At 67.1% G+C, this 364719-nt stretch carries 336 protein-coding genes, 5 tRNA genes, 1 pseudogene and 1 riboswitch; of the genes and pseudogenes, 236 read left to right on the top strand and 106 right to left on the bottom strand.

Features of this window, described 5'->3' with window-relative positions; genetic code table 11:
• From VGK20_17000 to VGK20_16980, 5 genes are all read left to right on the top strand, one after another.
• A partial coding sequence (locus VGK20_17000; protein HEY2775742.1) for a hypothetical protein occupies nt 1–1002 on the top strand: 1002 nt, incomplete at its 5' end.
• A gap of 155 nt (nt 1003–1157) precedes the next feature.
• Nucleotides 1158–2165: a 3-oxoacyl-[acyl-carrier-protein] synthase III C-terminal domain-containing protein gene (locus tag VGK20_16995; GenBank protein ID HEY2775741.1), complete on the top strand. Its 1008-nt coding sequence runs from the start codon at nt 1158–1160 to the stop codon at nt 2163–2165.
• Entirely contained in the window at nt 2162–3181 is a 1020-nt protein-coding gene (locus VGK20_16990) for a beta-ketoacyl-ACP synthase III (protein ID HEY2775740.1), read from the top strand. The genes VGK20_16995 and VGK20_16990 overlap by 4 nt, the downstream gene beginning before the upstream one ends.
• Before the next feature lie 40 nt (nt 3182–3221).
• The gene (locus tag VGK20_16985) at nt 3222–4136 is read left to right on the top strand and encodes a dihydroorotate dehydrogenase (GenBank protein HEY2775739.1); all 915 of its coding nucleotides are present in this window, start codon (nt 3222–3224) and stop codon (nt 4134–4136) included.
• Nucleotides 4137–4356: 220 nt separating this feature from the next.
• On the top strand, nt 4357–4842 hold the full coding sequence (locus VGK20_16980) for a CarD family transcriptional regulator (GenBank protein HEY2775738.1): 486 nt from the start codon (nt 4357–4359) through the stop codon (nt 4840–4842).
• A gap of 145 nt (nt 4843–4987) precedes the next feature.
• Here VGK20_16980 and VGK20_16975 read toward each other — a convergent pair whose 3' ends face one another.
• Nucleotides 4988–6871 (bottom strand): hypothetical protein, encoded by a 1884-nt coding sequence (locus VGK20_16975; GenBank protein ID HEY2775737.1) that lies wholly within the window; start codon nt 6869–6871, stop codon nt 4988–4990.
• Nucleotides 6872–7305: 434 nt separating this feature from the next.
• Between VGK20_16975 and ispD the strand changes: the two genes are divergently transcribed.
• The gene (ispD, locus tag VGK20_16970; GenBank protein HEY2775736.1) at nt 7306–8016 is read left to right on the top strand and encodes a 2-C-methyl-D-erythritol 4-phosphate cytidylyltransferase; all 711 of its coding nucleotides are present in this window, start codon (nt 7306–7308) and stop codon (nt 8014–8016) included.
• Between the two features lie 233 nt (nt 8017–8249).
• Here the strand turns inward: ispD and larE are convergent, their stop codons facing one another.
• Entirely contained in the window at nt 8250–9116 is an 867-nt protein-coding gene (gene larE, locus VGK20_16965; GenBank protein ID HEY2775735.1) for an ATP-dependent sacrificial sulfur transferase LarE, read from the bottom strand.
• On the bottom strand, nt 9113–10051 hold the full coding sequence (gene cysK / locus VGK20_16960) for a cysteine synthase A (protein HEY2775734.1): 939 nt from the start codon (nt 10049–10051) through the stop codon (nt 9113–9115). The genes larE and cysK overlap by 4 nt, the downstream gene beginning before the upstream one ends.
• Nucleotides 10052–10219: 168 nt before the next feature.
• Here cysK and VGK20_16955 point away from each other — a divergent pair, with 168 nt between their 5' ends.
• The 7 genes from VGK20_16955 (at nt 10220) to mutM (ending at nt 17870) form a co-directional block, all read left to right on the top strand.
• On the top strand, nt 10220–10540 hold the full coding sequence (locus VGK20_16955) for a DUF1844 domain-containing protein (protein HEY2775733.1): 321 nt from the start codon (nt 10220–10222) through the stop codon (nt 10538–10540).
• The gene (locus tag VGK20_16950) at nt 10537–12075 is read left to right on the top strand and encodes a Do family serine endopeptidase (GenBank protein ID HEY2775732.1); all 1539 of its coding nucleotides are present in this window, start codon (nt 10537–10539) and stop codon (nt 12073–12075) included. The genes VGK20_16955 and VGK20_16950 overlap by 4 nt, the downstream gene beginning before the upstream one ends.
• Nucleotides 12076–12203: 128 nt before the next feature.
• A complete protein-coding gene (locus tag VGK20_16945) occupies nt 12204–14501 on the top strand; it encodes a penicillin-binding transpeptidase domain-containing protein (GenBank protein HEY2775731.1) in 2298 nt (765 codons plus the stop codon).
• Nucleotides 14502–14607: 106 nt separating this feature from the next.
• A complete protein-coding gene (locus VGK20_16940) occupies nt 14608–15081 on the top strand; it encodes a hypothetical protein (protein ID HEY2775730.1) in 474 nt (157 codons plus the stop codon).
• Nucleotides 15082–15149: 68 nt separating this feature from the next.
• Nucleotides 15150–16202 carry a tRNA (adenosine(37)-N6)-threonylcarbamoyltransferase complex transferase subunit TsaD gene (gene tsaD, locus VGK20_16935; protein HEY2775729.1) on the top strand — a complete coding sequence of 351 codons (1053 nt, stop codon included), beginning with the start codon at nt 15150–15152 and terminating at the stop codon, nt 16200–16202.
• 11 nt (nt 16203–16213) lie between these two features.
• Complete coding sequence (rsmA, locus tag VGK20_16930) at nt 16214–17062, top strand: 16S rRNA (adenine(1518)-N(6)/adenine(1519)-N(6))-dimethyltransferase RsmA (protein ID HEY2775728.1); 849 nt, start codon at nt 16214–16216, stop codon at nt 17060–17062.
• The gene (gene mutM, locus VGK20_16925; protein ID HEY2775727.1) at nt 17055–17870 is read left to right on the top strand and encodes a bifunctional DNA-formamidopyrimidine glycosylase/DNA-(apurinic or apyrimidinic site) lyase; all 816 of its coding nucleotides are present in this window, start codon (nt 17055–17057) and stop codon (nt 17868–17870) included. The genes rsmA and mutM overlap by 8 nt, the downstream gene beginning before the upstream one ends.
• Nucleotides 17871–18294: 424 nt before the next feature.
• On the opposite strand, the gene VGK20_16920 is transcribed toward mutM, so the two are convergent.
• Together VGK20_16920 and VGK20_16915 are read right to left on the bottom strand one after the other, a co-directional pair.
• Entirely contained in the window at nt 18295–19137 is an 843-nt protein-coding gene (locus VGK20_16920) for an ABC transporter permease (protein HEY2775726.1), read from the bottom strand.
• 1 nt (nt 19138) lies between these two features.
• The gene (locus tag VGK20_16915) at nt 19139–20068 is read right to left on the bottom strand and encodes an ABC transporter permease (GenBank protein ID HEY2775725.1); all 930 of its coding nucleotides are present in this window, start codon (nt 20066–20068) and stop codon (nt 19139–19141) included.
• An 80-nt stretch (nt 20069–20148) separates the two neighbouring features.
• On the opposite strand from VGK20_16915, the gene VGK20_16910 reads away from it, so the two are divergent.
• Entirely contained in the window at nt 20149–21492 is a 1344-nt protein-coding gene (locus VGK20_16910; protein ID HEY2775724.1) for a YihY/virulence factor BrkB family protein, read from the top strand.
• Nucleotides 21493–21515: 23 nt separating this feature from the next.
• Here VGK20_16910 and VGK20_16905 read toward each other — a convergent pair whose 3' ends face one another.
• Together VGK20_16905 and VGK20_16900 are read right to left on the bottom strand one after the other, a co-directional pair.
• Complete coding sequence (locus VGK20_16905) at nt 21516–22316, bottom strand: hypothetical protein (GenBank protein ID HEY2775723.1); 801 nt, start codon at nt 22314–22316, stop codon at nt 21516–21518.
• 293 nt (nt 22317–22609) lie between these two features.
• Nucleotides 22610–24067: an ABC transporter substrate-binding protein gene (locus VGK20_16900; protein HEY2775722.1), complete on the bottom strand. Its 1458-nt coding sequence runs from the start codon at nt 24065–24067 to the stop codon at nt 22610–22612.
• Between the two features lie 292 nt (nt 24068–24359).
• Here VGK20_16900 and VGK20_16895 point away from each other — a divergent pair, with 292 nt between their 5' ends.
• The 9 genes from VGK20_16895 to hisC (VGK20_16855) all read left to right on the top strand — a co-directional run bounded on the left by VGK20_16895 (nt 24360) and on the right by hisC (VGK20_16855) (nt 35573).
• A complete protein-coding gene (locus tag VGK20_16895; protein ID HEY2775721.1) occupies nt 24360–26642 on the top strand; it encodes a LysM peptidoglycan-binding domain-containing protein in 2283 nt (760 codons plus the stop codon).
• 54 nt (nt 26643–26696) lie between these two features.
• Entirely contained in the window at nt 26697–27410 is a 714-nt protein-coding gene (locus VGK20_16890) for an NAD(P)-dependent oxidoreductase (protein ID HEY2775720.1), read from the top strand.
• Complete coding sequence (gene ccsA / locus VGK20_16885; protein HEY2775719.1) at nt 27398–28228, top strand: cytochrome c biogenesis protein CcsA; 831 nt, start codon at nt 27398–27400, stop codon at nt 28226–28228. Before VGK20_16890 ends, ccsA begins: the two co-directional genes overlap by 13 nt.
• A complete protein-coding gene (gene hemA, locus VGK20_16880) occupies nt 28225–29502 on the top strand; it encodes a glutamyl-tRNA reductase (protein ID HEY2775718.1) in 1278 nt (425 codons plus the stop codon). Before ccsA ends, hemA begins: the two co-directional genes overlap by 4 nt.
• Nucleotides 29499–30473, top strand: coding sequence for a hydroxymethylbilane synthase (gene hemC, locus VGK20_16875; GenBank protein HEY2775717.1), 975 nt, complete (start codon nt 29499–29501; stop codon nt 30471–30473). Before hemA ends, hemC begins: the two co-directional genes overlap by 4 nt.
• Nucleotides 30470–31996 (top strand): uroporphyrinogen-III C-methyltransferase, encoded by a 1527-nt coding sequence (gene cobA, locus VGK20_16870; GenBank protein ID HEY2775716.1) that lies wholly within the window; start codon nt 30470–30472, stop codon nt 31994–31996. Before hemC ends, cobA begins: the two co-directional genes overlap by 4 nt.
• Nucleotides 31997–32005: 9 nt before the next feature.
• Nucleotides 32006–32974, top strand: coding sequence for a porphobilinogen synthase (hemB, locus tag VGK20_16865; GenBank protein HEY2775715.1), 969 nt, complete (start codon nt 32006–32008; stop codon nt 32972–32974).
• Nucleotides 32974–34413 carry a M48 family metalloprotease gene (locus VGK20_16860; protein ID HEY2775714.1) on the top strand — a complete coding sequence of 480 codons (1440 nt, stop codon included), beginning with the start codon at nt 32974–32976 and terminating at the stop codon, nt 34411–34413. The genes hemB and VGK20_16860 overlap by 1 nt, the downstream gene beginning before the upstream one ends.
• 98 nt (nt 34414–34511) lie before the next feature.
• Entirely contained in the window at nt 34512–35573 is a 1062-nt protein-coding gene (gene hisC, locus VGK20_16855) for a histidinol-phosphate transaminase (protein HEY2775713.1), read from the top strand.
• Nucleotides 35574–35600: 27 nt separating this feature from the next.
• On the opposite strand, the gene VGK20_16850 is transcribed toward hisC (VGK20_16855), so the two are convergent.
• Complete coding sequence (locus VGK20_16850) at nt 35601–36560, bottom strand: hypothetical protein (GenBank protein ID HEY2775712.1); 960 nt, start codon at nt 36558–36560, stop codon at nt 35601–35603.
• Nucleotides 36561–36673: 113 nt separating this feature from the next.
• Nucleotides 36674–37081, bottom strand: a complete 408-nt coding sequence (locus VGK20_16845) for a hypothetical protein (GenBank protein HEY2775711.1) — start codon at nt 37079–37081, stop codon at nt 36674–36676.
• A gap of 341 nt (nt 37082–37422) precedes the next feature.
• Between VGK20_16845 and VGK20_16840 the strand changes: the two genes are divergently transcribed.
• Nucleotides 37423–38502, top strand: coding sequence for a hypothetical protein (locus VGK20_16840; GenBank protein ID HEY2775710.1), 1080 nt, complete (start codon nt 37423–37425; stop codon nt 38500–38502).
• A 237-nt stretch (nt 38503–38739) separates the two neighbouring features.
• Here the strand turns inward: VGK20_16840 and VGK20_16835 are convergent, their stop codons facing one another.
• Genes VGK20_16835 through VGK20_16810 form a run of 6 tightly spaced genes read right to left on the bottom strand, consistent with a single transcriptional unit; the run spans nt 38740 to nt 44653 of the window.
• Nucleotides 38740–39492, bottom strand: coding sequence for a glutathione S-transferase family protein (locus tag VGK20_16835; GenBank protein ID HEY2775709.1), 753 nt, complete (start codon nt 39490–39492; stop codon nt 38740–38742).
• Nucleotides 39493–39524: 32 nt separating this feature from the next.
• Complete coding sequence (locus VGK20_16830; GenBank protein HEY2775708.1) at nt 39525–40064, bottom strand: gamma-glutamylcyclotransferase; 540 nt, start codon at nt 40062–40064, stop codon at nt 39525–39527.
• A gap of 33 nt (nt 40065–40097) precedes the next feature.
• Nucleotides 40098–41573, bottom strand: coding sequence for a DUF4340 domain-containing protein (locus VGK20_16825; protein ID HEY2775707.1), 1476 nt, complete (start codon nt 41571–41573; stop codon nt 40098–40100).
• The gene (locus VGK20_16820; GenBank protein HEY2775706.1) at nt 41570–43135 is read right to left on the bottom strand and encodes a Gldg family protein; all 1566 of its coding nucleotides are present in this window, start codon (nt 43133–43135) and stop codon (nt 41570–41572) included. The genes VGK20_16825 and VGK20_16820 overlap by 4 nt, the downstream gene beginning before the upstream one ends.
• Before the next feature lie 2 nt (nt 43136–43137).
• The gene (locus VGK20_16815) at nt 43138–43908 is read right to left on the bottom strand and encodes an ABC transporter permease (GenBank protein ID HEY2775705.1); all 771 of its coding nucleotides are present in this window, start codon (nt 43906–43908) and stop codon (nt 43138–43140) included.
• The gene (locus VGK20_16810; GenBank protein ID HEY2775704.1) at nt 43901–44653 is read right to left on the bottom strand and encodes an ATP-binding cassette domain-containing protein; all 753 of its coding nucleotides are present in this window, start codon (nt 44651–44653) and stop codon (nt 43901–43903) included. Before VGK20_16810 ends, VGK20_16815 begins: the two co-directional genes overlap by 8 nt.
• Before the next feature lie 300 nt (nt 44654–44953).
• Here VGK20_16810 and polA point away from each other — a divergent pair, with 300 nt between their 5' ends.
• The 6 genes from polA to VGK20_16780 all read left to right on the top strand — a co-directional run bounded on the left by polA (nt 44954) and on the right by VGK20_16780 (nt 51692).
• Entirely contained in the window at nt 44954–47614 is a 2661-nt protein-coding gene (gene polA, locus VGK20_16805) for a DNA polymerase I (protein HEY2775703.1), read from the top strand.
• A gap of 100 nt (nt 47615–47714) precedes the next feature.
• A complete protein-coding gene (locus VGK20_16800) occupies nt 47715–48284 on the top strand; it encodes a sigma-70 family RNA polymerase sigma factor (GenBank protein ID HEY2775702.1) in 570 nt (189 codons plus the stop codon).
• 2 nt (nt 48285–48286) lie between these two features.
• Nucleotides 48287–49090: a zf-HC2 domain-containing protein gene (locus tag VGK20_16795; GenBank protein HEY2775701.1), complete on the top strand. Its 804-nt coding sequence runs from the start codon at nt 48287–48289 to the stop codon at nt 49088–49090.
• A complete protein-coding gene (locus tag VGK20_16790) occupies nt 49087–49710 on the top strand; it encodes a hypothetical protein (protein ID HEY2775700.1) in 624 nt (207 codons plus the stop codon). The genes VGK20_16795 and VGK20_16790 overlap by 4 nt, the downstream gene beginning before the upstream one ends.
• A gap of 13 nt (nt 49711–49723) precedes the next feature.
• Nucleotides 49724–50047, top strand: a complete 324-nt coding sequence (locus tag VGK20_16785; GenBank protein ID HEY2775699.1) for a hypothetical protein — start codon at nt 49724–49726, stop codon at nt 50045–50047.
• Nucleotides 50048–50531: 484 nt separating this feature from the next.
• On the top strand, nt 50532–51692 hold the full coding sequence (locus tag VGK20_16780) for a hypothetical protein (GenBank protein HEY2775698.1): 1161 nt from the start codon (nt 50532–50534) through the stop codon (nt 51690–51692).
• Nucleotides 51693–51745: 53 nt separating this feature from the next.
• Here VGK20_16780 and VGK20_16775 read toward each other — a convergent pair whose 3' ends face one another.
• The 6 genes from VGK20_16775 to VGK20_16750 form a co-directional block, all read right to left on the bottom strand.
• On the bottom strand, nt 51746–52225 hold the full coding sequence (locus VGK20_16775) for a hypothetical protein (GenBank protein ID HEY2775697.1): 480 nt from the start codon (nt 52223–52225) through the stop codon (nt 51746–51748).
• A gap of 96 nt (nt 52226–52321) precedes the next feature.
• A complete protein-coding gene (locus VGK20_16770; protein ID HEY2775696.1) occupies nt 52322–52561 on the bottom strand; it encodes an NIL domain-containing protein in 240 nt (79 codons plus the stop codon).
• An 18-nt stretch (nt 52562–52579) separates the two neighbouring features.
• The gene (locus tag VGK20_16765; GenBank protein ID HEY2775695.1) at nt 52580–53566 is read right to left on the bottom strand and encodes a cysteine synthase; all 987 of its coding nucleotides are present in this window, start codon (nt 53564–53566) and stop codon (nt 52580–52582) included.
• Nucleotides 53567–53620: 54 nt separating this feature from the next.
• Nucleotides 53621–53911 carry a ubiquitin-like small modifier protein 1 gene (locus VGK20_16760; GenBank protein HEY2775694.1) on the bottom strand — a complete coding sequence of 97 codons (291 nt, stop codon included), beginning with the start codon at nt 53909–53911 and terminating at the stop codon, nt 53621–53623.
• A gap of 34 nt (nt 53912–53945) precedes the next feature.
• Nucleotides 53946–55208: a threonine synthase gene (locus VGK20_16755; GenBank protein ID HEY2775693.1), complete on the bottom strand. Its 1263-nt coding sequence runs from the start codon at nt 55206–55208 to the stop codon at nt 53946–53948.
• Between the two features lie 22 nt (nt 55209–55230).
• Nucleotides 55231–56001: a HesA/MoeB/ThiF family protein gene (locus tag VGK20_16750; protein ID HEY2775692.1), complete on the bottom strand. Its 771-nt coding sequence runs from the start codon at nt 55999–56001 to the stop codon at nt 55231–55233.
• Nucleotides 56002–56059: 58 nt separating this feature from the next.
• A riboswitch (SAM riboswitch) is annotated at nt 56060–56185 on the bottom strand.
• A gap of 186 nt (nt 56186–56371) precedes the next feature.
• Between VGK20_16750 and VGK20_16745 the strand changes: the two genes are divergently transcribed.
• Nucleotides 56372–57115 (top strand): tyrosine-protein phosphatase, encoded by a 744-nt coding sequence (locus tag VGK20_16745; protein HEY2775691.1) that lies wholly within the window; start codon nt 56372–56374, stop codon nt 57113–57115.
• 51 nt (nt 57116–57166) lie between these two features.
• Here VGK20_16745 and bamD read toward each other — a convergent pair whose 3' ends face one another.
• A complete protein-coding gene (bamD, locus tag VGK20_16740; protein ID HEY2775690.1) occupies nt 57167–58036 on the bottom strand; it encodes an outer membrane protein assembly factor BamD in 870 nt (289 codons plus the stop codon).
• Between the two features lie 157 nt (nt 58037–58193).
• Between bamD and VGK20_16735 the strand changes: the two genes are divergently transcribed.
• The gene (locus tag VGK20_16735; protein HEY2775689.1) at nt 58194–59174 is read left to right on the top strand and encodes an ArsA family ATPase; all 981 of its coding nucleotides are present in this window, start codon (nt 58194–58196) and stop codon (nt 59172–59174) included.
• Nucleotides 59171–60439, top strand: coding sequence for an ArsA-related P-loop ATPase (locus tag VGK20_16730; GenBank protein HEY2775688.1), 1269 nt, complete (start codon nt 59171–59173; stop codon nt 60437–60439). The genes VGK20_16735 and VGK20_16730 overlap by 4 nt, the downstream gene beginning before the upstream one ends.
• A gap of 45 nt (nt 60440–60484) precedes the next feature.
• Here the strand turns inward: VGK20_16730 and VGK20_16725 are convergent, their stop codons facing one another.
• From VGK20_16725 to rplU, 8 genes are read right to left on the bottom strand one after another with little or no spacing between them, the layout of a single operon-like run.
• The gene (locus VGK20_16725; protein ID HEY2775687.1) at nt 60485–61666 is read right to left on the bottom strand and encodes a tetratricopeptide repeat protein; all 1182 of its coding nucleotides are present in this window, start codon (nt 61664–61666) and stop codon (nt 60485–60487) included.
• A gap of 1 nt (nt 61667) precedes the next feature.
• Nucleotides 61668–62102: a ribosome silencing factor gene (gene rsfS, locus VGK20_16720; GenBank protein HEY2775686.1), complete on the bottom strand. Its 435-nt coding sequence runs from the start codon at nt 62100–62102 to the stop codon at nt 61668–61670.
• The gene (gene nadD / locus VGK20_16715) at nt 62099–62887 is read right to left on the bottom strand and encodes a nicotinate-nucleotide adenylyltransferase (GenBank protein ID HEY2775685.1); all 789 of its coding nucleotides are present in this window, start codon (nt 62885–62887) and stop codon (nt 62099–62101) included. The genes rsfS and nadD overlap by 4 nt, the downstream gene beginning before the upstream one ends.
• Nucleotides 62877–64202 (bottom strand): glutamate-5-semialdehyde dehydrogenase, encoded by a 1326-nt coding sequence (locus tag VGK20_16710; protein ID HEY2775684.1) that lies wholly within the window; start codon nt 64200–64202, stop codon nt 62877–62879. Before VGK20_16710 ends, nadD begins: the two co-directional genes overlap by 11 nt.
• 1 nt (nt 64203) lies before the next feature.
• Complete coding sequence (gene proB, locus VGK20_16705) at nt 64204–65415, bottom strand: glutamate 5-kinase (GenBank protein ID HEY2775683.1); 1212 nt, start codon at nt 65413–65415, stop codon at nt 64204–64206.
• Nucleotides 65412–66467 (bottom strand): GTPase ObgE, encoded by a 1056-nt coding sequence (obgE, locus tag VGK20_16700; protein ID HEY2775682.1) that lies wholly within the window; start codon nt 66465–66467, stop codon nt 65412–65414. Before obgE ends, proB begins: the two co-directional genes overlap by 4 nt.
• Before the next feature lie 10 nt (nt 66468–66477).
• The gene (rpmA, locus tag VGK20_16695) at nt 66478–66756 is read right to left on the bottom strand and encodes a 50S ribosomal protein L27 (protein HEY2775681.1); all 279 of its coding nucleotides are present in this window, start codon (nt 66754–66756) and stop codon (nt 66478–66480) included.
• 27 nt (nt 66757–66783) lie between these two features.
• Nucleotides 66784–67095, bottom strand: coding sequence for a 50S ribosomal protein L21 (gene rplU, locus VGK20_16690; GenBank protein ID HEY2775680.1), 312 nt, complete (start codon nt 67093–67095; stop codon nt 66784–66786).
• Between the two features lie 251 nt (nt 67096–67346).
• On the opposite strand from rplU, the gene VGK20_16685 reads away from it, so the two are divergent.
• From VGK20_16685 to cutA, 3 genes are read left to right on the top strand one after another with little or no spacing between them, the layout of a single operon-like run.
• A complete protein-coding gene (locus VGK20_16685) occupies nt 67347–68066 on the top strand; it encodes a TIGR04282 family arsenosugar biosynthesis glycosyltransferase (GenBank protein ID HEY2775679.1) in 720 nt (239 codons plus the stop codon).
• Entirely contained in the window at nt 68039–69127 is a 1089-nt protein-coding gene (locus VGK20_16680) for a hypothetical protein (GenBank protein HEY2775678.1), read from the top strand. The genes VGK20_16685 and VGK20_16680 overlap by 28 nt, the downstream gene beginning before the upstream one ends.
• Nucleotides 69120–69494 (top strand): divalent-cation tolerance protein CutA, encoded by a 375-nt coding sequence (cutA, locus tag VGK20_16675; GenBank protein ID HEY2775677.1) that lies wholly within the window; start codon nt 69120–69122, stop codon nt 69492–69494. The genes VGK20_16680 and cutA overlap by 8 nt, the downstream gene beginning before the upstream one ends.
• A gap of 28 nt (nt 69495–69522) precedes the next feature.
• Here cutA and VGK20_16670 read toward each other — a convergent pair whose 3' ends face one another.
• Entirely contained in the window at nt 69523–70287 is a 765-nt protein-coding gene (locus VGK20_16670) for a septal ring lytic transglycosylase RlpA family protein (protein HEY2775676.1), read from the bottom strand.
• Between the two features lie 553 nt (nt 70288–70840).
• On the opposite strand from VGK20_16670, the gene ruvC reads away from it, so the two are divergent.
• The 5 genes and pseudogenes from ruvC to lpxC all read left to right on the top strand — a co-directional run bounded on the left by ruvC (nt 70841) and on the right by lpxC (nt 76689).
• The gene (gene ruvC / locus VGK20_16665) at nt 70841–71386 is read left to right on the top strand and encodes a crossover junction endodeoxyribonuclease RuvC (protein ID HEY2775675.1); all 546 of its coding nucleotides are present in this window, start codon (nt 70841–70843) and stop codon (nt 71384–71386) included.
• On the top strand, nt 71383–71967 hold the full coding sequence (gene ruvA / locus VGK20_16660; protein ID HEY2775674.1) for a Holliday junction branch migration protein RuvA: 585 nt from the start codon (nt 71383–71385) through the stop codon (nt 71965–71967). The genes ruvC and ruvA overlap by 4 nt, the downstream gene beginning before the upstream one ends.
• 94 nt (nt 71968–72061) lie before the next feature.
• Nucleotides 72062–73042, top strand: a pseudogene (ruvB, locus tag VGK20_16655) (Holliday junction branch migration DNA helicase RuvB).
• Between the two features lie 12 nt (nt 73043–73054).
• Nucleotides 73055–75373 (top strand): ATP-binding protein, encoded by a 2319-nt coding sequence (locus tag VGK20_16650; GenBank protein ID HEY2775673.1) that lies wholly within the window; start codon nt 73055–73057, stop codon nt 75371–75373.
• A 2-nt stretch (nt 75374–75375) separates the two neighbouring features.
• Nucleotides 75376–76689 (top strand): UDP-3-O-acyl-N-acetylglucosamine deacetylase, encoded by a 1314-nt coding sequence (gene lpxC / locus VGK20_16645; GenBank protein HEY2775672.1) that lies wholly within the window; start codon nt 75376–75378, stop codon nt 76687–76689.
• Here the strand turns inward: lpxC and gspN are convergent.
• From gspN to gspC, 12 genes are read right to left on the bottom strand one after another with little or no spacing between them, the layout of a single operon-like run.
• Nucleotides 76662–77471: a type II secretion system protein GspN gene (gene gspN, locus VGK20_16640; GenBank protein ID HEY2775671.1), complete on the bottom strand. Its 810-nt coding sequence runs from the start codon at nt 77469–77471 to the stop codon at nt 76662–76664. The genes lpxC and gspN overlap by 28 nt on opposite strands.
• A gap of 11 nt (nt 77472–77482) precedes the next feature.
• Nucleotides 77483–78037: a type II secretion system protein GspM gene (gspM, locus tag VGK20_16635; protein ID HEY2775670.1), complete on the bottom strand. Its 555-nt coding sequence runs from the start codon at nt 78035–78037 to the stop codon at nt 77483–77485.
• The gene (locus tag VGK20_16630) at nt 78034–79437 is read right to left on the bottom strand and encodes a hypothetical protein (protein ID HEY2775669.1); all 1404 of its coding nucleotides are present in this window, start codon (nt 79435–79437) and stop codon (nt 78034–78036) included. Before VGK20_16630 ends, gspM begins: the two co-directional genes overlap by 4 nt.
• The gene (gene gspK, locus VGK20_16625; protein HEY2775668.1) at nt 79437–80510 is read right to left on the bottom strand and encodes a type II secretion system minor pseudopilin GspK; all 1074 of its coding nucleotides are present in this window, start codon (nt 80508–80510) and stop codon (nt 79437–79439) included. The genes VGK20_16630 and gspK overlap by 1 nt, the downstream gene beginning before the upstream one ends.
• On the bottom strand, nt 80507–81322 hold the full coding sequence (locus tag VGK20_16620) for a prepilin-type N-terminal cleavage/methylation domain-containing protein (GenBank protein ID HEY2775667.1): 816 nt from the start codon (nt 81320–81322) through the stop codon (nt 80507–80509). The genes gspK and VGK20_16620 overlap by 4 nt, the downstream gene beginning before the upstream one ends.
• Nucleotides 81319–81744, bottom strand: coding sequence for a prepilin-type N-terminal cleavage/methylation domain-containing protein (locus VGK20_16615; GenBank protein ID HEY2775666.1), 426 nt, complete (start codon nt 81742–81744; stop codon nt 81319–81321). The genes VGK20_16620 and VGK20_16615 overlap by 4 nt, the downstream gene beginning before the upstream one ends.
• Nucleotides 81741–82373 (bottom strand): GspH/FimT family pseudopilin, encoded by a 633-nt coding sequence (locus VGK20_16610; protein ID HEY2775665.1) that lies wholly within the window; start codon nt 82371–82373, stop codon nt 81741–81743. The genes VGK20_16615 and VGK20_16610 overlap by 4 nt, the downstream gene beginning before the upstream one ends.
• Before the next feature lie 35 nt (nt 82374–82408).
• On the bottom strand, nt 82409–82834 hold the full coding sequence (gene gspG, locus VGK20_16605; GenBank protein ID HEY2775664.1) for a type II secretion system major pseudopilin GspG: 426 nt from the start codon (nt 82832–82834) through the stop codon (nt 82409–82411).
• Nucleotides 82835–82882: 48 nt separating this feature from the next.
• On the bottom strand, nt 82883–84091 hold the full coding sequence (locus tag VGK20_16600; GenBank protein HEY2775663.1) for a type II secretion system F family protein: 1209 nt from the start codon (nt 84089–84091) through the stop codon (nt 82883–82885).
• 4 nt (nt 84092–84095) lie between these two features.
• Entirely contained in the window at nt 84096–85679 is a 1584-nt protein-coding gene (gene gspE, locus VGK20_16595) for a type II secretion system ATPase GspE (GenBank protein HEY2775662.1), read from the bottom strand.
• Complete coding sequence (gene gspD / locus VGK20_16590; protein ID HEY2775661.1) at nt 85676–88012, bottom strand: type II secretion system secretin GspD; 2337 nt, start codon at nt 88010–88012, stop codon at nt 85676–85678. The genes gspE and gspD overlap by 4 nt, the downstream gene beginning before the upstream one ends.
• Nucleotides 88009–88965, bottom strand: a complete 957-nt coding sequence (gene gspC / locus VGK20_16585; GenBank protein ID HEY2775660.1) for a type II secretion system protein GspC — start codon at nt 88963–88965, stop codon at nt 88009–88011. Before gspC ends, gspD begins: the two co-directional genes overlap by 4 nt.
• A 158-nt stretch (nt 88966–89123) precedes the next feature.
• Between gspC and lysS the strand changes: the two genes are divergently transcribed.
• The 18 genes from lysS (at nt 89124) to VGK20_16495 (ending at nt 108328) form a co-directional block, all read left to right on the top strand.
• Nucleotides 89124–90680: a lysine--tRNA ligase gene (gene lysS / locus VGK20_16580; protein HEY2775659.1), complete on the top strand. Its 1557-nt coding sequence runs from the start codon at nt 89124–89126 to the stop codon at nt 90678–90680.
• Between the two features lie 38 nt (nt 90681–90718).
• Nucleotides 90719–91963 carry an ABC transporter permease gene (locus VGK20_16575; GenBank protein ID HEY2775658.1) on the top strand — a complete coding sequence of 415 codons (1245 nt, stop codon included), beginning with the start codon at nt 90719–90721 and terminating at the stop codon, nt 91961–91963.
• Entirely contained in the window at nt 91956–92666 is a 711-nt protein-coding gene (locus VGK20_16570; GenBank protein HEY2775657.1) for an ABC transporter ATP-binding protein, read from the top strand. The genes VGK20_16575 and VGK20_16570 overlap by 8 nt, the downstream gene beginning before the upstream one ends.
• Nucleotides 92666–95209, top strand: coding sequence for an outer membrane protein assembly factor BamA (gene bamA / locus VGK20_16565; protein ID HEY2775656.1), 2544 nt, complete (start codon nt 92666–92668; stop codon nt 95207–95209). The genes VGK20_16570 and bamA overlap by 1 nt, the downstream gene beginning before the upstream one ends.
• Before the next feature lie 23 nt (nt 95210–95232).
• Entirely contained in the window at nt 95233–95754 is a 522-nt protein-coding gene (locus tag VGK20_16560) for an OmpH family outer membrane protein (protein ID HEY2775655.1), read from the top strand.
• A gap of 28 nt (nt 95755–95782) precedes the next feature.
• Nucleotides 95783–96562, top strand: coding sequence for an acyl-ACP--UDP-N-acetylglucosamine O-acyltransferase (gene lpxA, locus VGK20_16555; protein ID HEY2775654.1), 780 nt, complete (start codon nt 95783–95785; stop codon nt 96560–96562).
• Entirely contained in the window at nt 96559–97449 is an 891-nt protein-coding gene (lpxI, locus tag VGK20_16550) for a UDP-2,3-diacylglucosamine diphosphatase LpxI (GenBank protein HEY2775653.1), read from the top strand. Before lpxA ends, lpxI begins: the two co-directional genes overlap by 4 nt.
• Nucleotides 97442–98482: a Gfo/Idh/MocA family oxidoreductase gene (locus VGK20_16545; protein ID HEY2775652.1), complete on the top strand. Its 1041-nt coding sequence runs from the start codon at nt 97442–97444 to the stop codon at nt 98480–98482. The genes lpxI and VGK20_16545 overlap by 8 nt, the downstream gene beginning before the upstream one ends.
• Nucleotides 98479–99636: a lipid-A-disaccharide synthase gene (lpxB, locus tag VGK20_16540; GenBank protein ID HEY2775651.1), complete on the top strand. Its 1158-nt coding sequence runs from the start codon at nt 98479–98481 to the stop codon at nt 99634–99636. Before VGK20_16545 ends, lpxB begins: the two co-directional genes overlap by 4 nt.
• A gap of 80 nt (nt 99637–99716) precedes the next feature.
• Nucleotides 99717–101378 (top strand): ABC transporter transmembrane domain-containing protein, encoded by a 1662-nt coding sequence (locus VGK20_16535; GenBank protein HEY2775650.1) that lies wholly within the window; start codon nt 99717–99719, stop codon nt 101376–101378.
• Nucleotides 101375–102106 carry a lysophospholipid acyltransferase family protein gene (locus VGK20_16530; protein ID HEY2775649.1) on the top strand — a complete coding sequence of 244 codons (732 nt, stop codon included), beginning with the start codon at nt 101375–101377 and terminating at the stop codon, nt 102104–102106. Before VGK20_16535 ends, VGK20_16530 begins: the two co-directional genes overlap by 4 nt.
• A complete protein-coding gene (locus VGK20_16525; GenBank protein HEY2775648.1) occupies nt 102103–103398 on the top strand; it encodes a glycosyltransferase N-terminal domain-containing protein in 1296 nt (431 codons plus the stop codon). Before VGK20_16530 ends, VGK20_16525 begins: the two co-directional genes overlap by 4 nt.
• A complete protein-coding gene (gene lpxK, locus VGK20_16520; GenBank protein ID HEY2775647.1) occupies nt 103395–104492 on the top strand; it encodes a tetraacyldisaccharide 4'-kinase in 1098 nt (365 codons plus the stop codon). Before VGK20_16525 ends, lpxK begins: the two co-directional genes overlap by 4 nt.
• 112 nt (nt 104493–104604) lie before the next feature.
• On the top strand, nt 104605–105552 hold the full coding sequence (locus VGK20_16515; GenBank protein ID HEY2775646.1) for an NAD-dependent epimerase/dehydratase family protein: 948 nt from the start codon (nt 104605–104607) through the stop codon (nt 105550–105552).
• Nucleotides 105549–105767, top strand: coding sequence for a Trm112 family protein (locus VGK20_16510; protein HEY2775645.1), 219 nt, complete (start codon nt 105549–105551; stop codon nt 105765–105767). Before VGK20_16515 ends, VGK20_16510 begins: the two co-directional genes overlap by 4 nt.
• A 19-nt stretch (nt 105768–105786) precedes the next feature.
• Nucleotides 105787–106512: a lipopolysaccharide kinase InaA family protein gene (locus VGK20_16505; GenBank protein HEY2775644.1), complete on the top strand. Its 726-nt coding sequence runs from the start codon at nt 105787–105789 to the stop codon at nt 106510–106512.
• Between the two features lie 36 nt (nt 106513–106548).
• Nucleotides 106549–107412 carry a YicC/YloC family endoribonuclease gene (locus tag VGK20_16500; GenBank protein HEY2775643.1) on the top strand — a complete coding sequence of 288 codons (864 nt, stop codon included), beginning with the start codon at nt 106549–106551 and terminating at the stop codon, nt 107410–107412.
• Nucleotides 107413–107476: 64 nt separating this feature from the next.
• Nucleotides 107477–108328, top strand: a complete 852-nt coding sequence (locus VGK20_16495; protein ID HEY2775642.1) for an adenylate/guanylate cyclase domain-containing protein — start codon at nt 107477–107479, stop codon at nt 108326–108328.
• 91 nt (nt 108329–108419) lie between these two features.
• On the opposite strand, the gene VGK20_16490 is transcribed toward VGK20_16495, so the two are convergent.
• Nucleotides 108420–109577, bottom strand: coding sequence for a hypothetical protein (locus tag VGK20_16490; protein HEY2775641.1), 1158 nt, complete (start codon nt 109575–109577; stop codon nt 108420–108422).
• Between the two features lie 158 nt (nt 109578–109735).
• On the opposite strand from VGK20_16490, the gene gmk reads away from it, so the two are divergent.
• Genes gmk through VGK20_16475 form a run of 3 tightly spaced genes read left to right on the top strand, consistent with a single transcriptional unit; the run spans nt 109736 to nt 112946 of the window.
• Nucleotides 109736–110407 carry a guanylate kinase gene (gmk, locus tag VGK20_16485; protein HEY2775640.1) on the top strand — a complete coding sequence of 224 codons (672 nt, stop codon included), beginning with the start codon at nt 109736–109738 and terminating at the stop codon, nt 110405–110407.
• On the top strand, nt 110404–112542 hold the full coding sequence (locus VGK20_16480) for a bifunctional (p)ppGpp synthetase/guanosine-3',5'-bis(diphosphate) 3'-pyrophosphohydrolase (protein HEY2775639.1): 2139 nt from the start codon (nt 110404–110406) through the stop codon (nt 112540–112542). Before gmk ends, VGK20_16480 begins: the two co-directional genes overlap by 4 nt.
• Before the next feature lie 11 nt (nt 112543–112553).
• Complete coding sequence (locus tag VGK20_16475) at nt 112554–112946, top strand: RidA family protein (GenBank protein ID HEY2775638.1); 393 nt, start codon at nt 112554–112556, stop codon at nt 112944–112946.
• Here VGK20_16475 and rpmB read toward each other — a convergent pair whose 3' ends face one another.
• Nucleotides 112947–113138, bottom strand: coding sequence for a 50S ribosomal protein L28 (rpmB, locus tag VGK20_16470; GenBank protein ID HEY2775637.1), 192 nt, complete (start codon nt 113136–113138; stop codon nt 112947–112949).
• 202 nt (nt 113139–113340) lie between these two features.
• On the opposite strand from rpmB, the gene VGK20_16465 reads away from it, so the two are divergent.
• From VGK20_16465 to VGK20_16435, 7 genes are all read left to right on the top strand, one after another.
• Nucleotides 113341–113478, top strand: coding sequence for a hypothetical protein (locus VGK20_16465; protein HEY2775636.1), 138 nt, complete (start codon nt 113341–113343; stop codon nt 113476–113478).
• On the top strand, nt 113471–115375 hold the full coding sequence (mutL, locus tag VGK20_16460) for a DNA mismatch repair endonuclease MutL (protein ID HEY2775635.1): 1905 nt from the start codon (nt 113471–113473) through the stop codon (nt 115373–115375). Before VGK20_16465 ends, mutL begins: the two co-directional genes overlap by 8 nt.
• Nucleotides 115376–115381: 6 nt before the next feature.
• Nucleotides 115382–115879 carry a cytochrome c gene (locus tag VGK20_16455; protein HEY2775634.1) on the top strand — a complete coding sequence of 166 codons (498 nt, stop codon included), beginning with the start codon at nt 115382–115384 and terminating at the stop codon, nt 115877–115879.
• Between the two features lie 15 nt (nt 115880–115894).
• Entirely contained in the window at nt 115895–116839 is a 945-nt protein-coding gene (gene miaA / locus VGK20_16450) for a tRNA (adenosine(37)-N6)-dimethylallyltransferase MiaA (GenBank protein HEY2775633.1), read from the top strand.
• Between the two features lie 66 nt (nt 116840–116905).
• A complete protein-coding gene (pheA, locus tag VGK20_16445; protein HEY2775632.1) occupies nt 116906–117991 on the top strand; it encodes a prephenate dehydratase in 1086 nt (361 codons plus the stop codon).
• 53 nt (nt 117992–118044) lie between these two features.
• Nucleotides 118045–119748: a thiamine pyrophosphate-binding protein gene (locus VGK20_16440; GenBank protein HEY2775631.1), complete on the top strand. Its 1704-nt coding sequence runs from the start codon at nt 118045–118047 to the stop codon at nt 119746–119748.
• A 10-nt stretch (nt 119749–119758) separates the two neighbouring features.
• Nucleotides 119759–120622 carry a TIGR03619 family F420-dependent LLM class oxidoreductase gene (locus VGK20_16435; GenBank protein ID HEY2775630.1) on the top strand — a complete coding sequence of 288 codons (864 nt, stop codon included), beginning with the start codon at nt 119759–119761 and terminating at the stop codon, nt 120620–120622.
• A gap of 36 nt (nt 120623–120658) precedes the next feature.
• Here VGK20_16435 and VGK20_16430 read toward each other — a convergent pair whose 3' ends face one another.
• Nucleotides 120659–121936: a DUF445 domain-containing protein gene (locus VGK20_16430; GenBank protein ID HEY2775629.1), complete on the bottom strand. Its 1278-nt coding sequence runs from the start codon at nt 121934–121936 to the stop codon at nt 120659–120661.
• Nucleotides 121937–122477: 541 nt separating this feature from the next.
• On the opposite strand from VGK20_16430, the gene VGK20_16425 reads away from it, so the two are divergent.
• Both VGK20_16425 and VGK20_16420 read left to right on the top strand, forming a co-directional pair.
• Nucleotides 122478–122804, top strand: coding sequence for a hypothetical protein (locus VGK20_16425; protein ID HEY2775628.1), 327 nt, complete (start codon nt 122478–122480; stop codon nt 122802–122804).
• Nucleotides 122805–122919: 115 nt separating this feature from the next.
• On the top strand, nt 122920–123585 hold the full coding sequence (locus VGK20_16420; GenBank protein ID HEY2775627.1) for a PIG-L family deacetylase: 666 nt from the start codon (nt 122920–122922) through the stop codon (nt 123583–123585).
• A 96-nt stretch (nt 123586–123681) separates the two neighbouring features.
• Here the strand turns inward: VGK20_16420 and VGK20_16415 are convergent, their stop codons facing one another.
• The gene (locus tag VGK20_16415; protein ID HEY2775626.1) at nt 123682–124575 is read right to left on the bottom strand and encodes a hypothetical protein; all 894 of its coding nucleotides are present in this window, start codon (nt 124573–124575) and stop codon (nt 123682–123684) included.
• Nucleotides 124576–125094: 519 nt separating this feature from the next.
• Here VGK20_16415 and glmU point away from each other — a divergent pair.
• The 4 genes from glmU (at nt 125095) to VGK20_16395 (ending at nt 129000) form a co-directional block, all read left to right on the top strand.
• Nucleotides 125095–126414, top strand: a complete 1320-nt coding sequence (gene glmU, locus VGK20_16410) for a bifunctional UDP-N-acetylglucosamine diphosphorylase/glucosamine-1-phosphate N-acetyltransferase GlmU (GenBank protein HEY2775625.1) — start codon at nt 125095–125097, stop codon at nt 126412–126414.
• Between the two features lie 104 nt (nt 126415–126518).
• Nucleotides 126519–128240, top strand: coding sequence for an FAD-dependent oxidoreductase (locus VGK20_16405; protein ID HEY2775624.1), 1722 nt, complete (start codon nt 126519–126521; stop codon nt 128238–128240).
• A gap of 10 nt (nt 128241–128250) precedes the next feature.
• Entirely contained in the window at nt 128251–128520 is a 270-nt protein-coding gene (locus tag VGK20_16400) for a UBP-type zinc finger domain-containing protein (GenBank protein ID HEY2775623.1), read from the top strand.
• Between the two features lie 51 nt (nt 128521–128571).
• Nucleotides 128572–129000 carry a nuclear transport factor 2 family protein gene (locus VGK20_16395; protein HEY2775622.1) on the top strand — a complete coding sequence of 143 codons (429 nt, stop codon included), beginning with the start codon at nt 128572–128574 and terminating at the stop codon, nt 128998–129000.
• Nucleotides 129001–129248: 248 nt separating this feature from the next.
• On the opposite strand, the gene VGK20_16390 is transcribed toward VGK20_16395, so the two are convergent.
• Complete coding sequence (locus VGK20_16390) at nt 129249–129503, bottom strand: DUF1330 domain-containing protein (protein HEY2775621.1); 255 nt, start codon at nt 129501–129503, stop codon at nt 129249–129251.
• A 140-nt stretch (nt 129504–129643) separates the two neighbouring features.
• Between VGK20_16390 and VGK20_16385 the strand changes: the two genes are divergently transcribed.
• The gene (locus VGK20_16385; protein ID HEY2775620.1) at nt 129644–129880 is read left to right on the top strand and encodes a hypothetical protein; all 237 of its coding nucleotides are present in this window, start codon (nt 129644–129646) and stop codon (nt 129878–129880) included.
• Between the two features lie 9 nt (nt 129881–129889).
• Here the strand turns inward: VGK20_16385 and VGK20_16380 are convergent, their stop codons facing one another.
• On the bottom strand, nt 129890–131815 hold the full coding sequence (locus VGK20_16380) for a PAS domain S-box protein (protein HEY2775619.1): 1926 nt from the start codon (nt 131813–131815) through the stop codon (nt 129890–129892).
• A gap of 354 nt (nt 131816–132169) precedes the next feature.
• Entirely contained in the window at nt 132170–133969 is a 1800-nt protein-coding gene (locus VGK20_16375) for a hypothetical protein (GenBank protein ID HEY2775618.1), read from the bottom strand.
• A gap of 298 nt (nt 133970–134267) precedes the next feature.
• Between VGK20_16375 and VGK20_16370 the strand changes: the two genes are divergently transcribed.
• The 5 genes from VGK20_16370 to VGK20_16350 all read left to right on the top strand — a co-directional run bounded on the left by VGK20_16370 (nt 134268) and on the right by VGK20_16350 (nt 139482).
• Entirely contained in the window at nt 134268–134657 is a 390-nt protein-coding gene (locus VGK20_16370) for a hypothetical protein (GenBank protein ID HEY2775617.1), read from the top strand.
• Between the two features lie 387 nt (nt 134658–135044).
• Nucleotides 135045–135653 carry a membrane-associated protein gene (locus VGK20_16365; GenBank protein HEY2775616.1) on the top strand — a complete coding sequence of 203 codons (609 nt, stop codon included), beginning with the start codon at nt 135045–135047 and terminating at the stop codon, nt 135651–135653.
• Nucleotides 135654–135760: 107 nt separating this feature from the next.
• Nucleotides 135761–136141 carry a hypothetical protein gene (locus tag VGK20_16360; GenBank protein ID HEY2775615.1) on the top strand — a complete coding sequence of 127 codons (381 nt, stop codon included), beginning with the start codon at nt 135761–135763 and terminating at the stop codon, nt 136139–136141.
• Nucleotides 136142–136225: 84 nt separating this feature from the next.
• Nucleotides 136226–136681, top strand: coding sequence for a DUF6496 domain-containing protein (locus VGK20_16355; GenBank protein HEY2775614.1), 456 nt, complete (start codon nt 136226–136228; stop codon nt 136679–136681).
• Nucleotides 136682–137325: 644 nt separating this feature from the next.
• On the top strand, nt 137326–139482 hold the full coding sequence (locus VGK20_16350; protein ID HEY2775613.1) for a hypothetical protein: 2157 nt from the start codon (nt 137326–137328) through the stop codon (nt 139480–139482).
• Nucleotides 139483–139683: 201 nt separating this feature from the next.
• Here VGK20_16350 and VGK20_16345 read toward each other — a convergent pair whose 3' ends face one another.
• Both VGK20_16345 and VGK20_16340 read right to left on the bottom strand, forming a co-directional pair.
• Complete coding sequence (locus VGK20_16345) at nt 139684–140235, bottom strand: YaeQ family protein (GenBank protein ID HEY2775612.1); 552 nt, start codon at nt 140233–140235, stop codon at nt 139684–139686.
• A gap of 86 nt (nt 140236–140321) precedes the next feature.
• Nucleotides 140322–140771 (bottom strand): YaiI/YqxD family protein, encoded by a 450-nt coding sequence (locus tag VGK20_16340; GenBank protein ID HEY2775611.1) that lies wholly within the window; start codon nt 140769–140771, stop codon nt 140322–140324.
• A 347-nt stretch (nt 140772–141118) separates the two neighbouring features.
• On the opposite strand from VGK20_16340, the gene VGK20_16335 reads away from it, so the two are divergent.
• Nucleotides 141119–141985 carry a hypothetical protein gene (locus VGK20_16335; GenBank protein HEY2775610.1) on the top strand — a complete coding sequence of 289 codons (867 nt, stop codon included), beginning with the start codon at nt 141119–141121 and terminating at the stop codon, nt 141983–141985.
• A gap of 277 nt (nt 141986–142262) precedes the next feature.
• Here VGK20_16335 and dgcA read toward each other — a convergent pair whose 3' ends face one another.
• Nucleotides 142263–143285, bottom strand: coding sequence for an N-acetyl-D-Glu racemase DgcA (dgcA, locus tag VGK20_16330; protein ID HEY2775609.1), 1023 nt, complete (start codon nt 143283–143285; stop codon nt 142263–142265).
• 96 nt (nt 143286–143381) lie between these two features.
• On the opposite strand from dgcA, the gene VGK20_16325 reads away from it, so the two are divergent.
• Together VGK20_16325 and VGK20_16320 are read left to right on the top strand one after the other, a co-directional pair.
• Nucleotides 143382–143759 carry an amidohydrolase family protein gene (locus VGK20_16325; GenBank protein ID HEY2775608.1) on the top strand — a complete coding sequence of 126 codons (378 nt, stop codon included), beginning with the start codon at nt 143382–143384 and terminating at the stop codon, nt 143757–143759.
• 106 nt (nt 143760–143865) lie between these two features.
• Nucleotides 143866–144795, top strand: coding sequence for an NADP-dependent oxidoreductase (locus tag VGK20_16320; GenBank protein ID HEY2775607.1), 930 nt, complete (start codon nt 143866–143868; stop codon nt 144793–144795).
• A gap of 164 nt (nt 144796–144959) precedes the next feature.
• Here the strand turns inward: VGK20_16320 and VGK20_16315 are convergent, their stop codons facing one another.
• Nucleotides 144960–145829: a BadF/BadG/BcrA/BcrD ATPase family protein gene (locus VGK20_16315; protein ID HEY2775606.1), complete on the bottom strand. Its 870-nt coding sequence runs from the start codon at nt 145827–145829 to the stop codon at nt 144960–144962.
• A gap of 61 nt (nt 145830–145890) precedes the next feature.
• On the opposite strand from VGK20_16315, the gene VGK20_16310 reads away from it, so the two are divergent.
• From VGK20_16310 to VGK20_16300, 3 genes are all read left to right on the top strand, one after another.
• Nucleotides 145891–146781: an N-acetylmuramic acid 6-phosphate etherase gene (locus VGK20_16310; GenBank protein HEY2775605.1), complete on the top strand. Its 891-nt coding sequence runs from the start codon at nt 145891–145893 to the stop codon at nt 146779–146781.
• Nucleotides 146782–146963: 182 nt separating this feature from the next.
• Complete coding sequence (locus tag VGK20_16305) at nt 146964–147221, top strand: type II toxin-antitoxin system VapB family antitoxin (protein HEY2775604.1); 258 nt, start codon at nt 146964–146966, stop codon at nt 147219–147221.
• Nucleotides 147218–147613 (top strand): type II toxin-antitoxin system VapC family toxin, encoded by a 396-nt coding sequence (locus VGK20_16300; protein ID HEY2775603.1) that lies wholly within the window; start codon nt 147218–147220, stop codon nt 147611–147613. The genes VGK20_16305 and VGK20_16300 overlap by 4 nt, the downstream gene beginning before the upstream one ends.
• Nucleotides 147614–147637: 24 nt before the next feature.
• Here the strand turns inward: VGK20_16300 and VGK20_16295 are convergent, their stop codons facing one another.
• From VGK20_16295 to VGK20_16285, 3 genes are read right to left on the bottom strand one after another with little or no spacing between them, the layout of a single operon-like run.
• Nucleotides 147638–148717, bottom strand: a complete 1080-nt coding sequence (locus VGK20_16295) for a phosphotransferase family protein (GenBank protein ID HEY2775602.1) — start codon at nt 148715–148717, stop codon at nt 147638–147640.
• 7 nt (nt 148718–148724) lie between these two features.
• The gene (locus tag VGK20_16290; protein ID HEY2775601.1) at nt 148725–148922 is read right to left on the bottom strand and encodes a hypothetical protein; all 198 of its coding nucleotides are present in this window, start codon (nt 148920–148922) and stop codon (nt 148725–148727) included.
• Nucleotides 148919–150985, bottom strand: a complete 2067-nt coding sequence (locus tag VGK20_16285; GenBank protein HEY2775600.1) for a carbon starvation CstA family protein — start codon at nt 150983–150985, stop codon at nt 148919–148921. The genes VGK20_16290 and VGK20_16285 overlap by 4 nt, the downstream gene beginning before the upstream one ends.
• A 203-nt stretch (nt 150986–151188) precedes the next feature.
• Between VGK20_16285 and VGK20_16280 the strand changes: the two genes are divergently transcribed.
• Nucleotides 151189–151947 (top strand): hypothetical protein, encoded by a 759-nt coding sequence (locus VGK20_16280; GenBank protein ID HEY2775599.1) that lies wholly within the window; start codon nt 151189–151191, stop codon nt 151945–151947.
• Nucleotides 151948–151962: 15 nt separating this feature from the next.
• On the opposite strand, the gene VGK20_16275 is transcribed toward VGK20_16280, so the two are convergent.
• Nucleotides 151963–152967, bottom strand: a complete 1005-nt coding sequence (locus tag VGK20_16275; protein HEY2775598.1) for a hypothetical protein — start codon at nt 152965–152967, stop codon at nt 151963–151965.
• A gap of 188 nt (nt 152968–153155) precedes the next feature.
• Between VGK20_16275 and hisC (VGK20_16270) the strand changes: the two genes are divergently transcribed.
• The 23 genes from hisC (VGK20_16270) to VGK20_16160 all read left to right on the top strand — a co-directional run bounded on the left by hisC (VGK20_16270) (nt 153156) and on the right by VGK20_16160 (nt 180422).
• Nucleotides 153156–154298: a histidinol-phosphate transaminase gene (gene hisC / locus VGK20_16270; protein ID HEY2775597.1), complete on the top strand. Its 1143-nt coding sequence runs from the start codon at nt 153156–153158 to the stop codon at nt 154296–154298.
• Complete coding sequence (locus tag VGK20_16265; GenBank protein ID HEY2775596.1) at nt 154295–155155, top strand: prephenate dehydrogenase/arogenate dehydrogenase family protein; 861 nt, start codon at nt 154295–154297, stop codon at nt 155153–155155. Before hisC (VGK20_16270) ends, VGK20_16265 begins: the two co-directional genes overlap by 4 nt.
• 34 nt (nt 155156–155189) lie before the next feature.
• Complete coding sequence (aroA, locus tag VGK20_16260; protein ID HEY2775595.1) at nt 155190–156482, top strand: 3-phosphoshikimate 1-carboxyvinyltransferase; 1293 nt, start codon at nt 155190–155192, stop codon at nt 156480–156482.
• Entirely contained in the window at nt 156479–157159 is a 681-nt protein-coding gene (gene cmk / locus VGK20_16255) for a (d)CMP kinase (protein ID HEY2775594.1), read from the top strand. The genes aroA and cmk overlap by 4 nt, the downstream gene beginning before the upstream one ends.
• A 131-nt stretch (nt 157160–157290) precedes the next feature.
• Entirely contained in the window at nt 157291–159027 is a 1737-nt protein-coding gene (locus VGK20_16250) for a 30S ribosomal protein S1 (protein ID HEY2775593.1), read from the top strand.
• Between the two features lie 28 nt (nt 159028–159055).
• Complete coding sequence (locus tag VGK20_16245; GenBank protein ID HEY2775592.1) at nt 159056–159388, top strand: integration host factor subunit beta; 333 nt, start codon at nt 159056–159058, stop codon at nt 159386–159388.
• 16 nt (nt 159389–159404) lie between these two features.
• Nucleotides 159405–159947, top strand: coding sequence for an HIT domain-containing protein (locus VGK20_16240; protein ID HEY2775591.1), 543 nt, complete (start codon nt 159405–159407; stop codon nt 159945–159947).
• Nucleotides 159944–160423, top strand: coding sequence for a lipopolysaccharide assembly protein LapA domain-containing protein (locus VGK20_16235; protein ID HEY2775590.1), 480 nt, complete (start codon nt 159944–159946; stop codon nt 160421–160423). Before VGK20_16240 ends, VGK20_16235 begins: the two co-directional genes overlap by 4 nt.
• An 81-nt stretch (nt 160424–160504) precedes the next feature.
• Nucleotides 160505–161917, top strand: coding sequence for an AAA family ATPase (locus VGK20_16230; GenBank protein ID HEY2775589.1), 1413 nt, complete (start codon nt 160505–160507; stop codon nt 161915–161917).
• Nucleotides 161918–161935: 18 nt separating this feature from the next.
• Nucleotides 161936–163699, top strand: coding sequence for a VWA domain-containing protein (locus tag VGK20_16225; protein ID HEY2775588.1), 1764 nt, complete (start codon nt 161936–161938; stop codon nt 163697–163699).
• The gene (gene mutS, locus VGK20_16220; protein ID HEY2775587.1) at nt 163696–166527 is read left to right on the top strand and encodes a DNA mismatch repair protein MutS; all 2832 of its coding nucleotides are present in this window, start codon (nt 163696–163698) and stop codon (nt 166525–166527) included. Before VGK20_16225 ends, mutS begins: the two co-directional genes overlap by 4 nt.
• Nucleotides 166528–166768: 241 nt before the next feature.
• Nucleotides 166769–168175 (top strand): N-acetylmuramoyl-L-alanine amidase, encoded by a 1407-nt coding sequence (locus tag VGK20_16215; GenBank protein ID HEY2775586.1) that lies wholly within the window; start codon nt 166769–166771, stop codon nt 168173–168175.
• A 44-nt stretch (nt 168176–168219) separates the two neighbouring features.
• Nucleotides 168220–170952 carry a [protein-PII] uridylyltransferase gene (glnD, locus tag VGK20_16210; protein HEY2775585.1) on the top strand — a complete coding sequence of 911 codons (2733 nt, stop codon included), beginning with the start codon at nt 168220–168222 and terminating at the stop codon, nt 170950–170952.
• A 6-nt stretch (nt 170953–170958) separates the two neighbouring features.
• Nucleotides 170959–171927 (top strand): site-specific tyrosine recombinase XerD, encoded by a 969-nt coding sequence (xerD, locus tag VGK20_16205; protein HEY2775584.1) that lies wholly within the window; start codon nt 170959–170961, stop codon nt 171925–171927.
• Between the two features lie 71 nt (nt 171928–171998).
• Complete coding sequence (locus tag VGK20_16200) at nt 171999–172652, top strand: site-2 protease family protein (GenBank protein ID HEY2775583.1); 654 nt, start codon at nt 171999–172001, stop codon at nt 172650–172652.
• A gap of 4 nt (nt 172653–172656) precedes the next feature.
• Nucleotides 172657–173661 (top strand): tryptophan--tRNA ligase, encoded by a 1005-nt coding sequence (gene trpS / locus VGK20_16195; protein ID HEY2775582.1) that lies wholly within the window; start codon nt 172657–172659, stop codon nt 173659–173661.
• Nucleotides 173661–174521: a segregation/condensation protein A gene (locus VGK20_16190; GenBank protein ID HEY2775581.1), complete on the top strand. Its 861-nt coding sequence runs from the start codon at nt 173661–173663 to the stop codon at nt 174519–174521. The genes trpS and VGK20_16190 overlap by 1 nt, the downstream gene beginning before the upstream one ends.
• On the top strand, nt 174518–175255 hold the full coding sequence (gene scpB, locus VGK20_16185; GenBank protein HEY2775580.1) for an SMC-Scp complex subunit ScpB: 738 nt from the start codon (nt 174518–174520) through the stop codon (nt 175253–175255). The genes VGK20_16190 and scpB overlap by 4 nt, the downstream gene beginning before the upstream one ends.
• Nucleotides 175173–176072, top strand: a complete 900-nt coding sequence (locus tag VGK20_16180) for a pseudouridine synthase (GenBank protein HEY2775579.1) — start codon at nt 175173–175175, stop codon at nt 176070–176072. Before scpB ends, VGK20_16180 begins: the two co-directional genes overlap by 83 nt.
• 89 nt (nt 176073–176161) lie before the next feature.
• A tRNA-Met gene (locus VGK20_16175) sits at nt 176162–176238 on the top strand.
• Nucleotides 176239–176431: 193 nt separating this feature from the next.
• The gene (locus VGK20_16170) at nt 176432–177715 is read left to right on the top strand and encodes a DUF1329 domain-containing protein (GenBank protein HEY2775578.1); all 1284 of its coding nucleotides are present in this window, start codon (nt 176432–176434) and stop codon (nt 177713–177715) included.
• 311 nt (nt 177716–178026) lie between these two features.
• Nucleotides 178027–179709 carry an SCP2 sterol-binding domain-containing protein gene (locus VGK20_16165; protein HEY2775577.1) on the top strand — a complete coding sequence of 561 codons (1683 nt, stop codon included), beginning with the start codon at nt 178027–178029 and terminating at the stop codon, nt 179707–179709.
• Nucleotides 179706–180422 (top strand): TetR/AcrR family transcriptional regulator, encoded by a 717-nt coding sequence (locus VGK20_16160; protein ID HEY2775576.1) that lies wholly within the window; start codon nt 179706–179708, stop codon nt 180420–180422. The genes VGK20_16165 and VGK20_16160 overlap by 4 nt, the downstream gene beginning before the upstream one ends.
• Nucleotides 180423–180473: 51 nt before the next feature.
• Here VGK20_16160 and VGK20_16155 read toward each other — a convergent pair whose 3' ends face one another.
• Nucleotides 180474–182204 carry a hypothetical protein gene (locus VGK20_16155; protein ID HEY2775575.1) on the bottom strand — a complete coding sequence of 577 codons (1731 nt, stop codon included), beginning with the start codon at nt 182202–182204 and terminating at the stop codon, nt 180474–180476.
• Nucleotides 182205–182318: 114 nt separating this feature from the next.
• Here VGK20_16155 and VGK20_16150 point away from each other — a divergent pair, with 114 nt between their 5' ends.
• The 4 genes from VGK20_16150 (at nt 182319) to VGK20_16135 (ending at nt 187538) form a co-directional block, all read left to right on the top strand.
• On the top strand, nt 182319–183185 hold the full coding sequence (locus tag VGK20_16150) for an SUMF1/EgtB/PvdO family nonheme iron enzyme (GenBank protein ID HEY2775574.1): 867 nt from the start codon (nt 182319–182321) through the stop codon (nt 183183–183185).
• 156 nt (nt 183186–183341) lie between these two features.
• A complete protein-coding gene (locus tag VGK20_16145; protein ID HEY2775573.1) occupies nt 183342–184517 on the top strand; it encodes an acyl-CoA dehydrogenase family protein in 1176 nt (391 codons plus the stop codon).
• Nucleotides 184518–184528: 11 nt separating this feature from the next.
• Nucleotides 184529–185647, top strand: a complete 1119-nt coding sequence (locus VGK20_16140; protein ID HEY2775572.1) for an acyl-CoA dehydrogenase family protein — start codon at nt 184529–184531, stop codon at nt 185645–185647.
• A 211-nt stretch (nt 185648–185858) separates the two neighbouring features.
• On the top strand, nt 185859–187538 hold the full coding sequence (locus VGK20_16135) for an isovaleryl-CoA dehydrogenase (protein HEY2775571.1): 1680 nt from the start codon (nt 185859–185861) through the stop codon (nt 187536–187538).
• An 18-nt stretch (nt 187539–187556) separates the two neighbouring features.
• Here VGK20_16135 and VGK20_16130 read toward each other — a convergent pair whose 3' ends face one another.
• From VGK20_16130 to moaA, 3 genes are all read right to left on the bottom strand, one after another.
• Nucleotides 187557–187694: a hypothetical protein gene (locus tag VGK20_16130; GenBank protein HEY2775570.1), complete on the bottom strand. Its 138-nt coding sequence runs from the start codon at nt 187692–187694 to the stop codon at nt 187557–187559.
• Between the two features lie 81 nt (nt 187695–187775).
• Entirely contained in the window at nt 187776–189062 is a 1287-nt protein-coding gene (locus tag VGK20_16125; protein HEY2775569.1) for a cytochrome P450, read from the bottom strand.
• 196 nt (nt 189063–189258) lie between these two features.
• Entirely contained in the window at nt 189259–190287 is a 1029-nt protein-coding gene (gene moaA, locus VGK20_16120; protein ID HEY2775568.1) for a GTP 3',8-cyclase MoaA, read from the bottom strand.
• Nucleotides 190288–190432: 145 nt separating this feature from the next.
• Between moaA and sufT the strand changes: the two genes are divergently transcribed.
• The 8 genes from sufT (at nt 190433) to VGK20_16080 (ending at nt 198018) form a co-directional block, all read left to right on the top strand.
• The gene (gene sufT / locus VGK20_16115) at nt 190433–190969 is read left to right on the top strand and encodes a putative Fe-S cluster assembly protein SufT (GenBank protein ID HEY2775567.1); all 537 of its coding nucleotides are present in this window, start codon (nt 190433–190435) and stop codon (nt 190967–190969) included.
• Between the two features lie 261 nt (nt 190970–191230).
• Nucleotides 191231–192301 carry a 3-deoxy-7-phosphoheptulonate synthase gene (locus tag VGK20_16110; GenBank protein ID HEY2775566.1) on the top strand — a complete coding sequence of 357 codons (1071 nt, stop codon included), beginning with the start codon at nt 191231–191233 and terminating at the stop codon, nt 192299–192301.
• A gap of 96 nt (nt 192302–192397) precedes the next feature.
• Nucleotides 192398–192760, top strand: a complete 363-nt coding sequence (locus tag VGK20_16105) for an antibiotic biosynthesis monooxygenase (protein HEY2775565.1) — start codon at nt 192398–192400, stop codon at nt 192758–192760.
• Nucleotides 192761–192905: 145 nt separating this feature from the next.
• Nucleotides 192906–194591, top strand: coding sequence for a dihydroxy-acid dehydratase (gene ilvD, locus VGK20_16100; GenBank protein HEY2775564.1), 1686 nt, complete (start codon nt 192906–192908; stop codon nt 194589–194591).
• Nucleotides 194591–195892: an MFS transporter gene (locus tag VGK20_16095; GenBank protein ID HEY2775563.1), complete on the top strand. Its 1302-nt coding sequence runs from the start codon at nt 194591–194593 to the stop codon at nt 195890–195892. Before ilvD ends, VGK20_16095 begins: the two co-directional genes overlap by 1 nt.
• Before the next feature lie 70 nt (nt 195893–195962).
• Nucleotides 195963–196994, top strand: coding sequence for a DnaJ C-terminal domain-containing protein (locus VGK20_16090; protein HEY2775562.1), 1032 nt, complete (start codon nt 195963–195965; stop codon nt 196992–196994).
• A complete protein-coding gene (locus VGK20_16085; GenBank protein HEY2775561.1) occupies nt 196991–197281 on the top strand; it encodes a hypothetical protein in 291 nt (96 codons plus the stop codon). The genes VGK20_16090 and VGK20_16085 overlap by 4 nt, the downstream gene beginning before the upstream one ends.
• Nucleotides 197278–198018 carry a ribonuclease H gene (locus VGK20_16080; GenBank protein ID HEY2775560.1) on the top strand — a complete coding sequence of 247 codons (741 nt, stop codon included), beginning with the start codon at nt 197278–197280 and terminating at the stop codon, nt 198016–198018. The genes VGK20_16085 and VGK20_16080 overlap by 4 nt, the downstream gene beginning before the upstream one ends.
• Before the next feature lie 9 nt (nt 198019–198027).
• Here VGK20_16080 and VGK20_16075 read toward each other — a convergent pair whose 3' ends face one another.
• Nucleotides 198028–199584 (bottom strand): AMP-binding protein, encoded by a 1557-nt coding sequence (locus VGK20_16075; protein ID HEY2775559.1) that lies wholly within the window; start codon nt 199582–199584, stop codon nt 198028–198030.
• 223 nt (nt 199585–199807) lie between these two features.
• Between VGK20_16075 and VGK20_16070 the strand changes: the two genes are divergently transcribed.
• Nucleotides 199808–200212, top strand: coding sequence for a hypothetical protein (locus VGK20_16070; protein ID HEY2775558.1), 405 nt, complete (start codon nt 199808–199810; stop codon nt 200210–200212).
• 39 nt (nt 200213–200251) lie between these two features.
• On the opposite strand, the gene VGK20_16065 is transcribed toward VGK20_16070, so the two are convergent.
• Nucleotides 200252–200935 (bottom strand): DUF1698 domain-containing protein, encoded by a 684-nt coding sequence (locus tag VGK20_16065; GenBank protein ID HEY2775557.1) that lies wholly within the window; start codon nt 200933–200935, stop codon nt 200252–200254.
• 92 nt (nt 200936–201027) lie between these two features.
• On the opposite strand from VGK20_16065, the gene VGK20_16060 reads away from it, so the two are divergent.
• From VGK20_16060 to VGK20_16045, 4 genes are all read left to right on the top strand, one after another.
• Entirely contained in the window at nt 201028–201819 is a 792-nt protein-coding gene (locus VGK20_16060; GenBank protein ID HEY2775556.1) for a protein phosphatase 2C domain-containing protein, read from the top strand.
• Nucleotides 201820–201862: 43 nt separating this feature from the next.
• Nucleotides 201863–202288 carry a pyridoxamine 5'-phosphate oxidase family protein gene (locus tag VGK20_16055; protein HEY2775555.1) on the top strand — a complete coding sequence of 142 codons (426 nt, stop codon included), beginning with the start codon at nt 201863–201865 and terminating at the stop codon, nt 202286–202288.
• Between the two features lie 62 nt (nt 202289–202350).
• The gene (locus VGK20_16050) at nt 202351–203187 is read left to right on the top strand and encodes an SDR family NAD(P)-dependent oxidoreductase (protein ID HEY2775554.1); all 837 of its coding nucleotides are present in this window, start codon (nt 202351–202353) and stop codon (nt 203185–203187) included.
• Nucleotides 203184–204146, top strand: coding sequence for a right-handed parallel beta-helix repeat-containing protein (locus VGK20_16045; protein HEY2775553.1), 963 nt, complete (start codon nt 203184–203186; stop codon nt 204144–204146). Before VGK20_16050 ends, VGK20_16045 begins: the two co-directional genes overlap by 4 nt.
• 76 nt (nt 204147–204222) lie before the next feature.
• On the opposite strand, the gene VGK20_16040 is transcribed toward VGK20_16045, so the two are convergent.
• Entirely contained in the window at nt 204223–206664 is a 2442-nt protein-coding gene (locus tag VGK20_16040) for a hypothetical protein (protein HEY2775552.1), read from the bottom strand.
• Nucleotides 206665–207289: 625 nt separating this feature from the next.
• Entirely contained in the window at nt 207290–209257 is a 1968-nt protein-coding gene (locus tag VGK20_16035; protein ID HEY2775551.1) for a protein meaA, read from the bottom strand.
• A 74-nt stretch (nt 209258–209331) separates the two neighbouring features.
• Between VGK20_16035 and VGK20_16030 the strand changes: the two genes are divergently transcribed.
• The 10 genes from VGK20_16030 to VGK20_15985 all read left to right on the top strand — a co-directional run bounded on the left by VGK20_16030 (nt 209332) and on the right by VGK20_15985 (nt 220446).
• Nucleotides 209332–210246: a hypothetical protein gene (locus VGK20_16030; GenBank protein HEY2775550.1), complete on the top strand. Its 915-nt coding sequence runs from the start codon at nt 209332–209334 to the stop codon at nt 210244–210246.
• Between the two features lie 276 nt (nt 210247–210522).
• Nucleotides 210523–212445, top strand: coding sequence for a 2-oxoacid:acceptor oxidoreductase subunit alpha (locus VGK20_16025; GenBank protein HEY2775549.1), 1923 nt, complete (start codon nt 210523–210525; stop codon nt 212443–212445).
• Complete coding sequence (locus tag VGK20_16020; protein HEY2775548.1) at nt 212442–213479, top strand: 2-oxoacid:ferredoxin oxidoreductase subunit beta; 1038 nt, start codon at nt 212442–212444, stop codon at nt 213477–213479. Before VGK20_16025 ends, VGK20_16020 begins: the two co-directional genes overlap by 4 nt.
• The gene (locus VGK20_16015; GenBank protein ID HEY2775547.1) at nt 213476–214087 is read left to right on the top strand and encodes a CBS domain-containing protein; all 612 of its coding nucleotides are present in this window, start codon (nt 213476–213478) and stop codon (nt 214085–214087) included. The genes VGK20_16020 and VGK20_16015 overlap by 4 nt, the downstream gene beginning before the upstream one ends.
• A gap of 34 nt (nt 214088–214121) precedes the next feature.
• Nucleotides 214122–215021, top strand: a complete 900-nt coding sequence (locus VGK20_16010) for a hypothetical protein (GenBank protein ID HEY2775546.1) — start codon at nt 214122–214124, stop codon at nt 215019–215021.
• 28 nt (nt 215022–215049) lie between these two features.
• Nucleotides 215050–215781 carry a hypothetical protein gene (locus VGK20_16005; GenBank protein ID HEY2775545.1) on the top strand — a complete coding sequence of 244 codons (732 nt, stop codon included), beginning with the start codon at nt 215050–215052 and terminating at the stop codon, nt 215779–215781.
• A gap of 10 nt (nt 215782–215791) precedes the next feature.
• Entirely contained in the window at nt 215792–217399 is a 1608-nt protein-coding gene (locus VGK20_16000) for a carboxyl transferase domain-containing protein (protein ID HEY2775544.1), read from the top strand.
• 64 nt (nt 217400–217463) lie between these two features.
• The gene (locus VGK20_15995; GenBank protein HEY2775543.1) at nt 217464–219227 is read left to right on the top strand and encodes an acyclic terpene utilization AtuA family protein; all 1764 of its coding nucleotides are present in this window, start codon (nt 217464–217466) and stop codon (nt 219225–219227) included.
• Nucleotides 219228–219259: 32 nt separating this feature from the next.
• Nucleotides 219260–220042, top strand: a complete 783-nt coding sequence (locus tag VGK20_15990) for an enoyl-CoA hydratase-related protein (protein HEY2775542.1) — start codon at nt 219260–219262, stop codon at nt 220040–220042.
• Nucleotides 220024–220446 carry a response regulator gene (locus VGK20_15985; protein HEY2775541.1) on the top strand — a complete coding sequence of 141 codons (423 nt, stop codon included), beginning with the start codon at nt 220024–220026 and terminating at the stop codon, nt 220444–220446. The genes VGK20_15990 and VGK20_15985 overlap by 19 nt, the downstream gene beginning before the upstream one ends.
• A gap of 7 nt (nt 220447–220453) precedes the next feature.
• Here VGK20_15985 and VGK20_15980 read toward each other — a convergent pair whose 3' ends face one another.
• On the bottom strand, nt 220454–220831 hold the full coding sequence (locus VGK20_15980; GenBank protein HEY2775540.1) for an SCP2 sterol-binding domain-containing protein: 378 nt from the start codon (nt 220829–220831) through the stop codon (nt 220454–220456).
• Between the two features lie 151 nt (nt 220832–220982).
• On the opposite strand from VGK20_15980, the gene VGK20_15975 reads away from it, so the two are divergent.
• The 11 genes from VGK20_15975 to VGK20_15925 all read left to right on the top strand — a co-directional run bounded on the left by VGK20_15975 (nt 220983) and on the right by VGK20_15925 (nt 232255).
• A complete protein-coding gene (locus VGK20_15975; GenBank protein ID HEY2775539.1) occupies nt 220983–221549 on the top strand; it encodes a hypothetical protein in 567 nt (188 codons plus the stop codon).
• 247 nt (nt 221550–221796) lie between these two features.
• Nucleotides 221797–222942 carry a YCF48-related protein gene (locus tag VGK20_15970; protein HEY2775538.1) on the top strand — a complete coding sequence of 382 codons (1146 nt, stop codon included), beginning with the start codon at nt 221797–221799 and terminating at the stop codon, nt 222940–222942.
• A 33-nt stretch (nt 222943–222975) separates the two neighbouring features.
• Entirely contained in the window at nt 222976–225969 is a 2994-nt protein-coding gene (locus VGK20_15965) for an MMPL family transporter (protein ID HEY2775537.1), read from the top strand.
• An 11-nt stretch (nt 225970–225980) separates the two neighbouring features.
• The gene (locus VGK20_15960; GenBank protein ID HEY2775536.1) at nt 225981–226196 is read left to right on the top strand and encodes a hypothetical protein; all 216 of its coding nucleotides are present in this window, start codon (nt 225981–225983) and stop codon (nt 226194–226196) included.
• 94 nt (nt 226197–226290) lie between these two features.
• Complete coding sequence (locus tag VGK20_15955) at nt 226291–226551, top strand: hypothetical protein (GenBank protein HEY2775535.1); 261 nt, start codon at nt 226291–226293, stop codon at nt 226549–226551.
• Between the two features lie 106 nt (nt 226552–226657).
• The gene (locus VGK20_15950; GenBank protein HEY2775534.1) at nt 226658–227611 is read left to right on the top strand and encodes an ABC transporter ATP-binding protein; all 954 of its coding nucleotides are present in this window, start codon (nt 226658–226660) and stop codon (nt 227609–227611) included.
• Nucleotides 227608–228354 carry an ABC transporter permease gene (locus VGK20_15945; protein HEY2775533.1) on the top strand — a complete coding sequence of 249 codons (747 nt, stop codon included), beginning with the start codon at nt 227608–227610 and terminating at the stop codon, nt 228352–228354. The genes VGK20_15950 and VGK20_15945 overlap by 4 nt, the downstream gene beginning before the upstream one ends.
• A complete protein-coding gene (locus tag VGK20_15940) occupies nt 228351–229718 on the top strand; it encodes a GldG family protein (GenBank protein ID HEY2775532.1) in 1368 nt (455 codons plus the stop codon). The genes VGK20_15945 and VGK20_15940 overlap by 4 nt, the downstream gene beginning before the upstream one ends.
• Nucleotides 229715–230329 carry a DUF4340 domain-containing protein gene (locus VGK20_15935; protein HEY2775531.1) on the top strand — a complete coding sequence of 205 codons (615 nt, stop codon included), beginning with the start codon at nt 229715–229717 and terminating at the stop codon, nt 230327–230329. Before VGK20_15940 ends, VGK20_15935 begins: the two co-directional genes overlap by 4 nt.
• 40 nt (nt 230330–230369) lie before the next feature.
• Nucleotides 230370–231497, top strand: coding sequence for an acyl-CoA dehydrogenase family protein (locus VGK20_15930; GenBank protein HEY2775530.1), 1128 nt, complete (start codon nt 230370–230372; stop codon nt 231495–231497).
• Nucleotides 231494–232255: an SDR family oxidoreductase gene (locus VGK20_15925; protein ID HEY2775529.1), complete on the top strand. Its 762-nt coding sequence runs from the start codon at nt 231494–231496 to the stop codon at nt 232253–232255. The genes VGK20_15930 and VGK20_15925 overlap by 4 nt, the downstream gene beginning before the upstream one ends.
• 103 nt (nt 232256–232358) lie before the next feature.
• Here VGK20_15925 and VGK20_15920 read toward each other — a convergent pair whose 3' ends face one another.
• From VGK20_15920 to VGK20_15895, 6 genes are all read right to left on the bottom strand, one after another.
• The gene (locus VGK20_15920; protein ID HEY2775528.1) at nt 232359–232517 is read right to left on the bottom strand and encodes a Flp family type IVb pilin; all 159 of its coding nucleotides are present in this window, start codon (nt 232515–232517) and stop codon (nt 232359–232361) included.
• A gap of 240 nt (nt 232518–232757) precedes the next feature.
• Nucleotides 232758–233390 (bottom strand): ABC transporter substrate-binding protein, encoded by a 633-nt coding sequence (locus VGK20_15915; protein HEY2775527.1) that lies wholly within the window; start codon nt 233388–233390, stop codon nt 232758–232760.
• The gene (locus VGK20_15910) at nt 233387–234181 is read right to left on the bottom strand and encodes a VacJ family lipoprotein (GenBank protein ID HEY2775526.1); all 795 of its coding nucleotides are present in this window, start codon (nt 234179–234181) and stop codon (nt 233387–233389) included. Before VGK20_15910 ends, VGK20_15915 begins: the two co-directional genes overlap by 4 nt.
• Nucleotides 234178–234699: an outer membrane lipid asymmetry maintenance protein MlaD gene (mlaD, locus tag VGK20_15905; protein HEY2775525.1), complete on the bottom strand. Its 522-nt coding sequence runs from the start codon at nt 234697–234699 to the stop codon at nt 234178–234180. The genes VGK20_15910 and mlaD overlap by 4 nt, the downstream gene beginning before the upstream one ends.
• A gap of 4 nt (nt 234700–234703) precedes the next feature.
• On the bottom strand, nt 234704–235480 hold the full coding sequence (gene mlaE, locus VGK20_15900) for a lipid asymmetry maintenance ABC transporter permease subunit MlaE (GenBank protein ID HEY2775524.1): 777 nt from the start codon (nt 235478–235480) through the stop codon (nt 234704–234706).
• Nucleotides 235477–236376: an ATP-binding cassette domain-containing protein gene (locus VGK20_15895; protein ID HEY2775523.1), complete on the bottom strand. Its 900-nt coding sequence runs from the start codon at nt 236374–236376 to the stop codon at nt 235477–235479. Before VGK20_15895 ends, mlaE begins: the two co-directional genes overlap by 4 nt.
• Before the next feature lie 153 nt (nt 236377–236529).
• On the opposite strand from VGK20_15895, the gene acs reads away from it, so the two are divergent.
• The 6 genes from acs (at nt 236530) to VGK20_15865 (ending at nt 242968) form a co-directional block, all read left to right on the top strand.
• On the top strand, nt 236530–238473 hold the full coding sequence (acs, locus tag VGK20_15890; GenBank protein HEY2775522.1) for an acetate--CoA ligase: 1944 nt from the start codon (nt 236530–236532) through the stop codon (nt 238471–238473).
• 35 nt (nt 238474–238508) lie between these two features.
• Entirely contained in the window at nt 238509–239924 is a 1416-nt protein-coding gene (cysS, locus tag VGK20_15885) for a cysteine--tRNA ligase (protein ID HEY2775521.1), read from the top strand.
• Nucleotides 239925–240091: 167 nt separating this feature from the next.
• Nucleotides 240092–240391 carry a hypothetical protein gene (locus tag VGK20_15880; GenBank protein HEY2775520.1) on the top strand — a complete coding sequence of 100 codons (300 nt, stop codon included), beginning with the start codon at nt 240092–240094 and terminating at the stop codon, nt 240389–240391.
• A 15-nt stretch (nt 240392–240406) separates the two neighbouring features.
• Nucleotides 240407–241651, top strand: a complete 1245-nt coding sequence (locus tag VGK20_15875) for an aldo/keto reductase (GenBank protein ID HEY2775519.1) — start codon at nt 240407–240409, stop codon at nt 241649–241651.
• Between the two features lie 25 nt (nt 241652–241676).
• The gene (locus VGK20_15870; GenBank protein ID HEY2775518.1) at nt 241677–242837 is read left to right on the top strand and encodes a DNA polymerase IV; all 1161 of its coding nucleotides are present in this window, start codon (nt 241677–241679) and stop codon (nt 242835–242837) included.
• Between the two features lie 54 nt (nt 242838–242891).
• Nucleotides 242892–242968 (top strand) — tRNA-Arg (locus VGK20_15865).
• A 150-nt stretch (nt 242969–243118) separates the two neighbouring features.
• Here VGK20_15865 and VGK20_15860 read toward each other — a convergent pair.
• Together VGK20_15860 and VGK20_15855 are read right to left on the bottom strand one after the other, a co-directional pair.
• Nucleotides 243119–244093 (bottom strand): DUF1566 domain-containing protein, encoded by a 975-nt coding sequence (locus VGK20_15860; protein HEY2775517.1) that lies wholly within the window; start codon nt 244091–244093, stop codon nt 243119–243121.
• Between the two features lie 662 nt (nt 244094–244755).
• Nucleotides 244756–245787 (bottom strand): hypothetical protein, encoded by a 1032-nt coding sequence (locus tag VGK20_15855; GenBank protein HEY2775516.1) that lies wholly within the window; start codon nt 245785–245787, stop codon nt 244756–244758.
• Nucleotides 245788–245914: 127 nt separating this feature from the next.
• Between VGK20_15855 and VGK20_15850 the strand changes: the two genes are divergently transcribed.
• The 3 genes from VGK20_15850 to VGK20_15840 all read left to right on the top strand — a co-directional run bounded on the left by VGK20_15850 (nt 245915) and on the right by VGK20_15840 (nt 249646).
• Nucleotides 245915–246346 carry an MAPEG family protein gene (locus tag VGK20_15850; GenBank protein ID HEY2775515.1) on the top strand — a complete coding sequence of 144 codons (432 nt, stop codon included), beginning with the start codon at nt 245915–245917 and terminating at the stop codon, nt 246344–246346.
• 192 nt (nt 246347–246538) lie between these two features.
• A complete protein-coding gene (locus VGK20_15845; GenBank protein HEY2775514.1) occupies nt 246539–247828 on the top strand; it encodes a DUF1329 domain-containing protein in 1290 nt (429 codons plus the stop codon).
• A 153-nt stretch (nt 247829–247981) separates the two neighbouring features.
• Nucleotides 247982–249646, top strand: a complete 1665-nt coding sequence (locus VGK20_15840; GenBank protein HEY2775513.1) for a hypothetical protein — start codon at nt 247982–247984, stop codon at nt 249644–249646.
• 107 nt (nt 249647–249753) lie between these two features.
• Here the strand turns inward: VGK20_15840 and lnt (VGK20_15835) are convergent, their stop codons facing one another.
• Complete coding sequence (gene lnt, locus VGK20_15835; protein ID HEY2775512.1) at nt 249754–251364, bottom strand: apolipoprotein N-acyltransferase; 1611 nt, start codon at nt 251362–251364, stop codon at nt 249754–249756.
• Nucleotides 251365–251456: 92 nt separating this feature from the next.
• On the opposite strand from lnt (VGK20_15835), the gene VGK20_15830 reads away from it, so the two are divergent.
• Entirely contained in the window at nt 251457–253928 is a 2472-nt protein-coding gene (locus VGK20_15830) for an ATP-binding protein (protein ID HEY2775511.1), read from the top strand.
• Between the two features lie 94 nt (nt 253929–254022).
• Here VGK20_15830 and VGK20_15825 read toward each other — a convergent pair whose 3' ends face one another.
• On the bottom strand, nt 254023–255471 hold the full coding sequence (locus tag VGK20_15825; GenBank protein HEY2775510.1) for a sigma-54 dependent transcriptional regulator: 1449 nt from the start codon (nt 255469–255471) through the stop codon (nt 254023–254025).
• A 226-nt stretch (nt 255472–255697) separates the two neighbouring features.
• Here VGK20_15825 and VGK20_15820 point away from each other — a divergent pair, with 226 nt between their 5' ends.
• Nucleotides 255698–256888 carry a hypothetical protein gene (locus VGK20_15820; protein ID HEY2775509.1) on the top strand — a complete coding sequence of 397 codons (1191 nt, stop codon included), beginning with the start codon at nt 255698–255700 and terminating at the stop codon, nt 256886–256888.
• Between the two features lie 118 nt (nt 256889–257006).
• Here the strand turns inward: VGK20_15820 and VGK20_15815 are convergent, their stop codons facing one another.
• Entirely contained in the window at nt 257007–257792 is a 786-nt protein-coding gene (locus tag VGK20_15815) for an SDR family oxidoreductase (GenBank protein HEY2775508.1), read from the bottom strand.
• Nucleotides 257793–257869: 77 nt separating this feature from the next.
• On the opposite strand from VGK20_15815, the gene VGK20_15810 reads away from it, so the two are divergent.
• The 11 genes from VGK20_15810 to VGK20_15760 all read left to right on the top strand — a co-directional run bounded on the left by VGK20_15810 (nt 257870) and on the right by VGK20_15760 (nt 271034).
• Nucleotides 257870–258532, top strand: a complete 663-nt coding sequence (locus VGK20_15810; GenBank protein ID HEY2775507.1) for a GNAT family N-acetyltransferase — start codon at nt 257870–257872, stop codon at nt 258530–258532.
• A gap of 43 nt (nt 258533–258575) precedes the next feature.
• Nucleotides 258576–260150 carry a gamma-glutamyltransferase family protein gene (locus tag VGK20_15805; GenBank protein ID HEY2775506.1) on the top strand — a complete coding sequence of 525 codons (1575 nt, stop codon included), beginning with the start codon at nt 258576–258578 and terminating at the stop codon, nt 260148–260150.
• Nucleotides 260151–260288: 138 nt separating this feature from the next.
• Nucleotides 260289–261479 (top strand): thiolase family protein, encoded by a 1191-nt coding sequence (locus VGK20_15800; GenBank protein HEY2775505.1) that lies wholly within the window; start codon nt 260289–260291, stop codon nt 261477–261479.
• Between the two features lie 8 nt (nt 261480–261487).
• Complete coding sequence (locus VGK20_15795; protein HEY2775504.1) at nt 261488–262477, top strand: TauD/TfdA family dioxygenase; 990 nt, start codon at nt 261488–261490, stop codon at nt 262475–262477.
• A 199-nt stretch (nt 262478–262676) separates the two neighbouring features.
• Entirely contained in the window at nt 262677–263147 is a 471-nt protein-coding gene (locus VGK20_15790; GenBank protein HEY2775503.1) for an OB-fold domain-containing protein, read from the top strand.
• Nucleotides 263144–263656, top strand: a complete 513-nt coding sequence (locus tag VGK20_15785) for a Zn-ribbon domain-containing OB-fold protein (protein HEY2775502.1) — start codon at nt 263144–263146, stop codon at nt 263654–263656. Before VGK20_15790 ends, VGK20_15785 begins: the two co-directional genes overlap by 4 nt.
• Nucleotides 263656–264723, top strand: a complete 1068-nt coding sequence (locus VGK20_15780; protein ID HEY2775501.1) for a thiolase domain-containing protein — start codon at nt 263656–263658, stop codon at nt 264721–264723. The genes VGK20_15785 and VGK20_15780 overlap by 1 nt, the downstream gene beginning before the upstream one ends.
• Complete coding sequence (locus tag VGK20_15775; GenBank protein ID HEY2775500.1) at nt 264723–265880, top strand: thiolase domain-containing protein; 1158 nt, start codon at nt 264723–264725, stop codon at nt 265878–265880. The genes VGK20_15780 and VGK20_15775 overlap by 1 nt, the downstream gene beginning before the upstream one ends.
• 10 nt (nt 265881–265890) lie before the next feature.
• Nucleotides 265891–267510, top strand: coding sequence for an acyl-CoA synthetase (locus VGK20_15770; protein ID HEY2775499.1), 1620 nt, complete (start codon nt 265891–265893; stop codon nt 267508–267510).
• Nucleotides 267511–267581: 71 nt separating this feature from the next.
• A complete protein-coding gene (locus VGK20_15765; GenBank protein ID HEY2775498.1) occupies nt 267582–268394 on the top strand; it encodes a crotonase/enoyl-CoA hydratase family protein in 813 nt (270 codons plus the stop codon).
• Nucleotides 268395–268598: 204 nt separating this feature from the next.
• The gene (locus VGK20_15760) at nt 268599–271034 is read left to right on the top strand and encodes a CocE/NonD family hydrolase (GenBank protein HEY2775497.1); all 2436 of its coding nucleotides are present in this window, start codon (nt 268599–268601) and stop codon (nt 271032–271034) included.
• A gap of 55 nt (nt 271035–271089) precedes the next feature.
• Here the strand turns inward: VGK20_15760 and VGK20_15755 are convergent, their stop codons facing one another.
• Entirely contained in the window at nt 271090–271284 is a 195-nt protein-coding gene (locus tag VGK20_15755) for a ferredoxin (protein HEY2775496.1), read from the bottom strand.
• A 33-nt stretch (nt 271285–271317) separates the two neighbouring features.
• Complete coding sequence (locus tag VGK20_15750; GenBank protein HEY2775495.1) at nt 271318–272646, bottom strand: cytochrome P450; 1329 nt, start codon at nt 272644–272646, stop codon at nt 271318–271320.
• Between the two features lie 125 nt (nt 272647–272771).
• On the opposite strand from VGK20_15750, the gene VGK20_15745 reads away from it, so the two are divergent.
• Together VGK20_15745 and VGK20_15740 are read left to right on the top strand one after the other, a co-directional pair.
• Entirely contained in the window at nt 272772–273461 is a 690-nt protein-coding gene (locus VGK20_15745) for a PaaI family thioesterase (GenBank protein ID HEY2775494.1), read from the top strand.
• A gap of 175 nt (nt 273462–273636) precedes the next feature.
• Nucleotides 273637–274272 (top strand): TetR/AcrR family transcriptional regulator, encoded by a 636-nt coding sequence (locus VGK20_15740; protein HEY2775493.1) that lies wholly within the window; start codon nt 273637–273639, stop codon nt 274270–274272.
• Nucleotides 274273–274318: 46 nt separating this feature from the next.
• On the opposite strand, the gene lnt (VGK20_15735) is transcribed toward VGK20_15740, so the two are convergent.
• Nucleotides 274319–275821 (bottom strand): apolipoprotein N-acyltransferase, encoded by a 1503-nt coding sequence (gene lnt / locus VGK20_15735; GenBank protein HEY2775492.1) that lies wholly within the window; start codon nt 275819–275821, stop codon nt 274319–274321.
• 171 nt (nt 275822–275992) lie between these two features.
• On the opposite strand from lnt (VGK20_15735), the gene VGK20_15730 reads away from it, so the two are divergent.
• Nucleotides 275993–276592, top strand: a complete 600-nt coding sequence (locus VGK20_15730) for a gamma carbonic anhydrase family protein (protein HEY2775491.1) — start codon at nt 275993–275995, stop codon at nt 276590–276592.
• Nucleotides 276593–276767: 175 nt separating this feature from the next.
• Here the strand turns inward: VGK20_15730 and VGK20_15725 are convergent, their stop codons facing one another.
• Complete coding sequence (locus VGK20_15725) at nt 276768–277181, bottom strand: MaoC/PaaZ C-terminal domain-containing protein (GenBank protein ID HEY2775490.1); 414 nt, start codon at nt 277179–277181, stop codon at nt 276768–276770.
• 23 nt (nt 277182–277204) lie between these two features.
• Nucleotides 277205–277702: a MaoC family dehydratase N-terminal domain-containing protein gene (locus VGK20_15720; protein HEY2775489.1), complete on the bottom strand. Its 498-nt coding sequence runs from the start codon at nt 277700–277702 to the stop codon at nt 277205–277207.
• 382 nt (nt 277703–278084) lie between these two features.
• Between VGK20_15720 and VGK20_15715 the strand changes: the two genes are divergently transcribed.
• The 5 genes from VGK20_15715 to VGK20_15695 all read left to right on the top strand — a co-directional run bounded on the left by VGK20_15715 (nt 278085) and on the right by VGK20_15695 (nt 283154).
• On the top strand, nt 278085–279275 hold the full coding sequence (locus tag VGK20_15715; GenBank protein HEY2775488.1) for a lipid-transfer protein: 1191 nt from the start codon (nt 278085–278087) through the stop codon (nt 279273–279275).
• Nucleotides 279276–279392: 117 nt separating this feature from the next.
• Nucleotides 279393–280076 (top strand): enoyl-CoA hydratase-related protein, encoded by a 684-nt coding sequence (locus tag VGK20_15710; protein ID HEY2775487.1) that lies wholly within the window; start codon nt 279393–279395, stop codon nt 280074–280076.
• A 162-nt stretch (nt 280077–280238) separates the two neighbouring features.
• Nucleotides 280239–281246: a D-2-hydroxyacid dehydrogenase gene (locus tag VGK20_15705; protein HEY2775486.1), complete on the top strand. Its 1008-nt coding sequence runs from the start codon at nt 280239–280241 to the stop codon at nt 281244–281246.
• A gap of 46 nt (nt 281247–281292) precedes the next feature.
• A complete protein-coding gene (locus VGK20_15700; protein HEY2775485.1) occupies nt 281293–281655 on the top strand; it encodes a carboxymuconolactone decarboxylase family protein in 363 nt (120 codons plus the stop codon).
• Between the two features lie 269 nt (nt 281656–281924).
• Nucleotides 281925–283154: an MFS transporter gene (locus tag VGK20_15695; GenBank protein ID HEY2775484.1), complete on the top strand. Its 1230-nt coding sequence runs from the start codon at nt 281925–281927 to the stop codon at nt 283152–283154.
• Nucleotides 283155–283218: 64 nt separating this feature from the next.
• Here the strand turns inward: VGK20_15695 and VGK20_15690 are convergent, their stop codons facing one another.
• A complete protein-coding gene (locus tag VGK20_15690; GenBank protein ID HEY2775483.1) occupies nt 283219–283731 on the bottom strand; it encodes a VOC family protein in 513 nt (170 codons plus the stop codon).
• Between the two features lie 39 nt (nt 283732–283770).
• Nucleotides 283771–285210, bottom strand: coding sequence for an HAD-IB family hydrolase (locus VGK20_15685; GenBank protein HEY2775482.1), 1440 nt, complete (start codon nt 285208–285210; stop codon nt 283771–283773).
• 106 nt (nt 285211–285316) lie between these two features.
• Between VGK20_15685 and VGK20_15680 the strand changes: the two genes are divergently transcribed.
• Together VGK20_15680 and VGK20_15675 are read left to right on the top strand one after the other, a co-directional pair.
• Nucleotides 285317–287761: a glycerol-3-phosphate 1-O-acyltransferase gene (locus tag VGK20_15680; GenBank protein ID HEY2775481.1), complete on the top strand. Its 2445-nt coding sequence runs from the start codon at nt 285317–285319 to the stop codon at nt 287759–287761.
• A 12-nt stretch (nt 287762–287773) separates the two neighbouring features.
• Nucleotides 287774–289213, top strand: coding sequence for a wax ester/triacylglycerol synthase family O-acyltransferase (locus VGK20_15675; protein ID HEY2775480.1), 1440 nt, complete (start codon nt 287774–287776; stop codon nt 289211–289213).
• 3 nt (nt 289214–289216) lie between these two features.
• On the opposite strand, the gene VGK20_15670 is transcribed toward VGK20_15675, so the two are convergent.
• The 3 genes from VGK20_15670 to VGK20_15660 all read right to left on the bottom strand — a co-directional run bounded on the left by VGK20_15670 (nt 289217) and on the right by VGK20_15660 (nt 293546).
• Complete coding sequence (locus VGK20_15670) at nt 289217–291733, bottom strand: hypothetical protein (GenBank protein HEY2775479.1); 2517 nt, start codon at nt 291731–291733, stop codon at nt 289217–289219.
• Nucleotides 291734–291889: 156 nt separating this feature from the next.
• A complete protein-coding gene (locus tag VGK20_15665; protein ID HEY2775478.1) occupies nt 291890–292852 on the bottom strand; it encodes a Rieske 2Fe-2S domain-containing protein in 963 nt (320 codons plus the stop codon).
• Between the two features lie 79 nt (nt 292853–292931).
• Nucleotides 292932–293546 carry a helix-turn-helix domain-containing protein gene (locus VGK20_15660; GenBank protein ID HEY2775477.1) on the bottom strand — a complete coding sequence of 205 codons (615 nt, stop codon included), beginning with the start codon at nt 293544–293546 and terminating at the stop codon, nt 292932–292934.
• 178 nt (nt 293547–293724) lie between these two features.
• On the opposite strand from VGK20_15660, the gene VGK20_15655 reads away from it, so the two are divergent.
• The 4 genes from VGK20_15655 (at nt 293725) to VGK20_15640 (ending at nt 297859) form a co-directional block, all read left to right on the top strand.
• Nucleotides 293725–294183: a PaaI family thioesterase gene (locus VGK20_15655; GenBank protein HEY2775476.1), complete on the top strand. Its 459-nt coding sequence runs from the start codon at nt 293725–293727 to the stop codon at nt 294181–294183.
• Nucleotides 294180–295331: a hypothetical protein gene (locus tag VGK20_15650; protein HEY2775475.1), complete on the top strand. Its 1152-nt coding sequence runs from the start codon at nt 294180–294182 to the stop codon at nt 295329–295331. Before VGK20_15655 ends, VGK20_15650 begins: the two co-directional genes overlap by 4 nt.
• A 163-nt stretch (nt 295332–295494) precedes the next feature.
• Nucleotides 295495–297372, top strand: a complete 1878-nt coding sequence (locus VGK20_15645) for an AAA family ATPase (protein HEY2775474.1) — start codon at nt 295495–295497, stop codon at nt 297370–297372.
• Between the two features lie 238 nt (nt 297373–297610).
• Complete coding sequence (locus VGK20_15640) at nt 297611–297859, top strand: hypothetical protein (protein ID HEY2775473.1); 249 nt, start codon at nt 297611–297613, stop codon at nt 297857–297859.
• Between the two features lie 113 nt (nt 297860–297972).
• Here the strand turns inward: VGK20_15640 and VGK20_15635 are convergent, their stop codons facing one another.
• A complete protein-coding gene (locus VGK20_15635) occupies nt 297973–298956 on the bottom strand; it encodes a polyprenyl synthetase family protein (protein HEY2775472.1) in 984 nt (327 codons plus the stop codon).
• A 152-nt stretch (nt 298957–299108) separates the two neighbouring features.
• Here VGK20_15635 and VGK20_15630 point away from each other — a divergent pair, with 152 nt between their 5' ends.
• From VGK20_15630 to VGK20_15580, 11 genes are all read left to right on the top strand, one after another.
• Nucleotides 299109–299444, top strand: coding sequence for a YfhL family 4Fe-4S dicluster ferredoxin (locus VGK20_15630; protein ID HEY2775471.1), 336 nt, complete (start codon nt 299109–299111; stop codon nt 299442–299444).
• 24 nt (nt 299445–299468) lie between these two features.
• A complete protein-coding gene (locus VGK20_15625) occupies nt 299469–300485 on the top strand; it encodes a lysylphosphatidylglycerol synthase transmembrane domain-containing protein (protein HEY2775470.1) in 1017 nt (338 codons plus the stop codon).
• Nucleotides 300485–301687 carry a bifunctional phosphopantothenoylcysteine decarboxylase/phosphopantothenate--cysteine ligase CoaBC gene (gene coaBC / locus VGK20_15620; GenBank protein ID HEY2775469.1) on the top strand — a complete coding sequence of 401 codons (1203 nt, stop codon included), beginning with the start codon at nt 300485–300487 and terminating at the stop codon, nt 301685–301687. Before VGK20_15625 ends, coaBC begins: the two co-directional genes overlap by 1 nt.
• A complete protein-coding gene (locus tag VGK20_15615) occupies nt 301684–302532 on the top strand; it encodes a uracil-DNA glycosylase (GenBank protein HEY2775468.1) in 849 nt (282 codons plus the stop codon). The genes coaBC and VGK20_15615 overlap by 4 nt, the downstream gene beginning before the upstream one ends.
• 76 nt (nt 302533–302608) lie before the next feature.
• Nucleotides 302609–303415, top strand: coding sequence for a slipin family protein (locus VGK20_15610; GenBank protein HEY2775467.1), 807 nt, complete (start codon nt 302609–302611; stop codon nt 303413–303415).
• Complete coding sequence (queA, locus tag VGK20_15605; GenBank protein HEY2775466.1) at nt 303412–304479, top strand: tRNA preQ1(34) S-adenosylmethionine ribosyltransferase-isomerase QueA; 1068 nt, start codon at nt 303412–303414, stop codon at nt 304477–304479. The genes VGK20_15610 and queA overlap by 4 nt, the downstream gene beginning before the upstream one ends.
• On the top strand, nt 304476–305642 hold the full coding sequence (gene tgt, locus VGK20_15600) for a tRNA guanosine(34) transglycosylase Tgt (GenBank protein HEY2775465.1): 1167 nt from the start codon (nt 304476–304478) through the stop codon (nt 305640–305642). Before queA ends, tgt begins: the two co-directional genes overlap by 4 nt.
• Nucleotides 305635–305961, top strand: coding sequence for a preprotein translocase subunit YajC (gene yajC, locus VGK20_15595; GenBank protein ID HEY2775464.1), 327 nt, complete (start codon nt 305635–305637; stop codon nt 305959–305961). The genes tgt and yajC overlap by 8 nt, the downstream gene beginning before the upstream one ends.
• Before the next feature lie 11 nt (nt 305962–305972).
• Nucleotides 305973–307517 carry a protein translocase subunit SecD gene (secD, locus tag VGK20_15590; GenBank protein HEY2775463.1) on the top strand — a complete coding sequence of 515 codons (1545 nt, stop codon included), beginning with the start codon at nt 305973–305975 and terminating at the stop codon, nt 307515–307517.
• A gap of 7 nt (nt 307518–307524) precedes the next feature.
• Nucleotides 307525–308460 (top strand): protein translocase subunit SecF, encoded by a 936-nt coding sequence (gene secF / locus VGK20_15585; GenBank protein ID HEY2775462.1) that lies wholly within the window; start codon nt 307525–307527, stop codon nt 308458–308460.
• Nucleotides 308461–308464: 4 nt separating this feature from the next.
• On the top strand, nt 308465–309235 hold the full coding sequence (locus VGK20_15580) for a class I SAM-dependent methyltransferase (protein HEY2775461.1): 771 nt from the start codon (nt 308465–308467) through the stop codon (nt 309233–309235).
• 93 nt (nt 309236–309328) lie between these two features.
• Here the strand turns inward: VGK20_15580 and nadA are convergent, their stop codons facing one another.
• Complete coding sequence (gene nadA / locus VGK20_15575) at nt 309329–310348, bottom strand: quinolinate synthase NadA (GenBank protein HEY2775460.1); 1020 nt, start codon at nt 310346–310348, stop codon at nt 309329–309331.
• A 32-nt stretch (nt 310349–310380) separates the two neighbouring features.
• Nucleotides 310381–311646 (bottom strand): tRNA epoxyqueuosine(34) reductase QueG, encoded by a 1266-nt coding sequence (queG, locus tag VGK20_15570; GenBank protein ID HEY2775459.1) that lies wholly within the window; start codon nt 311644–311646, stop codon nt 310381–310383.
• Here queG and VGK20_15565 point away from each other — a divergent pair.
• From VGK20_15565 to VGK20_15550, 4 genes are all read left to right on the top strand, one after another.
• Nucleotides 311645–312019 (top strand): iron-sulfur cluster assembly accessory protein, encoded by a 375-nt coding sequence (locus VGK20_15565; protein ID HEY2775458.1) that lies wholly within the window; start codon nt 311645–311647, stop codon nt 312017–312019. The two genes, queG and VGK20_15565, sit on opposite strands and share 2 nt — an antisense overlap.
• A gap of 84 nt (nt 312020–312103) precedes the next feature.
• Complete coding sequence (locus VGK20_15560) at nt 312104–313147, top strand: hypothetical protein (GenBank protein ID HEY2775457.1); 1044 nt, start codon at nt 312104–312106, stop codon at nt 313145–313147.
• A gap of 10 nt (nt 313148–313157) precedes the next feature.
• Complete coding sequence (locus VGK20_15555; protein HEY2775456.1) at nt 313158–313667, top strand: DUF4149 domain-containing protein; 510 nt, start codon at nt 313158–313160, stop codon at nt 313665–313667.
• A 76-nt stretch (nt 313668–313743) separates the two neighbouring features.
• The gene (locus VGK20_15550; protein HEY2775455.1) at nt 313744–314493 is read left to right on the top strand and encodes an HAD family hydrolase; all 750 of its coding nucleotides are present in this window, start codon (nt 313744–313746) and stop codon (nt 314491–314493) included.
• On the opposite strand, the gene VGK20_15545 is transcribed toward VGK20_15550, so the two are convergent.
• Nucleotides 314490–315320, bottom strand: coding sequence for a class I SAM-dependent methyltransferase (locus tag VGK20_15545; GenBank protein ID HEY2775454.1), 831 nt, complete (start codon nt 315318–315320; stop codon nt 314490–314492). The two genes, VGK20_15550 and VGK20_15545, sit on opposite strands and share 4 nt — an antisense overlap.
• Nucleotides 315321–315472: 152 nt before the next feature.
• On the opposite strand from VGK20_15545, the gene VGK20_15540 reads away from it, so the two are divergent.
• Both VGK20_15540 and VGK20_15535 read left to right on the top strand, forming a co-directional pair.
• A complete protein-coding gene (locus tag VGK20_15540; protein HEY2775453.1) occupies nt 315473–315640 on the top strand; it encodes a hypothetical protein in 168 nt (55 codons plus the stop codon).
• A gap of 8 nt (nt 315641–315648) precedes the next feature.
• Nucleotides 315649–316119 carry a hypothetical protein gene (locus VGK20_15535; GenBank protein ID HEY2775452.1) on the top strand — a complete coding sequence of 157 codons (471 nt, stop codon included), beginning with the start codon at nt 315649–315651 and terminating at the stop codon, nt 316117–316119.
• Here VGK20_15535 and VGK20_15530 read toward each other — a convergent pair.
• Nucleotides 316103–317020: an RluA family pseudouridine synthase gene (locus tag VGK20_15530; GenBank protein ID HEY2775451.1), complete on the bottom strand. Its 918-nt coding sequence runs from the start codon at nt 317018–317020 to the stop codon at nt 316103–316105. The genes VGK20_15535 and VGK20_15530 overlap by 17 nt on opposite strands.
• 172 nt (nt 317021–317192) lie before the next feature.
• Between VGK20_15530 and VGK20_15525 the strand changes: the two genes are divergently transcribed.
• From VGK20_15525 to purF, 21 genes are all read left to right on the top strand, one after another.
• Nucleotides 317193–318248, top strand: coding sequence for a sugar phosphate nucleotidyltransferase (locus VGK20_15525; protein HEY2775450.1), 1056 nt, complete (start codon nt 317193–317195; stop codon nt 318246–318248).
• Nucleotides 318245–320896 (top strand): 1-acyl-sn-glycerol-3-phosphate acyltransferase, encoded by a 2652-nt coding sequence (locus VGK20_15520; GenBank protein ID HEY2775449.1) that lies wholly within the window; start codon nt 318245–318247, stop codon nt 320894–320896. Before VGK20_15525 ends, VGK20_15520 begins: the two co-directional genes overlap by 4 nt.
• A 45-nt stretch (nt 320897–320941) precedes the next feature.
• The gene (locus VGK20_15515) at nt 320942–321376 is read left to right on the top strand and encodes a GatB/YqeY domain-containing protein (protein ID HEY2775448.1); all 435 of its coding nucleotides are present in this window, start codon (nt 320942–320944) and stop codon (nt 321374–321376) included.
• A 38-nt stretch (nt 321377–321414) separates the two neighbouring features.
• Nucleotides 321415–321897 carry a transcription elongation factor GreA gene (gene greA / locus VGK20_15510; GenBank protein HEY2775447.1) on the top strand — a complete coding sequence of 161 codons (483 nt, stop codon included), beginning with the start codon at nt 321415–321417 and terminating at the stop codon, nt 321895–321897.
• A 217-nt stretch (nt 321898–322114) separates the two neighbouring features.
• Nucleotides 322115–322627 carry a ribosome maturation factor RimP gene (gene rimP, locus VGK20_15505; protein ID HEY2775446.1) on the top strand — a complete coding sequence of 171 codons (513 nt, stop codon included), beginning with the start codon at nt 322115–322117 and terminating at the stop codon, nt 322625–322627.
• A gap of 24 nt (nt 322628–322651) precedes the next feature.
• Nucleotides 322652–324058: a transcription termination factor NusA gene (nusA, locus tag VGK20_15500; GenBank protein HEY2775445.1), complete on the top strand. Its 1407-nt coding sequence runs from the start codon at nt 322652–322654 to the stop codon at nt 324056–324058.
• Nucleotides 324055–324357 (top strand): DUF448 domain-containing protein, encoded by a 303-nt coding sequence (locus tag VGK20_15495; protein HEY2775444.1) that lies wholly within the window; start codon nt 324055–324057, stop codon nt 324355–324357. Before nusA ends, VGK20_15495 begins: the two co-directional genes overlap by 4 nt.
• A gap of 137 nt (nt 324358–324494) precedes the next feature.
• Entirely contained in the window at nt 324495–327065 is a 2571-nt protein-coding gene (gene infB, locus VGK20_15490; GenBank protein ID HEY2775443.1) for a translation initiation factor IF-2, read from the top strand.
• 24 nt (nt 327066–327089) lie between these two features.
• Nucleotides 327090–327377, top strand: coding sequence for a DUF503 domain-containing protein (locus VGK20_15485; protein HEY2775442.1), 288 nt, complete (start codon nt 327090–327092; stop codon nt 327375–327377).
• Between the two features lie 56 nt (nt 327378–327433).
• Nucleotides 327434–327778: a 30S ribosome-binding factor RbfA gene (rbfA, locus tag VGK20_15480; GenBank protein HEY2775441.1), complete on the top strand. Its 345-nt coding sequence runs from the start codon at nt 327434–327436 to the stop codon at nt 327776–327778.
• Nucleotides 327778–328785 (top strand): tRNA pseudouridine(55) synthase TruB, encoded by a 1008-nt coding sequence (gene truB, locus VGK20_15475; protein HEY2775440.1) that lies wholly within the window; start codon nt 327778–327780, stop codon nt 328783–328785. Before rbfA ends, truB begins: the two co-directional genes overlap by 1 nt.
• Entirely contained in the window at nt 328778–329056 is a 279-nt protein-coding gene (rpsO, locus tag VGK20_15470) for a 30S ribosomal protein S15 (GenBank protein ID HEY2775439.1), read from the top strand. Before truB ends, rpsO begins: the two co-directional genes overlap by 8 nt.
• A 99-nt stretch (nt 329057–329155) precedes the next feature.
• Entirely contained in the window at nt 329156–331261 is a 2106-nt protein-coding gene (gene pnp, locus VGK20_15465; GenBank protein ID HEY2775438.1) for a polyribonucleotide nucleotidyltransferase, read from the top strand.
• Nucleotides 331258–332520 carry a pitrilysin family protein gene (locus VGK20_15460; protein HEY2775437.1) on the top strand — a complete coding sequence of 421 codons (1263 nt, stop codon included), beginning with the start codon at nt 331258–331260 and terminating at the stop codon, nt 332518–332520. The genes pnp and VGK20_15460 overlap by 4 nt, the downstream gene beginning before the upstream one ends.
• A gap of 82 nt (nt 332521–332602) precedes the next feature.
• A complete protein-coding gene (gene dut, locus VGK20_15455) occupies nt 332603–332986 on the top strand; it encodes a dUTP diphosphatase (protein HEY2775436.1) in 384 nt (127 codons plus the stop codon).
• Between the two features lie 243 nt (nt 332987–333229).
• On the top strand, nt 333230–334519 hold the full coding sequence (gene purB, locus VGK20_15450; GenBank protein ID HEY2775435.1) for an adenylosuccinate lyase: 1290 nt from the start codon (nt 333230–333232) through the stop codon (nt 334517–334519).
• Nucleotides 334520–334539: 20 nt separating this feature from the next.
• On the top strand, nt 334540–335232 hold the full coding sequence (gene purC / locus VGK20_15445) for a phosphoribosylaminoimidazolesuccinocarboxamide synthase (GenBank protein HEY2775434.1): 693 nt from the start codon (nt 334540–334542) through the stop codon (nt 335230–335232).
• Between the two features lie 64 nt (nt 335233–335296).
• On the top strand, nt 335297–335557 hold the full coding sequence (gene purS, locus VGK20_15440) for a phosphoribosylformylglycinamidine synthase subunit PurS (GenBank protein HEY2775433.1): 261 nt from the start codon (nt 335297–335299) through the stop codon (nt 335555–335557).
• The gene (purQ, locus tag VGK20_15435; protein ID HEY2775432.1) at nt 335554–336246 is read left to right on the top strand and encodes a phosphoribosylformylglycinamidine synthase subunit PurQ; all 693 of its coding nucleotides are present in this window, start codon (nt 335554–335556) and stop codon (nt 336244–336246) included. Before purS ends, purQ begins: the two co-directional genes overlap by 4 nt.
• Entirely contained in the window at nt 336243–338507 is a 2265-nt protein-coding gene (gene purL, locus VGK20_15430; protein HEY2775431.1) for a phosphoribosylformylglycinamidine synthase subunit PurL, read from the top strand. Before purQ ends, purL begins: the two co-directional genes overlap by 4 nt.
• A 56-nt stretch (nt 338508–338563) precedes the next feature.
• Nucleotides 338564–340111 (top strand): amidophosphoribosyltransferase, encoded by a 1548-nt coding sequence (gene purF / locus VGK20_15425; protein HEY2775430.1) that lies wholly within the window; start codon nt 338564–338566, stop codon nt 340109–340111.
• Nucleotides 340112–340146: 35 nt separating this feature from the next.
• On the opposite strand, the gene nadB is transcribed toward purF, so the two are convergent.
• The gene (gene nadB, locus VGK20_15420; protein HEY2775429.1) at nt 340147–341739 is read right to left on the bottom strand and encodes an L-aspartate oxidase; all 1593 of its coding nucleotides are present in this window, start codon (nt 341737–341739) and stop codon (nt 340147–340149) included.
• 125 nt (nt 341740–341864) lie between these two features.
• On the opposite strand from nadB, the gene pgsA reads away from it, so the two are divergent.
• From pgsA to VGK20_15400, 4 genes are all read left to right on the top strand, one after another.
• A complete protein-coding gene (gene pgsA, locus VGK20_15415; GenBank protein ID HEY2775428.1) occupies nt 341865–342491 on the top strand; it encodes a CDP-diacylglycerol--glycerol-3-phosphate 3-phosphatidyltransferase in 627 nt (208 codons plus the stop codon).
• Nucleotides 342492–342640: 149 nt separating this feature from the next.
• A tRNA-Gly gene (locus VGK20_15410) sits at nt 342641–342716 on the top strand.
• Between the two features lie 335 nt (nt 342717–343051).
• Nucleotides 343052–345469: an integrin alpha gene (locus tag VGK20_15405; protein ID HEY2775427.1), complete on the top strand. Its 2418-nt coding sequence runs from the start codon at nt 343052–343054 to the stop codon at nt 345467–345469.
• A gap of 4 nt (nt 345470–345473) precedes the next feature.
• The gene (locus VGK20_15400) at nt 345474–345740 is read left to right on the top strand and encodes a hypothetical protein (protein ID HEY2775426.1); all 267 of its coding nucleotides are present in this window, start codon (nt 345474–345476) and stop codon (nt 345738–345740) included.
• A gap of 27 nt (nt 345741–345767) precedes the next feature.
• On the opposite strand, the gene VGK20_15395 is transcribed toward VGK20_15400, so the two are convergent.
• The 3 genes from VGK20_15395 to VGK20_15385 form a co-directional block, all read right to left on the bottom strand.
• On the bottom strand, nt 345768–346562 hold the full coding sequence (locus VGK20_15395; GenBank protein ID HEY2775425.1) for a urate hydroxylase PuuD: 795 nt from the start codon (nt 346560–346562) through the stop codon (nt 345768–345770).
• A 192-nt stretch (nt 346563–346754) separates the two neighbouring features.
• Nucleotides 346755–348068: a DUF1329 domain-containing protein gene (locus VGK20_15390; protein ID HEY2775424.1), complete on the bottom strand. Its 1314-nt coding sequence runs from the start codon at nt 348066–348068 to the stop codon at nt 346755–346757.
• Nucleotides 348065–349027 (bottom strand): rhomboid family intramembrane serine protease, encoded by a 963-nt coding sequence (locus VGK20_15385; protein ID HEY2775423.1) that lies wholly within the window; start codon nt 349025–349027, stop codon nt 348065–348067. The genes VGK20_15390 and VGK20_15385 overlap by 4 nt, the downstream gene beginning before the upstream one ends.
• 28 nt (nt 349028–349055) lie before the next feature.
• Between VGK20_15385 and VGK20_15380 the strand changes: the two genes are divergently transcribed.
• Genes VGK20_15380 through VGK20_15370 form a run of 3 tightly spaced genes read left to right on the top strand, consistent with a single transcriptional unit; the run spans nt 349056 to nt 350991 of the window.
• The gene (locus VGK20_15380; protein HEY2775422.1) at nt 349056–349373 is read left to right on the top strand and encodes a BolA family protein; all 318 of its coding nucleotides are present in this window, start codon (nt 349056–349058) and stop codon (nt 349371–349373) included.
• Between the two features lie 14 nt (nt 349374–349387).
• On the top strand, nt 349388–350638 hold the full coding sequence (locus VGK20_15375) for an aminotransferase class III-fold pyridoxal phosphate-dependent enzyme (GenBank protein HEY2775421.1): 1251 nt from the start codon (nt 349388–349390) through the stop codon (nt 350636–350638).
• Nucleotides 350635–350991 (top strand): nitroreductase/quinone reductase family protein, encoded by a 357-nt coding sequence (locus VGK20_15370; GenBank protein HEY2775420.1) that lies wholly within the window; start codon nt 350635–350637, stop codon nt 350989–350991. The genes VGK20_15375 and VGK20_15370 overlap by 4 nt, the downstream gene beginning before the upstream one ends.
• Nucleotides 350992–351081: 90 nt before the next feature.
• Here the strand turns inward: VGK20_15370 and VGK20_15365 are convergent, their stop codons facing one another.
• A complete protein-coding gene (locus VGK20_15365) occupies nt 351082–352146 on the bottom strand; it encodes a 3-isopropylmalate dehydrogenase (GenBank protein HEY2775419.1) in 1065 nt (354 codons plus the stop codon).
• Nucleotides 352147–352371: 225 nt separating this feature from the next.
• Here VGK20_15365 and VGK20_15360 point away from each other — a divergent pair.
• Nucleotides 352372–352447, top strand: a tRNA-Cys gene (locus VGK20_15360).
• Between the two features lie 109 nt (nt 352448–352556).
• Here VGK20_15360 and VGK20_15355 read toward each other — a convergent pair.
• The 3 genes from VGK20_15355 to VGK20_15345 all read right to left on the bottom strand — a co-directional run bounded on the left by VGK20_15355 (nt 352557) and on the right by VGK20_15345 (nt 357159).
• A complete protein-coding gene (locus VGK20_15355) occupies nt 352557–354941 on the bottom strand; it encodes a PQQ-dependent dehydrogenase, methanol/ethanol family (protein HEY2775418.1) in 2385 nt (794 codons plus the stop codon).
• A gap of 10 nt (nt 354942–354951) precedes the next feature.
• On the bottom strand, nt 354952–356370 hold the full coding sequence (locus tag VGK20_15350; GenBank protein HEY2775417.1) for an aldehyde dehydrogenase family protein: 1419 nt from the start codon (nt 356368–356370) through the stop codon (nt 354952–354954).
• A 282-nt stretch (nt 356371–356652) separates the two neighbouring features.
• Entirely contained in the window at nt 356653–357159 is a 507-nt protein-coding gene (locus VGK20_15345) for an SRPBCC family protein (protein HEY2775416.1), read from the bottom strand.
• Nucleotides 357160–357575: 416 nt separating this feature from the next.
• On the opposite strand from VGK20_15345, the gene VGK20_15340 reads away from it, so the two are divergent.
• Complete coding sequence (locus tag VGK20_15340; GenBank protein ID HEY2775415.1) at nt 357576–359027, top strand: PHB depolymerase family esterase; 1452 nt, start codon at nt 357576–357578, stop codon at nt 359025–359027.
• A 44-nt stretch (nt 359028–359071) separates the two neighbouring features.
• On the opposite strand, the gene VGK20_15335 is transcribed toward VGK20_15340, so the two are convergent.
• A complete protein-coding gene (locus VGK20_15335) occupies nt 359072–359704 on the bottom strand; it encodes a class I SAM-dependent methyltransferase (protein ID HEY2775414.1) in 633 nt (210 codons plus the stop codon).
• 176 nt (nt 359705–359880) lie between these two features.
• On the opposite strand from VGK20_15335, the gene VGK20_15330 reads away from it, so the two are divergent.
• From VGK20_15330 to VGK20_15315, 4 genes are all read left to right on the top strand, one after another.
• Nucleotides 359881–360342: a RidA family protein gene (locus VGK20_15330; GenBank protein HEY2775413.1), complete on the top strand. Its 462-nt coding sequence runs from the start codon at nt 359881–359883 to the stop codon at nt 360340–360342.
• Nucleotides 360343–360481: 139 nt separating this feature from the next.
• Nucleotides 360482–360688: a type II toxin-antitoxin system HicB family antitoxin gene (locus VGK20_15325; GenBank protein ID HEY2775412.1), complete on the top strand. Its 207-nt coding sequence runs from the start codon at nt 360482–360484 to the stop codon at nt 360686–360688.
• Nucleotides 360685–360897, top strand: coding sequence for a type II toxin-antitoxin system HicA family toxin (locus VGK20_15320; GenBank protein HEY2775411.1), 213 nt, complete (start codon nt 360685–360687; stop codon nt 360895–360897). The genes VGK20_15325 and VGK20_15320 overlap by 4 nt, the downstream gene beginning before the upstream one ends.
• Nucleotides 360898–360919: 22 nt before the next feature.
• Nucleotides 360920–361005, top strand: a tRNA-Leu gene (locus VGK20_15315).
• 8 nt (nt 361006–361013) lie between these two features.
• Here the strand turns inward: VGK20_15315 and VGK20_15310 are convergent.
• The 4 genes from VGK20_15310 to VGK20_15295 form a co-directional block, all read right to left on the bottom strand.
• On the bottom strand, nt 361014–362114 hold the full coding sequence (locus tag VGK20_15310; GenBank protein HEY2775410.1) for a site-specific integrase: 1101 nt from the start codon (nt 362112–362114) through the stop codon (nt 361014–361016).
• Between the two features lie 47 nt (nt 362115–362161).
• The gene (locus VGK20_15305; protein ID HEY2775409.1) at nt 362162–362617 is read right to left on the bottom strand and encodes a hypothetical protein; all 456 of its coding nucleotides are present in this window, start codon (nt 362615–362617) and stop codon (nt 362162–362164) included.
• 871 nt (nt 362618–363488) lie between these two features.
• Nucleotides 363489–364532, bottom strand: a complete 1044-nt coding sequence (locus tag VGK20_15300; GenBank protein HEY2775408.1) for a hypothetical protein — start codon at nt 364530–364532, stop codon at nt 363489–363491.
• Between the two features lie 90 nt (nt 364533–364622).
• On the bottom strand, nt 364623–364719 hold a 97-nt coding region (locus VGK20_15295), incomplete at its 5' end, for an IS3 family transposase (protein ID HEY2775407.1).

Genomic DNA, 364719 nt, shown 5'->3' with positions numbered 1-364719 from the left:
CGCCAGGTGCTGTTCGAGGCGCTCATCGCCGAGATCTCGCTGACCGAAGGCGATCACCTGAGTATCATGCAGGCGCTGCAGGGAACCGAGAACAAGAGCTCGTCCAACACCGACGTCACCGGCAAGAACGGCGACCAGGGCGGTTCCTACTTCGACGCGTTCGGCCGCGAGCTTCGCCTGATCGGTACGCTCGGCTCCGGCGGTCTTCTCGGCACGGTGACGGCTTACCGCAACGGCATCGAAATCTATCGCGGAGTGCTCGACGCGGCTGCCAACCGCGGCAAGGCCAAGATCCTCTCGCGACCGAACCTGATGACGAGCGACAACCAGGAAGCGCGCCTGCTCGTCGGCCAGGAAGTTCCGATCCTGACGACGCAGTCGAACAGCACCGTGCAGACGAACTCGACGACGCAGATCCTGCAGAGCGTGCAGTACCGCGACACCGGGCTGGTGATCCGCGCATTGCCGCAGGTGAACTCCGAGGGCCTCGTCAACCTCGAGCTTTCGCTGGAAGTCAGCGAAGTGGCGCCGGGCCAGAGCGCCGGCGGCATCCAGTCGCCGACGTTCACGACGCGCAAAGCCGAGACCAGCGTCGTCGTCAACAGCGGCGAGACGCTCGTGATCGGCGGCATCATCGCCGAGGCCAACAACGACGACAGGGAAGGCGTGCCGTACCTGATGGACATTCCGGTGCTCGGGCGCCTGTTCCGCAGCGACACCTCCTCGAAGCGCCGCACCGAGCTGATCGTGCTGATCACGCCGTTCGTCGTGCGCGACCGCGACGAAGCCAGGTCGGTGACGGCCGACTTCCGCCGCCGCGTCGACACCGTGCTGGAGGACGTCGAGATCTCCGAGACGCGAGACCCGGCCGGTCACACGCTGATCCTGGAAGCGCCGAGCGCGCAGATCCAGGCGCCGCCGCCGCCGCCGTCGACGCATCCGGCGTATCCGCCGCCCAACGGCGGCCCGATCCCGATGGATTTTCCGGCGTCCCACGGCTAGCGGCTTCGAATTGCGTGTGGCCGGGGCTGGCCCCGGCCACGGATGAATGAAAGACGCCGGGGCCTGGCCCCGGCGACTGACGGAAGCGTTGCGGTGCCGATCACGGGCGCAACGCGCACCGGGCAGAGGCGGAGAGGCGGAGGAAAATTCCAACGATGCGAAGCGTCGCGATCACGGCCATCGAAGCGGAGCCCGCCAGTCGGATCGTCGGCGACGACGAGCTTGGCGCCGAGACCGGTCTCGATGTTGCCGTCGTCCGCAAGTGGTCGGCGGCACGCCAGAGGCGCGAAAGCCCGGACGGCGAAGGGCCGACGGCGCTGGCCGCACGCGCCGCAATGCGTGCGCTCGCGTCGCGGTCGCTTGCCGCGTCGGACATTGACCTGATCGTCTTTGCGACCAATACGCCGGACATGTTCTTCCCGGGCTCGGGTTGCCTGCTGCAGGCTGCGCTCGGCTGCCGCACCGTCGGCGGCCTCGATCTTCGTTCCCAGTGCACCGGTTTTCTTGCGGCGCTCGATGCAGCCAGGCGCTTCGTCGCCACCGGCACCATGCAAAGGGTGCTGGTCGCCGCGGCCGATACACCGTCGCACTTCAACGCGCGCGACTCGCGAAGCCCCGCGCTCACTTGCGGAATGGCAGATGCGGGTGCGGCCGCCATCCTGGAGGCGGGCTCGGGCGCCGGAGAGATCCTGTCGGTCGTCGTCGGCACCGACGGATCGCGCCACGCGGATTACTGGTGCGAGTATCCGGCCAGCCGTTTTCGCGAAGGAACGACGCTGCCGGAGCGCAACCGCCTTCCGCTGTCGAAAGTCGAAGCAGGACTTCATTTCCCGAGCGCGAAGCTCGACCGGCTTCGCGAGCTGGCGCTCGAGCGCGTGCCCGCGGCGTTCGCGACGTCGCTTGCGCAGGCCGGGGTCGATAACGTGTCGGCTACGCTGGTGGCGCACCTGGACGCCGGCGTCGAGCGCGATCTCGGCAGGGCGCTCGGCGAAGCGGCCGGCCGCATCCTTGTCTCCGACCTTCTGTATTGCGGCGGTACGTCGCTTCCCGTGATCATGGCCACAGCCAGAGCCAGGGGCGACTTGCGCAGCGGCGACATGGTCGCAATGGTGACGTCCGGATCCGGCGCGAGCTGGGGCTCGGCCGTCGTGAGGGTACCGTGAGCACCACCAGCCAGCCTGCCGCGCGTTCGCACATTCTTGCAGCGGGATTCGAGGTGCCGAAGACCGTCGTGACCAACGACGAGCTCTCGCAGATCCTCGACACCAACGATGCGTGGATCCAGCAGCGCAGCGGCATCCGCGAACGCCACTACGTGGACGACGACCAGGGCAGCGCGCCGCTGGCCGAAAAAGCCGCGCGCACCGCGATCGCTCGCGCCGGCATCGAGGTCGGCGACATCGACCTGATCCTGTGCGGCTCGCTCAGTCCGGACGTCGATTTCCCCGGCAACGCCGCATTCGTCCAGCAGAGGCTCGGCCTGGCGGGCCGCCCTGCCTTCGACGTGCGCAACCAGTGCTCGGGCTTTCTCTACATGCTCTCGATCGCCGACCAGTACGTGCGCACCGGCGGCGCGCGGTACGTGCTGGTGATCGGCAGCGAAGTGCACTCGAGCGGCCTCGAGTTCGCCGATCGCAGCCGCCACGTGACCGTGCTGTTCGGCGACGGCGCCGGCGCCGTGGTGGTAGGACCTTCGCCTTCGCCGGACCGCGGCCTTCTGACGATCAACCTGCACTGCGAAGGCAGCTTCGCCGAGAAGCTCTGCCTTCTCGGACCGGGATCGTTGCACAAGCCGCGCCTGGCCAAGGACTGGACTCCTGCCGACATCTACGGATGGCCGCAGATGGACGGCAAGTTCGTGTTCCGCCACGCGATCACGCGCATGACCGAGTCGATCGAAGAAGCGCTCGCGGCCGTCGGCAAGACGAAGGAGGACATTTCGATCGTCATTCCCCACCAGGCCAACCTGCGCATCAACCAGCTCGTCGCGATGGGCCTCGGCTTCGGCGACGACCGCATGGTCAACAACATCGATCGCTACGGCAACACCACTGCCGCGACGATTCCCATCCTGCTCAGCGAGACCCTGGAAGCGGGACGCATCCGCGAAGGCGATCTCGTGTGCCTTGCCGCCTTCGGTGCCGGCTTCACGTGGGCATCCGCGCTCTATCGATGGTGATCGCGATCGTGCCCGCGATGGTGATCGCGATGGTGATGAATTGACCGTCGATCTTTCGACGAAGGTCGGTGCGCTGGAGCTGGCCACGGCGGTCATCGCCGCATCGGGCACCTTCGGCTATGGGATCGAGTACGACGGGCTGGTCGAGTGGCCGCTGATCGGCGCCGTGTCGGTCAAGGGCCTGTCGGCCGAGCCTTCCAAAGGGCATGCCTCGCCGCGCATGGTCGAGACGCCGGGGGGCATGCTCAACGCGATCGGCCTGCAGAACATCGGCGCCGCCGCGTTTCTTCGCGACAAGCTCCCGAAGCTTCGCACGCTCGGGCCCCGCGTCATCGCCAACTGCTGGGGCAACACCACGGCCGATTTCGAGCGCGTCGTCGACGTGCTCGGGTCTGCCGACGGCATCGACGCGCTCGAGCTCAATCTTTCGTGTCCCCACAAGCACGAATGGGGAGGAGTGCTGGCGGCCGATCCGAAGACGACGGCAGAGGTGATTTCGGCCGTGCGCCGTCGCACGCGTCGTCCATTGTGGGTCAAGCTTTCGCCGAACGTCACCGACATCACCGAGATCGCGCGCGTCGCCGAGGGCGAAGGCGCCGATGCGCTGACGCTGATCAACACGCTGAGGGGACTTGCGATCGACATCGAGACGCGGCGGCCGAGCCTCGCCAACGGCAGCGGAGGGCTCTCCGGTCCGGCGATCAAGCCCGTCGCTCTCTACATGGTGTGGCAGACCGCCAGGGCCGTCGGCATTCCGGTCGTCGGCGCCGGTGGCATCCGCAGCGGACGCGACGCCGTCGAGTTCCTCATGGCGGGCGCGCGTGCGGTCGAGGTCGGAACGGCGTCGCTCTACGACCCCGACGCGGTGGCGCGCATTGCGCGGGAAATCGGCGACGTCGTCGCCGGCCTCGGCGAATCCTCCGTTACTTCGATCATCGGCACCTTGAACGCCTGAACGCGCCGGCTGCGGCGCGGCGAGCTTCTTCTCAGCGAGTCTGGCGGCGAGTGTGCGGCGCGCGGGACGCATGCACCGCACGCGCAGCGCCGGCCGAGGCATTGCGGCTGCTGACGCAAAACGCGCGAAAACCGGCTCGCACAGACGCAAGATTGACCCGGTAAGTAAGCGCAGCTAAACTTCCCGAGCTTTCGCGTGTGCCCGATTTCAGGAGGCTTCTTTGGAATACAAGGTTGGAGACAAGGTCGTGTACCCCGCCCATGGCGTGGGGGTCATCGAGGAAGTGGAGACTCGCACGGTTTCGGGCGCCAGCGCGATCTTCTACTCGCTACGCATCCTCGACTCCGACATGAAGATCCTGATTCCGACGGGCAAGTGCAAGTCGGTGGGCCTGCGCCGCGTGATCGGCAAGGACATGGTCACCAAGGTCTACAAGGTGCTGCGCGAAAAGCGCGTCACCGTCGACCAGGCCACGTGGAACCGCCGCTATCGCGAGTACACCGAGAAGATCAAGACCGGCTCCGTGCTCGAGATCGCCGAAGTGCTCCGTGACCTGTTCATGCTCAAGGGCGACAAGGAGCTGTCGTTCGGCGAGCGCAAGATGCTCGACACCGCGCGCAACCTGCTCGTCAAGGAGCTCGCGATCGCCAAGTCGAACACCGAAGAGAACATCATGGAGGAGCTGAAGACGATCTTCGGCCACTGAGCCTTCGCACCCGGTGTCGGGGGCGGGCTCCAGCGCCCGTCCTCCGGCCCGTCATTGCGAGGCGCCGCGCCAGTGCCCGACCCCGATGCTTCGTGAAAAAGGCCGGATGCCCCAGGCATCCGGCCTTTTTTCATGCCGCCGGCGCTCAGCGACGCAGGTCGCGCTGGAACAGCGTCCAGCGGTCGCTGTGGCGTGTCCACATCGCCGTGACGTAGCCGACGTTGCTGCCGACGTAGACCTGCGTCGTCATCTGCGCGAGCGTCGCGCGCGAGAAGTCGCCGTAAGCCCTCGCGCGGATCCCGTAGTCGGTCACGCCCTGGTCCTGGCGCTTGCGGATGTGCAGTGCGGCGATTCCGCCGGAGGACGCCGACGAGGACGCCACCGTCGAATTCAGCCAGAAGCGGTTGCGGCCCGGGTCGCTGCGAAGGTCTCCCGGCAGGACCTGGCCGCGCCAGATCTCTCCGTTCGCATTGACGAGGGTCAGCACGAAGCCGTCGGCCATCGGATCGATGCCGGCGGCCGGTACGAAGCGGCCGTGGAACTGGAAATAGCCTCCTCCGCTGCCGTCTGCCGCGAGCGCTTCGCCGCTGCCGTCGATGCTCGGGTACAGGATCGACGGGTCGCTGAGGATCGGCGAGCACGGCGGAATCGGCTGGCAGTTTTCATCGCAGGGAGGGGAGGTCGGATTGGTGCAGTCCGGGTCGGCGCAGTCGATCAGCCCGTCGCCGTCGTCGTCGATGCCGTTGTCGCAGATCTCGCCCTTGCCCGGATCGCAGATCTCGCCGCACTGGGTCTCGACGATGCCGTCACCGCAGACGGTGCCGCCGGGCACGCATTCGTCGTCGGCGCAGTGGTCGTTGGCCGTGCAGACGTTGTGATCGTCGCAAGGCGCGGAGTTGTCGGTGTGCACGCAACCGTGAGCCGGGTCGCAGTGGTCGTCGGTGCAGATGTCCGTGTCCATGCAAAGCGAGTCGTTCGGCGTGTGTTCGCAGCGCTTGTTCGCCTCGCTGCAGGTATCGATCGTGCACGCGATGGTATCGGCGCAGTTGGGCGGAGTGCCGGAACGGCAGCCGGCGGTCGGGCTGCAGGTTTCGGCTCCGTCGCAGAACTTGCCGTCGTCGCACAGCGAGTTATCGGGCCGGTGCGAGCAGCCGGACGCGCTGCAGGTGTCCACGGTGCATGCGACGCCGTCGTCGCACCGCGTATTGTCGCCCTGGTGCACGCACTGCTTGAGCGACTCGCTGCAGCTGTCGGTGGTGCAGGCGACGCCGTCGTCGCAGTCGGGCGGCGTGCCGGGCACGCAACCCGTCGTCGGGTCGCAGACTTCCCTGCCGTTGCAGAACAGGCCGTCGTCGCAGGTTGCATCCGTGCAGACGGGTTCGGGCACGAAAATCGGGATGTTGGTCGGCAGCACGGGGCAGTTGCATTTGGACGGGGTGCCGGCCATCACGTCGCCTGGGCCGGTGCACGTCGAATTCGCGTTCTGCTCCCAGCTCGTGCAGAACGCGACGTCGAGGTTGTGGTCGCCGTCGGAGTCTACGCAGTTGACCGTGATGTTCTTGACCGGCAGCTCCAGCGTTGCCGACGAAGTCGTGTCGCCGCAGGTGTCTCCGTCGAGATCGACGAACGGAGGAGGCGACGTCGGCAGCACGCGCACGCGACAATCGCCGGTGAGAGCCTGTCTTCCGTCTTCTCCGATGAAGAGCCCGATGTCGTAGCGCTGCGTGGCCGTCGTGACGACGGTCAACACGGCGTTGAACGTCACGGTGTCGCCTGCGAACGCGCAACCGTCGTCCGTGACGACGATGTCGTGGAAATCGGTGATGCGCACGTCGTTGGCCGTGCAGTTGACCGGCTCGCCGATGCGATCTTCGAGACACGAAAGCGCCAGTGCCCGGGCAGGAACGAGCGCAACGAGCAGCGCCGCAGATAGTGCGACACGCAGCGCAGGGGGAAAGATCTGCAACTGCCGCAGCGGGGTAGAAACGCGGACGCGGGTCCGGGAAAGCGCGGTGGGTTCGGGCAACATCGGTCGACCTCCTGCGAGCCGACGTTTCGCGCGCAGGCGTCGCGGGGGCGACGCCGACGACGAATCGGCTCGACTCGCCTCCGTGTTGTCGCTTTCCCCCGACTGTCACAGCGGCGTTCGCTGCAACGTTGGAAGTGCAAATCGATGCTTGCAATACCGTGCGCTTTTGTGCGCACTCGCGGGCTCCCGGTCGGGGCCGTGCGAGTGCTTTCTCACGGCGCGCTCGAACGCGACGGCGCGGGCCGTTTCGCAAGGCCGCGCGCCGCGGACGAATTCCGTCGCGCGCGCGGCCGGGCGTGCCTGCCCGGGCGCAGCCACCCGGCGCAGCCGGTGTCGTCGCGGGCGTCCGAGTGGCACGGCTTCGGGGGCCGCTGGAAAATCCCCGCATCCCCGATCGTGTGAAATCGGCGCGGATTCGCTGCTATGGTTGGCGCGTGGACGTCACGCTGCTCATTCCCGCGGCCGGTAGCGGATCTCGCCTCGGCCGCGATGTTCCAAAAGCCCTCGTCGATGTCGGCGGCTCGGCACTGCTCGTGCGCACGCTCGAGCGCCTGGCAGCAGCGACGTCGTTTCTTGAAACGATCGTGATGGCGCCGCCCGAGGCCATCGAGCGATTCCGCGAGGCGCTCGGCGGCCTTCCGCAGTCGCTCGGCACCTTGCGCGTGCTTGCCGGCGGTCGCACCAGGCAGGAATCGGTGGCCATCGGGGTCGCAGCCGTCGACCCGCGCTGCGAGATCGTTTGCGTCCATGATGCGGCACGGCCGCTCGTCGATCCCCTGACGGTGGCCCAGGTGCTGGAAGCGGCGCACGCGGCCGGCGCGGCGACGGCAGCGTCGCGCCCCTGCGACAGCGTGCGCCAGGAAACCGGCGGCGGCGGCACGGTCGCAATCGACCGGGCGACGCTGTGGCTCGTCGAGACTCCCCAGGCTTTCTCTCGCGAGCTGCTTGCGAGCTCCCACGCGCGCGCGACGCGATCGGGCGAGCTCTACACCGACGACGCGTCGCTGGTCGAAGCGGCCGGAACGCCGGTTCGCATCGTTTCGTCGCTCGGACGCAATCTGAAGGTCACGATCGAGACCGACCTCGTCCTTGCGAGCGAGCTGCTGCGCAGGACGGATCCGCGTGCGGGGGCCGGGCGCCGATAAGGGGCCATCTGCTGCGTTGTCGGCGCTTCGTTCGCTCCGGCGTACAGGAAGTACGCCTGCGCTCACTCACGCGCCTCCGCCTTGCATCTGACCCCTTCTCGGCGCCCGGCTCGCAGATACGCGCTTCGAGAGTTTGGGCCGGACGCCGATAGGGGGCCAGATGCGTCCTCGACGCGCGCCTGCGCTCACTCACGCGCCTCCGCCTCGCATCTGGACCCTTCTCGGCGCCAGGCTTAAAGCGATTTGGATCCGAGACCGGATTGCGAGTCGCCCGGGATGTCGGAAGTCACGTCGCCAATCGCGTCGTTGAGGCTGCCGGACCTCAGCGCGACCGTCGAGAACTCGACGTCGTCGAAGCCGCACGCGAGGATGCGGTGGCGGGCATCGCGGCGCACGCGCTCGTCGCGAAGATGCGCAAGCTCGCGACCCGCGACTTCGACGCGGGCGCGGACGCCGAGGTAGCGTACCCTCAGCTCGATGAAGCCGAGCGCGCGCAGGGCCGCTTCGGCAGCAGCCACACGCGCGAGCGCTTCGCGCGTGATCGCGGTGCCGTAGGGAAAGCGAGACGAAAGGCAAGGCGACGCTGGACGATCGGCAGTATCCAGCCCGTAAAAGCGCGACAGCACGCGTACGTCGTTTTTCGACAGGCCGGCCTCGACGAGGGGATGGCGCACGCCTCTTTCGGCCGCCGCGCGCAGGCCTGGGCGGTAGTCGGAAAGATCGTCGCGGTTGACGCCGTCGGCAACGAACGCGAGCCCGCGTTCGCGCGCCAGCCGTTCGCACTCGGGATACAGCGTCTGCTTGCACAGGTAGCAGCGGTGCGCGGGATTGGCCGAATACCCCGGCGTGGCCAGCTCGTCGACCTCGACGATCACGTGCTCAGCGCCGATCGCGCGGGCCAGGCGCGAAGCCTCGTCAACTTCGTCGGCGGTATTGGTTGCCGAGCGCGTCGTCAGCGCAACGAAGCCAAAGCCGGCCGTGTCGGCCGCTGCGCGCACGACGAGCGTCGAGTCCACTCCGCCCGAGAACGCGACGACCGCGGAGCCGAGCTGCGAAAGCGACGCGCGAAGACGTTCGCGGAGCGCGCTCGCCTCGCTCACAGGCCGCCCCGTTCGAAGACGCTGGTGGTCAGGTAACGCTCGCCGCTGTCGCAGAGCATGCAGAGCACGACGGCCTCGGGGTCCATCGTGGCAGCGATGCGCACAGCCGCCCGCGCCGCGGCTCCCGAGGAGATCCCGGCAAGGATTCCCTCCTCGCGGGCAAGGCGTCGCGTCATTTCCTCGGCTTCGGTATCGCTGACGCAGACGACGCTGTCGACGAGGGAAACGTCGAGGTTGTCGGGGATGAATCCGGCACCGATCCCCTGGATGCGGTGGGCCCCGGCGCTGCCTCCCGAAAGAACGGCGGACCCGCAGGGCTCGACCGCGACGATGCGCGCGCCGGGCCGTTGCTCCTTCAGCACGGACGCTACGCCGGTGATGGTCCCCCCGGTGCCCACCCCCGCGACGAAGGCGTCGAGGCGCGGGCACTGCTCGAGGATCTCGCGCGCCGTGCTTTGGCGGTGCGCCTGCGGGTTGGCGGGATTCGAGAACTGCGACGGCATGAAAAACGACGGATCCGAAGCGGCGATTCGGCAGGCCTCGTCGATGGCGGCTTTCATGCCGTTGGCATCGGGTGTCAGCACCAGCTCGGCGCCATAGGCCCGCAGCAGGCTGCGTCGCTCCTCGCTCATCGTGTCCGGCATCGCCAGGATCAGGCGATACCCTCGTGCAGCCGCGACCATCGCAAGCCCGATGCCGGTGTTCCCGCTGGTGGGCTCGACGATGGTGCCGCCCGGGCGCAGGCGTCCGTCGCGTTCGGCAGCCTCGATCATCGCAAGGCAGATGCGGTCTTTGACACTTCCGCCGGGATTGAACGATTCGAGCTTGGCGAGCACGCGGGCACCCGAGGCCTCGCAGACTCGGCGCAGGCGCACCACGGGGGTATTGCCGATGAGCTCGAGAGAACCGGCGGCGACCTGGCAGGGAAGGGGCATGAGGCGCCGCCCTCGGCGACGCGGGGAGCGGCGGCGGATGATAGGAACCCCGCCGGAGGCTGTCAAAAGGACTCGCGAACGAGGCGCGCCCGGCTGCCGGGCGCCCAACACCGGATGAAGCCACCATCTGCTTCTGATAGTTTTTACAGACTCGGAGGTCGGCAAGACTTGTCACCACAAACCATGGACGGCGCCGAAGGCGCTGCCGCTCCCATCACGTTTTCGAGCTTCGTCATCGGCCTGGCCACCCAGGCGCTGATGTTCCTCGGCGCGATCCCCGATCCGAAAGGGAACAGTGTCGAGCGCAACCCCCTCGAGGCAGCCGCGATCATCGGCGTGATCGAGATGCTGGCGGAAAAGACGCGCGGCAACCTCGGCGACGACGAAGCCAAGCTCGTCGAAGAGGTGCTCTACGAGCTTCGCATGCGCTACGTCGGAGAGACCCGCAAGGGCGGCGGCGCGCAGCCGCCAGAGGAAAACAAGGCATGAAGGCCACGCGCTCCCTGTTGGTGACCGCGCTCCTGGTCGGGGCTGTCGTCGGGATCGGAATCACGATGTCGACGCGTCACGAATCGAGCACGCTGGCCGACGGCACTGCGCCGCCGGCGGCTGTCGCCCCGCTGGCGCAGCATCCGGCTGCTCTTCCTGTTTCGATGCCCGAGGGAAACGGCGCCGTCGTCGGCAAGCTGCCCGACTTCACGGGCCTTGCCGAAGTGCTGGCGCCGTCGGTCGTCAACATCTCGACCGAGTCGGAAGACAAGGACTCAGACCAGGGTCGCTCGACGCAGGACCCCTTCGGAGGCTTTGCCGGCCCGCGCCGCAGCCTCGGCTCAGGCTTCGTGCTCGACGACACCGGGTTCATCATCACCAATGCCCACGTCGTCGAGGACGCGAGCAAGATCGTCGTCAAGATGTCGGATGAGCGGGAATTCGAAGCCAAGGTCGTCGGCAGCGACGTCAAGACCGACATCGCGGTGATCCGCATCGAAGGCGCCGACCACCTCGTTCCGGTTTCCCTCGGCGATTCCGACAAGCTGAAGGTCGGCGAATGGGTGCTCGCGATCGGCAATCCGTTCGGCCTCGACCACACGCTGACGGCGGGCATCGTCTCGGCAAAAGGCCGCCGCATCAGCCGTCGCAATCCCTACGACGACTTCATCCAGACCGACGCAGCGATCAATCCGGGCAACTCCGGAGGGCCGCTCGTCAACCTTGCGGGCCAGGTCGTCGGCATCAACTCGGCGATCTTCTCGAGCGGTGGCGGCAACATCGGCATCGGCTTTGCGATCCCGATCAACATGGCGCGCGAGATCGTGCCCCAGCTCAAGTCCGAAGGGCACGTCACGCGCGGCTGGCTCGGCGTCAAGATCCAGCCGGTGGATCCCGATATCGCCAAATCGCTCGGCCTTGCCGAAGCGAAAGGCGCTCTGGTCGCGGAAGTCTTCAACGACAGCCCGGCGTCCAAGTCCGGCGTCAAGGTCGGCGACGTGATCCTGACGTTCGACGGCACCGACGTCGTCAAGTCCCAGGATCTTCCCGCACTGGTAGCCGCTACGCCGGTAGGCAAGGCCGCCAAGCTCGTCGTGATGCGCGGCGGCGACAAGCTGACGATCGACGTCGAGGTCGCCAAGCTCGTCGACGAAGCAGAGCCGGGCAAGCCGGTGCGCGCCTCGTCGTTCGGACTGACGGTGCAGGACGTGACGCCCGAGATCGCCGAGCAGCTCGGCCTCGAGAAGGGCAGCGGCGGCGTCGTCGTGACGGCAGTGTCGAAGAACTCGGCGGCCGAAACTGCCGGCATCGAACCCGGAGACATGATCGTTTCGGTGAGCAACCAGCCGGTCACCAATGCCGAAAGCTTCCGCGCCATGATGGACAAGGCATCGCCGGACAAGGGGCTTCTCGTGCTCGTCAAGCGCGGGGACCAGACGCTGTTCCGCGTGCTCAAGCCGACGGTGAAAAAGAAGGGTGAAGCGCCCCACGACGAGGTACCGGGCGGATCCGACGACGGAGACGAAGACAGGTGAAGAGTGGAGGGGGCCCGCGCGGGCGGGCGTCATCGAAGGTCTCGAGCGAGGCAGACGCAGCACACGGTTTTCGCTGTGCTCGGCGAGCATGGCGCGGTCGGCGGATTCTGCCGGGCGCAATTGCCGCGATGATCACCGCGATGATCACCGCGGTGACGATCGCGGCATCCTGCCCGGCAACGGCAACGGCCGCGGTAAAATCGGCCGCCAGACCCGCTGCGAAACCTGCTGCCAGATCCGTCGCGCACGAGAAGGCGCCGGCAGCCGCGCGGGAGAAATCGCCGACGCCGAGGCCGGAAGGCCAGCACTGGGATCTGCCGGCGCGTCTCTACAGCGACACCTGTGTGGTTTATCCCGGGCTGCGCATCGATACCGAAGGATTCCGCCGTCGCATCGAAAGGCTCGGCTATGCCAGCGTCGGCGGCACGCCGTCGCGTCGAGGCACGTACAGCTACTCGCGCCGGTCCCAGGCGTTCGACATCTACCTGCACGAGTTCCGTTACCCGGATCACGCCGAGCCCGGGCGCCTCATCCAGATGACGCTCGACGATTCCGGGCGCATCGTCTCGATGCGCCAGGACGATCGCGAAATCGCGCAGTTCTTCCTCGAGCCGGCGCTGCTGGCCGGTGGTGTTGACGGCGGGCAAGGGCAGGGCCAGGCCGCTGCTGCCGAGGAGTCGCTGCCGCCGCTTCTGGTTCGCGCCGCGCTTGCGAGCGGCGACCGCCGCCTGTTCGCCGATCGCGCAGGCGCTGCGCCGTCGCTCGCGCTTGCAATGAACCACGACGATTCCGGCACGCTGCAGGACGTCCCGTCTCAGACATCGTCCATCGTCGCGAGCGCGCTGGCGGCACCGATTGTCCGCATCGGCGGCAATCCCGCCCCGCAGAGCCACGAAGAAATCGAAGGCTTTCTCGGCCAAGCCTACTTCGGAACCAGCGGCGGCGCCCCGGTGCACGGCGTGCGCGACGCATCCGAGACGTTTTTCGGCCGCGAGCCGGACGCGCTTTCGGTCGCGCAGGTTGCGACGCTCGCCGGCATGATCGGCTCGCCCGATTCCAACTCTGCGCAGCGCCATCCCGAACGCGCGACGGTGCGGCGCGACGTCATCCTCGCCCAGCTCCGCGACCAGGGTGAAATCGACCAGAAGACGTTCGAGAACGCGGTGGGCGAGCCGCTCGAGGTTTCCGCGCCTCGCCTCGGCGTGCTTCGCGCTCCGTATTTCGTCGATTACGTCTCTCGCGAGCTTTCCCACCGTTTCCCCGCGCGCATCGGCGAAGGCGCAGGCTACACGATCTTCACGACGCTGGACCCGGAGATGCAGGAGATCGCCGAGCACGTCGTCGCCGACAACGTCGTCGAGATGGAGCACGACATCGGCGACGCGCTCGCGAAGGCAGGCCAGCCTCTCGAAGCCGCGATGGTGGTCATGGAGCCGAGGACCGGCGCCGTGCGCGCGATGGTCGGCGGCCGCGACGGCGGCGCCATGACGTTCAATCGGGCAATCGACATGCGGCGCCAGCCGGGGTCGACGTTCAAGTCGATCGTCGCGCTGGCTGCGCTCGGCAGCGAGCACGTCGGTGCCCGCCACTTCAAGCCGACCTCGACGGTGGTCGACGAGAAGATGGAGTGGGAGTGGCAGGGCCAGGTCTGGTCTCCGCGCAACTACGAAAACGAATTCTACGGCGTCGTCACCGTGCGCGAGGCGATCGAACATTCGCTCAACTCGGCGGTCGCGCGCATCGCCAAGGACATCGGCGTCAAGCCGATCCGCGATCTCGCGGTCCGCATGGGCATGACTCCGGACCTCGGCGTGTACCCGAGCATCGTGCTCGGAGGCCAGCCGGTGCCGCTGCTCGACATGGCCAAGGTGTTCAGCGTCTACGCGACCGGCGGCATGCGCGTGCCGCCGATGTCGGTGCACGCGGTGGTCGATCCCTCGGGGCAAATTGTCGAGGGAAGCGCGCGCGACATCCGCCGCATCGTTCCCGCCACCGATGCCTATCTCGTGACGCATCTTCTCGAAGGCGTCATGGAACGAGGAACCGGCGCGGCGGCCAGGCGCAAGGGTTTCAAGCATCCGGCCGCCGGCAAGACCGGCACGTCCAACGACTACAAGGACGCGTGGTTCGTCGGCTTCACGCCGAACCTGCTCGCAGCGGTGTGGGTGGGCTTCGACGAGCCGGCGACGATGGGAATGCCGGGATCGGAAGCGGCGCTTCCGATCTGGATCGACTTCATGCGCCAGGCGCTCGGTGACACGCCTCACGACAGTTTCGAGGTGCCGCCGGGCATCATGCTCGTCGACGTCGACAAGAAGAATGGAAAGATCGCGCGGCCCCAGTGCCCCAAGCAGATCCGCGAGGCGTTCCTCGCCGGCGAAGAGCCTCACGAGGTGTGCGACGAACACGGCGGCGACTGGCGTTAGCAGGCTGCGCAGAGGCGGTGGGCTGCTGCTCGCCGCATCGGCGCTCCTTGCTGCGGGCTGCGCGACCGGGCCGTCGGCGCGGCCACCAATCGCGGCACGGCCACCGGTGGCGACGCCGCCACCCGTCGCAAACGTCGCGCGTCCGCCCCGCAGCGTCGAGCCACCTGCTGCGACGCCTGCCGCTCCTGCGGTCCGGTTGCCCGCCGACTGGCAGTCGTTCCCGAGAAGCAGCGCGGCGCTGCGCAGCGAAATCTCGCGGCGAAAGGAAGCGCTCGCGACCGGTCCGATCGGAAATCGCGGCGTCGAGCTCGCGAGTCTTCGGCTGGCCGCAACCGGCGCCGACCTCGCGACGTCCGGCTCGGTCGAAGGCGCGCGAGAGGCGCTGGAGCGCGCAGTTTCGCTCGATGCAGCCAACGGCTACGCGCTGCTGTGGCTGGCGTGGGTCGAGCACGTGCGCAGGGACGACCAGAAAGCGGCCCAGCTGGCCGCCGAGGCCTCGCGCCACCTGCCGAGCGATCCGGCAATCCGAGCCGAGCTGGAAGGGCTCATCTCGGCGATTCACCCGGCCAGGGGAACGTGAGAGCATCCCGAGCTCGGGACGCCTGACACTTGTCGTTCCTGTCCGTGCCCCGGAGTTTCCGGCCAGCAATGAACATCCTCGCGATTGAAACCTCGTGCGACGACACCTCGGCCGCCGTCCTTGCCGGCCGCGAGATCCTGTCGAACGTCACAGCGTCTCAGGACGCCGTGCACGCGCCGTACGGCGGCGTCGTACCCGAGCTGGCCGCGCGCCGGCACCTGGAGACGATCTCGCGCGTCGTCGCGTCGGCTCTCGAAAAATCGGGTACCTCGCTCGATTCTCTCGACGCACTCGCGGTCACGCGCGGGCCTGGCCTCGTCGGCTCCCTGCTCGTCGGCGTCTCGGCCGCGCGCGGCCTCGCGCTGAAAACCGGCCTACCGCTGCACGGCGTCCATCATCTCGAAGGACACGCGCTGTCGCCGCTGGTGCACCGCGAGATCGAATTCCCGTTCCTGTCGATGGTGGTTTCCGGAGGACACAGCTCGATTTACGTCGTTCGCGCCGTCGGGGATTACGAAGAGATCGCCTCCACGCGCGACGATTCGGCCGGAGAAGCGTTCGACAAGGGCGCCAAGATGCTCGGCCTCGGCTATCCCGGCGGCAAGCTCATCGACGATCTGGCGACGCAGGGAAATCCGCGCGCCGTCGCGTTTCCGCGCGGGCGCGTCAAGGGCGATCCGCTTGCGCTGTCGTTCTCGGGCCTGAAAACCGCGCTGTGGGACTATCTGTCGTCCGCCTCGCCGCGCGCGTCCGTCGAAGACATCTGCGCGTCGTTCCAGGAAGCCATCGTCGATGTTCTCGTGCGGCGCGCGACGATGGCAATGGAGCTGGCCGCGACCGACCGCATCGCGGTGGCCGGCGGCGTCTCGGCCAACAGCCGCCTTCGCGCACGCATGCAGCAGGCTGCGCCCGGCGCCGTGTTTCCGCCGATGAGCCTGTGCACCGACAACGCCGCGATGATCGGCTACGCGGCCGTGCGACGCCTCGAGGCGGGGCTTTCCTGCACCGATCTCGACGTGCGCTCGCGCCTGCCGCTCGGAAGGCGCGCCTCGCCGCCGCCGCGCACCGGCCATGAACCAGGTGGCGCCGCAGCCGGCGTCGCAGCTGCGATTCCCGTCTAGAGGTTGGGCCTTTGGGTGCTCGCTGGGGCCAATGCTTCCTCGTCGACCACGACGCGGCTCGTCGCATCGTTGAATGGGCCGCCATCGACGGACGGGACGTCGTCGAGATCGGTCCCGGCCGCGGCGCGCTGACCGAGCTGCTGCGCGAGCGCTCGCGCTCCCTTGCGATGATCGAGATCGACCCGCGTCTTGCCGCGGAGCTCGAACAGAAATACCGGGGCGATCCCGCCGTCACCGTCGTCCACGCCGATGCGCTGCGCGTCGACTGGAGCACGATTGCCGCGCCGGGCTTCACCGTCGTCGCCAATCTTCCGTACGAGACCGGCACCGCGATCGTCGCGTCGCTGCTCGAGCGGCGCCATCTGGTGCGCGAGCTGGTCGTCATGCTGCAGAAGGAGGTCGTCGCAAGGCTCGGCGCCGCTGCCGGCAACAAGACCTACGGCGGGCTGAGCGTGCTCGTGCAGATGCTCGCCGAAGTCGAGCGCGGGATGGTGCTGGCGCCGCGTTCGTTCCGGCCGCGCCCCGCGGTCGAATCGCAGATGGTGCGCATACGGCCGCTGGCCCGTCCGCGCTTCGACCTCGGCGACGAGGCCGAGCTCGAGTTCGTCGTGCGCTCGGCATTCGCGCACCGGAGAAAGATGCTGCGCAACAACCTCGGCGCGGCCGTCGATGCGCGATTCGGCGCGGGTGCCGCGGAGGATGTGATGGCGCGCGCCGAAATTGCCGGCGACTCGCGGCCCGAGCAGCTCGGCCTCGAGCAGTTCGCCGCGCTCGTGCGCGCCGTTGTGCGGCGGCGCGATGCGGAGCCGCCGGCGCAGCCTGCCGATCCGGATCGCATCCGCCCGGTGCGTCATGCCTGAGCTTCCCGAAGTCGAGACGATCCGCCGGTCGCTGGACGGCGTCGTCGTCGGGCGCCGCGTCGAACACCTCGAGCTGCGCACGCCGCGCCTTCGACTGCCGCTCGACGAGGCGCTGCGAAGCGCGGTGACGGGACGGCGAATCGTCTCGACGTCGCGGCGCGGAAAGTACCTGCTGCTCGGGCTCGACGACGGCCGCGCGTGGTTCTTTCACATGGGAATGAGCGGCCGCCTGCGCTTCGACGAGAATGCGACGCAGCCGGGCCTGCACGACCACGTGCTCGCGCGTTTCCGCGAAGGCGGCACGCTGGTGTTCCACGACCCGCGGCGCTTCGGCCTCTGCATCGTCGACGATCCGGTCCTTTCCACTCTCGTTGCGGAGATGGGGCCCGAGCCGCTCGACGAAGCGGCCTTCGATGCCGGCTATCTCTCGGCGCGCCGCCGCTCGACGGTGCGCACGATCAAGGACGTGCTGATGGACCAGCGCGTGGTGGCGGGACTTGGCAACATCTACGTCAACGAAATCCTGTTCCGCGCCGGCATCAGGCCGCGGCGGAGCATGACACGCACGACCGATGCCGATTGCACGCGGATCGTCGAAGCGACGCGCGAAGTGATCACCGACGCGATCGAGCATCGCGGCTCGACCATCTCCGATTTCCTCGACGGCATCGGCCGGCGCGGCGGTTACCAGTTTCGCCACTGCGTCTACGACCGCAAGGGCCAGCCCTGCACGCGCTGCGGGGCGGCGATCAAGGCGATCGTCGTAGGGCAACGGTCGAGCTTTTATTGCCCGCGGTGCCAGTCCTGACCGTCCGGCAACGTCGAATCCCAGTTCTCCTTTGTTGACATACCTTGAATCACGAGCGATGGCAGTGCCGTTCCCTTTTCGATTCCTTTCAAGCACGTATTCGTCGTGACGAAGGTGGTGGCGTAATTCAACGCCAACGCTCAAGCTTCCGGCGTGTCGGGGTCGGCGTTACTGGAGATCGGAGGCGTCGGCGCCTTGCCCATCGTTTTCGGCGTCGCGGAAGGGACTACGGGCGTCTATGGATGGGGGCTCCTCACGTTCGATCTTCCCCAAGGAGGAGTGGCCATCAAGTCCGGAAAGTCGCTCTGCTACGCGCTAGGGCTGGGCGCTGGCCAGATCCAATTCGTTGACGCCTACGGATATCTGGCGCCCGACCTCTAGCCGATTGCGGCATAGGGGCCACCCATTCCCACCGCCGGGAGTCTCAGCCCGGCAGAGTGCGCAGCGTCGTCTTTACGTCGAGCGCGTCGCGCAGCGCATCGCCGAGAAGCTGAAGGGCGAGCGCGAGCGACGTCAGCGCCACGCCCGGCCCGATCACGAGCCACGGCGCCTCGACGAGAAAGCTGCGGGCTTCGGCGAGCATCGAGCCCCATGACGGCGACGGCGGCTGGATGCCGATGCCGAGGAACGACAGGCTCGCTTCGGCGACGACAGCGGCGGCGGCGGTGAACGTCGCCTGCACGAGGACCGGCGCCGCGACGAGCGGCAACACGTGGCGCAGCGCGACGCGAAGCGGAGAGGCACCAAGGGCGACGGCCGCCTCGACGTGATCGCGCCGTCGAACGCGTCGCACTTCCGCGCGCACCAGGCGCGCGTACCCCGTCCATCCGAGCACGCTCAGCGCGACGACGACGTTCGCCGTCCCCGGCCCGAGCGCAGCGGCGAGCGCAATCGCCACGAGCAGGCCCGGAAACGCGAGAAGCACGTCGACGGCCCGCATCAGCACGAGATCGACCGTACCGCCCGACAAACCTGCGGCGGCGCCCACCGCCGTGCCGACCGTAACGGAAACGGCGACGGCCGCCGTCGCCACCAGCAGCGACACCCGGGCGCCGCCGAGACAACGACCGAGCACGTCGCGCCCGAGCCTGTCCTGCCCGAGAGGATGAGACAGCGATGGCGGCGCCAGCCCCTCGGCCAGCACGATGCGCCGGCCGGCCTGAGGCATCGCCCATCCGGCGATGATCGCGATGGCGGCTGCTGCGGCGAGCACCACGCACAGGCGCCGCACGCGCCGCCACGAAGCCGCGCGACCCGCTGCGATCATTTCATTCTTGCTCCGCGTCGCGCGAGCGCGGGTCGACGACGATGTGGACGATGTCGGTTGCGAGGTTGACCAGCACCGTCGCCGTCGCGATCGCGAGCACGGCGCCCTGGACGACGGGATAGTCGCGCGCCTGGATCGCTTCGACAACGAGGCGCCCGAGCCCGGGCCACGCAAAAATCGTCTCGGTGACGACGGAGCCCGCCAGCACCGCGCCGAACTGGAGGCCGATCACCGACACGAGCGGAGTGGCTGCGTTGGGAAGCGCGTGTACGAGCAGTACGCGAAGCGGCGAGGCACCCTTCGCACGCGCCGTGCGAACGAAGTCGTCGGAGAACGCTTCGAGAAGCGACGCTCGGGTCATGCGCGCCAGCACGCCGCTCATTGCGGCGCCGAGCGTCAGCGCCGGCAGCACGAGGTGGGCGGCATCTCCGCTGCCGGCGACGGGCAGCAGGCCAAGCGCGACTGACAGCACGAGCACCAGCATCGGCCCGAGCCAGAACGACGGCGTCACCCACAGCGCCGTGCTCGCGAGCAGCGCCGCACGATCGACCCTGCTTCCGTACATCGTCGCGGCCAGCGAGCCGAGCGCGACACCGGCGATGATCGCGACAGCGCAGGCCGCCAGCGCGAGTGCGACGGTGGCGCCGACCCTGTCGCAGACGATCGCCGCCACGGGCCGCCCGCTGCGGATCGAGGTCCCGAGGTTCCCCCGTGCGGCATTCGTGATCCACGTCGCGTACTGCTCGGGAATGGGAAGATCGAGGCCGAGCCGGCTTCGAAGCTCGCTGCGTGCTGCCGGCTGGGCGTTCTCTCCGATCATCATCTCGACCGGGTCACCCGGGACCAGGTGAAGAAGTGCAAATACCAGGCTCGCGGCGGCCAGCAGGGTCGGGACCACGATCGCGAGGCGGCCGAGGATCAGGCGCCGCATCTGCGGGGCCTGCCGGCAGGGCCGGTTTCGTGCGCTCGGCGGTTGCGAATCCGCGCGGCGGACGGCTTAAACGAACTCTGGTGCCCTCGTTCCTGCAAAAGCGCGCCGATGCGGTTGCTGCGGCGGTCTGGACCGATCTGCCCGCCGACGCGCCTGCGTGGCGCCGCCTCGCCGTCCATCTGCTGCGCGTGCTGTGGATGGCGGGCGAAGGCTACCACTCCGACTCCTGCTCGCTTCGCGCCTCCGCGCTGACGCTTGCGACGATGCTCGCGCTGGTGCCGGCCTTGGCCGCATCCTTCGCGTACGTGCGCGGGCTCGGCTGGACGGGGCAGCGCCTCGAGGGGTTGCTGCTGCAGCGCGCGACCATCCTTTCGCCCGAGGCCGTGAGTACCATCGTCTCCCTCGTCGACAATATCAGCATTGCGGGGCTCGGGCTCGTCGGCGCCCTGTTCGCGGTCGGCAGCGCCATTTCGCTGCTGTCGCAGATCGAGTCGGCCTTCGATGCCGTGTGGGGAAACACGCACGGCCGAAGCGGCATCCGCAAAGCAGCCGATGCGATGATCATGCTGTTCCTCGGGCCGGTGCTCGTGGCCGTCGTCGCCAGCTCCGAGGCCGCCGTGCGCAGCTCGGCCGTCCTTACCTGGCTCGGCGGTTTCGGTGACCTCGAGACACCGATCCGCCTCGCCTTCGCACTGGCGTGGTCGGTGCTGGTCTGCGGCGCGTTCATCGGCTTTTATCTTCTGCTTCCGGTTTCGAGAGTCGGGTGGCGCTCGGCGGTGCTCGGAGGTGTGCTTGCCGGCCTCACGTGGCAGGTCGCGCAGACCTTCTACGTCGATTTCCAGATCGGGCTCGGCGGCTACAACGCGATCTACGGAGCGCTGGCGCAGATCCCGATCCTCGTCTTCTGGATGTGGACGAGTTGGGTGCTCGTTCTAGCGGGCGCAGAGACCGTCGCAGCCGACCAGAACCTGCGCGTCGTCGGAAGGCGATACAGCAACGATCTCGCATGCGGTGTCCCGCGCGAAGGACTCGCGCTGGCGCTTGCTGTCGAGCTGGCAGGTGCCGCGTTCGAAAAGCGCGTCGCGCCGACGCTGGCCGGCCTGGCCGAGCAGGTCGCGATGCCGATCCGCAACGTTGCCGAAGTGTTCGGCATGCTGGACGAAGCGGGACTCGTGCACACCGGAGGAGAAGACCAGCGCCAGTGCTTTCTTTCGCTGTCGCCGGGCAGCATCGCGGTCGACCGCGTGATCGCCGCCGCACGCTGCGAGGATTCGCACGATGGAACTGCCGTCAACGGTGCCCACCTGAAGACCGAAGTACTGTCGGCGCTCGCCAGGGTCGCCGACTCCCGCCACGAGGCGCTCGGCGCCACGTCCCTGGCCGACCTCGTCGATCACCACGAGCGAGGCGGCCGCGCGCTGTAAAAAATGTAGCAAGGGGCGACGCACTACCGTGCAGACATGGATCCGTGCGCCGGTGGCGCTCCGTGCTCCATGGAAGCGGCGCCCGATGCTTCGTCGCGCAGCACGCGGAACGTGACCTTTGCATTGCTCGCATCGAGGATCTCGATCTCGACGCCACCATGCACCAAGTGTCGGCTCTGCTTGATGTCGTAGACCAGCGGCTGCGACTGGACCAGGCTCGGAGGAGCGCCGAACGGAGCGGGCACGTACTCGAGATACTGGACGTTGATCGTGTCGCCCGAGCGCCCGCCGTAGACGAGCTCCCACGTCGTCGGACGCGCGCCGTAGCCGCCCCCGATGACCACCGGCTCGGAAGGCCGGAACACCTGCTGTCCTGCTGCATCCGGTACCTGGAAAACCCGACCGGTGTAGGCGCCGGATACCTGCAGTACTGCGCCCGCGCACGGGATGCTGCCCTGCTCGTCAATGACGATGCCGATCTGCTGCTCATAGAACACGGGGTTGACGAGGACGTAGCGGCCGCCTGCGCAGTCCCCGTGATAGCCGTAGAGGGCGAGCCAGTAGCTTCCTTCGCCCGGCGGCTGCCGGTCCGTGCCCTGCACATGGACGGGGTGGATCATCTGGAAGGCCGGCAGCGATGCGACGTTGCCGGTCCAGCGCACCATCGGTGAGCCCGTGGCGGCTGTCATCACGTCGCCGATCCGGTACGTCATGAACGGCGCTGCGATCGGCTGCTCGAACGAAACGGGAGCAGCGACCCCGCAACCGGCGAGCGCGGCGACCGCGAGGATTGCCGCAAGGACGACTGCGTTCGGACCGCGCATGGGGTGCATCATACCGCATCTTTCCTTAGTGCATCTCTCTTAGTGCATCTCTCTTGCTGCATCTCTTCTGGCCGGCGCTGGGGGGTCGCCGGAGGCAACCAGCCGCGCGGAGACAGGAAGATCAGACGCCCGAATGCACGTGCACTTCAAACGTCGCCGATCGGCGCCAACCTGTCGTTGCGGCAAGCTCGAGCAGCGCTACCTGACGCGACCTCTACCGGGTGCCCGGCCGGATCCCGGCACTTCCCGTTCCCCTCCGACGCAACGCGGCAGCCGGCCGGGGCACGACGTGCTCAGTCCAGCCGCGCACGCGCCAGCCCGATGAGCTCTCCGGTCGGGTCGGGCACGAACCCGTGCAGCCTCGTCGTCATCACGACGACGTTCTTCGGCCACCACAGCGGGATGACCGGCAGGGTGCGCGCGGCCGTGCGCTGCACGCGCGCGTAGATGCGCCGCCGCGTTGCCGGGTCGTTCTCGCTGCGCCCCCGCTCCGTCAGCGCGTCGATGCGCGCGTTGCGGAAAAACCCCCGGTTGCTGCCGGCCGGCGGCAGCATCGCCGAATGGAGCGCGAGGCGGTAGAGGTCCGGATCGCGGATCCCGACCCATGCCAGCGAGTAGAGGTCGAAATTTCCGCGGGAGATGTCGTCGAAAAACGTGCCCCACTCGTGGCTTTCGATCGTGACTTCGATGCCGACGTCGCCAAGCTCGGCGGCGATGACCTCGGCGATGCGTCGCCTCAGCTCGACGGTGCTGGTCGCATAGCGCAGGCGAAGGCGAGGCAGCGGCCCGTCTCCGTCGGGATCGACCAAACCGGCGCGATCGAGAAGGCGCCGCGCCCGTGCAGGGTCGTAGCGGTAGTGGCGGACACGGCCTTCGTAATCTTCGCGATGCGGCGGAATCATTCCCGTGGCCGGGGCGGCCTGGCCGTCGAGAAGGTTCGCGACGATCGAGTCGCGGTCGATCGCCAGCGCGATCGCGCGGCGCACGCGCACGTCGGCCAGCGCCGGATGACGGTGGTTGATGCCGAGATACTGGAACGCGTCGTAGTCGGTGACCGAAACGGCAAGTGTGGTTGCATCGCGCTGGAGGTGGCGAACCTCATCGGGCTCGAGCGTATTCTCGCTGAAATCGACCTCGCCGCCGGCAAGCTCGAGCGTACGCATCACGGTGTCGGGCACGACGCGAAACTCGATCGACGACAGCGATGCAGGCGGCTGCAGCGACGTCGCCGCCGCTTCGAGGATCACCGAATGATCGTCCTCGCTCGCGACGCGGTAAGGGCCGCAGCCATCGGGCGCGGCCGCGCCGGCGTCGACGTGACGCGCAGCGGCCTGCGCGGAGATGACGCCGATCGCAGCGGCATCGAGAAACGAGGCGTCGGCCTCGTGCAGGCGAAAGCGAACTTCGCGCGGCGCGACGGCCTCGACCGTGTCCAGCGATGCGAGCGCGCCTCGCTTCGGCGACAGCGAAGAAGGATCGAGCACCGAGCGGTACGTCGCGACGACATCATCGGCGGTCACCGGTGCACCATCGTGGAAGCGCGCATCGTCGCGCAGCGTGAAGAGCCAGGTCGTCTCGTCCGGACGGCTCCACGACGAAGCCAGCTGCGGTGCCCAGCCGCCGCGTGCGTCGGTACGCACGAGCGCGCAGTGCACGAGCGACGCGATGCGGCTCGCGTTGGCATCGGAGGCATAGCGAGGATCGAGCGAATTGGGCGCGGCTTCGATCGCGATCCGCAGCCGCCCGGGCACCGGTGCCGCGCCGCGTCCACACGCCGCGAGGGCAAAAAGGGCGAAAACCAGCGTTCCCGCGCGGGGTCCGGGCCTGCCGGCGTCGGCACGCGCCGTCCCGGGCACGCGGCAAGCAGCGCAGCATGCATTGCCGGCAGCGCTGTACGCACCGCCAAAGGCAGGAAAACCGCGGGTAGCCGATGGCGGCGACGGCCCCTGTTTGCTACCTTTGAGTTTCACGCGGGCCTGGAGGTGCAGGGTGAGGAAGATGAGGAGATTTGCAGGGGTGGGGGCGACCCGATTCGCCGTGTCGATGGCTGTAGCTGCGGCCGCGGCTTTCCCGGCCTGCGCGCTGGCGATGCCGGCGCCAGGCAACACGCATTTCCCACGCTACCAGGAGCTGGAACCCAACGTCGCATTCTGGAGCGACGTCTTCACCAAGTGGACCAGCAAGCAGATCGCCTTCCACGACGTCGATCACCTGGAACTGGTATATTCGGTCCTCTCGATCGACGACATCGTCGCGCGCCTGCCGGAAAGCCAGCAGGATGATGCGATTGCAGCGCGCCGCAAGGCCGAGGGCGAACGAATCTCGGCGATGCTGCAGGAGATCGCCGGCGGCAACGCACGCACCGAGGAAGAGCGCCGCATCCTGAAGACCATCGCGAAGATCGGGCAGGAGCCCTCTTACGCGACGACGCTGGCCGAGCAGGTGCGTTCCCAGCGCGGCCTTGCCGACAAATTCTGCGACGCGGCCACCCGCGCCGAAGCCTACCGCCCGATGATGGCGCGCATCCTGGCCAGCTACGACATCCCCGAGGAGCTGCTGGCCCTGCCGCTCGTCGAATCCGGCTACAAGATCGGGGCCCGCAGCTCGGCCGGTGCGTCCGGAATCTGGCAGTTCATGCCGTCCACCGGGCGCCTCTTCCTCGACATCAACTCGAGCTACGACGACCGGCGCGACCCCGAGCGCTCGACCGAAGCCGCCGCCCGGATGCTGCGCAAGACGTACGACGAGCTGGGCTCCTGGCCGCTGGCGATCACGTCGTACAACCACGGTCCCGGCGGCGTCGCACGCGCCGTCAAGGACATGGGGACTACCCACTTCGGGATCATCTCGCGGCAGTACAAGGGCAAGGCCTTCGGATTCGCTTCCCGTAATTATTACGCGGAGTTCCTGGCTGCAGTGGATGCACTGCATCACACCGAGGAGCTGTGCGGTCCGATCACTGCCCAGGCCTATAATCCCGACTCCACCGCCCTCGGCGCCAGCGCGTCGATCCGCGACCTGGCCCGCGCGGCCGGCACCAACGTGGACCGCCTGGCCGATCTCAACCCGGCGCTGTCGGACGGCTGCGTCCGTGGCAGCAGCAAGGTGCCGCGCGGCTACCGCCTGAACCTGCCTGCCGGGGGCAGGAACGAGTTCGAGGTCGCCTTCGGGCACATCGACCACAGCGACCGCAGCGGCCCGGCACTTCTTGCCCGCGTCGGTAGCGGAAACGGCGAGCGCGATATCGCGCCGGTCCAGCGCACCCACCACGTCGTCAAGGGAGAGAGCCTCGGCATGATCGCGCGCCGCTACGGCACCACCGAGACGACGCTGCTGTACTTGAACAACCTGCGCAACGCGAAGACCGTCAAGGTCGGCATGACACTCAGGGTTCCCGCCGACCGCGTCACGCAGGCCGTCGCGGATGCGAACATCGCGCATCCGCCGTTCTCGAAGACGATGACGACGACGGCAGGGCTGATTGCCGCGCAGGAAGCGGGCAAGGCCGCCGCCGCCGCGACCATCGCGGCGCGGACGGCCGCCATCGCGGCGCCGGCCGCGGTCATCCAGAAGCAGGACCAGAAGCAGGACGCGGACGAGCAGGTTGCCTCGAACCAGGCGCCGCCCCCGCCGGACACTGCGGCTCCCGCAGCGTCGCGGCACTCTTCTGCGCCGGCCGCCTCGCATCCCGCAGCTCCGGCAGTGGTCGCGAAGCAGTCGCAGCAGGGATCCGCAGACGACAACAATCCCGTGCTGACGACCGAGCACAAGGTCGGCCACGGCCAGACGCTGACGCAGATCGCGTCGATGTACCACACGAGCGTCGACGAGCTGAAAAAGATGAACGGGATCAGCGAGGCCGCCTCGGTGCAGGCCGGGCAGACGATCAAGGTGCGCGCCAGCGGCAGCGACATCGTCTCGCAGGCCACGGTCGGCCGCACCTACAAGGTGCATCCGGGCGAGACGCTGTGGTCGGTGGCCCGCGCCAACGACACGTCGGTGGAAACGCTGAAGAGGCTCAACCCGAAGATGGCCAGCGACGGCCTGCGTTCGGGCCAGACGATCAAGGTGCCGGCCGCCGGCGCTGTCGCGGTCGCGTCCAGGCCTGCCAGGGACGACACATCGAAGGCCTCGGCTTCCGGCCGCAAGGTGATCGCCAAGGCGCCGCCGAAGAACTCCTACCGCAATCACCGTGTGCAAAAGGGCCAGACGCTGTCGTCGATTGCGCAGAAGTACAACACTTCGGTCGAGACGCTGAAGCGCATCAACAACCTGCACAACGCGAGCAACGTTCCGGTCGGGAAGACCCTGAAGGTTCCGCTCTAAGCCGCCGAACCCCCTTCGGTTTCGGGAGCCCCGCATGATAGAGGCAGGGCCGCCGTGCAGTTCTTTCCCGTCTTTCTCGACCTGCGGGGACGCCGCGTGCTCGTCGCCGGAGGCGGCAGGATAGGCCTCGCCCGCGCGGTTGCCGTCGTCGACGCCGGCGCCGAGCTGCTGGTCGTCGATCCCGATCCCGCCGCAGCGGCGCATGCCGGCCTGGCCGGCACTGCCCGCGCCCGCACAGCGGTCCGCGCGTTCGTTCCCGAAGACTGCCAAGGTTGCACCCTCGTGTTTGCCTGCACCGCCGACGCACCGACGAACCTGGCGATCGTTGCCGAGGCCCGGCGCTTTGGAGCGCTCGCCTGCGTGGCCGGTGCGGGAGGTCGCCCGAATGCCGGAGCCGTCACGGATTCGCCTTTCCCCGGCCCCGCCGATTTCCAGGTGGGAGCCATCCTTCGCCGCGGAGACCTTTGCCTGGCGGTCTCCAGCGGCGGGTCGAGCCCGGCCCTTGCCGCTGCTGCCCGTGACGCGGCCGCGGGCGTGATCGGCCAGGAGTACGCTCGCGCGGCCGAGCTGCTCGCTTCGGCCTTTCGTGACGAGCAGGCACCGGACGGGAGCGGCGGCGTGCAGCGCCGCACCGCGGTGCACGACGCGCTCGGTGGCGGTCTGCTCGAGCTGCTTCGCGAGGGACGCGAGGACGAAGCGCGAAGTCTTCTGGACGCCGTGCTCGCTCGCACGGACGCTGCCGATCCGGAGGGCCGATGCATACGTTGATGCTGCTCGGCGCCGCGCTCGGCTACTTCGCAGCATCGATCGCTTTTGCGCGCAGCTTCTCGCGCGCCAGCGGACCGGGCGGCAGCCGCACGCCGACTCTGATCCTGTTCTCCGCGTTCGCGCTGCACACGGTCGACCTCGGGATGGAGATCGCTCGCGCCGGCGTGCTGCCGGTGGCGACGTTCGCGGGCGGATTCTCGCTCTTCGCGTGGCTGGTCGCCGCCGTCTACCTCGGCGTGCAGGCGCGCACGAGCCTTCTCGTCGTCGGCGTCTTCGTCAGCCCGCTGGCGTTTCTTGCAGCCATCGCCGACGTGCTCGTGCGCGGCAACGACGTCGCGGTCCCCGCGTCGCTTCGCACGCCGTGGCTGACCGTGCACGTCACGCTCGCGCTTCTCGGCAATGCCGTGTTCGCGATGGCATTCGCGGTGAGCGCGGCGTTCCTGCTGCAGCAGCATCTTCTTCGCACCAAACGAGGCGTCTCGATCGTGCACCGACTGCCGTCGGTGCAGACGCTGGACCGCCTGAGCCTCGCGTTCCTGCTGTGGGGATTCCCGCTGCTCACGCTCGGCATCGTCAGCGGCGGTTTCCTTTCGATGTCGACCAACGGCCACTTCTGGTCGTGGGAGCCGCGCGAAGTTCTCGTCGTGCTGACGTGGTTCCTCTACCTCGGCCTGCTGCAACTTCGGCTGCTCGGCGGGCTGCACGGCCGCAAGGCGGCAGGCTGGACGATTGCCGCCTTCACGTTTCTTCTCGCCTCGTACGTGCTCGTGAACCTGCTGCAGATCGGCGGCGGACATCACCAGGGACTGACCGGGTGAGCGCGAGCGGACGCGAGCTGGTCGTCGTCGGCGTCAGCCATCATTCGGCGCCGGTCGAGGTGCGCGAACGCCTGGCGGCGGCGGGCGCGGACGCTGCGACGTTCCTGCGCGACGTCACGACGATGCAGGGCGTGCAGGAGGCGGTGCTCGTCAGCACCTGCAACCGTGTCGAGCTGGTCGCGTGCTGCAATCCCGAAGGCGCCGGGGCGGGAGCCCTGGCCGGCGTGCTGGAGAAGGCCGGCGGCCTTGGGCGCGACGATTCGGACCTCGTCTTCACGCTGAGGGGCCGCGATGCCGTGCGCCACGTGTTCCGTGTCGCCTCCAGCCTGGATTCGATGGTCGTGGGCGAGCCGCAGATCCTCGGCCAGATGAAACAGCAGTTCGACTCGTCGGTGGCCTGCGACGCAGCCGGCCCCGTGCTGTTTCGCGTCTTCCACAAGAGTTTTTCGGTGGCCAAGCGGGTTCGCACCGAGACGGGCGTCGCATCCAGGTCGGTATCGGTCGCTTCGACGGCGGTCGATCTTGCGACGGGCATTTTCGAGACGCTGGCGGGGCGCACGGTGATGCTGCTCGGTGCCGGCGAGACCGGCGAGATCGCGGCACGGCACTTTCTCTCTGCAGGAGTGGGCCAGGTGATCGTCGTCAACCGCACCTTCGAATCGGCGGTCGACCTGGCGCGCGAGCTTTCGGCCACGCCGGTGCCGCTCGATCGCTTCCGCAGTTATCTTCCGCTGTCCGATCTCGTCGTCGGTGCTTCGGGAGGAGGCGTTCTCGTCGGCGGCGACGACGTGCGCGCGGCGCTGCGCGAGCGGCGCGGCAAACCGATGTTCTTCATCGACCTTGCGGTGCCGCGCAACTTCGAATCGTCGATCGCCGGCATCGACGGGGCCTACCTCTACGACATCGACGACCTTGCCGCCGTGGTCGAAGACAACGTCGACGAGAGGCGCCGCGAAGCGGTGCGCGCCGAAGCCATCGTCGAGAGCGAAGTCGACCAGTTCTGGCAGTGGTTCGAGCGCCTCGACGTGGTGCCGACGATCGTCGAGCTGCGCGAATACGCCGACAGCATCCGCCGCGGCGAAGTCGACAAGGCGCTCTCGCGCATGAGCGTCAGCGAGGAGGACCGCGAGCGCATCCACCACATGACACGCGCCATCGTCAACAAGCTGCTGCACCATCCGACCCAGGTGCTCAAGGGCGAAGGATCCGCCGGCGAGGAATCGAGGCTGCTGGCGGCCGTGCGCCGCCTGTTCGGGCTCGGGGACGATTCGTGAAGCTGCGCGTCGGCACGCGCAGAAGCCCGCTGGCTCTTACGCAGACGCGGCAGACGATGGACGCGCTGGTCGCGCTGCGGCCCGGCACAGAGATCGAGCTCGTCGAGATCACGACGACCGGAGACCGCATCACCGACCGGCCTCTTCGCGAGGCGGGAGGCAAGGGGCTTTTCCTCAAGGAGCTCGACGAAGCCTTGCAGGACGGCCGCATCGACTGCGCCGTGCATTCGATGAAAGACGTCCCGACCGACCTCGCCGACGGCACGACGATCGCGACGGTGCTTGCGCGCGCCGACCCGCGCGACGTGCTCGTCACCGCAGCCGGCCACGACCTCTCCTCGCTGCCGGCAACGACCGTCGCCGGCACGACGAGCCTGCGTCGCCAGGCGCAGGTGCTCGCCGTTTGTCCTTCGGCATCGATCCGGCTTCTTCGCGGCAACGTCGAGACGCGCATTCGCAAGCTCGAAAGCGGCGACTGCGACGCGACGTTTCTCGCGGCAGCGGGCCTCGGCCGTCTCGGCATCGACGCGACGCGGCCCGGCTTCAGAGTGCGCGGCGTCGTGCTCGATCCTTTCGAGTTCGTCCCGGCGCCGGGGCAGGGGACGATTGCCGTGACCGCGCGCGCCGACGACGACGCGACGATCCACCTGCTGCTGGCGCTGGAGCACCACGACTCGCGGGTGGCGGCGACGGCCGAGCGCGCGTTCGCACGCGTGTTCGGCGGTGGCTGCCATCTGCCTCTCGCGGCGTTCTCGCACGTGTCCGAAGGGCGGGTGCGCCTCGTCGGCCTGCTGATCTCGCCGGATGGGACCTCCGTCGTGCGCGACGAGTCCGACGCAGCGCTCGACCGCGACCCCAGCGATTTCGTCGTCGCCGATGCGCTCGGGACGGCCCTCGGCCAGTCGTTCTTCGACCGCGGCGCTGCGGCGATTCTTGCGGCCGCCGATGCCGCGGCGGGAGTCGCGTCGTGACGGAGGGCGACGACAGCGCCGCGTCCGGCGTTGTTTACCTGGTCGGCGCGGGACCCGGCGATCCCGGGCTTTTGACGCTCAAGGGACGCGACGTGCTCGCGCGCGCCGACGTCGTTCTCTACGACGCGCTGGCCAGCGACCGGCTGCTCGCGCACGCGCCGCCCGGTGCCGAGAAGATCCTCGTCGGCAAGCGCCACGGCCGTGACAGCGTCTCCCAGCAGGAGATCGAGAGCCTGCTCGTCGCGCGGGCGCGCGACGGCAAGAAAGTCGTTCGCCTCAAAGGCGGGGACCCTTTCATTTTCGGTCGCGGGGGCGAGGAGGCCGAGGCCTGCCGCCGTGCCGGCGTGCGATTCGAGGTGGTCCCCGGTGTCACCTCGGCCGTGGCCGTGCCGGCGTATGCAGGCATTCCGCTGACGCATCGCGACCATTCTTCGATTGTGAGTTTTGTCACAGGCCGCTCGGGCGAGGCCCGCCCGGGCTATGACATCGACTGGGCCACGCTGGCTCGAACCGGCGGCACGCTCGTCTTCCTCATGGCGATGACGAAGATCGGCGAGATCGCCACCAGCCTCATCGACGCGGGCATGGATCCGCAGACGCCGGCCACCGGTATCCGCTGGGGGACCTTGCCGCGCCAGAAGACCGTCACGAGCACGCTCGCCCGCATCGGGGTGGACGCGGAGGCGCTGGTGCGGCCTCCGGTCATCTTCGTCGTCGGCGACGTGGCGGCGCTGGCCAGTGAACTTTCGTGGTACGAAAAGCTGCCTCTGTTCGGACGCCGCATCGTCGTGACGAGGGCCAGGCACCAGGCTGCGGCGCTCGCCTCGCGCCTGGAGGCCGGCGGCGCCGATATCATCGAATTTCCCACGATCGAGATGCGCGACCTGGTCGTCTCCGACGGTGATTTCGACAAAGCGACGTCGGCCGGGTGGCTGGTGCTGACCAGCGTCAACGGCGTCGAGTCTTTTTTCCGGCAGTTCCTCGCAAAGAGGCGGGACCTTCGCGAGCTGGCCGGAGTTCGCCTGGCCGCCATCGGGCCGGCGACGCGGGAGGCAATCGAGGCGAGGGGCCTCAACGTGGATGTGCAGCCCGACGAATACGTCGCCGAAGCGCTGCTCGAGGCCCTCGGAGACGTTTCCGGCCAGCGCATCGTGCTCGCGCGCGCCGAGACGGCCAGGGAAGTGCTTCCGGACGTGCTTCAAAGGCGCGGTGCTGTCGTCGATGTCGTCTCGCTCTACCGAACGTCGACTCCCGAAGCGCCGGCGGACGCGCCTGCCGCGCTCGGCGAGTTCGACATGGCCACGTTCACAAGCTCGAGCACCGTGACCGGCTTCGATTCCCTGTGCGGCGGCCGCGCTCGCCAAGTGTTGAACGGAAGGCGAGTCGCAGCGATCGGTCCCGTCACTGCGCGCACGCTCGAGGATCTCGGTATCGCGGTCGACGTGATGCCCGGGAAATACACCATCGACGCTCTTGCCGCCGCGATCGAAGAATTTTTTGCAAATCGGCAGGGGCTACCCTAGCATCCTTTGGTGGCATTCCCGGAAAGCCGCCCTCGCCGCCTGCGGCGAAACGAAACGATCCGTCGCATGGTGCGCGAGACGCGCCTTTCCCGCGACGACCTCGTGCTTCCGCTGTTCGTCGTTCCCGGATCCGGCGTCGAGCGCGAAGTCGGCTCGATGCCCGGTGTGTTCCAGCAATCCGTCGACAAGGCCGTCGCCAGCGCAGCTCGCGCGGCCGATCTCGGCATCCCGGCCGTCCTGCTGTTCGGCCTTCCCGAGAAGAAGGACGCGCGCGGCTGTGATTCCGCGCTCGACGACGGACCGGTGCAGACACTGGTGCGCGCGATCAAGAAGTCGGTGCCGAGCCTGTGCGTGATCACCGACGTCTGCCTGTGCGAATACACCGACCACGGCCACTGCGGGGTGCTCGAGGGAGACACCGTCGACAACGACGAGACGCTCGAGCTGCTGGCAGCCGAGGCGCTGTCGCACGCCCGCGCCGGCGCCGACATCGTCGCGCCGTCGGACATGATGGACGGCAGGGTGGGGCGCATCCGCATGGCCCTCGACGACGAGGGCCTCACCGACGTTGCGATCCTGTCGTACGCGGCCAAGTACTGTTCGGGCTTCTACGGTCCCTTCCGCGACGCGGCCGACTCGGCTCCGCGGTTCGGCGACCGTCGCGGCTACCAGATGGACCCGGGCAACGGCGCCGAGGCGATGCGCGAGATCGCCGCCGATCTCGACGAAGGCGCCGACCTCGTGATGGTCAAGCCCGCTCTTCCTTATCTCGACATCCTTCGCCGTGCCCGTGAGGCGTTCGACTGTCCCCTCGTCGCCTACCAGGTCAGCGGCGAGTACGCGATGATCAAGGCCGCGGCGCGCGCCGGCTGGATCGACGAAAACCGCGTGGTCGACGAGACGCTCACGTCGATCCGGCGCGCCGGCGCCGATCTCATCATCACGTACTACGCGGCGGACGTCGCAGCGAGACTCTGATGCGGAGGCTGCTCGCGATCCTGCTGGCAGCACTCGTTGCGCTTCCGTCGTTCGTCGTGACGCCGGCTTTCGCGCAGATCGCCGAAGAACGGAAGATGGGGGACGAGTTCGTCGGCGAGGCCATCGCGCACATGCCGCTGATCCACGATTACGAGCTGGCTGGATTCCTGCGCGAGCTCGGCGGCAAGCTCGTGGCGACGCTCGGGCAGCAGCCGTTCGAGTACGAGTTCTTCGTCGTCCAGGACGACGACATCAACGCGTTTTCGGTGCCGGGCGGCAAGCTCTTCGCGAACGCGGGGCTGATCTCCCGCGTCGACAGCGAAGATGCGCTGGCCGGCGTCATCGGCCACGAGATCGGGCACGCGGCGGCCCACCACCTCGTTCGCCAGCAGCAAAAAGGAGCCGCGGCCAATTATGCGTCGCTGCTCGGGCTGCTGCTCGGCATCATCAATCCTGCGCTCGCGATCGGGTCGCTCGCCGCGGGGCAGGCTGCGCAGCTCAGCTACCAGCGCGATTTCGAGCGCGAGGCCGACTACCTCGGCATCGAGTACGCGCGCAAGGCCGGCTACGACCCCTCCGCGATGATGAGCCTGCTTCGCGAGCTCGGGGCCGAAGAGGCGCTCAACCCGACGAAGATTCCGCCGTACGTGCTGACGCACCCGATGAGCACCGAGCGACTGACCAACCTCGAGGCCGTCCTCGGTCGCCACGAATGGGATCCTTCCAAAGCCACGGCTTCATGGCGGCTGCGACGCGCCCAGGCCATCGCGCGCGCCTATTCGCAGTCGCGAGACCAGTGCGTGCCCGAGTACGAGCGCAAGCTGGAAGCGGCCACGCCCGCGCAGCGCCCCGAGTACCTCGAGCTGATCGGCATCCTGATGTCGCACGGTGAGGAATACGACAGCGCCGAGAAGTATCTCAAGGAAGCCGAATCCTCCGGGCGCAACGTCGACCGCGAACTGGGTCGCGCGGAATACCACCTCGGCCACTTCGACGAGGCCAGGACGCGCCTGAACCGGGTCATCGAGAAAACGCCGCAGGATTGGGACACGCTGGCCGATCTCGCATCGATCGATGCGCAGGAAGGCAACTACGCGGCCGCATCGATCAAGCTCAAGAAGTCGGTGGAGCTGGAGCCTTACCGCGCCAACGTGCTGCTCGCCTACGCCCGCTCTCTCGGTAAATCCGGACACGAGGACCAGGGCATGTACTGGATGGGCCGCACCAGCGAAGCGCAGGGCGCGTCGCGCCAGGCCATCGAGTACTACAAGAAGTCGCTGGAAAAGCTCGCGAAGGATGATCCGCTGCGCGACGACATCAAGAAGCGCACGGACAAGCTCGGGGAGCACATCATCAAGGACAATGCGGAGCAGGGCGGAGGGCCCGGCGCTCCGGGCGGCCCTGCAGGCGGGCCCGTCGGCGGCTCCGTGCCGCACTGAACGCGGGACCGGTACCCCTGACGCGCCGAGGCCGGTGCGCGTAAGCGGCAACTGTCGCGATTTTTCCGGTTTTTCTGCTGGTGGGGGGAACTCGAACGATGTCACGCGCAACCGATCTCGCCAGCGCCCGCGTTCGCGCGATTGCCGGGTACACGCCCGGCGAGCAGCCGACCGACCGCCATCTGGTCAAGCTCAACACCAACGAGAACCCGTACCCGTGCTCGCCGCTGGTCGTCGAGACGATCGAGGCCGAAGCGCATCGCCTGCACCTTTACCCGTCGCCGATGTCGGATCCGCTGCGCGAGAAGGCCGCGCAGGTGTACGGGGTCCGGCCGTCGCAGATCCTGGTCGGCAACGGCTCGGACGAGCTGCTCGCGATCCTGCTGCGTGCGTGCACCGATCCCGGCGACAAGGTGGCGTACGCGGTGCCGACCTATTCGCTGTACCGCACGCTGACGGAGCTCGTCGGGGCGATCCCGGTCGAGGTGGCGGCGGACGGCAGTGCGGCGATTCCGGCGGGGCTGAAGGGCAGCGGCGCCCGCATCACGTTCCTTTGTACGCCGAATTCTCCGACCGGACGCTGCGTTTCGCCGGGCGCCATCGCGGCCTTCGCGCGCGAAGCGAGCGGAGTCGTCGTCGTCGATGAGACCTACATCGATTTCGGCGGCGCAACGGCAATTCCGCTTCTCGCCGCGCATGCCAACGTCGTCGTCACGCGAACGTTCTCGAAGTCGTTCTCCCTGGCAGGGCTGCGCCTCGGGCTGCTGTTCGGCAACGAAGAGTTTCTCGCCGAGCTGGCCAAGGTGAAGGATTCCTACAACGTCTCTCGCCTGGCGGTCGCGGCCGGCGTTGCCGCGCTCGAGGACATCGCGTGGATGCACAGCAACGTCGCGCGCATTCGTGCGACGCGCGCGCGCGTGACGGCGGCGCTTCGGCGGCTCGGCTTCGGCGTCGAGGATTCGTCGGCGAATTTCATTTTCGTCGATTGTGCGAGTCGTGGGGGCGGGCGCGCGGTCTACGATCTGCTGAGAGAAGGCGGAGTTCTCGTGCGTTTCTTCGACTCGCCGGTGTTGCAGCGTGGCGTGCGTGTCAGCATCGGCACCGACGAGCAGATGGATCGGATGCTCGGGCTGCTGGCGCAACCGGCCGGCGCGGCGTAGGAAATCGGCGAGCTGCGGCGGACGTTTTCAGAACCGCCACACGACGCCGCCCCTCAGCCGATAGTTCGGCACGAGCTGCCTTCCCGTCACGTCTTCGACAACCGGGACGTCGACGGTGAGATCGACGTGCAGCGAATCGCTCCACGTCATCTGCACGCCCGGACCGAGGTAGACGGACGTGATCGCCGTGTCGTCCTGAAGCTCGCCGCCCTGGTGGTCCCGGCTCTTGTACTCGCCGCTGGCGACCACGCGCAGCGCCGCCGTGTACGTGTGCTCGAGCAGCAGGTACAGGCCCGGCGCCGCCTCCCACGTCAGGTCGTTTGCATACTGGTACGCGGCGTCTCCGCGGCTTCGCACGGCATATTGCAGGGCGGCGTCGCCGAACAGCCGCTTCCAGCTCACGTGCGCGCTCGCGCCGAACAGGCCGTCCACCGACCCCGTGCCCAGGGCGAGATCATGCCCGTGCACCGTGCTCGGATTTCCGCCGGGCGGCTCGGACAGCTCCTCGAACAGGCGGTGGGTGTCCCCTGTCGGCAGCTTGATTCCGGCCAGTAGCTCCATGTGGACCAGCGTGTCGCCGAACGCGTGGCTGTACGGAGAGACGCGCGCAAGCAGCGAAATGTCGCCGAGCCCGCCGACACTGCCGTGGGTCGGCGTGCCGTCCTCGATGCGGCGGTAATCACGCGAGACGAGCGGAGCGTCGGCCTGGATCCCGAGCCACGACAGGAAGCTGTAGGCGACGACGAGCTGGGTGATCGAGCTGTCGATGCGCTCGTTGGCAGGATTGGATCGGCTGTGACCGTCCTGGCGGATGCTGGCAAAATCGCCGTACTGCTCGGCGACGGCCAGCGCGAAGCCGGTCTTTTCCTGCTGCATCAGCGAGCCGGTGTAAATCGAGCAGAGGTCGCAGGCGCGGGCACGCGACGGCGCGAGCGCAAATGCGAGCAGGGCGGCGGCGGCAAGCCGGCGCCCACGAGGATTCGACATCAAAGTAAAGCTCCGCGCACGCACACACGCGCCTGCGGTGCAGTGCGTGCGTCGTGCGACTTCCACTGCGACGTTCCCGCACAGGCGTGCAGGAGCCGCGCAATTCCACGAAATCAGGCGAACGGGGAAGGTGGAGGAGCTTGCGGAGGCCGATCGGGAGGAGCGACGACCGGCGACAGGGAAACAACCGGCGCGGCATCGCCGCAGCGAGCAGCCGCGACCGCCGGCTCAGGCGCGAACACCGCCGCCGCGAGCATCGGATCATCGTCCGTGAGCGCCGGGGCAGTGGCGCCATCATGGCAGCCACAAAGGCCGGAGCGCAGCGTCACCTGGTTCTTGCAGCAGCAGTCCTTCGAATCGCCGTGGCAGGACAGGTGCGCGTGGCCGGAAACTCTGACGGCGAGCGTCGCGGTCGCAAGACCGACGGCGCGGCCGCCCTGGCCGGTAGCGGCCGGCAGCCACAGCGCGAGCGCCGCGATGAGCGCGCGGACAGCGATGGATCTGGGACGCCGCGAGGACACGTGCCCGGGTTTTTAGTGGGCCCGGGCCAAACGTCAACCGTCCCGCCGCGCGCTCGGCCCAGATGCCTGCGGATGCCCGAGGATCTCTCGCGATCTCCCATGGGGCCGGCAAGTGAATCGAACGGCGGGATGCGAGCGGCCAGTTGGGGAGCCGAATCCCCTGAGGACCGATTCCCGCTTCGCGGATTTGCCGCGCCGCTCTCCTGGCGGAGGCGGCGCGAAATCCTTGTGTAATGCGACTACATCATTGACAGGCGATGCCCTTCCGGATTATTGGAATTTGTCAGTCTTGGGATCGAGAGTGGGTTGACGCGCGCTCTTGCCGATCGCGGGAGGAATCTATGGCTGTTCACCGGGCAAGGACGGCAGCGTCCGTAGCGACGCTGTTTCTGCTGGCCTCACTCTCCGTTTCTACCTCTGCCCGTGCCGTCGATTGTGCGTCACTCGATTGTACCGACAGCGATCCGTGTACCGTCGACGGGTGCGATCCGGACTACGGCTGCACGCATACGACCCCCGACCAATGCCACGGAGATCGGTGCCTCCCAGGCTCCTGCAACGAGATCACCGGCCAGTGCCCGGCGACGACGAACATCTGCAATAGCGCGGGTGTCTGTTCCACCGCGAAATGTACCGGTCCCGGCGGCAGTCCGCCCTGCACCGACACTCCGGTCGACTGCGCCCACGGTAACCAGTGCATCTCGCAGAACTGCGACACGGTCACTGGCTGCACCGGCACGCCGATCAACTGCGATGATCGCAATGTCTGCTCAGATGACAGCTGCAATCCGTCCACCGGCTGTGTCCATACGCCGCTCAGCTGCGACGACGGCGACCCGTGCACGACCGACTCTTGCGACGCGGCGGCCGGGTGCCAGCACACGCGGTTTTGTGGCAGTTGCCCCGCGTCCCCCCGCAACGATTGCAAGGCGACTCCGACCGGGGGCAGCACGCTGGCGCTTGCGACGAGCAGCGAGAACACGCTCGGCTGGTCGTGGAAGAAGGGCGACGCAACATCGTTTGCCGACCTCGGCGATCCGACGACGGCCACTGCCTACAGGGTTTGTCTGTACGACGGCGGCAATCACCTGCTGGACGAGTACGCCATTCCGGCCGGTGGCGACTGCAGCGGCAAGCCTTGTTGGAAGTTCAGCGGCAGTGGCTACCAATATTCCGACAAGCTCGGCAGCAGCAACGGCATCGTCAAGCTGTCGATCAAAGCCGGCGTCAGCGGGAAGTCGACGCTGAAGCTCGCCGGCAAAGGCGCTGGGCTCACAGTCCCCGGCCTGCCCCTGACACAGTCGCCCGGCCCAGCGACGATTCAGTTGCTCAACTCATCCGCAACGGCCTGCTGGAGCGCGGCGTTCAGCGATCCCCCCGCCGACAGTACGGGCACGGAGTGGAAAGACACCAGCGATTGAAACGTTATCTTCGCCTGAACTCCGAATGCGGCACAAGCGTTGGCGGTCCACCGGACGGCTGCACGACTTGGGGAATTTGCTTCGCAGACTGAGACCAGACCGCGTTACCGAGATGAATTCCATGGCCGGTGTCGGTAGGTCTCTGTGTGATTGCTGTCCTTATTACGCTCGCGCAGGAATCCGCCGCCGTCGACGGTTGCGGAGCCATCCCGGGAGAACCGGAACCGCGCCGGGCCGTCAGATAGACATCAGCCCGGCGCGCGGCTTTTCGGTCCCCCAGCTCTCGCGTGTCAGCGGCGCACCGATGGCCGCCAGCGCTTCGCGGTGCTTCGCGACCGGCGTGCGGATGCACAGCTCCTCGAACGGCACGAGCGCCGCGAAAGCGTGCGTCGCCAGAGTCCGCGCAACCACGCCGCAGGCTCTCGGCCAGCGCCCGGCATCGGGCACGTAACGCGCAAACGCCGCATTGCGGAAAAACGCGGCCACGGAAATATCGGCAATGGACGGCTCCAGTCCCGAAAAGTACCCGTCGGCCGGCGCCTGCGACTCCAGGTAGTCGAGCACCGTCGGAATGTCCTCTTCGATCGTCTTTCGCACCAGCTCCTTGTCCACGGGTCGCCCCCACACTGCCGGACCGATCGCCACCTGGTTGAACAGGCGCCAGATGAACACGTCGCCCATGCGCGTGTCGGCGAATTCCTCGAGCCAGCGTGCCCGCGCCCGCTCTGCCACGTTGCCCGGATACAGCGGCGGGGTGGGGTGGGCATCCTCGAGGTACTGGCAGATCACCGACGAGTCGCACAGCGTGACGCGCTCGTCGATGTAGACGGGAACGCGGCGCAGCGGGCTTGCCGCGGCGAATCGATCGTCGCCGAAGAACGGTACGATCGGATCGATCTCGTAAGCGATGCCCTTGCAGCCGAGCACCACGAGCACCTTGCGGACGTAAGGAGAAAGATAGCTTCCGACGATGCGTACGGGCGCGTTCATGAGTTGCTCCGGTGCAGGAAAAGCGGTGCGAATCAGCGCTGGCGGGACAGGACGCTGTCGATGAAGCCGCGCATGGCCAGCGACTGCGGTGACTCCTCGACCGCATCCACCGACCGCAGGTGCTCGACCCATTGCGATGGAAGGCCGTGCTCGAGTGCGCCTGCCAGCAGCAGCCCCATGTATCGCCTGGACGGGCGAAGAGAGGGATCGCGATGGTCGCTGGCCAGCGTCATCGCGTCGACGGGGGGCGAGGAGATGCCGTTGCCCGACGGACGCGGATCGACGAGCACCTGGATGTTTTGATAGTGGCCGAGGAGCACTCCCTCGGTCAGCTCGAGATGTTCGAGATCGGCCGCGGCAATTTCGTAGAGCACGCCCCAGACTTCGGCCGCCTCGTCGGCGACGATGGTCGCCATCGATTCGGGCAGGCCGAGGAGCGACGGTTTGTCGAGAGCAAGACGCCAGCCGCGCACCACGCCGGCAGTTGCACGGAGGTAGTGGATGCCGCGACGCCCGCACAGCGTCGAGGAGTCCATGTTGGATCCGTACGCGAAGTACCGCGTCGTCGCCACGATGCGCGACGATAGCACAGCCGGATTTCCCGGTCAGGGTGCGGCTGGAGCAGCCGCGGGTGCAGGAGTGCGCGCCGGGGCCGGTGCGCCCGCCGCCGGCGGCGATCCCGCGGCTTTCGGGGCCGGCTCGACGAAGACTGCGCGCTTCATCGACAGGCGCGAGTATTCGTGATCGTTCGCGCGCATCACGGCGGTGCGCGACGCTTCCTTGACGATGTAGTCGCGTCCGCCTTCGGACTGCTGCGGGCCCTTGTCTTCGGCCGCGATGAGCGCGCCGCAGGAGCCCTTGTCTGCGCTGGCCTCGAAGCGCGCGATCGGCGCATCGAGGCCCCACTTCTTCAAGTCTTCGTCGCTCTTCGCGTCGTCGAACACTTCGTCGGCGCGCGCCATGACGATCTCGTTCAGCGCGTTGTCGACGATCCTCTGGTTGAGAACCTGGTCGGGAAGCTCCGGAGCGATCTTCCACGGCTTGCCGGCGCCGTCGCGCGAGATCGTGAATTGCTCGGCGCCGCTGCCCCAGGTCATGCTGCGGATCTCGTCGACCTTGCAGGTGACCAGGCGCTTGTCGCGTACTTCGTTGACCTCGGGAGAGAACTTCTTGGCGGTCCAGTCCGGCACCTTGACGACCTGGTGGTCGCTGCTGCGCTCGAGGTAGTTGCCGGCAGGCGGATCGGCGGCGGTCTTTCCGACGAGGAACTCCACGGTCTTGCCGTCCTTCATCGTCGCGGTGAAATGCGTGGCCGTCTCGTCGAGGCCGAACGCCTTGCGATCGGCCTGCGGGCCGTCGAAGAATGCGATCGTGTCGATGGTCGCGATCGAGTCGATCATCGAGCGGACCGTCTCGGTATCGGCAGCGTCCTGGATCGGGGAATTCATCTTCCAGTGCGCGTCGTCGACGCGCACCAGGTCGATCGTGTTGGCCGGCCGCGCGATCGTCACGTGATCGGTCGCGGCGTCGTCGACGCTTTCGAACAGCACCTTGGAGCGAAGATCGAATGGGGTCTTCTTCGCACTCGACTGCAGCAGCAGCGGAATGACCAGGACGTCGTCATTGCCTTCCTTGCGCGCGAAGGCCTGGTAGCCGACCGGCGTGGTGCCGCCGAGCACGATCGCCGCAAGCGCCTTGCCGGCGTGGTCGGTCAGTTCGACGCGCGCCTGGGATCCGCGCTCGCCATCGAGGCCGTACGTCGCCAGCGGACCGGCCTCCGTCTTGGCAAGACGGCGTTCGATCTTGGTTTCCTTGATCGTATTGAGGAAGTTCTCGACGACGCTCTTGTCGGCCGGGTATGCGACCGGCGCAGTCAGCTTCCAGTTGTCGCCGTCTTTCTGTGCGACGATCTCGGTATTGTCGGGGTAGGCGAGCCTCAGCTTGTCGATCGTCGCGGGCTCGAAATCGAGCAGGATGTTCGCCCTGGCCTCCTGCTCGGCTTTCGGTTCTTCGTAAAAGTAGAGCCAGGCTCCCATCGCTGACGCGACGACGAGCAGGACCAGGGTGCGGACGAAGCTCACAGCGAAGAGCGCCTCCACCAGACGACGATGCCGGCCAGCAGGATCAACTCGGGCAGCACCAGCACCGAAAGGTAGAACACGGTGCGTGCTTCGGTCTCGCCGAGGAACGCGCGCGAGGCACGAACGACGCGAGGCGCGATCGAGATCAGCTCTTCCTGTCCGGCGAGCCAGCCGACGACGCTCTGGCCGACGGCATCGTTGTAGAGCTGGCGAAGATACTGGTTCGTCAGGAAGCTGGTGTCACCGAAAATGGCGAGCTTGAAATTCTTGCCCGGCTGGCCGCCGATGCCGGTGACCGACGCTTCGCCGGCGGCGCCGATCGGCACCGGTCCCTTGATGTCGTTGTCGTCGAGCGCCGCTTCTCCCTTCTCGAAGACGCGGTCGACGTCGGTCTCGGCCCAGCTCGTCTGCGACGTGAACGCCAGCGGCTTGAACTTGGCCGGAGCCTTGGCGTTCTCGTCGACCGGCGGCGACACCGAACGTACCAGCGAGAACAGGCTGCGCTCGGTAAGAGGCTTGACGGACGGATGGTCGCCGTACTGGGAGACGATCACGTCGCTGCCGATGGTGGCGCCTTCGAACAGGCGCACGGTCTGGTCGAGGATCACGTCGTCGCCGACGCGCACGCCGAAGTCGCGCACGAAATTGACCAGGGGGTCGTCCTTGCGCGGTTCGAGAAGGGCAAGGACGTTGCCGCCCTTCTTCATGTAGCCCTTGACCTTGTCGAGCTCGGCCGGGAAATGGTCGCGGTCGCCGGTTGCGACGATGAGGACGGCGCAGTCGTCGGGGATCTCGGCGCTCGTTGCATCGATGCTGTCGACCTCGTAGTTCTGGTTGCGCAGAGTATCGGCGAAGAGCCCCATCCCTCCGGGCGTGTCTTTCTTGTCGATGCCCGGCTCGCCGTGGCCCGTGAGGAAGTAGATCTTCTTCTGCGAGCTCGTCGCGACCTTGTGGATCGCGTTGGTGATCGACTCTTCCTCGATCTTGTCGGTGGTGGCCGAGCGGTCTGCCTTCTTCACCTTCAGCGTCGGCACCGACTGGATCAGCTCGCGTTGCGCGATCTCGGGGCTGACCTGGGGATCGATGATCTGCCACTTCACCTTGCTCGTGTACGAGCTGTAGATCGACGAGACTTCCTCGACGAACGGCTTTTCCTGGGGGCCGACGAACGCGAGCACTTCGACGTCGCCGTCGAGCTTGTCGAGCACCTGGCGCGAAGCATCCGTCAGGCTGTTGACGCCTGCCTGGGACATGTCGAAGCGCTTGTTGTAGCGCGCGCCCAGCAGGTTCAGCATCACGATGATCGCGACGAAGATCGCCGAGTAGACAAGGGCGTTGGTGCCGTAGCGGGTCGAGCGGCGGCGCAGGAATTCGGTAAGCGAGCCGCTGCCGGACGTGAGGAACCACGCGATGCAGACCAGGCCTGCGCCGATGTGGACCAGCGAGAACCAGCCGAAGTCCCAGAACCCGATGATCGGGTTGTAGGTCAGCGCGTGCTCGAGCAGCCCGAAGACGAGAAAAACGAGACCGGCAATGCCGAGGATCGGAGCGCGCTTGCCCATGTCTACTTCCAGCGGCTCGACTCCACCGCGCGGTGGGTCAGGAACAGGAATACCGTGGTGAGGCTGACGAAGTAGACGAGGTCGCTCGTCTCGATCACGCCCTTGGCCATCTTGCCGAAGTGCTCCGACACGGACAGGTAGCCGAGCACGCCGGCCACCTTCACGCCGGCGCCTTCGGCCGGCCAGTTGATGACGAACAGCAGCAGCAGGATCACAAGGGCGCTGATCGTCGCGATGATCTGGTTGGACGTAAGGGCGGAGGTGAAGTTGCCGACGGCGACGAACGACAGCGCCGTAAGGTAAAGCGCGAGCATGCCGGCGAGCGTCATGCCGAGCTCGGGGTTGCCGAACCAGAACAGCATCGCGGGAAACAGGAACGACAGGGCGACCATCAGCGTGACGAGGAACGCGCCGGCCAGGTACTTGCCGAGCACCATCTCGCTGATGCGCACCGGCGAAGTGAACAGCAGCTCGAAGGTGGACTGGCTCTTCTCTTCCGAAAAGCTGCGCATCGTGATCATCGGGATCACGATCAGCAGCACGAACAGAAGGTTGTGCAGCAGCGGCGCGATCACCGCGTCGTTCAGGTTGAGCCAGGTCGTGTCCATGCCCTGGAGGCTCGCGTACTGGCTGGCCAGGCGGTTGAACTGCCCGAGCATGTTGAAGAAGAACCAGCCCGACAGCAGCGTGAACCCGGTCAGCACCACGTACGCGATCGGGGAGACGAAGACGGCGCGGATGTCGCGCCACGCGATCGCCAGCACGTTACGCATGGGTGCCTCCGAGGGCGGCGGCCTGCTCGGCCATGGCCGCATCGCCGGTGACGTGCCTCAGGTATTCTTCCTCCAGGCTGCGCTCGCGCACGAGCTCGGCCATGTTCGACTCGAGCGCGATGCGGCCGCCGTTGATCAGCACGACTTTCTGGCAGATCTGCTGGACCTCCGGGAGGATGTGCGTCGACAGGATCACGGTGCGCTCGGCGGACAGGCCGCGGATCAGTGCCCGGATCTCGATGATCTGGGCAGGGTCGAGGCCGACGGTAGGCTCGTCGAGCACGAGCACCGCGGGGCGGTGGATCAGCGCCTGGGCAAGGCCGACTCGTTGCCGGAATCCTTTCGACAGATGCCCGCAGAGGCGCCCGGCGACGATTTCCAGGCCGCACTCCTCGATGACCTGGTCGGCGGCGGCCGAAACCTTCGATCCCGGGATCGCCTTGAGCTTGCCGACGTGGCGCAGGTAGCTGCGCACGGTCATCTCCAGGTAGAGCGGCGGAGTCTCGGGCAGGTAGCCGATGCGTTTTCGAACTTCGAAGGAGTCCTTGAAGACATCGAAGCCGTCGACGGTGACGGTGCCCGAAGTGGCGGGCATGAAGCCCGTGAGGATGCGCATCGTCGTCGTCTTGCCTGCGCCGTTGGGACCGAGGAAGCCGGCGGCTTCTCCGGTCGCAACGCTGAAGGAGACGTCGTCGACAGCTGTGATGGACCCGTAGGTCTTCGTCAGGTGCTTGACTTCAATCATTCCCGCTCGGTTTTGGGCTGTGGGTGATCGCTGCGCCGGTCTTCGAAAGTCCGTTTTCCCGGGGTCGATGCCGCCGGCAGGGCGCACGCGATGCTCCGGTTCTATTCAGCCCCATGACGGGTGTCAAAACCGTTTATTCGCTGCTTCGGCAGGAATTTTCACCGGCGGGTGACGATCGTGCTTCGTAGTCCGGCGCGTACCGCCCTGGATCGCAAGCGCCGGGCGCCGCCGGTCACACCGCTGGCTTGCAACGGGACGGGGGAAGGCTGACAGGGGCGCGTGGCCTGCGGGACCGTTTACTTGCTCGATACGAGCTTTTTCATTTTCCGGGCCTACCACGCGCTGCCGCCGCTGACGACGTCGAAGGGCCTGGCCACGGGCGCGGTCCACGGCGTCTCGACGATGCTCGAGAAGCTGATCCGCGACAAGAGACCGGTGCTGATGGGCTGCTGCTTCGATACGGCCCGCGCGACGTTCCGCCGCGACCTTTTCCCCGCGTACAAGGCCAATCGCCTGGAGCCGGACGAGGCTCTCAAGGTCCAGTTCCCCTACGTCCGCCGCCTCGTCGCTGCGCTCGAGATCCCCTGCGTGGACTTTGGCGGCTACGAGGCCGACGACATCCTGGCCACGCTGGCCTCGCGTTTCGAAGCCGACGGCTTCGACGTCGTCATCGTGACCGGCGACAAAGACCTCATGCAGTGCGTGACCGACCACACCTCGCTGTACGACCCCATGCGCGACCTGGTCGTCCATCGCGGCGAGGTTCACGAAAAGTTCGGAGTGGGGCCGGAGGCTGTGCCCGACGTGCTCGGCCTCATGGGAGACAGCTCCGACAACATTCCCGGCGTTCGCGGCGTCGGGCCCAAAACCGCCGCCCAGCTCATCGCCCACTTCGGCAGCATCGAGGAGATGCTCTCTCGCAGCGCCGAGATCGACAGCCTGCCGATCCGCGGCGCGGCCTCGGTACGCAAGAAGATCGAAGAAGGGGCCGACATGGCCCGCCTTTGCCGCCGCCTGGCCGAAGTCTGCCGCGACGTGCCCGTCGAGGTCACGGCCGAGCAGCTTCACCTCGGCCACCTTGCCACCGGCGAGCTTACGGCGCTGGCCGAAGAGCTCGAGATGCACCGCCTGGTGCCGCGCATGCGAGCCCTGGCCGGCGACACCGGCCTGGCGCCGGCTCTTACGGCCGACGAGCAGGTGGCTGCCAAGGCCGCCCGGACAACCGGCAGGAAGGCCAGGCCCGCGCCGCCGGCCGAACCCCAGCTTTCGATGGCCGGCTTCGAATCCGCGCCCGAATCGGCGCCCGCAGAGCCGTTCGTGCAGGCCGCCGCGCGCCTCAACGGCGAGCGCCTGCTGGTCTCGTCTCGGGAAGAAGCTGGGGGACTTTGGATGCTGGCCCTGTCCGACGGCAGCCAGATTGCCTCCAGCGATAGCCACGACGAGATCCGCGCCGTGCTCGCCTCGCTTCGCGTGCAGGCGGTTTCGCTCGTCGGCTTCGATCTCAAGGGCCTGGTGCGCGAATTCCACGCGGCGCCGGGGCTGGTCGGCCTGGACCTCGGCCTGGCCTCGTATCTTTGCGATCCCGAAGCCGGCGACCATTCGCGGGAGGACGCCTGCCGGCGCTTCCTCTGCGAGGAGCCCGAGGCCGAGATGGCCGGCGAAGCCGGATTCGACCAGGTCGCAAGGCTCGCGGAAACACTTCAAGCACAACTTGAAGGTCGTGAGCTCAACCAGCTCTATCGGGGGCTCGAGCACCCGCTGCTGTCGATCCTCGGCGAGATGGAGGCCCACGGCGTCCTGCTCGACCGTGACGCGTTCCAGGCCATGTCCGAGGTGCTCGAGAAGAAGATGACCGCGCTCGTCGAGAAGGTGTACGAGGCGGCCGGCGGGCCGTTCAACATCCTGTCGCCGATCCAGCTGCGCGACGTGCTGTTTACCCGCCTTTCGTTGCCGTCCAAGGGGATCAAGAAGACCAAGACCGGCGTGTCGACCGACAGCGATGCGCTCGAATCGCTGGCCGACCTGCATCCGCTGCCGGCGCTGGTGCTGGAGTACCGCCTGGCGGCCAAGCTCAAATCGACGTACGTCGATACCCTGCCACGCCTGGCCGACGAAAACGGCCGGATCCATACCAGGCTCAACCAGACGGTGGCGGCTACCGGCCGTCTTTCGTCGAAGGACCCGAACCTTCAGAACATCCCGATCCGGACCGAGGAAGGCGCAAAGATACGGGCCGCGTTCGTCGCGCCTCCCGGCTTTGCCCTGGTGTCGGCCGACTACAACCAGATCGAGCTGAGGGTGCTGGCACATCTTTCCGCGGACGAGAACCTGATCGAAGCTTTCCGCGGCGGCCAGGACATCCACACGACTACGGCGGCCGACGTCTTCTCCTTCGACCCGAAAACCGTCTCGCCGGAACGCCTGCGGCAGATGCGCCGCGATGCGAAAATCGTCAATTATGGGATCGTCTACGGGATGGGTGCCCAGCGCCTGTCCCGGGAGCTCGGAATCGAGAGGCCGAGGGCCGAGGAATATATAAAGCGCTACTTTGAGAGATACCCGAAAGTGCAAAGATTCTATGCGAGCATGCTCGAGCATGCGCGTGACAAGGGTTACGTCTCGACGCTGATGGGCCGGCGCCGATATCTGGCCGACATCACGAGCGACCACGGCGGTCGGCGCCAGCAGGCCGAGCGCGTGGCGACGAACACGCCGATCCAGGGAAGTGCGGCCGATATCATCAAGAAGGCCATGGTGGACCTGGACACTGCGCTGGCCGCGGCGGGGATGCGCTCGCGGCTGGTTTTACAGATTCACGACGAGTTGTTACTCGAAGCGCCCGCGGACGAGGTGGAGCAGGTCTCTCGGCTCGTCGTGCGAGTCATGGAAGGGGCGGCCAGCCTGCTCGTACCCATCGTCGTGGACGTGGGGTCCGGGGGTAGCTGGGCCGAGGCTCACTGAACGCCAAAAAATCGTTCAATTCGGGACGGATCGGACGCTGCGCAGGGCGAATAAGGGACTACCTGTAGCGTCTATGGCCCAGGACTATGGAGACAAACGGGTGGATCCTGCCGATGGCGAACTCGTCACCCGGGCCCAAGCCGGGGACCGAGACGCCGTCCAGAAACTCCTCGAGCGCTACGAGCGCCGCCTGCTGTCGGTCATCGTCGGCATGGTCCGCAATCCGGAGGACGCCCGCGAGATCCTCCAGGAAACTTTCGTCAGGGCGTTTCGCAACCTCGACGGCTTCAAGGGTGAGTCGTCGTTCTACACCTGGATTTACCGAATCGCGATGAACCTGGCGATCGACCACCAGAGACGAGGCGGCAAAAGGCCGCTGGTAGAATTCGACGACAGCGTCGCCGTCAAGGAAGACGCCGTCGGAGACGGCTCCGCCACCCTCGGCATCGATCCTTTCAAGAGCGTGCGCAGCCGGGAACTCGGCAGGAAGATCTTCGAGGCGATTGAAAGTTTGACGCCCGATCATCGCGCGGTCATACTCCTGCGCGAAATCGACGGGCTCTCCTACGAAGAAATCAGCGAAGTTCTCGAGTGCTCACTCGGAACGGTAATGAGTCGCTTGCATTACGCACGCAAGAAGCTTCAATCCCGCCTTCAGGAGATGCTCTGATCGTGGCGCCTGCAGGCAACATCCCGGATCTGTCCTGCACGGACTTCGAGCAGCTCTTCGACCGCTACGTCGACGACCTCCTCTCCGGCGACCAGGCCCTGGCGGCATCGCGCCACATCTTCAATTGTCGAGCCTGTGATCGCGAGGTCACTCGCTGGCAGCAGACCAGAATCCTTCTTTCCACGGCCGTGTCGGATCTCGTCACGGCCGTGGACGTTTCCGGGCTCGCCGCCGACGTTCACGCCGCTCTCGGCATGCCGCCCGCCGCCGCCGCTCCACACCGCCACGTTGCCGATCGCGATGCGTCGTTCGAACGCGAGGGCGCGCGCCGTGGCGCCGCGCATGATGCGGCAGATCGCCGTCGTTCGCGTCCGCGTCGCGGGCTGTCGGCCATCGTGCGGCTGGCCTCGGTTGCCGGAGTCTCGGCCATGGCGGCCGCAGCCGTCGTGATGCTGTTCGTGCCGATGCCGAAATCGTTGCGCGGTACCGGCACTGCCGGCACTACGGGCACTACCGGCACTACCGGATGGATCGCCAGTGCGCCGGCAACGGTGAGGACCGCTTCGGCGCACAACTCGACGTCGTTCTATCGCGCTTCGCGCGCGGCCTTGCGCAACATCGTCGCCCCTGTCGCTTACATTCCACCTCCGCTGGCGCATCCGCAGTCGGCGCACGTCGACGACCTCGAAGCGGCTCCGGGCCGCCAGGTTTCCACGTGGGTGCAGCCGCGCACGAACGCTCGCGTGATCTGGGTCGAAGCTCGCGAGCAAGGCACACCGATCCGCCTGGCCGGCCTAGAGCGATGATCAAACCCTCCAGGTTCGTTCTGGCCGCGGTTTCGCTGGCGTCCCTGCTGTCGACCTCGGCGCTGGCGGAAAACCGCACGACGATCCAGATCGCCACCGTTCTCGCGTCCAACTCCGGACGTACCTTCGACTCGCGCCTGGCCAGCCTTCGCGGCGAGCTGAAACAGCTTCGGTTCAAGAGCTACACCCTCGTGCGAAGCGATACGCGCGTGCTGCACGGCAACGGCGGCCAGTGCGGCATGGACCTGCCCAACGGCCGCTACCTGCACATCACGACGCGCGAGCACACGCCTGACCATCTTCGCCTGCACATCCTGCTCAACGAAGACAACCACCCGGTCGTCAACACGTACGTCAAGCTCGAGCTCGGATCGGTGGTCCTGCTCGGAGGACCGCGCGACGACAACGGCACGCTGGTGATCACCATCGGCTCGCGCCCGTGGCGCACCGAGGATGCGGCATTCGACGACGCCAAGTCCTCGGGCGACAGCAACGCTGCGGACGACCCGGAAGACGCTGAGGGCGCTTCCGCATCCGACTCGCACTGCCCGACGCCGGCCGTGCAGGCGGCGATGCCGTCTGCGGCGCCCGCTGCCGTAGCACCCACCGGCCAGCACTGAGGCGCGCTCCGCAATGGCGGGATCCCAGCAGTACGAAGCATCCGGGTTCCCTTTCGGGCTCGGGACAGGTCCGGGCGAGCAAGGGCGCTGGAGCGGTCCCGATGACGGCGGTCCCAGCTTCTCGACGCTGTTCGCGCCCGTGTATCCCTGGAACCGCTGGTCCTACCTGTCGCCGCTCGTCTCGGTTGCCGGCGCGGCGACGATCTTCGTGATGTCGGGGGTGGCGGTCGCCAGCCTGCTCGTCATGAGCTTCGCGCTGCTCGTCGTCGTGTTCCTGCTCGTCGAAGTGTTCGGCTTCGAGATCGACCTGCCGCCGATGCCGTTCGCGCCGCGCTGAACTCCTCGTCACCTCCGCTCCAGATATCGATCGCCGATCAGGCGCCCGACCGCCGACTCCCACACCACCGCGTGCGGAGCCTTCCCGTAGGCGCCGATTCGTCCCATGTGCAGCCCGCTGCAACCGCCACGGTATGCCGCACGCAGCTCCTGTGACGAACGCCCGGGATTCACGCGATGGACGGAGCCCGCAATCGGAGCGATACTCGCGCAAGACGTGGGTGGGCGGGCATCGCGGGCCGTGCGACACGCAGGGCGTGCCCTCTCGCGCCGGGCGGCACGAGATTCCGGTCATGGCCATCGCGACGATCAACCACTTCATTCGCCTGTTCGCCGAAGCGTTCCGGGAGCTGTCGGCCGACGTGCCGGACGAGGACATCGAGAGACTCGCCATGCTCATCCACGACTCGATGGACCAGGGTCGGCGCGTGTACCACACCTCGGCCCACGTGTTCGCGATGTGCGAAGGGATGAACCCGCGCCAGGTGCTCGCGACGCTGTTTCACGATCTCGTCTATTTCCAACTCGACGGAGGTTTCCCGCGGCGCGCGCACGGACTTCTGAAGCGGGTGACGAGGTCGGGCAAGCAGACCGTGGTGCTGAAGCCGATCGAGGTCGGCGACGCCGGTCTGCTCGCGTGTGCGACCCTGTTCGGTTTTGAGGCCGGACAGACGCTGCCGCTGTACGGCGGGCTCAACGAGTTCCTGAGCGCCGTGGTGGCGGCTCGCGAATTGCAACCCTACCTGCCGCTGTCCGGTGTGATCGCAGTCGCGGCCTGCATCGAGGCGACCGTGCCGTTTCGCGGCGTGGATCGCGATGGCAACGAACCGTCGGAAGTGCTCGCCGGTCGCGTGCGCGCGCTGGGCCGGATGCTGGACATTGCGCTGCGGGAAGACGAGATCGACGCCATCCTGAATGATGCCGTGGTGCTCGGCAACCGTGACGTCATCACCTTCGCGGAGCCCGATCCTGGCATCTTCCTCGCGACCACCTGGCAACTCATCGAGGAATCCAATGCTCCGCTGGCAGCCGTGGGTGTCTATTCGATCCGGGAATACCGCGAAGCGCTCACGCGCATGGAAGCATTCCTCGCCACGCTCGATCCGGACCACATCTTTCACCGCTACCGGGGCACGCCCGCGGCGACGGAGTTCGCCGATCTGCGCGCGGCAGCGCGCCGCAACCTCGAGTTCGCCGGCCGCTACCTCGGATCGAAAGTCGCCACCATCGCGATCATCGAGGCACTCGCGACGGTGACAGGCGGGGACTGCCCGGTGTCCATGCTTCTCGGAGATATCCACGAGACGGGCGGCAGGCCCGACCGGGTCGAGCAGTTCCTGCCACCGGCGCCTGCTTCGGCGCGCGTCGACTCACAGCTTCTCGCCGTGCTGGAAACGGGACGCGCGAGGGAGTCGGTGGGCGATCTGACCGTGTCGCCGCTGACTGCGTTCGTCTACCGCAGCCTGGGCGACGAGGGGACCGCCCGCGCCCGCCTGCAGGCAACGCGGATGTTCGCGCGCAAGATTTCCGCTCGCGAGTTTCTCGTGACTCTCGATCGCACCATGGTGCACGACGTGACGAGAGCCTGCGCGCAGATCGCACTTTCGCGCACGGAAGCTCTTCTGGCGGTGGACGCGAGCCTGTAGCGCAACCGGTCCCGCGTGCGCTGCCGGCCAATCCTGGCGCAGTGGGATTGCAGTCAGATCTCGAAATGAAACAGGCCCGGCCGCCACGGCAGGCCGACCAGGATCGCGCACGCGACGGCGGCCACGTCGCAGGCTGCGGCGTCGTGCAATGCATCCGTCGCGCCGTCGAGCGTTCGCGGCGCGGCGGCCGGTAACTGCGCGTCCGGATGCACGCCGCTCGTGAACCCCCCGCGATCGAGCACGTACCAGCAGACCGGAGCGTTCCATCCGAGCAGAGAAGCGTGGGCAGCGTCATCGAGAGCCGTCGCATCGCAGGCGATCGCGACGTCGATCGTCGTGGCGGCGGGAAGGTCTTGGGGCTTCACGAAAACGCGCACTCCGGCAGCGGTCAGATAGAGCGCCGCCTGCTCGCATCCACGCCCGTTGCCGAGCACGAGCGCGGCGGAAGCGAAGAGCTTCCCCTGGCCCGCAGCCCCGATGCCGGGCACGACGATCTGGCGCGCATAGCGCGCGATCGCATCGTCATCGAGCACGAATCACTCGTGCAGGATCATCGAAGGGGATCATCGAAGGGGATCATCGAAGAGGATCATCGAAGAGGATCATCGAACCGGATCGCCGGGCACGCCTTACTCGATGACGTTCTTCTCGATCGGCTCGACCTTGACGCCCTGCGCGGCGATCCACTCGACCGCTGCATCGATCTCCGCCTGCTCGCCATCGAGCTCGAGGCCGACGATGCCGATGTGATCGGACACCGACGCGCTGCGGATGTTCGTGACCACGCGGAACTTCTTGCCGACCGAGTAGATGATCGGCTCCTTGATCTTTTCCTGGCTGTACGTGAGGTAGAAACGCTGGATGGCCATGGTGATGACGGTGCTCCTTCAGCCGTGCGCGCGCGAGGCGGCAAGCTCGTGGCGGTCGCGCCAGCCGAGCCACAGGTTGGTGGAAAGATAGCGGTCGCCGAAGTCCGGCAGGATCGCGACGATGCAGGCGGACTCCAGGCCGCGCGCGACCTGGAGAGCACCGACGACGGCCGCGCCGCAGGACTGCCCGAGCACGAGCCCATCCTCGGCGGCAAGGCGATAGACCATGTCGTACGCGTCGTCGGTTGCGACCCCGACCAGACGGTCGACGCCGTCGCGGTGCCAGATGCCCGGCACGATCGAGCTCTCCATGTGCTTGAGCCCCTCGATGCCGTGGAACGCGTCGTCCGGCTCGACCGCGACGATCTCGACAGCGGCGCTCTGCTCCTTGAGGAAGCGCCCGCTGCCGATGACGGTTCCGCCGGTGCCGATCGTCGCGACGAGGTGCGTAACGCGGCCGCCGGTCTGCTCCCAGATCTCCGGACCCGTGGTCTTGTAGTGCGCCTCGGGGTTGGCTTCGTTGTTGTACTGGTCGGGCTTGAAGTAGCGCTCCCGGTCGGCAGCGTAGACCTCGCGCGCGACCAGGATCGCCCCGTCGCTGCCTTCGAGGGGATTCGAGTAGACGACGTCGGCGCCGTAGGCCTCGAGCACGCGCTTTCTTTCCGTCGAAACGTTCTCTGGCATCACCAGCCGCACCGCGTAACCGAGCGCGGCGCCGATCATCGCAAGTGCGATGCCGGTGTTGCCTGACGTCGAATCCAGGATCGTCTTGCCCGGCCTCAGCTCTCCGCTTTCCAGCCCGCGGCGCACCATGTTCCACGCTGCGCGCGCCTTGACCGATCCGCCGGGATTGAAGCCTTCGAGCTTGCCGTACAGTTCCACGCCCGGCGCGAGCTCGCGCGCGAGGCAGCGCAGGCGCACGAGCGGCGTCCTGCCGATCAGATCGACGATGCCGGGCCCGTCCCCCGAGAGGCGAGCCGGCGAGCGGCGAGATCCAAGCGTCACAACGAAGCAGCCTATCGGATTTCCCGACGCAGGTGGGCCGGATTCCGCAGTGTGCTACCGGCGCGCGGGCGCACCGCCGGCGATGGCCGGCACGATGCTGATCTCGTCACCGTCCTTGACGGGCGAGCCGGTGTTGTCGAGGAAACGAATGTCGTCGCCGTTGATGTACAGGTTGACGAAGCGGCGAACGGCGCCCTCGCTGTCGCAGATGCGCTCCTTGAGCCCGGGACACGACTTCTCGAGGTCGTCGAGGATCGCAGCAATCGTTGCGCCTTCGGCGGCGACGGCGTCCTTGCCTGCGGTGTACTTGCGAAGCGGGGTGGGGATTCTGACACGGACGGACATGGCTGGTTCTCCTTGAATGGAAGGCTTTGCGGCGTCAGGCGATGCGCCGCACGCCGGCCTTGTGGTCGAGCCCTTCGTACAGGGCATCGAAGTCTTCGAGCTTGGCGGCGATCTCGTGAGGCACCGGAACGGCGTCCTGCACCGCTTCGATCGTCTTGTATCCGTTGCCGGTCACGCAGATCACCGTCGTCTCGTCGCGCGGAATGCGGCCCTGCTCGATCAGCTTCTTGGTGACGGCGACGGTCGTGCCGCCGGCAGGCTCGGTGAAGATGCCTTCGGTGCGCGCCAGAAGGCGGATACCTTCGACGATCTCGGCGTCAGTCACCGCTTCGCCCCAGCCTCCGCTGTCGCGCACGGCGCCGAGCACGTAGTAACCATCGGCCGGATTTCCGATCGCGATCGACTTGGCGATCGTGTGCGGCTTGACGGGCTCGATCAGGTCGGCACCGCGGCGGATCGCGTTGACCACCGGCGCGCAGCCGGCAGCCTGGGCCGAGTAGATCTTGTACGGCTGTTTTTCGACCAGCCCCACCTGGATCAGCTCGTCGAAAGCCTTGGCGATCTTCGGAAGGATCGTGCCGCCGGCAGTCGGCACGACGATGTGTTTCGGCAGGTTCCAGCCGAGCTGCTCGGCCACTTCGAAGCCGTACGTCTTGGCGCCTTCGGTGTAGAACGGTCTCAGGTTGATGTTGACGAAGGCCCAGCCGTACTTGTCGGCGATCTCGGTGCACAGACGGTTGACGTCATCGTAGTTACCCGAGATCGCGACAGCCGTCGGATCGTAAATGGTCGAGCCGATCACCTTGCCGCGCTCCAGGTTGTTCGGGATGAAGATGAAGCAGCGAAGGCCGGCGCGCGCAGCGTGCGCCGACACCGAGTTGGCAAGGTTGCCGGTCGACGCGCACGAGACCGTGTCGAAACCGAACTCGACGGCCGCCGAGATCGCGACCGACACGACGCGGTCCTTGTACGAGAACGTCGGATGGTTGCACGAGTCGTCCTTGACCCAGAGGTCCTTGACGCCGAGCACGCGGGCCAGGTTGTCCGCCTTGACCAGCGGCGTGAAGCCCGAGTAGAGGCCGACCTTCGGCTCTCCCGAAACCGGCAGCAGCTCGCGGTAGCGCCACAGGTTGCGAGGGCGCGAAGCGATGAGCTCGCGCGTCAGCGTGCGCGCGATTCCTTCATAGTCGTACTGCACCTCGAGCGGCCCGAAGCACAGCTCGCAGACGTGCAGGGGGCTCCACGGGTATTTCTCGTGGCATTCGCGGCATTGGAGGCCTGTAGTGAAACTGGTCATGGCTGGGTTCTCCTGCTTGATCCTATCGTGGCCCTGCGGCCTGGACGGCGGCCGCCGCGGTGTTTGCGGCGGGAAGGGTTGCGGCGCGGCAGAAACAGTCTGCGCGCGGCGGGAAATCGACGGCTCGCGAGCGCGCGCCGCCAAGCTCGTAGACGTGCAGGCGTCCCGGACGCGAACGCTGCGGATTTGCGGCAAACGCCAGCGCCACCAGCGCCTGCATCGAGCCGACGACGCCGGCGACGGGCGCGAGGATGCCGAGGGCCGAACAGCCTTCGGCCGTCTCGGCCGCGCCGGGAATTTCAGGAAACACGCATTCGAGACAGGCGCTGCGCCCCGGGACGACGAGCATCCACTGGCCTGAAGTCCTCGCCACTCCAGCGTAGATCCATGGCTTGGACGCTTCGACGCAGAGGCGATTGATGAGGAACTTGGTCGGCGGATCGTCGGTCGCGTCGATGACGATATCGGCACCGGCAACCAGAGCGGTGCCGGTCGTCGCATCGAAACGGCTCGCAACGCCCGAGACTGTCGCATCGAACTCGCGCTCGAGCGCTTCGCACGCAGCTTCCACCTTCGGCCTGCCGATGTCGTCGTCGCGATAGAGCACCTGGCGCTGCAGGTTGGAAAGCTCGACGCGGTCGTCGTCGACGAGCGTGAGCGCGACGCCCGGCTCGCGGGCCAGCGTGCGCGCGGCCGCGCATCCGAGAGCACCGGCGCCGACGACGAGCATTTTCGTCGAAGGCCCAGGGGTCTGGGAGGCAAGGTGTCGAAGGCTGTCGAAATCCGGGTACAAAAAAACCTCTTCCTGCCGCGTGCGATAAGGAAGAGGTGCCGGAGAGAGGGCAGACTCGACCTTATCTTCCACCCACACCGTCTGGCCGACGGCGGGTGAGGGAGTTAGCACCAGCACCCGTCTTTCGACGGGCCGGTTGCTGTGGCATCGCAGGGCCCTTTCCCTCCGCCACTCTGAATAAGGTGAGGCCGGGTATAGCCGCGCCGTTGCCGGTGGTCAACCGCTTTTGTCGTCGCGGCCGGGTCGCGCCTGGTGCGCCGGCGGGCGTTCGGGAAACAGGCAAGACCGCCGTCGCGTGCCGGTATTGCGGGTGTTTCGCGGCTGCAGAGCCTCGTTTTTGCGGTTGGCCGGCGCGTGAAAGACTCCGCCGATGACGAGTGTCCGTGTCCCCCTCGAGGGCGCCTACAATTTCCGCGACCTAGGCGGCATCGAGGCGGCCGGCGCCGCGCGCATCCGCCCCGGCCTCGTTTTTCGCTCCGATCGCCTGACGAATCTGACGCCGACCGACGAGGCACGCCTGGAGCTTCTCCGGATCGGCCGAGTCTTCGACCTTCGCAGCGACCTCGAGCTCGCCCACGACGGTCCCGGTGCGTTCTCGTCGCGGCTGGAGCGTCACCGCCACGTGCCGCTGGTCAAGGTTTCGCTGTCGCTCGGCGACTCGCGCATCGACTGGACCAAGGTCGACCTGCAGAACCGCTACCTCGACATGCTCGAAGAGGGCGCGCCGGTCGTGCGCGAAGTGGTCGAGTACCTCGCTTCGTCGCATGCGCAGCCGGCGGTGATCCACTGTACCGGAGGAAAGGACCGCACGGGCGTCGTCACCGCGGTGCTGCTGCGGGTGCTCGGCGTTGCCGACTCCGTCGTCATCGAGGACTACGCGATGTCGGAGCGCTACCTCCAGCCGTTCGTCGAAGCGACGCGCGCGCTGATGGAGCGCGAGGGCTACGATCCGGAGATCGTGCTCTACCTTTGCGGCAGCCCGGCGGAACGGATGGAAAAGATGATCGCCGACATGGATGCGCGCTGGGGCTCGGTCAGCGGCTATCTCGATGAGATCGGCGCAGGCGAGGCAACGCGAGCGGCGCTGAGGCTGCGCCTGCTGCAAAATTCGTAAGAAGCGGGCCGGCGAGCAGCATCTGCCGCCGAAGTCCGCCGTGCCGCCGGATCAGGGCTGCGGCGGCGACGGCGGCGTAGGCTTGCTCGCCGAAGGATCGCCGGGAGGAGTGTCAGGGGTAGGGGCGCCGACCGGCGGCTCGGCGTGGATCTTGACCGTCGGCTTGCCTTCGATCTGCTCGTGCTTGGCCTCGGCCGCTGCCTTCGTCGTGATGTCGTCGACGGTCTTCTGGTCTTTCGCCTGCTGCGCCTTTTCGGCCTGGCTGGCCCCCGCGAGCTGCACATCCTTCAGGCGCGCAGCCGCGCGCGCGGCATTCTCCGTGTTGGGATACTGGGTGATCACGTAGCTGTAGCGGTTCTGCGCGGCGTCGTAGCGTTTCTTGCGACGGTAGAAGTCGCCGACGACGAGCTCGTGGGCCGCAAGATCCTCGCGGGCCTGCTGCTGGCGAAACACGGCAAGATCGGCGTAGAGCGTCCGCGGGAACTCGCTTGCGACCTTCTTGAACTGGCGCAGCGCCTCGGCCGACGCGGTCGGATCGCGGAATCCGTCCTTGGCCTGCTCGAGCCAGCACATGCCGATCGTGTAACTGACGAACGGCAGCAGCGGGCTGACCGGATAGAGGCGCTCGAAATCGTTGAACGAGGCAATCGCATCGCCGTATTGCCCGGTCAGATAGTGGGCGTACGCAATGTTGAGGCTCGCGATCTCGGCCTTGTCGGAGAAAGGGTACTGCTCGAGCAGCTTCTTGTAGTCGCTGATCGCGGTGGCGTAGCTCTCGTCTTCCAGGGCGATCGACGCTTCCCGGAAAAGGTCGTCCTCCGGCGGCGTCGGAGCGGCGCTGCAGGCAGACAAAACGGCGCAGGCCGCGGCGACGGTGCCGGCGACGGCGAACTTGCGAAGCAGGGGACGGGGCAGTCGCATCGGCACAAGGCTATCCGCGGCGCCGTCTCCGGTAAACTCGCGCGGTGCACCGACCGGGGAAGCGCGCAGAAGGGGCGCAGGGGGCGGAGGTGCGGCGCAGGCGCGGCAATAGGCGGGCGATTGCCAACGCGGGAAGCGGCGGGCACGCTCGGGCCGCTTGAGCGATGCCGGCCTCCAGTTCGTCGTCGGCAAGGGCGGAGTCGGAAAATCGACGCTGACGGCGGCCCTGGGCCTGGAGGCGGCCTCGCACGGGCAGCGTACTCTCGTCGCCGAGATCGGGCGCCACGGGGGCCTGTCGCGCCTTTTCGATGCCGAAGACATCGTGCCGGGCGCTCCCCGCGTCGTCGCTCCCCACCTGACTCTCCTCACGCTCGAAGGCGACGAAGCGCTGGCCGAATACCTGCGCCTGGTCATCCCGATCAAGCGCCTGCTGTCGCTGGTGTTCGCGAGCAGGTTCTACTCGATCTTCGTCGCCGGCGCGCCGGGCCTGAAAGAGCTGATGACGGTCGGCAAGATCTGGTTCGAAGCCGAGCGCCGCATGGCCGACGGGCAGCCGGTGTGGGAACGCATGTTCGTCGATGCCGGAGCCTCCGGTCACAGCCTGCAGTACCTTCAGATGCCGTCGGCCGCTGCCACCGCGTTTCGAAGCGGCCTCGTGCACCGTGAAGCGACCCGGGTCCAGCAGCTGCTTGCCGATCCGAAACGCACCTGCGTCCACGTCGTCGCGACCCCGGAAGAAATGCCGGTGACCGAAGCCTGCTCGATCATCGAGCGGCTGCGCGGCGACCTGCACTTTCCGCTCGGAGACCTGTTCGTCAATCGCTGCCGGCCGCCGGTTCCTCGCGGCGCCGCCGAGGCGATCGAGGTGCTCGGCCGCCTGCCCGCAGAGGGCGAAGCCGAGCGTCTTCGCGCTGCGATGACCGAAGCGGCGACCGACGCGCTCGAGTGGGACGCGGTGCAGCAGGCCGCCATCTCGCGTCTCGAGGAATGCACCGGCTTGAGAGCGGAACGCGTGCCGCTGCTGGTGCGCGAGGAATTCGGGATCGACGATGCGCGCGAGCTGGTTTCGATGCTCGCGGCGCGGCGTAAACCCGGATTCCGGCCGAAGCTGGCTCGTTCGCAGCGGGGAAACCCATGATCGAAAGGGAGGAAAGGGACGAGCGGGAGGCGAGGGGAGAGAGGAACGCGAAAAACGCGGGCATCGACGAGGTGCTGGCCCGGCATCGCGTCGTCGTCTGCGTCGGCAGCGGAGGCGTGGGCAAGACGACCATTGCGGCGGCGCTCGCGCTGGTCGGAGCACTGGCGGGCCGCCGCACGATGGTGCTGACGATCGATCCGGCGCGGCGGCTGGCCGAAGCGCTCGGCGCCGGCGAGCTGCGCCCCGGCGGCGAGCGCATCGAGCCGCGCCGCTTCGAGCAGGCCGGCCTCGATCCGTCGGCGACGCTGTGGGCCGGCATGCTCGACCAGAAGAGCGCGTGGGATGAGTTCATCGCGCGCCATTCGCCGAATCCGCAGGTGCGCGACACGATCCTGGCCAACCCGTTCTACCAGAACGTGTCGCGCTCGTTCGCCGGCTCGACCGAGTACATGGCCATCGAAGAGCTTTGCCGCATCGAGGAGAGCGGCAACTTCGACCTGATCGTGCTCGACACTCCGCCGTCGCGTCACGCGCTGGATTTCCTCGAGGCTCCGCGTCGCCTCGAGGACCTGTTCGACCGCACGCTGCTGTCGTGGCTCGCCGGTCCGGCCTCGGCAGGATGGAGCGCGTGGAAAGCCGCCAGCCGCGGTGCGCGCTTCGTCTTCGAGCGCATCGAGGATGCCACCGGTATCCAGGCACTGAGCGAAATCGCGTCATTTTTTTCGGCGATCGAGAGCCTCGTCGACGGTGTCACTGCGCGCAGCCGCAAGGTGAGGGCACTGCTGCAGGATCCATCGACGGCGTTCGTGCTCGTGACGGGACCGGACGAGCAGGTGCTCGAAGATGCCGAGGGACTCACCGAGCGGATGCAGCAGCTCGGCGTATCGCTCAAGGGCGTGGTGATGAATCGCCTGCAGGTTGCCGACGGCATCGAGGATCCGCGGCGATTCGTGCGGCAACGGGGCGCGTCGAGCCATGATCGCCTGGACGATCGCGTGCCGGATGCCGGCGACGACCCTCTGGCGCCGTTGATGGCCGCACTGGCCGCACAAGGCGTTGCGCCGGCGGTGGTGCGCTGGCTGCGCGGGACACTGGAGGCGCGCATCGTGCAGGCGGCTGCGCAGGAAGTGCGCCGCGAAGTGTTCGAAGCGGAGCTTCCCGAAGGAATCTCGCTGCGCGTCGTGCCCGAGCAGAGCCGCGACGTGCACGATCTTGCGGGGCTGGCGGCGATCGCGCGCGAGCTCTCGCGCGCAGATGCCTGCTAGCGGGTTGCGGACCCGCACCGAAGGGATGGAATTTCCCGCGGCCTGCTAACCCTCGAGGGAGCTGTCGAGCGCGCGGCGAAGTGCATCGGCGGCGCCGGCCGAATCCGAATGGCTTTCGAGAATGCGCGCGCGAAGGCTCTCGACGAGCGCCGCTTCGCGGCCGGTCGCTCCCTCCAGCTCGCGAAGCTGTGCTTCCGCTTCGCCGTGGCGTCCGAGCCGCACCAGATTGGCCGCAAGGTGCAGCACCAGCTCGCTGCTCGCCGGGTTGCCCCGGCGAAGCTTGCGGTAGACCGACAGCATCTTTCGCGGGCTTCCCTTCTCGAGCATTTCGTCGAGGGCGCGTAGCGTCTCTTCGGCAGGCCGCCGCTTCGCCGCGCGCACGAGGATGCGAAGCGCGGCGCGATTTTGTCCGCGTTCGGCGAGCATCGCCGCACGGGCGGTCGCTGCCGCGGGCCACGACGGATCGAGCGCGAGCACGCCTCGCAGCGCCGCTTCGCGATCGCCATTGCCGGCGAATTCGGCCGCCTTCATCCGGATGTCGATCAGGCGGTGCTTCTCCGAAGGATCGGACGGATGAAGATCGACGATGCGCTGCTGGGCGGCCTCGGCGGTCGGCCACCACTGCAGGTCCACGAGGCAGTCGCGGCGAAGCGAATGCAGCGCGACACTGGACGGCAACGCATCGACGGCGCGGTCGAGGGCCGCAACGGCCGCTGCGTCGTCGCCGAGAGCGCGACAGCAGCGCGCGAGCGCGAACAGGATGCGCGGATCGTCGCCGAGCTCTTTTCTGGCATCCTCGAGGTGCGTGCGGCCCTCGGTCGGACGTCCTTCGGCGAGAAACGCCTCGCCGTAATCCACGGCATCGTCGATGACGGCGGACGGGCCGCTGGCGGTTTTCGCAAGAAGGCTGCGCGCTTGCGCGTGGCGACCGGCGAGCAGCGAAGCTCGCGCCTCGGAGCGGCGCGAAGCCGCGCGCTCGGAAGCCCTGAGCGCGCGCAGGAGGCGCCACTGGCGAAGCGCCCAGTGTCCTTCGCGCGCGAGCAGCACGACCAGCCCGAGGGCGGCGCCTGCCGTCGTCGCGCCGACGATCAGCCAGGCCAGCGGAACGGTCAGCTCGCGATTCGGGGCCCACCGAAGCGTCGTCGGCTGCGAATTGAAATAGACGAGCGACGCCACGCCGCCGATGATCGCGATGGCCGCGACGAAGCTGACGGTGCGGCGCAGCATGTCAGACCCCGGCTGCGCTGGCCTCGCGGCGTGAAGAAGCCGCGCCCGTCGCGCGCCGGCGTCCACGTGCGGGTGCCGTTGGCTCGCCGTGCTTCCAACGCGGCGCGAGGCTCCACAGGCGCTCGAGGTCGTAAAGCTCGCGCACGCTTTCCTGGAACACGTGGATGACGACCGACCCGTAGTCGAGGATGGCCCACTGGGCGTTCTCGAGTCCCTCGACCGAGATCGCCCTGGCGCCGAGTCTTTGCGCGATTCCCTTGTCGATGCGGTCGCAGATCGCGTCCACCTGGATGTGGGACCTGCCGCTGGCGACGACGAAATAGTCGGCCACCGACGAGATCTCGCGAAGGTCCAGGATCGTGATTCCGAGGGCCTTTCCATCGGCGGCCAGGTCGGCTGCCATCGTTGCCAGATCGCGCGAGGAGTCCTTGGTCATTCCTTGCAATGCTTGCCTGCTCCGGAGGGTTGGTTGCCCAGTTCCCCTGCGGCGGGGCGTTGGCCCGCCACGGAGGGCTGGGAATCGGACTGGTAGAGGCCGTGGTCGGCGATGAAACGCGCGACGGCGGGGCCGGTCATGGACTGGACGGGGAGACCGAGGCGCACCCGACGGCGGATTTCGGTGGAAGAAACCTCGATGCCGCGGATGCCGTGGCCACGTACCTGGTGGCCGCTGGTATGAACGTACACTCCGATGGAAGAATCATAACGAGCCTGCGCGCGCGCGGCAACGGGAGGAAGTGGCGTGTGCTCGAAACCTTGCCGGCCCGGCCTCGACGTGACGATCACGTTGGCCAGCGCGAGAAGCTCTCCGGGGCGGCTCCAGGTGTCGACCTCGGCGTAGGCATCGCTGCCCACGATGAAGAAAAGCTCGCCTTCGGGATCGTTGGCCGAAAGCTCACGCAGGGTATCGACTGTCCACGAGGGGGAGCTTCGCCGCAGCTCGATGTCGCAGGGCACGACGAGCCCGGGCGCGATTTCCCCGCTGCATTCCGCTTCGGCCACCGCAAGAATCAGCATCTGCCAGCGGTCCTCGGCCGCAGCCGAGGCGCCCGAAGGCTTGTGAGGAGGTCGCGCCGCCAGGACCAGCCTCACGACATCGAGCGAGAACGCTTCGGCGATCTCGCGCGCGCTGCGGATATGCCCGAGATGCACGGGATCGAAGGTTCCGCCGAGGACGCCGACGCGCCGCGGGCCGGCGCCGCGCGCAGATTCAGCGCACATGCCCCTGGCCGCGAACCACGTACTTGTAAGTCGTCAGCTCGCGCAGCCCCATCGGTCCGCGCGCATGCAGGCGGTTGGTCGAAATGCCGACCTCGGCGCCGAAGCCGAATTCGAAACCGTCGGTAAAGCGCGTCGAGGCATTCTCGTAGACCGCGGCCGAATCGACTTCCCGAAGGAAACGGTCGGCCGCCTCGCGCGAGCGCGTGACGATGCTGTCGGAGTGCCCGGAGCCGTTCTCGTTGACGAAGTCGATCGCCTCGTCCAGCGAATCGACGATGCGCACAGCGAGGACGAGGTCGAGATACTCGGTGCGCCAGTCGTCGTCGGTGGCCGGACGTGCGGCCGGAACCAGCGCGCAGGTGCGAGGGCAGCCGCGCAGCTCCACGCCCGCTTCGAGAAGGCGCGGCGCCGCCAGCGCGAAAAATTCGCGTGCTACGCTTTCGTGGACCAGCAGGTTTTCCATCGCGTTGCAGACGCCCGGCCTTTGCACCTTGGCGTTGAATGCAATGTCGCTGGCCATCGCGAGGTCGGCCGACGCATCGACGTAGACGTGGCAGATCCCTTCGTAGTGGCGGATCACCGGGATCCGCGAATGCTCGGCAATCGCACGCACGAGGCCGGGGCCGCCGCGAGGAATGATGACGTCGATCGCGTCGTCGTGGCCGAGCAGCGCTTCGGTGGCGCGGCGCTCGACGGAGCGCACGAGCTGCACGCAGCTGCGGGGCAGGTCGCAGGCGGCGAGCCCGTCGCCGATCACGCGCGCGATCGCGTCGTTGCTGCGGATCGATTCCTTGCCGCCCTTGAGGATCACGGCGTTGGCCGACTTGAGGCACAGCGCCGCGACGTCGGCCGTGACGTTCGGCCGCGATTCGTAGATCACGCCGACGACGCCGATCGGGATGCGGACTTGCTCGATCGCCAGGCCGCGCGACGTGGTCCACGAGTCGATCGGGAGGGCCAGGGGGTCGGGGAGGGCGGCGACGGCTTCGATCCCGCGGGCCATTGCCTCGATGCGGTGCGCATCGAGCATCAGCCGGTCGAGCATCGCCGCGCTGAGGCCGGCTTCGCGCCCGGCAGCGAGGTCGGCGGCGTTTGCGGCGGTGACGTCTGCGCTGGCCGCGCGAAGGCCGGAGGCGATCTTTGTCAGTGCATGCGTGCGTGCGTGATCGTCGGTGCGCGACAGCACTCGATAAGCGGCGCGGGCATCGCGGCAGATGCTCGCGATTTCCTCTTCGACCGTGCTCGCCGAGGCGGCGGACGCATCGGCCGCTGTCGTTGCCGTCGACGAAAACGTCGCCATGCCGCGCGTGGTCATGTCAGCCCCGCTCCTGCGATGCGGGAGCATCCGCGTCCGCTGTTTCCTCGCCAGGTTGGCCAACTTCGCCAAGCTCGGCGAGCACCGCAAGATCGTCGCGATGGATCACTTCGTCGGCGGCATGATAGCCGAGAAGAGCCTCGAAGCGCGAGCTTGGCTGGCCGCGGATCGCGCGGCATTCGTCGTCGTCGTAGGCGACCAGTCCGCGGGCCCATTCGCGGCCGGCGGCATCGACGCAGCGAACGCAATCGCCGCGCGAGAACTTGCCGTCCACTGCAGTGATTCCTGCCGCAAGAAGGCTCGAGCCGTGTCGCGTGACTGCATCAAGGGCGCCGGCGTCGAGCACCAGCGAGCCGCGCACGGGCAGGCCGTGCGCGATCCAGTGCTTTCGGCTGCGCATCGGCGTCGGCCTCGGCAAGAAAAGCGTGCCCGCCGTCGCATCGGGATCGAAAATGCGGGCCAGCGTGCCCGGCGTTCTTCCGCTGGCGACGACCGTCGGAATGCCACGGTGCGCAGCGCTGCGCGCAGCGACGAGCTTGCTCGCCATGCCGCCGGTGCCGACCGCAGAGGCGGTTCCGCCGGCGACTCCCGAATCGATCAGCGCATCGACGTCGGACACCAGCTCGACGAGCGAGGCCTCTCCGCCGCGGGGGTCGCGGTCGTAGAGTCCTTCGACATCCGTGAGGATCACGAGCAGATCGGCGCCCACCAGGCCGCCGACCAGCGCCGACAGGCGGTCGTTGTCGCCGAACTTGAGCTCGTCGATCGCGACCGAGTCGTTCTCGTTGACGATCGGAACCACGCCGTGGCGCAACAGGTGCTCGAGGGTGCGCTGCGCGTTGAGATAGCGCGCGCGGTCGCGAAGATCGTCGGCCGTCAGCAGAACCTGGCCGACGTGACGGCCGAAATCGGCGAAGCACCGCTCGTACAGCGCCATCAGGCGGATCTGCCCGATCGCGGCTGCCGCCTGCTGCTCCGGAATTTTCTTCGGCAGGCGCTTCAGGCCCAGGCGCGCGAGGCCGGCGGCGCGCGCACCCGACGTGACCACGACGATCTGGAGTCCCTGCTCGGCAAGCGCGCACAGCTCGGCCGACAGGCGCCCGATCTGCTCGCTGCTGACTCCGCTTTCGGTGGCCAGAAGAGAGCTGCCGATCTTGACGACGATCCGCCGCGCCCGCTCGAGGATTTCGCGCTTTCGCAGGACGTGCGTCATCGCGGCTCCCCGGCGAGGATGATTGCGTCGTCGTCGGCGGACTTCTCGCGATGCCGCCGCTCTACGGCGTGGCCGACGCTGGTCATCAGCTCGCGGCAGCCCTGGCCCGTTGCCGACGAGATCGCGTGAACGTCGAACCCGCGCTTGGCGAGGCGCCGCGAGATTTCGCCGCAGCTTTCGACGGCCGACGGCAGGTCCATTTTCGTCAGCGCGACGATCACGGGTCGCGACGCGAGCTCCGGCGAATACGCGGCGAGCTCGGCGCGAACGGTATCGAAATCGGCGATCGCGCCGTCGGCGCTGCGCTCGGATGCATCGAGAAGATGGACGAGTACGGCTGTCCTCTCGACGTGGCGCAGGAAACGGTCGCCGAGGCCCTGGCCCTGGTGGGCTCCCTCGATGAGACCGGGAATGTCGGCGACGACCATGCTCTTGTCCTGCGCCCACGCGACTACGCCGAGGATGGGCGCGAGCGTCGTGAACGGATAGTCGGCGATCTTCGGCCTCGCTGCGCTGACGCGGGCGAGCAGGCTCGACTTGCCGGCGTTCGGAAGGCCGACGAGGCCCGCATCGGCCAACAGCCTGAGCTCGAGACGGATCTCGAAGGCCTCGCCCGGCGTTCCCGGATCGGCACGGCGCGGCGCCTGGTGCGTCGCCGTTGCGAATCGGGCGTTGCCGCGACCGCCGTAGCCGCCTGCAGCGAGCAGCACCTCCTCGCCGTGGCGGGCAAGATCGGCAAGCACGCGACCACTCTGTTCGTCGACGACGACGGTGCCGACCGGCAGGCGCAGGGAGACGTCTTCACCGTTCCTGCCGTGCTGGCACTTGCCGCGGCCGTTCTCGCCGCGCACCGCGCGAATCGTCTGGCGCGAGCGGAAATCCTGCAGGGTGGAGATGTTCTCGTCGGCTACGGCGAGCACCGAGCCGCCGTTGCCGCCGTCGCCCCCGGAGGGGCCACCGTTGGGACGGTATTTCTCGCGCAGGAAGGCGGCGCAGCCGTCGCCCCCGTCGCCGGCGACGATGCGCAGTCGCGCTTCGTCGACGAAATTCACGAGAGGGGGATCAGCCCGCCGTCGGGTTCGGCGATAGGCCTACTACGCAGGCTCGCGTCTTGCCGCCTTTTCCGAAGGTCTCGTACTTGACGACGCCATTGACGAGAGCGAACAGCGTGAAGTCGCGGCCCATGCCGACTCCGGTGCCGGGGTGCACACGGGTGCCGAGCTGGCGCACGATGATGTTGCCGGCAACCACGATCTGGCCGCCGAACTTCTTGACGCCACGACGCTGGCCGCGGCTGTCGCGACCGTTCTTGCTGCTTCCCTGGCCTTTCTTGTGCGCCATCGCGTTCTCTCCAGTTCCGGGAACGGGTCAGTCGATCGAAGTGATCTGCACGGTGGTCTCGTATTGACGATGCCCCATGCGGCGCCGGTAGTTCTTGCGGCGCTTCTTCTTGAAAACGAGGATTCGCGGGCCCCGGTCCTGGACGATGATGACGCCGCGCACGGCCGCGCCTTCGACCAGGGGCGCGCCGACCTGGACCTGGTCGCCGTCGCCGCGAAGGAGCACTTCGCCGAACTCGACTTCCTGGCCCGGCTCGCCGGCCAGTTTCTCGATGGTCAGGCGCAGCCCTGGGCTGACGCGGTACTGCTTGCCGCCGGTTCGGATCACCGCATAAGACATGGTCTTTTTCCCTCGAAAGCCGGCGATCCTTACCGGAGCAGGGCGTCATGTCAACGCGGCACCGCGCACCCTGCAAGGTGGCCGGCGGCGGCCCCGCAAAGCGGCCGGCGGCGGCCCTGCAAAGCGGCCGGCGGCGGCCCCGCAAGGCGGCGGCCGCCCGCATGGCCGACCCGCCGCGATTGCCGAGAAAAACCAGGCGTGCGAGTGCTGACGGGATGGGCTCCGGGGGCAGCCGTGGCATCTTGTACCTGATGGCGAAAGCGCCCGAGCCCGGGCGCGTCAAGACGCGTCTCTGCCCGCCTCTGGACCACGGCCAGGCCAGCGCGCTGGCCTCGGCGTTCGCGCACGACCTCCTGCAGAGGCTCTCGTCGCGGCGGTCCTTCGAGCTTCGCCTTGCGATCGACGACGGTCGGAGCGCGGCCGACTTCGCCGCCCAGTCCGCAACTGCCGGCAACGGTTCGCAGCCCTTCGCTGCACGGAGCCTCGCCGACGAAGCCAGGCGCCTCGGAGTCTGTTTCGAGCACCAGGGCGGCGGGGACCTCGGCGCACGCATGGAACGCCTGATCGCGCGCGGGACGGATGCAGATGGATCGCCGACCCTCCTCGTCGGCGCCGACGTGCCCGACCTGCCCGACGAGGCCATCGAAAGAGCGTTCGACGTGCTCCAGGCGACCGACTGCGTGCTCGTACCCGCCCGCGACGGTGGCTACGTCGCCGTCGGCGCGCGGCGCCGCGTGCCGGCCCTGTTCGCGATCGACGCGCCATGGAGCAGCGCGGGGGTGCTGGCCGCGACGACGCGGTCCCTGGAGAGGGCCGGGGCAAGCTTCGAGGTGCTCGCGCAGTGGGAAGACGTTGACGATGCCGCTGCACTCGGCAGACTCGCCGCCCGTCTCAGCGACCGGGGCGGGCAGGTCGCGCCTGCGACAGCCCGCCTGCTGGAGAAGTGGAGAAGCGAAGGAGTCCGGTTCTGAGCAAGCACACCGTACAGCGCTGGGATCTCGACAAGACCTACCTCGATACGGACACCGAATCGTTGCGAGGCCTGCTGCGCATCCCGTTCGAGCGGGCGCGCGACAAGCGGGCGCTTCCCGGCGTGGCTGCGCTCGTCAAGGCGCTGCGCCGCAGCAACACCTCGCGCGGCATGACGACGTCGGTCAATTTCGTGACGGCCTCCCCGCCGCAGATCGGCGGCGCGATCCGGGAGAAACTGTCGCTCGACGGAATCGAGATCGACGAGATCCGTTTCAAGAACCAGATGCACCACCTGCTGCGCGGCCACTTCGAGGCGCTGCGCGAGCACGTCGGCTTCAAGCTGAGCGAGCTGATGCAGAGTGTGCGCGCCGGTCGCCGTGACGGGGAAGAGCTGCTGTTCGGCGACGACTGGGAGTCCGACGCTCTGGTGTACTCGCTGTACGCCGACATCTGCGAGGGACGCATCTCGTGGGCGCACCTCGAGCAGGTCCTCGAGAAAGTCGGCGTGCAGGACGCCGCTTACCTGCAGTCGATCCGCGACGCCTTGCATCGCACGGGGCCGCGCCGCCGCGTGCGCGCGATCTGCATCCTGAGGGCCCGTCGCCGGCCGGCCGGCGAGCTCGAGGCGTTCGGCGAAAGGCTCTACTGGTTCGACAGCTACCTCGAATGCGCGCTGATCCTGCACTCGCTCGGCAACCTGGACGCGCACGGTGTCGTCGAGGTCGCGGCCGCCAGCGATGCCGGACCGGACCTGGTGCGAGTCGCATTCGAATCCACGGCGCGGCGCTGGCCGCGCCTGCGGCGGGAGCACCTGACGCTCGCGCGAAAAGCGCTGGTCCAGGCCGAGCTGATGGAGCCGGTTGCGCCCGGCAGCGTCTTTCTGCGCGGCTACGTGCGCTGGCGCGCGCGGCGCGGCCGCTCGCCCATGCCGATGCGCGACGACGCGCCGCCGCTGCCGAACTACGACCAGCTCGCCGCGCAGTGGAGCCGCCGCGCGCGCCGCGAAAGAGAAAGGGAGCAGGAGCGAGACGCGATGCCGGTCCAGGAGTCCCATGAGTGACGCCGCCGCCGCTGCAGTCGTCGTGCTGACGACGACCGCCGATGAAGAATCCGCCCGCGCTCTTTCGATGGCGCTGGTCGGCGAGGGGCTCGCCGCGTGCGTGACACGCACGGCAGTGCGCTCTGTCTATCGGTGGGACGAAGGCGAGACATCGACGCACGATGCTTCGGCAATTCGCGACGACGCCGAAGTTCTTCTCGTGATCAAGACGGCGAGATCGCGGCTTGCGGCTCTGCAGCAGCGCATCCTGGAGCTGCATCGCTACTCGTGCCCCGAGGTCATCGCGATTGCCGCCGACCACGTCGAAGAGCGCTACAGGACATGGCTGCTCGCAGCGTGCGGTGAGCCGGGAGATTCGGTGGGGTAGCGGGCAACGCGGCCCGCGATTGCAACACTCAGCGGAGGACGGAAGAGGTTGCCGCCTGGTTGCGCGAGAGTTGCTCGCGCAGCAGCGAAGGGCGGAAGCCGACGTTCTTCAACTTGCTGGCCGCCGACTTCGCGCTTTCCTCGCAGGTGAACGGCCCGAAGCGAACGCGGTAGTCGCCGGCCTGCCTGTCCGGACCCTTGACGTAGTAGATGCCGGCGGTGCGCTGGTCGGCGCTGAGTCCTTCGATGAAATGATTCGCGTCGATCTTGTTCGAGAACGACGCGACTTCGAGGGCCCATGCGGTGGGCGGCGTCGAGAGCGTGTCGTCGATGTCGACGAGGCGAAGCGCGACGTCGGCCACGCCCTTGTTCACGATGTCGAGCGAGCTGGCGGCTGCGTACGAGAGGTCGAGGATGCGACCGGGAGCGAAGGGACCGCGGTCGTTGATGCGCACCGTGACTTTCTTGCCGCTTTCGATGTCGGTCACTTCGACTTCGCTGCCGAACGGGAGGGTGGGGTGGGCGGCAGTCAGGGCGTTCTTGTCGAAGACTTCGCCGTTGGAGGTGTGGCGCCCGTGGAACTGGGAGCCGTACCAGGAGCAGCTTCCTTTCTGGTGGAAGTCCGCCAGCACGGGGCCGCCCGGTTTCTCGAGGTACGACGGCTTCTGGGCAGCAACCGCGGTCTCGGCCGCGATCTGCGGTCCGAGGGGGTTGAGCGGGTACGTGGAGGCGGCACAGCCGGCCGTCAAGGCCAGCGCCGGGAGCCATACGGCCCAGAGAGATTGTTCACGCATAGTTGTTTTGTCTTCCGTGGGTGCGTTCCCGCGGGTGTCGCCGGCCAAACTGGAATGGCCCTCCCGACGTCCGTCCCGTGCTGGCCCGCAGGTTCCTTGGTGTCCGCGGGGCTCGGTGCCGGGCGGCACGAGCCGCGCCGGCCCGGATAGAAGAGCGGATACTGAACGGTCGTGCAACCCTGACCAAGCTTTTACAGGCGCCCGACCCTGTGGTATCGATGCAAAAAAGAGGCGAAGGTCCGGCGTCGTGGAACGGGCCCGACGGATGTGGTGGTAGTGACACACGCCACGATAAGTTGTTGAAAATCAAAGGTATGCTGCCAAAGGCCCTTCGGCTTGGCAACGGGCTCCGTACCGCCGCTCGCGGCAGGGATCCTGTGCGCAACGAGGCTCCGGGGACGGCGGCAGGCCGTCCAGCGGACGGCCGGAGCTTCAGGATGCCGTCGGGCCGGACAGCGGCGGCCGGCATACCGGGAGCCGCCGGCCAGCCGAAGCGCGCTACTGGCACTCGGCGGCGGCAGTGACCGCACGAAGGGACAGGTAAGGAGGAAGCTTGCGCGTTCTTGGCGTCGATCCGGGCACCGTGCGCTGCGGCTGGGCCGTCGTGGAGCTCACCGGGCCGCGCCTCGAGCACCTCGGCTCCGGCGTGATCGATGCCGGACGAGGGGCGGTCTGCGACCGGCTTCTCGTCATCCACCGCGCCCTCATCGACGTGATCGAATCGCTCAAACCCGACGCGTTCAGCCTCGAGCGCAACTTCGTCGCCCGCAACGTCCAGAGCGCCTTCCGCCTCGGCGAGGCCCGGGGCGTCGCGATGGCCGCTGCCGCCGCCGCCGGCCTCGGCGTCGCCGAATACACGCCGATGATGATCAAGAAGGCCGTCGTGGGTTACGGGAGAGCCGAGAAACTGCAGGTGCAGATGGCCGTGCAAAGACTGCTGTCGCTGCCCGAGCTGCCGATGCCCGATGCCGCCGACGCCCTGGCCGCCGCCCTGTGCCACGGCCTGTCCGGCGCGTTCCAGTCCCGCGTCGCCGATTCCGTTTCGCTGCGGGGCCTGAGCCGGCTTCGCGGTCGAAGCTGGCGGACCGTGCGCGGATGATCGGTCGCCTGCGCGGCACGCTGGCGCTGCGCCTTCCCGGCGAAGTGCTCGTCGAAGCCGGCGGCGTCGGCTACCAGGCGCTGATCTCGCTGCAGACGTTCACGTCGCTGCCGGCGCTCGGCCAGAACGTCCAGCTCGAGGTCGTTACCGTGCTGCGCGAGAACGCGCTGGAGCTGTTCGCGTTCTCGACGCTGGCAGAGAAGAACGCCTTCCAGCTGCTGCGGTCGGTCTCCGGCATCGGTCCGCGCATGGCGCTGGCCGTGCTGTCGGGAATTTCGGTCGGCGAGCTTGCCGCGGCCGTCTCCGGCGACAACGTCAAGCGGCTGACGGCCATTCCCGGCATCGGTCGCAAGACCGCCGAGCGCATCCTCATCGACCTTCGCGGCAAGCTCGACGGCGCGGCGCCGCCGTCGGCGCCGGGCAGTGCGGTCGACGACGACGCGGTGTCGGCGCTGGTCGGATTGGGCTACAAGCGCGGCGAGGCGGAGAAGGCCGTGCGCCAGGCGGCATCCTCTGCCAACGGGCTCGAGGAAGTGCTGCGCACCGCGCTGGCAAGCCTGGTACGCAGCGTCGCGCACTGACGACACCATGGAAGCGGCAAAACCGGGCAGCGGCGCAGCGGGCGCATTGACGGACGACGATCCGCTCGCGCCCGACCGCCGCAGTTTTGGCGACGAGCCCGCCGCCGAGCAGAGCCTGAGGCCCCAGAGTCTCGACGATTACGTCGGACAGGCGGCGGTGCGCCGCAACCTCGACATCGCCATTCGTGCCGCCACGGCACGCGGCGAATGCCTCGACCACCTGCTGCTGGTCGGACCGCCGGGACTGGGCAAGACGTCGCTTGCGTACATCGTCGCGCGCGCGATGGGCGGGCGCCTGCATCCGACGAGCGGTCCCGTGATCGAGAAGACGGGAGACCTCGCGGCCATCCTCACGTCGCTCGAACGCGGCGACGTGCTGTTCATCGACGAGATCCACCGCCTCGGCAAAGCGATCGAGGAGATCCTCTATCCGGCCATGGAGGATTACCGGATCGACCTCGTGATCGGCGAAGGTCCGTCGGCGCGCTCGATCTCGCTCGCGCTGCAGCGCTTCACGCTGGTCGGTGCGACGACGCGCTCGGGAATGCTCAGCTCTCCCCTTCGCTCGCGCTTCGGCAACACCTTCGTGCTCGAGTTCTACAGCGAGGATGAGCTGGCCGAGATCGTGCGGCGCTCGGCGCAGCGGCTGTCGGTCGTGATCGACGAACCGGCAGCGGCCCTGGTCGCATGTCGCGCCCGCGGCACTCCTCGCGTGGCCAACCGCCTGCTGCGCCGTCTTCGCGACTACGCGGAGGTGAAGGCATCCGGCCGAATCACGGGGGACGTGGCCGCCGCCGGCCTCGAGCTTCTCGGCGTCGACCAGGCAGGCTTCGATTCGATGGACCGGCGCCTGCTCGCCGCGCTCGTCGAAACCTTCGAGGGCGGTCCGGTGGGCATCGACACGCTGGCCGCCGCGCTCGGCGAGGACGCCGGTACGCTCGAAGAAGTGCACGAGCCCTACCTCATCCGCTGCGGGTTCGTGCAGAAGACGCCGCGGGGCCGGGTCGCGACCGCGCGCGCCTGGTCCCACCTCGGCAAGGAGCCGTCGCGAACCCAGCGCTCGCTGTTCGACTGAAGCGGCCATGCCATGGCGCTGACAAACGACGAAACGCCAGGCGCCCGGCAGGCGCGCGATGCCCGTGGGGCAGAGGCGCGCCGGTCGCGCAATCCCGCAGAAGAAGCGGGCGACGCGCAGCGTTTCGGTGAAGAAGCGCGCGTCGCCGCAGCCGAAGCCCGTCGCAGCGCCGAAGTGACGCGCCGGCGCCGCGAGAGCTTCATCGTCCTGCTCGCCGGCCTTGCCGTCGCCGCGTTCGGAATCTGGGGAACCGGCGGACCCGAGTCGCGCCAGGGAGGAGGCAACGTCTTCTCGTTCCTCCTGATCAACCTCAACGTCGTCCTGCTGCTGCTGATGGCGTTCTTCGTCGTCCGCAACCTGTTGCGCCTCGTGCTCGAGAGGCGCCGCGGCACGATGGGAAGCCACCTGCGCTCGCGCCTGGTGCTCGCGTTCGTCGTCATCGCGCTGTTCCCGGCCACGGTGATGGTGATCGTGTCGTACGAGTTCGTCAGCAACGGGATCGACGACTGGCTCGGGCGCGAGGTCGAAGAATCGCTCGACGACGCCTACAGCCTGGCGCGCATCTACTATCGCTCGACCGCCGAGCAGGCGGTGGCGCACGCCAACGCGCTCGCGGCCGACATCGCCTCGCGCGACCTGCTCGCGCCGTCGGCGCTGCCTGCCCTCAAGCAGCGCATCGCCGACGAGCAGCGCATCCACGGCCTTGCCACGGTGGAGGTGCTCGATCCGACCGGGGCCTCCCTGGTACGCATGTTCCGCGGCGCCGAGACCGTCGGTGAGCGCAGTCCTTCGGACGCCGAAATGGTCGACTCGGTGCGCCACGGGCAGTCGCCGACCCGCGTGGACACCGAAGGCGCGACCGACGTGATCCGCGGGGCCGCCAGCGTGCCGAGCCGCGACGGCAAGATCGCGGCGATCGTGATCGTCGACACGACGGTGGCCGAGAGCCCGCGCGCCTGGAGCTCCCAGATCCTCAATTCCTTCCGCGAATTTCGCCGCCTGACGCTGAGCAAGCAGCCGTTCAAGAACCTCTACCTCGTCACGCTGCTGCTGGCGTCCTTCGTCGTCGTGTTTTCCGCGACGTGGCTGGGCCTGTACCTTGCCCGCGGCGTCACCGAGCCGATCGGGCGCCTGGCCGAGGCCACCCGCGACGTCGCCTCCGGTCGCCTCGACGTCGCGCTGCCGGAGGAGGGCGGCGACGAGGTCGCCACGCTGGTGCGAGGTTTCAACACGATGATCGCCCAGCTCGCGCGCGGCCGCGAAGCCCTCGACGAGCGGCGCGCGTACATCGAGAACGTGCTCGCGAACATCGGCGCCGGCGTCGTCTCGATCGGCGCCGACGGCCGCGTCGGCACGATCAATCCCGCGGCGCTGGCGATGCTGGGGCTGCGCGAGGAAGCCGTGATCGGCCGCGTCGCCGAGACGGTGTTCGAAGAAGCGCGCATCCCCGAGGTCGTCTCCTTGCTGCGCGACGTGCGCGCCGGACAGCGCGAGGCCGGCAGCGGCGTCAACTTTCGTCGCGACGAGGATCGCACGCTGGTCGTGACCGCGACGAACCTGCGCCGCGGCAATACGGTCTCCGGCACCGTGCTGTTCTTCGAGGACGTCTCGCAGATCCAGCAGGTACAGCGCATGGAAGCCTGGCACGAGGTCGCGCGCCGCATTGCCCACGAGATCAAGAATCCACTGACGCCGATTCAGCTTTCGGCGCAGCGCCTGGAGCGGCGGCTTTCCGGGCGGCTCTCCGGCGGCGAAGCCGACGTCGTGCGCGAATCGGTCTCGACGATCGTTGCCGAGGTCGACGGGCTCAAGAGGCTCGTCAACGAGTTCTCGCAGTTTGCGCGCATGGGCGGCGGCGACAAGGCGCCGCAGGACTTGAATCCCATCGTCGAAGAAGCGCTGCCGCTGTACCGCCAGTCGCATCCCGACATCCCCGTGCAATTCCACGCGGCCGATTCCCTGCCGCCCGCGCGACTGGATCGCGACGCCGTGCGACGTGCGCTGACCAACCTCGTCGAGAACGCGATCGCCGCCGTGCGCGCGATGCCCGACGAGCCGCGCCGCATCGACGTGTCGACGCGCTTCGACCCGACGCTCTCGCGCGTGATCCTCGAGGTGGCCGACACCGGGGCCGGCATCTCGCGCGAAGTGAGGGCGCGCATCTTCGAGCCGTATTTCTCGACCAAGCCCGAGGGGACCGGCCTCGGTCTGGCCATTGTCGCGTCGATGGCCGCCGACCATCACGCCTACCTCAGGGTTCGCGCCAACGATCCGCGCGGCACCCGCTTCGTGATTGAGTTTCCTGCGACGCACGCGCAGCATCGCGCCTGACCATGGACGAAAGCATCCTCATCGTCGACGACGACTCCGGCGTGCGCGACAGCATCGGCGCCGTGCTGCGCGACGAAGGGTTTCGCGTGCGCTACGCGGCCGACGGGGACGAGGCCCTGGTGCGCGCCGGCGAAGAAAGGCCCGACCTCGTTCTTCTCGACGTCTGGCTTCCCGGAATGGACGGCATCCAGGTGCTCGAACACTTGCGCCAGGGCCACGCGGATCTTCCGGTCATCGTGATCTCCGGGCACGGAAACATCGAGACCGCCGTGCGCGCCACCAAGCTCGGCGCCATCGGCTTCATGGAAAAACCGTTCTCGATCGAGGGCCTGCTCGAGGCCATCTCCGGGGCCCTGCACCGCGCGAGGCCCGGCGAGGCGGGAGCTGCCGAGAGCGACGCCGCTTCGGGCGACGCGCGCTTTCGCGGCAGCGCCGGCTCGATCCTGGCCGGCCGCGAAGTGCGCCAGCGCACGGTGGCGCGCGCCGTCGTCGGCGCGGGGCTCGGTCTTCACAGCGGTGCGCGCACCGGGATCATCCTGCAGCCGTTGCCGCCGGGCAGCGGCATCGTCTTCAGCAGCGTCTCGGGGGCCGGCGAGGTCGAGGCCGACGTCGGCAACGTCGAGTCGACGGGCTATGCCACGACGCTCTTCAAGAAGGGCCTGGCGGTGCGCACGGTCGAGCACTTGATGGCAACGCTACACGCGTACGGAATCACGAACCTGCTCGTGAAGATCGAAGGCGAAGTTCCGATCCTCGACGGCTCGGCGGTCGAGCTGTGCGAGCTGCTCGAGCAGGCCGGCATCGACGAGCAGGACGCGACGATCACGTCGATCGAGCTGGCCGACGAGCTGCGCATGGACCCGGCGCCGGGCCAGTTCCTGTCGGTGCGGCCTTACGACGGCTTGCGAGTCACGTACGAGCTTTCGTATCCGCCGCCGATCGGCGACCAGACGTACGTCTTCACGATGCGCGATGCGCTGGACTTCCGCCACGAGATCGCCCCGGCCCGCACCTTCGGCTTCGTCGACGAGATCCGTGCGCTCGAGAGTGCGGGGCTGGGGCAGGGTGGGCAGCTCGGCAACTTCATCCTGATCGGCGAGCAGGGCGTCGTGAACACGACGCTGCGTTTTCCCGAGGAGCTCGCACGCCACAAGATCCTCGACATTCTCGGCGACTTCTACCTGCTCGGCGCGCCGCTGCGCGCCGAGATCCATGCGCGCAAGACCGGGCACTCGCACAACGTCGCGATGGTGAAGCGGATACGCGAGCTGATGAAGGCCGGAGGGCGTTACTCCAGCCCGATCACGCGCGGCTGAGAGAGCGTTCCGACGACCCGGTAGTTGTGCCAACCGTCGGCGTCGGCGCGGCTCCTCGGCATCATCGAAATCATCGCTCGCGAGCGCGGGTTGTCCTCGACTGCTCGCGCGCGAAGATCGACGCGCAGGCCGCCCTTGGCGTCCGGATGCTGGAGGTTGGCGCCGAGAAGCTCCCATTGGACGCCGCTCGCCTTCGCATGTCCCTCCTGCACGGTCAGGGCGCCCTTGCTGAACGACGCGCGCAGCACGAGGTCGCTGAATTCCCATTCGCCGAGCGGAAGGTCGCTGCCGTCGGCCGCAGCGTGCACCAGCGTTCCGCGAAAGACGCCGGCGCCCGACGTGAGGTCGATCTTCGCGCCGGTGGTCGCGCCGAGAAGAGGCCGCAGCGGATCGAATCCTTCCACTTCGACCGAGCCGTCCACCGTGCTCTGGACCTCGAGCTTGCCGATGTGCAGGCAGCGCGAAAGATCCACGCCCGAGACGTTCACCGCAATCGAGCTGCCGTCGACGCTGCCGCCGATGTGGCCGCCGCAGCCTTCGGCCTCGAAGCTGCGCGTGATCCCGAAGTACAGCCAGTCGAGGTCGAGGCTTCCCAGGTCCATTTCGAGGCCGACGCCGGTGGCCTTGACCCCGAAAGGAAGCGCGAATCGCAGCGTGTCGACGCGAAGATCGACGCCGCCGGCAGCCAGTGGAGTCCTGAGCAGCGGCAGCAGCCAGCGGTCGAGCGGCGCCATCAGCAACACGCCGATGGCGAAAGCGATGACGAACAGCAGAAACCGCATCGCAGGTGGATTCAGGACGGGAGCACGGCGGCTGCGGTCAGGCTCGCGTCGAAGTGGGAGGCGTCGTCATAGCGCTTCTTGACCGAGAACTGCTTGACGTAGACCGGGCTCTGCTCCCCTTCGATCGCGCGCAGCAGCGCGACGATCTCCCCGAGCGTGACCGACGAGAGCTTCAACTCGACGCTGCTCTCCTGGTGACCGGGATCGAGAGCGCGCCGCGCCGGGCTCATCGATGCAACCGACTCCGCGCGCAGCGTGGCACCGGTGGCCTTCTGCACGAACGCCAATACCGAGAAATCGGCCGCTGCCGCTGCCGGCGCGCCGGTCTTCGGCATATCGGTCTCGCTTGCATGGATCTGCCGCGCCAGCGTTTCGAGATCGCCGAGCTCGCCGCGAAGAGTCGCGATGTCGCGGCGCACCGAATCGCGCCCGCCGAGGAACGGGGAGACGACGAACGACCAGGCCATGACGACGGCGAGAAGGCTGCCGAAGATCGCGACGAGCCTCTGCTCGCGAGGGCTCAGGCGCGCCAGAAGGAGCTGGGCCTGGTGCGGCACGGAGCTCACGTGCCGCCCTCCCGCGCCGTGCTGCCGAGCTCGAGCAGGAAATCGACGCCGCCGCCGGTCACGGCCGCGTGCACGTCCTTGACCTCGACGCGCGAGAACGCGCCGCCCTTCTGCAGGGCCTCCTGCATCTTGGTGACGCTTTCAAAGGAGCCGGCGTGGCCGGTGACCTTGGACGCAGCCGGAGCGTGGTCCACCGAATCGACGACGACGTCGAGGTCTTTCGGCACGTCGCGCGAAAGAGCCGAAAGCAGCGTCAGCGGCGATGCGGCACCGCCGTGGGCAGCCGCCTCGGCCTTCGCGTTGAGCTCCTTCAGGCGCATCTCCATCTTGAGCTTGCGCGCGCTTCCGCCGCTCGGCGACGGCATCGCCGCCGAGTAGATCTGCTCGGCGCGCGCGGCAAGCTCCCTTCGCTCGGCGAACAGCTGCACGTAGTCGATGCCGATGGCGACGATGCCGAGCACCAGCGCGGCCGCTGCCCATCGAACGAGCGGCCGTGCCTCGTCCTGGAGGTCGCGAACGATCGCGAGGCCGAACAGCGAAGATGCCTCCGCGGCAAAATCGAGAAGCGGCGCGATTCCTTCGCCGCTGGCCGTCAGCAGCAGGCCGACGAGCGTGGTGTCGCTTCGCCAGTCTCGGGCACCGAGGCCTTCGACCGGGCAATTTGCCGGGAGCTCCTCGATGTGCGCGCCTGCGTGGCGTGCGGCAAGGGAGCGCGAAACGCGCGATGCCGAAGTGCCGCCGACCACGATGCGCGCCTCGTCGGCGCCGATCGTTGCCAGCGACCACGAGATGTTGCGCGAGAGCAGCTCCTCGTCGCAGGGCGCGACGACGCGAAGAGCGCAGAGGCGCCCCGCATCGAAGCTCGCGATGACTGCGCCGCCCGGACCGGCGTCGACCGCGGTGAACGTCGCGTCCTCTCCGACGGCGCGGCGGTACGCCGCAAGAATCACCGAAGGAGCCCACAGCAGGCGCTCGGGCGCGGCCTCGATGCCGGCGCCGGCAAGCCGCTGCCGGGCCTGCTCGATGCGCGCGCTGTCGACGATCGCGGCAAGCACCGTCGCACCTGCGGCGGAGCCCGGCGCCGGGCCGGCGAAATCCCACGCGAGGACCCCGTCGTCGAGATCGTAAGGGACGTGCTCTTCGAGCGCGGGGCCGACGGCCTGGGCAGCGCGGCGGCGGTCGCGGAAAGGGAGTGTCAGCACGCGGAACGCCGCGGCTTCCGCCTCGATGGTCGCAACGACGCGGTCGAACGGGCCGGCCACCGGCAGTACCGGCGTTTCCCCGTCCTCGAACGCCACGTCGAACACTTCGCCCACGTGCATCGAGCCGATGCTCGACTCGATGACGGCGCCGGTGGCACGACCGGAGTGGATCGAGATGGTCAGGGTCGTGCTGCTCATTATCGCAAGCCCGGGCCTTGCCCGGTGAGGTTCTGTGAGCCGCCGGGGCCCTGGCCCGCCAGCGCGGCATCGGTAATGCCGGTCGGGGCCGAGCCGTCGACACCGACGATGTTCGGTCCGCGGCGCGGGAGCAAATAGACGATGGTCGAAACGCCGTTGTCGCGGTGCAGTAGCGCTTCGCTCGAACGCATGGCGTCGCCGGCGGCGCCGGTGCTCCTCACCCGGAACCAGTCGCTCGAGAAACTGAACAGGCGGTCGAGGTCCGCTTTCGGAATCGCTTCGAGCCCGCCCGTCGTCCTCAGCCCGTCCGAGCTCGTGAAAGGGACGGCCGTGCGGGCCGCGATCAGCTTTTCGACCAGCGACTCGTCGTCCATCTTCGGGTCGATCGACCTCAGCACTTCCGCGGAAGCCGTGTTCACGTTCACCTTGGTCGTCGTCTCGGGCAGCACCGAGACGAAATGGCGCAGCTTGGTCAGGATCGCCGGCGTGAAGCCGCGCACCAGCGCCAGCTCCGCGTAGCTTCGCAGCGGTCCGTTGCGTGGTGCGTACGGAGGCTTCACGCTCGCGTACCACGCGTCTTCCGCGCCGAGAGGCCCCGACTCCGGCTCGTGGTTCGAGTCGATCCAGTCGGCCAGCGGAGAGACCAGCGTGCGGTCGAGGCCGAGCTTGTCGAACAGCGATTCGATCTGGTCGCGAACCCGCGTCCTGGTGCCGGCGCCGAGGTTGTTCAGGTTGATCTTGCCCTGCTCGTCCTCGATGCGCACGGTCAGCAGGCCGGCCCCGGTTTCGATCGGCGGAAGCTCGCGGGCCCAGATGTCCTGGAACGAGTCGGTCATACCGAGCTGGAAGTCGGCATGCAGCACTTCCCCGGCCAGCATCACTCCACTGTCGGCGACGGCCGCCGCGCGCCGGCCGGCAACCCACATCGCCGAGCGCCGGTATTCGACCTGGCTCGACGTCGTGAACTCGATGACGACGACCGTCATCAGCACCATCGTCAGCAGCGCCAGCAGCAGCGCGACGCCGCGCTCGCCTCGGCGGCCGCGAGCTCCCATGTGCGATGCCCGCGTCATTTCTTCGTGCCCGTGGAGGTGCCGGTGGTCTTGTGCGCTCCGGCGGGATTGTTGTTCGGGTTGCTGCTTGCCTGCTGGAAATCGGGCGCCGACGCGACCACGGGAAGAACGATCGTCGAGACGAGCTCGAGCGGCGCCGTGGCCGGCCCCGTCGCGTCCAGCGTCACCGTCGTCCTTACGGCGACCGGCGCCTTGTTGTGATGAGGTCCGGTCTCGGTGGAATCCCAGAAGTCGAGCCAGGTGCCCACTTCGTAGAACTCGAGCACGACGTCGGCTCCTTCGCTCATCACCTCGGCGGGTACCGTCGTCCAGTCCACCGGCAGCGCCTGGGGTGGGCGCACTTCCTGGCGCAGCAGCCGTCCCGACGAATCATAGCTCCACAGCACGTCGGCCTGGTCGCCGCGGTCCACGAAAAGCGTCGCGACGTCCTCGCCGGCGATGAACGCATCGACGGGCGTCACTCCGCGCGCGATCAGCGTCGTCGTCTCCAGCAAAGTGCGCTCGCTGCGCACGTCGCGACCGCCCGATTCCGGCGCGAGGAAGCGCGGAGGAAGCGGGCCGCGGATGCCGTCGTCCCAGTTGCCGGCCATGTCGTGCTCGAGCCGGTCGACCAGCACGCGCGCCTGGTTGTCGAGCGACAGCCGCGCGACGGCGTCGCGGCGGCTCGACAGCGTCCCGTTGATCACCGGGAAGAGCGCGGCGCCGACGATCGCGAAGATCGCCAGCGCGACGAGAAGCTCGAGCAGCGTCATGCCGCGTTGCGGCTCGTGCGAGGCGGGGCTCGCCGCCGCATGCACCGGAACGGGCGTCACTGCGGCTGCACCTGCACGTGCAGAGCCGCCCAGAGCTCGGCGAGCGAGTGGTCCTCGTCGCCGGCGAGCGAGACGCGCACGCGCACCTGCTTGAGTGTCTCGAGCGCGGTCGGCGTCACGTCGCGCGTCCACACGTAACGGTCCGACATCGCGCCGCCGTAGATCACCGCCTGTCCGTCCGACTGCTCGCGCGTGGGCGCGAACGTCCCGCGCAGCGTGCCTTCCTCGATTTCAGGATCGAGCTGGGCCAGCGCGAGCACATCGCTGGCCAGGGTGCCGGCCACCGTCAACTGCTCGGCTTCGGCGGCGAGCGCGAGGTTGCGCGCGTGCAGGCCGAGCAGCGTGACGATCGCGATGCCGAGGATCGCGGTCGCGATCAGCACCTCGAGCAGCGTGAAGCCGCGCTGGCGGGGCCGCGTCATTGGGGCTCCTCCGTCTCTTCGCGCCAGGCGGCCTCGCGCGTCGCATCGAGCAGCACCGTCGTCGTCGCGCCGCCGCTTTCGCCGAAGCGAACGCGCACGCTTTCGGGAAGGCCTTCGGGCAGGAACCAGATCGCGCGGCTGCCGGCCGAGGTCTCTCCGTTGGTGTCGATCACCGCGTCGATGGTCACGTCGGGCGGAAGGTCGGTCGATTTTGCCAGGGGATCGTCCGGATCCTCGTGGAACTCGGGGAGTGCGGCCGTGCCGTCCGTGGCCGCATACGGCGCCAGCGCGGCAACGTCCCAGTGCGAATCGTCGATGTCGATGGTGAGGCGATAGATGCGGCCGCTCAGGGAGGCTTCGTCGGCAAGGTACGTCATCGTCGTCGCGAGCCGGTCGGCGGCGGCTTCGAGGCGGGTGCGCCCTACGCTCGGCAGCAGCGGAACCGCCACCGTCACGAGCATCGCCATGATCAGAAGTACCAGCGTGACCTCGAGCAGCGTGAACCCGGAGGGAACGGGCTCGACTTTCGCTGCAGCTACGTTACGCGAATCGCAGCAGGTATCGCGCGCCGCCTGTACCTCTCCCGACTTCCCGCGCAGTCCCGGTACCTGTGACCTGCTAAGCGACATCCCGCGGAAAATCCGTATCCGATCACCCGGATTCGTCAGTTGTCGCGCGAATCGATGTCGGCGTCGTAGCCGTCGCCGCCTTCCTTGCCGTCGGCGCCGAGGCTCCGCAGCACGAAAGTGCGACCGTCGCTCGCGTACAGATACGGCCCGTCCCAGGGATCGACCGGCACCTTGTCGAGGTAGCCGCCTTCGCGCCAGTTGCGGGGCACGTCGCCGCGGGAAGGCTTCTCGGCCAGGGCGTCCAGGCCCTGGTCGGAGTTCGGGTAGTTGCCCGAGTCGAGCTTGTAGAGGTTGAGAGCCTGCGAGATCGCCGCGATGTCGGCCCGCGCCTTGACCACCTTTGCGTCGTCGGTACGTCCGATCAGCTTCGGCGCTGCGATGGAGATCAGCAGGCCGAGGATCAGTACGACCACGAGGATCTCGATCAGTGTGAAGCCCTTCTGTCGGTTCGCCTTTTTCAATGGGGTGTCTCCCGGCCTTCGCCGTGCTCGTCGTTCGCCGGCATCCGGCTAGTGCACGAGGCGATTCATATCAAAGATCGGCAGCATGATGGCGAGCATCACGAACAGCACCACGCCCGCCATCGCGAGCGTCGTGATCGGGCCCAGCATGTCGGCCATCCGATCGACGCGCAGTCGCACCTGTTCTTCAATGGCGGCGGCAGCGTGCGTGAGCATGCCGTCGAGGTCTCCGCTGCGCTCGCCCACCGCGACCATGTCCACGACAACGGGGTCGAACAGCGGGCTGGCCGCCATGCACGACGCCAGCGAGCCCCCTTCGAAGACCGAAGTCTCGGCCGCAGCCAGCGTCTCCGACAGCACCAGGCTGCCCGAAGACCCGCGCGCTACCCGCAGGCTCTCGACGAGGGGAAGTCCGCCTCCGACGAGCGTAGCGAGCGTCTGCGCGAAGCGTGCGACCGCGATGTCGCGGGCAGCGGTCCCGAGAACCGGCACGCGGTAGAAGAGCGTCTCCAGGCGCTGCCTGGATTGCGGCCTCGTCAGCGCGCGGCGAAGGCCGAGCGCGAGAAGCACACCGAGCGGGATCAGCAGCAACCCGTAGTGGGCAAGGAAATCGCCGATCCCCATCAGCATGCGGGTCGGCAGCGGCAGCGTCTGCTTTCGCTCGGCGAAGATGCGCGTCACCTGGGGAACGACGTAGGCCAGCAGGAAAATGACGATCGCCGCACCGACCGACGAAAGCAGCGCCGGGTAGGTCATCGCGCCGATCAGACGCGAGCGCAGCCGCGACTGGGCCTCGGCGTGTGCGGCGATGCGCTCGAGCACGGCGTCCAGGGCGCCGCTGGCCTCGCCGGCCTCGACCATGCCGGTGTAGATCGACGGAAAGACCGTCGGATGATCGGCCATCGCCGCCGCCAGCGACGCGCCTTCGCGGATGCGCGTGCGCACGGCCTCGAGCGCTTCGCCGAGCGCGGCGCCTCCGCGCCGGCGCCGGAGCGCATCGACTGCTTCGTCGAGAGGAACACCTGCACGCAGGAGCGTCGCGAGCTGGCGCAGCGCCTGCGCGAGCTCGGAGGTGCTGACTCCGCGGCGCAGCGTCCAGCCGCGCGCACCCGCTTCCGCCTTGACCTCGGTGACGCTGGTCGCAAAGACGTTGCGCTCGCGGAGCGTCGCGCGCGCGCTGCGCGGGTTGTCGGCCTCGACGACGCCGCCGACGCTGCGCCCGCTTGCGGAGACGCCGCTGTAGCGGAACGACGGCACGAGGCTACTCGGCTTCCTCGGTCGTCACGCGCAGTACTTCGGACGCAGAGGTCAGGCCGGCGCGCACCTTGGCGGCGCCGTCGTCGCGCATCGTCTTCATGCCCCGGGCGATGGCACGGCCCTGGAGAGTGGAGGCGTCGGTGCGTTCCATGATGCCGGTGCGAAGCTCGTCGTCGGTCACGAGGAGTTCGCAGACGGCAAGCCGGCCGCGGTAGCCGCTGCCGCGGCATGCATCGCAGCCGCTGCCCGGCGACCTCGATCCCTGCAGGTCGGACGTGAGGCCGAGCTCGATCATCGTCGGATCGCGGCGGTCGGCTGCCGCCGCGCACGAAGGACATAGCCGGCGCACGAGGCGCTGCGCGGCGATGCCGATCACCGAGGACGAGACGAGGAAGGGCTCGATGCCCATGTCGAGAAGGCGCGTGATCGCGCTGAACGAATCGTTGGTGTGCAGCGTGCTGAACACGAGGTGGCCGGTCAGGGCGGCCTGGATCGCAATGCGCGCAGTTTCGGCGTCGCGGATTTCGCCGACCATGATGACGTCGGGATCCTGGCGCAGCACCGAGCGAAGTCCGCTCGCGAACGAGAGGTCGATCTTCGGGTTGACCTGGATCTGGCCGATGCCGCGAAGCTGGTACTCGATCGGATCCTCGATCGTGATGATGTTGCGGTCGGGCGAATTGATTTCCGACAGCGCCGCGTAGAGCGTCGTCGTCTTGCCGCTTCCGGTCGGGCCGGTCACCAGCACGATCCCGTGGCTCTGGCGGATCAGGCGCCGCAGCGCCACGAGGTTGTCGCCCGAAATTCCGCTTTCCTCGAGGCCGAGCAGCGTCGTGCTGCGGTCGAGAAGTCGCAACACGACACGCTCGCCGAAAGCCGTCGGCACCGTCGACACGCGGATGTCGAGCTCGCGCCCGGCGACGCGCGTGCGGATGCCTCCGTCCTGGGGCAGGCGCTTCTCGGCGATGTTCATGCGCGCCATCACCTTGATTCGCGAGACCACGGCTGCGTGCAGGCGGCGAGGCGGAGTGAGCACTTCGTTCATGATCCCGTCGATGCGGAAACGGATCGAGCTGTTGCGTTCGAACGGCTCGATATGGATGTCGGACGCGCCGTCCTTGGCCGCCTGGTAGATCAGCGAGTTGACCAGGCGGATCACCGGCGCGGCATCTTCGGCTTCGAGCAGGTCCGGGGCGTCGCTGAGCTCGGCTGCCTTGTCGGCAAGCGATCCGCCGCCGAGGTCGCTGACGACGTCGGCGGCCGCGTCGGCGGCAAGATCGAATGCACGGTTGACCGCTTCGAGCAGCGCGGCTTCGGGCACGACGACGGGATCGATCTCGACGCCGTACACGACGCGCAGGTCGTCGAGCGGACCGATGCGGAGGGGATCGGACGTCGCGACCACCAGCCGCCCGTCTTCGAGCGCGACCGGCAGCACGCGGCCGCGCCGGCACTGCTGCATCGTCACTCGCGCGAGAACTTCCGGCGCGATTGCCAACGGATCGATGCCTTCGGCGTACGCGAGCCCCAGCCGGGTGGCCTGTTCCTGGGCGGCGGCGTGCGCCGGGATGACGGCGCTGGCGCTCATTGCTGAAGTGGAGGATCCGGAGGCGGCGCGGGCGGCGCCTCAGCGGGCTTCGCCGTCGCGGTCGTCTTCGTGACCGTCGTCGATTTGGTCGTGGTCTTCGTGGCGGCCCGGTCGGAAGCCTGCGCCGCAGCGGGCGCCGCCGCGCGGTGATGGGCCGCTTCGAGCTCGTGCTCGTTGTTCCGCTCTTCGCGGCTGGTGATGTCGGAGACTTCGGTGGCGTCGACGCCGGCGTGCGGCTGGTCGCCGGGAAGCGGGGTCTCGGGGTGCTGCATCTGCGCGCGGAACAGGTCGCGGCGGTCGCGGCTGACGAAATCGAGATCGCGAGGGCTGCGGATCACGTGCGGCGTCAGGAAGATGATCAGGTTCACCTTCTCGTTCTGCTTGGACTTCTGCTGGAACAGGCGCCCGATCCACGGAATGTCGCCGAGCAGCGGCAGGCGGTTGTCGGCGCTCTCGTCGCGATTGCTGATCAGGCCGCCGATCACGATGGTGCGGCCGTCGCCGACGCTCACCGTGGTCGTCGCCGAGCGGATCGTCGTCGTGGGCCCGACGCTCGTGGCCTGGGAGTCGGTCTGGGGCGTGTGGACCACTGCCGAGACTTCCTGCTGCACGTCGAGCACGACGATGTCGCCTTCGGCGACCTGGGGCTTGACGCGCAGCTTGACGCCGACGTTCTGCCTCTCGACCTGCGTGAAGACGTTCTCGATCTTGGCCAGGTCGGAGGCGCGGCCGGTGACGAACGGGATGTTCTGGCCGACGACGATCTCGGCTTCCTGGTTGTCGAGGGTCAGCAGAGTGGGGGCCGACAGCACTTCGACGTTGTCGGTCTGGTTCAGTGCCTGCAGCAGCGCGTAGTTGGCCGGGATCTCGGTTCCGTCGGGCAGCTGCACCTGCTTGTCGCTCGCGGCAGCGGCGACCAGGCCGCCGAGCGCGAGCGGGTTGATGAACGCGGAGGCGAGGTCGGCGATGTTCGAGCGCAGCAGGATGTTGCCGCTGCCGGCGCTGATCACCGACTGGTAGTCGAAGCCGAGGGCCTTGGCCTTGGTCGCCGAGGCCTCGATGATGATCGCCTCGATGAACACCTGCGGACGCGGGATGTCGAGCTTCTCGAGCAGCGACAGGATCGTCCTCCACTCGTTGTTCGGGCCGTTGACGATGACGGCGTTGGTCGCGAGGTCGGCGGTGATCGAGACGTTCTCGTCGGAGGCCGACGGGGGAGTGGAGGATGCGGGGTTCTGCGACATGCTCGTCTGAAGCATGCTCGAGTTCGACGAGTTATTTGACGTCGGCCACGACGTCAGGTCGTCCTTCTTGTTCGACGATCCCTTCTGCGCGCGTCCGCCGCCCTTCTTCGAGCCGAGCAGCATTCCGGAGACCACCTCGACCAGGTTCTCGGCGTCGGCGTTCTTCGAATAGTAGACGTGAACCCGTTCCTCGCCGGGACGGATCTCCTGGTCCAGCCCCGCCGCCAGCGCCTTGATGCGCGCCATCTCGGCGGGCGGCGCCATGACGACCAGAGAGTTCGTGCGTTCGTCCGGCGTGATCTTGAAGCCGAGCTGCGAGGTCGGCGTGGAGCTGTTCGACTCCTTCTCTTCCTTGTTGCTGCTGTTGCTGCTGCTGCTGCCGCCGCGGCGCCGGCCGCCGCCGCCGCCACCTCCGCTCGGTCCGATCAGCAGGTCGATGATCTGCTCGGCGGTGCGCACCGACTCGGCGTGCTTGAGCGGAATCACCGCGATCACCTGCTCGTGGCCGGGGATGTCCATCACGCGGATCATCTCGGTGATGCGCGCCAGGTTGCTCGCGGTGTCGCTGACGATGACGGTGTTGGTGCCCTCGTAGGGAACGATGGAGCCGTCCTTGGAGATCTGCGGAGCCAGCACGTGCGCGATGTCGCCCGAGTTGACGTAGCGAAGCGGGATCAGCTTGGTCGTAAAGCCTGCCGCGGGCCGCTCGGGGTTCTCGACCGACGAGCCCGACGTGCGCGCTTCCTTGATCGACACGATGCGCATCACGGCGCCTTCGTCGACCGTCGTCAGGCCCTGCGTGGCCAGCACCGACTGGAACATCGCGAAGGCCTGTTCGGAGTTGACCGGTGTCGGCGAGACCACCGAGACCGTGCCCTCGATCTTGTCGCCGAAGACGATGTTGCGTCCGGTGACCTTGCTGATGAAGCGGATGAACGCCGTCAGGTCGACGTTCTCGAAGTTCATCACGATGGCGTTCTTGTCGGTGGGGACGGGAAGCTCCGCGTCGGTCGACTGGGCGAGCGCGAGCGCAGCCGGCACCAGCGTGCAGGCAAGGGCGAGCGCGAATGCGGCGGCCCTGGCTCTCATCGGATGGTGTACGTCTGGGTGTGCAGCTTTCCGCCGCGGACGAATCCGACGCGGATCTGGCTCATCGACTGGACGTCCTCGAGCAGGCCGACGGCCTTGGACGGATCGGTAAGCTCGGTGTCATTGACTCGTTGCACGATGTCTCCATCCAGCAACCCGATCTTGTCGAAGATCGAGCCGCGGCGAATGTTGAAGAGCTTGAAACCCGAGCTCTTGCCGCCGTCGAGCACGGGCACGGCGCGCACTTCGGTGATCACCTCGTTCAGGTTCGACACGACGTGCTCGATCTCGCGTCGATCGACGAGGTAGGCGCCCTCGCCGGTCTTCTTGACACCGGCCGTGTCGTCCTTGTGACCGCCCTTGTCTTTTTCCTTGCCCTTGCCCTTGAGGTCCTTCGGCCTTTCGGGACCGGCATGCTTCATGGCCTGGTGGGCGCCCTTCTTCGAATCCTTCGCAGAGTCGGCGGCCGCCTCGTCCTGGTCCTCGATGATCTCGTAGCGCCGCTTCTTGCCCTTCTGGAGCACGTCGGCACCGCCGGTGTCCACCGAGACCAGCTTCGGTCCCTCGAACACCTTCTCACCGATCGCGAAGACATTCTGCTCTCCGCTGCCCGTGTTCTCGAACACTGCGAACCACGAGCCGTGGGAAGAGGCGACTCCGCGAAGTCTCAAGTCGACGCTGCCAGCGCCGGCGGCCTGACCGTCGTCGGAAGCCACGTCGACGTCGGCGGCGCCGAAAATGTTGCGTTTGAGGATCTCCGCATCGTCGGCGCCACGCCTGGTGTGGGGCTGGCCCGCAAGAGGATCCTCCGCCTTCTGCGTAGCCGCCAGCCGGGGATGCAGGTCGATGGTCGCCAGCTTGACGACCACGACAGCAGCCGCCCACGCTGCCAGCACGATCAGGCAGTAATGGAGGGCCTTCAGTGCCTGACCCAGGCCCGCGCGGCGCAACACCGCGCGGAGCGTAGAGAAGCCCGTGCAGAAGTTCAAGTTTTGCGCGCACTTGCACAGTCCATGCAGTTGACTCTGCCCGGGGCTTGCACGATACGGCCCTGCGCGCCTCCTGCCGCTCTTCGGGCCGGGATCCGCGCTTTTTCTTCGGTCTGCGGGCCATGTCGGACGAAAACGCAGCAGCCCCAAGCGATGCCCAGACGGCCGCTCGCCAGAGCGAGCAGGTGCGGGTGCGCCGGGCGAAACTGGCCGAGCTTCGCGCCGGCGGCAGCGCCTTCCCCAACGATTTCAAGCCCGATGCCAGCTGCGAGTCGCTCATTGCCGGGTTCGGCGACCTTGCGGGAGAGCAGGTCGAAGCGCGAAGCGGCGTCTACCGCCTCGGCGGCCGCATCGTCGCGATCCGCGATTTCGGCAAGACCAAGTTCTTGAAGCTCCAGGACGGCTCCGGCTCCCTCCAGCTCTTCGTCAGCCGCGCCGAGCTCGGTGAGGAAGGTTACGACGTCGCCAGGCGCCTGGACGCCGGGGACATCGTCGGTGCCTGCGGTCGGCTGTTCCGCACCCGCACCGGAGAGCTGACGCTTCGCCTCGACAGCTTGAGGCTGCTCGTCAAGTCGCTGAGGCCGCTTCCGGAGAAGTGGCACGGCCTGGTCGACAAGGAGGCGCGCTACCGCCAGCGCTACCTCGACCTGATCGTCAACGACGACGTGCGGCGCACGTTCCGCCGCCGCGCGCAGATCATCGCTGCGCTGCGCCGCTTCCTCGGCGACGAGGGTTACCTCGAAGTCGAGACGCCGCTGCTGCAGCCGATCGCCGGCGGCGCGGCGGCGCGTCCGTTCGTCACGCACCACAACGCGCTGTCGATGGACCTGTACATGCGCATCGCGCCGGAGCTGTACCTGAAGCGGCTCGTCGTCGGCGGCATGGAGCGCGTCTTCGAGCTCGGGCGCATGTTCCGCAACGAGGGGATTTCGCTGCAGCACAACCCCGAGTTCACGATGTGCGAGTTCTACCAGGCGTGGGCCACGTACGAGGACCTGATTGCGCTGACCGAGCGGATGCTTTCGAGCCTCGCCGTCGAGGTGACGGGGAGCGAGAAGGTTTCCTACTGCGGAGAGGTCCTCGATTTCTCGGCGCCGATGCGCCGCATCGACATGACCGACGCCGTTGCCGGCGCGCTCGGCGTATCGCGCGAGCAGGCGTTGGAACGAAACGTGCTGGAGGCCGCCGCCGACCGTCTCGGCATCGACGCGAAGAAGAGGCAGCCCGGCCTCGGTCTTCTCGCCGACGTGTTCGAAGCCACCTGTGAGAAGGATCTCATCCAGCCGACGTTCATCACCGGCTTTCCGATCGAGATCTCGCCGCTGGCGCGCCGCAGCGACCGCGACCCTCGCTTCGTCGACCGCTTCGAGCTGTACGTGGCAGGGCGCGAGATCGCCAATGGTTTTTCCGAGCTGAACGACCCCGAGGACCAGCACCAGAGGTTCCTCGACCAGCTTCGCCGGCGCGAGGCCGGCGACGAGGAGGCGAGCGACTTCGACGAGGACTACGTTCGCGCCCTGGAGGTCGGACTTCCTCCGACGGCTGGAGAGGGCATCGGCATCGACCGCCTGGTGATGCTGCTGACCGATTCGCCGTCGATCCGCGACGTGCTGTTCTTTCCACACCTTCGCCACGAAACGTCCCAGCGGCAAGAGGGCCGCGGCCGACCGGCCGAGTAGCCGGAGCCCGGCCCATCACCGGCAGGCGGAGACGCGCGATGTCGTGGGAGCTGTTCGTCGGCCTGCGTTACCTTCGCTCGCGCCGAAGCGAAGCGTTCGTCTCGGTCATCACGCTGATCTCGACGCTCGGCGTGCTGCTCGGCGTCATGGTGCTGACGATGACGCTGGCAATCATGACGGGCTTCGAGGAAGACCTTCGTGCGCGCATCCTCGGGCTGCATCCGCACCTTCGCGTCAGCAGCCACCTCGGCAGCGGCATCATCGACAAGCCCGACGACATCGTCGCGGCGCTCAAGAACGATCCGCGCGTCGAGGATGCGGCCGCCGTCGTGCAGTCGCAGATGCTGGTGACAGTGGGCGACACCCTGCTCGGCGTGTTCGCGCGAGGCATCGATCCCAAGTCCAAGAGCAGCACAGCCGGCATCGAGAAATACGTCGTCGAGGGCTCTCTCGATGATGTCGGCAAGCACGTCACCGTCGAAGACGCCGATCTTCCGACGGTCATGATCGGGCGCGAGCTGGCGAGCAAGCTGCTGGTCGAAAGGGGCGACACGATCCGGCTGATGTCGCCGCGCTTCTCGGCCAGTCCGATGGGGGCACTGCCGCGCAGCCGCCGCGTCGTCGTCACGGCCCTGTTCGATTCGGGCATGGTCGAGTACGACGCGGCCCTGGTCTTCCTCGGCATCGACGACGCGCGGGCGCTGTTCGGCGTCGGGCAGATCGCCACCGGCGTCGAAGCGCGCCTCAAGGACCCGAACAAGGCGCCCGAGGTGGCCGAAGACCTCAACCGCACGATCGGGGCTCCGTACTGGGTCGAGCCGTGGACCGAAGCCCACCGAAACGTGTTCGCGGCCCTCAAGCTCGAGAAGACCGCCTACTTCCTGGTGCTGCTGCTGATCATCCTGGTCGCCGCGTTCACGATCGTCTCGACGCTGTACATGGTCGTCATGGAGAAGCGGCGCGACATCGCGGTGCTGAAGACGATGGGTGCCGACGACGCCAGTATCGCCCGCATTTTCGTCATGAAGGGCCTGCTGATCGGCGGGGTCGGGACCGGGCTCGGGGCCCTGTTCGGATGGCTGGGCTGCCTCGCGCTCAGCCACTACGAGTTCATCCATCTGCCGGAGGGCGTATTTTACGTAAAGACGCTGCCGATCCGGATGGAGCCGATGAACTTCGCGATGGTCGTCGGCGCGTCGATGGTCATCTGCCTCGGTGCGTGCCTTTTCCCGGCCTGGAAGGCGTCGCGGGTCGTGCCGGTGGACGTGCTGCGCTATGAGTGACGCCGCCGCCGCCAAGTCGGTCCCGGCCATCGAGGCCGATGGCCTGGAGCGCCGCTACGATGACAAGCGCAAGGTCATCGAGGTGCTGAAGGGCGTCTGCCTGGCCGTGGCTGCGGGGGAATCGCTCGCGGTGATCGGCGAGTCGGGAACGGGCAAGAGCACGCTGCTGCACCTGCTCGGAGGGCTCGACAGGCCGGACGGCGGCACAGTCAAGGTCGGAGGGATCGACCTGTACGGGCTCGCAGCGCGGGAACGCACCGCGCTGCGAGGAAAGGACATCGGGTTCGTGTTCCAGTTTCATCATTTGCTCGGCGACTTTGATGCCCTCGAAAACGTGATGATGCCGCTGCTCGTCACCGGCTCTTCCCGTTCGGCCGCGCGCAAGCGGGCGCTGGCCATCCTGGAAAGGGTGGGGCTCGGGCACCGCCTCGACCACAGGCCGGGCGAGCTTTCGGGAGGCGAGCAGCAGCGGGTGGCGGTGGCCAGGGCTCTGGCTGCGCATCCTTCGGTGGTGCTTGCCGACGAGCCGACCGGCAACCTCGATCCCGGGACGGCCGAAGAAGTGCACCGCCTGCTGCGCGACGTTCAGAAGGAAGAAGGCGCGGCGCTGATCGTGGCTACGCACAACTCCACTCTGGCCGGGATGCTCGACCGGACGCTACGAATGGAGAATGGCGTGTTGAAGGAGGGCCGGTGGTCCTGATGCTTCCCACGATTCGAAGCGCTGCCCTCGCGGCCGCCGTGATCCTGCTCGCAGCGTTGCCGGCAGGAGCCGTCGGCGAGGAAGGTGGTGCAGCGGCCGTCGCTCCGGCCCCGGCCGCATCCAAACCTGCTGCGCCCGCCGCGGCGCCCGCGGGCAAGCCCGCGCCGAAGCCATCGGCGAAGCCGGCTGCTGCCAAGCCGGCGGCTCGGCCCGGCCCGGCCAAGCCCGCGGTCAAGGCTCCGCCCCCGGCGGCGCGCCCCATCGTCAAGGGCGTTCACGTCGAGGGCTTCAAGCGCGTCGACGAATCGGCGATCCGCATCCACATCACGCATCCGGTCGGTGTCGAGCTCGACGAAACCGCCACCGATCTCGACGTCAAGGCCATTTACCGGATGGGCTTCTTCGAGAACGTCTGGGTCACGACCGAGCCGTCCCCGGGCGGCGTCACGCTGGTCTACCACGTGCAGGAAAGGCCCTACGTCGGCAAGGTCGAGTACGAGGGCAACGACCACGTCGAGAAGGCCGACCTCGAGGCCGTGATCGGCATCCGCCCGCGAACGGTGTTCGATCCGCAGAAGGCCTGGGAAGGGCTTCGCGAGGCCAAGAAGGTTTACGCCGGCAAGGGCTATCCCGACGCCGAGATCCACTACGACCTCGTCACGCAGCCCGACGGCACCGTCACCGTCCACTACGGCATCGACGAGAAGAAAAAGGTCCTGATCAAGGACGTCCAGTTCGAAGGTGTCCACGAGTTCACGCACGCCAAGCTGCGGCGCGTGATGACGTCGCGTCGCAAGTGGATCCTCTCGTGGTTCACCGGTTCCGGCATCCTCAAGGAAGAGGAGCTGCGCACCGACGTCGACCGCCTGACCGCGCTGTACTACGACAGCGGCTACATCCAGGTGCGCGTCGACGACATCGACGTCACGCGCAAGGACGACGACCTGTTCCTGACCGTTCGCATCGAGGAAGGCGCCCAGTACCGCGTCGGCAAGGTCCACTTCGAAGGCGAGGTGCTCGAGGACCAGGCCAAGCTCATCAAGGCGTCGGGGCTGAACACCGGCGAGATCTTCAAGCCGAGTCGTCTTCGCGAATCGATCTTCAACGTGACGGAGGCCTACGGCGACCTCGGCCGCGCTTTTGCCGAGGCGATTCCGCTGACCGACGTGCACGAGGACAGCAAGACCGTCGACATCGGCTTCAAGATGACGGCCGGGCCGGTCGTGTCGGTCAATCGCATCGAGGTGCGCGGCAACACCAAGACGCGCGATGAAGTCGTGCGCCGCGAGCTCCGCCAGCAGGAAGGGCAGCAGTTCAGCGGCAAGGGTCTGCGCCAGGGCACGGCGCGCGTCAAGCGTCTCGGGATCTTCGACGACGTCAAGGTCGAGAGCACGAAGACCGACAAGCCCGACCAGGTCAACCTCGCCGTCGACGTCAAGGAAGGCCGCACCGGCACCTTCTCGGCCGGCGCGGGTTTCAGCTCCGAAGACGCGCTGCTGGCCAACGCGCGCATCACCGAGCGCAACCTGTTCGGCCGCGACCAGACGGCCACTGCCAACGTCGACTTCGGCTCGCGGCGGCGAAACTACCGCCTCGGGTTCGAGGAGCCGTGGGCCTTCGACATCCCGCTGTCGCTCGGCATCGACGCGTTCAACTGGAGCTACGAGTTCAGCGATTTCCGACGCGGCGGCACCGGCATGTCGCTGCGCGCGAGCTACCCGCTGTGGGAGCTCGGGCTGCGCAGCCTGCTCGGCGCCTCGCTCGACGACATCCGCGCCGGCGTCGAGTACCGCCTCGAGAACACGGTCATCGACGGCGTCTCCATCCATGCGCCGCCGAGCGTGACGATCGAGGAAGGCACCAAGCTGACGAGCAGCATCCGCCCGTCCATCGTACGCAACACCATCGACCAGCCGTTCGATCCGACCGAGGGTTCGATCAACACGATCTCGGGCGAGTTCGCGGGCCTCGGCGGCGAGAACAAGTTCACCAAGGGCGACGTGACATCGCGCTGGTACTTCCCCGTCTACAAGTCGGAGGCCGGATGGAAGCTGGTCTACTCGGTGGCCGGCAGCTTCGGATGGGGCTGGGGCAACGGCGGCACCTCCGGCGAGGAGTTGCCGCTTTCCGAGCGCTACTTCCCCGGCGGCATCAACACGGTACGAGGCTTCGAGACGCGAACGCTCGGTCCCCGCGAATCCTGGTGCGACCCGACGGACGGGCAGGGCGGACCCGGGACGCAGGGCGGCAACAAATGCATCTCCAGCGCGATCGGCGGCAGCAGCCAGCTCATCCTCAACAACGAGATCATCTTCCCGATCATCCCTGACGCCGGGGTCAAGGGCGTCGTGTTCTTCGACGCCGGCAACGCCTGGTCCAACAACTCCGGCATCGATCTCGGCGAGCTGCGCCTGGCGGCTGGACTCGGTCTTCGCTGGCTGTCGCCCTTCGGGCCGCTGCGCATCGAAATCGGCTTCCCTCTCAACTCCAAGTCGAACGACCAGACGCAGCTGGTGCTGTTCTCGTTCGGCACCCCGTACTGATCCAACTGCCCACAGGAGAACCCATGAAGAAGAGGATTGTGATTTCGACCGTCGCGGTGCTGGCCGCCGCGATGCTCGCAGGTGCGCGGCCGGCCTCGGCCGCCGACCTGAAGATCGGCTACATCGTCACGCCGAAGCTGCTTTCCGAGAGCAAGCTGGGAAAAGAGGCCAGCGCCAAGCTCAAGGCCAAGGCCGACGCCGCCGAGAAGTCGCTGCAGAAGAAAGCCGACGATGTGAAGAAGCTGCAGGAGGACATCCAGAAGCGGATGGCCGTGCTCAACGACGAAGAGAAGGCCAAGCTGAGCGAGGAGTACGACAAGCAGCTGACCGACGCCAAGCGCATGAAGGAAGACGCCCAGCAGGACTTCGACAAGACGCGCCAGCAGATCGAGGGCGACATGATGACCAAGTTCCGCACCGTCATCGAGAAGTTCGCCAAGGACAACAACTACGACCTCGTCCTGGATGCCGGCACGCTGCTGTACATCTCGCACAAGGCCGACATCACCGACGAAGTGATCCAGCTCGCGGACAAGTCCCTCTGACGGGAACCCGGGCGGTGGTCGCCCCGCTGTGAGCGCCCGCATTCATCCCACCGCCGTCGTCGATCCTGCTGCCAGGCTCGGCGACGGCGTCACCGTCGGTCCCTACTGCGTGATCGGCGGCGGAGCCGACGTCGGCGCCGACACCGAGATCGGCCCGCACGTCGTCATCGACGGCCTGGTCACGATCGGTGCGCGCAACCGCATCATCGGCCAGGCCTCGATCGGCAGCCCTCCCCAGGATCTCAAGTACCAGGGCAGCCCGACGCGCCTGGAGATCGGCGACGAGAACATCATCCGCGAGTTCGTCACGATGAACCGCGCGACCGAACACGGAGGCGGCGTCACCCGCGTCGGCAGCCGCGGCATCTACATGGCGTACTCGCACGTTGCCCACGACTGCCTGGTCGGTGACCACGTGGTGATGGCCAACGGCGCGACGCTGGCAGGCCACGTGACGATCGAAGACCATGCGATCGTCGGCGGGCTGGTGGCGATCCACCAGTTCGTGCGCATCGGCGAGTCGGCGATCCTCGGCGGAGGCGCGATGGTCACGCTCGACATCGCACCGTACTGCATGGCGGCGGGCGACCGCGCCGTGCTGCACGGGCTCAACGTGATCGGGCTTCGTCGCCGCGGCTTTTCGGCCGCGACGATCGCGGCGCTGCGCTCGGCGTACCGCACCATCTTCCGCTCGGGCATGCGGCTTGCGGACGCGCTCGAGGAGCTCAGGGCCGAAGCCGACAGCGAGCCGTGCGTGGCCAGCCTCGTGCGCTTCATCGAGCAGTCCCAGCGCGGAATCTGCCGATGAGCGGCCCGCGCGAAGCCGGCGCACCCGGCAGTCCGGGTGCGCCCGAGACGATCGGGCTCATTGCCGGCAACGGCAGCTTTCCGCTGATGTTCGCTCGCGAGGCGCGGGCGCGCGGGCTTCGCGTCGCGGCCGTCGCGCACCGCGGAGAGACGGACGAGGCCATCGAGGGCGAAGTCGACGAGCTCGTCTGGGTGCGCGTCGGCCAGCTCGGCCACCTGATCCGCGCGCTGCGCAAGGCAGGCGCCTCGCGCGCCGTGATGGCCGGCGGCATCGACAAGATCCGCTCGCTGTCGCAGATCCGTCCCGATCTTCGCGGGATGCTGTTCCTGCGCCGCGCGATCCGCGCCGGTGGCCACGGCGACGACGCCCTGCTGAGAGCGCTTGCGACAGAGCTGGAAAAAGAACGAATCGAAGTGGTTCCTTCCACGCTGTTCCTAGAACGCCTGCTGGCAACGCCCGGACGCCTTGCCGGGCCGAAACCGTCGTCCCAGGCCCTGGCCGACGTGCGCACCGGTTGCCGCGTCCTCGAAGCCATCGGCTCGGTGGACGTCGGCCAGAGCGTCATCGTCGAGCGCGGCGTCGTGCTCGCGGTCGAGGCCGTCGAAGGTACCGACGAGGCGGTGAAACGCGCGGGAAAGCTCGGACGCGGGGGAGCCGCCGTCATCAAGATGTCCAAGCACGGCCAGGACATGCGCTTTGACGTTCCGGCGGTTGGCCCCGCCACGATCGCGACGATGGTCGAAGCCCGTGCCGCGGTGCTGGCGATCGAAGCCGGCGCGACGCTGCTGCTCGAGCGCGAAGCGCTCGCCACAGCCGCGTCCCAGGCCGGCATTGCAGTGCTGGGCTGCACGAGAAGCGGCGCAGTCGCAGGCCTGAGCGATGACTGATCGCGTGCGCGCCGCAGTCATCGGCGCCGGGCACCTGGGCAGCCTTCACGCTGCGAAATACGCGGAGGCGGCCGGAGTCGAGCTCGTCGGCGTCCACGACATCGATTCGGCGCGCGCGGCCGGAGTTGCCGCGCGCCTCGGCTGCCGCGCGTGGGAATCGCTCGATGCCCTTCTCGGCCAGGCCGACTGCGCGAGCATCGCGACGACGACGGCCACGCACGCGGAAGTCGCGCGCGTCGCGATCGACCACGGCGTCCACGTACTGGTCGAAAAACCACTGGCCGCGACGTTCGACGGCGCGCGCGCGATCGTCGATGCGGCCGAGAAGGCGGGCGTGCTGCTGCAGGTCGGGCACCTCGAGCGTTTCAACCCCGCCTTCGCGGATCTTCCGCAGATCGCCGGCCACCCGCGCTTCATCGAATGCCACCGCCTGTCACCGTTCGCGGGCCGCGGGTCGGACACCGACGTCGTGTTCGACGTGATGATCCACGATCTCGACCTGATTGCCTTCGTCGTCGGTCGGCCGCTCGTCCACGTCGAAGCGATCGGTGTCCCCGTGCTCAGCGACCATGCCGACATCGCCAACGCGAGGCTCCGCTTCGAAGGCGGGGCGATTGCCAACGTGACCGCCAGCCGTGTGTCGCTCAAAAGGGAACGAAGGCTGCGCATCTTCCAGGAGGACGCATACGTCGCCGTCGATTTCGATGCGCGAAGCCTGCGCATCGTCAAAAGAAGGCCCGGCGCGGCGATCGACCCGGCGGCACCGATGGATGCGATTGAGGTCGAGGAGCGCAGCTTCGCCGAAGATGCCGATCCGCTCCGCGACGAAATCCGCGCCTTCGTCGACGCGGTGCGGGCGATCGCGCCGGGCTCCGGCGTCGCGCAAAGCCGGTCGTCGCGCAGTGACGCGGCGGTCAGCGGCCGCGACGCGCTGGTGGCGCTCGCCATGGCCGAACGGGTGCGCAGCGCCGTGGCGGCCGAAGCGGCGGCACATGATCCGGGCGCGGCGCCGGGTGCCGACCCGGTGCCATGAAGCGCCGCCGCATACTCATGGTCGCCGGCGAGGCGTCGGGAGACGCACTCGGCGGCGCGCTCGCAGCATCGTTGCTTCGCGCCGATCCCGGATTGCACCTCTACGGTGCCGGCGGTGCCGCGATGCGCGAAGCAGGCGTCGAGACCATCATCGACACCGCCGAGCTGAGCGTCATGGGTTTTTCGGAGCTCGGGCGCGAGATCGTTCGCGTCGTCGGCGCGCATCGCCGGCTTCGCCGCGAGCTTCGCGGCGGCGGGGCGGACGGCGCCCCCGACCTGTTCATCCCGATCGACTTTCCCGATTTCAACCTCCCGCTCTGCAAGACGGCTTCGCGCGCGGGAGTGCCGGTGTTCTACTACGTCAGTCCGCAAGTCTGGGCGTGGAGGCAGGGGCGCATCGACGCCATTGCCAAAAGCGTGCGACGCATGCTCGTGCTCTTCCCGTTCGAGGCCGACATCTACCGGTCGCACGGCATCGACGCGCACTTCGTCGGCCATCCTCTGGCCGAAGCCGTCGCGCCCAGTCGTCCTCGAGACGAGACGCGCCGCGAACTCGGGATCGCCGAAGGCCGTCGTCTCGTTGCGCTTCTTCCGGGCAGCCGCCGCCGCGAGATCGAGGCGATGCTGCCGCGGATGCTCGACGCGACCAGCGGCCTCGGAAGCGTCTCGGCCGTGATCGCCGAAGCTCCGGCGCTCGCTTCCGGCCTCGTTTCCGGCATCGTCGACGCCTGGAAAGCGCGCAACCCGGCCGCAGCCGCCCATGTCGCGTGCCGGCGCGGCGACACCTACAATCTGCTGGCGGCGGCCGACGCGGCGCTGGTGACCTCCGGTACCGCAACGCTCGAATGCGCGCTGGTCGGCTGCCCGATGGTCGTGGCCTACCGGATGTCTGCGCTCAGCTACTCCGTGGCGCGCCGCCTCGTGCGCGTGCCGTTCATCGCGATGCCGAACCTGCTGCTCGGCCGCCGCGTCGTCTGCGAGCTCGTCCAGGACGAAGCCGAACCTCAGGCAATGCGCGAAGAATTGTCGCGAATCCTCGAAGACGCGCCGCTGCGCGAGCGCATGCGGGCCGACTTTGCCGAGATCCGCGCGTTGCTCGTCCGCCCCGGCGCCGCCGACCGCGCCGCGGCGCTCGCCCTGGAGCTCGTCGCCTGAGCACGCGCGCCACCATCGGTCGGCTCGTCGCGTACCTGCGGCCTTACCTGTGGCCGCATTTCGCCGCGGCGCTGGCGTGCATGATCGCCTACAGCGGCATGTCGGGCCTGGTGCCGTGGCTCGTGCGCGGCCTGATCGACGACGTCTTCAGCCGCCGCGACGAGCACATGCTCGCCCTGTTGCCTGCGCTGATCATCGTCGTCTTCCTCGCGCGGGCGGGAATGAATTTCGGCCAGTCCTACCTCGGAGACTGGGTGGGCGAGAGCATCGTCTACGACATTCGCGCGCGACTGCAGGAGAAGGTCCAGCGCCTTCCGATCTCGTTCTTCGACCGCACGACCTCCGCGCAGATCGTCTCGCGCATGACGAGCGACGTGCTGGCCGTGCGCCAGGCGCTGACCGAAGGTGCCGCTTCGCTGATCCGCGACCTTACGACGATGCTCGTGCTCATCGCAGTCGCGTTCCACCTGGACGCGGCGCTCTCGGTCATTGCGTTCGTCGTCCTGCCGGTGATCGTCCTTCCGATCCAGAGATTGTCGCGACGCATGCGCACGCTGTCGCGCCGCGGCCTGGACACTCTCGGCGACGTCTCGGCGCTGCTGCTGGAGACGGTGCAGGCTTCCCGCGTCGTCAAGTCGTTCGGCATGCAGGCTTACGAGACACGCCGCTTCGAAGGCGAGAACCGGCGGCTGCGGCGCCTGCACCTGAAAGCTGCGCGCATCGGCGCGTTCACGGCGCCGATGACCGAGGTGCTGGCGGCGTTCGGCATTGCAGGGGCGCTCTGGTTCGGCGGCGGCTCGGTGTTCGCCGGCGGGCGCACGGCCGGCGGCTTTCTCGCGTTCATGACGACGCTCGTGCTGATCTACGATCCCTTCAAGAAGCTCGCGCGCACCAACAACATCGTGCAGGCCGGGCTCGGCGCCGCCGAACGCATCTTCGCGCTGCTCGACGAGGCCGAGGAGGACGACGGCAGCGCCGGCAGCGGCCTCAAAGTGACGGCGCTTCGCGAGGCGATCCGTTTCGAGGCAGTGTCCTTCGCGTACCAGAGCATCGAGGTGCTGCACGACGTCGAGTTCGAGATCCGTGCCGGCGAAGCCGTTGCTCTCGTTGGGCCGAGTGGCGGAGGAAAGTCGACGATCGCCGACCTGATCCCGCGCTTCTACGAAGTGACAGGCGGCCGCGTCACGCTCGACGGAGTCGACCTTCGCGACCTCGACCTGGCGGCGCTTCGCGCTCTCGTCTCGGTCGTCACCCAGCAGACGTACCTATTCAACGACACGGTGCGCGCCAATATTGCGTACGGAAGCAGCGAGGCGGACGATGCCGGGATCATCGAAGCGGCCAAGGCTGCGTTCGCGCACGAGTTCATCGAGAAGCTTCCCGCGGGCTACGACACGGTGATCGGCGAGATGGGCGTGCAGCTGTCGGGAGGGCAGCGCCAGCGCCTCGCGATTGCGCGGGCTCTTTTGAAGGACGCGCCGGTGCTGATCCTCGACGAGGCGACGAGCGCGCTGGACTCGGAATCCGAGCATGCGGTGCAGGCCGCCGTCGAGAGTCTGATGACGGGCCGCACGACACTGGTCATCGCGCACAGGCTTTCTACCGTTCGCCGCGCCGACCGCATCCTCGTCGTCGAGGACGGCCGCATCGTCGGATCCGGAACCCACGGCGAGCTTCTCGAGAAAGGCTCGTTGTACAAGCGCCTTCACGAGCTTCAGCTGCTCGGCGAGAGCCCTGCGTGAGCCGCCGCGTGAGCGACTCGCGCGCGGCAAGAGGGCTGCGCCGTTTCGATCTGCTGGCGCGCGCCGAGATCGCAGCGGCTTCGTTCGCAATCTGGCTCGTGCTCGCGCTGCTCGGCGCCACGCTGCGCTGGACGCGGCGTGGGTCCGCCGACCTCGAACGCCGCTGGAGCGCCGGAGAGCCGGTGCTGATGGCGTTCTGGCACGGCCGCTCGATCATGCTTCCGCTCGCGTACCGGGGTCGCGGCGCGTCGATCATGAACAGCACGCACCGCGACGGCGAGATCATCTCGCGCGCGCTCGCTCGCTTCGGCATCGAGTCGACGCGCGGATCTTCGAGCCGCGGCGCCGTCGCCGGAGTGCTCGGTCTCGTGCGTGCGAGCCGGCGAGGCCGCGACGTCGCACTGATCCCCGACGGCCCGCGCGGCCCGGCAGGCATCGCCAAGGGTGGCGCGGCCGAGCTCGCCATCGCTACCGGAGCCCCGTTGTTCCCGATGGCGGTCAGCTGCTCGCACGGCTGGCGCCTGCCGACCTGGGACCGGATGCTGCTGCCGTATCCTTTCGCACGCATGGTCCTCGTCGTCGGCGAGCCGCTGCAGGCCGGCGCGGCGGGACGGGCAAGTCGAGGCGACGAGCGCGAGGAGATCCGCAGCCGGCTCGAAAGCACGCTGCGGCGCATCACCGCCGAAGCCGACCGCCTTGCCGGCCGCCGCGAGGTCGAAGAGACGTGAGCAGTCGCCTGGCCGGCGCCTGGATGCGTGCCGCGTGGACGGCGGCAGTCGCCGTTGCCGGCGCAGCGTGCGCAGCTTCGCAACCGTTTGCCCGCGGCGAAAAGGCGCTGCGCGGCGCCGAGCGAAGAGGCGAGTGGATCTGGCGGCGGCAGGCGGGAAGCGCCTGGCTGTGGATTCATGCGGCATCGTACGGGGAGACGGAGATCGGCCTGGCGCTGGCCTCGGCGCTGGCCCCGCATCTTGGCGGCGCCTCGGTCGTGATGACGGCGACGACTGCGACGGGTCGCGCGCGCGCCACTGCAAATCAAAGTGTCGAAGCCCATTACTTCCCGCTCGATTACGCTCCGTATCTCAACAGGATTCTCGAGGCCGGCGCGCCGCGCGCCCTCGTCATCGTCGAGACGGAAATCTGGCCCGAGACGCTTCGCATCCTCGCTCGTCGCGGCGTTCCGGTCGCGGTCGCCAACGCGAGGATCTCCGAGCGCAGCTTCCCGCGGTACCGGCGTCTTGCGCCCTTGGTCGGGCCGCTGCTCGACGGCGTCGCGAAGATCTGCGCCAGGGACGACGAAGCTGCCGGCCGCTGGAAGGCTCTCGGCGCACGCGAGTCGGCCGTCGAGGTCACGGGCAACATCAAGTTCGACCTTGCCCTTCCCGCCGACGCTTCGGCGCTTTCTCCTCTGCTCGTGCGTGATTCCGCGCGGCCCGTGTTCCTCGCCGCGTCCACGCACGACGGCGAAGAGCAACTCGCGCTCGATGCGTTCCACATGCTGCGCGGGCAGGTGCCCGGCGCGCGCCTGATCGTCGCACCGCGCCATCCCGAAAGGGCGGCAGACGTCGCGGCGCTTGCGCGCACGCGCTCGTCGGGTGTCTTCCAATGGAGTGACTGCCAAGGCAGGGCCGACGCAGGCGGCGCGGACATCGTCGTGCTCGACCGCCTCGGCCTGCTGCGGGCGGCATACGCAGGCGCCGATGCTTGCTTCGTCGGCGGGAGCATCACGGCCGGTCCCGGGGGGCACAACCTTCTCGAGCCCGTCGTCGCCGGTTGCCCGGTCGCGACGGGGCCGCTGATCTCCAATGTCGAAGACCAGGCCGCGATGCTTCGTGCGGCCGGCGCCCTGCGCATCGTCCGCAACGTCGAGGAACTGGCGAAGTTCTGGACGGAAGCGGCCGAAAAATCAGAAGATATGCGGCAGCGACTGGCTGCCGCCACACGCATTTTGCGCGAAGCCCGCGGCGCCCTCGCCCGGACGGTCACAGCGCTGGCTCCGGTGCTCGAAGGCCGGCGGCGATGAACGAAGAGCACGCCGATTTCGCCGAGAGGCTCTGGTACTCGCACGCCCCCCTGGCACGGGCCGCAAGGGCTGCATTGGCACCGGCCTCGCTGCTGTTCGCTGGCGCCGCTGGTCTTCGCGATGCGGCCTGGCGCCTCGGTCTCGCGCGGCCGGAGCGGGCTCCGGCGCCGGTCGTCAGCGTCGGGAGCCTGCGTGTCGGAGGCGCCGGCAAGACTCCGTTCGTCGCGTGGCTCGTCGCCGCGCTGCACGCGCGGTCGCTCGCGCCGTGCATCGTCACGCGAGGCTACGCATCGGATGCTTCATCGGCGCAGCCGTTCGTCCTGGACAGGCAGTCGGCGTGCGCGCCGCAGGCGGCGGCAAGGGCCGGTGACGAGGCGACGATGCTTGCGCTGCGCACCGGCGTGCCCGTCGCCGTCGGGAGCAATCGCCTTGCGGCCTGCCGGCTTGCGGCCCGCTCGTTTCCTCTCGACGTCTTCGTGCTCGACGACGGCTTCCAGCACCGCGCGCTGGCCAGGGACATCGACATCGTCCTCGTTACGGGGAACGAAGCCTCCGAGCGCCTGCTCCCGGCCGGTCCGCTGCGCGAGAGCGTTGCAGCCCTGGCGCGGGCATCGGTCGTGATCCAGGTCGAAGACGGATCGGGGCCGCGCGGGCAGGCAACGACAGCTGCGAGGGCGCGCGCCCGCACGAGGCCGGTGTCGCTGGTCTCGGATGTCGCTGCACCGGGCGGCGACGACGTTTCGTCGCTGCGCGGGCGCCGCGTCGTCGCGGTGGCTGCGATCGCGCGACCGGCGCGCTTCCTGGCGTGCCTGCGCACGAGCGGCGCCGAGATCGTGCACACGGTGCTGCGCCGCGACCACTATCGCTTTGGTGACGCGGACCGGCGGGAGATCGAAGAGGCGTCGGCGGGGGCCGACCTCGTCGTCACGACCGAAAAAGACCTCGTCAAGCTCGGCGCCCCGCCGGGCGGCGAGGGCCCCACGCGGGGAGCTCGCCCGCTCGTCGCGCTGCGCATCGCCATGGAGCTCGACGAGGAAAATGCCCTCGTCGACCGCATCGTCGAGACCATCGCGGCCGCCGGCCGCGGCGCTTGACCACTCGCGTGCCCCCACGCATCATCGCCGGCTCCCGCGCTTCGGCGCGTCCCGCCGGAGGACCTTCCCTGATGCCGCCCGCGATCCCGAACAGCTCTGGCAGGTCTGCGCCGTGAGGGCGCTCGTCACCGGCGCGGCCGGCTTCATCGGCTCCACGCTTGCCGAGTCGCTGCTTGCCGCGGGACACGAGGTGGTCGGGATCGACTGTTTCCTCGATTACTACCCGCGCGCGGCCAAGGAAGGGAACCTTGCCGCGATCCGCGAAAATCGCCGCTTCCGCTTCCTCGAGGCCAGCCTGGTCGACGCCGACCTCGGCCCCGTCGTCGACGGCGTCGACTGGGTCTTTCACCAGGCCGCCCAGGCCGGCGTGCGCTCGAGCTGGGGCGAAGACTTCCGCATCTACAGCGACAACAACGTCTACGCGACGCAGCGGCTGCTCGAAGCGTGCCGCGCCGTGGCGCTGAAGAAGTTCGTCTACGCGTCCTCTTCGTCGGTCTACGGCGACACGACGGACCTGCCGATGCGCGAGACGAGCATGCCCCGGCCCGTCTCTCCGTACGGAGTCAGCAAGCTCGCGGCCGAGCACCTGGTGTGGCTCTACTGGAAGAACTTCGCGGTCCCGACGGTCTCGCTGCGCTATTTCACCGTCTACGGGCCTCGCCAGAGGCCGGACATGGCCTTCCACCGTTTCATTTTCTCGGTGATGGACGACAGGCCGATCGTGCTGTTCGGCGACGGCGAGCAGTCGCGCGATTTCACGTACGTCGGGGACATCGTCGCCGCCAACGTCTCGGCGGCCGAGTCCGAAGCTTCGGGAAGAGTGTACAACCTCGGCGGCGGCAGCCGCACGACGGTAAACGACGTCATCGCCTGCATCGGTCGCCTGGTCGGGCGCGAGCCGCGCGTCGACCACCGTCCGATGCAGAAGGGCGACGTGCGACACACGTCGGCCGACACCAGCGCCGCTCGCGCAGAGATCGGATTCGCTCCCGTCGTCGACCTCGACGAAGGCCTTGCGCGCCAGGTAGCGTGGCAGAAAGAGCTCGGGAGGACGCTGTGACGATCCAACGAAGCCTCGTCGACCTTCTGGTGTGCCCGGCATGCAAGGGACCGCTCACCGAAGTGCACTGGAAGCCGGCCGGCGAGCCTGCGACCGGCGGCGCCGCTGCCGCGCCGATGGTCGCGCTGGACTGCCACGCGTGCCGGCTTCGCTACCCGATTACCGAAGGCATCCCGGTGATGCTCGTCGATCAGGCCGAGCGGCTGCGCTCCTGAAAGGCGCCGCGCGCACGGCGTGTTCCTCAAGCTTCCCGAAGGCTACGTCGACCTCGACCGCGGACGCTGGCGCGTTGTCGCAGCGCGCATCGAGCTTGCGGAAATGACGGCGCTGCTCGATGCCGTTCGCGGCGGCGCGAGCCCGGGCGAGGACGTCGCGTCGGGCCGCGGCGGCGCACGGCGCGTCGTGCTGCGCGGGGGCAAGGTCGTGTTCGTGCGCCACTACCTGCGCGGCGGCATGGTGCGCCACTTCGTGCGCGATCGATTCCTGTTGAGGCCGCCGCGGCCGATCCGCGAGCTCGAAGCCACCGAGTCGGCGCGCGCGGCCGGCTGCCGCGTTCCGATCGTGCATGCGGTCGGTGTCGAGGAGAGCGGACCCTTCTACCGCGGCTGGATCGTCACGTCCGCAATCGAAGGCGCGCGCGCGTACATCGACGCGCTGCTCGAAGCGGACGAGGCCGAACGCGCCGCGCTGCTGGCGGCCGCGGGCGCCGCGATCCGCGCCTTGCACGACGCCGGCGTCTACCATCCCGATCTGAACGGGCACAACCTGCTGATCGACGCCGACGGCGAGATCGCCATCATCGACTTCGACCGGGCAACGTTAGGCGCGCCAGGCAGCTGGCGCCTCGGCGAGAAGGGCCGCGACCGGTTCTGGCGCTCGCTGAAGAAGCTGACTGCGGCCAAGGGTCGCGACCTGGACGAATCGGAGAGGCGCTGGCTCGAGCGTGGCTACACGCGATAGGATGCACTTTGCGATGGACGGCTGTCGATGAAGAGCATGACGGGATACGGAGCGGCCTCCGGGCACGCCGGAACTTGCCGGATCAGCGTCGAGGTGCGCTCGGTCAACCAGCGCTTCCTCGATCTCAAGCTGAACGTTCCGCGCGAGTACGGTCCCTATGAACCCGACCTTCGCCGCATCGTGTCCTCTGCGATCGAGCGGGGCCGCGTCGAAGTGCACGTCTCACGCACCCTTCCTCCGCGCAGCGCCGGCATTGCGCTGCAGAAGGACGTCGCCTCGGCGTACATCAAAGGCTGGAAGCAGCTGCAGAAGGAATTCGGTCTTTCCGGCAGTCTCGAGCTGTCGCTGCTGGCGGGGCGCAGCGATCTGTTCGTCGCCGTCGAGCCCGCGGCCGATGCGGCCGCGGAGATCGGCGAAGTCGAAAAGCTGCTCGGCAAGGCGCTGGCCGCCCATGCCAAGGAGCGCGAAAGGGAAGGGGCGCATCTTCGCAAGGACATGCAGGAGCGCATCAAGCGGCTGAGGGCGACGTGGAAAGCGCTCGAGAAAGCCGCTGCTCGCGTCGCGCCGCGCCTGAAGGCCAAGCTCGACAAGCGCCTGGCCGAGCTGCTCGGCGGCGCGACGGTCGATCCCGGCCGCCTCGTGCAGGAAACGGCGATCCTGGCCGACCGCTGCGACGTCAACGAGGAGCTCGTGCGCCTGGCCAGCCATCTCGGAGCGCTCGACGAGCTGGTGCGATCGGAGCAGCCGGTGGCCAAGCGCATCGACTTCGTCCTGCAGGAGGTCAACCGCGAGCTGAACACGATCGGCTCGAAGGCCTCCGACCTTACCGTCACCAACCTCGTCGTCGACGGCAAGGCCGACGTCGAAAAGCTGCGCGAGCAGATCCAGAACGTCGAGTAGACGCCTGCGGCTCCCCCCGGGAGGGTCTTGCAGCGCGCTGACGCGTCGCGCATGATGCGCGGCCATGCCCCAGCTCCAGCGCAAGGGGTTCGCGCAGCCCGACCAGGCGCGCGCTTTCCCCAACGGCAAAGTCGATCTCGTGCAGCTCGGCGAGATGGTCGTCGCGCGCTTCCTGTTCCAGCCCGGCTGGCGCTGGGCGAACGACGTCGCGCCGATCGCGGGAACCCGTACCTGCCAGCACCGTCACGTCGGCTACACGATCTCCGGAAGCCTGCGCGTGCACATGGACGACGGCACCGAGATGCTGATCCTGCCCGGCGACGCCTACGAGATCCCGCCGGGCCACGACGCGTGGGTCGAAGGCGACGAAGCGTGGGACTCGGTCGAGTTCACGAGCGGGCGTACCTACGCCGTCTCGCCGTACGAGCTCGGCGAAAGGACGCTCGCCACGATCCTGTTCAGCGACATCGTCGATTCGACGGTGATGCTCGAGAGAGTGGGCGATCGCGCGTGGGCCACGCTGCTCGAGGAGCACAACGGTCGCATCCGCGCCGTGATCGACCGCTTCCGCGGACGCGAGATGGCCACGCTCGGCGACGGTTTCCTCGCGCTGTTCGACGGTGCGGCGCGCGCGGTGCGCGCTGCCGAAGCGATGGACTCGGCGGTCGGCGACCTCGGGTTTCGTCTTCGCGTCGGCCTGCACACCGGTGAACTCGAGATCGTCAGCGGGCAGGCTCGCGGCGTCGCGGTGCACACGGCGGCGCGCGTCTCGTCGCTGGCCGGCGCAGGACAAGTGCTCGTCTCGTCGACGACGCACGATCTTCTCGACGGCTCCGGACTCGAATTCGAGGTGCACGGGGAGCACGAGCTGAAGGGTCTGTCCGGAAAGCGCGTCGTCTTCGTGCTGCGGCGCTGATCGCGACCGCCGCGCGCCGCCTCATCGGGGCGCCGTGCGTTCGAAAAAACCGCGCCGATCTGCACGAGCGCGCCGGGCGCGTGTACGGCGATCAGGTCGGTGGCGGACAATCCAGCGTCACCGCGATTCCTACGGCGAACTGCAGCGTGCGCAGCGCATCCGACGCAACGATGACCTTGTTGTCGTCGACGTCGCAGCGGATCAGCGGGCAGACGACGCCCTGGCCGACCGCGGCGCGCAGGATTGCCTGGGCATCGCCCGCTTTGATCGCGCTGTCGTAAGTCGCATCGCCGCAAAGAACCGGTGTGACGGTGGGGCACAGGGCCACCGGGGCCTGCGAATCGACGCTCTGCCAGTCCGGCTGGCGATCGTCAACCGTCTCCGACGTCGTGACCTGCACGAGGCCGGATCCGTCGCTGGCACTGACGACGTAGATGTGTCCCGCGGCCGTGCCTGCGTTGCCGGAGAATGCGATCAACGTGCCGTCCGGTGACCACGCGGGCTCCGAATCGTTGCCCGCGCGCGCGAGCAGCGACTTCGGGTTCCCACCGTCGTCGTCCATCGTCCAGATGTCGCGATCGATCGTTCCCGGGCGCACGGTCGCGAACGCGATGTGCTTGCCGTCGGGCGACCAGTTCGGATACAGGTCGTCGCCCGTGTTGTCGGTCAGGCGCGTCTGGTCGGTCCCGTCGCTGTTCATCGTGTAGATCTCGAAGTTGCCGTCGCGACGCGACACGAAAGCGATTTTCGAGCCGTCGGGAGACCATGCCGGGCTGATCTCGATGTCGGTGTTGTGCGTGAGCTGTGCCATGCTTCCATCGGCAAGTGCGTACTCGTAGATCTCGGAGTCGCCGTCGCGATCGGAAGTGAACGCGAGCCTGGTGCCGTCGGGGGAAAAAACGCCGTCGTAGTCGAACCCGGGATAGAGCGTCAGTCGCGTCTGAGCGGATCCGGTCGCGCCCATCACGTACAGCTCGGCGTCCCCGCCATCGCGGTCGGAGTAAAAAGTGAGGCATCCTCCGTCGGCCGACCATGCCGACAGGCCGTTGGTTGCCGGTCCCGACGTCAGCAGCGTGACTTCGGCATCGTGGGTAGCCGCAGCGACGGCCACCTGACCCGTCGTGTCGCCGATCGTATCGCGCGTGAACGTGATCAGCCCGTTGCTACCGGGAAAAGCGGCGGCGGCGGGCCGAACCGAGAAGGCGCAGCAGGCGGCCGCCGCGACGAACCGGAGAAGGTGCGATTGCACGTCACCTCTATCGCCCGGAGCGACGCAATCCGTCAAGGGGTACGGCCGGACGGGTTCGCGACTGTCGCGCGACGCCGCGTCACCGCAAGAGCCTGAGCGCAGTGCGCCGCGCTCGAGGTCACCGTGCGTTAGGGGGGCTTTCGCGCTACGCTGCGTGCGTGACCAGCGACGAGGCAGGCCGGGGACTTCTTTTCATCGTTTCGGGGCCGTCGGGAGCCGGCAAAACGACGATCTCGGGCGCCGCGCTGCGCGCGTTTCCGAACCTGATCATGTCCGTGTCGGCCACGACGCGCAGGCCCCGTGCGGGTGAGCGCGACGGAATCGAATACCTGTTCGTCGACAAGGACCGCTTCGCATCGATGATCCGGCGCAACGAGCTGGCCGAGTGGGCGCAGGTGCACGGTCATCACTACGGCACGCCGCGCGCGCCGATCGAACGAGCGCTGGAGCGCGGCCAGGACGTGCTGCTCGACATCGACGTGCAGGGAGCCTCCCAGTTGAGGGCTCTCTACCCGGGGGCGGTCACGGTCTTCGTTCTTCCGCCGGACCGATCCACGATGGAATCGCGCCTTCGCTCCCGCGGTACCGAGCTCGAGGCAGTCGTGCGGCGACGCCTCGAAAATGCCTGCCGGGAGATCGCGAGGGCCGGCGAGTACCACCACGTGATCATCAACCGCAGCCGCGAGGAGGCCATCGCCGAATTCGAAGCGATCCTGCGAGACACGCATCGTCTCGGTGCGGCCGCGATGCCGCGACATCGCGCCGGCATGAGCGAGGCGGCGCTGGCGAGCTTCCTCGGCAGGTTCCAGGTGGAGGCGCCGGCGGCGTGAACATCCAGGACCTCATCACGCGCATCAAGGAATACGATCCGGGCGCGGACGTCGCGATGGTCGGAGAGGCCTACCGCTTCTCGGCGAGCATGCACGAGGGACAGCGGCGCGCCTCGGGCGAAGCCTACGTCACGCATCCGCTGGCCGTGGCCGCGATCATCGCCGACATGCGCCTGGACGTGCCGACGGTCGTCACCGGGCTGCTGCACGACGCGGTCGAGGACACCTCGGCCACCCTCGACGACATCCGCAACGGTTTCGGCGGCGAAGTTGCGGCCCTCGTCGACGGCGTCACCAAGATCACGCGCCTGGAGTCGGAGCCTTACGAGACCACCCAGGCCGAGAACCTTCGCAAGATGCTGGTGGCCAGCGCCAAGGACGTGCGCGTGCTGCTGGTCAAGCTGGCCGACCGTACGCACAACATCCGCACGCTGCAGCACCTGTCCGAAGAGAAGCGCACGCGCATCGCCGCCGAGACGCTCGACCTTTATGCGCCGCTGGCCAACCGCCTCGGCATCAACTGGATCAAGCAGGAGCTGGAGGACCAGTCGTTCCACATCCTGCACCCCGGCGACTACGAGGAGATCCGCCAGAGGCTGTCGCTGCAGAAGCTCGAGCGCGAAGGTTACGTGAAGGAAGTCGAGACGCTGATCTCCAAGCGCCTGGAGGCAGCGGGGATCGAAGCGTCGGTGACGGGGCGCACCAAGGGCACCTACTCGGTCTATCGCAAGATGAGCGACCAGGGTCTTCGCGTGGACGACATCTACGACGTCGTCGCGTTTCGCGCCCTCGTCAGCAGCGACCGCGAGTGCTACGACGCGCTCGGAGTGCTGCACATGTACTGGCGGCCGGTGCCCGGCCGTTTTCGCGACTACGTCGCGCTGCCGAAGGCCAACGGCTACCAGTCCCTGCACACGACGCTGATCGGGTCCTACGGCGAACGCCTCGAAGTGCAGTTTCGCACCCACGAGATGCACGGCGTGGCCGAATACGGCGTCGCGGCGCACTGGCGCTACAAGAGTGCCGACGACAGCGAGCAGACCGAATCGGCGCGCTACGCGTGGCTCAGGCAGATCCTCGAATGGCAGCAGCACTTCGACGATCCGCGCGAGTTTCTCTCGTCGATCAAGGACGACCTGTTCGGCAAGGACGTCTACGTGTTCACGCCGAAGGGCGAAGGCCTCACGTTTCGCAAGGGCGACACGACGCTCGATTTTGCGTACCGCATTCACTCGGAAGTCGGCAACCACGCCGCCGGCGCGCGGGTCAACGGACGCGTCGTGCCGCTGCGCTACGTGATGCAGCAAGGCGACACCGTCGAGGTGATCACGACCGAGGGCGGCACACCGTCGCGCGACTGGCTCAAGTTCGTGCGCTCGCCTCGCGCCCGCGAGCGAATCGTGTCGTACATCCGCGGCGAGGAGAAGAAGAAGGCCGTTGCGCTCGGGCGCGAGCTTCTCGAACGCGATCTGGCGCGTTACGACCTCGACCTGGCCACGCTGCAGGCCGACGAGCGCTTCGCCACCGTGCTCGCGCATTTCCAGCGCAAGGACGAAGAGGCTCTGCTCGAGTCGGTCGGCTACGGGCGCATCACCGGCAAGCAGGTGCTCGGCTTCCTGTTGCCGGGCGAGACGATCGAGCTCGAGAGGCCGCGGCGCAGCCTGCGCACGCTGTTCGGGCTCCTCGATCGCACGCCGAGGCCGCTCGTGATGGCCGAGAACCTCGACGAGTCGATGGTGCGTTTTGCCAAGTGCTGCGAGCCGCTTGCCGGCGAGGAGATCGTCGGTTTCCTCACGCGCGGGCGCGGCGTCACCGTGCATTCGAAGGCCTGCCCGCGCCTTGCCGACGTCGAGCGCGACCGCCTCGTGTCGGTCAACTGGCAGAAGGGCGCCAGCGCGCCGCGCGTGACGCGCCTGGAAGTCGTCTCGAGGGACCGCCCGCGCCTGCTCGCCGACATGACGCAGGCGATCGCTGCGGCAAGCGTCAACATCGAGCGCGCCCACGTGCGCACCATCGGAACCAAGGCGATGAACCTGTTCGAGGTGACGCTGTCGAGCATCGAGGACCTCGACCGCGTGATGCGCAACCTGCGCCGCATCGCCGGCGTCAAGGAAGTGAGGCGACTGATCGGATGAGAGCCCAAAGCATGCCGAAGGAAGTCATTCGAACCGGCCAGGCCCCGAAAGCCATCGGTCCGTATTCCCAGGCCGTGCTCGCGGGCGGGGTCCTCTACGCGAGCGGCCAGATCGGGCTGGATCCGGCAACCGGCGAGTTGGTGCAAGGAGGGTTCGAAGCCGAGGCGCGCCGCGTGCTCGTCAACCTGCAGGCGGTGGCAGTCGGCGCCGGCATGACGATGGCCGATGCCGTCAGGCTCACCGTCTACCTGGTCGACCTCGCCGATTTCGCCAGGCTGAACGAGATCTTCTCTTCGGTGCTGGTCGAACCGTACCCGGCGCGCGCGACTGTCGAGGTCGCCGCACTCCCGCGGGGCGCGAGAGTGGAGATCGACATGATCGCGATAAAGGGAGGGAAGGACTAGCTAGGCGGCTTTGGTGACCTTGCCGCTGCGGATGCAGCGGGTGCAGGCCTTGATCGTCTTGCGCGTGGCGCCGACGACGACGTGGACGGTCTGCAGGTTCGGCTGCCAGGTCCGTTTCGTCTTGTTGTTCGCGTGCGAGACGTTGTTGCCGACGCCTCGACGCTTGTCGCAGATCTCACAGATACGGGCCACAGCGCATTCCTCCGAAACCGAGCCGCCGCAGATAACACGGGCGATGGTGGTGGGCAAACGGCGAGGCGCAGGCGCGCCCGGTCTGCCGGGGTCGCGTTCCACCGGGAAAAAGGCGGGCTGCTCGTTCGGCGGCCCAAAGCCCAGGCAACCGCTGGAACCGGCCCCTGCGCTTTGTTATCGGCGGCCGGTGCCAACCTCCTCGATGCCCCGGCCCGCACTCAGGCCGAACCTCATCGTCGGCAAGCACCCCACCTTCGGCATGGCGGGGCGCAAGGGTTGCCAGAAGCAGGCCGAGCGCGTGAAGACGGTGCTCGCCCGCGAGGACCTCGTCGTTGGCTGAACGCCTCGTCTCGACCGCACAACGCCCGCGCGAGCACGGCGCGGCGGCCGGTCGCATCGCGCTGCTCGACGAGGGCACGATCGCGCGGATCGCAGCCGGCGAGGTGGTCGAACGCCCGGCATCGGCGGTCAAGGAGCTGGTCGAGAATTCCATTGATGCAGGCGCACGCGAGGTGCGCGTCGAGCTCGACGATCGCAGCGGGCTGCGCATCGTCGTCACCGACGACGGCAGCGGCATCGAGGAGTCCGAGATCGATCTTGCGCTGATGCGGCATGCGACGAGCAAGATCCGCCGAATCGAGGACCTCGATGGTGCGCTCACGTTCGGCTTTCGCGGCGAAGCGCTTGCTGCAATCGCGGCGGCAAGCGACCTCGAACTGGTGACGGCGACCGCCGCTGCCGCATCCGGCAGCCGCGTCGTCGTGCGCGCCGGCCGCATCATCGAGCGTGCACCGTCGCCGGCGCGGCGCGGCACGCGGATCGACGTGCAGGACCTGTTCGCCGCGGTACCGGCGCGTCGCAAGTTTCTGAGGAGCGCCGCTACCGAAACGGCTTACGTCTCCGACGTAGTGCAGCGCCTGGCGATGGCAACGCCGCAGCTTCACGCGACGCTGGTTGTCGGCGGTCGCACGACCCTCGACCTCGCCCCGGTGTCGGGGCTTCGCGAGCGCGTGCACCAGGTGTTCGGCAAGCAGGTCGCCGCGTCGCTCGTCGAGGTCGATGCGCGCTTCGGCAACCTTCACCTCGGCGGTTTCGTCAGCGCACCGGGAGTTTCCTACGGCAGCTCGCGTCGCATGGCCGTGTTCGTCGGATCGAGGTGGGTGAGGGACCGCGTGCTGTTCCAGTCGATTCTCGAAGGCTACCAGACCCACCTGCTCAAAGGCCGCTTTCCTGCCGTTGCCCTTTTCCTCGATTGCCAGGCGGGCGACATCGACGTCAACGTGCATCCGGCCAAGCTCGAAGTGCGCTTCTCGGATGCCGACGGCGTGCGCCGCTTCGTCGCCGAAGCCGTGCGCGACGCTCTTCGGCGCTCGTCCAGCCCGCTCGGGCGCTGGGGCCTCGATGCCGGCGAAGCGCTGCGCCGTCGCGCGGTGCCGACAACGGCCGGGACGCTGCAGCCGGCGCAGCAAAGCACACACGCTTCGCCCGCGCGGGCGCAAGTCCGGGAAGGCCGGGCTCTCGCGCCGGGCTCCGGCCAGCTGGCCGACGAGCAGCCATACCCGCCGATTCCTGGTTACGCGCCTTCCGAACTGGTCGCCGACGGTGCCGCGCTCGAAGAGCAGATCGCGATCGATCTCGGTCCTTCGCAGGCGGTCGAGGCGCTCGGTCGCTTCGAGGTCGTCGGCCAGATTTTCGACGGGTACTTCGTCTGCGAAGGCGACGGGGAAGTCCTGCTCGTCGATCAGCATGCCGCGCACGAGCGCGTGCTGTTCGAGCGGCTGATGAAAGCGTTCGGTGAAAGGGACGTCGCGCGCCAGGCGCTGCTGCTTCCCGAGCGCGTGCACGTCGGACCCGAAGGAGTGGAAGCGTGCGTCGCGGCGGCCGGCGAGCTTGCGGCACTCGGCTGGGAGGTCGAGGCGTTCGGTGACGAAGACGTCGTCGTTCGCGCGATGCCGGCGATGGCCGCCGGCGCCGACAGCCGCGTGCTGGTCGAAGCCGTCGCGGCTGATCTCGTCGAAGTCGGCCGTGCGCGCGCTGCCACGCGCCTGGCCGAAAAGATCATGGCGACCGTGGCCTGCCATTCGGCCGTTCGGGTCGGCAAGAGGCTGGACCGCGGCGCTGCCCGCGCTCTGCTGCGCGAAATGTCGTCGGTATCGTACCATTCGACGTGTCCTCACGGTCGTCCGGTTGCGCGCAAGCTGGCGCGAGGGCAGATCGAGAAAATGTTCGGCCGTTGAGGGCCGATGAAAATGGCGAATTCCCATTTCCGTACTCGTGCCGCTGCCGCGCTTCTCGCGCTTCTGGCAGTTTCCTGCTCGACGTCGACGCAGTCCTCCTCGTCGAAACAGGATGCAGCGGTTCACTCGCTGCGCTCCGACCAGCTCGAGAGCGTCATGAGAGGGTTCGACGAATCGGTGCGCAAGAAGGTGCCGGACCAGGTCGACGTGCACGACCGCTGGGAGGGAACGTTCGCGAAAATCGCCGACGCAGCGCAGTCGCTGAAGCAGTCGGCCATCGCATTGTCGGGTCATCCTCCCGGCAAGCTCGAAATTCCCGACCGCGCGCGATTTGCGGTACTCGCGCGCAGCTTGGCCGACCGGGCAGGGGAGCTCGAAGAGGCTGCTGCACGCGACGACGCGGACGCCGTCGAGATCTCGAGAAAGCGCCTCGGCGCTGCCTGCCGCGACTGCCACTCGCGTTTCCGGCCCGATTCTCCCGGCGTGCCGGACGCTTTTCGCTGAAGGCTGGACTTTCGATTGGTCACCGCTGCGAGATCCGAAGGCGTGCTGCGGCTGCCGCCGCGCGTCCTCGTCATCGCCGGATCCACTGCCTGCGGCAAGAGCGAGCTGGCGGTCCTTCTCGCGGAGAAGCTCGACGCGGAGATCGTCGGCGCCGATTCGCGCCAGGTCTATCGCTTCATGGACGTCGGAACGGCCAAGCCGACGCAGGAGCAGCGTGCCCGCGCGGCGCATCACCTCGTCGACATCGTCGATCCGGACGAAGACTACGACGTGGCAGCGTGGCGCAGCGCAGCGCTGAGTGCGCTGGCGGCGATTCACTCTCGCGGCTGCCGCGCCATCGTCTGCGGCGGCACCGGGCTCTACCTTCGAAGCCTCGGACGCGGTCTGTTCGCGGGTCCGGCGGCCGATCCAGCGGTTCGCGAGCGCCTCCAACGCGAAGAGCGCCAATCGCCGGGAGCGCTTCACCGGCGGCTGTGCGAACTGGACGCTGCGTCCGCCCGCCGTATCCACGCCAACGACCTCGTGCGCACGGTGCGTGCTCTCGAAGTGCACGAGCTGACCGGCCGGCCGCTTTCGGCGTGGCTCGCCGAGCATGTCCTTTCCGAAAGGCCTTTCGACATGCTCACGCTCGAAGTGGAGATCGAGCGCGAGATCCTGCGCGAGCGGATCGTCGCGCGCAGCCGCGCGATGGTCGACGCAGGCATCGTCGACGAGCTCGCCGCGCTGCACCGGCGTTATCCTGCCAATACTCGCGCTTTCGATGCGATCGGCTACCGCCAGGCTGCGGACTGTCTGGCCGGGCGCCTGGCGCCGGACCACCTGGCCGATGCGATCAGCGTCGCGACGGTCCAGTACGCCAAGCGCCAGAGGACGTGGCTGCGCGGTCAGCTCGAGACGACGCAGGTCGCGGCCGGATCGGACTCGGCCGCGCTTCGCCTTGCGGGAGATTTCTTTTCCTGATGTTTTCGCGCCGGCGTGAGCGGCCGGCTCGCGGGCGCAGCAAAGACCAGCAGGCTAGAGGGCGAATTGGCAACCAGGGGCAAAAAAGGGCTTCCCGAGCTGAGGGCCGCGATCGACGATCTCGACCGGCGCCTGCTCGAGCTGGTCACGCGTCGGGCCGCGCTTTGCAAGGCGGTCGGCGAGGCCAAGGCCACGAGCGAGATCGGCATCCTGGACGCCGCTCGCGAGAAGCAGGTGCTCGGCGCGATCCGCAAGGCCAACCCCGGCCCGCTGCGCGACGAGGCGGTCGAGGCCATTTTCCGCGAGATCATTTCCGGCTGCCGCGCGGTGCAGCGGCCGACGACGGTCGCGTTCTTCGGTCCCCAGGGCACGTACACGCACGAAGCAGCCGTCGCGCAGTTCGGCAGCAGCGCGCTGCTCGAGGCCTGCGATTCCATTCCCGAAGTGTTCACTGCCGTGGAAACCGAAAGGGCGACCTTCGGCATCGTTCCGGTCGAGAACACCACCGAAGGAGCGGTGACGCCTACGCTGGACTCGCTGGCAGAGACGACCGCCGTGATCCTCGCCGAGCGCGTGCTGAGGATCGATCACTGCCTGATGGCGCAGGACGGCGACCGCAGGAAAATCCGCCGCATTGCTTCGCATCCCCAGCCGCTGGCGCAGTGCAAGCGCTACCTCGCCGAGAATTTTCCGGGCGTCGAGCTCCTTCCGACGGCCAGCACGGTCGCGGCCGCCAAGCTGGCGTCCAGCGAGAAGGCAACGGCCGCGATCGGAAGCCGCATCGCGATGCAGCTCTACAAGCTCGATCTGGTCGCACGCTCCATCCAGGACAACGCGGCCAACGTCACGCGTTTCCTCGTGATCGGGCCGGACCAGAAGACGCGGCCGAGCGGTCACGACCGCACCTCGCTCGTCGTCACCGTCAAGGACCAGGTCGGCATTCTCGAACGGATCATCCGCCAGTTCGCGCGCAACAAGGTGAACCTTTCGATGATCGAGTCGCGGCCCCTGCTCGGCCGCTCGTGGGAATACCGGTTCTTCGTCGACGTCACGGGCCACTCCAGCTCGGACCCCGTCGCAAAGGCACTTGCTTCCCTCGAGAAGATCGCGCTGTCGGTGCGCGTCCTCGGGAGCTATCCGATCGCAACCTGACCGCAACGTGAGCGCCGGGGAAGGCAACCGCGAAGCGCGCGAGGGAAAACATCATGAGCGAAATTACCGGCGGTGAAGTTCTCGTCCGCTGCCTGGCCAACGAGGGGATCCGTTTCGTCTTCGGACTGCCGTGTCCCGAAGTCGATCCGATTCTCGCGAGCCTCGATGCCCACGACATCCGGCTCGTTCCGATCCGCCACGAAGCGGCCGCCGTGCACATGGCCGAAGGGCTCTACAAGACGACCGGGCAGGTGGCTGCCGTGCTCGGCAACCCCGGCCCGGGCTCGGCCAACCTCCTTCCCGGCGTGATCACCGCGCGTCACGAGGGCGTCCCCGTCGTCGTGATCACTGCCCAGCACCGGCTCGGCATCGTCTACCCGTCGCCGCCGTCGACGTTCCAGGGCCAGGACCAGCTCGACGTCTTCCGTCCGGCCGTCAAGTGGGGAGCACCGATCTTCGATGTCACCCGCATCGCGGAAATCACCGCGCTCGCGTTTCGCGAGATGTGGCTCGGACGCCCGGGGCCGGTGCAGCTCGAGATTCCGGCACCGGTGCTCTACAGCGTCATCGACGATGCGAAAGTTCGCATCGCTGCGCCTTCGGCGTACCGCGTCGCCGCACCGCGCGCCGCCGATGCCGACCTGCGCGAAGCGGCAACGCTGCTGGCCTCGGCGCGTCATCCATTGATGGTGGTCGGCTCCGGCGTCGACCGCGCGGGAGCCAACGCTGCCGTCGCCCAACTTGCCGAGATTCTCGGATGTCCCGTGATCTCGACGATGGCCGGGCGTTCGGCGTTTCCCGCCGATCATCCGCGCCGGCTTCACGGTTACGGTCCCGGAGCCGACCTGGCTCGCTGCGAAGCCGACGTGGTTCTCGCGCTCGGCACGCGGCTCGGCAACCTCGACGTCCCGTACGACAAGTACTGGGGCGACGGCGCCGCGCAGAAGCTCGTTCACATCGACGTCGATGCACGCAACATGGGCGTCACGCGCCCGCTGACTCTCGGCATCGTTGCCGACCTGGCAACTGCCGCGCCGCGCCTGGCCGCCCTGCTCGGCGAAAGCGGTGCAAAAGCCTCCAACCCCCGCGATGTCGAGCGTTACTGCGAAGCCCAGCGCGAGTGGCAGAAACCCCAGCTCGAAGCCATTGCCGGCTGGAACGGAGCGGGCATTCACCCCGCCCATGCGATGGCGGTCATCGGCGAGGTGTTCGGACCGGACGCCGTGTACGTTACCGACGGCGGCAACACTTCTTTGTGGGCGCACGGCGCCCTGCCGGCGACGAAACCGCGCTCGTACCACAACATTCTCGAGCTCGGCATGCTCGGCACCGGGGTGCCGTCCGCAATTGGTGCCAAGCTCGGTGCGCCCGATCGCGACGTCGTCTGCGTGACCGGCGACGGCGCTGCGGGCTTCCACTTCATGGAGATGCAGAGCGCCGCGCGCGAGGGTCTCAAGGTGACGACGATCGTCTTCGCCGAAGGCTCGTGGACGATGGAAGAGCCCAACGAGAGAATGCTCTACGGCCGCACCTTCGGCACCGCGATGGGCACCGTGCGCTGGGACAAAGTCGGCGAGGGCCTCGGCTGCGAGTCCGCCTACGTCGAAAAGCTCGGCGACCTGGCCCCTGCGCTGGCGCGCGCGAAAGCGGCCGTGGGGCCCTCGGTTGTCTGCATCCGCAGCGACCGCGACGCCAACCTGATGCTGCCCCAGGACATGATCCTGCGCTTCATGGAAGTCTACGCAGGACCGAACTAGGAAAAGTCAGATGCGATTCACATACGCCGAATCCATGTGCGATCCGTCCCACTTCGTGCCGCTGGCCCGCGCCTGCGACGAGTCGGGCTGGGCCTCTTTCGTGATCCCCGACAGCATCGCGTACCCGGAGGTGTCCGACTCGAAGTATCCGTACACGCCCGACGGAGACCGCCGCTTCCTCGAGAACAAGCCGTTCATCGATCCGTTCGTGCTGATGACCGCGATGGGCGCGGTGACCACACGGCTTCGTTTCACGACGTTCGTCGTCAAGCTGCCGATCCGCCATCCGGTGCTGATTGCCAAGCAGCTTGCATCGACCGCCGTGATGACCGGCGGCCGGGTCGCATTTGGAGTCGGCACCAGCCCCTGGCCCGAGGATTACCAGATCACCGGGACGCCGTGGAAAGGCCGCGGCGTCCGTACCGACGAGATGATCGAAATCCTTCGTGGCCTCCTGGGCGGTGGGTTCTACGAGTTTCACGGCAGGCACTTCGACATCCCGAGCATCAAGATCTGTCCGGTACCGGAGACGCCCGTGCCGATCCTCGTCGGCGGCCACGCCGACGCCGCACTCGCGCGCGCGGCTCGCAACGACGGATGGATGCACGGAGGCGGCAGCGAAGACCTGGACGAGCTTCTTGCGCGACTGGCCGAACTGCGCCGCGAGGCCGGCACCGAGAAGAAGCCTTTCGAGATTCACGTGATCTCGTTCGATGCCTACACCGTCGACGGCGTGAAAAAACTCGAGGACAAGGGCGTGACCGACTGCATCGTCGGATTCCGCAATCCGTACATCGACGACGACACCATGGCCGTGCAGGAAAAGATCGACATCCTGCGCAGGTTCGCCGACGACGTGATCGCGAAGGTGTGAACGCATGCGTGCCGGCGGCAACGCGGGCACGCGTCGCTACGGCATCAGCATCCGCCCGACGGCCAGTCCCATTCCGACGAGGCCTCCGACGACCGCACCGTTCAAGCGGATGAACTGGAGGTCGGCGCCGACGCGGTCCTCGATCCTCTGAACCAGCTCGCCGGTTTCCAGCGCCTCCAGGCTCTCGCGCACCGTCAGCCCGATCTGGTGGTGGTGGCGGCGCAGCAGCTCCGTGGCCATCGTGCGCACCCAGTTGTCGAAGGTCGCGCGGCGGCCCTGGTCGTCGAGAAGATCGAGGATCGCCTCGCGCATTCGTCGATCGACGAGCAGCGACAACGTGCCGCCGGGATCGGCAAGGTCGGAATCGATCTGCGCGCGCAGCCTCTCCAGCACGTCGCGCACGAGCGGACCGGCGTCGAGGCTTTCGACGAGAGTCGAACGGATGCCCTCGATACGCGCCAGCGCGTCGCTCTCGCCGCTCTCGAGGCGGTCGGCGAAACGCCGCAGGGATTCGAGCACGAAGCGGCGCAGCGGATGCTCTTCGCTTTCGGACGCTGCGCGAAGCTCGGCGGCGGAAAACTCGCACGCAGCTTCCACGATCATCTGGCGCACCGTGCGCCGGCGAAGCATGAACGGCACGACGCGGCGCCCGCTCTCCGCAAGGGCATCGGCCGAGCGCTCGAGCCACCAGTGGAGCTGTTCGGCGGTCGTGGGGCGTGCGGCGACGTTCGCGAGCGAGATCGCAAATGCCGTGAATGCCGCGTCGGCCGTGCGACTTCGCGCCAGGCGGGCCATCGCGCTGCCGGCGGCCGAGTCGACGCGCAGCTCGGAGAGCTGGCGCCGCAGCGTGCTTTCGGCAAACCGGGCGAACTCCGGCTCGACCAGCGTGCGCGCCACTCCGCGCAGCAGGTCGCGCAGCGGTGCCGAAAGTCGTTCCGCGTGAGTAGGGTCACGCAGCCAGTCGATCACCGCGTCGCTCGGCGACAGTTTCGCCAGGCGCTGCCCGATGACTTCGGGCGAAAGCCAGTCCTCCTCGACCATGTTGACGATGGACTCGATCATCTTGGCTCGCCTCGCGGGAATGATCGCCGTGTGGGGGATCGGGATTCCAAGGGGATGACGAAACAATGCCGTCACCGCGAACCAGTCTGCAAGACCCCCGATGACGGCCGCCTCGAATCCGGCGCCGACGATGCGCAACCACAGCGCGCCGGCGAGCGGGCCGCTGGAGAGCGCCACCTGCGAGGCGGCGGCGCCCGCGACCGAGATCGCGAGCGAGACGCTGCCGACCCGGTTGCGTCTTGTCGTAGCCATCGGGGACCACGGTTGGGAAAGAACGGCGCGAAGACAAGCGGGACGGGCCGGTGGTGCCGACGTGGATTCGCAGCCCTTTACGACCCGCTCCCGTAAGTGTCCTTCGTCAGGCACGCTTCACGGCGGACTTTTCCAGGTATGAAAAGTCTCCGTGGAACCGCAGCCAGCAGGACGTCATCGAATACCTTCAGGCCGAGAACCGGATCCTGCGCGAGCAACTTGGCGGCCGGCGGCTGCGACTCTCCGACGCCCAGCGACGCCTCCTGGCTCTGGCGGCCCACGCGGGTAGGGCGCAAAGGGCTCTTCGGGATCGGCACCATCGTCACGCCCGACACACTGCTTCGTTGGTATCGGCATCTGGTCGCACAGAAGTACGACGCAGCCGGGCTCGCGGAGTCGGCCGTCCGAAGTCCGCCGCTGAGATCGAGCGGCTCATCGTGACGATGGCTCAGGCGAATCCGGGCTGGGGCTACACGCGTATCCGCGGGGCGCTCTACAACCTGGTCCTGAGAACGGCCGCAACACGATCAAGCGAATTCTCTTGAACAACGGACTCGAGCCGGCTCCCGAGCGTGGGCGGAAGTTGTCTTGGGAGACGTTTCTCAAGTCGCACTGGGGAGCGATTGCGGCGACGGACTTTTTCGGCGTCGAGGTGCTCACGCCGAAAGGACTGGTGCGCTATCTCGTCCTGTTCGTCATCGACCTGAAGAGTCGGACGGTCGAAATCGCAGGTATTGTGCGGCAGCCGGACGGCGACTGGATGAAGCAGATCGCCAGGAACCTTACCGACGTCGGTGAGGGATTTCTCCGCGACGCCCGGCATCTGATCAGCGGCTTGCTGAGATTTTACGATCGGGAGGCTGCCTAGCGTTCGGCTGAGTTTTGGCGCCATACGCGTTCGCGATCCGCTTCGGCGATCGGATGACCAGATCGAGATGCGAGCGTCATGCTCTTGTCATGGCGTTTGGGGCATCGTGGGTTGATTGAGCGAGAAAGTGCTTGTGATCGCCCCGCACTGCGACGACGAGTCGTTCGGACTTGGCGGTACGATTCTAAAACTTACCGAGGCAGGCGTCGCCGTGTACGTCGTCGCCGTCGTTGCCGGCGACGTGCGATTCGAACATAACAGCAACTTATCCATTCCGCGATCCACGCGCGTGGTGGAGTTCGAGACCGTCCTGGCCGCTTATGGCTGTCGCGGAGAGGTGCTGCCGTTCCACGAGGAGTCGCGGCTCGACACGGTGCCGACGGTCGCCGTCGTGAATGCGATCGAGAATGTCCAGGACGTCGTACAGGCAGATGCCTGGTACATACCCGGCCCGTCGTTCCATCAGGATCATCGGCGAGTCTGGGAGGCCTGCCTGGCGGCGATGCGGCCGACGCGCGAGCGCATGCCTCGCGAGGTGTACGTGTATGAGACGCCGGTGTACGCCTGGAACCCGCCGCAGATGCGCCTGACGCCGCACGTCTACGAGAACATCGAAGCCCAGCTCGACCGGAAGATTGAGATCTGCAGGATGTACGCCTCGCAGCACCGCACCGGGGCATTGAGCCCCGAGCATATTCGAGAGTACAGCAGGGGGGCGGGATCCGAGGCCGGATTCCCCGCGGCCGAACGCTTCGAAGTCCTGCGCCTGCACCGCCCCTGATCCCTGCGGGACGGAAGTGCGGAAAGTGCGTGACGGTGCCCGCGCGTCGGGAGGCACCGGATCTCTTCGATCAGCCGCGCGCGGTCGCGTCTCAGATCAGGTTCCCACAAGCGGCGTGGAGACGTAATCCACGATGGAGCGCAAGCGTGAGAGGGCGAAGACGAGGAACTCGTTGGGACGCATCATCCAGGACTGAAGATACTCCCGCACCCACGTTCGCCCGATCAGGTGGCGCAGTCGGCGGACTCTGCCCCGCTTGTCGCGACGCAGGTGGTCGCTAGGGCTGGTGTTCTGTAAGACCATCATTGGGAATAGGGCGTACGTTCCTGGCAGTTGCGTGAAGGCGGCATCGATACCGCCGCCGAGGATTCCCGACCAGCGGCCTTTGGTCTTGATTCGCTGGGGCTCACTCTGACTGAGCCAGGTCAGCAGCGGCGGGCTGGCGACGTAAGCGTGCGTGCAGGCCGACGTAGTGGCGATGATATGACGCCTGATCCGGCGCACCTTCAACGGCCAGTGACCGAGATAGAAGATCCACCATCCGTCGGGAAGCGATCCGATCGCATCCGCTACGCTCCGCACGCGGCGAGGGCTCGCCCACCTCGAGAAGATGACGTCGTCCTCGAGCGTCAGCACGCGCGACTGCCCTTTCGAGAGCGCGTGCCGGGCGACTTCCCGGTGCGATCGCCAAATCCCGCTTACCGGATCGTCGTCGTCCCTGGCGGGCCGGTAGAACCGGACATGGCGACAGAGACCGACGCGATGCAGTTGGGCGGCCACCGCGCTGGTACGCTCCGGCCGTTCCTGCAGTGAGATGCAATAGACGCCGTCGAGAAACGACCAGTCGAAGCTGTCGGGCACGGCAGATCGATCGGTACAGTGCCGGCAGGCGGGATCTGGAGGGCAGTCGTGAAAATACCCGGCCTTCGCGGTGTCTGGCTGCGGGTAGTGCATCGTCTCACAGGACGCCGCAGGGATCGTATTGGGCATCATCGCTCTCCGTTTGTTCCAGTTCTGGACGTGTTCCCGTCGAGCGGGCGCTACGAAACGCCTCCCGATTCGGCCAGGCAAGTATTCGAGCGTTGCGGATCTTCGTTACGCACTGATGATCTTCGATTCGAGCTTCTCGCGTCGTACCGTTCGTCCTTCGGGTGGAAGGGATACCATTGCGTACAAGATGCTCTTTGTTTGTGCCACTCCCGAAGCGGAGATCGGGCTCATGGAAAGGTCGCTTCTCCAACGGACGACGGAATGAAGAATTCATGAACGCGGCCGTTGTGGACCTCTGATCGTCGCTGCTCTGTAACGACGCGATACCGGGCCTTCACACTTGCGTCACGAACCCCAGTCCTGCGATCGATTGCGCCATTCCCAATAGACGGAATTCGTCGGCCTCGACAGCCGATGAAGGTTTCGATCTCTCGGGACCTGTCCGACGGTCGTGCGAAGTGCCCGTAAGGGATCCTTCCTTTTTGACAGCGGAGTCCCCACACCGCTACTACTCGCATCATGGCAGCCACCGCCGTCGTTCTCGCCGCAGACTACAACCATGGAATGAAATCCAGCCGGACTGGGCCGCTACACATGATTGCCGGACGTCCGATGCTCCAACACCTGCTGGCCACTTGCGAGAAAGTGTTCAGTCGCATCGTCGTTGTCGTCGGCGTCGATATGCAGGCTGTCTCCGATGCGGCCCTGCCCCACGGGAGCGTGATCCAGCACGAGGGCCTCGGACCCGCCCATGCCGCTTTGCAGGCGGAAGCCCTTTTCGGCGACGGCGATGTCGCCGTGCTCTTCGCCGACACTCCGCTGATACGACCCGACACGCTTCGGCGACTGCTCGATTGCTTCAGCGTCAAGGATGTCGGCCTTTCCCTGCTCGCCGTCCGCCCTGCCGATCCGCAACGACATGGTCGCGTGGTTGAGCGCGACGGGTTCGTCGACCGGATCGAAGCCCCGGAGCAGGCGACTGCCCCCGAACCTCGAGACAACCTCTGCTACGCTGGCGTACTGTGCGCGGGTGCAGCGCGCATGCGCGGCTGGCTGAGCAGAGCCCGCGACCGAAGCACCAGGCGCGAGCTTTTCCTTGGCGAGGTCGTCGCGCTCGCCCGTGCCGAAGGTCTGCGCGTCGCCGCCGTGGAGGCGCCGGAGGCCGATCTGCGACCCGTGAACTCCCGCGCGGATCTTGCCGTCGCCGAGGCAAGTGTTCAGGACCGGCTGCGGACGGCCGCGATGGAGGCGGGTGTGACGATGACAGCCCCCGCAACCGTGTTCCTCTGCACCGACACGCATCTGGAAGCAGACGTGATCATTGAACCCCACGTCGTGTTTGGCCCCGGTGTCACGGTCGAGCGCGATGTCGAGATCCGCGCCTTCAGCCATCTCGAAGGCTGTACGGTGCGTCGGGGCGCGACCATCGGGCCTTTCGCACGACTGCGCTCCGGCACCGATGTGGGTGCAGGCGCCCGGGTCGGCAATTTCGTGGAGATCAAGGCGACGACGATGGGCGAAGGAGCGGCCGCCAATCATCTCGCGTTTCTCGGAGATTGCTCTATCGGTGCGGGCAGCAACGTCGGTGCCGGAACCATCACCTGTAACTACGACGGCTTCACCAAGCATCACACCACCATCGGCGACAATGTTTTCCTCGGTTCGGATTCCATTCTCGTGGCACCGGTCACAATCGGCGACCGCGCGATGGTGACCGCGGGCAGCGTGATCACCGAGGACGTGATGCCCGACGCCATGGCCTTCGGCCGCGCCCGCCAGGAACAGAAAGCAGGCCGGGCGGCCGCGTTTCGCATCTCCCGCAAGAAGGAGAGTCGGTGAACCGTTCGCTCCTTCGGCCGAAGCTTGACCATGCGCATCCGGGTGGCACGACGTTTCGCTCTCGACGACGATCTGAGCCAATTTTCCAGCAGGTCGTATCTTCGATGGCACCGGCCGGAGAAAAGACGTCGATCGCTGCAGCGCCGGCAGCAGCGCATCCTCCCGATCCGCGGACGACTTCTACTCCAGGGGTCGACCGGATGTTCCCGACGCTTACGCACGCGCAGATCGAACGCATCGCAACTCGCGGAACGGTTCGCTCGTTTCAACCGGGAGAAATTCTGGTCGAAGCCGGCCAGCGAGTCGTACCGTTCTTCGTCATCCAGGCGGGACACCTCGAAGTCGTTCGGAGCACCGGCGTCGGCGAGACCCCCGTGACCGTTCATGGGCCGGCACAATTTACCGGCGAGGTCTCCATGCTTTCGGGGCGGCCGTCGCTGGTTCGAATCCGCGCGATCGATTCCGGCGAGGTCGTCGAGCTCGATCGCGATCAGATGCTGGCGCTCGTGCAGATCGACAGCGAGGTCGGCGAATTGATCATGCGCGCGTTCATCGTGCGTCGCGTCGAGCTGATCGCGAGCGGGATCGGCGACGTCGTGCTGGTCGGTTCGGATCACTGCTCGGGGACCATCAGGGTCAAGGAATTCCTGAGCCGCAACGGTCATCCCTACTCTTACATCGATCTGGACCGCGACGCCGACGTGCAGCAACTGCTCGACCGTTTCAAGCTCAGCGCCGCCGATGTGCCTGTACTGATCTGTCGCAACGAGTCGGTGCTTCGCAATCCCACCAACCGCCAGATCGCCGAATGTCTGGGATTGAACGAATCCATTGATCACCTCCAGATGCGCCAGCTGATCGTCGTCGGTGCGGGTCCTGCCGGACTGGCCGCTGCCGTATACGCGGCCTCGGAAGGTCTCGACGTGCTCGTGGTCGAGACCAGTGCGCCTGGCGGACAGGCGGGTTCCAGCTCGAAGATCGAGAACTACCTTGGCTTCCCCACGGGCATCTCGGGCCAGGCGCTGGCAGGACGGGCGTACACGCAGGCGCAGAAGTTCGGGGCCAGCGTGATGATCGCGAACTCGGCAGTACGGCTCGCATGCGATCGTCAACCTTACGCGGTCGAGATCGATGCCGGTGAGCTCCTGCAAGCCCGAACCATCGTGATCGCCACTGGCGCGAGTTATCGACGACCGGAGATCGAGAACCTGGCGCGGTTCGAGAACGCCGGGGTCTACTACGGCGCGACGTTCATGGAAGCCCAACTTTGTCCGGGCGAAGAAATCGCCGTGATCGGCGGTGGCAACTCCGCCGGCCAGGCGGCGGTGTTTCTTGCCCAGACGGCCAAGCACGTGCACATGCTGGTACGCTCCGGCAGTCTCGCCGAGACGATGTCGCGCTACCTCGTGCGCCGCATCGAGCAGAGTCCGACGATCACTCTGCGAACCCACACCGAGATCGTCGCGCTCGAAGGCAACGACCATCTCGAAAAGGTGCAGTGGCGCAATCATCCTGGTGGTGACGTCGAGACCCGCCCCATCCGGCACGTGTTCATGATGACCGGCGCCGTCCCGGCAACCGGCTGGATCACGGGCTGCGTCGCGCTCGATGCCCACGGATTCGTCAAAACCGGCCCCGATCTGTCCGAGGAAGATCTCGCCACCGCCCACTGGCCGCTCACGAGAGCGCCCTATCTGCTGGAGACGAGTCGCCCAGGCGTGTTCGCCGTCGGTGACGTGCGCTCGGGCAATATCAAACGGGTTGCATCGGCCGTCGGCGAAGGATCGATCGCAATCTCGTTCGTCCACCGCGCGCTGCACGACTAGGAGTCGAGCGATGACGGAAACAGCCTGCCAGCACATCTCCGCGATCACGACGGTCAAACATCCGAAACGACGACAATGCGACGAATGCGTCAAGACGGGCAGCGAGTGGGTGCACCTGCGAATCTGCCAGGAATGTGGAGCGACGAGGTGCTGCGACGATTCGCCGGGCCGGCACGCGACCGCTCACGCGAAAGCCACCGGCCATCCGGTGATCGCGTCGGCCGAGCCGGCGGAACGCTGGCTGTACTGCTACCCCGACGACGCGTTTGCCGAGTATTGATGCCACCGGAACTGCGACCGGAACTGCGACTGGAACAAAGGAGCACGAGCCATGGACGAGACGAAAGACAACGAGACGCGAGTTCGAGCTTTCTACGACGCCACCGTGCCCGGACATCGTGAGGCACTACGGGGTCTGCAGGCGCCGAGGGTGGTCTACGATCAGCCCGAGGGAATGCCGGTAGGCTGTGGCCACTTCGAGGGTCTCGAGGACGTGCTCGAGCGGTTCCTTACCAGCTTCTACGGCGCGTTTGATGTCCGGTTCGTCGCCGACGAGTTCGTCGCCGCCGGGGACCAGGTAGTCGCGATCGGACGCATCGACGGCAGGACACGCGAGCACGGTGTGCATGTCGATGTTCCGTTTGCGCACGTATGGACGGTTCGCGACGGGCATCTGCAGCACCTTCGGGCCTTCACCGATACGGCCGTCCTGGCGCGCGCACTCCGCAAGGGGCCGGCGTCGGCAGCAACAGCGGCCTGAGTGGCCGGTAATGGTGCGACAGCCGCACCGCCCCGAGCCTCTGCGCATCCCTGTCTCGAGGGTCCGGAGAGAGGGCGCGCGGCGGTGCGGAGCTGCAGATGGGCGAAGTCAGGAATGACTTCACGTCTGCTGATGATTCTTCAGGTGTTCGTTTCACCGCCGCAGAAGCTCAGCGGCGTGCCTCACAGAGCGCTTGAGCGGCGTGAAGGATCACTTCGAGCAGTGAGGTACGCACGTCTTGAGTCGGGTCACACGCGCCCACAGGTGCGGCTGGGATCCTCGACGAATTCCGCGAGGACGACGGCTTTCGCAACCGCCCCGTCGAAGTGAGCCGCGCGCACTTCGCGATAGTGCGCGTCGGCGAAGAACCGCACCCGCGTCGCGCGATCGGGGAACGTGATGGTAGAGACACGGTTCAGCCCATCGCTCGGGCCTTGGAGGACCTTGGAGACGACGAAGTCGCAGCCGAACGAGCCGTCGTAGGCCTCGAGGACGGGCGTCATGCCTGCGCTGCGACGCGCCTGAGCAGGATGATCCACGGTTCGATGACCGGTCTGGACTCGGCAGTACCAGTCCACTAGAGGTGGCTCGCTCGAGCCCGAGGCAAACGCCCCGGCCAGTCTCGAGGCCGGGGGACGCGAACATGACCGACTGCGAACATACTGAGGCCCATTCGCAGCGAAGGTCTTACTGTCACGTGTGCGGCTCCTACCGGGCTGCCAACCGCTGGAAACTTCCGATTCGATCGCTCACCCGCACCGAGGCACTCGCCGAAGCGGCTGCGATGCTCGACGATCTTCTGGCGACCCTTCCGCCAGGATCCGGCGACAGCGATGCGCTTCGCGTCGCCGCGGCAGCCGTGAGGACTCTCGCGGGTTGAAAGGGCCCATCAGGCCGAGGCGGACAGTTGCCTGGTCGCGTCCGACGCCGATCCGACCTTCGCCGGGCCGGGGAGCGTGAAATAGAACGTCGCTCCTTCCTGCGGCGCACTGTCGGCCCAGATTCGCCCGCCGTGCCGCATCACGATGCGCTGAACGATCGCAAGGCCGATTCCGGTCCCGTCGAACTCGTCGGGTGTGTGCAGGCGATTGAAGACGCCGAAAAGCTTGTCCGCGTAGACTATGTCGAAGCCGCAGCCGTTGTCGCGAACAAAATAGACGGTTCCGTCGCTTCCCGTCGTGCTTCCGAATTCGATCTGCGGATGCGCAGCCCGAATTGAGAACTTCCACGCGTTCGCCAGCAGGTGCTGCAGCAGGACGCGAATCAGGAACGGGTCGCCGAGCGAGGTTGCAGCGGGGGGGTGCGCGACAATGTCCACCGCGACGCCATTCCCCGGATGTGCGGCGCGCAGCTCTTCGATGACCTGTGCCGCGATCACGCCGACGTCGACTTCTTTCCATACCAGTTTCTGCCGAGTGTAGCGCGTAAGGCTCAGCAGATCGTCGATCAGCCTGCCCATACGGTGACACGCGTGCTGGACGCGATGGAGGTAGTCCTGAGCCCGGCCGTCGAGCATCTCGGCGTAGTCGGAGAGCAGGATCTCACTGAACCCGTTCATGGAACGCAGCGGCAGGCGTAAGTCGTGAGAGACGGTATAACAGAAGGATTCGAGCTCGCGATTGAACAGCGACAGCTCGCGGTTCGCGGTTTCCAGCTCGGCGGTTCGAGCGACGACGCGCTCTTCGAGAGAAGCGTTGAGGTCACGGATCTCGGCCTCGGCGCGAATCCTGGCACTGACGTCGCGGATGATGATGCTCGTCTTCCGCTCACCGGAAGAGTCGCTGAACATCGACGCGGAAACTTCTCCGGTGAACACACTGCCGTCCTTGCGCTGGAACGGAAGATGGCCCTGGAAATTCCCGGTCAGGTACGTCTCCTTGATGGCGCGGTGGAAGCAGTCCAGCTGCGCGCGCGCCGCATCGCCGTTGGGCTTTTTCAGTTCGGACTCCTCGTAGCCGAACGCGGTACAGGCTGCAGGGTTGACCGCTTCGAACTCGCCGTCCTGTCGGACGAGGATCACGGCGTCGAGACTGGTCTCGAAGAACGTCCGGTAACGATTTTCGCTCTCGCTCAGCTCGTTCTGGTGCTGCTCGCGTTCGCGCAGCACGACGCGCCCGAACCATACCACGCATGTCGTCAGCACTGCCGTTGCCACGAACAGCAGCTCGATCAGCCATCGACAGATCTCGCGTGCAGCCTGTCCGAAAGAATAGGAAAACGCGTCTTCGAGCGGAGTGAGGATCCCCGCTTCGCGATCGATCGCGGCAAGCGCCGCATCGATCCTGGTTTGTTGTGGCGGATCCCTGTCGATCTCGGCGTGCAGCTGATCGCCCAGGCTCGAGAGCTTCGCGATGTGGGTGTCCGCTTCCGCCCAGATGGCGATCGATCGATCGACGAGCTCGACACTGCGAAAGCGCCGGAACAGATCGATCATGCCGTCGATGTCGGCCGAGTCGTTGCGACCCTTGAGGAAACCGTCGCGGGCGATCCGGTAATCGGGATTCCTCTTCTCGAGCTCCTCGCGCGCGATCCGGTCGCCCTCCGGGACGGACAACGCGGCACGGTACGCGTCGAACTCGTCCGGATCCCGCGACGAGGCATATCGAAAGACGTGGTAGACGGCTTCTTTCTGAGCCTTCGACCAGAGCCCCTCACCGCCCACATAGGAGCGGACCGCCGACAGCACGCTCATGCCGGCCACCGCGAAACCCACGAGGCAGATCAGCGCCAGCAGGAACGGCAGCGCCAGCCGCAGGAAAAGCGAGCTCCCGGCGCCGTTCTGGTCGTCGCCTCTACGGATGACTGGCATCCCCATGCCGAGCCCCAATCAGACAACAACTTGCGCCCGCTGACCAGTACCATGGCAATTATTCTGCCGGGTGGCGCCGCATCGAGGCGGGGTGAGCCCATGTGCTGATCAGCACAAAAATGCCCGGCCCCGGCTCGCGGGGGCCTCGATGTGCCCCATCGCCGAGCATCTTCGCGGCCGGCGGTTGCGACTCTCCAACGTCCAGCAATGCCTCCCGGCTCCGGCGGCCAGGCGGGTAGGACGCGAAGGTCTCTTCGGGATCGGTGCTCCGTCGAAATGCCTCCCCGATTCGTTCGGCAGAGTTTTGGCACCGGGGGAACGTCACCGCGGCCAGGCGGTTTCAAAGTGAGACACTGCCGGTTATCTGGCGATCCCGGTTTTTCCTTTCTTCGCCTTGTACTGCACCGAGACCGTGGCGAAAGAAACGGAGCTTCCCGTCGTGATTGCGATCGGAAGGACCCACCGCTCACCAGTCGCCGTGGTCTTGTCCGTCAGCCCGCTCGTCGCCAGAGTCGCCTGCAACGCAGCGCCTTTGATGACGAACGTCACGAGAAGTCCCTTGCTGGCCGACGATTTCAACGCGACCGAGCTGGTCGCCGAAGAGGATTTTCCGTTCGAATCCAGAGTGAACTTTTCGGCATACCCCGCGACGTAGACGCCGAGAGTCGAGCCGTCAGGACTAAAGCCGGGCGGCACGATCACGTTCGTCTTCAGCTTGATGGAGTCGTTGTCGGGGATCGCGAAATTCAGCTTGATGAAAGTCTTGCTCGGAGTGATCGCTCCGGCGAAATCCGGGGTAGCTAGCGGATCGGCCGGATCCGTTCCGGCGAGACCTTCGATGACGTCCGACACTCCATCGCCGTCCGTATCGTCCGCCGTGAGTCCGAAGACGCCGAACCGGGAAGTATCGCCGAGAGCGTCCGTCAATGTCGCCGACAGATCGAGAATGTCGCTGACGTCCAGATCCGCCGTCCAGGCTCCGGCAGTCACCACTTTGCGGCCGAGAATCGTCGCGCCCTGATTCTCGGGATCCGTGAAAAGTTCGATGCCGCCGTCCTGCGGCGAAACACCATCGATCCGAAGCGTCGTTCCCATCCCCGACGAACTCGGTCCGAGGTCCTGCACCTTGGTGATCGTCGGCGCGACGATGCCGTTGTTGCTGCCGTCGAAGAGCGCGATTCCGCCCTTTTTATTCTTACTGATCTTGTTGCCTCGCACCGAATTGGATTTGCTCGTCGTTGTACGAATCTCCACTCCATTCGAGCCGTTGAACCCGATGAAGTTCGCCGAGCCGGGAGTATCCCCGCCCACCTGCGTATTGTTCGTGCCACGTGACAAGAAGATGCCGGCGCTGCCGTTGCCGACGGACGACCGGCCGCCAAGGCCATCCTCTTCCGCTGCCCCTCCGACGACGTTCCCTATGATCATGTTGTCGTCGCTGCCGGTATCGGCGACGGTTATGCCGTCGAGCGTGTTGCCGCCGATCATGTTGGCCTCGCCCGCGGTTACGCCGCCGATCGTGTTCCCGTGCGAGCCACCTTGGATGATCACGCCCGCAAGGTTTGGCTGCGGTGCCGATCCGGATGCGTCCACTCCGATCCAGCAGCCCTTGATGACATTGCTGCTGCTGGCCGCACCCGTGATCTCGAGGCCGAAGGAGCCGTTGCCGGAAAGACGCAGTCCCTGTCCATTCGGTCCTGAGCCTGCGCCTGTCGAACGAGGGCCGCCGATGACATTCGCCATACCGCTGTCGATGCGGATGCCATCCCCGGCAAAGTCCGTCAGGCTGAGGCCCATGATCCGATTTCCGTCCGATGCGATTACCAGACCCGCTGACGAACCGGCACCAGAACCGTTGACGGTCACCCTGCGTTCGGAGGCATCGATCGTCACGTTTCCCTGGTCGAGCGCCGGGAGCTCACCCAGCACGTTGATGACCGTGTCTGCGTCCGCATTCGCGACGGCGAAGACCGTGGAGTCGAAGGCGACGGTGTCACCGGACCGGACGCTCACCATACAGAAACGAAGCGAGCCGGCGGCTGGCGGAGTGCCCGCGTCCGTATCGAGGGTGGTGTCGACAACGCAGGTACTCTGCGCCATGGCGACCGAGGCCGTCCATACAGGGGCAATCAACATGGCAGCCAGCAGCCAGGTGTTCATCGTGGGATGCTTCAAAAGGGTCCCTCCGGGCCAGGCTCTCGTCGCTCGGCGATTCCCTGGTTTGTAGTGGCTTGCCGAGCGTCAGTCTAGAGCAAACGTTTGAAGAGAAAGGGCCTTGAAGCAGCCGCCGCCCCCTCCGTGTGCCAAAATTCGGCGCAGCGAAAACGTGGCAGAGCGCCCGTTGCTCAACATCACTGGGGGAGCTTGGTCAAGAACGGGGCTGTATGACAAATGCTCCATCGGCCAGCGGGGAACTGTTGGGGATGGCAAGTTACGTACCATCGGAGGAAGGGACACGATGAAAAGCCTGCGATGCGCATCGATGGCCGCGCTGCTGCTCTTCGCCCACGGATGCTCGCTGGCCGCCAAGGGCTACACCGACGTGACCATCACGGCGTCACACGAAGGCGCCGAGCTCGTGGTGGACGGCGAGCCCGTGGGCAAGGCCCCTCAGCACCTTCGCCTGTCCAATCGACACAGCCACACGGTCATCGCACGCTGTGGCAACTCCGCGGGTAGCGGCGCCTTCGGCAAGAGATTGTCGGGCGCCGGCATCGCGGACATCGTCGGAGCCGCGACGTTCCTGCTGCCGGCCGTCGGCCTGGCATCTGCCGGTGCGTATACGCTGGAGCCAACGACGCTGAGCATCGCGATTCCCGACGCTTCGCAGTGCGCGGCGGCGGAATAGCTCGAGTCGGACAAGGCACTCCGATCGCTGGGGCGGTCCGATAAAGTCAAGCGGGCAGGGCTCTTCGCGGTTTGCACGGCGAAGCAGTCTCTTTCTGTCCGTTCGGATTCCAGTGAAAGAGGAACTCGATGACGCGAAGGGCAAGGGCGAGCGCGCCCGGTGCTCGACATCACAGCAGAGCCTCGGTCAAGGCACAGGCCGTGTGGCAAGGTCTGGCTGGCCGGCCGGAGTCTTGTGGGATCGCACCCGATCAGGTGCATGGAAAATCCATTTTTCGGAAAACGATCGATGTGCCGCCGGGTTCGCCCGCGATTTCGAGGCCCGCGTCTCGTTGATCCGCTGCTGTCCTTGTTCCCGTACTGCCCGGCCGGATAGATCGTAAGGGCGATGACCGGTCCGGATCTCCTGCCGATCTGGCTCAAGCTTCTCTACACGGCGTTCGTCGTCGTGCTCGTCCCCATCTGGTGGATCGACAATGGCCCGGCGAACTTCCTGTGGTTCTCGGACATCGCGCTGCTGGCGACGGTGCCTGCACTGTGGCTCGAGAGCAGCCTGCTGGCGAGCACGATGTCGGTGGCGGTGCTGATGCTCGAGTTCGCGTGGCTGGTGAGCCTCCTCTGCCGGCTGCTGATCGGCTCCGATCCGATCGGGCTGGCGGCGTACATGACGGATCCGGAAACGACACGGCGCGTGAAATGGCTGTCGGCGATCTTCCACGTCGGCATGCCGGCAACGCTCCTGTGGGTGCTTGCGGTGCTCGGCTATGACCGCCGCGCGCTGCCGCTGCAGATCGTGCTCGCATGGATCGTGCTCGTCGTCACGTGGCTGTTCACGGATCCGGACAAGAACATCAACTGGGCGTTCGGTCCCGGAGCCAGGCCGCAGCATGCACTTTCACCGGCTGCCTATCTCGTTGTCGTGATGGTGGTACTTCCGGTGTTCGTATACTGGCCGACGCACTGGATGCTCAGCCGGATGTTTCCGCGGCACGACTGACTCGGCAGCCTGGTGTCCTCGAGTCGTCGTTGAGCGAAGCTCTGCCGCGCGGCGACTGCAGGCCTCGCGCGCTTCTCGCGTCGGGACGACTTCTGCGACCTGCGTCGATGCGTCTCGAATTTTTTGAGCTCGGCATGGCGATCGGACTCGCCGAGATCGAGCTTGTCGCGGACCAAGGCAAAGCCGCAAGGCTGCCCGCGGAGTTTTGTGAACGTGCGGCTGCTTTGTCCGCGTACGCATCACTTTCCGACAAGATCGTCCCGTTCCGGCTCGATGCGGAGCACCGGCGCCAGCGCACCTGGCGCGACCATCAGGACATCGACCAGGTGATGCTCGCGAGCGCGCTGGTTGCGGAAGGTTGCATGCTGCCACCAGCGCGCAATCGCGTCGTTCCCCAAGGAGAGGGAACGTCCCGATTCAGAGAATTCACGCGCCGCGAACAAAGCCGCTCACGTTTCGTCGCACAATCGAGGCGGGATCTGTGGTGACCGCAACCAGACAAAAATTTTGCGAAGTGTGTCAGCCCGCCTTCGCGGGCTGACACAGGCGTGACGTTACAGGAGGTCACAGCCGTGCCCGAAAAAAAGACAATCGAGCGCGCACGAAAAGACAAGGCCAGCGGCAAGTCCCCGTCAACGCAGGCCGGCGAATTCGTACGCGAGGAAATCCATCATGTGCGCGAAGGCAAACACGGCGCGCGATCCGCGAAGCAGGCCATTGCGATCGGCCTTTCGAAAGCGCGGCGCGCGGGAGTGAAATTGCCGGCTCCGCAAGCAGGTGAAGCCTCGGAAGACACTCGTGAGCACGCCGAGCGCGATGTGGAGAAGGGCCAGAAGGCGGCCGGCAAGAGCGCCTCACCGAAGCGTGCCCGTGCGGTTACCAAAGCTCTTCAGCGCGAGCCGCGAAAGACCGCCTCCGCGGCGGCGCTATCGAAGCAGGCGAAATCGGCAGCGGCCTCGCGGAGCAAGAGCGACCGTTCTGCGGCAGCCCGCAAGGCGGCGCGTACGAGGAAAAAGTCGAAAGGCTGAAGTTGCCCCGTCGTCGAGGATGCGGCAGCGCAAAGAGTCCGGAGGTCGGGGTTTTCGTCGATTGGCCGGAACGGACGCCGCGCATTCGAGCTTGGCGCGCACGAAAACCGCGCGATGCAGCCGTCGGAACTCCGCTTGGCGGGCTGGCGGCCGCAACGCTTTCACCGAAGCCCCTGGCTCCGGAAAGGTGCTGACTCCCCCCGACTGGGATCATCCCGAACATCCGCGACGGCCTGACAAGCGGCCCGTCTATCGCGGTGTTCCGGCCTTCCTCCGGCACGCAGGCCCATCTGCGTGGCGGCGAGCAGCGCGAGGTAGAGCGACGCTCAATCAGGTATTGACAGAATTGAACCTGACGTGTTGATAAGGCTCGTTGCCATCGGCTTTGCGACACCGGGGAAGCCGCGGACGGGGGGTGTTTCGTGAAGCGAGTCGCGATGGTTTTGCTGCAGCTGTCGCTGGCCGCTTCAGCTGAGGCACAGCTCACTACAACCCAGCAATCGTGTGTCGCCGCAATGAACAGGTCGGGCGCGGCGGTGGCGCTCGCGCAGGGCAAGGATCAGTTGGCGTGCGTCGTGGCGGCCCAGGCGGGAAAGCTCCCTGGCACTGCACAGTCCTGCCTCACGGCCGACGCGGGCGGGAAAGTGTCGTCAAAACAAGCCGACACGACGGCGGACGATCTCAAGTTCTGCACTTCGCCGACTCCCGCATTCGGGTACTCGGGACCCGATGCGACCAACTCGGCGTCGCAAATGGGCGAGATCGAGATGCTCCGTGACGTGTTCGGCGGCAATCTCGATGCTGCTCTTCCCGATTGCAGCGTCCACAAGGCCCAGTGCAAGTGTCAGATGAACGTGCTCGTGCAGGCGGAGAAACTTGCCGATGGCGAGCGCAAATCGTTTGTCTCGTGCGAGAAGACGGTGCTCGGCACGGCAGCGACGGCTGCCGACATCGTTCGCTGTATCAGCGATGTCACGGCGCACCACTCGATTGCGGCCGAGAGCGCGCCGGACGGCAAACTGGGCAAGCTCGCCACCAGGCTGGCCACGGCCATTGGCGCTGGATGCGATGCCGGTGGTGTGACCTCGGGTGCGTTCCCCGGCGGGTGCAGCGGACTTGGCGGTGAGCCGCTGGCTGATTGTATTCACGCAAGAGTGAACTGCCGTGTGTGCCTCTCGCTTCGCGCCGTCGATCTCCTGGACGCCGATTGCGATGCATTCGACGATGGTGTCCTCAATGCGAGCTGCAGCGCGCCGACGACTACGACGACGACGACCACGACGACGATCGAGTGCACCTCCGGCTACTTCGCGTCCGGCGGGTCGTGCGTTCCTTGCGCAGACGTCGTTCATTGCGCGGCGCAGGAAAGCTGCAGCGGTGCTGCCGATTCGAGGTGTCCAAGCTGCGATCCGGGATTCTGGAAGGATTCCTCGGGTGCGAGCGACGCGTGCCCGGAGTGCACCGGCGTGAATCACTGCGTCTCCGCCATCGATTGCACGACGGCCTCGGACTCGAACTGTGCGCAGTGCGAAACCGGGTACTATCTCACGTCGTCCGGCGGCGCATCGTCTTGTCCGGCCTGTACGGGGATTCCCGGCTGCGTCTCGCCAACCTCCTGTACGACTGCGACCGACTCCCAGTGCACCAGTTGCCAGTCCGGTCGCTATCTCGACCAGTCCGGAATGGCGGATCGCTGCCCGACGTGCACGTCCATCGTGGGTTGCGCCACGACTGCTGTCTGTACCGATCCATCCAACTCGCAGTGCGCATCGTGTCAGGCGGGTCGCTACCTCGACGAGTCCGGCCCGGCCGACGCCTGTCCGTCGTGCACACCTGTCAATCACTGTGCGAGTGAGACGTGCACCAACGCGCTGGACTCGCAGTGTACGGGGTGCGACCCGGGCTACTTCCCGTCCGGCGGAACCTGCGTTCCCTGTACGGACGTCGCGAACTGCGTGGGGATGGAGACGTGTTCGAGCGCGACCGATTCGCGGTGCTCGACGTGCGACGCCGGCTATTGGAGAGATTCCAGCGGCGCGTCCGACCATTGCGACGCGTGCACGCCGGTTGATTTCTGCCAGACGCCCATCACCTGCACGACGGCCGGCGACTCGCAGTGCTCGGCCTGCGAGGATGGGTACTACCCGGCCCAGGTTTCCGGCCATAGCGTGTGCGTCGCATGCACGGATGTCGAGAACTGCGCGGCGCAGGCAACCTGCGACAGCGCTTCCGACTCGAGGTGCCCGACTTGCGAATCGGGGTTCTGGAAGGATTCCTCGGGTGCGAGCGACGTGTGCCAGGAGTGCACGGGCGTAGACCACTGCGTCTCCAGCATCGACTGCACGACGGCTTCGGACTCGAAATGTTCGCAGTGCCAAATCGGATACTATCTCGACTCGTCCGGCGGCGCATCGGCTTGTGTGGCCTGTACGTCCATCAGCGGTTGCGAGGCCCAGCCCACGTGCAGCAGCGCGAGCAACTCGCGATGTCCGCTTTGCCAGGCGGGTCGCTATCTCGACAGAGGGCTGACCACCGATACCTGCCCGACCTGCTCGGCTATTGCCTGGTGCCTCTCGGTAAGTTCCTGCACCACTTCGACGAACTCCCTGTGCGCCACCTGCCAGCTCGGTCATTATCTCGCGGCGGGGCCGGGGCTGCCGAGTAGTTGCCCGTCGTGCACGACCGTCGACCATTGTGCGAGCGTGGTCACCTGCACGAACGCCTTGAACTCGCAGTGCGCCTACTGCGACTCCGGCTACTCACTGATCGATAACGGCGGGCAGTCGGAATGCATACCGTGAGCTGATCGCTGGATTGCAAAGTGGCGGGCGCGGCCGAAGGAATACGATCAACGGGATCTTGCTGGTAACGGACTCGAGCCCGCTCCCGAGCGCGGGAAGTCCGGCCGGGTCGCGTCCCGCGACCGGCGCGGTGGTGCGCCGAAAGTTTCTATCGAGAGGCTGCGTAGCGTTCGGCGCAATATTGGCACACCACGCGCTCGCTCAGACAGCGGCGCTGCCGAAGAGCAGCCGCGGCGTGAGGTGGACCGTCTGCGCTTCGCGCATGATCCACACTTCGGCGTCCTGGATGTTGCACTGCAGCGAGATGCCGCGGTCGGCAAGCTCGGCCAGCCTTGCGGTCTGCTCAGCCGCGAGCAGAGTGACGCTCAGGTTGTCGTGGCGCTCGAGCCCAGTACGTTCCTGTTCCCACCAGGTTGCAGCCTTGTTGCCTCCGTACAGATAGACAGCGACACGCCCGGCGCGTCCGCAAGCCTTGTGAATCCTGCGTGGGTCGGGCTGACCCAGCTCGATCCACCGTTCGATCTGGCCGTCGAGGCTTCGCTCCCACAAGTCCGGCTCGTCGGCCGTGGAGACTCCGCCGCCGAATTCCAGGCGCTCGCCGGCGCACAGCGCAAAGGCGAGCACGCGGATCATCATTCGCTCGCTGGTCTCCGACGGATGCCGGGCGATCGTCAGCGCGTGTGACCCGTAGTAGCCGCGGTCCATGTCCGCGACGCTGAGATCGACTTTGAAGATCGTTGCCTTGATTGCCACTGCATCTCCGTCGCGCGCGCGTCAGTTGCGTCGCACGCGTGGGTCCAGCTGCAATCGCGTCGGCATCGGCGCTGCACTCATCGCGACTACTGGCGGCGGATCGACTGGATCACGGTGTCCAGCGTGTTCAGGAACCTGCCGCGGTCCTTGCCCGTCATCGGCGCCGGGCCGTCGGTTTTCACGCCGGACTCGCGCAGGCGGCGCGACAGCTCGCGACCGGCCACCTGGCTGCCGATCGAATCGTCGGTGAACTCGCGCCCCTTCGGATCGACGACGCGTGCGCCGGCCTTCAGGCAGCGGGCCGCCAGCAGCACGTCGGCCGTGATCACGATGTCGCCGCGGCCGGCGCGACCGGCGATCCAGTCGTCGGCCACGTCATCGCCCGCGCCAACGGTGACAAGGCGAACCAACCCGTCGGGCGGAGTCGCGACGAAACTGTTGGCGACCAGGCTCACCGGCAGCGCGCAGCGCCTGGCTACCCGGTAAATCTCTTCTTTGACCGGGCACGCGTCGGCATCGACGAAGATTTCCAGCACCTGCGAATCTACAACGTTGCGGCGACCAGGAGCGAACTGCGGCGCGGCGACGGCTGCGCGAGTGACCGCTTCAGGCGCATGGCCTCGGGCACTGTCGAATAGCGCGGCAAGCGGCTGATCCGGTCCACGACGGACGGCCGGCCAACCGGAGTTTTCCGGGATGATGGGGTCCCCAATCGTTCGTTGCACCGATTCCCAGAGCCAGCGCGCACGCTGCCGATCATCCCTGGTTGGCCTTGGTCGGACCGGCGCTGTGTGCCCGAGCTGAGTTGGCTGGGATGAAGCCCCCGCCCTCGCCAGCAGCCGCGGCACAGTGCTAGGCTGAGGCAACCGGTCCGGAGGATTCTATGCAACGTGCCATTCTCGCCATTCTTGTCGCAATCGTCCTGGTCGCCGGCTCGCGCGCTGCGCAGGCCAGCCCGGACACGCTCACGACCTGCGGCAGCACGGTGAGCAACGCCGTGTTGGCGGCCGACCTCGATTGCAGCTCAAGCTCGGGCTGGGCCGTGACGATCACGCCCGGCGGGAGTCTCGACCTGGCAGGCCACATTCTGACTGGCACGCCTTCGCGGGGAACATCCGGTTCGGGGTACGCGTTTGGCGGCGGGATCCACTGCCAGGGAAATTGCACGATAACCGGTAGTGGGGGAGCGATCGTATCGTCGCCCGGTCTGCCGGCGGAAACCTGGTACAATACCGGCGTCTACAGCGATACGTCGCTGAAGACCGATACCATCACGATCACCGACGCGCACATCACCGGTTGGACCGGCATGGGACTCTTCGGAACCGGCTCCGCCAACCTGAGCAACTGCACAGTAGCAGGCAACGACTACGGCGTCGTGGTGTGGTGGCAGCTTACGATGGACACCTGCTTCGTGACGAACAACACCGGCGAAGGCGCGCACGTGGGGCGCGGAACGATCAGCAACTCGACCTTCGACGGGAACAACTATGACGCGGTTTACGCGCTCGGCCGGATCAATTTCGTCAACTCCACAATCTCGGGGAGCAATTACCTGGGCATGTTCGCTGGCAAGCTGGTGGCGTCTGGTTCGTCGATCACCGGAAGTTGCATCGCACCATACGGAGAGCCTTGCGCCGATATCCAGGGCGTCCATCGCCCTCGACTGCGGACTTCGAGTTGTGGGACGAGCGCTCGGTTCACTGACGATCCCGCGGCACCGAGCTGGCACGTCTGCGGTCAGGACTGAATGACGGGGCCCAGACTTGGGCGCCGCGACGAGTCAAAAGCGCGGCTTATTCGCAGTTCTCGCAGTCGTACTCCACGCGACCGTTGTGCCTCCTCCGGGAACGAATGCGCAATTCGTTCGCGTTCAGCTTCGCGGTCAGAGGCGCGGCGCCGGCTCGCGCCAGACCTGACAGAGACGAACGTGTCATTGTTCGTCTCGCTGGCTGAAGTTCCTTGGGGTGACGTGCGCTCTGTATCGATGGTCAGCAACGGCGCGCGAGCGCCAATGTCAACTTCATTCAGCCCCAAACCTCCGGCGAGGGCGGGAAGACGATGCCGTCCTTGTAGACCATTGCGGGAGTGCGGTCGGTCCCGATCAGCAGCGGTGCATCGAGGTCGACGAAGCGGCTCGATTGCGCGAGGATCATCGCCGGCGCCATCGCGAGCGACGTTCCGAGCATGCAGCCGACCATGACGTCGAGCCCGGCGCAGCGCGCGCGATCGAGCATGCGCAATGCTTCGGTGAGCCCGCCCGCCTTGTCCAGCTTGATATTGACCACGTCGTAAAGCTCGACCAGCCGATCGACGTCCGAAGCGACATGGCAGGATTCATCCGCGCCGATCGGAAGCGCCCGCGCCGCGCGGGGTAGCTGGGCGAGCTCCTGATCACGCCCGGCCGGGAGCGGCTGTTCGATCAGCTCGACGCCTGCGTCGATCATTGCGGGAAGGCATCGCCGAAGCTCGGCGAGAGTCCAACCCTCGTTGACGTCGACGATCAGCCGTTTGTCCGGTACGGCGTCGCGAATTGCGCGGATGCGCGAATCGTCGTCGCTTCCGCCAAGCTTGATCTTGAGGATGGGGTAGGGGCCGGCGTCGCGCGCCGCTGCAGCCATGACCTCGGGCGCGGCGACGCTGATCGTGAACACCGTTTCCACCGGTTGCCACTCCGGCAACTCGAGCAGTTCCCAGATCGGCTTGCCGGCACGCTTGGCCCTCAAGTCCCACAGGGCGCAGTCGACCGCGTTGCGCGCGGCGCCGGGGGAAGAAAGGTCGTACAGCTTCGACCAGTCGGCTCCGCCCCGCAGTGCGGCGAGCATCGCTTCGGCCTCGGCAACCGCCTTCTCCATACCCTGCCCAAAGCGCCGGATCGGACAGGCCTCGCCGCGTCCCCTGCAGCGGCCGTCCCACTGGCCCTCTTGGACCTCGACGACGAGCAGGTCGGTCGTATCCGCTCGGGCGCGGGAAATGACGAAAGGTGTCGCGAGCGGCCAGGTCTCGCGATACGCGCGGGCGCTGCTTAGTCGGAACGTGTCTTCGATCATCGCTGAATCCGTTGGAACGCAGTCTCGATCGGGTAGCTGGCGATCTCGACATCCCTCATCGAAGATCGATAAGCCACCGGGTGGAGAAGCAATAGAATGAGCCAGGTCGCACTTCATCCTTCGCGCGTGCTGACACCCGACGGGTTTCGGCAGGATTGCTGCGTGGTGGTGGAGAGCGGCCGCGTCCTCGATGTGCTCCCGTCGCGCGAGTGCCCGGACGAGGGTGCCCGCTGCGTCACCTCCGATGGAACGCTGGCCGGATCGCACCTGACCATGGCCGCGGCGGTTCGCAATGCCGAGCGCCTGATGGGCGTGGATACCGCGACCGCCGTGCGGATGGCGAGCGCGGTGCCTGCCGACATACTCGGGCTCTCGCAGCAAAGGGGCGCGATCAGGCCCGGACTTCGCGCGGATCTCGTGCTGCTCGATGTGGACAACAATGTCGTCGAAACGTGGATAGCGGGCGAGCTCTGACCCCTGCAGAGGCCGGCCAAGCCTCGCGTTCGCTCTTGAATCGTTCTGGACCAGGCACGTATAGAGACCACGGGCGATTGCCCGGGACACACCACAGCGGGTGCAGATGAAGGCGATTCGAATTCACGAGCGGAGCGGTCCCGAAATGTTCCGCTACGAGGTCGCGCCGGTTCCGAAGCCTGGCGCCGGGGAGATCCTCGTTCGCGTCCATGCGGCGGGCGTGACGCCGGGCGAGCTCGAATGGTTTCCGACCTGGTTCACGCGCCTCACGCAGCCCCGGCCGTTTCCCATCATTCCCGGGCACGAATTCTCCGGTGAAGTCGTCGAAGTCGGCGGGAGGTCCGAAGGTGTATCGGTCGGTGACCGGGTGTTCGGGCTGAACGACTGGTTTTGCGACGGCGCTTTCGCGGAGTACTGCGTCACGCGGCCCGACTTCGTCGTTCCCAGGCCCGATTCGCTCGACGAGCTGTCCGCCGCGGTCACTCCCATTTCCGCGCTGACGGCCTGGCAGGGCCTCATCCACCGCGGTCGTCTCGCCAAAGGCAACCGGGTGCTGGTTCATGGAGGCGCCGGAGCGGTCGGGCAGTTCGTCGTGCAGATCGCCCGCTGGCGCGGCGCCCACGTGATCGCGACCTGCTCCGCCGCCAATGAAGCACTCGTGCGTGAACTCGGCGCTCAAGAGACGATCGACTATCGGGCGGTGGCCTTCGAGAGCGCCGTCAGCGACGTCGATCTCGTGTTCGATACCGTGGGCGGCGAAACGCTCGATCGCTCCTGGCAAGTGCTCGGTCCGAGCGGCCGCCTCGTGACGATCAGCAACGACGGGACGACATCCAAGGATCCGCGCGTACGATCGGCTTTCTTCATCGTCGAGCCCGACCGGATCCAGCTCGAAGATCTCGCGAAGTGGATCGACGAAGGCATCCTCAGGCCTGATGTCGATCGAGTCTTTCCGCTCGCCCGCGCGCGTGAGGCCTTCGAGGCGAAGCCATTGCGCGGGAAGTCCGTCGTCCGGGTTCTCGACTCCCCGGGCTGACGCCGCAGGTCCGCAATCGCCTCGGCGGTTCGGCCGTTCGACGTGCGGGTCAGGTCATCACGAGGCCGTGGCGGTTCCACGCGATCTCGCGCAGGGGTTCCGACGCAAGGTCGGGTGCCGGCTCCACTTGCACGGCCATGGGGGGTTCATCTCCATTTTCTGCTTTATGTCTGCGCAGCGCGCGTGCGGGCGAGCAGGACCGCGCCATCCAACGCGTCGCCGAGCGGCTCGCGCAGGCGCGCCCTGATGCTGGGGGCGAGCCAGTCGCGCAAGTGCGGGGCCAGGCCGCCCATCAGGCAGCAATGCGGAGCGCCGCGTTCCAGCATGGTGCGGATCACCGCTCCGATTCGTTGCGCCGCTTCCTGCACGATCAGCTCGGCCGTGGCATCGCCCTGGTTTGCGTGTTGCATGACCATCGGTGCGAACGCCGCATAGTCGCGGGGAGTCGCTCGCGCGGTCCAATCGACGATCTCGCCTGCAGAGCCATGGAAGTGATCGAGCAATTCCCGGGTGAGTGCCGTGTGCGGGATGCGTCCGTCGCGCGCCCACAGTGCGCGGCGGATCGCGCGCAGACCCAATTCGGCGCCGCTGCCTTCGTCCGAGACCGCAAATCCATAGCCGCCTACCGTGACGATCTCATCGCCGATACGGGCGAAGCCGATGCTTCCCGTTCCGACAACGACGATCGCACCATCCTGTCCTGCATGGGCGCCGAGATTGGCAATCGCAGCGTCGCTTGCGAAGGCGGTGGACTTGAATGGGAAGGAATGTGCCTTGAGACCGTCGAGAACTCCGCGCCGGTTCAGTCCGGCCATGCCGATGCCTGCGTGAATCGACGAGAGCCCGGTCTCTGCGATTCCTGCCTGGCGGGCAGCATGGCTGTAAGCTTCCTCGATGACCTGCAGTGCGTGCGGCAGACCGGCCGGCGTATTGGCGGCTTCGGTTTCGCCGGCGCCGAGAACGTCTCCGCTGTCCGAGACCAACCGTGCGCGCGTGTGGGTGCCGCCGGCGTCTATTCCCAGGTAGAGTGGCATCATCCGCTCGGATAGTGAGCAATGATGATAGCAGGACAAACATCCGTGAGGAGACGCTGACTTGCCGACCGAAGATATCAGCGCCCGATTTGCCGATCTCGACCTCTGGACGACCCATGACGCAGTGCAGGCGATGCTCGAAGACCAGCTTGCCGCTGTAGCCGCCGTGCAGTCGCAGTCCTCAACGATCGCCGAAGCGGCCGAAGACGCAGCGGAGCGGCTCAGCGGCTCGCAGGGACGACTCATCTACGTCGGTGCCGGCACCTCGGGGCGAATTGCGGTGCAGGATGGGGTGGAGCTGGGTCCGACTTACGATTGGGACCGCGTAGCCTACCTGCTCGCCGGCGGCCCGGATGCGCTGCGGTCCAGTGTCGAAGGCGCGGAGGATGACATGGCGGCTGCCGAGGCGGCGACGCATGCTCTCGCGCCGACCTCCTGGGATGTGGTGGTTGGCGTCGCCGCCAGCGGGCGCACCGCTTACACTCTGGCCGCCGTTCGAACGGCGGCGGCGACGGGCGCGCTGACTGTCGGTCTTGCGAGCAACGCGGGAACGCCGCTGCTCGAGGCAGTCGATCATCCCATCCTGCTCGATACGGGCGCCGAGGTCATCGCCGGTTCCACACGGATGAAAGCCGGAACGGCGCAGAAGATCGCCCTGAATCTTTTCTCGACCGCGGTGATGCTGCGCCTCGGGCGCGTCCACATGGGCCTGATGATCAACATGCGGCTATCGAGCCGGAAGCTGCGCGATCGTGCCGTGAAGATGGTATCGCACGCCGCCGCTGTCGAAGATTCGGTCGCAGCGAGCGCTCTCGAACAGGCGGGGAGCGACATCAAGCTGGCGGTGCTGATTGCCCTTGGGAGAAGCCCGCAGCAAGGCGCGACATTGCTGCGAGCCGTGGGTGGGAACCTTCGCAACGCGATCGAGCAGGAGAAATCGGAACGACGGTGAGGCGAGGTCGCAGGATGTTCTGAGAAAAACTCGCGACGACCTGAGAAAGCCTTTCGATTCGGTGCCTTGCCCGCGCACTCGGGTCGCGCTTTTGCAATAGGTCCCAGTCGTTGGCTGAACCAGCTCATGATGGCTTGCCTGCTCAGTCATTACGTGTAGTATGTAGTGTAGGTGTAATGAAAATGGCACTGAACATCCGAAACCCGGAAACGGAACGTCTGGCGGAAGACCTGGCGAAGCTGGCGGGCGAGACCAAGACCGAAGCGGTCACCAAGGCTCTTCGCGATCGACTCGCCCGCGTTCGACGCGAACGCTCCCGTCGCCCCCTCGCTGAGGAACTCGACCGGATCGCAACGCACTGCGCGTCGCTGCCGGTCCTCGACAGCAGATCGGCCGAGGACATTCTCGGCTACGACGACAACGGACTGCCGCGCGGGTGATTCTCGACACCTCGGCGCTTCTCGCGATCCTGCAGGACGAACCGGAGCGGCGCTCGTTCAACGCAGCCATCGAGGCCGCGGCTTCACGCTCCATCTCCACGGCCACCTTCGTCGAAACGTCGATCGTGATCGGCGCGCGGTACGGTGGCGACGGGTTGCGTGATCTCGACCTGTTCGTGGCCAAGGCGGAGATCGTACTGGTGCCGGTCGACGCCGAGCAGGCCCATGCCGCCCGCGATGCGTTCCTCCGCTTCGGAAAGGGGCGACATCCAGCCGGGCTCAACTATGGAGACTGTTTCTCCTACGCCCTCGCCATGACGCTGGGTGAGCCTCTCCTTTACAAGGGCGACGATTTCTCCCAGACCGACGTTGGAACGATCGCGGCAGAATAGAGCGGTGCGCCTGAGGAATCGTGCTCACGCCGGCAGCGCAAACCCGCCAACCTTCGCCAGGAACTGCGTACAGATATTGTTCTGCTCGCTCCACCCCGGCACCAGCACGCCCTGCTTCTGCATCCGCTGGATGATGCGGATGAAAATCACGCTGAAGCGAAGTCCGGCCCACACCTGGTAATAGTGCAGGTCGTGCAGCTCGCGGCCGCCGAACGAGCGGTACAGCGACGCGGTCTCTTCATCCAGCGGAAATCCCGGCAGGGCAGGCGCACCGACTCCTTCGCTGAGAAAGCGATTGAGATACAGAAACCACGCAACGTCGCATTCGGGCGGCCCGAGCGTGGCCATCTCCCAGTCGAGCACCGCGACGGGCTCGAAATCGCGGACCATGATGTTCGACGGTCTTGCGTCGCCCCAGTTCAGCACGACCACGTCGCGGCCCGGCGGAACGTTCGCTTCGAGGAAATCGAACGCCGCCTCGACCGTAGGCTGGGGACGGCCCTCGGAGGCCCACGCGAGGAAATCGCGGTAGTACGCGAGCTGTTGCGTGAATCCCGCCGGTCCGAAGCGGCGCCGATCGAGGAAATCCAGGCCGGCCTTCTTCCAGTCGATCGCGTGGAGGCGCGCCAGGATCGAAATCTCTTTCTCGTAGAGCGCGCGCTGCTGCGCGGGCGCCGCCTCGGCAAGAAAGCCCATCACCGTGTACGGAGGATTGTCGCTCGGCGCCTCGCCGTCGATGCGATCCATCACGTAGAACGGCTCGCCGATCACCTGCGCATCCGGCTCCCACCAGCGCACGCGCGGCACCGGCACGTCGCTCGCGTCGGCAACGATCTGCATGCAGCGAAACTGCGCGTGCAGGTCGTATTCGGGGAACACCGGATGCTCGGTGGGACGCGAGCGCACGACCCAGCGGCCGGACACTTCGCGGCCGTTGTCGCTCCAATGCCCGTCGACGAGCATCGTCTCGCTGGAAAACCCGGTCAGGCCCGGCGCGGTGATCTCGTCCAGGTGCAGGTCCTTCGCGCCTCCGAGCCGGTCGCGAAACCACGGCTCGAGGCGCAGGCGAAGCTCTTCGGGATCGTATCGGCTTTGCGATGGCATCGAATGCTCAGCAGCAGGACGCGCGGTGGCGCGCTCTTTCGACCAGCGCGGCCCGCGCAAGCGACGGTGCTGCCCGGTCTGGCGAGCAATCGTCGTGATGCGTGCAGGACGGCTCGGGACGCCGCTCGTCGTCGGCCTCGGTGATTCCCAGAAACCCGCGAAGAAATCCACGCGTTGCCGCAAGCACTCGACGCGCGACGTTCACAGGCTCACCTCCGCGACGGCCAGGCCGTGGCCGCGGCGCCCGGAGAGCGTCTTCCACCAGATCCGCGCGGCATCCAGCACGACGACCGCGACGAGAAGCATGAAGACCGCGGTGACGGCAGCATCGAGCCGGTTATTGAAGATCACGTGCGCCGTCTGCGACAGCTTGTCCGCCGCGATCTGTCCCGCGCCGGCCTGCGCGGCCAGGCTGTCCGCCATGGCCAGGAAGCCGATGCGCAAGTCGGGCGAAAAGATCTTCTGCCACCCTGCTGTCATCGTCACGACGAGCAGCCAGACGAGGGGCGCGAACGTCGTCAGCGCGTAGCGCGGCCGGTCGGACTTGACGAACAGCGTCGTCACGGCCGTGAGCGCCGTGGCCGCGAGCAACTGGTTGGCGATCCCGAACAGCGGCCACAGCGAATTGATGCCGCCGAGAGGATCGATGACGCCCTGGTAAAGGAAATAGCCCCAGCCGCCGACGATCAGCGCCGAAGAAAATACGTTGGCCGGCAGCGAGGCGGTGCGTCCGAGAGGCTCCCAGAAGCCGCCGAGCAGGTCCTGCATCATGAAGCGCCCGACACGGGTGCCGGCATCGAGCGTGGTCAGGATGAACAGCGCTTCGAACATGATCGCGAAGTGGTACCACAGCGCTTTCATCGCGTCGCCGCCGAGCGCGCGCGAGAAGATCTCGGCCATGCCGACGGCCAGCGTCGGCGCTCCTCCGGTTCGCGACAGCAGCGTGTTCTCGCCGACGTGGCGAGTCAGCGCTTCGAACGATGCGGGGTCGAGCGTAAAGCCCCATTGCGAGATCTTCGCTGCGGCCTCCGCGGCAGTCGTGCCGATCAGGCTCGCCGGCGCGTTCATCGCAAAATAAGTGCCGGGCTCCATCACGGTAGCGGCCATCAGCGCCATCAGCGCGACGAAGCTCTCCATCAGCATCGCGCCGTAACCGATGAAGCGGGCGTCGCTCTCGCGATCCAGAAGCTTCGGCGTCGTGCCGCTCGAGATCAGCGCATGAAATCCCGAGATCGCGCCGCACGCGATCGTGATGAAGCAGAACGGGAACAGCTTTCCTGCGAACACCGGGCCGGTGCCGTCGATGAAGCGGGTAAGAGCCGGCATCTGCACGTCGGGCCTGACCAGCAGAAGGCCCGCGGCCAATAGCGCGATCGTTCCGATCTTGATGAACGCCGAGAGGTAGTCGCGCGGCGCCAGCAGCAGCCACACCGGCAGCACGCTGGCGGTAAACCCGTAAATGATCAGGCAGCGCGCAATGGCGGGCTTGCCGAGATCGAACCAGACTCGAAGCGATTCGTGATCGTGCACGTAGCCGCCGCCCCATACGGCCAGCAGCACGAGCGCAAGACCGCCGATGGACGCTTCCATCACGTGGCCCGGCCGCAGCTGCGTCATCCAGACACCCATCAGCAGCGCGATCGGAATCGTCGCCGCGATCGTGAACGTTCCCCACGGGCTGCCGAACATCGCGTTGGTGACCACGAGGCCGAGCACGCCGATCAGGATCACCATGATCGCGAGCACGGCGACCGTGGCCGCTGCGCCTCCGACCGGGCCGATTTCTTCGCGGACGATCTGCCCGAGACTCATCCCGCCGCGGCGCATCGAGCCCACGAGGACGGTGAAGTCCTGCACGGCGCCGCCGAGCACGACGCCGACGACGATGTAGAGCGATGCAGGAAGATAGCCGAACTGCGCGGCGAGAATCGGTCCGACCAGCGGCCCGGGCCCGGCGATGGCCGCGAAGTGGTGGCCGAAGACCACCCAGCGGTTGGTCGGGACGAAGTCGCGGCCGTCGCGGCGAGTGTGCGCAGGGGTGGGCCTTTGGTCGTCGAGGGCGAGCGCACGACTGGCGAGAAACGCCGAGTAGAAGCGGTAACCGATCGCGTAGGTGCAGAGCCCCGCGACGAGGAACCAGGTGCTCGAAATGGTTTCGCCGCGGTGGAGCGCGATGGCGGCCAGGGCCGAAGCTCCTAGCAGGGCGACGGCCAGCCACGCGACGGCGCCGGCAAGGCTGCCGCGCGTCGTCGCGGCGGTCCCGTTCATGGCGGCCGATTCTAGCCGGGCGCCCGCCGGGAGCGAAAACCCGGTGCTGCGTATTGGACGGGCCGGCGCGCGCGCAGCGGCCTGCTGGGCGCCGCCGACCCTACGCTTTGCACGACAAGCGGCACGCAAAGCGCTAGAAGGATCGGCACGGAGGACGGAACCGGTGGCGGGGGCGCCGCTTGTTCCGGTCGAGGAGGGGAGTCATGGGAAGATTTTACGGGATCGCGACGGCCCTTGCGGTTCTGGTTGCGGCCGATGCACACGCGGGCATCAAGACGGTGGCCTGGACGGCGAAGGCCGCGACCGTCGTCAACCAGCCTTTCGGAGTTTCGGTTCCGCTGAATACCGATGTCACGGGCTACTTCACGTTCGACACGTCGGTAGCCGACGGCGACCCGAGCCCGTCCAACGGCGCCTACCAGCAGAACGGACACTCCGCGTTCCACGCCGATTTCCTCGGCCAGGAAGTCACCGGCTCGCACGCTGCGTTCTACCAGGTCGATCTGGCGGGCAATACGTTTCGCATCTACGACGGCCCGCGCGACTTGGGTCCCGAGGGCGGCACGATGTCATTCAACGGCAATGCGGCCGCCGACATCCAGCTCTTCGTCGCGATCACGAAGGACGTGTTCGCCTCCGACGCGTTGATCGACCCGTTTCCGCAGTACACTTTCGGATTTCTCGGCACGCCGCACACGTTCACGCTCAAGGACGACCACGGCGAGATGCTGCTGCAGTTCACCGGCGCGACCGAAGTGGCGTGCGGGGATGCCAGCGGCGGCGGCGGCGTGACGGCCGCCGATGCGCTGCAGATCCTCAAGGTGTCGGTAGGGTCGAAGAGCTGCCTGCCTTGCGTCTGCGACGTCGACGGCAGTCACGCGGTCACCGCGAGCGACGCGCTCAAGACCCTGCGCTTCGCCGTCGGAGTGAGCGGCTCGCTTGCGTGTCCGGTCTGCCTGTAGCGCCCGCGTGCCAGGTTACAAGCAGAGGCAGTAGTCGACCGTCGAGTTCGCGCCCTTGATCGTCGCGGTCGCGTGCGTGCAGGTTCCGCTATTGCACGAGCCGCCGCAGGCCGGGGCGTTGCTGATCTCGCACGGATGGAAGCACTTGCATCCGACGAGGAAATCGCGCGCGCAGGTCTTCGTGTCCGGGCACGCGGCGCCGCATACCGGAGCCTCGGCGCTCTCGCAGGCATTCTGGCTTCCGTCCGATTGAATGCACTCGCAGATGCTGTCGGCGAACGTGCAGATGAAGCCGTCCGGACAGGTCCCGCCGCAAGTGGGCGTGCTCGACTGGCCGCAGGCCACGACCGGAGCCGCGACCGAATCGCACTGGCACTTGCCGCTGTGGTTCGTGCACGCGTGCCCGGGCTGGCAGACGCCGCCGCAGGTCGGTGCGCTCGAGTCGCCGCAGGCTTTCGCACCCGGCGGCAGGCACACGCAGCGATCGATGGAATGGTTGCCGGCCGCGAACGTGACGTCGTTGCATAGCGAGTCGGCGGCATCCGCCCCCTCGCAGCTTCCTCCGCAGGCCGGGACAGCAGAAATGGTGCACGCGGGCACGCAATCGCACATGCCATTGGTATCCGGCGTTTCGGCGCACACCAGCCCGTTGTTGCAGGTTCCTCCGCATTGCGGAGGCTGAGAGGACTGGCAGAGGGGCGTGCACGAATTGCACGACAGCGTCACCGGCTGGCCGACGGCGAACTTGAGGACGACGAGTGCGTCCGATGCCGTGACGGTTCCCGAGTGATTGACGTCGCAGACGCAAGGGTCGCACTGGGCCGCGCCAACCGACACCTTGAGCACGCCGAGCGCATCGCTGGCCGTCACGGTGCCGCTGTTGTCGCGATCGCCGCACTTCTGCGCCGCCGCTGCGACCGATGCCGCGGCCAATCCTGACAGTAGGATCGCCAGCGCCATCGTCGCGGCGGGAGCGATGCGGAGGCGGCGGCGGATCGAAGCGGCACGAATCGATGACACGGAAACCTCCGGGCGCGGCAAGCGCGCAAGACGCCGAGCACGCTACTCCTGTCGTCGGCGGAGACCAGTCGGCCGTGCACAAATCCACGCCGCCGCCCGCAGCGCATCGCCGCCCGCCGCCCGTGCCTTGTTGCCGCAAGTTTCCCCGCCCGCGTGCCATGGCGGCGTTTTCGCGCTAGTCACCGCAGATGGCCGGCCCCCCGATTCCAGAGCGGATCCGCTCATTGACGCCGTACAAGCCCGGGCGCCCGATCGAAGAAGTCGAGCGCGAGCTCGGCATCCGCGGCTCGATCAAGATCGCATCCAACGAGAACGCGCTCGGGCCGTCGCCGAAGGCACTGGCGGCAATGGCGGACGCCCTCGCGTCGGTCCACCGCTACCCCGACGGCGGAGCGGTCGTACTGACCGAAAAGCTCGCGACCCGCCTCGGCGTCGATTCTCGTCGCATCATCCTCGGCAACGGGTCCAACGAGATCCTCGAGCTGGCCTGTCGCCTGCTGGCCGGCCCCGGCGATGAAGTGCTGTTCTCGGCAGACGCGTTCCTGGTCTATCCGCTGGTTTCGATCGCCGTCGGTGCGACTCCGGTCAAGGCTCCGCCGCGCGGCTTCGAGCACGACCTCGAGGCCATCGCCGAGCGCGTCACCGGCAGGACGCGCGTCGTCTTCGTTGCCAACCCCAACAATCCGACAGGCACGATTTTCCGCCGCCAGGAGTGGGAGAGGTTCCTCGCGAAGGTACCCGACGCCGTCGCGGTGGTGCTCGACGAAGCGTACTTCGAATTCGTCGACGACGAGCTCTATCCCGACGGCTTGGCGTACATCGACCGGCACCCGGGGCTCATCGTCACGCGCACGTTCTCGAAGATCCACGGCCTGGCCGGTCTTCGCATCGGTTACGGCGTGGCATCCCTCGAGATCGCCGACGCGATGGCACGGCTTCGCCAGCCGTTCAACGTCAACCTGCTCGCGCAGGTTGCCGCTGCGGCCGCTCTCGACGACGACGCGCACGTCGAGGCCTCGCGCGCGCTGGTGCGCTCGAGCCGCGTGCGCTGGGCAAAGGCCTGCGAGCGCCTCGGCATCGATGCCGTTGCCAGCCACGCGAATTTCTTCCTCGTGCGCACTGGTAAAGGCGCGGCAGTTACCGATGCGCTGCTTCGCCTCGGCGTGATCGTGCGTCCGATGGATGCTTACGGGTTTCCCGACCACATCCGCATCACGTACTCGACCGAAGAAGAAGACCGGCGCGCGATCGCGGCGCTCGAGCAGGTGCTCGCCGGCGACCTTGCGGCCCGGCGCGCGTCCGCAGTACGTTCGGGCGGAACCGCGCGATGAAGTCCTGGGATCGCTGCGTCATCGTCGGCACGGGCCTGATCGGCGCATCGTTGGCGGGCGCAGCAAAGGCCTGCGGCGCTTTCGGCCACGTCGTCGGCGCCGGAAGGTCGAAGGCGAACCTCGACATCGCGCTGTCGCGCGGGCTCATCGACGAGGCGCGCACCGATCTTTTCCCGTCGCTGGCCGGCGCCGACCTGGTCGTCGTCGCGACGCCGGTGTTCACCGCCGTCTCCCAGCTCCACGAGCTTGCCGAGCATGCGCCGAAGACGGCGGTCTTCACGGACGTCGGCAGCGTCAAGGGTCCGATCGTGATCGAAGCGGGAAGGCGGGGCCTCGTCGACCGATTTCTCGGCGCGCATCCGCTTGCCGGCAAGGCCGAAACGGGCGCGGGCAGCGCCGATCCGGCGATTTTCCGCGGTCGTCGCTGCGTGCTGACGCCTGCGAAGGACACGCCGGCATCTCTCGTCGACGACATGCGCGAGCTTTGGAGCGCCGTCGGCTGCGAGGTTTCCGTGATGGATGCCGACGCGCACGACAGCGCGATCGCGACCTCGAGCCATCTGCCGCAGATGGTCGCCTTCGCGCTGGCTGCCACCGCCGACGGCGCGAAGCGGCGCCAGGACGTCGTCGATCTCATCGCCGGAGGGTTTCGCGACACGACGCGCCTTGCGGCAAGCGACGCTGCGATGTGGATCGACATCGCCAGGCTCAATCGCGAAGCGATCGTCGATGCGATGGACGAGTTCAGCGCCTGCTGGGACGATCTTCGCGATGCGATCGCCGATCGCGACGAAGGGGTGATCCGCACGATCATCGCGGCGTCGCACAAGCTGCGCAGGGGGATCGTTTCGTCGTGACGGCCGGTCCCGGTCGCAAGTGCGGAGCGCCGCGGTGAGCGCGCCGCGTCAGGTTGCCCGCGCCCGCGGGCCGCTGCGCGGGACGATCGTCGTTCCGGGAGACAAGTCGATCGCGCACCGCGCCGTCATGTTCAACGCAGCCGGATCCGGCGAGGCGCGAATCGACGGGCTGCCATCGGGCCGCGACGTTGCCTCGACCGTCGCTGCGATGCGCCGCCTTGGCGCCGTCGTCGCGATCGTCTCGCCAGGCACGGCGCGCATCCGCGGAATGGCGATGCAGGCGGTAGCGCGGCCCGGCACGATCGATTGCGAGAACTCCGGTACGACGATGCGCCTGCTGTCGGGACTCTTGTGCGGGCAGCGCGATCTGGAAGCGGTGCTGAGCGGCGACCCGTCGCTTACGCGCCGCCCGATGAGACGCGTTGCCGAGCCTCTGGCGCGGATGGGGGCAAGCATTGAGACCGACGACGGCCATGCCCCCCTGATGATCCGCGGCCGTGAGCTGTCGCCGGCCACGATTGAGCTCGCCGTTGCGAGCGCCCAGGTAAAAACCGCCATCCTCCTGGCCGGTCTCCAGGCCGAAGGAACGACGACTGTCATCGAGCCGACGGCGACCCGCGATCACACCGAGAAGCTGCTGGCGGCAATGGACGTCCCGGTAACGGTCCAGGGCTCGGTGGCGAGCGTGACGGGAAGGGCCATCCCCCGCTGCGTGGACGTCCGCGTGCCGGGGGATCCGTCATCGGCCGCGTTCCTGCTGGTCGCCGCAGCGTTGGTCGAGGGTTCGGACGTCACGATCGACGGGGTCTGTCTCAATCCGACCCGCCTCGGGTTCCTCGATGTCCTCATCCGGATGGGTGCCGACATCCAGGCTGCCGTCCAGGGCACGAGCGGCGGCGAGCCGGTCGGGAGCATCCGCTGCCGGGCCTCCGGTCTTCGCGGATTTGAGATCGGCGCAGCCGAAGTGCCGGCAACCATCGACGAGCTTCCGTTGCTGGCCGTCGCCGCAGCGTTCGCCGACGGCGAATCGGTGATCTCGGGAGCCGGCGAGCTACGCGTCAAGGAAAGCGACAGGATCTCCACTACTGCAGCAATCCTGAGGGCTTTCGGTACGGAAGTGGAAGAAAAGGACGATGGCATGGTGATTGCCGGCGGAGCACCGCGCGGCGGAGGTCGGGTCGAAACCCGCCACGATCACCGCATCGCGATGTCGGCCGCAGTGGCGGCGCTGGCCGCGCGAGGCGACGGCGTTACGCTCGACAACGACGGGCCGGTTGCCGTCTCGTTCCCGGAATTCTTCGACAGCCTGCAAAGGCTCGGCGCATGAGCCGGAGACCCTTCATCCTGGCGATCGACGGACCGGCTGGCGCCGGCAAGTCGACGACGGCGCGCGCCGTGGCCTCCGCGCTCGGCTTTTCGTACCTCGATTCGGGGGCACTTTACCGCTGCGTGGCTCTCGCGGCCCTCGAACAGGGAGTCGCTACCGACGACGACGCGGCTCTTGGGGCGCTGGCCACCGGCCTCGAGATCCGTCAGACCGCCGCCGGCCGCTTCCTTCTGGGGGGCCAGGACGTCAGCGGCCGCATCCGCAGCCCGGAGGTCAGCCAGGCCGCGTCGAAGAGCTCGGCCTGCCCGTCCGTGCGCCGGGCTCTCGTGGGTATCCAGAGGGGCGCGGTCTCGCCACCGGGGACCGTGGCCGAAGGCCGCGACATCGGCACGGTCATCTTTCCTGACGCCGACCTCAAGGTATTCCTCGACGCGGATCCGCCCGAGCGCGCCAGGAGGCGGGAGCTCGAACTGACCGCAAAAGCGGCAGCGCCCGAGGCTGTCGCGCGCGTGCGAGACGAGATGGCCGAGAGGGACCGGCGCGACACGACTCGCTCGATCGCGCCCCTTGCCAGGGCTGCCGATGCACTGGTGTTGGACACCACGTTTCTCACGCTCGACGAAGTCGTCGCGCGCATCGTCGATGAAGTCGACCGCCGCCGGCGCAACTCGACGTAGTCGGAATTCGAGTCTTTCCCGGATCTTGCCCCCGCTTCCGGATCGTCCGACGCCCTTGCTCTCGCGGACGTGCCGCGTTATCTCAAGAGGCTGCCCGTTCGGGCGCCACACCACGGAGGATTCTTTTTTTGATGCAACAGGAGAAGGCGGCCAATGAGCTGAGCCAGTCCGGTAGCGGTTCCGAGAGTTTTTCAGACCTGTTCGAAGCTTCGCTTCGTTCTGTCCAGTCGGGAGAAGTCGTCAAGGGCCGCATCGTGTCGATCGACCAGGAAGTGGTCACCGTCGACATCGGGTACAAGTCGGAAGGGATCATCCCTGCCTGGGAGTTCCGCGATCGCGACGGAACCATGCTCGTGCAGGAAGGCCAGGAGGTGGACGTCTACGTCGAGTCCACCGGTGGCGACAACGGCGAGCTGCGCCTGTCTTACCAGCGCGCGCGCCAGAACATCGTCTGGAAGGTGATCGAGGACGCGTACAACGCGGGCAGCCCGATCACCGGCACCATTACAGGTCGCGTCAAGGGTGGCCTCAAGGTCGACGTCGGGGTGGCCGCGTTTCTTCCCGGCTCTCACGTCGACACACGCCCGACGCGCAGTCTCGATCGCTACATCGGCGAAGTCGGAAAGTTCACGATCCTCAAGTTCAACCGCGCGCGCGGCAACGTCGTCGTCTCGCGCAAGGCGCTGCTCGAAAAAGAGCAGGAGGCCGTGCGCGGTGAAACTCTGAAGATTCTCGAGGAAGGAGTCATCCTCGAAGGCATCGTCAAGAACGTCACCGACTACGGCGCATTCGTCGACCTCGGTGGCATCGACGGGCTGCTGCACGTCACCGACATGTCGTGGGGCCGCGTCTCGCATCCGTCCAAGGTCGTCAAGCCCGGCGACACGATCAAGGTCGTCGTGCTCAAGTACGATTCGACCTCGCACCGCATCTCGCTCGGTCTCAAGCAGCTGCACGACGACCCCTGGGTCACCGTTGCCGACCGCCTGTTCCCGGGAAGCCGCGTGCGCGGCAAGGTCGTCAGCCTCACCGATTACGGCGCGTTCGTCGAGATCGAGGAAGGCATCGAGGGCCTGGTCCACGTTTCCGAAATGTCGTGGACCCGTCGCGTGACGCACCCGTCGCAGGTCGTCTCGGTGGGGGACGACGTCGACGTCATGGTGCTGTCGCTGGACCCCGAAAACCGCCGCATTTCGCTCGGTCTCAAGCAGGTGACGCCCAACCCCTGGGAGATGCTGCCGATCGAGCACCCGGTCGGAACCCAGGTCACCGGCAAAGTGACCAGTGTCACGGACTTCGGCGCCTTCGTGAACGTCAAGGAAGGGATCGACGGCCTGGTCCACATCTCCGACATGCACTGGACGCGCAAGATCCATCACCCGTCCGAGCTCCTGAAGAAGGGTGACGAGGTGCGCTGCGCCGTGCTCGGCATCGACATCCCCAACGAGCGCCTGTCGCTCGGCATCAAGCAACTCGAGGAAGACCCGTGGCGGCGCATGTCCGACCGCTACCCGGTCGGCGCCAGGGTCCACGGCAAGATCACGAACATCGCCGACTTCGGCCTGTTCCTCGCGATCGAGGACGGCGTCGAAGGCCTCGTCCACGTCTCCCAGCTCGGCCGCGACAGGGTCGACAACCCCCGCGATCTGTTCCAGGTCGGACAGGAGCTGGAGGCCGAGGTCACCCAGGTGGACGTGCGCGAACGGCGCATCTCGCTCAGCATCCGCTCCCTGCTCCAGTCGGCGGAGAAAGAAGAGATGCGGGCCTACATGGCCTCCGACACAAGTGGGAGCGGCCGGGGTGGTAGCGTTACCCTTGGCGACATGATCCAAGAAAAGCTCGCCCGGCGCCGCGGCCGCGACAGCTGAGCACCGGCTTCTGGGAGGCTGTTCGCCGATGACCAAGCGAGACCTGATCGACGAGATCGTCCGTCTGTATCCCGTCTACTCCCGGCGTGACGCCGAAGTGATCGTCAATTCGGTCTTCGAGAGCATGACCGAGGCTCTCTGCAAGGGAGACCGCATCGAGATCCGCGGCTTCGGCAGCTTCGTCGTCAAGAACCGGCAGGCTCGCGAAGGGCGCAATCCGAAGACCGGCGAGCTCGTTGCGGTCGCGTCCAAGACCGTTCCGTTCTTCAAGGTCGGCAAGGAGCTCAAGCAGCGCGTCGACGCCGGATACGAGGCGTCGATCAAGGCAGGCGCCGGGGCGCCGGGCCCCGGCGGCGAATAACGGCCCCTGCCGCGGCGTGCGAGTCCTTTGGGCACCGTGGCGGCTCGCCTACGTCGAGAAGCCTGACGAGCGCGGCGGATGCATCTTCTGTGACAAGCCGCTGCTGGTCACGCGCGAGGCGCGTCGCGGCGAGCTGGTCCTGCGGGTCACCGAGCATGCCAGCGTGCTGATGAACCTTTTCCCCTACGCCAACGGTCACCTCCTGGTCGCACCGCGTGTCCACGTCAGCGACTTTGGCCGCCTGGATGCTGCTGTTTCGGCGCACCTGCAGGCCGAGCTTCAACGGGTCGTGCGCGTGCTTACCCGCGCGTTTTCGCCGGCCGGCTTCAACGTCGGAATGAACCTCGGGCGCCAGGCCGGCGCCGGCATCGACGATCACCTGCACTGGCACGTCGTCCCGCGCTGGGCGGGAGACACCAATTTCATGCCGGTGCTCGCCGATACGCGCGTGATGCCCGAGCACCTTCTGGTCACTTACGAAAGGCTGCTGCCGTATTTTGCCGAGGACGTGGAACAGGAATCGGCTGCCGGCGTCGCGGCAGCCGGGAGGCAGGCGTGAGGATCCTTCGAAACCTCCTCTACATCGTCATCATCGTCGCCGGCATCATCCTGGCGAGTGCGAACATGAAGCCGGTGGAATTCCTGTACGTGCCGTCGCTGCCGTTCCTCAAACTGCAGCCGGCCGAGACCGAGGTACCGCTGGCGCTGCTGCTGCTGGCGTTCCTGCTGGCCGGTGCGCTCGTCGCGGGCACCGGCACCTTCGTCGAGCACGTGCGGCTGCGCTTCCTCGTGCGGCGCAACGCCAAAGTGGTCAAGGGCCTGCGCGCCGATCTCGACAAGACCCGCGCCGCGCTGGAGACGGCCGAGCAGGCGCTCGCGACGCGCGAAGCCGAGCTGGCCGGTGAGCAAGCCCGGGCGCGGCGCGCCGAAGAGGCCGAAGCAAAGGCTCGTGAGGCGGCCGAGCACAGCGCAGCTCTCGGGGTGGCCTCGGCCGACGACGTGGCCCACCAGCTCGCGCCCCCGCCCGGAGCCTGAACCCGCCCGGGTATTTTCCCGCACACCCGGTTGCAGATGCGGCGTTGCCGGGCCCGGCAACGGCTTCTATAGTGCCGTTTCATGAGGACGGCCGAGGCCACGACGCTCGCGGAGCTTCGCGCATCCGGATACCAGCCTCGCACCGTGCGCGAAGAGATCCGCGCCAACCTCGTTCGCGTCCTCGAGAGCGACGGCGACACATCGAAGATTTTCTCCGGCGTGATCGGCTACCAGGACAGCGTGATTCCCGAATTGGAGAACGCGGTTCTTGCCGGGCACCACATCGTGCTGCTCGGCGAACGAGGGCAGGCCAAGACGCGCCTGGTGCGCGCGCTGGCGCGCCTTCTCGACGAGCGCGTGCCCGTCGTCGAAGGCTGCGAGATCCACGACGATCCGATGCGCCCGATCTGCGCCGCGTGCCGCCGCCGCGCCGCCGCCGAAGGCGACGAGCTTACCGTTGCGTGGATCGCGCGCGATGCGCGCTACGCCGAAAAACTCGCGACGCCGGACGTCACCATCGCCGACCTCATCGGCGAAGTGGATCCGGTGCGCGTCGCCGAAGGCCGCTATCTTTCGGACGAGGAAGCGATCCACTTCGGGCTGGCCGCGCGCAGCCATCGCGGCATCTTCGCGATCAACGAGCTTCCCGACCTCGCCGAAAAAGTACAGGTGGGCCTGTTCAACCTGATGGAAGAGCGCGACCTGCAGATCAAAGGGTTCAAGGTCCGCCTGCCCGTGGACGTGCTCGTCGTCGCAACGGCCAACCCCGAGGACTACACGAGCCGCGGCCGCATCGTCACTCCGCTCAAGGACCGCTTCGACGTGCAGATCCGCACGCACTATCCGCGCACGATCGCCGAAGAAGTCGCGATCATGGAGCAGGAAGTGGGACCGGCGACTCGCTCCGGACGGCCGCTTCGCATCGCCGACTTCCTCAAGGAGATCGTCGCGCGTTTCACGATGGAGGCGCGCAAGGCGCCCGAGGTGAACCAGGCATCCGGCGTCAGCGTGCGCGTCAGCGTCAACAACTACGAGACGCTGCTGGCGAACGCGGAAAAGCGCGCGCTTCGCTGCCGCGAGCCGGAGATTGCGCCGCGCCTGAGCGACCTGCACGCGCTGTTCGCCTCCAGCAACGGCAAGATCGAGCTCGAATACGGCATGGACGGCGCCAAGGAGACGGCCGTCATCGACCGGCTGCTCTCGCTCGCGATCAAGGGCGCGTTCGAGGCGCGGATTACGGCGGCCGAGCTGGCGCCGGTCGTCGAGTACCTGGGTCGGGGCTGGGGAGTCGCGGTATCCGACACGATGCCGTCGTCCGATTACGCCGAGGCCCTCGCCTCGATTCCCGGCCTTCGCGAAGTCGTCGAGCGCCTCGGGCCGTTCGAAAGCCCGGGTCTTGCGGCCGCCGCCGTCGAGTTCGTCTTCGAAGGCCTGCACCTCATGAAGAAGCTCAACCGCGAGCGCGACGGCGGACGGCTTTCGTACGCGGCCTGAGGTGCGGCGGGGTCTGCCGTGCGAAGCCGCTACACGATCTGGGACGGATCCCAGAAGCTGGCGCTGGATGCCGAGCGGCTGTTCGACCGCCTTGCCGAGCATCTTTCGGCCACCGACGATCTCTCCGAAGCGCTGAGCCGCCTGCTGCGCGAAGGAATCCGCGGCGAGGAGTTCGAGGCCGTCGGCCTCGACGAGTTGGCCGACCGCGTGCGCGAGGCGATCCGCGAGCTGTACGACAAGTTCAACCTGTCGCGCTCGCTCGAAGAGCCCTGGAACGACGCCGACGATATCGTCGCTGCCGAAGAAGACGCCGCATCGCGCAACCCGTCGGCCGAGGAGCGCGAGAGGCGCGCGGCCGAGCTGGCCAGGCTTTCGCGCATTCTCGAGGAGAGGATGTCGCAGCTGGCACAGTCGCCGATGGCCGACAGCGATGCGGCCGACGCTTTCGAGCGGCTGCGCGAGCGCGAGGGGGACATCAGCCGCGTCGAGCGTTTCCAGCGCCGATATCGCGACCAGTTCCAGGGTCCGGAGAGCCTCGATTTCGACGCAACCCTGTCGCTGATCGACCGTTTCGAAAAGCTGCGCGACCTGGAGCGGGCGCTTCGCGAAAAAGACCTCGACTCGCTCGACGAAGCTTCGCTGCGTGAGCTGCTCGGCGAAGATTTTGCCGAGGCGATCGGCCGGCTGCGCCAGATGATGCGGCTGCTCGTCGATGCCGGCTACCTCATCTCTCGCGAGGGCCGCACGACGCTGACGCCGAAGGCGGCGCGCCGCCTCGGCCGGCTTGCACTGAAGGAAATGCTCGCCGAACTGCTGCCGGATGCGGCGGGCCGCCACGAGACCAGCCGGCGCGGTGCCAGCGAGACGATGCTCGAACAGGCGCGTGCGTACGAATACGGCGACCCGATGACGATCGACGTAGCAGCCACGCTGAAGGCCGCGATGGTGCGCCGCGCCGGCGAAGCCGCTTCGACAGCATCCTCGCGCGCCGACTTGCGCAGCCCCGAACACCGGCCCGGCAACTTGCGCGACGGCGGACCCGGCGCCGGCCAATTGCGCGGCCGCGAAGTCGGCCGCGGCCAATTGCGCGGCCGCGAAGTCGGCCGCGGCCAATTGCCCGGCCGCGAAGGCTTGCGCGGCAGAGTCCAACTCGAGCCTGCCGACCTCCACGTCAAGGAAAGCCTGCGCAGCACGCGCACCTCGACGGTGCTGCTGCTCGACATGAGCTGGTCGATGAGCTGGGAAGGGCGTTTTGCCGCCGCGAAGAAGGTCGCGCTGGCGATGGAAACGCTGATGCGGACGCGCTACCCGCGCGATTACTTCGGCATGGTCGGGTTCTTCACGCGCGCGGTGGAGCTGAGGCCCGCCGACCTGGCCGAAGTCACGTGGAACATGGGCGATCCGTTCACGAACCTTCAGGACGGCCTGCGCGTGGCCTCGCGGCTGCTCGATCGCCACCCTGCGAGCACGCGGCAGATGATCGTGATCACCGACGGGCAGCCGACCGCGTACTTCAGCGAAGGGCGCCTGTTCTGCGAATGGCCGATGAGCGTCGGCGGCATCTCGTCGCGCGCGACCATCGAGACGCTGAAGGAAGTCGAGCGCGTCACGCGTCGCGGGATGCGCATCAACACGTTCATGCTCGACGACAGCCCTCTGCTGCGAGCCTTCGTGCAACGCATGACGGCGATCAACCGTGGCAGGGCGTTCTACACGACGCCCGAGCAGCTCGGGCACTTCGTGCTCGTCGACCACGTCGGCAAGAGGCGCAAGGTCCTGTGAGCCGGGCGAACGTCGTCGAAGGCGGGCCGCCGGCCCGCGCGGGCGCTGCTGTGCCCGGTTCCGCCTCGAATGCGCAAATTGCGCAGGATACCGCGGATACGCCGGGTGCGCCGTCCACGGCCGGCTCCCGCGCGCGCATCACATCTCGCCTCACGCCGGCGATGCAGCAGTACCTCGAGTTCAAGGACCAGCACGCCGACGCGCTGCTGTTCTTCCGCATGGGGGATTTCTACGAGCTGTTCTTCGAGGACGCCGAAATCGCCGCCGAGCTTCTCGACCTCACGCTGACGTCCCGCAATCGCAACGACGAGAACCCGATCCCGATGTGCGGCATTCCGTACCACGCGCTGCGGCCCTACGTCGCAAGGCTGATGGAAGCGGGACGAAAAGTCGCCGTCTGCGAACAGCTCGAGCTGCCGGAAAAGGGCATCGCGCGCCGCCAGGTCACGCGCGTCATCTCGCCGGGCACGAACCTCGACGAAGAGACCCTCGCACCGGATCGTGCAGCTTACCTCGCTGCCGTCGTCGAAAAGAGCGGCGCGTGGGGGCTGGCCGTCAGCGATTTTTCGACCGGCGAGATCCGCGCGACCGAGATCGTCTCCGACGGCCGCCTCGACGAAGAGCTGAAGACGATCGCGCCGACCGAGATCGTGCTGCGGCCCGATGCTCCGCAGGCGCTGCGAAAACGCGTCTCTTCGCTGTTGCCGCACTGCCTCATCAGCGAAACGCAGGCGCCGCGGCGCGCGGGCAGCCCCGGCCGGGAGCGGGTGGCAGGCGCCGGCCCCGCGGCATCGGCCGGCGGCGAATCGCTCGCATCCGGCGCTGGTCCGCTGGCCCGCGAAGCCTGCGAAGTGCTGCGCTCCTACGCGAGCGCAACCCAGGGCGGTCGCATCGATCACCTGCGCGAGCCGGTGTTCTACGATGCGGCGGCCTACTTGCAGCTCGATGCGTCGACGCGCCGCAACCTCGAGCTCCTGCAGGCCTACGACGGCACCACGCGCGGAGCGCTCGTCAGCGTCCTCGACTGCTGCTCGACCGGAATGGGAAAGCGCCTGCTGCGCGCGTGGATCACGCGGCCGCTGGCCGACGCGGCGGCGATCGGCCAGAGGCTCGATGCCGTCGAGGTGCTGGCCGGCGACTTTTCGCTGCGCAGCGACCTGCGCGAGAGCCTGAGAAGAATCGGAGACCTCGAGCGCCTCGTCGGCCGCATCGGTGCGGGTTCGGCGTCGCCGCGCGACGTCACCAAGCTGGCCGATTCGCTCGCGGAGATCGACACGCTGCGTGCGCGGCTGGCCGACGGCGACTCGCGCGGCCGCGAGGCGGGCGCGGCAGCCGACGCGAGCGAAGCGGGCGCGGCAGACCTGACACGGGAAACCGGCTCGACCGAAGAAGCACTCGCGCGCCACGCACGCTGCCTCGACGGCCTCGCGCACACGCGCACGCGCATCGCAGCGACGCTCACCGCCGAGCCGGCTGCCATGCTCGGCAAGGGCGCCGTCATCCGCGACGGTTTCGATGCGGAAATCGACCGCCTGCGCGCGATCTCGCGCGACGGCAAGGGATGGATCCTCGCGTTCGAAGCCGAGGAAAGGGCGCGCACCGGGATCCCTTCCCTCAAAGTCGGGTTCAACCGCGTGTTCGGCTACTACATCGAGGTCACCCATACGCACCAGGCGCTGGTGCCGGCCAGTTACACGCGCAAGCAGACCATCGCCAACGCCGAGCGTTACATCACTCCCGAGCTCAAAGTGCGCGAGAACGAGGTGCTCGGCGCCGAAGAGCGCCTCGCGGCGCGAGAGCGCCAGCTTTTCGATGCGCTGCTGGCTTCCCTGCAGCCGGACCAGCCTTCGCTCGGGCGCAGCGCCGGCGCGCTGGCGGCGCTCGACACGCTGGCCGGTCTGGCCGAGACGGCGCAGCGGCGCGGGTACGTCAGGCCCGAAGTGCACGAAGGCCTCGAGCTCGACATCGAAGGGGGACGCCATCCGGTCGTCGAAGCGCGCCTCGGAAGCTCGTTCGTCGCCAACGATACGAGGCTCGGCCCCGACAGCCGTCTTCTGATGGTCATTACCGGCCCGAACATGGCCGGCAAATCGACGTACCTGCGGCAGACCGCTCTCATCGTGCTGCTCGCGCACTGCGGCTGCTTCGTACCGGCCGCGCGCGCGAGGATCCCGCTCGTCGATCGCATCTTCACGCGCATCGGCGCCAGCGACAATCTTGCTGCGGGGCAGTCCACGTTCATGGTCGAGATGTCGGAGACTGCAGCGATCCTTCACGGGATGACCGGCCGCAGCCTGGTCGTGCTCGACGAGATCGGCCGCGGCACCTCGACGTTCGACGGCATTTCGATAGCGTGGGCGGTGGCCGAAGCGATGCTCGCGCGGCGCGTGAAGACGCTGTTCGCGACGCATTACCACGAGCTTGCGGCGCTGGAGGCCGAGCACGACCTTGCCGAGAACTTCTCGGTCGCGGTGCGGCGCTACAAGGGAAGCGTGGTCTTCCTCTACCGCATCGCCGAAGGGCCGACGAGCGGGAGCTACGGCATCGAGGTTGCGCGTCTTGCCGGCGTGCCCGAGGCCGTCATCGACAAGGCGCGAGCGATCCTCGCGCGCTTCGAAAGCGGCGAGGGGATCGGCGCGGCCGGCGCCGGACAGATGAGCCTCTTCGGGGCAGCGGCGCGCAGCGAGAGCCGGCGCGAAGAAGAAGAAGCGGAGGACGCACTCGGTGCCCGCCTGGCCGCGCTGGCACCCGAGACGATGACGCCCCTGGAAGCGCTCAATTTTCTCGCGCGACTGGTCGAGGAAGCCCGCGTCGGGCGCAGGCGCTGACCAGCCTGCGATCTGGTCTGCACGCAAACCGTCAAGCGGTGCTTCTCGAACGTCTCGCTGATCCTCGGATTCGCTGAGGTTTTTTGAACTCGATCCTCAAAGCCGTCGATGCTGCTCCGCAGTGGCGCCCGCCGGCGGCGGGAAGCTCCGGGCGCGATCCTTGAGGCCGACGGTCGCGAAGGGCCATAATCATGGGTCCCGGCGGCTCCTGCCGCGTGCGGACCGGTGTGGAGGTGAGGTGGTGCGGCTTCGTCCTTGGCAGGCGATGACGTTGTTGGCGCTCGCGGCGTCGGCGCAGAGCTTTGCCACGCTGCCGGCCTACGCCGCCGTCGTTCAACAAGTGCGCGCGGCGACCTCCACGTCCGCGACCCGCATCGTCGTCGACGTCGACGGTCCTTTTCGATACCGCTCCCGCGCCAGCGATGACGGCTCGTCCATCCTCATCGACATCCCCGACGCGGTCGTCACTTCGCAGGTGCCGCGACTGCTGCCGGTGTCCGACCGCCGCGTAGACGGCGTGCTCGTGCTCCACGACGAGGACGCGCGCATCGTTCGCCTTTCGGTCGACGTCGCGGGCCGGGTGGCACCGCATCTTCACGCGCGTATCGACGGCAATCGGCTCCTCATCGACCTCGTCGACGCATCGTCGGACGACGGGCCGGCGGCACACACTTCGGCGTCGGTGAGCGGCGGCGATCCGGCGGAGCCGGATGCGCGGACGAAGAGGCTTGCGCGCGAGAGGGCCGAGCGCCTGGCAGCAGGCAGCGATGCAACCCCGGAAAAGGAGACGCGGGACGTCCGCGCGTCCAGAGCGGGGAACTATGTCCGCGCGACCAGAGCGGGGGACGACGTCCGCGCGTCCGGAGCAGAAGCGCGGCGCCGCGGCCCCGTCGCAAGCTCGCGGGCCCACGCGACAAGATCGCTTCTGGAAAAGAAAATCGTCGTCCTCGACCCCGGCCACGGCGGCAAGGATCCCGGGGCCAGCGCGTGGACCGGCGAGTACGAGAAGGACATCGTCCTCGACGTCGCCGAGCGCGTCGCGCGGCGCCTGAAAAGTCGCGGCGACATCGAGGTCGTGATGACGCGAACCTCGGACGAATTCGTCAGCCTCGCCGACCGCCGCGACGCCTCGCGCCGGGCCGGCGCCGACGCCTTCATTTCCATCCACGCCAACGCGAGCCGCAGCGCCGCCGCGCGTGGTTTCGAGACGTACTACCACACGCGCCAGGCCTCGCCCCAGCCGGATGCCGTCGTTCGCCGCCTGGCCCGTGCCGAGAACGGCCGCGAAGGAAGGCGAGGCGGCGACAATGACGCGGCCGCGATCACAAGGGCGTCGGCGGGCGCCGCTTCGCCGGTGCTCGATCATCACGCCGAGTCGGCACGCCTGGCCGGGCTCGTGCAGGGCCAACTGGTGAGTCAGCTCGGGATGCGCTATGAGGCCGTCCGCGATCTCGGAGCCAGGGAAGGTCCTTTCTTCGTCATCGATTACAACGCGGCCCCGAGCGTGCTCGTCGAGGCTGCGTTCCTCACCCACCGTGAAGAAGGCGTTCGCATGCAGTCCGAAGTCTACCGCGAGCAGATCGCGGAGGGCATCGCCCGCGGGATCGTGCTCTTCCTCGACCAGCAGCACCTGCCCGGCACCCTTTGAGCCTCGCTCCGCCGGCTGCCGCCGGTTCCCTGGAACCTGAGTCGTTGTCGACGAACGGACAGGGGCCGACGCGCTCGATGATCCTGCCGGCGCCCGGCAGCGTCACCGGAAAGCTTTCCGATACCGCGCGCGACTACTTCGAAGCGGTGCGCGACGAGCTGGAGACGGCCCACTGGGCGGGCGCCAGCGGCACCGACACCGTGACCCGCCTGGCCGCGTGCCTCGATAACCTCGTGCGCTTCCTGTTCGACAGCTCGATCGAGCGTTACGGACGCCGCTACGCGCGCACGCGCCAGCACTGCGCCGTGTTCGCGCTCGGCGGCTACGGACGCCGCGAGCAGTGCCCCCAGTCGGACGTCGATCTGCTCGTGCTGCACTCGGGTGCCGTCACCCCGTTCGTCGAGACGGTAACGGAGTCGTTGCTGTACACGCTGTGGGACGCGCGCCTGCAGGTGGGCCACGCGGTGCGCAACGCCTCGGAATGCGTCAGCCTCGGCGCCGGCGACCTGACGATCAAGACCGCTCTTCTCGACGGCCGCTATCTATGCGGAAGCCCTGAGCTTGCCGGCGAATACGAGAGCCAGGTTCGCCGCAAGCTGGCGACTTCCGACGTCGAAGTCTTCATTGCCGCGAAGATGGAAGAGGCCCGCTCGCGCCACGAGAAGCAGGGCGGATCGGTGTTCATCCTCGAGCCGAACGTCAAGGAGGGGCAGGGCGCACTGCGCGACCTCAACCACGCGCTGTGGATCGCGCGCGTCAAGGGCGACGCCGCCGACCTCGAAGCCTTGCGCGAGCACGAGATCGTCACGCAGCACGAGTACGAGGAGCTGGCCGCGGCGCGCGAGTTCCTTTTCCGCGCCCGAGTGGCGCTGCATTTCCATACCCGCGCCAAGACCGAGCAGTTCACGTTCGAGCGCCAGGACTCCATCGGCGCGCGTCTCGGCTACCGCGCCGAGGGCAACAACTCGGTCGGCGACATGTTCATGCGCGACTACTACCACCACGCCGCGGTGGTTTCGCGATCCACCGACGACATCGTCGACCGCCTGCTCGCGCCGCCCGACAAGACCGGCCTCATCGAGCGCCTGGTCAAGCGTCGCAACGTGCGGCCGGGCATCACGATCGTCGGCGACCGTTTGAACATCGACGACAAGGCGCTCGACGCCGAGCCGTCCAACCTGATCGGCGTATTTCGCGACTGCCAGCGACTGGACGTGCGGCTGTCGACGCCGGCGCGCGAGCTCGTGCGCCAGAAAGTGGAATTGCTGACGCCCGACGTGGCGTCGTCGAAAGCGGCGATCGACCTGTTCTTCGAGATCCTGCGCGCCAAGGACGGCGTCTACCGTACGCTTGCGCAGATGAACCGGCTCGGCGTGCTCGGGCGGCTGGTCCCCGAGTTCGGCCGCCTGTTCTGCATGGTGCAGCACGACTACTACCATGTTTACACCGTCGACGAGCACTCGCTGGTGGGAATCCGCGAGCTCGAGGCGCTGCGCCAGGGCGAATACCATCAGAGCCCGTTCCTCACGCAGACGATGCGGGAGTGCGACCGGCCCGAGCTGCTGTTCCTCGCGATGATGTTCCACGACCTCGGCAAGGGCTACGGCGGCGACCACGACGAGCGCGGCGCGATCATGGTGCGCGACGTCAGCGAGCGCCTTGCGATGCACGAGGACGACCGCGCCACGCTCGAGTTCCTCGTGCGCAACCACCTGCTGATGTCGATGCTCGCGCAGACCCGCGACATCGAAGACCCGGCGCTCGTGCTCGACTTCGTCTCGGAGGTCGGCACGGCCGAGAACCTGACGCTGCTGTACCTGCTGACGTTCGCCGACATGAGGGCCGTGGGCCCGCAGATCTGGAACGGCTGGAAGGACCACCTGCTGGCCGAGCTGTACCGCCGTGCGAGCGAAGCGTTCGAGACCGGCATTGTGACCGAGGCGGACATGGAGAGCCGCGCCGAAAGGACTCGCCAGCGCCTTCTCGAGCGGGCTGCCGGCGGTGCCGAGCGGTCGCGGCTGCACTGGTTCCTCGAGTCGCTGCCCACTTCCTACTTCCTCGGCAATCCCGACGAAAGGATCATCGACCACTGGCGCCTGTTCGAGTCGGTCGGCAGCTCGGTGTTCCGCCACGGCGTCGAGTCGTACCCCGAGCGCGGCTTCACCGAGTTCACGATCTGCGCGCGCGACCGCCTCGGGCTGTTCCGCGACATCGTCAGCGCGCTGTCGTCGCATCGTTTCAACATCCTCAACGTCCGGCTCGTGACGACGTCGACGGGCTGGGCGCTGGACGTGTTCCGGGTCGAGCACAAGGAAGGAGACGTCGACGCCGCCGGCGCGGAGATCTGGGAAGCCGTCGCGAAGACGCTCGAGGCGATCTTTGCCGGGGACGTCGACGCCGCAGCGCTGGTGCGAAGCGCGCTGCTCGAGCGCACGCGCCGCATCGGCGAGAAAGCGCTGCCGCGGCGCAGCCCGACGCGCGTGGAGGTCGACAACCGGCTATCTCGCGAATTCACCGTCATCGACATCTACGCGTCCGACCGCCCCGGCCTGCTGTTCCTCGTCGTCGACGCGATGTACGCGCTCGGCCTGGACATCCACATCGCCAAGATCACGACGCACCTGGCGGCGGTGCTCGACGTGTTCTACGTGACCGACGCCGGCCGCTCCAAGATCGAGGACCCGACCCGCATCGACCAGATCCGCCGTGCAATCATCGGCGCGCTCGACCCGTCCGACGAGCAGCCGGCGGCTTCCCCCACGTCGCTGACGTTCTGAGCCGCGATGTCTGCCGCGACGCTCGACCAGGACGTCGACGCCTATCTCGACCACCTCGCGACCGAACGCGGGCTTTCGCGCCATTCCGTCGACGCGTACGCGATCGACCTCGGCCGCTTCGCTGCGGCGATGAAAACGCGCCGCCGCGTGCGCTCGGCCCTTGTCGAGCGCGCCGACCTGGTGACGTTCCTCGAAAAACTCGGTGAAGAAGGACTGGCGCCGTCGTCGCGGGCGCGCGCGCTGTCGGCGGTGCGCGGATTCTTCAAGCACCTCGTCCGCGAGGGACGCCTGGCGACGTCGCCCGTGCGCGATCTCAAGGCGGGGCGCCGCAGCCGGCCGCTGCCGAAGTTCCTGTCCGTCGACGAAGTCGTCACGCTGCTGGCCGCGGCCGGCGCCGACGATGCGCTGGCCGCGCGCGACCGCGCGATGCTCGAGCTGATCTACGGTTGCGGGTTGCGCGTCAGCGAAGCGGTGGAGCTGGCGGCCTCAGGCCTTCACCTGGACCGCGGCTATCTCACCGTCATCGGCAAGGGATCCAAGGAAAGGGCCGTGCCGATCGGAAGCAAGGCCGACCAGGCGCTGCGCGACTACCTGGCCGGCCCCCGCGCGATCCTCGACCCGGGCGGTCGCAGCCGCGCCCTTTTCCTCGGCCGGCGCGGACGCAAGCTGACGCGGCAGGGTTTCTGGAAAAGGCTGCGTACGCTGGCTGTTCGCGCGGGCCTTGATGCCCACCTTTCTCCTCATGTGCTGCGTCACTCGTTCGCGACTCACCTCGTCGAAGGCGGCGCCGACCTGCGCTCGGTCCAGATGATGCTCGGGCACGCGGACATCACCACGACGCAGATCTACACCCACGTTGCCACCGGCCGCCTGGCCGAGGTGCATCGCCGCCATCACCCGCGCGCCAGAATGAAGGTGAAAGCTTCGGGTGACGCCGCGCCGGCCAAAAGCGCGAAAGGCCGCGCGAAAGTCTAGGAGATACGCAGCTTCGCGCGGTTGCCCGCCGGAAGTAGCGCTGGTATGCGTGGCCGGTTGGCCAACCTGCGATGAATTTCAATCCTGCCATCTTCGCGCTTTGGGTCCTCCCGTTCCTGATTGCGGTCGTGTTTCACGAATGGGCCCACGGCTACGTTGCCAAGACCCTCGGCGATGACACCGCCTCGGTGCTCGGGCGCCTGACGCTCAATCCGCTGGCCCACATCGACCCCATCGGAACGCTGGCGCTGCCGGCGCTGCTGATGCTCACCGGCGCCCCGTTCATGTTCGGCTGGGCCAAGCCGGTGCCGATCTCGTTCGGACGCCTTCGAAACCCGCGCCGCGACATGGTGCTGGTGGCCGCGGCCGGTCCTGCGATGAACCTCGCGCTGGCGGCGGCGAGCGCGCTGCTTCTCGGCTACATGCAGCGCCGCGGTGCGCCGGATGGCGGTGGATTCCAGGTCGCGCAGCCGCTGGCGATCATGTGCAACATGAGCCTTCAGCTGAACGTCGTGCTGGCGGTGTTCAACATGCTGCCGATCCCGCCTCTGGACGGCGGACGCGTGGCCGTCGGGCTGCTGCCGCGCGACCTGGCGTGGCAGCTGGCGCGGCTGGAGCCGTACGGCTTCATGATCGTCATGATGCTGCTCGTCACCCACGTCCTCGACTTCGTGCTCGCGCCCGCGATGCACGCGATCGTGCGCCTTCTCGGCGTCCTGGTGTGACGCGGTGACGACTCCCGCCAGGACCGGCGCCGCTCCCGTCGTCGTCTCCGGAACGCGCCCGACCGGTGCATTGCACCTCGGCCATCTCAACGGTGCGCTCAAGAACTGGGTGCGACTGCAGGATGCATCGCGCTGCTATTTCTTCGTCGCCGACTGGCACGCGCTGACGACCGACTACGCCAACCCTTCGGGCATCGCCGCAAGCACCCACGACATGGTGCTCGACTGGCTTGCCGTAGGGCTCGACCCGTCGCGCTCGGTGATCTTCCGCCAGTCGGATGTCGCCGAGCATGCCGAGCTGCACCTGTTGTTCTCGATGATCATCCCGCTGCCCTGGCTGGAGCGGGTGCCGTCCTACAAGGAGCAGCAGGAACAGCTCGAAGGCCGCGATCTTTCGACGTACGGGTTCCTCGGGTACCCGCTGCTGCAGGCAGCCGACATCCTCATCTACAAGGCCTCGGCAGTACCGGTCGGCGAAGACCAGCTTCCGCACGTCGAGCTGACGCGCGAGGTGGCAAGACGCTTCAACCGGCTCTACGGCAACGTGTTTCCCGAGCCGAAAGGCCTCGTCGTCGAGGCCGCGCGGGTGCCGGGTACCGACGGCCGCAAGATGAGCAAGAGCTACGGCAACGCCGTTGCGCTGACCGACGACGCGACAACCGTCTACGAAAAGCTGGTGCGCATGGTCACCGACCCGCGCCGCGTGCGGCGCACCGATCCCGGTGATCCGAAAGACTGCCCGGCATTCCGCTTGCACGAGATCTACTGCACTGCCGAGGAGCGCGCCGAGCTGTCGGAAGGCTGCCGGACGGCGTCGATCGGCTGCGTGGACTGCAAGAAGGTGATGATCCGCCACGTGCAGGCCGAGCTCGAGCCGATCCAGAGCCGCCGCCGTGAGCTCGCCGCCCGCGGCGACGTCGCAGCCGAGGTGCTCGCCGACGGCAAGCGTCGCGCGGTCGAAGCGGCCGAAGCGACGATGACCGAGGTACGCGCGGCGATGGGTCTCTAGTGGCGACGCCGGCCTACACCGTCAGGCTCACCGCGTTCGAAGGTCCGCTGGATCTTCTGCTCCACCTCGTGCGCACGAACGAGCTCGACATCTACCATCTTCCGATCGCGCAGATCACCGACCAGTACGTCGCCTACATCAACATGTTCGAGGAGCTGAGCCTCGACGTCGCCGGCGAGTACCTTCTGATGGCAGCGTCTCTGATGTACATGAAGTCGCGGCTGCTGCTGCCGCGCGACGACGAGGAAGAGGAAGAAGAAGACGAGTCGGTCGCCGACCTCGTGCGCCAGCTCGCCGAGTACCAGCGTTATCGCGAAGCCGCGGACGTGCTGCGCGACCGCCTGCTGCTCGATCGCGACGTGTTTCGCCGCGCGCCCACTCCTCCCGAAGGAGAGGCCGAGGAGGCGCCGCTTCGCCGTCTCGACATGGGCGCCCTGTTCGAGGCCCTGCGCCGCGTGCTCGTGCGCGCGGCAACGCGCCGGCCGCACACCGTCTCCGGCGAGGAATATCGCGTTTCGGACGCCGTGCGCTCGATGATCGCAAGGCTCAAGAGTGCCGGCCGCCTCGAGTTCGGCGAACTGTTCGCCGACGAGTCGCCGCGCGGCCTCATCATCGCGACGTTCCTCGGGCTGCTGGAGATGGTCAAGATCGGCGTCATTGCCGCCGAGCAGGAGGGCCGCTTCGGCCCGATCTGGCTGCGACTGGTCGACGAGGATGTCGACGAATCGGTCGCGGGCCTCACCGAAATGTACGGCCCGCGCAGCGCCGGCGCCGAGCCGGACCTCGGCGGAGAGCCGGATCTCCTTCGCGAAGAAGAAGACCGCTCGTCGCCGAACGAAGTGGAGAAGACAAGGCCGTGAGCGAAGACGAAACGAGCGCCGGCGAGGACAAGGGTCCGCAGCAGTCGTCCGCCGAATCCGGCCTGTGGCCGGTGGAACGCCTGAGGCCGCTGGTCGAGGCGCTGCTGTTCGCAGCGGCCGATCCGCTGGCGGCAAGGAAGATCGTCGACTGCATCGAGGGCTCGACGCTCGATGAGGTCAAGGCGACGCTGGTCGAGCTGTCGATCGAATACCTGACGCGCGGAGTGCGGCTGGTGGAGGTCGCCGGCGGCTGGCAGATGCGCACGGCGCCCGAGCACCAGCGCTACGTTCGCAAGCTGTTCCGGGAAAGACCGCAGCGCCTGACGCGCGCGGCAACAGAGACGATCGCGATCATCGCGTACAAGCAGCCGGTGACGCGCCTGGAGATCGATGCGGTGCGCGGCGTCGACAGCGCAAGCGCGATCGAGTCGCTGATCGAGCGACGCCTGGCCAAGGTCCTCGGGCGCAAGGACGTGCCCGGCCGTCCTCTGGTCTACGCGACGACCCCCGAGTTCCTCGAGCTGTTCGGACTGGCCAACATCCGCGACCTGCCGACGCTTCCGGAGCTCGGCAACGAGTTCGAGAGGCTTTCGGAGCAGGGCGGTTTCGGCGAAAGCGACGATGCGGCGATCCTGCCGCTGGAGGAAGACGATGCAGCGACGATCGCGGCAGCCGGTGGCACCGAATCCGCGGCCGGGCCGAACACCGGCGAAGAAGACGAAGCCGGCGACTGAACGCGCCGGTGCGACGGGCATCCGCCTCCAGTCGCTGATCGCACGCGCCGGCGTCGCGTCGCGGCGCGAGGCCGAACGCCTGATCGCCGCCGGACTCGTGCAGCTCAACGGCAAGGTCGTCACCGAGCCGGGCACGCGCGCTCGCGAAGGATTCGATCATGTTCGCGTCGACGGAAAGCTCGTCGGACGCGCGGCGCCGCAGCGCAGCTTCGTCTACCACAAGCCCGTCGGTTGCGTGTCGACTCTTCGCGATCCTGAAGGCCGTTTCTGCATCGGCGACGTCGTCGAGGCTCTTGGCGCGCGCGGGGTCTTCCCGGTCGGCCGCCTCGATTTCCACAGCTCGGGGCTGATCCTTCTGACCAACGATGGAGACCTGGCCGAACGCCTGATGCACCCGCGATTCCACGTCGAGAAGCGCTATGCCGTCAAGGTCTCCCCGCGGCCGACGCGCGAGGCCATCGAGGAGTTGCGCCGGGGCGTGCGCATCGGCCGCGCGGCCACGGCGCCGGCGTTCGTACGTGAAATTCGTCACGCCGGCGGAAAGAGCTGGCTCGACGTGCGCATCGCCGAGGGGCGCAACCAGCAGATCCGCCGCATGATGGAAGCCATCGGCTGCCGCGTCGAGAAGCTGCGCCGCGACGCGATCGGTCCGGTCGGGCTCGGCGACCTGGCGCCGGGAGATGCAAGGACGCTGGCCGCGCGCGAGCGAGCGGCGCTCGAGGCCGCGATGGAGGCCGCTGCCGAGCCGCGGCCTGCCGCATCGGTTCGCGGCGCTGCCGGTCGTGGCGCTCGCGCGAATCCAACGCGCAAGCGCTGATGCTTGCGCGTGCGGCCCTCGCCGCAATTGTGGGCCCGTTCAATCCGCCGGCGCCTTGACATCCCGGGTCGTGCTCCATAGACCGCCGCCGCGGGGTGGAGCAGTCTGGTAGCTCGGCGGGCTCATAACCCGCAGGTCGGAGGTTCAAATCCTCCCCCCGCACCCATTTTTCTTCCACCGGACATCCCTTTCGCCGCAGGACGCGCGCGGTGCCTCGTGCGCGCAAATGGGGCAGGCGCTTTCGCCTCCGGATGGCTGGACGCAACCCTGCAATCAGGCATAATCGCCGGCGCGACCGGATTGGGCGAGACTCGGCGGCCGCGTCGCTGGGCGACCACGAACTTCGAGGAGGACTCTGTATGAAAGCGACCCGCGCAACCTGGTTGGCCATCGGTGCCGTAGCCGCTGCCGCATCGATGATGCCGGCGCCGGCCCGGGCCGATCAGAACCCGCCGGTGGGGACGGTCATCGACCGCTCGAACGTCGACAAGTACAAGGAATTCTTCGGCCCGGCGATGATCTGGTCGATCGACCGCGGCGTCAAGATCAACGTCGGCCCCTACCAGAAGATCGAGCCGCCCAAGCCCGAGACGGAAGCGACGGAGAAGTACTCGGCACAGGTCAAGCTCGGCGCCGACAAGATCCACGTCGACAACTACGTTGCCGGCCTCCCGTTCCCGGCCATCGCCGACGGTGACGCGGACAAGGCCATCAAGCACATGTTCAACTACGAGGCGGCCATCGAGGTCGATGACCTCGACGTGCGCAACTTCGACTGCGACACCGGTGCGGTCGGCAAGAACGGCGACCCCGTCAAGGTCGAGCGCCACTTCCTGATCGATCACTTCCGCCGCCTGTACTTCACCGGCCGTCTCGAGGTCCCGCCGAAGCCGGCGATGGATCCGAACCGCGATGCGGTTCGCTACAAGGAATCGCTCTATCCGCTGATCGAGCCGTTCGATCTGAAGGGCACCGGTTTTACGTACAACCGCTACCTCGACAACTCGAAGCAGGACGACAGCTGGCTGTACCTGCCTCAGCTTCGCCGCGTGCGCCGCTTGTCGTCCGCGCAGCGTTCGGACGCTCTCTTCGGCCAGGACCCCGACCAGGACAGCTACGGCGGCTACGCCGGCAACATCGCGTGGATGGACTGGAAGTACCTCGGCGAGAAGACCGTGCTGTCTTCGTTCCACGCCAAGAAGCTCCCCGTCGTCTGGGGCCAGCCCTCCGGCGACTTCATGCACGCCGACCTCTGGGAGCCGCGCAAGGTCTGGATGATCGAAGGCGTTTCCAAGCTGCCGCAGTACGCGTACAGCAAGCGCGTGATGTACCTCGACCAAGAGAGCTACTTCATCGCCTACAGCGACATCTACGACACGGCCGGCGAGCTGTGGAAGATGTGGGTCAACGAGTTCAAGATCTCGAAGAAGCCGCGCGACGAGGCCGCCTACGAGAGCTCGTTCGAGAGGCGCTTCTTCCCGTCGATCACGATGATCGACATGCAGCTCGAGCACGCGACGTACTGCTCGCTGCCGAGCAGCCGCTTCCCGGGCGAGCAGGGCTGGTACATCGACGTCGGCGACAAGGAAGGTACGGTCGAGGCTCAGTTCGAGCTGTCGGCGATCATTGCGGCGGGCCGCTAACGCGGCCCTATGGCGGCGGGACGCTGACGCGCGGCCCTCTGGCCGCGGGACGCTGACGCGCGGCCCCATGGCGGTCGGGCGCTGACGCGACCCGGCGACGCAGCCTCAGTCGGAAAGGAAAGACGGGGTCGCGCGAAAGCCCGGCCCCGTTTTCTTTTGCGCGGACGCGGTCTCCCCCCGAAAGCAGCCAGGGTGCCCCGTCCGTTCCGGTCCGCTCAACCCAACCGCAGGCCATTGACGGCGGGCTGCAACCGCAGGCCATTGACGGCGGGCTGAAGGATGGGCTAGGAATTGAGTGGCACTCAATTCCCATGAAGCCGCTCTCCCCGCCATCTGCCGCCGCCGCGACAGCCGCTCCGGCCGCTCCGATCTTCGAGCCGGACGCGGGCGGCGCGCCCGCAACTCCACCTCGTCGCAGGAACGGCCCGGGCGCCCACACCGACTGGGCCTTTCCGTTCCCCGCTCCCGGCAAGCCTCGCCGCGAGGATCCGGATCGCATTGCGCCGCGCACCGCGTGGCTGTGGCCGTACCGCCAGATCGACAGCGAGGTGCTCCCGTCGCGCGGTGTGCGAAGCCCCGTCTCGCTCGAAGAATTCAAGCAGGCGGTCGGTGCGTGGGCGGAGGACGTCGGCGTGATCTCGATCGACGATCCGGCCATCGCGCACGAAGTGGACGAGATCCTCTACGTCTATCCGCACGCGCGCTCTCTGGTTTGCCTGATCGGCGAAGAGAACAAGCCGTCGATGCAGTCGCGCTACCTGCCCACTGCCAACCACGAGCTCTACAGCTGCGAGGAGCGCATCTTCGAGATGGGCCGCCGCACGATCGCGTACATCCGCTCGCTCGGAGGGGAGTCGCTGACGACGACGATCGGGTGGCCGCAGGAAGTGAGCCAGCGCTGGGCCGACAAGATCTGGCCGCTGTCGCACAAGCTCGTCGCGCAGGCGGCCGGCCTCGGCGTGATCGGCACGAGCCGCAACTTCCTGCACCGCCGCTTCGGCGCCTACTGCCTGATCGACACCGTCGTGACCAACCTCGAGTTCGACGCGCACGATTCCCCGATCCAGTGGAACCCGTGCCTGTCGTGCAACCTATGCGTCGCGTCGTGCCCCACCGAGGCGATCAAGCCCGACGGCGATTTCGATTTCTTCGCCTGCTACAACCACACCTACCGCGACTCCATCCCCGGCTTCCTCGACCTCGTGCACGATCTTTCGGAAGGAAAACCCGGTCGTTTTCGCGAAAAATGGACGAACGCCGAGATCGTCGGGCTCTGGCAGGCGCTGTCGTTCAAGGTCGAGTACCGCTGCTTCAACTGCGTCGCGACGTGCCCGGCCGAGATCCACGGTGATTTTCACGCAGACCGCGGCGTGCGCCGCCGCTATCTCGACGAAACCCTGAAGCCGCTGACACACACGCGCTCGCTCGAAGACGAGCAGTTCGTCATCGACACGCCTGCGGCCAGGCAGCGGCTCGGCATTGCGCCGGGACGATGGCGAACTCGCAGCGACGCCGGCTCTCCGGCCTCGCGCACCGTGCGCCTGGTGCCGCTGTCGCGCATCTGCTCTCTCGACGTCGATGCCATGATGCGCAAGATGCCGCACTTCCTTCGTCCCGAGGAAGCGGCGAACCTGGATTTTGCGGTGCAGTTCCACTTCGACGGCCAAGGGCGCGGCGACTGGTTGCTGCGCGTGCAGCGCGGCCGCGCCGAGGTTCGCACTGGAACCGGGTCGCACGCCGATCTTGTCATCCGCTGCTCCGGACGCCTCTTTCTCGAGATCCAGCAGGGAATCCGCAGCGCACCGTGGGCCCTGGTGACGGGAAGGATCCGGCTTTCGGGGGACCGGCGACTGTTTCTCCGCTTCCCGGCCTTGTTCGCGCTTGGCGGCGGCGAAAGCGCCGCGCACCGCGCGTTGTGGCATTTTCGCAGGTGGCTGCGCAGGCGACTGCACTGGATGCGCGGCTCGGGCGCGGGCGAGTCGTCGTCGTCGTGAGCAGCGGCGGGGACCCGGTCGCGCGTTCGCGCAGCGCTCGCGCTGCACCACGCAAGCCTCGCGGCTCGCCGCGCACGAAAGCGTGGAAACAGGATCCGCAGGGGCGACGCGATCGCGTCGTCGAGGAGGCGACGCGGCTGTTCTTGCAGCACGGCTACGCGAACGTCTCCACTGCCGACATCGCAAGAGCGGCGGGAGTCGCCGAGGGGACGGTCTTTCACTACTTCGGCTCCAAGTCGGCGCTGCTAGGCGCGGTGGCGGAGCACTACGGCGAGCAATTCGCGGCAGCGATGTTCGCGGGGCTCGATCCCGTGGCCGCGCAGGCGACGGTGACGGCGATCGTCGAGCGCGCGTTCGATTTCGTGGCAGGCCAGTGGCCCGGGTTCGGCCACTTCCTGCTCGCCGACAGCCAGGCGGCGGCGGAAAAGGGCGATGCTTCGGGCTCGACGAGCGCGCCGCTTGCCCGCAGCGCCAACCGTGTTGCGGTCACGCGCCGGGTCGAGAGCGTTCTCGAGCAGTGGCAGCGGCAGCGGTTGTTGTCGGGCCTGGATCCGCCGGTGACTGCCGACCTGCTGTTCGGGATCATGGAAGCGGCGCTGCGGGGCTGGATGCTTTCGGGGCTTGCTCACGCGCGGGAGCGCTATGCGGCTGCAACGGTCGCGGCGATGTCGCGTATTCTCGGGATCGACGTCGTCTCGCCTGCGGAGGATTGATCGCCGGGGCGAAACGCTGAGACGCACTCCGGCTGCCGGCAGTCCGGGCGCTCAGCTGCCCGATCGCTCCGCGGCGGTGCCACGATCCCCATCGCCGGGCGCGTCGAGCACGCCTGAATCGGCGCGCGGCGTCTCGAGCCTGGCCTGCGCCGCGCGGCGCACTGCCTCGTCGACATCGCGGGAGGCGACTTCGCGAAGCACGGGCACCGAGTCGACGCGCAGCACGGCCGCCTCGCGCACGCGCGCGGAATCGTCCCAGCGTGCGCGGTTGGCGAGCAGGTCCTGGTCGGCAAGTCGCCGCACCGCCTGGCGCCGCACGCCCCAGTCTTCGTCGTTCTTCGCACGGTTGGCGAGCACGGCCTCGTCCTCGACACGGGCAATCGCAGCTTTCCTCACCTGCCAGGCCTTGTCCCAGCGCGCCCGCAGCGAAAGCAGCGATGCGTCCTTCGTCGCGTCGACGGCCGCGCGGCGCACCTGCCACGCATCGTCGTCGCGTGCGATCGATGCCAGCGCGATCTCGTCGTGCAGGCACCCGGTCGCGGCCTCCCGCACCTGCCACGCCGTGTCCTGGAAAGCAGCTTTCGCGACGATCTGCCGGTCGCGCACCTTGCGTGCGGCCACGGCGCGCACTTGCCAGTGGCGGTCGCCGAGTAGCAGGGCCTCGAGATGGTCCTGGTCGTGGATGCGGCGCGCTGCCAACGCGCGCACGTCTTCGTGCTCTCCGTCGCGCAGTACGTCGAACGAAGCGTTCTTGCCGCGAAGGCGTGCAAACGCCGCACGCCTGACCGCCGCGTCGTCGTCGCGGCACGCGACTGCCAGCAGCACGTCGGAGTCGTCGATGCGCGAAATCGCCGCACCCCTGGTGTCGGCGTAGGGACTCTGCAGCGCGACTGCACCGACGGAGACGGGATCGGCGAGGCGGGAGAGGGTGCGTTCGCGAATCGACGACTCGGCATCGAAGCTGGCGGCCCGCGTCAGCGTGAGGTCGTCATCGACGCGCCCGAGCGAAGCCGCGCGGATCGAGGCGTCCTCCTCACTGGCGACGAGAGCCTGCAGTGCAGTGGAGTCGCGAATGCGCTCGGCGGCCTCGCGGCGCACGTCGACCCGCGCCGCGTCGGCCGCGACTCGCGCGAGCGCAGCGGGGCCGCGGATCTTGCGGGCCGCAAGACGCGCGACGACGTCGTCGCTGCAGTGGAGGGCGAGCTCGACGAGCGCGTCGTCGTCCGTGAGACCCTTGACGGCGCCGCGCGCGATGAACGGGTCGCGGGCCTGCGTCGCGATGCGCGCGAGAAGAGGCGCCTCGCGCACCCGGTCGAGGGCTGCATGGGCGATGTCGCGACTGCGAGCGTGAACGGCCACCACGGCAACATCGGCGCTGCCCGCGATGCGCCGCAGCGCAGTCTTGGCGATCTCGAGCGCGCCGGCTTGGCACGCGATGCGAGCCAGCAGCGCGTCATCCGTGATGGCCGCAAGCTCGCGCTTGACGGCGGCCAGGGACGTCGCGGCAATCACGACCGCGACCGAGCGATCACCGGCGCTCGGCAACGCGGTGGGCTCGTCAGGATCGGGCGCCGCTGTTGGGGTTTGCGGGGAAGCGGTGACGGGCAAGTCGAATGTCGAGTCGGCCGCGGGTGCGTCGTTGCGGAACTCCTCGCCAGGCGCCGTGTCATCGCGCGCAGGCGGAGGCGGCGCGCTGGCTTCGGAATCGGCGCCGGCGTCAGCAGTGTCGGTGACGGCAGCGGGGCGCTGCGCCCTGCGGCGCATCCAGTCCAGAACGGTCATGGGCCGGATTGTACCGCCTCGCCGTATCGTTCAAAGGGTAGAACTCGCGGCCGGCCGTCGGTGCGCGCGATGGACATGAAAATATTTTCCAGCCTGGTTTTGCTCCTGGGTTCTTTGGCAGCTCCGCTCCTGGTCGCGCTGGTCGCCGGCGACGCCTGCGCCGCAGGTGCGCACGGGCCGAAATGGGTGTCCCACCCCGACCAGCCCTTCGACATCGAGGCGACGGAAGTTGCGGTCAAGGATTTCCGCGCCTGCGTCGCGGCGGGCCGCTGCGAGCCGTCCAGCGTCAATCCCGAATGCAACTACGGCGACCCGAAGCGCGGTGACCATCCCATCAACTGCATCGATCACGACGGTGCGATCGCCGTGTGCGACTATCTCGGCGGCCGCCTGTGCAGCAGCAAGGAATGGCTGGCTGCCTGCCACGGCAGCGACGGTCGCGCGTTTCCGTACGGCAGCGAGTACCAGCCGTCGCGCTGTCACGTCGGCACCTACGACGTGCCGGGCCCCGGAGGCCGCACGACGATTCCCGTCGGCAGCGTTCCGGATTGCGAAGGCGGCCTTCACGGCCTTTTCGACATGAGTGGCAACGTCAGCGAGTGGATCTCCGACTGCAAGGGAGACTACTGCAAGTTCCGCGGCGCAGCTTTTGTCGGCAACGATCCGGTCGAGCACTTCGCCGGTTGCGCCGAGGTGTGCGCGGGCAACGACAAGGGTCTCAAGTCGAGCACGGTGGGCGTGCGGTGTTGTCGCGACCGCAGCGCCTCCGCGCCAAAGAACGGCGCGAAGGCTGCAGCGGCGGGTGGCGCCACGACGACGTTGAAGAGCGGGGCGGCAAAGGGATCCAGGTCCGATGCGGCCGCGGCGACGGCTTCCCGTCCCCCGGCAAGCGGCAGCAACGCTGCGCGGCCGGCGTCCGGTTCCACCGCGAGGCCGACTGGCTCCGGCGCCGCGGCGCCGCTTTCTTCATCCCGCCCGTAAGTACCGCCCTGGCGTCGCTGGCGGAAGGTTGCCGTGGCAACCGACAGGCGCCGGCACGGTCGGACTCCCCCCGCGACCCGTGGCGGTATGGCCCCCCGGGTCCGGATTGAAACAAGTTCTAGTTTCGGGCAGAACCCGCGGCGCGGAGGCCATTTCATGCATTTCGACCTCACTGCCGAGCAGCGCGGGCTGCGCGACGAGCTTCGCCGCTATTTTGCCGACCTGATGACGCCGGAGCTGACGGCCGAAGTCGCCACCAGCGAAGGCGGCGGGCCGCTTTTCCGTGAAGCGATGAAGAAGATGGGCCGCGACAAGTGGCTCGGCATCGGGTGGCCCACCGAGTTCGGCGGTCGCGGCCTCGGACCGATCGAGCAGTTCCTGTTCGCCGACGAAGCGCAGCGCGCGTTCTTTCCGTTTCCGTTCCTGACGATCAGCACCGTCGGTCCGACGATCCAGCAGTACGGCAGCGAGGAACAGAGGCAGACGTATCTTTCGAAGATCCTGGCCGGCGAAGCGTTCTTCTGCATCGGATATTCGGAGGCCGATGCCGGCACCGATCTTGCGTCGCTCAAGACCAAAGCCGTACGCGACGGCGACGACTGGGTCATCAGCGGCCAGAAGCTGTGGACGAGCCTCGCCGATTTCGCCGACTACGTCTGGCTTGCCGCGCGTACGAATCCGGACGCTCCGAAGCACGCGGGCATTTCCATGTTCATCGTTCCGACCAGGAGCACGGGCTTCAGCGTTACTCCGATCCGCACGGTCGGCGGCGTTCGCACCAACGCGACGTACTACGACAACGTGCGCGTGCCGGCCGCGTCGATGGTCGGCGGCGAGGGCAACGGCTGGAGCCTGATCGTCAACCAGCTCAACCACGAGCGCGTCTCGCTGATGTCGGCCGGCATCGTCGGGCGGCTGTTCGAGGAAACCGCGGCCTGGGCGCGGGAAAAACGGCTTTCCGGCGGCTCCCGCGTCATCGACATCCCGTGGGTGCAAAGCACGCTGGCACGCGTCGAAGCCAAGCTCGAAGTGCTGCGGCTGATCAACTGGCGCCAGGCCTGGAACATGCAGCACGGCACCTTCCACTTCGCCGAGGCGTCGGCCGTCAAAGTCTTCGGCAGCGAATTCTACATCGAAGCGTACTCGCTTCTGCTCGAAGTGCTGGGCGCGGCGGGAGCGATCCGCCGCAACTCTCCGGAGTCGCTGATCGGAGGACGCATCGAGCGCATGTACCGCTCGATGCTGATCCTGACGTTCGGAGGCGGGACCAACGAGATCCAGCGCGACATCATCGCGATGGCCGGCCTCGAGATGCCGCGCTCGCTGCGCTGAGGAGAACGACGATGGAATTCGGTTTCACGAGCGAACAGGACGACGTACGCACGGCTGCCGAGAAGATTTTCGCCGACCTGTGCAAGCCGGAGCTGCTTCCCGATTGCGAGCGTGCGCTCGAGCATTTCGACAGGGAGCTTTGGAAGGAGCTGGCCCGCGCCGGGCTGCTCGGCGTCGCGATTCCGGAGAGCCACGGCGGCATGGGGTTCGGCATCGCCGAGCTTGCGATCCTGCTCGAGCAGGCCGGACGCTACGTGGCGCCGGTTCCGCTGTTTCCGGTGCTGCTGCTCGGTGCGCTGCCGGTCGTCCAGTTCGGCAGCGCGTCGCAGAAAGACCGCTGGCTGCCTGACGTCGCGACGGGAAAGACTCTGCTGACGGGGGCGATTGCCGAATCCGACTCGCGTGACGCGGAAAAACCATCGACGCGGGCTCGCGCCGACGGCGACGGCTTCGTGCTCGACGGGGTCAAGATCTGCGTACCGATGGCGAAGACCGCCGCGCGCATCCTCGTTCCGGCATCGACGGCCGGCGGCCAGGTCGTCCTCGCGCTCGTTTCTCCGGAAGCCGACGGTGTTTCGTTCGAGGCGCAGGAGCTGACGACGGGTGAGATCGCGTACCGGGTGGCGCTGTCTGCTGTGAAAGTTTCAGCCGACGACGTGCTGGTTGGACCGGACGGTGGAGCGGCTGCGCTCGCGTGGATCGTCGATCACGCGATCGCGGGACTTTGCGCGATGGAGCTCGGTGCGGCCGAAAGGGCGCTGCGAATGACGGCGAAGTACACGTCCGAGCGCAAGCAGTTCGGCAAAGTCATCGCGACGTTCCAGGCCGTCGCCCAGCGGGCGGCCGACGCGTACATCGACGTCGAGGCGATCCGCCTGACGACGTGGCAGGCCGTATGGCGGCTCGCAGAGAAGCTCCCGGCCCGGCGCGAGCTCTCGATCGCGAAGTATTGGGCGAGCGAGGGCGGCCACCGCGCCTGCTACGCCGCGCAGCACCTGCACGGCGGAATCGGCGTCGACAAGGACTATCCGCTGCACCGCTATTACCTGCTGTCCAAGCGCATCGAGCTGACGCTCGGAGGCGCGCAGGAGCACCTGGCCAGGGTCGGGGCGATGCTCGCGGCCGGGTGACAGGCAAGCACTCGCGAACATTTCCTCACCGTGGCGGCGCGTGTTGGTTACGCGCAACGCCGATCTCGTGAAATAACCGCGCGACGCCGCTGCTCTCTTGCCGCGGCCCCGCGCCACGGGCAGCATCCCACTGCGCTGGGGACAGGCAACGAAAAGCTGGCGCCTGTCCCCGGCGATGTTCCGGGCGCGAACGCAACGGAGGCACAGCCGGATGGAACCCCCGAAGAACTCGAGTGAAGCGCGGTACATGGCGAGCACGCACGAAGTCACGAACGTCTCGTGCGAGCTGGCCGATTACAACATGTACCTGCAGGACGCCGCGCTCAAAGAAGCGGTAAAGCGGGAGGGCGCCGCGTGGGCCGACGGGGAGCTTACGCGGCTCGGCGCCACGTGCGGATCGGCCGAGCACCTCGAGCTCGGCGTTCTCGCCAACCGCAACCCTCCCGAGCTCGACACTCACGATCGCTTCGGCAACCGCGTCGATCTCGTCCGCTTTCATCCCGCGTACCACGCGCTCATGCGCTTCTCGATCGAGAACGGGCTGCATTCTTCCCACTGGACGAGGCCGGGAGCGGGCGCCCAGGTTGCGCGCGCCGCGGGATTCTACATGCAGAGCCAGGTCGAAGCCGGACACGGCTGCCCGATCACGATGACATCGGCGGCGATCCCTTCGCTCAGGACGACGCCCGAGGTCGCACGCGAGTGGGAGCCGCGCATCACGGCGCGTGTCTACGATCCACGAAACGTGCCGGACCGCGAAAAGCAGGGCCTTACGATCGGCATGGCGATGACCGAGAAGCAGGGCGGCTCGGACGTGCGCGCGAACACGACGCGCGCGTATCCGCTCGGCCAGCCCGGCGCCGGACAACCGTACGAGCTCGTCGGCCACAAGTATTTCGTTTCCGCGCCGATGTGCGATGCCTTCCTCGTGCTCGCGCAGGCGCCGGGCGGCCTGTCGTGCTTCCTGCTGCCGCGCTGGAAGCCGGACGGCACGAAGAACCCGCTGCAGGTCATTCGCCTCAAGCGCAAGATGGGCAACGTCTCCAACGCGAGCAGCGAAACGGAGCTGCGCGGTGCGCTGGCGTGGATGCTCGGCGAAGAGGGCCGGGGAGTTCGCACGATCATCGAGATGGTCGCGATGACGCGCTTCGACTGCATGATCGGATCCTCCGGCGGCCAGCGCGCTGCGGCCTCCCAGGCTCTGCACCACTGCGCCCACCGCGCGGCGTTCGGCCAGGTGCTGAGCCGCCAGCCGCTGATGCAGAATGTGCTTGCCGACCTCGCGCTCGAAAGCGAGGGATCGATTGCACTGACGATGCGTATCGGCCGCGCGCTGGACCACCGCGAAGATCCGCACGAGGACCTGCTGGCGCGAGTGGTCACCGCGGTCGGAAAATACTGGATCTGCAAGCGCACGCCGAATCACGCGTACGAGGCGATGGAGTGCATCGGCGGCAGCGGCGTCATGGAGGACAGCCCGATGCCGCGCCTGCTGCGGGAATCCCCGATCAATGCGATCTGGGAAGGCAGCGGAAACATCCAGTGCCTGGACGTGCTGCGCGCGATGAAAAACACGCCGAACGTGCTCGAGGCGTTCTTCGCCGAGCTCGGCCGCGCCCGCGGCGCGGATGCGACGCTCGACCGCTACGTGGCCGATCTTCGCGACGAGTTCTCGGACATGGGCGACATCGAGTATCGCGCCCGCGATCTCGTCGGGCGCATGGCGCTGGCGCTGCAGGCGTCCTTGCTGGCGCAGCACGCGCCGCCGTTCGTCGCCGACGCGTTCTGCGCGTCGCGGCTCGGCGGCGGCGAGCACCACAACTACGGAAGTCTCGCTCGCGGCGTCGATTGCGCGGCAATCATCGAGAGGGCCACGCCGCTGGCCGGCTGAGCGCCTACGCGGGACAGCTCAGCGACACGTCGTCGCACTCTTCGTCGATTCGATCACGCCGTTGCCGGACGTCGCAGCGTTGGCAGGAGCGGGTGGCGCGATGGTCACCAGGAACAGGACGGACGTCGCAGTTACCCGCAGATTGTTCGGATTCAAGGAACCGGCGGCACCGTCGTCGTCGAGCTCGCTTCCTCTGCCGACGGAGCTCGGCGCGCGTTACCAGCCGGCTCCGTCTCGTCAGGCTGCGTGCAGCCGCACGGGCAGCTTCGAGTAGCCGCGCACGAAGTTCGAACGTATCCGCGTGGGCGCTGCCGTGACCTCGACGCGGGAGAAGCGCTTGAGGATCTCTTCCCAGAGCACGCGAAGCTGCAGGCGCCCGAGGTGTGCGCCGACGCAGAAGTGGATTCCCGTTCCGAACGAAAGCTGTTCGCGGGCGTTCTCCCGGTCGATCTGGAGGAGATCGCCGTTCGGGAAGACGGACTCGTCGCGATTGGCCGAAAGATACCAGAGCACGACCTTGTCGCCCTGGCGCATCTTCGCACCGCCGTACTCGAGGTCGCTCGTGACGGTTCGCCGCATGTAGGCCAGCGGAGTCTGCCAGCGGACCATCTCGTCGACCATGTTGGGAACGAGGTCGTGGTTGGCTCGAAGCCTGGCGTACTCCCCGGGGAACTCGTTGAGGGCCAGCACTCCACCGGTCATCGAATTGCGCGTCGTATCGTTGCCGCCGACGATCAGCAGCACGAGGTTGCCGAGCAGCTCGAGGGGACGCGTGTTCATGTCCGCCGTCGCCGGCGCGTGCGCCAGCATCGAGAGAAGGTCGAAATCCGGCGGCGCCGCCGCGCGTTCGTCCCACAGGCGCAGGAACGTCTGCAGGCAGTCGTTGAGCTCGGCCTCGCGCTGGTCCCACGAATCGATGATGCCGTCGCCCGGGACCGCCGTCGTGACGTCGGACCACCGCGTCAGCTTGTGGCGATCCTCGAAGGGAAAACGAAACAGCGTCGCGAGCATCTGCGTCGTCAGCTCGATCGACACCCGTTCCACCCAGTTGAACTCTTCGCCGATCGGCAGCGAGTCGAGCACCGCTCCCGCGCGCTGGCGGATCAGGTCTTCCATCTGTCGCACCTGCGCAGGCGAGACACTCGGTCGTACGGCCTTGCGCTGCACGGTGTGCCGCGGCGGGTCCATCGTGATGAAGCTGCTGAGCTCCCTCATCGTGTCGGAACGACCTTCGAGGCCGTCGAACAGCACGATGCTCGGCTCGGACGAGAAGTGCTCCCAGTCGAGCTCGATGGCCTTGATGTCGTCGAAGCGCGTGACCGACCAGTACGGCCCGAACTCGCTTTCGGGACAACGGTGAATGGGCGCCTCGCGCCGCAGGCGCTCGAGATACGGCAGCACCGTGTCGGTGAGAAAGAGGTCGCGGTTGGCAACGTTCAGCGTGGCCAGCGACTGCCGCCGGGCGTCTGCCCGCGCCGCCTCGAGCGCATCGGCGTGAGGCTTGAAGATATCGGGATTTTCCATCGCAGCTCTCCTGTCTTCCTGGGGCCGTGGCGGCGACCTCGGCAGCACTCATACTACCGCCGCTGTCGGCTGAGCAAGCTGACCGGCCGCGGTCCGGATCGACGTTCGCAACCTCTTCGGCGACCTCGCCGTTCCTTCTCGAGGGGCGGCTCGAGGCCGGTCGGATCGATCTCCTCGACGGAGCGGGGGCGGCGGTTCACCCGCCGATCTGGAACATCTGGATCTTGCGTCCGCCCTGGCGCCGGGTCGCGCGCTCTTCGGAGTAACGGTCGCCGCGGCTGGTCCAGACGCTTCGCATCAGCGAGACGAGGTCGCTGTCGGTGGCGCCGTGGCGAAGCGGCGTCTTCAGGTCGATGCCGCCGGCGGCGAACAGGCACGTCACGAAATGCCCGTCGGTGGTAAGGCGCGCCCGCGAGCAGTCGCCGCAGAACGGCTGGGTGACCGACGAGATGATCCCGATCTCGCCGCTGCCGTCGAGGTAACGGTAACGGCGCGCGACTTCGCCGCGATAGTTCGCTGCCACCGGCTCGAGAGGGAACGCCGCGGCGATGCGTTCGACGATCTCGCGTGCGCCGACGACATCGGCCGCATCCCACCGGTTCAGCGTCCCGACGTCCATGTATTCGATGAAACGCACGATGGTGCCGCTGCCGCGAAAGTGCGACGCAAGATCGACGATGGTGTCGTCGTTCATTCCGCGCTGCACGACGCAGTTGACCTTGATCGGCGCAAGCCCGGCAGCGCGCGCGGCATCGATTGCCGCGAGCACGACGTCGGGACCGGAGCGGTTGCCGCTCATGCGGCGGAAGACCTCCGGATCGAGGCTGTCGAGGCTGACGGTCACGCGCCTCAGTCCCGCGCGGCGCAGGCGCGCGGCCTGCTCGGCCAGCAGCACCCCGTTGGTGGTCAGCGTGACGTCGCGCACCGACTCGATCGCCGCCAGGCGGCGAACCAGCTCGTGGAGCTCGGAGCGCAGAAGGGGCTCCCCGCCGGTCAGGCGGATCTTTTCGGCGCCCAGCTGCGCAAACAGGCGCGCGAGGCGCTCGATCTCCTCGAACGTCAGGATCTCCGGGCGCGGCAGGAACTCGTAGCGTTCTCCGTAGATTTCGGCCGGCATGCAGTACGGGCAGCGGAAGTTGCAGCGGTCGGTGACCGAGATGCGAAGATCGCGCAGGGGCCGCGCGAACAGGTCGCGCGGGGGGTCGCTGGCGGTCTGGGAAGACATCGAACGCGGATCATTGCGGCAGGCGGCGCCCTTGTCCACAAGGGTGAAGCCGCAGCCGAGCCGGCCTCGCGCGACCAATGTTCGGCGGCGGTTCGATCATACGAGCCGCTTGAGCGGCCTCCCGGAGCGCGCTAGGGAAACCGCAATGGAAAACATCGAGCTCATTCGCGCGTGCGAGGCAGTCAAAATCCCCCAGGGAGACCGGGTGACGCTGGCCGCCGGCACCGAGATCTATCTCAGCCAGTCGCTCGGCGGATCTTTCACCGTGCAGGCGCCGGCCTACGGCGGCCTGTTCCGCATTGCCGGCCGCGATGCCGATGCGCTCGGAAAGGAAATGCCTGCCGAGGCAAAGCTGCTCGAGTCGGGTGAAGGCGACATCGATGCGCTCGTCGAGGCTGCGCTCAAGACCTGCTACGACCCGGAAATTCCGGTCAACATCGTCGATCTCGGCCTCGTCTACGACACGCGCATCAGCGATCTTCCCGAAGGCGGCTACCGCGTCGACGTCAAGATGACGCTGACGGCGCAAGGCTGCGGAATGGGCGGCGCGATCGCCGGCGATGCCGAGGACAAGCTTCGCTCGATCCCGTCGGTGCGCGACGCCAGCGTCCGCGTCGTCTGGGATCCACCGTGGACGGCGCACATGATCTCCGACGAGGGACGCCGCAAGCTCGGCATTTAGCTCACCCCGGAAGAGTGCTTGCCAGTACCCGGCCGAGCCGCTAAAGTAGCTTCGTCATGCGCAAGAGCCCTGTTTTCGTCGTCTGGTATTTTATCTTCGGGCAGGACCCGGGGCCGGCGACGTGCGCGTAGAAGGATAAAAACCTCGAACCGCGCGAGCGGACGCAAGGCCCCGGGAAGCGATTCCCGGGGCCTTTTTCGTTTTGCGCGGCGTGGCGGCAACAACGCCGTACCGTAAAGGAAGACCGCGATGAGTACCGAGATGAATGAAGACCTGGTCGATACCAACGTAACCGAGCTGTCGCCACTGAGGTCGCCGCGCCAGATCAAGGCGCTGCTTGCGCTCGGGGACGCAGCGGCCGCGACGGTACGTAGCGCGCGCCGCGAGCTGCGCGACATCCTTCACGGGCGCGACCGCCGCCGCCTGGCCGTCGTCGTAGGCCCGTGCTCGATCCACGATCCGAAAGCCGCGATCGAATATGCAGAGCGACTGCGCCGGGCAGCCGCGCCGCTTCGCGGGCAGTTGATGGTCGTCATGCGCACTTACTTCGAGAAACCGCGCACGACAGTAGGATGGAAAGGCCTCGTCAACGATCCGGATCTCGATGGAAGCTGCGATATCGACCGCGGGCTCGAGCTGGCGCGGCGCCTGCTGCTCGAGATCAACGAGATGGGCGTGCCGTGCGGCACCGAGGTGCTCGATCCGGTGACGCCGCAATACCTCGGGGACGTCGTTGCATGGGCTGCCATCGGTGCGCGCACGACCGAGAGCCAGACCCACCGCGAGATGGCCAGCGGGCTTTCGATGCCGGTCGGCTTCAAGAACGGCACCGACGGCGGGCTCGACATCGCGCTGCACGCGATGATCTCGGCCGGGCACCCGCATTCTTTCCTCGGCATCGATGCCGACGGCGCGACGGCGGTGGTACGCACGCGCGGCAATCGCGACCGGCACATCGTGCTGCGCGGCGGTGGAGGCCGGACCAACCACGGCGCGGCCGACATCGCCCACGCTGCCGAGCACGTAGCAGGCGAGGGGATCGCAAGACCGGTGATGGTAGACTGCTCGCACGGCAATTCGTCGAAGGATTTCCGCCGCCAGGGCGGTGTGGCGCGAGACGTTGCACGCTCGTTCGTTGCCGGCGAAGAGCGCGTAATGGGCCTCCTCGTCGAGAGCAATCTCGTCGAGGGCAGCCAGCAGTGGCACAAGGAGTCGCTGCGCTACGGCGTCTCGATCACCGACGCGTGCATCGGATGGGACGAGACCGAGGCGCTGCTCGGCGAGCTGGGTGCGGCTGTCGAATCGGCGCAGCGTCGACGCGCCTGCGCCTGAGCCCGCATTGCCGCGCGAGGGCGGGGCGGCTACTGTCGGCGCGGGCCTCGAGCAGAACAGGAAACAGGAACAGGAAAAGGAAAAGGGAGAGAACGCATGTTCGTCGTGACCAACCGCATTCCCGTTGCCGAAGGGTTCGAAGCCGATTTCGAAGAGCGCTTCCGCAAGCGCACGCACCTGATCGACCGCTCTCCGGGCTTCGTCAAGAACCTCATCCTGAAGCCGGTGCGGCGCCGCTTCGATCACGCGACCGGCCAGATGGTGGAGTCGCCCGAGCGGGGCTTTTACCTCGTGCAGACGTACTGGCAGAGCGAGCAGGCTTTCTGGGACTGGACGCAGAGCGAGAGCTTCCGCATCGCCCATTCCAACCGCCCGCCGGCCGGCATGTTCTCGGGCTCGAGCGTGCTCGAAGTCCACGAGATCATCCAGTCTACCGAGGCCGTAGCCGACGTAGCCTGACCCCGCCGCTTCTCCTCGCGCTCCGCACCCGGACCTTTGTCTTCGCGGGCGCGCGATTTTGCCGACGAAACACCCCGGGCCTTTTGCCCGGTTCCACCCGCACGGGGCTGCGCTATAGTCCGCCGCTTCCGACACTGAGGACGCCATGACGACGACCACTGGACTGAACAGGAACAGCCGCACGATCACCGACGGCGACGAGCGGGCGCCCAACCGCTCGATGCTGCGCGCCGTCGGGTTTCGCGACGAGGATTTCGGCAAGCCGATCATCGGCGTGGCCAGCGCCCAGAGCGACATCACGCCGTGCAACGCCGGCCTCGGCGAGCTGGCAGTGCGCGCCGCATCGGGAATCCACGCCAGCGGCGGAATGCCGCAGACTTTCGGCACGATCACGGTCAGCGACGGCATCTCGATGGGTACCGAGGGAATGAAATGCTCCCTCGTCAGCCGCGAGGTGATCGCCGATTCGATCGAGACGGTCTGCCGGGCGCAGATGATGGACGGAATCCTGGCGGTCGGCGGCTGCGACAAGAACATGCCCGGCGCGATGATCGCGATGGCACGCCTCGATATTCCTGCGGTGTTCGTCTACGGCGGCACGATCAAGCCCGGCCACCTCGAAGGCTGTGACCTCACGGTCGTCAGCGTGTTCGAGGCCGTCGGCGAGCTCGGCGCCGGCCGCATCTCGCGAGAGCGTTTCGGCGCAGTCGAGCGCGCAGCGATTCCAGGCAAGGGATCCTGCGGCGGAATGTACACTGCCAACACGATGAGCAGTGCCTTCGAGGCTCTCGGCATGAGCCTGCCCGGTTCTTCGACGATGGCGGCCGAGGACGATGAAAAGGCCGACAGCGCCGAAGCCAGCGGCATCGCGCTGCTCGAGTGCGTGCGCCGCCAGCTCACGCCCCGAAAGATCATGACGAAGAAGGCGTTCGAGAATGCCATCGCGGTGGTCTTTGCCGTCGGCGGCTCGACCAACGCCGTGCTGCACCTTCTCGCCATTGCCCACGCTGCCGGCGTCGATCTCGCTCTCGACGATTTCGAGCGCATCCGTCTCAAGGTTCCGGTCATCGCCGACCTCAAGCCTTCGGGCCGCTACGTCGCCACCGACCTGCACCGCGTCGGCGGCATTCCGCTGGTGATGCGCATGTTGCTCGACCGCGGACTGATCCACGGCGACTGCATGACGATCATCGGGAAGACGATCGCCGAGAACCTGGCTTTGGCGCCGTCGGCTCCGCCTGCCGGTCAGGAAATCGTCGTCTCGCTCGACGATCCGATTTACGCGCAGGGGCACCTGGCGGTGCTTCGCGGCAACCTCGCCAGCGAAGGGGCGGTCGCCAAGATCAGCGGGCTTGCCAGTGTGAAGATCACCGGCCCCGCGCGCGTGTTCGACTCCGAGGAAGACGCGATGCGTGCGATCCTCAACGACAGGATCCGCCGCGGCGACGTGCTCGTGATCCGTTACGAGGGCCCGCGCGGCGGGCCCGGCATGCGCGAAATGCTCGCTCCGACTTCTGCAATCATCGGAAAGGGTCTCGGCGACGCAGTGGGTCTGATCACCGACGGGCGCTTTTCCGGCGGAACGTTCGGGCTCGTCGTCGGGCACGTCGCACCCGAAGCGGCTGTCGGCGGGACGATTGCGCTGGTGCACGAAGGCGACACGATCACCATCGATGCCGAGCGCACGCTGCTCGAGCTGCACGTCGGCGAACAGGAGCTTGCCGAGCGCCGCAACGCGTGGCGGGCTCCTGCGCCGCGCTACACCACCGGTGTGCTCGCCAAGTACGCGAAGCTGGTTTCCAGCGCCTCGCTCGGCGCCGTGACCGACTGATGCCGACGCCGGCGCCCGAGCAAGGACGCCGGCCGTGGTGGTCGTGGATCTTCTTCTGGGTGCCGGTGCCCGAAGGGATCACCCACGCGCAGTGGGTGATGCTCGGCGCCCTCGGGGCGACGTACCTCGTCAATTCCTACGATCTCGGGATCCTGAACCTCGCGCTGCCGCAGATCCAGGCCGGGTTCGCGCTGCCGGAGGACCAGGTCGGGCGCCTGGCGGCGATCGTCCGCCTCGGCGTGCTGCCGGCGTTGCTGATCAGCGTGCTGGCCGACCGCATCGGCCGGCGTCGCCTGCTGCTGATGACGATCATCGGCTTCACGCTGGCGACGTTCTTCACTGCGTTCACGCGCACCGCCGCCGAGTTCGCGGTGCTGCAGTTCCTCGCGCGTACCTTCGTCTACGCCGAGGACATGCTCGCGATCGTCGTCGTCACCGAAGAGCTCGATGCGCATGCGCGCGGCTGGGGAATCGGCCTGATGATCGCCTTCGGCGCTCTCGGCCACGGGTTCTCGGCTCTGATGTTCTCGCTGGTGACGCTGCTGCCGTTCGGCTGGCGCGCGCTGTATTTCTTCGGGGCATTCCCGATGCTGATCGTCGCGTGGCTGCGCCGGTCGGTACGCGAGACTCAGCGATTCGAAGCCGCGCGGGCACGGCGCGCAGGAACGGAGCCGCCGTCGTTCGGCCGGCCCCTCGTGCGCCTGCTGGCCAGGCATCCGGGCCGAGTTGCCGCCATTTCGGCTGCGCTGATCCCGGTTGCGTTCGCGAGCGGCACCGCGATCCAGTTCCAGTCGAAGTTCCTGCAGGCCACCCACGGCTATTCGCCCGCCCAGGTCAGCGCGCTGTTCCTCTGCGGAGGCCCGCTGGCCATGACCGGCGGCCTGCTGTTCGGGCGCGCGAGCGACCGCTTCGGCAGGCGCCCGGTGCTCGCTGCGGCGATCGTGTTCAATACGCTGGCGACGATCGTGTTCTACAATGCGGACGGGATCGTCGTGCCGCTGGTGTGGATCGTCACGATCTTCACGCAGTTCGGCGTCGACGTGCTGTTCAGCGCGCTCGGCAGCGAGCTGTTCGCGACGTCGTGGCGCTCGACGGCCTCCGGCGTGCGCAGCATCGTCTCGACGCTGGCCATCGCGTCGGGCCTGGCATTCGAAGGCCTGCTGTACACGGCGCTCGGCAGTCATGCGGCCGCGATCACTGCGATGGCGGGCTTCGCACTTGCCGGGCCGGTGATCCTTCTCGCACTGGTGCCGGAGACTGCCGGCAGGGTTCTCGAGGAAATCGCACCCGACGAGGACTGAGGCCGGCCGGGTAGCGCACGCCGGGAGCGAGGTGCGAGCGTTGCAACGCCGAAACCGCTAGACTCTCGCCGTGGAGTTCCAGGACTACTACGCGGTGCTCGGCATCGCCCGCGACGCCAGCGCGGACGACATCAAGAAGGCCTACCGCAAGCTGGCGCTCAAGTGGCACCCGGACCGCCACCCCGAGGGCGAAAGGGCGGAGGCGGAGACGAAGTTCAAGAAGATCGCCGAGGCGTACGAAGTCCTCGCCGATCCCGACAAGCGCAGCCGCTACGACCGCTTCGGCAAGGACTGGCAGCAGGGCGACGAGTTCCGGCCTCCACCGGAGCAGGGCTCGCGGATGAGCGCCGAAGAATTCGAGAACATCTTCGGCGGAGGCGGCGGCGGATTTTCCGACTTCTTCAAGGCGGCTTTCGGCGAGGATCTTCGGCGCCAGCAGGCAGGCGGCCGCCGCCACCCGCGCTACCGTCACCGTGGCGGCGACGTGCGCGCCGAGCTCGAGCTTCCGATCGGAGTGGCGATTGCCGGGGGACGCTCGCGCTTCGACGTGCCGGCCACCAGGCCTTGCGAGGTCTGCGGCGGAGTCGGATTCGTCGACGAGCACGTCTGTCCCCGCTGCGTCGGCGTCGGTCGCGTCCACGACCGTCGCACGGTCGACCTGTCGATTCCCGCGCGCGTGCGCGACGGCATGACGATGCGCCTTGCCGGCCTCGGCGAAGCCGGCGAGGAAGGCGGCGAGAACGGCGATCTCTATCTCACCATCCGCCTCGTCTCCGACGACATCTACCGCATCGACGGCGGCGACGTCGAAGCGGATCTTCCCGTGGCACCGTGGGAGGCGGCGCTCGGCGCGAAAGTCGGCGTGAGGACTCCCGACGGCATGGTCACGATGACGGTCGCTGCCGGAACGCGCGCCGGCACGCGGCTGAGGCTGCGCAGCAAGGGATTCGAGGACGCCCATGGCCACCGCGGCGATTTCTACGCGATCGTTCGCCTGGGGCTTCCGGAGCTGACGGAGAAGCAGAGCGAGCTGATGCGCGAAATGGCGCGCGCCGGCAACGCGACGCTCCGGGGCGGAGCCCGCGAGGAGCCCGCGCGATGAGTGACGTCGTGATCCGCATCGAAGGACGCAGCTACCTGACACTGGAGGCGGTCTCCCGGTGCTACGGCTGCGAAGTGACGTGGATCCGCGAGGCTTACGACGTCGGCCTGTTCGGCGAGGGGATCGTGCACGCCGGAAGCATCCTGCTTCGCATCTCCGTCCTCGATCGTGTCGCGGAGGTCGTGCGCCTCGGTCGTTACCAGGGCATGGGCCTCGAAGCGATCGTCGTGCTTCTCGGCGAGGACGCTGGCGAACCGGACGCCGTCGACGTCGAGCCGGAGACGTGACCGATCCGACCGATGTGATCGCTTTCACAGACGGCGCCGCCAAGGGAAACCCGGGTCCTGGCGGGTGGGGCGCCGTGCTGCTCGTCGGCGGCGCGGCGGTGCGCGAGCTCGGCGGCGCCGGCGGACGCACGACCAACAACCGCATGGAAGTCCTCGCGGCGATCTCCGCCCTCCAGTGGTGCGCCGAGGCCGGCGCCGCCGACACTGCGCGCATCACGATCGTCACCGACTCGAGCTACCTTCTGCGCGGAGTGCGCGAGTGGCTGACGAAATGGAAAGCGCGCAACTGGAAGACCCTCGAAGGCAGCGACGTCGCCAACCGCGACCTGTGGGAGCGCCTGGACCTCCTCGTCGCGGCCTGCCCGAAAGTCTCGTGGCGCTACGTTCCGGGGCATGCGGGAGTACCAGGCAACGAAAGGGCCGACGAGATCGCATCGGCCTTCGCGACGGCCGCGACGCCTCGTCTCTACAGCGGCCCGTATTCGGGGTACGACTTCGATCTCGGCAGTATTCCCGATGCCAACGCACCGATTCGCGCGGCATCGAAGAAATCGGCGACGAAGGGTTCGAAAGCGTATTCGTACGTGAGCATGGTCGACGGCGTCGTGGCGACGCACCGGACTTGGGCCGAATGCGAGCAGCGCGTGAAAGGCCGCTCCCGCGCACGCTATCGCAAGACGGCAAGCGCGGCGGAAGAGAAAGCGCTCGTCGCCGAATGGGACGCCGCCGCCCGCTGAGATTTCCGGTCAGTGGATGCGCGTCGTGAAGCCGGCCCAATAGCGGTCGCGCAGCAGGCGCTTGTAGAGCTTCCCGGTGGGGTGGCGCGGAAGCTCGGCCTCGAAGTCGATCGTGCGCGGGCACTTGATGCGCGCGAGCCGGGCGCGACACCATTCGAGCAGTTCGCGCTCGAGGTCGGGGCCGGCATCGGCGAAGGACAGCGGCTGCACCACCGCTTTCACTTCCTCGCCGAATTCCTCGTTCGGAATGCCGAACACCGCGACGTCGGCGACTTTCGGGTGCGTGACGAGCACGTCTTCGGCTTCCTGCGGATAGATGTTGACTCCGCCGGAGATGATCATGAACGCCTTGCGGTCGGTGAGGAACAGGAAGCCGTCCGCGTCCAGGTACCCGACGTCGCCCAGAGTGCTCCAGCCTTTGGCGTTGTAGGCTTTTTGCGTCTTGTCGGGGTCATTGTGGTACTCGAAGCGCGGACCGTCGGCGAAATAGACGTTGCCGGCCCTGCCGGCCTCGAGCACGTTGCCGTCGTCGTCGACGATGTGTGCGATACCGAGGATCGGCTTTCCGACCGATCCGCGGTGCTCGAGCCACGCCGGCGAATCGATCGCGCAAAGGCCGTTGCCTTCGGTGCCCCCGTAGTACTCGTGGACGATCGGTCCCCACCAGCCGATCATCTGGTCCTTGACGGCAACCGGGCACGGCGCAGCGGCGTGGATGGCGACGCGGTGGCTCGACAGGTCGAAGCGGCTGCGCTCGGACGCGTCGAGCTTGAGCATGCGCACGAACATCGTCGGCACCCACTGGCTGTGCGTGACGCGGTAGCGCTCGATCAGCTCGAGGGAAACGACCGGATCGAAGTGCTCCATGACGATGCACGTGGCGCCGAAGCGCTGCATCGTCATGTTGAAGCGCAGCGGCGCAGCGTGGTAGAGCGGCGCCGGCGACAGGTAGACGCTGTCAGCATCGGGACGGTAGAGGCCGCCGATGAACGCGGTCAGGCGGTTGGGCGAGCCGACCGGGGCACCGCTCAGCGCGACGCGTACGCCTTTGGGTTTTCCGGTCGTTCCCGACGAATAGAGCATGTCCTGCCCTTCGGTTTCCGCGTCGCGCGCATCAGCCGGCATCGAAGCAACTGTGCTTTCCCAGGAACGCATCCCCGAAGGCAACTCTGCATCGGATGCGGCGCCCGCGACGAACGTTGCGAGCAGCGCCGGACACGACGCGGCTGCCTCGGCGGCGACTTCGACGCGCTCGGTCGTCGTGAACAGGGCCCTGGCGCCGCAGTCAGCGACGATGTACGCGACTTCGCCCGGCGTCAGCCGCGTGCTGATGGCCGTGTAGTACAGGCCCGAGCGCTGGGCTGCCCAGCAGATCTCGAAGAAGCGCGGATGGTTCTCCATCAGGATCGCGATCGAGTCGCCGGGACGGAGCCCGAGCGAAGCGAGGAGATGGGCGCAGCGGCACGAGGCTTCGTCGAGCTCGCGATACGTCACCGTCCGGCCGGTTGCGGCCATGATCACTGCCGGCTTGTCGGGGGAATTCTTCGCGTGGTGACCTGGGTACACGGGCTCGGCTTCTCCTTCTCGATCGCGGTCGATCGCGTCTCAGCGCGGGCTCGTCTCCAACCGGGCGCGTTTCCGGTCGGCAGGGCGGCGGCTCGGCGGAACAGATTTTCCCCTGCATCGGCAGCATCGGCAACAGCGGCGACGCACGCGCCGGCCGCGAAGCGATCGCGGATCACAGAGCGGGAAGTTGTCCTCGCGCTCTCGCCCGGCCTATGGTGCGTCGATGCGCTGCTTCATGATCGCCGTCGCGCAGGGCTCGACACTCGACCGCTACTCGAACAATTTCAGCCTGTTCCTGTTGCTCGAGCAGTTTCGCCCGGCGGCATACCCGGCACGCTTGTCGGTGTTCAGCCACGCGTTCTTCGAAGTGGACGCCGACGAGAACGGTGTCGAGCACCAGGTACGGCTGGTCGTGATGCGCGCCGGCAAGCAGGAATTCGCGACGGAGCCGGTCGCATTCCAGCCGACCGGCGAGAGGCACCGCGTTCGCATCAGTGGGCTGGCGTTCCCCGAGCCCGGCCTCTACCGGGTGTGTGTGGAATGGAGAGTGCGCGCCGACGGAGACGGCGGCGCGTGGAACCAGGAAGCCGTCGGCTGGCCGGTCCGCGCCGACGTTCCGCTGCAGTAGCCAGCCGCAGCGCCGGGCCCGACGCAGCGGGCGTGCCGTTCAGGGGTAGAGGGCGAACAGCGCCCGATCGGTCTCGCCGGCGAAGGAGCTGGCTTCCGACAGCTTCTCGGCGCGCGAGAAGCCGTTGTCGAGCGCGAAGCTGCGGATCCACTGGTGCGGATCGCTGCCCATGTCGGGCATTTTCTTCGCCCACGATTCCTTGTGCTCGTCGGACTGGCCCATCTCGAAGAAGCAGACCTTGCCGGTCTTCGATGCAACGAGGCGAAGAATCCGCTGCGCGTACTCGACGCCTTCCTGGTACATCATGTGGTGGATCACCGACAGGAAGATCACCGCGTCGAACGTCGGGATCGCTTCCAGCAGCGTTTCGTCGACGCCGGCCATGAGGAAGCCCGCGTGCGCGATGTCCTGCAGCACGAACTGCGACGTGCACGTAAACATGCGGCGCTGGTCGAAGTCGACGCCGACACAGAAAGGAAGACCGCCGCGCGCGGCGCGCAGCACGTAGTATCCTTCCGAGCAGCCGAGATCGACGAGGCTGCGGGCTCCGCTGGCAGCCAGCACAGGCGCGATCGAGTTCCAGCGCACCTCGCACTGGCGGGCGGCAGCCGTGTAGCCGGAGCCGGTGAGGACGGGCTGGTAGATCTCGTAGCTGCGCAGGTGGAGCTTCTGCACGGCGCCGGCTGCGGCCCGCAGCAGGGGCTGGATCGGTTTGCGTTTCACTCGGGCGACCTCGGGTTCGGGAAGGCGGCGCGCAGCGCGGCGAAGAGACGCGAAAGCTACCGTAGGACGCGCGAAGAGGCTAGTTAGCGAGCGTGGACGCGGGAAAGACCCTCGAGCGCTATCGGCCGGCGGTGGTCTCACGAAGCGCCGGCTGCGGTGGCGCCACCGACGTGGGCCGCGTCCGGGTGCGCAACGAGGACGCGTTCTGGATCGCCGCGGACGGCTCGGCGCTGGCCGTGGCCGACGGGCTCGGCGGGCTGCCGGCGGGGCACGTCGCGTCCGCGCTGGCGATGGCCGGCATCGAGGATTTCTTCGCGACTCGACCTGCGCCGGCCTCGCAAGCGGCCCCGGACGACGATGCGCTCGTCGCTCTTGCCGTCGAAGCCGCAGGGCACGCCCAGCACGCGGTGCTTGCGGCGTCCCGCGAGGTGCCGCAGGCCGGCGGCATGGCCACGACCCTCGTGCTCGTCGTCATCCGCGGCCGCAAGGCGGTGGTCCTGCACGTCGGCGACAGCCGCGCGGCGCTGTGGCGAAGCGGCGGCTTCGTCGCGATGACCGCCGACCAGAACGGTGCCGGCGAGCTGATCCGCAGCGGCCTGCTCACGGCGGCCCAGGCCCGGCAGCATCCGTCGCGTTATATGGTCCACCAGGTGATCGGCACGCAGGAGGGGTACGTTCCCGAGTGCGAGGTCTGGAACCTGCTGCCCGGCGACGTCGTGGTGCTTTTCACCGACGGCGTCACCGAGGCCCTGGGCGACGACGAGATCACCGAGGTGCTCGCGACGCGGACGGCGGCCGCCTCGGCAGCATCATCCCTCGTCACGCTGGCAGCGCTGCGCGGCGGCTCCGACAACGCCACTGCCGTGGTCCGCTGTGTGACCTGACGAGCGGGCGAGATTAGATTGCGCGACGGAGCAAGGAGCACCAATGCCCGGAAAGCTGACCGACGCAGAGTTGGCCGATCTTCTTTCGGAGGCGCAGATCGGCGTCCTTTCGACGGTGGACGACAAGGCGCGCCCCGAAGGCTCACCGATCTGGTTCGAAGCTCGTGAAAACAAGGTCTACGTCCACGTCGGCCGCTCGTCGAAAAAAGCCCGCAACGTGCGCGCCAACCCGTATGTGTCGCTGACGGTCGATACCCGCCAGGCGCCGTACCGCGGCGCGATCCTGCACGGCACCGCGGCCGAGGTCCGCTTCGACGACGCGATGCACAGGCGCGTGGCGGTACATTACCTCGGCAAGGAGGCGGGCGACGCCTACGTCGCCATGACCGAGGGAGCCGCGGACGACTCGATATTGCTCGAGATCACCGTCACGGGTCGCTTCACCTGGGACTACGGCAAGGGTTTTTGAATGAAATCGCTCACCGCGACCGTCTGCGCGATGGCATGCGCGACGGCGCAACGGGGCTTGCAATGAAACTGTCAGGGAAAACCGCCTTCGTCACCGGCGCGGGCTCCGGCCTCGGCGCCGCCATCTGCCGGACGTTCGCGAGCGAGGGCGCACGCCTCGCCGTCACCGACATCGACACCCGGGCCGCCGCGAGCGTAGCGGCCGATTGCAACGCGTCGACCCCGGGCTCGATCGCGCTTTCGTGCGACGTCACCGGCGCCGCGTCGGTCGCCGCTGCGTTCGCCGCGTTCGACCGCGAGCTCGGCGAGATCGACATCCTCGTCAACAACGCCGGGATCATCCATACCGACCCTGCCTATCTCGATGCGATCCAGGGGACGAGCCAGGCCCAGCTCGCCGAGCTGATGACAGCCGGAAAGATCTCGACGCACCTCGACGCGATCGATCGCATCAGCGACGAGATGTTCGACCGCATGATCCGCGTGCATCTCTACGGTACGTTCTACTGCACGCGCCAGGCGCTGCCGCGCATGCGCCGGCGCGGCAGCGGCGGGCGCGTGATCAACATGGGATCCATCATGGGAACCGCTTCCCTGCAGGGCGCGCCGGACTACTGCGCGGCCAAGGGAGCGATTCTTTCGTTCACGAGGTCGATTGCCAGGGAGGCGGCAAGTTACGGCGTCCTCGTCAACGCCATCGCTCCCGGTTACATCGACACGCCGCTGCTGGCGCCGCTGGAGCAGGAGCAGAAGCGGCTGATCGCGATGCAGACTCCGCTCGGGCGCCTCGGCACCGCCGACGAGATTGCCGCCGCGGCCCTTTTCCTTGCCGGCCCCGACTCGACGTTCGTCACCGGCCAGGTGCTGTCGCCCAACGGCGGCATCTACATGTCACAGTGAAAACTTCCGCTGTCATTGGTGCCGTGCTGCTCCTGGCGGCGTCGGGCACGGCCTCGCATGCCGCGGTATTTCGCGTGACGTCCACCCGCGACACCGGGGACGGCACGCTTCGCAGCGCGATCAACGACGCCAACGCCGAACCCGGCTCCACGATTCACATTGCGCTCGGGGCCTCGGCGGAAATCTTCGTCGAAAGCGCGCTGCCGTCGCTCGAGGCCGAGGGGACGCGCCTGGACGGCGGCGGCGTCACGATCCGCCAGGCCGACGGCTGCATGCGGCCGAGCGGCAAGCGCGGCTGCGACGGCATCGACGTCACCGGCGCAGGCGTCGTCGTGCGCGACATCCGTGTCAGCGGCTTCCTGTTCGACGGCATCGCCGTGCGCGGCCGCGATGCGCGCGACGTGCGCATCGAGAACGTGCAGTCGATCGACAACATGGACGACGGAGTCGGCGTGTCCAACGGCGCCGGCCCGGTGACCGTCGATCACTGCCTGTTGATGGGCAACGGCTTTCGCACCAAGGGCAAGGGCCTGCTCGTGTTCGACGACTCGAAGGCCACTCTTCGCGACTCGCTGGTGATCGGCGACCGTGACGGTGTGACCGTGACGCGCGGCTCAGTCGCGCGCCTGGAGTCGGTGCTGGTCGCCGGTAACTGGGACAAGGGCGTTGGTGTCTCGGCCGGGAGCCTGTCGGGACGCGACGTCAGCATCCTGGCCAGCGGACGAGATGAGGAGCGGGCGCCGAACGGTCCTGATTCGAAGCCGGCGCCGAATCAGGACGGCCTTCGCGTCGGACTCGGCGGCGATGCCGAGATCGAGCACTGCCGCATCGCCGGCAACGGGGATACCGGCGTCGTCGTGCTCGACCAGGCGAAAGTGCAACTCAAGGATTGCGTGATCGAAGCCAACCACGGGCGGCCCACCGCCGTTGCGGCCGAGGCCGTTCTCGAGCGGCGCTAGGGCCGGCCTTTTCCCGCTGCCTGACGCCCGGTCACGGGCAGCGGCCGCCCGATCACGGGCAGCCGCCGACGCCCGATCAGGGGCAACCGCCGACGCCGGGCTGGTACTTCACCGTCGGGTCGCTCGCGCAGTACGCGCTTCCGGCCGCCTGGTTGAGCACGCGCGCCGGTCCCGGCAGGCCGGCAACCGCGTTGATCGACGGGTTGGCCGTCGGCGGCACGCAGAAGGCCGAGGCTCCGACCGGGAACGACGTGCTCGCGATGCCGTCGGCAGTGATCGGATCGACGAAACACGGCCTGCGGTCGATCAGCGTGCAGTTGCCGTTGTTCGGATCCGAAGCGGTGCAATCGGCGTTGGTCGAGCAACTCAGGATACCCTTGCCATTGGCTCGAATGAGGCCATCGCAGGTATGGTCGTCGGGACCCGTCGCACACTGGGCGCTTCCGTCACCGTTGTCGTTGCAGACTCCGTCCAGGCAGCCGTTCGGCTTCGGAGCAACGCCACCGCCGAACGTCGTGCACGTCGACGGGTTGCACGGGCCGCCCTGCGTGTAGTTCTTGCAGTCCGTGTTGGTCGTGCAGCTGATGCTCGCCGCCTTCGTGCAGCGATGCGCAGCGGCCGAGCAGTTGCCGAGGTCGAGGTTGCTGCAATCGGCGTTGCTCGTGCACGTGAAGTTCGCCGAGATCGCGCAGTTGGCTCCGTGGCACTCCGAATCGCTGTTGCACGGCGACGTCGGATCGGACGTGCAGGTCATGCACTGGCAGTTGCCGCCCTGGCACGGCAGGTTCGCGTGCAGCTCCACGTGGCCGGTCGTCTGCGTGACGTTGAGTGCGAGCCCGGCGCCGGAGATGTTGATGTTCGATGCCGGCATGCAGTCGAGGCTGTAGCCGCCGCCGCCACTTCCCTTGACTCCGCCCGCGCGGGCGGGGAAGGACGGGCTGAGTCCGGTCACATCGCAGGTCTGCCCGTTGTTGTCGCCACCGATGCAGATTCCGCCGCGGATCCCGTCGTTCGGCGTGTCCTGGACGCAGTGGTTGCCGCTGCCGCAGTCGCTGTCGACCTCGCACGACGTGGTCGAGCTGTTGCTGCAGGTACCGGCGCAGATCGGGCACGGGTGCGTCGTCGTGATGCCGAGGTAGACGCGCGTTCTCAGGCTTGCCGAGATCTCGGACGAGCCGTCGTCGACGTTGGCCGTGCCCGCGATGTCGTGCGCGTAGCGGTTGACGATGCAGGCCGGGGTGCCTGCCGACGACAGCGGGATCGGCACTCCGAAGAAGCATTCGCAGCTGTTGCCGCCGCAATTGGTGTTGTCGTTCGCGAACGGCTTGTCGCAGATCTTCTGGTTGTCGTTCGAGCAGCGGCACGAGCCGTACGTCGGATCGATGCCGTCGACCGAGCACTGGCCGCACACCGGCGACGGGCCGGGGCAGTGCAGGAAGGAACTCGTGATGACCCCGTCGTCGAGGTCGGAATGATGAGCGTGCCCTGTCCAGCCGCTGTCGAGGTTGGACAGGGACACGCAAATCCCGGCCGTCGTGTCGCAAGTGCGAGGTGGGGCGCAATCGCTGTTCGACGTGCACGGGACATTGGTGTCGTGGGAGATCAGCACGAGACGGCCGCGATCCGGGCAATGCGGATCACCGGGCTCTTCGGTCGTGGTCGTCGTGGAGGTCGTCGTCGTGGTCGCCTCGCTCGGCGAAAGGGAGACGGCGTCGCTGGCAAAACGGCGCGCCGAAGCCAGCACGTCGTCGCCGACGCACTCGGCGAGCGAGAAGCGCTCGCTCGCGCAGGAGTCGAGGTTCGAGAACGACGCCAGGTCGCAGGCTCCGACGATCTTGTTGCCGGTCCCGTAGGCGGCGTTTTGCACCGCCTGGCGCGGGAACGTCTGCGTCGTGCAATAATCGGTGGTCGTGGCGCCGGCCGCTTCGTCGAGGGCCTCGCACGCAGTGACGTCCTTGACCACTGCCTGGAACAGCTTTGCGCCGCTGCCGCCGACGGTGCCTTCGCAGCGCCGCTCGTCGGTCGAGAGCGGGGAGGCGGGAGTGCCGTGGATCTGCTGGCTCGTGGTCTCGACTTCGTGGCGGGCGAGACAGACGAGGCAGGTGGCGACGTCGGTGAACGACGAGACGCTTGGAACGGTCGAGTCACAGGGCGCGGCGCACGAGGGGTACAGGGCATCGCTCGGGGAGACTCCCCCACACTTGCCGGTGACCGACGAGACCGCGGCGACGAATTTCTGCTGGGCCGAAGCCACCGAGCCGTCGGTGTCGGCCGCCGTGAGGTCGTTGCAGTCGGTGCCCGACATCGCGCCGTCGCGGTCGCGCGCATCGTTGCACAGGGTGACGGCCCTGAGCATCGCCTTCGTCAGCTTGAGAGTGCTTCGCGCGACGCCGGCGCGACACGCGAGGATGGCGGGACTCAGGTCGGCGCGAGCGCGGGTCGCGCCCGCAGCCGGAAGAAATGCGCCGACACAGACCGTCAGCAGCAGGGAGGTTCCTCGAAGTCCACGTTTATGCATGGCGGTTGTCCTGGGGGCCACTCTGAGGGGATCTGCCCTGAAACTGTCCATGGCCGGACGAGCGGTCGCAAGAGGCGGAATCATCGTCGGCGTGGACGGGGAGGTCATGGTGCGGGTCGGGAAGTACGCCGCGTCGCAGGCGTGCCGCCAGTCGCGCCAGCCGGACGCGATCGCGCCCGATGGCAGGGGCCGGCTCGGCGGCGGCGGTGCCGCCGCCTGCAGAGTCATCGCGGACGATAGTCGCGGTCGTTACCTTGGTCATCGGCACGTCCTCGCGGGGTCCTGCTGGCGATCCCACCCGGTGGCGGCAAGGGAAAACGGCCCACGGCGAGATGCCGGAAGGCGCCCCTCCACGCACTATTGACTTCTCTGTAAGCGCGACCTTTTCGTGGCTGCAAGAAGTTTTCTTCCATTCTCAAGGTTCGGGGGGCCGGGGCCGGGCGCGCGAGCGAAAAAACCTTTGGTTTCGCGGGGCATGCCGCGCGCGACCCTGCTGTAGTGACAGTTCGGTAAGCGACCCGCACGGGGGGTGCGGGGAGCAGGGCAGCGGGGACCGGAGACAGCCGGCAGGTGACAGAGGCCCCCGGAACTCGGAGAGGATTTCGTGCTCCGGGGGGTTCCCGTCTCAGGCAGCCTGGCGCTGCTCGATGATGCCGGCGATGTCGCCCATGATGCGGCTCAGCTCGAAGTTCTTCGGCGTGTAGACGGCAGCGACGCCCATCGCGCGCAGCGCCCTGGCGTCGTCCTCCGGAATGATTCCGCCGATGATCACCGGCACGTCGCTCATTCCCGCTCTGGCGAGCTGGTCGAGCATCGCGGGCACCAGCGCCATGTGCGAGCCGGACAGGATGCTCAGCCCGATCGCGTCGACGTCTTCCTGCTGGGCGGTCGCGACGATCTCTTCGACCGTCAGGCGTATGCCTTGGTAGATCACGTCCATGCCTGCATCGCGAGCGCGCACGGCGATCTGCTCTGCGCCGTTGCTGTGCCCGTCCAGGCCCGGCTTGCCGACGAGAAGGCGTGGCGTGTGCCCGATGCGCCCGGCCAGTGCGTGCATCCGCGAGCGAAGCTCGGCGAGCTCGTCGCTGGCCGCGCTCGCCTGGCCGGTCACGCCGGTCGGCGCGCGGTATTCGCCGTAAATCGTGCGCAGGGTGTCGGACCATTCTCCGGTGGTGGCGCCGGCGTGCGCGCAGCGAATCGATGCGTGCATGACGTTGTCGCCCGCGCGCACCGCGTCGGCCAGTGCGGCCAGCGCGGCGTCGACGTCGGCCTGGCTGCGCGACGCGCGGAATGCACGCAGGCGCTCGACCTGTTCCTGCTCGGCCTTCGGATCGGCGCGGAAGATCGCCGTCTCGATGTCGGCCGTCAGCGGGGACGGCTCCGACTGTTCGAAGGCGTTGACGCCGATCACTTTCTGCTCGCCGGCCTCGATGCGCCGCACGCGCCGAGCGTTGGACTCGACCAGCCGCTGCTTGAAGTAGCTCGACTCGACCGCCTTGACGGCTCCGCCGAGCTCCTCGACGCGCGCGAGCTCGGCGCCGGCCTCGGCCAGCAGCTCGTCGACCTTGCGCTGGATGACCGGCGAGCCGTTGAAGATGTCCTCGTACTCGAGGATGTCGGTCTCGAAGGCCATGATCTGCTGGGTGCGCAGCGACCACTGCTGGTCCCACGGCCGCGGCAACCCGAGCGCTTCGTTCCATGCAGGCAGCTGCACCGCTCGCGCCCTGGCGTCGCGCGACAGCACGACGCCGAGCATCTCCAGTGCGATGCGGATCGCGTTGTTCTCCGGCTGCTGCTCGGTGAGGCCGAGGGAGTTCACCTGCACGCCGTAGCGGAAGCGGCGCATCTTCGGATCGGTCACGCCGTAGCGTTTCGCGCCGATCTCGTCCCACGCCTTCGTGAACGCGCGCATCTTGCAGACTTCTTCGATGAACCGGATGCTCGCGTTGACGAAGAACGAGATGCGGTTGAAGACCTGAGCCATCTCGTCGGCGGCCACACCGCGGCTTCGCACCTCGTCGAGGACGGCCTGGGCGTTGGCCAGCGTGAATGCGAGCTCTTCGACCGGCGTGGCCCCCGCTTCCTGCAGGTGGTAGCTGCAGATGTTGATCGGGTTCCACCTGGGAACCTCGCGCACCGTGTACGTGATGATGTCGGCCGCGAGGCGCAGCGACGGCGCCGGCGGGAAGACGTAGGTGCCGCGCGAGAGATATTCCTTGATGATGTCGTTCTGGATCGTGCCCTGCAGCACCGCCGGCTTTACGCCCTGGCGCTCGGCGACGGCGATGTAGAGCGCGAGCAGCCAGGCGCCAGTCGCGTTGATCGTCATCGACGTATTCATGCGGTCGAGGGGAATGCCCTCGAACAGCGTCTGCATGTCGCCGATGTTGCCGATCGGCACGCCGACTTTGCCGACTTCGCCGCGTGCCAACGGATGATCGCTGTCGTAACCGGTCTGCGTCGGCAGGTCGAAGGCGACGCTCAGTCCGGTCTGGCCCTTGGCCAGGTTCCTTCGGTAAAGCTCGTTGGAAACCTTGGCCGAGCTGTAGCCGGAATACGTGCGGATGATCCAAGGCTGGTCGCGCTTTTCCATGGCCGGTGACAAGTAGCAGGACAGTGGCAGTTGCTCAACGGGAGGAGGGGGCCGGAAACGGACCGCCGCGGCCGATGCTGAAAAAGGCCGGCGATCGTGCCGCGTGGCTGCTTCTGAGGGCAGCCTGGGCCCTGCTGCGCAGCGCAGGGCCGAAGGCGTCGCGCCGTGCGCTCGAAGGCATCGGCGGCGCGCTGATGATCCTCGACCGCCGTCACCGCGCCGTGGTCGAGGACAACCTCGCGATCGCGTTTCCGCAGATGGACCGGGTGGTGCGCGATTCGGTCGTCACGGCCTCGTTCCGCAACTGGGGCCGCATCGGTGCCGAGGCTGTCGATTGCGACGCCCTGATCGGCGCGGCCCGCGAAGATCCGGCGTGGAAGTCCGTCGCCGCAGCCGTGGCCGAAGGACTCGCGCAGGGCCGCGGCCTGCTTCTGCTGACCGCGCACATCGGCAACTTCGAGCTGCTCGCGCGAATCTTCGGAAGCACCGTGGCTCCCGTCGCGGTGTTCCATCGTTCGCTCGGCATCGTCGAGATCGACCGCTTTCTCATCGAAGAGCGACGCCGCTGCGGGGTGGCGACGCTCGGTCGTGGGGCGGCGGTGCGCGATGCATTGCGCATCCTCGGCGCCGGCGGCTGCGTTGCCGTTCCGCTGGACCAGAACCAGAGACAGGGGCGCGGGATCTTCGTCGACGTGCTCGGGCAGCAGGCGTGCACGTCGACGATGCTGGCGCGCCTGAGCATGACCAGCTCGGCGCCCGTGCTGCCGGTGTTCGCCATCTGGAACGACGGCGGCACCTCGCCGTTCATAGGCGAGCTGATAGGCGCGCCGCCGCGCCAGCCGCCCGGCACCCGCGACCTCGTGCTGCGCAGCCTGACCGAGCGCTACGCGGCGGAGATCGACCGGGTGGTCCGCCGCTTTCCCCACCAGTGGAACTGGGCACACCGGCGCTGGAAAACGCGCCCTCCTGGGGTCGAACCGGCCCTCTGAGCGCCGCTGCATTGCCTCTGCGAATGTACGGCGGGGTGTGGCTTTAGCAGTACTGATGCTGTCCGCATTTGTTCGGACCAGCCCCGAACGGGCAGGGATCCGGACGGCCGCAGCGGGGACCACGACAATAAGCCGGCCTTGACCAGCGTGCGGGAAAGCATTGTCCCCGCTCATTTCCGTGCATACAATCAGGGCGTCGGGTCGCACCGCGTAGCGGGGCGTGCGGGAGCGCGCGCGCCGTCGGACGCGGCAGCGGACGCCAAGGAGTCCATTTTCATGTCGCAAGCCTCGAGCGTGCCGCCGAAGGCCTCGGAAACAGTCGAAACCGTCGTGATCCGCTTCGCCGGGGATTCCGGTGACGGCATGCAGGTGACAGGCACGAAGTTCACGACCGAGTCGGCGCTGGCAGGCAACGACATCGCGACGCTGCCCGACTTTCCCGCCGAGATCCGCGCGCCTGCCGGAACGCTGGCCGGAGTCAGCGGCTTCCAGCTGCATTTTTCGAGCAAGACCGTCTACACGCCCGGCGACCAGCCCGACGTGCTCGTCGCGATGAACCCGGCGGCATTGAAAGTGAACGTCGGCGACCTTCGCGACGGCGGTACTCTCGTTATCGACGGAGACGCATTCACGAAGTCGAACCTCGTCAAGGCGGGATACGCCGAGCATCCGGGCAAGACCGGCGAGCTCTCGCGCTGGCGCCTCGTCGACATTCCGATGACGAAGCTGACGACGCAGGCCGTGGCCGACATGGACCTGCCGACGCGCTCGGTCGTGCGCTGCCGCAACTTTTTCGCGCTCGGCCTTTGCAGCTGGCTCTACAACCGGCCCACCGAGGAGACGTTGCGGTGGATCGCGTCGCGCTTTCGCAAGAACCCCGCGCTCGTCGAGGCGAACACACGCGTGTTCAAGGCCGGCTGGAATTTCGGCGAGACGACCGAGCTGTTCGTCACGCGCTATGAAGTTGGCCCCGCGCGCATCGCGCCGGGCCTGTACACCAGCATCACCGGCAACCAGGCAACGGCGTGGGGCCTGATGACGGGCGCCGCGCGAGCCGGGCTGCGCCTTTTCTACGGTTCTTATCCGATCACTCCGGCCAGCGACATCCTGCACGAGCTGGCCGCGCAGAAGCATTTCGGCATCGTGACTTTCCAGGCCGAGGACGAGATCGCTGCCGTCAGCGCCGCCATCGGCGCGTCGTTCGGAGGCGCCCTCGGCATTACCGCTTCGAGCGGTCCGGGCATCGCGCTCAAGACCGAAGCGATCGGCCTTGCCGTCATGACCGAGCTTCCTCTGGTGATCGTCAACGTGCAGCGCGGCGGCCCGAGTACCGGACTGCCGACCAAGACCGAGCAGGCCGACCTGCTGCAGGCCGTCTACGGCCGCAACGGAGAGTGCCCGGTTCCGGTCATCGCGGCGTCGACGCCGACCGATTGCTTCTATGCGGCAATCGAAGCGGTACGCGTCGCCGCGCGCCACATGACTCCGGTCTTCCTGCTCTCGGACGGTTACCTCGCCAACGGCTCGCAGCCGTGGAAGCTGCCGAGCTACGACGACATCCCCGCCGATCCCGTGCACTTCTGGACCAACACCGTCGGCTTCCACCCGTATCTTCGCGACGAAGACACGCTGGCCAGGCCGTGGGTCAAGCCTGGAACGCCGGCCCTGGAGCATCGCATCGGCGGAATCGAGAAAGACTACGACAGCGGTGACATCAGCTATTCGCCGGCCAACCACGAGCGCATGGTGCGCGTGCGCGCCGACAAGGTTGCCCGCATCGCCGACAGCCTGCCGCCGACGCGCGTGACGGGCAGCGAGCTCGGCGAGGCCGTCGTCGTCGGCTGGGGATCGACGTACGGCGCGATCGAAGAAGCCGTGGCGCGCCTGAACGCCGAAGGCCTCGCGGTCGGCCACGTTCACCTGCGCTGGATCAATCCGCTTCCGAAGGATCTCGGGCGCGTGCTTCGCCGCTTCCGCACGGTGATCGTGCCGGAGATGAACATGGGCCAGCTCGTGCGCATCCTTCGCGACCAGCTCGTGATCGACGCGATCCCGGTCAACAAGATCAAGGGTCAGCCGTACACGGCCGCCGAGTTGACGACGACGTTTCGCAGCATCATTTCCGAACGCCACGGCGGCGAGCCCGCAACCGTCGGGCCGGCAACTGCCGGGCCGGTCGGCAAGGAGCAGCACAAGTGAGCATTGCCGAAGCCCCTGCCACGCCAAAGGCGGGCCGCAAGGATTTCGCTTCCGACCAGGACGTGCGCTGGTGCCCGGGATGCGGGGACTACGCCATCCTGTCGCAGGTGCAGAAGGTGATGCCGGATCTCGGCATCGCGCGCGAGAACATCGTGTTCGTCTCGGGAATCGGCTGCTCGAGCCGTTTCCCGTACTACATGAACACGTACGGCTTCCACAGCATCCACGGCCGTGCGCCCGCCATCGCCACCGGGCTCAAGCTGGCGCGGCCGGAGCTGTCGGTGTGGCTCGTCACCGGTGACGGAGACGGCCTGTCGATCGGCGGCAACCACCTGATCCACATCCTGCGCCGCAACGTCGACGTGAACATCCTGCTGTTCAACAACGAGATCTACGGCCTCACCAAGGGCCAGTATTCGCCGACCTCGCGCGTCGGGCAGGTCACCAAGTCGAGTCCTCTCGGCGTCGTCGATCCTCCGTTCGATCCGGCTGCGCTCGCGCTCGGCGCCGGCGCCACGTTCATCGCGCGTACCGTCGACGTCGAAGCCAAGCACCTGCAGGCGATGCTGCATCGGGCAGCGGCGCACAAGGGAACTTCCTTCGTCGAGATCGTGCAGAACTGTCCCGTGTTCAACGACGGAGCGTTCGACGCGATCACCGACAAGACGGTCAAGGACGACAACCGCATCCAGATCGAGCACGGAAAGCCGCTGCTGTTCGGCGCCGACCTGCGCCGCGGCATCCGCCTGCGTCCCGACCTCTCGGCCGAAGTCGTCTCCGTCGATGACGTCAACGCGTCGCAGATCGCGGTTCACGACGAGACCAATCCGGTGATGACCCAGCTTCTGGCGCGCCTCGGGCACCCGGGCTCGGGAACGCCGCTGCCGCTCGGCGTGCTCCGCTGCGTCGACGGGCCCCAGCACCCGATCTACGAGCAGTCGGTGCACGCGCAGATCGACGAAGCACGCTCGAGCCGCGGCGAAGGCGATTTCGACCAGCTCTATCGCAGCGGCGAGACCTGGACCGTCGCATGAGCGCGCCCAACGAGCTCCCGCCGGCCGCCCAGGGCCGCGGGCCCGCCGACGAGGCTGCCGACGACACGGGCGAAAGCGTCGCCGGTTTCATCGAGAAGACCATCGCCGAGTTCGAGGGCGCCGCGAGCGGAGATTCCCGCTTCAACGACAAGGTGCTGACGCGGCCACTTTCGGTGCTGCCGCCGAGCGACGCGATCACCGTCGAGTCGCCGACGACCGTGCTCGAGGCGGTGCACCTGATGCGCGACCGCCATATCGGCTGCGTGCTGGTCGTGCGGGCCGGCAAGCTCAAGGGAATCTTCACCGACCGCGACGTCCTCGCGCGCGTCGTCGCCTCCGGCATCGACCCTGCCAAGACCGCGGTTCGCCGCGTGATGACCTCGACCCCCGAGACGCTCCGGCCGACCGATTCGATCGCCTTCGCGCTCAACCTGATGAGCCTCGGTGGCTACAGGCACATTCCCTTGGTAGACAAGGCCGGCGCACCGGTCGGCATCGTGTCGGTCAAGGACATCGTTGGTTATCTCGTCGGGTTCTTCCCGAAGAGCGTGATCAACCTGCCGCCCAGGCCGCGGGCGAACTACGCGCGCCAGCGCGAAGGGGCCTGACGGCAGCAGCCGAGCCGCCGGCGCGCAGGCCGCGATGCCCGAGAAAAGCGATCCATCGACGAGCGCCGAGGGCGCTACGACGAGCGCCGAGGGCGCCACGTCCGCCGGGCTCCTGCTGGACGCCGTCGGCGAAGCGTTTTCCGACAGCGACCAGCGCGAGGCGCTGGCCAAGCTGGCCGGACGCGCCCGGCGCCTCGTCGAGGAGTTGGCACGCAGCGCCACGCGCCGGGCGGGGCCTCGCGCCGAACCTCCCGTCTCATCGTCGACGGTAACGGAAGAACGCCAGAGCGTACCCGACAGGAGCAGTGCGGCCGAAGAAGCGGGGCTTGCGCGTCGCCTTCGCGAGCTGGGCTCGCGCCTCGGTGAGGTGGCCGACGTGCTCGATGCGACCGTCGAACGCCTGGAGACGATCGAGAGCCAGCTCGGCAGCCCCGATGTCGCCGTCGAGCACAAGCTCGCCGACGGAATCCATCGCTGCGAGCGGCTGTTGCTCGGCATCGATCACCGCGTGCGCATGCGCGAGCCTCTCCTCGAGCAGAAGCCTGCGCCGGCGGCGCAGACCGTTCTCGTCGTCGCGTCCGACAGCGAGGTACGCGCGCGACTTTGCCTCGCGCTGGAACGGCAGGGCCTGGCCGTGCGTGCCGCGACCTGCGGCGCTGCTGCTCGCCGCGTTGCCGCGAGCACTGCCGCGGCTTGCGCGCTCGTGATACCGGACACCGACGTTGGGCACCGTTTGCTGCAGCTCGAAGACTGGATCGAAGGCGTCGCGCAGGGCGAGCTGCCTCGCGCTGCGCTCTTCATCGAGCGCGGCGCCGCGCCGCCCGACGAGGCGTTGTCGATGACACTCATCCACGAAGACCACGGCGAGGCCGCGATGGCCGCCGTGCTGGTGCGCCTTTGTCCCGTTGACGCGGGCAGTGGCGCTTTTCACTGAACGAGAAACGAACCAAGAGGGATCCGTCATGCAGTCGATCGTGAAACCGAACCGCTTCGGGCTACGCGCCGCGGCTGCGGCCTGCGCGGCAGCCTGGCTGACCACCAGCTGTCCGGCTGCCGTCGCCCAGGCCATCACGCAGCTGAACATTCCGCAGAACGAGTACGCGATCGGCGGCTTCCACTACAATCCGCCGAAGATGGACGGCTGGCGCGAGATCGCCAACCTGAAGGACACGTTCGCGCTCATCTACGCCGAGCAGAAAGAAGAGACCAAGATCGACACGCGCTTCGGCGTGACGTTCGAGTCCCACGACATTCCCGACAGCGTCCAGGTGCCGGATGCTGCCGGGCTGGCGCTGCTCAGCCGCGACCAGATGGCCGACAGCCACAAGACCGACCTCGTCGCGAAATCTCCGATCGAGCCGGTTCCGTCGATTCCGAACCTGTACACGTACCGCCTGCTGGTCCACGTGCCGGTCAAGGACATGGCGGACGCGTACGAGGTGTACTACCTGATGGCGTCGCCCGACCGCCGTCACTACCTCGTCGCCCAGTGCGTCACTCGTACCCAGGATTACGCGAACGATCTGTATTTCACGCAGTTCTACGGCTCGCTGACGTCGCTCAAGTACGTTCCTTCCGACGTGGCCGCGGCTCCTGCCGGTGCTGCGACTGCGGCGACCGACGCGAAGAAGAACGATCCGGCGCCTGCGGCATCGAAGGATGCACCGAAGGCCGGCGCGCCCGCCTCGCACTGACGACGCGGCGATGCAGAGGATCGTCTCCCAGGTCCGCACGACCGCGCCCGAGTTCGCGGACAACCGGCGCGTCAACGAAGGCCTCGTCGCGGAGCTGAGAGAGCGCCTTGCAGGCGTGCGAATCGGCGGAACCGAGAAGGCTCGCCAGCGTCACCTCGCGCGAGGCAAGCTGCTGCCGCGTGAGCGCGTCGAGGGCCTTCTCGATCCCGGCTCTCCGTTTCTCGAGCTGTCGCCGCTGGCGGCGTGGGAAATGTACGGCGGTGAAGCCCCGTCCTCGGGCGTCATCACGGGCATCGGTCGCATCCGCGGCCATCTGGCGATGGTGATCTGCAACGATGCGACGGTGAAGGGCGGTACGGTCTACCCAGTCACCGTCAAGAAGACGATTCGCGCGCAGACCGTCGCGTTCGAGAATCGCCTCGCCACCGTCTACCTCGTCGATTCGGGCGGCGCCTTTCTTCCGCTGCAGGCCGAGATCTTTCCCGACGTGCACAACGGAGGGCGGGGTTTCTACATGCAGGCACGGATGTCGGCGGCAGGCATCCCGCAGGTCGCCGTCGTCATGGGCTCGTGCACGGCCGGCGGCGCGTACACGCCGGCGATGTGCGACGAGAACGTCATCGTCGGCGGGCAGGGCACGATCTTTCTCGGCGGCCCGCCGCTCGTGAAGGCCGCCACCGGCGAAGAAGTCAGCGCAGAAGAGCTCGGCGGCGGCGACGTGCACACGCGCATCTCCGGGGTTGCCGATCACCTGGCGGCAAACGACAGGGAAGGCCTCGCGATCGCGCGCGACGTTTTCGAAAACCTCGTGCTGAGGCCGGCAGGTCCGGGCGACCGCGAGCCCGTCGAAGATCCTTACTACGATCCGGCGGAGCTTTACGGCATCATCCCGAAGGACACGCGCACGCCGTACGACTGCCGCGAAGTGATCGCGCGCCTGGTCGACGGCAGCCGCTTCCACGAGTTCAAGGAGCGCTACGGCACGACGATCGTGACCGGTTTCGCGCGCATCTACGGGCGCACCGTCGGCATCATCGCGAACAACGGCGTGATCTTTTCGGAAGCCGCCCTCAAGGCCACGCACTTCATCGAGCTGTGCTGCCAGCGACGCACGCCGATCCTGTTCCTGCAGAACATCACCGGTTTCATGGTCGGGCGCCGCTACGAGCACGGCGGCATCACCAAGGACGGCGCGAAGATGGTGCACGCGGTGGCCAACGCCGAAGTGCCCAAGCTGACGGTGATCATCGGCGCCTCGCACGGCGCCGGGAACTATGCAATGTGCGGGCGCGCCTATTCGCCGCGCCTGCTGTTCATGTGGCCGAACTCGCGCATCTCCGTGATGGGCGGCGAGCAGGCGGCGAGCACGCTCGTGCAGGTCAAGAGGGCCCAGCTCGCCGGCGAAGGCCAGGAGCTCGACCCGGCCCTCGAAAAGGCAATGCGCGACCAGGTCGTCGCAACGTACGAGGCCGAGGGAAGCCCGTATTACAGCACTGCCAGGATCTGGGACGACGGCATCATCGATCCTCTGGAGACCCGCGCCGCGCTCGGCCTGGCGCTGGAAGCGGCCCTGCAGGAGCCGGTTCGCGCGACGCGCAACGGCGTGCTGCGGATGTGATGCTGCCGCGCCGCGACCATACGCTGCAATCGCCGAAAGCTGCGCAAACCTCGATGGTGGAGCAATGAAAGACACGATTCGGATCGCCAACGCGAGCGGCTACTGGGGCGACGAAGGGGCGGCGATCACACGCCAGGTGCGCGGCGGGCCCATCGATTACCTGACGATGGACTACCTGGCTGAGATCACGATGATCATCCTTGCCAGGCAGAAGGCCCAGAGCGAGGATGCCGGCTACGCGCGGGATTTCGTCGCGTACCTTCGCCCGCTGCTGAAAGAGATCGCCGACAAGGGCATCACCGTCATCGCAAACGCGGGCGGCATCAATCCCGGAGCCTGCGCGCGCGCGCTCGATGCGGCGGCCAGAGACGCCGGCGTCAAGCTGCCGGTTGCGATCGTCGACGGAGACGACCTGCAGTCGCGGCTGCCCGAGCTTGCCGCCGGCGGCTGCCGCTTTCCGCATCTGGACAGCGGCGCGCCGATCGGTGAGATCATCGGCAAGGTCAATTCGGCCAACGCGTACATCGGCGCAAGGCCGATCGCGGCAGCGCTGGCCAGGGGCGCGCGCATCGTGGTCACCGGCCGCACGTACGATGCAGCCTCGGTGCTGGCGCCGATGGTGCACGAGTTCGACTGGAGCTGGCAGGACTACGACAAGCTTGCCGCGGGTCTTCTGGCCGGGCACCTGATCGAATGCGGAGCCCAGGCGACCGGCGGCAACTACACGCGCTGGGACGAAGTGCCGTCGTTCGGGAACTTCGGCTATCCGCTCGTCGAGTGCTCGGCGGACGGCAGCTTCGTGCTGACCAAGCACCCGGGAACCGGAGGCCTCGTCAGCCGCCGCACGGCCAGCGAGCAGGTGGTCTACGAGATCGGCGATCCGCGCTTTTACGCGTCCACTGACGTCGTCGCCGATTTCACGTCGTTCACGATGACCGACGCCGGCCCCGATCGTGTGCAGGTGCGCGGTGTGCGCGGCCGCATGCCGACCGACACGCTGAAAGTGTCGATGACCTACGAGGCAGGCATGAAGGCCTCCGCAATGGTCGTCGTCAGCGGCCCCGACGCGGTACGCAAGGCGAAGCGATTCGCAGAAATCTTCTGGAGCCGCGTGCGCGGCGATTTCGTCGACACTCGCACCGAGTACATCGGCTACGACGCGTGCTGGGGCGGGTCGGCGGCGCCTGCCGTCGATCCGAACGAGGTCGCGCTGCGTTTCGGGTGCCGCTCGTTCGACAAGAGGGCGATGGAGTCGTTCGCGCGCGAGCTTGCCGGGATCGCGCTGTCGGGACCTCCGGGAATCTGCGGCGCCGGCGGCAGGCCGTCGCCCCAGCCGGCTTACGGTTACTGGCCGGCGCTGATCCCGCGCGGCCTGGTCCATCAGAGAATGTTCTTCGACGGCAAGGCCGAGGATTTTCCTTGCGACTTCGGTCCCGCGTCGCCGATCACGCGACCGGCCGAAGCGCCGCCGCCGCAGGATACGCCGGGCCCGAGAGTCAAGGTGCCGCTTGGCCGCGTCGCGCACGCGCGCTCGGGCGACAAGGGCGACGTGTGCAACATCGGCGTCATCGCGCTGAATGAAAAGCTGTACGCGGAGATCGTTCGCGAGCTGACCGCCGAGCGCGTCGCGTCGTTCTACCGTTCGCTGGCCAAAGGAACAGTGACGCGCTACCGCCTCGACAACCTCGGCGCATTGAACTTCACGCTGCAGAACGCACTCGGCGGCGGCGGAACGCTCTCGCTGCAGCTCGACAACCAGGGAAAGACCGCTTCCCAGGGCCTGCTGACAATGGAAATCGAGGTCGCCGCCAGCCTGCTGGGCGGCTGAGCAGCACCAGGCGCCTCGCGGGAGAACACACGGTGACGGCAAGAAGCGAGATCAGGAACGGCCTCGGCTGGATCACGATGGACCGGCCGCAGGTGCGCAACGCGCTCAGCGCCGAGCTGATGGAAGCGGTCGGCGAGGCCATCGCCGAGTTCGAGACCGACGCCGACACGCGAGCCGTCGTGCTGGCGGGCGAAGGGCCTGCGTTCTGTGCCGGGGCCGATCTTCGCAGCATGCGCGATTCCCGCGAAGCGTCCGATGATGCCAACCGTTCCGACGCGCGCCGCATGGGATGGCTGTTCCACCGCATCGCAGACTGCCGCAAGCCGGTCCTGGCCAGGGTTCACGGCCCCGCGATCGGGGGAGGAGTCGGGCTGATGGCGGCGTGCGACATCGTCATCGCGGCCGAGAGCACGCGCTTCCAGTTCTCCGAAGTGCGTCTCGGCATCGTGCCCGCCGTCATCTCGCCGTTCTGCATCCGGCGTCTCGGGCCGGTGGTCGCCAAGCGGCTGTTCCTGACGGGCGAGCCGATCGACGCGCGCACGGCGCTCGCTTACGGCCTCGTCGACGTCGTTGCGCCGGATGCCGGCCTCGACGCGGCGGTCGCGAAAGTCTGCGACGATCTCGGCAAGGCAGGACCGCAGGCCCTGATTGCAGCCAAGCGCCTCGTCGACGTCGTCCAGCGCATGCACAATGCGCAAGAAACTCTCGAGTATACCGCAGACCTCATTGCCGAGCTGCGCGTTTCGGACGAAGCTGTCGAAGGAATGACGGCGTTCCTCGAGAAGAGACAGGCAGCATGGATCCGGCAAAAGTGAGCACTCGCTACCGCAACGCCCACCTGCGCGACTGCGTCGTGCTGGTGGACGACGAAGCGAACATCCGCGAGACGATCGCCTTCATCCTCGATGCCGAGGGTGTCGAGGTCGCCACGGCCGCCGACGGCGTGGAGGGCCTGGCTGCCATCCGGCGCCTCAAGCCGAAGGTCGTGCTGCTCGACGTCATGATGCCGCGCATGGATGGTTACGAGGTCTGCCGCGCGATACGCCAGGACGCGAACCTCATCGGCACCTACGTCATCATCCTCACGGCCAAGGGCCAGAGGTCCGACGAGCAGAGGGCGCTCGAGATCGGCGCGGACATGTACCTGTCCAAGCCGTTCGACGACGAGGTCGTGCTGCGGGTAATCGGTGAGGTGTTTGCGGGACTGCCGCTGGTCTGACGCCCGGTCAGTCCTGGTCAGCCGGGAAGAACAGGCGCAGCAGCGTGGCAGCCGCGGCAAGGTCGCCTTCGATCTCGATCTTCTCGCTGGCGAGCGCCAGGCGGCCGTCGAGGCTGCCGTCGGCGATCGCGATGAAGTCGCTGGTGTCGAGCTTGATCGTCGTCTCGGCCGACTCGCCGTCGCCGTTCATCCAGCGCACGCCGGTGGGCGAGACTTCCAGCACGAAAGTGCCGGTGGCCGAGCCCGCGAGCTTGAGCAGGTAACGAGTCGTCGTCGTCGCGCCCGGAGCGCCCTGGGCCTCGAACGCGCTGAAGATTTCGCGGACCCGGTCCTGGAGGGTGGGGGCCGGGGCTGCGGTGGGGATTGCCGTCTCGGTGCTGGTCACGGGTGAGCTTGTAGTCCGCGCGAAGGGTGCGGGCAACCGGGCCCTTCCCACCCTTGCGCCGCCATGCGCCGCCATGCGCCGTCGAGGCGAAGTCCGCAAGCGACAGGAATTGCGGGATTTCCAAGTTGCCTCGAAGGCCGCGGTTGCTACCATGCGCGCCATGATGCACCGCCTTCGCCTCGGAGCTGCCGCTTTTTCTCTGGCCGTCGTCTCTTTCGCATCCGCTGCGGCCCTGGCCGCCGACAGCGCTGCGCCTTCGGCTCCGGCCGCGGCCGCTGCTCCGGCAGCTGCCAAGCCTGCTGCTGCGCCGGCCGCCGCCGGTGACGCCGCGGGCATGGCTCCGGACAAGGTAGTTTCCAGTTATCTCAAGGCGATGCAGGAGCAGCGCTTCAACGACGCCTACCAGTACGTCTCCTCGACGCTCCGGGCCGGCAAGAGCCAGGAGGAGTGGGCCAAGGAACAGCAGTACGTGATGCAGATGGGCGAAGTGAAGATCATCGACTTCCACGTCTATCCGGCGATCATCGGGGCCGACGGCATCGCGCGCGTCCCGAACATCCTCAAGAGCCAGGACAAGTTCCTGAACCAGCTCGGCCTGGACGAGCACGAGCTGTACGAGCTGATCAAGGAGAACGGCAGCTGGCGCATCGACCAGCAGACGCTGGCCGAAGGGGCGGACCGGGCCGAGTACTTCCCGGACGATACCGAAAAGAAGTAACCTTTCTCACCTGAGCCGGCTCGTGCCCGCTCAGGCGGCCGGAGTCGGGCACGAGCCGGAAGGCGCGCCGTCCCAGTGGTGCGTTGTGGCGCCGGTCGCAGCAAAGGAAGGCAACCCTGCGACTTTCTTGACTTGGGGCAGACCGGCCGTTAAACCCCGGCCCCTCGTTCGTCGTCGGGGCGCGCGCGTGACTTGCGCGTTCAAGACAGTGAATTCGAAAGCTTTTAGTCCGCTTGAGGAGAGCATCATGGGATCCAATGCCCTTTCAGGTCGGCGCCGCGGCCTGACGCTTCTTGCGCTGGCCGCCGTGGCAGCCCTGCCTGGCTGTCATCGCCACGACAAGTGGGAAGACATGCTCAGCCAGAAGGTCTACGTATCCGACCGTTTCTACGACGTCGCGGTACTCGGCCCGAAAGAAGCTCTCGTCGTCGGCTACAACGGCAAGCTGCTCTCGACCACCGACTTCGGTTCCACCTGGAACATCGTCGAAAGCGGAAGCCAGCACGGCCTCTTCAGCATCAGTTTCGCTCCCGACAAGAAAGTAGGTTGGATCGTCGGGCAGGCCGCGACGATCCAGAAGACGACCGACGGCGGCAAGACGTGGACGCCGCAGGGCGGCCACATCTACATGACCGACGAGTGCCGCCAGGGCGGCGGCGATCCCGACGCCACGGACGAATCGGACAAGTGCCCGCTGGCGCCGCTGTTCGCCGTCAGCGCCGTCGATGACAACACCGCCGTGGCCATCGGCGACCGCGCGACTCTGACGATCACGCACGACGGCGGAAAAACCTGGAAAACGTCGACGCTGAAGCCCATTGCCGTCGGCAACGTCGACGCCAACGCCGGCATCGCGTTCGAAGATCCGGTCCTCTACGACGTACAGATGCTGGATGCGCAGAACGGCTTCGTCGTCGGCGAGTTCGGCAACATCCTGAAGACCACCGACGGCGGCGCCACGTGGCACGAAAAGCAGGCCTCGCTGGTCGGCGAAGACTACTTCGACATCATGGAGCTGCCGACGTTCTTCGACGTCGACTTCCGCGGTGCCAACACCGGCTACGTGGTCGGCCTCGAGGGCCGCGTCGCGCGCTCGACCGACGGGGGCGAGACCTGGCAGTGGATGCCCCACGGCGTCAAGGAGTACGACGCGCCGTTCTACTCGGTCGACATTCTGCCCAGCGGCGCCGTCTGGGCCGTCGGCGGCTCGGGCCAGGCCATCTACAGTGCCCCCGGCGGCAAACTCGGCAAGGGCGACCTCGGCACCCGCGTGACGAACTGGATCCGCAACGTGCGGTTCTACGACGACAACACCGGCTGGATGGTCGGGGGCTTCGGCTTCATCATGAACACGACCGACGGCGGCAAGACCTGGTTCCGCCGCATCGGCTGAAGCCGATCCTCTTCAGGCGAAAGGGAACATCCCATGGCGATCAATTACGAAGTCCCGGCCGACAAGCGCCTCCTGTACTGGATCGGTGACAAACTGATCGACTGGCGACACCCCGTGTCGATCGTCGTTCTGTTCGTGACCGGCCTGTTCGCGTACTGGAGCTTCCAGCTGAGCCTCGTCACGAGCTTCGGCGAGTTGCTGCCGCAGAGCCACCCGTACGTCCAGATCCACAACCAGTATTCCAAGGATTTCGGCGGCGCCAACAACATCGTGATGATGGTCGAGGTCGAGGATGGCGACATCTTCAACGTCGAGGATCTCGGCATCATCTACCTGATGACGCAGGAGATGGACCGCGTCTACGGCGTCAACCACAGCCAGATCGACTCGATCGGACACCGCACGACGCGCCACCTGCGAGTCGCCGCGGCCGGTACGCTGCGCTCCGAGCCGATCATGATCGACATGCCGCGCACCGACTCGGACGCCGCCGAGGTCCGGCGCATCGTCCACAACTCGGAGAACGTGTTCGGCATCCTCGTCTCCCTCGACGACAAGGCCGCGCTCATTCGCGCGAACTTCATCGAGGGCCGGCTCGAGTACAACCGCATCTTCGAGGAGATGAACGAGCGCGTGATCGCGCCGTTCACCGACGGCTGGATCGGCGCCCAGCTCATGGACGTCGAGCCCGACCGGGCCGAGGCTCTCAAGGTCGAAAAGGGCACCGGCATCCTCGTCAAGCGCATCTTCAACGACAAGACGTCCACCGCCTTCCAGGGCGGCCTGAAGGAAGGCGACGTCATCACGAAGATCAACGGCAAGACTGCGCAGCGGCGCTGGGAAGTCAGCTCGGCGATCATCAAGGCCAAGCAGGAAGGCACCGGTCCGGTCAAGATCAACTACCTGCGCGACGGCAACCCGGGAGAGGCGACGATCGCGTCGGGCGGCTCCAACGTGAAGGTCTGGGCCGCCGGCGAGCCGCGCCTGTACGGCTGGGTCTACAAGTACGCCGGCGACGTGTTCTTCGTGCTGGTGGTCACCTACTGCATCGAGTGGGTGCTGCGCTGGTTCTACTTCCACGACTGGCGCGGTGCGCTGCGGCCGACGATCACGGGCCTGATCGCGGCGTTCTGGGGCATGGGCTTCATCTACCTGATCGGCCTGGCACTGGACCCGCTGATGCTCGTGATGCCGTTCCTGATCACGGCTCGAGCGGTCAGTCACGCCATCCAGATGCACGACCGCTATTACGAGGAGTTCGAGCGCTGCGGCTGGAACAAGCGCCGCGCGATCGTCGCCTCGTTCGCCGAGCTGTTCGTGCCGACCTTCTCGGGCATCTCGACCGATGCCTTCGGCGTGCTGGTCATCCTGCTGGTCCCGGTGCTGATGCTGCAGAAGCTGGCCGTGACGGCGTCGTGGTGGATCCTGGCCATCACGATCTCCGAGATGCTCCTGAACCCGATCGTCTACTACTACCTGAAGGCGCCCGAGCCGGAGCTCGTCATGCTGCGCGAGCGCGGCGGGTTCCGCCGCATGATCGAGCGCTTCGTCGACGGCCTGATGACCACGACGGGCAAGACGATCACGGTGGTCGCGTGGCTGGCCTGTGCCGGCATCGCCCTCTACTACGCGCGCGGCCTGACCATCGGCGACCCGCACTCGGCCTCGCCGCTGCTGTGGGCCGAGTCGCCGTACAACGAGTCGCACAACCACGTGCAGGGCAAGTTCGGCGGCGTCGAGCCGCTGATCATCGTCGCCGAGGGCTACGACAAGAACGCGATGAAGGACCCGCACACGCTCAAGGACATGGAAGGTTTCCAGCGCTTCCTCGAGCGCGACCCGTCGGTGGGCTACAGCTTCTCGCTGGCCGACATCCTTCGTGCCGTCAACAGCGTGTTCCACGAGCTGGAGCCGAAGTGGGGCGTCATCCCGAACAACTGGGTCGACGTCGGCGGCCTGTTCTTCATTTTCTTCTCGGGCTCGCCGCCCACCGAGACGGCCAAGTACGTCTCGACCGACTACGCCACCGCGCACGTCACGTTCTTCTGCCGTGACCACAAGGGCTCGAACATCGACCGCATCATCGGACGTTCGCTGCAATACATCGCGGCTTCGGAGCTGAGCACCCTCGGCATCACCGTCGAGGGCAAGGGCGAGGAAGGCAAAGAGACGATCACGGTGGCCTCCGTGCTCGACGAGCCGAAGTGGAGCCAGCACGACAAGTCGTTCATCGGCAAGCGCGTCAACGGCAAGGATGCTTCGCCGTTCAAGGCCGGCGACGAGATCGTCAAGGTCGGCGGCAACAGCTTCAAGGGCATGGAAGAGTTCCACGCGGCGCTGCACCAGGCGGTCGAGGATTCGCGCTCGGTGCCGTTCGTGCTCAGTCGCGGCGGCCAGCAGCTCGACGTCGAGGTGACGCCGCCGTGGAAGGCGCGTTTCCGCCTCGCCGGTGGCCTGATCGGCGTGCTCGCGGCGGCCAACGCCGAGCTGGTGCGCAACGACCTGCTGATGAACTTCCTCGGGTTCTTCACCATCTGGGTCATCATTTTCTTCACGTACCGGTCGGCGATGTCGGGCTTCTACCTGCTCGGGCCCCTGGTGCTGTCGAACATCATGGTCAATGCGTACATGGCCGTGAACGACATCGGCGTGAACATCCACACTCTGCCGCTCGTGACCGTCGGGGTCGGATTCGGCATCGACTACGGCCTGTACATCGTCAGCCGCATCATCGAGGAGATCCAGGTGACCAACGACCTGGAGAAGTCGGTGCGCGAGGCGCTGGTCACCTCGGGCAAGGCCGTGACGTTCACGGCGGTCACGATGATCATCAGCACGCTGTTCTGGAAGTCGTCGAACATCCGCTTCGACGCAGAGATGGGCCAACTCCTGGCGATCTGGATGGCGATCAGCTACGTCGGGTCGCAGACGCTCACGCCGGTGCTGATCCTGCTGTTCAAGCCGAAGTTCATCATGAAAGAGGCCGGCCACGCCGAAAACCGCAAGCTCGTGCGCATCGTCGAGTAGGGGGAGCCGTTATGATCGACCAGGTAGTCCAGTGGATGCAGCACGAGCTGAACATGACGACGTCGGCGATCATCGTCGTCGGGTTCAGCTTCCTCGTCATCGCGATGGACGAGTACATCATCAAGGGCTGGCGCCAGCGGCACTGGGAGAAGCTTGCCGCGTCTGGCGACCAGGAGAAGATCGAGCTCCTGCGCATGGCCAAGAACGCCCACGTCGTCGACGAATAAGACGCCGGCGGCGTCCGCCAGAGCCGGCGCCGCGCTCACCGAAGGCTGCCGCTCCCGGCGCCGGTGTGTGTCCGGCCGCCGGTAATCCTGCATCATGCTGCGCACGATCCGCATCATCGCCGTCGCGACGTTCCTGGCGACCCTGTTCCGGTTGTCGCAGACCATCGGCGCTGCCAAGGGCAACGAGAGCGTCGCGGGCTACAACGTTGCCCTCGGCGTCGTCTCGCTTCTGTTCTTCGTACGGGCCGCTGCCAGCGAATTTGCCTCCTCGAACGTTTCTCCCGCGCAGCGCGACATCCTGTGGGGCGTGAGCCTCGGGACCTTCGTGTCGATTCTGGCGAGCCTGCTTCGCTAGCCGGCCGCGGGAAAGGGGCCATCGGCAGACCCCTGGTGCCAACCCCCGGTTGAACGCCGTCGGGGACGGCTATATCTGAGACGGCTGCGACGGCGGCAACCAGCGCGTGATCCAGGCAACGAATTTGACCAAGGACTACGGCCGCTTCCGCGCGGTCGACGACGTTTCGTTCCGAATCGAGCCCGGCGAGATCGTCGGCCTGCTCGGCCCCAACGGCTCGGGCAAGACGACGATCATGCGCATGCTGACCGGCTTCTTCGCGCCGACGTCGGGCACCTGCAGCCTGGCCGGCATCGACGTCATCGAGCATCCCCGCGAAGCGAGGCGCCTGATCGGCTATCTGCCGGAACGGGTTGCGCTGTATCCGGACATGACCGTCAAGGGCTTCCTGGCGTTCATCGCCAAGGTGCGCGGCCTCGAGGGCAACGTCGGCAGCGCGGTTTCGGACGCCATGGACGTCTGCGGCCTGACGTCGATGGCGGGCCGCCAGATCGGAAAGCTGTCGAAGGGCTACCGGCAGAGAGTCGGAATCGCGCAGGCGATCATCCACCAGCCGCAGGTGTTGATCCTCGACGAGCCCACCGTTGGACTCGATCCCCGTCAGATCGTCGAGATCCGCGCGCTCATCCGTACGCTGGCCGGCCTGGCCACCGTCCTGCTGTCGACCCACATCCTGCCGGAAGTCAGCGTCACTTGCCGCCGCGTCCTGATCCTGGACCACGGCAAGGTGATCGCCGAGGATTCGGTCGAAGGGCTGACCGAGAAGACTGCAGGGCGAGGGGAGACGATGGTACGGGTCGGCGGCGGCGAGGCCACGGTCGTCGCTGCCATCCGCGAAGTGGCCGGCATCGACGACGTCGAGGTCACCGAGAGATCGCCCGACGGAACGCTGACGCTGACCGTGCGCAGCAGGAGCGGCGGCGCCGTGCGCCCCGCGCTGGCAAAGAGCCTCGTCGATCGCGGCTGCGCCGTGCACGAGATCAGCCCGCATCTGATGAGCCTCGAAGACCTCTTCGTCGACATCCTGGCGCGGTCTTCGAGCCGGGAGACGGCGGCGTGAGGTCCTTCGTGGCCCTGCTGGTCAAGGAGCTGCAGGGCTTCTTCATGCTGCCGCTGGTGTACTTCGTCGGCGCCGTGTTCCTGGCGCTGTCCGGCTACTATTTCTACACGAACCTGAATGCGTTCATCACGTTCGGCTTCGGCGAGAGCATCGTCGAGCACCTGTGGCAGCGCCTGTACGCCGACATCGTGCGCGTGATCATCACCGTGATCCCGCTGATCACGATGCGCGTGTACGCCGAGGAGAAACACCTCGGCACGATCGAGCTCCTGTACACGGCGCCGCTGCGCGACTTCCAGATCCTGGCCGCCAAGTTCCTGGCCTGCATGGCGGTGTTCATCGTGATCGTCGGCTCGACGGCGCTTTACCCGTACCTGATCTGGCGCGTGCAGCACTTCGACCTGAGCCAACTCGTGGCGATCTACCTCGGCCTGCTGCTGCTGATCGCTTCGATGGTCTCGATCGGAATCTGGCTGTCGTCGATGACCGAAACCCAGCTGATCGCGGCGATGTTCACGTACGGCGTCATTCTGCTGCTGTGGAACCTTTCGTGGAACGAAGCGGCGGTTCCCGGCGACTGGCTCGGCTTCGTCTCCCAACTCTGTGCGTACGATCATTTCGAGCCGTTCTCGCGCGGCGTCGTCGACCTCAAGGACGTTTCCTACTACGTCGCCATCGTCGTGATGTCGGGCTGGCTGACGATGCGCTCGATGGAATCGCGGCAGTGGAGGGGACGGCGGTGATCTCGCGGTCCTGGATCAAGTGGGGCCAGCTCGCGGCGGCTACCCTTGGCCTGCTGTGGCTGCTGATGGCGCTCGTCACCGAGACGTACATCTACAACGTGCGCTGGGACCTGAGCGCCGGCGACCGCTTCACGCTGTCGGACCACGCCCGCCAGGTGCTCGCGAAGATCAAGAAGCCGGTCAAGATCCGCGCATTCATCCGCACCGAGGATGCGCGCAATCCGTTCCTCAAGGACCTGCTGTGGCAGGTCTCGCGCGTGAACCCGCTGATCGACTACGACGTCGTCGACGTCAACCGCAACCCGGCGATGGCGGCCCAGTACGGCGTCAGCTCCTACGGATCCACCGTCGTCGAATCCGCCGGCAAGCGCGCCGACTTCAGCAACCCTTCCGAATCGCTGCTGATGTCCGCGCTGCTCAAGGTCATGCAGGAGCCGAAGAGGATCTTCGTGCTGTCGGGCCACGGCGAGTGCGATCTCGACAATACGGATCGCCACGAAGGCTGCTCGGTGATGCGCGACGCGCTGCAGCTCGAGTCGTTCGACGTCGAGAAGCTGACCCTGGTCGGTGACGTTCCCGCCAACGCCGACGTCGTCGTGATCCCCGGGCCGCAGAGCGACCTGCTCGAGAGCGAAACCGCAGCGCTCGGACGCTGGCTCGACAAGGGCGGCAAGCTGTTCGTGATGATCGACCCGTTCCGTGCGCCGCGCCTGGTCGCGCTGCTCGGCAGCCACGGCATCGAGGTCGGCGCGAACATCGTCATCGATCTGGAAAATCGCATGGCCGGCGGAGAGCCGTGGTCGACGGTGCTCTCGGACGTCAACCACCAGCACCTGATCTCGTCGACGCTGAAGGCCCCGCCGCTGTTCTCGCTGGCCGCTGCGGTGGTCGCGCGCGACAACGTCGAGGCCGGGCGCGAGGCGACGACGCTGCTGAGGACCGGGCCGCACAGCTGGGCCACCTTCGACCCGAAGATCGTCGAGACCGGCGATGCGCACTTCGTCGCCGGACGCGACGTCAACGGCCCGATCCCGGTGGCCGCCGTCGTCGTCGAGCGCGCTCCCAAGGCGTCGCAGCAAGGCGTGCAGACGCGGCTCGTCGTCTTCGGGGACTCCGATTTCGCGACGAACCGCTTCCTCGACTACCTCGGCAACAAGGATCTGCTCGTCAACAGCGTCAACTGGCTCGCCCGCGAGGACGACCTGATGGGCAACCGGCCCGAGCAGAAGACGCCGGGCAAGAACCAGCTCTTCATCAGCCAGTCCGACGCCGACTCGGTGTTCGGTGCGGCCGTACTGTGGGAGCCGGGAATCTTTCTTCTCGTCGGCATCGCCGTGTTCGTGCGCCGGAGACTCGCGACGTGAGCTGGCCGCGCATCGTGCTGTACTGGACGCTTGCGGCGGTGCTGACGCTGCATCTGGCCGGGATCCGCAAGCAGTGGGAAGCGGCCGTCGCGCCGGCGACGCCGGAGTCCATGCCGTTTCTCGAAGCGGTGCCGGAGCGCATCGATCGCGTGCGCATGGAAAAGGACGGGCTGGCCGTGCAGTTCGAAAAGAAGGACGGCCGCTGGATCGTCACCGAGCCCGAGGGAGTCTCGCCTCCCGGCGACGTCGTCGATGCGGTGCTCGAGAGCTTCGCGACGCTGCCGCCGATCGAGATCGTCGAAAAGGGCGTCGAGCACGAAGGACAGTTCGGCCTGGTGCCGCCGCGCGCGCGCATCCGCATCGAGCAGCAGGGAACCCTGGTCTCGACGATCGTGCTCGGCGATTTGAGCCCGACGCGCACGGCCGTCTACGCCAAACGCTCCGGCAAGGACGAGGTGGCCTTGATCGGCCTGAACTCGATGTACTACATCGACCTCGTGTTCGAGAACATACGACGCCAGAAAGGCGGCGGCGGGGTCGCCGAGCCGGTGGCACCGGCCGGATCGGCGCCTGCGGTGCAGCCCGGCGGCGGCGACGGCGCTGCCGAGTGAAGAGTCGCATTCGATCTCGCGGCACCCACGGGAGACGGCGATGGATTTCGGCCTGACGGCGGACCAGGAGCAGCTTCGCGATGCGGTGAGGGACTACTTCGCGCGCGAACTTCCGGTTTCGTTCGCGCGAGCGATGCTCGAGGACGACAGCGGATTCACGCACGCCGCGTGGCAAGGCCTGTCCGACCTCGGCTGGATCGGCCTGGCGGTACCCGAAGATCTCGGAGGAAGCGGGCTCGGGCTTCTCGACCTCGTGCTGGCGGCCGAAGAAGGCGGCCGGGTCGCGTTACCGGGTCCGTGGACCACGACGGTTTCGCTCGGTCTGCCGCTGGTGCTGGCGGCGGCGGATGACGCCCAGCAACGGGCGCTGGTGCCGGAGATTGCCGGCGGAAAGCGCCGCATCGCGTGCGCGATCTCCGAAGAGCGAGGACTCTGGAGCAGCGACGGCATCGCGATGCGCGCGGCCCGCGACGGCTCCTCGCTGGTGCTGCGCGGAACCAAGCTGTTCGTACCCGACGCCGGCGAGGCCGACACCCTGATCGTCGTCGCGCAGCTCGACTCCGGGCTCGGCGTGTTCGCGATGCCGACCGACATGCCGGGAATTGCGGTCGCCCCGATGCAGACCATCGATCGTACCCGCCGGCTGTTCACGCTGGATTTCGACAACGTGCGCCTCGAGGCCGGCTGCCTTCTCGGCGGTGATGCGCAGGACCCGGCGCTGCTCGATTCGGTGATCGACCGCGCCAAGGTTACGATGGCCGCGGGCATGGTCGGCGCCGCCGACCGGGCGCTGGCAATGACGGTGGAGTACGTCGGCATTCGCGAGCAGTTCGGTCGCGCCATCGCGACGTTCCAGGCCATTCAGCACCGCTGCGCCGACATGAAAGTGGCGGTCGAGCACGCCCGCTCCCTCGTCTATTACGCCGCGTGGGCCTGCGACACGGGAGCCGCGGACCGGCGGCTGGCGGCCGCAATGGCCAAGGCATTCGCCAGCGATGCCTGCCCCCGCGTGGCGGCAGACGCCGTGCAGCTGCACGGCGGCATCGGCTTTACCTGGGAGCACGACCTGCACATTTATTTCAAGCGGCTCAAGGCCGACGAGCAGACCTACGGCGATGCGACGCTCAATCGCGAGCTGGTCGCACGCCTGCTGGAGGAAGCGGCGTGACAACGAGCGACCGGACCGTGATCGTCACCGGCGGAGGCGCCGGCATCGGCCGTGCGACGAGCGTGCGCCTCGGGCGTGACGGTTTTGCCGTCGCCGTCTGGGACCTGGACCGCGACAACGCCGAGCACACTGCCGCCGAAATCCGCGACCACGGCGGCCGCGCCGTCGCAATCGACTGCGACGTCAGCCGGCGCGACTCGGTGGACGCTGCACGCGACCGCACCAGCGCGGAGCTCGGCAGCGCGTGGGGCCTCGTCAACAACGCCGGCATCGACCGCCTGTCGCTGTTCAAGGAGAGCGATCCGCGCGACTGGCGCGTGATCCTCGACGTCAATCTCGTCGGCACCCTCAACGTCACGCACTCGGTGCTGCCGGGGATGGTCGCGCTCGGCAGCGGGCGCATCGTCTGCATCAGCTCGGACGCGGCGCGCGTCGGATCCACCGGCGAGGCGGTCTATGCAGCGGCGAAGGCGGGACTGCTCGGATTCGTCAAGACGCTGGCGCGCGAGGCGGCGCGCAACGGCATCCTCGTCAACGCCGTCTGCCCCGGTCCTACCGACACCAATCTGCTCGACTCGGTGAGAAGCCGCCCCAACGGCGAGCGCATCATCGAGGCGATGACGCGCTCGATTCCGCTCGGCCGCGTGGCGAGGCCGGAGGACATCTCCGGTGCGATCGCATTCTTTCTTTCGGACGATGCGGGCTACATCACCGGACAGGTGCTGTCAGTCTCCGGCGGATTGACAATGGTCGGCTGAGCGCGGCTCGATTCGAGAACCGCGACCTCACGAACGAAAAATGGAAGTCCAACACGCCGCTTGCGAGCGGCCCGGCGTCATGCCGGCCGGCGTGTGCCTCGCGTCAGAGGCTCGCAGAGATCGTGCTGAAGTTCGACGACAGCTTGGTCCCGATGATCCTGAGCGCGCCGACCGATGCGATCGAGATCAGTGACGCCAGCCATGCGTACTCGAGCGCCGTCGCGGCAGACTCATCATTGAGAAATCCCGACAGAGCATTCATTGGCCTGATCCTCCCGCTGCTCAGGGGAGGGGGACTGTCCCCTCCCGCCTCGAGCCTCGATGGTAGCAGCCATTCCAACATCAGCCATAAGTTTTTGGGAGATACGCAGCGGGATGTGCGGTGGTGTGCGAAGGCACTGGCACAAACATCGACGCGATCTGTGTGAACCCTTCCATATCGCGACGGCGAGACTCCCCCGGATGGGGAGGGTGTCGTCGCACCAGTCGGGGGGTTCGGCGCTTAGCTCTTCTTCGCAGCCGGCAGGTCGGCCGGCTTGCCGGCGGCGTTCTTCTCGCGAAGCACCTTGAGTAGCTTGTCGGGGCCGCCGTCGTTCAGGATTTCGCCGAACTGGCTTCGAAGGTTGGAGACGAGGCTGATGCCCTCGCCGATCACGTCGATCAGGCGCCAGTCTTCGCCGACCTTGCGCAGGCGGTATTCGACCGACAGGTCCTGCCCGTTGTTGCGCTTGATCCTGGTCTGCACCGTGTAGTCGCCGCGCGCCTCGGCGCGGCCGCCGGTCACGGAGACGGTCTCGTTGCCGTAGTTGTCGATCTGCTGCCCGTACGTCGTCGTCAGGTAGCGGTGCAGCAGCTCGACGAAGTCCATTCGCTGCCCGTCGCTGAACTGGCGGTAGTGGGACGCAAGGACGAGCTTGGAGATCGTGTCGAAGTCGCTGCGTTCGTCCATCATCTTCTGGAGGCGGACGATCTTCGCGTCGTGGGCGAGGGCGGGGTCGCGCAGGATCGCGAGCACGTCCTTGGAGGTGCGTTCGACGAACTGCTCGGGAGATTCGGTCGCGGCGGCGGCCGGCGCAGCGGCGCCCGCCGCGCTCATGGTCGCAACGAAGGCCATGGCCATGGCAAGTCGTTTCATTTTTCGTTCTGCTCCGTGCCGCCGGCGGGGTAATACAGGTCCTCTTCGCTCTGCGTCGTCATCTTCTGCTCGGAGGTGCCGACGCGGTCCTCGACCAGTGCCTGCCTGCGCTGCAGGTAAGCATTCCGCACTGCCGCGTAATAGTCGACCGAGCTTTCGCGAAGCGCCTTCACGTTGTCGATGTACTTCGCGCGGGTGTTGACCACGTTGAGCCCGCTGCTCGAGCTGGTGGCGTACCATGGCACGAAGAACGGCCACACGGGGGTAACCGAATCGGCGATGCGCCCAAAAGTGTCGCGCACGTCGGAGGGACCGAGGAGCGGCAGCATCAGGAACGGCCCGGGATGGACGCCCCAGTAGCCGAGCGTCTGGCCGAAGTCTTCGTCGGGCGAGGGCACCTTGACCAGGGTTGCCGGATCGCCGAAGCCCCCGACGCCCGCCGTCGTGTTGATGATGAAGCGCGCCAGGCTCTGCGTTGCGGCCTGTGGCTTGGCCTGGAGCACGCAATTGACGAACGTGACGGGGAACCAAAGGTTCGAGAAGAAGTTGGAGATCCCGCGCCGCGCGATGTCCGGCACCGCCCGGACGTAACCCCGCGCGACCGGTTCCAGAACGTGGCGGTCGAGCGCGTCGTTGAATCGGAAGATCCCGCGGTTGACCTTCACCAGCGGGTCCGGCGCGGAGTCGTCGGCGCGTGCGCCGGTGCACGCAATCGCCATCAGTACAAGAGTGAGAACCGCGCTGAGCCGTCGCTTCGGCGCTCCGGCATGCCGTTTCGACATCCACATCATGGGTTGGCTCCGTGGCCGCCGGCGTCGTCGCCGGCCGGCTTGGATTCTGCCGAGTCCTTCGATTTGTCGCCGCCGATGTTGACGAGGAACTTTCCGATCAGTCGCTCGAGCACCAGCGCATTTTCCGTGTAAGCGATCTGTTCGCCCGGCTTGAGGAGGGCGTCCTCGGCGCCCGGGGTCAGCTGGATGTAGCGGTCTCCGAGGATGCCTGCCGTCACGATCGCTGCCGAGCTGTCCACCGGGATCTTCAGCGACTTGTCAAGGTCGAGGTCGACGCGAGCGCGAAACTGGTCGTCGAGCGAGATGCGGCTGACCTGCCCTACGCGCACTCCCGCGATCTCCACGGGCGACTTCGGCTTGAGCCCTGCGATCTGGTCGAACAGCGCGTAGACCGGCAGTCCGCCTTCGCCCTTGTACTGCAGGCCTCCTACCGTGAAGGAAAGATAGGCGAGGGCGACGAAGCCTGCCAGGACGAAAAGTCCGGTGACGAAGTCGCGTGTGCTGCCGTTGGAGCTCACTGGTTCACACTCCCCATAGCGCGGTCAGAATATAATCGAAGATCAGCACGCTCACCGATGCGATGACCACCGTCGAGGTGGTCGCCGAGCTGACGCCCGACGACGTCGGCTGGGCCGTGTATCCCCGGTAGGTCGAGATCAGCGCGACCAGCACCCCGAACACTACGGCCTTGAGCAGGCTTCCGGCAACGTCGTCGCGGAAATCGACGGCGTTCTGCATGCTCGACATGTAGGTGCCGCCGTCGATGCCCATGAGCTTCACCCCGACGAACCATCCACCAAAAATGCCGGACGTGATGAACATTGCCGACAGGAGCGGCATCGCGACCGCCATCGCCCACGCCTTGGGCCGCACGACGTAGTCCACGGGGTTGATTGCCATCATGCGCAGCCCGTCGAGCTGCTCGGTGGCTTTCATTGTACCGATCTCGGCAGTGACCGACGAGCCTGCCCGGCCGGTGGCCAGCAGCGCCGTGAGCACCGGCCCGAGCTCGCGGATCAGGCTGAGCCCGACGACTGCGCCGAGCGAGTTCTCGGCACCGAAGCGCACCAGTGTCGTGTAGCCCTGCAGGCTGAGCACCATGCCGACTGCCACGCCTGACACGCAGATGATCAGGATCGACAGGACGCCGATCTTGAACAGCTCGGTCCAGAACTCGCCGAAGCGAAGAGGCGGCTTCAGCGTGACGAGGAGGATGCTCGCGGCAAAGCCGGCAATGCGGCCCAGCTCGTCGATGACGCCGTTGGCCGAGCGCCCGAGTCGGGAGACGGCTGCGGTCACGCGTGGGGACTCCGCTCGGGCCGGCGTTCGCCCTGTTCGAACTCGGCGACGCTGGCAAGCACCGCGTCCGAATCGTCGGTCTCCTCGGTAAGGAAACGGCGCACGCGCGCGTCGGCGCTGTGCTGGAGCTCGCCCGGAGCACCTTCGATCACGGCATCCGGCAGCAGCAGCACGATGCGGTCGGCCATGCGGATGGTCGACGGGATGTGGTGCGATACCACGATCATGGTCATGTGCCCCGAGCGGTTGATGCGCACGAGCAGCGCTTCGATGAGCTTGGTCGAAAGAGGGTCCAGGCCCGAGAACGGCTCGTCGACGAGCAGGATGTCGGGCTGTCGCACGAGCGCGCGCGCCAGCGCGACGCGCTTGACCATCCCACCCGAAAGCTCGCGCGGAAGAAGATCGTCGACGTCCTCGAGACCGACCGCGGCCAGGCTCTGGTGCACCCGGTCGGCAATGTCCTTCTCGGCAATCCCGGCGTGCTCGCGAAGCGGGAACGCGAGGTTGTCGAACACGGACATCGAGTCGAGCAGCGCGCCGTTCTGGAACATCATTCCGAGGCGGCGGCGCAGGACGTACAGGTCCGACTCGCGAAGTCCGACGATGTTCTGCCCGGCGACTTCGATGCTGCCCGCGCTCGCGGCGATCAGGCCGCCGATCAGCTTGAGGATGGTGCTTTTGCCGCTGCCGCTGCCGCCGAGCACCACGGTGATCGCCCCGGCGGGAAAATCGCAGGAGACGCCGCGCAGCACCGGGCGACGCCCGTAAGACATGTGAACGCCGGCGAGTCGCACGCTGGCGGAGCCCCTGGAGGCAGCGTCGATGGCGGCGGCGCCGATGCCCGCGACGGCGGCGGCAGCGCGGGTCCGGCCTTCGTCATGTACTTGGATCCCCACCGGGAAAGTCCTTAACTGTAATGGGCTTTTGAGTCGAGCCGCTTGCGGTCGCAGTGCGTTTACATTCAGTTGCTCGGCCGCTAGAACCCCGCCGCGGACCAGACAGTCCCGGGTCACTACGACTGGGCCAGCCTCGCGCGGAGCTTCACCCTCATGGCCGACAACATCGAGTCCCAGCTTCAGGAGTCGCGCGTCTTCGCGCCGCCGGCATCGTTTGCCGCGACGGCGCGCGTCGGCAGCGCCGATGAATACACCGAGATGCGCCGTCAGGCCGCAGCCGACCCCGAAGCGTACTGGTCATCGATTGCCAGCGAGCTCACGTGGTTCCAGCCGTGGACGAAAGTGCTCGACTGGAAGCCGCCTTTCGCGCGCTGGTTCGACGGTGCGACGACCAATCTCAGCTTCAATTGCCTCGACCGTCACCTGTCGGGCCCGCATCGCACCAAGACGGCAATCCTCTGGGAAGGGGAGCCGGGCGAGACGCGGAAGCTGACGTACGAGGAGCTTCACCGCGAGGTCTGCCGCTTTGCCGGCGCCCTGCGTGCGCTCGGCGTACAAAAGGGCGACCGCGTCGGCATCTACATGCCGATGGTGCCCGAGCTTCCGGTGGCCATGCTCGCGTGCGCGCGCATCGGCGCGACGCATTCGGTGGTCTTCGGCGGTTTTTCTGCCGACTCGCTGAGGGACCGCTGCAACGACGCGAAGACGAAAGTCATCGTCACCGCCGACGGCGGCTACCGGCGCGGCAGCGTGCTCGCGCTCAAAGGCATCGTCGACGAGGCGGCGGCCCAGTGCCCGAGCGTCGAGCACGTCGTCGTGCTCAAGCGTGCGGGCAACGCCATCGAGTGGAAGCCGGGCCGCGACGTGTGGTGGCATGACGTCGTGGAGACCGCGACGCCGGCCGACGCGGAGCCCGTCGAGGCCGAGCACCCGCTGTTCATCCTGTACACGTCGGGTACCACCGGAAAGCCGAAGGGAGTCGTCCACACGACCGGCGGCTACATGGTGCAGGCGTTCCACACGACGCGCATGGTCTTCGACCTGAAGGACGACGACGTCTACTGGTGCACCGCAGACTGCGGCTGGGTCACCGGGCACACCTACCTCGTCTACGGACCACTGCTCAACGGCGCCACTGCCGTCATGTACGAAGGAGTGCCCAACTTCCCGGCTCCCGACCGCTTCTGGTCCATCATCGAGAAGCACCGGATCACGATCCTGTACACGGCGCCGACCGCGATCCGCTCGTTCATGCGCTGGGGCGACGAGCATCCGAAGAAGCACGACCTGTCGAGCCTTCGCCTTCTCGGCAGCGTCGGCGAGCCGATCAATCCCGAAGCGTGGATGTGGTACCGCGAGACGATCGGCGGCGATCGCTGCCCCATCGTCGACACGTGGTGGCAGACCGAGACCGGTGGCATCATGGTCTCTCCGCTTCCCGGTGCGGTGGCCACCAAGCCGGGGTCCTGCACGATCCCGCTTCCGGGCATCGACATCGACATCGTCGATGCCGACGGCCGAAGCTGCGACGCCAACCAGGGCGGATTCCTCGTGATTCGCCAGCCGTGGCCCGGAATGCTGCGCACCGTGTACGGCGATCCGGACCGCTACGTGCAGAACTACTGGAGCCGCTTCGGCAACATGTACTTCGCCGGCGACGGCGCCCGTCGCGACGAAGACGGCTACCTGTGGGTGATGGGCCGCATCGACGACGTCATGAACGTCTCGGGCCACCGCATCGGCACGATGGAAGTCGAAAGCGCGCTGGTCGGGCACCCGACTGTCACCGAAGCGGCCGTCGTAGGAAGGCCCGACGAGCTCAAGGGCGAAGCCATCGCCGCGTTCGTCACGCTCGGACCGGGGCAGAAGGCGAGCAAGGAGCTGGAGGCCGAGCTCAAGGCGTGGGTCGGAAAGGAAATCGGCTCGTTCGCCAAGCCTGACGACATCCGGTTCACGGACTCGTTGCCGAAGACCCGCAGCGGCAAGATCATGCGTCGCCTGCTTCGCGACATCGCGGCGGGACGCGAGAGCAGCGGCGATACGACGACGCTCGAGGATTACACGGTGCTCGCGCGCCTGCGCGAGAGCGAGGAGTAGGCGCCGCGGCCACGCGCGCCGATCGAGAAGGAATCGTGAGCCTGGTCCTCTACAACACGCGCACCCGCCGCGAGGAGCCTTTCGTGCCCCTCGAGCCCGGCAGGATCTCGATGTACACCTGCGGCATCACGGTCTACGACCGCTGCCACGTCGGGCACGCGCGCTCGCTGGTGTTCTTCGACACGATGGTGCGTTACCTGCGCTGGCGCGGGTTCGACGTCCACTTCGTCCGCAACATCACCGACATCGACGACAAGATCATCCACCGTGCAAGCGAGCGCGGGGAACCGTGGAAGGCGCTGACCGAGCGCTACATCGCCGATATGCACCGCGATCTTGCGGCGCTCGGTTGCGCGAAGCCCGACCTCGAGCCGCGTGCGACCGACCACATCGCTGAGATGCTCGAGCTGGTGCGCGCTCTGGAGGAAAAAGGCCTGGCGTACGATGCCGGCGGCGGCGACATCTATTTTGCCGTCGAAAGTTTTCGTGCCTACGGCGCGCTTTCGGGGCGCAATCTCGACGACCTGATGGCCGGCGCGCGTGTCGACCTCGACGAGCGCAAGAGAAGCCCGATGGATTTCGCGCTCTGGAAATCGGCGAAGCCCGGCGAGCCGTCGTGGCCGAGCCCGTGGGGCGAAGGCCGTCCCGGCTGGCACCTGGAATGCTCGGCGATGAGCATGCGCTATCTCGGGCGCACCTTCGACATCCACGGCGGCGGCGAAGACCTGATCTTTCCGCACCACGAGAACGAGCTGGCGCAATCGGCCGGAGCCTATGACACGACGTTCGCGCGCTGGTGGGTGCATCACGCGTTCGTGCGCATCGACCAGGAGAAAATGAGCAAGTCGCTCGGCAACGTCTTCGCGATCGAAGACGTGCTGCGCGAAGTCGAGGCCGAAGGTCTGCGCCTTCACCTGATCTCGGTGCATTACCGCACGCCGCTCGATTTCAGCCCGTCGGGGATCGCCGAATCGACGCGCGCGCTGGTCCGCGTGTACGAGACGCTGGCTCGCGTGGAAGAGGCGGGCCTGGCCATTCCCGAGTACGGACCGGAGGCACCCGAAGCCGCGGCGCTCGTCGAAGTGATGGACGCGGATCTCAACACCGCGCGCGCGGTCGCCCTGATGTTCGATGCGGTACGCGACGCGAATCGCGCGATGGATGCGGGGGAGGGGGCGACAGCCTCGCGCGCCGCCGGTGTGATCCGCGCCGTCGGCCGCGCCCTCGGCCTGGCCAGCGAGTCTCCCGCCGCGTTCCTCGAGCGTTACAATACCCGGGGCGCTTCCCGCGCCGGCCTCGACCCCGCGGCCATCGAAGCCCTGATCGGCGAGCGCCTGGCGGCGCGCAAAGCGAAGAACTTCACCCGCGCCGACTCCATTCGCGCCGACCTGCTCCAGCAGGGTATCGTCCTGGAGGACGGCCCCGCCGGCACGACCTGGCGCCGGGCATGAAGAGGCTTTCCAATTGCATGGCGTTGGATAGCGCCGGAAGCGCCCAAAGCGACGATGCGCCGACAGCGAAGTGGATGGCCCCATATCGGCGTCCGGCCCCGGCTTGGGCTGAACGCAATGCGATGCTAGAAAGACCGGTGTCACTGCAAGGAGGCGGCGAAATACCAATGTCCACCAGGATTCTCATCGGAATGGCCGCGGCTCTGCTTGTCTGCGGAGTGGCTGCCTGCACGAAATCGGAACCCCCGAAGCCCGCGACGGCCCCGGCGGCCGAAGCGCCGAAACCCAAGCCTGCTGCGCCGGCCGAGAAGCCTGCGATGCCGGGCGATGCCGCCAAGCCCGCTGCCCCGGCAGCAGGCGCCGGCTCGGCCGCTCCCGCCGCTCCGACAGCGCCCGCAACGCCGGGCGCCGGAAGCGAAGGCAAGCCGTCGGCTCCGAAGCCCCAGTCCGACAACGATCAGACCTGACGCAGGCCAGGATCGATGAGCACCGAGAAGGCCGGCCGTCGTGAGTTTCTCAGACGGGCCGGCCTCTTCTCGGGGCTTTTCGGAATCGGCTCCCTTCTTCACTACCGCACCCAGTTCTTTCTCGCGTTTCCGGCTCCGACGGAGGCCGATTCGCCGCGCCCGCAGTGGTCGGGCTCGTCCGTCCAGTCGTACCGGCCGCTCGGCAGCACCGGGTGGAAAATGTCGGACATCTCGTTCGGCTGCGGGCACGTGCGCGACAGTGAAGTCATCCGCACGGCGATCGACCGCGGCATCAATTATTTCGACACGTCGCCGGACTATTCGGACAACGAATCGGAACGCGTCGTAGGGGCAGGCATCAAGGGCCGCCGCGACAAGGTTTTTCTCGCATCCAAGTTCTGCACACCGGCAGGCCACCTGCCCACCGATGCGAAAGTCCCCGACATCATCGCGGCCGTCGAGGCGAGCCTCGGGCGCCTCGGCACCGACTACCTCGACCTCTGCCACGTCCACGCCTGCAACGACCTGGACCGCCTGATGGCGCCGTCCTTCCACGAGGCCTTCGACCGGCTCAAAGAGCAGGGCAAGGTCCGCTTCATGGGGGTCTCCAGCCACACTCCGGAGCTGGAAACGGTGATGAACCACGCGGTCGACAGCGGCCGCTTCTCGGTCATCATGGTCGCTTATAACTTCAACAACTGGCCCGATCTTTCGAATATCATTGATAAAGCTCACGCCCGCGGCGTCGGCTTCGTTGCGATGAAGACGCTCAAGGGCGCCTACCACACGGTGCTGTCGGATTTTACGCCCGACGAAAGGAACAGCTTCACGCAGGCTGCCTTCAAGTGGGTGCAATCCAATCCGAAGGTCAGCGGCCTGGTCGTGTCGATCTGGAAAGCGTCCCAGCTCGACGAGTACCTGTTCGCTTCGGGCAAGCCGGCGTTGCCGAAGGACCTGGCGCTGCTCGAGCGCTACGACGAGCTCGTCACGCGCCAGTACTGCCGGCCCGGCTGCGGCCAGTGCCTGGACGCCTGCCCGGCCTCCCTGCCGATCGACGACATCCTGCGCTACTCGATGTACTACGAGGGCTACGGCAGCGAGAGGGTCGCGATGGCAAAGTACGCGGCTCTCGGCGCCGGTCACCAGGCGGACGCCTGCGCGTCGTGCGCGGCCCCCTGCCAGTCGCGTTGCCCCTTCCAGATTCCGATCCGCGACCGCATGGGCAAAGCGCACCGCCTGCTCGGCCCCGCTTCCTGCTGAGGCGCACCCGCCGCATCGTGAGGCCGTGATCCTTCACGCCGACATGGACGCGTTCTATGCATCCGTCGAGCAACGCGACGACGCGTCGCTGCGCGGGCGGCCCGTCGTCGTCGGCGGGCTCGGAAAGCGCGGCGTCGTCTGCGCGGCTTCCTACGAAGCGCGGCCATTCGGTGTGCGCTCGGCGATGCCGACGGCGCAGGCGCGGCGGCTGTGCCCGGGCGCAGTGTTCCTCACGCCGCGCATGTCGCATTACGCGACCATCGCTGCCGACGTGCGCGAGATCTTCTATCGCTACACGCCGCTGGTCGAGCCGCTGTCGCTCGACGAAGCGTATCTCGACGTCGCCGCCTCGCTCCGGCTGTTCGGCGGAATCGAGGAAATCTGCCGGCGTCTTCGCGCCGACATTCGCGCGGAGCTCGGGCTTGCCGCTTCGGTCGGCGGCGGGCCGGGAAAGCTCGTCGCGAAGATCGCGTCGGCGCGCGCCAAGCCCGACGGCGTGCTGCTGGTTGCGCAAGCGGATGCGAACGCGTTCCTCAGGCCGCTCGCGGTGGCCGAGATCTGGGGCGTAGGACCGGCCACCGAGCGCCGCCTGCACGCGCTCGGCATCGCGACGATCGGACAGCTTGCCGATTTCGACAGCGACCGCATCGCGCGAGAGCTCGGCTCGTGGGGACCCGCGTTGCAGGCGCTCGCGCGCGGCGACGACCTTCGCACCGTGGAGTCCTCGCGCAGCCGCATGTCGTACGGGGAAGAGAACACGTTCGCCGAGGACGCGACCGACGAAGAGCTGATCGAGGCGATGATCCTCGCGCATGCCGAGACGGTGGCGCGAAGCCTTCGGCGCGAGTCGCGCCGCGGCCGCACGGTTACGCTCAAGTGGCGGCCGTCGGGACCCGAGGCCGACTGGAAGCTCATCGCCCGTTCGACGACGTTCGATGCGCCGACCGACGACGGACCGACCATCGCTGCGGCAGCGACGTCTCTGTGGCGCGCGGACAAGGTGCATCCTGCCATCCGCCTGGTCGGCGTGCAGGTGACCAACCTCGACGGCGCAAGGCCGGCCCAGCTCGGATTGTTCCGGTCGGAAGAGGACGACCGGCGTGACAATCTCAACAAGGCCCTCGACGATCTTCGCTCCCGCTTCGGACCCGGCGCAGTGACGCGGGGAAGCCGGCCGGAGCGTTGACGCGCAGCGACCCGTTGCTTCGGCCGCGCATGCTGCGTAGCTTCGCGCCCCTGCGCGGCCGTAGCTCAGCTGGATAGAGCGTCGGGCTTCGAACCCGTAGGTCGGGGGTTCGAATCCCTCCGGCCGCGCCAGGTTTCCCTTTTCGATCCAGGCGGTGGCCCCGGGGTAGCCTGCGCCCGTTGGGCATGGCGCTGCGGCTGCGAGGGCGCGCGAAGCTGGAGGCAATGGTGCCGCCGACACGACGGAGAGCCGCACGGCGCAGCCGTCCGTCGCGATACGGCTCAGAGGCCGCCGCGAACGGCACGAACGTTGTGCATGTTGTACCAATAGCTCGATCGGCCTTCTCCGATGGATCGCCCGGTGTCGAAGAGCATGAGCCACGCATCCTCGGAGTTCATGAACGTCGAGGAGGTCCAGAAGAGCCCGCCCCGAGCGTCCACCAGCGTACAGTTGCAAGTCAAGACACTGCAACCCGGCGCGCACCCGGTCTGGAACACCGAGAATGTGGCAGGACTCATACCGCCGATATTCCGAATGGACTCAATTTCCGGAAGGTTTGGCAGGCGCCAATCGTTGTGGCCGGCAAAATTCTGCGAGTTGAGCGTTCCGATTTTTACCGCGAACGCGTCAGTCCAGCTGTAGTAGTTGTCCAGGTCGTGGATCGTCCCGTCGTCCGAGATTTTTTCCCACATCAGACTCGTCGTGTTGTCCGTGATCGTTCCGTCGCCGTTATCGGTGAAACTGTGCGGCGCCCCTTTCTGCAACTCGCCGTCCTGTCCTGTGCCGCCGCAGGCGATCACAGTTCCCGAGGAATCGTAGCAGGCAGTTTGGCCGCTGCTCAGCGGCGGGCGCAGGCTTGCCACGCAGTCAGACAGGCTGGCCGCGAGGTCCGACTGGCAGGTCACAAGGTCGGCCGGGCAGGTGATGGTGAGGTCGCCGCTGCCGGCGAACCAGTCCCCCATGCGTACCGTCAAGTCGTCCATGAAGATCTGAATGGCGGACTGGTCGTCGAGAGTCGGGCACTGGCCGACGGCTCTCGCCTCCGCATCCGAGAACTTTGCTAGGCTGCACTTTGAATAGTCGGGAGACTCGCTCAGCTTTGTTGCCGTCGACTCGGCCGAAAGTCGGCACAAGCCGTACTTTGCCGCGAGCTTGAGCTTGGCAGCCTCGCAGGAGAGCGCCCGGTCAGAAGCCAGAGCCACGCCTTCACTCAGAATCATGGCGGCAATGGCAACGGTTGTGAGTGTCTTTCGCATACCCCCATGGTTGGCCCCGGTCACGGCTGAAGCGAGTCGGATCGGTGCCCAGAGCCATCGTGTCCAGGCCGCAAGAGCCCGGTGCATAAATCGACTACATTTTTGCTGCGCGATTATCCGAGAGCCTTCAGGCTCAGAATCGAGGTCGCTGGGGGTGTTCACCCCGGGTGCCGACGGGGTGGGGTTGGCATCGGGTCGGCCGGTGTCAGCGAGCAGCGGCCCCGCGTCCCCTTCGCCTCCCGCCCTTGCCGCCGGCCAGCAACGCTCACCATGTCCTCTGCACCGTCGTCCTGGGCTCGGCTCGCTGCGTCGCTCTACGCAGCCGCAACGATGTGGGCGGAGCGTCCACGTTGACCAGCTCGGCGAGCACGCAGCACACGTGCCGCCGCGAGCTGGTGCAGTAGTGGTGTCAGTTGGTGACCGAAAGTAGTCGAAAGTGATCGAAGCCGGTGGAAGTCTGCAAAACGCTAAGTGCGCGTGCTCACACGCAACCGCTCGTCAGACCAACGTTTCGTCATCGTCCTGATCTGACTTCGAACCCGTAGGTCGGGGGTTCGAATCCCTCCGGCCGCGCCCGAGCCGCGAGCTGGCGAGCGGCGAGATCCAGACGCCACGGCCCAGGATCTCCCGCTCGCTGGTTCGCACGTGCCGCGAAGTCTCGCCTAGTAGCAGAGGCAGAGCATCGCGCCCTGCGGAACTCCACAGCACAGCGGATTGTTGCAGACAGCTGTCGCCAGCGTCTGTCCGGAGTTGCAGAACAATGACCCACTCGCACCGTAACAGTCATTCCTACCAATACTGAAGGTCCCGGTGGTCGAGCTCCAGTCTGTACAGTTGTTGGCCGCGTCGACCGTGCCATCGTTGTTCGCGCCAGTCAGGAAGATACCGTCGGCGAGAGAGAGGCCGGCTGGCGCCGGACCGTTCGGATCGCAGAATCCCCCGAGGCAAGTGCTCCAGGTTCCGTCCAGGAAATCATTCCAGTCGTTGGCGATCCTGGTGAGCGATCCGGCCGCGACGATCGGCACGCCCGATGGCACACCGTGGTTCGAGGGCATCGACGCGATGTCGTCGCCGCCGGTGTACGCCAGCAGCGCAAGCGTGGAAGTGCACGAAAGGCCCTGGCTCACAGCCGCCGCGGCACAAGTGGCGGTCGTGGCGGCACGGTTTCCGAACGACCCGCCGGAACCGCTGTTCGTCACCGAGAAAATCTTGACCGGCGTGGCCGCCACGTTTCGGATCGTGGACGCCAGGTCGCACGCGGGCGTACCCGCGAGCTGCTGGCAGATGACCGCGAGCGCGTCGCTTACGGGCTGCTGCGGCTGGCACGCCGACGGATAGCCTACGACCGCTCCCGCTACGCTGCCCGTGACCGAGAGGAAAAGGTCGCCCGACGGCGGCGAAGTGCTGAAGGTGAAATGCATGCGCACGGTGCCCGGCGGCTTTTCGGTGGCCGATTTCGCCTTGAATGGCTTCAGGCTCTCGGTGAGCTCGACATCCTGCAATGCAACGGCACCCGTCGTTGCGACGAGCGAGGTGCACGCGGAATCGGAGTAGAGACTGGCGGTAACCGTGTCGGTTGCGGTCGCACTCTTGAGCGGTTTCGCCTCGACGACGAACTCCGCGGGTATTGTCGCGGCAATCGCCGCCTGGGCGCCAAGAACGGCCAGAATGTTTGCAAGCGCAGCGAATCTCATCGTCGGTATCCCTCCCGAAAGCCGACGGAATTTACGCCGGGGGCCGCGGTTCGGTCAAGCGGTGTGCCCCGGAGCACGGCGCCGGTTCCTTGCCTTGGCCGCGGGCAGAGAGCAGGTTTTGCCCACCATGCCTGACGCCTCCTCCAACCAGGTCCTCTTCCCGCTGTTCGCGATGTTCGCGCTGACGGCAGTCGTTTTCATGCGCCTCGGCAGGGCGCGGTTCGGCGCGGTGCGCAGCGGCCAGATCGACCCGCGCTTCTACAGTCTCTACCAGGGAGGCGAGGAGCCGGACCACATCCGTGTCGTGACGCGGCACTTCATCAACCTGTTCGAAATGCCGGTGCTGTTCTACGTCATCGTCATCCTCACGTACGTGACCCATCAATCGAACGCGTGGATGATCGGCTGCGCGTGGGCGTACGTCGCTCTGCGCTATGCCCACAGCTACGTGCACCTGACGTCGAACACCGTGCTGATGCGCTTCCGGCTCTACTTCGCCAGCAACGCCGTGCTGTCCCTGCTTTGGGCAAGCCTTTTCGTGCGGCTGGTCTCGTCATAACGGGCCCGGCTGGCTCCCGGGGCGGCGTCGATACCGGCCGGCCGGGCCGCCTGCGGCGCCGGGCGACATCGGGATGGAGCAATCGAGAAACCCTGTTCCTTCGCGGCCGGGTTTCGGCTAGAGGGGCGGGATGGCGACCGCAGTCGCGGTGTCAATCCAACCGGAGGTAGCCCATCCGTGAAGTCCCGGACCTTGACCCAGTCCCCATCGCTTCGCCTGACCGCCGCTCTTCTGTGTGCCGTGTTCCTGGCCGCTTCGGCCGCGCCGTCGCTGGCGGCCGAGCCGGCCGTCCCCCCTACCGGCACCGTGATCGACCGCACCAACGTGGACCAGTACGGCGATCTTCTCGGCGGCTCTCTCAAGTGGATCGTCGATCGCGGCGCGAAGATCAAGGTGAGCGCGTACAGGAAAGTCGACTATCCGCCGGAATTCGCTGCTGCCACCGAGAAGTACTCGGGACAGGTCACGCTGGCTCCCGACGCGACGCACCTGGAGAACCACGTCGCGGGCCTGCCGTTCCCGAAAGTCGATCCCAACGACAAGCAGGCCGGCGCCAAGCACATGTTCAACTTCAACGCGGCGATCGCGGTGGACGACCTCGATCTTCGCAACTTCGACTGCGACACCGGTGCGGTCGGCAAGAACGGCGACCCCGTGCACGTCGAGCGCCACTTCCTGATCGACCACATCCGCCGCCTTTACTTCCGCGAGCGCACGCTGGTCGACCCCAAGCCCGAGATGCCGAACCATGACGGCGCCCGCTACAAGGAAGCGCTGTATCCGCTGATCGAGCCTTTCGACCTGAAGGGCACCGGCACGACGGCGAACCGCTATGCGGACTACACGCGCCAGGACGACACGTGGCTCTACCTGCCGCAGCTGCGCCGCGTCAGGCGCCTGTCGTCCGCGCAGCGCTCGGACGCCCTGTTCGGCCAGGACACCGACCAGGACAGCTACGCGGGCTATGCCGGCAATCCCGGCTGGTTCGACTGGCACTACCTCGGCGAGAGGACGGTGCTCGGCTCATTCCATTCCGACGGCATCCCGGTCAAGTGGCAGAAGCCGTCGGGCGACTTCCTGCACGACAGCGCGTGGGAGCCGCGCAAGGTTTGGATCGTCGAAGGCAAGGCCAAGTTCCCGCAGTACGCGTACTCCAAGCGCGTGATCTACCTGGACCAGGACAGCTACCGCATCCCGTACACCGACATCTACGACCAGGCCGGCGAGCTGTGGAAAGTGTGGATCAACAACTTCATGTACGCGCACCAGCCGATCGCCGGCGCGAAGTACGGATTCAACTACGACGTGAGCTACAACCCGTCGATCACGATGGTGGACATCCAGCTCGAGCACGCGACGTTCTGTGCGCTGCCGAGCGCGCGCTTCCCCGGCGAGCAGGGCTGGTACATCGACCTCGGCGACAAGGAAGGCACCCGTGAGGAGTACTTCGACCTGAGCTCCATCATCGCTGCGGGGCGCTGAGCACAAACGGTGACGCGATCGAAGAAGGGCCGGCGGGGCTCTCCCCGCCGGCCCTCTTTTGTCGAAGCGGAGGGCGCTTCGACGCCGGAGGCCGCGCAGGTTGCGCTCCCTGCAGATGCGTCGGAAGCGACCGCGGCGGTAGCGGCCGCCGCGATGGAAGCGCCGCGCGCGCCGGATCGGGACAGCGCTCGCATCGCCGCAATCGCGCCCGCGATCTCCTCGCGCTCGATTGCAAGCCGCGCACTTTCGGCGGCGGCGCCCGGCCTCGCGCTCGCCGTTGTGCTGCTGCTTCCGTTTGCCGGCAAGGCCTTCACGATCGACGACACCGCGTTCCTTCGCGAGGCCCAGCAGGCTCTCGTCGATCCTCTGCATCCGGCGACTGCGACCCTGGTGTGGTCCGAGGTGCCGCGGCCGATGCGCGCGTCCGAATTCATGCCCGGCGGAACGCTGATGGCATGGCTGCTGGTCCCGAGCATGCTGGCCGGAGGATCCGAGATCATCGCGCACCTCGGGCAGCTCCTGCTGCTCGCGCTCGCGATCTTCGAGTGCGCAGCGCTGGCGCTACGCCTCGGCTTCGATGACGGCTCGGCGACGCTTTCCGCGCTTCTGCTCGCCGCGACGCCGGCCGTGCTCGGGATGGCCGGGACCGTGATGCCCGACGTTGCGGCGATGTCGCTGGCGCTCACCGGCATCGAGCGACTGCTGGCGTGGAAGCAGGAACAGTCTGTCGCAGCCGCGGTAGCCGCGTCGCTTTGCCTCGGGCTTGCGCCGCTGGCGCGCGGGCACGTCGCGCTCATCCTGCCTCTTGCTCCTCTCGTTCTCGATTTGCCCATGTCACGCGAGGGGCGGCGCCAGTGGCTGCCACTGGTGGCGGCACCTCTGGTGGCGGCACTGGTTCTGTTCGTCAGTCGCGATCCCCAGGGCGCGACCAGCGACGTCGTCAAGGCCGCGGGAGCGTTCAGCTCGATCGGTAACGTGCGTTCCAACGCCTTTGCGTTCGGTGTGCACTGGGTGCTGCTGCTTCCCCTCGGCCTCGCTTGGATGGTCTCGCGGACGCGCTCTTTCGTGATGTCGCCGCTACCCTGGCTTGGCGTCGCCGCCGCGATCGTCCTGCTTCTTTCCGGCGAAAACGGCCCGCGGTGGATGTGGCTGGCACCGGTTTCGGGCCTCGGCATGGCGGTGGTTGCCGATGTCGTGCTGCGTGCGCTGATGTCGCGCGAGCGCCGCGAACTTCTGCTCGCGCTGTGGCTGCTGGTGCCGCTGCCGATCGTCATCTACCTGCACTTCCCGTCCAAGTATCTCGTCGCGTGCGCGCCGGCTGCGGCCATCGTTGCCGCGCGAGCCATACGCTCGCTTCCGGGCCCCGCCGCCTCGCTTGCCGGCGCGCTGCTCGTCGCGGCGGGATCGGTGACCGGGGTTCTCATTCTCAGCGCCGACGCGTCGTTCGCCGATCTCGGCCGCCGCGCCGCCGCCGAGCTGGTCGCGCCTCACGTCGCGGCTGGAGACAAGGTGTGGTTCAGCGCGCACTGGGGTTTCCAGTGGTACGCCGAAAGGGCCGGCGCGCGCTGCCTTTCGACGGTGCCGCCGTTCCCGTCGCGCGGCGACTACTTCGTCACTGCCAACGTGACGATCAGCGGCGGCGTGCCGGCGGGTTTTCGTGATCGCGAGCTCGTCGCGACGGTAAAAGACGACCGCCCCGGCGGGCGCCTGATCGATTCGAAGGCAGGAGCGGGATTCTGGTCGAACGGCTGGGGATTTCTGCCGTGGGTCTGGAGCGGCGACGAGCTCGACCGTTTCGACTTGTGGCGACTGCGCTGATCGCAGCGATTCGCTGCCGCCGCTGCCAACGAGGACGGCGGGTGAGATCGTCCGGCAGCGTCAGATCCCCCGGTCGCGGGACCTGCCGTTGCCAGCGGCTGCCCGTGTCAGAGCCGGCGCGAATCCGGGCGCACGAGTCCCGGCAGCAGCGCCGCCGCAGCAGCGATGGCGAGCACGAGGAAAGGAATCCCGATGCGTCCGCCGCGCACGAAGAACGAATCGCGCGACGGCGCAGGAACGTCGATCAGTGCGACGGCGGGTGCGCGGCGCGGAAGCGTCCACGCGACCTGTCCGTCTTCGGTGACGAGGCCGGAAAGGCCGGTCATCGCGACGCGTACCAGCGGGCGGCGCGTTTCGGCGGCCGCGAGCGCAGCCTGCGCAAAATGCTGATCCGGGCCTGCTCCCGAATCGAACCACGAATCGTTCGAGAGGTTCACGAGAAGATCGGCGCCGCTTGCCGCCCGCTCGGCGGCCTGGCCTGCGTAAATCGACTCGAGGCAGATCAGCGGCGCAATGCGCCATCCTTTGATGGTGAACAGCTCCGGACCACGGCCTTCGGCAAACGCGCCGCGCCACGGCGACTCGAGCACGAACGACGCCCACGCCGGCACCTTTTCGACGAACGGGAGCAGCACGCGCTTGTCGTAGACGAAAGGCTCGCTGCCGTCGGCGGGAAACAGGAACGCCGAATTGAATACTTCGGTCGTCCCGTGCGGGGACGGCGCCGAGCGTGAGCCGCCGACGAGGATCGCCGCCCCGCGCTCGCGTGCCAGCGTCTTCATCTCTTCCTTGCGATCGGCGTTGGCGTCGAGAAGGAAGGGCAGGGCGCTTTCGGACCAGACGATGAGGTCGGCGCCTGCCGTCTCCCGCGACCGCGTCAGCTCGACGTGATGGGCCAGCGACGCTGCGGCTCCGTCGGCCTTCCAGAGGCTGCGCCCACCGACGCCGCCCTGCACGAGCGCTACGCGAAGCGGCTGTTTGGGCACCGCGCTGTCGGGACGCGCCGGCAGCAGCGGCAGCACGGCGACCGATGCGGCACCGAGAGCCAGCACCACGGCGCCGGCGGCGAGCGCGCGGGAAGCGCGCAGTGGACTGCGGCGCGAGTTCCACGCCATCGCGATGGCCGTGCCGCTGGCCGCAGCGACGAGAGCGACCGTGCAGGGACCGCCGATGGCGAGCAGCGCGGCCACCGGCGTTGCGATACGGCCTGGCGCCGCGAGCGTGTAATCGGCCGGAGCCAGCGCGACGGCAAAGCTTCCCCACGGGTTGCCGTATCCGATCGTGCTGCGCGCCAGCTCCGCTGCGCTCCAGAGCGCCGCGCTGCCGGCCACTGCCGCCAGCGTTCCGAGGCCGGCCAGTCGCGAGATGAGCGCGAAAGCGATCGCGTAGGGAACGGCCACGGCCGATGCGAGAAGCGGAAGCGCGATGGCGAACGCGAGCGCCGAAAGCGCAGAGCCGGAAAACTCGCCGGCGGCAAGATAGCTCCAGTAACCTGCGATCATCCACGTCGACGCGGCACCGAACAGCAGGCCGCCGACAGCGGCGCGCGCCGGCGAAATGCGGCGTGATTCATCGAGGAGGACGCTGCCTGCCGGGGCAGCCGCGACGAGCGCCAGCGGCCACAGCGACCACGGAGGCTGGGCGAGCGAATACAGCAGGGAAGTCGCCAGCACGGCGATCCAGAGGCGCGGGGATTTGCCTTGGTCCGGGCCTTGCATGACGTATCTTCTTGCGATCGCGCAGCGTCGCGGCGGGGGCCGGCAGGTGCCGGAAGGCCCGACGCCGTTTCGAGTAGACGCGGGAGCCTACGATGACAACAGCGTCGAACGCGAGCCGGGGCAGATGGCGGGCGGCCTCCGCCTGCGCGACGATCGCCGCCGCCGTGATCGTCGCGATGTGCGCCTGGTCGGCGCTGGCACGCATCGGTCGCCCGTTTCCGGGTTTTTTCGTCTGGGAGAACGGTTTCGTCCCGGCCGTCGGCATGCCCGGCTGGAGCGGCGCCGCCGCCGGCCTCCCTTACCACTGCTGGATCGAGGCCGTCGAAGGCCATTCGCTCGTTTCCGTCGCCGAGATCGACGAAGCCGTCGCGGCGCGCCCGGCCGGATCGCCGCTCCTCTACTCGATCGAACAGGAAGGCCACAAGAGCGCCGTCTCCGTGCCGACCGAAATCTTCGGCGCGGCGCACTTCGTCGTGAGCACCGGCATTTACCTGTTCGATTCGATCGTGCTGCTGCTTCTGGCCGGCGTGTTGTTCTATGCCGGCGGCGACGATGCCGGTCCTCGTGCGGTCGGGTGGTTCGCGCTGACGCAGTCGCTGTACCTTTCGACGTCGATCGACCTGTTCGGGCCCTACCGGTTCCGCGAGCTGTACTTCTTCTTTGCCGGCCTGACGCCGACGGCCACGCTGCTGATGATCAGCCGCTTTCCGGTCGAGCGCAAAATTCCCCGCGTGGAGAACGTGGCATTGATCGTCGCCGCTGCCGCGTCGCTGGCCTTCGGAGCGCTGTCGAACGACTTCTTCGAAACCAGCCGCACGGGGCTGCTGCTGCTCGACCGCTCGGTGCACCTGGCGATGGCCGCCAGCGCGCTGGCGGCGTTCGCGTTCTTCGGATGGCACTACACGGCAGGGCGCAGCGAGGCGGTGCGGCGCCGCTGCCAGGTCGTGCTGCTGGCCAGCCTCGGAGGATTTCTCCCGACGATGGTGTTCCTGACCGCATTCTACGTCGGAGGAATTTCGCTGCCGTTCAATGCGCTGGCGCTTCCGTTCGTGCTGTTTCCGCTGGGGATCGGCTACGCGGTCGGAAAACACGACCTTTTCGACGTCGATACCGTCGTCAAGCGCACGATCGTCTACACGATGCTGAGCGTCGCGGTCTTCGGGATCTATTCGATCGCGATCAACGGGTTCGATTCGCTGTTCGAACACGCGACGCCGGTGGCGTCGCGGATGGCAGAGGGAACCATCATCGTCACGCTGGTCGTGCTGTTCGACCCGAGCCGGCGGCGCCTGCAGGACACCGTCAACCGCCTCTATGACCGCCGGCGCTGGGAGTATCGCGACGTCGTGCGCTCGTCGGTGCGCACGTTCTCGACGCTGCTCGACATCGACCAGCTGATCCCGACCGTGCTGCACCTCGTCGACGAAACCGTGCAGCCGACGTACGCGTGCATCTATACGATTGCCGACGCTCAGGCGCCGCGACTGCGCGGCGGGCTGCTGCATCCTCCGGGTGCGAGCCCTACCGTCCACGTGGATCGTGAGGGCGCTGCCGCGCCCGAATTTCGCGAGCTGGCCGGCCTGGCTGCCAGTCGCGAGGTGATCACGCGCCAGGAAGCCGACGCTGCGGGCTTCGAGATGTTCGACGCTGCCGTCGCGCTCGGGCTTGCCTTGGAAGGGCGACCGACGGGGCTCCTCGTCGTCGGTCCCCGGCGCTCGGCCGGTCTCTACACTCGCGAGGACGTCGATCTCCTGCGCACGATCGCCGGGCAGCTCGCGGTCGCCATGCAGAACGCCGATTCGTACCGCACGATCGAAGTGCTCAACCGCGACCTTGCCGGCAAGAACTCCGAGCTCAGCACCGCGCTCGACGATCTGCGCGAGGCGCAGGACGAGCTTGTGATCAAGGAGCGACTGGCGGCCATCGGCGAGATCGCCGGAGCGGTCGCGCACACGATTCGCAATCCCCTGGCCGGGATGCGCGCCTCTGCGCAGCAGGCGTCGATCGAGCTGGCCGAGCATCCCGTGGCCGAGCTCGTTGACGCGTTCGTACGCGAAACCGACCGTTTGAGCTCACGCATCGACTCCCTGCTCGACTTCGCCAGGCCTTATCACGCCTCGCCGCGCGACTGCGCGCTGGACGACGTCGCGCGCCGGGCGGCCGCGCAGGTGCGCGGTCGCGCGGCGCAGCGAGGCATCGAGATCGACGAAAGCGAGGTGCATGCGACCACTGCGCTGGTGGATCCGATCCTGTTCGAGCAGCTCGCGATCGAGCTGATCGCCAACGCCGTCGACGCCAGCCCGAACCGCGGCTGCGTGCGCGTGGCGTCGGGAAGGGAAAACGGGACGGCGTGGATCGAGGTCTGCGACAACGGCGCCGGTATCGCGCCCGAGCGCCGCCGGCAGATGTTCCGGATGTTCTACACGACCAAGGCCAAGGGCACGGGAGTGGGTCTTGCAACGGTCAAGCGCATCGCCGACGCGCACCAGGCGGGCATCGAGGTCGGCGATGCACCGGGAGGCGGCGCGAGGTTTCGGATCTCGATTCCCGATCGGGCCGCCTGACGCATGACAGTGCTGCGGCTGTCGTCGACGCACGGACGAACAACGCGAGGCTGTTCACTTGGTCGCGTGGGACGAGGCTACCGCGCTGGACGTTTCAGCCCGCTTCGTACTTGGCAAGCCGGTAACGAAACATGTCGCGGGACATGCCGAGCAGTCGCCCGGCCTCGGTCTTGCTCCCGCCGGCTTTTTCGAGAGCGGCCAGCAGCATGTCGCGCTCGACCTGCTCCATCGAAACCGGGCCCGCCGAAAAATCCACCCGCACCGTGGCTCCGACGGCGACTGCCGTTGCAGCGCGTGCGGGCGCACCGTCTGCGGCCCGTCCCGCTGCGGCGCCGTCGATGATGGAGGCGGCAGGCGTCATTGGTGCCCTCAGCCCGAGGTCGGCGACGTCGACCGTGTCGGTGCTCGCGAGCACGACGGCGCGCTCGAGCGTATGGCTGAGCTCGCGGATGTTGCCGGGCCAGTGGTGCGACGCGAGCGCGCGGCGTGCGGGTTCGGTCAGGCGCGGCTCGGGAACCGAATAGGCGGCCGCGTGGCGGGCCAGGAAATGGTCGGTGAGCACGGCAAGATCGCCGTCGCGCTCGCGCAGCGGCGGCAGCGTGACCTCGACGACGCGGATGCGATGGTAGAGATCCTCGCGAAAGCGGCCTTCGGCGACGAGCCTGGCAAGATCCATGTGCGTGGCCGTGATGAACGTGCAGCGTACTGCGCGCTCGCGCGTGCTGCCGAGGCGGCGCACCATTCTCTCTTCGATCACCTTGAGCAGCTTGGCCTGCAGCGACAGGCTCATGTGCCCGATCTCGTCGAAGAACATCGTGCCGGCCTCGGCCGCCTCGAGAAGGCCCGGCTTGGCCGACACTGCGCCGGTGAACGCGCCGCGCTCGTAGCCGAACAGCTCTCCTTCGAGCAGATCCTCGGGGATCGCGGTGCAGTTGACCTCGATCAGGGGGGCGCTCTTTCGTACCGACGCGTTGTGGATCGCACGCGCGACCAGGCCTTTGCCGGTGCCGGTCTCGCCGGTAAGCAGGATCGTCGGGCCGACTCCTCCTTCGCGTTGCAGTGCAGCAACACGACGGATCACGCCGCGCAGCTTCTCGACCGCCTGCGAGTTGCCGAGAATGCCGTCGGCCGATCCGGGCGCGACGTCGCGGCCGCGGTAGTACTCGAGTTCCATGCGCAGGCTCTTGCCGCGCAGGCAGCGGTCGATCACCATCTCGAGCTCGGAAAGATCGACTGGCTTGCGCAGGTAGTCCGATGCTCCGTCGCGCATCGCTGCGACCGCCTCCTCGATGGTGCCGTGGGCCGTCAGGATCACGATCGGGATGTCGGGATGCTCGGCCTTGACGGCCAGCAGCAGGTCGTGGCCGCTTTTCCCGGGCAGGCGCTGGTCGGTCAGGATGAGGTCCGGCGGCCCCTGGGCAACAAGGGCCTGGCCGTCCTCGGCCGACTCGGCGGTTCGCGTCGTGTGCCCCTTGCCGCGCAGGTTGCGCGCAATCGTGAGGCGCAGCACCTCCTCGTCCTCGACGATCAGGATATCGGCCACGGGGCTGTCCTTAGCCCAGGACGGCGAATCTTGCGACGCTGCAAGGGTCGCCGTTGCATGGAGCGGTGCAGGCGACCCGCCGCCGGACGGCCTCGCGGAACCTGACCCGCGCGATCTGCCCCGCAGCGACGAAAGAGCCGGAATTGCGGATGTTTCCTCTTCGGCACGGCGGTTGCTGTGAAGCAGGCCAACGCCGGACGATCGATCCGGCGAAGAGGAGAACACCATGAGAGAATCACGCAAAACAGCCATTCTCGCGGCGCTGGCTTTCAGCGCGGCGGCGCTGGCGCTGGCAGGCGCGGCACACGCCTCGAGCGGTTCGGACAACAAGTCGGACGTTCGCCTGGTTTCCACCGGCGTCGCCGCCGACGCGGCCGGCCGCGCGAGGCTGCGCGTGCGCAGCGCCTCGGACGGTCGTTTCGATCTTCGCGTCTCCGGACTCGCGCCGTCGTCGACGTTCCAGGTGCTCATCGACAGCGTGCCGGTGGCGGACATGACTACCGACGACCAGGGCGAGGGCCGCATCCGGTTGCGCTCGCAGCCGCGTTCGCCGAGCGACGGTCTTCTCGGCACGGATCCGCGCGGAACGGTGCTGCTCGTGCGCGATGCCGCCGGCAACGACGTGCTGGCCGGCGAGCTGCCGGCGGGCGGCAACGCCAGCGACGCTACCGAGATCGTCTGCTGCGTGCCGGACGACAGCGGCACCGAGTGCGAGGACCGCACGGCGGACGAATGCGGGGCCGAAGGCGGCACGGTCTCCACGGCGACGACGTGCCTGCCGAATCCCTGCGACACGTCGACGCCGCCGACCGACGACCACGTCGTCTGCTGCACGCCGGATGACAGCGCTACCGAGTGCGAGGACCGCACCGTCGAAGAGTGCAGCGCCGACGGCGGCGTCGTCGTCCAGGCAGATTCCTGCGACAGCAACCCGTGCGCGGCAGTGCCGCCGGCCGAAGGCGAGACGCGATGCTGCGAAGCCGACGATTCCGGCAACCAGTGCGAGTCGCGCCTGCCGTCGGAGTGCCTTGCCCGCGGCGGCGTCGATATCGGCGCCGGCACCTGCAGCGCCGATGCCTGCGCCGGCGTGCCGGTTCCGACAGGTGCCGAATCGATCCGCGTGCGCTGCGAGCAGCGCTCTTCGAGGTCGCGAGCCGAGGTCGAAGGCACCGGCCTTCGCGACGGGTCCTACACGGCTACCGTCGATTCCGGCGCCAACGAGGTGACGACGGCTCCGCTGGCCGCGCAGTCCGGGCAGGCGACGTTCGAGTTCTCGAGCGACAGCGGGGACATCGCCGGCGGCGCGACCGCCATCGATCTCGGCTTCCTCAGCGGATCGCCGGCTTCGATCACTGCGAAGATTCTCGACAGCAGCGGGAACGTGATCGTGCAGGGAACGGCGACCTGCACGAACTGACGAGGTCACCGATCCGCGCCGACCTGGGTCGTCGGCGTGACGTTTCCCTTGCGGGGCAGCTGCGGAACACCGGGGCTGCCCCGCCGGTTTTTGTGCCGTTCGCTCGGAGCGAGAGTCTTCAGTGCATCGGCTGGCGACCGATGCGACCGGCCAGGTTGGCAAGCAGAGGCTTTGGAACGACGCTCATCAGCGCCATCGTCACGCGGTTCTGGAAACCGGGTACCAGCATTGCATCGCCGCGATCGTAGGCCGTCAGCGACTCGCGCACGACGTCCTCGGCGCTCTGCCAGACGAACGACGGCATCGAGCTCGTGTCGTAGTTGGCCCGGCTCTGGAACTCGGTGCGCGTAAAGCCGGGGCAGACCACCAGGCAGCGCACGCCGTGGCTCTTCAGCTCTTCGTTCAGCGCCAGCGAGAAGTTGACGACGTACGCCTTGGTCGCGCAGTAGACCGAGATCTGCGGGGTGGGAAGGAACGCGGCGCCCGAGGCGATGTTCATGATGCCACCGCGGCGCGACGGCTTCATCGTCGACAGCGCCGCATGCGAGAGGCGGGTCAGCGCGACGATGTTGCATTCGATCTGGCCCTGGCTCTGGTCGATCGGGACGTCGGCAAAATTGCCGGTGACGCCGTAGCCTGCATTGTTGATCAGCAGGTCGATGCGCGCGTCCTCGTGCAGGTGCTGCTCGACGCGCGCGAGCTCGTCGGGCTTTTCGAGGTCGGCGACGACCACCGAGACGTGGCGGCCGTGAAGGCGCCTGAGCTCGGACGCGAGCTCTTCGAGGCGGGCCTGGTTGCGGGCGACCAGCACGAGGTCGGTGCCGCGCGCGGCCAATGCCTCGGCGAACGCTTTGCCGATTCCGGAGGATGCTCCGGTCACCATCGCTAGGGCAGGTGTCGTCATTCAGGTTTCCTCCGTTGGCGGATGCAGAATCGGCGAGCGCTACCACTTGCGCGGCGCGGCCGCTACAGGGCCCGTCCATGAGCTCCGGCTCCATGGCTCCTGTGGTGAAGCAGGCCGTTCGCGCGGATTTCCCCCGTCTGGCGCAGGCGCTGGTCGGCGCATTCGCGAACGACCCGTTTCACCTTTGGCTGTTCCCCGAGGCCGAAGGCAGGGCGGCGCGACAAAGACTCCTGTTCGACCGCGTGCTGGCCATCTACGCGAGCCACGGCGCGATCTATGCGACCGAGGACCTTGCCGGCGCCGCCCTTTGGGATCCGCCCCGGCAAGGGGGCCCGAGCCTGTCGGAGCTCTTCGCGTTCGTCGTGCGCGTGCTGCCGGTGTTCGGAATGCGCGCGTTTCGAATCGCCGAAGGCATGGCGCCGATGGCAACGCTGCATCCGGCGGAGCCGCACTGGTATCTGTCGATCCTTGGCACCGATCCCGCGTTCCAGAGAAGCGGAGTCGGCACCGCGCTGCTGCGGCCGATCCTCGAGCGCTGCGATGCCGGCGGCACCTGCGCGTACCTCGAAGCGTCCAGGATCGAGAACGTTCCTTACTATGAGCGCTTCGGTTTCGAAGTCGTCGCGCCGCTGCCGATGCCGCGCGGCGGGCCGGTGATCTACCGCATGAAGCGCGAGCCGCGGGCCAGGGAACACGACAGCGGACACGACAGCGGATACAGTTGGAAAGGCGAGAAATGAACCAACAGCCGAACGATACGAGCGGGCGCAGCTTCGTTTCGCGATGAATCCGGATTTTCCCTACGTCTCGCGGCGCATGCCGGTGCTGGCTGCGAACGTCGTCGCGACGTCGCAGCCGCTGGCCTCGCAGGCGGGACTCTCGATGCTCGCCCGCGGCGGCAACGCCGTCGATGCGATTCTCGCCGCGGCGATCACGCTGACGGTCGTCGAGCCGGTCAACAACGGTCTGGGCAGCGATGCATTCGCGATCGTCGCCGAGGGCGGCAGGCTCCACGGACTGAACGCCTCGGGGCGCAGCCCCGCAGGCGCCGATGTCGCACGCCTGACGTCGCAGCAGAAAATGCCGCTTCTCGGCTGGGATGCGGTGACGGTGCCCGGTGCCGTTTCGGCCTGGGTCGAGCTTTCATCGCGCTTCGGAAAGCTTCCGTTCGGGGCGCTGTTCGAGCCTGCCATCGGTTACGCCGAACGAGGGTATCTTCTGTCTCCCGTCATCGCGTCGCAGTGGAACGCGGTGGCGCCGATGTACTCGGCCTTCGACGAGTTCTGCCGCGTGTTTCTTCCGGCGGGCGAAGCACCGAAGGCCGGGCAGCTCGTCCGGCTGCCCGACCTTGCGCGCAGTCTTCGCCTGGTTGCCGAAAGCCGCGGCCAAGCGCTGTACCGCGGCAGCCTCGGCGAGGCGCTGGTGGCCGCGTCGTCGGCTGCAGGCGGCCGTTTCTGCATGGAGGATCTCGCCGAGCACCGCGCCGACTGGATCGAGCCCATCGCAATCGATTTTGCGGGAGTGCGCGTGCACGAAATCCCTCCGAACGGGCAGGGTATCGCCGCACTGATGGCGCTCGGAATCCTTTCGCACACCGAGGTGCGCGAACTCGACGTCGACAGTGGCGACAGCCTTCACCTGCAGATCGAAGCGATGAAGCTCGCGTTTGCCGACGTGCACCGCTGCGTGGCCGATGCCGACGCGATGCGCATCAAGACCGGCGATCTTCTCGACGACGCCTACCTTGCCTCGAGAGCGGCGCTGATCGACCGGCAGCGCGCCGGCAACTTCGATTGCGGGCATCCGTCGACCGGCGACACCGTGTATCTCTGCGCTGCCGACGCATCGGGAATGATGGTGTCGTACATCCAGTCGAACTACTTCGCGTTCGGCTCCGGCGTGGTCGTTCCAGGTACCGGCATGAGCCTGCAGAATCGCGGGAGCGGGTTTTCGACCGATGCCTCCCATCCCAACTGCATCGGGCCTCGCAAGAGACCGTTCCACACGATCATCCCGGGGTTCGTCACGCGTGCGGGAGAGCCCGTGCTCGCGTTCGGCGTCATGGGCGGCCCGATGCAGCCGCAGGGACACCTGCAGATGGTGCTGCGAATCTTCGGCCACGGGCAAAATCCCCAGGCCGCGGCCGATGCTCCTCGCTGGCAGGTTACCGAAGGTCTCGGGGTCGCGGTGGAGGAGGGGGTCTCGCCGCAGGTGCGAGAGGCCCTGGCGCGGCGCGGGCACGAGGTTTCGGTCGCGCCGCCGCTGATGTTCGGCGGCGCCCAGGCGGCGCTGCGTATCGACGGCGGCTACGTCGCCGCGACGGAGTCGCGAAAAGACGGGGCGGTTGCCGGGTTTTGACGCGGCTGGCCTCTGCGATCGCCGCGGGCGTACCCGTGTGCGGACGGCGCACGCGGGCGCTTGACGGATTGCAAGGTCTTGCCATTATTCGCGGCGAACGCGCCACTGCTGCGCGGCGCCAGACAGGAGGACCCAACCATGCGTGAAGCCGTAATCGTCGAAGCCGTCCGCACCCCGCTCGGCCGCGGAAAGAAAAACGGAGCGCTTGCCGGCTGGCACGCGGTGGACCTGGCCAGCGAGCCGCTGCGCGCCGTGGTCGATCGCACGGGCATCGATCCCGCTCTCATCGAGGACGTCATCATGGGTTGCGTCGGCCAGGTCGGAGAGCAGGGCCTGAACATCGCGCGCAACGCGGCCCTGGCCGCCGGGCTTCCCGAAACCGTCTGTGGCACTACGGTCGACCGCCAGTGCGGATCGAGCCAGCAGGCGCTGCACTTTGCTGCCCAGGGAGTGATGGCCGGCGCCTACGACTGCGTCGTCGCTGCGGGCGTCGAATCGATGAGCCGCGTGCCGATGGGCACCACTGCGATGGTCGGCGGAGGCCCGTTCGGCCCTCGCATGATCGATCGCTACGTCCAGGCCAATCTCTACGGCCGCGGCGGACTGGTCAACCAGGGCCTCTCGGCCGAAGAGATCTGCAAGAAGTGGGGGCTCAAGCGTGAGCAGCTCGACGAGTTCTCGGCGCGCTCCCACCAGAGGGCCGCAGTCGCGACCGACAACGGCTGGTTCGGCCGCGAGATCCAGCCGATCGAGCGCACCCACGACGACGGCAAGAAGGAAACCATCGCGATCGACGAAGGCATCCGGCCCGACACGACAGCCGAAAAGCTGGGGGCGCTCAAGCCCGCGTTCGAGGAAACCGGCTGCATCACGGCCGGCAATTCCAGCCAGCTCACCGACGGCGCCGGCGCCGTGCTGGTGATGGAGAGGAAGCGCGCCGAGCAGCTCGGCCTCAAGCCGCGCGCGCGCTTCCATGCATTCGCGCTCGGCTCCTGCGATCCGGTGATCATGCTCACCGCGCCGATCCCCGCGACGCACAACGTCCTCAGGCGAGCGGGCATGAAGCTCTCCGACATGGATTCGGTGGAGATCAACGAAGCGTTCGCACCGGTCGTGCTGGCGTGGGCGCGCGAGTTCGATGCCGACCTGTCGAAGGTCAATCCCAACGGTGGCGCGATCGCGCTCGGTCATCCGCTCGGCTGCAGCGGAGTGCGCCTGATGGCGACGTTGCTGCACCACCTCGAGCGTACCGGCGGTCGCTGGGGCCTGCAGACGATGTGCGAGGGCGGCGGCATGGCCAACGCGACGATCGTCGAACGACTCGACTGACGACGCCGATGCAGGCCGGGTACCGATCCTTCGGCGAGCAGGCCCTGCACTACTTCCAGCGCGCCCACGACGGGCCGGCGCCGCCCGTGGTCGGTGGCCCGGCGGCGTGGCGCGGCCCCGACGTCGCCGGTCGCAGCGACTGGAGCTTCGAGTTCTCGGCGCAGGACATTGCCGAGCTCGAAAGCGCAGCCGCAGCCTCCGCGCACGTTGCGCTCGGCGAGGTCACGCGGCGGGATTTCCCGCTTCCAGGCCTGTCGTCGCGCATGGCGGCGTGGACGAGCGAGCTGCGCCAGGGCCGCGGTTTTCTCTTTCTTCGCGGCCTGCCGGTCGCGCGCTGGGGCGAGGAGCTTTCGTCGCGGGTGTTCTGGGGCCTCGGGCACCATCTTGGAATGCCCGGAGCGCAGAATCCGCAGAACGAGCTTCTCGGCCACGTGCGCGATTACGGAGAGGACTCTGCCAATCCGTACGTGCGCAAGTACAGGACCGCCGCCGACATCGCGTTCCACTGCGATCTTGCCGACGTCGTCGGCCTGCTGTGCCTGCAGCCGGCGCGCAGCGGAGGCGCAAGCCGCATCGCCAGCTCGGTGGCCGTGCACGACGAGCTGTCGCGGCGCCGTCCCGACCTCGTCCGGCGCCTGTACGGGACCTTCCTGCTGGATACGCGCGACGAGGCGCGCAACGAGAGCATGCCGTGGGTTCCGGTGCAGCCGTGCTGCTACGACGGCACGAGCCTGCGCACGTTCTGGCACAGCGACTACTTCCGCTCGGTGGAGCGTCACGCCGCGGCGCCGCGATTCACTGCCGAAGAGCGTGAGCTGATGGATCTCTACGACGAGATCGCCGCGTCGCCCGACCTTTATCTCGACATGAGCTTCGAGGCCGGCGACATCCAGCTCATCTCCAACCACACGATCGTCCACGCCCGCACCGCCTACGAAGACTGGCCGCAGCCCGCCAAGCGCCGCCACCTGCTCCGTCTCTGGTTGTCACTCGATTAGCCCAGGACAGAAACATTCCATTTACGGAATGGGGTCAGGCACCAGAGGAATGGGGTCAGGCACCACAGGAATGGTCAGGGACCAGCCCGGACCCCTGTTGGCAGAGAATCCCGGTCCGTGTAGAAGGCGGTAGAACATGTTTCAGTCGGGGTCAGGCGAGTCCGGGGGGCCGGAGCCTGACCCCGCTTTTCGGAGGACCATGGGCCAGGACAAGCTCAAGCACTACGAGGGCGTGCTCTCGGCGGTGCACACCCTCGAATACCCCTATACGCGCTCGGTCGGCCGGGTCATCGGCACCTTTCTGGCCGGCCTGCGCGAAGGCCGCATCCTCGGCATCCGCGGCGCCGGCGGCTCGGTGCTGGTACCGCCGAGCGAGTACGACCCGGTGACGACCGAATCGCTGACCGAAATGCTCGACGTCGGCGACACCGGCGTCGTGACGACCTGGTCGTGGGTCGAGGCGCCGCGCGCGAAACATCCGCTGCAGAAGCCGTTCGCATGGGCGCTCGTGAAGCTGGACGGGGCGACGACGTCGCTGCTGCACGCCGTCGATGCGGGAGACGAAAAACGGATGAAGACCGGAATGCGCGTGCGCGTGCGCTGGCGCGCCGAGCGCAAGGGCGGGATCTCCGACATCGAATGCTTCGAGCCGGCGGAGGCAAAGTCGTGAGCACGCAGCAAGGAAGGCCGCTTCCCGATCCGATCAAGATGGTGACGATCCCGTCGCGACTCGATTACACGATCACTCCGGGCGAGGCGCCGACACGCTTCCTTCGCGGCATCCTCGAAGGGCGCATCCTGGCCGAGCGCTGCCCGAAGTGCGGCAAGGTCTACATGCCGCCGCGCGGCTCCTGCGCCACCTGCGCGATCCCGACCAAAGAGCAGGTCGAGCTTTCGGCGAAGGGAACCGTGACGACGTTCTGCGTCGTCAATCTTCCGTTTTACGGCCAGGCGGTCGAGATTCCCTACGTTTGCGCGTCGGTGGTGCTCGACGGAGCCGACCTGCCGTTCTTCTGCCTGCTGGCCGAGTGCCCGGTCGAAGAAGTTCGCCCGGGAATGCGCGTCGAGGCCGTCTGGTGCGAGCCCTCCGAGCGCAAGCCTTCGCTCGAGAATATTCGCTACATGAAGCCGACCGGCGAACCGGACGCGACGTACGAGTCGTTCAAGGAGCACCTCTGATGCGCGAAGTCGCTGTCGTCTCCTTCGCGCAGGCGCGCTCGGTGCGCCGCGACATCCTTCGCAACGAAGTCGAGATCCTGATGCCGGTGGTTGCCGAAGTGGTGGCGGCGTCCGGCCTTTCGCGCGACCGCATCGGATTTACCGTCTCGGGAAGCTGCGACTACCTGGCCGGCGTGCCATTCTCGTTCGTGATGGCCCTCGACGGAGTAGGGGCCTGGCCTCCGATCGAAGAATCGCACGTCGAGATGGACGGAGCCTGGGCGATGGCCGAGGCGTTCACTCGCCTCCAGCACGGCGACATCGACTCGGCTCTGGTGTTCTGCTTCGGCAAATCGTCGGTCGGCGATCTTCCCGACGTGCTGACGCTTCAGCTCGATCCCTACCTCGTCGCGCCGCTGTGGCCCGATTCGATCAGCGTCGCCGCGCTTCAGGCCCGCGCGATGATCGACGCCGGACTCACGAGCGAGCGCGAGATGGCCGAAGTGGCCGTGCGAAGCCGCCGCGACGCTAGGCAAAACCCGTACGCGCAGCTGAGCGGCGATTTCTCCGTCGACGCGCTGCTTGCCGAGCCGTGCATCTCCTCGCCGCTTCGTCGCCACGACTGTCCGCCAATCTCCGACGGCGCTGCAGCGATCGTGCTGGCCGCCGGTGACGTGGCGCGCGGCCTCTGCGAGAAGAACGGCCGCACGCCGGCGTGGATCCGTGGCCTCGACCACCGCGTCGACGCCCAGAACCTCGGCGTGCGCGACCTTACCAAGTGCCCGTCGGCGCGGATCGCGGCCGAGAAGGCGGGCGTATCGGCTGCGCCGATCGACGTCGCCGAGATTTACGCTCCGTTCACGCACCAGGAGATCCTTCTGCGGCGCGAGCTGGGACTCGACAGCAAGACGCGCATCAATCCGTCGGGTGGCGCGCTGGCGGCCAATCCGATGATGGTCGCGGGCCTGATCCGCATCGGCGAAGCAGCTTCGCGCGTTCACAAAGGCGAGGCACGGCGCGCTCTCGCACACGCAACCGCGGGACCGTGTCTTCAACAGAACCTCGTCTGCATCCTGGAGGGAGAGTGATGGGTCGCTGGTGCGCCGTCGTCGGAGTCGGTCAAACCCGCCACGCCGCCAAGCGCGGCGATCTTTCGATGGTCGGCCTGGTGCGCGAAGCCGCGATCGCCGCTCTCGAGGATTGCGACCTTTCGTGGAAGGACGTCGAGGCGCTGGTGATCGGAAAAGCCCCCGACATGTTCGAGGGCGTCATGCAGCCGGAGCTCTACCTGGCCGATGCGCTCGGCGCCGTCGGCAAGCCGATGATCCGCGTGCACACTGCCGGCAGTGTCGGCGGCTCGACGGCGCTCGTTGCCGCGCACCTGGTCCAGTCGGGCCAGTTCTCGCGGGTGCTGACCGTCGCGTTCGAGAAGCAGTCGGAGAGCGAGGCCACGTGGGCGATCACGCCGAAAATCCCGTTCCAGCCGCCGCTGGTGGCCGGAGCCGGCGGGTACTTCGCACCGATCATCCGCTCCTACATCCAGCGCTCCAAGGCACCGGCCGACGTCGGGCTTCGCGTTGCAGTCAAGGACCGCAAGAACGCGATGCGAAATCCGTTCGCGCATTTGCATCTCCCGGACATCGACATCGAGACGGTCGCCAACTCGCCGCTGCTGTGGGACCCGCTGCACTATCTGGAGTGCTGCCCGTCTTCGGACGGCGCCTGCGCGATGGTGCTGGCCGACGAGCAGGCCGCCAGGAAGACGCCGAAGAAGCCGGCATGGGTGCTTGGAACCGCGATGAAGAGCGAGCCGACGATGTTTCCCGGCCGCAACCAGATCAATCCGCGCGCAGGCCGCGAGTGCGCGGCCTCGGTCTACCGCCAGGCAGGTGTTCGCAATCCGCGCGAGGACATCGACTGCGCGGAAATCTACGTGCCGTTTTCATGGTACGAGCCGATGTGGATGGAGAACCTCGGGTTCGCGCCGGAGAACGAGGGCTGGAAGATGACGCTCGAAGGCGCCACGGCGTTCGACGGCGACATGCCGATCAATCCGTCGGGCGGCGTGCTTTCGTCCAATCCGATCGGGGCTTCGGGAATGCTGCGTTTCGCCGAAGCGGCGATGCAGGTGAGCGGCCGCGCCGGCGAGCACCAGGTGTCCGGTGCGAAGCTGGCACTCGGCCACGCCTACGGCGGCGGCTCCCAGTTCTTCTCGATGTGGATGGTCGGCTCCGAAAAGCGCTGAGGAGGAAACGGTGGAGCTGAATATCGCCGACCTTTTCGAGCTCGTGGTGGACACGGCTCCCGAGCGCGAAGCGCTCGTTTGCGCCGGCCGGCGCTATTCGTACGCCGCGCTCGACGCCCAGGTGAACCGCCTCGCGCACTTTTTGCGGGATCGCGGGGTCGCTCCCGGCCAGCACGTCGGCATGTACCTGTACAATTGCGACGAATACCTCGTCGCGATGCTCGCGACGTTCAAGATTCGCGCGGTACCGGTCAACGTGAACTACCGCTACGTCGAGGAGGAGCTCGAGTATCTGCTGAAGGACAGCGACGTCACGGCGCTCTTCTTCCAGCGCGAGCTCGGCTCACGGCTGCTGCCGCTTCTCGCCCGCCTGCCGAAGTTGCGGGCGCTCGTCGAGGTGGAGGACACGAGCGATGCCGAGCGCGTCGTCACCGGCGCCGTGCGATACGAAGACGCGCTCGCAGCGGGCAGCCCCGGGCGCGGTTTCGCGCCGCGCTCCGGCAAGGACCTCTACATCATCTACACCGGCGGCACGACGGGGATGCCGAAAGGCGTCATGTGGCCGCACGAGGACGTGTTCTACGCCGGGCTGCAGGGCGGCAACCCGGGAGGACCTCCGATCGCGAAAGGGGAAGAGCTCGAGGGCATCGTGCGCGGCGGCATGGGGCTCACGGTTCTCGCTGCGGCGCCGTTGATTCACGGAGCCGCCGAATGGGCTTCGCTCATCGGCTTTTTCGGCGGCGGCAAGGTCGTGCTGCAGCGTGGGAAGAGCTTCGAGCCGAAGACCGTCGCACGCCTGATCGCCGACGAGAAGGTGAACACGCTGACGTTGGTCGGCGACGCGATGGCCCGTCCGCTCGGCGAAGCAGTGGAGGCGATGGGAGACCAGGTCGACATGTCGTCGGTGTTCGTAGTCGGCTCGGCCGGCGCCGTGCTTTCGGAAGCGGTCAAGGAACAGCTTCGCAAGGCTTTCCCGAACACGATGATCGTCGACAGCTTCGGCGCGACCGAGACCGGGCACCAGGGCTCGATGATGCAGGGAACCGGACACGGCACCGGCAAGGAGCCGCTGTTCTTCATGAACGAGACCAACTGCGTGTTCGACGACGACAGGAAGCCCGTGGTGCCGGGCTCGGGCGTCATCGGACGGCTCGCGCGGCGCGGCCACATTCCGGTCGGCTACTACAACGACCCGGAGAAGACGGCGAAAACCTTCTTCGAGATCGACGGCGTGCGATGGGTGATGCCCGGCGATCTTGCCACCGTCGAGAGCGACGGAAGCATCCGCGTGTTCGGCCGCGGCTCGGTGTGCATCAACAGCGGCGGCGAGAAGATTTTTCCCGAGGAAGTCGAAGCAGCACTGAAGGCCCACGGCGGGGTGCTCGACGCCGTCGTCGTCGGCATTCCCGACGAGCGCTGGGGCCAGCGCGTCGCGGCACTCGTGCAGCTTCGCCCCGGCGCAGCCGCGAGCATCGAAGACCTCGACCGCCATTGCCGCACCAAGGTTGCCGGCTACAAGGTTCCGCGCTTCGTGAGCTTCGTCGAGCGCGTCGAGAGGCAGCCGAGCGGCAAGCCCGACTACCGCTGGGCCGCAAGCTACGCAGCGGGTGAGGCGGCCAAGGCTTCCTGAAATCTCGTTTTGCCGCCGTCGCGAGCGGCCGATGCGGCCTTCGCGACGCTATCCGACCAGGAGGATCTGTCGTGTCCGAACAACCCGCGCTTCTAGTCGAACGCGACGGCCACGTCGTCACGGTCGTGATGAACCGTCCGGAAGCGCGCAACGCGCTCAACCCGGAGATGATCTGCCGCCTGGCCGACGCGTGGGATCTCATCGACAGCGACGACGACATCCGCGTCGCGATCCTCACCGGCTCCCACGGTCACTTCTGCGCCGGCGCTGATCTGGACAAGCTCGTCTCGCGCTCCCTCAAGGGCCTTCCGCCGGAGAACGACTGGGAACAGAGGATCCGCGACGACTACCAGGTGATCTTCCGCGGCCTGCTGCGCTCGAAGCGCACGATCAAGCCTTTGATCGCGGCGATCGAGGGCTCCTGCATCGCCGGCGGAGTGGAGATCCTGCAGGCCACCGACATCCGGGTAGCGGCCGAGAGCAGCAAGCTCGGCGTCTCCGAGGTGCGTTGGGGCCTGTTTCCCCAGGGTGGCTCGACGACGCGGCTTCCGCGCCAGATCCCGTTCACGCGCGCGATGGAGGTGCTGCTGACGGGCGACCATTACAGCGCGAAAGAGGCGCTGGAGATGGGGCTCATCGGGCGCGTCGTTGCGGACGGCAAGGCACTGGAGACAGCGCGCGCCATTGCGGCGCGCATCGCGGAGAACGGCCCGGTGGCCGTGCGCAACATCAAGCGCGCGGTGCTCGAGGCCGACGGGATGCGAGAGGACGACGCCCGCGAGCTCGAGATGCGCCTCGGCATGGAAGTTTTCTCGACTGAGGATGCCAAGGAAGGCCCAAGGGCCTTCAAGGAAAAGCGTAAGCCGAACTTCAAGGGACGCTGAATAGTATACCTCGAAGATATTGATATAGTTGAACTTATGCGCTTGCACTACCGTGAGCGATCCGGCGGAGACTCACCGTGTTCTGCTCCACCCGATCGGGGCAGAAATTTGCTTACAACCCAGTAACTATCATTGCTGTAAGTAGCGTTGTCGTGTCAGTTCTGGAGGTGCCGAGCCGAAAATGGCCGGCCTCCGGAGACTGCCATGAAAAAGCTCGCGGCCATCCTCGCGGTTTCGCTCTGCAGTGCGGCCACGCCCGCTCTGGCGACGATCGACGGCCTGTTCGGCGGCGCCGTCTCGTGCACCGTCCAGGCCGGAGGCAACGCCGGCGAGCGCCATTGCTCGGGCATCTTCTCGACGTTCGACGGCGCGCCGATCGACGTCAACGTCGGCTTCCCGCCGGCTCCGGCCAGCGGCGCCGACGGCAACTTCCCGATCGTCGGCGTCTTCCATGGCTGGGGCGGCGCCAAACTCGATCTCACCGATCCGACGATGCAGCAGTGGCTCGACGCCGGCTACGCCGTCTTCTCGATGAGCGACCGCGGCTGGGGCAACTCCTGCGGCGCGACCGACAGCAAGCGCCTGACTCCCGGAGTCTGCGACAACGATTACAACCACCTGATGGACACGCGCTACGAAGTGCGCGACGCCCAGCAGGTCTTCGAGGCGCTGGCCGACCAGGCCGCCACCGGCGCGACTTCCGGCGAAGGCCTCGTTGACCCGCAGAAGATCGCCGCGATGGGAAGCTCCTACGGCGGCGGCATCTCGATGGCGCTCGGTGCGCTCAAAGACCGCAAGATGATGGGTGCGCACGAGGGATCGCCGAATCTCGACGGCTATCTCGTGCCGTGGGTCAGCGCCGGCGGCAAGGCCATGAAGATGGCTGCGGTGCAGCCGGACATTCCGTGGACCGATCTGGCCAACTCCCTGCAGCCGAACGGTCACACGCTCGACTACGTCGCCGACGCTCCCTACCTGAAGCGGGGCAGGGCAGGCGTGCTCAAGCAGTCGTTCGTCGCGGGCCTCTTCGCTCTCGGCGAAGCCGGCAGCAACTACGCGCCGCCCGGAGCCGATCCCGATGCCGATCTCTACAAATGGTATTCCGTCGACAACGCCGGCGAGCCGTACGACGGCAACCCCGTCGAGCAGGACGTCGTCGACGAGCTGACGCGCCATCATTCGAGCTACTACATCGACGATTCGGAGCCGCCGGCGCCGATGCTCATTTCCAACGGCTTCACCGACGACTTGTTCCCGACCGACGAAGCGATCCGTTTCTATAACCGCACGCGCACCGATCATCCGGGCACGCCGATCGCGATGATGTTCGGCGACCACGGCCACCAGCGCGGCCAGAACAAGCCCGAGGACCTGCCGTTCCGCAATGCGCAGCTCCACAACTGGTTCGACTACTACGTCAAGGGCGAGGGGCCGGCGCCGTTCCTCGGCGTGCAGACGACGACGCAGGTGTGCGGCGGACCGTCGGCCGGGCCGTACCAGGCTGCGAACTGGGAGGCGATCGCGCCGGGCGAAGTGCGCGTCGAGAGCGCGGCCCAGCAGATCATCGCGAACGACGTCCCGACCGATGCGACCGTCGGCCAGGCTTTCGATCCGATCACCGGAAGCGGCGCCTGCGCGGCGACCAACGCCGACGACCAGACCGGCGCGGCAACCTATCGCACCGGCGCGGTGTCGGGCGAAGGTTTCACGCTGATGGGCGCCGCGACCATCGTCGCCGATTTCCTTTCTCCGTCACCGACGGCCCAGGTTGCCGCGCGCCTCGAGGACGTCGACCCGTCGACGAACATGGAAACTCTCGTCGCGCGCGGGCTCTACCGTCCCGAGGTCAATACGACGACGGCCTCGTGCCAGGTCTTCCAGCTTCATCCCAACGGATGGCGCTTCGCGCCCGGCCACATCGTCAAGCTCGAGCTGCTCCCGGCCGACCAGCCGTACGGGCGCAATTCCAACGGCCAGCTTCCGATCATCGTGACGAATCTTCGGCTGCGCCTGCCGGTGCTCGAGGCACCGGACTCCGGCCAGGTGCAGAGCCCGTCGCCGAAGGTGCTGCCGGAAGGCTACGCGCTCGCGCCCGACGTCACCGTCGGCATCGACGACACCTGCACGCCCGGCACAGCGACCACGACGACGATCACCGTGACGACGAGCACCGACACCACCACCACTACGTCGAACACGACGACGACCACCACGCTCGCGTCGTTCCCGCTCGGCGTGGGCAAGGTGAAGGTCAAGGGCGAGACGAAGGTCGGCGCCGCCAACGGTCGCGTCGACGTTGCCGGATCGTTCGACGTGCCGCCCGATTTCAGCACGCCGCCGCCGTTCACGGTGCGAGTGCGCGACAACGCGGCCCTGGACGTCAGCCATGCGTTCTCGAGCTGCGCCACGGCCGCCAGCGGCAAGATCAACTGTGACGAGAGCGACGCGACGTCCGACTACCGGGCGACGTTCGTGCGGGGTGGCAGCTCGGTGAGGTACAAGGTGTCGATGCGCGGCCTTGCGATTGCGGCGCCGTTTGCCGGGCCGGTCACGGTCGATCTGCTGCACAACAGCGCGGTCGTGCGAAGCGGCACCGCCGCCGACTGCCAGGAAGGAACGTCGTCGCTGAAATGCCGCTAGGCGGTGGCCTTGGCGTGACCCTGGCCTGTCCCCTGCGAGAGGCCGGCGTGCGAGCTCAGTCCTCGACGATCGAGATGGCCTGGCGAGGGCAGAGGCGCACGGCCTCTTTGAGCTTGGCGCGCATCGATTCCGGCGGATGTTCGATGAGGATGTTCAGGTTGTCCTGGTCATCCACCTGGAACACGTCGGGCAGGATGCGCATGCAGACGGCATTGGCTTCGCACAGGTCGTAATCGACGACGACTTTCATGACCGGGCACTGTATCTGCTGCCGGTCGCCCGGTTAAGCGGTCACCAGCTCGGGGGCCTTCTCCTGGTGGAAAGGGCATCCGGCGGCCGCCGCCTCGGCGTGCAGGGAGGCCGCGCCCGGATCGGCCGCCTGGGCCGTCCTCGGCGCCGGCGTGTACCGCACCGGCATCTCCTTGATGCCCTGGACGAAGTTCGAGCGCACGTAGCGGATCGGGGCGGCCAGTTCCATGTCGGGCACCCGCGTCAGCAGCTCGGTGAAGATCGAGCACAGCTGGGCACGGGCGAAGCTGGCGCCCAGGCAGTAGTGCTCGCCGACGCCGAGCCCGACGTGTTCGGCGATCTTGCGAGAGACGTCGAATCTGTCCGGGTCGGCAAAGACGTCCTCGTCGCGGTTGGCCGACGGGTACCAGAGCACGACCTTGTCCCCTTTCTTCAGCGTCTTCCCGCGAATCTCGAAATCCTCGGTCAGCGTGCGGCGGAAATACATGACGGGCGGGTTGTAGCGCAGGAACTCCTCGACGGCGTTCGGGATGAGCGAGGGATCCGCGACGAGCTTGTGGCGCTCGGCGGGGTTCTCGATGAGCAGTCGCATTCCGTGCGAGGTCATCGTGCGCGTCGTCTCGTTGCCGGCGACCATCAGCATGAGGAAGAAGTAGTTGTACTGCAGGGGATCGAGCGACTGACCGTCGACCTTGCCGTGGTAGAGCGCGCTGGCGAGGTTGTTCATCGGGCACTCGGAGACCATGTCGGCGAGCTTCTGCCCGTACATCGCGACTTCGGCAGCCGCCATGCGCCCCTCGTCGAAGGAACCCTGAATCTCGGGGTCGTCGAAGCCGACCAGCTTGTTGCTGAGGTCGAACAGGCGCTGCTGGTCCTCCTCGGGAACGCCGACGATTTCCATGATCGTCTTCATTGGCAGCAAGGCGGCCACGTCGGCGACGAAATCGCAGCTGCCGCGTTCGCACATGCCGTCGACGATCTCGCGCGCAAGGTCGCGGATGTGATCCTCGAGCCTCTCGATCATGCGCGGCGTGAAATTGTGCGCCACCAGGCGCCGGTATTTGACGTGGTGGGGCGGATCCATGTTGAGCATCATCGAGCGCGAGCCGATGAGGTCGTCGCCGTGGAGCTCGAAGATGTTCGTCCCGCCCTCCCACGACGAGAAAAGCGCCGGATTGCGCGACATCATCTTGACGTCTTCGTACTTCGTGATGTCCCAGAATCCGCGGCCGTTGCGCTCCACTTCGTGGCGCGTATCGTTCCAGTGGACGGGGTCTTCGCGCCTCAGGCGGCGAAAGTACTCGTGCGGGAATCCGCCGGCGAAGGAGTCGGGATCGGAAAGGTCGAGATGCGTGATGCTCATTGGTGTGTGTACTCCCCTTTTGGTCTTGGTCACGCCGCTGTCATAGACTCCGCGAACACACGGAGAGCGACCGCTCTTCGCAAGGAAGCAAGAGCGGCAGCTTCGCTGCTCGAAACAGAGAGACGATGGAAGAAGAACGGAACAAGCCCCTGTATTTCGAAGCTGCGTCGATGCCGGCTGCCGGAGCATGGGCGCACCGGCGCCGCCTTGCTGCCGCTCTGCGCGAGATCATCGACTCGCTGATCAGCAGCGACGCATCCGAAGAGGAGCTCGCGGCCGCGACGCACGAGGCCGCTGCGCTGGCGGCCAGGCTGCGTGCGCAGCCTTCCGGCAGCAGGCACGCCGGCTATGCGGAGACGTCGGTTTCGGGAAACTCCGGAGCGTTCTTCGACCAGAGCCCGCTGATCGGGCTTTCCAATCCGTTGTCGCCTCCGATGTCGCTCGAGGTGGTCGGCGATCGCATCGCCGGCCGCGTCGTGTTCGGTGCCGCGTACGAAGGTCCTCCGGGTCACGTGCATGGAGGCTTCGTCGCGGCGGCCTTCGACGAAGTGCTCGGCTTTGCACAGACGCTGACGGGAAATCCCGGCATGACTGCCGGGCTGACGATCCGCTACCGGCGTCCTACGCCTCTTCGAGCAGAGCTTCGCTTTGACGCGGGAGTCGATCGCGTGGAAGGTCGCAAAATCTTCACGTCCGGGGCCCTGAGAGATGGCGATACCGTGACGGCCGAGGCCCAGGGCGTCTTCGTTTCCGTCGATGCGGAGCGTTTCCAGCAGCTGTTGCGCGGGGCAGCCGGACGGGTGGGCGCTGGGTGAGGCAGCGCCAACGGGGGCGACCCCCGAAGCCGGGCGGGAAGAAAGGGAATTCTGCAGAGGGCGGTTCATGAACGAACGTTCGTTGGTTAACAAATTTTACGCTTCGCGGCAAGACCTCCTGCAGGCGCTTGTGGCCCTGGGCCTGGCCTGCATCCCCGGGGCGAGGGTCTAGGCCATGGCGGCCAGCCAGGCCCAGAGCGAGCCGGGCGACGTCCGGACCACCCGCGAGCGCATCCTGGATGCCGCCGAGCAGGTGTTTGCCGAAAAGGGGTTGGGGGCCGCGCCGGTGCGCGACATCGCCGCCCGCGTGGGGCTCAACCCGGCCAGTCTCTACAACCACTTCGCCGGCAAGGAGGAGCTCTACGAGGCGGTGCTCGAACGCGGCCTGACGCCCGTTCTCAAGATGCTCGCGGATCTGACTGCGGGGGACCGCACGCGCGACCGGGAAGAAAGGACGATCGACAGTGTCGTCCTTCACCTTGCCGGGAATCCGAATCTCGCCAAACTGATCCACTACGAGACCCTGGCCGGGGGCGAGCGCCTCGCCCGGATCGCCGGCCGCTGGTTCGAGCCGGTCTACCAGCGGGGACTCGATGCGCTGCGCTCCAGCCGCGCGGCCGAGCTATGGCCCGAAGACGAGTGGCCTCTGTTGCTGCTCGGTTTCCAGAACCTGATCGTCGGCTACTTCGCGATGGCTCCCCTTGTGCGACAGGTGTTCGGAGTCGACCCCCTGTCGGGCGACGGACTGGCGCGCCAGATGGCGTTCCTGCACAAGGTCTCGCACCTGCTCATTCCGCCGGGCGACGTCTGACCCCGGCCTGCTGCGAAAAGCGTAGCAACCGCATCTACGAATCGTTTCAGCTGCGAGCGCGCAGCCTTGCCAGTGCGAACAGCAGGCAGAGAAGCGACAGCACGCCGCTCGCCCATCCCGCATACTCGCCGTACGCGATCGTCGCCGTCATCGTGCGTGGAGGCGGCGGAATCTCGTAGATGCGCATCGCGTGCGTGCGCCGGATCGGGATGCCGATGGCGGTGCCGTCGAAGCCGATCGCGCCGGAGATGCCGCCGTTGGACGCTCGCACCATCGGGCGGCGAAGCTCGACGGTGCGCATCAGGCTCATCGCCCAGTGCTGCTCGGGACCGGCGCCGCCGTCGAACCATGCGTCGTTGGAGAGATTGACGAGCAGGTGGGCGCCGTCGGCGACCGCCTGGCGCGCGTACTGCGGATACACGGCCTCGAAGCACAGTAGCGGCGCGATCTGCCATCCGTGCACGTCGAAGAGCTTTTCGGAGCTGCCGGGCGCGTACGGCGACTGGTCGGGATCGTCGGTCGCCGCCGGCATCGTTTCGATGAACGGCAGCAGGCGCTGCTTGTCGTAGATCAGCGGCTCGGACGCGCCCGGCGCGAAGAAGTAGACGCTGTTGTGCATCAAGGCGCGTCCCTGACCGACGTCCTCGCTTCGCGGCGCGCCGAGCATGATCGCTGCGCCGAGCGTCGTCGCGAGCTCGATCATCTTGTCACGCGCGACCGGGTCCGCATTCAGAAGGAAGGGTGCCGCGCTCTCGGGCCAGACGACGAGGTCGACGCTGCCGGGCTTCAGCGTGGCAGTCGTCTCCAGGTAGGAGTTCCAGTTGTCGACGCGGCGAGCCGGATTCCACACGTCGCGGCTGGCGATCTCCTGCTGCACGACCGCCACGCGAAGCGGCTGCAGCGGCGTGATCACGTGGTCCTGGTGCCGCGCAGCGACTCCGAGAACGACGGCGGCAAGCGGTGCGAGCACAGCGACGGCGGTGCACCGCATCGCGTCCCTGGCGCCGACGTCGGGCTGCAGCCCGACTCCGATTGCGGAGCCGGTCAGCGCCGCGAGCCATCCGAGCAGCGGAACGCCTCCGAAGGCCGCGGCTTCGCGCAGCAGCGGCAGGTTGGCGAAGCCCTGGCCGAGAAGAGCCCAGCAGTTCCCGAACGGATCCGCGCTGCGCAGCGCCTCGAACGCGATCCACGTCGAGGCAGCGCCGATCACGCGCAGCATGGGAGGCGCCGATGCCAGCACGCGCAGTGCCATGAACGCGGGGGCTGTGAACAGCGCGACGTAGCCGGCGTTGATCGCGAGCGTGAAACCTATCGACCAGGCGCTGCTGCGGTCGAAGTAATCCACCGAGGCCGCGAACATCCACGGCCCGACGATCGCCATGGCGGCCAGCAGCCCGAACGTGAAACCGCCGAGCGCGGCCTGGCCGAGACGGCAAGGCACCCGCGGGTCGCAGAACACCAGTGTGATCGGCGCCAGCGCGAGAAACACGAGCGCGCCGGCATGGAACGGATCGTAGATGAGAGCGAAAATGACGACGGCAACAGTCACCGCCGCCGCGTGGGGCAGCATCGCGGCGCGGCCGGACTGGCCGGCGCGGCCGCGCGCAGCCTCCGTCGTGCTGCGGCGACTTCGCCGCTGCCACGCAGAGCCGGCGCAGGCCCGCTGTTGCCACCGCTGCGATCCTGCGGCATCCCACAGCGCCGCCAGGACGCGACCTGCGTGCCGACCGATGCGATGATGAATCCCGATCCCCGCTTCCCCGGCGCCCTGCTGTCGCCGACCGCTTCGATCTTCGGCGACGTTGCCATTGGCGTCGGCTCGTCGGTGTGGCTCAACGCCGTCGTTCGCTGCGAGACGCAGAAAGTCCGCATCGGCCGCCTCACCAACCTGCAGGACTTCGCGATGATCCACGTCGGTTACGACCATCCGACGACGATCGGCGACTTCTGCTCGATCACCCATCACGCTACCGTTCACGGCGCCCACGTCGGCGATGCCTGCCTGATCGGCATCGGCGCCGTGCTGATGGACGGCGTCGTGCTCGGCGCCGGGTCCATCGTCGCCGGAGGCGCAGTCGCCACCGAAGGCTCGGTATTCGAGCCGGGTTCCATCGTTGCCGGAATTCCTGCCAAGGTGATCAGGCGCCGCGATGCGACGCGGGACAACCGCATGAACGCATGGCTATACCATCGCAACGCCTGCGCCTATTCGCGCGGCGAGCACAGGGCCTGGGACGGTGCGGAATTCGAGCGCTGGAAGGCGCAGCTGCTTGCCGAACTGGCCAGCGATGCCGACCTTCTTCGCCTCGAGCGCCTCTGAACTGCGCGCGCGCCGCGCCGCGCCGCGGCACAAGGGGCGTCAGGCTCTTCGCCGGCTGCGCCGCAGGCTTTCCGACGCAACGGCTGCGCCGTAACTCTCCGACGCAACGGCTGCGCCGTACCGCTCCGACGCAACGGCTGCGCCGTAACTCTCCGACGCAACGGCTGCGCCGTTGCTAGGGGAACACCACGACGGCCGATCCGGGAGTCGTCTTCTTGCCCTCGGCGTTCTCGGCCCAGATGTCGAGCTCGACGGCCTTGCGGCCGTTTTCGCTGGTTTTCCTGCGCACGACGCCCTTGCAGACGAACGGCTTGTCCGGCAGGTCCATGCCGCGGTACTGGCACGACAGCTTCTCGATGCGCCCGGCATGACCGACCCAGTTCGAGACGAGCTCGCCGAGCGCGGCGTACTTGAAGCGCCCGTGCACGATGATCGAGCCGATCTGCTTGGCCTGCGGGAACGAATAGTCGTGGTGCAGCGGGTTGAAGTCCCCGCCGCCGGCCGAGTACTTGACCAGCTGCTGCAGGGTAGGGGTCTTGCGAAGCTCGGGGATCGCGTCGCCTTCCTTGATCTCGTCGAATTTCAGCATCGCGTCCGTCTCCTCGTGCGAATTCAGTAGTAGATGACCTGCGAGGTCTGCCTGGCAGCCGTCTTGCCGGTCGCCTTGTTCGTGTACGTGGTGACGGCCGTGACGACGAGCATCTTTCCGCCGAGCGCGGCGCTCGAAGCGACCTTGACGTCGGCAAGTTTGATCTGCGCGGCCAGCGTGTCGCCTGCGCAGATCGCATCGAAGTATTCCGTCTCGGTGCCGCCGTCGAGCAGGCCTTTCAACCCGTGGTTGATCGACGGGATTCCTTCGGTGGGTCCGCTGAACGTGTCGCTGCAGCGGCCGGGCAGGAACACTGCCGTGCCGAGGTACGTCGGCGGCGCCGGCAGGCTGCGGTAGCCTGCGCGCCTGGCCGCTTCGACGTCGTAGTACACCGGGTCGGTGTAGCCGACGCCACGCGCGAACATCCGCACGCTCGTCGTCGTGACTTCGAAGTCCCACGGCGGCGACTGCTTGCCGATCTGGGCTTTCATTTCGTCGGTCAGCTCGATCTGTTCGGCCACGGAACTTTCTCCTTCTGCGTCGGGTCGCGGGGCTTGGCGGCGGCGGATTCAACCAGCACGCAGGCTGCGGCGCAAAGCACGGGGCGCGCCTCGCCGGGTGCCGCCCGACCGGCGGCAGCCGGCAACGCGGCGACAGCCGCGTAGGAAGGCGGCGGCAGGGGCGGCGGCCGGGTGGCTCCGGACTCACCGGCGGCGGGAAAGCAGCGGCATCCCGGGCCTTGGGTGGCTCTTGCCGCCGCTGCCCGGGACCGAGCCTTGCCTGGTCGCCGCCAGGGCGCCGGCCGCGCTCGCTTTTCCCGCACGATTGGATAACTGCAAGATCGTGCACCGCGCGATGCGGGCGCAAAAACCGGCTACAGCAGCAGCGGCTGCGGGAGAAACCATGGGCAGGAAAGTATTCGTCGTCGGCGTCGGCATGACCAAGTTCGAGAAGCCCGGATCGAAGGCCTGGGACTATCCCGACATGGCCAGGGAAGCGGGCACCAACGCGCTGAAGGACGCCGGCGTCTCGTTCGACGAGATCGAGCAGGTCGCCGTCGGTTACTGCTACGGCGATTCGACTGCCGGACAGCGCGCGATCTACGAGCTCGGCATCACCGGCGTGCCCATCTACAACGTCAACAACAACTGCTCGACGGGATCGACGGCGCTGTTCATGGCCAAGCAGTTCATCGAGGGCGGCCTTGCCGACTGCACGATGGCGCTCGGCTTCGAGAAGATGGAGAAGGGTTCCCTCGGCGTGAAGTTCCAGGACCGCACCAACCCGATGGACAAGCACTTCGGCGAGATGGTGCAGCTTCGCGGCTTCGCCAACGCGCCCGGGGCGCCGCAGTTCTTCGGCAATGCCGGCATCGAGCACATGGAGAAGTACGGCACGACCGCCGAGTCCTTCGCGCGCATCGGCCAGAAGAACCACAAGCACTCGGTCAACAACCCTTACTCGCAGTTCCGCGACGAGTACTCCCTCGCCGACATCCTCGCGTCGCCCACTGTCTACGGGCCGCTGACCAAGCTGCAGTGCTGCCCGACTTCCGACGGTGCGGGCGCGGCGATTCTCGCCAGCGAGGACTTCGTCAAGAAGCACGGCCTCGAGAAGACCGCCGTCGAGATCGCCGGCATGGCGATGGCGACCGATCTTCCGTCCACGTTCGACGAGCACTCGTGCATCAAGCTCGTCGGCTCCGACATGACGAAGAAGGCCGCCGAGAAGGTCTACGCGCAGTCGGGCCTGACGCCGAACGACGTGCAGGTGATCGAGCTGCACGACTGCTTCTCGTGCAACGAGCTGATCACGTACGAGGGCCTCGGCCTGTGCGAGCCCGGCAAGGGCGGAGAGCTGATCGACACGGGCGCCGTCACGTACGGCGGAAAGTGGGTGGTCAATCCGTCGGGCGGCCTGATCTCGAAGGGCCATCCCCTCGGAGCAACCGGCCTCGCCCAGTGCGCCGAGCTCAACTGGCAGCTTCGCGGCCAGGCCGACAAGCGCCAGGTGACCGGAGCGAACGTCGCGCTGCAGCACAACCTCGGTCTCGGCGGCGCTGCCGTCGTCACGATGTACCGGCGCGCAGCCTGATTCCTGCGCAGGATCGCGCCGCGCCTTGCGGTGCGGCACGATCCTGCGCAACCTTTCGATCCGCCCGGCATCGCACGGAGGCGGGCTTGCGCTCGCCGGCACCGCAGGAGGGCAACCATGGCCGAATACGACCTGAGCCGCGACGGCGACGTCTTCGTCCTCCGGATGACGAGCGGCGAGAACCGCTTCAACCCCGGCTTCATCGCGGCGATGAACCGCGCCCTCGACGAAGTCGAGAACAGCCGCGGCGCGGCGGCGCTCGTCACGGTCGGCGAGGGAAAGTTCTATTCGAACGGCCTCGACCTCGATTGGCTGAGCCAGCAGGAACATTCGGTCTCGATGCAGTTCATCGCGACGGTGCTGCATCTCTTCGCGCGCATCATTGCGCTGCCGGTCGCGACCTGCGCCGCGATGAACGGTCATGCCTTTGCCGGTGGCGCAATGCTGGCGCTTGCCCACGAGTGGCGCGTCATGCGCAGCGACCGCGGGTTTTTCTGCCTTCCCGAGCTCGACCTCGGCATGCCGCTGGTGCTCGGGATGCGCACGCTGATCCGTGAGAAGATCGGTGTCCGCGCCTACCGTGACACGGTCCTGACGGGCGGCAGGCTCGGCGCCGACGATTGCCTGCGCATTGGCATCGTCGACCAGGTGGCCGCCGAGGCCGAAGTTCTTCCCGCGGCAGTCGAAAGGCTCAGGCCGCTTGCCGGCAAGAACCGGGACGCCTGCCGCGTGCTCAAGCGCGGCCTTTACGCTGAGCTGCTTGCCGACCTGACCGGCGAAGGGTCGATCTCGGTTCCCTGACGCCGGTCCGCGCCGAAACGCCGGCCGCCCTCGGGCGCGGCGAAGCGGGGCCGCCGGAAAAGCAGCGGCGCGAAGCGGCCCCACCGGCGAAGCAGCCCCGCCGGCAAAGGTGCCCCGCGATTGCTGTTGCGCCGCGGCGCTCGCCGCATAAAAGGGCGCGCCGTGGGTATTTCCAACCAGAAGGATTCGCTCGAGCCGGGGATGCCCGCCTTCGGCCGCATCGTCGTGCTCGACGGCGCGACCGTCGACCCTGGAGACAATCCGTTCGATGAGCTGGCCGGACTCGGCGCGCTCGAGGTTCACGCGCGCACGTCGCCGTCCCTCGTGATCGAGAGGGCGCGTGGCGCCGACGTCGTGCTGACGAACAAGACGGTGCTCGATGCCGAGGCTTTCGCGGCGCTCCCGGGGCTTCGCCTCGTCAGCGTGCTCGCGACCGGCGTCAACGTCGTCGACCTCGATGCAGCGCGTGCCCACGATGTGACGGTTTGCAACGTGCCCGGCTACTCTGCCGACTCGGTGGCCCAGCACGTGTTCGCGCTGCTTGTCGACCTGGTCGGCGCGGTTGCCGAGCACGCGCGCGCAGTTCGGGAGCAGCAGTGGGCAGCGTGCAAGGATTTCTCGTTCTGGACCCGGCCTCTGGTCGAGCTCGCCGGCATGACGATGGGCATCGTCGGCCATGGACGCATCGGCGCGAGGGCGGGCGAGATCGCGCATGCGTTCGGAATGAACGTGCTCGCATACAGCCCGAGTCGCACCCGCGCCGCGAGCTACGAGGGATTTGCGTGGGCGAGCGTCGAGGAGATCTTCGCGCGCGCCGACGTCGTCAGCCTGCATTGCCCGCTGACGCCGACGAATTTTCGCTTCGTCGATGCATCGCTGCTGGCGACGATGCGCGACGGCAGCATTCTCATCAACACCGCACGCGGCGACCTCATCGACGAGGCGGCGCTGGTGGCGGCGCTCGACCGCGGCAGGCCTGCGCATGCGTCGCTGGACGTGCTGTCGAAGGAGCCGCCGCCGGCGGGTCACCCGCTGACGCTGCATCCGCGCTGCACCGTGACTCCGCACATCGCGTGGGCCACGCTGGCGGCGCGAAAGCGGCTGGTGGCGACCACCGTTGCCAACGTTCGCACGTTCGCCGCGGGCCGCCCCCAGAACGTCGTGAGCTGAAGAGGGCGTGCGAATCAGGCGCGCCGACCGCACGAGGGAGAAAGCGATGAGTGAATCCGGTCCCAGGCCCCCGAAGACCTACGATGCTTTCGTCCGCGAATTCCCCAAGCTCGGCCAGGCGTGGGATGCGATGCGCGAAGCCGAAGAGAGCGGCCCGTTCAGCGAGCGCGAGCAGCGCCTTCTCAAGCTCGCTGTGGCGATCGGCAGCGGGCATCCGGGGCCGGTGCATTCGAGCGTGCGCAAGGCGCGCGCGGCCGGCTGCAGCGGAGCGGAGATCCGGCACGTCGTCGCGCTTGCGGCGAGCACGATCGGGCTCCCCCCGGCCGTTGCTGCCTACTCGTGGGTTGTCGAGGAGCTGGAAAAGGGCGGCTCTTCGCATTCCGTGGAAAACGCGCCGCGAAAACCTTGACGGCGCGCGCGTGACCACGTACAAACGTCATTCCATGTTCCCGCTCGCCTCGATTTCGAACCTTCCGGTAACGCCCAAGCGCATGCGTTGGCATCGCGCTTTCGGCGCTTGCCTGTCGCGGTTCGCTTGAGGCACTGAGCTCACGGACCGCAACCCTTCGCCGAAGCCGGCTGAAGGGAAAGCGGTCTCCTCCTCCTCCCGCTTTCTCTCTTCAGTCCGGCTTCGGCGCGGCGACCGCGCGCGAAAGCGCGCGGGTTCGGAGAGAGACGATGCGTCAGACCCGCGCTCTAGCCGCCGCAATCCGCGCTCCCGCGCTCGATACCCGTGTGTCCGGGCGTGCCGGCTCTTCGCTGTGGACGCCTGCGTTTTCGCGTCTTCTGGCCGCCGGAAGCGCTTACGGTTTCGCGTTTTCCAGCTTTCATCTGATGCCGAAGTACCTGGCGGTCGAATTCGGCGCGACGCCGTCTCAGATCGGTGCCGTTGCCGGCGTATTCGGCCTTTCGTCGGTCCTGACCAGCATCGCGGTGGGAAGCTGCATCGACCGCGTTTCGCGCCGGCGCATGTTCGCGGCGTCCGCGCTGCTGCTGGCCGCGACGTCGCTCGGCTTCGCGATGGTGCACGCGATGGGGCCGGCGATCTACATGCTGCGTTTCGTGCAGGGAATCGCGTTCACGATGCAGATGGCGACGTTTTCTACGCTGGTGGCCGAGCTCGCTCCCGCCGAGCGCCTGGGCGAGGCCGTCGGGCTCGCGGGGAGCAGCATGCTCGTGATGAACGCGGTGGCTCCCGCCGTCGACGAGCCGCTGGCGCACGCGGTCGGCTGGTCTGCTGCGTTCGTACTGGCCGCGCTGCTGGCGATCGCTTCGGCGATTCTCGTGCTGGAGACGAACGGCGCGCGCCGCGTGCTCCATGACGACCGCGGCTCGCTGCTCCAGGTGTGGAAGCGAAGCACGACGCGCATCTACGGCGCCGTGACGCTGCTGACGGCGATCGCGTTCGCGACGATGTTCACGTTCCTGCAGCCGGCGGCGCTTGGCGCGGGGTATCGCAACGTCAGCTCGTTCTTCGTTGCCTACGCGTCAGCAGCTTGCGCCGTGCGCCTGCTCGCAGGCTGGTTGCCCGACCGCTACGGCCGCCACCGCGTCGCGGTTGCGGCGATGGTCCCGTACACGCTCGTCGTACTGTGGGTGGCCTTCGAGGGTCCGACGTCGCTCGTCGCCATCGGAGGTGTGTTCGGCCTCGCGCACGGGGTGTTTTTCCCGGCGCTGAACTCGCTGGCGCTCGAGCATACGCGCCCGAGCGAAAGGGGCCGGCTGATGACGGTGTTCGCGGGCACCTTCAACCTCGGGGCGTGGGGCGCAGCGGCCGTTCTCGGCCCGGTGATCGAGATCGCGGGCTACCCGGCGCTGTTCGGGATCGGTGCCGCATGCGCGGCGTCGTCGCTCGTGCTGCTGGCGCGCACGAAGAGCTTCACGCTTCCGGGAAGGGACCGGGCGTGACCGCAAAAGTGGGCGATGGCCTTCGGGACTTCGCCCGCGCGCCGTGGGTGGGCGATGGCCTTCTTCAGACCTTCGCCCACCCGCCGTGGGTGCGGTTCCATTCCTCGACCATGCCGGCAGCCTTGATCGCATCGGCCTCACCGAGAGGGCGGGTCTGGAACGTGATCTCGAGCAGCAGGTGGTTCGGGTCGCGGAAGTAGATCGATTTCCACAGGCCGTCGTGGTCGATGACCTGGCTCACCTCGACGCCGCGCTCGCGCAGCGTCTTCTGCCAGTCGAGCATGTCCTTTTCCGAGTCGACGCCGAAGGCGACGTGCCGCGTGAAATCCGGTGCGCCGTCCTTGTTCGGCTCGGGACGAAAACCCGGGACCTCGAAGAACGCGATGCATTCGCCGCTGCCGGTTCCGAAGAACGTGTGAATGTGCGGGTGCACTTCACGCGTGGTGCCGGCCTGGTCGGGCCGCACCGCGCCGACGAGCTTCAATCCGAGGACCTCGGTGTAGAAGCGGCAGGTCGCCGCGGTGTCAGCGGTCGGGAACGCGATGTGATTGAAGTTGCGTGCGGGCTGAAGGCTCATGGCGTCTCCTTTCCGAACGTCCGCGCACCGCAGCCGTACTCAGTCGAGCGCGCCGGCGTCATGTTCGAGCACTTTCCGGTAGTCGTCGCGGATCGCCTCGATTCTGCGGTCGAGGTCGCCGGCAGTCCAGTCGCTCGTCGGCACCGGCGGCAGCACCGTCACCGCGACGGTGGCAGGACGGATCACGATGGCGTGTTTCGGCAGCGCATCGACGGCGTTGTGGATCACGATCGGAACGACCGGGACGCCGGCCGCCATCGCGATGCGGAACGCACCTTTCTTGAAGCGACCCAGCCGGGGGCCGAGACTGCGAGTGCCTTCGGGCGCAATTGCGATCGAAAGCCCGCGGCCGAGAGCCTCGATCGCCGGCTCCAGCGCCTTGACCGCCTCGACGTGGTTGAAACGGTCGACGAAGATCGTGCCGGCCATCTCGAACAGCTGCCCGAGCACCGGCACGTTGCGGATCTCCTGCTTGCTGATGCCGACGAAATCCCTGCGCAGCAGCTTGCAGACGAGCAGCGGGTCGATTCCGCTCTGATGATTGAAGATGAAGACGGCCGGCCGTTTCGACCACAGGTGTTCTTCGCCCTGCACCGTCACGTGCACGCCGGCCAGCGCGGTGCCGAGCTCTCCCCACGTCGTGGCCGCGAGATTGACGGCCTGGCGGTAGTCGCGGTCGAGGATCGCTGCCGGAAGCCCGAGCAGGAACGACGGCAGCATGCTGCCGAGCGACAGCGAAGTGCGCACGAGGTCGGTCACGCTCGGCAGGCCGCGGCTCGAGAAGCTTCGCACGGGCCAGATTCGCTTTGCTGCAATCGACTGCAGGCGCCGCGACGGGTTGATCGGCCGCGGCTTGCCGACGATCAGCAGCAGAGGAAGGTCTTCGTCGCTGTCGGTGTAGAAATAGCTCTGGGAAAGATCGATCTCGCGCTCGCCCGCAAATCGCGTGGCCGCGTCGGCCTTGCCCGGGCCGTAGCACGCGGGTCGCAACACTTGTCCCGTGAGCTTTCCTTCCTTCACTTCGAGCTCCGTGCAGAACACGTGCTCGATGCCGAGCTCGCGAGCGACAGGCGTGACCTGCGCGCGCGTGGCCGACGAGATGACCGCGAGCGTGTGGCCGCGGGAGCGGTGCGCGTCCACCAGCGCGCGCGATTCCGGAAAAATGCTCGCGGCGATCGACGCACCGAAAAGCTTCTCGCCGATGTCCGACCATTCTTTTTCGGTGAGGCCCCGGACCATCGCGAGGCTCTCGGAGACGAACGCGGAGAAATTTTTCTGGCCGAGCTGGAACGCCGCGGCCGCCGACGCGGCGGCCGCGATCTCGGCCGGGGCGGCACGGCCGCTGGTCAGCCATTCGCGCACGAACGCGGAGGCCGAGAATCCGGCGATGAGGGTCCGGTCGAGATCGAAGAAGGCGCCGATCTGGGGTCCGGCGCTGCCTTTCTCGATCTCCCGGGTAAGGATGCCGCGGTTCAACATCGGGGCGGCGAACCATAGCACAACCTGCGGCGCGCGGGATCATCCACGCGAGCCGCGGGCAGGTCGCGTTGCGTTGCCCCCGCCGGCTGCTCTAGAAAGGCGGGCCGTGACGACGTCCTCCACCACGATCGGGGAAGCGGCCGCTCCGCCGGCTGCCGCCGCCGAGCCGGCCTGGCCGGCTACCGGCGGCCGCGTCGTCTTCCTGCTCGATGCCTGCAGCAATTTCGAGCGAAAGATGCTCGAGCGCTGGATCGCGCGCACCCGCCCGGAGGCAACGCCCGAATCGTCGGTCGAGATCGTTGCGATTCCTCCGTCGCGGCGGCGCCGCTCGCGACGGAAAACCGGAGAGCTGGCGCGCCTGGAGTCGGCGATCGCCGCCGGCGGCGATCCGCTGATGGCGCCGCTGCGCGTCGTGTGGTTCTCGCAGTTCGGTGAAGGCCTGCGCCACCTGAGCGCGCTCGACATCGTCACGATGACCGATCCGCGCGATCCCGGGCCCCTGCGCCAGCGCTGGACCGCGGCCCGGCACCCGGAACGCGCGAGGATCGTTGCCGGCGAGCCTGCGCATCTTTCGGAGCTGCGCGAGAAGTGGCGAGAGAGCGGAGGCCAGGACGTGACCGAAACGACGGGGCTGGCCGAGTTCGTCGTGCGCCGCGCGACGCTGGCGCTGGAGCGCAGCGAACGTCGCCTTCGCGGGGCGCGCTACAAGGTCCCGCGCCTGGTCGCCCAGGACATCCTGTCGCGGCCCGCGTTTCGCGGCGGCATCGCCCGCCTGGCCCGCGAGCTCGGAAAGCCCGAAGCGAAAGTCACCGAGGATGCCGCGCGCTACCTCGCGGAGATCGCCGCCACGCACGATCCGTTCGTCATCGACGTCGTCGCGTGGATGATCCGCCTTCTGTACCGGCGCGGCTACGGCGAGAACATCCACTACGACCGCGAGCGGCTCGAGCGCATCTACGCCATCGCGCAGCGCTACCCGGTGGTGTTCCTGCCGTCGCACAAGTCGAATCTCGACCATCTGGTGCTGCAGTACGCGCTGCACGAGAACGGCCATCCGCCCAACCACACGGCCGGCGGCATCAACATGAACTTCTTCCCGGTCGGCCCGCTGATGCGGCGCGCCGGGGTGTTCTTCATTCGCCGCACGTTCAAGGACAATCCGACCTACAAGTTCGTCCTGCACCACTACATCGACTACCTCATCGAGAAGCGTTTCACGCTCGAATGGTACCTCGAGGGCGGCCGGTCGCGCTCCGGCAAGCTGCTTCCGCCGCGCTTGGGTCTGCTGGCCTACGTCGTCGATGCGTGGCAACGCGGAAAGAGCGAGGACGTCGTGCTGCTGCCGGTGTCGATCGCCTACGACCAGATCCAGGACGTCGGCGAGTACGTGGCCGAGCAGAAGGGTGGAGGAAAGGAAAAAGAGAGCTTCTCGTGGTTCCTCAAGGTGGTCCGCCGCCTGAGTCGACGCTACGGCGACATCCACATCCGTTTCGGCGAGCCGGTCTCGCTTCGCGAATTCTACGGCGAGCAGGCGGCGCCCGCCGTGGGCGGCGATCCGGAAGAGGGCGGCCTGCCGCTGCAGAAGCTCGCGTTCGAGCTGAGCGTGCGCATCAACAACGCGACGCCGATCACGCCGATCTCCCTGGTCACGCTGGCGCTTCTCGGGGTCGGCGACCGCGCGGTGACGGCCGACGAGACGGCCGCGGCGCTGGCGAACCTGATCACCTACGTGCAGCGGCGAAATCTTCCGGTGACCGAGGAAGTCAACCTTCGCGTGCCGTCCGAAGTGCAGCGCGTGCTCGATCACCTCGTCGAGAACGGCGTCGTCTCGGTGTTCACCGAAGGGCCCGAGGCCGTCTACGCGATCCGGCCCGAGGAATTCCTGACGGCAGCGTACTACCGCAACACCGTCATCCATTTCTTCGTCACCGGCTCGATCGCCGAAGTCGCAATGGTCGCGGCGATGGAAGCCGACGGAGACCGTCTCGAGGCGTTCTGGAACGAAGCGCTCGCGCTGCGCGACCTGCTCAAGTTCGAGTTCTTCTTCTCGGACCGCGCGACGTTCCGCGACGAGCTGCGCACCGAGATGGCGCTGCACGAGCCGGCGTGGGAAGAGCGGATCCGCGCCGGAGGAAAGGAGATCGAGGGCTTGCTGCTGGCGATCAAGCCGTTCAACTCGCATCGCGTGCTGAGGCCGTTCCTCGAGGCGTACCGCGTTGCCGGCGACCAGCTCGCGCGGCTGCCCGCCGGCGCCAAAGTCGAGGAGGCCCGATTCGTCACCGGCTGCCTCGCGCTCGGGCGCCAGTACCAGCTCCAGCGCCGCGTGACGCGCGCCGAATCGGTCTCGAAAGTGCTGTTCCAGAACACGCTTCGCCTGGCGGCCAACCGGCGCCTGCTCGAAGGCAGCGACGGCGAGGAGCTGGTGGCACGCCGGCGCGAGTTCTCGCGCGAGATCCATCGTGCGCTCCGCCGCGTCGATGCCATCGACGTGCTTGCCGCCGGCCGGCGCACCGGCCTTCTCGGGCGCGGCGATACGGAAGCGGCTCCGTAAGCGGAGGAGACGATGAGCGGTTTTGCCTACGAGCCCCTGTCCGCGTCCGACAACACGTTCCTCGAGCTCGAGAACGGGGGCGCGCACATGCACATCGCCGCCACCTCCGTGTTCGACGCGGGATCGCTGGCCGATGCGTCCGGTGGCATCGACATCGAGCGCGTGCGTGCGTACGTCGAATCGCGGCTGCACCTGATTCCGCGCTACCGCCAGCGCCTGGCTTACGTTCCGTTCGGGCGCCTGCCGGTGTGGGTCGACGACGACCACTTCAACCTGGCTTACCACGTGCGGCACACGAGCCTTCCGCGGCCGGGCTCGATGGAACAGCTCAAGCTGCTGGCCGCACGGATCCAGTCGCAGCGAATCGACCGGGCCAAGCCGCTGTGGGAGTTCTGGGTCGTCGAGGGCCTCGAAGACGGCACTCGCTTCGCGGTAGTCCAGAAAACCCATCACTGCATGATCGACGGCATCTCCGGCGTCGACCTGATGGCCGTGCTGCTGAGCCCGTTTGCGTCGCAGAGTTTCGACCCGGGCCCGAGTTTCGTGCCGCGTCCGGCGCCGACCGCTCCTGCGCTGGTGCTGGCGGAGGCCTGGCGCAGCGTCAGCGAGCCGGTAGGAGCGCTGATGTCGCTCGGCTCCAGGCTCGGCGACCCTGCGGCCCTGGCCCGCGACGTCGTCGAGGGAGTCGAAGGCATCGCCGAAACGCTTTCGTCCACGGCCCGGCAGGCTTCGGGAACTCCGTGGAACCGCGAGATCGGCCCCCATCGCCGCTTCGACTGGCTGCGCCTGGATCTTGCCGAGATCAAGGCAGTCAAGAACGTGCTCGGCGGCACCGTCAACGACGTCGTGCTCGCGACCGTGGCCGGCGCCGTGCGCCGCTTCCTCCTTCAACGCGGAGTGGATCCCGACGAGCTCAGCATCCGCGCGAACGTTCCGGTGAGCGTGCGGCACGCCGACGAGCGCGGCAGCCTCGGAAACCGCATCGCGCTGTGGATGACGGACCTTCCGGTGGACGAGGCCGATCCGGTTTCGCGACTGGAGCGCGTGCGCATCACGACGCACCGGCTCAAGGAGTCCAAGCAGGCGCTCGGCGCTCAGGTGCTCGCGAGCGTCAGCGACATGACGACGTGGAGGCTTCTGGCCAACGCGGCGCGGCTTTCGATGCGCTCGCGACCTTTCAATCTCGTCGTGACGAACGTGCCGGGTCCGCAGCTCGAGCTGTTCCTGCTCGACGCGACGCTGCGCGAGATCTATCCGATGGTGAACCTGCTGAGGAACCAGGGGCTCGGTGTCGCGTTGTTCAGCTACGCCGGCGTGCTGCACTGGGGAGTGCTGGCCGACTGGGACCTCGTGCCGGATCTCGACGTGTTCGTCGATGCGCTGCGCCGCTCTTTCGAAGAGCTGCGCGCTGCAGCGCTGGGATCCGCGGCGAGCGCCGCGGCGCCGTCGTAAAGATTATCGCGACGCGGTCGCGGTCGCGCGCAGCAGCGTCGTCGCCGCAACGAGGTACAGCGCCGCCGCCAGGAACGACACGGTGCGAAAACCGGCCGACATCGCGATCAGCACTGCAAGGGTGGTTCCCGCTACCGAGCCGACGCCGTTGACGCCCCAGGCCCACGGCACCAGGCGGGCGTGCTCGCGCGCGATCGTCGCGATCCCGAGCGGCATGAACGTCCCGAGCACCAGCCCGATCGGCGCCTGCACGGCGATCGAGATCGCGATGCGCCACCCGATGTCCAGCTGCAGCGCGGAATCGAAAACACGGGCCAGGCCGAGCGCGTAGGCGACGATGAGGATCGCGGCAAGCGGCGCGATCCGGCGCAGCGCCGCGCGCGGCCGCGACGCCCAGGAAGTCGACGCAAGGCTACCGCACGCGGAGAACAGCAGCAGCGAGAAGATCGTGACCGACAGCGCGTACATCGGAGAGCCGAGGAACAGGACGAACTTCTGCACGAAGGAAATCTCGACGAACATGAAGCCGATCCCGAGCGCGAGGAAATAGGCAAGGTACGCCCACGCCCCCGAGGCCGGCAGGCCTTCCCGCGCTCCTAGCAGCAGCGGACCGAGCACCAGCACGACTCCGATCAGCGTCGATTGCACGACCATCAGGATCAGGACCACCTGGCCGACGAACGATCCCGGCATGATGTAGAAGATCGTGTGGTCCGGCGACAGGTTCGCCCACTTGCCGACATTGTAGAAGAACGGGTTCTCGTCGGTCGACGCTTCGACGTTGAAAATGGACGATTCGAGCGCTGCGGCGCGCTCGGTCTCATTGCCGGCAAGCAGCGCCGCCAGGGGGCCGCTCCGGCTCCCTGGGTCGTAAAGCATCGTGAATCCGTTCGCGTCGAGGAACTTCTGCAACGCCGCGATGTCACTCGCCTGGAACGGAGACTTCCTGACGAGCACGATCTCGTTCTGGCTGCCGTGCCCCGCGACCGATGCAACCGCGACCACGATGTGGCCGGCGGGATCGGCTACGCCGTTGCGCTCGAGCGCCCGGCGCCCGAGCATCGCCAGGCGCGTAACCAGCGGCGGCGCCTGTCCGGGAGTGACGAAATCCCCGATGACCGTCGAGACCATGCCGTCGGGAGACAGGTGCGCGAGGTAGTCCTGCATCGCTTCGACGGTGTAGAGGTAGCTCTCCGCGAGCACGTAGGCCCCGGCTGCCTGGGCCGCAAACGTGTCCACGGCGGTGATCTGCACCAGATCGAAGCGCTGGTCGCTCTTGTGGACGAAGTGGCGGCCCTCGCTCGCGACCAGCGTGACGTCGTCGCGATGATAGATGCCGCCGGTGAAATCGCGCAGGCGGTTCTCGAGCAGGTCGACGGTAACCGGCTGCAGCTCGGCGCCGGTCACGTGATGAGCGTGATGCTCGAGGGCATTGAAGATGTCGATGCCTCCGCCGACTCCGATCACCAGCACGTCCGGCGCATGCAGCAGGACGTACGGCGCCGTGAGAATGTGATGGTCGAGCATCTCGAAGTTGCGAGCCAGGTCTCCTCGTCCGGAAAAGATGTCGGAACCGTTCGACCCGTCGTAAGTCAGCCGCGCGACTTCCGGCAACACTCCGGTCCACGACTGGCTGAGCCCGATACCGGTCCAGAACGAACCGGTGGACGGCTGGTTCCAGCCCCAGGCATCGACGCGGCTGATCGGCGTCCAGCGATGAAAATGCTCGCTGTCCTGGTGGGTGGTGTCGGCGGAGGTATCGACGGGGCCGAGGTTCTTCGATGATGCGATGGTGATCGGCAGCCTCTCACCGAGAGTCCCCGAGCAGGCCAGCACCACGCACGCGGTCGCAGCCAGCCATGCGCCGCGGCGGCGACTGCCGCCGCTCCACAGCAGCGCCGCCGCCGACATCAGCAGCAGGGCCGACGAAGAGAGAATGAGGCCGGGAACGCCGACGAGCGAGATCAGCGGCGTCACGCAAGCGCAGCCGATCGCTGCGCCCGCCAGGTCGCAGAAGTACAGACGTCCCATCCGCGACGGCCACGCCGAAAACGGCGCTCCCACCGCGAAGCCCGCAAGAACGAACGGCGTCGAGACGATCCCGTAGTAACAGAACAGGCTGAACGAGAACTGCCACGGCTTGAGAAAAAGGTTCTGCGTCTCGATCGGGAATTGCGCCAGGAACGAGATGCCCGCGACGATGAACACCGACGCTGCCAGCAGCGCACCGACCAGCAGCCGCTGCCCGTGGCGCGCGAGCAGATTCGGAAAGGCCGCGAGGATCGCCCCGGAGGAGCCGAAGCCGAGCAGCGCCATGCTGATCGTCAGGTACGCCAGGTGGTACCAGATCGTGTAGGAGAAGAAGCGCGTCAGCGAGATTTCGAGGATCAGCAGCGCCGCCGAGGTCAGCAGCAGCGAGACCTGCACGCCGGCGTGGGGCTCGGGTCCCCATCCCGCGACCTCGAGCCCCGAAGCTCCGCTGTCGGCGCCGGCAGCGTCCTTCGTCAGGCTCTCGTTCATGGTCATGTTCGGGCGGAAGGCGAGGCTTACCGCAGGTCGCCGTTCGACTCAAGGTCGAAGCCCGCTCGACCAACGCGGCGAGCGTGCGGTTCCTGTTCGGGCGCGCTGCACGCGCGCCCCTGTTCGAGCGCGCTGCGCCCGACTGTGTGGGTTGCTTTACGCGGCGGCTGGGGTCGCCTCGCTGTAGAACTGATGGCACCAGGTGCGGAAGACGCCGATCGGGCCGTCGCCGTCGCACAGCACCGGCCTTTCCAGGAACGCCTTGTTCTCCCAGATCGGGATGTCTTCGCGCATCTGCTTGTCGATGTCGGCGATCAGCGCCTTGCCGACCCCGCGCGTCGTCCTTTCGTCGCCGAGGCTCTTGACGCTGAACGAAAAGCGCACGTCGACGTACTCTCCGTCGATCGGCGTCACCGACGTGACGAGCGACGTCTCGACGATGCCGCGGAACGTCACCTGCCCGAAACCGAAGCCCCAGGACTTCGACTCGATGCTGCCGTCGATCTCGCCTGCCGGCGTGCCCATCTTCATCTGCGACAGCACGTGCAGGCACGGACCGTCGGTCGTCGCCTGGCTCTGCGGAACCGTCAGGGTGCCGTGGACGTAACGGAAGTGGGCCTGGTCCACCGAGTTCTCGGCCATGTCCTGGTTGTGCGTGCGGATCTTCCAGCGACGCTTGACGTACGGGGTCCAGCCGTCGAGGCCGTACTGCGGCACGACGGGAACTTCCCAGTCGGGAGCTTTTCCGCCGGCGTGATGCCACAGCATCACCAGCCCGTTCTTCTCGGCGACGGGGTGCGCGCGAAGCTTTGCGGACGGCGGAATGCGCTTTCCGTACGGTATCTCGAAACACTTTCCGCTGCCGTCGTAATGCCAGCCGTGGAACGGGCACTGGATGTTGTTGCCGTCGACCTTGCCGCCGTAGCCGAGGTGGGCACCGAGGTGAGGACAGAACGCGTCGAACACGCGCGCCGCACCGTCTTCGCCGCGGTACAGCACGTAATCGCGCCCGAAGTAGTGCAGGGGCTCGGCCTTGCCGGTTTCCAGCTCGTCGCTGTAGGCCACCTGGAACCAGCCGTTCGGATAGGGCGTCATCGGGTAGCGGGTGGACGTGTTCATCGCGTGCTTCTCCGTTCGAGTGTCGACGACCTCGCCGACGCAGTGCGGGGCAGGGCGTTTGTGTCGTGCCCACGCCGCATCAGCGGGCTCCGTTGCTTTGCGCAGCGCGCGTCAACAAGGAGGTGGCCGTGCCCATTCGTTCGATCACTTCGTTCTGGCTCATCAGCCCGCCGGCCCAGCCGATCAGGCACGAGAACCACATGTGCTGCAGCAGGATCGCCACGGACAGCTCGTCTTCGCTTGCGGCAAGACGTGGCGGATGTGCGCCGTTGCCCGCGGGCACGGCGACGGGCTCGGCATGCATAGCCGCCAGGATCATCGCGCTCATGCGCGAATGGAACGCGGCCACTTTTTCCGCGAGTTCGTGGTCGCCGGAGGCCGCTGCGCGAAGGATCGCGCGAGCGAGGCGGGGGCGCCGCATCAGCCCCTTGGTCGCGACGCGAAAGAACGCGTCGACGCGCGCCAGAGGTGTGTCTCCGACCATCGGCCTGGCCTGGATGCGCGCCTCGAGGCCTTCGACTTCGGAGGTGAGCGCGGCGATCAGCATGTCTTCCTTGCTGCGGAAGTAGCGATAGAGGGTGCCGAGCGCGACGTCGGCCTCGGCAGCCACGTCGCGGAGGCGCACGGCTTCGAAACCGCCTTTTTCGGCAAGGTCGATCGCGGTGTCGACGATGCGCCGCGCCCTCGGGTTCACGGGCGAAATTAGAACATGTTCCACTTGCTCACACCAGCGGCCGGTTCTCGCCTGCCGGGGCGCCTGACGGGCACTTGAGGCACGCTGCGGCAATGCGGGCGGGCCGCTGCCGCGGCGGCACGCCGGTTTGCAGCGGGGCCGGTTGACTGGCCGCTGCCCCGGACGAAGAAGCGACGGAGTGGGTGACGATCGCGAAAGCTCGGAAGCCGCCGGCTGCTTCGGCTGCGGCTCGGCCAACTCGCGCGGTCTCGGGCTCGTGTTCCGGCGCGGCCGCGGCGAGGAAAGCGTCGAGGCGACGACCGTGCTCGACGATACCTTCGCCGGCTACGACGGCCTCGCGCACGGCGGCATCGTCTCGACGCTTCTCGACGAAGCAATGGGGTGGGCGATCCTCGAGCTTGCTGGGCGCTACGCGGTGACGCGCTCGCTGAGCGTCGATTTCCGAAGGCCTGTCCGCATCGACCAGCAGCTGCGCGTGCATGCGCGCATCGCCGGTGAGGAGACCGACGGTGCACTTCGCGTCGAAGCCTCGATCGTCGATGCGCGCGAGCGCCTTCTGGCAAGCGCCGTCGGCATCTGGGTTCCCATCCGGCGCAGCCGCGTGCGCCGGCCGAAGACCGCCGCCGCCGTGTCATGACTGCAGCTGCCGGCGATCCTCGCATCCTTCTCTTCCTCGGCGACGCGTCCGTCGTCGATCCTATGGTTCACGCCGCGGTGCGCGAGAAGCTCGGCGGCGATTCGCTAGCCGTCGACTTCGAAACGTTCCGGTTCGGGGAACACCCGATCGCGGGAATCGAAGCGTCCCTGCGGCAAGTCGGGATGTTTTCGCCTCATCGCTGCATCTGGCTGCGCGGCTTCGTCGAATCGCGTCGGAGCGCAGCGGCATCCCCGTCGCGCGCCGGGAAGGAAGACGAGGACCAGGACGACGAGATCGACGAGGGTGCCGACGAAGGCGACGCGGACAACGCGGCCGAGCTTCTCGAGCTTGTCGAGCACGGCGTTCCGGCCGGTGCGACGCTCGTCGTCACTGCCGCGACGCTGGACGCGCGTGGCAGGCTCTACAAGTGGTTCGCCAAGAACGCCGACGTTCGCGACCGCCGCATGAAGCTCGAGTTCAAGGGAGCCCGGCGCGGGCGCCTTTCGGAGTCCGATCTGCGCCGTGCGGCGCAGGGCAAGCTCCAGGAGCTCGGCGTTGCACGCATCGAAGGCGGCGCTCTCGACGAGATCGTGCGCCGAAGCGGAAACCTCGTCGGCGAGATGCTTCAGGAGATCCAGCGAGTGGTGCTCGCGCAGGCCGACCCCTCGCAGCTGTCGGCGGCAGGGGTGCGCAGCTCGATGCGCGACCTTTCGGTCGGCTGGGTGTTCGATCTCACCGAGGCAGTCGGAAAGCGTGACCTCGCTGCCGCCGAGCAACTCATCGCAAGATTGCTGTCCGAGGGCGAGCCGCCGATCAAGCTCGTCGCGCTGCTTGCCGTTCACATAGCCGGCCTCGTCACTGCGCGTCCCATCGTCGATCGATTGCCTCGCGGAGCACTGCGAATGCGGGGGGACGAGTTTCTTGCCGGGCCCGGCGCTTCTCTTCCGGAGCCGCTTCGCGGGTGGCCCGGGTATTTCCGGCTGCTGGCCGCTTCGCGTTTCCACCAGGACGAGCTGCTGCGGCTCCACGGCGAGGTGCGCCGCCTCGATGCCGCCCTCAAGAGCTCTTCGATCGACCCTCTGCTGCTGTTCTCGCGCCTGCTGCAGGGCGCCTGCATTGCGAGAGCCTGCGCACCCCGCGCAGTCTGAGCTTTCACCGGCCATTTTTGTCCGAAACGCCCGGTTCCGTTGAACGCCGGAAGGCGTGTGCTAGCCTCGATGGTCTGCGCGCGCGTTCGGAAACGCCCGCGCAGACAGGAACGGCTCCCCTTCACAGAAGAGAGGGTCGGCTTGTGGGTTGTGGAGGTGGTGGATGGAAACGGTTCGAGCGGGACTCTCCCGCGATCCTTTTGCGCGCGATGCCGATCTCGACGACGCGTGCCTGCCGAACACGCTGGGCTCGATTCTCTCGGAGCTGCAGTCCGGACTTCGCGCACCTCAAGGTGTCAGCGTGCTCGTCGGTGCGCCCGGCAGCGGCAAGTCGATGGCTGCCAGCGCCTTCGCGCGGCGCCTTTCACGGACGGCCGACACCGTTCTTCTCGAGCATCCGACTTCGTCTGCGTCGGCGGTCGCGCGCGATGCACTGAAATCGCTCAGCGGTGACGCTTCGGGCGCCGACGACAAGGACTGGATCGGTGCGCTGCGCGAGCACGTGCGCGGCCGCGCGCGCGACGGCGTTGCCTCGGTGATCGTCGTCGACGATGCGTCGCGACTGTCGCCGCAGGCACTCGAAGACCTCGCCGCGCTGTTCGACGACGACGAGCCGATTCGCCTGTACGTGTTCCTGTTCGGGCGTCCCCGCCTTCTCGAACGCATGCGGGCCGGAGGCGGTCGCGCGCTCGGCGAGCATCTCCTGCAGATCTGCCGCATCGATCCCCTCGCGCTTCGCGAGAGCGTCCGTTACCTCGAGCGAAGGCTGGCGATGTGCGGCGGCGAGCTGGCAACGCTGTTCAGCGACGAGGCGATCGACGAGATCGTGATCAAGTCGCAGGGGTGCCTGGTGCGGCTGGAGACGCTGGCGGCCGAGTCGCTGCGCAGGAGCGGAGCACGCGGCCAGCGCCGTGTCGCGGCCGAAGACGTCGCGATGGTCCATTGCCACGCGGTGGCGGAAGAGGAGGACGAGGAAATCATGGCAAAGAACCAGCAGCCGCTGCGCTTCGAGCTCGCGGCCGACATCGAAGAAGAAGAACGCTGGAGCGCCGGCGACGAAGAGGAGGTTGGGGGCTGGGACCACCGCGACAAGATCGCCGTCGCAGCAGGCGACGAAGACTGGCAGGCCCACCACGAAGAAGACGATGAATGGGAAGCGGACGACGCGGAGGCAGAAGAAGAAGTGCTCGCGGCGCCCGCACGCGGTCTGTCGTGGACCAGGAGTGCTCCTGCCGCGGACGCTCTCGGCGTCGATCTCACGCGCGGAGAGGAGGCAGTCTTCGGCCGCGCCGGCGGCGCAACCAATCCGCGGCGCCGCCGCCTGATCGGACGCACGGTGCTCAGCGTTGCCGCGTGCGGCGCTCTCGTCTGGGCCGCCAACCGCGTTCCGGGGGCGCCGAGTGACGCCCACCACGGCCGCGATGCCCAGCTCTTTGCCGGCGCGCTGACCAGCGATCCTTCCCAGATCATGCGCCTGGCGAAAAATGCCGAGGCGGCCGACGCCGATGCGCATGTCGCGCTCTGGAGGGCCCAGCCGCCGCGGCCGGCGACGGTCGAGGTGGCAAGGGTTGCGCAGCAGCCTGACCAGGTTGCGATGCCGAATCCGCCTTCGCACCCGCCGCTCGTTGCGGCCAGCTCGCGCGCCGATCAGGTCGTCGGTCCTTTCCTGCCGGCGCCGGCAGCCCACGACGCGCCTTCTCACCCGCGTCAAGCCGCGGAGGGCGGTCCGACGCGCGCCGCGGCCAGGGCCGAGAGTGCCATCACGGAGGTTCCGGTTTCGCGCGGAACCAACCCGACAAAGTCGACGCCGGCCCACGTCGCCGCGCCCGTCTACACGGTGCAGCTCGGTGCGTTCAAGACCCGCCGCAACGCCGAAGACCTCGCGACGAAAATCCACGGCAAGCCGACGCACATCGTCGAGGAAGGCGGGCTCTTCCGGGTGATGAGCGGATCGTTTGCCAACCGCCAGGAGGCCGCGCTGCACGAGGCTACGCTGAAGCGCGCCGGCTACACGACCTTCGTGCGTACCGCCGCATTCTGACGCGGCGGCGGCCGCGGCCGGGGCGGGGAAGGCCCCGGCCGCGTTACTGCGGACAGGTTCGCACGCGCCGGTACGGACGTGTGCGGGCCTGCCCGCTCGGTACCAATTCACTCCCGAAATGATTTATCAAGAAAAGCGGCAGGTTGCCGCTTTTTTGTCAGGTGTTGGACGACATTGTCCTGCGATGGTCCGTCGCTTGCTCCTCTGACGGCTGAAACCAGATCGAAGGGGAGTCACGATGATCATCGACGAAAAAAGCTTTCTCGACCTTGCCGTTCACCTGCGCCACGCCTCGGAGAATCTCGTCGTGGCGGCCCGCCGCCTGTCGCGTCTTTGCGACCCGGCCTGCAAGGTCGGCGACGACCGCCGCGAGCTCGTCTCGACGCTGGATTCCCTCGTGACGATGAACCGCGAGTTCCATTCGGCCGAACAGTTGATCCGCGCCCTGTGGGACGCGAACCACGAAACCGGCGCCCGCATCAACTGAGTGTGCCGGCCGCCGGCCGGGCAGAGCCCGGTCCCGGCCTGGCCCGGACGGCGCCGCGTGCCCGGCAGCGACGCGGCACCGGGCCGCGAGCTGGAGCTTGCCGATTTTGCGGTTCAGAGCTCGCGTGCGACGAGCTGCTCGACGAGAGCGCGCACGCCGTCGCGATACTTGGAGGCGGGCAGGGTGTCGACGACTGCCGCAGCTTCGCGCGCATGGACGACGGCCTTCTCGCGTACCCGATCCAGGATTCCCGAGCGACGAATCTCACCGAGTGCTGCCTCGATGACCGAAGGCGCCACGCGCTCCTCGAGGAAGGCGCGGTGCACCGACGGCAACTCGAGTCCCCAGACCACCGGAAGCGAAGGATTGCCGTCGATGAGGTCTGTGCCGACGCGCTTGCCGATCTTGGACGGATCGCCCTCGACGTCGAGCACGTCGTCGATCATCTGGAACGCCATGCCGACCTCGCGCCCGCACCGCGCCATCTCTTCGACGCGCTCCGGGCTGAAGCCCGACAAGTGCCCCGCAAGGCGGGTGCCGACGGCGAACAGCGACGCGGTCTTGCGCGAGATGATCTCGAGGTAGTCCGCCTCGGTGACCGCGGCGTTGCGCCGGAAGCGCCCCTGCATGATCTCGCCCTCGGTCAGCTCGACGCAGGCTTCGGCGGCCCAGTTGACCACCTTCTCCTCGAAGCGCCCGGCCATCTGGAACGCGCGCGAAAACAGGAAGTCGCCGGTGACGAGCGTGTCGGCGATGCCGAAACGCACCGGCGCTGCGTCCTTGCCACGGCGCACGTCGTTCGAATCGATGATGTCGTCGTGCAGCAGCGTCGCGGTATGGATCAGCTCGAGGGAAACCGACAGGTCGACCATCGGGCTTACGTCGCTACCGCCGCAGGCACGGAAGAGCAGCAGCGCGACCGCGGGGCGAACGCGCTTGCCGCCGGCGTTGATCAGGTAGTCGGAAATCTCGGTCAGCCGGCTTTCGCGAGCGGCGATCATCTGCGCGATGCGCTCTTCGACCCGGACGAGATCCTCGTCGATCAGGCGAAGGGGCCCAGGCAGGCCGGCAACGGAGACGACAGACTCGGAAGACACGGCGCCGGGCTTGGACCACAACCGGCCGGGAAAGCGAAACGACCCCGGATTGTGCAACGGCGGTGCTTTACTAGCCCTCAGGCCCGTGCCAGCATTCCCGAACTTTGCTCGAAGGCGCCCGCGACGCGCGCGCCAGTCAGGAGAGACGTGGTATGGCCACGATGATCACAGAAGAATGCATCAACTGCGGAGCCTGCGAGCCCGAGTGCCCGAACACCGCCATCTATGAGGGCGGCGTGCAGTGGGAGTCTCCGGACGGCTCGATGCACGACGCGATCACGGAGGACATCTACTACATCGTCCCCCAGAAATGCACCGAGTGCGTCGGCTTCTTCGACCAGGAGCAATGCGCTGCGGTATGCCCGGTGGACTGCTGCGTACCGAACCCGGAAATTCCCGAGACCGAGGACGTGCTGCTCGCCCGCGCGAAGACCCTGCACGCCGACGTCCAGATTCCCGAACCGCCTCCGTCCCGTTTCCGCCGCTGAGGCCGGAAGGGCCGCGCACGGCCGATGACAGCCGAAGTCCGCAGGGCGCTGCAACTCGGCGCCGGCATCGGCCTGTCCGGCCTGTTCCTGTGGCTCGCGCTGCGCGGCGAGGACTGGGGACGCATCCGCAGCGAGCTTGCGGGCGCGGACTACCGCTTCCTTGCGCTGATGGTGCCGATGGGCGTGTACACGCTGTACGCGCGCTGCCAGCGCTGGCGCATCCTGCTCGAAAAAACGCATAACCGCCGCATCCCGATGATGCCGATCTTCTCGGCTTCGGCGATCGGGTTCATGGCCAACATGGTGCTGCCGTTTCGCGTCGGCGAGATCGCACGGCCGTGGCTGGTCGCGCGCGGCGCGGGTCTTGCGCCGGCCAGCACGTTCGCGACGGTGGTCGTCGAGCGGGTGCTCGACATGATGGCGCTGGCATTGTTCGTCGTCGGCATCGTCATGACCCTGGACGTGCCGCCGGTCGTGCATCATTCGGCCGAGGCCGCTGCCGCGATCGCGATGCTGTCGTTCGCCGCCGTTCTCGCGGTCGTCGTGCGGCGCGAGACGGTGCTGCCGAAGCTCGATCCGCTGTGGGACCGCATTCCCCGCATCGGTGCTTCGCTGCGCCTTCTCGAGCACGAGTTCGTCGACGGCATGGCGCCGATTGCCGAGCCTGTGACGCTCGTGATCCTGTTCGCATGGTCGCTGTGGATCTGGCTGCTGATCGCGCTCTCGTATTCGGTTGCATTCCAGGCGCTGGGAATCGACCTGCCATTCCTCAGCGGCGGCATCACGGTGTCGACGATCGTCGCGCTTGCCGTGGCGTTTCCGTCGGCGCCGGCCTTCGTCGGGTCCTTCGAATACGGGTGCAAGCTGGCGCTCGAGCAGGTGCTCGGGGTTGCCGGCGGCGTCGCGGTCGGGTACGCGATCCTCGTGCACACGACCCAGTTCCTGACCCAGGTGGCGCTCGGCATCGTGTTCCTGCTTCGGGAGGGACTTTCGCTGCGCGATCTGGCAGGCATGGGCGAATCGGTACGCGAGGTGGCCTGATGGATCTCCTGTCTCGCAAGCGCGTTCTTCTCGGCATCGGCGGCGGTATCGCGGCTTACAAGTGCCCGGAGCTCGTGCGCCGCCTTCTGGCCGAAGGCGCCGAAGTGCAGGTGGCGATGACGAAGTCCGCGCGCGAGTTCGTCTCGCCGCTGGTGCTGCAGACGCTGTCGCAGCGCGCCGTCGCGCTCGACCTTCTCGATGTCCGCGACGACGCGGCCATCGGCCACATCCGCATCGCCGAGGAGGCCGACGTCGTGCTGGTTGCACCGGCCACCGCCAACCTCGTCTCGCGCATGGCCTGCGCCATGGCCGACGACATTGTCACTGCGGCGCTGCTGGTTGCGCGCTGTCCCGTCGTCGTCGCGCCGTCGATGAACACGAACATGCTCGCGCACCCGGCCGTGCAGAAGAACCTGGCGACGCTGGCCTCGTTCGGCCACCGCATCGTCGAAAGCGACAGCGGCGCGCTTGCCTGCGGCTACGAGGGGGCGGGCCGCCTTCCCGATCCGGATGCGCTCGTCGCGGAAGTCGCGGCGGCGCTGTCACCGGACGACCTTTGCGGCAGGAGCGTTCTCGTTTCGGCGGGACCGACGCGGGAGCCTCTCGATCCGGTTCGCTACCTGACCAATCGCTCGAGCGGGCGCATGGGTTATGCCGTCGCCTCGGCCGCGTGGCGGCGAGGCGCCAGGGTGACTCTCGTCTCCGGACCGACGGCGCTGGCTGCCCCGCGCGGAGTCGAGCGCGTCAACGTCTCGACCGCGGCCGAAATGCGCGAAGCGATGCTCGTGCGTGCGCCGTCGTCCGACATCGTCGTGATGGTCGCCGCGGTAGCGGACTACCGTCCCGCCGAGTGCGCCGACCACAAGATCAAGAAGCAGGACGGCCGAGCGATGGTCATCCCGCTGGCCGAGAACGAGGACATCCTGGCCGCGCTCGGCGGCCTGCCGGGCAAGCGGGTGCTCGTCGGCTTTGCCGCCGAGACCGAAAACGTGCTCGAGCACGCAAGAGGAAAGCTCGAGCGAAAGCGCGCGCACCTGATCGTCGGCAACGACGTCACGCGTGTGGGTGCCGGGTTCGAGACGGAGACGAACGCCGCGGTGCTCGTCGATGCCACGGGCCAGAAGGCGACCGGTCTGGTCAGCAAGGACAAGCTTGCCTGCATGATCCTCGATCGTGCGATCGAGCTTGCCGCCGCGTCGTGAGCCCGCTCGATCCTCTCATTGCCCGCCAGGCAAAGGCCTGGCTGGAACGGGAAATCGGGCTCGGGCTCGACGTCGTTCCGCGCGCGCCTGCGGGACCGCGTGCACGGGCCGGCGATGCGTTGCAATCGCCCGTCACGCGAGCCCCTTCACCTGCCGAAGCGCCGTCGCGCGCAGCAGAGGCTCCGCTTCCAGGCGAAGCGGCAAGTTTCGTCGCAGCGTCTTCGCCATCTCCCGGAAGCAGCCTGTCCGAAGTTCTCGTCGAGCCCGCGATCCGCGAGGCTTCGAGCTTGCCGGCTCTGCGCGAAGTGCTCGGCGACTGCCGGCGCTGCAAGCTCTGCCGCGGAAGAACGAACATCGTGTTCGGCGTCGGCAATCCGTCGGCGAGCCTGATGTTCGTCGGCGAAGGTCCCGGCGAGGACGAGGACCGTCTCGGCGAGCCGTTCGTCGGCAAGGCCGGCGCGCTTCTCGACAGCATCATCACCAACGCGATGGGCCTTTCGCGCTCGGACGTGTACATCGCGAACGTCGTCAAGTGCCGGCCGCCGAACAACCGCGATCCGGAGCCGGACGAGATCGTCGCGTGCGAGCCGTTCCTGCGCCGCCAGGTCGAGCTGGTTTCGCCGCAGGTGATCGTCTCGCTAGGCAAGTTCGCGACCCAGGCGCTGCTCGGCGATCGCACGCCGATCTCCAAGAGGCGAGGGCGCTGGCACGAATTCAATGGCGTGCCGCTGATGCCGACCTTCCATCCGGCCTACCTGCTGCGAAACCCGGCCGACAAGCGCCTGGTCTGGGAAGACATCAAGCTGGTGATGGCCCGCCTCGGCCTCGTGCGCCCCTCCCGCTAGGAGCCACACCCGGACGGCCGCCGAGGGGGGCCGCTGACTCGACCTCGCGCGCCGGCATGGGATAGAACCGGCCTGCATGCCATTCGACTTCTTCCCGGTGGTCCTGCTGCTTGTCGTGCTCGTGGTGGCAAACGGCATCAACGTGATCCGCGAATACGAGCGAGCCGTGGTGCTGCGCCTCGGGCGCCTCGTGCCGTTTCGTGGTCCCGGCCTGATCTTCGTCATCCCGCTGATCGAGAGCATGAGCCGCATCGACATGCGCACGACCACCATCGACGTGCCGGCCCAGGACGTGATCACTCACGACAACGTGTCGGTCAAAGTCGATGCCGTGCTGTATTTCCGTGTCCTCGAGCCGAGCCGTGTCGTCATCGAAGTCGAGAACTACCTTTACGCGACCTCGCTGCTGGCGCAGACGACGCTGAGAAGCGTCTGCGGCCAGGCCACCCTCGACCAGCTGCTGTCCGACCGCGAACGTCTCAACGAGCAGATCCAGAAGATCCTCAATGAACAGGCCTCTCCGTGGGGAATCCAGGTGGTGGCCATCGAGCTGAAGCAGATCGACCTGCCTCAGGAGATGCAGAGGGCGATGGCCAGGCAGGCGGAAGCCGAGAGAGACCGCCGCGCGAAAGTCATCCACGCCGAAGGGGAATTCCAGGCGGCGACTCGTCTTTCGGAAGCCGCCGAAATCATGGGCAAGCATCCGATCGCGATCCAGCTTCGTTTCCTGCAGACGATGGTCGAGATTTCTTCCGAGCACACGACGACGCTGGTGCTGCCGATTCCGGTCGACCTGCTTTCGCCTTTCGTCGCGATGGCGGCGCGCCACGCTGCCTCGTCGGACGCTCCCGCCGGCCCGCCCAAGGACGAGACCGGCGCGTGAAGACAGCTCCTGCGGCCGCGCCGGCCGGCGGTCCTTTCTGGACCGGCGAGCTGGAGTATCGCCTTCCACCCGAGCTCGTCGCGCAGGTGCCGGCGCATCGCCGCGATGCTTCGCGGCTGATGGTGCTCGATGGCGCAACCGGCACCACGGCGCACGCGTCGTTCGCCGATCTCGGGCGTCATCTGCCCGCCGGCGCGCTTCTGGTCGCCAACGATTCGCGCGTGATCCGCGCGCGGCTGCGCGGCGTCAAGCGAGGCAGCGGCGGCGCGGTCGAAGCGCTGCTTCTCGGCGCGGGAAGCCGTACGGTTGCCCCCGCGATGATCCGTGTCGCGAAACCCTTGCGCGCCGGCCAGCACGTCGATTTCGGCGCCGGAGTCTCCGCGTGCATCGTCGGCGAACCGGCTCTCGGTCGCGCCAGCCTCGACTTTGCACCGCTGTCCGTGGACGACGCGCTCGCGCGCTGCGGAGAGCTTCCGCTGCCGCCGTACATCGAGCGCGCCGAAGGACCCTCCGACGCGGATCTGGAACGCTACCAGACCGTGTACGCGCGCAGCCCCGGATCGGTTGCCGCACCGACGGCAGGCCTGCATTTCACCAAAGAGCTGATCGATGAGCTCGCATCGGCGGGTTTCGATCTCGCGAAAATCACGTTGCACGTCGGACCGGGAACTTTCAGCCCGGTGCGCGGATCCCTCTCCGTCCATCGCATGGAAGAGGAGCGCTATTCGATCGACGAGCAGACGGCGGCGCGCATTGCCCGCGCGAAAGAAGAGGGCAGGCCGGTGGTCGCCGTCGGCACGACGACCGTGCGCGCGCTCGAAAGCGCGGCGCAGGCCGACGGTGTCGTTCGCGCGGGCAGCGCTTCGAGCGGACTGTTCATCCGCCCGGGCCACCGCTTCCGCGCAATCGATGCGCTCGTGACGAACTTCCACCTCCCAGGATCGACGCTGCTCGCGCTCGTGATGGCGCTGGCCGGTCGCGACTGCATCGAACGTGCCTACGAGGCCGCTGTCGCGGAGCGTTACCATTTCTACAGCTACGGCGATGCGATGCTCATCCGGTGAGCGCGCTTCGATTCGACATTCTCCACGAGGCCCGGGGCGGTGGACGGACGGGACGCCTGACGCTTGCGCACGGAAGCGTCGAGACCCCGGCATTCATGCCCGTCGGGACCTACGGCAGCGTCAGAGGGCTCACGCCCGGCCAGCTTCGCGGCGCCGGCGTACAGATGGTGCTGTCGAACGCGTACCATCTCGCGCTTCGGCCGGGGGCGCAGGCAATCGCCGCGCTCGGCGGCATCCAGAAGTTCATGGGATGGAACGGACCGGTGCTGACCGACAGCGGCGGCTTCCAGGTGTTCAGCCTGGCGGGCAACGTCAAGGTCGACGAAGAGGGCGCCGTCTTCCGGTCGCCGGTGGACGGGACCAGGCTGCGGATGACGCCGGAAAGCGTCGTGGCTCTCGAGCAGACCCTCGGCGTCGACGTCGGCATGGTGCTGGACGTCTGCGTCGCCAATCCGGGGGATCGACCCGCGGCGGCCTCGGCCGCCGACCGAACGCTGCGGTGGGCCCGCAGGGCAAGGGAGGTGACCGACGGGAGCCCGGCCACGTCGTTTTTCGCGATCCAGCAGGGAGGCCTGTTCGAAGACCTGCGGGCGCAGAACTCCGAGGGCCTGGTGGCGCTGGATTTCCCCGGCTACGCCGTCGGCGGGTTGTCGGTGGGGGAGGCCCGCGACGAGACGATGAGAACTGCCCGGTTCTCCGTCGAAATGCTGCCGCGCCGGCGCCCCCGCTACATGATGGGGATGGGGACCCCCCTCGACCTGGTCGAGCTTTGCGGCTGGGGCTACGACCTGTTCGACTGCGTGCTGCCGACCCGCAACGGCCGCAACGGCATGGTGTTTACGGCCTCGGGCCCGGTGACGATCCGCAACGCCTGCCACGCGTCCAGCACCGAGCCGCTGGAAGACGGTTGCGATTGTGAAGCTTGCCTAGACTTTTCGCGCGGTTACCTGCACCATCTTGCGCGCCGCGGAGAGATGCTCGCAGCCATCCTCTGCAGCCTGCACAACGTACGTTTCTACCAGCGACTGATGAGGGACATACGCGCGGCCCTGGCAGCGGACGCGTACGAGGAATTCCGGACGAAATTCCGGGCTCGTTACGTGGAAAAACGTCTGCACGACGCACGGCAGGAAGCTGGCAAGGAAGAAGAACAGCATGGATAGCACTTCTGCCGCCGCCCCCCTGCTGCTCGCGCAGGCCGCGCCCGACGCTTTCGTCCAGTTCGTACCGCTGGCACTGATCCTGGCAGTTTTCTATTTTCTGTTGATCCGGCCCCAGCAGCAGAAAGCGCGTGAGCACGAGGACTACTTGAAGGGGCTCAAGCGCGGGGAGCTCGTGATCACGCAGAGCGGCCTGTTCGGCCGCGTCGTCGAGCTGAGGGACCAGGACGTGACGCTGGAGATCGCACCGAACGTCAAGGTTCGCTACGAGCGCTCCAAGATTGCCGGCAGCGCCGGCACTGCCGTACCCAAGGCAGAATAAGGAGGACCAGGGTGGAACGGGGCTTGATGGGGCGGCTGGCGGCCGTCGTGGCAGTGACGTTGATCTCGATCATCTGTCTCGTGCCGAACTTCACGACGGATCTTCCCGACTGGTGGCCGAGCCGGCCGATCTCTCTCGGGCTCGACCTGCGCGGCGGGATTCATCTCGTCCTCCAGGTACAGACCGAGAAAGCGGTCGAATCTCACGTCGACGCGCTGATCGACCAGATGCGCCGCGACGCGCGCGAGAAGGAGATCGCCACGCGCGACTGGAAGCGCGAAGGCAGCGAAGGCCTGGTCTTCACGGTAGTCGGCGATGCGAAGACCGCCGACATGCAGAAGCTGGTCTCCGACTCCTATCCGAACCTGGCGCCGTCCGGCTCCGAAGGGGGCCTCCACTACAAGCTGTCGAAGGCGGAAGTGGACGGCATCAAGCAACTTGCCGTCGAGCAGGCGCTGGAGACGATCCGCAACCGCGTCGACGAGTTCGGCGTGGCCGAGCCGACGATCCAGCGCACCGGCGACGAGGGCATTCTCATCCAGCTTCCCGGTGTCCAGGACACCGCGCGCGCCAAGGCGCTGATCGGCAAGACGGCGCAGCTCGAGTTCCGTCTTCTCGCGCAGGACGCCAATGCGCCGGGCGTCAAGCGCATGTCGGGCACCGAGGTGGACCCGGCCACGCACAGCGTCCGCGAGGTGCCTTACAACGTCGAGCCGACGATCCTGATGACCGGGGCGGCCATCGCCGACGCGCGCCACCGTCCGGGGCAGGTAGGTGAAGGACCGTACGTCGCCATCACGCTGACTTCGCCCGGCGGGACGACGTTCGAGCGCATCACCGGCGACAACGTCGGCAGGCGCCTGGCGATCATCCTGGACGGCAAGGTGCAAAGTGCGCCGGTCATCAAGGACCGCATCGGCGGAGGCCACGCGGTGATCACCGGCAGCTTCACGCTCGACGAAGCGCGCGACCTTGCGATCGTACTGCGTGCCGGCGCCCTGCCGGCACCGGTGGTCATCGAGGAGGAGCGCAGCGTCGGACCGTCGCTCGGGCGCGACTCGATCCAGGCCGGCACCCGCTCGTTCGTCATCGGCGCGGTCGTCGTCGTCTCGTTCATGCTGATCTACTACAAGATGGCGGGCCTGGTTGCCGACCTCGCGTTGGCCGGCCACATCCTGCTGATGCTGGCCCTGCTCGCAGGGTTCCGCGGCACGCTGACGATGCCGGGCATCGCCGGCATCGTGCTCACGCTCGGCATGGCGCTCGATGCGAACGTGCTGATCAACGAGCGCATCCGCGAAGAGCTGCGCCGCGGCCAGACTGCGCACGCGGCACTGGAGGCCGGCTACTGGAAAGCGCTTCCGGCGATTTTCGATTCGAACCTGACGACGTTCCTGTCGGGAGTGATCCTGTTCCAGTTCGGATCCGGACCCGTCAAGGGCTTCGCTCTCACTCTTTGCATCGGCGTCGTCACGACCGCGTATGCGGTGTACTGCGCCTACGTTTTCCACGGCCTCGTGGTCGGCAACCGCGCCAATCCGCGCCTGAGCATCTGAGGCAGCCATGCTGGAGCTGATTCCGAACAACCGTAACATCGACTTCATGAAGCTGAGGCCGTGGGCATTCTCGATGTCCGGGCTGCTGACCGTGCTCGGGATGATCGCGCTCATCTGGCGCGGCGGTCCGAACTACGGCATCGACTTCACCGGCGGCATCATGCTGCACGTGTCGCTCGACGCGTCTGCGACGATCTCCGACGTGCGCGCGGCGGTCGACAAGCTCCACCTCGGAGAGGGCGGCGCCTCGGTGCAGGACTACGGCGGCGGCGGCGCAACCGGCGAATACCTGTTGCGCCTGGCCACCAGCGATCCGTCGAAGGCCAACGCCGAGGCGGAGCGGGTGCGCGGGCTGCTCGCCGACGAACTGAAGGACAAGCACTTCCAGGCCCTTCGAACCGAGATCGTCGGCCCGAGGGTGGGCGCGGACCTGCGCCAGCGCGCCATCCTTGCGGTTCTGGCCTCGACCGTCATGATGGGGCTCTACATCGCGTTCCGCTTCGACCGGCGATTCGGGATCGGCGCAGCGATCGCGCTGCTGCACGACGTGATGGTCACCGTGAGCGCGCTGGCCCTGATGAACGCAGAGATCGACCTGACCGTCGTCGCCGCGTTGCTGACGATCGTCGGCTACTCGGTCACCGACACCGTCGTCGTCGCCGATCGCATCCGCGAGAACATGAACAAGTCGACCCGCGAGGATCTGCGCGGCCTCATCAATCGCAGCCTCAACGAGACGCTTTCGCGGACGATCCTCACGTCGACGACGACGCTGCTGGTGTGCACGGCCCTTTTCCTGTTCGGGGGCACCGTGATCCATGTCTTCGCGTTCTCGCTGATCGTCGGGATCATTACCGGCACCTATTCGTCCATCTTCATCGCCAGCCCGATCGTGGAGATGTGGAAGGGCGGCTCGACCAGGACCCTGGGCGCCAAAGCCTGAACCAATGCGAAGCAAGCCTGGGCCCACGACCGGCGGTTCGCGCAAAGGAGACAGGGGAGACATCCTCGGTTCCCGGCGTGACGACGGCCGTGGCCCCGTAAAGCGCGAACGCGTCAAGACTCGCAAGGGCCCGACCGAGCTTCCACACCACAGCCGCATCTACTCCGACCTGGCCGGCATCTACGACCACGTCTTCACGCGCGTGTTCCAGCGCCGCATCGGTCACGTGGTCAAGGGGCTGCGCATTCCTGCGGGCGCGCGCGTGCTGGAAGTCGGCATCGGCACCGGCCTTTCGGTGGATGCCTACCCGGTGCACGCCGATGTGATCGGCATCGACCTGTCGCAGGACATGCTCGACCACGCCCAGCAGAAGATGGACACGCTGAAGCACCGTCACATCAAGCTGCAGCAGGGCGACGCGATGAACCTTGCGTTCCCGGACGAGTCGTTCGACTTCGTCACCGCCTTCCACGTGATCACCGTGGTGCCCGATCCCAAGCGCATGCTCGACGAGATGGTGCGCGTGTGCCGGCCGGGCGGCAAGATCGTGATCATCAATCATTTCTCGAGCGAGCGCGCGCTGATCCGCTTCGTCGTCGACCGCGTCGACCCGATCACGCGCCACCTCGGCTGGAGCACGCGCCTTCGCCTGAAGGACGTGATGGATCCCGGCGTGCTCGTGCTCGAGAAGCGCTACAAGACCAAGCCCTGGTCGCTGTTCACGATCGTCGAGGCGCGAAAGCTCGGCGAAGTGCCGCAGCGACGGGCGCGCTAGAGCCAGCGTCCCGACCCACAGCGTTCGTATCGGGCCGGGAAGGGGTTGTGCCTTTTCGGCGGTGCCCCCTTGCCCGGCCCGATCGCAACGCTGTCAGCCGAGCTCGAGCATCCGGTCGAGCGACGCGCGCGCGCGGTCGCAGGTCTCGTCGGAGAGCACGATCTCGTCGCGCCGGTCGCGCAGGCTGTCGCGGGTGTTTTCGAGCGTGATCATCTTCATGTAGCGGCAGAGCTGGCAGGCCTTGTAGAACTTCTTCTCGGGCACCTCGAGAAGAAGCCGGTCCGACAATCCGCACTCGGTGACGATCAGGAACTCCGGCGCGTCGGTCTCTTTCGCGTAGCGGATCATGCCGCTGGTGCTCAGCACCGCGTCGGCCTCGGCCAGCACGTCGCTGCGGCACTCGGGGTGCGCGACGACGCGGATTCCCGGACGCGCCTGGCGCACGCTGCGGATCACGTCGGGACGGATCTGGTGATGCACGTAGCAGTCGCCGTCCCACGCGATGACGTTCTTCGTCGTGTTGGCGGCAACGTACGCTGCAAGATTCCGGTCGGGCACGAACAGCACGTTCTGCGTCGGCGCCGCCTCGACGATCTTCACGGCGTTGGAGGACGTGCAGCAGATGTCGGTCACGGCTTTGACGGCTGCCGTCGTGTTGACGTAGGAGATCACGAGCAGGTCGGGCCAGACTTTTCGCAACTCGTCGCGCCGCTCGACCAGCGCGTCGGCGTCGACGCTGTCGGCCAGCGAGCACCCGGCGCGCGCGTCGGGAATCAGCACGGTCTTGTGCGGCGCGAGGATCTTGGCCGTCTCGGCCATGAAATGGACACCGCAGAGCACGATGGTCGAAGCCGACACGTCGCGTCCCTGCCGGGCCAGCTCGAGGGAGTCTCCGACGAAATCGGCGACCTCGAAGATCTCGGGGCGCTGGTAGTTGTGCGCGAGCACGACCGCGTCGCGCGACTTCTTCAGCTCGCGGATCTCGTCGATCAGCGAGGCCAGCTCGCGGCAACTCTCTTCGTCGTAGACGGTTTCCTGCCCGAGCGGACGAAGCTGCTCGAGAAGCTCGGCAGCGCTCGTTGGCGTCGCGCGCGGGTCACTGGCAGCGGACATTCCACCGAGCGTTGTGCTCGAACGGTGCAGGGTCAAGCGCCCGTGCGGGGGCCGGCGAGTGCGTCCTGGATCTCGCGGCGCACCGGCGGAACGCGCTCGCAAGCGAGTGCTGCTTCCAGCTCGCGAACGGCCTGCGCGTCGGCGAAACGGCCGAGCGCCCAGGCGGCATGCGCGCGAACCAGCGGCTCGTCGTGCTCGCGCGCGGCGCGGGCGAGGAAGGGCACGGCATCGGGATTGGCGCTGTTGCCGAGCGCCACGGCGGCGTTGCGCGCGAGGCCTCGTCGTTTGGGCCTCAGCAGCGCGGTTCCCGAAAAGCGCGCTCGAAACTCGTCCTCGGTCATCGCGAGCCAGTCCGGAAGCCACGGCCTTGCGCGTTCGTCGCCGCCGGCTTCGTCTGCGTTCCACGGGCAGACCTGCTGGCAGACATCGCAGCCGAACACCCAATTGCCGATCGACGCGCGCAGCGAAGAAAGAATAGGCCCGCGGTGCTCGATCGTGAGGTACGAGATGCAGCGGGTGGCATCGATCGTCGGGCCGCGGCCGAGCGCGTCGGTGGGACACGCGGGAATGCACGCGCGACAGGTGCCGCAGTGGTCGGCGGCAAACGCGGCGTCGGCTACGAGCGGCGCGGTCGTTACGATGGTGCCGAGCACGAAATACGATCCGAGCCCGGGCCGCAGGATGTTGGTGTTGCGACCGTACCAGCCGAGTCCCGCTTTTCGCGCGAGCTCTTTTTCGACCAGCGGGCCGCCGTCGACGTGAACGACGCAGCGGGCGCCCGCGCGATCGGCAAGCCACTGCGCGAGCGTCTCGAGTCTTTCGGCGACGTGCACGTGGTAGTCCGGGCCGACTGCGTACGCCGCGACGCGACCGCGCAGATGCTTGCGCCACTGCGGATCGGGCGGCGGAGGCGAAGGGTAGGGGCAGGCGACGACCACGACGCTGCGCGCCCCGGCCAGCGCCAGCGAGGGCCGGATGCGGCGCTCGTGCTTTTCGGCCAGGTACTGCATGTCGCCGTGACGGCCGGTCTCGAGCCACTCGGCGAGCAATGGGCCGCAGGAAAGGTCGTCGGCGTCACAGATGCCGCACGCGGCAAAGCCGAGGGCCAGGGCGCGCCCCCGGAGCTCCTGCTCGAGGCCACCGCCCGCCTCGTCCGGGCCTTCGAGGCCCGGGCCGCCGGCGGTCGCGAGGCGGACATTTGCCGTCTCGTCATTGCGCGGCGCAGCAGCCCCGGGCGAGGCACCATTGCGCGGCTGGCCGGCAGTGTTAGATTGACCGCTGCCCACGGAGCGCTGCATGACAGAACGAATCGTCGAACTCACGCCCATTGCGGTCGAAAAGGTCCTTACGGCTCGTGCGGCCGAAGGGCACGACCCCTCCTTCGGGCTTCGCCTCGCGGTGACCAAAGGCGGCTGCTCGGGATACGAGTATTCCGTGAAGTTTGCTCCGGAACCTGCTGAAGGTGATATGATTTTCGACGCCGGCGGCATCCGCGTCTTCGTCGATCCATTGAGCGAGCCGCTGCTTCGCGGCACCGTGCTCGACTACGTCGACGGCCTGCACGGCGCGGGGCTGCGCTTCGTCAATCCGAACGCCGGCCACTCGTGCGGTTGCGGGGCTTCCTTTTCGGCTGATCCGGCCGAGTCGGCGGGCTCGGCGCCCCAAGACTGAACCCGGCCCATCGCTCCCGCCCCTTTCCAGCAATTTTCGTCGTCGCGGCCACTGAGGGTCGCCGTCTACGTATCGGCGCATGGCATGGGACATGCGGTGCGGGCGGCCGCGGTCGTGCGCGAGTTGGCCGAGGCCGTGCCTCTGCGCATCGCGGTCATAGCCGGCTGCGACCGGCGCGTCTGGCCGGCTTCGCTCGAACGGGCAACCGGGCAGTGGGTGGGCGAGCCCAGCGACTGCGGCGTGGTCCAGAGCGATGACGTCACCGTCGATCGCGCGGCCACGGCCCGCGAGCTGGCAGGCTGGCTCGCGGACCTCGATGACATTCTCCAGCGGGAGACCGCGCGACTTCGCGGGCAATTCGATCTGATGATCGGCGACGTGCCGGCGCCGGCGTTCGAAGCGGCCGCTCGCGCGGGCATTGCTTCGGTCGCCGTCGCCAATTTCAGTTGGGACTGGATTTACCAGGAGCTCGGATTCATCGAGGCCGCGCGCGAGTGCGCGCGCTTTTATGCAAAGGCCGACGTGTTGCTGCGCGCGACGCCGTTCGCGCCGATGCCGGCGTTCGACAACATCGTTGACGTAGGTCTCGTCGCGCGGCGTCCGTCGAGCGCGCGAGCCGCGAGCAGGCGAGCACGCGGGTTCACCGACGAACAGTCGGTGGTACTGCTCGCATTCCAGCCAGCCTCGTTGCCGCCGCTCGAGCTTCCACGACGCTCTTCGCGCCGGCGTTTTCTCGTGCCTTCGGCGTGGCCGCAGACGCACGGCCGCGACGATTTCGTGCACCTGCCGGCATCGATGAGCTTCGAGGACGCGATCGCGGCCGCCGACGTGATCGTCGGAAAGCCGGGCTACGGGCTGATCAGCGACGTCGATGCTGCCGGCGCAAGGTTCCTTTACGTGCCGCGGCCGGGCTTTCCGGAAAATACCGTGCTCGAGCAGCACTTGGCGCGACGGGCAGGTACGGCGTCGATCTCCGCGCAGGATCTGGCCAGCGGCGGCTGGGAAGACGCGCTCGCGGCGCTCGAGGCAGCAGAGCGGCCACTGCCGGCCGATTGGGCTGGAGCGTCCCGGGCCGCGCGGGCCGCCTGCTCGCTTCTCGGGATCGACTGGGCACCGCGGGTTGAGTAGCGTCGCAGAAATGACCGATCCGGCAAATGTGGGCGAGGGGTTCTCGACTTCTCTCGAGTCGCCGTCGCGCCCGTGGCTCGTCTCGATCTACGTCTTCTCGCTGTCGCTCTGGATCGGCGGCTCGGCGTTCTTCACGGCCGGCGTGCTTCCTGCGCTGTTCCTCAACATGCCACCGTCGGATGCGGGGCGCATCGCGGCGATCGTCTTTCCGATCTACTTCCGCGCGGGCCTTGCTGTCGGGGTCGTCGCAACTCTCTCTGCATGGGCGCTGTCGCGCGGCGGCGGCCGCCGCTGGCACGCGGCCTTCATGCTGCTGCTGGTGATGGTCGCTTCGCAGGCGTGGACGACGCTCGTCATCCATCCCGAAATGGCGCGCATTCGCGGAGTCGAGGCAGAGGTGCCGCGCTTCCAGGAGCTGCACCACCGCTCGGTGAACCTCAACGCCGTCGTGCTCGGCGGCGGCATCGTGCTGCTCGCGCTCAGCGGAAGGCTGCTGGCCCGGCGCCGCGACGATGCCTGACATCCTCCCTGACATCGTGCCTGACGTCTTGCCTGACATCCTCCCTGACATCTTGCCTGACGTCCTGCCTGACGTCTTGCCCGGCATCCTGGTCTTCGACCTCTTCGGGACCCTGGTGTTCTTCGACGACACGAGGGTGCCGACGGCGCAGATCGAAGGCCGCAGCGTGCCGATGACGATCCGCGATCTCGCGGCGCTGCTCCGCCAGTGGCTGCCTGCAATAACGCCGCCCGCCTTCCTCGAGGAGCTGCGCCGGGTGTCGATCGCGATCGGCGAGGAAAAACGACGCGCGCAGGTCGAGATCCCGAGCCGCGTGCGATTCGAACGCACGCTCGTCGCACTCGGCGCCGATCCGGCATCGGCCTTTGCGTGGAGCGTCGAGCTTGCGCGCCGCCACATGGACAGCCTGGCCGGCGCGGTGGTGTGCCCGCCGGACCGGCGCGACCTGCTGCGCGAGCTTTCGCGCACGCACCGGCTGGCGCTGCTGTCGAATTTCGACTGCGCCGCTACCGCCCGGCGCGTGCTCGCGCAGGCCGGACTGGACGCGGCATTCGACGTCATCGTGATTTCCGAGGAAGAAGGCCTGCGAAAGCCGGCAACGGAGATCTTCGCGCGCACCTGCGAGCGCATGCAAGCCGCGCCGTCCCGATGCCTCTACATCGGAGACACGCTCGTCGAGGACATCGAGGGAGCGACGCGTGCGGGACTGTCCGCGCTGTGGATCCATCCCGACGAGACTGCGCTCTCGCCTGCACTGGCGATCCTTCCGGACGTGCGCGAGCTGCCACGCTGGCTGGCGTCGTCGCGGACTGGCTCAGGGCGCTAACGCGCGAGGCGGCGCATCACGGTAAGAAAGCCGGTGTGAGCGACCATGCGGTGGTCGGGCCTCATGCTGACGGCATCGATGTGCCAGCGCCGCTCGAGCACTTCGAACGTTTCGGCCAGCGTGAATGCGCACTGCGCCGCGCGATCGTGGGTCGCGCGCACCTGCATCACCGTCGGAGAGAACGCGACGAGGATGCCGCCGTCGCGAAGGGCATCGCTGGCAGCCGCAAGCATCGCCGCGATGTCGGGTACGTCGATGACGATGCGGTCGACGCCCTTCTCGTCCAGTCCCGTTGCCGCGTCCCGGATGCGGATCGTCCACGCCTCGGCCTCGCCCTCGAAGCGCTGCATGTTGCGCCTGGCTTCTTCGGCGAAGTCTTCGCGAATCTCGTACGTGACGAGGCGCCCGCCGGGCTGCACCGCGCGGTGCAGCAGCATCGACAGCGCGCCGCAGCCGACCCCGATCTCGACGACGGTCTGCCCCGGGCGGATGTCGCCGCGAGTCAGGATCAGGCCCGCGTCCTTTGCGAAGATCGGCTCGGCCGGGCGCTCGAGCAGCGGCACGATCTCGGCGTAACCGGGCCGGAAGACCAGGAATTCCTCGTCGCGGCCGCCGCCGATCCGCGAGCCTTCCGGAAGGCCGATGATGCGGTCGCAGGCCAGCACCGACGACCGGATCGTCAGGCGGTGCCCGGCTCGCAGGCGCTTCAGTTGCCGGCGGCCGCGCCGGTCGACCAGAAGCACCGCCTCGCCGTCGCGAAGCCTGCGGATCTGCCCGTCAACGGTCGCGGCGGTCGCAGATCCTTCGTTTGTGCTTCCGGAAGCCATTTCGCTGCCTTCTCGCATCTGCCGCGCGGTTGCAAAGCAATGCTATGTTGACTGCCCCGCAATCCTCGCTATGATCCCGCGTTCACCCGCGCCCGGTTCTTCCGGGAAACAGGCGCGGGGCGGGTTCCGAAAGCCGGCCGCGCGAGAAAGCCATGGGCGCCAAGAAAGCAAAGACCGCACAGAAGACGTCCACCCAGACCAAGCATGCCTGTCCCGATTGCGGCTCCGAAGCCCGCATCGTGATGTTCGCCGGTTACGGCGATCGCGGGTTGTTCTGGGTCTGCGAGAAAGCCTGCGGCTACAAGCAGAGGACCCGCTGAGAAAATTCGTGGGGCGCGCCAAGAAGAAAGGCGCGTCGACCAACGGCGAGTTCAGTCTGTTCGACGACTCCGACGCCGCCGACGTCGACGCCGAGGAAGATCTTCCACGCGACGAAGCCGGACGCGCGAAGATCAAGCACCAGTACGTCGAGCTTCTCGGCATACGGGTGCAGAAGCTCGCCGGTCGCATCCTCAACCGCGAGCGCATCAACAAGACGCTCGAGGGCATCTACTTCGTCTGCCATCGCTGCAAGAAGGTCTGCCACAATCTCGACGAGGGGCTCGTCGAGGATGCCGACAACAAGACCAACACCTGCAATCCTTGCGCGAAGCTGGCGACCGAGGCGGCCAAGACGGCGCTGAGGAAGCCGGCGCCGGCAAAGCCGGAGGCGCCGGCGGCGGCGCCCTCCAAGAAAAAGTCGGCTCCCCGCCCGCGGCCCGCGGCCAAGGGCGCCGCACCTCTCAAGAAGAAGAAGTGACCGCGCCGCGGCCGGCTGCGCCGCGCACGATCGCCAGCGCATGCACGAAGTCGTCGGGTGCTGCGGCCGCGACGTCGAGCTCTCCTTCGATCTCCACGCGCATGGCGTGAAGTAGCTGGCCCTGGCGCCGGCAGCCCGGCAGCTCGGGTCCACCGTAGAGCGTATCTCCGAACAGCGGCAGGCCCCGCCATGCAAGGTGCACTCGCACCTGGTGCATCGCACCCGTCCGCATCGAGGCTTCGACCAGGCACCAGCCGTCGCCGGATTCGAGCGGCACGACCCGCGTCGAGGCGGCGATGGCTTCGTCGTGCCGGCCGGCGACCACCATGCGCGTCGCACGGCGCGCGAGCGGCGCGTCGATCGTCACCGGCCTGGCCAGCTTGCCGCAGGCCAGCGCGAGGTACTGCTTGCGCGCGCGGTCTTCACCGAACGCGGCGCGCAGGCGCCGGTAGACCTCCGCAGTTCGCGCAGCAACGACGACACCGGAGGTATCCCGGTCGATGCGATGGACGAGGCCGGCCTCGTCCGCGCGCTCGCCGACCGAGCGCAGGTCGCCGTAGCGTGACTCCAGGAAATCGGCGACGGTTCCCGCGGATCTGCCGCGCTCGCAGTGAAGGCCCGCCGGTTTGGCGATCGCCGTCCAGTCTTCCGACTCGATCAGCACTCGCGGGGCGGGCAGGTGCCCCGCCGGCTGCGCCGCCTGCGCGACTTCGTCGATGGTCACCTGCGCTCCCGCCGGCGGCCGGTCGGCCGCTGCAGCGACGCGCCCGTCGATTCGCACGCAGCCGGCGGCGAGCCATTCGCGCACGGTGCGACGACTCGATCCCGTCGACGTTGCGACGAGGCGGTCGATGCGCTCGGCCCCGCGCGCGACGACAAAGCGAAAAGGCGTTTCGTTCACCCCTTCGACGCTACGCAGCGTGCGGCGGCGAGGCAACGCCCGGCGGCTTGCTTTTCGGACCCTGGACGTTGAGGATCGACGCTCCGTGACAAATGGCAGGAAAGTCCCGGCCGGGGCCTCTCGGGCCCCGCGTCGCAGCGGCGTGGATCGGCGGCGGCGCTTCGCTGTCATCATGGCCGGCGGCTCCGGAACCCGCTTCTGGCCGTGGAGTCGCGAGGCAAAACCGAAGCAGCTTCTCGCACTGACGTCTTCCACGTCGATGCTGGCCGAAACCGTTTCCCGCCTGAAGGGGGTCGTGCCGCCGTCGAACATCGTCGTCGTCACGAGCCGCCGCTATCGGCGCCAGGTGGCCGGCGAGCTTCCGCGCATCGCGAAGGACTGCATCCTGGCCGAGCCCGTCGGGCGCAATACGGCCGCCTGCATCGGGTGGGCGGCAACCGAAATCCGCCGTCGCTGTCCCGATGCCGTCATGGCGGTGCTATCTGCCGACCACCGGATCGGTGGCCGCAGCGGGGCCTTCGGCGGGGATCTCGCAAAGGCGCTGGAGGTGGCCGATCGCACGCGCCGCCTCGTCACGTTCGGCATTCGCCCCGAATCGCCGGCGACCGGATACGGTTACATTCGAGCCGGAGCCGCCGTTCGCGGGGCCGCGGGCGCGCGCGAGGTGGACGCCTTCGTCGAGAAGCCAAAAGCAGCCGTGGCGAGGCGTTACGTCGCCAACTCGAACTATTACTGGAATTGCGGGATCTTCGCTTGGCGCGCCGACGTGATCCTCGAGGAGATTGCCGGCAACCTTCCCGAGCTTGCCTCCGGGCTGGCCAGGCTGGAGGCCACCAGGCGTGGCCGAAGCATTCCGGCCAAGGCGCTCGATCGCATCTACGGGGAGCTTCCTGCCATTTCGATCGACTACGGCGTGCTCGAGAAGAGCCGCCGCGTCGCGATGGTCCCGGCGTCGTTTTCCTGGTCGGACATCGGAAGCTGGGACTCCGTGGCCGAGCTGTGGCCGGCCGACAGAAACGCGAATGCGACTCGCGACCCCCTGCTGGCACTCGATTCGGGCTCCAACATCGTCGCCAGCGGCGGCAAGCCGGTCGTTCTTCTCGGCGTCGACAACCTCGTCGTCGTCGATGCCGGCGACGCGTTGATGGTCTGCGCCAGGGAGCGCTGCCAGGATCTTCGCAGCGTGGTGGCACGGCTGGCAGAAGCGGGTCTCGGAGAGTTGCGGTGAGCGCGACGAGTCCCACGATCGCCCCGTTCGAAGTCGAGACGCCGGCGAACGAGGCGATGCCTCCCGCTGCGCCGCCCGCGCCGCATCCTTCGGCGATGCGACGCCGCATGAACCGCATCGCCGAATTCATCGGCCGCCGCCTGTTCGGCCGCGCCGTCGTCAACGAGCGGCTCGTCGAGAAGATCCGTGACCTCGCCGAGCGCGGCACCATCATCTACGTGCTGCGCCACCACAGCTTCGTCGACTACTTCATGATCAACTTCATCCTGCGCCGCGAGGACCTGCCGCTGCCGGTCTTCGCGAACGGGATGTCGCCGTGGGCGCTGGCGCCGTTCGGCGACATGCTGAGGAACTGGCGCGCGCGGCGCCGGGAGAAGCAGCCGGCTCCGGCACCGCCGTCGGACCTCGAGAGCTTCGCTGCGGCCGTCGCTGCCGGGCAGCCGGTCCTGGTGTTCATGAGAGGGCCGCGCGAAGGCGGCGCGAGCGCCGCCGAGCACGAAGCGGCCGCAAGGGCCGGCAGCGAATACCTGCGTCGCATCCTGCGCATGCGCGACGGGCGCGAGACGTTCATCGTGCCGCTGGCGCCGTTTCGCGGCCACAGCTTCCGCCGCCGCGACGCCGGCCTTTCGGCGATCGTCTACAACGCCCACGAAGTGGTCAGCGAGTGGCGCAAGCTGCTGACGTACTGGTTCTTCCGCAAGGACCTCTTCCTCACCGTCGGCACCGAGGTCAGCCTGCGCGAGTTCGTGCAGCGCTACGCGCGAGACGGCGAAGACCGCCTGTCCAAGCGCCTGACCCGCGCCATCCAGATCTTCCTCTACCGCGAGGAGAGGGTCGTGATGGGGCCGGCGCTGATGTCGCGGCGCAAGATCAAGTCGATCCTGTTCGGCAACGAGGAAACGCGACTGTTCCTCGCGAGCTACGCCGCCGAGCACGGCCTGGCCGAGGCCAAGGTCCGCAAGCGCGCCGAGAAAATCTTCGACGAGATGGCGGCGGAGTACAACAGCTTCATCTTTGCGATCGTCTCGTGGTGCTTCATCAAGATCTGGCACCGCATGTTCCAGGGTCTGGAGACGATCGGCTTCGAGACGGTGATCGAGAAGGCCAAGCACCATCCGATCGTCATGGTGCCGTGCCATCGCAGCCACCTCGACTACCTGATCCTGTCGTACCTGTTCCACCTGAACTTCGTCAGCCCGCCGCACATCGCCGCGGGCGAAAACATGGGCTTCGGCCCGATGGGCTACATCTTCCGGTCGAGCGGCGCGTACTTCATCCGCCGCAGTTTCGGCGACGACGAGCTCTACAAGCACGTCTTCGCCCGCTACCTCCAATACCTGATCCGCGAAGGCTACACGCAGGAGTTCTTCATCGAAGGCGGACGCAGCCGCACCGGCAAGATCATGACGCCGAAGCTCGGCATGCTGACGTCCATCATCAATGCGTACATCGCCGGCGTGCGGCGCGACCTGTACCTCGTGCCGGTCTCGATCCACTACGGCCGCATCGTCGAGGAGGAGACGTACCAGGCCGAGCTGGCCGGCGCGGAGAAAGAGCCCGAGAGCATGTCGGGGCTGATGCGCGCGCGCCGTTTCCTCAAGCAGAAGTACGGCTCGGTGTACGTCTCGTTCGCGCAGCCGATCTCGCTCAGCGACGAGCTCGCAGATCGCAGGCAGCGCTTTGGCGAAGACAACCCCAGCGCGGAGGTCGAGGAGGAGAAGAGGCGCTTCATCCAGCGCCTCGGATTCCGCATCCTGCGCGACGTCAACTCATCGGCAGTGGCCGGCGCGACTTCGGTATCGGCCACCGTGCTGCTCGGCGCCCCGCACTGGGGCTTCCGCTACCGCGACTTCCGCGACCGGGCCAATGCGCTGGCGCGCCTGGTTTCGTTCCTCGGCATCCGGCCGACGGCATCGCTGTCGCGCAACGTCGGGACTTTCCGCGAGAGCATGGGCTTTCTCAGCTCCAACGGCCTCATCGAGGTGCTGCCGCGCGGGCGCGAAGAAGTGCTCGTCGTGCGCCAGGGCCGGCGCCTTGCGCTCGACTTCTACAAGAACAACCTGATCCACGCGTTTCTCGTTCCGTCGCTCGTCGTCACCTGCCTGCGCGAAAAGGTGCCGCTCGGACAATTGATCGACCGCGTCTGGTGGTGGCTCGACCTGTTCCGGTACGAATTCCCGCTGCCGTCAAAGAACGAGTTGGCCGGACAGGTGGACCGCCTTTTCACGTACCTCGAGGAAGTCGGTGCGCTGCGCGACGGCGAGATGGATGCCGGCGATCCGCTGGTCGCGGCGCTTTCGGGCGTGCTGCAGAATTTTCGCGAGGCGTACTACGTCATGGCACTGGCGTGCCTGCACCGGCTCGGCCCGGACGGGATGACGCAGAAGGCTTTGCTCGAGGAGGCCCGCAAGGACTACAAGACCTGCCTGCTGCTCGGCGAGGTCACCAAGTCCGAGGGCGCCAGCGACGTGATGCTGCGCAACGGGCTCGACCGTCTCGCCGAAATGGGCTTCGTCAAGCACGAGGCGCGCGGCCGCAGCGGACGCGAGCGGCGCACCGTGCGCGGTGCGGGCTGGGACGGACTCGAGGCCTTGGTGCTGTCGCTGGAGGCAAGCCTCATGCTGCACCAGGCAGCAGCGCGCGAATGAACGCAGCCTGACCGGAAGCGGTGCGAACGTCGTGAGAGAAGAACGATGAACGAGAAAGATCTGCGCGAGGGGCTGACCGCTGCGATGCGTGCGAAGGACGCGATGCGCGTGCGGGCGCTGCGCGCCGTGCTCGCGCTCGTCAAGAACCGCATGATCGAGGTGCGCGGCGAGCTTTCCGAGCGGGACGTGACGGCGCTCATCCAGCGCGAGGTCAAGCAGTGTCGTGAGACGCTGGACTTTGCCCGCAAGGCCGACCGCGCCGACCAGGTCGCCGAACACGAGGAGCTGCTCGCGGTACTCGAAGGCCTGCTGCCGAACGCGATGAGCGAGGACGAGCTGCGCGGGGCCATTCGCGCGATCGTCACCGAGACCGGTGCGACCTCGCTCGGGCCGGTGATGAAGCTCCTTGGAGAACGCCACGCCGGACGCTACGACGGCAAGACGGCCAGCACCCTGGCCCGCGACATACTGGCCGGCTGAGCCGGCCGCGGCGCCGAGGCGCCGGCACAGGAACTCCCATGCAGAAGCTGAAGATCGTCGAACGCCTTCAGGCCGAGCTGGCCACGCTGCGCCGCGAGCTCAACATCGAGCTGCCGAAAATCATCGAAGAAGCGCGCGCGCACGGCGACCTCAAGGAAAACGCTGAGTACCATGCCGCCAAGGAGAAGCAGGGCATGGTCAGCGCCCGCGTCGGCAACCTCGAGGCGCGTATCAAGGATCTGTCGATGTACAACATGTCGTCGATCCCGAAGGGTGTCGTCGGGTACGGCAGCATCGTCGAGCTCGAAGACCTCGACAGCGGAGAGAGCGTGACTTACGAGATGGTGTTCGCCGAGGAGGTCGACCTTACGGCCGGCAAGATCTCGCTGACGTCTCCCATCGGCCAGGCTCTTCTCAAGCGCGTCGAGGGCGACGAGGTCAGCATCCAGCTTCCCGCCGGGCGAAAGAAGTTCCAGCTGACCGGCGTGACCACGATCCACGAGCGCGGCGAGCAGGCCTAGCAGGCCGCGCAAAGCACGCTGTCCGGGTCGATCGGGGTGCGCCTTGGCGGCGACTCCGCAGGGGGTCCGCGACCTTGCGGCTGGACCCCGGCCGTGTTACTAGACCCCGGTTAGTTCGGGGCATTGCGGAGGTGGGCCCGTCGCCCGCCTCTTTTTGTTTGTGGCCCCGGCAAGGTGGAGCCGCGAGACTCGCAGCGGCGAGCGGGCGGCAAGCGAAATGGCAAGCGACGTCTCCAGGGTCTCGCGGATCGTGGCGATCGCCGAACCGATCGCCGCCGAGCACGGCCTCGAGGTCCTCGACGTCGAGATCTCCGGCAGCGGTTCGAGTCCTCTCGTGCGGGTGCTGCTCGACAGTCCGCAGGAGTCGCGGCCGATCGGCATCGACGACTGCAGGGCCATCAGCGAGCGCCTCGGGGACGGGCTGGATGCCTACGACGTGCTCCACGGCCGCTACATGCTCGAGGTCTCCTCGCCGGGGCTGAACCGGCCGCTGAAGAGGCCCGAGCACTTCCAGCGGGTGCTCGGGCGCAAGGTTCGCGTCCGGACCAAGCATGCGGCCGTCGACGGGCGGCGCACCTGGCTCGGCCGCCTCGAGGAAGCCGACGACGCCGGTGTCACGGTCGCCGACGAGAGCGGCGTGACCGCGAGGATCGCGCTCGGGGACATCGAGCGGGCCAATCTCGAGTTCGAGTTCGAAAGCGGCGGCGCGAAGAAAAAGAAGAAGCGCTGAAGCGCGGCACGGAGAGGAAAGAAAATGCAATCGGAGTTCCTCCGGGTCATCGACCAGGTCAGCAAGGAAAAAGGCATCGATCGCGCTCTCGTCATCGAGACGATCGAGGAGGCGATGAAGTCTGCCGCCAAGAAGACCCACGGCGCGGACATCAACGTCGAGGCCAAGTTCGACCCTGCCACCGGCGAAATTGACCTGTTCAAGATCCAGACGGTCGTCGGCGAGATCGAGAACCCGGCCGTCGAAATCGACCTCGAATCGGCGCGGGCCCAGTTCGATCCCGAGTGCCAGATCGGCGACGAGCTGCTGACCAAGCTCGATCCGCCCGATTCGCGCATCGCGGCCCAGGCCGCCAAGCAGAACATCGTGCAGAAGGTGCGAGAGCACGAGCGCGCGATGATCTACAGCGAGTACAAGCAGCACGAGGGGACGATCCAGTCCGGCGTCGTCATGCGCTTCGAGAAGCGCAACCTGATCGTGCAGCTTCGTCCCAACGTCGACGCGATCCTGCCCGAGCGCGAGCAGATCCCGCGCGAGCGCTACCGCCAGGGCGACCGCATCCGCGCGCTGGTGCTGCGCGTCGACGAGAACGCCCGCGGGCCCCAGATCGTGCTGTCTCGCACCAACCCGGCTCTTGTCAGCAAGCTGTTCGAGCAGGAAGTGCCCGAGGTTTACGAAGGCATCGTCGAGATCAAGGACGTCGTGCGCGAGCCCGGCGGCCGCGCCAAGATCGCCGTCGTCTCCAACGACAGCGACGTCGACCCGGTCGGTGCCTGCGTCGGCATGCGCGGAAGCCGCGTCCAGGCCGTCGTCCAGGAGCTGCGCGGCGAGCGCATCGACATCGTGCCGTGGACGCCGGACGAGACCGAGTTCGTCTGCCGCGCGCTGTCGCCTGCCAAGGTATCGCGCATCGTGATCGACGAGGCCGACCACTCGATGGAAGTGATCGTGCCCGACGACCAGCTCTCGCTCGCGATCGGACGCAAGGGACAGAACGTGCGCCTGGCCGGCAAGCTGACCCGCTGGAAGCTCGACGTGCACAGCGACAGCGAGTACGAGCGCTGGCAGAGGGAATCGCGCCTTTCGCTGCGCCGCGTGGAAGGGCTCTCCGACCTTCGCGCCGAGCTGCTTCTGGCCGACGGCTACAAGTCGGCCGGCGAGCTGGCGAACAGCAAGCCGGAAGACATCGCCGAGGTGCTCGAGTGCACCAGCGAAGAGGCCATGCCGCTGATCGAGGCCGCACGCATCGCCGACCGCCTCGAGCGCCGCGAGAAGATCGTGCGCCGCATCACCAGCGCCGTCTCCGAAGCGGCCGAAGCCGTGCTTGCGCGGGCAGCCGCTGCGGCAGCTGCCGAGGCAGCCGCGGCCGCAGCCGCGACTGCGACGGAGACTGAGGCGGGCACCGACGCGCAGCCAGGCGAGGGAGCGTGACGCAAGCGTCTCCAGTACGAAGCACGCCGACGCGAACCTGCGTCGGCTGCATGGCGCGAGATTCGCAGCAACGCCTGCTGCGGCTGCGCGCGGACGATGCCGGCTGCGTGCGGCAGTCCGGTCGCAGCGGAACGGGGCGCAGCGCGTACGTGCACCTGCGGGGCGAGTGTGTCGCAGCCCTTGCCAAGAGCAGGGGAATCGTGCGGTCGCTTCGCCTGCAGCTCGACCGTGACGCGCGCACGGATCTCGTGCGCAGGCTCGAACAATCGCTCGGCGAACTGGCCGGCAGCAACGCCTGAGGCCCGGCGAGGCGAAGGAAGCAGAAGGACGTATGGCAGAGACTCGAACAGGCAGCGACAGAGCAAAGACACCGGCACGAGGCGGTCCCCAGGCCGCCAAGACAGCCCCGGCGAAGCCCGCCGCGGCGCCGTCCGTCGTGATCCGGCGCGTCCGCCGCAAGTCGGACGAGGAAGGCGCCGCGACCGCCAGCCCGGCCCAGACGCTCGGTATCGGCAATCGCCGCGTATCGACGATGGTCGACGTCGCTCCCGAGACCCTGGCGATGTTCGACGTCTCGCCGTTCGGATACGCCGCATCCGGTCGCGTGGCCACCGAATCGATGGCTTCGGTGACCGATGCGATTCTCGCGGAGCCGCCAATCGCGCCGCTGCCGTCGGCTTCGCCGGCACCGCAAGAAGAAGCTGCTGCATCGGCCGCACACATCGCCGAGCCGGCTCCCGCCGAGACGGAGCCCGAAGCCGCGTCGCCGGAGCTCGCCGGGCAGCCCGGGCCCGCAGCGCCTCACGAAGAAGAAGAATACTCGGACAAGGTTTCCGCCGACGAAGCGCAGCGGATCACGGACGCCTACAGCGACGTGCTGCTCAGCGAACAAGCCGTGGCCCCGGCGGCGACCGAAACCGTCGTCGAAGGTGCGGTCAAGAGAACCGGCCCGCGTGTGCTCGGGCGAATCGACCTGACGCGCAAGGCGACTCCCGCCAAGACCGCAACCCAGGCCACGCCCGCTGCGCCGACCGGTGACAAGGCTGCGCCCAAGGAAAGCGAGGACGCCGACAAGGGTCGCAAGAAGAAGCGCAAGGTCGTGCGCAAGGAAGACCTCTTCGACGCGCTCGAGAGGGCCCACCAGGCCAGGCCGCGAAAGAAGAAGGCTTCCCCCGGCCAGAAGCTGCGCAAGACCGAGCTGACGGTTCCGAAGGCCAGCAAGCGCGTCGTGCGTGTCAACGAGAGCACGACGGCGGCCGAGCTGGCGCGCGCGATGGGCGTCAAGGCCGGCGAGGTGCTCGCCAAGCTGATGCGGCTCGGCGCGATGAAAACCGTCAACGACGTGCTCGACGTCGACACGGCGACGATCGCGGCCGAGGAATTCGGCTACACGCTCGAGAACACCGCGGTCAACGTCGAGGATCTGCTCGACATCACCGAGACCGAAGGCACCGAGGGCGAAGGAGAGCCGCGGCCCCCGGTCGTCACCGTGATGGGTCACGTCGACCACGGCAAGACTTCGCTGCTGGATGCGATCCGCCACGCGAACGTCGTTGCCGGCGAGTCGGGTGGAATCACCCAGCACATCGGTGCGTACATGGTCGAGTCGAAGATCGGACCGATCTGCTTCCTCGATACGCCGGGCCACGCGGCCTTCACCGCGATGCGCTCGCGCGGCGCAGGCGTCACCGACATCGTCGTGCTGGTGGTCGCCGCCGACGACGGCGTGATGCCGCAGACGATCGAGGCCATCAACCATGCGAAGGCCGCCGAGGTGCCGGTGATCGTCGCGGTCAACAAGATCGACAAACCGGGTGCCAATCCCGAACGCGTCAAGCAGCAGCTGACCGACTACGGGCTGCAGCCAGAAGAGTGGGGCGGCCAGACCCAGTACCTCGAAGTCTCGGCGCTCCAGCGTACCGGCATCGACGAACTGCTCGAGGCCATCTCGCTGCAAGCGGAGATCCTCGACCTTCGCGCGCCGACCGACACGCGCGCCGTCGGCACCGTCGTCGAATCGCGGCTGGACCGCGGCCGCGGACCTGTCGCGACGGTGCTCGTGCAGAAGGGCGTGCTCAAGCACGGCGACCACTTCGTCTGCGGAGAGATCGTCGGCCGCGTGCGCGCGATGAGCGACCACGCGGGTCGCCCCGTCAAGAATGCCGGTCCTTCGACGCCTGTCGAGATCATCGGCCTGGACGGCGTTCCGTCGGCCGGCGATCCGTTCGTCGTCGTCGAGGATCCGTCGAAGGCCTCCCAGGTTGCCGAATTCCGCCGCGAATCGACGCGCAAGTCGTCGATGACCACCACGACGCGAATGTCGCTCGAAGACCTGCAGCGCCGCATGAGCGGGGCGGGAGACGCGCTCGAACTCAGCATCGTCCTCAAGGGGGACGTCGATGGATCCGTCGAGGCGATCAAGACTTCGCTCGAGAAGCTTTCGAACGACGAAGTGTCGTTGCGCGTGATCCACGGCGGCGTCGGTGCCATCAACGAATCCGACGTGCAGCTCGCGATGGCGTCCAACGCGATCATCGCCGGCTTCCACGTGCGGCCCGAGGGCAAGGCGCGCCAGCTCGCCGAGCGCGAAGGCGTCGACATCCGGCTTCACACGGTGATCTACGAGCTGATCGACGAAGTGAAGGCGGCCCTGGAAGGCCTGCTCGCGCCCGAGCAGAAGGAAGTCTACGAAGGCCGCGCCGAGGTCCGCAATACGTTCAGCATCCCCGGCGGCACCATCGCCGGCTGCTACGTCGTCGACGGCACCATCACGCGCGCCAGGCCCTGCCGCGTGATCCGCGACGGCCGTGTCGTGCACTCCGGTCGCCTGTCCAGCCTGCGCCGCTTCAAGGACGACGCGCGCGAGGTGCAGACCGGCTACGAGTGCGGCATCGGGCTGGAGCGCTTCAACGACGTCAAGGTCGGCGATCTCATCGAGGTCTACCGCGTCGAGGAGATCAAGCGCACGCTGGGTGCGCCGAAAGCCGAGACGGCGGCGCGCGCCTGAGCGGCGGCGCCGGGCCGCAAGACCGTGGTCGTCGGGGTGCTGAGGCTCACGCTGTACCTGCGCGAGAACCACTCCCTCAAGGGAAAGCGCGCGGTGCTGCGATCGATCAAGGCGCGCGTCGAAGCCAAGTTCAACGTCTCGGTGGCCGAGGTCGACGAGCAGGACATATGGCAGACGATCGTGCTCGGCGTGGCGCAAGTCGGCAATGACCGGGACCACGTCGACCGCTGCCTGCGCGAAGTATCCGAATTCGTGGCCTCGACCGGGTTGGCCGAGCCTGGCCGCGAAAGTTACGAGTTCCTCAATTGCTGAGCACCAGCGGGCCGCCAGATGCCGTTTTCCGGCAAGCCGCATTAGATTGGAACGTCATGTCGGGACGCAGGGCAGAAAGAGTCGGTCGCCAGGTCGTACAGGCGCTGGCCACCGTGATCGAGCACGGTGTGCACGACCCGCGCCTGGCCGGCATCACGTTCACGTCCGCCAAGGCGACCGACGACCTTCGTACCGTTCGCGTATTCTTTTCGGTGCTCGGCGACAACGTCGCGGTGGAGGCTGCGCGCGAGGGCCTGAAGGCCGCCTCCGGGTTCCTTCGCCGTGAAGTGGCCCAGCGCCTGGAGCTCCGCTACGCGCCCGCGCTGATGTTCGAATACGACGAGTCGATTCACACCGCCGAACGCATCGACAAGCTGCTTCGCCAGGAGCGCGAAAACTGATGGGACGTCGTCCTCGCACCGTACCGGGAGCCGACGGCCTGCTTCTGGTCGACAAGCCTGCCGGCATCAGCTCGGCGGCTGTCGTTGCCAAGGCGCGCCGCATTTTCGGCGGCGTAAAAGCCGGCCATACCGGCACGCTCGATCCGTTTGCGACCGGACTTCTCCCGCTCGCGCTCGGCGAGGCCACCAAGCTCGCCGGCTATCTCACCGACAGCGACAAGAGTTACTGCGGCACGATCCGCTTCGGTGTGACGACCGACACGCTCGATCGCACGGGAACCGAAACCGGGCGCGTGCCCGTTCCACCGTTCGACGACGCCGTGCTCGAGGGGCTCGCCGCCGCGTTTCGCGGCGAGATCGTGCAGGTGCCGCCGGCGTTCTCCGCGATCAAGAGGGACGGACGCCCGATGTACGAGCTGGCGCGCCTCGGCGAGGCGCCTGAGCTGGAGGCGAGGCCGGTGCGCGTGGACCGTCTCGAGCTTCACGCGGCGGGAACCGACACCGCAACGATCACGATCGACTGCTCGAAAGGCTTCTACGTAAGAAGCCTGGCCCGCGATCTCGGCGCTGCGCTGGGCTGCGGGGCGGTGCTCCAGGAGCTCAGGCGGACGCGGGTAGGGCGCCTGGCTGTCGAAAGCTCGGTCACGCTGGAGACCCTGGCAGCCATGGAGGACCCCGCCACGGCGCTTGTCCCGCTGGTCGATGCCCTGGCCCACCTGCGCCTCGTGGAAGTGGCAGCGGAAGCGGCCCTGGACCTGCGCCAGGGACGCCAGCGCGCCCTCGGCGGCCTCGGCTCGGGGCGCAGCGGCGAACGGGTGCGCGTGGTCTGCGGCAGCGACCTCGTGGCCGTGGCCGGGATGCACGAGGGCCTGTGGAAACTCGAAAGAGTTTTCACGCAGGCGGCCCGCCGCAGCGCGGCGCCTTGCCCTCCCCGGGAGTTCCTGTTATCTGCCGCCGTCTCGCAAATGGAAGAAGAGGAAAAGGAACGAAGCGAATCTCGTGACTAGCAGTCTCGAAGAAAATCAAGCGAAGCAAGAGCTCATCTCGGCGTACCGGCGGCATGATACCGATTCCGGCTCGCCTGAGGTGCAGATCGCTCTATTGAGCCAGCGCATCGCGCATCTCACGGAGCACTTCAAGGTCCATACCAAGGACCATCACTCGCGCCGCGGACTGCTCAAGCTGGTGAGCCAGCGCCGCCGACTCCTGGACTACGTCAAGCGAACGGATCACGCCGTTTACGTGACGCTGCTCGACCGTCTGGGCCTCCGCAAGTAAGCATTTCGCGCGTCCATAAACCTCTTCTCCCGACCGAAGAACATTAATGGTCATCGGCGGGCGCAGACTTGCGCTCGCCGCAGTTAGGAGAAGAAACTCATGAGGCATGAAGTAGCCCTCGAAATCGGCGGCCGCAGGCTTTCGCTCGAAACCGGCCGTGTTGCCAAGCAGGCCGACGGAGCCGTGCTTGCAACCTACAACGACACCGTCGTACTCATCTCGGCCGTCTCGCTTCGCACGATGCGCGAAGGCCAGGACTTTTTCCCGCTCACCGTCGAGTACCAGGAAAAGGCGTTTGCGGCCGGAAAGATCCCCGGCGGATTCTTCAAGCGCGAAGGACGCCAGAGCGCCGACGAAATCCTGATCTGCCGCTGCATCGACCGGCCGATCCGACCGCTGTTCCCCGAAGGGTACATGTACGAGACCCAGGTGATCGCCACCGTGCTGTCGGCCGACCGCGCCGGCTCGCCGGACGTGCTCAGCCTGATCGGCGCCTCGGCGGCCCTGCACATCTCGAACATTCCATTCGACGGCCCCATCGGCGGCGTGCGCGTCGGCCGCATCGGCGGAAAGCTGGTGGCCAACCCGTCCCTGGACGACCTCGAGACCAGCGACATCAACATCCTGATCGCCGCCAAGAGCGACAGCATCGTGATGGTCGAAGGCGGCGGTCAGCAGATTCCCGAGGACGAGCTGCTCGAGGCGCTGTACTTCGGCGCCGACCAGATCGTGCCCATCTGCCGCATGCAGGACGAGCTGCGCAAGCTGGCCGGAAGGGGCAAGCGCGAGTTCGTCGCTCCGACCGTTTCCGACGACGTGCTGGCGCGAGTGCGCGAGCTGGCCGAGCCCGGCCTGCGCAAGGCGTACTCGTTCACCGAGAAGCTCGAGCGCTACGCGAACCTCGACAAGGCCAAGGCCGAGTTCAAGGCCTCGGTGCCCGAGGAGCTGGCCGAGCGCGGCTCGGAAGTCTCGCGCGCCTACTCGAGAGTCAAGGAAGACATCGTCCGCATGGACATCGCCAAGGCGGGCAAGCGTGTCGACGGCCGCACCCTCGACGTCGTGCGACCGATCTCGGTCGAGACCTCGGTGCTGCCGCGCACGCACGGAAGCGCGCTGTTCACGCGCGGCGAGACCCAGGCGATCGTCGTCGCGACTCTCGGCACATCGTCCGACGTCCAGCGCATCGACGCGCTTCTCGGCGACATCAAGAAGCGCTTCATGCTGCACTACAACTTCCCGCCCTACAGCGTCGGCGAGGCCAAGATGCTGCGATCGGCCGGGCGCCGCGAGATCGGCCACGGCGCTCTTGCGGAGAGGGCCATCTCGGCGGTGCTCCCGAGCGCCGAAGAGTTCCCGTACACGCTGCGCGTGGTCTCGGAGATCACCGAGTCCAACGGCTCGTCGTCGATGGCGACGGTGTGCGGAGCCTCGCTGTCGCTGATGGACGCCGGTGTCCCCATCAAGGGGGCCGTGGCGGGCGTGGCGATGGGGCTGATCTTCGAAGACGGCAAATATTCGGTGTTGACCGATATCCTCGGCGACGAGGATCATCTTGGAGACATGGACTTCAAGGTGGCCGGCACGGGAAAAGGCGTGACGGCCGTGCAGATGGACATCAAGATCGCGGGCATTCCTCGCGAGGTGATGCGTGACGCGCTCTACAAGGCGCGCACCGCCCGCCTGCACGTGTTGTCGGAGATGGCCAAGGCCCTTTCCACGCCGCGCGGCGAGATGTCCGAGCATGCGCCTCGCATCGAGACGATGCGCATCCACCCGGACAAGATCCGCGACCTGATCGGACCCGGCGGCAAGGTGATCCGCGGCATCGTCGAGCAGACCGGCTGCAAGATCGACGTCTCCGACGACGGCACCGTGCTGGTGGCGTCGTCCGACGGCACGGCGATGCGCCAGGCCATCGACATCATCCAGGGCATCACCGCCAGCCCGGAAGTGGGGCGCGTCTACAACGGCACCGTCCGGCGCATCGCCGACTTCGGCGCTTTCGTCGAGATCCTGCCCGGCACCGACGGCCTGCTGCACATCTCGCAGATCGACGAGAAGCGCGTCGAGAACGTGCGCGAGTTCCTGAAGGAAGGCGACAAGATTCCGGTCAAGGTCCTCGAAGTGGACCGCCAGGGCAAGATCCGCCTGAGCCTGAAGGAGGCGCGGCGCGAGATGGCCGAAAGGGAAAAGGAGAGCGCTTGAGCGATCTTCTTCGCGCGACGCGCCTCGAGAACGGGCTGAGGGTCGTCACCGAGACCGTTCGGGACGCACCGTCGGCGTCGATCGGCATCTGGGCCGACACCGGCTCGAGCTACGAGGACGAGCGCATCGCGGGCGTCGCCCACTTCGTCGAGCACCTGCTCTTCAAGGGGACGCCGCGGCGCTCGGCGCGGCAGATCGCCGAAGAGATCGAATGCCGCGGCGGCAGCATCGATGCGTTCACCGACAAGGAGTACACGTGCTACCACGCGCGCGTGCTCGCCGACGAGACGGCCACCGCGCTGGACGTGCTTTCCGACCTCGTACTGCACGCAGAGCCGCGACCGGAAGACATCGAGCTCGAGCGCGAAGTCATCGTCCAGGAGATCCTCGACGTCGAAGACGACCCCGAGGAGTTCTCCCACGACCACCTGCTCGAATGCTACTGGCCGGGGCACCGCCTAGGCTGGCCCGTGGCCGGGTCGGTTGCCAGCGTCGAGCGCATCGGGCGCGACGACATCCTCGGCTTCCTTCGCGATTTCCGCCGTCCCGGGCGGCTGATCGTCGCGGCGGCCGGACGCATCGATCACGACGACCTGGTCGCGAGCTGCCGTCGCATCTTTGGCGCCATGGAGCCGGGCAGCGACGTCGACCGCGGGCCCGATCGTCCCGATTTCCATCCCGGTCTCTACCTCGTTCGTCGCGAGATCGAACAGGCCCACTTGACGATTGGCATGCCGGGCCTGTCGATGCTGGATCCGCGCCGGGAGGCCGGCGAGGTACTGATCGCGGCGCTCGGCGGCGGCATGAGCTCGCGCCTGTTCCAGCGCATTCGCGAAGAGCGCGGCAAGGCGTACACGGTCTACGCGTTCCAGGCCCCGTACCGGGAGATCGGGTACACCGGATTCTACGCTGCGTGCGGCCGCGATTCGGTTGCCGAAGTGACCGGGCTCATCTTCGACGAGCTGCGCTCGATCGCGCGCGAAGGGCTCGGCGCCGGCGAGCTCGAAAGGGTCAAGACCCAGCTCATCGGAAGCATCCCGCTGTCGCTGGAAACCACCGACAGCCGCATGACGCGCATCGGCCGCAACATGCTGTACTACGACCGGCCGATCGAGCTCGACGAGATCACGCGGGCGATCGAGGCCGTGACCAACGACGACATGGTTTCCCTTGCTCGCGAGCTGTTCGACTTCGAGAGGGCGGCCGCGGTGCTGCTCGGCGATCTCGAAGCCGACGCCGTCGCGCTGCCCGCAGCCTGACAGGCCGATGTCACGCGCCGGTGAGCCGCTGCGGATTGCCGTTCGCCGCGTCGGCAACGTGCGCGTCGAGCTTCCGCGTGCAATGACCGACGGCGCCGTCGGGATGGACCTTCCTGCCGCCATCGATGCGCCGCTCGACCTCGCTCCCGGCCAAAGACGCCTTGTTCCATGCGGGTTTGCGATTTCGATCCCCCGCGGATACGAGGGTCAGGTTCGCCCGCGCAGCGGGCTCGCGCTCCGGCAAGGCCTCAGCATCCCGAACGCCCCGGGAACGATCGATCCGGACTATCGCGGCGAGGTCGCGGTCCTGTTGATCAACCTTTCGGCTGAGCCGGTTCGAATCGAGCCCGGCCAGCGAATCGCACAGCTCGTCATCTGTCCCGTCGCACACTGCGTGCTCGAAGAGGTCGACGAGCTGGACGCGACGCCGCGCGGCGACGGCGGTTTCGGCCACACTTCCTGCTGACACGCTGCTCGCGCCCGGCGCCGGCTGTGCAGGCAGCAGGGGATCGGCCGGCGAAGCGGTGGCTTTTCGCTCTGCCAGAAGCCAGAAACGCGGCTTCACCGGCCGGATCACGCTCGGATCGCAGCCTGGCTCGCGCCTGGCTTGGGGTCTGGCACCAGAGCTTTCGAGTCAGGCACCGGCGCGCGGTTGCCCGGCTCACCCTTCTGGTGCCTGACCCCAATTCAGGGAACCCAGGAACGAGGGATGGTACCGAGGTACACGCGTCCGGCCATCGGAGCAGTCTGGAGCGACCAGCACCGCTACGAGCTGATGCTCGCGATCGAGATCGCGGTCTGCGCTGCGCTCGCGCGGCGCGGCACGATCCCGCAGTCCGCCGTCGAGGAAATCCGCAGCAAGGCGCGCGTCGATGCGGCCCGCGTCGACGAGATCGAAGCGGTCGTGCACCACGACGTCATCGCGTTCGTCACTGCCGTCGCCGAGACGGTGGGCGAAGCCGGACGCTACCTGCACTTCGGAATGACGTCGTCGGACGTCGTCGACACCGCGTTCGCGCTTCAACTCGTCCAGGCTGCCGACATCCTGCTCGCGACGCTCGATGAGCTTCGCGCCGCGGTGCGCCGCCAGTCCCAGCACCATCGCGAGACGGTGATGGTCGGGCGCAGCCACGGCATCCACGCGCAACCGATCACGTTCGGCCTGAAGATGGCCGGCTGGTACAGCGAGTTGTCGCGTGCGCGCAGGCGCCTGGTGGCCGCGAAGTCGGAGATCGCATTCGGCAAGCTGTCGGGTGCGGTCGGCAGCTACGGAGTCAACGGTCCGGACATCGAGGCGGAGGTCCTTTCCGAGCTCGGACTTTCGCCGGAGCCGGTGGCCACCCAGGTGGTGCCGCGCGACCGCCACGCCGCGTTCTTTACGACGCTGGCCGTCGTTGCCGGCGGCATCGAGCGCTTCGCGACAGAAATCCGCCACCTGCAGCGCACCGAGCTCCTCGAAGCCCTCGAACCGTTCGGCAAGGGACAGAAGGGCTCGTCGGCGATGCCTCACAAGCGCAACCCGATCCTGAGCGAGAACCTGTGCGGGCTGGCAAGGATCGTGCGCGCCAATGCGATGGTCGCGCTCGAGAACATCGCGCTGTGGCACGAACGCGACATCAGCCATTCGTCGGCCGAGCGCGTGATCGCGCCCGATTCGACCATCGCGCTGGACTTCATGCTCGCGCGACTTGCGCGAATCGTCGACGGCCTGGAAGTCAGGCCCGAGAACATGCAGCGCAACCTCGATCTTACCGGTGGGCGCCTGGCCTCCGAGCGCCTGCTGCTCAAGCTCGTCGACAAGGGCGCGCCGCGCGAGGTCGCCTATGGCTGGGTGCAGCGCTGCGCCCTGGCCGAGGGAGACTTCCGCCGCTTCGTCGCCGCCGACCCGGACATTGCCGGCCGCCTGACGCAGGCCGAGATCGACGACGCATTCGACGTCCGCCAAGCGCTCACCCACGTGGGCGCCATCATCGACCGAGGAACGGAGGAACGCCCGTGAGCGCACCGACCAGGACCGAAATGATCGCCGAGGGCAAGGCGAAGAAGATCTACGCGACCACCGACCCGACCAAGCTGATTTTCTACTTCAAGGACGACGCGACGGCGTTCAACGCGCAGAAGAAGGGAACGATCGAATCGAAGGGGATGCTCAACCAGCGCATCTCGGCGCGCTTCTTCACGATGCTGAAGGGCAAGGGGATCGACAACCACTACGTCGACACGCTGAACGACCGCGAAATGCTGGTCGAGCGCCTGACGATCATCCCGGTGGAGACGATTCTTCGGAACATCGTGACCGGGAGCTGCCAGAAGCGGCTCGCACGGCCCGAAGGCGAGGAGCCGCCGCGGCCGATCATCGAGTTCTGCTACAAGTCCGACGCGCTCGGCGATCCGCTGATCAACGACGATCACGCGGTGGCGTTCGGGTGGGCCACCGAAAAGGAGCTGGCCGAGATCCGGCGCCAGACGCTGGCCGTCAACTCGATCCTGAAGCCGTTCATGGCCGAGCGCGGCATCCTGCTCGTCGACTTCAAGCTCGAGTTCGGCCGCACCAGGGACGGTCGCGTGCTGCTCGGCGACGAGATCTGCCCGGACACCTGCCGTTTCTGGGACGCCGCCACGCGCAAGAAGCTCGACAAGGACCGTTTCCGCCAGGACCTCGGCGAGGTCTCCGAGGCGTACGTCGAGATCGACCGCCGCACGGCGGTGTGACGCAGCGACGAGCGGTGAAGCGAGCGGTGAAGACGCAAGGGTCAGCGGCGGTGAGGAGAGCATAGTGACACTGGTTCGCGTGTTCGTGATGCCGAAGAAGGCCATTCTCGATCCCCAGGGAAAGGCGGTGGCCGCTTCGTTGCACAGCCTCGGTTACAGCGAGGTCGCCGACGCGCGCCTCGGAAAGCTGATCGAGCTCAAGGTCGAGAAGGGGAGTCGCGAAGAGGTCGCCACTCGCGTCGACGAGATGTGCAGGCGCCTGCTGGCCAACGAGGTCATCGAGGACTACCGGTTCGAGCTGGCCGAGGACGGTGCCAGGCCGTGAAGTGGGGCGTCGTCGTCTTTCCCGGCTCCTGTGACGAGCGCGACGCGGCCTACGCGCTGCGCGGCGTCGTCGGCGACGACGTCGCGATGCTGTGGCACGGCGACGAGTCGATCCGCGGCGCCGACGCCGTGGTGCTGCCGGGAGGTTTCTCGTACGGCGACTACCTGCGTTGTGGCGCGATGGCGCGTTTCTCCCCGGTCATGCGCGCCGTGGCGGCCCATGCGCGAGCCGGCGGACCGGTGCTCGGCATCTGCAACGGTTTCCAGATCCTGTGCGAAGCGGGGCTGCTTCCCGGCGCCCTGGTGAGGAACAGCGAGCTGCGCTTCCTTTGCAGGAGCGAGCGAATCCGGGTCGAGAATACTGGTACGGCGTTCACGGTCGGTTGCCGCCAGGGCCAGGTGATGTCGATCCCGATCAAGAACGGCGAAGGCTGCTTCGTTGCCAGCGACGCGGAGCTGGCCCGTCTCGAGCGCGAGGGCCGCGTGATTTTCCGCTACGCAGACGGGGCGCCGAACGGCTCGCTGAATGACATCGCCGGCATTGCCAACGACGCCGGCAACGTCGTCGGGCTGATGCCGCATCCCGAGCACGCCGTCGATGCGGCGCTCGGCAGCTCGGCCGACGCGCTGCCGCTGTTCCAGTCGGTGCACGCCTGGCTCGCCAGCGGCGGCCAGCGGAGACAGGCGTGACGGCGGCGCCGAAAAAGCGCAGCGTCGATGAGTCGCTGGCCGTCGAGCACGGCCTTACCCCGGACGAATACCGCCGCATCGTCGAGCACCTCGGGGGCCGCACGCCCACGTTCGAAGAGCTCGGCGTCTTTTCGGTGATGTGGTCCGAGCATTGCAGCTACAAGAGCTCGCGCGTGCACCTGAAGAGGCTGCCGCAGGCGGGCAGGGCAGTGCTGCAGGGGCCCGGCGAGAACGCCGGTGCGGTCGACATCGGCGGCGGCATGGCCGCGATCTTCAAGATCGAGAGCCACAACCATCCGTCGTACATCGAACCGTACCAGGGCGCGGCCACCGGCGTCGGCGGCATCCTGCGCGACGTGTTCACGATGGGCGCGCGGCCGGTGGCCAACATGAACTCGCTGCGCTTCGGCGAGGCCGGGCACGAAAAGACGCCGTCGCTGCTGCGCGGAGTCGTTGCCGGCATCGGCGGTTACGGCAATTCGGTCGGTGTGGCAACGCTCGGCGGCGAAATCAGCTTCGATGCCGGCTACAACGGCAACATCCTCGTCAACGCGTTCACGCTCGGGATCGTGCGCGCCGACCGCATCTTCCGCGCCGTGGCCAGCGGTACGGGAAACCCCGTGCTTTACGTCGGCTCGAAGACCGGTCGCGACGGCATTCACGGGGCGAGCCTGCTCGCATCCAGCGAATTCAAGGAAGAGTCCGAGCAGATGAAGCCGACCGTGCAGGTCGGAGACCCGTTTACCGAGAGCGTGCTGATCGAAGCGTGCCTCGAGGTGCTCGAAGGCGACGACGTCGTCGCGATCCAGGACATGGGCGCGGCGGGATTGACGAGCTCATCGGTCGAGATGGCATCGCGCGGCGGCGTCGGCATTCGCCTCGACCTCGACCGGATTCCACTTCGCGAAGCCGACCTCACGCCGTACGAGATGCTGCTGTCGGAGTCGCAGGAGCGCATGGTGCTGGTCGTGCGCAAGGGCTGCGAAGAAAATGTCGGTCGCATCTTCGAACGCTGGGGGCTCGATTGCGTTGCCGCCGGCGTCATTACCGACACCGGTCGCTTCGAGGCGCTGCATCGCGGACAGACGGTCGTCTCCATCCCCGTCCCGGCCCTGACCGACGCCGCGCCGAAGTACGATCGCCCGATCGGGGAGCCCGCTGCCAGGCCTCCTGCTTTGCGTGCCGACGCGCTGCCGCGTCCGAAGGACCTCGGCCAGGAGCTGCTCGCGCTCATGTCGTCCCCGAACCTGTGCAGCAAGCGGTGGGTGATCCAGCAGTACGACTCCTATGTCGGAGCCGACACGCTCGTGCATCCCGGAGGCGACGCGGGAGTGATCCGCGTGCGTGAAACCGGTGGTGCGCTCGCGATGAGCTGCGACTGCAACTCGCGCTGGGTAACCCTCGATCCGTTCGTCGGCACCCAGCACGCCGTGGCCGAGGCCGCGCGCAACATCTACGTGACGGGAGCCAGGCCGCTGGCCGTCAGCGACTGCCTCAACTTCGGCAGCCCCGAAAAGCCCGCGGTCATGTGGCAGTTTTCGCGCGCGATCGACGGCATGGCCGAAGCGTGCCGCGCCTACGACATTGCAGTCATCTCCGGCAACGTCAGCTTCTACAACGACACCCAGGGGGCCTCGATCCCGCCGACGCCGACGATCGCGATGGTTGGCCTTGCCGCCAGCGCCTCGCGCGTTGCCCGCATCGCATTCGACGGCGCCGAATCGCGCATCCTGCTTCTTGGCGGCGGACGCCCCGAGCTCGAAGGGTCCGAGTACCTTGCGTCGCGGTACGGCCAGACCGGGGACCATCCTCCAGCCATCGACCTTGCGGGCGAGCGCCGCCTCGGCGAGCTCGTCAGCGATCTCATTGCCGAAGGCATCGTCACCAGCGCCCACGACGTGGCAGACGGTGGGCTGGCGACGGCGGTCGCGGAGATATGCCTGGCATCGAACAGCGGCTGCCACATCGACGTCCAAGTGGAGGACCGCCCCGATCGCGCACTGTTCGGTGAGAGCGGTTGCCGCATCCTCGTAAGCATCGCGGCCGCGCGTGCCGCCTCAGTAGAGGCAAGGGCCGCTGCGGCCGGCGTGCCATGCCGCGCGGTCGGCACCAGTGGTGGCGACAGGATCGTCATTCGTGACGCGAAGAGCCAGGCGAGCCTCGTCGATGTTGCCGTGGCGCGTCTTCGCGAGAAGTGGGAAGGCACGCTGCCGCAAATTGCGCACGCGGACCTTCCCGAGGAAGCGCGGGCTGCGGGCTAGCGGGCAGGCCGGCGACGGGACGACGATCCCATAGCCAGCCGCCGGGAGAGAAGAACATGAAGGGCAGCGACAGCAGGATTCCCGCCAATCTTTCGGCGGAGAAACCCGAAGCACAGGCGCCGGTGCAGGCCGCGCCTGAGCCGAACTCGCCGCTTGCCGACCCCGACGACCGCTTCCACGAAGAGTGCGCCGTCGTCGGCATCTACGGCCACGAAGAAGCGGCCAACCTGGCCTACCTCGGCCTGTATGCAATGCAGCACCGCGGCCAGGAAGGCTCGGGCATCGTTTCGAGCAACGGAAAGGCGCTGATCAGCCACCGCGGGCTCGGCCTGGTCGCCGACGTCTTCCATGAAAGCGTGATCCGTCGCCTCGAAGGCAACTCGGCGATCGGTCACAACCGTTACTCGACCGCGGGCGAGACCCTGCTGCGAAACACGCAACCGCTGGTCGCCGAGTTCTCGCTCGGAAGCCTCGCCGTCTGTCACAACGGCAATTTCGTCAACGCGCAGGAGATCCGCCGCCGCCTCGAGGAGACCGGCTCGATTTTCCAGTCCACGTCCGACACCGAGGTGCTCGTGCACCTGGTTGCCGGCTCGCGGCGAAGCTCGCTGGTCGAGCGCGTCGTCGACGCGCTGGCCCAGGTCGAGGGCGCCTACTGCGTGCTGTTCCTGACCGAAGAAGAGCTGATTGCTGCGCGCGATCCGCACGGCTTCCGGCCGATGGCGCTCGGGCGCTTCCCGGGCGGCGGCTGGGTGGTCGTCTCCGAGACTTGCGCGCTCGATCTCGTCGAGGCCGAGTACGTCCGCGAGATCGAGCCGGGCGAAGTGCTGCACATCCGCGGCGACGAAGTGCGCTCGACGCATCCGTTCACGCACGTGCCGACCAGGGCCTGCATCTTCGAGTACGTCTATTTTGCCAGGCCGGATTCCAACGTGTTCGGCCGCAACGTCTACGAGGTGCGCAAGGAAATCGGCCGCCAGCTCGCGCGCGAGACGCTGATTCCGGCCGACATCGTCATTCCCGTGCCCGACTCCGGCGTGCCGGCTGCGCTCGGCTTTGCCGAGCAGTCGGGACTGCCGTTCGAGATGGGACTGATCCGCAACCACTACGTCGGTCGCACGTTCATCGAGCCGAAGGATTCGATCCGCAACTTCGGCGTCAAGGTGAAGCTCAACGCCCAGCGCCACGTGCTCGAGGGAAAGCGGGTCATCGTCATCGACGATTCGATCGTGCGCGGCACCACCAGCCGCAAGATCGTCCGGATGATCCGCTCGGCCGGAGCCAAGGAAGTGCACGTGCGCATCAGCGCGCCGCCGACGATCAGCCCTTGCTACTTCGGCGTCGACACGCCGACGCACGGGGAGCTGATCGCGAACAACCTGTCGATCGAACAGATCCGCGAGTACATCCAGGCCGACAGCCTGGCCTACCTTTCGCACGAAGGGCTCTACGCGTTCCAGCCGACCGGCGCGCGGACTTCGGCCGGCTTCTGCGACGCCTGCTTCACGCGCGACTACCCGGTGACCGTCAACCACGACCAGGAAACGCGCCAGATGCGCCTCTTCCACGCCACCGAGTTGTCCCCGATCGCCGGCAGAAGCTGACCCTGCGCTGGCTGGGAGGGGCTTCCCGCAGCCTGCTAAAGCACGGTGTGGCGCAGCCAGTGCAGGTCGTCGCGCTCCGGGCAGTCGATGTTGTAGTGCAGGCCGCGGCTTTCGCGGCGAGTGCGCGAGGCGCGGATGATCAGCTCGGCCACCTGCGCGATGTTGCGCAGTTCGAGCAGGTCGCGAGTCACGAAGAAATCGCGGTAGTACTGCTGGATCTCCTCGCGCAGCATCGTGATGCGCGAGGCGGCGCGCGCAAGGCGGCGATCGCTGCGCACGATGCCGACGTAGTTCCACATCAGGCGGCGGATCTCGTCCCAGTTGTGCGTGATGACGACCGATTCATTGATGTCGACCGCGTTGCCGGAAGTCCATGGCGGCAGGGAAGGCGCCGTGCGCGCGTCGTCGGCGAGCCTTGCAGCGGCGTGGATCGCCGCGCGGTGTCCGAACACGACGCCTTCGAGCAGGGAGTTGGACGCCAGGCGGTTCGCGCCGTGAAGCCCCGTCATCGCGACTTCGCCGGCGGCATAGAGGCGGTCGATCGAGGTTTCGCCGTCGATTCCCGCGATCACGCCGCCGCACATGTAATGGGCGGCGGGCACCACCGGGATCGGCGTGGTCGTGATGTCGATGCCATATCCCAGGCAGCGCTCGTAAATGACCGGGAAGCGCTGCTTCAGGAAATCGCGGCCGAGTGACGTGACGTCGAGCAGCACGTTGTCGAGGCCGCGGCGCTTCATCTCGCTGTCGATCGCGCGCGCGACGATGTCGCGGGGGGCCAGCTCGGCGCGCGGATCGTAATTGGCCATGAACGCGTGGCCGTCGGGCGTGCGCAGCACCGCGCCCTCGCCGCGCATCGCCTCGGTAACCAGGAACGACTTGGCCAGCGGATGGTACAGGCACGTCGGGTGGAACTGGATGAACTCGACGTCGGCGACGCGGCAACCGGCGCGCCACGCCATCGCGATGCCATCCCCGGAGGCGACGTCGGGATTCGACGTATACAGGTACACCTTGCCCGTGCCGCCGGTGGCCAGCATCGTCGCGCGTGCGGTGAACGTCTCCACACTGCCGTCGGTGGTGTTCAGCACGTAAGCGCCCCAGCACTGGGGACGCCCGTCGGTAAAACCGAATTTCTCGTCGATCAGCAGGTCGATCGCGAAGCGGTTCTCGAACAGCTCGATGTTCGGGTGGCTGCGTACTTCGGCGGCCAGCGCACGGACGATCTCCTGGCCGGTGTGGTCGGCGGCGTGGAGGATGCGCCGGTGCGAGTGCCCGCCTTCCAGGCCGAGGTCGAAGTCGGCGGCGTGGCCGTTCTCGGCCTTCAGCGTAAAGCGAACACCGAGATCGACGAGCTCGCGGATGCGGGCCGGGCCTTCGCTGACCACAAGGTCGACGACGCGGCGGTTGCACAGGCCGGCCCCGGCCTCGATCGTATCGGCGGCATGGGAAGCCGGCGCGTCCTCCGTGCTCCAGACCGCGGCGACGCCGCCCTGGGCGAAATTCGTGTTGGATTCTTCGAGCTCGCGCTTGGCAAGCAGCGCGACCTTTCCGTCCCGCGCCGCGCGAAGGGCGAAGGTCATCCCGGCGATGCCGCCGCCGATCACGAGAAAATCGTAATTCCGCATGGGGGTGCGGAGTCTACCCGCGAACCGGAAACGCTCAACACGGGATCGGCGACGGGTGGCGGGCCTGGGGGGAAAGCGGTAGCCTTCGGCTGCCACGGCGGCCGAGCGTCGCCCCGGCGTTTTCGATGTTGGCGGCAAAGGTGCAGCCCGGAGCTGCAGGAGGCGCAGGGACCCTGGTTCGCGGGTTACCGAACCTGCTGACCCTGCTGCGCATACTGGCGATCCCGCTGGTCGGCTGGCTCCTTACTCACGCGGGTCCGCGCGAAGCGTGGATCGCGATGTTCGTCTTCTTCGTCGCCTCGCTGACCGATTTCCTCGACGGCTGGATCGCCAGGCGCTTCGGCTGGGTGACCGCGCTCGGCAAGCTTCTCGACCCCCTGGCCGACAAGCTGCTGGTCATCTCGACCTTGCTGATGCTCGCGGTCCTCGATCGCAAGCCGGGCATTCCAGGATGGCTGCTCGTGATCGTCGTCGGCCGCGAGTTCGCCGTGACCGGTCTTCGCAGCATTGCGGCAACCGAAGGCATCGTGCTGCCGGCCGACGCGACCGGCAAAGCCAAGATGCTGTTGCAGACCATCGGCCTTCACTTCCTGATCGTTCATTACGTCTACTTCGGTGTCAGCTTCCACGACGTCGGGATCGTACTGCTGACGCTGGCGGCCGTCGTCGGTGTCTGGTCGGCCGTCGGCTATCACCTCGAGGTCTTCCGCCGGCTGCGGGAAAAGGGCGGCCTGGCGGGCGGCCAAGACTAGGCCAAGACTAGTGGCCGGACGGAATGACGGCCTGCGTCGCAGCAGGGTCCGTCTCGGCCCGTCGCGGCCGCACGGCGAGATTCTGCCGCAATCCGCCGACTTGCATCGCGACCGGTTTGCGCTAGAAAACGCCGTTCGGCCTGTCAAGGGCGGGTGTATCTCAGTTGGTAGAGAGCCACGTTGCCAACGTGGATGTCGCCGGTTCGAGCCCGGTCACCCGCTCCAACTTTTCCCTTTCTTCCCCACCATTTCCAAGGCAAAATCTGGCGCTCCGGCCATGGCAACGCCGCAGTGGCCTGTTAGAATGCCGGATCGTCGGGTACGTCCGGGACTGGAGCCGGCTACGGGTGCCGGGTACGGTCCACCAGGACGTCCAGGGTGACCTTTGCATCCTGCCGAGGCTTGTCCAGCTTGCCGGGCCCGGTGAACGACGGGGGAATGATTCCGGACGATCACGGGACCCGGATCACGGCAGGTCGTGAGTCGAGACGGTGCACCGAGACGGCGGAAAGACGAGGATGCCGGGCAGCTTGCCTGAGCGCGAACGGGAAGCCCTGAGTATGAAAGTTGCGAACTCTTCTTCGTCCCTGCTGGTCGCGGCAACCGTAGCCGCAGCGCTGGCCATGCCGCACTCGGCATTCGCCCAGGCGTTCAACATCAATTGCACGAAGGGCGGCGACGAGATGGGCCATGCCATCGCGACCAACGGCGATTTCAATGGCGACGGCGTTCCCGACATCGCGATCGGCTCCCCGTGCTTCTTCTCCGGCACATCGCCGCGCGCCGGCCGTGTCATCGTCATCGACGGGCGCAACGGCAAGAGGCTCTTCAAGAAGAAAGGCAAGCAGATCGGACAGTGGTTCGGTGCCGGCCTGTCCTTCATCCCTGACCTGAACGGCGACGGAAAAGACGAGCTCGCGATCGGCTCTCCGGGATACGACGTGACCGGCGTCGATCGCGGCGATCCGTTTGCCGGCACGTACGAGTCCGGCGGCAAGGTCGAGGTGTTCTCCAAGCATCGCCGCCGCATGCGTGTGTTCGGCCAGAGCGCGAACTCGGGCTTTGGCGAAAAGATCGCCCCCACGAGCGACATCGACGGGGACGGCCGTCCCGACTTCCTTGTCAGTGCGTCCACCGACACCAACCCGACGGGGCGCAGCAACCCCGGCCGCGTCTGGCTGGTCTCCGGCCGCAACGGCGACCTTCTCAACTACCGCGTAGGACCGAAGGCGGGCAAAAACTACGGCCGTGCGCTTTGCGCGGCCGACGACGTCGACGGCGACGGACTGCGCGACTTCTATGCCGGCAGCGACGAGATCAACATCCCGTTCGTGTTCAACGCCGGCGCGCTCGACCTCGTTTCCACCGGAGATTTCCAGGGTGATCCGCTTCTCGAGGTTACCGGCGCACGCGGCGACCACCTCGCCAGAACCTGCGACTTTGCCGGCGACGTCGAGAAGTCCGGCGTCAAGGACTTCATCGTCGGCGCGTTCGGAGCGGACGACAACGGCATTACCAAGGCTGGCCTCGTCACGCTGTTCGACAACCACGGCACCAGGCTGTGGGTGCGCCAGGACGGCGTCGTTCAGGACAAGGCCGAGTTCGGCGACGCCGTGGCCACGATCGGAGACATCAACGGCGACGGCATCACCGACTTCGCCGCCAGCGCGCCGCTGTTCGACGTGTTCCTCGACAAGAGAGTGGAGCTGGACGCCGGCCGCATCACGACGTTGTCGGGTGTCAATGGCGCTCCGATCTGGGCGCTCAACGGCACGCACCGCGACAACAACTTCGGGACGGCGCTTGCGGGAGGCCTCGACTTCGATCTGGACGAGGTGCCCGACGTCATCGTCGGCACGCCCGGCGACGATCCGTTTGGGCGCCGCGGCGCAGGCTCGGTGCGCATCTTGTCGGGCGTCGACGGCCACGAGCTGTTCGTCGCCGGCGGCCGTCGCGGACTGGAAACCCGCATCGTCACGGCGATGCCCGGTACCGGCAACGCGGCCCAGCTGCGTTCGTTCAATCGCCACGGCCACGGGCAGATCCTGAACACTCCGGCGCTCGAGGGCGTCAAGCTCGGCGAGCTCGACGTCACCGTGCTGAATGACCGCAACATCCCGAAGCCCAAGATCGTGCAGGCGGCCATCTCGAGCGGTCACGGCTCCAACAGCTCCACCGTCGAGGTCTACCGCATGGGCAACAAGTCCCTGCAGGTGGATAAGTTCGAGGCTTTCCCGGGAGCGAATTTCGGCGTGGAGTGCGACGGCGGCGAGGTCAACGGGCAGCCTCTCGAAGAGATCGTCTGCGCGCAGGCCGACTCCGTCGACGGCAATGTGCTCGTGCGCGTACTGCAGCGCCTCGACGAGCAGCAGCCGTTCTTCCCGATCCTCGAGTTCACGGCCTTCACCAACGCCGACATGGCCACTCCGGTGCTGCCGGTCAATGCCGACGGCGGTAACGTCGCGGTCGGCGACGTCACGGGCAACAACGACGAGGAGATCATCGTCGGCACGAACCGCGGTGCGCCCCTGGTCAAGATCTTCAGCAAGACGGGCCAGTTCATCCGATCCTTCCTCGCGTACGATCCGGTCAGCAGCTCCGGCGTCGACGTTGCGGTGGTCGCGCAGGCGGGCGGCACCAAGCGCATCGTGACCGCGCCTCGCCAGGGCGAGGCGCTGATCAAGCTGTTCGACGGCAACGGTGCCCGCGTGGTCGCCGGCCGCGACAACATACCCGTGTCGATCAATGTGCGGCCGGCTCCGTACAACGGGGGCGCGCGTGTCGGCGCGGCCGACGTCGACCTCGACGACGCGCAGGAGATGCTCGTGCTCATTCCGAGCCCCGCCGGGCAGCAGGAAGTGTCGGCGTGGGAAGTGACGAACAAGCCGGTTCGCCACTTCATCCCGTTCAACCCCGGTCCGGGAGCGACCAAGGAAGGCGGCGGCATCGCCGGCACCGACCGCTTCGTCCGCAACTGATTTCATGGCCGGCGCGCCGCCGCGGCGCGCCGGTCCTTCTTCGCCGATGGCGAGCGAGGATCCCACCAACAACGGGCCGCAGCGCCCGTATCCGCTCGCCGGCGTGCGCGGCCGTCCGGCGTTTCGCGGCGAGGACAATGCAGTGGTGCTGGCCGAGTTGCTCGCGCGATCACGCGAGGAGATCGAAAGGCTCGAGCGCGAGGGAATCCTCTCGAGCCGCGTGCCGGAATCGGGGACAGGCACCCAGGATACGGCAGGACGCCGCTCGTGATGTGTACCTGTCCCGCGGTTTCCGGCGTCAGAAACCCTTGACCTGGCCGGCGCGCTTGTAGAGCTGGAACACAATGTGCCAGCCCACGCCGATCATCATCAGCAGGCCGAATTCCGGGTGGGTGTTGAACGGCGGCACCGTCGACAGGAACCCGATGTTGTGCAGGCTGATCATCGTCCAGATAAGGGCCGCCGACATGTACGTGTTGTGCCGTGAGCGAAGGCCCGCCACCGAAACCAGCGCGGCGTCCGGCGCCTGGCCGTTCTTGATCGCGGCAATGATCTTCTGCTGGTTCGGCCAGATGCGGAACCAGACGTTGAACGCCATCGCGGTGCCGAGCATCGCGCCGGTGTGGATCACGTAGCCGCGGTAACCGAAGCCCCCTTGCAGCTTCATGATGTAGACGACGATCGCGATCAGCACGAAGTACGTCGCGTTCTTCATCTTCTGGTCGGCGATGATCGACGTCGACTGGATCGCGTCGTAGACGGCAAAACCCCCGAACGTCAGCACGATCGAGATGATCGCACCGAGGGACCAGCCCGCAGCCGTTCCGCCCGCGAACGCCATGCGGCCGTGGTAGAAGGTGATCATGAGCATGATCACGCCGGTGGCCCAGGTCCATGCGGCGCCCCAGCGGAACCAGTACAAGGCCCTCGGCATCAGCTCGGGGACGACGAGCTTCTTGGTGTCGGCGTTCATCGTCGCGGCAAACGGGCCGTTGACGAAGTTGAAGAAGTACAGGTGACCGATCCAGATGATGCCCGCCAGGATATGAAGCCAGCGGAACACCGGTTCGACGGTGAGCTGTACGAATTCCATGCGTGATTCTCCTCCTGGTAGCCCGATCGGCCGCCACCGCAGCGAATGGGGGTGGGCCGGGACTCCTTCGTCTATAGCGGTCCAGAGGCCGGGACGCCAGCATGGCGACCTGCAGTGTCCAAAGAGAATCCGGCCACTTCCGGGTAGCGACGCACCGGGCTTCGAAGCCGGATACCGCCCGCATGCGGGCGCTCAGCGCCCCGACGCGATGATGCTGGAAACCGAAAACGCTTCCTCGACCGTCCCTTCGGCAGGACCGAAGTTGAAGTACCAGCCCTCTTCGCCAGGCACCGACGGGGACGGCAGCAGGCAGCGCGTCGCGTGATGGAGCTGCATGTCGAAGATCGAAAGGGCGGGAATGAACTGCTGGTCGAAGTCGTAGACTGCGCGCACTGCACCGGGAAACGGCTTGCGGCCGATCTTCCACTGGTTGACCCAGGCTTTCCAGAGCTGGCCCTTCTGGTCGTACATCTCGGTGTAAGGGATCACGAAGCTGTGACGGTCGACGTAGAGTACGCGCTTGGAGTACGCGTAGTCGGGAAGTCGTGAAACCCCTTCGATGATGTAGACGTCGCGCATCTCCCACGTGTCGTCAAACAGGAAGTCGGACGCGCCTTTGCCCCACACTGCCGGGAAGTGCTGCGTGTGCATCGGCGCGAGCACGCGCTTGGTGCCGATGAGCTTCCACGCCATCCATGCCGGGTTTCCCGCGTACCCGCCGTAGCTGTCGAGGTCGGCGTCCTGGCCGAACAGCGCATCGGAGCGCTGCGCCGACGAAAGGCGTCGCACGCGCTTCAGCAGCGGGTAGTACAGCCAGCTGTCGTCCTGTCGCGACGGATCGAGGTGGCGGTTGTACGTCAGGCCGACGCCCTTCAAGTCGAAAGGTTCCAGGATCGGGTGCAGCACTTCGCGATAGCGGATGCCGTCGGGAGTCGGCCACGTCGGCTTCGGGTCGAAGTAGAGACGGCTGACGTAGTAGAGGCGGCGGAAGTGTCCGATGAGGAAATGCCGCTCGATGCTGAGGCCGGTGTTCTGGCCGAAGCTGCCGGTGTCGCACTCGAAATTGCGAACGTCCAGGTCGTCGACGACGATTCGGTTTTCGTAGTTGAAGACGAGCTTGACGGCCGCGTCGGGGTCGCGTTCGTCGGCAAGCGGGAACGGGAGGCCCGCGACGTAGTTCAGCACCTGGTTCTTGTCCGGCGAAAGCCGGCACTGGGATTCGTATTTCTGCGTCGCGTCCAGGCGCGCGGGCTCCAGGGGAATGTCTCGCGCCTCGATCACCTCGATGCGCATTCCGCGATCGATGGCCCACTGGATCGACGGAGGCAGGAACTGGCGGTACTTGTCGAGGTTTTCGTGCGAAACGATCGTGCCGGGCGGCGGCTCGTCCGGCTGCGCGACACCGACTGTCGAATCGGCGCGCGCCCGCGAAGCGGCTACGAGCAGCCCCGCAACGCACGCGGCGACCACGGCACGCAACCAGCGATGCGCGGGCACGCGCATCATGTCGCCGTGTTCCCTGCCGCCGGTCCGATGATGCGGCCGACTGCCAGCCCGCTGAGCAGACCACCAAGGTGCGCGTAGTGGTCGCGACCCGGCTCGAAGCCGACGATCATTCCGAACAGCGCCGCAAGAGCGCCGAGCGTCTGCCATGCCGGGCGCCGCTCGCGCGCATCGGTCGCCGCGGCCATCGTTGCCAGCGCGACGCCGGCCATCGCGCCGAGGATTCCGCAGATTCCCCCGGATGCTCCCGCCTTGACGGCAGCCTCGTCGCCGAAAAGCTGGCTCACGACGTTGCCGGTAAATCCGGTGACGAGGAACAGCAGCACGAAGCGAAGCTGGCCGATCGTCGCAGCCAGAGGCGGCCCGAGAAGGAGAAGCGCGCTCATGTTGCCGACGAGATGGCGGATATCGAAGTGCAGGAAGATCGCCGTCACCAGGCGCCACCACTGGCCCTGGGTTACGAGCCATGGAGCAACCGCGCCGGCCGCGATCATCGCCGAGCGCGGGATCGTATCTTCGCCCTCGTGCACGAGCGCGTGGACGATGATGCAGACTGCGGCAATCGCGAAGCCGGCCGCAGCGTTGCGCCGGGTCCAGATGCCGTCCGTTGCATGCTGGCCGAGAAACAGTGGCGGCGGCGCAGGAGCTTCCTGCACAGGAGCGATGGCTTCCTCGACCAGCGGCAGGGCAGCGCCAAGCTCGTCTTCATCGACGGAGATGATCCAGAGTCGGGAGGAGGAGTCGTGCGAAGGCCGCGCCTCGGCGGGTCCGGCAGGTGCCTCTTCGCTGCTCTCGGGCTGCACGTCGTCGCGGGCTGTGCGTTGCGCTTCGGCCGGTTCGATCCGTTCGTCGCCGGCCCTGTGCGTTCGCGCATCCAGCCCCATCGCCAGAAGCGAAAGCATCGCGCGCCGCGCCTGTTCGGTCGTAAGGTTGAGCGGCAGCATCGCTCGGGCCTTGCTCATGGCCAAAGCGTGCCACATGGTAGCGGGGATGCACACCTTGAAAACCCTCGAGGACAAGTTGGCCGGGGGGCTGACGCCCGTCTCGCTGGAAATCCGCGACGAAAGTGAGCTTCATCGCGGGCACAGCGGCGCCGGCGGGGGCGGGCACTTCCGGATCCGCGTCGTGTCGGACGCGTTCGAGGGGAAGAGCCTCGTCGACCGTCACCGGATGATCTACCAGCTGCTGGCCGAGGAGATGGCCGGCGCGGTCCACGCCCTGGCGCTGGTGACGCTGACGCCCGCCGAGGCCATCGCGACGGCGCAGGCCGTCCGCGATTCCTCCGGTCGAAGCCCTGTCGTAGCCTGAGCGCACTCGCTTCGATGCCGGACTGGGGACATCCAATCGGTGATGCGCTCTTCGAGCGCGCGCGCAAGGTGATCCCGGGCGGCATCTACGGGCATCAAAACCCCGCCTATCTCGTCGACGGCGCCTTTCCGCGCTTCCTCTGCCACGCCGAAGGCTGCCGCGTGCGCGACGTCGACGGGCACGAGTACATCGATTTCCTCTGCTCGTACGGACCGATGGTGCTGGGCTACCGCGACGCAGCGGTGGAAGCCGCTGCCGAAGCGCAACGCCGTCTGTGCGACAGCGGCAATCTGCCGGCCCCGAACATGGTCGAGCTGGCCGAGCGCCTGGTCGCGCTGACGCCGCAGAGCGCGTGGGCGATGTTCGCGAAAAACGGATCCGACGTCTGCACGTGGGCGCTGGCAGTGGCCAGGCGCGCAACCGGGCGCGACCTGGTCGCGATGGTCGGCGGCACCTACCACGGCGTGCACGGCTGGTGCAATCCCGTCGGCCGCGGGTTCCCCGACGGCGAGCGGGGCGGAATGCTTCGATTCGCATGGAACGATGCCGCTGCGCTGGAGCGCCTCTTTTCCGAACACGAAGGGCGCATCGCCGCCGTCATCACGACGCCGTTCCGCCACGAAGCGCGCGAAGACAGCGTGATGCCCGCGCCGGGATTCTTCGACCGCGTGCGCGAGCTTTGCACGCGCCGCGGCGCAGCGATGATCGTGGATGATGTGCGCGCGGGATTTCGCCTTCACCTCGGCGGATCGCTGCAGCGCTTCGGCGTCACGCCCGACCTCGTCGTTTATTCCAAGGCCCTGGCCAACGGGTACGCGCTCTCGGCGATGATCGGCCGCGAAGAGCTGCGAAAACCTGCGCGCGAAGTGTTCGTCACCGGAACGTTCTTCACGCAGGCGGTGCCGATCGCCGCGGCGATCGCGACGCTCGGTGCGTTGGCGGAGCGCGACGCAATCGCCCACATGGACAGGGCAGGGCGCCGCCTCTGTGACGGGCTGGCCGAGCGCGCGTCCGCTGCCGGCCTTGGCGTCACGATCAGCGGCCCGCCTTCCATTCCATTTCTAAGCTTTGCCGCCGACGGCGGCAGCCTCGAGCGAAGCCGGACGTTTGCAGCGGAGGCCGCCCGCCGCGGCGCGTTCTTTCATCCGGCGCACAACTGGTTCGTCTCGGCAGCCCACCGCGACGAAGACATCGACCAGGCGCTCGATGCCGCCGAGGCAGGGATGGTCGCCGTGGCAGCCGGGTTCGGGAGGGACTTGCGATGATGATTCCGCACTACCAGAGCACGCTGAAGCTGACGCACTACGGCCGCAAGACGGCCAACGTCTACCACGTCACGATCTGGTTCGTCGAGATCGATGACGAGCTGTGGATCGGCAGCCTCGACGAGAATCGGAGCTGGGTGCGCAACCTGAGGGCGACAGGGCGCGGCGCGGTCGATTTCGGCGAAGGAGCCAACAACGTCAGCGTCGAGCCGATCACGCAGGCCGACCTTCAGCGTTTCCGCGACGCCGTGGCGAAGAAATACCCGATGCTGAGTCGCCTGATCGGGCTTTTCGTGCGCGGAAAGACGCAGGCGGCGTTTCGCGTCAGGGTAGCACCGAACAAAGGCGACTGAGCCTTTCGACTCACCGCGCCGCCGCGGCTGCTACAAAATTTGTAGCGCCCCCCGGGTTCGCAGTACGGGCTGCGGCGGCGCCGCGGGCGCTCAGCGCCCGGTGGCCACTGCGTCTGCGACCAGGTCTCCGACCTGCGAGGTCGAGAATCCCATCTTGCCGGCGTTCATCGATTCCAGCTTCTCGGCAGCGACGTAAGCGATTGCGCTTTCGATGCGGTCGGCCGCTGCGTCCTCGCCGAGCTCGGCAAGCATCATCTGCGCTGCAGCGATTGCCGCCATCGGGTTGATGACGCCGAGCCCGGTGTACTTGGGCGCCGAGCCGCCGATCGGCTCGAACATCGAGACCTTGCCGGGATGAATGTTGCCGCCGGCTGCGATGCCCATGCCGCCCTGGATCATCGCGCCGAGGTCGGTGATGATGTCGCCGAACATGTTGTCGGTGACGATCACGTCGAACCATTCGGGGTTCTTGACCATCCACATGCACGTCGCATCGACGTGCGCGTAGTCGCGCTTGATGTCCTTGTAGTCGGCCTGTCCGATCTCGTGGAAGGCGCGCTCCCACAGGTCGAACGCGTAGGTCAGCACGTTGGTCTTGCCGCAAAGGGTCAGCGTCTTGTTGCGGTTGCGCCTGCGCGTGAAATCGAACGCGTAGCGCAGGCAGCGCTCGACGCCCATGCGCGTATTGATCGATTCCTGCACGGCCACTTCGTGGGGCGTGCCGCGCCGCAGGCTGCCGCCGGCGCCGGCGTACAGGCCTTCGGTGTTCTCGCGCACGACGACGAAGTCGATGTGCTCGGGGCCCTTGTTGGCCAGCGGCGTGTCGACGCCGGGATAAAGCTTGACGGGCCGCAGGTTGATGTAGAGGTCGAGCTCGAAGCGCAGGCGAAGAAGGATGCCCTTCTCCAGGATGCCCGGCTTGACGTCGGGGTGCCCGATGGCGCCGAGCAGGATCGCGTCGAACTTCTGCAGGTCGGAGGTTGCCGAATCGGGAAGAACCTCGCCGGTACGCAGGTACCGGTCCCCGCCGAAATCGAACGTCGTCGTCTCGTACTTGAAGCCGCACACCTTGGAGGCGGCATCCAGCACTTTGAGGGCTTCGGCGACGACTTCAGGGCCGGTTCCGTCCCCGCCCAGGACCGCGATCTTGTGCAACTGCTTGCTCCTTGAGGCCGCCGTTCGGCTCGCTTCAGGCGAGCCGGCGGCCGAAATAAATCCTGCGGAGCATAGCCGATTTCGCCATCGCCTCAAGCGAGCGACGCCGCAGCGTGACAACGAACAACTGCCGGGAAATCGCCGGGTTCCGTCGCTCCAGCGTGCTGCGCGAGCGTCCGGCGACGCTTGAGAAGCCGAACGCGCACTGACATAGTCGGCGACTTCGGCGGCGTACCCAAGTGGTTAAGGGAGAGGTCTGCAAAACCTCGACTCAGCGGTTCGAATCCGCTCGCCGCCTCCATTTCCCTCCAACACTCGCAGCTTGGTAGCAGAGCCGGAATCGTCGGGCCCTCGAGCTCTCAGGCTTGTGCCCCGAATGGTTGCCACGGGCGCCGAGGACGGCCTCCCGATCAGTTCGCGAGCCAGCGGGCAGGGATGTGGGCGTAGCCGGCGGCCAGCTCGGCGAGCCACTCGGTCCACGTCGGCCGGTGGTGGGCACGGTCGGCCACGTAGTCGCGGATCGCCTCGGCGTCCTCCGGCGAGAGCACGTCGGCAAAGGACGCCATTCCTCGCGACGACAACGCGCCGCCGATCACGATGGCCTTCCACGACGCATAGACATCGCCCGAGGCCTGGCGAAGATCCGGATAGAGACCGCTCGATTGGGCTCCCAGGCCGTGACAGCGGGTGCAGTGCACGGCGTACAGCGCCCGTCCCCGTTGCAGCGTCGCCTCCGACGTCTCGAGCACTGGAGCCTCGACGTCCTTGCCGCCCATGCCGGGACGCCGGTCCCGTGGCGGCATGCGGGGCAGCTCGCCGTGGGCGTCGAGCTTGTACGCGAGGATGCGGCCCGGGTTCGAATTGGCGAAGCGGATGTAGTGACCGCCCTGCGAGCCGCCGAGACCGGCGACGACCGCAACGTACTGTTCGCCGTCGACCTCGTAGCTGATCGGCGGCGCAATGATCCCGGTGCCGGTATCACCCGACCACAATTCGTCGCCACTGTCGGCGGCGTAGGCCTTGAGCTGTCCCCACGTCGTGCCCTGGAACACGAGGTTGCCGCCGGTGGCGAGCACACCGGCGGGAATTCCCTGGCCGAGGTCGACGCGCCACGCCTGCCGCGCGCCGATCGGATCCCACGCGGTGAGATGCGTGCGAACGTTCTCCTTGGCCAGGGCCTCGAATCCTTCCATGTGCGAGGCGGTCTTGTCCCAGTCCTCCGACGTGTTCATCTGGCCGGGCTTCCATTTGTAGCCGGGCGTCGGGTTGAACTCGTAGACGGACTCGAACGTGGGAATGTAAACCAGTCCGGTCTGCGGACTGAAGGCCATCGGGTGCCAGTTGTGGCCGCCCGGAATTCCCGGCGTCACTCGCGCGGTCTTGTCGTCCCAGTTCGCTTCGCTTCTTTCGACGGGACGCCCCGTCCTCATGTCTACTTCGGTGGCCCACGAGACGTCGACGTAAGGCTTGGCCGAAAGCAGCTCGCCGGACTTTCGGTCGAGCACATAGAAGAAGCCGTTTTTCGGCGCCTGCAGCAGGACGTGGCGAAGCTCGCTCCTGCCGCCCGGATTGTTTGCCGGCGGCAGCATGAGGTCGGCCAGGATGATGTGCTGCGTGGCCGTGAAATCCCACTGGTCGCCGGGCGTCGTCTGGTAATACCAGGCCATGTGCCCGTCATCGGGATCGATCGCGAGGATCGACGAAAGGAAAAGATTGTCGCCGCCGCCGGGGCTGCGTTCGGCGCGGTTGTAGACCGACGCATTGCCGACGCCGACGTAGAGCAGGTCGAGGTCGGGATCGTAGGCCATCGAATCCCACACGGTGCCGCCGAGGCCGGATTCCCACGCCGAGTCGTGCGACCAGGTCTTCGCGGCAATCGCGAGCTCGGGATGCTCGAAGGGGCCGTTGCGACTGGCCGGCACCGTATAGAAGCGCCACAGCAGCTTGCCGTCGTTCGCGTCGTAGGCGCTGAAGTAGCCGCGCACGCCGAACTCGGCGCCGCCGTTGCCGATCACGACCTTGCCTTTGACGATGCGAGGGGCGCCGGTGATCGTGTAGGCACGAGTGACATCGGTGGTCTGCACTTCCCAGATCTGTTTTCCGGTGGCGGCGTCGAGGCAGATGAGGCGGCCGTCGAAGGCGCCGAGGTAGAGGCGGCCGTTCCACGCGGCGACGCCGCGGTTGACGACGTCGCAGCAACCGTCGCGGCCCTTGGAACCGTCCACGTGCGGATCGTAGGTCCAGAGCGGCGTGCCGGTCTTCGCATCGAGCGCGTACACGCGGCTCCACTCGCCGGTCGCATACATCACGCCGTCGATCACGAGCGGTGTCGACTCCATGCCGCGGGTCGTTCCCGGCTCCCAGGCCCACGCAAGACCGAGCCGCTCGACGTTGCTGTTGTCGATCTGTTTCAGCGGGCTGAAACGCTGCTCCGAAAATGTGCGGCCGTGGGCCAGCCACTGGCCCGGCTCGAGGTCGGCTGCGCGAACGCGGGCATCGTCGACGCGAGCAGCCGCGGGCGCCGGCGCGATTTCGCGGGCGTGGCCCGCGACAGGCTCTGCCGGAAGATCGGTGCCGGGCGCAGCAGACGCCGCACCGGCTGCAGCCGTGTCGGAGACCGCGCCGGCCGCAGGCGCCGTCGCAGCCGAAGGCGGCGCGGCGGCGGCAGGCGTCTCTGTGACAGAAGGCGCCGCGGCGCCCTCTGCCCACGACATGGAGGCAGTCGAAACGCTGCACGTGGCCACCGCGAGCGCTGCAACGACGCAGCTCGCCCGAATCGAAAACACTCTTTTCACCAGAACGCGCCTACATGAACTTGCGGATCAGCCATTCCTTGATCCGCGTGTACGGAGGATAGGCGACTTTCGCATCGAGCGACGTCGGCTTGTCGGTCACTGCCTTGCGGTGGCTCAGCGCCTCGAAGCCCCAACGCCCGTGATAGCTGCCCATCCCGCTCGGCCCCACGCCGCCGAAGGGAAGGTTCGGATTGGCGACGTGCCAGAGCGTCGCGTTGATGCAGGCTCCCCCGGAACTGGTCTCGGCCAGCACGCGGTCGGAAACCGTGCGGTCGGCCGTGAACACATAGAGTGCAAGAGGCTTGTCATGGTCGTTGACGTAGCGGATCGCTTCGTCGATTCCCGACACGCGCATGATCGGCAGCACCGGCCCGAAGATCTCGTCCTGCATCGCCTTGGACGAAGGACGAATCTCGGTGACGATGGTCGGTGCGAAATAGCGCTCGCTGCGGTCGTACTGCCCCCCGGCGACGACTTCGACGCTGTCTTCGAGCAGGCCGGCAAGCCGGTCGACGTGGCGGTCGTTGACGATGCGCGGGTAATCCTTCGACGTGCGCGGATCGTCGCCGTAGAACTCGCGGATCACGCCGCGAAGCTTCTCGACAAGGGTTTTTTCGATGCTCTCGTGCACGAGCACGTAGTCGGGCGCTGTGCAGGTCTGGCCCGCGTTGGTCCATTTGCCCCACGCGATGCGGTGCGCCGCGACGTCGAGGTTCGCATCCGGCATCACGATGCAGGGGCTCTTGCCGCCGAGCTCCAGCGTGACCGGAGTCAGGAACTTCGCCGCCGCTTCCATCACGACGCGCGCGACGCGGCCGTTGCCGGTGTAGAGGATATGATCGAACTGCTGCTCGAGCAGCGTCGTCGTCTCATCGACGGCGCCTTCGACTACCGCGATGCAGTCGTTGTCGAGATACTTGGCGACCAGCTCTGCGGTAAGGTGAGAAGTCTGCGGCGTAAGCTCCGACGGTTTGATCACCGCGCAGTTTCCCGCGGCGATCGCTGCGACGAGGGGATTGAACGTGAGCTGCACCGGATAGTTCCACGGCGCGATGATCAGCACGACGCCGAGGGGATCGTACTGGATCCACGAGCGCCCCGGCCTCTGCACGGCGGGCTGCGCAACGCGCTGGGGCTTGGTCCACGCGGCAAGATTCTTGATCGCGATCGCCGCTTCGCCGAGCGGCATCCCGATGTCGGCGGCCATCGCTTCGAGCGCGGGCTTGCCGAGGTCGGCCGCAAGCGCCTTCTCGAGAGCAGCGGTGTTTTCGCGCAGCAGCTTTTCGACGGCGCGAAGCTGCTCGAGGCGCCAGGAAAGGGGACGCGTGCGGCCGCTGCGAAAGGTTTTGCGAAGACGTGCGGGAATGGCCGCGATGCGCTCGCGCGCCGAGTCGTCGAAAACCAGGTTGACCGCAGTGGCTGCAGCCATGGCAACCCTCCTTGCCGGGCCCGCCTGATCGGTCCGGGGCCGGGAACATCGTGCCAGCCCCGTGTTCGGGGACCGTTCGACTTCCCACCCCAACCGGTCGCCGCCCGGGGCGGCGCCGTCTCCCCTCGACGCAACCCCTCGATATCCGTGATGGATCGGGCACACAACAGCGCCCGCCCCTGTGCGCGGAATTTGCGAGTGCAGCGGCAATGCAGCGCCCCGGGGTTTCCCGGGAAGTCTGGCCGGCAGACCCGGGTTGCCCGCGGGTATGGATCCTCGCCGTCAGTGCCTGTGCGAGCCCCGACGCGACGCCGATTCTTCGTCGGGCGAGCGGACGCTCCCGCGGAAGCCGCCAGTCTCTTCGCCCTGCTGCTCGATGAACTCCTTGAAGCGCTTCAGGTTCTCCTGGACGTTCCATTGCACGACGCCGATCGTATCGCCGACGTTCTCGACGATCCCCTCCGGATCGTAGTCCATCTGGAGCGTGACGCGGCACTCGCCGTCGGAGAGGCGATGAAACGTGACGCACCCGCCGTTGGGTGCTCCGCTCGTGCTCGTCCATGCGATGCGCTTGTCGGGAATCTGCTCGGTGATGCGCGCGTCCCACTCCTTGGTCTTGCCGCCCATCTCGGCGCGCCAGTGAAGCGTCTCGTCGTCGATCTGCTCGACCTCCTCGACTCCCTGCATGAACTTCGGAAACTCTTCGAACTGGGTCCACTGGTTGTAAGCCGTCCGCACCGGGACGTTCACGTCGATGAACTCGGTGATCGTACTTGGTTTGTCGGTCATGGTGCTGTCTCCTTCCTGTTTGATCCTCGCCCTTCGGGCTGCGGATTGATCCTCGCCCTTCGGGCTGCGGATTGATCCTCACCGTTTGGCCCGGTCGTCGCCGTATCCGGCTGCGGATCGAAAGCCCGTCGGGTCCGCGCAATGGGGCACGGGGCGAGACTGCCCAATGCACATCGTTGGAGGCTGGGACGGGAAAGCGCGGGCGTCAACGCAGGAACGGCCTCGCGCAGGAGATGAAGGCTTTCTTGCTGCAATCAACGGCGTTTACGGCGCCCAGACCGGCATTTTCGCCGCAGAGGCCCCACCCGACGAGGGAAAAAACATGCTATGGTCTGTGCCCCTTTCGTGGGATACCGATGAAAATGCGGCGGATCAGCATCAGAGCATCCCGCAGCATCTGGGCGAGCTTGTTGCCGGTGTTGCTGCTCGGCGCTGCACCCGCGCGGGCCGCCTGTCCAACTTCGCCGCGACCGCTTTGCCGCGACCTTGCGCAGAGCCGCCTCTCGATCGACGCCGGCTCGGGGAGCTTCCGCTGGAAGGCTGCGCGGGGACCTTCGACGAACAAGATCGATTTCGGCGATCCGCGCGCTTCCACTTCGTTCTCCGTGTGCGCCTGGGAGGCGTCCACCCTCATTCTTGCCGCTGACGTCCTGGCAGCGGCGAGTTGCGACGGAGCGTCGTGCTGGTCCGACAGCGGCGCAACCGGACTGCGCTATCGCAGCGATACGACGCCGGTGCGCTCCATCGACCTGCTCGGCAGCAGCAGCAACCGCACGCGCGTGCGTGTGAGTGGAACGTTCGCGACCGGCGCGCCGCTTCCCGTTGCGGGCCAGGTTACCGTGCAGTTGCTGCGCGACGACAGTGCGATCTGCTTCGAGAGCGCGGTGCCGCTCGCATCGTTCACATCCAATTCGGCTGCACGAGCGTCGGCCAAGGCCGCGTTCGATGCGACTACGCACGTTCCTGTATTGCCGAGCAGCGGCTGCAGCCTCGATCCTTCGCCGTACGCACCAGGTGTATCGACCGCCGATCAGCTCGTGCACGACGGGCTCACGCGCACGTTCCGCATCTATCTGCCGCCGAATTACGATGCTGCGGCCGCCACGCCGGTGGTCTTCCTGATGCACGGCGGCTTCGGCTCCGGCGCGCAGATCGAAAGCTCTTCGCACATGCTCGACGTCGCTGCGGCCGGCGGGTTCATCGTCGTCTCGCCGGATGGATATCCGGGCGCAGGCGGTGTGCGCGCCTGGAACGCCGGCACCTGCTGCGGGATCGCGTTCGACCAGAACATCGACGATGTCGGCTTTGTCGCTGCGATCCTCGATCAGCTCGAGTCCCGTCTCTGCGTCGATGCGCGCCGCGTCTATGCCACGGGAATGTCCAATGGCGCGAGCATGTCGCATCGCCTCGGCTGCGACCTCGGCAATCGCGTGCGCGCGATCGCGACGGTCTCCGGCGTCGACATGACGGCGAGCTGCAATCCTGTGCGTCCGCTGGCGGAGCTGACGATTCACGGCACCGACGATCCCCACGCCCCGTACGACGGAAGCAACGGCTGCGGTCCGACCGGCGATATCTATCATCCGTCGGTCCCGGTTACGTTGGCTCGCTGGCGCGAGCGCGACGACTGCTCGGACACGCCGACCTCGGCGACGCCCGACGGCGATGCAATATGCACAGCGTACGAGAAGTGCGCGCCCGGCGACGAGGTCGAGGCCTGCATCATCGACGGCGGCGGGCACCAGTGGCCCGGCGGAGAACCGCCGGCGATCTCCGGTATCGGCAACTGCCCGTTCGGCTACCAGAGCGAGACGTTTCCGGCATCGCAGCGGATCTGGGAGTTCTTCTCCGCGCATCCCGTGCGGTAGTTCCCGTTAAATCGCGGCGTCTTCCTGGCCTTCTGATTTGCGCTCTACGTGGGGTGCTTGACCTGTTCCCGCCCGCGATGCGCTCGTGCCACTACCATCACGGAAGAGCGTTTCCGGCCCGGCTGCAGCACGATCTGCTCCTCGACGGCAACGTTCGCATCGGCCAACACGCGCTGAAAATCCGCCTCGTACGTCACGCGACCGAAGTCGATCGTCGTGACCAGGCGCAGCACCGGTTTGATCAACTCGAGCATGCGCGAACGCTCGTGCTCGAACGTCTGCGTGAAGTAGATGCGTGCGGACTCGTGCACCAGGGAGACGACGTGCCGGAGCGCGGCCGCGGGGTCGGGCAGCAGCATGAAACTGCCGCTGAAATAGGCGGCGTCATACGGGCCGCCGCGATGATCGTAAACGGATTCGAGACGAGGCTCGATCCTGCCGGACAATCCTGCGGCTTTCACGGCCGATATGCAGCGATGAACGTAGTCGGCGTCGACATCGACGCCGACTACGCGAAGATCCTTCTGCTCGAGAAGGGAGGCGTGCGCGAGCAGCGCGGCTCCGGTGCCGATCCCGACGTCCAGCACGTTAGCGTGCTCGGGCAGTGCCGCGAGGACGGCCCGATACCAATCGGCGGTCATCGAGACGATCAGCGAATCGTAGAGCCAGGCGCGCACCGGTCAGTCCGTTTTTGAGGGTTGCGGTGCCACGGGACCAGTTGGCCGCGCCCAGGCCCCCAGGCACGCGAGACCGCGAACGGTGCGCCTGCGACGACGCTCTGTCAAAGATTGTCGAATGGATCGGCACGCTCGCCGACATTGCCGGATGCGCGGGAGCGTGATTACCTCGGGTGATGACGTCTGGTTTCGACGCGCGTCTGCGCGAGCTCGGCATCGAGCTTCCTCCGGTGTTCCAGCCGGTTGCGAACTATCTCGGATGCAAGCGCGCCGGCGCGCTGCTTTTCGTCGGCGGTCACGGGCCGACGACGCCGGGCGGTGTCGTGCGTGGAAAGGTCGGCAAAGAGCTTTCCATCGCGGAAGCGAAGGCTGCGGCTCGAGCGACCGGCCTCTCCATGCTTGCGACCATTCGCGCCGAGCTCGGAAGTCTCGATCGCGTCCGGCAGATCGTCGAGGTGTTCGGGATGGTCAACTGCGCCCCCGGATTCAACCGGACGCCCGAGGTCATCGACGGTTGCTCGGATCTTCTCGTCGAGGTGTTTGGAGAAGCGGGTCGCCATACTCGCGCGGCTGTCGGGATGGCGGAGCTGCCGTTCGATATTCCTGTTGAGATCAGGATGACGATCGAGGTCGAGTGACGGCGCGTGGACGAGCAGCGCGTCACGCAGCACGCTTTGACCAGTAGTTTGACGATGATGCGGTCTTGACGGATGTATCAGCCGGGAAGGGAAGTCCCGGCGTGCGGGCCGACAGCCCTGCGACCAGAGGAGACGCGACATGAACTTTCACGTCGAGCTCGAGCAAGAGGCTGACGGGCGCTGGATCGGAGAGGTCGCAGAATTGCCCGGGGTGATGGCCTACGCCGTGTCGCGCGAGGACGCGCTCGCACGTGTTCAGGCTCTCGCCCTCCGGGTGCTTGCCGATCGTCTCGAGCATGGCGAGGGGACTCCGAATCTGCTCACAGTCGTTTTCGAAGCGGCGTGAAGTCGTGGCCCTCGACGCACGCTCGGCGAGTCCTCGCGGCTTTGCTGCGTAAGGGGTGGCGAGAGAAGCGCCGGTCCGGCTCACATCGCGTTCTGAGCTTACCCGGACATCCTGACTTCATCTTCGCTTTTCATGATCGCGAAGAGATAGGCCCGCGGATGCTGGCCCGGATCGCCAAACACACCGGTCTCACCGCGGATGATCTGTAGGCGGAGCGAGCGACCATCTCAGGCCGGGATGGTGGAACTGGTAGACACTGGGGACTTAAAATCCCCTTCGTGGTAACACGAGTGAGAGTTCGAATCTCTCTCCCGGCATATCAAAATCAGCTAGTTACGGTTTTCTCATCCGCCGTTTTCTGGGTGGCAGCGGCAGCTTGCCCCAGATTTGCCCCATCGGTGAGTCGGGAGACTTTGCTGGCGGCATCCTTGAGGTCGGCTTCCGCACAGATGTTGTAACGGTCAAAGATGTGTCGGGTCAGGTGCCCCATGGCCTTCATCGCCACCGACTCCTGAACGCCTGCACGGGTGTAGTTGCGAGCCGCACAACGCCGAAGATCGTGGAACAGGAAGTCGGGATGTCCGACCCTTTCGCAGGCCGATCTCCACGCCGTGTAAATCGACCTGACCGGCTCGCCGTAGCGATGGAAGACGTGGGGCACGATTCGGTTGTTCTCTCTCTCAAAAGTCTTCGTCTGCTCACGCCATGCCTTCATTGCCGCTAACGCTGGGGCTGTCAGGTAGGTCAGGCGAGCCTTCTTGTTTTTCGTGGTGCCAGCCTTCAGGCGAACGGTGCCTTCCTCTAAATCGATCTGGTTCCACTTGAGACCGGCGATTTCACTAAAGCGCCAGCCAATCTCAAATCCGAGGACAGCCATTGTTGAGGTAGGCTCCGGCAGTTCCGCTTTGAGCTTCTGAAACGTCTCATGGTCCATGAACCCGGATCGGGCATTCTCGACAGTGATCTTGGGAAAGCTGGGTACATAGGACAGTCGTCGGTCTTGCACGCCGAGCCGCATCATCCGGCGCAGGCACGCCAGTTCCAGTTGGATGGTTGCCGGGGCAGCTTTCTCTTCGAGACGGGCGGCAATGTAGTTGCGAATGCGGGGAGTGGTAACGTCTCGTGCTCGATCTCTGCCGAAGACCGGCTCAAGGTGCTTCCAGCGCTTCGCAAGATCAGAGACTCGTTTTCCTGTTACTCTGTAGTCAGTGCAGAGTGCATCGTACAGTTCGTTTACTCTGATCGTAAAGCTCTCTGCGGTTAGCCCACCTTTTGCAGCACTGGCTTCCAGATCATTGCAGATCGCAATTGCTTCCTTGCGGGTCTTCGCATCGGTACGGCGTTCGATGCGTTTCCCATCGATCATCGGACGGACGTACCAGACATTTCCACGCTGTCGCACTTTGTTTGCTCTGCGTTTTGCCATTCCTTCTCCTCGTAGTTGTTGGTGTGGTGAAAAAAATACTAAAGAGGCTAGGCCGCTCGTCCGTAACGTGGAGCGTTTTTTACCAAAGCCTCCACTTCCGACAGCAGCCAACCGGGGTTCCCTGCAAGGTTGCGACGTGGTGGCAAGTCATTGTGGTGATGCTCTACCCACGACTTCGACTTGTTGATGATCTTCCCCACTTCTTCGGCACTGATGAACCGATCTTCAGCCGGTCGGGTTATTGGAGCGAGGCTGCGCTGTTGAAGGACGGCCATCACAGCGGCGCAGGAAAGGGAGAGGGCTGCGGCGTCTTCGGGTGATAGAAGCAGAGCCAACTGCGGGTTCTGTGCGATGGAATCGAGGGTCGGGGAGACGGCAGACTGGTGAAGGGCGACAGGATGCAGGTTTCGAGACTGGTGAGAACTAACTGCATCCCCCACCGAACGGACTGGCGGCGTGGTGCTGTTGTGAATCCGTTGAAGAGTGGTGGTGGCGCTGCTCAATTCCTTCTCCCTGTTGGGCTTCCTTTCTCTTGCTTAGGGAGTTCGGGAAGCGGTTGTTCGTATTCGTGCTCATTCCGTCGCCGGTTTTCTCTAGGGAAGCCCGCATAGGCGGTGTCTCCGGTCCCCAGAGTTTGGGGTTATGCGTGCCCCGGCGACTCTACTACCAAACAGGGGAGTTCCTGTCAAGGCTTGGGGCACGAGTTTCAGCGACAACACGTCTAAGTCTGACACGGGTTCGAGGTCAGCACCTTCTTCGTGCCTGAGAAGAACTTCACTTCTTCCACGGTGAGTGAACGTGCCTCGTGGCCGATAACGAACGGGCTACAACTTCGGCCAACACCACACGCAGATCGGAAGGACGCTGACGGGCTCCTGCGACGGGAGAATCAGCGGAAACCAGTTATCCCATTATCTGTTGTTGATTCCGTTATTTTGCCTACACGGGAAGCGGGCCGGGAAGCTCCGCCGAAATGCTGGAGATTGCTGGGGTTCGGGCCGGGAGACGGGCGTTGAGAGGCCAGATCGGAGTTCGGAGTGAATTCCTTTGATTTCGGGAATCAGCCCTTTCCGGTCGCCGGTTGGAAGACCGTCATCAGGAAGGCCAGAAGCCGTTGGTGGGGCCTGTCTAGCGGTTGAAGTCGTGTAGGTCGGAGTGGGACTGAGAACTCAACGCAATCATCGTCGCAACCATTCCCTTCCACACAACACGAAGCAGCGTTTTTTGACTCGAAATGCTCCAGCCAGTTGTTGGCGCAAACACAGGCACAAAGACGCAAACGTTGATGGTTGGTCATCGAGGAGCGTTGACGGGGTACACACTTCGGCTGGTGCAGGCAGTTGTTGGTTACTGCTGGGCGTTTGTTCGATGAAGTTACTGAAGCAATTCCTTGCGAAGTTGAAAGTTGTGAAGACGTTTCGCTGCTTCGTGGCATGAGTGCGGCAGAGGGAGATTCAGCCAGTCAGCGAGAAGATTGGCCGAATTCTTGCCGAGCAGAACCGCAAGCGCCACATTCCATCGGAAGGCGACCCGCTTCGGTGAAATCTCGACAGCGTATTCTAAGACGACGGTGTAGATCCTGTGCCATGAATCTTCGGGGACGAGAGCCGAAGTTGATACAAAGTGGGCTACAAACTTGGGCGAGAGACCTGCTGCAACAAGGCAATCGACCAACTCGTTAGCCCAAGCGGTTTGGCTATCGTCTTCCGGCCAAGCTCGGGCAACCAAAGTGCAAGCAGCAATGGTCTTGGCGGCATCCTCGAAGGATTCACAAGGCCAGCGAGGGGGATCGTTGACTGGGAAGAAGGTCTGCCATTCGAGCGGCTCTCCAGAAGCACAAACAGTCGGCGGGACAGGTGTTATGCAGCCTTCACCGAGAATCTCGACCAGAACGTTGCCGCAAGCGTCTTTGAAGGTCGTTGTAGAGGGCACTGGGGCCTTCATGTACCACCAGTGTTTTTGGGGACTTCCGCTTCGACCATGAATGCGGTGGGTCGGCGGAAGGAAGTTTGGGAAGACCGTGGCGGCTTCTTCGCAGTGGGACACGATGCAAAAGAGGCCGTTGCTCTTGACGCCAGTGACTAGGCCAACGCCCTTGCCATACCAAGTTTCAGCAACATCGAGTGAAGAAGCGATGTCTAGCGGTCGAAGAAGTTCCGGCCAGAGTTTGTGGTCACGGTAGCACTCGATCCATTGGTGTAGTTGGAATGCTCGGTCACCGTGGTCAATCTGGGCAAGCAGTTCACCGGCTGCATTCTTCACATGACGGACACGACCAACTCGTCCTTCACAAGCGATCCATTTCCCTCTTCGATAGACGGGTTTGCCGTTCTTGCCCCTTTGCCATTTCAGATCCTTCTTTGTGACGGGAAGAGGGTCTGTGAAGCGGGAGCAGACGTGGGAGACACCTTCGGCCAAGTCTTCTGCCCAGCACAGGCATCCTTTCGGCTCTGGGCGTGAAACGGTTTGGAATTAACCCGTTTCCGTGGATGGTTGTGGGCTGGGCTGCTACGCAGCCAGCCAGTTTCTCCTCTCGTACTCGGCCGGCGACATGTAGTCCAGTGACGAGTGCCGCCGGCGCGGGTTGTACCAGCCTTCGATAAAG

It is taken from the genome of Candidatus Binatia bacterium (assembly GCA_036493895.1).
In the GTDB taxonomy this organism is placed as follows: Bacteria; Desulfobacterota; Binatia; order UBA1149; family CAITLU01; genus DATNBU01.
The sequence above is the reverse complement of the archived record's forward strand: the minus strand, read 5'-3'. Positions and strand labels throughout refer to the sequence as shown.

Bases quoted from the DNA above. Each gene is read 5' to 3' on its own strand.
- VGK20_16995 (HEY2775741.1), top strand. From the start codon at position 1,158: ATGCGAAGCGTCGCGATCACGGCCATCGAAGCGGAGCCCGCCAGTCGG.
- VGK20_16975 (HEY2775737.1), bottom strand. From the start codon at position 6,871: ATGTTGCCCGAACCCACCGCGCTTTCCCGGACCCGCGTCCGCGTTTCT.
- cysK (HEY2775734.1), bottom strand. From the start codon at position 10,051: ATGCCCCTTCCCTGCCAGGTCGCCGCCGGTTCTCTCGAGCTCATCGGC.
- VGK20_16950 (HEY2775732.1), top strand. From the start codon at position 10,537: ATGAAGGCCACGCGCTCCCTGTTGGTGACCGCGCTCCTGGTCGGGGCT.
- VGK20_16945 (HEY2775731.1), top strand. From the start codon at position 12,204: ATGATCACCGCGATGATCACCGCGGTGACGATCGCGGCATCCTGCCCG.
- tsaD (HEY2775729.1), top strand. From the start codon at position 15,150: ATGAACATCCTCGCGATTGAAACCTCGTGCGACGACACCTCGGCCGCC.
- mutM (HEY2775727.1), top strand. From the start codon at position 17,055: ATGCCTGAGCTTCCCGAAGTCGAGACGATCCGCCGGTCGCTGGACGGC.
- VGK20_16920 (HEY2775726.1), bottom strand. From the start codon at position 19,137: ATGATCGCAGCGGGTCGCGCGGCTTCGTGGCGGCGCGTGCGGCGCCTG.
- VGK20_16915 (HEY2775725.1), bottom strand. From the start codon at position 20,068: ATGCGGCGCCTGATCCTCGGCCGCCTCGCGATCGTGGTCCCGACCCTG.
- VGK20_16905 (HEY2775723.1), bottom strand. From the start codon at position 22,316: ATGCGCGGTCCGAACGCAGTCGTCCTTGCGGCAATCCTCGCGGTCGCC.
- VGK20_16895 (HEY2775721.1), top strand. From the start codon at position 24,360: ATGGCTGTAGCTGCGGCCGCGGCTTTCCCGGCCTGCGCGCTGGCGATG.
- ccsA (HEY2775719.1), top strand. From the start codon at position 27,398: ATGCATACGTTGATGCTGCTCGGCGCCGCGCTCGGCTACTTCGCAGCA.
- VGK20_16860 (HEY2775714.1), top strand. From the start codon at position 32,974: ATGCGGAGGCTGCTCGCGATCCTGCTGGCAGCACTCGTTGCGCTTCCG.
- hisC (HEY2775713.1), top strand. From the start codon at position 34,512: ATGTCACGCGCAACCGATCTCGCCAGCGCCCGCGTTCGCGCGATTGCC.
- VGK20_16850 (HEY2775712.1), bottom strand. From the start codon at position 36,560: ATGTCGAATCCTCGTGGGCGCCGGCTTGCCGCCGCCGCCCTGCTCGCA.
- VGK20_16840 (HEY2775710.1), top strand. From the start codon at position 37,423: ATGGCTGTTCACCGGGCAAGGACGGCAGCGTCCGTAGCGACGCTGTTT.
- VGK20_16835 (HEY2775709.1), bottom strand. From the start codon at position 39,492: ATGAACGCGCCCGTACGCATCGTCGGAAGCTATCTTTCTCCTTACGTC.
- VGK20_16820 (HEY2775706.1), bottom strand. From the start codon at position 43,135: ATGGGCAAGCGCGCTCCGATCCTCGGCATTGCCGGTCTCGTTTTTCTC.
- VGK20_16815 (HEY2775705.1), bottom strand. From the start codon at position 43,908: ATGCGTAACGTGCTGGCGATCGCGTGGCGCGACATCCGCGCCGTCTTC.
- VGK20_16810 (HEY2775704.1), bottom strand. From the start codon at position 44,653: ATGATTGAAGTCAAGCACCTGACGAAGACCTACGGGTCCATCACAGCT.
- VGK20_16790 (HEY2775700.1), top strand. From the start codon at position 49,087: ATGATCAAACCCTCCAGGTTCGTTCTGGCCGCGGTTTCGCTGGCGTCC.
- VGK20_16785 (HEY2775699.1), top strand. From the start codon at position 49,724: ATGGCGGGATCCCAGCAGTACGAAGCATCCGGGTTCCCTTTCGGGCTC.
- VGK20_16770 (HEY2775696.1), bottom strand. From the start codon at position 52,561: ATGGCCATCCAGCGTTTCTACCTCACGTACAGCCAGGAAAAGATCAAG.
- VGK20_16760 (HEY2775694.1), bottom strand. From the start codon at position 53,911: ATGTCCGTCCGTGTCAGAATCCCCACCCCGCTTCGCAAGTACACCGCA.
- VGK20_16755 (HEY2775693.1), bottom strand. From the start codon at position 55,208: ATGACCAGTTTCACTACAGGCCTCCAATGCCGCGAATGCCACGAGAAA.
- VGK20_16745 (HEY2775691.1), top strand. From the start codon at position 56,372: ATGACGAGTGTCCGTGTCCCCCTCGAGGGCGCCTACAATTTCCGCGAC.
- bamD (HEY2775690.1), bottom strand. From the start codon at position 58,036: ATGCGACTGCCCCGTCCCCTGCTTCGCAAGTTCGCCGTCGCCGGCACC.
- VGK20_16730 (HEY2775688.1), top strand. From the start codon at position 59,171: ATGATCGAAAGGGAGGAAAGGGACGAGCGGGAGGCGAGGGGAGAGAGG.
- VGK20_16725 (HEY2775687.1), bottom strand. From the start codon at position 61,666: ATGCTGCGCCGCACCGTCAGCTTCGTCGCGGCCATCGCGATCATCGGC.
- rsfS (HEY2775686.1), bottom strand. From the start codon at position 62,102: ATGACCAAGGACTCCTCGCGCGATCTGGCAACGATGGCAGCCGACCTG.
- nadD (HEY2775685.1), bottom strand. From the start codon at position 62,887: ATGTGCGCTGAATCTGCGCGCGGCGCCGGCCCGCGGCGCGTCGGCGTC.
- VGK20_16710 (HEY2775684.1), bottom strand. From the start codon at position 64,202: ATGACCACGCGCGGCATGGCGACGTTTTCGTCGACGGCAACGACAGCG.
- proB (HEY2775683.1), bottom strand. From the start codon at position 65,415: ATGACGCACGTCCTGCGAAAGCGCGAAATCCTCGAGCGGGCGCGGCGG.
- rpmA (HEY2775681.1), bottom strand. From the start codon at position 66,756: ATGGCGCACAAGAAAGGCCAGGGAAGCAGCAAGAACGGTCGCGACAGC.
- rplU (HEY2775680.1), bottom strand. From the start codon at position 67,095: ATGTCTTATGCGGTGATCCGAACCGGCGGCAAGCAGTACCGCGTCAGC.
- VGK20_16685 (HEY2775679.1), top strand. From the start codon at position 67,347: ATGGCGAAAGCGCCCGAGCCCGGGCGCGTCAAGACGCGTCTCTGCCCG.
- cutA (HEY2775677.1), top strand. From the start codon at position 69,120: ATGAGTGACGCCGCCGCCGCTGCAGTCGTCGTGCTGACGACGACCGCC.
- VGK20_16670 (HEY2775676.1), bottom strand. From the start codon at position 70,287: ATGCGTGAACAATCTCTCTGGGCCGTATGGCTCCCGGCGCTGGCCTTG.
- ruvA (HEY2775674.1), top strand. From the start codon at position 71,383: ATGATCGGTCGCCTGCGCGGCACGCTGGCGCTGCGCCTTCCCGGCGAA.
- VGK20_16650 (HEY2775673.1), top strand. From the start codon at position 73,055: ATGGCGCTGACAAACGACGAAACGCCAGGCGCCCGGCAGGCGCGCGAT.
- lpxC (HEY2775672.1), top strand. From the start codon at position 75,376: ATGGACGAAAGCATCCTCATCGTCGACGACGACTCCGGCGTGCGCGAC.
- gspN (HEY2775671.1), bottom strand. From the start codon at position 77,471: ATGCGGTTTCTGCTGTTCGTCATCGCTTTCGCCATCGGCGTGTTGCTG.
- VGK20_16630 (HEY2775669.1), bottom strand. From the start codon at position 79,437: ATGAGCAGCACGACCCTGACCATCTCGATCCACTCCGGTCGTGCCACC.
- gspK (HEY2775668.1), bottom strand. From the start codon at position 80,510: ATGACGCGGGCATCGCACATGGGAGCTCGCGGCCGCCGAGGCGAGCGC.
- VGK20_16615 (HEY2775666.1), bottom strand. From the start codon at position 81,744: ATGACGCGGCCCCGCCAGCGCGGCTTCACGCTGCTCGAGGTGCTGATC.
- VGK20_16610 (HEY2775665.1), bottom strand. From the start codon at position 82,373: ATGTCGCTTAGCAGGTCACAGGTACCGGGACTGCGCGGGAAGTCGGGA.
- gspE (HEY2775662.1), bottom strand. From the start codon at position 85,679: ATGAGCGCCAGCGCCGTCATCCCGGCGCACGCCGCCGCCCAGGAACAG.
- gspD (HEY2775661.1), bottom strand. From the start codon at position 88,012: ATGAGAGCCAGGGCCGCCGCATTCGCGCTCGCCCTTGCCTGCACGCTG.
- lysS (HEY2775659.1), top strand. From the start codon at position 89,124: ATGTCGGACGAAAACGCAGCAGCCCCAAGCGATGCCCAGACGGCCGCT.
- VGK20_16575 (HEY2775658.1), top strand. From the start codon at position 90,719: ATGTCGTGGGAGCTGTTCGTCGGCCTGCGTTACCTTCGCTCGCGCCGA.
- VGK20_16570 (HEY2775657.1), top strand. From the start codon at position 91,956: ATGAGTGACGCCGCCGCCGCCAAGTCGGTCCCGGCCATCGAGGCCGAT.
- bamA (HEY2775656.1), top strand. From the start codon at position 92,666: ATGCTTCCCACGATTCGAAGCGCTGCCCTCGCGGCCGCCGTGATCCTG.
- VGK20_16560 (HEY2775655.1), top strand. From the start codon at position 95,233: ATGAAGAAGAGGATTGTGATTTCGACCGTCGCGGTGCTGGCCGCCGCG.
- lpxI (HEY2775653.1), top strand. From the start codon at position 96,559: ATGAGCGGCCCGCGCGAAGCCGGCGCACCCGGCAGTCCGGGTGCGCCC.
- VGK20_16545 (HEY2775652.1), top strand. From the start codon at position 97,442: ATGACTGATCGCGTGCGCGCCGCAGTCATCGGCGCCGGGCACCTGGGC.
- lpxB (HEY2775651.1), top strand. From the start codon at position 98,479: ATGAAGCGCCGCCGCATACTCATGGTCGCCGGCGAGGCGTCGGGAGAC.
- VGK20_16535 (HEY2775650.1), top strand. From the start codon at position 99,717: ATGATCGCCTACAGCGGCATGTCGGGCCTGGTGCCGTGGCTCGTGCGC.
- lpxK (HEY2775647.1), top strand. From the start codon at position 103,395: ATGAACGAAGAGCACGCCGATTTCGCCGAGAGGCTCTGGTACTCGCAC.
- VGK20_16500 (HEY2775643.1), top strand. From the start codon at position 106,549: ATGACGGGATACGGAGCGGCCTCCGGGCACGCCGGAACTTGCCGGATC.
- VGK20_16495 (HEY2775642.1), top strand. From the start codon at position 107,477: ATGCCCCAGCTCCAGCGCAAGGGGTTCGCGCAGCCCGACCAGGCGCGC.
- VGK20_16475 (HEY2775638.1), top strand. From the start codon at position 112,554: ATGCCGAAGGAAGTCATTCGAACCGGCCAGGCCCCGAAAGCCATCGGT.
- VGK20_16465 (HEY2775636.1), top strand. From the start codon at position 113,341: ATGCCCCGGCCCGCACTCAGGCCGAACCTCATCGTCGGCAAGCACCCC.
- VGK20_16455 (HEY2775634.1), top strand. From the start codon at position 115,382: ATGAAAATGGCGAATTCCCATTTCCGTACTCGTGCCGCTGCCGCGCTT.
- VGK20_16440 (HEY2775631.1), top strand. From the start codon at position 118,045: ATGAGCGAAATTACCGGCGGTGAAGTTCTCGTCCGCTGCCTGGCCAAC.
- VGK20_16435 (HEY2775630.1), top strand. From the start codon at position 119,759: ATGCGATTCACATACGCCGAATCCATGTGCGATCCGTCCCACTTCGTG.
- VGK20_16430 (HEY2775629.1), bottom strand. From the start codon at position 121,936: ATGGCTACGACAAGACGCAACCGGGTCGGCAGCGTCTCGCTCGCGATC.
- VGK20_16415 (HEY2775626.1), bottom strand. From the start codon at position 124,575: ATGCCCAATACGATCCCTGCGGCGTCCTGTGAGACGATGCACTACCCG.
- glmU (HEY2775625.1), top strand. From the start codon at position 125,095: ATGGCAGCCACCGCCGTCGTTCTCGCCGCAGACTACAACCATGGAATG.
- VGK20_16405 (HEY2775624.1), top strand. From the start codon at position 126,519: ATGGCACCGGCCGGAGAAAAGACGTCGATCGCTGCAGCGCCGGCAGCA.
- VGK20_16400 (HEY2775623.1), top strand. From the start codon at position 128,251: ATGACGGAAACAGCCTGCCAGCACATCTCCGCGATCACGACGGTCAAA.
- VGK20_16395 (HEY2775622.1), top strand. From the start codon at position 128,572: ATGGACGAGACGAAAGACAACGAGACGCGAGTTCGAGCTTTCTACGAC.
- VGK20_16390 (HEY2775621.1), bottom strand. From the start codon at position 129,503: ATGACGCCCGTCCTCGAGGCCTACGACGGCTCGTTCGGCTGCGACTTC.
- VGK20_16385 (HEY2775620.1), top strand. From the start codon at position 129,644: ATGACCGACTGCGAACATACTGAGGCCCATTCGCAGCGAAGGTCTTAC.
- VGK20_16380 (HEY2775619.1), bottom strand. From the start codon at position 131,815: ATGGGGATGCCAGTCATCCGTAGAGGCGACGACCAGAACGGCGCCGGG.
- VGK20_16375 (HEY2775618.1), bottom strand. From the start codon at position 133,969: ATGAACACCTGGCTGCTGGCTGCCATGTTGATTGCCCCTGTATGGACG.
- VGK20_16370 (HEY2775617.1), top strand. From the start codon at position 134,268: ATGAAAAGCCTGCGATGCGCATCGATGGCCGCGCTGCTGCTCTTCGCC.
- VGK20_16365 (HEY2775616.1), top strand. From the start codon at position 135,045: ATGACCGGTCCGGATCTCCTGCCGATCTGGCTCAAGCTTCTCTACACG.
- VGK20_16360 (HEY2775615.1), top strand. From the start codon at position 135,761: ATGCGTCTCGAATTTTTTGAGCTCGGCATGGCGATCGGACTCGCCGAG.
- VGK20_16335 (HEY2775610.1), top strand. From the start codon at position 141,119: ATGCAACGTGCCATTCTCGCCATTCTTGTCGCAATCGTCCTGGTCGCC.
- dgcA (HEY2775609.1), bottom strand. From the start codon at position 143,285: ATGATCGAAGACACGTTCCGACTAAGCAGCGCCCGCGCGTATCGCGAG.
- VGK20_16325 (HEY2775608.1), top strand. From the start codon at position 143,382: ATGAGCCAGGTCGCACTTCATCCTTCGCGCGTGCTGACACCCGACGGG.
- VGK20_16320 (HEY2775607.1), top strand. From the start codon at position 143,866: ATGAAGGCGATTCGAATTCACGAGCGGAGCGGTCCCGAAATGTTCCGC.
- VGK20_16315 (HEY2775606.1), bottom strand. From the start codon at position 145,829: ATGCCACTCTACCTGGGAATAGACGCCGGCGGCACCCACACGCGCGCA.
- VGK20_16305 (HEY2775604.1), top strand. From the start codon at position 146,964: ATGGCACTGAACATCCGAAACCCGGAAACGGAACGTCTGGCGGAAGAC.
- VGK20_16295 (HEY2775602.1), bottom strand. From the start codon at position 148,717: ATGCCATCGCAAAGCCGATACGATCCCGAAGAGCTTCGCCTGCGCCTC.
- VGK20_16285 (HEY2775600.1), bottom strand. From the start codon at position 150,985: ATGAACGGGACCGCCGCGACGACGCGCGGCAGCCTTGCCGGCGCCGTC.
- VGK20_16280 (HEY2775599.1), top strand. From the start codon at position 151,189: ATGGGAAGATTTTACGGGATCGCGACGGCCCTTGCGGTTCTGGTTGCG.
- hisC (HEY2775597.1), top strand. From the start codon at position 153,156: ATGGCCGGCCCCCCGATTCCAGAGCGGATCCGCTCATTGACGCCGTAC.
- VGK20_16265 (HEY2775596.1), top strand. From the start codon at position 154,295: ATGAAGTCCTGGGATCGCTGCGTCATCGTCGGCACGGGCCTGATCGGC.
- cmk (HEY2775594.1), top strand. From the start codon at position 156,479: ATGAGCCGGAGACCCTTCATCCTGGCGATCGACGGACCGGCTGGCGCC.
- VGK20_16250 (HEY2775593.1), top strand. From the start codon at position 157,291: ATGCAACAGGAGAAGGCGGCCAATGAGCTGAGCCAGTCCGGTAGCGGT.
- VGK20_16245 (HEY2775592.1), top strand. From the start codon at position 159,056: ATGACCAAGCGAGACCTGATCGACGAGATCGTCCGTCTGTATCCCGTC.
- VGK20_16230 (HEY2775589.1), top strand. From the start codon at position 160,505: ATGAGGACGGCCGAGGCCACGACGCTCGCGGAGCTTCGCGCATCCGGA.
- xerD (HEY2775584.1), top strand. From the start codon at position 170,959: ATGTCTGCCGCGACGCTCGACCAGGACGTCGACGCCTATCTCGACCAC.
- VGK20_16200 (HEY2775583.1), top strand. From the start codon at position 171,999: ATGAATTTCAATCCTGCCATCTTCGCGCTTTGGGTCCTCCCGTTCCTG.
- VGK20_16180 (HEY2775579.1), top strand. From the start codon at position 175,173: ATGCAGCGACGATCGCGGCAGCCGGTGGCACCGAATCCGCGGCCGGGC.
- VGK20_16170 (HEY2775578.1), top strand. From the start codon at position 176,432: ATGAAAGCGACCCGCGCAACCTGGTTGGCCATCGGTGCCGTAGCCGCT.
- VGK20_16165 (HEY2775577.1), top strand. From the start codon at position 178,027: ATGAAGCCGCTCTCCCCGCCATCTGCCGCCGCCGCGACAGCCGCTCCG.
- VGK20_16155 (HEY2775575.1), bottom strand. From the start codon at position 182,204: ATGACCGTTCTGGACTGGATGCGCCGCAGGGCGCAGCGCCCCGCTGCC.
- VGK20_16145 (HEY2775573.1), top strand. From the start codon at position 183,342: ATGCATTTCGACCTCACTGCCGAGCAGCGCGGGCTGCGCGACGAGCTT.
- VGK20_16140 (HEY2775572.1), top strand. From the start codon at position 184,529: ATGGAATTCGGTTTCACGAGCGAACAGGACGACGTACGCACGGCTGCC.
- VGK20_16135 (HEY2775571.1), top strand. From the start codon at position 185,859: ATGGAACCCCCGAAGAACTCGAGTGAAGCGCGGTACATGGCGAGCACG.
- VGK20_16125 (HEY2775569.1), bottom strand. From the start codon at position 189,062: ATGGAAAATCCCGATATCTTCAAGCCTCACGCCGATGCGCTCGAGGCG.
- moaA (HEY2775568.1), bottom strand. From the start codon at position 190,287: ATGTCTTCCCAGACCGCCAGCGACCCCCCGCGCGACCTGTTCGCGCGG.
- sufT (HEY2775567.1), top strand. From the start codon at position 190,433: ATGGAAAACATCGAGCTCATTCGCGCGTGCGAGGCAGTCAAAATCCCC.
- VGK20_16110 (HEY2775566.1), top strand. From the start codon at position 191,231: ATGAATGAAGACCTGGTCGATACCAACGTAACCGAGCTGTCGCCACTG.
- VGK20_16105 (HEY2775565.1), top strand. From the start codon at position 192,398: ATGTTCGTCGTGACCAACCGCATTCCCGTTGCCGAAGGGTTCGAAGCC.
- ilvD (HEY2775564.1), top strand. From the start codon at position 192,906: ATGACGACGACCACTGGACTGAACAGGAACAGCCGCACGATCACCGAC.
- VGK20_16095 (HEY2775563.1), top strand. From the start codon at position 194,591: ATGCCGACGCCGGCGCCCGAGCAAGGACGCCGGCCGTGGTGGTCGTGG.
- VGK20_16085 (HEY2775561.1), top strand. From the start codon at position 196,991: ATGAGTGACGTCGTGATCCGCATCGAAGGACGCAGCTACCTGACACTG.
- VGK20_16070 (HEY2775558.1), top strand. From the start codon at position 199,808: ATGCGCTGCTTCATGATCGCCGTCGCGCAGGGCTCGACACTCGACCGC.
- VGK20_16055 (HEY2775555.1), top strand. From the start codon at position 201,863: ATGCCCGGAAAGCTGACCGACGCAGAGTTGGCCGATCTTCTTTCGGAG.
- VGK20_16050 (HEY2775554.1), top strand. From the start codon at position 202,351: ATGAAACTGTCAGGGAAAACCGCCTTCGTCACCGGCGCGGGCTCCGGC.
- VGK20_16040 (HEY2775552.1), bottom strand. From the start codon at position 206,664: ATGCATAAACGTGGACTTCGAGGAACCTCCCTGCTGCTGACGGTCTGT.
- VGK20_16035 (HEY2775551.1), bottom strand. From the start codon at position 209,257: ATGGAAAAGCGCGACCAGCCTTGGATCATCCGCACGTATTCCGGCTAC.
- VGK20_16030 (HEY2775550.1), top strand. From the start codon at position 209,332: ATGCTGAAAAAGGCCGGCGATCGTGCCGCGTGGCTGCTTCTGAGGGCA.
- VGK20_16025 (HEY2775549.1), top strand. From the start codon at position 210,523: ATGTCGCAAGCCTCGAGCGTGCCGCCGAAGGCCTCGGAAACAGTCGAA.
- VGK20_16015 (HEY2775547.1), top strand. From the start codon at position 213,476: ATGAGCGCGCCCAACGAGCTCCCGCCGGCCGCCCAGGGCCGCGGGCCC.
- VGK20_16010 (HEY2775546.1), top strand. From the start codon at position 214,122: ATGCCCGAGAAAAGCGATCCATCGACGAGCGCCGAGGGCGCTACGACG.
- VGK20_16005 (HEY2775545.1), top strand. From the start codon at position 215,050: ATGCAGTCGATCGTGAAACCGAACCGCTTCGGGCTACGCGCCGCGGCT.
- VGK20_16000 (HEY2775544.1), top strand. From the start codon at position 215,792: ATGCAGAGGATCGTCTCCCAGGTCCGCACGACCGCGCCCGAGTTCGCG.
- VGK20_15995 (HEY2775543.1), top strand. From the start codon at position 217,464: ATGAAAGACACGATTCGGATCGCCAACGCGAGCGGCTACTGGGGCGAC.
- VGK20_15985 (HEY2775541.1), top strand. From the start codon at position 220,024: ATGGATCCGGCAAAAGTGAGCACTCGCTACCGCAACGCCCACCTGCGC.
- VGK20_15975 (HEY2775539.1), top strand. From the start codon at position 220,983: ATGCGCGCCATGATGCACCGCCTTCGCCTCGGAGCTGCCGCTTTTTCT.
- VGK20_15970 (HEY2775538.1), top strand. From the start codon at position 221,797: ATGGGATCCAATGCCCTTTCAGGTCGGCGCCGCGGCCTGACGCTTCTT.
- VGK20_15965 (HEY2775537.1), top strand. From the start codon at position 222,976: ATGGCGATCAATTACGAAGTCCCGGCCGACAAGCGCCTCCTGTACTGG.
- VGK20_15960 (HEY2775536.1), top strand. From the start codon at position 225,981: ATGATCGACCAGGTAGTCCAGTGGATGCAGCACGAGCTGAACATGACG.
- VGK20_15955 (HEY2775535.1), top strand. From the start codon at position 226,291: ATGCTGCGCACGATCCGCATCATCGCCGTCGCGACGTTCCTGGCGACC.
- VGK20_15930 (HEY2775530.1), top strand. From the start codon at position 230,370: ATGGATTTCGGCCTGACGGCGGACCAGGAGCAGCTTCGCGATGCGGTG.
- VGK20_15920 (HEY2775528.1), bottom strand. From the start codon at position 232,517: ATGAATGCTCTGTCGGGATTTCTCAATGATGAGTCTGCCGCGACGGCG.
- VGK20_15915 (HEY2775527.1), bottom strand. From the start codon at position 233,390: ATGAAACGACTTGCCATGGCCATGGCCTTCGTTGCGACCATGAGCGCG.
- VGK20_15910 (HEY2775526.1), bottom strand. From the start codon at position 234,181: ATGATGTGGATGTCGAAACGGCATGCCGGAGCGCCGAAGCGACGGCTC.
- acs (HEY2775522.1), top strand. From the start codon at position 236,530: ATGGCCGACAACATCGAGTCCCAGCTTCAGGAGTCGCGCGTCTTCGCG.
- VGK20_15880 (HEY2775520.1), top strand. From the start codon at position 240,092: ATGTCCACCAGGATTCTCATCGGAATGGCCGCGGCTCTGCTTGTCTGC.
- VGK20_15875 (HEY2775519.1), top strand. From the start codon at position 240,407: ATGAGCACCGAGAAGGCCGGCCGTCGTGAGTTTCTCAGACGGGCCGGC.
- VGK20_15860 (HEY2775517.1), bottom strand. From the start codon at position 244,093: ATGCGAAAGACACTCACAACCGTTGCCATTGCCGCCATGATTCTGAGT.
- VGK20_15855 (HEY2775516.1), bottom strand. From the start codon at position 245,787: ATGAGATTCGCTGCGCTTGCAAACATTCTGGCCGTTCTTGGCGCCCAG.
- VGK20_15850 (HEY2775515.1), top strand. From the start codon at position 245,915: ATGCCTGACGCCTCCTCCAACCAGGTCCTCTTCCCGCTGTTCGCGATG.
- VGK20_15840 (HEY2775513.1), top strand. From the start codon at position 247,982: ATGGAAGCGCCGCGCGCGCCGGATCGGGACAGCGCTCGCATCGCCGCA.
- lnt (HEY2775512.1), bottom strand. From the start codon at position 251,364: ATGCAAGGCCCGGACCAAGGCAAATCCCCGCGCCTCTGGATCGCCGTG.
- VGK20_15830 (HEY2775511.1), top strand. From the start codon at position 251,457: ATGACAACAGCGTCGAACGCGAGCCGGGGCAGATGGCGGGCGGCCTCC.
- VGK20_15820 (HEY2775509.1), top strand. From the start codon at position 255,698: ATGAGAGAATCACGCAAAACAGCCATTCTCGCGGCGCTGGCTTTCAGC.
- VGK20_15815 (HEY2775508.1), bottom strand. From the start codon at position 257,792: ATGACGACACCTGCCCTAGCGATGGTGACCGGAGCATCCTCCGGAATC.
- VGK20_15810 (HEY2775507.1), top strand. From the start codon at position 257,870: ATGAGCTCCGGCTCCATGGCTCCTGTGGTGAAGCAGGCCGTTCGCGCG.
- VGK20_15805 (HEY2775506.1), top strand. From the start codon at position 258,576: ATGAATCCGGATTTTCCCTACGTCTCGCGGCGCATGCCGGTGCTGGCT.
- VGK20_15800 (HEY2775505.1), top strand. From the start codon at position 260,289: ATGCGTGAAGCCGTAATCGTCGAAGCCGTCCGCACCCCGCTCGGCCGC.
- VGK20_15795 (HEY2775504.1), top strand. From the start codon at position 261,488: ATGCAGGCCGGGTACCGATCCTTCGGCGAGCAGGCCCTGCACTACTTC.
- VGK20_15790 (HEY2775503.1), top strand. From the start codon at position 262,677: ATGGGCCAGGACAAGCTCAAGCACTACGAGGGCGTGCTCTCGGCGGTG.
- VGK20_15780 (HEY2775501.1), top strand. From the start codon at position 263,656: ATGCGCGAAGTCGCTGTCGTCTCCTTCGCGCAGGCGCGCTCGGTGCGC.
- VGK20_15775 (HEY2775500.1), top strand. From the start codon at position 264,723: ATGGGTCGCTGGTGCGCCGTCGTCGGAGTCGGTCAAACCCGCCACGCC.
- VGK20_15760 (HEY2775497.1), top strand. From the start codon at position 268,599: ATGAAAAAGCTCGCGGCCATCCTCGCGGTTTCGCTCTGCAGTGCGGCC.
- VGK20_15755 (HEY2775496.1), bottom strand. From the start codon at position 271,284: ATGAAAGTCGTCGTCGATTACGACCTGTGCGAAGCCAATGCCGTCTGC.
- VGK20_15750 (HEY2775495.1), bottom strand. From the start codon at position 272,646: ATGAGCATCACGCATCTCGACCTTTCCGATCCCGACTCCTTCGCCGGC.
- VGK20_15745 (HEY2775494.1), top strand. From the start codon at position 272,772: ATGGAAGAAGAACGGAACAAGCCCCTGTATTTCGAAGCTGCGTCGATG.
- VGK20_15740 (HEY2775493.1), top strand. From the start codon at position 273,637: ATGGCGGCCAGCCAGGCCCAGAGCGAGCCGGGCGACGTCCGGACCACC.
- VGK20_15725 (HEY2775490.1), bottom strand. From the start codon at position 277,181: ATGCTGAAATTCGACGAGATCAAGGAAGGCGACGCGATCCCCGAGCTT.
- VGK20_15715 (HEY2775488.1), top strand. From the start codon at position 278,085: ATGGGCAGGAAAGTATTCGTCGTCGGCGTCGGCATGACCAAGTTCGAG.
- VGK20_15710 (HEY2775487.1), top strand. From the start codon at position 279,393: ATGGCCGAATACGACCTGAGCCGCGACGGCGACGTCTTCGTCCTCCGG.
- VGK20_15700 (HEY2775485.1), top strand. From the start codon at position 281,293: ATGAGTGAATCCGGTCCCAGGCCCCCGAAGACCTACGATGCTTTCGTC.
- VGK20_15695 (HEY2775484.1), top strand. From the start codon at position 281,925: ATGCGTCAGACCCGCGCTCTAGCCGCCGCAATCCGCGCTCCCGCGCTC.
- VGK20_15690 (HEY2775483.1), bottom strand. From the start codon at position 283,731: ATGAGCCTTCAGCCCGCACGCAACTTCAATCACATCGCGTTCCCGACC.
- VGK20_15685 (HEY2775482.1), bottom strand. From the start codon at position 285,210: ATGTTGAACCGCGGCATCCTTACCCGGGAGATCGAGAAAGGCAGCGCC.
- VGK20_15675 (HEY2775480.1), top strand. From the start codon at position 287,774: ATGAGCGGTTTTGCCTACGAGCCCCTGTCCGCGTCCGACAACACGTTC.
- VGK20_15670 (HEY2775479.1), bottom strand. From the start codon at position 291,733: ATGAACGAGAGCCTGACGAAGGACGCTGCCGGCGCCGACAGCGGAGCT.
- VGK20_15665 (HEY2775478.1), bottom strand. From the start codon at position 292,852: ATGAACACGTCCACCCGCTACCCGATGACGCCCTATCCGAACGGCTGG.
- VGK20_15650 (HEY2775475.1), top strand. From the start codon at position 294,180: ATGACTGCAGCTGCCGGCGATCCTCGCATCCTTCTCTTCCTCGGCGAC.
- VGK20_15645 (HEY2775474.1), top strand. From the start codon at position 295,495: ATGGAAACGGTTCGAGCGGGACTCTCCCGCGATCCTTTTGCGCGCGAT.
- VGK20_15640 (HEY2775473.1), top strand. From the start codon at position 297,611: ATGATCATCGACGAAAAAAGCTTTCTCGACCTTGCCGTTCACCTGCGC.
- VGK20_15630 (HEY2775471.1), top strand. From the start codon at position 299,109: ATGGCCACGATGATCACAGAAGAATGCATCAACTGCGGAGCCTGCGAG.
- VGK20_15625 (HEY2775470.1), top strand. From the start codon at position 299,469: ATGACAGCCGAAGTCCGCAGGGCGCTGCAACTCGGCGCCGGCATCGGC.
- coaBC (HEY2775469.1), top strand. From the start codon at position 300,485: ATGGATCTCCTGTCTCGCAAGCGCGTTCTTCTCGGCATCGGCGGCGGT.
- VGK20_15610 (HEY2775467.1), top strand. From the start codon at position 302,609: ATGCCATTCGACTTCTTCCCGGTGGTCCTGCTGCTTGTCGTGCTCGTG.
- yajC (HEY2775464.1), top strand. From the start codon at position 305,635: ATGGATAGCACTTCTGCCGCCGCCCCCCTGCTGCTCGCGCAGGCCGCG.
- secF (HEY2775462.1), top strand. From the start codon at position 307,525: ATGCTGGAGCTGATTCCGAACAACCGTAACATCGACTTCATGAAGCTG.
- VGK20_15580 (HEY2775461.1), top strand. From the start codon at position 308,465: ATGCGAAGCAAGCCTGGGCCCACGACCGGCGGTTCGCGCAAAGGAGAC.
- nadA (HEY2775460.1), bottom strand. From the start codon at position 310,348: ATGTCCGCTGCCAGTGACCCGCGCGCGACGCCAACGAGCGCTGCCGAG.
- VGK20_15565 (HEY2775458.1), top strand. From the start codon at position 311,645: ATGACAGAACGAATCGTCGAACTCACGCCCATTGCGGTCGAAAAGGTC.
- queG (HEY2775459.1), bottom strand. From the start codon at position 311,646: ATGCAGCGCTCCGTGGGCAGCGGTCAATCTAACACTGCCGGCCAGCCG.
- VGK20_15560 (HEY2775457.1), top strand. From the start codon at position 312,104: ATGGGACATGCGGTGCGGGCGGCCGCGGTCGTGCGCGAGTTGGCCGAG.
- VGK20_15555 (HEY2775456.1), top strand. From the start codon at position 313,158: ATGACCGATCCGGCAAATGTGGGCGAGGGGTTCTCGACTTCTCTCGAG.
- VGK20_15545 (HEY2775454.1), bottom strand. From the start codon at position 315,320: ATGGCTTCCGGAAGCACAAACGAAGGATCTGCGACCGCCGCGACCGTT.
- VGK20_15540 (HEY2775453.1), top strand. From the start codon at position 315,473: ATGGGCGCCAAGAAAGCAAAGACCGCACAGAAGACGTCCACCCAGACC.
- VGK20_15525 (HEY2775450.1), top strand. From the start codon at position 317,193: ATGGCCGGCGGCTCCGGAACCCGCTTCTGGCCGTGGAGTCGCGAGGCA.
- VGK20_15515 (HEY2775448.1), top strand. From the start codon at position 320,942: ATGAACGAGAAAGATCTGCGCGAGGGGCTGACCGCTGCGATGCGTGCG.
- greA (HEY2775447.1), top strand. From the start codon at position 321,415: ATGCAGAAGCTGAAGATCGTCGAACGCCTTCAGGCCGAGCTGGCCACG.
- rimP (HEY2775446.1), top strand. From the start codon at position 322,115: ATGGCAAGCGACGTCTCCAGGGTCTCGCGGATCGTGGCGATCGCCGAA.
- nusA (HEY2775445.1), top strand. From the start codon at position 322,652: ATGCAATCGGAGTTCCTCCGGGTCATCGACCAGGTCAGCAAGGAAAAA.
- rbfA (HEY2775441.1), top strand. From the start codon at position 327,434: ATGTCGGGACGCAGGGCAGAAAGAGTCGGTCGCCAGGTCGTACAGGCG.
- truB (HEY2775440.1), top strand. From the start codon at position 327,778: ATGGGACGTCGTCCTCGCACCGTACCGGGAGCCGACGGCCTGCTTCTG.
- pnp (HEY2775438.1), top strand. From the start codon at position 329,156: ATGAGGCATGAAGTAGCCCTCGAAATCGGCGGCCGCAGGCTTTCGCTC.
- dut (HEY2775436.1), top strand. From the start codon at position 332,603: ATGACCGACGGCGCCGTCGGGATGGACCTTCCTGCCGCCATCGATGCG.
- purB (HEY2775435.1), top strand. From the start codon at position 333,230: ATGGTACCGAGGTACACGCGTCCGGCCATCGGAGCAGTCTGGAGCGAC.
- purC (HEY2775434.1), top strand. From the start codon at position 334,540: ATGATCGCCGAGGGCAAGGCGAAGAAGATCTACGCGACCACCGACCCG.
- purF (HEY2775430.1), top strand. From the start codon at position 338,564: ATGAAGGGCAGCGACAGCAGGATTCCCGCCAATCTTTCGGCGGAGAAA.
- nadB (HEY2775429.1), bottom strand. From the start codon at position 341,739: ATGCGGAATTACGATTTTCTCGTGATCGGCGGCGGCATCGCCGGGATG.
- pgsA (HEY2775428.1), top strand. From the start codon at position 341,865: ATGTTGGCGGCAAAGGTGCAGCCCGGAGCTGCAGGAGGCGCAGGGACC.
- VGK20_15405 (HEY2775427.1), top strand. From the start codon at position 343,052: ATGAAAGTTGCGAACTCTTCTTCGTCCCTGCTGGTCGCGGCAACCGTA.
- VGK20_15400 (HEY2775426.1), top strand. From the start codon at position 345,474: ATGGCCGGCGCGCCGCCGCGGCGCGCCGGTCCTTCTTCGCCGATGGCG.
- VGK20_15395 (HEY2775425.1), bottom strand. From the start codon at position 346,562: ATGGAATTCGTACAGCTCACCGTCGAACCGGTGTTCCGCTGGCTTCAT.
- VGK20_15390 (HEY2775424.1), bottom strand. From the start codon at position 348,068: ATGATGCGCGTGCCCGCGCATCGCTGGTTGCGTGCCGTGGTCGCCGCG.
- VGK20_15385 (HEY2775423.1), bottom strand. From the start codon at position 349,027: ATGAGCAAGGCCCGAGCGATGCTGCCGCTCAACCTTACGACCGAACAG.
- VGK20_15380 (HEY2775422.1), top strand. From the start codon at position 349,056: ATGCACACCTTGAAAACCCTCGAGGACAAGTTGGCCGGGGGGCTGACG.
- VGK20_15375 (HEY2775421.1), top strand. From the start codon at position 349,388: ATGCCGGACTGGGGACATCCAATCGGTGATGCGCTCTTCGAGCGCGCG.
- VGK20_15370 (HEY2775420.1), top strand. From the start codon at position 350,635: ATGATGATTCCGCACTACCAGAGCACGCTGAAGCTGACGCACTACGGC.
- VGK20_15350 (HEY2775417.1), bottom strand. From the start codon at position 356,370: ATGGCTGCAGCCACTGCGGTCAACCTGGTTTTCGACGACTCGGCGCGC.
- VGK20_15345 (HEY2775416.1), bottom strand. From the start codon at position 357,159: ATGACCGACAAACCAAGTACGATCACCGAGTTCATCGACGTGAACGTC.
- VGK20_15330 (HEY2775413.1), top strand. From the start codon at position 359,881: ATGACGTCTGGTTTCGACGCGCGTCTGCGCGAGCTCGGCATCGAGCTT.
- VGK20_15325 (HEY2775412.1), top strand. From the start codon at position 360,482: ATGAACTTTCACGTCGAGCTCGAGCAAGAGGCTGACGGGCGCTGGATC.
- VGK20_15310 (HEY2775410.1), bottom strand. From the start codon at position 362,114: ATGGCAAAACGCAGAGCAAACAAAGTGCGACAGCGTGGAAATGTCTGG.